Annotated in this window: 375 protein-coding genes, 13 tRNA genes and 5 pseudogenes (2 of these 393 only partly in view); 162 read left to right on the top strand and 231 right to left on the bottom strand. The window is 55.3% G+C overall.

The features are described 5' to 3' along the window. The 5 genes from recN to OZX62_RS05615 form a co-directional block, all read left to right on the top strand. Positions 1-1570 carry the 3' portion of a DNA repair protein RecN gene (gene recN / locus OZX62_RS05635; protein WP_277175266.1) on the top strand. The gene continues 245 nt to the left of window position 1, outside the view, so the window shows 1570 of its 1815 coding nt (coding positions 246-1815); the start codon falls outside the window, past its left edge; the stop codon is at positions 1568-1570. A 13-nt stretch (positions 1571-1583) separates the two neighbouring features. Next, a complete protein-coding gene (locus OZX62_RS05630) occupies positions 1584-2246 on the top strand; it encodes an HAD family phosphatase (RefSeq protein WP_277175265.1) in 663 nt (220 codons plus the stop codon). Positions 2247-2450: 204 nt separating this feature from the next. Beyond that, complete coding sequence (locus tag OZX62_RS05625; RefSeq protein ID WP_277175264.1) at positions 2451-2828, top strand: GntR family transcriptional regulator; 378 nt, start codon at positions 2451-2453, stop codon at positions 2826-2828. A gap of 208 nt (positions 2829-3036) precedes the next feature. Continuing rightward, a complete protein-coding gene (locus OZX62_RS05620) occupies positions 3037-3930 on the top strand; it encodes an ABC transporter ATP-binding protein (protein WP_277177044.1) in 894 nt (297 codons plus the stop codon). Next, complete coding sequence (locus OZX62_RS05615) at positions 3927-4637, top strand: ABC-2 transporter permease (RefSeq protein ID WP_277175263.1); 711 nt, start codon at positions 3927-3929, stop codon at positions 4635-4637. The genes OZX62_RS05620 and OZX62_RS05615 overlap by 4 nt, the downstream gene beginning before the upstream one ends. 75 nt (positions 4638-4712) lie before the next feature. Here OZX62_RS05615 and thrC read toward each other — a convergent pair whose 3' ends face one another. Further along, positions 4713-6203: a threonine synthase gene (gene thrC / locus OZX62_RS05610; protein WP_277177043.1), complete on the bottom strand. Its 1491-nt coding sequence runs from the start codon at positions 6201-6203 to the stop codon at positions 4713-4715. 224 nt (positions 6204-6427) lie between these two features. On the opposite strand from thrC, the gene OZX62_RS05605 reads away from it, so the two are divergent. From OZX62_RS05605 to OZX62_RS05555, 11 genes are all read left to right on the top strand, one after another. Next, positions 6428-7744 (top strand): glutamate-5-semialdehyde dehydrogenase, encoded by a 1317-nt coding sequence (locus OZX62_RS05605; protein WP_277175262.1) that lies wholly within the window; start codon positions 6428-6430, stop codon positions 7742-7744. A gap of 220 nt (positions 7745-7964) precedes the next feature. After that, the gene (locus OZX62_RS05600) at positions 7965-8549 is read left to right on the top strand and encodes a phosphoribosylglycinamide synthetase (protein ID WP_277177042.1); all 585 of its coding nucleotides are present in this window, start codon (positions 7965-7967) and stop codon (positions 8547-8549) included. A gap of 149 nt (positions 8550-8698) precedes the next feature. Next, positions 8699-9367, top strand: a complete 669-nt coding sequence (gene nadD / locus OZX62_RS05595) for a nicotinate-nucleotide adenylyltransferase (RefSeq protein WP_277177041.1) — start codon at positions 8699-8701, stop codon at positions 9365-9367. 63 nt (positions 9368-9430) lie between these two features. Then, positions 9431-9685, top strand: a complete 255-nt coding sequence (locus tag OZX62_RS05590; RefSeq protein ID WP_277175261.1) for a hypothetical protein — start codon at positions 9431-9433, stop codon at positions 9683-9685. A gap of 46 nt (positions 9686-9731) precedes the next feature. Further along, positions 9732-10754 carry a ribose-phosphate diphosphokinase gene (locus OZX62_RS05585; protein ID WP_277175260.1) on the top strand — a complete coding sequence of 341 codons (1023 nt, stop codon included), beginning with the start codon at positions 9732-9734 and terminating at the stop codon, positions 10752-10754. Between the two features lie 137 nt (positions 10755-10891). Next, a tRNA-Gln gene (locus tag OZX62_RS05580) sits at positions 10892-10962 on the top strand. A 97-nt stretch (positions 10963-11059) separates the two neighbouring features. Next, positions 11060-12442: a bifunctional UDP-N-acetylglucosamine diphosphorylase/glucosamine-1-phosphate N-acetyltransferase GlmU gene (gene glmU, locus OZX62_RS05575; protein ID WP_277175259.1), complete on the top strand. Its 1383-nt coding sequence runs from the start codon at positions 11060-11062 to the stop codon at positions 12440-12442. Positions 12443-12445: 3 nt separating this feature from the next. Then, on the top strand, positions 12446-12859 hold the full coding sequence (rsfS, locus tag OZX62_RS05570; RefSeq protein WP_277175258.1) for a ribosome silencing factor: 414 nt from the start codon (positions 12446-12448) through the stop codon (positions 12857-12859). A gap of 109 nt (positions 12860-12968) precedes the next feature. Beyond that, complete coding sequence (locus OZX62_RS05565) at positions 12969-13694, top strand: histidine phosphatase family protein (RefSeq protein WP_277175257.1); 726 nt, start codon at positions 12969-12971, stop codon at positions 13692-13694. A 214-nt stretch (positions 13695-13908) separates the two neighbouring features. Then, a complete protein-coding gene (locus OZX62_RS05560; RefSeq protein ID WP_277175256.1) occupies positions 13909-14163 on the top strand; it encodes a hypothetical protein in 255 nt (84 codons plus the stop codon). 322 nt (positions 14164-14485) lie between these two features. Continuing rightward, positions 14486-15781 carry an alpha-amylase family protein gene (locus tag OZX62_RS05555; RefSeq protein WP_277175255.1) on the top strand — a complete coding sequence of 432 codons (1296 nt, stop codon included), beginning with the start codon at positions 14486-14488 and terminating at the stop codon, positions 15779-15781. A gap of 135 nt (positions 15782-15916) precedes the next feature. Here OZX62_RS05555 and OZX62_RS05550 read toward each other — a convergent pair whose 3' ends face one another. Together OZX62_RS05550 and OZX62_RS05545 are read right to left on the bottom strand one after the other, a co-directional pair. Next, entirely contained in the window at positions 15917-16609 is a 693-nt protein-coding gene (locus OZX62_RS05550; protein WP_277175254.1) for an SOS response-associated peptidase, read from the bottom strand. A 391-nt stretch (positions 16610-17000) separates the two neighbouring features. Further along, a complete protein-coding gene (locus OZX62_RS05545) occupies positions 17001-17405 on the bottom strand; it encodes a pyridoxamine 5'-phosphate oxidase family protein (RefSeq protein WP_277157597.1) in 405 nt (134 codons plus the stop codon). A 594-nt stretch (positions 17406-17999) separates the two neighbouring features. Between OZX62_RS05545 and OZX62_RS05540 the strand changes: the two genes are divergently transcribed. The 18 genes from OZX62_RS05540 (at position 18000) to OZX62_RS05455 (ending at position 40537) form a co-directional block, all read left to right on the top strand. Then, complete coding sequence (locus OZX62_RS05540; protein WP_348519305.1) at positions 18000-18899, top strand: DMT family transporter; 900 nt, start codon at positions 18000-18002, stop codon at positions 18897-18899. 237 nt (positions 18900-19136) lie between these two features. After that, complete coding sequence (locus OZX62_RS05535; RefSeq protein WP_277175252.1) at positions 19137-20384, top strand: hypothetical protein; 1248 nt, start codon at positions 19137-19139, stop codon at positions 20382-20384. 310 nt (positions 20385-20694) lie between these two features. Then, a tRNA-Ala gene (locus OZX62_RS05530) sits at positions 20695-20767 on the top strand. Positions 20768-20959: 192 nt separating this feature from the next. Next, positions 20960-22531, top strand: coding sequence for a carboxypeptidase (locus tag OZX62_RS05525; protein WP_277175251.1), 1572 nt, complete (start codon positions 20960-20962; stop codon positions 22529-22531). 174 nt (positions 22532-22705) lie between these two features. Next, entirely contained in the window at positions 22706-23737 is a 1032-nt protein-coding gene (locus OZX62_RS05520; RefSeq protein ID WP_277175250.1) for a YdcF family protein, read from the top strand. Positions 23738-23867: 130 nt separating this feature from the next. Further along, on the top strand, positions 23868-24707 hold the full coding sequence (locus tag OZX62_RS05515; protein WP_277175249.1) for a histidine phosphatase family protein: 840 nt from the start codon (positions 23868-23870) through the stop codon (positions 24705-24707). Between the two features lie 243 nt (positions 24708-24950). Next, entirely contained in the window at positions 24951-25919 is a 969-nt protein-coding gene (locus OZX62_RS05510; protein ID WP_277159369.1) for a magnesium transporter CorA family protein, read from the top strand. Between the two features lie 55 nt (positions 25920-25974). Further along, complete coding sequence (locus OZX62_RS05505; protein ID WP_277175248.1) at positions 25975-26859, top strand: transporter substrate-binding domain-containing protein; 885 nt, start codon at positions 25975-25977, stop codon at positions 26857-26859. A gap of 231 nt (positions 26860-27090) precedes the next feature. Then, positions 27091-30069 (top strand): leucine--tRNA ligase, encoded by a 2979-nt coding sequence (gene leuS / locus OZX62_RS05500; protein WP_277175247.1) that lies wholly within the window; start codon positions 27091-27093, stop codon positions 30067-30069. A 373-nt stretch (positions 30070-30442) separates the two neighbouring features. Then, entirely contained in the window at positions 30443-31351 is a 909-nt protein-coding gene (locus OZX62_RS05495) for a helix-hairpin-helix domain-containing protein (protein WP_277175246.1), read from the top strand. 548 nt (positions 31352-31899) lie between these two features. Then, entirely contained in the window at positions 31900-33423 is a 1524-nt protein-coding gene (locus OZX62_RS05490; RefSeq protein WP_277175245.1) for a ComEC/Rec2 family competence protein, read from the top strand. A 115-nt stretch (positions 33424-33538) separates the two neighbouring features. Beyond that, the gene (gene holA / locus OZX62_RS05485; RefSeq protein ID WP_277175244.1) at positions 33539-34528 is read left to right on the top strand and encodes a DNA polymerase III subunit delta; all 990 of its coding nucleotides are present in this window, start codon (positions 33539-33541) and stop codon (positions 34526-34528) included. Further along, entirely contained in the window at positions 34525-35121 is a 597-nt protein-coding gene (gene tsaE, locus OZX62_RS05480) for a tRNA (adenosine(37)-N6)-threonylcarbamoyltransferase complex ATPase subunit type 1 TsaE (RefSeq protein ID WP_277175243.1), read from the top strand. Before holA ends, tsaE begins: the two co-directional genes overlap by 4 nt. 185 nt (positions 35122-35306) lie before the next feature. After that, the gene (tsaB, locus tag OZX62_RS05475) at positions 35307-36254 is read left to right on the top strand and encodes a tRNA (adenosine(37)-N6)-threonylcarbamoyltransferase complex dimerization subunit type 1 TsaB (protein WP_277175242.1); all 948 of its coding nucleotides are present in this window, start codon (positions 35307-35309) and stop codon (positions 36252-36254) included. 7 nt (positions 36255-36261) lie between these two features. Beyond that, positions 36262-36891 (top strand): ribosomal protein S18-alanine N-acetyltransferase, encoded by a 630-nt coding sequence (gene rimI / locus OZX62_RS05470; protein ID WP_277175241.1) that lies wholly within the window; start codon positions 36262-36264, stop codon positions 36889-36891. Further along, positions 36888-37931, top strand: coding sequence for a tRNA (adenosine(37)-N6)-threonylcarbamoyltransferase complex transferase subunit TsaD (gene tsaD, locus OZX62_RS05465; RefSeq protein ID WP_277175240.1), 1044 nt, complete (start codon positions 36888-36890; stop codon positions 37929-37931). Before rimI ends, tsaD begins: the two co-directional genes overlap by 4 nt. Before the next feature lie 121 nt (positions 37932-38052). Further along, positions 38053-38125: transfer RNA gene (locus OZX62_RS05460), tRNA-Asn, on the top strand. Between the two features lie 234 nt (positions 38126-38359). Further along, complete coding sequence (locus OZX62_RS05455; protein WP_277175239.1) at positions 38360-40537, top strand: acyltransferase family protein; 2178 nt, start codon at positions 38360-38362, stop codon at positions 40535-40537. 154 nt (positions 40538-40691) lie between these two features. Here OZX62_RS05455 and OZX62_RS05450 read toward each other — a convergent pair whose 3' ends face one another. After that, positions 40692-41333 (bottom strand): DNA-3-methyladenine glycosylase I, encoded by a 642-nt coding sequence (locus OZX62_RS05450; RefSeq protein ID WP_277175238.1) that lies wholly within the window; start codon positions 41331-41333, stop codon positions 40692-40694. Positions 41334-41570: 237 nt separating this feature from the next. Between OZX62_RS05450 and OZX62_RS05445 the strand changes: the two genes are divergently transcribed. Further along, complete coding sequence (locus OZX62_RS05445) at positions 41571-42320, top strand: M23 family metallopeptidase (protein ID WP_277175237.1); 750 nt, start codon at positions 41571-41573, stop codon at positions 42318-42320. 131 nt (positions 42321-42451) lie between these two features. Here OZX62_RS05445 and OZX62_RS05440 read toward each other — a convergent pair whose 3' ends face one another. Together OZX62_RS05440 and OZX62_RS05435 are read right to left on the bottom strand one after the other, a co-directional pair. Beyond that, a complete protein-coding gene (locus OZX62_RS05440) occupies positions 42452-44101 on the bottom strand; it encodes a hypothetical protein (RefSeq protein WP_277175236.1) in 1650 nt (549 codons plus the stop codon). A gap of 138 nt (positions 44102-44239) precedes the next feature. Further along, complete coding sequence (locus OZX62_RS05435) at positions 44240-45463, bottom strand: NADP-dependent isocitrate dehydrogenase (protein WP_277175235.1); 1224 nt, start codon at positions 45461-45463, stop codon at positions 44240-44242. A 148-nt stretch (positions 45464-45611) separates the two neighbouring features. Between OZX62_RS05435 and OZX62_RS05430 the strand changes: the two genes are divergently transcribed. The 32 genes from OZX62_RS05430 to OZX62_RS05275 all read left to right on the top strand — a co-directional run bounded on the left by OZX62_RS05430 (position 45612) and on the right by OZX62_RS05275 (position 76629). Then, entirely contained in the window at positions 45612-46736 is a 1125-nt protein-coding gene (locus tag OZX62_RS05430) for a GuaB3 family IMP dehydrogenase-related protein (RefSeq protein ID WP_277175234.1), read from the top strand. A 233-nt stretch (positions 46737-46969) separates the two neighbouring features. Continuing rightward, positions 46970-47515: an Rv3235 family protein gene (locus OZX62_RS05425; RefSeq protein WP_277175233.1), complete on the top strand. Its 546-nt coding sequence runs from the start codon at positions 46970-46972 to the stop codon at positions 47513-47515. A 93-nt stretch (positions 47516-47608) separates the two neighbouring features. After that, on the top strand, positions 47609-49654 hold the full coding sequence (locus OZX62_RS05420) for an AMP-dependent synthetase/ligase (RefSeq protein WP_277175232.1): 2046 nt from the start codon (positions 47609-47611) through the stop codon (positions 49652-49654). 32 nt (positions 49655-49686) lie between these two features. After that, positions 49687-50169 (top strand): peptide deformylase, encoded by a 483-nt coding sequence (def, locus tag OZX62_RS05415; RefSeq protein WP_277175231.1) that lies wholly within the window; start codon positions 49687-49689, stop codon positions 50167-50169. A gap of 357 nt (positions 50170-50526) precedes the next feature. After that, positions 50527-51942 (top strand): cytosine permease, encoded by a 1416-nt coding sequence (locus OZX62_RS05410; protein ID WP_277175230.1) that lies wholly within the window; start codon positions 50527-50529, stop codon positions 51940-51942. A 22-nt stretch (positions 51943-51964) separates the two neighbouring features. After that, a complete protein-coding gene (locus OZX62_RS05405) occupies positions 51965-52777 on the top strand; it encodes a nitrilase-related carbon-nitrogen hydrolase (protein WP_277175229.1) in 813 nt (270 codons plus the stop codon). A gap of 88 nt (positions 52778-52865) precedes the next feature. Continuing rightward, complete coding sequence (locus OZX62_RS05400; RefSeq protein WP_277175228.1) at positions 52866-54245, top strand: cytosine permease; 1380 nt, start codon at positions 52866-52868, stop codon at positions 54243-54245. 1 nt (position 54246) lies between these two features. Further along, positions 54247-55344, top strand: coding sequence for a DUF917 domain-containing protein (locus OZX62_RS05395; RefSeq protein ID WP_277175227.1), 1098 nt, complete (start codon positions 54247-54249; stop codon positions 55342-55344). Positions 55345-55390: 46 nt separating this feature from the next. Then, positions 55391-56488 (top strand): DUF917 domain-containing protein, encoded by a 1098-nt coding sequence (locus OZX62_RS05390; protein ID WP_277175226.1) that lies wholly within the window; start codon positions 55391-55393, stop codon positions 56486-56488. A gap of 2 nt (positions 56489-56490) precedes the next feature. After that, on the top strand, positions 56491-58059 hold the full coding sequence (locus tag OZX62_RS05385) for a hydantoinase/oxoprolinase family protein (RefSeq protein WP_277175225.1): 1569 nt from the start codon (positions 56491-56493) through the stop codon (positions 58057-58059). Between the two features lie 32 nt (positions 58060-58091). After that, entirely contained in the window at positions 58092-59015 is a 924-nt protein-coding gene (locus OZX62_RS05380) for a DUF1177 domain-containing protein (protein ID WP_277175224.1), read from the top strand. Positions 59016-59473: 458 nt separating this feature from the next. Further along, positions 59474-60331: a 30S ribosomal protein S2 gene (rpsB, locus tag OZX62_RS05375; protein ID WP_277159290.1), complete on the top strand. Its 858-nt coding sequence runs from the start codon at positions 59474-59476 to the stop codon at positions 60329-60331. Positions 60332-60426: 95 nt separating this feature from the next. Next, on the top strand, positions 60427-61278 hold the full coding sequence (gene tsf, locus OZX62_RS05370) for a translation elongation factor Ts (protein WP_277175223.1): 852 nt from the start codon (positions 60427-60429) through the stop codon (positions 61276-61278). Between the two features lie 284 nt (positions 61279-61562). Further along, positions 61563-62312 carry a UMP kinase gene (gene pyrH, locus OZX62_RS05365; protein ID WP_277159288.1) on the top strand — a complete coding sequence of 250 codons (750 nt, stop codon included), beginning with the start codon at positions 61563-61565 and terminating at the stop codon, positions 62310-62312. A gap of 105 nt (positions 62313-62417) precedes the next feature. After that, positions 62418-62972, top strand: coding sequence for a ribosome recycling factor (gene frr, locus OZX62_RS05360; protein WP_277175222.1), 555 nt, complete (start codon positions 62418-62420; stop codon positions 62970-62972). 87 nt (positions 62973-63059) lie between these two features. After that, on the top strand, positions 63060-64046 hold the full coding sequence (locus OZX62_RS05355) for a phosphatidate cytidylyltransferase (protein WP_277175221.1): 987 nt from the start codon (positions 63060-63062) through the stop codon (positions 64044-64046). 99 nt (positions 64047-64145) lie between these two features. After that, complete coding sequence (rlmN, locus tag OZX62_RS05350; protein ID WP_277176976.1) at positions 64146-65369, top strand: 23S rRNA (adenine(2503)-C(2))-methyltransferase RlmN; 1224 nt, start codon at positions 64146-64148, stop codon at positions 65367-65369. 183 nt (positions 65370-65552) lie between these two features. Further along, positions 65553-66341, top strand: a complete 789-nt coding sequence (gene hisF, locus OZX62_RS05345; RefSeq protein ID WP_277176975.1) for an imidazole glycerol phosphate synthase subunit HisF — start codon at positions 65553-65555, stop codon at positions 66339-66341. A gap of 115 nt (positions 66342-66456) precedes the next feature. After that, on the top strand, positions 66457-66879 hold the full coding sequence (hisI, locus tag OZX62_RS05340; RefSeq protein ID WP_277176974.1) for a phosphoribosyl-AMP cyclohydrolase: 423 nt from the start codon (positions 66457-66459) through the stop codon (positions 66877-66879). 216 nt (positions 66880-67095) lie between these two features. Next, positions 67096-68094, top strand: a complete 999-nt coding sequence (gene lgt / locus OZX62_RS05335; RefSeq protein WP_277176973.1) for a prolipoprotein diacylglyceryl transferase — start codon at positions 67096-67098, stop codon at positions 68092-68094. A 136-nt stretch (positions 68095-68230) separates the two neighbouring features. After that, positions 68231-68896 (top strand): ribulose-phosphate 3-epimerase, encoded by a 666-nt coding sequence (gene rpe / locus OZX62_RS05330; RefSeq protein WP_277176972.1) that lies wholly within the window; start codon positions 68231-68233, stop codon positions 68894-68896. A 54-nt stretch (positions 68897-68950) separates the two neighbouring features. Then, entirely contained in the window at positions 68951-69214 is a 264-nt protein-coding gene (locus tag OZX62_RS05325; protein WP_277159280.1) for a phosphoribosyl-ATP diphosphatase, read from the top strand. Between the two features lie 66 nt (positions 69215-69280). Beyond that, on the top strand, positions 69281-70132 hold the full coding sequence (gene hisG, locus OZX62_RS05320) for an ATP phosphoribosyltransferase (protein ID WP_277176971.1): 852 nt from the start codon (positions 69281-69283) through the stop codon (positions 70130-70132). Between the two features lie 10 nt (positions 70133-70142). Further along, entirely contained in the window at positions 70143-70754 is a 612-nt protein-coding gene (locus OZX62_RS05315; RefSeq protein WP_277176970.1) for a CDP-alcohol phosphatidyltransferase family protein, read from the top strand. Beyond that, the gene (locus tag OZX62_RS05310; RefSeq protein ID WP_277176969.1) at positions 70751-71728 is read left to right on the top strand and encodes a DUF881 domain-containing protein; all 978 of its coding nucleotides are present in this window, start codon (positions 70751-70753) and stop codon (positions 71726-71728) included. The genes OZX62_RS05315 and OZX62_RS05310 overlap by 4 nt, the downstream gene beginning before the upstream one ends. Then, a complete protein-coding gene (locus tag OZX62_RS05305; protein ID WP_277159368.1) occupies positions 71728-72060 on the top strand; it encodes a small basic family protein in 333 nt (110 codons plus the stop codon). Before OZX62_RS05310 ends, OZX62_RS05305 begins: the two co-directional genes overlap by 1 nt. Positions 72061-72066: 6 nt before the next feature. After that, positions 72067-72882, top strand: a complete 816-nt coding sequence (locus OZX62_RS05300; RefSeq protein ID WP_277176968.1) for a DUF881 domain-containing protein — start codon at positions 72067-72069, stop codon at positions 72880-72882. 4 nt (positions 72883-72886) lie between these two features. After that, complete coding sequence (locus OZX62_RS05295; protein ID WP_277176967.1) at positions 72887-73327, top strand: FHA domain-containing protein; 441 nt, start codon at positions 72887-72889, stop codon at positions 73325-73327. A 102-nt stretch (positions 73328-73429) separates the two neighbouring features. Then, the gene (locus tag OZX62_RS05290) at positions 73430-74050 is read left to right on the top strand and encodes a MerR family transcriptional regulator (RefSeq protein ID WP_277177040.1); all 621 of its coding nucleotides are present in this window, start codon (positions 73430-73432) and stop codon (positions 74048-74050) included. Positions 74051-74202: 152 nt separating this feature from the next. Further along, positions 74203-74583, top strand: a complete 381-nt coding sequence (locus OZX62_RS05285; RefSeq protein ID WP_277176966.1) for a hypothetical protein — start codon at positions 74203-74205, stop codon at positions 74581-74583. Between the two features lie 193 nt (positions 74584-74776). Then, positions 74777-75385 carry a hypothetical protein gene (locus OZX62_RS05280; RefSeq protein WP_277176965.1) on the top strand — a complete coding sequence of 203 codons (609 nt, stop codon included), beginning with the start codon at positions 74777-74779 and terminating at the stop codon, positions 75383-75385. A 44-nt stretch (positions 75386-75429) separates the two neighbouring features. Further along, a complete protein-coding gene (locus OZX62_RS05275; RefSeq protein ID WP_277176964.1) occupies positions 75430-76629 on the top strand; it encodes a hypothetical protein in 1200 nt (399 codons plus the stop codon). 640 nt (positions 76630-77269) lie between these two features. Here OZX62_RS05275 and OZX62_RS05270 read toward each other — a convergent pair. The 8 genes from OZX62_RS05270 to OZX62_RS05235 all read right to left on the bottom strand — a co-directional run bounded on the left by OZX62_RS05270 (position 77270) and on the right by OZX62_RS05235 (position 87664). Next, positions 77270-77617: an RNA polymerase-binding protein RbpA gene (locus OZX62_RS05270; RefSeq protein WP_277176963.1), complete on the bottom strand. Its 348-nt coding sequence runs from the start codon at positions 77615-77617 to the stop codon at positions 77270-77272. A gap of 84 nt (positions 77618-77701) precedes the next feature. Then, positions 77702-80443 carry a DEAD/DEAH box helicase gene (locus tag OZX62_RS05265; RefSeq protein WP_277176962.1) on the bottom strand — a complete coding sequence of 914 codons (2742 nt, stop codon included), beginning with the start codon at positions 80441-80443 and terminating at the stop codon, positions 77702-77704. A gap of 83 nt (positions 80444-80526) precedes the next feature. Continuing rightward, on the bottom strand, positions 80527-80994 hold the full coding sequence (locus tag OZX62_RS05260) for a hypothetical protein (protein ID WP_277176961.1): 468 nt from the start codon (positions 80992-80994) through the stop codon (positions 80527-80529). 91 nt (positions 80995-81085) lie between these two features. Continuing rightward, complete coding sequence (locus tag OZX62_RS05255; RefSeq protein ID WP_277176960.1) at positions 81086-83011, bottom strand: WYL domain-containing protein; 1926 nt, start codon at positions 83009-83011, stop codon at positions 81086-81088. Positions 83012-83333: 322 nt separating this feature from the next. Further along, positions 83334-84731 carry a UTP--glucose-1-phosphate uridylyltransferase gene (locus OZX62_RS05250; RefSeq protein WP_277177038.1) on the bottom strand — a complete coding sequence of 466 codons (1398 nt, stop codon included), beginning with the start codon at positions 84729-84731 and terminating at the stop codon, positions 83334-83336. Positions 84732-85108: 377 nt separating this feature from the next. Further along, positions 85109-85696 (bottom strand): NAD(P)H-dependent oxidoreductase, encoded by a 588-nt coding sequence (locus OZX62_RS05245; RefSeq protein WP_277176959.1) that lies wholly within the window; start codon positions 85694-85696, stop codon positions 85109-85111. An 85-nt stretch (positions 85697-85781) separates the two neighbouring features. Continuing rightward, positions 85782-86354, bottom strand: a complete 573-nt coding sequence (locus OZX62_RS05240; RefSeq protein WP_277176958.1) for a TetR/AcrR family transcriptional regulator — start codon at positions 86352-86354, stop codon at positions 85782-85784. Positions 86355-86602: 248 nt separating this feature from the next. Then, a complete protein-coding gene (locus tag OZX62_RS05235; protein ID WP_277176957.1) occupies positions 86603-87664 on the bottom strand; it encodes a hypothetical protein in 1062 nt (353 codons plus the stop codon). Positions 87665-88308: 644 nt separating this feature from the next. On the opposite strand from OZX62_RS05235, the gene OZX62_RS05230 reads away from it, so the two are divergent. Then, the gene (locus OZX62_RS05230) at positions 88309-88647 is read left to right on the top strand and encodes a hypothetical protein (protein WP_277176956.1); all 339 of its coding nucleotides are present in this window, start codon (positions 88309-88311) and stop codon (positions 88645-88647) included. Positions 88648-90523: 1876 nt separating this feature from the next. Beyond that, positions 90524-91849 (top strand): hypothetical protein, encoded by a 1326-nt coding sequence (locus tag OZX62_RS05225; RefSeq protein WP_277176955.1) that lies wholly within the window; start codon positions 90524-90526, stop codon positions 91847-91849. Positions 91850-91957: 108 nt separating this feature from the next. Here the strand turns inward: OZX62_RS05225 and OZX62_RS05220 are convergent. Then, positions 91958-92899, bottom strand: a pseudogene (locus OZX62_RS05220) (transposase); the annotation flags it as partial. Between the two features lie 73 nt (positions 92900-92972). After that, positions 92973-93928, bottom strand: a pseudogene (locus tag OZX62_RS05215) (IS3 family transposase); the annotation flags it as partial. Positions 93929-94524: 596 nt separating this feature from the next. Here OZX62_RS05215 and OZX62_RS05210 point away from each other — a divergent pair. Continuing rightward, the gene (locus OZX62_RS05210; protein WP_277176954.1) at positions 94525-95418 is read left to right on the top strand and encodes a hypothetical protein; all 894 of its coding nucleotides are present in this window, start codon (positions 94525-94527) and stop codon (positions 95416-95418) included. Between the two features lie 85 nt (positions 95419-95503). Here the strand turns inward: OZX62_RS05210 and OZX62_RS05205 are convergent, their stop codons facing one another. The 4 genes from OZX62_RS05205 to OZX62_RS05190 form a co-directional block, all read right to left on the bottom strand. Then, entirely contained in the window at positions 95504-96664 is a 1161-nt protein-coding gene (locus OZX62_RS05205) for a bacteriophage abortive infection AbiH family protein (RefSeq protein WP_277176953.1), read from the bottom strand. A gap of 1180 nt (positions 96665-97844) precedes the next feature. Next, on the bottom strand, positions 97845-101792 hold the full coding sequence (locus OZX62_RS05200; protein ID WP_277176952.1) for a hypothetical protein: 3948 nt from the start codon (positions 101790-101792) through the stop codon (positions 97845-97847). 334 nt (positions 101793-102126) lie between these two features. Beyond that, complete coding sequence (locus OZX62_RS05195) at positions 102127-102564, bottom strand: Sir2 family NAD-dependent protein deacetylase (protein WP_277176951.1); 438 nt, start codon at positions 102562-102564, stop codon at positions 102127-102129. 43 nt (positions 102565-102607) lie between these two features. Further along, positions 102608-103012 (bottom strand): carboxymuconolactone decarboxylase family protein, encoded by a 405-nt coding sequence (locus OZX62_RS05190; protein ID WP_277176950.1) that lies wholly within the window; start codon positions 103010-103012, stop codon positions 102608-102610. A 57-nt stretch (positions 103013-103069) separates the two neighbouring features. Between OZX62_RS05190 and OZX62_RS05185 the strand changes: the two genes are divergently transcribed. Together OZX62_RS05185 and OZX62_RS05180 are read left to right on the top strand one after the other, a co-directional pair. Next, positions 103070-103519, top strand: coding sequence for a MerR family transcriptional regulator (locus OZX62_RS05185; RefSeq protein ID WP_277176949.1), 450 nt, complete (start codon positions 103070-103072; stop codon positions 103517-103519). A gap of 340 nt (positions 103520-103859) precedes the next feature. Further along, complete coding sequence (locus OZX62_RS05180; protein ID WP_277176948.1) at positions 103860-104201, top strand: DUF2568 domain-containing protein; 342 nt, start codon at positions 103860-103862, stop codon at positions 104199-104201. A gap of 202 nt (positions 104202-104403) precedes the next feature. On the opposite strand, the gene OZX62_RS05175 is transcribed toward OZX62_RS05180, so the two are convergent. Beyond that, positions 104404-104577 carry a hypothetical protein gene (locus OZX62_RS05175; protein WP_277176947.1) on the bottom strand — a complete coding sequence of 58 codons (174 nt, stop codon included), beginning with the start codon at positions 104575-104577 and terminating at the stop codon, positions 104404-104406. 942 nt (positions 104578-105519) lie between these two features. Here OZX62_RS05175 and OZX62_RS05170 point away from each other — a divergent pair. Together OZX62_RS05170 and OZX62_RS05165 are read left to right on the top strand one after the other, a co-directional pair. Further along, a complete protein-coding gene (locus tag OZX62_RS05170) occupies positions 105520-105789 on the top strand; it encodes a hypothetical protein (protein WP_277176946.1) in 270 nt (89 codons plus the stop codon). Between the two features lie 878 nt (positions 105790-106667). Then, positions 106668-107822, top strand: coding sequence for a hypothetical protein (locus OZX62_RS05165; protein WP_277176945.1), 1155 nt, complete (start codon positions 106668-106670; stop codon positions 107820-107822). Positions 107823-107884: 62 nt separating this feature from the next. Here OZX62_RS05165 and OZX62_RS05160 read toward each other — a convergent pair whose 3' ends face one another. From OZX62_RS05160 to OZX62_RS05135, 6 genes are all read right to left on the bottom strand, one after another. Beyond that, entirely contained in the window at positions 107885-109066 is a 1182-nt protein-coding gene (locus OZX62_RS05160) for a hypothetical protein (protein ID WP_277176944.1), read from the bottom strand. A gap of 169 nt (positions 109067-109235) precedes the next feature. Then, positions 109236-109412: a hypothetical protein gene (locus OZX62_RS05155; protein WP_277176943.1), complete on the bottom strand. Its 177-nt coding sequence runs from the start codon at positions 109410-109412 to the stop codon at positions 109236-109238. A 406-nt stretch (positions 109413-109818) separates the two neighbouring features. After that, positions 109819-110499, bottom strand: coding sequence for a hypothetical protein (locus OZX62_RS05150; RefSeq protein ID WP_277176942.1), 681 nt, complete (start codon positions 110497-110499; stop codon positions 109819-109821). Between the two features lie 1347 nt (positions 110500-111846). After that, on the bottom strand, positions 111847-112344 hold the full coding sequence (locus OZX62_RS05145; protein WP_277176941.1) for a helix-turn-helix transcriptional regulator: 498 nt from the start codon (positions 112342-112344) through the stop codon (positions 111847-111849). A gap of 98 nt (positions 112345-112442) precedes the next feature. Continuing rightward, positions 112443-113300 carry a hypothetical protein gene (locus OZX62_RS05140; RefSeq protein WP_277176940.1) on the bottom strand — a complete coding sequence of 286 codons (858 nt, stop codon included), beginning with the start codon at positions 113298-113300 and terminating at the stop codon, positions 112443-112445. Continuing rightward, positions 113300-113677, bottom strand: a complete 378-nt coding sequence (locus OZX62_RS05135; RefSeq protein ID WP_277176939.1) for a hypothetical protein — start codon at positions 113675-113677, stop codon at positions 113300-113302. The genes OZX62_RS05140 and OZX62_RS05135 overlap by 1 nt, the downstream gene beginning before the upstream one ends. A 353-nt stretch (positions 113678-114030) precedes the next feature. On the opposite strand from OZX62_RS05135, the gene mobC reads away from it, so the two are divergent. The 4 genes from mobC (at position 114031) to OZX62_RS05115 (ending at position 117575) form a co-directional block, all read left to right on the top strand. Continuing rightward, a complete protein-coding gene (mobC, locus tag OZX62_RS05130; protein WP_277176938.1) occupies positions 114031-114429 on the top strand; it encodes a plasmid mobilization relaxosome protein MobC in 399 nt (132 codons plus the stop codon). A gap of 2 nt (positions 114430-114431) precedes the next feature. Beyond that, on the top strand, positions 114432-115862 hold the full coding sequence (locus OZX62_RS05125) for a relaxase/mobilization nuclease domain-containing protein (protein WP_277176937.1): 1431 nt from the start codon (positions 114432-114434) through the stop codon (positions 115860-115862). 47 nt (positions 115863-115909) lie between these two features. After that, positions 115910-116920, top strand: a complete 1011-nt coding sequence (locus OZX62_RS05120; RefSeq protein ID WP_277176936.1) for a DUF3801 domain-containing protein — start codon at positions 115910-115912, stop codon at positions 116918-116920. A gap of 148 nt (positions 116921-117068) precedes the next feature. After that, a complete protein-coding gene (locus OZX62_RS05115) occupies positions 117069-117575 on the top strand; it encodes a hypothetical protein (protein WP_277176935.1) in 507 nt (168 codons plus the stop codon). On the opposite strand, the gene OZX62_RS05110 is transcribed toward OZX62_RS05115, so the two are convergent. Continuing rightward, entirely contained in the window at positions 117518-118183 is a 666-nt protein-coding gene (locus OZX62_RS05110) for a hypothetical protein (RefSeq protein ID WP_277176934.1), read from the bottom strand. The two genes, OZX62_RS05115 and OZX62_RS05110, sit on opposite strands and share 58 nt — an antisense overlap. Between OZX62_RS05110 and OZX62_RS05105 the strand changes: the two genes are divergently transcribed. From OZX62_RS05105 to OZX62_RS05090, 4 genes are all read left to right on the top strand, one after another. Next, entirely contained in the window at positions 118182-118508 is a 327-nt protein-coding gene (locus OZX62_RS05105) for a hypothetical protein (RefSeq protein ID WP_277176933.1), read from the top strand. The genes OZX62_RS05110 and OZX62_RS05105 overlap by 2 nt on opposite strands. Then, a complete protein-coding gene (locus OZX62_RS05100; protein ID WP_277176932.1) occupies positions 118492-118875 on the top strand; it encodes a hypothetical protein in 384 nt (127 codons plus the stop codon). Before OZX62_RS05105 ends, OZX62_RS05100 begins: the two co-directional genes overlap by 17 nt. Next, positions 118872-120623, top strand: coding sequence for a VirD4-like conjugal transfer protein, CD1115 family (locus OZX62_RS05095; protein WP_277176931.1), 1752 nt, complete (start codon positions 118872-118874; stop codon positions 120621-120623). The genes OZX62_RS05100 and OZX62_RS05095 overlap by 4 nt, the downstream gene beginning before the upstream one ends. 493 nt (positions 120624-121116) lie before the next feature. Further along, positions 121117-121467 carry a hypothetical protein gene (locus tag OZX62_RS05090; protein WP_277176930.1) on the top strand — a complete coding sequence of 117 codons (351 nt, stop codon included), beginning with the start codon at positions 121117-121119 and terminating at the stop codon, positions 121465-121467. Between the two features lie 86 nt (positions 121468-121553). Here the strand turns inward: OZX62_RS05090 and OZX62_RS05085 are convergent, their stop codons facing one another. The 6 genes from OZX62_RS05085 to OZX62_RS05060 are packed head-to-tail and all read right to left on the bottom strand — an operon-like array spanning position 121554 to position 127776. After that, entirely contained in the window at positions 121554-122063 is a 510-nt protein-coding gene (locus OZX62_RS05085) for a hypothetical protein (RefSeq protein ID WP_277176929.1), read from the bottom strand. Between the two features lie 20 nt (positions 122064-122083). After that, on the bottom strand, positions 122084-123844 hold the full coding sequence (locus tag OZX62_RS05080) for a CHAP domain-containing protein (protein ID WP_277176928.1): 1761 nt from the start codon (positions 123842-123844) through the stop codon (positions 122084-122086). After that, complete coding sequence (locus OZX62_RS05075; RefSeq protein WP_277177037.1) at positions 123841-126285, bottom strand: VirB4-like conjugal transfer ATPase, CD1110 family; 2445 nt, start codon at positions 126283-126285, stop codon at positions 123841-123843. The genes OZX62_RS05080 and OZX62_RS05075 overlap by 4 nt, the downstream gene beginning before the upstream one ends. Continuing rightward, positions 126170-126682 (bottom strand): PrgI family protein, encoded by a 513-nt coding sequence (locus tag OZX62_RS05070; RefSeq protein WP_277176927.1) that lies wholly within the window; start codon positions 126680-126682, stop codon positions 126170-126172. Before OZX62_RS05070 ends, OZX62_RS05075 begins: the two co-directional genes overlap by 116 nt. A gap of 28 nt (positions 126683-126710) precedes the next feature. Further along, a complete protein-coding gene (locus OZX62_RS05065; RefSeq protein WP_277176926.1) occupies positions 126711-127565 on the bottom strand; it encodes a type IV secretion system protein in 855 nt (284 codons plus the stop codon). 1 nt (position 127566) lies between these two features. Next, a complete protein-coding gene (locus OZX62_RS05060; RefSeq protein WP_277166844.1) occupies positions 127567-127776 on the bottom strand; it encodes a hypothetical protein in 210 nt (69 codons plus the stop codon). A gap of 227 nt (positions 127777-128003) precedes the next feature. On the opposite strand from OZX62_RS05060, the gene OZX62_RS05055 reads away from it, so the two are divergent. The 3 genes from OZX62_RS05055 (at position 128004) to OZX62_RS05045 (ending at position 131930) form a co-directional block, all read left to right on the top strand. Further along, positions 128004-128663 carry a TetR/AcrR family transcriptional regulator gene (locus OZX62_RS05055; protein WP_277176925.1) on the top strand — a complete coding sequence of 220 codons (660 nt, stop codon included), beginning with the start codon at positions 128004-128006 and terminating at the stop codon, positions 128661-128663. Positions 128664-128826: 163 nt separating this feature from the next. Further along, positions 128827-129528, top strand: coding sequence for an ABC transporter ATP-binding protein (locus OZX62_RS05050; protein WP_277176924.1), 702 nt, complete (start codon positions 128827-128829; stop codon positions 129526-129528). Next, on the top strand, positions 129528-131930 hold the full coding sequence (locus OZX62_RS05045; RefSeq protein ID WP_277177036.1) for an FtsX-like permease family protein: 2403 nt from the start codon (positions 129528-129530) through the stop codon (positions 131928-131930). Before OZX62_RS05050 ends, OZX62_RS05045 begins: the two co-directional genes overlap by 1 nt. A 264-nt stretch (positions 131931-132194) precedes the next feature. On the opposite strand, the gene OZX62_RS05040 is transcribed toward OZX62_RS05045, so the two are convergent. The 7 genes from OZX62_RS05040 to OZX62_RS05010 all read right to left on the bottom strand — a co-directional run bounded on the left by OZX62_RS05040 (position 132195) and on the right by OZX62_RS05010 (position 143285). After that, a complete protein-coding gene (locus OZX62_RS05040) occupies positions 132195-132668 on the bottom strand; it encodes an isochorismatase family protein (protein ID WP_277176923.1) in 474 nt (157 codons plus the stop codon). Between the two features lie 314 nt (positions 132669-132982). Beyond that, complete coding sequence (locus OZX62_RS05035) at positions 132983-139132, bottom strand: hypothetical protein (RefSeq protein ID WP_277176922.1); 6150 nt, start codon at positions 139130-139132, stop codon at positions 132983-132985. Between the two features lie 227 nt (positions 139133-139359). Continuing rightward, complete coding sequence (locus tag OZX62_RS05030; RefSeq protein WP_277176921.1) at positions 139360-140280, bottom strand: hypothetical protein; 921 nt, start codon at positions 140278-140280, stop codon at positions 139360-139362. Between the two features lie 131 nt (positions 140281-140411). Then, a complete protein-coding gene (locus OZX62_RS05025) occupies positions 140412-140648 on the bottom strand; it encodes a hypothetical protein (protein WP_277176920.1) in 237 nt (78 codons plus the stop codon). After that, positions 140648-141271: a ParA family protein gene (locus OZX62_RS05020; RefSeq protein ID WP_277176919.1), complete on the bottom strand. Its 624-nt coding sequence runs from the start codon at positions 141269-141271 to the stop codon at positions 140648-140650. The genes OZX62_RS05025 and OZX62_RS05020 overlap by 1 nt, the downstream gene beginning before the upstream one ends. 122 nt (positions 141272-141393) lie before the next feature. Continuing rightward, positions 141394-141861: a WhiB family transcriptional regulator gene (locus OZX62_RS05015; protein WP_277176918.1), complete on the bottom strand. Its 468-nt coding sequence runs from the start codon at positions 141859-141861 to the stop codon at positions 141394-141396. Next, the gene (locus OZX62_RS05010; protein WP_277176917.1) at positions 141858-143285 is read right to left on the bottom strand and encodes a helix-turn-helix domain-containing protein; all 1428 of its coding nucleotides are present in this window, start codon (positions 143283-143285) and stop codon (positions 141858-141860) included. Before OZX62_RS05010 ends, OZX62_RS05015 begins: the two co-directional genes overlap by 4 nt. 563 nt (positions 143286-143848) lie before the next feature. Between OZX62_RS05010 and OZX62_RS05005 the strand changes: the two genes are divergently transcribed. The 3 genes from OZX62_RS05005 to OZX62_RS04995 all read left to right on the top strand — a co-directional run bounded on the left by OZX62_RS05005 (position 143849) and on the right by OZX62_RS04995 (position 146449). Next, positions 143849-144139, top strand: a complete 291-nt coding sequence (locus OZX62_RS05005; RefSeq protein WP_277176916.1) for a helix-turn-helix domain-containing protein — start codon at positions 143849-143851, stop codon at positions 144137-144139. Positions 144140-144913: 774 nt separating this feature from the next. Beyond that, a complete protein-coding gene (locus OZX62_RS05000) occupies positions 144914-145120 on the top strand; it encodes a hypothetical protein (RefSeq protein WP_277176915.1) in 207 nt (68 codons plus the stop codon). 42 nt (positions 145121-145162) lie between these two features. Next, a complete protein-coding gene (locus OZX62_RS04995) occupies positions 145163-146449 on the top strand; it encodes a site-specific integrase (protein WP_277176914.1) in 1287 nt (428 codons plus the stop codon). 441 nt (positions 146450-146890) lie between these two features. Here the strand turns inward: OZX62_RS04995 and OZX62_RS04990 are convergent. The 3 genes from OZX62_RS04990 to OZX62_RS04980 all read right to left on the bottom strand — a co-directional run bounded on the left by OZX62_RS04990 (position 146891) and on the right by OZX62_RS04980 (position 150246). Further along, positions 146891-146964: transfer RNA gene (locus tag OZX62_RS04990), tRNA-Pro, on the bottom strand. Between the two features lie 373 nt (positions 146965-147337). Continuing rightward, entirely contained in the window at positions 147338-149473 is a 2136-nt protein-coding gene (der, locus tag OZX62_RS04985) for a bifunctional cytidylate kinase/GTPase Der (protein WP_277176913.1), read from the bottom strand. Continuing rightward, positions 149470-150246 (bottom strand): pseudouridine synthase, encoded by a 777-nt coding sequence (locus OZX62_RS04980; RefSeq protein ID WP_277176911.1) that lies wholly within the window; start codon positions 150244-150246, stop codon positions 149470-149472. The genes der and OZX62_RS04980 overlap by 4 nt, the downstream gene beginning before the upstream one ends. Positions 150247-150431: 185 nt before the next feature. On the opposite strand from OZX62_RS04980, the gene OZX62_RS04975 reads away from it, so the two are divergent. Then, positions 150432-151442, top strand: a complete 1011-nt coding sequence (locus tag OZX62_RS04975) for an aquaporin (protein WP_277176910.1) — start codon at positions 150432-150434, stop codon at positions 151440-151442. Between the two features lie 33 nt (positions 151443-151475). On the opposite strand, the gene OZX62_RS04970 is transcribed toward OZX62_RS04975, so the two are convergent. From OZX62_RS04970 to OZX62_RS04865, 22 genes are all read right to left on the bottom strand, one after another. After that, the gene (locus tag OZX62_RS04970; protein ID WP_277176909.1) at positions 151476-151763 is read right to left on the bottom strand and encodes a DUF3017 domain-containing protein; all 288 of its coding nucleotides are present in this window, start codon (positions 151761-151763) and stop codon (positions 151476-151478) included. A gap of 148 nt (positions 151764-151911) precedes the next feature. Then, complete coding sequence (gene purH, locus OZX62_RS04965) at positions 151912-153579, bottom strand: bifunctional phosphoribosylaminoimidazolecarboxamide formyltransferase/IMP cyclohydrolase (protein ID WP_277176908.1); 1668 nt, start codon at positions 153577-153579, stop codon at positions 151912-151914. Positions 153580-153605: 26 nt separating this feature from the next. After that, the gene (locus OZX62_RS04960; protein WP_277176907.1) at positions 153606-154892 is read right to left on the bottom strand and encodes a DUF6350 family protein; all 1287 of its coding nucleotides are present in this window, start codon (positions 154890-154892) and stop codon (positions 153606-153608) included. An 83-nt stretch (positions 154893-154975) separates the two neighbouring features. Continuing rightward, positions 154976-155911: a succinate--CoA ligase subunit alpha gene (gene sucD / locus OZX62_RS04955; protein WP_277176906.1), complete on the bottom strand. Its 936-nt coding sequence runs from the start codon at positions 155909-155911 to the stop codon at positions 154976-154978. Continuing rightward, positions 155908-157104: an ADP-forming succinate--CoA ligase subunit beta gene (gene sucC / locus OZX62_RS04950; protein WP_277176904.1), complete on the bottom strand. Its 1197-nt coding sequence runs from the start codon at positions 157102-157104 to the stop codon at positions 155908-155910. The genes sucD and sucC overlap by 4 nt, the downstream gene beginning before the upstream one ends. Positions 157105-157165: 61 nt before the next feature. After that, positions 157166-157747 carry an adenine phosphoribosyltransferase gene (locus tag OZX62_RS04945; RefSeq protein WP_277176903.1) on the bottom strand — a complete coding sequence of 194 codons (582 nt, stop codon included), beginning with the start codon at positions 157745-157747 and terminating at the stop codon, positions 157166-157168. Positions 157748-157833: 86 nt separating this feature from the next. Further along, complete coding sequence (locus tag OZX62_RS04940) at positions 157834-158376, bottom strand: preprotein translocase subunit YajC (RefSeq protein ID WP_277176902.1); 543 nt, start codon at positions 158374-158376, stop codon at positions 157834-157836. Positions 158377-158463: 87 nt separating this feature from the next. Continuing rightward, positions 158464-159525, bottom strand: a complete 1062-nt coding sequence (ruvB, locus tag OZX62_RS04935) for a Holliday junction branch migration DNA helicase RuvB (RefSeq protein ID WP_277176901.1) — start codon at positions 159523-159525, stop codon at positions 158464-158466. 6 nt (positions 159526-159531) lie between these two features. Further along, positions 159532-160149, bottom strand: a complete 618-nt coding sequence (gene ruvA, locus OZX62_RS04930; RefSeq protein ID WP_277176900.1) for a Holliday junction branch migration protein RuvA — start codon at positions 160147-160149, stop codon at positions 159532-159534. Between the two features lie 138 nt (positions 160150-160287). Further along, complete coding sequence (gene ruvC / locus OZX62_RS04925) at positions 160288-160869, bottom strand: crossover junction endodeoxyribonuclease RuvC (RefSeq protein WP_277176899.1); 582 nt, start codon at positions 160867-160869, stop codon at positions 160288-160290. Between the two features lie 6 nt (positions 160870-160875). After that, the gene (locus OZX62_RS04920; protein ID WP_277176898.1) at positions 160876-161634 is read right to left on the bottom strand and encodes a YebC/PmpR family DNA-binding transcriptional regulator; all 759 of its coding nucleotides are present in this window, start codon (positions 161632-161634) and stop codon (positions 160876-160878) included. Between the two features lie 53 nt (positions 161635-161687). Beyond that, positions 161688-162878 carry a glycosyltransferase family 4 protein gene (locus OZX62_RS04915; RefSeq protein ID WP_277176897.1) on the bottom strand — a complete coding sequence of 397 codons (1191 nt, stop codon included), beginning with the start codon at positions 162876-162878 and terminating at the stop codon, positions 161688-161690. A gap of 110 nt (positions 162879-162988) precedes the next feature. Further along, positions 162989-163987: a phosphatidylinositol mannoside acyltransferase gene (locus tag OZX62_RS04910; protein WP_277176896.1), complete on the bottom strand. Its 999-nt coding sequence runs from the start codon at positions 163985-163987 to the stop codon at positions 162989-162991. 185 nt (positions 163988-164172) lie between these two features. Next, the gene (locus OZX62_RS04905; RefSeq protein ID WP_277176895.1) at positions 164173-164829 is read right to left on the bottom strand and encodes a CDP-alcohol phosphatidyltransferase family protein; all 657 of its coding nucleotides are present in this window, start codon (positions 164827-164829) and stop codon (positions 164173-164175) included. Positions 164830-164856: 27 nt separating this feature from the next. Then, entirely contained in the window at positions 164857-166890 is a 2034-nt protein-coding gene (gene thrS / locus OZX62_RS04900; RefSeq protein ID WP_277176894.1) for a threonine--tRNA ligase, read from the bottom strand. A gap of 293 nt (positions 166891-167183) precedes the next feature. Continuing rightward, positions 167184-167259: transfer RNA gene (locus OZX62_RS04895), tRNA-Gly, on the bottom strand. A 228-nt stretch (positions 167260-167487) separates the two neighbouring features. Then, the gene (locus tag OZX62_RS04890; protein WP_348519302.1) at positions 167488-168342 is read right to left on the bottom strand and encodes a class II glutamine amidotransferase; all 855 of its coding nucleotides are present in this window, start codon (positions 168340-168342) and stop codon (positions 167488-167490) included. Between the two features lie 133 nt (positions 168343-168475). Continuing rightward, on the bottom strand, positions 168476-169432 hold the full coding sequence (locus OZX62_RS04885) for a cation diffusion facilitator family transporter (protein WP_277176893.1): 957 nt from the start codon (positions 169430-169432) through the stop codon (positions 168476-168478). A 107-nt stretch (positions 169433-169539) separates the two neighbouring features. Further along, positions 169540-169612: transfer RNA gene (locus tag OZX62_RS04880), tRNA-Val, on the bottom strand. A 49-nt stretch (positions 169613-169661) separates the two neighbouring features. Then, positions 169662-169734, bottom strand: a tRNA-Val gene (locus OZX62_RS04875). Positions 169735-169770: 36 nt separating this feature from the next. Then, positions 169771-169841, bottom strand: a tRNA-Cys gene (locus OZX62_RS04870). Between the two features lie 30 nt (positions 169842-169871). Beyond that, a tRNA-Gly gene (locus OZX62_RS04865) sits at positions 169872-169944 on the bottom strand. A 244-nt stretch (positions 169945-170188) separates the two neighbouring features. On the opposite strand from OZX62_RS04865, the gene OZX62_RS04860 reads away from it, so the two are divergent. Next, a complete protein-coding gene (locus OZX62_RS04860; protein ID WP_277176892.1) occupies positions 170189-171067 on the top strand; it encodes a PAC2 family protein in 879 nt (292 codons plus the stop codon). A gap of 159 nt (positions 171068-171226) precedes the next feature. Here the strand turns inward: OZX62_RS04860 and uppP are convergent, their stop codons facing one another. Then, positions 171227-172141: an undecaprenyl-diphosphatase UppP gene (gene uppP, locus OZX62_RS04855; protein WP_277176891.1), complete on the bottom strand. Its 915-nt coding sequence runs from the start codon at positions 172139-172141 to the stop codon at positions 171227-171229. 266 nt (positions 172142-172407) lie between these two features. Between uppP and OZX62_RS04850 the strand changes: the two genes are divergently transcribed. Beyond that, complete coding sequence (locus tag OZX62_RS04850) at positions 172408-173199, top strand: fructosamine kinase family protein (RefSeq protein WP_277176890.1); 792 nt, start codon at positions 172408-172410, stop codon at positions 173197-173199. Between the two features lie 144 nt (positions 173200-173343). On the opposite strand, the gene dnaJ is transcribed toward OZX62_RS04850, so the two are convergent. After that, complete coding sequence (dnaJ, locus tag OZX62_RS04845) at positions 173344-174489, bottom strand: molecular chaperone DnaJ (RefSeq protein ID WP_277176889.1); 1146 nt, start codon at positions 174487-174489, stop codon at positions 173344-173346. 77 nt (positions 174490-174566) lie between these two features. After that, positions 174567-175667 carry a heat-inducible transcriptional repressor HrcA gene (gene hrcA / locus OZX62_RS04840; protein ID WP_277176888.1) on the bottom strand — a complete coding sequence of 367 codons (1101 nt, stop codon included), beginning with the start codon at positions 175665-175667 and terminating at the stop codon, positions 174567-174569. A gap of 286 nt (positions 175668-175953) precedes the next feature. Here hrcA and tkt point away from each other — a divergent pair, with 286 nt between their 5' ends. Beyond that, a complete protein-coding gene (tkt, locus tag OZX62_RS04835) occupies positions 175954-178053 on the top strand; it encodes a transketolase (protein WP_277176887.1) in 2100 nt (699 codons plus the stop codon). Between the two features lie 123 nt (positions 178054-178176). Continuing rightward, entirely contained in the window at positions 178177-179280 is a 1104-nt protein-coding gene (gene tal / locus OZX62_RS04830) for a transaldolase (protein ID WP_277176886.1), read from the top strand. Positions 179281-179481: 201 nt separating this feature from the next. On the opposite strand, the gene OZX62_RS04825 is transcribed toward tal, so the two are convergent. The 11 genes and pseudogenes from OZX62_RS04825 to uvrA form a co-directional block, all read right to left on the bottom strand. After that, a complete protein-coding gene (locus tag OZX62_RS04825) occupies positions 179482-180279 on the bottom strand; it encodes an alpha/beta fold hydrolase (RefSeq protein ID WP_277176885.1) in 798 nt (265 codons plus the stop codon). A 200-nt stretch (positions 180280-180479) separates the two neighbouring features. Next, positions 180480-180971, bottom strand: a complete 492-nt coding sequence (locus OZX62_RS04820; RefSeq protein WP_277176884.1) for a hypothetical protein — start codon at positions 180969-180971, stop codon at positions 180480-180482. Between the two features lie 255 nt (positions 180972-181226). Then, on the bottom strand, positions 181227-182066 hold the full coding sequence (locus OZX62_RS04815; protein WP_277176883.1) for an HAD hydrolase family protein: 840 nt from the start codon (positions 182064-182066) through the stop codon (positions 181227-181229). A 110-nt stretch (positions 182067-182176) separates the two neighbouring features. Next, positions 182177-182428, bottom strand: coding sequence for a preprotein translocase subunit SecG (gene secG, locus OZX62_RS04810; protein ID WP_277144763.1), 252 nt, complete (start codon positions 182426-182428; stop codon positions 182177-182179). Positions 182429-182516: 88 nt separating this feature from the next. Beyond that, positions 182517-183320 (bottom strand): triose-phosphate isomerase, encoded by an 804-nt coding sequence (tpiA, locus tag OZX62_RS04805; RefSeq protein ID WP_277176882.1) that lies wholly within the window; start codon positions 183318-183320, stop codon positions 182517-182519. A gap of 201 nt (positions 183321-183521) precedes the next feature. Continuing rightward, entirely contained in the window at positions 183522-184727 is a 1206-nt protein-coding gene (locus OZX62_RS04800) for a phosphoglycerate kinase (RefSeq protein ID WP_277176881.1), read from the bottom strand. A 288-nt stretch (positions 184728-185015) separates the two neighbouring features. Next, complete coding sequence (whiA, locus tag OZX62_RS04795; protein WP_277176880.1) at positions 185016-185972, bottom strand: DNA-binding protein WhiA; 957 nt, start codon at positions 185970-185972, stop codon at positions 185016-185018. Positions 185973-186177: 205 nt separating this feature from the next. Further along, positions 186178-187092: pseudogene (gene rapZ, locus OZX62_RS04790) on the bottom strand (RNase adapter RapZ); the annotation flags it as partial. 80 nt (positions 187093-187172) lie between these two features. After that, entirely contained in the window at positions 187173-188198 is a 1026-nt protein-coding gene (locus tag OZX62_RS04785) for a shikimate dehydrogenase (RefSeq protein WP_277176878.1), read from the bottom strand. A gap of 101 nt (positions 188199-188299) precedes the next feature. After that, entirely contained in the window at positions 188300-190990 is a 2691-nt protein-coding gene (gene uvrC, locus OZX62_RS04780; RefSeq protein ID WP_348519304.1) for an excinuclease ABC subunit UvrC, read from the bottom strand. Positions 190991-191101: 111 nt separating this feature from the next. Continuing rightward, the gene (gene uvrA, locus OZX62_RS04775; protein WP_277177034.1) at positions 191102-194038 is read right to left on the bottom strand and encodes an excinuclease ABC subunit UvrA; all 2937 of its coding nucleotides are present in this window, start codon (positions 194036-194038) and stop codon (positions 191102-191104) included. 375 nt (positions 194039-194413) lie between these two features. Between uvrA and OZX62_RS04770 the strand changes: the two genes are divergently transcribed. The 5 genes from OZX62_RS04770 to OZX62_RS04750 all read left to right on the top strand — a co-directional run bounded on the left by OZX62_RS04770 (position 194414) and on the right by OZX62_RS04750 (position 201208). Beyond that, positions 194414-196015: an ABC-F family ATP-binding cassette domain-containing protein gene (locus tag OZX62_RS04770; protein ID WP_277176876.1), complete on the top strand. Its 1602-nt coding sequence runs from the start codon at positions 194414-194416 to the stop codon at positions 196013-196015. A 98-nt stretch (positions 196016-196113) separates the two neighbouring features. Continuing rightward, positions 196114-198102: a bifunctional ADP-dependent NAD(P)H-hydrate dehydratase/NAD(P)H-hydrate epimerase gene (locus OZX62_RS04765; protein ID WP_277176875.1), complete on the top strand. Its 1989-nt coding sequence runs from the start codon at positions 196114-196116 to the stop codon at positions 198100-198102. A gap of 73 nt (positions 198103-198175) precedes the next feature. Further along, positions 198176-198841, top strand: a complete 666-nt coding sequence (locus tag OZX62_RS04760; RefSeq protein ID WP_277176874.1) for an HAD family phosphatase — start codon at positions 198176-198178, stop codon at positions 198839-198841. Between the two features lie 126 nt (positions 198842-198967). Then, the gene (locus OZX62_RS04755) at positions 198968-199894 is read left to right on the top strand and encodes a LysR family transcriptional regulator (RefSeq protein WP_277176873.1); all 927 of its coding nucleotides are present in this window, start codon (positions 198968-198970) and stop codon (positions 199892-199894) included. Positions 199895-200170: 276 nt separating this feature from the next. Then, positions 200171-201208 carry an alpha/beta hydrolase gene (locus tag OZX62_RS04750; protein ID WP_277176872.1) on the top strand — a complete coding sequence of 346 codons (1038 nt, stop codon included), beginning with the start codon at positions 200171-200173 and terminating at the stop codon, positions 201206-201208. Positions 201209-201259: 51 nt separating this feature from the next. Here OZX62_RS04750 and OZX62_RS04745 read toward each other — a convergent pair whose 3' ends face one another. From OZX62_RS04745 to OZX62_RS04700, 10 genes are all read right to left on the bottom strand, one after another. Beyond that, positions 201260-202249, bottom strand: coding sequence for a LacI family DNA-binding transcriptional regulator (locus OZX62_RS04745; protein WP_277176871.1), 990 nt, complete (start codon positions 202247-202249; stop codon positions 201260-201262). A 127-nt stretch (positions 202250-202376) separates the two neighbouring features. Then, complete coding sequence (locus OZX62_RS04740) at positions 202377-204761, bottom strand: glycosyl hydrolase family 65 protein (RefSeq protein WP_277176870.1); 2385 nt, start codon at positions 204759-204761, stop codon at positions 202377-202379. Positions 204762-204767: 6 nt separating this feature from the next. Next, positions 204768-205673: a carbohydrate ABC transporter permease gene (locus OZX62_RS04735; RefSeq protein WP_277159221.1), complete on the bottom strand. Its 906-nt coding sequence runs from the start codon at positions 205671-205673 to the stop codon at positions 204768-204770. Further along, complete coding sequence (locus OZX62_RS04730; RefSeq protein ID WP_277176869.1) at positions 205670-206605, bottom strand: sugar ABC transporter permease; 936 nt, start codon at positions 206603-206605, stop codon at positions 205670-205672. Before OZX62_RS04730 ends, OZX62_RS04735 begins: the two co-directional genes overlap by 4 nt. A gap of 215 nt (positions 206606-206820) precedes the next feature. After that, positions 206821-208206, bottom strand: a complete 1386-nt coding sequence (locus tag OZX62_RS04725; RefSeq protein ID WP_277176868.1) for an ABC transporter substrate-binding protein — start codon at positions 208204-208206, stop codon at positions 206821-206823. A gap of 182 nt (positions 208207-208388) precedes the next feature. Beyond that, the gene (locus OZX62_RS04720) at positions 208389-209207 is read right to left on the bottom strand and encodes an endonuclease/exonuclease/phosphatase family protein (RefSeq protein WP_277176867.1); all 819 of its coding nucleotides are present in this window, start codon (positions 209205-209207) and stop codon (positions 208389-208391) included. 247 nt (positions 209208-209454) lie between these two features. After that, positions 209455-209814 (bottom strand): type II toxin-antitoxin system PemK/MazF family toxin, encoded by a 360-nt coding sequence (locus OZX62_RS04715; RefSeq protein WP_277176866.1) that lies wholly within the window; start codon positions 209812-209814, stop codon positions 209455-209457. Beyond that, positions 209808-210077, bottom strand: a complete 270-nt coding sequence (locus OZX62_RS04710; protein ID WP_277176865.1) for an AbrB/MazE/SpoVT family DNA-binding domain-containing protein — start codon at positions 210075-210077, stop codon at positions 209808-209810. Before OZX62_RS04710 ends, OZX62_RS04715 begins: the two co-directional genes overlap by 7 nt. Positions 210078-210309: 232 nt before the next feature. After that, a complete protein-coding gene (locus OZX62_RS04705) occupies positions 210310-211119 on the bottom strand; it encodes a DUF1648 domain-containing protein (RefSeq protein ID WP_277176864.1) in 810 nt (269 codons plus the stop codon). Then, on the bottom strand, positions 211100-211477 hold the full coding sequence (locus OZX62_RS04700; protein ID WP_277176863.1) for a metalloregulator ArsR/SmtB family transcription factor: 378 nt from the start codon (positions 211475-211477) through the stop codon (positions 211100-211102). The genes OZX62_RS04705 and OZX62_RS04700 overlap by 20 nt, the downstream gene beginning before the upstream one ends. A gap of 214 nt (positions 211478-211691) precedes the next feature. Between OZX62_RS04700 and OZX62_RS04695 the strand changes: the two genes are divergently transcribed. The 3 genes from OZX62_RS04695 to OZX62_RS04685 are packed head-to-tail and all read left to right on the top strand — an operon-like array spanning position 211692 to position 213065. Next, on the top strand, positions 211692-212261 hold the full coding sequence (locus tag OZX62_RS04695; RefSeq protein WP_277176862.1) for a hypothetical protein: 570 nt from the start codon (positions 211692-211694) through the stop codon (positions 212259-212261). Positions 212262-212307: 46 nt separating this feature from the next. Continuing rightward, positions 212308-212874 (top strand): hypothetical protein, encoded by a 567-nt coding sequence (locus OZX62_RS04690; RefSeq protein ID WP_277176861.1) that lies wholly within the window; start codon positions 212308-212310, stop codon positions 212872-212874. Next, positions 212871-213065: a helix-turn-helix transcriptional regulator gene (locus OZX62_RS04685; RefSeq protein WP_277176860.1), complete on the top strand. Its 195-nt coding sequence runs from the start codon at positions 212871-212873 to the stop codon at positions 213063-213065. The genes OZX62_RS04690 and OZX62_RS04685 overlap by 4 nt, the downstream gene beginning before the upstream one ends. Positions 213066-213164: 99 nt before the next feature. Here OZX62_RS04685 and OZX62_RS04680 read toward each other — a convergent pair whose 3' ends face one another. The 3 genes from OZX62_RS04680 to OZX62_RS04670 form a co-directional block, all read right to left on the bottom strand. After that, complete coding sequence (locus tag OZX62_RS04680; protein ID WP_277176859.1) at positions 213165-214544, bottom strand: hypothetical protein; 1380 nt, start codon at positions 214542-214544, stop codon at positions 213165-213167. Positions 214545-214604: 60 nt separating this feature from the next. Continuing rightward, a complete protein-coding gene (locus OZX62_RS04675) occupies positions 214605-215054 on the bottom strand; it encodes a hypothetical protein (protein ID WP_277176858.1) in 450 nt (149 codons plus the stop codon). 88 nt (positions 215055-215142) lie between these two features. Beyond that, positions 215143-216954, bottom strand: coding sequence for an AMP-dependent synthetase/ligase (locus OZX62_RS04670; RefSeq protein ID WP_277176857.1), 1812 nt, complete (start codon positions 216952-216954; stop codon positions 215143-215145). 167 nt (positions 216955-217121) lie between these two features. On the opposite strand from OZX62_RS04670, the gene OZX62_RS04665 reads away from it, so the two are divergent. Further along, a complete protein-coding gene (locus OZX62_RS04665; protein ID WP_277176856.1) occupies positions 217122-219410 on the top strand; it encodes a P-loop NTPase fold protein in 2289 nt (762 codons plus the stop codon). A 136-nt stretch (positions 219411-219546) separates the two neighbouring features. Here the strand turns inward: OZX62_RS04665 and pyrE are convergent, their stop codons facing one another. The 8 genes from pyrE to OZX62_RS04625 all read right to left on the bottom strand — a co-directional run bounded on the left by pyrE (position 219547) and on the right by OZX62_RS04625 (position 230102). Then, positions 219547-220239 carry an orotate phosphoribosyltransferase gene (gene pyrE, locus OZX62_RS04660; RefSeq protein ID WP_277177033.1) on the bottom strand — a complete coding sequence of 231 codons (693 nt, stop codon included), beginning with the start codon at positions 220237-220239 and terminating at the stop codon, positions 219547-219549. Between the two features lie 107 nt (positions 220240-220346). Next, positions 220347-221273 (bottom strand): dihydroorotate dehydrogenase, encoded by a 927-nt coding sequence (locus OZX62_RS04655; protein ID WP_277177032.1) that lies wholly within the window; start codon positions 221271-221273, stop codon positions 220347-220349. A gap of 86 nt (positions 221274-221359) precedes the next feature. Continuing rightward, positions 221360-222178 carry a dihydroorotate dehydrogenase electron transfer subunit gene (locus tag OZX62_RS04650; protein ID WP_277177031.1) on the bottom strand — a complete coding sequence of 273 codons (819 nt, stop codon included), beginning with the start codon at positions 222176-222178 and terminating at the stop codon, positions 221360-221362. A 68-nt stretch (positions 222179-222246) separates the two neighbouring features. Further along, positions 222247-223326 (bottom strand): orotidine-5'-phosphate decarboxylase, encoded by a 1080-nt coding sequence (gene pyrF, locus OZX62_RS04645; RefSeq protein ID WP_277176855.1) that lies wholly within the window; start codon positions 223324-223326, stop codon positions 222247-222249. Positions 223327-223424: 98 nt separating this feature from the next. After that, complete coding sequence (locus OZX62_RS04640; RefSeq protein ID WP_277176854.1) at positions 223425-224933, bottom strand: dihydroorotase; 1509 nt, start codon at positions 224931-224933, stop codon at positions 223425-223427. A 142-nt stretch (positions 224934-225075) separates the two neighbouring features. After that, positions 225076-225495: an aspartate carbamoyltransferase regulatory subunit gene (locus OZX62_RS04635; protein WP_277159204.1), complete on the bottom strand. Its 420-nt coding sequence runs from the start codon at positions 225493-225495 to the stop codon at positions 225076-225078. Beyond that, a complete protein-coding gene (pyrB, locus tag OZX62_RS04630; protein ID WP_277177030.1) occupies positions 225495-226451 on the bottom strand; it encodes an aspartate carbamoyltransferase in 957 nt (318 codons plus the stop codon). The genes OZX62_RS04635 and pyrB overlap by 1 nt, the downstream gene beginning before the upstream one ends. Positions 226452-226961: 510 nt before the next feature. Next, positions 226962-230102, bottom strand: coding sequence for a bifunctional [glutamine synthetase] adenylyltransferase/[glutamine synthetase]-adenylyl-L-tyrosine phosphorylase (locus OZX62_RS04625; protein WP_277176853.1), 3141 nt, complete (start codon positions 230100-230102; stop codon positions 226962-226964). Positions 230103-230309: 207 nt separating this feature from the next. Here OZX62_RS04625 and OZX62_RS04620 point away from each other — a divergent pair, with 207 nt between their 5' ends. Continuing rightward, positions 230310-230684, top strand: a complete 375-nt coding sequence (locus OZX62_RS04620) for a hypothetical protein (protein WP_277176852.1) — start codon at positions 230310-230312, stop codon at positions 230682-230684. 147 nt (positions 230685-230831) lie between these two features. Here the strand turns inward: OZX62_RS04620 and metF are convergent, their stop codons facing one another. From metF to OZX62_RS04545, 15 genes and pseudogenes are all read right to left on the bottom strand, one after another. Beyond that, positions 230832-231683 carry a methylenetetrahydrofolate reductase [NAD(P)H] gene (metF, locus tag OZX62_RS04615; protein ID WP_277176851.1) on the bottom strand — a complete coding sequence of 284 codons (852 nt, stop codon included), beginning with the start codon at positions 231681-231683 and terminating at the stop codon, positions 230832-230834. A gap of 83 nt (positions 231684-231766) precedes the next feature. Continuing rightward, entirely contained in the window at positions 231767-234106 is a 2340-nt protein-coding gene (gene metE, locus OZX62_RS04610; protein ID WP_277176850.1) for a 5-methyltetrahydropteroyltriglutamate--homocysteine S-methyltransferase, read from the bottom strand. 130 nt (positions 234107-234236) lie between these two features. Beyond that, positions 234237-235106, bottom strand: a complete 870-nt coding sequence (locus tag OZX62_RS04605) for a hypothetical protein (protein ID WP_277176849.1) — start codon at positions 235104-235106, stop codon at positions 234237-234239. Positions 235107-235161: 55 nt separating this feature from the next. Next, a pseudogene (locus tag OZX62_RS04600) lies at positions 235162-236361 on the bottom strand (hypothetical protein); the annotation flags it as partial. A 251-nt stretch (positions 236362-236612) separates the two neighbouring features. Further along, on the bottom strand, positions 236613-237617 hold the full coding sequence (locus OZX62_RS04595; protein WP_277176847.1) for an NAD(P)-dependent oxidoreductase: 1005 nt from the start codon (positions 237615-237617) through the stop codon (positions 236613-236615). A gap of 45 nt (positions 237618-237662) precedes the next feature. After that, positions 237663-238523: an ATP-binding cassette domain-containing protein gene (locus OZX62_RS04590; protein ID WP_277176846.1), complete on the bottom strand. Its 861-nt coding sequence runs from the start codon at positions 238521-238523 to the stop codon at positions 237663-237665. A 137-nt stretch (positions 238524-238660) separates the two neighbouring features. After that, positions 238661-238834, bottom strand: a complete 174-nt coding sequence (locus OZX62_RS04585; protein ID WP_277176845.1) for a hypothetical protein — start codon at positions 238832-238834, stop codon at positions 238661-238663. Between the two features lie 124 nt (positions 238835-238958). Further along, entirely contained in the window at positions 238959-240182 is a 1224-nt protein-coding gene (gene glgA, locus OZX62_RS04580) for a glycogen synthase (RefSeq protein WP_277176844.1), read from the bottom strand. A gap of 64 nt (positions 240183-240246) precedes the next feature. Then, complete coding sequence (locus tag OZX62_RS04575) at positions 240247-240699, bottom strand: Yip1 family protein (RefSeq protein WP_277176843.1); 453 nt, start codon at positions 240697-240699, stop codon at positions 240247-240249. Positions 240700-240803: 104 nt separating this feature from the next. Beyond that, positions 240804-242345, bottom strand: coding sequence for a glutamate synthase subunit beta (locus tag OZX62_RS04570; RefSeq protein WP_277176842.1), 1542 nt, complete (start codon positions 242343-242345; stop codon positions 240804-240806). Continuing rightward, positions 242345-246931: a glutamate synthase large subunit gene (gene gltB, locus OZX62_RS04565; RefSeq protein WP_277176841.1), complete on the bottom strand. Its 4587-nt coding sequence runs from the start codon at positions 246929-246931 to the stop codon at positions 242345-242347. Before gltB ends, OZX62_RS04570 begins: the two co-directional genes overlap by 1 nt. A 174-nt stretch (positions 246932-247105) precedes the next feature. Next, a complete protein-coding gene (gene hemW, locus OZX62_RS04560; RefSeq protein ID WP_277176840.1) occupies positions 247106-248551 on the bottom strand; it encodes a radical SAM family heme chaperone HemW in 1446 nt (481 codons plus the stop codon). 95 nt (positions 248552-248646) lie between these two features. Beyond that, positions 248647-249927: an ABC transporter permease gene (locus tag OZX62_RS04555; protein WP_277176839.1), complete on the bottom strand. Its 1281-nt coding sequence runs from the start codon at positions 249925-249927 to the stop codon at positions 248647-248649. Beyond that, positions 249914-251146 (bottom strand): ABC transporter permease, encoded by a 1233-nt coding sequence (locus OZX62_RS04550; RefSeq protein ID WP_277176838.1) that lies wholly within the window; start codon positions 251144-251146, stop codon positions 249914-249916. Before OZX62_RS04550 ends, OZX62_RS04555 begins: the two co-directional genes overlap by 14 nt. Positions 251147-251155: 9 nt before the next feature. Beyond that, complete coding sequence (locus tag OZX62_RS04545; protein ID WP_277176837.1) at positions 251156-252127, bottom strand: ABC transporter ATP-binding protein; 972 nt, start codon at positions 252125-252127, stop codon at positions 251156-251158. Between the two features lie 268 nt (positions 252128-252395). Here OZX62_RS04545 and OZX62_RS04540 point away from each other — a divergent pair, with 268 nt between their 5' ends. The 6 genes from OZX62_RS04540 to OZX62_RS04515 all read left to right on the top strand — a co-directional run bounded on the left by OZX62_RS04540 (position 252396) and on the right by OZX62_RS04515 (position 258493). Further along, positions 252396-253676: a histidine kinase gene (locus tag OZX62_RS04540; protein WP_277176836.1), complete on the top strand. Its 1281-nt coding sequence runs from the start codon at positions 252396-252398 to the stop codon at positions 253674-253676. Further along, positions 253673-254416 carry a response regulator transcription factor gene (locus OZX62_RS04535; protein ID WP_277176835.1) on the top strand — a complete coding sequence of 248 codons (744 nt, stop codon included), beginning with the start codon at positions 253673-253675 and terminating at the stop codon, positions 254414-254416. Before OZX62_RS04540 ends, OZX62_RS04535 begins: the two co-directional genes overlap by 4 nt. A gap of 76 nt (positions 254417-254492) precedes the next feature. Then, entirely contained in the window at positions 254493-254726 is a 234-nt protein-coding gene (locus tag OZX62_RS04530) for a hypothetical protein (protein WP_277176834.1), read from the top strand. A gap of 117 nt (positions 254727-254843) precedes the next feature. Then, positions 254844-256541, top strand: a complete 1698-nt coding sequence (locus tag OZX62_RS04525; protein WP_277176833.1) for a zinc-ribbon domain-containing protein — start codon at positions 254844-254846, stop codon at positions 256539-256541. A 59-nt stretch (positions 256542-256600) separates the two neighbouring features. After that, entirely contained in the window at positions 256601-257011 is a 411-nt protein-coding gene (locus tag OZX62_RS04520; protein WP_277176832.1) for a hypothetical protein, read from the top strand. 177 nt (positions 257012-257188) lie between these two features. Beyond that, positions 257189-258493 carry an AAA family ATPase gene (locus OZX62_RS04515; RefSeq protein ID WP_277176831.1) on the top strand — a complete coding sequence of 435 codons (1305 nt, stop codon included), beginning with the start codon at positions 257189-257191 and terminating at the stop codon, positions 258491-258493. Between the two features lie 17 nt (positions 258494-258510). Here OZX62_RS04515 and OZX62_RS04510 read toward each other — a convergent pair whose 3' ends face one another. From OZX62_RS04510 to lepA, 4 genes are all read right to left on the bottom strand, one after another. After that, on the bottom strand, positions 258511-258801 hold the full coding sequence (locus OZX62_RS04510) for a type II toxin-antitoxin system YafQ family toxin (RefSeq protein WP_277176830.1): 291 nt from the start codon (positions 258799-258801) through the stop codon (positions 258511-258513). Further along, positions 258782-259042 carry a type II toxin-antitoxin system RelB/DinJ family antitoxin gene (locus tag OZX62_RS04505; RefSeq protein WP_277176829.1) on the bottom strand — a complete coding sequence of 87 codons (261 nt, stop codon included), beginning with the start codon at positions 259040-259042 and terminating at the stop codon, positions 258782-258784. The genes OZX62_RS04510 and OZX62_RS04505 overlap by 20 nt, the downstream gene beginning before the upstream one ends. 81 nt (positions 259043-259123) lie before the next feature. Beyond that, positions 259124-259816: a nitroreductase family protein gene (locus OZX62_RS04500; protein ID WP_277176828.1), complete on the bottom strand. Its 693-nt coding sequence runs from the start codon at positions 259814-259816 to the stop codon at positions 259124-259126. A gap of 101 nt (positions 259817-259917) precedes the next feature. Continuing rightward, a complete protein-coding gene (gene lepA / locus OZX62_RS04495) occupies positions 259918-261810 on the bottom strand; it encodes a translation elongation factor 4 (protein WP_277176827.1) in 1893 nt (630 codons plus the stop codon). Between the two features lie 257 nt (positions 261811-262067). On the opposite strand from lepA, the gene rpsT reads away from it, so the two are divergent. Further along, the gene (rpsT, locus tag OZX62_RS04490; RefSeq protein WP_277176826.1) at positions 262068-262328 is read left to right on the top strand and encodes a 30S ribosomal protein S20; all 261 of its coding nucleotides are present in this window, start codon (positions 262068-262070) and stop codon (positions 262326-262328) included. Between the two features lie 128 nt (positions 262329-262456). Here the strand turns inward: rpsT and OZX62_RS04485 are convergent, their stop codons facing one another. The 5 genes from OZX62_RS04485 to OZX62_RS04465 all read right to left on the bottom strand — a co-directional run bounded on the left by OZX62_RS04485 (position 262457) and on the right by OZX62_RS04465 (position 269141). Beyond that, complete coding sequence (locus OZX62_RS04485; RefSeq protein WP_277176825.1) at positions 262457-263653, bottom strand: type II CAAX endopeptidase family protein; 1197 nt, start codon at positions 263651-263653, stop codon at positions 262457-262459. Positions 263654-263821: 168 nt separating this feature from the next. Then, positions 263822-265720 carry an ABC transporter ATP-binding protein gene (locus OZX62_RS04480; RefSeq protein ID WP_277176824.1) on the bottom strand — a complete coding sequence of 633 codons (1899 nt, stop codon included), beginning with the start codon at positions 265718-265720 and terminating at the stop codon, positions 263822-263824. A 338-nt stretch (positions 265721-266058) separates the two neighbouring features. Continuing rightward, positions 266059-266772 (bottom strand): TRIC cation channel family protein, encoded by a 714-nt coding sequence (locus tag OZX62_RS04475; RefSeq protein WP_277176823.1) that lies wholly within the window; start codon positions 266770-266772, stop codon positions 266059-266061. Positions 266773-267047: 275 nt separating this feature from the next. Then, positions 267048-268175 (bottom strand): branched-chain amino acid aminotransferase, encoded by a 1128-nt coding sequence (locus tag OZX62_RS04470; RefSeq protein WP_277176822.1) that lies wholly within the window; start codon positions 268173-268175, stop codon positions 267048-267050. A 285-nt stretch (positions 268176-268460) separates the two neighbouring features. Then, positions 268461-269141: a 50S ribosomal protein L25/general stress protein Ctc gene (locus OZX62_RS04465; RefSeq protein WP_277176821.1), complete on the bottom strand. Its 681-nt coding sequence runs from the start codon at positions 269139-269141 to the stop codon at positions 268461-268463. Positions 269142-269418: 277 nt separating this feature from the next. Between OZX62_RS04465 and OZX62_RS04460 the strand changes: the two genes are divergently transcribed. The 9 genes from OZX62_RS04460 to OZX62_RS04420 all read left to right on the top strand — a co-directional run bounded on the left by OZX62_RS04460 (position 269419) and on the right by OZX62_RS04420 (position 278541). Next, a complete protein-coding gene (locus tag OZX62_RS04460; protein WP_277176820.1) occupies positions 269419-270456 on the top strand; it encodes an alpha/beta hydrolase in 1038 nt (345 codons plus the stop codon). Positions 270457-270700: 244 nt separating this feature from the next. Continuing rightward, a complete protein-coding gene (locus tag OZX62_RS04455; protein WP_277176819.1) occupies positions 270701-272743 on the top strand; it encodes a long-chain fatty acid--CoA ligase in 2043 nt (680 codons plus the stop codon). A gap of 373 nt (positions 272744-273116) precedes the next feature. Then, positions 273117-273770 carry an amino acid ABC transporter permease gene (locus tag OZX62_RS04450; RefSeq protein ID WP_277176818.1) on the top strand — a complete coding sequence of 218 codons (654 nt, stop codon included), beginning with the start codon at positions 273117-273119 and terminating at the stop codon, positions 273768-273770. Then, the gene (locus tag OZX62_RS04445; protein ID WP_277176817.1) at positions 273757-274431 is read left to right on the top strand and encodes an amino acid ABC transporter permease; all 675 of its coding nucleotides are present in this window, start codon (positions 273757-273759) and stop codon (positions 274429-274431) included. Before OZX62_RS04450 ends, OZX62_RS04445 begins: the two co-directional genes overlap by 14 nt. Next, positions 274424-275302: an amino acid ABC transporter ATP-binding protein gene (locus tag OZX62_RS04440; protein WP_277176816.1), complete on the top strand. Its 879-nt coding sequence runs from the start codon at positions 274424-274426 to the stop codon at positions 275300-275302. The genes OZX62_RS04445 and OZX62_RS04440 overlap by 8 nt, the downstream gene beginning before the upstream one ends. 360 nt (positions 275303-275662) lie before the next feature. Next, positions 275663-276568 (top strand): cysteine ABC transporter substrate-binding protein, encoded by a 906-nt coding sequence (locus tag OZX62_RS04435; RefSeq protein ID WP_277176815.1) that lies wholly within the window; start codon positions 275663-275665, stop codon positions 276566-276568. Positions 276569-276947: 379 nt separating this feature from the next. Then, complete coding sequence (locus OZX62_RS04430) at positions 276948-277154, top strand: hypothetical protein (RefSeq protein WP_277176814.1); 207 nt, start codon at positions 276948-276950, stop codon at positions 277152-277154. Positions 277155-277216: 62 nt separating this feature from the next. Beyond that, positions 277217-277756 carry a hypothetical protein gene (locus OZX62_RS04425; protein WP_277176813.1) on the top strand — a complete coding sequence of 180 codons (540 nt, stop codon included), beginning with the start codon at positions 277217-277219 and terminating at the stop codon, positions 277754-277756. A gap of 167 nt (positions 277757-277923) precedes the next feature. Further along, positions 277924-278541, top strand: a complete 618-nt coding sequence (locus OZX62_RS04420) for a hypothetical protein (protein ID WP_277176812.1) — start codon at positions 277924-277926, stop codon at positions 278539-278541. 601 nt (positions 278542-279142) lie between these two features. Here OZX62_RS04420 and OZX62_RS04415 read toward each other — a convergent pair. From OZX62_RS04415 to OZX62_RS04390, 6 genes are all read right to left on the bottom strand, one after another. Then, a complete protein-coding gene (locus OZX62_RS04415; protein ID WP_277176811.1) occupies positions 279143-280207 on the bottom strand; it encodes a GTPase Era in 1065 nt (354 codons plus the stop codon). A 1-nt stretch (position 280208) separates the two neighbouring features. Next, complete coding sequence (locus OZX62_RS04410; protein ID WP_277176810.1) at positions 280209-281621, bottom strand: CBS domain-containing protein; 1413 nt, start codon at positions 281619-281621, stop codon at positions 280209-280211. A gap of 184 nt (positions 281622-281805) precedes the next feature. Continuing rightward, positions 281806-282351 carry an rRNA maturation RNase YbeY gene (gene ybeY / locus OZX62_RS04405; RefSeq protein ID WP_277176809.1) on the bottom strand — a complete coding sequence of 182 codons (546 nt, stop codon included), beginning with the start codon at positions 282349-282351 and terminating at the stop codon, positions 281806-281808. Continuing rightward, positions 282348-283634, bottom strand: a complete 1287-nt coding sequence (locus tag OZX62_RS04400) for a PhoH family protein (RefSeq protein WP_277176808.1) — start codon at positions 283632-283634, stop codon at positions 282348-282350. The genes ybeY and OZX62_RS04400 overlap by 4 nt, the downstream gene beginning before the upstream one ends. A gap of 7 nt (positions 283635-283641) precedes the next feature. Then, positions 283642-283974: a histidine triad nucleotide-binding protein gene (locus OZX62_RS04395; RefSeq protein WP_277176807.1), complete on the bottom strand. Its 333-nt coding sequence runs from the start codon at positions 283972-283974 to the stop codon at positions 283642-283644. Positions 283975-284262: 288 nt separating this feature from the next. Next, positions 284263-285060 (bottom strand): 16S rRNA (uracil(1498)-N(3))-methyltransferase, encoded by a 798-nt coding sequence (locus OZX62_RS04390; RefSeq protein ID WP_277176806.1) that lies wholly within the window; start codon positions 285058-285060, stop codon positions 284263-284265. Between the two features lie 149 nt (positions 285061-285209). Here OZX62_RS04390 and OZX62_RS04385 point away from each other — a divergent pair. The 4 genes from OZX62_RS04385 (at position 285210) to glgC (ending at position 289630) form a co-directional block, all read left to right on the top strand. Continuing rightward, positions 285210-285298: transfer RNA gene (locus OZX62_RS04385), tRNA-Leu, on the top strand. Positions 285299-285516: 218 nt separating this feature from the next. Continuing rightward, positions 285517-286884: a DUF2142 domain-containing protein gene (locus tag OZX62_RS04380; protein WP_277176805.1), complete on the top strand. Its 1368-nt coding sequence runs from the start codon at positions 285517-285519 to the stop codon at positions 286882-286884. A 340-nt stretch (positions 286885-287224) separates the two neighbouring features. Beyond that, positions 287225-288205: an RNA methyltransferase gene (locus OZX62_RS04375; RefSeq protein ID WP_277176804.1), complete on the top strand. Its 981-nt coding sequence runs from the start codon at positions 287225-287227 to the stop codon at positions 288203-288205. A gap of 183 nt (positions 288206-288388) precedes the next feature. Next, positions 288389-289630, top strand: a complete 1242-nt coding sequence (glgC, locus tag OZX62_RS04370; RefSeq protein WP_277176803.1) for a glucose-1-phosphate adenylyltransferase — start codon at positions 288389-288391, stop codon at positions 289628-289630. Between the two features lie 97 nt (positions 289631-289727). Here glgC and OZX62_RS04365 read toward each other — a convergent pair whose 3' ends face one another. The 10 genes from OZX62_RS04365 to aroC form a co-directional block, all read right to left on the bottom strand. Continuing rightward, entirely contained in the window at positions 289728-290312 is a 585-nt protein-coding gene (locus tag OZX62_RS04365; protein WP_277176802.1) for a metal-sulfur cluster assembly factor, read from the bottom strand. 194 nt (positions 290313-290506) lie between these two features. Beyond that, positions 290507-291064 (bottom strand): Fe-S cluster assembly sulfur transfer protein SufU, encoded by a 558-nt coding sequence (gene sufU, locus OZX62_RS04360; RefSeq protein ID WP_277176801.1) that lies wholly within the window; start codon positions 291062-291064, stop codon positions 290507-290509. A gap of 2 nt (positions 291065-291066) precedes the next feature. Further along, a complete protein-coding gene (locus OZX62_RS04355) occupies positions 291067-292338 on the bottom strand; it encodes a SufS family cysteine desulfurase (protein WP_277177029.1) in 1272 nt (423 codons plus the stop codon). Positions 292339-292619: 281 nt separating this feature from the next. After that, the gene (gene sufC / locus OZX62_RS04350; protein ID WP_277176800.1) at positions 292620-293396 is read right to left on the bottom strand and encodes a Fe-S cluster assembly ATPase SufC; all 777 of its coding nucleotides are present in this window, start codon (positions 293394-293396) and stop codon (positions 292620-292622) included. Beyond that, complete coding sequence (gene sufD, locus OZX62_RS04345; RefSeq protein ID WP_277176799.1) at positions 293397-294620, bottom strand: Fe-S cluster assembly protein SufD; 1224 nt, start codon at positions 294618-294620, stop codon at positions 293397-293399. A 3-nt stretch (positions 294621-294623) separates the two neighbouring features. After that, complete coding sequence (gene sufB, locus OZX62_RS04340) at positions 294624-296078, bottom strand: Fe-S cluster assembly protein SufB (RefSeq protein WP_277177028.1); 1455 nt, start codon at positions 296076-296078, stop codon at positions 294624-294626. A gap of 352 nt (positions 296079-296430) precedes the next feature. Next, on the bottom strand, positions 296431-298110 hold the full coding sequence (locus OZX62_RS04335; RefSeq protein ID WP_277176798.1) for a CTP synthase: 1680 nt from the start codon (positions 298108-298110) through the stop codon (positions 296431-296433). A 108-nt stretch (positions 298111-298218) separates the two neighbouring features. Beyond that, a complete protein-coding gene (locus OZX62_RS04330; RefSeq protein WP_277176797.1) occupies positions 298219-298665 on the bottom strand; it encodes a type II 3-dehydroquinate dehydratase in 447 nt (148 codons plus the stop codon). A gap of 114 nt (positions 298666-298779) precedes the next feature. Beyond that, entirely contained in the window at positions 298780-300405 is a 1626-nt protein-coding gene (locus OZX62_RS04325; protein WP_277176796.1) for a bifunctional shikimate kinase/3-dehydroquinate synthase, read from the bottom strand. A 104-nt stretch (positions 300406-300509) separates the two neighbouring features. Beyond that, the gene (aroC, locus tag OZX62_RS04320; protein WP_277176795.1) at positions 300510-301694 is read right to left on the bottom strand and encodes a chorismate synthase; all 1185 of its coding nucleotides are present in this window, start codon (positions 301692-301694) and stop codon (positions 300510-300512) included. Positions 301695-301791: 97 nt separating this feature from the next. On the opposite strand from aroC, the gene OZX62_RS04315 reads away from it, so the two are divergent. Next, entirely contained in the window at positions 301792-302265 is a 474-nt protein-coding gene (locus tag OZX62_RS04315; RefSeq protein WP_277176794.1) for a prepilin peptidase, read from the top strand. Positions 302266-302277: 12 nt separating this feature from the next. On the opposite strand, the gene mltG is transcribed toward OZX62_RS04315, so the two are convergent. The 8 genes from mltG to OZX62_RS04275 all read right to left on the bottom strand — a co-directional run bounded on the left by mltG (position 302278) and on the right by OZX62_RS04275 (position 310351). Next, a complete protein-coding gene (gene mltG, locus OZX62_RS04310) occupies positions 302278-303459 on the bottom strand; it encodes an endolytic transglycosylase MltG (protein WP_277176793.1) in 1182 nt (393 codons plus the stop codon). A 25-nt stretch (positions 303460-303484) separates the two neighbouring features. Further along, positions 303485-303940 carry a Holliday junction resolvase RuvX gene (ruvX, locus tag OZX62_RS04305; RefSeq protein WP_277176792.1) on the bottom strand — a complete coding sequence of 152 codons (456 nt, stop codon included), beginning with the start codon at positions 303938-303940 and terminating at the stop codon, positions 303485-303487. Positions 303941-303947: 7 nt separating this feature from the next. Further along, the gene (alaS, locus tag OZX62_RS04300) at positions 303948-306629 is read right to left on the bottom strand and encodes an alanine--tRNA ligase (protein ID WP_277176791.1); all 2682 of its coding nucleotides are present in this window, start codon (positions 306627-306629) and stop codon (positions 303948-303950) included. A gap of 213 nt (positions 306630-306842) precedes the next feature. Further along, positions 306843-307079 carry a hypothetical protein gene (locus OZX62_RS04295; protein WP_277176790.1) on the bottom strand — a complete coding sequence of 79 codons (237 nt, stop codon included), beginning with the start codon at positions 307077-307079 and terminating at the stop codon, positions 306843-306845. Between the two features lie 2 nt (positions 307080-307081). Then, complete coding sequence (locus OZX62_RS04290) at positions 307082-307510, bottom strand: DUF948 domain-containing protein (protein ID WP_277176789.1); 429 nt, start codon at positions 307508-307510, stop codon at positions 307082-307084. Between the two features lie 87 nt (positions 307511-307597). After that, positions 307598-308272 carry a histidine phosphatase family protein gene (locus OZX62_RS04285; protein ID WP_277176788.1) on the bottom strand — a complete coding sequence of 225 codons (675 nt, stop codon included), beginning with the start codon at positions 308270-308272 and terminating at the stop codon, positions 307598-307600. A 170-nt stretch (positions 308273-308442) separates the two neighbouring features. Continuing rightward, positions 308443-309264: a hypothetical protein gene (locus OZX62_RS04280; RefSeq protein WP_277176787.1), complete on the bottom strand. Its 822-nt coding sequence runs from the start codon at positions 309262-309264 to the stop codon at positions 308443-308445. After that, on the bottom strand, positions 309227-310351 hold the full coding sequence (locus OZX62_RS04275) for a hypothetical protein (protein ID WP_277176786.1): 1125 nt from the start codon (positions 310349-310351) through the stop codon (positions 309227-309229). Before OZX62_RS04275 ends, OZX62_RS04280 begins: the two co-directional genes overlap by 38 nt. A gap of 126 nt (positions 310352-310477) precedes the next feature. Between OZX62_RS04275 and OZX62_RS04270 the strand changes: the two genes are divergently transcribed. Then, the gene (locus OZX62_RS04270) at positions 310478-310867 is read left to right on the top strand and encodes a phage holin family protein (protein WP_277176785.1); all 390 of its coding nucleotides are present in this window, start codon (positions 310478-310480) and stop codon (positions 310865-310867) included. 98 nt (positions 310868-310965) lie between these two features. Here the strand turns inward: OZX62_RS04270 and rpsD are convergent, their stop codons facing one another. From rpsD to OZX62_RS04230, 8 genes are all read right to left on the bottom strand, one after another. After that, entirely contained in the window at positions 310966-311592 is a 627-nt protein-coding gene (rpsD, locus tag OZX62_RS04265) for a 30S ribosomal protein S4 (protein WP_277144570.1), read from the bottom strand. 272 nt (positions 311593-311864) lie between these two features. After that, complete coding sequence (locus OZX62_RS04260) at positions 311865-313163, bottom strand: pyrimidine-nucleoside phosphorylase (RefSeq protein WP_277176784.1); 1299 nt, start codon at positions 313161-313163, stop codon at positions 311865-311867. An 11-nt stretch (positions 313164-313174) separates the two neighbouring features. Further along, a complete protein-coding gene (locus tag OZX62_RS04255; RefSeq protein WP_277176783.1) occupies positions 313175-314128 on the bottom strand; it encodes a sugar-binding transcriptional regulator in 954 nt (317 codons plus the stop codon). Beyond that, positions 314125-314835, bottom strand: a complete 711-nt coding sequence (gene deoD / locus OZX62_RS04250) for a purine-nucleoside phosphorylase (RefSeq protein WP_277176782.1) — start codon at positions 314833-314835, stop codon at positions 314125-314127. Before deoD ends, OZX62_RS04255 begins: the two co-directional genes overlap by 4 nt. A gap of 185 nt (positions 314836-315020) precedes the next feature. Further along, positions 315021-316208: a phosphopentomutase gene (locus OZX62_RS04245; RefSeq protein WP_277176781.1), complete on the bottom strand. Its 1188-nt coding sequence runs from the start codon at positions 316206-316208 to the stop codon at positions 315021-315023. Positions 316209-316210: 2 nt separating this feature from the next. Next, entirely contained in the window at positions 316211-316879 is a 669-nt protein-coding gene (deoC, locus tag OZX62_RS04240; protein WP_277176780.1) for a deoxyribose-phosphate aldolase, read from the bottom strand. An 87-nt stretch (positions 316880-316966) separates the two neighbouring features. Further along, positions 316967-317713, bottom strand: a complete 747-nt coding sequence (gene pnuC, locus OZX62_RS04235; RefSeq protein WP_277176779.1) for a nicotinamide riboside transporter PnuC — start codon at positions 317711-317713, stop codon at positions 316967-316969. A gap of 284 nt (positions 317714-317997) precedes the next feature. Continuing rightward, entirely contained in the window at positions 317998-320754 is a 2757-nt protein-coding gene (locus OZX62_RS04230; protein ID WP_277176778.1) for a UvrD-helicase domain-containing protein, read from the bottom strand. 375 nt (positions 320755-321129) lie between these two features. Between OZX62_RS04230 and OZX62_RS04225 the strand changes: the two genes are divergently transcribed. After that, on the top strand, positions 321130-321708 hold the full coding sequence (locus OZX62_RS04225) for a xanthine phosphoribosyltransferase (RefSeq protein WP_277176777.1): 579 nt from the start codon (positions 321130-321132) through the stop codon (positions 321706-321708). 237 nt (positions 321709-321945) lie between these two features. Beyond that, positions 321946-323649 (top strand): nucleobase:cation symporter-2 family protein, encoded by a 1704-nt coding sequence (locus OZX62_RS04220; RefSeq protein ID WP_277176776.1) that lies wholly within the window; start codon positions 321946-321948, stop codon positions 323647-323649. A gap of 281 nt (positions 323650-323930) precedes the next feature. Here OZX62_RS04220 and OZX62_RS04215 read toward each other — a convergent pair whose 3' ends face one another. Then, positions 323931-325103, bottom strand: coding sequence for an ArgE/DapE family deacylase (locus OZX62_RS04215; RefSeq protein WP_277176775.1), 1173 nt, complete (start codon positions 325101-325103; stop codon positions 323931-323933). A gap of 205 nt (positions 325104-325308) precedes the next feature. On the opposite strand from OZX62_RS04215, the gene OZX62_RS04210 reads away from it, so the two are divergent. Beyond that, a complete protein-coding gene (locus OZX62_RS04210; RefSeq protein WP_277176774.1) occupies positions 325309-325653 on the top strand; it encodes a hypothetical protein in 345 nt (114 codons plus the stop codon). An 11-nt stretch (positions 325654-325664) separates the two neighbouring features. Here OZX62_RS04210 and OZX62_RS04205 read toward each other — a convergent pair whose 3' ends face one another. The 3 genes from OZX62_RS04205 to guaA form a co-directional block, all read right to left on the bottom strand. Further along, positions 325665-326513, bottom strand: coding sequence for an aldo/keto reductase (locus tag OZX62_RS04205; protein WP_277176773.1), 849 nt, complete (start codon positions 326511-326513; stop codon positions 325665-325667). 39 nt (positions 326514-326552) lie between these two features. Continuing rightward, positions 326553-327752, bottom strand: coding sequence for an MFS transporter (locus OZX62_RS04200; protein ID WP_277176772.1), 1200 nt, complete (start codon positions 327750-327752; stop codon positions 326553-326555). Positions 327753-327878: 126 nt separating this feature from the next. Further along, positions 327879-329441, bottom strand: a complete 1563-nt coding sequence (guaA, locus tag OZX62_RS04195; protein WP_277176771.1) for a glutamine-hydrolyzing GMP synthase — start codon at positions 329439-329441, stop codon at positions 327879-327881. A gap of 444 nt (positions 329442-329885) precedes the next feature. On the opposite strand from guaA, the gene OZX62_RS04190 reads away from it, so the two are divergent. The 3 genes from OZX62_RS04190 (at position 329886) to OZX62_RS04180 (ending at position 335337) form a co-directional block, all read left to right on the top strand. Further along, a complete protein-coding gene (locus OZX62_RS04190; protein ID WP_277176770.1) occupies positions 329886-332366 on the top strand; it encodes a phosphoketolase in 2481 nt (826 codons plus the stop codon). 224 nt (positions 332367-332590) lie between these two features. Beyond that, positions 332591-334273, top strand: a complete 1683-nt coding sequence (gene pta / locus OZX62_RS04185; RefSeq protein WP_277176769.1) for a phosphate acetyltransferase — start codon at positions 332591-332593, stop codon at positions 334271-334273. A 221-nt stretch (positions 334274-334494) separates the two neighbouring features. Further along, a complete protein-coding gene (locus OZX62_RS04180; RefSeq protein ID WP_277176768.1) occupies positions 334495-335337 on the top strand; it encodes a DeoR/GlpR family DNA-binding transcription regulator in 843 nt (280 codons plus the stop codon). Between the two features lie 178 nt (positions 335338-335515). On the opposite strand, the gene deoC (OZX62_RS04175) is transcribed toward OZX62_RS04180, so the two are convergent. The 7 genes from deoC (OZX62_RS04175) to OZX62_RS04145 form a co-directional block, all read right to left on the bottom strand. Next, positions 335516-336241 carry a deoxyribose-phosphate aldolase gene (deoC, locus tag OZX62_RS04175; RefSeq protein WP_277176767.1) on the bottom strand — a complete coding sequence of 242 codons (726 nt, stop codon included), beginning with the start codon at positions 336239-336241 and terminating at the stop codon, positions 335516-335518. Positions 336242-336243: 2 nt separating this feature from the next. Beyond that, a complete protein-coding gene (locus OZX62_RS04170; protein WP_277176766.1) occupies positions 336244-337206 on the bottom strand; it encodes a glycyl-radical enzyme activating protein in 963 nt (320 codons plus the stop codon). Positions 337207-337238: 32 nt separating this feature from the next. Further along, positions 337239-339653: a pyruvate formate lyase family protein gene (locus OZX62_RS04165; protein ID WP_277176765.1), complete on the bottom strand. Its 2415-nt coding sequence runs from the start codon at positions 339651-339653 to the stop codon at positions 337239-337241. A gap of 93 nt (positions 339654-339746) precedes the next feature. Continuing rightward, positions 339747-340487, bottom strand: coding sequence for a hypothetical protein (locus tag OZX62_RS04160; protein ID WP_277176764.1), 741 nt, complete (start codon positions 340485-340487; stop codon positions 339747-339749). 1 nt (position 340488) lies between these two features. Next, a complete protein-coding gene (locus OZX62_RS04155; RefSeq protein WP_277176763.1) occupies positions 340489-341484 on the bottom strand; it encodes a carbohydrate kinase in 996 nt (331 codons plus the stop codon). Positions 341485-341935: 451 nt separating this feature from the next. Continuing rightward, positions 341936-343000, bottom strand: coding sequence for a class C sortase (locus OZX62_RS04150; RefSeq protein ID WP_277176762.1), 1065 nt, complete (start codon positions 342998-343000; stop codon positions 341936-341938). A 221-nt stretch (positions 343001-343221) separates the two neighbouring features. Continuing rightward, positions 343222-345036, bottom strand: coding sequence for an isopeptide-forming domain-containing fimbrial protein (locus OZX62_RS04145; RefSeq protein WP_277176761.1), 1815 nt, complete (start codon positions 345034-345036; stop codon positions 343222-343224). 727 nt (positions 345037-345763) lie between these two features. Here OZX62_RS04145 and OZX62_RS04140 point away from each other — a divergent pair. Beyond that, on the top strand, positions 345764-346993 hold the full coding sequence (locus tag OZX62_RS04140; RefSeq protein ID WP_277176760.1) for an acetate kinase: 1230 nt from the start codon (positions 345764-345766) through the stop codon (positions 346991-346993). Positions 346994-347177: 184 nt separating this feature from the next. Here OZX62_RS04140 and aroA read toward each other — a convergent pair whose 3' ends face one another. The 5 genes from aroA to yaaA form a co-directional block, all read right to left on the bottom strand. Further along, entirely contained in the window at positions 347178-348635 is a 1458-nt protein-coding gene (gene aroA / locus OZX62_RS04135; protein WP_277176759.1) for a 3-phosphoshikimate 1-carboxyvinyltransferase, read from the bottom strand. A 104-nt stretch (positions 348636-348739) separates the two neighbouring features. After that, positions 348740-350614, bottom strand: a complete 1875-nt coding sequence (locus OZX62_RS04130; RefSeq protein ID WP_277176758.1) for a hypothetical protein — start codon at positions 350612-350614, stop codon at positions 348740-348742. Between the two features lie 225 nt (positions 350615-350839). After that, the gene (locus OZX62_RS04125; protein ID WP_277176756.1) at positions 350840-351274 is read right to left on the bottom strand and encodes a cytidine deaminase; all 435 of its coding nucleotides are present in this window, start codon (positions 351272-351274) and stop codon (positions 350840-350842) included. A 313-nt stretch (positions 351275-351587) separates the two neighbouring features. Then, positions 351588-353024 (bottom strand): hypothetical protein, encoded by a 1437-nt coding sequence (locus OZX62_RS04120; protein ID WP_277176755.1) that lies wholly within the window; start codon positions 353022-353024, stop codon positions 351588-351590. A gap of 264 nt (positions 353025-353288) precedes the next feature. Next, positions 353289-354101 carry a peroxide stress protein YaaA gene (gene yaaA / locus OZX62_RS04115; RefSeq protein WP_277176754.1) on the bottom strand — a complete coding sequence of 271 codons (813 nt, stop codon included), beginning with the start codon at positions 354099-354101 and terminating at the stop codon, positions 353289-353291. 146 nt (positions 354102-354247) lie between these two features. On the opposite strand from yaaA, the gene OZX62_RS04110 reads away from it, so the two are divergent. The 3 genes from OZX62_RS04110 to OZX62_RS04100 all read left to right on the top strand — a co-directional run bounded on the left by OZX62_RS04110 (position 354248) and on the right by OZX62_RS04100 (position 356720). After that, positions 354248-355702, top strand: a complete 1455-nt coding sequence (locus tag OZX62_RS04110) for a catalase (protein WP_277176753.1) — start codon at positions 354248-354250, stop codon at positions 355700-355702. A gap of 258 nt (positions 355703-355960) precedes the next feature. After that, positions 355961-356506: a DUF2975 domain-containing protein gene (locus OZX62_RS04105; RefSeq protein WP_277176752.1), complete on the top strand. Its 546-nt coding sequence runs from the start codon at positions 355961-355963 to the stop codon at positions 356504-356506. Position 356507: 1 nt separating this feature from the next. Beyond that, positions 356508-356720, top strand: a complete 213-nt coding sequence (locus OZX62_RS04100; RefSeq protein ID WP_277144521.1) for a helix-turn-helix transcriptional regulator — start codon at positions 356508-356510, stop codon at positions 356718-356720. Positions 356721-356826: 106 nt separating this feature from the next. Here the strand turns inward: OZX62_RS04100 and OZX62_RS04095 are convergent, their stop codons facing one another. Both OZX62_RS04095 and OZX62_RS04090 read right to left on the bottom strand, forming a co-directional pair. Next, positions 356827-357126, bottom strand: coding sequence for a hypothetical protein (locus OZX62_RS04095; protein ID WP_277176751.1), 300 nt, complete (start codon positions 357124-357126; stop codon positions 356827-356829). Between the two features lie 9 nt (positions 357127-357135). Continuing rightward, positions 357136-357525: a hypothetical protein gene (locus tag OZX62_RS04090; protein WP_277176750.1), complete on the bottom strand. Its 390-nt coding sequence runs from the start codon at positions 357523-357525 to the stop codon at positions 357136-357138. On the opposite strand from OZX62_RS04090, the gene OZX62_RS04085 reads away from it, so the two are divergent. Beyond that, positions 357524-358720: a DUF4173 domain-containing protein gene (locus OZX62_RS04085; protein WP_277176748.1), complete on the top strand. Its 1197-nt coding sequence runs from the start codon at positions 357524-357526 to the stop codon at positions 358718-358720. The genes OZX62_RS04090 and OZX62_RS04085 overlap by 2 nt on opposite strands. A 173-nt stretch (positions 358721-358893) precedes the next feature. Here the strand turns inward: OZX62_RS04085 and OZX62_RS04080 are convergent, their stop codons facing one another. Next, positions 358894-362439 (bottom strand): carboxypeptidase regulatory-like domain-containing protein, encoded by a 3546-nt coding sequence (locus OZX62_RS04080; RefSeq protein WP_277176747.1) that lies wholly within the window; start codon positions 362437-362439, stop codon positions 358894-358896. Further along, positions 362436-362858: a hypothetical protein gene (locus tag OZX62_RS04075; protein WP_277176746.1), complete on the bottom strand. Its 423-nt coding sequence runs from the start codon at positions 362856-362858 to the stop codon at positions 362436-362438. Before OZX62_RS04075 ends, OZX62_RS04080 begins: the two co-directional genes overlap by 4 nt. Positions 362859-363373: 515 nt before the next feature. Here OZX62_RS04075 and OZX62_RS04070 point away from each other — a divergent pair. Then, positions 363374-363901: a helix-turn-helix domain-containing protein gene (locus OZX62_RS04070; RefSeq protein ID WP_277176745.1), complete on the top strand. Its 528-nt coding sequence runs from the start codon at positions 363374-363376 to the stop codon at positions 363899-363901. Positions 363902-363971: 70 nt separating this feature from the next. After that, positions 363972-364385, top strand: coding sequence for a hypothetical protein (locus tag OZX62_RS04065; RefSeq protein ID WP_277176744.1), 414 nt, complete (start codon positions 363972-363974; stop codon positions 364383-364385). A gap of 251 nt (positions 364386-364636) precedes the next feature. Here OZX62_RS04065 and OZX62_RS04060 read toward each other — a convergent pair whose 3' ends face one another. Next, entirely contained in the window at positions 364637-365047 is a 411-nt protein-coding gene (locus tag OZX62_RS04060) for a cupin domain-containing protein (RefSeq protein WP_277176743.1), read from the bottom strand. A 124-nt stretch (positions 365048-365171) separates the two neighbouring features. After that, positions 365172-366038, bottom strand: a complete 867-nt coding sequence (locus OZX62_RS04055) for an aldo/keto reductase (protein WP_277176742.1) — start codon at positions 366036-366038, stop codon at positions 365172-365174. Positions 366039-366344: 306 nt separating this feature from the next. Here OZX62_RS04055 and OZX62_RS04050 point away from each other — a divergent pair, with 306 nt between their 5' ends. Continuing rightward, positions 366345-366785 (top strand): GNAT family N-acetyltransferase, encoded by a 441-nt coding sequence (locus tag OZX62_RS04050; RefSeq protein WP_277176741.1) that lies wholly within the window; start codon positions 366345-366347, stop codon positions 366783-366785. A gap of 34 nt (positions 366786-366819) precedes the next feature. Here the strand turns inward: OZX62_RS04050 and OZX62_RS04045 are convergent, their stop codons facing one another. Then, the gene (locus tag OZX62_RS04045) at positions 366820-367281 is read right to left on the bottom strand and encodes a YbhB/YbcL family Raf kinase inhibitor-like protein (protein ID WP_277176740.1); all 462 of its coding nucleotides are present in this window, start codon (positions 367279-367281) and stop codon (positions 366820-366822) included. 96 nt (positions 367282-367377) lie between these two features. On the opposite strand from OZX62_RS04045, the gene OZX62_RS04040 reads away from it, so the two are divergent. Further along, positions 367378-368295, top strand: coding sequence for a CPBP family intramembrane glutamic endopeptidase (locus tag OZX62_RS04040; protein WP_277176739.1), 918 nt, complete (start codon positions 367378-367380; stop codon positions 368293-368295). Positions 368296-368677: 382 nt separating this feature from the next. Here the strand turns inward: OZX62_RS04040 and OZX62_RS04035 are convergent, their stop codons facing one another. Beyond that, complete coding sequence (locus tag OZX62_RS04035; RefSeq protein WP_277176736.1) at positions 368678-370096, bottom strand: hypothetical protein; 1419 nt, start codon at positions 370094-370096, stop codon at positions 368678-368680. A 190-nt stretch (positions 370097-370286) separates the two neighbouring features. On the opposite strand from OZX62_RS04035, the gene OZX62_RS04030 reads away from it, so the two are divergent. Then, a complete protein-coding gene (locus OZX62_RS04030) occupies positions 370287-371195 on the top strand; it encodes a hypothetical protein (RefSeq protein ID WP_277176735.1) in 909 nt (302 codons plus the stop codon). Between the two features lie 101 nt (positions 371196-371296). Continuing rightward, entirely contained in the window at positions 371297-371536 is a 240-nt protein-coding gene (locus tag OZX62_RS04025; RefSeq protein WP_277176734.1) for a hypothetical protein, read from the top strand. 408 nt (positions 371537-371944) lie between these two features. Here the strand turns inward: OZX62_RS04025 and OZX62_RS04020 are convergent, their stop codons facing one another. Then, a complete protein-coding gene (locus OZX62_RS04020) occupies positions 371945-372430 on the bottom strand; it encodes a hypothetical protein (RefSeq protein ID WP_277176733.1) in 486 nt (161 codons plus the stop codon). Positions 372431-373132: 702 nt separating this feature from the next. On the opposite strand from OZX62_RS04020, the gene OZX62_RS04015 reads away from it, so the two are divergent. Both OZX62_RS04015 and OZX62_RS04010 read left to right on the top strand, forming a co-directional pair. Next, a complete protein-coding gene (locus tag OZX62_RS04015) occupies positions 373133-374791 on the top strand; it encodes an AAA family ATPase (protein ID WP_277176732.1) in 1659 nt (552 codons plus the stop codon). Further along, the gene (locus tag OZX62_RS04010) at positions 374775-375947 is read left to right on the top strand and encodes a UvrD-helicase domain-containing protein (protein WP_277176731.1); all 1173 of its coding nucleotides are present in this window, start codon (positions 374775-374777) and stop codon (positions 375945-375947) included. Before OZX62_RS04015 ends, OZX62_RS04010 begins: the two co-directional genes overlap by 17 nt. Before the next feature lie 281 nt (positions 375948-376228). On the opposite strand, the gene OZX62_RS04005 is transcribed toward OZX62_RS04010, so the two are convergent. Beyond that, entirely contained in the window at positions 376229-377728 is a 1500-nt protein-coding gene (locus OZX62_RS04005) for an MFS transporter (protein WP_277176730.1), read from the bottom strand. An 8-nt stretch (positions 377729-377736) separates the two neighbouring features. Beyond that, the gene (locus tag OZX62_RS04000) at positions 377737-378144 is read right to left on the bottom strand and encodes a YbhB/YbcL family Raf kinase inhibitor-like protein (RefSeq protein WP_277176729.1); all 408 of its coding nucleotides are present in this window, start codon (positions 378142-378144) and stop codon (positions 377737-377739) included. 206 nt (positions 378145-378350) lie between these two features. On the opposite strand from OZX62_RS04000, the gene OZX62_RS03995 reads away from it, so the two are divergent. Continuing rightward, complete coding sequence (locus tag OZX62_RS03995) at positions 378351-378992, top strand: TetR/AcrR family transcriptional regulator (RefSeq protein ID WP_277176728.1); 642 nt, start codon at positions 378351-378353, stop codon at positions 378990-378992. A 156-nt stretch (positions 378993-379148) separates the two neighbouring features. Here OZX62_RS03995 and OZX62_RS03990 read toward each other — a convergent pair whose 3' ends face one another. The 3 genes from OZX62_RS03990 to OZX62_RS03980 all read right to left on the bottom strand — a co-directional run bounded on the left by OZX62_RS03990 (position 379149) and on the right by OZX62_RS03980 (position 380872). Continuing rightward, on the bottom strand, positions 379149-379961 hold the full coding sequence (locus tag OZX62_RS03990) for a hypothetical protein (RefSeq protein ID WP_277176727.1): 813 nt from the start codon (positions 379959-379961) through the stop codon (positions 379149-379151). Between the two features lie 71 nt (positions 379962-380032). Continuing rightward, positions 380033-380206: a hypothetical protein gene (locus OZX62_RS03985; protein ID WP_277176726.1), complete on the bottom strand. Its 174-nt coding sequence runs from the start codon at positions 380204-380206 to the stop codon at positions 380033-380035. Between the two features lie 592 nt (positions 380207-380798). After that, positions 380799-380872, bottom strand: a tRNA-Pro gene (locus OZX62_RS03980). Positions 380873-381058: 186 nt separating this feature from the next. Here OZX62_RS03980 and OZX62_RS03975 point away from each other — a divergent pair. Then, positions 381059-382252: an ABC transporter permease gene (locus tag OZX62_RS03975; protein ID WP_277176725.1), complete on the top strand. Its 1194-nt coding sequence runs from the start codon at positions 381059-381061 to the stop codon at positions 382250-382252. A gap of 201 nt (positions 382253-382453) precedes the next feature. Here the strand turns inward: OZX62_RS03975 and OZX62_RS03970 are convergent, their stop codons facing one another. The 11 genes from OZX62_RS03970 to OZX62_RS03920 form a co-directional block, all read right to left on the bottom strand. Continuing rightward, complete coding sequence (locus OZX62_RS03970; RefSeq protein WP_277177027.1) at positions 382454-383110, bottom strand: NUDIX hydrolase; 657 nt, start codon at positions 383108-383110, stop codon at positions 382454-382456. A gap of 161 nt (positions 383111-383271) precedes the next feature. Continuing rightward, positions 383272-384150, bottom strand: coding sequence for a Nif3-like dinuclear metal center hexameric protein (locus OZX62_RS03965; RefSeq protein WP_277176724.1), 879 nt, complete (start codon positions 384148-384150; stop codon positions 383272-383274). A 281-nt stretch (positions 384151-384431) separates the two neighbouring features. Next, the gene (gene polA / locus OZX62_RS03960) at positions 384432-387593 is read right to left on the bottom strand and encodes a DNA polymerase I (RefSeq protein ID WP_277176723.1); all 3162 of its coding nucleotides are present in this window, start codon (positions 387591-387593) and stop codon (positions 384432-384434) included. A 132-nt stretch (positions 387594-387725) separates the two neighbouring features. Continuing rightward, the gene (locus OZX62_RS03955; protein WP_277176722.1) at positions 387726-388505 is read right to left on the bottom strand and encodes a response regulator; all 780 of its coding nucleotides are present in this window, start codon (positions 388503-388505) and stop codon (positions 387726-387728) included. Positions 388506-388628: 123 nt separating this feature from the next. Next, positions 388629-388702, bottom strand: a tRNA-Leu gene (locus OZX62_RS03950). 244 nt (positions 388703-388946) lie between these two features. Next, entirely contained in the window at positions 388947-390395 is a 1449-nt protein-coding gene (pyk, locus tag OZX62_RS03945) for a pyruvate kinase (RefSeq protein WP_277176721.1), read from the bottom strand. Positions 390396-390535: 140 nt separating this feature from the next. Then, positions 390536-391519: a TerC family protein gene (locus tag OZX62_RS03940; protein ID WP_277176720.1), complete on the bottom strand. Its 984-nt coding sequence runs from the start codon at positions 391517-391519 to the stop codon at positions 390536-390538. An 84-nt stretch (positions 391520-391603) separates the two neighbouring features. Then, positions 391604-393718 (bottom strand): excinuclease ABC subunit UvrB, encoded by a 2115-nt coding sequence (gene uvrB, locus OZX62_RS03935; RefSeq protein WP_277176719.1) that lies wholly within the window; start codon positions 393716-393718, stop codon positions 391604-391606. 148 nt (positions 393719-393866) lie between these two features. Further along, positions 393867-394475 (bottom strand): dephospho-CoA kinase, encoded by a 609-nt coding sequence (gene coaE, locus OZX62_RS03930; protein ID WP_277176718.1) that lies wholly within the window; start codon positions 394473-394475, stop codon positions 393867-393869. Between the two features lie 109 nt (positions 394476-394584). Then, positions 394585-396072: a 30S ribosomal protein S1 gene (gene rpsA, locus OZX62_RS03925; protein WP_277176717.1), complete on the bottom strand. Its 1488-nt coding sequence runs from the start codon at positions 396070-396072 to the stop codon at positions 394585-394587. 139 nt (positions 396073-396211) lie between these two features. Next, positions 396212-397108: a bifunctional methylenetetrahydrofolate dehydrogenase/methenyltetrahydrofolate cyclohydrolase gene (locus tag OZX62_RS03920; protein ID WP_277176716.1), complete on the bottom strand. Its 897-nt coding sequence runs from the start codon at positions 397106-397108 to the stop codon at positions 396212-396214. 403 nt (positions 397109-397511) lie between these two features. Here OZX62_RS03920 and OZX62_RS03915 point away from each other — a divergent pair, with 403 nt between their 5' ends. From OZX62_RS03915 to OZX62_RS03905, 3 genes and pseudogenes are all read left to right on the top strand, one after another. Beyond that, a complete protein-coding gene (locus tag OZX62_RS03915; RefSeq protein ID WP_277176715.1) occupies positions 397512-398627 on the top strand; it encodes a zinc ABC transporter substrate-binding protein in 1116 nt (371 codons plus the stop codon). A gap of 285 nt (positions 398628-398912) precedes the next feature. Next, positions 398913-399794: pseudogene (locus tag OZX62_RS03910) on the top strand (ABC transporter ATP-binding protein); the annotation flags it as partial. Between the two features lie 173 nt (positions 399795-399967). Next, positions 399968-400804 carry a metal ABC transporter permease gene (locus OZX62_RS03905; RefSeq protein WP_277176714.1) on the top strand — a complete coding sequence of 279 codons (837 nt, stop codon included), beginning with the start codon at positions 399968-399970 and terminating at the stop codon, positions 400802-400804. A gap of 225 nt (positions 400805-401029) precedes the next feature. Here the strand turns inward: OZX62_RS03905 and OZX62_RS03900 are convergent, their stop codons facing one another. After that, positions 401030-401641 carry a CarD family transcriptional regulator gene (locus OZX62_RS03900; protein ID WP_277176713.1) on the bottom strand — a complete coding sequence of 204 codons (612 nt, stop codon included), beginning with the start codon at positions 401639-401641 and terminating at the stop codon, positions 401030-401032. Between the two features lie 183 nt (positions 401642-401824). On the opposite strand from OZX62_RS03900, the gene OZX62_RS03895 reads away from it, so the two are divergent. The 4 genes from OZX62_RS03895 to OZX62_RS03880 all read left to right on the top strand — a co-directional run bounded on the left by OZX62_RS03895 (position 401825) and on the right by OZX62_RS03880 (position 405853). Beyond that, positions 401825-402574 (top strand): response regulator transcription factor, encoded by a 750-nt coding sequence (locus OZX62_RS03895; RefSeq protein WP_277176712.1) that lies wholly within the window; start codon positions 401825-401827, stop codon positions 402572-402574. 118 nt (positions 402575-402692) lie between these two features. Then, on the top strand, positions 402693-403784 hold the full coding sequence (locus OZX62_RS03890) for a HAMP domain-containing sensor histidine kinase (protein ID WP_277177026.1): 1092 nt from the start codon (positions 402693-402695) through the stop codon (positions 403782-403784). 93 nt (positions 403785-403877) lie between these two features. Continuing rightward, entirely contained in the window at positions 403878-404528 is a 651-nt protein-coding gene (locus tag OZX62_RS03885) for a S24 family peptidase (protein ID WP_277176711.1), read from the top strand. Between the two features lie 8 nt (positions 404529-404536). Beyond that, positions 404537-405853: a Y-family DNA polymerase gene (locus OZX62_RS03880; protein WP_277176710.1), complete on the top strand. Its 1317-nt coding sequence runs from the start codon at positions 404537-404539 to the stop codon at positions 405851-405853. Positions 405854-405878: 25 nt separating this feature from the next. On the opposite strand, the gene OZX62_RS03875 is transcribed toward OZX62_RS03880, so the two are convergent. Next, positions 405879-406595: a phosphoribosyltransferase family protein gene (locus OZX62_RS03875; RefSeq protein ID WP_277176709.1), complete on the bottom strand. Its 717-nt coding sequence runs from the start codon at positions 406593-406595 to the stop codon at positions 405879-405881. Between the two features lie 105 nt (positions 406596-406700). Further along, positions 406701-407513, bottom strand: a complete 813-nt coding sequence (locus OZX62_RS03870; protein ID WP_277176708.1) for an HAD-IIB family hydrolase — start codon at positions 407511-407513, stop codon at positions 406701-406703. A gap of 92 nt (positions 407514-407605) precedes the next feature. Here OZX62_RS03870 and OZX62_RS03865 point away from each other — a divergent pair, with 92 nt between their 5' ends. Continuing rightward, positions 407606-408043, top strand: coding sequence for a metallopeptidase family protein (locus OZX62_RS03865; protein WP_277176707.1), 438 nt, complete (start codon positions 407606-407608; stop codon positions 408041-408043). An 87-nt stretch (positions 408044-408130) separates the two neighbouring features. On the opposite strand, the gene OZX62_RS03860 is transcribed toward OZX62_RS03865, so the two are convergent. Beyond that, positions 408131-409831, bottom strand: coding sequence for a DUF5719 family protein (locus tag OZX62_RS03860; RefSeq protein ID WP_277176706.1), 1701 nt, complete (start codon positions 409829-409831; stop codon positions 408131-408133). A 17-nt stretch (positions 409832-409848) separates the two neighbouring features. Next, positions 409849-412992 (bottom strand): glycosyltransferase family 2 protein, encoded by a 3144-nt coding sequence (locus tag OZX62_RS03855; RefSeq protein WP_277176705.1) that lies wholly within the window; start codon positions 412990-412992, stop codon positions 409849-409851. A gap of 233 nt (positions 412993-413225) precedes the next feature. Between OZX62_RS03855 and OZX62_RS03850 the strand changes: the two genes are divergently transcribed. The 3 genes from OZX62_RS03850 to OZX62_RS03840 all read left to right on the top strand — a co-directional run bounded on the left by OZX62_RS03850 (position 413226) and on the right by OZX62_RS03840 (position 416422). Beyond that, positions 413226-414632, top strand: coding sequence for an LCP family protein (locus OZX62_RS03850; protein WP_277176704.1), 1407 nt, complete (start codon positions 413226-413228; stop codon positions 414630-414632). A gap of 70 nt (positions 414633-414702) precedes the next feature. After that, positions 414703-416043, top strand: a complete 1341-nt coding sequence (locus OZX62_RS03845) for an LCP family protein (RefSeq protein ID WP_277176703.1) — start codon at positions 414703-414705, stop codon at positions 416041-416043. A gap of 100 nt (positions 416044-416143) precedes the next feature. After that, positions 416144-416422 (top strand): WhiB family transcriptional regulator, encoded by a 279-nt coding sequence (locus tag OZX62_RS03840; protein WP_277144447.1) that lies wholly within the window; start codon positions 416144-416146, stop codon positions 416420-416422. Positions 416423-416701: 279 nt separating this feature from the next. Here OZX62_RS03840 and OZX62_RS03835 read toward each other — a convergent pair whose 3' ends face one another. Then, positions 416702-418204, bottom strand: a complete 1503-nt coding sequence (locus OZX62_RS03835; RefSeq protein ID WP_277176702.1) for a PAS domain-containing sensor histidine kinase — start codon at positions 418202-418204, stop codon at positions 416702-416704. 326 nt (positions 418205-418530) lie between these two features. On the opposite strand from OZX62_RS03835, the gene OZX62_RS03830 reads away from it, so the two are divergent. Continuing rightward, positions 418531-419415: a hemolysin III family protein gene (locus OZX62_RS03830; RefSeq protein ID WP_277177025.1), complete on the top strand. Its 885-nt coding sequence runs from the start codon at positions 418531-418533 to the stop codon at positions 419413-419415. 203 nt (positions 419416-419618) lie between these two features. Here the strand turns inward: OZX62_RS03830 and greA are convergent, their stop codons facing one another. The 4 genes from greA to OZX62_RS03810 form a co-directional block, all read right to left on the bottom strand. Continuing rightward, positions 419619-420101, bottom strand: a complete 483-nt coding sequence (greA, locus tag OZX62_RS03825) for a transcription elongation factor GreA (protein ID WP_277144439.1) — start codon at positions 420099-420101, stop codon at positions 419619-419621. Positions 420102-420218: 117 nt separating this feature from the next. Continuing rightward, complete coding sequence (locus tag OZX62_RS03820; RefSeq protein WP_277176701.1) at positions 420219-420626, bottom strand: FKBP-type peptidyl-prolyl cis-trans isomerase; 408 nt, start codon at positions 420624-420626, stop codon at positions 420219-420221. 174 nt (positions 420627-420800) lie between these two features. Next, positions 420801-422264, bottom strand: coding sequence for an L-serine ammonia-lyase (locus OZX62_RS03815; protein ID WP_277176700.1), 1464 nt, complete (start codon positions 422262-422264; stop codon positions 420801-420803). A 73-nt stretch (positions 422265-422337) separates the two neighbouring features. After that, a complete protein-coding gene (locus OZX62_RS03810) occupies positions 422338-423618 on the bottom strand; it encodes an MFS transporter (protein ID WP_277176699.1) in 1281 nt (426 codons plus the stop codon). A 242-nt stretch (positions 423619-423860) separates the two neighbouring features. Between OZX62_RS03810 and OZX62_RS03805 the strand changes: the two genes are divergently transcribed. Then, positions 423861-424499: a 4'-phosphopantetheinyl transferase superfamily protein gene (locus OZX62_RS03805; protein WP_277176698.1), complete on the top strand. Its 639-nt coding sequence runs from the start codon at positions 423861-423863 to the stop codon at positions 424497-424499. Between the two features lie 55 nt (positions 424500-424554). Here OZX62_RS03805 and OZX62_RS03800 read toward each other — a convergent pair whose 3' ends face one another. The 11 genes from OZX62_RS03800 to OZX62_RS03750 form a co-directional block, all read right to left on the bottom strand. Continuing rightward, on the bottom strand, positions 424555-427077 hold the full coding sequence (locus tag OZX62_RS03800; RefSeq protein WP_277176697.1) for a beta-ketoacyl synthase N-terminal-like domain-containing protein: 2523 nt from the start codon (positions 427075-427077) through the stop codon (positions 424555-424557). Between the two features lie 23 nt (positions 427078-427100). Then, complete coding sequence (locus OZX62_RS03795; protein WP_277176696.1) at positions 427101-431840, bottom strand: SDR family NAD(P)-dependent oxidoreductase; 4740 nt, start codon at positions 431838-431840, stop codon at positions 427101-427103. Positions 431841-432162: 322 nt separating this feature from the next. Next, positions 432163-432243, bottom strand: a tRNA-Leu gene (locus OZX62_RS03790). 167 nt (positions 432244-432410) lie between these two features. Beyond that, positions 432411-433424: a Ppx/GppA family phosphatase gene (locus OZX62_RS03785; protein ID WP_277176694.1), complete on the bottom strand. Its 1014-nt coding sequence runs from the start codon at positions 433422-433424 to the stop codon at positions 432411-432413. A gap of 210 nt (positions 433425-433634) precedes the next feature. After that, positions 433635-434156: a DUF501 domain-containing protein gene (locus OZX62_RS03780; protein WP_277177024.1), complete on the bottom strand. Its 522-nt coding sequence runs from the start codon at positions 434154-434156 to the stop codon at positions 433635-433637. 316 nt (positions 434157-434472) lie between these two features. After that, on the bottom strand, positions 434473-435156 hold the full coding sequence (locus OZX62_RS03775; protein WP_277176692.1) for a septum formation initiator family protein: 684 nt from the start codon (positions 435154-435156) through the stop codon (positions 434473-434475). A 95-nt stretch (positions 435157-435251) separates the two neighbouring features. After that, entirely contained in the window at positions 435252-436547 is a 1296-nt protein-coding gene (gene eno, locus OZX62_RS03770) for a phosphopyruvate hydratase (RefSeq protein WP_277176690.1), read from the bottom strand. A 134-nt stretch (positions 436548-436681) separates the two neighbouring features. After that, positions 436682-440206, bottom strand: coding sequence for a transcription-repair coupling factor (gene mfd / locus OZX62_RS03765; protein ID WP_277177023.1), 3525 nt, complete (start codon positions 440204-440206; stop codon positions 436682-436684). Between the two features lie 253 nt (positions 440207-440459). After that, on the bottom strand, positions 440460-441059 hold the full coding sequence (gene pth, locus OZX62_RS03760) for an aminoacyl-tRNA hydrolase (RefSeq protein ID WP_277176689.1): 600 nt from the start codon (positions 441057-441059) through the stop codon (positions 440460-440462). Between the two features lie 192 nt (positions 441060-441251). Continuing rightward, positions 441252-441743: a GNAT family N-acetyltransferase gene (locus tag OZX62_RS03755; RefSeq protein ID WP_277176687.1), complete on the bottom strand. Its 492-nt coding sequence runs from the start codon at positions 441741-441743 to the stop codon at positions 441252-441254. A gap of 217 nt (positions 441744-441960) precedes the next feature. Beyond that, complete coding sequence (locus OZX62_RS03750; protein ID WP_277176686.1) at positions 441961-445269, bottom strand: UPF0182 family protein; 3309 nt, start codon at positions 445267-445269, stop codon at positions 441961-441963. 313 nt (positions 445270-445582) lie between these two features. Between OZX62_RS03750 and brnQ the strand changes: the two genes are divergently transcribed. Further along, a complete protein-coding gene (gene brnQ, locus OZX62_RS03745) occupies positions 445583-446932 on the top strand; it encodes a branched-chain amino acid transport system II carrier protein (protein WP_277177022.1) in 1350 nt (449 codons plus the stop codon). 226 nt (positions 446933-447158) lie between these two features. Here the strand turns inward: brnQ and gnd are convergent, their stop codons facing one another. Continuing rightward, positions 447159-448034, bottom strand: coding sequence for a phosphogluconate dehydrogenase (NAD(+)-dependent, decarboxylating) (gene gnd / locus OZX62_RS03740; protein WP_277177020.1), 876 nt, complete (start codon positions 448032-448034; stop codon positions 447159-447161). Positions 448035-448192: 158 nt separating this feature from the next. Between gnd and OZX62_RS03735 the strand changes: the two genes are divergently transcribed. Continuing rightward, a complete protein-coding gene (locus tag OZX62_RS03735) occupies positions 448193-449185 on the top strand; it encodes an FCD domain-containing protein (RefSeq protein WP_277176685.1) in 993 nt (330 codons plus the stop codon). Between the two features lie 134 nt (positions 449186-449319). On the opposite strand, the gene OZX62_RS03730 is transcribed toward OZX62_RS03735, so the two are convergent. From OZX62_RS03730 to OZX62_RS03710, 5 genes are all read right to left on the bottom strand, one after another. Beyond that, positions 449320-450654 (bottom strand): gluconate:H+ symporter, encoded by a 1335-nt coding sequence (locus OZX62_RS03730; RefSeq protein ID WP_277176683.1) that lies wholly within the window; start codon positions 450652-450654, stop codon positions 449320-449322. Between the two features lie 157 nt (positions 450655-450811). After that, positions 450812-451585 carry an SDR family oxidoreductase gene (locus OZX62_RS03725; RefSeq protein ID WP_277176682.1) on the bottom strand — a complete coding sequence of 258 codons (774 nt, stop codon included), beginning with the start codon at positions 451583-451585 and terminating at the stop codon, positions 450812-450814. Positions 451586-451779: 194 nt separating this feature from the next. Beyond that, entirely contained in the window at positions 451780-452301 is a 522-nt protein-coding gene (locus OZX62_RS03720; protein ID WP_277176680.1) for a gluconokinase, read from the bottom strand. A gap of 385 nt (positions 452302-452686) precedes the next feature. Continuing rightward, on the bottom strand, positions 452687-453970 hold the full coding sequence (locus OZX62_RS03715; protein WP_277176679.1) for a solute carrier family 23 protein: 1284 nt from the start codon (positions 453968-453970) through the stop codon (positions 452687-452689). Between the two features lie 373 nt (positions 453971-454343). Continuing rightward, the gene (locus tag OZX62_RS03710; RefSeq protein WP_277176678.1) at positions 454344-455156 is read right to left on the bottom strand and encodes a histidine phosphatase family protein; all 813 of its coding nucleotides are present in this window, start codon (positions 455154-455156) and stop codon (positions 454344-454346) included. A gap of 318 nt (positions 455157-455474) precedes the next feature. On the opposite strand from OZX62_RS03710, the gene OZX62_RS03705 reads away from it, so the two are divergent. Then, positions 455475-457130 carry an ABC transporter substrate-binding protein gene (locus OZX62_RS03705; RefSeq protein WP_277176676.1) on the top strand — a complete coding sequence of 552 codons (1656 nt, stop codon included), beginning with the start codon at positions 455475-455477 and terminating at the stop codon, positions 457128-457130. A 211-nt stretch (positions 457131-457341) separates the two neighbouring features. Here OZX62_RS03705 and OZX62_RS03700 read toward each other — a convergent pair whose 3' ends face one another. The 6 genes from OZX62_RS03700 to OZX62_RS03675 all read right to left on the bottom strand — a co-directional run. Continuing rightward, entirely contained in the window at positions 457342-457797 is a 456-nt protein-coding gene (locus OZX62_RS03700; RefSeq protein WP_277176675.1) for an Hsp20/alpha crystallin family protein, read from the bottom strand. A 524-nt stretch (positions 457798-458321) separates the two neighbouring features. Beyond that, complete coding sequence (locus OZX62_RS03695) at positions 458322-458738, bottom strand: nuclear transport factor 2 family protein (protein WP_277176674.1); 417 nt, start codon at positions 458736-458738, stop codon at positions 458322-458324. 167 nt (positions 458739-458905) lie between these two features. Continuing rightward, positions 458906-459262 (bottom strand): DUF488 domain-containing protein, encoded by a 357-nt coding sequence (locus OZX62_RS03690; RefSeq protein WP_277176673.1) that lies wholly within the window; start codon positions 459260-459262, stop codon positions 458906-458908. A gap of 210 nt (positions 459263-459472) precedes the next feature. Then, positions 459473-459682, bottom strand: coding sequence for a zinc ribbon domain-containing protein (locus OZX62_RS03685; protein WP_277176672.1), 210 nt, complete (start codon positions 459680-459682; stop codon positions 459473-459475). Positions 459683-459808: 126 nt separating this feature from the next. Continuing rightward, a complete protein-coding gene (locus tag OZX62_RS03680) occupies positions 459809-460504 on the bottom strand; it encodes an SDR family oxidoreductase (protein WP_277176670.1) in 696 nt (231 codons plus the stop codon). A gap of 188 nt (positions 460505-460692) precedes the next feature. Continuing rightward, positions 460693-461373: the final stretch of a hypothetical protein gene (locus OZX62_RS03675; protein WP_277177019.1), read on the bottom strand. Its footprint extends 837 nt past the window's final position; the window shows 681 of its 1518 coding nt (coding positions 838-1518); its start codon lies beyond the right edge, outside the window — the gene reads right to left on this strand; its stop codon occupies positions 460693-460695.

The raw sequence follows: 461373 nt of genomic DNA, 5'->3' as shown, positions 1-461373 counted from the left end.
TGCCGGCGTGCTCGATGCGGAAAGCCAGGAAACCGACCCGGACCCCGACGAAATCGGGCGTCGTGAACTCTTCCTGTCGCGCACGGTTCCGGCTTCAGGACGTTCGCGGGCGGTACTGTGTGGGCATAGCGTGCCCAGAAATGTACTTGGCAATGTCGCCGCAGAACTGGTGACCATTCATGGGCAGGCCGATCAATTGCGTCTCGCCTCACCGGCACGGCAACGGGAATTCCTTGACATGGCCGCCGATGACCAAGCCGAGCGCGAAGCATATCGTCAGGCCTGGGAGCGACTTCAGACGATTGACCAGCGGCTCAGCAACGTCACCAATCAGGAGGCTTCGACCCGTCAGCGGGCCGATTATCTGCGGGAATCCATCGAACAGATCAACAAAGTGGACCCGAAACCCGACGAGGATGAGGAACTCAAGGAAAAGCGTTCGCGTGTCGAGAATGCTGCTGAAATCGCTCAGGGCGTCGGGGCAGCGCTTTCGGCTCTCGATGCCTCGTCAGTGGATTCCGACAGCGATGCGCAAAGTGCCTCAGACGCCATCAACCATGCCATCCAGGCGTTGCATGCTATCCATGTCGGCGGTGCTTTCACTGAGGCCGCAGACCGCTTGGAATCGCTGAACGCCGACCTTTCCGACATCGTGTTCTCACTTTCCAACGAAATGGACACGGACGAGGACGCCGAAGGATTGGATGCCATCAATTCCCGCATTCATCAGCTTGACGAGCTGACGCGCCGCTGGGGGCCGACACTGGCGGATGTTACTGCCTGGCGTGACAAGGCAGCGTTCGAAGTCGAGGATTTGGACGCGTCGCCGGAGAAGGTTGAAGAGATCAAAGCGCGACACAAGCAGGCTTTCGACGAAGCGATGAAAGCAGCTGAGGCACTGAGCAAGAAGAGGAAAGCGGCTGCAGCAGCTTTGGCCAATACGGTTACCAAGGAGCTTTCGGCTTTGGCTATGGCTGGAGCTGGACTCGAGATTCGCGTGGTGCGGCGGAATGCGGGACTGAAAGGCAATGCATCTACAAAGAGCGATGAAGGGCAGACGACTTCGGCAACCTGGCCTTTGGATGCCAACGGCATCGACGACATCGAATTTCTGTTCACACCATTTCCTGGTTCACCGCAACTGCCGATGGGTAAAAGCGCGTCCGGCGGCGAATTGAGCCGACTCATGCTGGCGTTGGAATTGGCCGTCGCCGAAAAGCGGACTGCTGGTTCGTCGGATATGACATTCATCTTTGATGAGGTCGATGCAGGAGTGGGCGGCAAAGCCGCGGTCGAACTGGGCAAGCGCCTCGCCAAGCTTTCTCAGACCTCGCAGGTCATCGTGGTCACGCATTTGGCCCAGGTCGCTTCTTGGGCCGATTTCCAATTCGTAGTGAGCAAAGGCAGCGCAAAAGCCCAGAGCGCCAACTCGCAGGCGTCAGTGGAAACGACGGTCAATGAGGTCACCGGCGAAGCCCGTATCCACGAAATCGCCAGAATGCTCTCCGGCAGCGAATCCGCCACGTCCCTAAGCCACGCCCAAGAGCTCTTAAACTCTAGCAAGCTGTAAAAGGTTCAGATGTATGAAAACGAACGAAGGCAAAGCAGCTATTTTCGACCTTGACGGCACTTTGCTTGATTCGATGGACGTGTGGCATCAGGTCGATGTCGACTTTTTCCGGAGTCGAGACATTCCTTTGACCGACGACTACATGGGCATCGTCAACGCAATGAGACCTGAGGAAGTGGCACGTTATACCATCGACCGTTATGGCCTGAACGACACTCCTGCTGAGCTAGCGAAACTGTGGGACTCGATGGTGCTTGAGGCCTATGGCAACACTGTTGAAGCGAAGCCTCATGCAGTCGAATATTTGGATTATCTGAAGTCGAGCGGCGCGCACCTAGCAGTGGCGACATCGCTTTCGCCGCAGGTGCGCGAAGTTGGCATGGAACATGTGGGAATCAGCCAGTACTTCGATGTGATGGTGAGCGTGGAGGATACCAATGCGAAAAGCAAGCACAGCCCCGAGGTCTATCTGGCCGCTGCTTCACGTCTTGGTGCTGCGGCTAAGGATTGCACGGTGTTCGAGGATTTGCTGGTGGCAGTGAAGGCTGCGAAGTCTGCAGACATGCACGTCTGGGCGATGGAAGATGACTATTCGCTGGAGGACAGGCCGGCTATCAGAGCAATGGCGGACGGTGTAATCAATGACTTTGCAGATGCTCCCAAAGTTCTTGAATAAGAATTTTGGATTTTTAAAGTTTGCAAGTACATACATTGGTTTATCGAGTAAACACCTATATTGCTTGAATTTCCCTCAAAAACACTGTTATGTTTAGAACTTGCACAGTGAAAATAACTGTTATATAGTTATATGTAACAGTAAAACTGTTGATATGAATCAGGAGTTTTGCTGGACACTGATCAGAAACAGAAAGGGGCATAGATGAAACTGATCATCTCATCCGTGTCCGGAGAACCGATCTACGAGCAAATCAAACGTCAGATCCGCGAAGCGGTCCTCAGCGGAGAGCTCAAGAGCGGGGAAGCGTTGCCGAGCCTGCGCAAGCTGGCCCGTGAGCTGCGCATCTCCGTGCTCACCGTCACCCGCGCCTACAACGAGCTGGCGGATGAGGGCATCATCGTCAATGTACAGGGCAAGGGTTCGTTCGTCGCCGAAAAAAGCGATGAACGAATGAAGAAAAAGCTTGCCGGCCAGGTACGCAATGCTCTGCGTCAAGTGGGCGTCGCTGCGAAAGCTGCCGACATCCCGCTTATTGACCTGATGGATATGCTCGAGACTGAGTACAAGAAAGCCAAGTGAATCATTCGGCAAATGCAAGCATGAGACAGTAAGCGTCAATGTATAGCGCTTGCGACTGTTTCTCGCTTACCGCCAGTGATGGTTTTCTTTACGCAAACTTTATCGGTTCATCGGTGAACAGGAAAGGAATACGATGATGACACAGTCATCACCTAAAGCAACTAGAAAGAGCGACGAGAACGTCACCGTCAGCGGCGATACCCCGCCTATGGCGCTGAGCGTCACCGACGTGGCGAAACGCTACGGCTCCGGTTTCGGCTTGGGCCCAGTGACGTTCGATTTGCCGATGGGCTACATCATGGGCCTCATCGGTCCCAACGGCGCCGGCAAATCGACCCTGATCAAGCTCATCCTCAACATGATCCATCGCGATGCCGGTTCGATCAGCGTGCTTGGCTTTGATAACATCGCCGACGAGGTGAAGGTCAAGGAACAACTTGGCGTCGTGTTCGATTCCAGTTATTTCTCGACCTACTGGACGGTCAAAATGGCCGAGGAATCCATGGAAGCGGCGTATCCGACTTGGAATCATGAGTTGTTCGCCGATTATCTCGAGCAGTTTGGCATCGATACCAAAAAGAAGGTTAAGGACCTTTCCCGCGGTATGCAGATGAAGCTTATGCTTGCCGCCGCCTTGAGCCATGATGCCAAATTGCTGATTCTGGACGAGCCGACCAGCGGCCTCGACGTGCTGGCGCGCGACGACTTGATGGATATCCTGCAACGCTATATTGAAGACGGACAGCACAGCGTGCTGTTCAGCACCCATATCACCAGCGATCTCGAGCATGCCGCCGATCTGATCACCTACATCACGCAAGGCAAGCTGTATTTCACCGGTTCCAAGGACGAGTTCGATGACGCCTTTAGGCTGGTCAAGGGCGGCCTGGACGAACTTGATGCCGTCAGTTCGGTTGCCGTGGGTGTCCGCAGCTATCTCACAGGTTTCGACGCTTTGGTGCATGCGGAGCAAATCGCGGGTCTGGTGCAAGCCAATCCCGGTCTGCATGTCGAGCCGGTAAGCATCGATGACATCATCCGATTGACCAACGGCCGTGCCGCTGGTCCTCGGCGTCGCGGAGAAGGGAGCAACGCACGATGAGCAGCATGGATACCAAACAAATCAAACGATCGATGCGTATCGATTACCTGCGTTTGGCGGCTTCCGGAGAAGGGTCGGTATGGATTCTGGCACTGGTTCCGTTGGCGTTTACTTTTATCGGTTTCATTGTCGATGATGAAGCCATAACCTTTGGCGCGGCTGGAGCAGTGGCTGCTATTTGCGCCTTGTACGCCGCTTTCTCCGCCATGATGGTGTTCAGCAATGAGGAGACAACGGGCAATACGAGCATGAATGGCATCGTGCCCGTATCAAGGCCCAATCAGGTTTTCGCACGGTTCGCTTTGGGCTTTGCGGCTGACGTCATCACTGCCGTTGAAGGCGTGCTCTGTCTGCTCATCTTGTTCCATCACGATGAGCCTTCTGTTTTACTGTTCGCCGGATTGGGATTGGGCGTATTCGGCGTCTCCCTGTTCCTGGGCGGTGTGGTGATTCCGATTTTCTACAAGTTTGCGGTCACCAAGGCCATGGGCTGGAGTTTCGCGATACTGGGCTTGCTGTTCTTCGCGGTATTCCTCGTCGGGAAAATCATGTCTGATGACATGCGTAAGCGAATGGTGGAATGGATAACCACGGCGAGACTCGGCGTCGTGCCTTGGGCCGCGATCATCGCCGTCCTTGTCGCCGTCGTGGTCTGCGTCTGCTCGTTCCTGGTCTCCGTTCGTATCTACGAGCGTAAGGAATTGTAAATCTTGAGCACCGAAAGGGGCTTGCTTCGACCGGATGAGTCGTAGCAAGCCCCTTTTCGAACTGGACGCAGAATTCTAAAGATTTTGAGAAGCGTTCATGACGTAGTCGCTCATTTCGTCGATGGAGATGACATCGGTGAAGCGTTCGGTGGCGTGCTCCAGGCTGCGCAGGTTCCTGGGCGCGGTGGTGCCGGTGGCTTTGGAGAGCCTATCCATACAATCGAAATCGGTGCCGGTGGTGTCAAGACCAAGCGCCTTGCTGACCACGCGCGGGAATTTATAGGGGCTGGCGGTGCTTAGCAGCACGCGAGGCATCCCGGTTTCTCGCGGCATCTGCGACAGTACATGGTAGCCACAGGCGGTGTGTGGGTCGATGACGTAATGGTTCGCGTTCCAACAGGCGGTGATGGCCTGGCTCACCTGATTCTCGTCGGCCCAGCCGCAGGAGAACAGTCCGCGGATGCGTTCGAGTAGGGTTTTAGGAATCGTAAACGAGCCTTTGTTCTGCAGATCATCCATAAGGCTATGAATGAGTTCGGTATCGCCATCGGACATGTAGTAGAGCATGCGTTCGAGGTTCGAGGAAACAAGGATGTCCATCGACGGCGAGGTGGTCTGGTAGAACGGGCGCTCCCGGTTGTAGGTACCGGTGGTCAGGAAATCAAACAGCACGTTGTTGCGGTCGCTGGCCACGGTGAGCCTGCCGACCGGCAGCCCGAGCTTCTTGGCGTAGTAGCCGGCGAGGATGTCGCCGAAATTGCCGGTGGGAACAACGAACTCGACCTCGTCGCCGACCTTGATAGCACCGCTTTCGACCAATTGTGCGTAGGCCGCAAAGTAATAAACGACTTGGGGCACAAGCCGGCCGACGTTGATGGAGTTCGCGGAGGAAAGCGAGACGCTGTTGCTTTCCTCGAGTCTCGATGCTAGATTCCTGTCGCCGAAAATACGCTTGACCGCGGTTTGCGCGTCGTCGAAGTTGCCTTTGACCGCGCAGACGTTGACGTTCGAACCGGTCTGGGTGGTCATCTGCAAACGCTGAATCTCGCTGACCTTCCCTTCCGGATAGAAGACGGTGATGCCGGTGCCGGGGGTGTCAGCAAATCCCGCGAGCGCAGCCTTACCTGTGTCGCCGGAAGTGGCCGTCAGCACCATCACCTTTTCGTTTGCCGACGCTGCCCCGCTTGCGGTACGCGCCATAAACTGCGGGAGGATCTGCAGCGCCACGTCCTTGAAGGCGCTGGTCGGGCCGTTGAAGAGCTCGAGGATGTAATCGTCACCCAGCGGTTTCAACGGGGTGATGGCACTATCGAGCCATTGGGGGCGATATGCGGCGCTGATGCACTCGTCAAGTTCCGAAGCCAAGAAGTCAGGCAACAATACTCCCAGAACGGTCCGCGCCATGTCCTGATAGCTTTTGCCGATCAGTTCGGCGACATCAACCTGCTGTTTGCCGAGATCGTCGGTGACGAACAGCCCGCCGTCGCCTGCGAGCCCTTGGCGGATGGCCTGACGGCTGGTCAGTTGTTCGGAAGAACCTCGGGTGCTGTGGAAGGTGGTATTCATCACAAATGCCTCGTTTGTTGTGGCGGTTACGAAATTTTGCTGATACACCAGTCTAATGGCAAGTAAGGCCGAATACCGGTGGTGTCCCAATCAACGGATTGTGATTCGCTTTGGACGAGGCAAGGCTTACAATCGTTGGCAATAGAATGGTAATTGTCCGCTTTACTACTGGTCGGGAAAGACCGGTTTCGGAAAATGGATAATGGATTTTAGGGGAGTGTTTCATGGTCGCAAATGATCAGCGGGATTCGGCGGTTCTCGACCCGGAGGTGTTCCGGCAGGTCTGCGCCATGGGTGATGCCGCGGCGCATGCACAAAGCGTGCTGGCGCTCGCCAACACCGAACAGAAGAACACGTTGCTCAACGCCATCGCCGATGAACTCGAATCCGGAAGCAAGACCATCGCCGAAGCCAATGCTTTCGATATGAGCGAGGCCAGGCAGTCCGGTATGAGCGTAGGCAAGCTCGACCGTCTGCTCTTCGACGAGGAACGCGTCAAGGCTGCGGCGGACGGTGTTCGTCACGTCGCCACGCTTCCCGATCCGGTTGGCCAAGTAGTTCGTGGATCGACTTTGCCCAACGGCTTGCGCCTAAGTGAAGTACGTGTGCCGATCGGCGTGTTCGGCATGATTTACGAGGCTCGGCCCAATGTCACCGTCGATGTCGCCTCGCTGTGTCTCAAATCCGGGAACGCCGTCCTGTTGCGCGGTGGACATGAGGCGCAGCACACCAATGAGGCAACGCTCGCCATCATCCAGAAAACGTTGCGGGAACAGGGCTTTGACCCGGCCTTGGTCGCTTCCGTCGACAAATTCGGTCGTATGGGTGCCACGGCGATGATGGAGGCGCGCGGTCATATCGACGTTCTGGTGCCGCGTGGGGGAGCAGGGCTTATCCAGGCCGTCGTGCGCAATTCCAAGGTCCCGGTCATCGAGACCGGTGCCGGCAATGTCCATATCTATGTCGACAAGGCCGCGGATTTCGCCAAGGCCATTCCAATCATCCTGAACGCCAAGACCCAACGGGTGGGCGTGTGCAACGCCGCCGAAAAGCTGATCGTCCACCGCGACGTGGCCAAGGATTTCCTGCCGCTCGCCGCCAAAGCGCTCGCCGACGCAGGTGTGGAACTTCACGCCGACGATGAGGCATACGCGATCATCGCCCAAAGCGGCATTGATAACGTGAACCTGTTGCATGCCACGCCGGAGGATTGGGACACCGAATACCTCGCGCTGAAAATGGGCGTGAAGGTCGTGGGCTCGTTGGACAAGGCGATCGAACATATCAACCTCCATTCCACCGGACACACCGAATGCATCATTTCTGAGGATTACAGCGCGATCGAGCGTTTCACGAAGCGTATCGATTCGGCGGTGGTCATGGCCAATGCATCCTCAAGGTTCACGGATGGCGGTATGTTCGGTTTTGGAGCTGAATTGGGCATCTCGACGCAGAAGCTGCATGCCCGTGGCCCTATGGGTTTGACGGAAATGACCACGACCAAATGGATCGGCTACGGCACCGGCCAGGTGCGGGCTTGACGAAAGCGAAGGACACGAAATGAACGACGCTGAACAAAGCAAAGACGAAACCGGCATCGACGGCGAAGGTAAGAAGCTGGAAGGCGGCATTTCCGCCGACCAGAATCCCGACAACCAGCCCGCGAGCGCTACCGCAACTACGGATGGCCAGAAGCAGCCGAAAGACGATACGGCGATCAGGCAGGCAGAGGAACAGCTCGGAGTCAAGGCCGACTATCAGCTGGCAGTCGACCGTGGCATCGACATCAACAATCCGCGTATCGCATTGAAAATCGCCTCGGAGCGTCTCGCCATCGTCCGTTACGTCTTCCTGGTGCAGGTCGAGGATGGCATCGCCACCGCCGACCAGCGGGCCTCCCTTGAATACGCGGATGCCGCGCTCGTCGGATGGCCGGAAATGGACGCGGACGACGTCGTCGATCTCGACGAAGACGGCAAGAAGACCGTGGCCGAGCGTCTTGCGGCCATGGAACGTTATATCGCCGAATTCAGCAAGCAGGAGGCCGAAGGCGGCATCGACGCCATGAACGACCTGCTCGTGCGCGCCACGGAATGCGTCGCTTCGGTCCGCCGCCTTTATCAGCCCGATTTCCCGATTCCGACCTTCGCCGAGATCCGTCGCGTCGTCCAGGACGAATACGACGAGGACATGGGCAAGATCGACCCGAGCGAGCATGCCACCGTCGAAGACATCGAGGAACAGACCGAACAGGCCGACGAGAAGCGCGAAGAGAGCGAAACCGACAAGTCGAACAATGATAAGAACGGCAAAAACGGCAAGAATAAGGGCGATAGCAAGGCATGAGCAAAGCCTCGATTCCCGCAGTTCCACAAGCGGCAGATAACAATAGCGACAGCGGTATCAGGGGTTCGTCCTCTGTACCTAGGCTTGACGTTACGCATACCGCAAAGCCGGATACCGATGTTCCCCAGCTCGCCGAACCGGCACGAAAGATGTCCGGGCTTTCCTCACAGCCCGATCCCAACTCCATCGATGCCTGCAAAGCGAAACCGAACAACGGACACGACAAAAACGGCCGTCGCCGCATCGGCATCATGGGCGGCACCTTCGACCCCATCCACAACGGCCATTTGGTCGCAGCCAGCGAGGTGGCGTGGGTCTATGACCTCGACGAGGTGATCTTCGTGCCGACGGGCCGGCCTGCTTTCAAGCTCGACAAGGACGTGACCAACGCCGAAGACCGTTACCTGATGACGGTCATCGCCACGGCTTCGAATCCCAAATTTACCGTTTCCCGCGTCGATATCGACCGTCCTGGCGTCACCTATACCATCGATACGTTGCGTGATATTCGGGCGTTGAACCCGGACGCCGAACTGTTCTTCATCACCGGTGCCGACGCCGTAGCCGAAATCCTCAAATGGAAGGAAGCTCGGAACATGTTCAGCCTCGCGCATTTCGTCGCCGTCACACGCCCCGGCTATTCCAGCCCCGAACATATGCGTACACAAGTCGAGGTCGATACTCTGGAAATCCCCGCGTTGGCCATTTCTTCGACCGACGTCCGCCACCGCGTATCTCTTGGAGAACCGGTGTGGTATCTCGTCCCCGACGGCGTGGTGCAATATATCGCCAAGCACGGGCTTTATACTCAGCCCTGATTTTTGTTGCGTCATGTTATTCTTGGTATAAGTGATGAATCTCACCGATAAACCAATGGAGGTATGACGATGAAAAAGACCCGGCTCCGTATTGTTCAGGTATGTCTGTCAGTGATTATCCTTTTGCAGGCAGCATTGGTAACTAACGGGCAATGGTTGCTGAGCTACGGATATGTAGGTTCGGTGTTCATGGCGCTGAATATAACCTGTGCCTTTGTCGTGTTTTACGAGTTCTTGTCGGTTTTCAACCGTTCGGAGGCCTCTGGCGATCAGGACAAATCCGATGTGAACGAACCGAGTGTGTCCCCGTCGCGTTAAGAGGTTAGTATGGCTGTGGTTCATGCAGACGATAACGTTTGGAGACATGGTGAGCGCAATCCTAGAAGGAAAGCCCAGTAAGAATCTCATTCTCGTCACCGGCAGGGCGCATCCCCAGCTGGCGGCGGACGTCGCCACACAGCTTGGCATCGACGTTTTGAAGACCACGGCATACGATTTCGCGAACGGCGAGATGTATGTGCGCTACACCGAATCGGTGCGTGGCGCGGATGTCTTTGTATTGCAAAGTCATGCCGGTGATGTCAACAAGGCCATCATGGAGCAGCTCATCATGATCGACGCGCTCAAGCGTGCTTCGGCCCGTTCCATCACCGCTGTCTGCCCGCTTTTGGGCTATTCCCGCCAGGATAAGAAGCACCTCGGACGCGAGCCCATTTCCTGCCGTCTTGTTTTCGATTTGCTGCGCACCGCCGGTGCCGACCGCGTTATGAGCGTCGACCTGCACGCCGCGCAGTCCCAAGGTTTCTTCGACGGCCCGGTCGATCATCTGATCGCCATGCCTGTCTTGGTCGACTACATTCGTGACCGTTTCGAAGGCAATCTCGACAATGTCGCCGTGGTTTCCCCGGATGCCGGTCGTATCCGCGTCGCCGAGCAGTGGGCTCAGCGCTTGGGCGGTGGCCCGCTCGCTTTCGTTCACAAGACCCGCGACATCAACCGTCCGAACCATGCCACCTCCAACCGTGTGGTCGGTGACGTGGTGGGCAAAGACTGCGTTCTGGTCGACGACCTGATCGATACCGGCGGCACCATTGTCGGCGCCTGCGATGTGTTGAAGCAGGCCGGTGCCAAGTCTGTCACGGTCGTCGCCACGCACGGCGTGCTTTCTGACCCTGCGGTCGACCGTCTCAAGAACTGCGGCGCGCGCGAGGTCGTGTTGACCGACACTGTGCCGATCGACGAATCCAAGCGTTGGGACGGACTCACGGTTCTTTCTATCGCTCCGTTGCTCTCCAGCGCCATCAAGGCTGTATTCGAGGATGGTTCGGTAGCCAAGCTCTTCGACACCTATCCCGAGCATCACGGGCAGGGCTTCCTCTTCGCCTGATACGGCGGCGTAAGGCTTTGTGCCAGATGTGGCTGGCTGCGTGGGCGGTAACGCCCCACGATCCGCGCTTATGCGTGTCGTGTTGTCAACAGCAGCCAGCATAATAGAAAATCGGTTCGGTCTTACGGCCGCGCTATTCCTCCATGGTGTAAAGGCAGCACACGGGTCTTTGGAACCCTTAGTCTTGGTTCGAATCCAGGTGGAGGAACTCAAGTTCAAGTCGGCTGATTCCGTGCATCGGATACCAGCCGATTTGCATATGTGGGAGTGTGCCTCGCTTTTGAGACACCGGAATTGGAGTAGATATGGCATTGAGTGCTGCAATCATTCTCGCGGCCGGCGAAGGCACGCGCATGCGTTCGTCCAAGCCGAAAGTGCTTCACCAACTAGCCGGCAAGACCTTCCTCGAGCGCGTGATGAGCTCCATTTCCGCGCTTGATCCCGAAACGCTTGCCGTGGTCGTGCATTATCAGGCCGAACGCGTAGCCAAAGCCGCGCAAAGCTACAACGAGCACGTCGAAATCGTGCAGCAGGACGACATTCCAGGCACTGGTCGCGCCGTGCAGTGCGCGATGAAGCAGCTTGATTCCGACGGGCAGCTCACCGGCCCGGTGCTCGTCGCAGCCAGCGATATGCCATTGCTCGATACTGCCACGCTCGACGCTTTGCTTGCGTTCCACAAGGCCAGCGGCAACGATGCCACCGTGCTCACCGCCAACCTCGACGACGCCACGGGCTATGGCCGTATCATCCGTGACAGCGACGGCAGCGTGTTGCGCATCGTCGAGCAGAAGGATGCAAACAGCAGCGAGCTCGCCGTTCACGAGATCAATACTTCGGTTTACGTTTTTGACGCCGCCGTGCTCGCGCGTGCCGTCCAAGGGCTCGATTCGCAGAACGCACAAGGTGAGTTTTATCTCACTGATGCGTTGGAAAGCGCTAGGAAGACCGGCAAGGTTGGTGCGTTCGCCGCTCCTGACGCCCTGAGCGTTGAAGGCGTCAACGACCGTTTGCAGCTGGCCCACCTTGCCCGCAAGCACAACCTTCGTATCTGCGAGGAATGGATGCGTGAGGGCGTCACGATTCTTGATCCGGAAACCACATGGATCGAAGACAACGTCGAACTGGCCCAGGACGTCACCGTGCTGCCGGGCTCCTTCCTTCAGGGGCACAGCACTGTTGCCGAAAACGCCGTCATCGGGCCGTATACCACGCTGATTGATGCTCATATCGAGGCCGGAGCCATTGTGGAGCGCAGCCGTGTGCAGGAAACGCATATCGGCCCCGACGCCAATATCGGCCCATGGACGTATCTGCGTCCGGGCAACGTGCTCGAAAAGGGTACCAAGGCCGGTGCGTTCGTCGAAATGAAGAAGGCGCATATCGGCGCAGGCACCAAGGTGCCGCACCTGAGCTATATGGGCGACGCCGAGCTGGGGGAGAACACCAACATTGGAGGCGGCACCATTTCCGCCAACTATGACGGAGTACACAAGAACCGCACCCACATTGGCTCGAACGTCCACGTCGGTGCCGGCAACCTGTTCGTCGCGCCAGTTGAGGTCGGCGACAACGTCACCACCGGAGCAGGTTCCGTCATCCGCCACGCGGTGCCGGACGATTCGATGGTATATTCGGAAAACACACAACACGTAGTAGAGGGCTGGAAGCCCGAATGGGAGCGTTGATTTATGGCAGCATTGCAATCCACGATTGAGGCCCTGCGTCTGGCAGCAGTGGCGGCCGACCGGGTGAAGGCCACCGATATCGTCGCCTTCGACGTCACCGGCCCCATCGCCATCACCGATGCCATGCTCATCGCCACCGCTTCCAGCGAACGGCAGGTTCTGGCCGTGGCCGAGGAAGTCGAAAAAGAGCTGTACACCAAGGGCGGCAAGCTCGAGCCGCGCAGCCGCGAAGGCCTCGATGAAGCCCGCTGGGTGCTACTCGATTACGGCGATTTCGTCATCCATATCATGCACGAGGAAGAACGCAGCTACTACGACCTCGAGCGGCTTTGGCAGGATTGCCCGGCCATCGACCTTCAGCTTCCCAACACGGCTGACGCAGACGAAATGACGCAAAACGAATCTGTCGGCGAGTAGACAACTCGTCAGGCGCGCTTGAAACGTGTGGCATGTCAGCCGATAGACGAACGTTTGCGGTCTAACATTTTCATTAAGACCATTCCATCAGTATTTTAGGAGTTAAACGATGGATTTCAGTACTGTATTCGATCCCAACGTCCACGTTCGCTCGCTTACTTTGGTTCGCCACGGACGTACCGCCTACAACGCTTCCGGCCGTATTCAAGGTGTCACCGACATTCCACTCGATGAGGTCGGCAATTGGCAGGTCCATCAGACAGGCCGCGCGTTGAAGGAACTATACGTCGATAACCAGAAAGACCAACAGCGCCATCGCTTGATTGTCGCTTCCGATCTGGGCCGTGCCATGGCCACAGCCCACGCCTTCGCCGACCTGATCGGTGAGGAGGTCCATCCTGATCCGCATGTGCGCGAACGCCACTACGGGGACTGGGAAGGTCAGGCGACCCGCGAAATCATGGAGAAGTATCCCGAGGATTTCACCTCTTGGCTTCATGGTGAGGGCGGTGAGCTCAAGCACAACGTCGAACCGGACAAGCACGTGGGGCTTCGTGCCACGCAGGCCATCGCCGAATGGGCAGACAAGGCCGAAGCGGATACCGACCTCTACGTTTTCTCACATGGCGCCTGCATCGCCGATACGGTGCGCACTCTGCTCAACGCGGATAACGATGCCGACTCCAATTCGGCGGTCTTCTCGATGCGCAACGCGCACTGGGCCCGTCTCATTCCCATCGCCATCGCCGGCAAGCCGCTGCGTTTGGCGCTTTCCGATTACAACCACGGGCCGGCCATCGCCGATACACCTGAATGGGAGAATCCGAAGCTCTGATTTGTATTTCAATCGAAATTGCCTTGTTTTCTAGGATTCCCAGCCAATTAGATTAGTCATACAATTCGTAGGTGTTTAGTCTTACATATGGATTTATAGGCTAAAATAATAAATGTATGGCAACGATATGTTTTCGTACCCCGGCCGCCAAATAACCACCATTCAGTGGCGGCCGGGCGGATTGAATCTGAAAGAACAACAAGGGGAAATCATTATGGGTATTTTCGATGATGCCAAGGATGCAGCCAAGCAGGCCGGCGAAAAGCTCGGTAAGGCCGCGAGCGACGTCAAGGACAAGGCCGCCGACGTGGTCGACGACACCAAGAAGAAAGCCGATGACGTCAAAGACAAGTTCTCCGACAAGGCCGATGAGGCCAAGGCGAAGGGCGAAAGCGCAGCAGCTCAAGGCAAGGAGCAGGCCACCGAGGCCAAGAACGCCGTCAAGCAGCAGATTCGCGACAACAAGTGACGCGATATTCCCGCTGATCGGGATCGCCGCGGCACGGATGTAAATTCGGGCGAGGCAATCACAGTGGATGAAAGCCGCTGGCACGTGATGAGAAGCGTTTCGGCGGCTTTCATTATGTTTTATATATACTTATTATATTTTCAAGAAAAATGCTTTCTGTTAACTGGTCCGAAAACGGATGTTATTGGTTCTCGGGCCGGCGGCAGCAATGCGATACTGACATGGGCGACTTTCCAAGGTCGCTGTCTACTTGGCTTCCTGCTGGTAGAGTTGGGACGGAACGGCCGTGGATAAGGCAATCCGACACGAAACGAGGCGTGAGATGAACGAAATGAGCCGGAGAATCTGGTGGCAGGTTTATCCTCTGGGTTTCTGCGGGGCACCGGTACGCCCTCAATCCGACTCCGAACGTCGGTGCGTGCCGAGACTCGACCGCCTTGTCAATTGGCTGGATTATATGGAAGGCATGGGTTGTGACGGCCTGCTGCTCGGCCCTATTTTCACCTCCGAAACCCACGGCTACGACACCGTCGATTTCTACACAATCGATCCGCGGCTTGGTGACGATCAGACGTTCGGCCGTTTGGTCACGGCGTGCCATGAACGTGGCATCGCGCTGATGCTGGACGGCGTCTTCAACCATGTCGGCCGCGCTTTTCCTGAGTTCCAGCGCGAACTCAAACGGGCGCAGGATGAAATGGAAGCCGGCAAACCTGTCGGGCATGATGGCGACGACATGTTCAGTTTCTCTTTGGCCGAAGACGGGACGCTGGATTACGAAAAATTCGAAGGTCACGCGATTCTTCCCACCTTCAACCATGATGCGCCTCGCGTCGCCGATCTGGTAACCGACGTGATGGCCCATTGGATGAACAGGGGCGTGGACGCCTGGAGGCTCGACGCGGCGATGACGGTACCGACGACATTCTGGGCCAAAGTTCTGCCGCGCGTACGCCGTGAAGTGCCCAACGCCTGGTTCATGGGCGAGGCCATCCACGGCGACTTTCCCCAGTTCGTTCGTGATTCGACCATCGATACCGTCACCCAGTATGAGCTGTGGAAGGCAATCTGGAGCAGCCTCAAGGACGGCAATTTCTTCGAGCTTGACTGGTGCTTGAAGCGTCACGACACGTTCCTTGAAACCTTTACCCCGCAGACGTTCATCGGCAACCACGACGTCACCAGGATCGCCAGCCAGATTCAGGACGAGGAAAAACTCGCGCTGGCCGCCGTCATCCTCTTCACCGTCGGCGGCACACCTTCGATCTATTACGGCGACGAGCGTGCCATGAAAGGTGAGAAAACCGATGGCGTCGGTGGCGATGACATCGTTCGTCCCGAATATCCGGACACGCCGGAAAGCTTGCCGGATGACGGCGAATGGATGTACCGGCTTACCCGTCAATTGGCGGGGTTGCGAAGCGCGCGCCCGTGGATGATTGACGCCACCACAGAGCCGACCCTGCTGGAGAACCGGCATTATGCCTACGACGTCAAGGCGCGGGACGGCAGCGCCAAATTACACGTCGATATGAACCTCGACGAGACACCGCATGCCGATATTTACGAAGGCGGCAGTGCCGAACCCCTGCTTCACATCGAGCATCGGGCCAATTAGCTTGAGAATTCAAACGTCGTCGTGTAAACGGCTCGTAGCTTTATCTGCATAGGTCTTGTCAGAGTATTCTCAATCCGCTCAATAGTGCAATCAATAAGTTGTTCATACTCATACTCCGCCACTACTTCGCGGTTTTCAGAACAGACTTGCCTGCGATTCGCGGTTGATCGGCTGGATGATATGCGGCCCGTCGCCGGAAAAGTGCGCCACCTCATGGAACTGAAGTCGTTGTGAAAGCCGTTGCGCGGACTCGTGAACCCTTTCGAGGATTTCTGAGCCCTTCTGTCGAGGGTCGAGCCATAGGTCCCTGAGACCGGCCGATACCAGCATCGGCATGCGACTGTGAATTTTCTCCGTCCCGCCGCTGGCCGCGCAGGTCATGATGGTCGCGGTCAGTTTCCATGGCGATGATGGCGTTTGCCGCCACCACGAATACAAGCCCGCAAAGGCAAGAACATGGTCGTCAGGAGCATGGAAATAGTAGGGACGGCGATTATGAGGTTCGAAATAGCCCGAAGCGGGGATGATGGCACGCATGTGGTCGAGCGACTCACAATAGGTCGGGCTTTTTGTGGCCGATTCGATACGGGCGTTGTGCGTCTTGTAATATAAATTGTCGGTAAGGCTGTTGCGCGGGATCAACGACCAGTTCGCTCCCCGAAGATGCCTGGTGCCATCCATGGTTTCGACAATCAGCCCGATGTCTTGCTTGGGCTTGACCACGAAGGTTTTGCTGGGAAGGGTGGCCTCGGAAATATCGCTTTCTTCGACTTTAAAGTCCGCGCCGATGGCATCCCAATCCAGGTCAAGTGAGAATCTGCTACACATCTAGGTTCCTCCATGCAAAACTTCCTGCGTGAGGTTTGGTTTGCAGGTGTCAAACCCTTGGGAACCCAATGACAGCACAACTACTACAAATACGACAAACTACACAACTCTACTTAATTATATTTATGTCTCAGGCTTGACAAATTTCGCCCTCGAATTGTCTTATGTCTATTGTCTATGTTCCTTATCTTGGTGGCTCAAACGCGATGGGCCATTGATTCGATGGTGTTCAAGAAGCGCGTGGGGCTTTGCCGCGATTGCTGTCAGGTCAGACAAGCAATTGCCGATAACGCAAAAGCACGAATGGCATAAAAATTGAGGGCCCCGTGTCTGGAACCCTCAATTTCAATGTTATTTTCAGTAGAGAGATATGTCTCTAAAACCTTGCCGTTCAGTCCTTGCTGATGGTCTTGCCGGCGTTGGCGCCAGCGGAGAGGTCCTGAATCTCGGTGATCTCAAGCACCGGGATGGTGGCGGGCTTCTTGGTGCCGTTCTTCTCGGCGACCTTGACCTGCTCGTCGTAAATCGCGTCGTCGGAGTGCAGGGTCACGTTGCCGCGGAAGCGATAGCCCTTCTTGCTCTCCAGGTTGGCGAAGCAGATGACCAGCGGGCTGCCGTCCTCGAGGTTCTTGTAGTGCTGGCCGGCGGTGCGCTCGTGATAGGCGAGGTGGTTGTCGTCGAGCACGAACATCGACATCTTCGGGCCGAGGTCGAGCTGGCCTTCCTTGCTGACGGTCGCGATCCATGCGAGGTTGTTGTTGATGAATTCCTTCATTTCCGGGGTAAGAGTAGCCATGATGCTGTCCTTTCAATCGAACTGCTGTCTATACGTTTCCATCTTACGTCTTCGACCCTGCGTTCACTGGCAAAATCGTGTGACGTTGCTCACCGCGCTTCGACAGGCGAGCATGCTTAATGATACTTGCTTAGTAATACAAATAAAGTATTACAGAAATATTGTTTTTCCGTCTATTCGCAACGAGGATCCAAAATTGTAATGCGTAATTGTAATCAACTCGTGAAATGTTCAAATCAGCGCGATTTCGTTGTGTTTCTAAGCGTGTCGTCGCCAGAAAATGACCTAATTTAGATAACGACATATTGGCTTGAATGTCTGTTGACGCCAAGTGACTGATGTTTGATGCTGATATCGGTATGAAGAGAGACATAGCCAGCGCAGGTCTGTGAAGCCCTGAGCGGGCGGAGATTGAAAGAGAGGTCCGACGTGGCTGGCGGTATACGCGCGAACATGCCGGGGACACACAAAAGGGCGAGGTTCATGTCCCATTCGTTTGCCGCCTACCTTTCCTCAAAAGGCACCGGACGCCGTGGCTTCCAAGGCCTGCGCAGCCGTCTTTCACGCAATTTCCCGCCCAACCTGGCCCGCCTTATGCTGCTGTGTTGCGCAGCGCTTTGGGGCGGCAGCTATCTGGTTTCCAAAATTACGATGACTGCGATATCCCCTCAATGGATGATGGGAATGCGTACCGGCGGAGCGTGCCTGATAATGCTGGCCCTTTTCCACAAGCGGATCATTCCTGCTTTGAACAGGTCGATTCTGTTGCCGGCTTTGCTCACCGGTGTCAGCTATTGGGCAACTATGGTTCTGCAAACCAAGGGTCTGTTGACCATCGATCCTGGCAGAAGCGCGTTCCTTACGGCCGTCTATTGTGTGCTGACACCGTTCGCATCATGGTTCGTCAGCAAAAGCAGACCCCATAACATCAACGTCATCGCTGGCGTGATTTGTTTGGCAGGAGTTGGTTTGGTGGCCCTCAAGCCGGGTGGATTTTCGCTTTCTCTGTCTAAAGGTGATTGGCTCACCATTGGTTGTGCCGTGGTTTTTTCCTTTAACCTGACCTATCTCGGCGTCTATTCCAAGAAATTCAGCGCCATCACTGTCACTTTTGTGGAGATGGCCGTTTCCGCCGTACTGTTTTTCATCGGTGCGATTTTCACCGAACCTGCGCCAAACGCCACATGGCTGGAACCGAAAATCGTCGTGAGCTTCCTTTACCTGTTCATCGGCGCCACAACCTTGGCGCAGCTCATGCAGAACATTGGTCTGGCGCACGTCTCGGCATCATCAGCTTCCGTGGTGATGTGCACTGAAAGCCTGTTCTCAGAACTGTTTTCCATACTTTTCTGGGGATCGACATTGACTTTCTCGACCTTGGCCGGTTTCGCGTTGATTTTCCTCGCGGTGCTCATGTCCATTGTGCGCCGTTCCGTAATCGTCGACCTGTTTCGTAGAGTGGAGGATTGGGTCCATGATCTGCGCAAGAAGTAGCTGTTATGGTGCCTGACGTGGTGCAATCGCGATGAATCTGTACCGAGCCTGTCTTGTAGAGCGTAAGGTCGTCAAGTTCAATAATGGAATTCGATATCGATAATAACTATTAAACTAGACTATACTGCTTGCAGAAACCAAAGATTTGTAATATAAGTCTCCCTGGCTGTAAGCGTTCGGCAAGGTTTTGGTCGGTTATCAGCGTTTTCCAATTTCGTTTCGTTATCCTTGAGAATCATGAAGAATTTTTTCAAGGGGATTTCGGTCTCGCAGATCATAGCCGGTGCGCTTGCTGCGGTCACTTCGTTCCTGTTGTCGGCGAAAATCGGCATCGCCGGTTCCGTGATCGGTGTTGCGGTCGGTTCCATCGTCTCGGCGGTGGCTTCGCAAATCTATCAGAACGTGCTCAACGAATCCGGCAAGAAGCTGCAGGAAAACGTGCCGCAGGGCGACGATACAGCGCAGCAGGATATCGCGGGTGCCGGTTCGAATGAGGAAACGCGCGTCATCGGTTCGGATGCCGAGCATCACGGGCGATTGGCCAACACTGTTTCCGCGAACAATGTGCATGCGCCTTCCACCTTGCGTCTCGACGGCACGTCCACGAGTCTTGCGGCTTTGGCCCGTAATGGCCAAGAAGGATCGCAGGATGGCACGAAAGGCGCGACCAAGGCGATGCCTGCGGTTGGCGCCGACGGCAAGAGCAAGTTGAACCAAAATGGCAGCAAACCAGGTGAGGCCACTCAGGTTCTGCAGCCTTCCGCTTCCGGTGGCAAAACCGCCGTAATGCAACCGGTCAAGAACGGCGCGCAAGGCAAGAGCATTGCCGGTTCCAGCAAACGGGTCAAGGGCCCGGGCCAGGCCGACGGCCATATCCGCGTCTTCGATTCATCGAAGCAGAAGCGTTACAAGCGGCTGGCGATTGTCGTGGCCGTGGTGAGCGCCTTGGTCGCGGTCGGCATTACGGCAGGCATCATCTCGCTGGCCACCAAGGGGCAAGGCACCGATGACGTGGTGCGCAACATCGTCACCAACTCGGCCACGAAGAACCGCAAGCAACAGGACGATTCTGGCAACAACTCGACCGATGGCAGCCAGAAAACCGACAGCGGCACTCAGAAGAACAACAGCACCACCAACCAGAACAATTCCGGCTCCACCTCCGATTCCGGCACGCAAAGCGGGTCAACCTCCAATGGCTCTGGCACCGGCACTTCCGGCAATTCGAGCACCGGTACTTCCGGTAGCAGCAATTCAGGTACGACCAGCGGTGGCACGACTTCGGATTCCACCGGTTCCTCCAGCGGTTCCGCGGATTCCTCGAGCGGCACCAGCGGCGGCAGTAGTTCCACTGATTCTGGCTCCACTAGCGGTTCGACCTCCGGCAGCACTGGCACGAGCGGCAATGAATCCGGCTCGACTTCCGGCTCACAGACTGGAAGCAGCTCATCTGGCGCGGCTTCCGGTGTTGCGAAGCAACGATGAAGGATCGAAGCGAATATCGCCGGATGAGGTGCACATAACCGGATGAAATGAGCTTGGCCGGATTGAAAGACCTATACAGGCCATTCAATCCGGCCTTCTCGAATTTGTTCTCGATTCAATATCTCGTATTTTCGTCATTTCTTGTGACTGGTATCTTGGCTTTTGGGGATACGTAATCGTTTGAAAACCATTGTGCCATCTTCCTTTAGTGGCCATAAGCAAGTCTTCAGCGACACGCCGGTTTGGTCATTTGGGGAGTTTGTTGTAAAGTATCTAAGGCTTCGCAAGGAGCAATAACTTAAACAAGACCGGGGCTATGGCGCAGCTGGTAGCGCATCTCCATGGCATGGAGGGGGTCGGGAGTTCGAATCTCCCTAGCTCCACGGTTAAGGCTTTCGAGTATTTCTCGAAAGCCTCTTTCATTTGTTGTTGCAACAGCGACGTTGTTTCGGGGATACCGGTCAGATTGTGCGCTTGATGGTTTGATCTTCACCTGTCATAGTCTTAGAGCTTCATTGAGACGACTCTGCGTTAGGCTGGAAATAAGACGAACAATTATTTTAAGGAGTCGCGATATGAACGAGGAAGCGTTGTCGGCGCAAACCGATGCCAAGCAGAACACGTCAGCCGAGAAGCCGGCAGAGCCGAAACTTCGTCCGACAGGCGAGCACACGACAAGACATACGATGGAACTCAACGGCGAAACGATTCATTATCAAGCGACCGTCGGCACCATCACGATCGATACCAAAGAAGTGAAGCCTGCTGCCAGCGATTTCTATGTGGCCTTCGAACTGAGTGATGAAACCGGCAAAACCGACACCACGCGACCGATCACGTTCATCTTCAACGGCGGCCCAGGCTCGTCCTCAACGTTCCTGATGATGGGCTCGCTCGGACCGAAGCGCATCGATATTCCCGACGCGGCGCCGGTTCCTGCTGCGCCTTACGGTCTCAAAGACAATCCATACACCATGCTGCCGTATTCCGATATCGTTTTCATCGACGCCCCGGGCGCCGGGTTCTCGCAGATCGCCGAAAAAGCCAAGAAGGAGCTCTATTCGGTCGACGGCGATGTCAAAGGCTTCAGCGCATTCATCCGCGCCTACCTGACCCGTTTCCACCGTTGGAACTCGCCGAAATATGTGCTGGGCGAATCCTACGGCACCACGCGCGGGGCGGCGTTGTCGTACCGGCTTCAGCAGGACGGGGTTGCTCTCAACGGTCTCGTTTTGATTTCCAACATCCTGGATTATGCCTATACGTTCGACACCTCCGACCAGTTCTACATCGGCTATTTCCCGACGTTCGCCACAGTCTCCCATTACCATGGCAAGGCGGGTCAGGACGTCGATATCGCAACGCATCTGAACGCCGCGCGCGAATTCGCCAACGGCCCGCTGCGTGCCGCCTTGGCGCAAGGCGATACCATCGACGAGGTCACGAAGCGCGATGTCGCCAAACGCTACGCCGAACTGACCGGACTGGATGAACAGTACGTCTACGATTCTGATCTGCGCGTGGTCGATATGCGTTTCCGCAAGGAACTGCTGCGTCACGACAGCGGCGAAAACACCGGCATGATCGTCGGCCGCTACGACGGGCGGAGCAAAGGCTACGACCTCGACCGTACCGCGCAGGAAGAGACCTTCGTGGTCGACGACAGCTTCCTCGACCCCGCCTATTCCAGCGTCGCCAACGCCTATCTGCGTGACGAACTCGGCTGGGACGGCGCCGATGAACGCCGCGGCTTCGCCGATTTCGACTGGGATTCCATGGAACCGGGCAAAGGCTGGACCTGGTGGCACACCCTGCCGGAAGGTGCCAAGACGTCTTGGGGCCCGCACATCCCGTTCCCGACGGTCACGGCCGACCTCGCCGCAGCCATTGCGCACGAGCCGACGCTCAAGGTCATGATCGGCAACGGCATCTACGACCTGTGTACCCCGTTCAACCAGACCGAATACGACATCGACCACATGGCCCTGCCCAAGCCTTTGCGCGGTAACGTAGCGTTCACCTACTATCCGGCCGGCCACATGCTCTATACCGCCCCGGAAAGCATCAAGAAGTTCGCCGGAGATCTGTCGCGCTTCTACGCAAGTGATGTCGCCGGACTGGCCGATATCAACGAACGCAAGATCTGAACGGCAAGGGGAAGCTTCGCCGTTCTTGTGGCTGGTAAAAGGTCGCGAGAACGGCAAAGTTGATACGCGTGAGACGTTGAAAACAAAGGAACATACAGAACGTCGAAAAGTACTGAACATATAAAACGCACATACTGGGCGTTGAAAATACGGGAATGATAGGGGAGACGAACAGTGACTGATTGGTGGCAGACAGCGCTTTTGTACGGCCCTGCCGTATTCTTCGGTCTGCTGCTCGTCGTCTCCGTCATCCAGGAACCGCGGCGTTTCCGCAACGCTGTGTGGCTCGCCTTGTTCGTGCTATGCTTTTCGAGCGCGCTGTTGCTTGATTTCTGGCGGGATTGGGCGTTTATCCCGATAGTGCTGGTGGCCGCGTTCACGCCGGTTATCGTCGTCGGATTCCTGCTGATCAACACGGTCATCGTCATCCGTCATGAAGGGTTCTCGCTTTCCACGGTTTTGCCCGCTTTGTTCGCGCTCGTGATGATGGTTTGCGTCGCCGTGTATCCGATGACTTTTTATTTCAATGCGCCCCGCTGGGGTAAGAGCCTAGGCTTGCTCATTGCGTTGGAAGGACTTTGGTTCTTTTTCACGTTCGCGGCGCTGTTGCTGTATTCCGCGATTTATCGCTTCCTGCCAAGACGCAGGCAATACGATTACATCGTCATTCTCGGGGCCGGTTTGCAAGGCACAAAACCCACGCCGCTGCTGCGAGGGCGCATCGACAAGGCAGTCGATTTATGGAATCGGCAGGGGAGACGTGGCCTGTTCATCGTTTCAGGCGGGCAGGGAGCCGATGAGGAAATCAGCGAAGCTGAAGCGATGAAACGATATCTGGTCGAGCAACGGGGAGTGCCGGCCGGCAACATCATCAAAGAAGATCAATCCACCACCACGCTCGAAAATCTACGCAATTGCAAAGTGATTATGGACGAACGTTGCGCTTCGAACGATTACGTTTCAGCTCAGAACCGCATGGCGTGCCCTTATCGCGTCGCCGTGGTCACCAGCGATTACCACGTGTTCCGTGCCAGCGAATACGCGCGAGAAATCGGGCTCAAATCCGACGGAATCGGCAGCCACACCAAAAGCTATTACTGGCCGGCCGCGTTCATCCGCGAATTCATTGCCATCAGCAAGGCGCATTTCTGGCCGTATCTGGCCATAGCCGCGCTGTGGGCGGCAGGGATGATTCTAGGAAGATAATAATCAATATTCCATATTTGCGACTCGGCGTTCCTTTCATCGGTGGGGTGCGGCACAATGAAAACAGTGAGACATCGCACATGCGGATGTCGAGACAACAGGGATTCACCGGCAAAAGGAGTGAATGAATATGATTGACGAAGTCATTTTTTTGCGTCATGGAAGGACGTCCTATAACGTCGTCCACCGCCTGCAGGGCCAGATCGATGTCCCGCTTGACATCATTGGCCAGTGGCAGGTCGACCAGACCGGTCTCGAGCTGGCCAGACGCTACTACTGGGCCAAAGTCAACAACGTCGCCGGCAATCCCGACCTGCTGGCGCAACCCGGCCCGGGAGCCGCGAAACAGAGCGATATCAGCGAATACCAGAAGGTACCTGCGGGCAAACGCAGGATGAAGGTGATTTCCAGCGACCTTTTCCGCGCCGCGCAAACGGCCCATGCTTTCGCCGATCTTCTGGGCCTGCCGGTCACGCTCGACAAGCGGCTTCGCGAACGCAGCTTCGGTCAGTGGGAAGGCAAGACACGCCCGGAAATCAGGGAGCTGGATGCCGAAGCCTACCGTTCCTGGCGCGCACACGAGGGCGGCGAGGCCAAGTATGGCGTCGAAACGCGAACCCAGGTCGGTGCCAGGGGAGCGAAGGCCGTGCTGGAACTGCTTGATGAGAATTCGCAGGATGATACCCCGACTACTTTGATGCTGGTGAGCCACGGCTCCTTCATCGCCGCAACGGTCGAAACGCTGCTTCATATGGATCCGGAAATCGACGAGCTCGGCAACATTCCCAATGCCTACTGGTCCACGCTCAACCCGAGGCGCCAGGCCGACGGGAGCTATGGTTGGACGCTCGCCGAATACAACTGCGGCCCGGCCATCTCGACAATCGCCGACTGGTCGAACGGGCCTCAAGAGCTTCGATACGAAGGCATGACATTGATGACACCGCTGCCCGTCACGGATACGGTCTGAGACGGAGGAACTCGGTAGAAGGACGGCATGGCTGCGCGTTGTGCGACGCTAAGCGCAAAGTGCGGCCAAAAAGTTCCGGCGAGGGGTTATTCTTGAATTTTGGGTTAACAGCAGGAATCCGGGATTTTCGTCTGCGCTTCTTCATATGAAGGCAGATGTTCCGGTGGCCAGGACGCGCGGCGCGCAAGCCGGCGTCTCCTGCGGGAACCGTACAGCGAATGACGCGAAAGGCGGGTGGCAGACATGTTGAGGATGTTCAATACGATCAATGGGCAGGTCGAACAGATAAACAAGTTGGAAAACGGCTCATGGATCTGTTTGTCCAACCCCACTGACGTCGAACTCGCCACCGTTTCCTCCCAGACCGGCGTTGATTTGGCCGACCTGCGTGCACCTTTGGATGATGAGGAACGTTCACGCGTCGATTCCGAAGACGATTACACCATGATCATCGTCGACATCCCCACCGTCGAGCAGCGCGACGGACGCGACCATTACGAAACGATTCCTTTGGCGATTATCGTTGCGGCGCATACGATCATCACGGTTTGCATGCAGGACACGCCGGTGCTTCATCCCTTCATGGAAGGCACCATCCGCGGGTTCAATACCTATATGAAAACCCGCTTTGTATTGCAAATCCTTTATCGCAACGCCACGATGTACCTGCGTTATCTGCGCATCATCGACCGCAGTTCCGACAACCTCGAATTGAAACTCCAGCACTCCATGCAGAACCGCGAGATCCTGCAGCTGCTCGAACTTTCGAAGACCTTGGTCTATTTCACCACCAGCCTCAAGTCCAACGAAATCGTGATGGAAAAGCTGCGGGTGACCGAAAAACTCAATTCGCTGACGCACATCAAGCAGTATCCGGAGGACGAAGACCTCTTGGACGACGTCATCACCGAAAACAAGCAGGCCATCGAGATGGCGAACATTTACAGCGGCGTTCTTGCGAATATGACCGACGCCTCCGCCTCGATCGTTTCCAACAACCTCAACAATGTGATGAGGATTTTCACCATCATCTCCATCGTCCTGTCGATCCCGACACTGATCTTCTCCATGTATGGCATGAACTTTCAGGACGGCATGTTCGGCATGCCGTTCACCAACTCGCGCTGGGGCTTTTTCATCGTCATCGCCATTTCCATGGTCATCACCGGCCTTGTGGCATGGTGGTTGACACGTTCCAAGCTTTTTAAGTAGGTTTTGGATGCGATTGTCAAGATTGAAATCGGCTTTTCCTCTTGCTAAAAGAAGTATGAACCGGCATTTCAAGTCGGTGCTCGCCTTGGGGTGTGGCTTCGGCCTGCTGTTCTCGGCCTCGGCATGTGGGCCGACGCAGACCCCGCCTTCCGCCAATGTTCCCGAAGGTCCGACCATTGCGATTGCCGTGGCGAACGACGAGCCCGGGCTTGGTCTCGACCACGAAGGCAAATATTCCGGTTTCGATATCGAAGTGGCCCATTACGTGGCCCAAAAACTCGGCTATGCGCACAAGCAGATTATTTACAAGCCGGTCAATGTTTCTTCGGCCATGACCGCTTTGGAGGAATCGAAAGCCGATATGTTCGTCTCGGCTCTGCCCGCCGTCATCACGTCCAACACCGGCCGTCAGTTCGGTACGTCCAAGCCTTATCTCACCGACCCGTTGGGGCTTTTGGTGCCGACACGTCTGCAACACGATTTCACTGATGTCTCGTCATTGAAGGATCAGAATATCTGCACGGTCAAGGGAACGGCCGACGGGGGCGCATTGGCCTCTGCGATTCCTGCCGTGAAAATCCAGGAACGCGACACCTACCCGCAGTGCCTTACCGCGCTGCTGGTCGGCGAAACGAATGCCGTTGCCGCCGATGCCGCGATTCTGCATGGCCTCGCTTCCAGCGTCGTCGAGCACGATGTCACCGTTCTTGGCGATGAGGATTCGTCTTCTTCTGCGGGGTTGGTCAAAGCCATCGCGCAGGTTTCCCAGGTCCGTCACGCGGTCGTGATTCGTCCGTCGAACGGCGAACTGACCAACAAGATCAACACCATTCTCGACGATATGGTCAAGGACGGCACGTGGCAGAAGGCCGCCAAGTCCATGCGAGCAAGCATCGGCTATATGCCCGAACCGGCGTTGAATCAGTCTCTCAAAAATTAAGATAGGTTAGGTTTTGCGCCTATTGTTGCAAAGGGTACCTTTCCCGGCGCGGTTTTTGCCTTGCGTAGTGCTTCGGTTTTGAATCGCAGGGGAAAACGTCATCCGGCCCTTTCGCTGTTTTCATATTTGTTAGGTCTTCGATTTAAGTAAAAATTATCTTTTTGACGGCAACATGACCACGTTGCGGAAATATGAAGACCTGTGTCCAGTTGAGCCACGATAATCCTATTTATGAGCGAGAATGAACAAGGCGCGGATTCGAGCGCCAATATTTCAAGTGTTCCGGCATACCGTTACAACGCCAAGATGGCGCAGGGTATCGAGGAAAAATGGCAAAAAACGTGGGATGAGAAGGGCACCTTCTGGGCCGCGAACGTCAAGGGTGATCTGACCGACGGCAAAGGCAAGCACGCCGACGGACGTACGCCATACTTCGCGATGGACATGTTCCCGTATCCCTCTGGCAAAGGCCTGCACGTCGGGCATCCGCTGGGCTACCTTGCCACCGACGTGGTCAGCCGCTATCACCGCATGAAAGGCGAAAACGTGCTGCACGCCATGGGCTACGACGCTTTCGGCCTTCCCGCCGAACAGTATGCCGTGCAGACGGGCCAGCACCCGCGCGTGACCACCGAGGCCAACATCGCCAACATGCGCCGTCAGCTGCACCGCATGGGCCTGAGCTTCGACAACCGCCGCACCTTCGCTACAATCGACCCCGGCTACATGCGCTGGACGCAGTGGATTTTCTCGCGTATCTACGACGCCTGGTACGACCCCGATTTCGTCCGTCCCGACGGCGGCAAGGGTTCCGCGCGCCACATCGACACACTTATTGATCAGTTCAAGAGCGGCAAGCGCGCCATTCCCGGTTTCGAGGATTCCGGTAAGAAATGGGACGAGCTCACCGAGGCTGAACAGGCGGACGTGCTCAACGACTTCCGTTTGGCCTATATCTCCAAGTCGCCGGTCAACTGGTGCCCGGGCCTCGGCACGGTGCTGGCCAATGAGGAAGTGACCGCCGAAGGCAAGTCCGAACGCGGCAACTTCCCTGTCTTCCAGCGTGAGCTGCGCCAGTGGTCCATGCGCATCACCGCCTACGGCCACCGTCTCATCGAAGACCTCGACATCATCGACTGGCCGCAGAAGGTCAAGCTGATGCAGCGCAACTGGATCGGTGAATCCCACGGCGCATCCGTGCATTTCAAGGTCGAAACCCCCAACGGCGAGCGGGATATGGAGGTCTACACGACCCGCCCCGATACGCTGTTCGGCACCACCTTCGCCGTGGTTTCACCCGAGCATGATTTGCTGGCGGATGCTCCTGCCGCTTGGCCGGAGAACACTCCAGAAAGCTGGAAGGGTGGTTATGCCACGCCGGCCGAAGGCATCAAGGCCTATCGTCTCGCAGCCGAATCCAAGACCGCGCAGGATCGCGTCGACGAGGGCGGCGAGAAGACCGGTCTTTTCACCGGACTTTATGCCATCAATCCCATCACCGGCGACAAGCTGCCTCTCTTCACAGCAGATTATGTTCTAATGGACTACGGCACCGGCGCTATCATGGCCGTGCCTGGTGGCGATCAGCGCGATTATGACTTCGCCAAGAAGTTCGGTCTTCCGGTTATCTATACCGTCAAGCCTCTGCCTGATTCCGGTGAGGATCTGGCCGATTACGAGGGCAAGGCGCCGTTTGTCTCGCACGACGGCATCGTCATCAATTCCTCGACCGAGCACACGCAGGCCAAAGGCGACGCTCTGGATCTGAATGGTCTACGCGTCAACGACGCCATCGAAAAGGTCACTGCATGGCTCGAATCGGCCGGTGCTGGTGAAGGCACCGTCAGCTATCGTCTGCGCGACTGGCTCTTCTCCCGTCAGCGCTACTGGGGTGAGCCGTTCCCGATCGTCTACGGCGAGGACGGCGTGCCGCATCTGCTGCCTGATTCCATGCTGCCCATCAACCTGCCCGATGTTCCGGATTACAGCCCGAAGACCTTCGACCCCGAGGACGCCGAAAGCAACCCAGAGGCACCGCTGAGCCGAAATCCCGACTGGGTCAAGGTCACGCTCGATTTGGGCGATGGACCGAAGACTTACTACCGCGACACCAACACCATGCCCAACTGGGCCGGTTCCTGCTGGTATTACATGCGTTATATCGATCCGAATGACACGAAGCATATGGTTGATCCGGAGGAATACGAATACTGGATGGGTCCGAACCACAACAAGGAATCGGGCAAGACCGGTGGCGTCGATCTCTACGTCGGTGGCGTGGAGCACGCGGTGTTGCATCTGCTCTACTCGCGTTTCTGGCACAAGATTCTCTTCGATCTGGGTTACGTCGACACGCCGGAACCGTTCTACAAGCTCTTCAACCAGGGCATGATTCAGGCCTACGCCTACACCGACGACCGTGGCCAGTACGTACCTGCCGCCGAAGTGGAGGAGGGGCCTGCCGACAAGTCCGGAGAGCCGACGTTCACGTGGCACGGCCAGCACGCCAACCGTGAGTTCGGCAAGATGGGCAAGAGCCTCAAGAACATCATCACCCCGGATGACATGTATGCGCGTTACGGCGCCGACACGTTCCGCCTCTACGAGATGAGCATGGGCCCGCTCGACGAGTCCCGCCCGTGGAACGACCGCAACGTCGTGGGTGGCATGCGCTTCCTGCAAAGGTTGTGGCGTAACGTTGTCGATGAGAACACCGGCGAGGTCACCGTCTCTGATGTCGAGCCCGAAGCCAAGACGCTGAAGCTCTTGAACAACACCATCGCCGCGGTGACCGAGGAAATGGAGCATATGCGCCCCAACACCTCCATCGCCAAGCTCATCGTGCTGAACAACCACCTGACCGGTCTGAAGGCCGTGCCGCGTGCCGCCGTCGAGCCGCTGATTCTCATGCTTTCGCCGATTGCCCCGCATATCTGCGAGGAACTTTGGTCGAAGCTCGGTCACACCGATTCTCTGGCACACGAGCCTTGGCCGAAGGCCGACGAGCGCTATGTAGGCGAAGACACTGTCACCGCTGTGGTGCAGATCAAGGGCAAGGTTCGCGCTAAACTCGAGGTCAGTCCCTCGATCGATCCCGACGAACTGAAGGACATGGCTCTGAAGGCCGTTGCCGACCGCTTGGGAGGTAAGGAGCCGCGCAAGGTCATCGTCAAGGCCCCGAAGATCGTCTCCATCGTTCCTGCGGAGTAACGGATGACGGGAATACCATTGGACGACGATTCGGAATGATATCGAATGGTCATCCGATGGGTTGAACGAACAAAAGTGTAATGAAAAGGGCACAGGATTTAACCCCTGTGCCCTTTTCATTTGGTTTTATAGTTTTTTGAATTTCCGCTAACTTGTAGAACGAAGTAAATATAGAAACTTGTCGAAAATCTAAAGCAAAGAGGCTAGATTTCGGCAGGATACCAATCTTTTACGGCAATCAGATCGCTTTGACACGCTGTGCATGAATGTGGACGATTCGGCGGGTTGGGGCGCGACACGCCTCAAATGTGGATAACCCATATCATTCGACCACAGTGGTCGTTTTGGCTCGACTTTTGCACTCGGTTCAGTCATGCTTGAAGGTATGGGTATTCATTTCAATGACAGTCGTATTGACGATAGGATGCATGACGGTAGCCGAGCTTTGACGACGCGGCTATATCCCTCTTCTACGCCACAGACTGAATCGTTTGAAAATGAATTGCTTAGGAACGGGCAAAGTCTTGACGCAGATCTGCTACGTGTCGGTCTTCCGCCATTGCCACCTGTGAATAGCTGGCTTATCGAACCCGAAAACAGGTCTGAAAGCAAACCAAAGAATCGGTCTGAAGACATCAAACAGACTTTAGAAGTTGATGACTTTGATTCCGTTATAGATGGTTCTGCCAATGAAGATTTCGCAGCGGATTCGAATGTCAAATCAGCTGCCAAACAACGAACCATCCCAAGATTGGTGTTCAAACCCACCCAGGCGGTGGTGGTGATTCTGGTATTGGTGGTGGCGTTGTGCGCAAGCCTGACGATGCTGGTGACCCAGACGATCAACTACAACAAGCAACAGGCTGAAGCCTCATCCGTCAGTGCAACTGTAGCAAGCGGTTCCAAAGCCAAGGGTTCAGGTCTGACACAAGGGAATTCTTCGAAATCCGGTGGAGCTGCTGGCTCTACTTCAACATCTGCTGGAGCTGGAGGTCAAAACACCGGAAGTGATGCCGCCGCGACACAGGCAAATTCACCCGCCCAAGCCGACTCTTCTGCTGGGCAGGCCGGGACTTCGAGCAACGGAAGCAATCTCATCAACCTCAACACCGCCGACAGCACACAGTTGCAACAGATCAAGGGCGTGGGGCCGGTGATGGCGCAGAAAATCATCGACTATCGCACGTCCATCGGTCATTTCACCAGCGTCGACCAATTACTCAAGGTTTCAGGCATCGGCCAGAAGACACTGGAGAAGATACGCGGGCAGGTGACGGTCTGATGAAAAATATTGATAGTTTTCTAGGCAAAGATCCTGCCAACAAGTTTGACAGGGGAAACGAGCATGAGCAAGGCAGCCGGGACTGGCGAATGCTGCCGGTGGCGTTGTGCGTGTGGATTGCAGCGCTTGGCTCACACGCTGTATTCGCCCTGCTCACCGGGCAGCGAGAAAGGAAGTCTTCACCCAATCGTGATGCCATTGAATCCGACAATTCTTCGTCAGCGATTTCTCCATTGGAAAGGGTTATACAGCCGCTGAAAGCTTCATTGAACGCTGACAACATTTTCCCGATAGCCGTATTGTTTTTGTTACTGGCTGGCATGGTTGCCTTGCTTGTTATATCTCGTCGATGGTTCGGCTGGGGCGACACACTTTCAAGCGGTTTAGCCGAAAAATACCCCACTATTAAGTCCAATGTTCAGAAATCGACGAGAATCTGCCGAAAGTTGCAATCCGGAAATGGAACAAACGTTCCAATCTCGAATGTATCGGCACTGGCCCTGTATCCCGTACCTGATGAGACGCATACAAAAGAAGAATCGCATCCGTTGAAAGCTGGAATTTCGTTGGTTTTCAAGGAATCACACGGAAGCCGAACGATATGGGTGGCCGTTCTCGCATGTTCGGCTTTGGCCGCGTTCATCACTTCGATGAGTGCCGATGCAATGGCGTACCGCGACCCGGCCATGGCGCTCGCAAGTGGGGGCGAAAGCACGGTTGAGGCGAGTGTTCGTCTTGAATCGCCGGTTACTGCGGCGAGTTCATGGCAGGCTGATTGCCAGGCGAACGCGCATTTGGTCGGCATCGGCCACGACGGCATTCGTCAAGCCAGTAGGTCACGTATCGTCCTATATGCCAACAAACCGTTGTGCGGGCGGCTTTCGGACGGTCAGACGATAGAGACTTCCGGTACGCTACAGACTGCCCGCTACGGGATGCGGCCAATCTGGCTGACCATTGATGACAATGCGACAACAAGTTTGCTGGAACGAGCGCCACCGACAAAACGGTTGGTTGACTCCATGCAACGCTCGTTCTTCTCGGTGACGGAAGGTCTTTCCGACCAAGGGCGTGTATTGGTTCCTGGACTGACAATCGGGCTTTTGGGACAGGATTTCATGGGTGCGAGCGCAGCTAAGCGTGAACCTGTGAACGCCACATTCGCCACGCTGCTGGAGATGCATTTCAAGGATTCCGGCATTATGCACCTGATGGCGGTTTCCGGCGGGCATTTCGCTCTAATCGGGAGCCTGATACGTTCGGGATGTGCACGGTTCCTGCTACCGCGACAAGTGGTTGCCATGCTGACGGTGATGGCTTATACGGCGCTCGCGAGCGCCATGTACCCTTCCGACTCGGTGATGCGCGCTTTGATTATGGGTGTCTTTGCCTCTTCCGCGATGTTTGCCGGCAGAAAGCCGCAGGCGATCAGTGCGTTGAGCTGGACGGTCATCCTCGTATTGCTCGTCAACCCGGCAATGTCCAGAAGTTACGGATTCGCGCTTTCCTGCGCCTCGGTGCTTGGCATCGTGCTCTGTGCCGGTCCCATAGCGGATCGGCTTGCAGCAGTATTGCCGCAATTCCTTGCCGATGGCATGTCGGTGACCATCGCCGCTCAGCTGTTCACCTTGCCGATACAGGTGCTCATGACTCCGACGCTTCCGTTGCTTTCCGTGCCTGCAAATCTCGTGGTGGCACCGTTCGTGGATTTCTCAACGCTTACTGGGCTGGCGGGCTTGGTGTTGTCGTCACGGGCACCGCATCTGGCGTTTGTGTTCGTCTGGCTCTCCAGTTGCGGGACGTCGGTGATGCAGTGGTGTGCGGATACCATTGGTGGTTCGCAAACCGCGACCATGCCGTGGGCGGGAGGCGTCAGTGGCGCATTGATGATTGTGGCCTGCGAAATCGGTTTGGTGGCGCTGTTCAAAGCAATGTCAATGATTATGAAAAGACAAGGCAACGACGGTTCTGTTGCAGGTAATGACGGTCATCTCATACAACTGCGAAGCAAAGGAACCATATGGCTCAAAGAAACCGAACAAATGTTCGAACGGCTCCAAAAGCCCGATTAATGCGGGAGACACGAGGTATGTCCACCTGTGACACCACATTGAATATCATAGAAAGTCGTAAGCGTTATGCCGTCACGGCGGCTGTATCAGGTAGTCTCAAGAATCGAGGAATGTGATGGCTGGAAAGCAAACCAAACCGCGGACCCGATTCGTGTTGGTCATCGGCGGCGACGAATTCCTCAACGAACAACAGGTACGTGATTGCCGTGACGAGGCCGCGAAGAACGATCCAGAAGCTGAGATTATCGAACTTGACGCGGGCGAGGCGAGCCAATATGATTTCGACGAGGCTGTGAGCCCATCGCTGTTGAGCACCAGTTCCATCGTCATCATCCGGCACATCCAGAACGCCGACGATGCTCTGGTGGACACCATGGCCAACTACTGTGCCTCGATAGCCAAAGATCCAGCTTCCGCATCGGGTACGGTCATCGCACAACATGACGGTGGGCAAAAGGGCAAGAGAATCATCGACCGTCTCGCCAAAGCCGGGGCCGAGAAAAAGGCCATTCCAGACCTCAAACGCGCCGACGCCAAACTGAACTTCGTCATCCAGTGCTTCGAACGCCATAAGCGTCGCATCGATCCTGCCGCCGCCCAGCAGTTGGTAGCGGTTCTGGGGGAGAAGACCGGCGAACTCGCGGCCATGTGTGAACAGCTTTGCTTCGATTTCGATGATGACCCGATCAGTCTCAATCTGGTCAATCAGTATCTGACCGGCAATGCAGAAGTCACCGGATTTGCTGTGGCTGATGCGGCGCTCGCCGGAAACGATTCCAAAGCCATCATTGACATGCGTGCGGCAGTGGCCCAAGGCACAGACCCAATTGCGCTCGTAGGAGCTCTGGCGATGAAACTGCGGACGTTGGCCAAAGCTTCCGCGGTGCGTTCCGGCAGCATCTCGCAAGCCGAAGCGAAAACCAACCCGTGGGTGCTGCGCAATGCGACAAGGCAACTGAGCGGTTGGACGTCCGAAGGACTTTCCAGATGCATCCAGACGTTGGCATGGGCCGATGAACAGAACAAGACCAATGGGGGAGACCCGATGTATGCGCTGGAGCGCTCCATCGAACTAATCAGCCATAAAGGACGTATGAACGTATGAGCGATGAATCATCATATACGGTTGAAGTGCCTACCGGCGCGGATATGCAGGAACTGGGAGCCAAGGTGGCGGCCTGTGTGTACGGCGGCGATGTACTGCTGCTTTCCGGCCCGTTGGGAGCCGGCAAGACGACGTTTGCGCAAGGTTTCGGGGCAGGGCTTCATATCGACGAACCCATCGTTTCCCCAACTTTCACCATTGCCCGGGAGCTCGACGGCAGATTTTCGGACGGGACTCCCGCACATCTGGTGCATGTCGATGCCTATCGGCTTGGCGGCAACGATTTCGCCCCTGGTCAGGACACTGTCGATAGGCTTCTTGACGAACTCGAATCGCTGGGGCTTGACGAGGAACTCGAAGATCCCGGAGAACATACGGTGATTCTGATGGAATGGGGCGAACAGATGGCCTCCGCGTTCGCCGAAGTTCGTCTCGAAGTCCATATCGACCGTCCGATTGACAAGGCGACGCTCGATGCCGAAGCGGAAAACCCGAATGCTGAACTCACCGGCGACGGCATGCGCACCGTGACATTCGTTCCTGTCGGCAAGCGCTGGGAGGATTTCACCGGTCGATTGGCTTCAATGGAATAAGCAAAAACCTGCGGCTTCGTTTCGCGGGCATTATGAGGGAATTACCAATGTTCTGCGCGTCGTTCATGGACGTGGCGGGTTTCGTCGGTTGCGCGAAAGTTGTACAGTAACAACGGCATGAATCTTTGGCGCCCGGAAATTGAATGATCGCTGGGCGGGCAGCGTGAATGGTAGGAGCAGCAAATATGACGAACACATTGGTCATCGACACTTCGTTCGGTTCGACGGTGGGTGTTTTGGGTCATGAACCCATTATCGAGACCGATTCACGCACCCATGTCGAAAAATTGCAGGTCAATATCGGCAAGGCCGTCGGTCAGGCCGGGCTCACGCCACAGGGCCTTGACCGCATTGTCGTCGGCGTCGGGCCTGCCCCGTTCACCGGGCTTCGTGCCGGTGTGGTGGCGGCGAAAGCCATCGCGTACGCCACTGGTGCCCAGCTGCTTGGTCAGGACATCCTTGAGCCTCAGGCGTGGATGATGAAACTCAAGCGTGAGGGCGATGCCCGGCTTGCGGATTGCGATTTTCTCAAGGGAACAGAAACAGAAAAGACGCCAAACACTGAATCTGTCCATCACCTGACGTTGGCCGTCAATGACGCCCGTCGTCGCCAGCTGTACTTCGCGCTGTATAGCGATGAAAAACAAACCATCGACGACAATGGCGTAAGTCAGCAACCTGCCTCCGAAAATACGAACTCATTTGTTTCCACACTGGTCGATATGGATATTGATTATCCCCAGCATATCGTCGAGCGGATTAACGAGGCCGTCCAAAAGCTCGGTGCGGAAGATGCTGTACAGGGCGAATATCGTATCGATATCGTCGGTCATGGAGCTTCGAAATATGCGGATGCCTGGCAGGGATTTGGCACGATGCTGGGTCGTGTTATTGACCATTCAGTATTGGACGCCGGGGCAGCAGGCCTGGAGATTTTCGCCGAGTGCGCCTTGGCAAGCAATGGCATTGATTCAAGCGATGCAAATGGTGTCAACGGTAAACTTGGCGACAATAGCAGCAGTAGTGAGAACGCTACAAAACCTGTGGAACCGCTTTACCTGCGCCGTCCGGACGTTTCCGTACCCAACCCGCTGAAGCATGTGTTGAACCATGCAGGAGCCATGAAGGCCTGAACACAAGATGATCGTTAAATTCGGCGAGCTCAACCAGCAGAGGGCTTTGGAGGCTGCGGCCAAGCTCGAAACTGAGCTTTTCGCCTCGCAAGCTTGGGATATGCAGACATTGCGTGACGAGGTAACCGACGCGTCCAGAATTTATCTTGCCGATGTCATCGAAGTTACTGATGCCAGTGATAATTCTGAAAGCAGCGATGCCGCCGACGTCGCCAATTTGGTCGATGCTACTAAAAGTAATAAACGCCCAGCCCGCGAACAAACAAAACAGCTTCAACGAGTTGACGTTTCAAAGATCATGCGTGGCTATGCCGGCATGTGGCATGCCGACGGCCAAGCCGAGATCACGACTATCGGCGTCGCCAAACGGTTCCAGCGAAACGGAATCGCCAAAAATCTTCTCGACAGTCTGATTAGGTACGCACGTCATCACGGAGTCCGTCGCATCAAACTGGAAGTCCGCGTCGACAACGAACCGGCAAAACGTCTTTATTGCAGCCTCGGATTTAAGAAGATCGGTCTTTTGCGGCATTATTATCAACCCGAAGATGTCGATGCCGTTGAAATGGCGTTGGACCTTGAACCGCATATCATGGGATTCAGTAGCGAAAAACAGAACATGGAGCAACATCAATGAGCGAACCGACAGTACTGGGCATCGAATCGACCTGCGACGAGACCGCGGCGGCCATCGTTCGGGGACGTACGCTGGTTTCCAACGTCGTGGCGTCCTCGATGGAGGAGCACGCACGCTACGGCGGTGTCATCCCGGAAATCGCCTCACGAGCCCATGCAGAGGCGTTCGTGCCTGTGGTCTCGAAAGCGCTGGCCGATGCAAATATGGAACTGTCCGATGTGGATGCCATAGCAGTCTCGGCAGGCCCCGGTCTGGCCGGGTGCCTGGCCGTCGGTGTTTCCGGTGCCAAAGCCCTTGCTTGGGCGGCGAACAAGCCAATCTACGGCATCAACCATGTGATCGGTCATATCGCCGTCACCCAACTGCAGTTTGGCCCGTTCCCGAAGGATACGCTGGCGCTTATCGTCTCCGGTGGCCACACCTCGCTGTTGCACGTCGAGGATGTCGCCCGTCATGTCGACGTGGTCGGCACGACGCTTGACGACGCCGCAGGGGAGTGTTTCGACAAGGTTGCACGTCTGCTCGGCTTCCCCTACCCAGGCGGTCCGCATATCGACAAACACGGCCAACTAGGTGATCCGCATGCCATCAAGGTGCCCCAAGGCCTTACCAAAGGCAAGGCCGGCAAAGACCATCCATACGATTTCAGCTTCTCCGGCGTCAAGACGGCTGTGGCTCGATGGGTCGAAGCTCAGCAGGCTGCTGGCAAGGAGATTCCGGTAGACGACGTCTGCGCCTCGCTGGCGGACTCTGTGGCCACGGTGCTGGCAAACAAGGCCATGCATGGCTGCGAGGAGTACGATTCCAAGACGCTGATTGTCGGCGGCGGTTTCTCCGCCAACTCCCAGCTGCGTGCCAAGTTGCTTGAGGTAGGCAAAGAACACGGCGTCGAGGTCCGTATCCCGCAAATCAAGCTCTGCACCGACAACGGTGCGATGGTCGCCATGTTAGGCGTCAATCTGGTCGAAGCCGGCGTGCGCCCGTCGTCCCCGGATTTCCCCATCGATTCTGCGATGCCCATGAACGTCATCAGCGTGTGAACAGAAAGCAGGAATCGAGACACTCCGCAAAATCCAAGCGACACGCCATTGGGGTTGCGCGATATCGATTCTTGTATAAGATATATTTCTTGTGCGGTGCTTCAAGCTTCGTACGGGACATTCCCGCATAGCTCAGTTGGCAGAGCGTCTGACTGTTAATCAGAATGTCGCTGGTTCAAGCCCAGCTGCGGGAGCGGAATGAAAATTCTCGGAATCTCAATGGTTCCGAGAATTTTTCGTTTTAGCCATGATCCGTTGCTTTCCGAGCATGTCCGAAAACAGCTGCCAAGCTGGCAGAAAAAACCAAACCGTAGTCAACCACTTTCCGGCGTGTCAGCCGTCAAAGCATCTATGCCTTTTGTTAATGTACTTCTTTGTGACCCGAGCTGAAAATGGCCACAGATTCAACTGAGGCAGAAAAGGGGTTGATGTTGCCACGGACCGGAAATAGCCCTGATTCGGCTGAAGTAGTTGCCTCCGGTTCCTCCCGTCCCTCTGTTTTTGCCCGACTTGCGACGCTCTTCCGTACTTCTGATTTTTCGAGCAAAACTGGCGCTGCGAATACTTCCGGTTCCGCAAGTACCTCTCAAACTTCCAGTTCCTCGACTACGCCTGATTCTTCACATACTTCAAGCGTTTCCCGTCTGTCTGCTTCTCGCCGAAACAATGCCATCGACGGTCTGCGTGCATTGGCAATCATCGGAGTGGTGGCCTACCACGTCCGCCCGTCGCTGTTGAGTGGCGGATTCCTTGGCGTTACCATCTTCTTCGTCATTTCCGGTTTCCTGATTACCGGCAGCGTCGAAAGACGCATGGCCAGCAAGCAGGGCTTCCATTACGCGAGCTATCTTTGGCGCAAAATCAAGCGTTTGACCTTCCCGCTGCTTTCGCTGATTGCCTTGGTCGTACCGGCTGCCTATTTCCTGTCTCCTGGCATGCTCCCGAAGCTGCACCTCGATGCGTTGCCCAGTGCGCTATACGTCAGCAACTGGGTCTATATCTTCCGCAAGGTCTCGTATTTCGCCGCGGCAGGACTCCCGTCACCGCTGACACATCTGTGGTTTCTGGCGGTCACCATGCAGTTCTATCTGGTCTGGATTTCACTGCTCTGGCTGATGCATCGCTTCAGCTTGAGATTGCGTACCAGGTTCCTCATAACCTTGCTGCTCGCCGTCGCCTCAACGGTTCTGATGATGATGCTCTACGTGCCCGGCTCCGACGTGTCACGCGTCTATTACGGGCTTGATACGCGTTTTTCCGAACTGATGATTGGTGCTCTACTTGCTTTTGCGGTCGAGCAGGCAAGAACGAAACGCAGTGAATCTGACGGACGTGACGAACGCGCTGAACAGCCTGAGCAGAATACACAACACAACGAAAAGTCAGAGCCGGCAACGAATGCCGAGAGCTGGTCGAATCCGGTGAATCTTCTTTTGGCAGCCGCCGGCTTCTGTTTGCTCGCTGCACTGATCATTCTGTATTTCGTCTCCAATGGCAATGACGAGATGCTGTACCGTGGTGGTTTCCAAGCCGCTGCGCTTATCGTCGCGCTGCTAATCGTCGTCGTCCTTGTTCCAGGCAACTTCTGCCGTTCGCTGCTTGGTTCGCGGGTGTTCCGCTATATCGGTTCGCGTTCGTTCTCGATATATCTGGTCCATTATCCGCTCCTTGAATTCATGAACCCGGCCATCCGTACACAGCCTCTGCGTTGGTGGGAATGGATCGTCCAGTTCCTCATCCTTTGGGCGGTTTGCGAGGCCTTCTACCAGATGGCCGAAGCCGTACGCAAGGTCATACCCGCAGGCAAGACGCCGTTCCGAGAAATGCGTTTGGTCACCAAAATTCTCTCGTTCCTAGGCGTTGTGGCCGTCGTGCTCTGCACGGCGTTACCGGTCGATTTCAACCAGATTGCCGCCAAGCGCTCGGACGCTTTACGCCAGGATTATCTTTCCATCGGCCGTAGCCTCGGCATAGCCACGCCGATTCGGCGTGATCTTCTGACCTTACGACGCTCGGCGGTTCCCAAGCCATCCCTTAACCTGCCTCCGCGTCTGGTACCGAAGGCTGCCAAAGTTCCGAAGAACCTCAATACCAAAGGCTGGACGTATGACGCGTCTACGGGTTCGTGCACCGCGAATCCTTTGATTATCAGTGATTCGGTTGAGATGGGTGCGCACGATTTCGTACAGGAGCACATTCCGGCCAGTGTTCAGGACAATATGGTCGGCCGTCATTTCGCCACCGGCGCCGACCTCTATCGACAGCATCAAGCGCAAGGTCAGGCTGGAAGCGTTGTTATCATGGCGCTCGGGACCAACGACCGCATCGCCGATGCGCAGCAGGTGGAGGATCTGATAGCGGCCGTGGGCAACGAACCGCTGTATCTGACCACCGTCCGTTCGCCTACGGGCTGGCAGGATTCCAACAACCAGATTCTGCGCTCGGTGGTCGCCAAGTACAAGAACGTCGGTTTGCTCGACTGGTATGCCATCAGTGACGGACATCCGGAATATTTCTACGACGACGGCACCCATCTGACACCGGGCGAAGGCGGTGGCCGTGAGGCTTACGGCATCATGATTCGGCAGGGTTTGTGCGGACAGTGATTTCCTTGCTATAGCAGCATCAACGGTTGCTACAACTTCGCCAGTTTGATAAGGAATAGTAATTATTCGGCTTGAAATATCCAATATTTCTCGAAAACCTTGTTTTGCTTGGGACGGTTTTGGGAAGGCAAAATACCGATTCGAAAAGCCTATTTCAGTCGGTTTTCGTTTCTGGGCACCTGAAGCAGCCTTGCAGATGGTCGTTAACGATGCCCGTCGACTGCATATAGGCGTACATGGTGGTGGGACCGACGAACTTGAATCCGGCCTTCTTCATGGCCTTGCTCATTGCAATGGATTCGTCGGTCACCGCAGGCACTTCTTCGCGGCTTTTCGGCCTGTTGACGCGCGGGCCGTCGGGTGCGAAACTCCAGATGTAATCGGCAAACGGCATGCCCAGATCCAGCGCAACCTGAGCGTTATGAATGGTGGCCTCGATTTTGCGCCTGTTGCGGATGATGGCTTTGTTCTGCATCAAATCCGGTATTTCATCAGACATCTGCGCGACGCGTTCGATGTCAAAATCGTGGAAAGTAGCGTCGATGGCCTTACGCTTGTTGATGATGGTGTTCCATGAAAGCCCTGCCTGCATCGCCTCCAGCGCAAGCCGTTCGAACAAGGCTTGGGAATCGTGGCAAGGCGTGCCCCACTCGGTGTCGTGGTAGACGAGCATGTCGTGGCTCAGCCCGAGATATGACTGCGGCCAGCAACGTTGCAGGCCGTCACCCTGCTGTTCGGTTGACCCCTCCGTTGCATTGTCTGAAGCGGTCTTTGCTGGCTTTCGTTTGGCACTCATACGTTGAGCGTTCCTTTCTTTCACGGGTTATGTCTTTTATACTCTCGAGCCTCGGCAGCTGTGGATATTCAATGCTATGCGGAGGATATCCGTGCATAACTTTTGCGACACGCCCGGGCGATGTGGATAACCGGGGTCATTCGACCACATCACCCGTTTTTCATGCTCTATTTTGAAGAGATGAGGCATAGTGGAAACGTAGGTACCTGTAATGCAGACATTCGACTGAAAGGAGGCATGTCAGTGATAATGGACAATAGGAAAAAGCAGCGGCTCAGACGGGAACGGTTGCGGCGTCAGAAGGAGGAACGCAGGCAAAGGCTGATCAGTCTGGTTTGGGGATTAATCACGATTCTTGCGGTTTGTGCGGTGTTGTTTGCAGGCTTCGGCATTTCGGGTCATGAAGCGTTGGCCGCGACAAACGAGACGCCGGAAGAGACATTCGATGCAACGCAGAAAACGTCTCTAATTACTAATGACGCATACATGTCCGCGCCGTCGTTGCGCCAATCTCAGCTGGACTTCATTGAGCCGATAGGATCGGTGGACCCGCCGATGCATAGTGAAAAGGGTTGCAAGGCCGATATGCGATGGCCAGTGCTGCCGCATGTGGTTATCAGGAAGTTCAAAGCGCCCAAGCAGGTTTGGGGTCCCGGCCATCGCGGTGTCGATATCGCTGCGGTGGAGGATACGCCTTTGTTGGCCCCTGCCAGCGGTTACATCAGTTTCGTGGGTATCGTCGCGGGAAAATCAGTGGTCAGCATCCGTCATAAAAGCCTCACGTTGACTTTGGAACCTGCTCAGACGCTATTGCCGATAGGCACACCAGTGGTCAAGGGAATGCCGATTGGCACAATGAAAGGCGTTTCGGACCATTGCACCGGAATCTGTGTGCATTGGGGGGTGCGGAAAAGCAGAAAAGAATACCGTGACCCACAACAAATGGCTTCTAAAAGGAAAATAGTGCTTAAGCCCGTTTCTCCATGATCGACTTGTACGGCTTGGTATTAGAACCATCGTTCTGTTCGAGGTGAAGATAAAGTTTTATCAGCTGTGAAACCGACAGGCAACAACCGGTATGAGTCTCTTACAAGATAAGTTACAGCAGTGGCTTTGTTTTACAGTCCCGCGTCAGCCAGCGAAATATATCCAGGTTCGATCAGCAGGTGCTTCAGGTTGCTGGCGCTGATGGCCATCGGCTTTTCATGGATGATGTTCATTTTCGAGCCGTTGATAGTCGCTGCTTTGACGTAGGAAAGGTCGGTGACGTTTTTCCCGGCTTCTATGGTGGCAGTCGCACCGGCGATGTCATGTGAAAGCTTTTGGATATCCTCCATGCCGGTCATCCACTGTTTGCCGTTGACCACGTCGGGCATCATATCGGTGTAAGCGCCGTAGCCGGTGATGATCGGCCAAGACAAGTCGCCCTCGCCGTCGGTTTGCTCCTGTTCTTCGCCTTCGGTAGCGTCCTGTTTGCTGTCCTTCGGCTTCGGTGGAGCCTGCTTGTTGAGATTGTGTTTGCCGGTCAACGTTCCTACAATGCCGGAAACTTCGATTTCAGGATTGATGTCGGCTGCAGTACCGGTGTATTTGAGACTGGTGAGTTCATCGACGACTACTGATGAAACGAAATCGTTCATACCAAGGATGCCGTCGACATGAAGCGGCTTGCTGTCTTTGGACGAACCGTTGAGTCTGGCGTCCAGTTCGGTTTTTACCTCAGCGGCTTTGGAGGCCTTGAACGCAACGGATTCCCAGTCCTTGTCGGTCGTGGTCGCTGTCAGTCTCTTCGACGGGCTAATGGCTCTGCCATCCTTGAAATAGGGCTGCAGCACATCCCATATCCCGGCAAAGGCTTCTTCGGCGAACGCCTCGCTTGTGTCACTCGTCGAGTCGTCATCTTCGCCGACAGGAATCATGACTTCGACGGCTTTGGGATGCATTTTGGTCGTCTTTTCCAAGGCAAGTTTCGAGACGAGCTGCTGGGCCTGTAGCGCGCCTATCTGACGTGGTGTGGACATGCTGACGAAAATATCCGGGTTGAACCCTGCCAACGGGTTGGCAAGGATGATGGTGCGAGCTCCGGCTTTCTTCGCCAGTTTCAGGGTTTTCGCCAGACGTTTGGCTGCCGTGGCTTCATCCTTCGCATCGGCTTTGTCTTTCTCGTTTCCGTCCTGTGTTTGATTCGATTTCTCGGAGGAAGATGAGGAAGGCGATGATGTTTTCGAATCCGCATTACTGTTGGCATCCGTTGAGCTGCCCGCGTTTGCAGGCTTTTCGGTGTCATATGTCGTGGCGTCGGTCGGATTGGTGACGTAATCCCCGTATTGCTCGTTGCCTTTGTTTCCGGAAGTCGCCGGTGCGACAATCAACGTGGTATGGCGGTTGGTGTCATCGGACGCGGAGGAAAGCTGGTTGACCACGTAGTCCTGCACGTCGTCGCTCTGTTTGGTCAAGGTGCCGTCGGTCCTGACTTTGATGTTCTTGGATTGGAAACCGGCATCGGTCAACGATTTGGTGATGGCCGGGGCGAACTTGGCCCATTTGTTGAGCGGCGTATGCGAGGAGATGGAGATGCCGTCGGAGGGGGTGAAGATCATGACGTTGCTTTTGGCCGCAGCCGAGCTTACCGACACCTTGTCGGTGTCGATTGAGGTGGTTCCCGCATCCTGCTGCCCGTTGCCGCAAGCCGCTGACACCATGGAAAGAGCCACAGCAGTGGCGAAAGCCAGGAAACGTGCCAAGGTATGCTTGCCGCGCGTCGTCATGAGTTATCCTTCTTTATACGCTTCGTATCAACGATATTGATATTAGTCTGGGGCCAATAGAAAGCGCCGCCGCATTTGAATCCTTGGATTACTATGCGGCGGCGCCGAATCGAACTTTGACTGGTGACCAACTCATGGCTAACGCGATTGGCTCAGTTCCTTCTTCAACCCTTCGTCCAACGCGTCCATGAAGCCTTCAGTGTCAAGCCAAGGCTGGTCTGGACCAATGAGCATGGCCAGATCCTTGGTCATCTTCCCGTTTTCCACGGTCTTGATGATGACCTGTTCCAGCGTTTCGGCAAAACGCGCCACTTCCGGCGTCCCGTCGAGCTTGGCACGCTGCTTGAGCCCGCCGGTCCAGGCGTAGATCGAGGCGATGGGGTTGGTCGAGGTCTTCTCGCCTTTAAGCCAACGGCGATAGTGGCGGGTCACGGTGCCATGCGCGGCTTCGGCTTCCACGGTCTTGCCGTCAGGCGTCATCAATACTGAAGTCATAAGCCCCAACGAGCCAAAGCCCTGCGCCACCGAGTCGGACTGCACGTCGCCGTCGTAGTTCTTGCAGGCCCAGATATAGCCGCCGTGCCATTTCATCGTGCTGGCCACCATGTCGTCGATGAGACGATGCTCGTAGGTGAGTCCTTCAGCTTCGAAACGCTCCTTGTATTCGGTCTCGTAAACTTCTGCGAAGATGTCCTTGAATTCGCCGTCGTAGGCCTTCAAAATCGTGTTTTTGGTCGAAAGGTAGACCGGGTAGTGCCGCATGAGCCCATAGTTGAAGCAGGCGCGTGCGAAGCCGCGGATGGAATCGTCAAGATTGTATTGCACCTGTGCCACGCCGGCGCCGGGGTAGTCGTAGACGACATGCTCGATGGGCTCGCTGCCATCTGCCGGTGTGAACGTGACGGTCAAGCGACCCGGTTTGCCGACCTTGAAATCCGTGGCTTTGTACTGGTCGCCGAAGGCGTGCCTTGCCACGACGATGGGCTTCTTCCAACCCGGAACCAGCCGCGGGATATTGGAAATGACGATGGGCTCGCGGAAGATCGTGCCGCCGAGAATGTTGCGGATGGTGCCGTTCGGCGACTTCCACATTTTTTTGAGGTTGAATTCCTTGAGACGCGCCTCATCAGGGGTGATGGTCGCACATTTGACGCCGACATGATGCTTCTTGATGGCGTTGGCCGCATCGATGGTCACTTGGTCGTCGGTGGCGTCACGGTTTTCGATGCCGAGATCGTAATAATCAAGATTCACATCGAGGTATGGCAGGATGAGGCGATTCTTGATATCCTTCCATATCACTCTGGTCATTTCGTCGCCGTCGAGCTCGGCTATCGTCCCTTTGACCTTGATTTTTTCCATACTTGCCCTTTCTTCGTTTATGAAAATATGGTGCCATTATCGCGCCAAAATATGTCATCGGTGTTGCTTTGACTGACTGGCGAGACGCACTTTCCCGCGCTTCCCGATTACGTGTCGCTCGTCACATAGGGGAAGTAATCTTAAAGCCATGACTCAGGAAATTGAAATCGGTTTGGGCAAAAAAGGCCGTCTGGCCTATTCATTGGACGATATCGCCATCGTCCCTTCCCGCAGGACCCGCGATCCGAAGGACGTTTCGACGGCTTGGCAGATTGACGCCTACCAGTTCGACGTTCCGGTGCTTTCGGCCCCGATGGATTCGGTGACCAGCCCTGCCACGGCAATCGCCATGGGCAAGCTGGGCGCCCTCGGCGTGCTTGATCTCGAAGGATTGTGGACACGTTACGATGACCCGCAACCACTGCTCGACGAGATCAGCCAGCTCGACGAGGCCAATGCCACGGCTCGCCTGCAGGAGATTTATGCAGAGCCGATTAAGCCGGAACTGATTACCAAGCGCCTCCACGAGATTCGTGATGCGGGCGTTACGGTGGCCGGTGCGCTTTCGCCCCAGCTCACGCAGGAATTCTATTCGACGGTCGTTGATGCTGGTGTCGACCTCTTCGTCATCCGGGGCACAGCGGTTTCCGCCGAGCATGTTTCGGAAAGCCACGAGCCGCTGAACCTGAAGAAATTCATCTACGACCTTGATGTTCCAGTCATCGTCGGGGGAGCGGCCAGTTATACGGCTGCCCTTCATCTCATGCGTACCGGTGCGGCTGGCGTGCTGGTCGGTTTCGGCGGCGGTGCGGTTTCCGCCACGCGAGCCACCATCGGTGTCCACGCTCCGATGGCCACGGCGATTGCCGATGTGGCCGAGGCCCGGCGAGACTATATGGACGAATCCGGCGGGCGTTACGTACAGATTATCGCCGACGGCGGTATGGGTACTTCCGGCTCGTTCGTCAAGGCTTTGGCGATGGGTGCCGACGCCGTGATGCTCGGGGCTCCTCTTGCGCGCGCCACCGAGGCTCCCGGTAAGGGCACACATTGGGGTGCCGAAGCCCGTCATCCCTCGCTTCCTCGCGGAAAGCGCACGAAGGTCGGCACGGTTGCTCCGTTGCAACAGATTCTCTTCGGGCCAAGCCACAACGCCGACGGCTCGGTCAACTTCATCGGCGCCCTGCGCCGCGCCATGGCCTCGACCGGTTACGTCGATCTCAAGAACTTCCAGCATTGCGACGTTGCGGTCACGCTTTCGCATTTGGGATGATTGACCGATAATCATCAACTATCGTAAGTGGGCTGCCTGCATAATCAGGTAGCCCACTTTTGTTCGATAGTCATCAATTTATACGTATTACCATCATATAAAATTCAAGGTTTCACAAAAAAGCGCCGAAAACCTTGAATTTTGCCGAAATAGCCTCTTGTTTCTTGACATTGCCGCCGATTTCTGTTGCTCTGGAAAGTGACGTTAACCGAAAAAGCAAAGGAGGTTCAAAGATGAACGAAAAGAGACAAGGACGATCGCAGACGCTGACACAAGAGCCGTCGAGTATGAAGACGCACCCGCAACAGATGGTGGTCACACAGCAATCAGGATTGCCCACTTACGACGGGTCCATCCGCATCGAATTGTCGAATCGGCCCGTCCCATACCATATTTCACGCTGTTATCCGGGAACGCTTAGCGAAGCGGAATGTCGCAAGTCCAGCCTCAATTCGTGCAGGCTGGCATGTATGAGCCTGGACGTGGTGCGTGGACGCACGCCACCGCAGACGCTGCAGCATTCCCTAAGCGGCCCTTGTGTGCAACGTCTCGAAACAATGTCGTACCTGTTGGAGAACCATCTGCGCACGCATCAGGAGCTAAAGGCCAAGCTCTGCTATCTTCCCGCCGTACCGATGCTGGTATACACGACGCTCGTGAGTCCCGATACCACCGAGACAGTCGTCAGCCTATGCGTAGGCAAGTCGACCTACTGGGTCACGCTGGTGTTCCACCGCAGCGGTTCGCGATGGATTTGCACCACTGCTGACCTCGGTTGATTCGGAGAATAAGCCTGATACCTGTAATTATTGGATTGTATTAAAAGTTACGCTAACGTAGCATTGGGGTTACGGTTGCGTATAGTTGAATCTATGTTGCGAGAATTCTATTTGGATCCTGTCACCAAAACCACCGATAAGGACACCATCTATTCCCTGTTGTCCAAGCGAGCCGGAAAGGACCCGGACGGAACCATAGCCGAATGGCTCGATGAGGATACCCAGCAATGGCACACCGTCACCGCCGGTGAAATGCTTGAGCGCGTACGCAAGGTCGCCAAGGGTCTCATCGGGCTGGGAGCCAAGGCCGGAAGCATGGTCGTCATCTACGCCGCCACCAGCTACGAATGGGGAGTGGTCGATTTCGCTTGCGCTGCCATCGGTGCGGTGAGCGTGCCGATTTACGAAACGGATTCGCCCAAGCAGGCCAAGGGCATCGTCGAGGACGTCGACCCGATCGTCGCTTTCGGCGGAGATGCGGAACACACCCAGACGCTTGAGGAATTCCGCCGTGACCGTGACGGTCTCAAATACGTGTTCAACCTACAAGAGGGCGGACTTGAAGCCGTCTCCGATTTCGGCACTTCGGTAAGCGACGAAGAGCTTGATGAGGCCATTTCGCGCGTGCGTGCCGACGACATGCTGACCATCGTCTACACCTCCGGATCTACCGGTGCACCCAAGGGTGTCATGCTTTCGCATCGCAATTTCGTTTCCACGACATTCATCGGCTGGGCCGTGCTCGATGATATGCTCTACCAGCCGAGCCGATTGTTGCTCTTCCTGCCGTTGGCACATTGCTTCGCCAGATACATCCAATACGTCGCCATCGGCGCTCAGGGTGTTGTCGGCTATACGCCAAGCGCCAAGCATCTCCTGACCGATCTGCGCACGTTCAAGCCGACCTATCTGCTCGGCGTCCCGCGTGTGTTCGAGAAGGTCTACAACGCCGCTTCACAGAAAGCCGGTGCCGGATTGCAGGGCCGCATCTTCAACATGGCGTTCAAACATTTCGTCAAGTGGTCGAAGGACGGACAGGAAGGGCGCGGACACACCCTTGCCGAGCGTCTGGAACACAAGTTCTATATGAAGACCGTCGGAGCCTCGGTGCGCAGTGCCTTGGGCCCGAACCTCAAGTATGTCGCCTGCGGCGGTGCTCCGATGAACGCCGATCTGGCGCACTTCTTCAACGGCATGGACGGAATCACCTTCATCCAGGGTTACGGCATGACAGAAACCGCCGCGCCCTGCATCGTAGCCTTCCAAGACTTCAACAAGGTCGGGGCCGTCGGGCGTCCGGGCACCGGCATCGCCGTCAAACTTGCCGATGACGATGAGCTGCTCATTAACGGCGAGGACGTTTTCCTGGGCTACTACAAACAGCCCGAACTTACCGCCGAAGCCAAGGAACCGGGCGGTTGGGTCCATTCCGGCGACATCGCGCAGATCGACGACGACGGCTTCGTCTACATCACCGGCCGTAAGAAAGACATCATCATCACTGCCGGCGGCAAGAACGTGAGCCCTGCCCCGATGGAAGACACCATCGGCACCTGCCCGATCGTTTCCCACGCCGTGGTCATCGGCGACGGCCGCCCCTTCATCGCGGCGCTTATCGAACTCGACCCCGAAATGGTGCGTTCGTGGCTTGCCAACAACGGCATGGATGAAAACATGCCGATGGCCGAAATCTGCAAGAACGATGCGGTTCGTGCCTACGTCCAGCAATATATCGACCAGGCCAACAGCTCGGTTTCCCGCGCCGAATCCGTGCGCAAGTTCGTCATCGTCGAAGATCAGTTCACTCAGGAGAACGGCATGCTTACCCCGAGCATGAAGGTCGTGCGTGGCGAGGTCCTGAAACACTATGCCGATCTCATCAACACGCAGGTCTATACTCCTAAGACGCGAGTCAAGCCGGCACCGTCGGCCACCGCAGGATTCATCGACAAGACCACTGAATCCATGCGTCAGGCCACTCCGAAGGTTCGCGAGGCCTACGAACAGGCCAAGCAGAATGTCGGAGCCCGCCTTGCCGAACACGAGGCTGGGCATGACGCCGAGCGTGAGGGCGAGGATCCTTGGAAGAAAGCTCCAAAGGCTGATGCCGAAGGAAAAGACTTGCCGGACCAGAAGTAAACAGCCGTTAAGGCATCAAGAGGAGCAGTGCATTGGCGTTACGAGAAATAAGGGTCGTGCCCGATCCGGTGTTGAGAACCCCGTGTGAACCGATTCGCGAGATCACCCCCGCGGTGCGCAACATGGTGCAGGATTTGCTGGATACGGTCGATGATCCCGGTCGCGCGGGACTTTCAGCAAACCAGATCGGCATCAGCCTGCGCGCTTTCTCCTACAACATCGACGGCAAACTCGGTTACGTCCTGAACCCGGTCATCGAAGAGACCAGGGGAGAGCAGTACGGCGACGAAGGCTGCCTTTCGGTTCCCAAACTCTGGTACAAGACCCGTCGCGCCGATTACGCCCGTGTTCGCGGCATCAATCTCGACGGCAAGACCATCGTCGTGGAAGGCACCGGCATCATGGGCCGCATGCTCCAGCACGAAACCGATCATCTCGACGGGCACATTTACCTCGATCGCCTTGAAAAGGAAGAACGCCGCGAGGCCATGCGCCGCATGCGATCCCTGAATTAGCAGGATATGTTTGCAATCTGAAGAAAAGAGAGCAGATTGCAATTTGCCCCCAGTGTGACAAGTCGTCATTTTGGGGGCAGATTTTTGCCAAGCACGGCCTTCACAGTATTCAGCTGTTTCGATATCTGGCCATATTTTCCTAAACCTTATAGGCAAACAAATAATTTTCATCTTTTTATACAGTTTTGGATAAAAAATCTATTAATTATTTCAGATTTTGACACAATGCCTAGTTTCATTTGCATTTATGATATTTTTTTAAAAGTGCATTTTATTGTTTCCGCATTATGCATATCGATTGCTTAATAATGCGAATTCGGTGTTTCGGCACTCTTTTGAGAAGAAAGGTATGAGGGGATGTCTTCAGCTCAAAAATCAAACACGCCAGGCACACAGCCTGAGAATATATCAAAAAGCAGCTCAGAAGGGGTCGTCGAAGACAACGATTACACGCTTTCAAGAGTACCTGCCCACGCGAAAAAACCGTTCTGGAAAATATTGCTGATCCGTATCGGCAGCATTTGCTGCGTCTCCCAGCTGGTGCTCGGTGCGGCCCTGGGTTATGGCATGACGTTCTGGGGTGCGTTCTGGGCCACGATGCTCGGTTCGGTACTTCTTGAAATCATCAGCTGGGCGCTCGGTACCGCAGCCGCACGCGAAGGACTTTCCACCAGTCTTCTGTCTCGCTGGACAGGTTTCGGCAAAATGGGCTCAGCCATTTTCGGCGGGGTGATGGCCATTTCCATGGTCGGCTGGTTCGGCGTTCAGAATTCGGTTTTCGGTAATGGTCTTTCCAGCATCATCCCGTTCACCGATTTTCTGGGGAAGTTCGAAACGCCTGGCTGGTCGATTGTAACCGGCCTGGCCATTACCTTGCTCGTGGTCTTCGGAGTCAATGCGATTGCCGATTTCGCAACCGTGCTGGTGCCGCTGTTCATCATCGTCGTGCTTTACGCGTCATTCCATGTCTTCCAGTCCACTCCGTTCATGACGCTGTTCACTTCTCCCGCCCCTGGCCCGGCGCTTTCGCTTGGCGCGGCCACGACGATGGTAACCGGCGGATTCATTGCCGGAGCGATTGCTACACCCGATTATGGCCGTTATCTCAAGAACGGCAAGCAGGTCTTCTGGATGACTCTGATCGGTACGTTCGTCGGCGAGTTGGGCATGAACCTTCTGGCAGTGCTTCTGGCCCACGCCACCGGCACCAACAATGTGGTCGACATGATGATGAAGACCTCGGGAATCGTCGGTGTAATCATCGTCATCACCTCGACGGTCAAGCTCAACGACATCAACCTGTATTCTTCTTCGCTTGGGCTTTCCACCATGATCAATGCCGTGTTCAACCGCAAGCTCAACCGTAACGTCCTCGTCTGGAGCCTGGGCATCGTGGGAACCTTCCTCTCCGTAATCGGCATCCTCAAGTACTTCACCAACTTCCTGACGTTGCTGGGCGTCGCGGTTCCGCCGGTTGCCGGCATCATGGTCATCGACTACTACATTCTCCGTCGTCAGGGACGCAAGGATCTCGAAGCGACGCGTGCATCCGGCACGCTGCCTTCCAGCGTTGAAAAATGGAATCCGGTGTCCCTGATTGTCTGGGTCTTGGGCTTCGCGATCGGTGAAATCACAAGCATCTATTCCATCGGCATTCCCGGACTCAATTCGTTGATCATCTCCGCGTTGTTGTACTGGGTGGTCATGGAGATCATGGCCAAGGTCAAGGGCGTGAAGACCATCGAGTTCGCCCACACCAGCCAGGTCCTCTGAAGAGACACAGCGGGGCTTAAGCATGGCGAAAATCGTATTGTCACAGTTCGAAAGCGTACTGTGCGACACCAAAGCCAATGTCGCCAAGGCATTGAAACTTATCGAGGCTGCAGGAGAGCAGGACGCGGACATCATCGTGTTTCCCGAACTGTTCAGCACCGGCTACCAGCTCGATGTGGTCGGTCCTCGTATCACCGAACTTGCCGAGCCTCTCGATGGTCCCAGCATCACTGCGATGAGGGAGGCGGCGCGCAAGGCTAGGGTCTACGTCGTCGCTTCCATCGCGCTCTATCACGACGACCTGCCTGGTGTTCCGTTCAACAGTTCGGTGCTGATCGACCGGGACGGCAATATCGCCGGGGTCTACGACAAGCAGCATCTGTGGGCCAAGGAACGCTTCTACTTCAAAGGCGGCAACGGCACGCCGGTTTTCCATACCGACTTCGGCACTGTCGGCCTGATGATCTGCTACGACATGGGATTCCCCGAGGTCGCACGCGAGTTGGCGCTCAAAGGCGCGCAAATTGTAATCTGTCCCTCGGCCTGGTGCGAACCGGATAACGACATCTGGAACATCAACACCCCCGCCCGGGCTTTGGAAAACACGGTTTTCCTCGCCGCGGTCAATCGGTACGGTCGGGAACAGGACCTTTATATGGGCGGCCACAGCCGGGTTTGCGATCCGCGCGGGCGTGTCATCGCCGAGCTTGAGGAGCAGAAGGAAGATGTGCTGAGCGTCGACATCGACTTGGCCAAGGTGGTCTCCAACCGCCAGACCAGTCCTTATCTGCGCGACCGACGTCCGGAACTCTATCAGGATGTGCTGCTTCCCTGAAGCCGCACATGATCGGAATTATCGCATCTGTTGTTAATAAGTAAACAATAATAAGTCACATTATTTTATAAAAAGGAGCAGTATCTTCATGACGACGACGTCAGCCCAGCCGGGAATTGATTCCTCGGAGGGCTCAGAGGCGGAATATAAGGAAAACAGTCTGTATGTGCCTCAAAATCAAAGAAGAAATTGGTGGTCAATCGCGCTGATCTGGATAGGCCAGTCGATTAATGTATCGACACTGATGACCGGCGCGATTCTAGGCGCAGGGCTGACTCTGCGCGACGCCTTCCTGGCGGCGCTGATCGGATTCGGCATCATCGAGGCCTACATGTGCTTCGTGGCTATGGAAGCCACCGACACCGGCCTGCCGACCTCGGCCATGTCGTCAGCGGCTCTGGGCCGCAAGGGTGGCCGCTACGTCATCTCCATCATCATCGGCATCAGCCTTATCGGCTGGTTCAGCGTTCAGGCGGCCGTCTGTGGCTCGTCCTTCTCGCTGATGGCCGCCAAATTCGGCTGGTCGATCTCACCACAGATTTGCGAGATTGTATTGGGCCTGCTGATGCTAATCACCGCGGTTCTTGGCTTCGATGGTGTCAAATGGGTCAACTATATCGCCGCGCCGCTGCTCTTCATCATTTGTGTATACGGGCTTTTCACTTCCGTGTCCACCACTGGCATGTCCAGTCTTTTCTCCTACGTGCCCAAGCAGAGCATCGGTCTGGTCGCCGGCATCAATATCGCGGTCGGTTTCTTCGCTGTCGGTGGGGCGACGGTCGGGGACTTTTCGAGGTACGCCAAGGACCGTAAGGGTGCGGTGCTCTCCAGCATCATCGGCATCTGGCCTCCGATGGTCATTCTTCTGGTGATGGGAGCGATGCTCGCCATCGTCAAGCCCGAATCAGGCGGCGACATCTCCAAGATCATGGCCTCCATGGGATTGGCCGGATTGGCACTGATCGCGCTGGTCATGTCCACCTGGTCCGTCAACGTGAGCAATGCCTATTCCGCAGGGCTTGCATTTGCCGTCATCGCAGACAAGGGCGACAAAGGCTACAAGGTCTCCACGACCATCTCGGGCATATTGGGCATCATCCTCGCGGTGGCTGGCATCATGGACTATTTCCAGCTCTTCCTCACCGTGCTTTCCGCGATGATTCCGGCCTTGGCAGGAGCCATGATCGCCGACTACTGGCTGGTGCGCAAGGCGCGTCCGGAAAACTTCAAGCCACTCGATGGGTTCTCGGTTCCCGGTCTGGTCTCGTTCATCGGCGGTTCCATCGTCGCGTTGATAACCGGCGGCACGTTCGCTTCGGTGCCTGCCCTCTCGTTCCTTGACCACCCATTCTTCCTCGGGCCGGTCAACGGCATCGTGGTCTCGATTTTGCTTTACGTCTTGGTATACAAGGCCATGAAACTGCCGGCATTCCCCGGCGCCATTCAATTGACTCGCAAAGGTGAATGAAATGCAAAAATTGGTTTCTTCTGATATTCCCGATATCGCTCTCGGTTCCTCCTTATTGGGAGCCGGCGGTGGAGGCGACCCCTATGGGGGAAGCCTGATCGCACGTCAGGCCTTGGAAAAGGTGGGCAGCATCGATCTCTACGACGCCGAAGAGGTGCCTGACGATTGGATTGTCGCCACCATCGGCGGTGTCGGAGCGCCCAGCGTAATGGCGGAAAAGGGCATCAACGGATGCGAATTCCCCAATCTGCTCAAAGCCATGAAGGAACAGACGGGTCACAGCCTCAACGCGTTCGTGCTCTCCGAAATAGGCGGCATGAACTCGGTCATCCCCGTTGCCGCTTCGGCCGTGGCCGGCATCCCGCTGGTCAACGTGGACGGCATGGGTCGCGCCTTCCCGGGCTTGCAGCAGGATTCGTATAATATCGCCGGCGTCCATACCTGGCCGATGGCCTTCGCGGACGAAAAAGGCAATGTCGCGATGCTCACCACCATCGACAACGACTGGATGGAGAACCTTGGCAGGGCGGCCGTCGACGCAATGGGCGGTCAGGGCATCGCCCTCGGCCAGCTGATGAGCGGCAAGACGATGAAACGGGCCGCCGTCCGAGATTCGCTCACCAAGGCACGTTTCATCGGCCGCACCATCCGCACCATCAAGGAAATCGCCGACGAAGAAGGCGTCACACCTCGCGAGGCATTCCTGAAAAAGATGAAGGCCAAAGGCATCATCGAGGCAAAGATTGCCGACGTGACCCGTGAAACGAAAGGCGGATTCAACTACGGCCTGGCCAAGCTCGAAGGCATCCGTTCCTCCCGCGGACATCAGGCCGCCGTGGAGTTCCAGAACGAAAACCTGATTGCCTACCTTGACGGCAAGGCTGTCGCCACCGTTCCGGATCTGATCTGCATGGTGGATGCCGACACCTTCACCCCGGTGACCACCGAAAATCTGAAGTACGGCAAGCGTGTTCTGTTGCTCGTCTTGGAAGCCGACAAGGTCTGGCATACGCAGGCCGGCATCGACCTGGCCGGACCGCGCTGGTTCGGTTACGACCTCGATTACATCCCCTTCGACTCAATCCAATCCGAGCTTTAGAGGAAGGCACAATGAATCTTGAAAATGTTCGAAAGGCAGGAAATAAATGAGAACCATCGGTATTGATGAAATCAACGATATCGCTTTGGGAGCCTCATTGCTTGGTGCCGGCGGTGGAGGCGACCCTTATATCGGTCGTCTGCTCGCCATACAGGCAGTCAAGGAATGCGGCCCGGTGACTCTGATTGAACCAGAGGAAATCCCTGACGATGCATTCGTCGCCCCTTGCGCCATGGTCGGCGCTCCTACGGTGATGACCGAAAAGGGCGGCGGCAAGGATGATTTCAATCGTCTTTTCGACCGTATGGAACGCGAGACCGGCAAAAAGATCTACGCGACCATGCCCATCGAAGCCGGTGGCGTCAACTCCATGCTGCCGATCGTCGCGGGTGCCCGTCGTGGCCTTCCCGTCGTCGACGCAGACGGCATGGGCCGTGCATTCCCGGAATTGCAGATGGTCACCTTCACCATCGGCGGTGTCTCGTCCTCGCCATTGGCGTATAGCGACGAAAAGGGCAACGTCGGTGTGATGCACAACATCTCCAACAAATGGACTGAAGACATCGTCCGCTCCATCACCAACACCGTCGGCGGCCAGGTCATGACCTGCCAGTATACGATGAGTGCCAAGAAGTGCCGTGACTGGTGCGTGCCCAATATCGTCACCATGTCGCAGGAATTGGGCCGTTCCATCCGTTCCATCAAGGAAGGCGAGGATTCCAAGGGTATCGAACAGCGCTTCCTCGATCTGACCCACGGTGTCAGGCTGTTCAGCGGCAAGGTCACCGATGTACTTCGTGAGACGCGCGGCGCCTTCAACTACGGCAAGGTGGTGCTTGCCGGCATCGGTTCGGACAAGGGACATGAGGCCTCCGTGACCTATCAGAACGAGAACCTCAAATGCGAGGTCGATGGGGACATCGTCGCCACCGCTCCCGATCTGATCTGCTTGGTCGACCACGATACCTACACACCAGTGCCGAACGAGGCCGTGAAATACGGCAAGCGCGTGTTGGTCGCGGGCCTGCCCTGCGCTCCGCAGTGGCGCACCGAAGAAGGTCTCAAGCTGGTCGGCCCACGATACTTCGGTCTCGACACTGACTACATCCCGGTAGAAGAACGTTCACAACGCAAAGGAAAGTGATTATGCATTACAAGTTAGGAATCGACGTCGGCGGAACCAATACCGATGCGGTGGTTATCGATGAGAACATGAAGGTGCTCGCTGCCGTCAAGAGACATACCAGCGAGGATGTTTACGAAGGCATTCTCAACTCGGTGGATGCCGTGCTCGATGAGTCCAAGGTCGATGCCGGCCTTATTGATCAGGCCATGCTCGGCACCACCCAGTGCACCAATGCCATCGTGCAGCGCAAGGGGCTTTCACCTGTGGCCATCCTGCGTATCGGAGCCCCAGCAACAGAGGGGATTCCTCCAATGGTCGACTGGGACGATTCGATTCGCGCCGTGTGCGTGGATTGGACGATCATCGGCGGAGGCTTTGAGTTCAACGGCAAGCGCCTTGCACAATTCGACGAGGATGCCTGCAGGGCCTTCCTCAACAAAATCAAGGGCAAGGTCGACGCCTTGGCGATTTCCTGTGTATTCTCCACGATGCGCAACGATGATGAGGTACGTGCCGCGGCCATCGCTCACGAGATTCTGGGGGAGGACTTCCCGATCTCGCTTTCCAGCGAAATCGGTTCCATGGGTCTTGTCGAGCGCGAGAACGCGACAATCCTCAACGCGGCCTTGAACCAGGTCGCACAGCGCTTCACCGAAGGTTTTGCACATAGCCTCAAGCAAAAGGGCATCGTCAACGCCGATGTCTACCTTTCGCAGAATGACGGCACCCTGATGACCATCGAGAACGCACGTCGTTACCCGATTCTCACCATTGCCTGCGGCCCCACCAACTCCATTCGAGGCGCGAGCTACCTGACCCGTCGCGACGACGCCATCGTCATCGACGTCGGTGGCACGACCACTGATTTCGGTGTGCTCTCGCACGGCTTCCCACGTGAGTCCGGTGTTGCCGTCGATATCGGCGGAGTGCGTACCAACTTCCGTATGCCCGATGTCATCTCCATCGGCCTTGGCGGCGGCTCCATCGTCACTGAGCACGAGGACGGCAGTGTCACGGTCGGCCCGCAGTCCGTCGGCTATCAGATCACCGAAAAGGCTTTGTGCTTCGGCGGTGACGTCATGACCGCCACCGATATCGCCGACCGTTTGGGTATGGCCGAAATCGGAGACCCGAAGCTCACCGAATCCATCAGCAAGGAAACCGCCGACAAAGCGTTGGCCGCCATGCGCGAAATGGTCGAAGACTCCATCGATGCCATGAAGATTTCCAGTGATCCGATCGATGTCATCCTCGTGGGCGGCGGTTCTGTGATTTTTCCGCAGGATCTTGCCGGCACCAAGTCGGTGACCTGCCCCGAATTCGCGGGTTGCGCCAACGCCATCGGCTCGGCGATTTCCAAGGTTTCCGGAACCTTCGAAAAGCTGGTCGACTACGAGAAGACTGGCCGCGACCAGGCTCTTGAGAACGCCCGCAAGGAGGCCATAGCATTGGCCGTGGCTGCCGGTGCCGACGAATCCACCGTCGAAATCATCGATTCCGAAGATGTGCCGCTGGCATATTATCCCGGTAAGACAAGCCGCGTGCGCATCAAGGCCGCAGGTGATCTGCGCACCGGTTCTGCACGCTGAAAATGCTGAAACGATAAACCAAGGAGAAGATCATGCTATTGCGCCAGATGCTGGAAGTCTACGATCTGCTCGACAAGCCTGATGCCAACGGTGATGAGGTCGCCGGGTTCTTGCACAGCCGCGGAGCCGACGACGTTACCGTCAAGGTCGTGGGCGAGGGGGAGAAGACCACCGATTGCCTCAAGGTCGTCATCCCCGGTTCACGCGGTAAAAGCAAAGGTGGCGACGCGCCGACACTCGGTGTCGTCGGCCGTTTAGGCGGAGTCGGCGCGCGTCCCAAGCTCATCGGTGCCGTTTCCGACGGTGACGGTGCGCTTGCCGCGTTGACGGTCGCACTGAAGCTCGCCGAAATGCACCGCAACGGCGATGTGCTTGAAGGCGACGTCATCGTGGCCACCCACGTTTGCCCTGATGCGCCTACCATCGAGCACGATCCGGTGCCGTTCATGAATTCCCCGATTAACATGGCCACTATGAACCGTATGGAAGTCGACGAACGTATGGATGCCATACTCTCCATCGATACCACCAAAGGCAACAGGGTCATCAACGTCAACGGCATCGCCATTTCGCCGACTGTCAAGGACGGAGCAATTTTGCCCGTTTCTGATGACATCATGGACCTGATGACGCAGGTCACCGGCAAGATGCCGGAGGTCTTCGCCTTGAGCCAGCAGGACATCACCCCGTACGGCAATGACCTCTATCACCTCAACAGCATCCTTCAACCGGCAATCGCCACAACGGCCCCGGTCATCGGCGTCGCCATCGCCGTCGAGCAGATTGTAGCGGGTTGTGCCACGGGAGCCACACACGGTGAGGATGTCGAGCAGGCTGCACGATTCGCGGTCGAAGTCGCGAAATCCTATACCGACGGGTCTTGCCGGTTCTACGACGAGGATGAATATCGTCACCTCGTTGACCTGTATGGTGATTTCAGCAGATTCAGGAAATAATCGAATTGATATTGAGGCTGATACCGCTTTCGCCGTCATCAGCCTCTCACGATGAAGAACTGCGATGGATATGGGCGTGAGAAATGATTTTCTTGCGTCCATATTTTTGTTTCTGTTTCAGTCTTGTCGGTTGCCTCTTTAATGAGCATTGTTTATATTTGATTGGAATTTCACATTCCTGATTTCTTCGAGTTTCGTCTCAACCCACCGGCACCGTTCGCTGGCGGCTTGCGGTTGAACGGTTATACGCTGTTCGTGGTATTTTATAGTACGTATGTTTAAACGGATTCCAAAGCGGTCACGTTGCCGAGGAATCCAACGAATATTGTCAATCAAACATACGAATTCGCGCTATGCACGTGACGGACTGTGTCGGTCGACGGATTCGCTTTTGAAGCGGAACCGTTGCACGCAGGCCCGCATGGCCAGGCAATAACCGACTGAAAGGTAGCATTATCATGGCTCAGATCACTATGAGCGAAATGCTGAAGGCAGGACTGCACTTCGGCCATCAGACCCGTCGCTGGAACCCCAAGATGAAGCAGTACATCCTGATGGAACGCAACGGCATCCACATCATCAATCTCTTCAAGTCGCTCGATCTGATCGACAAGGCCTACGATTTCATCAAGCAGACCGTGGCCCACAACGGCACCGTTCTCTTTGTCGGCACGAAGAAGCAGGCCCAGGAAGCCATCGCCACCCAGGCCACCCGCGTCAACATGCCGTATGTTTCCGAGCGTTGGCTCGGCGGTATGCTCACCAACTTCCAGACCGTCTCCAAGCGCGTCGCGCGTCTGAAGGAACTGGAAGAGATGGACTTCACCGACGTCCACGGCTCCGGCCTCACCAAGAAGGAGCTCCTGCTCCTGCAGCGCGAGAAGAACAAGCTCGAGAAGCAGCTTGGCGGCATCCGCAACATGACCCGCACGCCTTCGGCCATGTTCGTCGTCGACATCAACAAGGAGGCGCTGGCCGTTGAGGAAGCCCACAAGCTGAGCATCCCGGTCGTCGCCATCGTCGACACCAACACCGATCCCGACCTCGTGGACTATCCGATTCCGGCCAACGATGACGCCATCCGCGGCATCGAGCTCTTAACCAGCCTCATGGCAGACGCCGTCGCCGACGGCCTGCTCGAGCGCAGCGGCAAGGCCGAAAAGACCGAAGACAAGTCCGAGCAGCCGATGGCCGCTTGGGAGAAGGACTTGCTCAAGGACAACGAGAAGCCCGCTGATAATGCAACGGCTACCGCCGAGACCAGCCCCGCAGAAGCCAAGGTTGAGGAAACCAAGGTCGAAGAGGCCAAGGCCTGAGAGCATTACTTGCAAAAGGCGGTGTCGGAAACTTCTGGCTTCCGCGCCGCCTTTGGTGCATTGATTAGCAATTAATATTTTTCAAGGAGATATACATGGCAGCAATTACAGCAGCTTTGATCAAGCAGGTCCGTGAAGACACCGGCGCCGGCATGATGGACGTCAAGAAGGCGCTCACCGAGGCCGAAGGCGACGTGGCACGCGCCAAGGAAATCATCCGCGCCAAGGGCATTCAGGCCGCAGGCAAGCGCGAGGGCCGCACCGCCCAGGAAGGCACCATCGCCTCCCGCGTGGTCGACACCGAGGGCGGCCAGGCCGGCTATGCCGTCGAGCTCAATTCCGAGACCGACTTCGTGGCGAAGACCCCGAAGTTCGTCGCCTTCGCCGACGGTGTGCTCGATGACGCCATCAAGGCCGGCGCAAGCAACGCCGACGAGGTGCTCGCGGCCAAGTCCGACGACGGTACCGTCAAGGAGACCGTGGAAGAAGCCGCGGCACTCTTCGGTGAGCATGTCAAGGTCGGCCAGGTGGCCAAGGTCGAAGGCCCGAAGGTCGAGATCTACGCGCACAAGAAGTCCGCCGAGATGCCGCCGAGCATCGTAGCCATCGTCGCCACCGACGAAAAGGGCGCATCTGTTGCTCACGAGGCCGCCCTGCAGATTTCCGCTATGGGTGCTCGTTGGCTCAAGCGCGAGGACGTTCCGGCCGATATCGTTGAGTCCGAGCGTCGCGTGGCCACCGAGAAATCCCAGGCCGAAGGCAAGCCCGAGAAGATCATCCCCAAGATCGTGGAAGGCCGTATGAACGCCTTCTACAAGGAGAATGTCTTGCTCGAGCAGGAATACGTCAAGGACACCTCCAAGTCCGTCGGCGATCTCTTCAAGCAGGCCGGCGGTGAGCTGCTCGCTTTCGCTCGCATCGAGGTCGGCAAGGGCGAAGAGAAGTGATTCTTAGCTTTTCATAGCTTTCTGATTCGATAAAAATGTTGGTCGGTATCGTTTTTGGATATTGGCCAACATTTTTCTATACCAATGTCCATTCCTACAGGACAAACGGATTCGATAGTCAATATTTGTATAATCCGACAACTTGCAACCCAATATGTCAATGAAGACTGAAACGGCGTTTGAAACCAATTCATAAGCGATGACTTGGGCAACGTCGCTGTCGTTGTGAACAGATAACCTATTAGTCAGTAATATGCCGCCATTTAAGGATAGAGAGGCCGCTGATGACTAAAGATGGTAAGGATGATACAGCCCGACGAGTGCTGCTGAAACTTTCAGGTGAGGCTTTCGGGGGCGGCCATATCGGCATCGATACTGCGGTGATTCGCCGTATCGCCCAGGAAATCCACCAGGCCGTGGAGCAGGGCGTTGAGGTGGCGATCGTCGTCGGCGGCGGCAACTTCTTCCGCGGCGCCGAGCTCCAGCAGGCCGGCATCGAACGCAGCCGCGGCGATTATATGGGCATGCTCGGCACCGTGATGAACTGCCTTGCCCTGCAGGACTTCCTCGAGCAGGAAGGACAGGCCACCCGCGTGCAGACCGCCATCACCATGGGCCAGGTCGCCGAGCCGTATATTCCGTTGAAGGCCATTCGCCACCTCGAAAAGGGACGAGTGGTCATTTTCGGTGCCGGCGCCGGTATGCCATACTTCTCCACCGACACCGTCTCCATCCAACGTTCGCTCGAAATCCACTGCGATGCCGTGCTCATGGGCAAGAACGGCGTCGATGGCATCTACACGGCCGACCCGCGCAAGGATTCGAATGCCAAGCGTTTCAAGACCTTGAGCTACCAGCGTGCGTTGGTCGACAACCTCGCCGTCATGGACGCCGCGGCGCTTTCCATGGCCCGTGAAAACGACCAGCACATCCGCGTATTCGGCTTGGAAGAGGCCGGCAATGTCACCAAGGCTTTGGTCGGCGAACCCATCGGTACGCTCGTCTCGAACCTTGAATCCGAACTCGCTCAATGATTAACTGAGCATTATACTTTCTGGTCCTTTCAATCAATCAGTAATTAATACAACCGCAAACGTAAAAACCGAGACTCGCACCAAGAGTCACAAAAGGAGAAAACAATGGCAAATCCTGTAGAACAAGCCAAGGAACAGATGAAGAAGTCCGTGGAAGCCACCAAGGAGAACTTCTCCGGCATCCGCACCGGCCGCGCGAACCCGGCACTGCTGAACGGCCTGCTTGTCGACTATTACGGCGCTCCGACGCCAATCAAGAACGTCGCCTCCATCGGTGTGCCCGAACCGCGCACCCTTTCCATCACCCCGTTCGACGGTTCCCAGGCCAATGCCGTCGAGAAGGCCATCCGTGATTCCGATCTTGGCGGCAGCACCCGCCGTGACGGCAACGTCATCCACCTGACCATGCCGGAACTGACCGAGGACCGCCGTAAGGAATACGTCAAGCTTGCCAAGGGCAAGGCCGAAGACGGCAAGGTCGCAGTACGCAACATCCGCCGCAAGGCCAAGGAAGCCATCGACAAGTCCGTCAAGGATGGCGACATGGGCGAAGATCAGGGCGACCGCCTGCAGAAGGATCTTGACAAGGTCACCAAAGACACTACCGAGACCATCGATCAGCTCCTTGACGCCAAGGAAAAGGAAATCATGGAGGTCTGATTCGGTATTCTGCGGGTTTTCAGGCTTTATCAAGTCTTGAAGGCACGTAAGAGATCTTATCGGGCAGACATGAAAGAGAAAAGGGCAATGAGCGACAAACAACGGCATGAGACGGGCGACGAAATGAGTTCCGCGCTCAACGACATCAACAAGAAGACAGGGCGCAACATGCCTCAGGCCGTTGCCACCGCCGTGTTCCTCATTGCCCTCATCGTCGCTTGCTTGCTCATCAAGATCGATCTCTACATCCTGCTGATTGCTGTTTTTCTGGTCCTTGCGCTGCGCGAACTCCATGTCTCCTTCGCCACGGTTCATCTTTATATTCCGTTGATTGTGCTGTGGCTGTGCTGCGCAGGAACGCTCCTTTCTGTATATTATGTTCCGAATCATGTGTTGGCTGCCGGCGTAGGCATTGCGATTTCCGCAGTCGCCGTCACCATTGCGGCCAACGTCCGTCATAACGTGGGCAAACGGCTTGCTGGAGCCATCGAAGGCAAACTTGCTGCAGCGCAGGACGTTGAAAAAACTTCAGATTCCTCGGCAGCCAACAGCAAAACCAGCGAAAGCAGCATCGATAACGTCGCGGTTTCGGTGTTCCTTGTTTTATATATTCTTGTACTGGCATCCTGCATTATCCTGCCGGAGACCTTCAACGGTCATCCAGTGGCTCATGCCATCATGCTGATTTTCCTTCCGGCTTTATCGGATACAGGCGGGCTGTTCTTCGGTGCGTTCTTTGGCAAACACAAGCTCTCTCCGCGCATTTCGCCCAAGAAATCCGTCGAGGGGCTTTGCGGTTCCATTCTTTTCGCCATGGTCGGTGCCTTCGTGATTTTCGCGATTACTTATCCAAGCCTCTGGGCGACGCGCTGGTGGGTACCGATTCTCACCGGAGTGATGGTCGGTGTCATCGGTACGTTCGGTGACCTTTGCGCCTCGATGCTCAAGCGAGACATGGGATTGAAGGATATGGGCCACCTGCTCAAGGGCCACGGCGGAGTCATTGACCGCGTCGATTCGATTCTGCTGTGTGCGCCGTTCTTCACCGTGCTGCTTTGGGCGACAGGCATGTAGGTTTCGGCCGGCTTTAAATTTCTTGCGGATTACTTCTATAAGTAACCGTTCCAATTCGTGGATACTGATAATGTATCCAATTATTGAATGATGATAAATATGAATGATGTTGAAAAAGACGATTCAGGACTTTCACAATCGGCAGATACTTCTGCTAGCGCCGCTGAATCTGTCGAGTCCGGCGTAACTGCCGGGGGAGAGTCGGGAGCGTTCCGTGATGTGCTGGCCAAAAACCATGCACGTCGTGGCAAGCCGCCGCTGCATTTTGCCGACATGACCGAGGAGCAGCGCATCGAGACGGCCAAAGAACTCGGTATGCCGAAATTCAGGGTCAAGCAGCTAGGCAACCATTATTTCGAACATTTCAACAACGACGTCTCCACGTTTACCGATTTTCCGGCGGCCAAACGTGAGGCGGCGCAACAGGCGTTCTTCCCAACGTTGATTACCGAAGTCACTCATCAGGTCGCCGACAACGGCACCACCATCAAAACCTTGTGGGAGCTTTTCGACGGTTCGCATATCGAATCGGTGCTCATGCGCTATCCGAACCGTGCCACGCTCTGCATCTCCAGCCAGGTCGGTTGCGGCATGGGCTGCCCGTTCTGCGCCACCGGTCAGCTGGGGCTGACCCGTAATCTTTCCACCGCAGAAATCCTCGAGCAGGTTCGCGTCGCAGCCAAAGCGATGGCGGATGGCAAAGTCGCCGGAGGCCCCCGACGCTTGAGCAACGTGGTGTTCATGGGAGAGGGTGAGCCCATGGGTAACTATAAATCCGTACTTTCCGCCATACGTCAGATCAGCGCCATGCCCCCTGTTGGGTTTGGTATTTCAGCCCGCAACATCACCGTCTCCACTGTCGGTGTGGTCCCTGGCATCAAGAAACTGACGAATGAAGGCATTCCTGTACGCCTCGCCGTCTCCTTGCACGCGCCGAACGACACGCTTCGCAACGAACTGGTGCCGATGAACCGGCGTTTCAACTCGGAGCAGGTACTCGATGCCGCCCACGATTATTACCTGGCCAGTCATCGCCGTGTCAGCATCGAATATGCACTTATGCGCGGTATCAACGACCAGGCCGAACATGCGCGCCAACTGGCCCATCGCCTCAACCATTACGGGGACAACTGGGTGCATGTCAACCCGATTCCGCTCAATCCTATCGAAGGCTCGAAGTGGACCGCCTCGAAACCCGAGGACGAAGAGCGTTTCCTTGATATTCTGCACAGTGCCGGTATCACCGCGACCTTGCGTGATACCCGTGGCTCCGATATCGACGGCGCCTGCGGCCAGCTTGCCGCTAAAAATATCCGGGCGTAGGTTATGCACAACAAATTTTAGAAGCAACCCGGATTTTGCCTATCCGAAAATCGCCAACAACTGCCCATTGGATGTGTCTGTGATTGCCATCAATAAATTGTCGTTTTGAGATGGCACGTTCTCAATTCCGGATGATGAATTAGTCTTGAGTCAGGTATTTGACGGTTGAGTAGGAGTGGCTTTATGTCATTGGCGGTACGAGTGATTCCATGCCTGGATGTGGACGACGGACGCGTGGTCAAAGGCGTTCATTTCGAGAATCTGCGCGATGCCGGCGACCCGGTGGAGCTTGCCGCGCGTTATTATGACGAAGGTGCAGATGAGCTCACTTTCCTTGACGTCACCGCTTCCAGCAGCCATCGGCAGACCATGATGGATGTGGTCACCCGAACGGCCGGACAGATTTTCATTCCGCTGACCGTCGGTGGGGGAGTACGTACCGTCGGCGACGTGGATGCCCTGCTGCGCAGCGGCGCCGACAAGGTCAGCGTCAACACGGCAGCGATCAACAACCCCGAGCTCATCAGCCAAGTTGCCGAGCGTTTCGGCAATCAGGTATTGGTGCTTTCCGTGGATGCCCGGCGCGAAAAAGGGGAGCAGCACACCAAGTCCGGCTTCGAGGTCACCACGATGGGTGGCCGACATTCCACCGGCATCGACGCCCTGTGGTGGGCGCAACGGGCCCAGGAACTCGGCGTCGGCGAAATCCTGCTCAATTCGATGGACGCCGACGGTACCGGAGATGGCTTCGACATAGAAATGCTCAAGGCCATGCGCAAGGTGGTCAACATTCCGTTGATCGCCAGCGGCGGCGCGGGCAAACTCGAAGATTTTCCGCCTGCTGTCGAAGCCGGTGCGGATGCGGTGCTCGCGGCCTCGGTGTTCCACTACGGCAAGATGACCATCGCCCAAGTCAAACAGACGATGAAAGAACACGGCATCACGGTGCGCGAGCCGGCGATGGTCCGTTGAGACCCGCTGAAACATAACATAATTGAACAAGTAAACGGTTACGCTCGAAACCCGTCCAAAGGAGCGCGGGCGTAGCTTGAAACACCGAGAGAAACCAAGGAAGACTGAAGGAAAATTGAACAACCACGATATCAATTATGACAACAGCAACACATTGGATCCCCGTCTCGCGGCGCGGCTGAAGCGCGACGACAAAGGGCTCGTGGCAGCGGTCATCCAGCAATATGACTCCAAACAGGTGCTGATGGTCGGTTATATGAACGACGAGGCGTTGCGCCGCACGTTGACCACCGGCCGGGTCTCGTTCTGGTCGCGTTCCCGTCAGGAATATTGGAGAAAAGGCGACACCTCAGGCCACGTGCAGTATGTCAAAAGCCTGTCATTCGACTGCGACGGCGACGCGTTGCTGGTCGAAGTCGACCAGGTCGGTGCGGCCTGCCATACCGGTGCACGTTCCTGTTTCGATGAAGGCGGGGAAATTCCTGTGGTGGTCGGTCAGCGCAAACCTGAAGACGCGGTCTACGATGTCTGCCGCTGAATCGGCTCAATCCCATCGGCAAGCCGGAAACCTGTTTCCCCCAATGTCATACAGTCACAAGGTATGAACTTTATCGGTATGATTTCCCGCCTCAACCCATCTTAGAGTTTCCGCTTTCGTTTTGATTAAACACCAAAATCAGTCAATCAAAGCGGTTATGGCCTCGGGTATGATGGCCAGCAGAGACAATATCGGCAAAAGTTGCTTTGAGGGGCCATGATACAAGGATTGACATCGAACGTGTTTGCAGGACGCAGCTTGGCTTATATCCCATCTCCGAGTATTTCGAAGATCGTCATTCCGCAGCTCAAAATCGGCAACTGGTCAATCGGTCCGATTCCGATTCGCTTTTACGCGCTGTGCATTCTTCTCGGCATCGTTTTCGCCGTTTGGATCACCGAGAAACGCTGGAAGAAACTCGGCGGCAACTTCGACCAGATACTTGACATCGCGTTGTGCGCGGTACCTGCCGGCATCATCGGCGCACGTCTGTACCACGTGGTGACCACGCCGGAACGCTTTTTCGGTCCGAACGGCAATCCGATGGAGATACTGCGCATCTGGAACGGCGGCCTCGGCATTTGGGGCGGCGTGCTCTTCGGTGCGCTGGCCGCCTGGGCCTGGTGCCGTCATAAGCATTATCCGATGGCTCTGCTTGCCGATGCCGTGGCTCCGGGGCTCTTGGTGGCCCAGGCAGTGGGAAGACTTGGCAACTGGTTCAATCAGGAACTTTACGGCGCCCCGACAACCCTTCCGTGGGGGTTGAAACTCAACATGACCGGCTCCGCCATCGGCCACGGCGAACAGTGCTACGACGGCGAGACCTGCCCGACCGGAACCCTTTTTCAGCCAACATTCCTCTACGAAATGATCTGGAATCTCATCGGCGCGGCACTCATCATCTGGATCGGCCACAAGGCCATGAATCGACTCAAGGCCGGAAGCCTGTTCACCGTTTATGTGATGTGGTACACCGCCGGTCGCACCTGGATCGAAGCGCTGCGCATCGATTTCGCACATGAAATCCTCGGCGTACGCGTCAACGTCTGGGTCTCCATAATCGTTTTCATACTGGGTGTGGTGGCGTTCGTCGTCGTGCAAAAGCTCGGAAGTTCCACCATAAGCCTTTCCGAGCGTCTGCGCACCTTGACGGAAGTCGAGGAACAGGCTGAGGCCGATGCCGAAAAAGCCAAGAACAAAGCCGAAAAGCAGTAGCCCCAAGAAAGCCTTCGATAATACAAAGCGATATTAGGACATCTAAAATTTTGATGTCTAAAAACACGGCTAAAATTCTCTCAGGCTTTGTTACAAGCCGTTTTCAAGTCGTTCGCACAGCATAGGATATACAATTATGACCATTCAAATCGCACCAAGCATTCTTTCCGCGGATTTCTGCAATCTTGAACGTGACCTCAAAGCCATCGACCATGCCGATTTGGTTCACGTTGATGTGATGGACCATCATTTCGTGCCGAATCTCACCCTCGGCGAACCTGTAGTCAAGCGCATCTGCGAGGTGACCGATCTGCCTGTCGACGTGCATCTGATGATTGACGATCCCGATCGCTGGGCTCCTGAATACGCGAAGCTCGGAGCCTCGTCAGTGAGCTTCCATATGGGTGCCGTTCACGCCCCGGTGCGTCTGGCGCGCCAGCTGCATGAAATGGGCTGCAAAGCGTGCTTCGCTGTGCGTCCCGCGGAACCGGTCGAGCCGATTTTCGATATCCTCGAAGAGTTCGACATGATTCTGATCATGACAGTCGAGCCCGGATTCGGTGGCCAGAAGTTCCTCGACAATCAGATGGCCAAGGTTCGCCGCCTGCGCGACGAAATCACCCGTCGTGGCCTCAACACACATATCCAGGTCGACGGCGGCGTGAGTCCCAAGACGGCCGACATCGTGGCCAAGGCTGGTGCCGATGTGCTTGTCGCGGGTTCTGCCGTCTACGGGGCAGATGACCGTGCCAAGGCGATCGACGACATTCGTGCCAAGGCGGAAGCCGCGTATCAGGCCTGACATATTACTTACGCCGTCACACTACAGAGTGCGGAAAACAATGGAGAGAAAACGATGAAGACATTCGAATCACTGTTCAAAGAACTCAGTGAAAAGGCCGAAACCCGTCCGGTGGGTTCCAAAACGGTCGACGAGCTCGATAAGGGTACGCATTTCATTGGCAAGAAGATCAATGAAGAGGCGGGTGAGACTTGGATCGCCGCCGAATACGAAGGCGCGGACCGCACCGCCGAGGAAATGAGCCAGCTCATCTACCATATTCAGGTAATGATGATCAAGCACGGTATCAGTCTCGAAGACCTGTATAAGAACCTGTAGAAACGTAACCGATGACGTTTGACGCATCGGATCAGCAATGAGAAAGAGCAGTGAAGGAGGAAAGGAATGCTGAGAATCGCGGTACCCAACAAGGGCATGCTTTCTGAACCCGCGTGGAGCCTGCTGAAGGAAGCCGGATACCAACTGCGCACCCAACCACGTCAATTGGTGGTCCAGGACGAAGACAACCAGGTCGAGCTTTTCTACCTCCGTCCTCTTGATATCGCCATTTACGTAGGCCAAGGCGCCATCGATATCGGTATTACGGGTCGCGATATGCTGCTCAACACCGACACCGAAGCCACCGAAGATCTTCCGCTTGGTTTCGGAGCGTCGACCTTCCGTTTCGCTGCCCCCAAGGATTCGTCCATCACCAAGCTCGAAGACGTTGATGGCAAGCGCATCGCCAGCTCGTTCGACAAGCTCGTTCGGGATTATTTGACCGAGCATGGCCTGCATGCCGACATCACCCACCTTGATGGTGCCGTCGAGTCCTCCGTTCAGCTCGGTGTCGCCGATCTCATCGCCGATGTCGTCTCCACCGGTACCACGCTGCGCAACGCAGGTTTGCGTATCTTCGGCGACCCGATTCTACATTCGGAAGCCATTCTCATCCGTTCCCCCCATGTCTCTGAGCACGACAAGCAGCTGCAGATCTTCAAGCGACGTCTTGAAGGCGTGCTGACCGCCCGACGATATGTGATGATGGACTATGATGTGCCCGTCAGCAAGGTCGGCGCTGCCGCAGCCCTCACCCCGGGGCTGGAAAGCCCCACCATCTCACCGCTTCACGACCAGCAATGGTGCGCTGTCCGCGCCATGGTGGAACGCGAGAAGGTGAATCAGACGATGGACCAACTCTACGACGTCGGCGCACGAGCCATCATCGTCACCGCTTTGCAAGCTTCAAGAATCTGAACCCGTTTTTATGAAACTTCCAATCAATTCCAACAACCGTTACAGTCCGGACGCGCGTGATATCTACTTCACTGTGCCGAATCTCATCAGTATTCTGCGCATCGTCTCGATACCCTTCATCTCATGGCTTACGGCACAGCATAAGATGGTCGCAGCACTCATCGTGCTCGCGGTTTCGGCGGCCAGTGACGGTTTGGACGGAATCATCGCCCGCAAGTGGAACCAGGTCAGCAAAATCGGTCAGATTCTCGACCCGGTGGCCGACAGGCTGCTGATATTCTGCAGCATCCTGGCTCTCGGCTGGGCCGGTATCATTCCGTGGTGGATGTTGTTCATCGTGGGGCTTCGCGACCTGATACTGCTGATACTGATTGTTGTCCTTGCCCAGCATGACTACGGGCCTCTGCCGGTGCATTTCGTCGGCAAAGCCGGCACCGCGTTGCTGATGATCTCCATCGCCGCGCTGATTTTCGCGGATTTATGGAACAATACGTTTACGCAGATCATCCATTTGGCCGCTCTGGCCGCTGGCATCTGGGGTATTGTTCTTTATTGGTTGGCGGGATATATCTATATCCGTCAAGGTATTACACTGGTTCGTCACGATTCAGGCAATAAATGACAAAACCGGAACGAGCACCCGCTTCATTTCCCGTTGAAATCGACGAACAGCCGAGCAAACGCCGCGCGGTGTTCTCCAAAGCCGTCCAAAATGTTGGCTCTTGGCATGTCGTCGACGCAGATGATACGGCCGCGCTTTCTTCCCGGCACCGACGCAAAGTCGACGATGACAGCCTTCGGCTCATCGACGATCTGACCAACCGACCGCTCGATCCGCTGTTTTCCGATGCCAGGCTGACCCAGCAGAAACCACGCTCGGCATTTTCTATCTGGTTCACCCGCATCATCGTCTTCATCATCTGCATCGCGGTGGGTTTCGTCGGCAGCGTTTTCGTCCGTCAGCTCAATACCGACCCGCGAAAGCAGGTACGCGCAAGCCTTATTTCGGAGCTGGAACAGCAGAACGCGAGCCTCAAGAAAATCACCACCGAGGTCACGGACCTGCATGCCAAAGTCGTCAAACAGGCGGATTCCATGCCCAATGCCGGCCCGGATTCCACACTGAGCCAAGACGAAATGGTAAACGGTACACTGGCTGTCAAAGGTCCTGGAATCGTCTTTACTTTGGCCGATCCAGTGGCTTCCGGAGCGGCCAACGGTGCCACACCCAGGGAAAACAGCACGAGCCATATCCGTGTGGTCACTGATGCGGACCTTCAGGGCATCGTCAATCTGCTTTGGAAAGCGGGTGCCGAGGCGATTGCCATCAACGGATACCGTATCGGTGTCTCGACATCGGTGCGAACCGCAGGCCAAACGATTCTCATAGGGGTGAATCAGGTAACGAGTCCCTATAAGATAGAAGCGATAGGTGATGCAAAAGACCTGTCAGAGGCAATGAACAGCAAATCGCAGCCTGACCTGTACCGTACGCTTAACGCGGCCGGTATCAATCCTCAGATATCGCGATCCTATTCATTGAAACTGCCGGCGGCGGAAACCACCAACGTAACCGAAGCAAAAAGGAGCAAATGATGGCAGCAGTGCTCGGTCTGATTGTCGGGGTCATCATCGGCATCTTCGTGAAGCCGGATATCCCTATAGTCCTGCAACCGTATCTGCCGATTATGGTCGTTGCGGCTCTCGATGCGCTTTTGGGTGCCGCAAGGGCCTATTTCGAACGTTCCTTCTCCGACAAGGTATTCGTCATTTCCTTCATTTCCAACGTTTTGACCGCAACGCTGCTCGTACTGCTCGGCAACCAGCTCGGCGTCGGCTCCCAGCTGCAGACCGCCGTCATCGTCGTGCTCGGCATACGAATATTCTCCAACGTCTCCGCCATCCGTCGCTTCATTTTCAAGGGCTGATCGACGATGGCAGGTATCAAGAAACGAAACATCCTCAACAGCATGCATATTCAGCATGCCCAAGACCGGGAAAATGACCGTACCGACACCGGCTCGTTCCCGATCGTGCGCAAAAAACCTATACGACAAATAGGCGGCGGCATCGTCACCAGACTGATGACCAGCCTGTTAATCGTCCTTCTGTGTGCGCTGCTGGGTTTCGGCTACGCCATCCAGCTCAACAACAAAACCTCCAGCTACGAGACGATGAGCGAGGAAGAACTGACCAGGCTCATCAGCGAGACCAGCACCCAAGTCCAGAACCTGCAGCAACGCAAAACCGAGCTCACCGGCCAGCTCAACTCGTTGAAAGCTTCCGCAAACAAGCAGCAGGAGGCTCAGCGCATTGCCAAGGAGAACGAGGACACCAGCGGTATCCTCTCCGGCCGTCTGCCCGCCGAAGGCAAAGGCGTCATCATAACGATCTCTCAAGGCAGCAAGGAACGCATCGATGCCGCCACGATGTTCCAGCTGCTCGAGGAACTGCGCAATGCCGGTGTCGAGGTCATGGCGCTTGACAACGTGCGTGTGGTGACTTCGACCTACATTTCGGACACCAAAAAAGGTCTGGAATGCGACGGAGAGGCATTGAAGACCCCGTACAAGGTCAAAGCCATCGGCGACCCGCAGAACCTACAGAACGCCGTCAATATCGCCGGGGGAGTGGGCTCGAGATTCAAAGTGAAATTCGGCGCCGATGTCACCGTCACCCCAAGCGAAAGTGTAGATATCAGCGAGACACGCGACGTCGGGCAATATCAGTATGCAAAAACGGTAGAATGAAGACATGACTAATCCGATTCCAAGTGCGGGCGAAACGACCATCATCGGCATGCCCGCTGTCAATATTCCGGTCACCTCTACGGGCGACCGTCCTCTGACCCAGGATGATCTGGACACCATCACCAAATTGTCGCCGGGTTCGGCATTGCTGATTTCGACCAGGGGAGCGGTGTCCGGTTCCCGATATCTCCTCGACGAGGATGAAGTGAGCGTCGGACGCGACCCGCACGCCGACATCCTTCTGGACGATTCCACGGTTTCGCGTGCGCACGCGGTCTTCCGCCGTAGCGGCAACACCTTCGAGGTCGACGACTCCGGGAGCCTCAACGGAACGTACGTCAACCGCCAACGTGTCGACCGTGCGACGCTGCACAACGGTGACGAGATTATGATCGGGAAGTTCCGCTTGGTGTTCTTCTCGCCATCTGCTGTGGTTGCTCAGTGAGAGTTTTCCGCTGAGCTTGAATTTGCCAGAAGAAAGGAGAACGTCTTGAAAACCGGTAATAAAGTAACAACGATTGCCAGGGCGCCCTCTCGTTCTTCTTCTCTGGGCAAAACTTCGAAAGCCAAAGGCGGAAACTCTGCCGACCTGGTGCAGGGGGAGTTGTTCTCCGAATCGAGCGATGAGGCGGATACCCGGGGATACCGCGGAACGGTGGCTTCCAAGGTTGCTGGTATCACCTACCGCCAGCTTGATTACTGGGCCAGTAAACGAATCTTGGTCCCTTCCATTGCTACTTCACACGGCTCAGGTTCCAGAAGGCTGTATTCGTTCAAGGATGTCCTGATTCTTGCCGTGTCAAAGAAGCTGCTGGACATTGGCGTCAATCTGCAGAACGTCACCTCTGCCATCGGTTTTCTTTCTCGTCATCGCACCGCTGAGCTTGAACATATGACCATCATCTGTGACGGCCAGGATGTCAAGGAATGCGAGAACGGCGACGAGGTGCTGAAGCTGATTGACGAAGGCACTGCGGTTTTCGGAGTCTCTGTGGGGAAGTTGTGGCATCAGGTCGAGGCCCAGCTTGAGCAGGAAAAACACGTCGACATCACGCCCGGTGATTCCTCCGTTTCCGCGTTGCCTGTTTCGCCCATTGACGACATCGCCGCCGAACGCATGCGTCAAAAGCTCGAAAACCAACATCTTGAAAGAGCGATGCAACATTGACATTGATGTCGCCATTTATTTCGTTGGTTGTTCACGAAATTGTCGATTATATTATTGCTCATCCACTGGTAACTGTTTCATTCATCAGTACAACAGCATTTTAGATTCAACATAACAGTTGTCAGTACAATCAGCACAAAAGGTTTGAACATATGGCCGCAATACTTCCAGGATTTCTTTGGCTTTTCGCTTTGCTATGGGCGTTGGGAATCTGTGCGATGTGCCTTGTCAACGGAGCCCTGCGTAAAAAAGACGACCATCGCAAGGTAGAAACCGTGCAGTGGTCGGTCGTCATCATGCAGATCGTCTCGATGTTTCTATGCTGCGCGCCGTACGGCGTCTACAAGCTGTTAAAGGCCCAAATCCACGGCACCATTCGGCATGTCTACGCCATGCTTGGCATCCCGTCCGCCGTCGTCTTGGGCATCTTCTTCGTCGCCGAACTGGTCCTGATGTATCTGCAAGCCAAGCAAGCCCAGCGCAGCATCATCGACGAGGTCCTTTCCAAACGGCATCACAACATGATTTCATAATTCAGTGTTGGGAAGATCATATGGTTTTTCATTTCTTTTTCCATAAACCGTGTAAAACCGCTCATCATTCTGCCTAAATTAAATCACATTTTCGCGTATATCAACATACAGTAATCCTCATTATGTCTCTCTTCTTTGATAATTTAATTCCGTTATAAATGAAATTTATTCTTTTCAAAGAAGAGAGAATTTTATGAAAAATGTTGCTACCTCCAATAAATCTCAGCAGGGTAATCCAAACAAGCTGAAAGAGGGACAACCTGTTAAGCCTTCATTCGATATCACCGGTTTTCCTAATGATAAAGTGCAATTAGCATATTATTCTAATGCTGAATCGCAACAATATCTGCGTGTTTCAGACATAATACCTAAAGCTGATTACGTGACTAAGGCACTTTCATTCAAAAAACTGAACAATTTCAGAATAAAGTTCAACGGTGGCTTGGATCAAAAGAAACTTCAATCGGACATCAGAGACTTAGGCGGTACCCCTGATCGTACGGCGGTAGGTGCATTAGTCATCAATTGGTTGCATAAAAATGGCTATTCCGGTGAGGCGAGTGTTGTCACCAACGGCAAAGACGTTCTGAAAGGTGAAGACGTAATTGATATAAACGTTAACGTTTCAACCGGTAAACATAATGGAAGCATGCTAATCATCATTCCGAAGAACGGGATTTCTATCACCCTATTTTATTATGGATCAGAAGATAAAATCGACAAATTTATCTGTAACGCAAACACTAACATTCCAACGGGGATTGAATCACAAAAAATTATTGATCAGATGTTTACTAACTAGAGTTTCAGAAGTTGAGATTATAAGAACACAGGAAGAGAGATAAAATGGAGAAGAAAACCATACCGAATGAACAAAGCTCTGAAAACTCTGAAAGCCGAAATACACGTAACAACTATCAGGTACCGTCACTCTCATTGCCTCCTAGACCAGTTACTTCTGAAGGAAGTACAAAGACTATTCCTGATACTTCTGCACGCCCAGCAGGCTCTGCCGATAAGGCCAGAGAAGAACAACTCAACACCCAGCAAACAAAAGCAAAGGCTCCAAGCTTAGGGGAGAGACCTGGACACGGCAAAAAAATAGTCTTAATCGTCGTTGCTATCATTGCCGTTCTCGCGGTCATATTCGGCACTATTTACTTTGCTAATAATATCAAGGGGAGCGACGCTAATCCTTCGTCTACTTCCCAACATAAAAATGAGTCCCAAACTTCTAATACTGCTAAACCAGCGAGCCAAACCACCGATGAATTGGAGAAGTCGGGTGGATTAAGCATCGAAGAGGTTGCACAAAAAGTCGGGCAGCCAACATTCAAAGACGCGGTAGTCAATAACCCCGATGCCGTGGCCAAATATATAACTGATTGGATGAAAAACACCGGCGGATACGATCAGGAAGGTGTTGACAGTCAAACTTGTCCTGGAGGAGCCGGCACCAACACCTGTGTGGAGATAGAAGCAGCAAATACTCACGATTCGAAGAATCCTGATTTGTCCATCAATATCGGTGGTTTTCTTCCACGAAATGATGTTCCGAAATTGGTATATGGTATGTTCACAACCACATATACGTATTACTCTCATTTCGCTCATTGGATACCTACTGCAGCTCACGTAAAGAAAATTCTTGTGAACAAACAGCTTAAACAACTCAATAAGCATAATGACACTGGTCTGCAGGTTGACACCATTGTTGAAGATACGCATTGTCGCAATATCGGGAATGCCGTTGACAATAATCAAGCTGACGTGTTGAGTAATTATGTGGTTGCTTGGATGAAGAAAAACGGCTACAAAAATCCAATTAAAGTGAGCAATGATACTACCAGTCATTCTATTTCGATAACCACACAGTTGTCGGGTAAACAACCAGTAAATCTTGAAGTAACTTTGGGAGGAAAGAAGCAGCTTGGTCTGGATCTAACTTCCAATGGCGACGATCAGGGACAATTTATGTGGGTATATAGAGAGGCTATTCCTACCGAAGCGAATCTAAAACAGATTGCCGGCATTGTATTCAATTGATAGTTTCAATTGAATACAATTTCTGAATAACTCTATGACCGGTTATTGCGGCCATATTCCAAGTCTGTCAACATGGTAGGAGCGCGTTACGTTATGTAAGACGCAAAACTTTGTATTAACGTGGCGACCGCGAGCGGGTAGGTAAACAGCTTTGAATATTGCCACAGAGAAAGTTAATTAGATTCCTGGCGTAGCAAGTGAGATCGGTCGTCACGTTATGTAAGCCAAGCGCAGCTTGGGGGGATATAACGTGGCGACCGCGAGCGGTTATGTAAGCAAGCTCAGCTTGGTATATAACCGCGAGACGTTATGTCAGATTTCTTTGAAATCTGACATAACGTACATTATCGGATATATCAATTAGATTCCAGATTTACACTTATGCGTTAATCATGATTACGCAGCACTAATTATTATCTACAGTTCTGAGCATGCTTCTAAGACACAACAGACAGAATCCTGTAATCAATAAATAATGCAATCCAAATAATCAAGTAGTCACCAATTACATATCCGAATTTTCTCAGCGCGATTCTAAGCGACACAGTCAAAAAATTTGCAAACAAAAACGGCAATCGCTTGAACGAATCAAGTGATCACCGTTTTATAATCGCTTATTTACCAGGCAAAGCTCAAAGGCTTACTCGTAATCCGGGAACCAACCTTCACGATGCATCTTCAAACGCTTGTCGAGCAGTTCCTTGAGCTCGTCTTCGGTACGACGTTCCATGAGCATGTCCCAGTGGGTACGCGTCGGCTTCTTGATTTCGTCGACTTCGTCAGGATTGGCATCTTCTCGCTTGGCGACCTCACCGCAACGACATTCCCATTCAGCAGGAACTTCGGCACCTTCAGCGAACGGAAGAATCGTACGATGACCCTTTGGGCATACGTAAGCCACATCTGTTCTTGCTGCAAAATCAACGTTTTCATCGGATTCGAGTGATTTCGCTCCGATGCTCATACCGCGCAGGCTGCGTTCCGCCATACATTCTCCTTGTTAATAGTCTATTTCTAAAGTACAGAACAGTTCGGACGAGCGTATTATTCCCTCGCCAGTATCGTTTTACGCTCAGTCAACTCCGGAATACGCAACAATACCGCGGTTGACAAGTTTATTGGCTTTCCTTGCGTTTTCGGCCAAATGCGGATCGCCCGCTTTATAGTAGGTATCAGCGGTAGAGATTTGCTGAAGGACGTCGGAAAGGCGCTTGGCGTTGCGTACGAAGTCGCCGCCGGTCAGCTCGGTGCCATGCAGAATCTGAGCAAGGTCCTCTCCCCTGGCCCAGTCATACATAACGTCGACAAGGCCGAAATCAAGCGGCTCCAATTCATCCAGATCGGCATCCTCGCGCATCATCTCGACATCGGCGAAAACGTCCCGCAGGCGCCGGCAACTCGTGGCGACGGGACCGCCAGGACCACCGGGGTAGCGACGTGGTTCGTTGTCTCCTCCCCTGCGCGCCTGATAAACGAGCGCGGACAGAGTCGCTGCGAGCTCTTCGGGTTCGAGCCCATCCAGGAAGCCATCGGTAATGGCCTCGGAGAGCACCAGATCGTATTCGCTATACAGGTGACGAAGCAGCTGCCCACGCATGCTGAGCTTATAATCCCGGGTTTCCTGCGCTGCTGGTTGGGAATTGGTCTTTTGTATTGAAGTCGCAATTTCATCATTCGACACCATCGAAGGTGAGGCTTGACTATCTTCGTAGGAAGTATGCTTATCGATATTCCCGCGAATTTCCTTAAGATAACCAAGCGAAGAAAGCACTTTGCAGATCTGGTCGAACTGACGTGCCACGGAACCGGTGCGCGATTCGTAGCGTCCTCTTGCGTGCCGCAGTTCCTTGGATTCTCGCAGCCAGCGATGTCCCCATTTCAGGTGGTTTTGGAAGTCCGGGCAGGACTTGCAGGGGTGTTCACTCTCTTCGGTTTTCAGTGTTTCGATCCGCCTGTCAAGGTTGAGGAACGCTTCGGTTCGAGCTTTGTCGCTGCTGAAACTTCGGCGTTTGAGATGCCTGCGTTCGTCCTTCTGCAGGTAGGAAAGTTTCTGGCGAATGGTCATGAATTCCTTGAAATCGCCATGCGAGCAGGCAAACGCCTTCTCATAACCCTCTACGGCTTTTTGAAGGGTTTGGATACGCGATTCCAGATCTTCAGCCGATTCGTTGGCTTCCCATTGCGCAAACGAATGGTCGAGCGTGTCTCGAGCGGTCTCGTAGCTGCTGGAATTGAGCAGGTTCACGGCCATGTTGAAGGTCGGTTTGAAGCTCGAATGCAGCGGGTAGACGCGCTTGCTGGAAAGTGAGGCGGCAGTGGCCGGCACGAAGCCTTGATGGTCGACGATGACGGCGTGGCCGATGGTGTCGATGCCGCGTCGGCCTGCACGACCGGTGAGCTGCGTGTATTCGCCAGGAGTCAACGTTACATGATCAACGCCGTTGAATTTCTCGAGCTTTTCTATGACCACGCAGCGGGCCGGCATATTGATGCCCAGTGCCAGTGTTTCAGTGGCGAAGACCATCTTCACGAGGCCTTCTTCGAAAAGCCGTTCGACAATCTGCCGGAACAGCGCGACCATGCCGGCATGGTGAGGCGCAAAACCTTCTTCCAGCGCGTAACGGAAACGAGCGAAGCCAAGCGCCTTGAGGTCGGCGTGGTCGAGTTCGCCTTCCACCATTTCGTCGACGATGGCCCGGATACGCCTGACCTCGTCCTTAGTAGTCAGCTCGAGCCCCGCACGGAGGCATTGTTCAACGGCCTCATCGCAGCCGTTGCGCGAGAAGATGAAGTAGATACCGGGCAAGAGCCCCATGAAGTTCAGTTCATCGACCACAGCCCATCGGCGGGGTGTATAGCGACGTACTTGGCCGGGCCTGCGCCGTTTCTCTACTCCCCTGCGATGCCGGTTTTTGCCGCCGCGCCACTCTTCATGTGCGCGTGATGCCGCTTTGCGGTCGAGCTGGTCGATGCGGTCGACGAGTTTCGCGTTAAGTTTGTCGGTCTGCACGCCGTTTTTGTTGTGACGGTAAAGGTCGATGAGTTCGGGTTCGTGCTGGTCGTCGCTCTGCACCATGACATGCTGTTCAAGCGGTACCGGACGCTTTTCGGAGACGACAAGCTTGGTGGCGCCACGAACGGATTCAATCCAGGCGCAGAAATCCTCCACGTTGGAAACGGTTGCCGAAAGACCGACGATTTTGACGGATTTGGGAAGGTGAATAATGACCTCTTCCCACACCGGTCCGCGGAATTTGTCGGCCAGATAATGCACTTCGTCGAGAATGACATAGCGCAGTGCCCGCAACGTTTCCGAGTTTTCGTAGAGCATGTTGCGCAGCACTTCGGTGGTCATCACCACGATGTTGGCTTCCGAATTGATGGAAGTGTCGCCGGTCAGAAGACCTACGTGATCTGAGCCGTAGATATCGACCAAATCATGGTATTTCTGATTGCTCAGAGCCTTGATCGGCGTGGTGTAGAACGCCTTCACGTTCTTTTCCTGCGCCAGATGCATGGCAAAATCGGCAACGATGGTCTTTCCAGCACCCGTCGGCGCCGCGACCAGCACGTTTTCTCCGGCTTCGAGCGCTTCGTTCGCCTCAATCTGGAAGGGATCGAGTTCGAACGGCAGAGTTCTGGCGAATTTCGCCGCTTCGGACCTCTCGTAGACACTATGTTTTTTGAACGCAGCATAACGCTGTGATGGCGAAAGTTGCTGCGCGTCTTCCGAACCGTTGTCAACCGATGGGTTGAAATCCTCGGAATCCAGATCGGAATGCTTTTTGTGACGGTAATGATGTGAATGACTCATAAGAGCGAAACTGTCGATTCATCAAAGACGGATATGCTTTTACATGCTGATGCAATTAAGGCGGAGGACAACAGAACCATCATTTAATTGGTCTTCGCCGAATTTCGATGGGTGGTATTCGGGTGCTGCTCAGCTGAGGCCGAGTGATTTTCGTCGACACTGCCATCGAAAGCCTGCTGATTTGAAGATTGCGAAACCGCCTGATTGCTTCCTTGCGGCACGTTTCCAGTAAACGGAACGCGGTTACGCTTCCAGACACTCCACCGCTCTGCGTGACGGTTATGCCGGGTAATCCTACGACGTTCCACTTCGGTCTGAGCCAGGCTATACCGATGCGCTGCCGTCGACAAGGGTTGCGTGAACAGCGGCTTTTCACGGGTGTCACTGGAAGATTTGGATTGCTGCATCGCATCGAGATAATTCTGAATCTCTTTGCCGGTATCGGATACGCTGTGTGCCGCGCGAACCGCATGAATTCCGGCATAGACGAGACCGATTACGAGAGCTGCAAGCATGACAAACGCTACGATGATCCAACCCCACCAAGGCATGTGACTCCCCTTTCAGGTTTCGTTCGATGTTGAATTATTGATGAATTATTCTGCTACAAACAGCAATCAACAATTTCTGCGGCAAAACTGCTTAAGCCTGATCCTGCTGGTTGTTGTTCTCAAGGCTCAGCTCGCGGTGTGCGCGGGCGACGATCATCGTCAGCAGCGGTTCCGGCGCAACCGCGGTGATATGACGCGCATGTGCGATGGCGAAGGCCACGAACCAGGAATCCGAGGAAACCGTCAAATGCACCTTCTCGCCGTCGCCGCAACGTTCGACCGTGGCTCCAGGCAACGTCTTGATGAACGGCAGATCCGGCTTGTCAGTGATGAAGACGGTCGGGGTTCCGTTGTCGAAGCTCCACTTGCGCAGCTCGGCCACCGGAACGTCTGGGATATCAAGCTGAGCGGTCGGCTGGACCAGATCGGCCTTTTCGATGCGGGAAAGACGCAGCACCTGCCAGATGCGTGGCTGGCCGGTAGCCTTGTTGATGGTCGTGTCTTTGGAAACGAATTTCTTTTCGTCCTTTGGCGCTGCCTTGGCGACATCCGTCCATACGGCAACGTAATACACACCTTCGTCCGCGAAAATCTTGGAAGGTGCAACAAGCTTGCGGCGTGTACGGCCGGTGCCATCGGTGTATTCCATATCAAGCAGCGAATCGGTGGAAATGGCACGCTTGACCACACTGAAGCTGCGAGGTTCAACCTCATAACCGGTGAGGCTAAGCCACGGGGTCTCCCCCGGCTTGACATGCTGACGCAGGCGGACATAGAGCGATTCAGCCTGCTCACGCTGTTCCATCGGAAGCAGGGAAGAATGCGCGAGGTAGCTCACAGAGGCCGTGAGCATGCTCAGATATTGCTGCGAAATACCCGCAAGGCGTTCAAGTCCCAGCGAATTGGTGGCCGAAACGATGCCATCGGCGTCAAGCAGCGACCAATCGATGTCGAAGAACTGGCTGCCGGCCATCTCGCCATCGTCGGAAACGGTGGTAAGCGTGTTGATGTCCTTACGGATGACCGCGACGCCCTTTTTCTTCTCGTCCTCGGTCTTGGGCTCGCCGATGAAGCGTTCCGCAAGTTCTTCCAAGGAATATTCCTCACCTAAGTGGGCGGAAAGGAAGAGCATCAGGCGCAGTCTGCGATCGACCTCGCTGCCGGTCTGGAAGGAGGAGTTGCGCTTGGAATGCGACTTCCCGTTTTCGGAATCGATATCGCCGTTGGCTGTGGTTTTGCTGATTGCCGGGGTGACGATGGTCTCCCCGATTTCACCTTGGCTTTCGTCGGCAAGTTTGAAGTTTGTAGCGGCATTGAGCCTGCGGTTCCAAGCGTCCACGGCCTCCTGCGGCGAGACCACGGAAGAACCAGGATGCTCGAGCATGAACATGGCCAGATCGTCGGAATCGGTGTAGGCGACGTTCATATGCCCGCCGTCCACGTCGATGGTGGCGGCGAACCGCCGCTGGTCGACCACCTTCATCAGGTTGTCCGGAATCGGCTGGGTGCCCAGCCCCGGAGCGATTGAATCAAGACCAAGTCCCGGTGTCGGCGTCTGGGGCACGCGTGGAGCGGTACGAGAAGTATGCTGTTCCTCATGTTTCGCTGAGGACGAAGAAATCGACATCGAGCGCGCCAGATAGTTCGCTGCAGCCAGCACCGGCAGGTCCTCCTGCTTGAAGCGCAGGCGCACCCTCGGCTCGTCGCCAAGCTGCAGACGGTAGGAGGCGAAATCCTGTCCCTCGGACTTCGAAGAATATTCCGGCTGACGCGATTCAATGGCGATGCCCATCGCCGCAAGCTTGGCGCGGTCGCGCTGGAACTGCTTGGCGAACGCCGCCTTTGCGGCCTGATCGGCCAACTCTCCGTAGGAATCGGCGTATGCCTTGACCCGCTGCGCTATCTGCCGTGAAGTCAACCATTGTGGGAACGCAGATGATAGGACAGCAAGCACATCCAATTCGTGCTTACCCCACTTGTCGGAAAAACGTCGCCTTCCGTTGCTTCCTTCTGCCATTAGTCCTCACGTATCGTTAATGTTCAAGTAAAAGTGTGCGGCTTATGACGCACATCCTTATCTATATTAGATGCTTTTTCCAGTGAATTGCGGATTTTTACAAATTTAATTCTTTTTCTCACGTTTTAGCGCGTGTCATGCGCTTTCTGAAACCGCCTGATTGTTCAAAAACACCGTCTTCCGATTTTGCCTATATTTATCAAAAGTATCTGTCTGCATCTATCTAAATCTGTCTCTAAATCAAACTGTATCTGCCAACGAATCGGGAATCACGACGTTTTGATTTCACCGCCGCGATTTCCGATTCATTGAGCCATTCAAATCACCAAAGCCATTCGTCGGGCTCGATACCTTGTGGCCCCACGAATTCGCCGTTAGGCACGTAGCTCGGCTTGCCCTGATCTTTCAAAACCGCATCGCCGTAGAAGACGACATCGTGGCCGAACGTCCAATCGCCGTTGATGGTCACCGAATTGGCGGCCGCAAGCGAAGGTATCGCATACGGGAAACGGTCGTTGAAATCCTCGATATTGCGGTAATACTTCGGGTCGAGCTTCACATCCGGGAAGATATAATTGCCGTCCTCCATCTCGTATGAATCCGTGAGATGGAACCTGTCGGAACGCATGATGAAGAGGTCGTCGGTGGTTTTGACCGGCAGGAAGCGCATGCGATCGACCTGTACGCAGATGGCGCCGTCGAAAAGCCCGATTGCCGCACCCATGGCGGTTTCCAGCTGTACCACTTTGGCGGAATTGGGATCGGTGGGATCGACGGTCTTGTAATTGCGGATGATCGGCAGCGGCAGAACGCCGTTGTACTGTGCGAGCTTTTCCTTCAACACGTCGATACGCACCCAGATGCTGTTCGTGTTGAAATAAGGGTGACGCTCGATGTCTTCCGCAGCTTCCCTATCGTCTGGATTGACCTGCGTCATTTCGCGCAAGACGAGACGGCCGGATTTCTTGTCGCGAACAAAATGGCCGCCCTTGCGATCCGCATAGGTGCGGTTGGCGACTTCGACCATGAACGGGGCACCGGTGTTCTCGAAATATTGGGCAAGCGTACGTGAAGGACGCGCGCCGAGATTATCGGAATTGGATATGAACAGGTATTCGAAGCCCTTATCTTCCAGAATGTCCAGCAGACCGGATTCCCAGATGGTGGAGAACAAATCGCCATGCCCCGGCGGGCACCATTCCAATTCCGGATTTTCCGGGAAGTCTACCGGTTTGCCCGTTTCAAGATCAATCTTGGGCTCCTGGTGCTGCACAATTTCAAGCGGAACATTTTCCTGGTGGAAATTCTTGCTTTCTTCGAGCGCCTCAATGGTGTCTTTGGAAGTCCGGAACGAATTCATCATGGTCAACGGCAGCGGAACGTTCAGGCGCTGTCGGGCCGTGGTGACCTGTCCCATGATGATATCAATGAAACGCATCGGGCGTGCCTTGTGGCGGCGGACCGGAAGCAGCGACTTCGCCTTGTCCAAGCCCATCGAGGTGCCGAGACCGCCGTTGAGCTTCAGGAATGCGGTTTTGGCGAAGGCGTGAACCGCCTGATCGTGGTCGATGGTTTTGTACACATCGTGGAAGCTAGGCACATCCTGCAGCGGCTCAACCGCGTCTTCGCGAATCCAACTGCTGGCGGCGTTGTGCTGCCATTCCTCGTAAAGTCTCTTGAATTGTGCAATGGCCACATCGCTCATATGCGCTTCGTGCATCTTTTGCGCCGAAGCTTCGAAGGCGTCTTCCAAACCGCACCTCTTTCGTAGTCGAGTGTTCTTCCGTCTTCATCGGCAGTGCTCAGGGGTTCCAAGCGACAACCGATCAGCATAGCTTTCAACTCTACTAGCTTAGCTGAAAGCTTGCTGAACGCAATACCGACGAAACGTAAATGAACAGTAAAAATGTGCGATTTTACCAGATTGATGTCTACTTTGGAAAAGATTGCATGACTTGGCTACCTTGGTAAATTCTTGTACACCTTTACTCTATTTTGTCTAACGACACATCGACGGAAAGCTCATCGCAAAAGCGCCGCCCAAAGACAAACCGAGTCCTTAGACGCCCTTAAAGGAAATAACATCAACAGGATCTCCTATTCGAAGTGTGTAGCTGAAACTTTGTCAAGATATCTTTGGCGACGTTCAAAAGACGAACCGGTGATACCGCCGAAATTGATCCACTTACGTTTTCTCATGCCAAGTTGTTTGAGGGTGCAGTTGACAAATAGCCGTTTAATACCGTTACCAGCCATAAGCCTTAGGTAGATGGTGGGTGAAGTGGAGGTCGTGAAGACATAGGTGTGCTGGATATTCCCCAGTTCACCTCTGATACCGGTAGAAGTAATAGTGTGGCTGAGCCCCTCACCCTCTTTCATGACCTTATCGATAAAACCTTTGAGCATCCCCGGAACGGAGTTCCACCAGACTGGCGTGACGAATACGATGCCGTCAGCGGCACGAATCATGTCGAGATATTTTTTGACCATCGGGTCATGGGTTCCGCCAGTATGAAAGAGCCGCAATTCCTCTTTGTCATAGACGGGATTGAATCCATCGGCATAAAGATCAATGAGACGAGATGCGTGCCCCTGATTCTTCAATGCGTTGAGGATACGTTCAAGGACGGCGTGGTTGAAGCTTTTCTCATACGGATGGCAATACACCACGACATAGTTACTCATATTCTGTCTACTCTTTTCTGTTTGTTGTTGGAGACAATGTCTCTTTTCGATGGCAATATCGGAAGACGAAATCTCAAAAACGGATTCAATGGCGAGAAACACCTAAGAAATCCTGCAAAGTAAGACGCAGCGAGCGTTCATCGTATGCGACGATTCCATGGCGCACTAGTGCGCTGTAGCCTTGGATGAACGACCAGACTTGTGTGAACAAAAGGTTTGGGTCGATGGCATTCGGATACTGTCGGCAGGCCTGCGCAACGATCTCGTTCAATTTTGAAAGGAACATCGGAGGCTTGTCCTCATATCCTTCTTTCGCCGCTTTGGCGTACAAGGGTCCATAGAAGAAGAAATCAACTAGATTCGGATTTGACTGCGTCAGCGAAAGAAGCTTTATGCCGATACGCAGAAGCTTGTCGAACGCGTTCGGATGTTCTTCTTCGTCTGCGAGAACGAGTTTAGCAAGGTTTTCCGAAACCAAGTAGCCCGCCCGGACCAGTAAATCTTCCTTCGTTGAAAAATGTCGGTAAAGAGAGCCCGTGGTCAGTCCTGCGGCTGAAGCAATGTCACGTAAAGAAATATTCCGATACCCGTGTTTTTCGATTGCCTTGACAGTTTCCATCAATAAGCGCTGCTCTGAATCAGTACTTGAACGCGCCATATTGTTCCTTTCAAGGAAGATAACATTGTTATCATACCGCGAAAGGATAACAATGTTACCAAGCGTGTCTTGCCGATTTCACGATGGCCTGCGAAGAATTTTATTCTGCTTTACTTATGATGCCGATCGTGCTCCTGTAGATAAGGGGGTGCGGACGTTTTCTTGGACTGGCTATGCGACCAGTCCAAAAAACGTCCGCACCCCCTACCTGATTATTTTACGAAATTAATGTCAACATGTTTCTGACTTCAAGTTCTTTTTTCTTCTTTTTGAACAAATAAATAAATACAGCAAATGATTACACATACAACCGAAACAATGACAAAAGCCCATGCCGTGATTTTCCCCGCAACTGTCAAAAGACCGATAACATTGGCAAGCAGACCGAGCCATCCCACAGCAACCGTAGCTAATTGTTCGAGTGACATATCTCTGTACCTTTTCCCGAGCCTTTCTGTGTAAAACATTGTAATAATAAAGGAAGCTCCTGCTGCGGCAAAAAGCAATGTTGTCGAAATCATCTGAAACGCCTCTGTCCAATGCTTTCCTTTGCACCCTAAAAACCAAAGTGCGTAAACAAGCACCCATCCAGGTATACCGGCAGATAAAGCTGTAACACATACCATTAGAATAGCTTTTACATTGCTTTTAATGAATTCTGGATTTTCAGAAACGTGAGACTCGTCAGCTAATTTTGGGTCCGACTGGCTGGCCCCCTGTAATGATTCATATCTTTTTACGATTCCCGGTAGCGAAATTAAGCGCATTATGAAGTATGCTGCTGAGATTAATAAGAAAACTGCTGATAAGGAGTAGAACCAAACCGTCCCGGAGTTAAGCATTTGATGTTTAAGCCATGGAGCTATCTGGGAATAAACATAATTTCGCTCCATTGAATTGCACTTGTCGGGAAAACTTGTTTTACATGCATTACTTAAATTCTTCGATGAAATCAAATAAGCTGAAAAGTTGCCAGGAACTAAGTTATCAATAAATCGCAAAATTTGAGTAATGGAATAGTAAGCCGTACCTAAAAGGATAAGAACTATGCAAAGCAGCAAACACATTGAACTTTTAAGATGCCCGACACCGAACGTATTATCATGTTTAGCTAACTCAAAATCGATTTGCTTAGTTAACAATTTCTTTTCTTCTAAACTGTCACCGTCATCGAGCTGTTTTCTGAGTTTGATTAATGATTTGACTCTTCGATTATATCCAATTGAAAAAAGAGGACCAGCTATTGCTCCGAGCAACGCGCATATCCCGGTGATTAAAGCAGGCAACACGGCAACAATCATGATTTTCACTCTTACTCAGACAAAACTTAAACAAATATTATAATAATACAAAAATTAACTAGAGGATTCTAATAAACGTAGTTAAACACTCGATGCGATCGCTATCTGCATACGGCAAGCCTTTGAAAACGTAAAAAGCTCAATATATCTCAATCATGACGGGTCAGGCATTCAAAGCTCGTAATGACGAATCACATGTAAAATGCACGATTATGGTCATAATTAGTTGGTTTGTCTCTAAGATTTTCGAAACGAAATGATTAAAAGCTGTTTGGTGGTGATGAATTAGTCCGGAAATAACAAAAAGCTGGACGCCAATTTAAACATCCACCGAGGTAGGTGTCGGCATGGAAATGATGAGCACTACGAGACCAGTTTGTAACCAGCCGACGGCAGTAGCTGATGTGGCCGCAAATTTCGCCAGAAAGGCTAATACGGCGAGGATGGACAAGAAAACGACGCCGTTAGACCATGTTTTATACTAAGCCATGTTGATCGTTTCGTCTTGAATACAACGGGCTAGCCGTTTGATTCTGTATAATCAATTGCATACATTGGATAATTTTTCTATTTATCTGCCCCACTGGTAACGGATGCGTCGTTCTTATTTTTCAAAGGGTAGGTTTATGTGGAATCTTATTTGGAAATATGTTGTGGATATCGCACAGATACTCGGCGGAATCAGCATCTTCTTCGCTGTTGTTGAATACCGTGCACAAGGACGAAGACGGAAAGGCTCAGCTCTCAACCTTCGCGTGCTCGAATCCTGCCATCAAGGCAGCACGTTGGTCGTTCGGATTACCAATTCTGGTACTTCGGCCACCAACATTCTTGACTTCTGGGAGAAAGATGCGCATATCGAAGGAAAAGTTGCATCGTGCATACCCTCTCAACTTGGCGCCGGTGAAAGCATCGATATTACCTTCACGGATGCGATCTCCATGCCTGCGTGTGGATTGTGCATACACCACAGGACGAGTCCGACAAAATAAGGTTCACCTGCCTACCTCTCTTTGAACTCATCCCATTTGAAACGAAGCCTTACAGCAAATCGCATAACCCTATACGAGTCGACAAAGTAGGGGTACGGTTCAGTCGTTGGGGGCACGGTGACCATCTTTCCCCGTTTGGAAAGGACATCGTTTGGATAAGCTATATCGGATATTGGAAACGTACGAAGAAAGTAATGGAAGAAATACTCTCCGACATCGAAGCACAGGGCGGAAACCAGTACCCCTGACTCTGAAAGCTAAGACAGTCTTGCTTGAACAATATCGGGATAGCGTCCATATACTTCCTTTGCCTCAATCTGAATCATCTCATTCCTGACGTTCCTTCCTGAGTTATTCGCAATTCTCTAAGTTGTAAGATTCCGCCTATGCGGTACTGCGAGTATTCTCACCATTACGAGAAAAGAAGGTGAAGATATGGATAATCTCATGCGCGCGAGGATGCACTTCGAAGCTGTCTCAAGGTCGACTGACACCGTCGAGAGCATACATTCAATCGCCAACGGTCTAATGCTCATATCTGACGAGATTGCAGTCCTGCATGGCAACGTCGATGAGCTTGATGGTCGGATTGGAGAGCTTGAGGGTCTTGTTCAGCTTATCGACTGACTCACGAATCATAGTTGACTGGCAGTCTATCTTCTCCGAAAGAATGTCGAGCATGGTCGATTGCCGGTTAGTTTTTTCATTTTTTACATGGCACACGTAGTACAGATGTCGTAAAAGAGAGCACCAAACAACAAACCAATCCAATGTATAAGTTCAGCTTTTATGATGATTTTATCTATTCGCATTCATCCTTTATATCAGCACTTACACCTTAATAAAGCTCGAAAGATGAATATGAAAACGGAGCACGATGGCGATCTATGGATTAATATCCTAAACAATCAAATCTGGTATTCGGTCTTCAAACTTTTTTGTATGAATGGTGAGATATACGTATTCATGTCTTGTGACAGACATGAAACAGCTTGGCTTCGTATTTACAGCGTCGACAGAAGATTCTGCAGCGCCACCTCAAGCTTGTAAGAGTCACAATCAGCTTATACAAACGCAAAGTTGTGGCCGGAGCGCCTGAATGATGTGACTGATGCTATTGGTAGGGCGCGTAACGAGATTCTTGCGGGCTGACTTTTGGGGTTGACTTTATACTGACCGATGGGGAATAACCGTGACGACGTTGACTAATTTTGACCGGACATGAAAATTGCCAGAATTCCGATATCTTCAAAAGGTTGAAATTCCAGCGATTTCTCGTCGGGTCGGCGGGATTTGAGCCCGCGACCCGTTGCAGGATTGACGGTTGAAACGGTTAGTGACGGATAACGCTAGCAAATGCTGGTAATCTTGGAATTCAAAGGAAAATCTAGACAATCTGGAAAACGATACGGACGTATGGTGACTGTAAATGACGGAGGTCATCGTGTCTGGGAAAGGAACTAAAACACATGTCACCAACTTCATTGGGATTTAAATTATTGCCAGTGCGTTTTTAACTAACTATGCAAGATTGACTATTGAGGTAGTTTTATATAACTGTAAAGAGGTATCGAATAGCCATGAGACATGGTCATTGAAGCACAAAAGTAAATCAGAAATTCAATAATCGCTCCAATACAAAATACAACAGAATTTACGACTTATGAGAAATGTTCACATAGTGTATAAATGCTGCATACCCCGCTTTTGATCAGATATAATTATGAATGGTGAGAATAGATTGGGAACATTTCCTCTTGATTTAATTTTAGTTTAGCGTTATATTTTCCTATGCTTTTATGAAACCTTGTCTCGAAATAACATGTAACGGATTCCTTTGCATAGCTTGTAATACCAATCGAGAGAAGAGAAAGCAATGAACGGAAAATATCAGAATTTATATATTATCATCACTTCGTGCATGTATATACTGGCACTTCATTGGCTGAACTGGGCCGCTGTGTCTCGTTGTTCTGTATTTTTCCCCACTCTTGGCGCGGTTCTGGCTTTCATTTTATCTGCAATTGGACTGTGCTTGGCACTTAGCATGTTTCTTCGATTTTGGGGAATCAGAATATACAATTCTTCTCACAATCCCTGCTCTTCAGCAATTTTTGGGGCAGGTATCCTTCCGTTTTATATAATGCTTTTTTGGCTGGTAAAACTACTTAAAGGCCAAGGCTTTGGCTGGCAAGGTTGGATGGGTCTCGTCAGTTGTGCGTTTTGCTGGCTTGCTGGCGTTTGGGTTCGGAACTACATTCGTGAAAAGGAAAATCTCGAATCACCAATTGAATATTCTGTCCGAGAACTTAATACCGTTCCGTTCTTATTCTTAATAGAGACTTTCTTGGGTGCGTTAACTATCAGCATTTATGAGAATCCTTCTTCGTTGATTGAAACAGGTATCAACTTCCGATATATTGCGTATATCGAATGGCTGCTTCTCCTGTGTATCGCACTATTGTTTATTTACCTCGTACATAGACTCGCATCATGCGTGGGCAACGTATGGATTAGGCTCAAAGGAGTTTCAGAAAACGACGCGACACTGTCATTGATTCCAAAAATCCCTACAATCATCGTTACCGTAATGCTTATATTGACAGCCGTTCTTTATCAATATCTCTTCAATGACAAGAAGAATCTTGGTTCAATAGGGTTTTCGCTGTTGGTTGGTTGCTATGCTGCCTGGATACTCATGGGGTTGTCTCTCTCCAAGCAGTTATACGGATTGTCAAAAGTTCAACATTGTTCAGCTTTTACAGGCGTTATTTATTGCATGCTTCTAGGCATCTCAGTTCAGTTGGTGTTTGACAAATACGGTCCTATCAGTTGGATGTTCATTTTCACGGCCAGTGCCTTGGTATTGAGCATATGGGTGATGTTCCTCATGCGTAAAGACTCGCTTGCCACAGATGGGAATGACAAACTCAGCAATGGAATCCGCGCGAACCGCTTGTCTTGGTTGGGCGAGACGATGCCCTATCAGATAGCGGGAATATGCTTCACGGTATTAACGATTGGGCTCATAGCAATAAAGAACCCCGCTATAAATCAAGTTCTCAAAGAGCTCATCGTTGACAATGAATCTGCTAAGACAATTTTCAGCGCGCTATTCGGCATCGTAACTTTTCAGTACGGACAGAAAGTATGGGAGAAAAGATTCATCAAGAAACACAGTAAATCGTTATATGAGTACTGAAACATTTATAGGGTTATTTGCCAGAAAGCGTGTTCGTTCTAAGCTGTGAGGGTTTGTCCCGTCTGGCTTCGCGGATGTTCGAGAGTGGATTTCAACAGTTAGTTGGACGGTTTTGTGAGGGATTTTCCTTGTCTGGTAAATTCGGCCGGGCCAGGGTGGCCGAGGGTCGAGTGCAGTCTCTGGTTGTTGTACCACCAGACGTACTGGTCGGTGTCGCGGGCAGCTGTTCGCCGTCAGTGTAGTGTTGCGGTGGATCAGCTCCTTCTTGATGAGGCGGTTAGTAGATTCCACCACGGCGTTGTCGTAGGGCGTGCCCTTGGCCGAGAGGGAGCGGCGGATGCCGAACACGTCGAGCATCTCGTCGATCTTCCCGTTGGCCGGACTGGCTGCCGCGGTCGGTGTGGAACACCTCGATCTCGTCGAGCGGGGACCGCAGGGTCGCGAACGCGCTCAGCACGAAGGCGGCGTCGCGCACCGGCCCGACGGCGTGGCCGGCTATCGAGCGGTCGGCCAGGTCGATATGAGTGTGGGGCGCGTAGCCGTCGAACTCGCGCTCGAGGATGTTGAGCAGGGCGGCCTTGACCTTGCGCGACCCGTAGCGTTTGCCGCTGTCGCGCCACACACGTTCCACGTCGGCGACCAGCGGGTCGACGCGGTTCGTCTCGGGATGCTCCAGCATCCAGTAGTAGGTCGACTTGGGCACGCCGAGTATCCTGCATTGCGCCGGTACCGGGCAGCGGCCGGCGTTGGAGCGTATCACGGCTACTTTCGTGCGAATACCGGCGCCGCCTGTTCTGAAACGTCCACCTCCATCCTCAGCCTCGTGTTCTGCTTGCGCAGCTCGATGAGCTCATTCTGCTCCGGGGTGCGGTTGTCGGCGGCCTTCGTGGAACCGCTGTTCCGCATGCCCTGCACCCAGCGGTGCAGGGCCGAGTGCGACAGGTCGTACTCGGACTGGATCTCCTTGGCGGGCTTGCCGTCCTCGTACAACCGGACGATCTGCTTCTTGAACTCCTCCGAGAAATGCCTCGGGTGATGCGGGCCGGCCATCACGGCCTCCTTATCTCAAGGGTCCCTCATCATATTGTCCAGTAAACTATAGCCAATCCATCATCGTCTGGCCCGGATGCCTTGAGAGCGTCCAAGAGACGACCTTGCCGTCGTAGCAGTCGATGACTGGCGACAGGTACGCCTTGCACCCGTCGAGCCTGAACTCGGTCACGTCGGTCAGCCACAGGCGGTTCGGCGCCTCGGTGATCTCGCCTTCGTACGAGCTGTACCGCCTGCGGCGTTTTGACATAGGCGGGGACGAGCCCCCTCTCGCGCATGAGCCGCAGCACGACCTTCTCCGAGACGACCAAAGGCTCGGCGTCGCCCACCCGCAGCCTGCGGCAGATGGTCCAGTGACCCCAGATCCGGCCGCCAGACTCGAACATGAAGCGTATCCGCTCTCTGAGGACCGTGTATCTGTCGCCGGCAGCCAGGGCGGTGCGCTCGTAATAGTACGTTCTGCGTTTCAGACCCACCATGACGAGCAGCAGAGCCCGCGCGTATCCGCATCGCAACGCGTCAACGACCCGCGTCTTCTCCCGGTTGCTCATCGCCTCCGGGTCGAGGCTAGGGTCGTCAGCTTTTAAAACCCGCATCGTCTCTCCCTCAAGACCACGTTCTCCAGCCCCAGCCGGTCGACCTCACCGCGCAACGCCGCCACATCACCGCCTGTCTCGGGACTTGCCGCCGCTTCCGGATCTTTGTTCCTGCAGTCCATCAGCCCCAACCCCCCCCCCTTCCTGTCGTCGTATCGCTGTTTCCACGCATGCACGCTGGGCGCCGTGCAACCCAGCCCGCGTGCCACGGATTCCAGGATCGCGCCGTCCGCCACCATCCTGACAGCCCCGAGCTTGGCCTCAAGCGTATATACGACTACCTTCCCGGACCCCGATAACGAGGATCGGCGCGCACCCACTTGCCCAGCCCGCCCTCGGACGGCCAGCCTAACTCGGCTATTACCTTGCGTATCGTCATCCCCGGCGAGAAATACAGATCAACCGCCCAACGACGCTCATCCAAACTGAACAATGCGAACTCCAAACCGGACGCCGAAACGTCCAACTTATTGTCCGCACCCCCCGCCGTTGCATTTGCCAATTACATCATCGTGTCGCCCATGTGCTTATCGCAGCTTGTGAAGAATGATGGCTACTTAAAGGCAATGATCGAAAGGCCAAGCAAAAACTACGCGCGTTTGTACAAAGCGAGCCGGGCAAGAAAGATGATGCCAAATGAAAACCGCAACCAATCCACTCACAAAATGACGCAAGCGAATAAACGGCGTTTTCAAACCACTATGCAAAACCATTTTAGCCAAACCAAAAACGTCTACAAACTCAGATATTAAGTTCCATCACCGAGGAACAATAACAACAAACGCCAGCACACACGATTTGTACATCAAAAGGATTCGAGGATTCCCATACCATCATCAGCAATGAAGGTGACAAACTCACCACCAATATTTGACTTGGATAATGGATGTCAGCGCTCGCGAAACAAGCGAAAGACTGTTCACTTGACGCAGTCTACTGAACCGCTTACGACGAGAGCAGTTATTGTTAAAGTTACCGTACTATTATTTCTCAATAACAATAAATTCAATCATAGAAAGATTTCCCGTAATGTCTTGGTCAGATATCTTATCATTAATATCTATTTCTGTAACAACAGCTGGGGTTGTTTGGAACATTTATGCTTCACATAACGAAAAATCAAAAATCTCCCGCTTAACCACACTTAATGAGCTTGTCGACAATGGTAATCTTACGGGAGCACAGCGAACTGTTGCCGAATTGGAACAGAAAGATCTGAGCATTGAACTCTCTTTACAAATGGTTCGGTTACAGTTCAAAAGATATTTGTTAAAAAAGATGCCCTGGCATGCCTTCAAAGATTCCAGCGAGCCGAAGCATACCCTTATTGAACGTGGACCAGCGATGTTCTTTAAGTGGGTTGTCGCTGGACTGGCCATTACAGAATTTGCATTAGGGTTTTCCATACTCATTGGCTTTCTAGCCATTCCTGCTCTACTATCAATTCTTCCCCACTGGTCGCATATTCCGAATCCCAGAGTTCCAATATGTAGCTGCCTTATCGGATTCATAGCCGGAATACTTGGTATCTGCGGTTGGTGCATAATACAATATTGCTGGCGAGTCCATCTCGTTAATGAAGCCGTGAATGATATTTTCGACAAACCTGATATGGTTCCAAATCATGAACTTCTTACCAGCGGAATTTACAGCAAGAAGATGCTTGACTATCTGAAGTCCAAAGCCCATGCAAGAAATGGGAGTCAAAAACTATCCAGAATTGAGAGAACAACTGGCTTAATTGGCGGTATCGGCATAGCCTTATCGGTTAGCAGCTATCTGGTTTCAATCCTAGACATACCATCACAACTCGCTAAAGCTATAGCCTTTAATTGCTTTTTAGATTTTGGCTTATTAGGTGTTTTGATTGGAGTCATAGGCTGTATTATCGCTCTAGCCACATATAGTGGATTGGATATATGAGCTATTAATAGTTTCTTGGCAATAGGGCAAATTACAAAAATAGTACCCTGATTAAAAGCTCATGATTCATTCATCGAGAAGACTTTTAGAATTCATCACAGTCACGGTATTTTATGCTTTTTCTGAGGTTTTTTTGAATACTGGATAATTGAGATTCGAGATTTTTCTTCAGGAAATCATTATTGGACAGTCGAAAAGCGTATACAACCCATTGCGCATTCGTTGTGTGCGTCGCAATCTCACTGAAATAGTACATATCTACATCTGATAAAGAATGGCCATATATATCAATTTCGTCATATTGGGAGGTGGAAACAAACCATGACTCATGTTCCTTTAGTAAAGTTTGAGTGTCTTTGAACGTGTCGTTGGTGACATCGGCCATAATCTCATCAGCGAACTTGCTACCCTCTGGATCGTCGTACCGTGTGAAGTTTGGCATATCATGACCCAAAATAACCGAACTTTCATGCATAGAAGTTTTAGCTTCTCCGTGAATGTGGAGTACTCTACTGGCCGGAACGCCATAGACCCTTTCGAGCGTATGCGTGTAATTGAATGTAAGAAAATTATCAGTATCGGAGAAGTGTTTGTTGAAGTTTACTCTTGCTTGCATTGGAGATTGTATTGTCTTGTCAATTCCCTCGATCCAATCGTCAAACGCATTGTAAAAACCCGATATTGCGTCTTTCCATGGTATGTGGTCATCGTAATGATCAGCGTAATCGCTTCGGTCCTCCGGATAAGCTTCAATACTGGTTTCAGGTGTTGTTTCTATATCTTGCGTATGACGTGAAAGTATGAAATCATCGGCATCTCCTCCAATTTTTTCTGATAGCCACATCCGATATTCAGGAATAATCGTCAGAGAAGATTCAATGTCATTCCAAAATTTCTTGCAACCCAATGGTTCAAGTTCAGGATTGCCCTCTTCAGGATTATATCCAGGAATATCTGAATTAACATGCTTACCGACTTCTTCCTGAGCATCCTCGATTGCCGATTTAAAGGATTCAAATGATTCCGGTTCGTGGTTCATCCACCATGTTCGAAAATCTTGATATCCTGTCTGAAATCCATGTGCAATATCAAAACCATTTCCCAATATTATTAATCGACACGCCATAGTTTTAATCTTTCTTCTAGAACTACCATTAAGAAATTTGAAAACACTAAAAAGATAAATCAAACGTACGAAATTTTCAAATTCTACAGAATATTGAAAAATTATTTTCCGCTGAACCATTCTGCTATCCACTGGAATAAGATTTACATCTGGCAGAGAAACGTTCTTTTCTCTGTATTGCTTCTTTTAATTCTGTTTGCATTCTTGATTGTAAGTTTCCATACCTCTTCTAGGGGTATTCTACTAGGTTTGCGTTGTAAACAAGTCGGAGTCTTCCTCGTTCTGCCTATGATCCGATGACAGTCATCAACGTGATAAGCCCAGTGAGTTGTCAGATGCGTTTGGAGCTATCGCCGGCCCAAAACCGCGATTCCTCACGGCGACGATGTCCTTGAACCGGCCGACATTGTGCCGTTGTATCGTCTACGCAGTCCATTCACAGCCTAATGCCTGACATCGCATGCTGACTATGAGTAGTCTACCGTTATTTATGGAGCACTAGCACAGAGAGTTTGAGACAGCAGTCGATAAACCGTTGTGATGAAGGTAATGGCGTCGTAGCCTTGCGGATGCGTTTGGTCCAAAGCATGGAATTCCTTCTCCTGTTCAACCTAGCTGTGCACTCGTCATACTGACTGTATCTCGGCCGTGTCCAACAGCTGTATTCGAAACACCCCGTCATCTCCTAGTCACGAATCCGTCTATCTCCAATTTGCGTGAACGCCCGTCCTGAATCAAAGAACTGGCGAGAATTCTCATATTGAGAACAGCCCAGCCATCACAAACGGTGCCGACGTAAAGATGTTGGAATATCAGCTTAATCGTGCAAGTGCCATGATCATGCTTGACATGTATGCGAAGTTGTGGTTTGAGCGTCTGGATAAGACCGCAGGCACCGTATGCCATATGCGGAAATCGGAATTGTCCGCTGAGACTGATTCGCTCCTAGTAACGCAGGAAAGGGGCTATGTATGAAATCGTTACTAATCGTTACTGTAACGGATTTCGCTGGAAAACAAAACCACTGGAACATTGTAATTCCAGCGGATTTCAGTCGGGTCGGAGAGATTTGAACCCGCGACCCCTTGCTTGATTAACGGTTGAAACGGCTGGTAACTGACAGCGCCAAACGATACCGGTAACGTGGGATTTCAAGGAAAATCCGGACAATCTGGAAAACGATACAGACGGCAGGTGACGGTTAATAACGGAGGTCATCGTGCCTGAATCATGTCTGGGCAAATATAGCAATATTCAGCTGACAAACACTGAGACTGTTTCACTGCTCCGTTGTTTGGATTTAGGATATCTTCCATTCTGTCGGACGTTTCCTTCTTACACAAAAAGCATTTTTTCTTTTCTGTTTTGCAAGTTCAAGCATCGGTGTCCCATTCGGCCTTTTCTCGTGGAAATACTTATAGAGAGTATGGCTGGCAGGAATGTCTGGAAGTCCGATAACTTTTATGCCATATTGGAGACTTACCAGATTCGCATAATCGCCCCCACATGAATGCAGAAGTTTCAGTATCTGGGGCAGTTCGAGAGATTCTAATGATGGAATGATAAGTTGAATGAATTCCGTGGCTTCAAACTTGCCTTGCTCCCGTATCCAGTTGAGGTCCTCGTATGAAAGCGAATGCATACCAAAAACATATAAAGCTTTATGGCAGGCAGCATATAATCTATCAGGATTTGAACCGGATAGATACTCTTTTAGATGGTCCCAGACTTCTTCGGCTGGTTTTCTATTGCCTATTTCCGAGGCTAAGACGGAACATATTTCATCGGCATCCAGCACGTCTTGCATGTAGGCAGGGAAATTTTGCGAACGTTCAATATATTGCTTTTTGAATGACGAATCTTGATCGGCGATATGGTTCCAGGAATCGCTATTATCCGGTATGATACCAAACTGCATGAGTTGTGCATAGTCATCCGGATCCTGCATTCTTTCCAGATTTATTTGACTAGGATCAAGTTGCGGATTCGCTGCTGCGTTGAGGACAGTATTGATCAGATTCAAGGTTCTTGAATCTAGTCCGGTGGTGTTGATGATCCATGCGGCCACTTCCCTCTTTGCGTCATCAGAAGCATCGCCGATATCCGTAATCTTATCTTGTCTCAGCAGAAAGTCCTTCAGAACTTCTTCCGGATCCTCGGTGTCGTTCTTCTGCGTTGCTGCTGGCTCCTCGGATTGTGAGAATTCACGTATGCACGCTTCAACGTTACGTAAGGTCGGGAGCATTCGATCATTCCGCAAAAGTGGCAAGACGAAGGGTCTCCATCGCTCTTCAGATAGATGGGACTGCCCGTTTTCATCGGTTTCGGTAACATTTCGGACAGTTACATTGTCCGCAGCATGCTGAAGCAGTGTGTCGATTACCTTACTTTCAATATTTTCTGCACAGACGTCTTGTAGTACTCCAAGTATGATGTCATCTTCATCGGTTTGAATCGAAGGTTCGTTTTCTTCCAGGAATCCTAAGAAATCATCGAGATTATCAAGCGTGTATTGGTACACATGATTAGCACCTGTTTCCTTGGCATCACCGCGTTGTGCCCGAGCTCTCATTTCATTGATCGGGAACAGTGCCGTCTTTGAATTCGATGCTTTACAGATGTTCTCCCTTGTGTACTTGTACAGACCGAGCTTGATGAAATCATCGACCAGTGCTGTTGATAAATCCTGCAAGGAATCAACATGCAGTCCAATTTCACTGCCCAATTTGACTAGGCAGCCCGCTTGTTCAGCAGACAGAGAGTCATCGCCGTATGCCGAGGAATCTATGTGTTCGGAAAGGAAATTCCTGATTGCTTTCTTAGTTTCATTCTCACTGGCGTAGTCGAAGTCTTTGGAAAGATTCAGTAGTGCATCGTTCATATACTGCAACCGTTTGTCCTCTTCGAATTCCTCTTCTGTAAGGAATTTTAAAATATTGGGACATGCTGAGGTTATCGCCTGTACGACCTTATTCTGATTGTGTACATCCTCTGCATTGAGATATTCTGCGAGGAATTTCCAACTTATTGGTTCCAGTTTCGACAAGTATGCGATTTGCACTCCAAAAAGTTCTGTTGTCTTGCGGTCTTGTCCACCAGCGAGATGACCAAGAATGTCGAAGTTCAGCAAGCGAGGTTCTTCAAAAAGGAACTTACCCCGTTGTGATATCTCCTCCACCACTGCTTCGGCGTCCTCCCCCGAGAGTTTGAAACCGTAATCCGGATCGTTCGAATCCACATGATGGTAGATGAAATCACGTGCCGGTAGAGTCAGCCGAGTATCAAAAATGGTGGAATATTGTATGTAGTTGCGGTTTATCCACCCGTGTGATAACAAAGCCATCGGCAAGCCATCAGAATCATAAAGCTTTTGCACAAAAGCCTTAAGGGATCTGCTAATACAACTTGGGTCTGGCTTGCCGAAGTCGTTAAATTGAGCGCAGTAAGTATCACCTCCGGCTATGAGATCGGCAAAATCATACCCTCGTAACTGTTCAATTCTTTTTTTGCAAGATTCCGAATCATCGTTGATTCTTTTGATTTCTTGCTCTTGTCGGAATTTCAGGTTAATAGGCTGGTGCATAATATCAACAAGCTGGCTTTTGGTATAATGAATGTTTTCCGACACTGTATTGTAATAGCCAGTGATAGCGGTAAGACTTATATATACAATTGTTGTATCAGGCACATTCTGGACAACTTCCCAGAACCTAGAATTTTTTAATCCAGCACGATCATAGGACTGTCCACTATTTCCTATCTTCACTTGGAATGATTGGCACTGGCTATATCCAAACATCCCTATGACATAGGTATATAACTCTTCTCCTAGGCTATTGGAATATTCCTCTTTTTGGGTGGTGTGCTGTTTTAGTGTTTTTAAGTTGTCGTAGATCTGCTGGTTCAGCTTGCCAATGTTGTGGTTGATGATGGTTCGGCTCGCGTTATAGATGTAATCGAGGTTGCTTCCTCCTGACGACAGCAGGTTCGTGTCATCAAGATAGGTGTTTTTGTAAATAATGAAGGCAAGCAGACGTGAATCCTTGAATCCCGCTTCCTCGAATTGATGGTTTCGATTGAGTATCTTGTGGTACACGAGATACTCGTTTCTGATGTTTGTCAAGATTCTTTTGTCCGGAATGTACTGTGCCGCGACATTGAACACGTCGGTGTCGATGTCGGTTCCTTTGAAGTCGTCGGACGCGATGCGTGCAGCGTTCTCATGGGACATGAAGGGTACCACCGGGATGATGATGTCGAAGAATTTGGTTCTGGCGAAAGGCACTTCGTCCTGTCCACCATTGGCCAATTGGTTGGAGAATACGCTGTCTTTGATTGCGTAGATGAACTGTATGGTACGGTCAGAACCATCTGGACCATTGTTGAGGATATTGTTCAGCTCCCGCAAGGAATCAAAGATTCGAGGATTGTTGAATCGGTCAAGATCCTCGAATATCACGATGGTCTTCTCGGCAGTGGAGAAGAAATAGACGATCTCATCCAGATATTTGTCAAAATAGGTATCCGACTTATCTCCATCAGACAATGCGACCGCTGTGCCGCCAGCGGAAAGACTCTTCAATCTTACTTTGCCGGAAAGCAGCCAACTCACCAACCAGAAAATTCCTGCGCAAACACATATCGCAAGAAAGCCTGAAACCGCTCTTCCCCACACGGGGAATCCGGCAACCCACACTTTGACGGAAGAGTTCCATTCGGAAATGACGAAAACCCCGAAAACGAGCAACGCCCCGACGATACTGAAAAAGGTTCTTGACAGATTGCTCATCGGGTTGATCCTATGGAAACGCGAAAGCGGAGTCTTGTTTGGACTGACACTGTAAAGAATCTGCTTCACGATTTCCTTCTGAACCAGATTCGTCATCTCGTCAACAGCCCACTTGGAATCCTTTTTCTCGGGGTTCTGCGATTCCGACGTATTCTGGTTCTCCTGTGTATTTTGGTTGTCTTCAGAAGATTCGTCTGCTGCAGGCTTATGGCCTGTTTGTTCTTTCCCGATATCGGAAGCCAACGGGGACAGTGAAATCCTGATCGCGTCCTTCGCATGCTCTTCGTATACCTTGTCAAGGATGCTGCTTTTGCCGGAACCGTATACGCCTGAAAGCGCTATATTCTTATATCCCTGTTCCAGCGCATCATCAATCAGTTCAACATATTCCTGATGGTATTCAGGACGGTATTGAGGAGCCAATGACGCAAGCTCAGCCTGTTCGGTTGTTTCCGGCATGATGCCCTCATTCTCGACAATGGTTATTCTTCAAATCATTATAAGAACAAGAACAAAACATGACCATAAAACCGCGATGATTCACAGTCGTTTTTATTGGTATATAGCATCTAGTCTGGTGAACACGTCGTCCGCTTTGCCTTGTATTCCGAGCAGGCCGGGTGCGGGCGGGTGTGGTTTGAGGTCGATGTGGACGACCGGGGTGTTGGGTGGTGGTGTGGGGATGGTCTGGGTGCCGATGTGACAATGAGCAGGTCGCAGCCGGCTATCAGCCGCCTGCCCGCGGCGACCTGCTTGGGGTAGGTGGCGAGCCTGCGGGCGGTGAAGTCGGGGATCACGGTCCGCCGCAGGAAGGGCAGTGGTGGATGCCGGTGCCGGTGTCGCGGTCCCAATCGCAGCCTCGCCCGCAGGCGGCGCAGTGGTTGAGGCGCATGTCGCCCCAGTACTCGTATACGTGGCGGCTGCCGGCCTGTTGGTGCAGGCAGTCGATGTTCATGGTCGCCACCCCGTCCAGCCGTCCCTCCCGTTCCAGGCGGGCGAGGAACCGGTGGGCGGCGTCCGGCCGGACACGCGGCTTGAGGAACGTTTGCCGGTAGAGCCGGTAGAACGTTTCGGGGTCACGTCGGACGAACGCGGGGTCGAGCATGCTGAACACCCCGCCACCGAACCCCTCGGCCTTGAGAATCCGGGCTATGCCGGCGAGGTCGGGGATGCCGGCATCCGCCGACGCACCCGCGCCCGTGAACGCCGCGACATGACGGCTCTCACGCACCAGCCGGGCGAACTCGCCGACCGCCCCGCCGTCGGTGTCGCGGTCAGTCGTCGCCGTGCTCCCGGTCCTCCCGGTCGAAGACCTCGCGGGCGACGCCGACGGCGTTGATGGTCCTCGGGAAGCCGACGTACGGGACGCATTGCATGATCGCCTCGACGACCTGCTCCCGTGTCAGTCCCACGTGCAGGGCCGCGGCGATATGGACCCGCAGCTCCGGGACCGTGTCGCCCTGAGTCACCAGGCTGCCCAGCGTCACCAGCTCCCGCTGGCGGGCGTCCAGACCCGGGCGCGTGTACACGTCGCCGAACGCGAACTCCACGACCCAGCGGCCCAGGTCCGGCGCGATCCCGGCCAGCGAGTCGACCACCTCCCGTCCCCCGCGCCCATCGATCGCGGCCAGCGCGCGCGACCCCTTCTCGAACCTCGACTCCCCCATAGGCTTCTCCATATGTTCCTTTCCGCCGGACGCGTCCGCGCCGGCAGGCACCACGCTAGGCTATGAACCATGGTTCAACGCAAAACGACGACACGCCCAAACCACCAAACACAAGAGGAGAGCGACGCGACGACGCTGCGCATCAGCGACGTCTCCCGGCTCACCGGACTGCCCGTCCCCACGCTCAGATACTACGAACGGCGCGGCATCCTCGACCCGCACCGCGACCCGGAAGGCCACCGCGGCTACACCCGCCACGACCTCGAATGGATCGCGTTCGTACAACGCCTGCTCGCCACCGGCATGCCCCTGCGCGCCATCGAACGATACTCCCGCCTGCGCGCCCAGGGCGACGCCACCATTCCCGAACGCCTCGCCATGCTCCACCAGCAGGACCGGCTGCTCGCCGAACGCATCAGACAAACCCAGGAACAACGAGAGTTCCTCGCCAAGAAAATCAGCACCTACAACCACAGGCTCAAAGAAACCCAACCGAGAGTATCGCGAAATGGTCTATAACCCCTATGGGAATATCCAGGATTCCATGAAAACAGAGATACTGAAGACCGGAAGTCATCGTGTCTGGATCATTGTCTGGGAATGACCCAGAAAGACAAGAGTTTCTTTCCATGATGCCGAAACCATATAGCCCGACAGACATTGTATAGCCAATCCGCATATTCTAGAGAGGCGGGAATGGCATACACCCTGACCAAACAAATACGCCATTGCATCCGGCCAAAACCCGGACCCTGCTCTCCCGCCTCGGAGGCTATCCAACATTTGATGATAAAATGCCTAGCATGTCCGATAGCGGCAGGGTCCAGTCCCTGCCCGAAATCAGAGAAGAGGATTTTAAATGACAGGTGTTCTTTCGGCGATTGTGGCCGGCGTACGTTTTCTCCTGGAGACCGTCACGGTCATCGGTCTCGTGGCAGGAGGCGGGTTCCTTTCCAGGAATGCCGCGGCCAAAATCCTGTGGGTGGCCATCGGGGTCATCATCACCATCCTGTGGGCAAGGTACGGCGCGCCCGGCTCCGCGCACGTGCTGCCGAAATACGGGAAGCTCTGTCTGGAACTCGCCGTCTACACCATCGGCTCGATCGGGTTCCTTCGCATCTTCGGCACCGCCATCGGCCTCACCTACATCGCCGTCGCGGTCATCGACCTCATCCTCATGTACGCCCTCAACCTCGAATAACGAGACATCCACCGTTACCGATGCCGCGTGTTTCGTCCCGGTGACCTCGACAGCCGGAAATTCACCAATACTGGCACAAGATAGATAAAGGCCGAGCAGAGACTGCAGCAGCATCTGTGCCGACTTGGAAAACGAAACAGAACGACAGGAATCAACGAGAAGGAAAGGGACCCGCCCGGGACGATGCCGGACGGGCTTCTGCCTAGCGGCGGCTATGTCTGCTTCGGTAGTCCATGGCCAGCAGGTAGCCGATGACGGCCACTAGCATGACGTCGGTGACGATGTTGTCCGCCTTGGCTATCAAGGCGGCAATGATCGCCACGATGGACTCCCTCAGATAGCTGTCACCATTAGGCCCTTTCTGTGTTTTGGGCATTGTATACTCTATCTACAAAGCCGCGCCACGTAATGACGCGGCAGCGGCGTACGAGTCGGATGGCCCGCACGGACACCGAAAGCGTTACCTGTCCGGCGTCCGTATCATCGTATCCGACGGGCGGAATCTCGATGGGTACGGTATACTGGTGGCATGTCGGGTACGGCAGCGTTACCCATCCGGATCATAAAGGCGGGCAAAAAGCTTTTCACTGGATGGCGTCGAAACCGACGGGGCGTTTTTGAATCGTCCTTCTACAAAGCCGCGGGCCAACATCCGATTCGATTCGGATGTTGGCCCAACGGATTTTCAACCGTTTTCTCTGCTGTCATTACAGATAAAACACTACGGCAATATATACCGCCCAAAGTATCCCAGAAAACACCTAAGGGTTATAGGCTAAAAGAAAACAAAAGGGCTTCAGACCGAAATCTGAAACCCTTGTAATGCGGACAGAGCGAGATTCGAGCGAAAACATAGTTTAGTTCGTTGAAATTATTGGTCTTTTACTGTTCGCATTCAGACTCTTCGTCCCACATTTCACCACGTTAGGAATGTTTCCTTAAGGTTACATACGGGTCTAAAAGACACGCCGAATGCTAATACGGCGAAGGCCACAATGGGACTTACAAACATCTAGAAACTTTCAGATTCGGAAACCTGTTAATGCCTGACAGATTACCCAGATTGGGTTTGGGCCTTGAATTGAGACGTTGCTCCGCCTGCGGAGGATTTCTCATCGCTAGGTCGGATACCGTCGGATGGAAAATCGACAGGACCATGCTTCTCATCAAGTTTCAAAACCCAAAGCATGCAAACTACTGGGAACTACCTAGAACTCAGGATAGTTGACATCCTCCAATAACTAATTATATTTATTAGAAGATGACATTTAGGTCATCGCAGGTTCAGTGCAGAATGCCGATGTTCTTAGGAGATGCCATGGGATTCTTCGACGAAGTTTTCGGTAAAAACGAGCAGAACGGAAAAATCGACGGCAAAGACGCCAAAATAGTGAGCGGCCGCAACAATAAAACCGGAGAGGACAAAGTCGACATATATTATGGCGGAAAGGGTGTGCCAGACGGCCCAGGTCACAGCCATATAGTCGTCAACAGCGATGATATGGTAACGTATATGCGCGAAGGCGGAGACCACGACGATCCCGACATTGACTACGGTGATACCGGTAAAGATCCAGTGATTAAGTAGCCCCCTACTAACCTGGTCGAATTGCAAAACTGATTATTCCTTAGGAGAAATCCATTATGATTATCGATGGAGGATTCCGAGGCGTTGCAGAAGCAAAATTTGTAAACGTGCTAAACGAATTCGGCATACAGCCATCGGATTATAAGCCAAAAATTGATGCTTTAGGAATTTGACGTTCAATTTACCGTCGTATCCGCATTCTGCGTATTCGATAATGGTGCCTATTATGGGTTCGCATGTCGGCCTTCTTTCATACTCGGTTTCCTTTGTATCGGTCGGACACTTCGACCTCGTCAAGCACCGATTGCCGGCATATAGTTGGACTGTTTTGATGAGGGGTCCTTGTTCGGTGACCTCGGCCGCCCCTCCGTTGCATTCGAAGTCCTTCAGATCATTATCCATACATACACAACGTAGATCAACACCTCAGCTGTCATGCACTCTTCATCTCTTCAACAAAACCACCAACGACAGCAGCAGAAACGAATTCAGAAGGACTGCATGACCAGATGACCTCGCCCCCCCTCATACTGAATTTATAGACGAAAAGGACGGTTCGACAGGTGCCCACAAGTGCCGATAACAGCTGAACTTGAAAGAAAAAACAAGTTTATTCGAAGACAGTATTGACTGTAGCCGACGATGAAGGATGCAGGTCACCGTATCTGTTGCTGCTCCTTTCCAATATCACCATAAGCAGTAATGCGTTACTTTTGCTTTTCAAACACGAATCAAAGCGAAAAGCTAAAGACCGAGCACGTTTCTCAGTTATTTCCATATAACGATTGTGCTGTATCTGTTCTGCTGACTCTAATCAAAATACTGTCACAGAGTAAGCTCTTTCATAAGAACAATCTAGCTTTCCCAATGAGGATGATATGAACGACGTAGTAAATAGCAATATACCCACAGCAGGGACAGACGAGAAACTGCTGACCCCTCCTCTTAAGGGGTTTTTAACGGCAAATTTTAAAAAATACATGGCGGACGATTTCAGCAATGATTTGCTGCAGCAACTACTTAACTCCTGGAATTGGTGGCTGGAAGATTTTCTTCCAAAATATCAACAAGATAAATCAAACAACTATCTAATCGTGCGCGATTTCAACAATTCCGACAATCTCAATCTTTATGCGAACGGTAACGATATCGTCGTTCTTCCTGCAAGAGAATATAATAAAAGTTTTCCAGGTCCATTCAGATTCAGCAATTCTGAAAGAGATGATATTCAATCCCCTCTGATTGGAGTAGTGCTAAATCCATTTGGCCTTACCTATCGATATGATCATGTTTTCCAAAGCAACGGATATTCAGATGAAATATCCTTCTTCAATGATTCACTATTGTCCTTATTCAACCAATACATTTATCGTGCTTACTACATAAACGTCATCGGAGCAGTGAATATCATCTACAGCAGTTCAATGCATTTCATGGGCAAAGGCATTGGTTCAATATCTCTCGAAACCGAATACACTTTACCCAACATCAAACTTGGGAAAACGGAAAAAGACATTTCTCCGCTGGTCAATACCATCAATTCTATCGACCCACACATAAATAGAGCAGTTTATTATCTTAATGCTGCTTTAGAGTTCAGCAATCAGGATTACTCCTTTTGCATAACACCTTTGGAAAACTGCGCAACCGTGATTTCCGATATGGTCTTGGATCGATCCTCATCAAAGGAAGCATCACATCCAAAAAGAATTTCGGAGGCTACACACATACTAGGCCTGAATGCAGCAGATCTTAATGTACTGAAGGATTTATACGACCTTAGGAACCATCAGACGTCCCACCCAAGCATCTATCAATGGTGGGATTTAAACGAGTATGCTGGATCGTTTATGGAAGAACACGCTTTTCCTGTAGTCAGGAATATGCTGCGATTGGCTTGCAAATATGAACAAGATAATCGATTATTCGATGCCAAAATAACCGATTGGTCATCATTCCTGTCAATACACGGAGCCCAACTTCTTAAACTGATTCGGGGCAATGCCCCCGAATTCCGAACAAGTATAGAATAACGCTCGCACTCTCACACGAAAGGTCAAAACCAAAACCAGAAGCGCACAAAACGGACATTATCTCAATAATTGTCTATTCCGACCAAAACATCAGGGATGCTCGAATACTGCCGCAGAGTATCATGCTCACTTACTATCTGTTGTGCCTGCTGGTTGCTCCAGAATGCGGCCTTTTCTTCGGGAATCAGATCGTCTGGCCAAAAGTGCATGCGAGTGGTTCCGTTATCGCTCGCGAGTTCTCTCATATAATCCGTTTTGACCGAATCGTCTTCAATGTTCGTGGAGATGTAAACGTTCGCAGAATACCTCAACGCCAGAGCAATCACAGCTTTGACGGCTGATTCGTCATCAAGCCGATTGAGGTAACGGTATATGGGGGTCAGCCTGTTGGCGTGCTGCTTCGAGAACGCCAACAGAATCGTCCGGTCCTTGTCAGGGAAGATGCAAAGTTGAAGCTGCTGAATCTTTGCCCGTAGATCACGAACGTTGTTGATCAGCGTCCCGTCGAATGAGATCTCGACAGCCAACGCATCCTGAAAGGCGACAGGAACCGTCCATGGGATTATCCGGTAGAATCCAACATAATAATTCCTGATAAGCGTTTTCTCGCTCAGCCTCTTTGTCTCAGCGTAATATCTCTCATAATCACGCTTGTCGTTCATTTCCTTTTCTAGGTTTCCTCTGACCATCTCACCTATCAGGCTATTATTCGCTTTGACCACAATTGGTTCCAAAGCCTTGAACATGCGGATTCCCATATTCTGCTGGTATATGGAATACAAGTAGTTTTTCATGGCGATTTCGTTAAATATCTTCTGGCACCCATTCTCGCCCGAGCGAGAGACGAAATCATCGGTGTAGTTTTGAAAATCCTCATAGTCTCGGAAGATGAGGTTATCGCACCTCCGACATATCAATCTGAATGTGCCGGCCTGCCCCACTCCTTCAAAGTCGGTGAGGCCATTTATGGGACTTATCAGGGATTTAAGGGAGACGAGTTTGCCGTCATCCGAAATGGCCTTCAGACTGTGCTTGGGAATGGAGTGGGAGTCGCAAAGCGACTGGGACTTATCCGGCCCAGAAAGGCTCTCGCCGCAGAAAAGGCATTTCGAGGCGAACTCGTTGGGAGCGTGGGCCAGGTCCTTACTCATCTGGATTTGAACGGCATCCCATTCCTTTTTGGTTGGGAAAAGCCTTCTGAATATCTTGGAATAGTTCACAGCCTCACTCGCTACACCATCCAACGCAACCTCCCATCAGAATATGCCCTATCACCAATTCTAATTGCATTTGCATACACATGATTTATCTTGTAAGAAAAGACTTCTCATAAACACTAAAGCAACATGAGCAATGAATGTACAAATAAAATTTTAGAAAGGAGGACCGCCCGAAACTAATCGGACAAGCCTTTTACCTAGGGGAACCATGTCTATCGTGGTAGTCCATGGCCAGCAGGTAGCCGATGACGGCCACGCGCATGACGTCGGTGACGATGTTGTCCGCCTTGGCAATCAAGGCAGCGATGATCGCCACGATGGAGTCCCTCAGATAGTTGTCACCGCTAGGTCCTTTCTGTGAATTGGGCATAACCCTGACTTCAATGCCGCGCCACGTGGTGACGCGGCTACGGCGCACGGGTCGGACGGCCCATACGACCCTCGAAAACGTTACTTTTCGACGGAGGTACTATCCGATGGGCGGAATCTCCACCGGTACGGTATACGTAAGGCAGGTCGGGGACGGCAACGTTACCCATCCGGACTATAAAGGCGGGCAAAAAGCTTTCACCGGATGGTGTCCGAACCGACGGGGCGTCTTTGAATCGTCCTACTTCAAATGCCACAGGCCGGTATCCGAATTGAATCGGATGCCGGCCTTACGGATTGTCAGGCCATGCGCCAACTATCATCCTATTACAGAGCCAGTCAACAAGAGCGATTCCGGGTTATTGGCCATGAAAAGGCATTGCTTTCAACAAAAGTTTTGAAGGATCTCAAGCGTCAATATCTTTCAAGACAGCTTCCAATTGATCTGACTTTGCTAATGAGTATCCAGTCGCGAATATCATTCCACTATCATATTGTTGGATATCTTTATTTATTCTGATACGATTTTTTTCATACTCGTCTATAGGAAATATAAATACAATTGGAGTTTTGTCATGAATAGAAATAATATAATCGGAAATCGTTCTTGTAAATGAGCTTGTTTTATATAGATACTTTATATCAATTACGACATTCTTATTGCTCTTCGGAAGCGTCACGATTGCGTCACTACGCTGATAGGGCCCTTGAAGACGGATTAATGGCGCCTGGACTGTTGGGTACTTTTGTCTAAGGAAATCTATTACTTGTTTATCAAAAGCCATAGCACGTATGTGAACATTCGTCTTTTCTGCTTTTCTTGAAGCCTCTTCCGCCACTTTAGTCGCGCTTTCAGCTTTCTTGTTTACTTCTTGCACTGATTTTTCCACTTTTTGCAACCGCAAACCATTAGTTCCTACTTCTGAGAGATATTGCCCAGTTATAGATAAATAGGAAAAAAGTGCCGAACCGATAATCAAGCAAGTAATTATAATCTGCAACTCTGGATGCAAGAAAAGCAAGACAAAGACTCCCCCGCAACAAGCCAACCCTAAAATGACGAAAACGATACGCTGCCATCTAGCCATTCAATTCCTACCGATTCTATTATTGTACAAAAGAAATACTCTACGATAACGTCCGTTGTTATGTACACTTTCGATTTCAGCCTTGATTTCCTTTGTGTAGGTTTTCGTTCGTTGGTTTGATTGTGGATTCAAGTAAGGACATATACAGGTAGTGGCGGCTGTTCCCGTCCCAGGCGATGTCCCCGACCCGCGCTGGCGAGCATGGGATACTCGGGCAATCCGACCTCCCGAGTACAGTGCGTATCTCACAGTTCAGCCGTTCAATCATATTATTCGTGCGGGTCAGTCTCCAATGTTTTATGAGAGTATTCAGGCTGGATTGTCAACACTTAGTCGGACTGTTTTGCGGGGCCTTATCCTTGTTTGGTAAATTCGGTAGCATTGAGACAGCCGGTGATCAAGCGTGATCTTCGATGGTTATATCACCAGACGTATTGGCTGACGTCTTTTCGTAGTTATTCGCCGATGGTATACGTGTTAACGGCAGATGAGCACTTTCTTGATCAAACAGTTTGTGGACTTGGCTGCCGGATTGTCGTAGAGTGTATCCTTGGCTGAAGGCAATCTGACTATGCCGAACACGCTAAGTATTCGGTCGATTTCCTCATTATCGGGCTCGATTCCGGGCCGGTGTGGAACACCCGGAAATCACTCAATAAGAACCTCAGGATGGCGAATGCACCTAACACAAACCCTACGTCGCGTACCAGGCCGACCGAGTGGCCGACTATCGACCGGTCTACCAAGTCCGCGGACAGACAGATGCACTGCCTATCTGCGGCCAAACCGAACACAAATCACCTTGCCAGCCAGACTTGCGTGACTCTGGTAGCCGTCTGTGGACGCTAGGCGAATCAGTCTCATTTACCTTGAATTTTTCAGGCCTGAACATAGGTGTATTTTGTCAAGTTGTAGTCTGCGGTTCGGTGTGAAAAGTCATTCATTATGGAAGCCGATTTCAGACTGTTTCAGCGTATTGATCAGAGTCTTTTTGTTGTTTTCTGTTATTGGCTGAAGGCGTGACTTTATAGTCATGAGTCGCTCTCGAACAGTATCGTGAGCCCGTGGTAAACGGTGCGGTCGACGATGCGCCCGCGACCATACGCGCCGACTTCTTCATACTGAACCAGCAGAAGGTCGACGCAATCTGTCAGAAGATTAACGACCAGCCCATGAAGATTCTCAACGTATCATCCCGACCTAGGCCTTCGGCACGGAAATGGACAGATTACAGTCATACCAACAGAAAAACAACCGTGTTACACTTCTAAATAGCACTCGGACTATTGACGTTGAGAATTAGCTACATGTAAACTTAGCTTTGTTCATTCATTGTTATTTAACGTTTTAAATTAGTTTCACAGGTCCAAACCCGTCAACTAGCATCCGGTTATTATCCTTCTTATTTCGATATCCAAAAGTACGATAATTTATCTGATAACCGAGGGCTTCTATGAGCAGACCGATGATGAGATAGGCCTGGTTCCATGTGCGCCAGTCGGTGATACGGGTGGGCTGGTTTGCAGCGGCGAATCTGGGCGCGTCCCGGTAGAGGGTGAAGTCCCAGCCGCCGGTCTCCGGGTCACTTTCCCCGTTTCTTCTCATCTCCTGCTCGTCGGCCATGAACGAGCGGATCTCGTCGACAAGTTCCGCGCGATGCTCCCCCAGCCACGCCATGGCCTTTTCAGGAACGGGTTCGTTCCCTTGCTCCCAAGCGAGCACCCGGCTCGTATCTACGCCCAGTTGTTCGGCTAGGCTTCCGGCAGACAGTCCCAGTGAGAGCCGATAGGCCTCGGCGGTCATATCAATGCCTGCATCCGTATCTGTTTCAGTGTTGTCGCTCATGGTTGTCGCTCCTTTCATCGCGTGGCCCCCAGCATATCCGGGAATGCCGTGCGGCATCCCACTTTCGCGCCCCTGTGGTCGAATGTTCCTGTTTGTTGTCACGTTCTCGATATTCTTCTTCCGGGTTTCCTGGTCTGTGTGCTGCGAAGCGCCGGATTCGCTGCGGGGATGTCCATACAGGGGTTCGTTCGCGCAGTGGTTTTCGTTATGGCTTGTTCCTTCCTGCGCTCGGCGTTGTAGACACGCATCCTCGCACTTTGCCGTTGCCGGTATTCCGGATCGTCCCGGTAGCGTTGGCGGTGCTGGGCGTTGTAGCGATCCTTCTGCTCTCGGGTCTTGGGGTGTTCGATGTGCTGTTGGTGTACCATCTCGCGCCTGTGCTGCCGGTATTCGGGGTCGGTGGCGAACCGTTCGCGGGCGCGTGCGTTGCGTCGGTCCTTCTGTTCACGGGTCAGGGGGTGTTCGGCTCGGTAGCGGCGGGCGTATTCCCGTTTCTTTACGCGCATACGTTCCAGACGTTCGGGATCGTTTTCCAGTTTTTGTTTCCGTTTCACGTAGGCGGCCGAGCGGCGTTTGCGGGCCTCCCGTTTGTCCTGTTGCCTGGCTTTCTCGCGCTGTTCGGGGGTCGGACCCTGTTTCTTCGACGCACGCTGCTCGCGTTTTTCCTTGGCGCGTTGTTCGCGGTGGGCTTGGTAATAGGCGCGGTGGGCGGCCCGTCTGCGTTCCCGGTACTCGGGGTCTTCGGCGTAGCGCCGCCGGTCGCGTTCGCGTATGTGTTCTCGGTGTTTCTCGCGCCATCTTCCGGCCTGTTCCCGGTGCTGTCGCCGTTGTTCCTCGGTGAGTGGCGGCTTGCGCCCGGTGTGGCCCGGCTGGCGTTGCCACCTGATCCATTCCTCCGAGTCGGCGATCCACCGGCTGTAGGTTTCCGGCGCATCCCAGGTGTTGTCGCTTGCCATCAGCGGGCGGCGGGCAACGGCACATTGGCCATAAGCGTTGCGGGCTCGGTTCCGTTCTCGACCGACTGCTCAGTCTGGCCTTCAGCAGTGTCTTGTTTTGAGGGTTTTCTCTTGACGTTCGCGGCCGGCCAGATGACTGTCGCCTCGCGTGGCCTGATGCCGAGGATGTGGGCGAGCCGGGTTTTGGTGACGCCGCATTCCGTTTCCAGTTCCTGTGCGAGCTGTCGAATGTGTTGCGACTGGTCGCGCCATTGGCCGAGCCCGTCCGCTATGGCGCGCAGCCGTTCGCGTTTGGCTTTCAGCCCGGCAAGTTCGGCATCCACGGCCTCGTCGGCCAGCCGGCGCATTCTTTTGCTTCTCTCCGATGGTTTCGGCATTCCCGCCCCCCTTGCTTGTTTCGGAATAGGACCCTGCCATCAAACCGGAAAACAACGCGTCCACGGACGGACAAAGCAGACCAAAGGCGGGACGGAACACAGGATTCATCGGCCATCCGAAGCCGGAACAGCGCAACAGGGATTCGGGGAAAATAGCCAATCCGTCCGAACCTGAGCGGAAGGGAACAAGACTGGCCTACAGGACTCCCCTATAGATATATGGGGTTTCCGTTTACGGGGTGGTTTTGTCGTAGCAAGCATAACCGGTGTACGTACACCGGCGGCCGCCAGCGCCTCCGGGCGATGGCGGCGAGGCGGGACACCCGCACCCGATACCAGGAAGGAGCCAGCCCATGGCATGGCAGGGCAACCGCACACGACCAGTCCGCAAGGTCGTCACGTTCACGGAACAGGAGTGGCGCTATGTTCGCGACTCCCAAGTGACGGAGAACCGACAGCGCGTGAAGGCGGGTTTGGAAACGGTGGGCTGGACCCGGTTCGCACGTTCACGGATCATGACGGGCCGTTCGGTGACCCTGCTGGCGCCGCCCGGCCTGGACGACGTAACAATACAGCTGGCGCGTATCGGCGGGAACGTCAACCAGATCGCCCACACGGTCAATATCCGTCGGCGGGCAGAGTACGCGGAGATCATCGAGACGCAGCGGCTTCTACGGGAGGCTGTGGGCCTGCTCTCCCTGATGCGGGACACGGTCAGCGCCGGGCTGCCTGACCCGGGGAGGCTCAGCTAAGCATGGCTGTGGTGAAGGTGGGACAGGTCAAGTCGACGCTGACGAAGGCGGTCAGGTACATCACGAACCCGGAAAAGACGGACGGCTACCGGCTGGTGAGCACCACGACCGGCCGGCGTGCGGATGATGCGCAGGGCATCGCCAACGTGTACCTGCGCAACATCGGCCGGGCGAAAGGCGGCGCGGGGCGGAAGGGCGCGGTGCTGGCGGAGCATATCATCCAGAGCTTCGACCCCGCCGACGACATCACGCCGGAGCAGGCGCACAGCCTAGGCATCCGGTTCGTCCACGAAATCGTCGGCGAGGAGTACGACTTCACCATCGCGACCCACACCGACCGGCACCATATCCACAACCACATCCTGCTATGCCCGAACAGCAACCTGACCCACCGCAACATAAAACCCTACAAGGTCCTCGGCCAATGGCGGGAGGCCAGCGACCGGCTGTGCCGCGAGAACGGGCTGCACACCATCACGCCCAAACCGGTCAGGCATCCGGCGCCGCAGATCGGCGAGCTGAACGCCAGCGCGGACGGCCGAAACATCAAGGACATGGTGCGCACCGCGATCGGCCGGGCCTGCCAGGAGGCGCACAGCTTCGACGAGTTCCGGTCATTGCTTTCCGGCCTCGGTGTGAATGTGTCGGTGCGCGGCCGACATCTGACCTACACGGTCACGGCATCGGGGCGGAGGTTCCGGGATGTGCGGCTGGGAGTGGGCTGCGGCGAGCAGGAGGTGATGGGCCGGATCGGCCGGAGGACGATGAACATGTTCACGTTCGACCGCACCCTTGTCGCCAATCGTGACTCCACGGGCGTGCGGGTGTGGCTGCCCGGCTCGGGGCGGAAGCTGATGCTCGCGATTCCCGCGAATCGGATTGTGCGGGACGGCCGTACGTTCCGCGCCTACCTCGCACGGGATGTGCGGCAGGTGCTCACCGGCCCTGATGGCGTCTACGCGCGGACGGTCGACTGCGACGGGCTGTACGAATGGTTCGCAAAGCCGAAGGTGCGGTTGGAGGATTACGCCTGCCGACGGCTCTCCCCCAGTGACCTGCGCGGGCTGGGCAGCCGGGCAATCGTCACCGCATTGGCGTGCGACCGGTTGCACGAGAGCCTGGACGAGCTGCATGCCATCAGCCGGGTGGTCGACCACCACACCACCCGCAGGGAGGCGCTCGACCGGCTGGCCGGGAAGGTCGAATCCGGCGAAACAAAGATGCGCGAGCTGGTAGTCGCCATCGCCGTGGCCCGCGACCAAGGCGGCTCGACCGAACACCTGGAGCGGGAGCTGGACGCGGTGCGCAAGACTACCGGCATGAACGCGGACGAGGCGATGGCGTTGCGACGGATACTGGAACGCGACCGGAATGCCAGAAGCCGTGGCAACGGTCCCGTCCGTCCAAACCGGCCGAGACGTCGGGCAACCTGAACGGGAAGCGGGGCATTCCCGCGATTGTATGAAGGCGGGAGGCTGTGATGCCGGCTGAAGATCAGGTGCAGGACTATGCGCTGAGGGTGTTCGATGGCGGCGCGCGCGTTGTCTTGGAACTGTCGGGCCGTGGCGTGGCATGGTCGCTGAGCCGGCTCGGCGCTGGCGTCAGGCTTGCACACGGGCGGGTGCATGAGGCGCGGCACAACTCGGGCAGCGTGTCGGTCAGGGATCTGAACAGGAAGCGCGAGCCGTTGAAGGTCGTGGAGGTCGAGGCCGGGCGGGAGCGCAGCCTGGCACGCCAGTTGAAACGGGCCGGCATCGCGTTCCATATCGAGCGCGATCGGAAGACCGGGAGCGTGTACCTGCATTTCGCGGGCCGTGACGCCGACGAGGTGCGCCATGCGGTCAAGAAGGTCGTCGTCGGCCTTGACATCGCCGCCCGCCAATACGAACACGAACACGAACGGGACCAATCCAAGACGGCAGCGAGAAACGAAGAAGCAAGCCGGCAACAAACAACCCACAATCAAAACGAAGTGCATCGCTCCGGGGAGACACGAAAGCAGGAAAACGCGAAAGAGGCCGGACATCCTCGCGAGCCTTGGAATCCGGTGTCTCCTGGCAACCCGTGCTTTGATTTCAGGACGGTGGCATGGGATACGGACGCCTCCATCATCGCGGCCAACCTGGAACGCGAGTCGATTCCTTTCAGACAGGAGACGACCGGTGAGGGCCTGCAGCGGTTCTTCTATCCTCGCGGCGAGGCCCAGAGGGTCGCCGGGCTGATCGACCGTCTGGCCGACCGCACCCCGGGTCTGGACTGGGACCGGTTCTTCGCTCCCGACAGGCCACGAGAAGCTACGAAGCCGCAACAGGGTGTCAAGCCCAAAACGGCGAGGCCCGGAACCGGACGGGGCGACGACACAAAAGTAGGCAGCCCGCATCATGTGAAGACGAAGGCCGAGACCGTGCACGGAATCAGGACTCGTGCGGCCGAACGGGTGCGAGGTCCGGCCCGGACGATGCCGAAGCCAATGAAGACCAGAACCAGATAGGAGAATACACATGGAATCAGGCGACGAGAATATCGGTCACGTAGGGACGTCGAAACCGGTACGGCGCGAGGTGTGGCCGGGTGTGAGTCTGCCGAACGGGTTCGTGCACCCGTACACGCATCGGACTCGGGACGGCAGGGAGTTTTCGATGATGCGGGTCTCGATCCCGGAGGGCACGATGCTGCACGGACTTGAGGCGGGCGGCTGGCAGGTCGATGCGTTCATGAACCGGCGTGCCCGCGGGCAGAAGGAGGCCGGTGGGCCGGTGACGGTGCGTTTCATGCCGGGCCGGCCGATCGAGCTGTGGCGCGGGGCCGGGCCGGCGCGGCAGACCATGCGCGTCAACGACCCGTGGGACCTGTGCCGGGCGATACGGCAGGAACGCGACGACTATGCCAGACGCATGGTCGAACGACACAACACCGAGGATAGGGCGGCCGTCATGGATGTGGATGCGAACAGGGGCGAGTTCATCGGTGACGGCGTGCCCCGCACCGCCGGCGGCGACCCCTTCGAACCTCTCGCCGACTACCCCAAACCGGCCAGCAACCATGACACGGCTACGAGGGAACGAACGACACGCGACAATCCCGAAGATCAAAGCGGCCGGTATGGAACCAGTATGGCGGCGCCCACGAGGAGGATGCGCAGATGAACGAAACAGACCAGAATACAAGAACCGAGAGGCCGTCGGGCAGGGGCACGCTTTTGTTGGAGGGGGCGGGCACGGTGGTGCCGCGTGGCGAGCTGTCGAACTGCCAGATACGGACGGCGTTCACGAACGACGCGGGGAAACGGATCTACTTCGAAGCGCAGGGCGTGTCGAAGCCGCCCAGGGGCGACCGGTACCGCAAGGCGTTCGCCGGCATCCCGTGGGAGGACTACGGGTCGACCGACTTCGCCTTCGAGATCACCGGACGGCATGACGACATCAACCAGCGTCGGCTCCCCCAACAGCAACATGCCGGCAGGCCCGTAAACCTGGGCGAGTTCCCCTACACCAGCCAGGGCCTGCTGGATTACATCAACCAGCAGTTCGGCTGCTCGTTCGACGCTGTTCGTATCGTCAACGACGGCTCCTACCGCGTCCACGGGCATGACGGCTACAAGTTCGGCGACGGCACCGGACAGCAGAAACCACGCACGGTGGAGGACAGGAACGCGGTGCTCGAACGGATCCGGCATCGCGCCGACGGAAGGACCAACAGCGCCACAGCCGCCCGCCATGCCCCACACGCCCACGGGCCAGAGGATGACCGGCATGCGAGCCATTGGAGACATGGAAGGCGAGGCCGTCGAGGTGTGGGCCGAAGGCATGCTGGCCGAGAACATCACATATGCCGAGGACCAGAAAGGACCGGTCGCAGTATTCACCCTGCGGGTGCCGTTGCACGCCGACGGCATGCTGGCATTACACGTCGAGGCACGCGGTCAGACGGTACCGTATCTGAAAGCCTCGCAAAGCAGACAAGGCGACTGGCTGGTAGTCAACGGCGTCTTCCACGACGACACCGGGGACGGGCACATCACTGCGGGCACGGTGTGCGCGCACACGTCGATAGGCTGGCACGGTGCCGACCGGCAATAACACCATGCCCACAGGATGCCGGCCGGCAGATGCCGTCGACCCGGATTCCCCGGCAGGCCGTCTCGTCACGGCGATATACGGGCCCGGCCACAGGATCGTACAAAACGGGCACATGACATGGATACTCCCCACCCCAGAGAACAATACCGACCACACAGACACGGACGAGGATATGGGCACCGTATTGGACGCATGGCTGGAAGCCGCCGGCAGGACAACCACCGATAGACCATACGGTTCCTCCGACGAAGCAACCAATGACAGCAGCGGGCGGGAGACGATACGGCTCAATCGCGGGAGCACCATCACAGCCATCCTCGAACGTGCAAGAAAACGAGTCAACCACAACCAAGACAGGCAACAATGACGAACAGAACGATACGTACCATCCTCGCCACCATGGCGGGCATGGCCCTGCTGTTCTGGCTGGGCGACAAGACCGGATGGCAGGTACGCACCGACCTGGCAGGCGGCATGACCTGGGTGGATGCGGCCGACCGGTTCTGGCTCGACCTGCAGCGTCCCCTGCACTTCAGCGTTGACAGAGCCGACCTGCTCTGCGGGCTGGCGTTCTGCGGGCTCGGGTTGCTGGCATGGGCCTACCATGCCTCCACACGCCTGGCTACACGTCCCGGCGAGGAGCACGGCAGCGCCAAATGGGGCAAGCCCGGAGACATCGCCCCGTTCACCGACCGTCAACCCGAGCGGAACCTCACGTTCACCCGCACGGAACGGCTCGGCCTCGACACCCGCCGCACCCAGCGCAACCTCAACGTGCTCGTCCTCGGTTCCTCGGGCTCGGGCAAGACCCGCAGCTACGTGAAACCCAACCTGCTGGCCGCCGACATGAACTTCGCGTGCACCGACCCGAAAGGCGAGCTGAAACGCGACACCGAACAGGCCATGCAATCACGCGGCTATGAGACCCGCACGCTCGACCTGATCCACCTGGACCGGTCCGACGGGTTCAACCCCATGCGCTATCTCGACCCCGTGGAGCCCGAGCCGTCGATCCTGCGGCTGGTCGACAACATCATCACCAACACCACCGGCGACAGGAAAGACAGCGACGGGTTCTGGGAACGCGCCGAACGCGCCCTGCTGACCGCGCTCATCGCCTGGGTCTACTACACCGAGGACGGCACCACCACCGACCCCGACGGCACCATCCGCGACAACATGAGCCTGACCAAGGCCGTCGACATGGTCTCTCTGATGCAGGCCAGCGAAGAGGACGAGACCCGCGAATCCATCATCGACGCCCAATTCGCCGAAGCCCACACGGAGGCCGAGAACGCGCGGGCACACCCCGAACAATACGACCGTGAGACCCTCAGGATGCTCGACGGGCTCGCCTTCGCCTGCACCCAGTACCGCACCTTCACCCAAGGAGCCGGCGAGACCAAGAAAAGCATCATCATCAGCCTCGGCGTCCGCCTCGCCCCACTGCAGATCCGACAGGTCCGCGACATCCTCGACCACGACCAGCTCGACCTTCACAGCCTCGACGAGGGCAAGCGAGTCATCTATCTGGAGACCAGCGACACCGACGGGACCTTCGGCTTCCTCGCCGCCGTCTTCTACCAAAGCCTCTTCGAAATCCTCATCCGCAAGGCGGACAGCAGCCCCGATGGCACGCTCGGACGCGACGTGCACTGCATGCTCGACGAGTTCGCCAACATCGGCAAGATACCCAACCTCACCCGGCTCATTGCCACCATCCGCAGCCGCCACATCAGCGCCAGCATCATCCTGCAGACCTACAGCCAGGGCAAGGCCCTGTACAAGGACGACTGGGAGACCATCGCCGGCAACTGCGATTCCCAACTTTTCCTCGGCGGGAACGAGAAAAGCACCACCGAATACATCTCGGAACGCCTCGGCAACCAGACCATCGACATCATCGAGACCAGCGAAAGCAAAGGCACCAACGGCAGCCACAGCACCTCCATACGCAAGAACCAACGCGCCCTCCTCGACCGCGACGAGCTCGGAAGACTCCCCACCAACCAATGCATCTACCTGCTACGAGGTGTCAGACCATTCATATCAAAGAAGATAATCTCTACAGATCAGAACGCAATGCGAAAACCAAATCCCATTACCGTCAAATAAAGTGTCTTATGAAATTTAGCTAGTTTTACATGTATTGCAGGTATGTCGGCAGACACTTAGCCCACCGACATACCTGCAATACATAGTTGTCTAACCATGCAACCTAATCCAAAAGACTAGAAACGGAACTAGCGTAAGTGACAAATTCCTTACACATATGCTCATCCAATACACAATAAAACAGAATCGCTTCTGTTTCTCGGACAACGCTTCAGCCAAGAAACGAAGAATCTCATTAAGATTCTTACGCTTACCTTTTTGCTTCTTATCAAATCCGGTCATTTTAAGTTAGCTCCCGCTAACCCTCAATAACCTATGGCGTGTCAACCAACAGGTTGTAATGGCGACACCCTCGGAGCATTCATTTGACTTACCCGAACACACTAAAACCGACTCAAGGCCAGTTACTAGCAGCAAGGTCTCACATCATTTTGGTGTCAAAGTCTGACACTTTTATAATGCTATATTTAATTATAACACAGGAGGAATGTCCATGAGCCACAAAAATAGTCATAGAAGCGATGGTTCTTACGCATTAGACAGAGAAAAAACATTCGAGGAAGGGCTCCCACCTCATCATGGCGGTCCTACCATACACGGCAGGCCGCTAAAAGGGCCAATTTCACGTCTTGCAAGTCGCGGCTTTGAAAAATCCGTCACTCAGGTTTACGTTTATACAGGCGAATTTGGAAGCGTAGAAACCTATCAATTAGATGGGCAATACGTGGTTGACTATCGTCTGAGAATTAAGAAACGAAGGTTCAAGGGGCGGAAACGTTTTGTTGACGAAAAGCTAGCCGATGACTACGCATATGGAATAGACAAACAACTAGAAAAACTATAAAATGCTCAGCAACTTTGATGAATATAATTAAAATCATCTGTCAAGTTTTAAAGCAAGCAACATCAATGTGCTGACTCTCCACAAAATTATTCATCGATTACACTCCCCTGTAACGGCCCTTCAACCCATATAGCTTTCCAACCGATAACTTGACTATAGTTGAAATGGATAGTCCACGGGCTTTCGAGGCCGGTCCATACGTTGCAGATAGCGGTGTCGTTGTCTCGGCCGAAGGCGAGGTAGCCGGTGAAGGTCGGGGCCGGTTGCGGCTGGATGTCCGAGACTGGCACATCCAGGCCTTTCGCGTCCTTGATGAAATACTGCTGCAGTTTTACTGGGCGGTCCGGGCTGTCGGTGGCGTAGGCGGTGAGGGCTTTGGGGCCGACCTGCTCGCATACCTGTTCCGGTTTCAGGACACTGGACTTATGGCTATTCTTTCTGTTTTCGGTTTTCGGCTTGTCGATGCTGATGGAGTTTGGAGCCGGCCTTGTTTCTCGTTTCTGTAGGTCGGTCGGCCAGAAGGTCATCAAACAGAGGCCTACCACGACGAGCATCCCAAGCACAGCCAGCGCCAGCCTGCGTTTCCTGTCAATCATTTGTTCTTTCCTTGTATGTCTCAGTGGATGAAGACGACGCCGTCGCCCATGGCCTGCAATTGTTGGGCGCTGATGGTCTCGATGACCACGGTCATCCAGCCGGTACCGGACTGGCTGATGATGATGGACCCGTCGTCGTTGACCTGTTCGACGATGGCCACGTGCCCATAGGCCGGGCTACTGCCGTGTACGCCGGGCCTGAAGCTGATGGCGTCGCCGGGTCGCGGGCCTCCCCCGACGCTCATGCCGAGGCTTGTGGCCTTGTCGGCCCAGAAGCCGCCGTTGCCCATGTAGGGGTCGACGGGTTTGCCGATCTGCCGGCGGCGGATGAAGGCCCACCAGGTGCATTGGAATCTCTCGTATGTGGCTGATGACTGGTCGGTGCCGGTGGCCTCCACGTTGACGTGGTAGCCGTCCGAGTTCATCACCAGCGGCGGGCTGAGCCTGCCGACGGTCGCGCCCTCGTCGACGTTGCAGCTCTGGCCGCCGCCGGTCATGCGGTGCACGTTCTCAAGGTATTTCTGCGTGGTTTGCGGGATGTTGGGGTATTTCATGAGGTTGCCTTCGCCGGCGTTGTGGGCGACGATGAGCGCGTCCTCGTCGCTGAGCTGGGCGAAGGCCGCATCGGGGTGCGAGGCTTTGAGGTCTTTGACGCCGTTCATGCGGTTTTTCAGGTAGATGCCGCCGTAATGGGCGTGGGTCATGGGGTCGGTGATGCCTTCGGGCGGTGTCTGGTCGGCCCCTTGCGGGTGCACGCCGCGCCATACACTCCGGTTCATCTGCAGCAGGCCCCATGTTCCGCCGTTGCTGTCATCGGCGTAGGCGTCGGGCCGGAACCCGCTCTCTTGGCTCATGATTGCGGCGATCAGAGGCTTGTCCAGTCCGCTGGTGGTGGCGGCCTCGTCGACCCATGGCTGTGCCTGGTCGGGGACCTTCACGCTGCCGTACCCGCAGGAGGCGGTGGCGGTGGCCGGCATCAGCAGGGAGAGCATGAGTGCGGCGATCATGGCGACGGTGAGTACCCCGGCCAATACCGGTGCGGTCGTCAGTGCTGCCACGGCCGTGGCGGCCATGGTTTTGACTGATTCGAACGTTCGTGCAGCACTGCGGTAGACGGTTTGCACTGATCGGGCAATCGTCGAACCGGCCGTATGCACGGTTTTGCTTGTGGATGCGACGCTTTTTGCGGCTTTCCCAGCTGTTTTGCCTGCCGACTTCCCTATGTTTCTAGCCGCATATCCATTGCTGTATATGGTCTTTCCGGCCGCTGTGGCGATGGCATGGCCCGCTTCGGAGCGGGACCGGGATTCGAGCGATTCTTCCCCATCGTTTCGACTTCCCTCGTTCCATCCTATCGTCGTTCGGCCGGCTGCCAGGACGCTTCTTGCCAGACTCCCGGTAATTCGGAGTCTTCCCTTCCGATTGTTTGCCCCGTCTGCTTCCGTGTATTTGGGCTTGTCGGAGAATCGTTCGCCAATCTTCCGGATCTTGCCGGTTTTGGCATTCTTCCTGACCTTGGAACCGTCTTCGGTTTCCCTGCCAGCATGGTCTGCGAGTCCGGTATCGCCCGGTCCGCTTCCGCTGGCGTTGCTTTCGGTTCCCGCCGTTGTCTCTTCGGGGATGACGGTTTCGGGCTGGGCCTTCATTCCCGTTTTCCGGGCTTTCGTCGGGTGCTGGCCGCGCAGGTGGGCGGCTGCTCCTTGCTGCTGTTGGGCGGAGGCGTGGAAGACGCGAACGTTGCGTGATGCCTTCACCGCGCCGGTCGGCTGCGCCCGTCTCATCGGGCCTGCTTGGGCAGCGGCGGGGCGGGCATGCCGTCCACGCTTCCGGTATGTTCGCCGAATTTGGTGGTGAAGAGCCGGTACATGCGGCTGTCGGCGGATATGCGGCCGTTGAAGGGGATGAACGCGGTGCCGGATTTGAGCATGCCCTGGCCGGGCTGCACGCCGGTGAAGTACTCGCGCTGCTCCCCCGAGAGCTTCAGCATCCTGCACAAGGTGTCGGCGTCGGTCGGGGTCTGGTTCATCAGCAGCAGAAAGTCCGAGTTGGCGAGCATGAGACGTGCGTCATCGTTCAATAACAATTCCTCGATGTTCTGGGTGATGCCGGTGACCGAAAGGCCCCATTTGCGGGCGCGCTTGTAGATGCGCAGGAAGTAGTCGGCCGCGAACGGGTTGCTGAAGAGCATGTGGAACTCGTCGACCCACAACCAGGTACGTCTGCCTGCGGCACGGTTGCGCATGACTCGGTTCCATATCTGGTCGAGGACGACCATCATGCCGAACGTCTTGAGTTCCGCGCCCAAACCCATCACGTCATAGACTATGAATCTGTTGTGCACGTTGACATCGGTGGGGTGGCTGAAAGCGTTGAGGCTACCGGTGGTGTAGATTTCTAGGCTTTGCGCGGCGTGCGTGGCCTCGGGGCTGTTCATCGCCGACAGCGCGGCCTGCAGATCGAGAAGGGTGGGCATGCGGGTGCGGGTTCCGGCCCGCAGCTCCTGGTACAGGCCGATGACGGCGCGGTCGACCAGCGCCCGTTCGACGCGGCCCATGCCATCGGAGCCGCCGATCAGCGCGTCGAGCATGTTGAGCACGGCGGCGCATTTCTGCCGTATCGGGTCGCCGTCCTCTCCTGCCGCGCCGTTTCCGAATTCGATGTCGAGTGCGTTGATGTGCTGGCTGGAGTCCTCGCCGATGGCGACCCGTTCCCCGCCCAGCGCCAGGCAGAGGGGTGTGAACTCGCGTTCGGGGTCGATGATCAGCAGGTCGTCGTCGGGTCGGGTGAGGAAGGTCTGCATGATCTCGTTTTTCGCCGCCTGGCTCTTGCCCGACCCCGTGGTGCCGAGGATGAACCCGTTGCCGTTCATGCTTTTGGTGCGGTCGACGACCAGCGCGTTGCCGCTGCGTGCGTTGACCCCGTGGAACACGCCGCCGGGCTGCATGAGCTCCTGCGTGGTGAACGGGATGAGGATGGCCGCGCCGCTGGTGGTCAGGCTGCGCCGCATCGGCAGCGGGTTCAGGCCCAGCGGCAGGCTGGCGTTGAGGCCTTCGACCTGCATGTAGGTCAGGGTTTCGGCCACGCATGACTGGCCGTCCACCACGCCCATCACGTCCCGCGCCAGACGGTCCAGCTCCTCGACGCTGCCGGCGGCGATGTTGACCACGATGAGCGAGTCGATGAGCCGCTCGCCGTTGTGTTTCAGATCGGCGCGCAGGTCGCCGGCCTCCTCCAACGACTCCTGCAGGTCGTGGGGCAGGTAGGCGTCGGGCTGGTGGCGTTTGGCGTTCTTGCCGCGCTCGTCGGCGGCCTGCATCTCCATTTCGGCGATCTTGGTGTTCACTAGCTTCAGCCCGGCAGCCTTCGTGCGCGGCTTGAGATGGATGCTGACGCTGATGTCGGCCTTGATGTCGGTAAGCCCCGCGATGAGGGAGTCGGAGAGGTAGTCCGGGAAGTCGCTGATCCACAGCGTGGCCGTGTAGGTCTCCTTGTCTCCCGCGTCAATGCGGAGCCTGCGGCGGTCGTGGGTGTCGATAGCCCACGGGGCCACCCATTCCTTGGTCGACGCGTGGCGTCTGGCGGCGAACGCGTCCTCGTCGAACGTGTAGCGTTGCCCGCGCCTGAGCGTCGAGTGCAGCACTTCCAAACGTTCCGTCCGGTCGAGCCTGTGCGCCTCGCACCCGTCGACGCTACGCAGCTGGGACTGCGCCGACAGGCACGCCCGGTTCAGCAGGGTCACCGCTCGCTCCTTGTCCCGTTCCGTGAGGGTGAAGGTCAGGTACTTGTCGGTGAGGCTGCTGGTTGTGCCGCCTCCGTTGAGCAACTGGCGCACGTTGCGGTTGAAATCCCCGCGCAGCCCGTCGAACCGGTCGCCCTTTGGGGGCATGGCGATGCGGCGGCTGACCAGCTCCGGGTCAAGGGTGCGGGTCGTGACCGTGACCTGCAGGGCCATGCCGTCCGGCAGCGAGTTGAGGAACCGGCCCCACCGGTCGACGATGTCCATCTGGTGCTCCTGTGTGCTGATCGCGTAGTTGATGTCCCCGATTCGCAGCGTCGCGCTCCAACGGTCGTCGCCGAGATGGGCGATGCCGTTGGGCAGCATCGCGTCATAGCCGATCAGTTCCCTTACGGTTCCCGGCACGTGGGCGGTCGGATGCTTCTTCGGTTTCCCGGAACCGGTTTTGGCCTGCTTGTTCCCGGTCTTGTTCCTGTTGCGTTTCAGTTTCATCGTCCTGTTCCCTTTCGTCTCCGGTGTCGGTGCCGTTCATGTTTTTGTCGTGTTCGTTCGTCCCGGTTCTGCGGGTGGAGCGCAGGACGGTCCTGCCGTCCCGGAGGAAGACGGACTGGCCGAACCGCTGGCGCAGCATGTAGCGGATGTACGCCTCCGGTTTCAGGCCCTTGGGCCGCCACCATCCCCACAGGGCGACCGGCAGGCAGACCAGCACCAGCAGGTCGCTGCCCAGATCGGTGTTGTACAGGACCATGAAGAACAGCCAGCTCTCCCCGCCGCCGAGCATCAGCATCAGGCCCGTGGCGGCCAGTTGGCGCCAGCTCATGCCGAGCATGACCTTGGCCTCGACCCCGGCGACCTCCTTGTACACGCGCATCTGCAACGCCATGTCTATCCCCTTCCTCGTATTCGGCTCGTCATTCGCCCGCTATGGCGCGGCTGACCCGTTGGGACACGGAGACGACGAACAGGAGCATGATGCCCGCCATCATCAGATTGCCGAAGTTGCCCATGACCCATTGCGTGAGCTTGGCGTTGGTCCCGTCGGGGACCTTGACCGCGTCCACCACAATCTTCTGGTACAGAGCGATGCAGATGAACAGGGTGACCGCGTTCAACGACGTGCGGGCATATGATTTGAAATAGCCGACCGCAATCGGCTTGGTGTCCTCGTGCATCAGCAGTGCGAACGGCAGAGATTGGAAAGCGGTGAGCGCGTAGATCTCGATAAAACGCACGTACATGACCACCGTGGCGACCACCGCCGCCAACTGGCTCAGCACCCATGGGATCAGCAGCATCACCAGAACCGCGAGCTGGCCGGTCATACCGGCGTCCTTGACCTGATCGGCCATCTGGTCGCCCACACCCGGACCGGCCGGGCCTCCGCCGCCGGCCGACAGCTGGTGGGAGACGCCGCCGACCATGAACTGGGTGACCCCGTCGAACGCCTGCAAGATGAGGTTCGCGTTCTGGGCGATTGCCATGACCATCGCCATCCTGAACATCGTGGCGGCCACGATCTTCACGCCGAGCTCGCCACCGTCCTGGATACGCGACGAGTTGCGCGCCAGCTCCATGCTGAACATGACCGCCAGCACGACGGCCGTCAACGGCTTCACCGCCGTCTGGTGGATGTTCAGGGCTGTCTGGTAGAGGCCGCTGTTCCACGCCTCCGGGCTTGTCGACAGCAGACTCGAGGCGAGGTTGCCGACCCCTCCGCCGCCGACGGCGTTGAGCATGCCGACGACGAGGTCCTGCAACGCGGACATATCAGAGGGCGACCGTCTTGAAGATCGCCGCGGCCGCGCAGATCAGGCCACCGCCCACGATCTGCCACATGCCCGACTTCATATCAGGGCCGTTCTGGTCCTTCAACGCGCCGCCGAACGTAATCGCGCCCCACACCGCCCACAGGCCGCCGCCGATGATGGCGAACTTCGAAAACAACTCCAATATCTGCGTCAACTGCGTCACAGCCATACCCCCGGTATTCGAAAACTTCGGCCACGCGGACGCGTCACCAGATATCAGTCTCCGGCAACCGAAATGGGATATGGGCGGACAAGTGGAAGACTTACTCGGCATATAGCCCCTGGCCTAGAGGTCGGGACAATGATGCTCATTTCTATATGCCTTATATGTGGCAACACACCTCTTGCCATTTATGGAACAGTGTTCTATACTCCTGTTCTGGAACGCGTTCTATAATGATGTATATGACAACGAAAGAAGAACATTCACAAAAAAGAAGACAGGAATTCGTGGACACGGCGATTGCCCTGTTCACCAGCAAGGGAGTGGCGCACACGTCCCTGCGCGACGTCATCAAAGCCATGAACGGCGGACGCGGCGTGGGAATGAGTGTGTTCTACTACTACTTCGACTCGAAGAGCGAGCTGATATCGGCGTGCTTGGACCGTTATTTTGACCGGTACGCTGACGACCTCGTCTGCGGGATGGAAGACCCGGACTCATCTGTTGAACAGGTGGTGTCCAACCTCGTCGGTCTGGTCATCGACGCGGTCAACGATGTCGATACGATGTTCGACAACCGCAGGCTTGGCGACAACTTCCTCGACACTAATCCAGACATCCGTGAACGTTTCACCACGCGGATCACCTCGAGCATGGCAGCGGCACTGGAGCGTCTGACCCGCGAGGGCAGGCTGCCTGAGACCGCCTTGAGCAGAACCGGCGGCCCCCAGGTGACTGCGATGCTTGTCTGTTCTGGAACCATCTCGATCTTCACCGAGGGTCGGAGTGTCCTGAAGGATGGGAAGCTGGCCACCGAAGCGGCCCTAGCCTATCTGTCAGGCCTGCTCGGCATCGACCTGACCCATGTCGAGGTTGAGGCTGAGCTGGCATAACCGGTCTCGCAAACCGTCGGTGCAGCGTTTCCGGACACATCGTACGTCTGTGCTTTCCTGTTACTTTTTTGTTGTTTCCCTTCCAAATATGCATCAGCCGATTCAAGGTCGTGCCCGCCTGCCGTCCGCAGCCGGGTGCGACCATGCATGAGAGGAATGGAACATGAGTTTCATCGAGCTGAGCAATGTCAGCCGGTATTACCGTACAGGTGACAAAACCATCAAGGCGCTGGACGCCATCAATCTGACAGCCGAAGAGGGCCGTATGACGGTTATACTCGGGCCGTCCGGCTCTGGGAAGAGCACGCTGCTCAACCTTTTGGGAGGTATGGACCTACCCACTTCCGGCGAGGTCAAGGTGGATGGCGATCGAATATCGCAACTGAACGAGGGAGAACTGACCGAATACCGCCGTAACAAAGTGGGATTCGTCTTCCAGTTCTACAACCTCATTCCCAGCCTCACCGCGTTCGAGAATGTGGACGCGGCCGCGCGCCTCGTCGACAATCCACTGCCGTCAAAGGACATGCTGGACGACATGGGCCTTGCCGAACGGGCCCGCAACTTCCCCTCCGAACTGTCCGGTGGCGAACAGCAGCGCGTCGCCATCGCCCGTGCCATGGCCAAGAACCCGCGCCTGCTGCTTGGCGACGAGCCGACCGGCGCATTGGACACGGAGACGGGCAAACAGGTACTCATGGCGTTGGACGGGATGGCAAGAACCTATCACAAGGCCGTCGTCATCGTCACCCACAACGCGGCCATAGCCCAGGCGGCAGACCGTGTTATCCATCTGAGGAACGGGCACGTGATGTCGGTCGACGACAACCAGGATCCGCTGCCGATGAGCGAGGTGAACTGGTGATGCGCTATCTTATCGTCAAAACCGGGCGCGACCTCAAGTCGATGTGGCCGCAGTTCTTCTCGGTGCTGCTTATGTCATTCCTCGCCGTTTTCGTCTTCGCCGGCATCTCCGGACCGTCGCTCGGCATGCGAAAAGGGTATCAGGACTTCGCCTATCAGAACAACCTCGCGGACGTATGGGTGGCAGGCACCAACATCACCTCTAATGACCTCAAGGCCATCCGACAGATCGGAGGTGTCGAACGGGCCGACCCCGGCCTTGCGGCACGCACATCTCTCGCTGAAGGCCACGGCAAGCCAGACAGCCATGACGCAACGGTCGATTTGACCACCATCCGAGACACCGCAACCCAACGTCCCTATATCGTCAAAGGGCGTACCTTCGATCCCCACTCGACGGGTATCTGGCTCGACAAGGACTTCGCCGGTGCCCATAACCTCGACGTCGGAAGCACAGTACGACTGTCGTTCGCAGGCGTGACACACGATTATCTCGTTAAGGGGCTGGCGCTTTCCGCCGAGTACATCTACCCGGTCGGCCCGAACGCTATCTCCCCCGACCACAAGACCTATGGTTATGCGTTCGCCGGATTACCGACGGAACGCAACCTGCACCGTGACATGATTCGGCAGGCCGCCCTAGACAAGGGATTGACCGCGTCCATGGCCAGCGCTACCGCTTCAAAAGCTCCTCAAACATGGTCGATGCTGCGACTGCGACTGGCAACGAATATCAGCCAACGGTCCGTAGAGGATGGGGTGCGTCGCATTCTGGGACAGCGGTTCAACTCGTTCACGAGCCGGGCGAACCGCATGCAGACGTCGTCGCTGACGGATTCGGGCACAATGCTGCAATCACTATCGCTGACGTTCTCAGCCATGTTCATCCTCTTGGCCCTTCTGACGATTCTGACCTCCATCAGCCGACTGGTAAAGGTGCAGGCCGGGCAGATCGCAACCATGAGGGCTCTTGGATTCAGGAAACGTACGATTCTCTTCCACTATGCCACTTACGGACTGATTGTCTCGGCCGCCGGTACCCTGCTAGGGCTTCCCGCTTCCATCCTCCTCAATGAATACCTACTGGGAACCAAGAAAAGCCTGTATTCATTGCCACATTGGCCACTGGCTTTCGACCCGAAGTCCTTCCTTCTTGCGTTGGCGCTCGTCATGACCTGCACGCTCGCCGCTCTGATGGCTTGCTTCAAGGCTTTGTCAGGCACCCCGGCCGAAGCAATGCGCGGCGAGACCGATAACGGCGTTCGCCAACGACACATGGCGCTCGAACACATCACCCCAGTATGGTCACGTATCGGCCATTCCTGGCGATGGACACTGCGCGATATTAGCCAAGGCAAAACACGCACGCTCATGGCGGCTTTCGGAGTTATGGGCTCCATGGTTCTTCTTACCGCCGGCTTCGGAATGCAGCGCTCTGTAGATGCCCGCGCCGACAACCAATACCAACGCCAGTACACTTACGCCAGCAAGGCCACGCTCAAACCCGGCACCGGCAATGCGGGTCGCGACATGGTAGACCGTACGGTAAGGCAGCATGGAACCCAATGGATTCAAGAAACGACGATCCAATACCGGCACGACGACAAGATCGACACGCTTACGGTCATGGGCCCGGGAGATCTCATCCGCATGGAGGCGGCAGATGGAAAAGGATGGCTGGCCGCATCGAACCAAGGAGCGGTATTGACCCGGCAGACAGCACAGCGGCTCAACGCCCATGTCGGTGGGACGGTCAGCTTCCGCACCCCTGGCACCACACGCTATACCACTGTTGCGGTCACTGGAATAACTTACTCTCCGTACACGCAGGGCGTCTTCATGACGCAGGTAGCGTGGCACAAGGCCGGAGGCCATTTCTCCCCGACAGCTTTGCTTCTATCTGGTCACAGCGACGACACACGTCTCAATCACTTGGACCAGATAGACCATCTGACCGATACAACGGACCAATATCAGAGTCTCAAACGGTTCACGGCAGAAGAGACCAGCGTCCTAATGGTGCTCAAACTTGCAGCTGTCATCCTCGACATCGTCGTGCTCTACAACCTCGGCATGCTTGGCTTCGCCGAACACGAGCGAGAATATGCCACCATGCGTGTGCTCGGCTTCCGGCAGCAGGAAATACGCGCCTCGATACTCCGCGAGAATCTTACGGCTGCAATTGTCGGCTGGCTCGTAGGCGTACCGGCCGGTATTGCCTTCCTTGGCCTCTACACCAAGGTCGCCTCCAACCACACACAAGACACTCTACCAGTCCTCGACTGGCGAGACTTCATTTGGGAAAGCCTGATATCACTCGGCTGTGCACTGGCCGTCGCCCTCTGGGTTAGCCGGCGGGCAAAACACATCGACATGGTGCAGGCCCTCAAATCCGTCGATTGATTGCCACAGGGCTTGCCACGCCGTTCCATCGTGTGACAAGCCCATTCTCGAAGACATTCAAAGGACGGTGCGATGCCAGTCAAAAACACATGCCGTCCTGATCGCCTATGAGTCAATAGTAGCCGTTACCCGAAGAACAGCAACGATAAACCCATCCAGATAGAACACATCTACAAACAATAGGCCGTACCCGTCAAATCGAGGGATACGGCCTATTGGAAAACCTACTGAAGCGTCACAGTCAACATGACAGTCCAAGAAGACTCAGATGAATCTCACGGAGTTCTCGGCAAGCTTGCGTCGGGTCCTCTCGTACTTACGTTTATTGGCGGTGCCGATACAATGCTCGTTGCATGCCGTTTGAAACCCCTCACGCACACCGCCCAGCGCGGAAGCGGCGACGCAATAGTTGCCGTCCACACCCACAAGCTCCAGTGACCGGGCATCCATCGCACGCAGCCTCAAGGCTAGTTCAGGATTCGTGAAGGCGTTGCCCCGACGTTTCTCGAACACGTTACCGGATACCCTGTCAAGGCCCGCCACCAGTGTTTTCGGCGATTTGCGCGACTCGTAGAAGAACCGGTTGAGCACATAAAACACATGCTCCGGCGGATAGTCCGCGATCCTTCCATTTACCGCTTCGATAAGAGCCAGGGCATCATACGGGTGGCTTCTCCTGTTCCTGCCCTCGCCGACATATTCCTCCTGCATGTCAATCACCAGCAAACATCCAGCCACTGCTCTCACCTTCCCACTGGCACTGACGTGCCGTTCATGCATGTTCCCGAGTCATCACCATATCCATGATGCCGATGCTAAACACCGTAAGACTTCTTTTGGCAATCACGCAAGCATACGACCATACAAGCCGTTTCAGATTGCTTGTCTGGTCAGAACCATTCGAATGATTCTAAAAATAACTATACATTTGTGCCTGATAGGAGCAATCGGCCATCCTCCGATTGCCCCACACCCCATTCGTGCGAAAACAGAAAATGGGTCATGCCGGAACCGCGATCCCGGACATGACCTATCATCTATCGCCCACTATCTCATTCCTGTTTGGAACGAGACACTCTGTTTCGCATCCTGCTTTTGGAGAGACGAGCGGTTCCCAAGCCCAAAACAAGACATCCCACTGTAATCAACACGATATGACCTACGGCGCTTCCCGTGGATGCCAGCGATCCGACGTGCACGCTTTCGCCGGCCACGCGTGGCTTGCCGTAGCTGACCAGATGGTGGTTGTCGCGTCGGATGAGCTTCTCGCGCCAGTAGTGGTCGCCGGTTGTGACGTTGACGCCGGGACTTCTAACCTTGGTAGCTCCGGGGCGCACATCGACCGGTTTGGTTGTTACCTCGAGCCTGTCCTTGGAAACGTCGCCGGGGTGCCGGTCCCACAGTTCGAAGACGAGCTGGTAGCCATCGGGCATTGCGCCTTGAATGTAGGCGGTGTCGTGGATGGGCAAGCCGGGCACGCCCGTGGGGTCGGCCTTGGTGGTCACCTTGACGAGGTCGACGGTCTCCCCCGGTTCGCGGGCCGCGCCGGTGTGGATCGGCTGGTCGGCGGGGTCGGGTTCCGTGTTCGGGTCGGCGTTCGTGTCACGTGTCTGTACGGGATTGCTGTGGTAGAGGGCTGCTCGCCAGTAATAGGTGCCAGCCTCTTTCACGGTCGTCTCAGGGCTAACGACGTTCTTTTGGCCTGTCTTGAGCATGATGTGTTTGGAGTTCCACACCAGTTTGTCGGCCTTCGGGTTGTTGCCTTGCTCCTGCCGGTAGAGGCGGAAGACGAGGTATTGGCCGTCATGGACGGTTCCTTCTATCCTTGCGGTGTCGTGAATCGGGGCATCTGCGTCGACGACACGTTCGGTCGTGGTGGTCACGCGCACCACGTCCACCGATTCGGATGCGATGCGGGCGGGGCCGACGAACAGTGGCTCGGCCTGGACGGTGTCGCCCTTATGGGTGGCTGGACGGTAGACGACGTTGCGCCAGTAGTAGCAGCCGGGCTGTGTCGGTGTCCATTCGGGGCTTTCGACGCTTGCCGTTCCTTCGGCGACCGACTGGCGCTTGGTCGTGGCCATGAGCACGTCCTTGGACGGGTCGTTGCCGGAGTCCTGCTTGTAGATGCGGAACTCGGTGCGGGTGCCTTCTACAACGTGGCCGTCGAATAGGGCGGTGTCGTGGATTGGCTCGCCGGTGTGGGATTCGTGGTCGGTCGTCGTGTCGACGGTAATCACCTGTGTGGTCTCGTCAGGATTGAGCGCGGAGTCCGTGTAGAACGGCTGGCTTTCGAGATGGGACCCGTCGGGGTTGCCGTTGCCGTCCACGCCGGGCTTGACCGGCTCGCCGTCGCCCGCAAGGTTCTTGCGCGGCGCGGTGAGGCTGAAGACCCAGTGGTATCCGCCTACGTCGGGGCGCTCGTACTGCGGCCCGTCGATGGCGGTTTTGCCGTCCTTGAGTGCCTGTTCGGCCTGTGTTTTCGTGACCAGGATGCTGCCGTTGGGCACGTCGGGCCATGACGCGACATCGTTCTGCGTGCCGTCGTTCCGGTCTCGGGTGAGCATCCATGAGACCTGGGTGCCTTCGGCGACGGGTCCGGTGATGGTCACAGTGTCGGCGATCGGGTGGCCGGCGATCTGCATGGTCTCGGCCTCGCTGTCGGCTTTGATGATGCGGAACGTCTCGCGTGGCTCGCGTCGTACGCCGAGCTTGATGACTTTATGGGTGTCGTGGTCGCTGACCTCGACCTGCCAGTAATAGATGCCGGTCTGGGTCGGGGCCTGTTTGGAGCTTACGGCCTCGGTCTGCCCGCTGGCCAACGTCGTGTAACCGGTGGTCATAAGTTTCGTGTCGGTGGACTCGTCGCCCTGGCCCTGCTTCCAGAGGTTCCAGCGGATGTCGAGGCCGTCCATGAGGTCGTCGCGGATGTCGCCCGACTGCTTCCAACGGACGTTGGCGAGGTCGGTGTGGTCGCTGACGGCGGTACCGAGCTCGAACTCGGTGGCCACGTCAGTGACTGCGTCGATGGCACGGAACGATTCGCTTGGCGTGCCGGGCTTGCCGTGGTGCAGGTCGGTGTCGTCGCCGGGCAGACGGTAGTGTTCCTCGAATACGTAGTCCGTGGCATCAGGGACCTTGACCGGCTCGCTGGTGAACGTGTTTGTGTACGTGTCCGCATCGTAGCCGGCGAAGTCCTTGAGCGGCTTGCCCTTGAGGTCGGAGACCAGCCTGTCATCGCCAACGTGGTGCAGCTCGAAGCCGAGCGTGCCGTTCGGGTCGGCCCACCCTTCGATTTTGGCGGTATCCTGCGTGGTGCCGCCATTGCTGGACCACTTGTATGTCGAGGTGGTCACGCGGATGGCGTGGAACAGTTCGCTTGGCTCGTTGCGTTTGGCGTGCCACGGGTTCATGCCGTCCGGCGTGAAGGCCGTGCCGTCGGGTTTGGTCAGCGTGGCGACCCAGTAATAGTCGCCGGGGTCGGTGATGTGGATTGGTGTGCCATCGGCTTCCGTCTGCCCTTCCGTTGTGGTGATGGCCGGGGTTGTGCCTTTCAGCGCGTCTCCCCTTGTTTCGTTGTACGGGTAGGTTTCGCTCGTCTTGTGGTTGGCGTTGTCCTTGCGCCACAGCTCGAAGCCGAGCTTGTAGCCGGGGAGCATGTGGCCTTTGATGGTGGCGTGATCGTTCACGTCGATGCCGTCGGTGACATCGACGTAGTGGGCGTTGCCGGAGGTGTGCACGTTGTTGGTGCCGGTCACGTCGGTGTCGATGTGAACGACTTCGAAGCGCTCGGAATCCGTCTGTGTTCCCTCGTAGATCAGGTCGCGTTCGGGGTATCCGTCGTTCTGTTTCCAGTCGTCGGGCACGATTGTGGAGTCCGGGTCGATATGCGGGTCTCCGCCGTGGTTGTCTGGCGACCAGATGCGGAAGCGGAACTGCCAAGGGCCGATGCCGGGGTTCGTCATGACGGGTGCCTTGATATCCGTGTCGGCAACGTCGTGGTCGAGCGTGGTTCTTTGGGTTTCGGCGGTCTTTTCGACTGTGGTTCCCTGGTGCTTGTCCTGTTTCCATAGTTCGACCGTGTAGGAGCTGCCTTTGGGCAGACGTCCCTGGACGTGAAGGGTGTCCTGCACGTGCATCGTATCGGTGTAGAGCGGTTCGGCGGACGTGGAGGTGACGCGCACGAGCTCGAACGATTCGGCGGGGACGCGTTGGGGCGAGACCCATACCGTGTTGCCGTCGCGGTCGGTGACGACGGGACGCCAGTAGTAGGTGCCAGGCGTCCATGAGGGGTCGATGCCCACCGTCTCGCTTTTCAGGTTCTGGTCGGTCTTGAGCGCGTTACCGTCACGCGGCATGGTGGGCAGCGTGTGACTGCCGCCCTGCCAGACCTGCCGGTCGCCGGATGGGTCGCCTTCGCCCTGCCGCCATAGCGTGAACCGGTAGGTGGTGCCTTTCGCGGTCTGGCCGATCTGAATCGAGGTGTCCCCGTCGGATTGGCGGTAAGCGGTCTGGTGGAGCACGTCATAGACCTTGTCGGTCTTCTCGGCGTAGTGCGGGTCGGGGGTGCTGATTACTTTCCTTGAGGTCGTGGTCGAGTATTCCTGGACCGGCGTGCGTTCCGTGTCCTCGCCGTAGCTGCCTTGGTCGATCACCCTTCCGGCGGGGTCGGTGAGGGTGGCGACCCAGTAGACCATGCCGGGTCTGGCGATGATGAACCCGTCGGCGCGGAACGTGTAGCTTGAGCCGTTTCCTCGTCCGCCGAATCTGGCGGTGTCGACCGGGTAGGTCTTCTCGGCGAGCATCTGGTCGCGGGATGCCTGGGGCTGGCCGTCGTACCGGTAGGCTCGGACGGTGACCGTGCTGCCGTCGGGGATGTTGCCGTCGATGCCGTCGCCCACGGTGATGTCGTCGTGCAGGGGTTCGCCCACGGTTCCCATGGGCTGCGCCTTGGAGCTGATGCGCCCGCCTGCCGTAATGGTGGTGGTCTCGGTTTTCAGCCCGAGGTCGTGCGAGGCGACGGTGGTGCCGTCATCCGAGTGCAAGCTGGCGCGCCAGTAGACGTTGCCGGCAGTGCCGCTCACGGTCTCGGGGCTGTTGACGTCGATCGGCCGGCCTTGGCGCAGGAGCTGCAACTGTTCGGCACTCAATGTCACCTTGACGCGGTCGATGAGCGTGCCCGCATCCGGTACGGGACTGCCGGGCACAGCCTTGTAGGCGGTGAATTCGAGGTACGAGCCGTCGGTGAGGGTGTCCACGGCGTTGCTGGCCCCGCTGATGTGGGCGGTGTCGTGGAAGCGTTCGCCGACCTTGACCCGCTGGGGACTGGTGTCGGTGGTCATGTCGATCAGGCCGGGTTTCTCGCGGGTCACGAACGTGGACTCGTAGGGGTCGTCGTACGCGGTCGAGAATCCCGTGGCGCGGTCGCAGCCCGCGTAGGTGGCGGTGAACGTGTAGTAGCCGGTCGCCTGTGCGGAAACGCTGAATTGCGTGCCGTCGGAGAGCGGGTCGCCGCCTTTGCCTCCGGCGACCTTGATGTCGAGGTCGCCCTTGTATCCGGGCCCCATGGCGGCTATGAGCTTGGAGAGGTCGTAGTCGGCGGTGCGCAGGAGCTTGTGGTTCGCGTCCTGGGCGGGTTCGCCGCTGCCGGAGGGACGGTATTTCTCGTCCTCTTCCTTGATGCCCGCGTTCCCGCCGGAGGCGCCGGCCCACCAGACCTTGACCCTGAGCGTGGTCGTGTCGGAATGGAAGGCTCCGTCGCCTTTGAATGTGCCGAGATCACGGGGCAGGCCGTGGATATGGATCACATCGTGGATGTCCGCGCCGGTGGCGGCATGGGGTTCGGCGACTTCGCTCCATGCGGAGGTGTGCGCCTGTTGGGAGACGGCCTCGACGGCCTTGCCGAACGGGTCGATCCAGTCGCCCCGCACGTTGACGCGTTCCGTTTCTGGGGTGTCGCTCTTGCTGATCGTCCACAGCCAGTCGCCCTCGCGCCCGTCCTCGGGGTTCGTGTAGGCGGAGCCGTCCTTGAGGGCCGTGACATCGAACATGCCCAGATGGTCGGTGGTGAGCATGGCGGTGGCGGCGGGCTGGCCGAGCCGGGTCTTGACGCGGTTCAGGTAGTCGACGGGTGTCTCGCCCTGCTGGTTTGCGAGGACGGTGGCCATGGTTCCGGGGTTGCCGGTGAAATAGTAGCCTTTGGCGGTCACGTGGGTGCCGGGCACCCATTCGTCGCCCGGGGCGACGCCGAAGGTGACCCTGTCTCGGGCCTGGCCTCCACGTGCGAGGATGCGGGAGCCGCCGGTGTCGGTCGTGACGGTGGGCTGGAAGTCGCGGCGCACGTCGAACTCGATGGTTCCCTGCGTGGTCGGGTCGTTCTGCCGCATGCTGAACAGGTCCTGTTTGGCGGAGACGAGTTTCTGCGCGCTGGGGCTGCTGAACCTGATCTGGTAGGTCGCATGCCCGTTGCCGATGGCCGTCCATGGTATCGGCTGGTAGGAGCCGTTGGTGGTCACACTGATACTGTTGGTGCCGGTCTGATCGAACTTCACGAGGTTGTTGGTGTTGACCAGCGTATAGGACAAGCCCGCCACGTACCGGCCGGACGAGTTGCGGATGCCCGCGTCGATGATGCCGGTGCGTTTGGCCTGCGTGTACTTGTACGAGGCCTGCACGACGCTGGGCAACGCCCCCTCGGCCTGCGACCAGAATTGGCCGGCAAGGCCCGAAACCGCGTTGATGTCAGCGTTTTCCAGCTGCTTGGTGCGGTAGATGGACCAATGGCTGTCGCCCTGGTCGAGGTGGTCGTGAACCGCGAAGGCGACGGCAGCCTGCGTCATATCAGACATATCCCCCTGATGCTGGCCGACCATCGTCGCCCCGACCATGGCGTTATGGTCGGCCGTCGCCTGCCACGCCCCCGAGATCGCACCCAGAGGCACGCCCGACTCGATGCAGTAGACCGGATTGCCGTTGTCGAAGCCCTGCGGGCCCAGCCTTGAGCCGTGCGTGCCGTTGAACGTCGCCCCTTCGCGGAACGGCACGAACCAATAGCCAGGCGGAAGTGCCGCCGCCGAGGCTATGCCGGACGGAACCAGCACGGCCATCAGCGAGGCCACTGTCACGGCAAACACGACGGCCATCCTTCCGAATCCGTGTTTCCGATGATTGCTGTCGATGGATCGCCCGTACGGCCCGCCCATTCTTTGCTCCTGTTCCAGAAAGGGCTTCGGGGACGTTCCCCGAAGCGAATCCCGGAAAGGGATAAACAGAGGGAATCTCGTTCTCACCCGCTACGGGACCGGACCATTCTTCCCTTTTGAAACACGGGATTGGACGGACTGGGTTCTACTCAAAGACTTGGTATTGAAATCCGAGGTTCATGAATTCATGATTTCAGGCTTTCATGAAAACTTGCATCCGCCGAAGGCTATTCGGTCGGTATTGAAATGTTGTGCCAAGCGCCGCTGGTGTCGTCCGTGCCGTCGAAGTTCACGGTTCCGTCCCAGCCGGGCTTCTGTCCGGAGGAGGATGGAGGAGCCTGAGAACCTGGCGACGGCCGTGACGGGACCGGAGAAGGACGTGCCGCTGTTCCCGTCTGCGGTATGTTTCCGTTTGGTCGCCGGTATGCGGGCATCCGGTCTCCGGATGCTTTACCTGTCGAGCCTCCCGTACCCCGCTCTGCCGCCGACTGCTGGGCAGATGCATTGGCTTGGGCTTGTGCGTCGGCGGCTTGTCTGGCTTGCATATTGGAGTTGACATCGTTCATAGCTTGGACGATCTGCGCGTCGTTTCTGGATTCGATGGCTTTGGCGAGTCTGTCGCGAACGGCTTCGTCCTGCACTTTCCCGTCCGAATTCTTCAGTATCTGTTTGGCCTGTTCGACGGTCTTGTCGGTCCGGGAATCCTTGACCGCTTTCGTCGCTTTGCGTAGCCCGGTCAGATGAAGCCTGTACCAATCTCCGGCGTCACGTGCCGAGGTGTCTGCGGCTTTCAGTGCCAAGATGTCGTCGGCGTCGCAGGAAATCGTTTTCGGCTGTTTCTCATCGAGCTTCTTCGCCAACGCCGTTATGGTGTGCGGGTCAGCCACCATGGCTGGGTCAAGCGTCGCCATCGCGTACGCCTCGCCTTTCAGCAGTCCCGTATACGTCTTCATCGTCTTCCGCAAGGCCGAGACGTCATGCCGGCATGCCGAGCTCGCTGCTTCACGTTCATGCCGGTACATCATCCATCCTGCCGTGCCGGATACAACCAGAGCGATGGCCGCGACGATTGTAGCGACCATCTTCCATGTCCTGTTCACTTTGGGTTTTTCCGGGGCTTCCTTTGCCTCGCCACTTTTTTTACTCAATACCCTGCCCTTTGTGTTCATTTCCTGATGACCTGTTATATGGTCGCATAGGTTCGGCGGCGGCACACGCACGCGCGCCTGCCGCCGAGAATCCTGTTTTCATGAATTCATGATTCCTTGAATTCAGGCTTTCATGATTGCTGGCTTTCAAGCCACCCGCCGATCGCCTCTATGAGGCATTCCTCCATGCGCCGGCCCTGCGCGGAGGCTTCGGCCTTGAACCGACGTTTCAATATGGCCGGCACGCGCAGCGAGAGCATGACCTTCCGCTCGGAGACACCATTTGCGTTCTTGTCGTCGGGCTGCGGATTGAGGACATCCTTTAGCGGCGAGGGGTCTCGTCGTATCGGCGTGTAGTTGCCTTGCATCAGCGTTCCTCCCCCGTCATGTCGCGGCGTACCTGTTCGAGTTCGTTCAGCAGGTCCCGGTACTCGTAGGTTCTGGCGGGCCTTGACCCCAGGGCCTTCTTGACTTCCTGGCGTTTGGGTATCACTGTGTCGAAACGCGGTGTGGCCGCATCGCGCAGCGCCTGTTCGGTCTGTTTGAAGGCGGTGGTGTTCCGTTCGGCGCGGACGATGAGCACGGCCGCGCTGGTGGTCTTCCTCGCCTCGTCGAGCATGGCCCATGCCTGCTGCAGGTCCAGCGGGGAGTCCGAGGTCGGGATGACGACGAAATCCGCCGACCTGATCGACGCCTCAAGCAGCCGCCCCTGCGGCGGCGCATCAACGAAATCCCAGCCGCCGTGTGCTGGCCCGCCATCCTGCGCAGCGAGCCGTCCCAAGGTGCTCAGGTTGGCGGGTCGGACTTCGAAGCCCAGTCCCGTGCCGTCGGTTTCGGCGGCGTCGGCCCATAGGCTGGCCGAGCTTTGCGGGTCGGCGTCGTACACCGTGGCCGCTCCTCTCCCGTGCCGGTCGGTGACGGCCGTCGCCAGATAGATGGCGGTGGTGGTCTTGGCGACCCCGCCCTTTGCGTTCGCTATCGCTATCCTCATGGTTTCCTTCTTTCCTGATTTATTTATTTATTTATTTCTTGTTTTCATGAATGCTTGATATCCCGAAATCATGATTTCCTGATTTCGTATCCCGTTTCCCGGCACAAACCGGGTTCCGTCCATCAAAAGAGCGCTGACTGGGCCGACCGCACTTCGGCTTCGGGGCCGTCTTCGGCTTTGGCGGCTTTCTCGGCGGTGCGCCGAAAGGCCCTGTTGCGCGACTCGATGCTTCTGGCCTTGGCGACGGCATCGGGGTGCGCTGCGAGCCATCGGGCGAAGTCCATGGTTCTTTTGCGTTCGGAGCCTTCCGGTTGCAGCCCGTCGAGGGCGGCGAGCCGGGTGACCTGTTTGCGCATCGTCCATGACAACCCGCCGAGGATGCCGGAACGGTCCTTGCGCACGATGGCCGAAGCGAGGCATACGACCCTCACCGGGCATTCCCGACAGATCAGAGCGCCGGCCCTCGCGAGCTCGCGGCCCGTCCTGGTGCCGGTCAGTTCCTCGTCCAAGCCCCACAGGCGGTCGGCCCAACGTCGCGGGAACTGGCGGCACAGAGGCGTACGGCTGCCCTGATTACCGGTGATGTTCATGATGCGCTTCCCCTCCCGGCCAGTTGCCTGCGGTATCCTTCGCCGCCGATGAAATGGAACCGGCGATGGTCTCCCGCTTTATCGGATTTCGTTTTGGCGTTTTCCTGGGCTTTTCTGGCCTCGGCGTTGCGCCTGCCGAGGCCGTGGTTCTCGCGGTTCCTTTCGTCGTATCGGCACAGCGGACATTGGGAGCCGGGCAGGTCGCCGTCTATATGCGTCTGGGCGTCGGTGGTGTGGAACTCTCCCGCACCCCAGACCGGGACGGCCCTGGCGTTGGGCGTGGAGACCTTGATGGCCCGGTGACGTTCGGCCGGTCCGGCACCGGCCTGTGCCAGCATCACGGCCCCTTTCGGATCGCATGCCATCTGTGCGACGATCCGGTCCCATTTGCGTTCCAGCGCGGCGGGGCCGGTGATGACCTTGCGCCAGAACCCGTCGCGGAGCGAACCGTGCGAGCCGTCGGCCGGAAGCAGCGCCCATTGCGCGACCACTCGGCAACGGGCAAGCCCTTGTACGGCAATCAGACGGTTCGCCGCCGCAAGCTCCCGGCGTCGCGGACGGGACGGGTTAGCCGTCGCTTCCAACACGGGAGGCACCGGCAGTTTCGGCTCGCGACGCATGACCTCGGCCATCACCGCACACAGTCTCTCGGCCTCAACGTCTTCCTCACTCTTCTCGCTTTTCTTGGTTTCATTCCGAAGCGTGGCCTCCCCTTGCGGGGAGGTCTCCCGTAGGGAGAGAGGGGTATTTGTTCTATTTGTTGTGATATCTGTCTTCCTATCAAGTGGCTCACCAGTGAACCCTCCGGACGGCTCACCGGCGTACCTCCTTGCGGGTTCACCATGGCCGGAACGCGTTTCAGTCTGCAGGCTCATTCTGGACCCACCGGAATCAGGTCTTCCGGGTTCAGCATGCTGAGGGCTCGTTGTGAGCCCTCTGCCTTTCCTGCCTTGGCGTTCCGCCCTGGCCTTCCGGCCGGGTTTCTCGCTGACCTGTTCCAAGGCCACGTTCATGCAGCACTCCCACACGATGGGCCGCCATTGCGGGGCAAGCCAGCGGCCGTGCTCGTCATGGCGCGCGAGGTCCTGGTCGCCACGTCGGATGACGCCGAGCGCCTCCATGTCGTGAAGGGCGCGTTTGACCGTTGCCCTGGAACAATGCGCCTCGGCCGTCAGGGTCTCGATGGTCGGCCATGCCGACCGGCCATCCGGCTGGCACCTGTCGGCCAAGGCGATCAGAACCAGACGAGCCGAGGCGTTCGGGCACGGGGCCTCACGCAACGCCCACGACGTACACTGCCAGCTCATTGCTTCCGCCCTTCCCCATCCCCGCGGCACAACAGCCACAGGAGCGATAGACAAGGCGCGCAAACCGCAAGCACCGACAACGATGCCGCCGTCATCCACCCGATACGGATGCCCCATACATGACGGCAGACCATGCGAATCAGCACCGCACCGGCAGCGAACAACGAAGGCCCCGTCCCCCAGACGGCCAGCCACAGAAGAACCGGTCGGAGACCAAGCCCCTGACCCGCGCTCAACGCCGTCCTCCCGAAGAAGGATGCGCGAGCATGCATGTGACCCGGCCGACAGGCTCGCCCGGAGGGGGCGCAGGCGTCCGACCACGGCCAATCATGAAACGGATAACATAGGATGCGGCGGGAGAGCATACCGTCCCCGACCGCCTGATACACTTCAACATGTGCGATGACACTCCTGACAATGCAAAGCACCGTTTTCGGGAATCCCTACCAAAGAAGACCCGAAAACGCTGCGGATTGTTATTGCATAGCTGTCTTTCGTCGTGGGCACGGCGGAAGACAGCCCCCTTTCTCCGACTTTCACCACCCTGGGCAGGAAATGGCAAACGTCAGTTTAAAATAGTCTTTGTAAGTTTACAACTGTCATAGTAATATGTTGTTTGACTCTTTTCAAGTGTTGCCTTAAAATGAGTGTCGCATCATCGGCAGCAGAACAGGGAATCCATGGCAGACAAGAAACAAGACGACAGAGAGCCTGCAGGCGGTTACGAGCAGCGCGTCGTTTCATGGAACGTCGCGGCGCTGCTTGCTGACCGAAAGCTGTCGAAAGCGTCTCTGGCAGCCGCGTTGGGCATAACACGCCAGTCCTTGTACGCGAAAATGAAATGCAGTACCGTATGGACGGTTCCCGATCTCGCTGAAACTGCGGAGTTTCTAGGGACAAGCGTTCAATCGCTGCTTGACGACAGACTAATGAGAAGCGTAAAGGCAAGCCTGAACGGGCAAACCGACTAGCACCATTGCGAAAACAAGCGAGAAGCAGCTGCGAATTGTAGGTTCGACCAACGGTTGGTTTATTCTCCATCCTCAGTACTCCTCTCGGTTAGTATGCAGGTTCGCCCGAAGGCAGGCTATTATCTCCTCCTTCGGATACATGATTCGCCGACCTATCTTCACCCATTTCGGACCGATTCCGGAACCCCTCCACTCGGAAAGAGTCGATTCGGGTATTCCGATGATGTCATGAATGTCCTTTGTGGTATTCAGTGGCCGCAATTCCTGCGCTACTGCTGCGAAGATGTCGTTATCGGTTTCCATAGACCCTCCCCGTTCCCCTTTGACGGCCCGTTTCTTTCCGAATTGGACCATTTGCAGGGTTCAGTTTCACTTCGAACCGATCGGCAAGAAATTCGTCTGGCCGATAACCGGTGAGCTGCGCAAATATGCCGATCTCGCCGAGCCTAATCTCGACATCACCATTGAGCCTGCGCGAGGTCATGTCCGCAGACTGACCCCAGGCGCGCGATAGCTCTGCGACTCGGATGCGCTGCGCACCCATCACGGCTCGAAGTCGCGAAGCGACCGTCTTGCTGAGTGTGTAGCTTCTCATTTAAACCTCCAAACAAGAAATTATTCGCGTATTTACGCGTAAATGTCAATTTAACAGACGGTGTTTTTTAAAAATACGCGCGTAAGAGCGTAAAAACGCGCTATGATGGTCGTATGGGCAGAAAGAAAATCGAAATTAGCCCTTTCGGTCGTGAGGTGTCAGCGGCGGTAAGGGCCGAGATGGGAATACGGCGAATTTCAGGAACTGAACTCGCCAAGCGCATCGGACGCGGGGCGACATACGTACGCCAACGAGTCAACGACAACCAGGAGTGGGCATTAAGCGACATCGAGGCGATGTGCCAGCTTTGGCAAATCACCCCAACTGGGTTGCTCGACTCGCACCGTCCGGAGCGCACAGACACGACGCAACAGACGAACCCTTAAAGGAGGTTCCACGCGCGTCGCGCGAAAGGAATCACAACAGCTATGGCACGAGTTTTCATCGACGACAGATGGTTGAAAACAGCCGATGACGGAACCACAGCAACACCAGCCGCGAAACGCAGCCTTGCAAACGCACGCGACCCATACAAGGCCCGAGTGCCGGAGAAATGGAGGTCAAGCCTATATGGCACCGGCAAACGCTGGAGGGCACGCTGGTACTACAGAAGATTTGACGGGACCAAAATCCAAAAAAGCAAATCTTTCGACAAGCTTGCCGACGCCGAGGCATACGAGGCGGGGATGGAGGACGACGTCCGGCAGGGACGCTATCGCGACCCCCATCAGGAAAGCCGTCTTTTCGGAGACATCGCAGAGGAATGGCTGACCACCAAGCTCGATATTCGCCCCGGCACGCTGGGCCGGTACCGACGGGAATTACGAGTATATATAAACCCCCAGTGGGGCACCACCCCACTGCGCGGATTCACGCTTCCCCTTTTGCAGAAATGGGTGAAGGCCCTCTCCGAAGGCGGCTACAAGGCAGATCTTCCCGGAGACCGTGACCCGAAACCATTGAGTCCCAGAAGCATCAGGAACATCGTCAAAGTGGTAATGGGTGGCGTATTCGAATACGCGCTCACCAACCAATGGATAACAGCCAACCCGATACGCAATGTGACCATTCCCAAAGTGGACAGGCACAACGACGACATGGTGTTCCTCGACATATCCGAGGTCGAGCTGCTTGCCGACGAGGCCCAGAACGCGGGACGGCCGGTAGATGCTCTCTTGGTGCGCTGGCAGGCGTATGTAGGGACCAGAATCGACGAGGCGCTGGCGCTGAAGGTAAAAGACGTCAACCTCACGACCCGGAGGGCATCGATTCGCAGGACATGGGCGGATGACGGCAACGGGCATCTAATTCTGGGAAAGCCCAAGAACGGGAAAAGCCGGAATGTGGCGATCCCAAGATTTCTTGTTCCGGGACTTCGGTTGCAAATCAAGGAACAGGCACAGGAGGATTTTGTCTTCCGGGCCGCACGCGGGGGCGCGATGAACGTAAAGAACTGGCGCAACCGTGTATGGAGGAAGGCGCTGAAGCTTGCCGGCATGGAGGACGAGGGCATCACCATCCACTCCCTGAGGCACACCTACGCGTCGATCGCGATAGCCAACGGGGCCGACGTGAAAACTCTGCAGAAGCAGCTGGGCCACGGCAGCGCGACCATCACGTTGGACACTTACGCCGGCTTGTGGCCGGAACGTCTTAACGATCTCGCGGACGCCGTGGATGACGCCAGAGCGAAGACGCTTGAACTGGCAGGCTAGGAGAAAACCGCCCTGAAATCGGTTTATTGGTTTGCTTCGAACCTCAACAACGAAAATCGTGTCTGAATCGTGTATCGGAAGGATTCAGACACGATTTTTATATTTTCTTCACCATCGAAACCGTCGCCATCGTCCGTAGAACTGAAATATTGAATCCGGTATCCCCTGCCAACACGTCCATCACCTCGAACCCACCGCACAGCGACGAAACCACCAAACTTCCGGTACACGTTCGCAGCCCATATCCTGAAAACGTCGGAAAACAAGGGATTCATCACCAATCCAACATAAAGGAAAACATGCATTCCGGTATCCGGAAAGTACCCGTCACAGGTGCCGAAAACAAGGGAGGTCTGCGGTCATCGTGTCTAATCGTGTCTGGAATCGAAAAAGCCTGAAATTCCGATGTCTTGAAAACGTTGGAATTCCAGGCTTTTCTCGTCGGGTCGGCGGGATTTGAACCCGCGACCCCTTGACCCCCAGTCAAGTGCGCTACCAAACTGCGCTACGACCCGAACAGTGCAAAGCACCGAGAAAAAAGTTTAGCACAAATGAGGCAGTGCCACTACTATCGGCGTGGCGCAGAGAATATTGGGGACTGAGTTGCACAGGTAGAAACTTTGGAACAGCAAGTCAAAAGTGTCGAATAGCAGTGAAGTAATAACAAGCCGAATTCTGTAAATATGCCCAAATACCACAGGCCTCAACACCATCGTAAAAGCATGACCCTCGTCTTTTGCTGAAGACAAATCTCAACGAGGGGCGTCGATACAGATTTACCAATAAGAATGTGGTTCAGATTCAACAATAAAATATAAAAATAAAAAATGTGGGTCGCAATCTCAAAATAGACTCACGACCCACGATTCCCGGAACAGTATTATTTTTTTACTTTTTCTTCGACTTGCGCTCGCGGATGTGCACCGAGATCTGGATCGGGGTGCCTTCGAAGCCGAATTCCTCACGCAGCTGGCGCTCGATGTAGCGACGATAGCCATGCTCGAGGAAACCGGTGGCGAAGATGACGAAACGCGGAGGACGTGTCGACGCCTGTGTCGCAAACAAGATACGCGGCTGCTTGCCACCGCGCAACGGGTGCGGGTGGGCGGACTGGACGCGGCCGAGGAACGAGTTGAGCTTGCCGGTCGGTATGCGCTTGTCCCACGAGTCCAGCGCGGTGTTCATCGCCGAAAGCAGACGGTTGGTGTGCCAGCCGGTCTTGGCGGAGAGGTTGACACGCTGCGCCCACGTGACTTGGTCGAATTCCGTCTGCCACAGGCGTTCGAGGCGCTGACGGTCGAAGTCGTCCATCAGATCCCACTTGTTGAATACCAGCACGATGGCGCGTCCGGCGTCAACGGCCTGGCTCATCACTTTGAGATCCTGGTCGGAAATCGGCTGGGAAGCGTCGAACAACACCAGCGCAAGCTCGGAACGCTCGATGGCCGCCTGTGTACGCAGCGACGAATAGTATTCGGCGCCGGAAAGCTTGTGCAGACGACGCTTGATGCCGGCGGTGTCGATGAAGAGCCAATCCTCGTCGCCGATGCGGATGACCTCGTCGACCGGATCGCGTGTGGTTCCAGCCAGATCGTTGACCACGCTGCGTTCCTCGTGCGCCAGCTCGTTGAGCAGCGAGGATTTGCCCACGTTCGGCTTGCCGATCAGGGCAACACGGCGCAGGTTGGTCGGCGTCAGGAATCCAGAGGTCTTCTTGGCTTTTTTGAGTGTATCCACGGCCACGTCGAGCAGGTCGCCCACTCCCCTGCCGTGCATCGCGGAAATGCCGTAAGGCTCGCCCAGGCCGAGCTTCCAGAAATCGGCGGCGAGATATTCGTTGGAACCGTCGTCGATCTTGTTGACGGCCAGCACCACCGGTTTGCCGCTTTCTCGCAGCATTTTGACGATGCGTTCGTCTGTAGATGTAATACCAACTTGTCCGTCAACTACCAGCACTACAGCATCGGACAGCCCTACGGCCACCTGCGCCTGAGAGGCGATGGCGGACTCGATGCCCTCGACGTCGGTTTCCCAACCGCCGGTATCAACCAGTTTGAAGTCAGTTCCGGCCCATTCAGCGTCGTAGCTCACGCGGTCGCGGGTCACGCCTGGAGTGTCCTCCACGACGGCCGCACGACGACCGAGAATACGGTTGACCAACGTCGATTTGCCGACGTTCGGACGCCCGACCACAGCGAGTACTCCGACGGCCTTCTGTTTGGCCGCAGTATCGCCGTCAACCGTCTCGCCGGCAAGCAGCGCTTCGTCTTCCTCGTCAAGGTCGTAACCTTCGAGGTTCGCGGCATACTGCTTATACGACTGCTCTTCGGCGGCTGCATCGACCAGCGAAATGAGCTTGTCAAGCGTCTGCTCGAACGTCAAATCAGAGTTATCAACGGTCGTCACGCCATCGGCAGCTTCGAGAAAACTCGTGGCCTTGGAATCGGCTTTGTCACGGGCGATGACGTTATCGGCGCCAACGCCAGCCCCCGCAGCAGATTGCCCGGTACGCCGCGCCTGGCGGACTTCCGGGCGTGCCGTCAGAAGCACACGGACTTCCGCATTCGGAGCGACGACAGTGGTGATGTCACGTCCCTCGGCGACGATTCCAGCACCCTTCGAGAACGAATCAACGGACGCCTCGCGGTTGATATACGCCCGTTGCGCGGCAATCAGCAGATGCCGTACCGGTACGATATTCGAGACCTTCGAGACATGCGATGAGACGTTCGAATCACGAATCGCCTCGCTGATGTCCTCGCCGTCCACCAGAACCTTCGGATCGTCAGGATCAACCCCAATATCAAAATGGTCACCGGTGAACAGATCCCCCACCATTTCGGTAATGGCCTGCTCATCAACAACATCAGCATCCAAATCGGCACACTGCTTAAGGCACCACCAGGCTGCGGCGCGGTACATGGCACCAGTGTCGAGATAGGCATAGCCGAAATACTTGGCCAACGCCTTGGAAGTCGAGGATTTGCCCACGCCTGCGGGCCCGTCAATGGCTACTCGTATCACAGGCCTACCTCCTTGGCGAGCGAGCGGACTTCCGTCTGCGAAAGCACACGGTACGAACCCGGCTTCAGATCACCGAGCTTGATGGGTCCAATCTGCGTACGCACGAGCCGGCGCACAGGGAAGCCGACAGCTCCGAAGATGCGGCGGACAATGCGGTTCTTGCCCGAATGCAGCACGACCTTGACGATAGTCTGGTCACGCGAGGAATCGATAATGGCGCAATGGTCAAGCCTAATCAGTCCGTCGTCCAGGTTGACGCCTTGGGTGACCAGACGTCGGCAGATGTTGCCGCTGATGCGTCCGTCGAGCGTGGCGATATACGTCTTCTTGACTTCGTATCGGGGATGCATAACATGTTGGCTGAGCTCGCCGTCGTTGGTCATCAAGATGAGGCCTTCGGTTTCGTAATCCAAGCGCCCCATATGGAAAATGCGCTCGTATTTGTCGCCCACGATGTCGCGGAGCGTATAGCGACCCTTCGGGTCGTCCATGGTGGAAAGCACCTTCTTGGGCTTGTTCAGCGCCAAGGTGATGTGCTTGTTGTTGAGCCGAATCCTCGACCCATCGACTCGGATCTCCTGGCTCGAAGGGTCGACGCGGGTGCCGAGCTCGGTCACCAGTTCCCCGTCTACCTCCACCCGGCCTTCGGTGATGATTTCCTCACACTTGCGCCTCGAGCCGAAACCGGCCTGCGCCAAGAGTTTTTGAAGGCGAATTCCCTCATCGTAATTTTCGTGATGCGCCTTTTCGGCGTGTGAATATGCGTGTGGCATCGTTCTCCCAACGTGGCCTTGCGAAGCGTTCTCATACAACGTTTCGTCGCGTACTGAATTCGTTGTGTATCTACGTAATACTTTCTACATGAACACAACTAGACACTAGTATACAGTAATTACCGCCCTCTTGCTATCATATTGTGTTGTATGGCGGTCAATTTATATATAAAAAGGAATAATTGATGACGGAACAAAAAGCACAACACACAGGCAGCACGAATGGAAAGCCCATTTCGATTTCGGGTATTTTGGGCGAGCTCGTCGGCAGCTTCCTGATTTTTCTGGCTATTTATCTCGTTTCTGCGCTGAGCCCATCGCTCTATGGCCCTAGCGCGATTCTGATCGCTGCAGCCACGGGCCTGGCCTACGCTGCCATGACCTTCATCTTCGGCAAGTTCTCAGGTGGTCAATTCAACCCGGCAGTGACGTTGGCGGCAATGCTGACCGGCAAGACCAATTTCATCAATGGCATTTGCTACATCATCGCTCAGGTTCTTGGCGGCATCGGAGCTGGTGCAATAGTCAAGTTCGTGTTGCCGACTTCCAAGGCCGCTCCGGCCAAGATGTGGTTCGCGAACGCAGTCAACGGCTATGATCAGGGTTCCATTTCCTCCGCACAGCTGCAGCAGGCCGGCGTGAGTTTCGGCATTTTCTTCGCGATTATCGTCGAGGTCGTCGCCACGGTCATCGTGGTAGCCGCTTCGCTGCGTGCGATTGATGATGATGGCAAGGCTGCCAAGAACGCGGCGGCCATCATGGGCGTTGCATACGCGCTCGGTGTCACCTTCACCTATCCGATTACCGGTGCCTCGCTCAACCCTGCACGTGCCACCGGCATCGCCATCTTTGCCAACAACGCGGGTCTTGCCGTAAACCCGTTGAAGCAGCTCCTGATCTTCTGGATCTGCTCGATTCTCGCCGCGGCCGTCGTCGCCATCGTTGCCATCGTCGCGCAAATGCTTTCCAGCAAGCATGAGGAAGACGTTGAAGCTCTTGACGTAACAGCTGATTGGGAGAAGGACGACAACGATTCCAAGAGTGAAGACGCAGAACCTGAATCTTCTGAGCAGTCCGCTGATTTCCAAATGCCGTTCCTTGGCGATTCGAACAAGACTGAGGATTCAGCTACTCAGGCTGATGCTGAGAATGACGCAACCGTCGAAAGCATCAATTTCGGTGAAACCAAAGACTGATTGGATTGACTGACAACGATTGAAAAGCGTCGTTTACATCATCAGCCGAATACTGAAGTAAACGACCAGCAGTCCGATTCCCAGGGTGATGCCGATAAAGGCGTCGAATCCAACTGAACGGATTTTCCAAGGGCTTCGGTCTTTCAAAATCAATCTGATAAGTCCCGTGATGATGGCCGTCGCAGCGAATACCGCTGTGGCGGCCATCGTATGTCCAAGGCCTGCCAAGACAGCAGAAACGATGACCAGAACCAGCACTCCCCATTCGAACAGCGGTTTGCCTTCGTTCTTCTCGGAGACATACGGATGCTTGTGGGACATGGTCATTCCTTTTACGATAAAAATACCGGTACGTGAGCAAGTTTAGCCGCGTACCGGTATTTTAGTTTATGAAGTTATCGAAAGTTTGACGCGCAACCGCGTTTTTACTCGGTTCCACTCAGTTCAGCTGGGCTTCGCTACGCCCGACTCAGTGGAAGAAGTGTCGTGTTCCCGTCAGATACATCGTGATGCCACGCTTCTGTGCAGCTTCGATCACTTCTTTATCACGAATCGATCCGCCAGGCTGCACAATGGCCTTTACTCCGGCATCAATCAGAGCCTCGGCACCGTCTGCAAACGGGAAGAACGCATCAGAAGCGGCCACCGAGCCCTTCGAACGGTTCGCGCCATCAGCAAGCGTGTTGGCACGTTCGACGGCCAGATGGCAGGAATCGACACGGTTGACCTGCCCCATGCCGATGCCTACCGTCGCCTGGTCATGCGCCAGCAGGACAGCGTTGGATTTGACACAGCGAATCGCATGCCATGCAAAGACCAAGTCATTAAGCGTTTGTGTATCGGCGGCTTGACCGGAAACAAGTTTCCAATTTGCCGGGTTATCGCCTGGAGCATCGATTCGGTCGATGGACTGCACCAGAATGCCGCCGTCGATCTGACGGAACTGCATGTCGGTATGCGGCCGCTGCTCCACCTTGAGAATGCGCAGGTTCTTCTTGTGGGCTTTGAGCAGTTCCAGCGCCGCCGGCTCGTAATCAGGCGCCACGATGACCTCGGTGAAAATCGGACGCACGTTCTGAGCCATTTCTAGAGTCACCGTCGAGTTCGCTGCGATGACACCACCGTAGGCGCTCATCGGGTCGCAGGCATGGGCTTTGAGATGGGCTTCGGCAACGGTCTTGCCAATCGCGAGACCGCAAGGATTGTTGTGCTTGCAGACAGCCACGGCAATCTGCGGTGCGAAATCCCAGACCGCACGCCATGCCGCATCGGCGTCGACGTAATTGTTGTAGCTCATTGGCTTGCCGCCGAGCTGCTCGACATGCGCGAAACCGGTCTGGTCAAGCGCATCGACGTACAGGCTCGCCTGCTGGTGCGGGTTTTCGCCATAACGAAGCCCATGCGCATAGTCCCACGTACGAGTCAGATGTTCAGGGAACAGTGAAACTTCAGAGTCGATTTCAGCCTGCTTGTTCTCTTCCGCTTTGTCTGTATCTTGCGTGTCGGCAGAAGCGTCTTCGACAATGTTTGCTGGCTTCGGCCAGTGTCTACCGGTCCATTCGGCAATGGTAGCGTCGTAAGCTGCCGTTGTCTCGAACGCTTTGGCAGCCAACCAACGACGTTCTTCTGCCGAGAATCCGGTACCGTCGGCCACACGCCGGGCAGCCAACGCATAATCAGCAGGGTCGGTGATGACGGCCACGCTGGCACTGTTCTTCGCCGCACCACGAATCATAGAAGGTCCGCCGATATCGATTTTTTCGATGATATCGGCTTCATTCGCTCCTGACCGGACGGTATCGGCGAACGGATAGAGATTGACGATGACCATGTCAAACGGCTTGATATCGAGCGATTTGAGCTCTTCGGCCTGTGCCGGATTGGTCATATCGGCCAGGATTCCCGCGTGAATATGCGGGTCGAGCGTTTTGACCCGTCCCCCAAGGCTTTCAGGGAAACCGGTGACTTGTTGCACTTCGGTGACATCGACACCGAGCTCGGCGAGCCGTTTAGCCGTGGAACCGGTGGAAACGACTTCAGTACCGGCCTTAATAAACGCTTCAGCAAGTCCTTCGATACCGGTTTTGTCGTAAACCGAGACCAAGGCGCGCCGAATCCTGCGATTGGTTTCTGTCATCTGTTTCTCCCTTTGTTGCGGCGGTATTATGGGATTTCCGTCTCATCTTCCGGCGTTGAACCGGTAGCTGCTGATGAGGCTGAAGTAGTTGAGGCTGTGGAAACGGCATTGCCGATATCGCTATTATCGTCTGCACCATCATTTTCGTTGGCGTTCGTTTTGCCTTGGGCTCTCAGATAGCCGAAGAACAATCGCATGGCAAAGACCATGGCGACGACCACGACGGAGAGCAGCCAGGCGAACGAGAAGCCAAGGGCGGTGGGCAGGCATACCACCCGAGAGGAAGCGGCCGAATCCACGCCGACGTGGGCAAGACGGTGCTGTCCCAAAGCCCCAGAAGAGAGGCCGAAGAGGATATTCATCAGCAACGCCATCAAGGCGCTGGTAAGGAAGAAGGAAAGAATTGGGTAAATGAACTGGCCGATGATTCTGCCGATGTTCACCGGCTCTTCTGGTTTGCCGGCACCGATGGCGAAGCAGCGCGGCAAGAACAGTTCGACAGCACCGATAAGGAAGCCGCAAACGAGTGGAATCGATATGAAGCAGACGCGGAGGATGTCATTGGATACAGCTTGCGGGAATATCGCGAAAATCGGCACTGCTGGAAGGCCTGCAGCGTGGTCGTTCCATAACGTGAATGATGCGAGGTCTCCGATGGTGAAACCTGAACCGAACAGCCAGGAAATCGCCCACAGACAAAGGTTCGGCAGCCACGCCAAGGTGCAGATCGTGGTCATGATCCGGGAACCGGTCTGCATGTTGGCCAAGTGGAAGACACGTACCATAGCGCTTTGGTTGGTGACGACCCAAACCATCACCGTGATGAAGCCGATGGTCAGATAGCCCAGAAGCAGCGCAATCGTATTGGTGAATCCGAGTTTCAGGGCAATGGCAAGACGATCGGAGATGTTGTCGCGGATGAATGCGACGCACCGTTTCATCAATTTCGACTGCGGCAAAGCGCCACACAGGAAACCGACGGTGAAAACGATGGCCGTCTTGACCATGACCAACCAGATGGGGTCTTCAAGGATGACGGCGACGTTCTGCGTAAACACCCACATGATGGCCACCCACAGCAGCAGGCCCGTTACGTAGGCCTTGGGGCTTCCGGAAAGCACTTTGGTCAGCCATGCTATCAGCCAGACAAGCAAAAACATCAGGAAGAGCGGCACAATGCTCAATGTGATGGCCCCCGCTCGGAAACTCGCACCTTGACTCAGAAGCACAATTGCCAACGTCAACGGAACCGACTGGCCGGAAAGTGTGCCCCCGCCCTCTTCCATGGAGACAACCAGCAAAGTCAACGCCATGAAAAGCCCTAGGCACACCGTGAAAATCACGGATCCGCCAAGGGCTATCAGAACCCCTTTTATCCATGGCCGCTGGTTTTTGCTCATGCCTTGGAAGTACCGCCGTCCACCATCTTGCGAATCAGCTGCGCCGCCTGGCCGGGAGTCCTACCCACCGGAATTCCTGCGGCTTCGAGCGCTTCCTTCTTATCCTGCGCGGTTCCTTTGCCTCCAGAGACGATGGCGCCGGCATGGCCCATCTGCTTGCCTTCGGGAGCGGTGAATCCGGCGATATAGGCAACGACTGGCTTGGTCATATGCTCTTTGGCCCAAGCTGCAGCGTCCTGTTCGGCGTTGCCGCCGATTTCTCCGATCATGATGACGGCTTTGGTGGCATCGTCAGCTTCGAACTGCTGCAACGCTTCGACCAACGTCGTGCCGACAATGGGATCTCCACCTACTCCGATGCAAGCGGTGAAGCCGATGTCGGAGAGTTCGCCCATAAGCTGGTAGGTCAGCGTACCGGATTTGGAAACCAGGCCAAGTGGCCCCGAGGAAACGATGCCGTCGGGGATGATACCGAGATTGATGCCCTTGTCGTCGGAATCATTGGTCTCAGGAAGTTTCAGCAGTCCGGGGCAATTGGGCCCGATGATTCTGATGCCTTTTCGCAAGGCAAGTTCGACGCAATAGGCCGTGTCGGCCACGGGAATGCCTTCGGTGATGACGACAATGAGACCAATCCCGGCTTCGATGGCTTCGAGCATCGCGTCTTTTGCGAAACGTGGAGGTACGAAAATCACGCTTGCCTTGGCACCAGTGGCTTCCTTGGCCTCGCCACAGGTCGCATAGACCGGGACCGCGATATCGTCGCCGGTTTCATCGATATGGAAGGAAACGTTCTTACCGGCTTTACGCGGATTGACACCACCAACGATATTGGTACCCGCATTGAGCATACGAGCAGTATGGGTCATGCCTTGGTGGCCAGTCATTCCCTGAACGATGACCGGGGCATTGTCTTCGATGAAGAGTGTCATTTCGTGGCCTCCTTAGCGGGCTTGGCGAGCCTTGCGGCCTCTTGTGCCGCTTCCTCCATGGTGCCACTGACGTGGATGTTGGGATTATGCGCGTTTTCGAGTATCTTGAGGCCGACCTTTGCGGCGTTGCCGTCGAAACGAACGACAATCGGTTTGGAGACATTCAGCTTCTCGAGCGCTTCAAGGATGCCGTGGGCCACCTCATCGCATGCGGTGATACCACCGTAAACATTGACGAACACCGATTCGACTTGCGGGTCGGAGAGCACGATGGAAAGGCTGGTGCTCATGACCTCTGACGAAGCCCCTCCCCCGATATCGAGGAAGTTCGCCGGTTTCACGCCGGTTCCCTGATCCTCTCCTGCACCGGAGACGGCATCGAGTGAGCTCATCACCAGGCCTGCACCGTTGCCGATGACACCGACTTCGCCTTTCAAATGTACATAATGCAACCCGTGTTCTTTGGCTTTCTCCTCGAACATATCGGTGTGGGTGGTGTCAGCGAAACGTTGCCATCCGTCGTGACGGAATGCAGCGTTGTCATCCAAAGAAATCTTGGCATCAAGCGCACAAAGCTTCTTTGAAGATTCGTCATCCGGATCGCCGATTTTGGCCAGAGGATTGATTTCGACCAAGGTCGCGTCGTTGTCTTTGAAGCATTTCCACATCTTCAAAAGCACGTCTGCGGCCTGATCGACATCGGCATGGTAAAAACCAATGGATTCGGCCATTTTACGGGCGGCATCCAAGTCGAAATCCTGCAGGGCGCTGATATGCAGGCGCTTGACCGATTCAGGATGTTCTTTCGCGATTTCCTCGACTTCGGTGCCACCGTTGGCCGTCGCGAGAACGTCGAAATCCCGGGAGGACCGATCGAGGGAAATCGAAACGTAATACTCATGGAGCACGTTCTTGGCCTCGGCTACCAGAACGCCGTTGACCTTGTGGCCGCGAATCGTCATCGGCAAAATCTGCTCCGAGGAAAGAATGGCTTCATCCTGCGTTTTCGCGAGCTTCACTCCGCCTGCCTGACCACGATGTCCGGTGCGGACCTGCGCTTTGATGACGCAAGGATAGCCGATTTCGTCAGCCGCCTCGGCAACCTCATGGGAATTCTGGGCGAATATTCCCTTGGGGGTATCGATGCCTTGTTCCGCAAGCAGCTGCCGTGCCTGATATTCATAAAGATCCATGGAATCCTCTTATCCGATAAATGCTCATTCAACCTATGCGTTAGACAACTGACAATCGGCGTCAGGCTGGCATAGTGACCAATGAGCTGATTGGCATATCTCCCAGATCGCTGCGTCCGGTAAGGCCGATAAGCTCCATCACAAAGCTGAAACCGACGACCTCGCCACCTGCCTTGACGATCAGGTCTGCAGCAGCCTTTGCTGTGCCGCCTGTAGCAATCAAATCATCGACGATCAGCACCCTGTCGCCAGGCTTGACCGCTTCTTTTTCGATTTCGACCTTTGCCTCACCGTATTCAAGCGAATAGCTTTCACCGATGGTTTCAGGAGGCAGTTTTCCGGCCTTGCGCACCGCGAGGAAACGCTTGCCGAGTTTGGCCGCCAGCGGCGGGCCAATGAGGAATCCTCGGGCTTCCAGACCAGCGATATAGTCAAAGGAATCCGCAGGAACCGGCAGTGCCAATTCAAGCGCCTTGATCATGATAGAGAATCCGCGTGCATCGGCAAGCACCGGAATGAAATCACGGAACAGCACACCCTCTTTCGGGAAACCGGGGATGGTGCGAATGAGCGAAGCCATGTATTGTGCATCCTCTGCACCGACCTTGCCGAGCTCTGTGATGGTGATATCCGATTGTGTCATGAGCAAGCCTTACTGCCTAGTGGCCATTAATTACTGAATTTTTGGAACCGTACTTTCGTTTCGGCCCCACACCTATGAACGAGGAATTACTTGGTTTCCCCGCTGTCTTCTTCAGCCTTGGCATCTTCCTTGGAAGAATCTTCGGCAGAAGCATCGTCCGCGTTTTCCTCATCGTCATCCGACGTTTGTTCAGTTTCGTCGTTTTCACTGTCGCCATCGAAGGGCTTTTGTGCCTGATTATCAGATGATGACGTCTGGTTCTCAGTGGTGTCGGCATCTTCTGCGTCATTGGCGGAATCCTCATCGTCGCTGACGATCGGGTTACCGTCTTCGTCCACTTCGTCATCATCGATGTAGGCCGGACGCTCATATTTCTTGCTGATGGCGCGGAAGATGAAACGCATCTTCGAGCCTTCGGAATCGATGACGATCTCTTCATACTTGGTATCGACGGAAACGACTTTACCGATGATGCCACCGATGGTCTGCACCAACTCACCGGGCTGCAGCGAAGTGCGGAAATCCTGGACTTTCTGCTGCTGTTGCTTCGATTTGCGCGATTGCCACCACATCACGGCAATCATCAAGATAATAAAGACGAAAAGAATGATCGAATTGCCACCACTCACAGGGAACTCCAATCGGACGAAACGTTACATACGGACTTGCTGAAGATGCCAAACTCGCTGATATCTACATACCTACCGTATCGGATTTTAGAATAACTTGTTGACATCATCTTTCGGTGTCAAGCCCAGATGTTGCCACGCTTTTTGCGTCGCGACCCTGCCTTTCGGCGTACGTACCAGGAACCCTTCGCGTACCAGATACGGCTCGCAGACGGTTTCCACCGTTTCGGATTCCTCGCCTACCATCGCCGAAAGATTGTTGAGGCCGACCGGGCCGCCGTCAAAATTCTTGACGATGGCATTCAAAACCGCCAAATCAAGCCGGTCAAGACCTTCGGAATCAATCTGATAGAGCTCCAATGCCGCCTGGACGTCGTCGGGGCCAATCTCATCGAGGTCGTGGACGATAGCCCAGTCACGGACACGCCGCAGCAGACGGTTGGCAATACGAGGCGTGCCGCGGCTGCGCAGGGAAAGCTGCCGGGCGCTGCCGTCGGCCAGATTGATGCCGAGCACGCCAGCGCTCCGTTCGATCAACCGTTCCAGCTCCTCATGCGGATAGAAATCCAGATGAGCGGTGAACCCGAAACGGGCACGCAACGGAGAAGGCAGCATGCCCTCGCGTGTGGTGGCGCCTATGACGGTGAAACGAGGCAATGTCAGCGGAATGGAGGAAGCGCCAGGCCCTTTGCCGACCATCACATCGACACGAAAATCCTCCATGGCGATATACAGCAGCTCTTCCGCCGGTCGCGGCAAGCGGTGAATCTCGTCGATAAAGAGCACTTCACCTTCGTCGAGAGAGCTCAGAATCGAAGCCAGATCGCCGGCATGCTGAATCGCGGGGCCAGAAGTGACGCGAATGGGCACCTGCAACTCGTTGGCCACAATCATCGCCAACGTGGTCTTGCCAAGTCCCGGAGGGCCGGCAAGCAGGATATGGTCCGGCGGCACGTCGCGTTTCCTTGCGGCATCGAGGAAAAGCTGTAGCTGCGCCTTGAGCAGCGGCTGACCGATGAAACCTTCCAGTGCTCGCGGGCGAAGTTCCTCATCGCTGACCGGTTCGTTACCGATGGGTTCGGAGGAAATCATACGCAACGATTGCTCGTCGACTCCCTTATTGGATTGTGGTCCGTTGGTCTCTGCCATGATGATTTAGCGCCCCCGATCCAAAGATGTCAATGCCAGTTTCAGAACTTTGGGAATATCCGAATTCTGTAGTGGAGTCTCGATGCCATTGTCTTTGCAGACCTTGGTGACGGCGTGAGCCGCGTCATTTTCCCGCCATCCCAAGGAAACAAGACCTTCGATGACCTCTGTGGTGCCCGCATCGTATTCTGGTTCGGCTGAGGCTCTCCCGCTTTCGATTTCATCGAGGTTGATGGAGCCGCGCAGCTCAAGGATGATTTTTTGCGCGCCTTTTTTGCCCAAGCCCGGAGCCTTTGCCAGTGCTGCTGCGTCTCCGTCCATAACGGTTTTCGCAAGCTTGTCCGGCGGAAGCGTGGAGAGCAACGACAACGCCACACGCGGGCCGATGCCGCTGACCTTCTGCAATTGCAGGAACATGCGTTTTGAAGATTGTGATAGGAATCCGTATAACGCGATGGCATCTTGCGAGACGTTCAGTGAAGTAAACACTTTGGCTTCCTGACCGGAATGCAACGCGGAAAGTTCGGCTGCAGGCATACGCACTTCGAAACCGATGCCGTTGACGTCAATCAAGGCGGAGACATCCCCGACGCCTTCCACCCTGCCGTTGAGCATCCCTATCATTGCCACTCCAAGCCGTTGAACTGTGCCGATTGCTCGGTACAAAGCGTATATTTGCCAATACTGCGCAAATCAAGAAAATGCAAGGGCCTAAAACCAAGAACCCAAGCATTTTCAATATTCGAACATCTGTTCGATAGCTTACATGCCCCTATCGACGCTGTGGCGTTTCTTGGCGTGCTGCTGAGCCTGGGCCCATTGGCGTTGGGCCAGAGTCAGATGTTGCTCACGTTCCCCGCCTTGAAGCGCGCCGGACGGCCGCAACGCATGGCATATCGCCTGTGCCAAGGCATCGGCGGCATCGGCAGGTTCCGGAATCTTGTTGAGGTTCAGAATGCGCGCGACCATGCGTTCCACCTGGATCTTTTCGGCTCGTCCGTTGCCGGTAACGGCCATCTTGGCTTCCGTCGGCGTGTGCAAAGCCACGGGAATGCCACGTTGAGCCGCCGCCAGCATGGCTAGCCCGGCCGCCTGAGCGGTGCCCAGTACGGTGTTGCGGTTCTCCTGAGCGAACACGCGTTCGATGGAAACCGTATCAGGCGAAAACCTGTCGATTTTAGAGACAAGTCCGTTGTAGATGGCCAGCAGGCGCAGATCCTGCGAAATATGCGGGTCACTGCGCACGACATCGACGTGAACAAAAGAAAGCCGGCGCGATGCGTCGGCTTCAATCACACCGACCCCGCAGCGTGTAAGCCCGGGGTCGACGCCAAGAATAATCACAGCGGATTACTCCTCTGCATCCAGCTGTTCCATAACCTCATCCGAGGCGGTCCAGTTGCTGTAGATGTTCTGCACATCGTCGAGGTCATCGAGGTTGTCGATGAGCTTGGAAACCTTCTGTGCATCCTCAAGGCTCAAATCAACCTCGGTCTTGGGAATCATCACCAGATCGGCCGAATCATAGTCGATGTTGGCCTTCTGCAGCGCCTCGCGCACTGCAACCATATCTTCGGGAGCGGTGACGACGACATAGACCTCGCCCTCGTCACGCACATCCTCGGCACCGTCTTCGGCCGCGAGCTCGAACAGCTTGTCATAATCAAGCCCTTCGGAAGGAACCACGATCTGGCCCTTGCGCTCGAAGTTGAAGCTCACGGAACCGGAGGTGGCCAGCGAGCCATTGCCCTTGGTCAGTGTGGAACGCACTTCGGCGGCCGCACGGTTGCGGTTGTCGGTGAGGCACTCGATGATCAGGCCCACGCCCGCAGGCGCATAGCCTTCGTAAGTGATGCTCTCGTAATTGGCGGCACCGGCTTCGGCGCCGGACCCACGCTTGATGGCGCGCTTGATGTTGTCGGACGGCATCGAGGACTTCTTGGCCTTGACGATGGCGTCGTAAAGCGTCGGATTGCCGTCGGGGTCGCCGCCGCCCAGACGTGCTGCGATTTCGATGTTCTTGATGAGTTTGGCGAACAGCTTGCCGCGCTTCGAATCGATGGCGGCCTTCTTGTTTTTAGTGGTCGCCCACTTGGAATGCCCTGACATATTGCTCCTAGCAGGTATACGAATACGTTAAACGTAACAATTTTAAAGCGGTTTCACGACAATACGCGGGCGTAGACCTCCAGAACCCGATCGGCCACCACCGGCCAGTCATATCGTTTGGAACGTTCAAAGCCCGCCTGCCGCAAGTGTTCACGACGCTCCGGATTGTCCAGCAGCGAAATTATCTGCCGGGCACAATCATGCCCATCACCGTTGGCAAACAACGCCGCATCGTCGCCGTCCTGTGCGACGGCCGCGAAGGCATCAAGGTCACTGGATACCACAGCGCACGAGGCGGCCATGGCCTCCACCAATACGATGCCGAAGCTTTCTCCCCCGGTTTGTGGGGCGACGTAGACATCGAGCGATTTGTAGAACCGGGCTTTGTCTTTATCGCTGATACGACCGAGGAATTCGAAGCGTTTGGACAACATTCCGCTCGGATCGACCTTGCCGAGAATCTTCAGTGCGTCCTGCTCCCCCGTGCCGGCACAAAGGAAGCGTGCCGAAGGGTAGCGTTTGATGATGTCATTTGCAGCGCGCGCGAAAACGGAGAATCCCTTGCGGGCCTCCCCCATGCGTCCCAAGAAGCCGATGGTCGGTCGTTCTGGAGTGCCAAGCCAAGCGGCTTTGGGCTGGGCGGTGGCAAAGAACTTGCAATTGATGCCATTGGGAATGACATCATATTCGATATCGCGCGGGCCGTAATGGTCGACCACCTGCTTGGCGGCCTCGGAAACGCAAATACCCGCCGAAAGTGGTGAGAGATACTGCCTTAAATAACCTTGGAAAAACCGCAGAACCAACGGATACGGGTCGAAAGCCGCATGGAACGTCCCGACGAACGGCGGATGGTGAATCATGGTAAGCGGCTTGTGACTCAGTGACGGGCATTCGGGCTCATGCAGATGAACGATATCGAAATGACCCTGCTTGACCCATCGGCGCGCACGCGGCCCGACGAAACCGAAATAACTCAGGCGTGCAACGGAACCGTTGTATGGAATGGAAAACGAGGAATCGTTGGTGGTCACCCAAAGCGGCATATCCCTGGTGCGTCGGCCCGGAGCCAGCACTTCCACTTTATGGCCGCGTTTCATCAGTTCTTCGGCGAAATCGCGGATATGGAACTGCACTCCGCCAGGAGTCTCGAACGAATACGGCGAGATGATGCCAACATTTAGTTTCCTGCCGTGAAGCGGGTCCGGGCGCTGGTTGGTTCCATCGTTTTCTACATAGGACATGATTCTTTATTCTGCCATAGATTCGGTATTTCGACGTGTGTTTCCGGTTCAATCATTATAGAGACAATAATCACGTTGTGGTTTTCGTTGATTGTATCGGGTTATCGTTTTTATCGGTTTTTGTTGATTTGCTTGAGCTCGGCCATTACTTCGTCGGGAACATCCTTGAGACGCGAGATATCCAGGTCCTCGATGAATATCGGCTGGAGCATGTGCCAGTCCTCAGGATGAGCGGAGATATCACGGCTCCATACGTCGACCCATGCCTGGCTGATGGCGTGGATGGCCTCTTCACACGGCAGGCTGCGGAAGCGGTCAATATCCACTGGTGCGCTGATATCGACGACGTACCCATAACGGATGCCGGCCTTGCGTCGGGCTTCGCCATGAAGTTTCTCGCGGTACATGTTGACGACGAACAACGGCTTGCCGGTGTCCAGCGCCAATGTTGCCGGCCCCCGTGCGACGCGAATGGTGGAGCCGAAGGCATGGACGAATTCGCCATGACGGCTGAGGTCCCTGTCGGCAAGCAGCGGCACCAAAACGTGTGGCTTGGCCAGCGCATCTTCGAGTTTCTCAATAAGATGCGGCTGACCGGTGAGCAGCACGGTGATATCCATACGTTTGCGGATTTCGATGAACGTGTCGAGCAGTTTTTGGTTTTTCAACCGTTCCGCCGTAACGGTTACGGGTGCGAGCACGTTGGCCGCAAGAAACCCTTCGTAATCCCAGTTGCCCTGATGACTGATGGCCATGGGGGCACTGCCCGGATTGTCATGCACGAGTTCCTTGCAAATCGGTAGTCCCGGCCCGATCGGCCTGGCACGGGCGAGAAGCCGTTCGTCAGAATGGCCGCCTACGGTCATCGCCTCTGCGAAATAGGTGAAATAGGAACGCATACCATGAAGGCTGGCTTTGCGAACCGCTTTTTCGCTTACCGTGCCGTCTCTGGATTCAAGGACATGACGAAGATTGCGTTCGAGTTGCTTTACTCCCCCGATATGCAGGAACCAACACACGTTTGCTGCGAACAGGAACAGGCCTCGCAACAATGGTTCTGGGATAATCCTCGGATGTTTGGCAAGAAATACCAGGAAATTATCGAACATAGGTGTAACAGATCTTTCGGATATTCAAACGGATTCGAAAACGTTGCCACGCTTACCATACAGCGCGATCGCCATAATGTATTACGTAAAGTATAGAACTTTAACAAAGACGGGAAATCCAATAGAATCGATAAAGCCTGTCTCGCATGTCATAAGGAACATGTAAGGCAGGCTTTACACTACTTTCAGATTGCGCCGTCCGCTTTCATCTGCCGACGTACCTCGAAGATGCGCTGGAAAACGGTAATCGTGCCCAACACGGCGAGAACGACAATGAAGGCCATAAGCCAACGAGGATCGCCGAAAACGCCACTCAAGAGCATGCCGACAAGAATGATGACCAAGCGGTCGCTTCTGGTGGCGATGCCATTTTTGGCTTCATAACCCACCGATTCGGCACGGGCACGGGCGTAGGAGGTGACGAACGAGGTCATCATCGCATACATCGACGCCCCGATACCGATCCAACCGATCACGTCATCCATATCGATGGAACCGGAGGCGATCGACATGCCACCGTGCAACAGGAAATACAGCACTACGGCGAACAGCACGGCCCAATCGGCGATGCGGTCAAGCGTCGAATCGAGGAAGGCGCCGAATTTGGTACCGCCCGTGGTCAATGCCGCCACCGAACCGTCCAGCGAATCGAATGCCGCAAGAATGGCCATCAGTATGGAGCCAGGAATAAGCCAGCCGGTGATTCCCGTGGCGATGGCCACGAGAATCGTACCGACGGCTCCGATAACGGTCACTGCGTTCGCCGTGAGCCCCATCGCCACCAAGAGCTTAGCGATAGGCGCGATGAGGCGTTTGAACGGTGGTCGTAGTTTTTCGAGCATGCTTACGCTTTCCTCAGCAGCTTTCTCTTACTTGGTCGCTTGAGCGAAATCGTCGGCATTGTTGACCTGAGCGCGAGACTTGATGACCTTCAGAATGTCGGCCTTGGCCGTCTCGACGGGCACGCCGTTCAGCTGGCTGCCGTCGCGGAAGCGGAAACTCACGGCATTCTTGTTGACATCGTCTTCACCAACGATCAGGGTGAATGGCACCTTGGACTTGGAGGCGTTGCGAATCTTCTTGCCGAAGCGGTCGTCGGAGGTGTCCATCTCGCAGCGCACCGTCTCCTGGGTCAGGGAGTCGATGAACTTCTGAAGATGAGGCGCGAACTCATCGGCCACCGGAATGCCCGTGACCTGAACCGGGGCAAGCCAGACCGGGAAGGCACCGGCATAGTGCTCGAGCAGAATGGCGAAGAAGCGCTCGATGGAGCCGAACAGGGCACGGTGAATCATCACCGGGCGCTGGTGGGTGCCGTCCTTGGCGATGTACTCGAGCTTGAAGCGCTCGGGCAGGTTGAAGTCGAGCTGGATGGTCGAGATCTGCCAAGTGCGGCCGATGGCGTCGCGGGCCTGCACCGAGATCTTCGGGCCGTAGAACGCGGCCCCGCCCGGATCGGCCACGAGGTCGAGTCCGGATTCCTCGGCGACCTCACGTAGCGTCTCGGTGGCTTCCGTCCAGATTTCGTCGGAGCCGACGAACTTCTTCTCGTCCTTGGTGGAAAGCTCGAGGTAGAAGTCGCTCAGGCCGAAGTCACGCAGCACCTTCAGCACGAAGTTCAGGATGGACTTGAGCTCGTCCTTCATCTGCTCGCGGGTGCAGTAAATATGGGAATCGTCCTGCGTCAAACCACGGACTCGGGTCAGGCCGTGGACCTCGCCACTCTTTTCGTAGCGGTAGACGGTGCCGAACTCGAAGAGGCGCAGCGGCAGTTCCTTGTAGGAGCGCTGGCGGGACTTGAAGATGAGGTTGTGCATCGGGCAGTTCATCGGCTTCAGGTAGTAGTCGAAGCCCTTCTTGGTGATGTTGCCGTCCTCGTCCACCTCTTCGTCCAGGTGCATCGGCGGGAACATGCCGTCCTTGTACCACTGCAGGTGGCCGCTGGTCTCGTAGAGGCCGCCCTTGGTAATGTGCGGGGTCTGCACGAAGCTATAGCCGGCCTTGCGGTGCATTTCGCGGGAGTAGTCTTCCATGGCGTTGATGATGGCGCCGCCCTTCGGGTGGAAGACGGGCAGGCCGGGTCCGATCTCCTCCGGGAAGGAGAACAGGTCCATTTCGGCGCCAAGCTTGCGGTGGTCGCGCTTGGCGGCCTCCTCCATACGAGCCTGATAGGCCTTCAGATCTTCCTTGGAAGCCCATGCCGTGCCGTAGATGCGCTGCATCGACGGGTTGTGCTCGTCTCCGAGCCAGTAGGCGGCGGCGGTACGTTCCAGCTTGAACGCCTTGATATAACGGGTGTTGGGCAGGTGAGGCCCCTGGCAGAGATCCTTCCAGACGATGTTGCCATCGCGGTCGAGATTGTCATACATTGTGATTTCGCCCTGATTCGGCACCTCGGTGCCGACGGTCTCATCGATGTCTTCCTTCTTTTTGCCGATGAGCTCAAGCTTGTAAGGCTGGTCGACCTCTTCTTTTCTGGCTTCGTCTTCGCTCACCACGCGGCGGCGGAAGGACTGCGAGGACTTGATGATTCGCTTCATGCGCTTGTCGATTTCCTTCAGATCGTCAGGGGTGAAGGGCTTGTCGACGTCAAAATCGTAATAGAAGCCATTTTCGATGGCCGGACCGATGCCGAGCTTGGCATCCGGACGAATCTCCTGAACGGCCTGCGCCATGACGTGGGTGGCGGAGTGGCGCATGATGGCCAGGCCGTCCTCACTGTCCAAAGTGATGGGTTCGACGGTATCACCGTCATGAAGCGGAGTGTAAAGGTCACGAGGCTTGCCATTGAGACGAACGGCGATGATGTTCTTGTCATCTGCGAAAAGATCGGTGCCGGTCTGCGTGGCTTCCACCTCCTTTGCTTCGCCGTTGAGTTTGATGGAGATGGTTTGTTCAGCCATGGTTATGTGTCCTTTGCTTTCAGGGCCCGCGTTACTAGGGGCAGGCCGGGACGGAAATCAACAGTGCCAACGATATGGGTTATGCGCGACATACGAAGATAACTATGCATCTTCAAGATTACTTACTGTGCGGGGTTCTGGGATATACCTTATTCGGGACGCTCCTTGGCCGCTCGGCCGTGTCTTACGCCCGAACAAGGCATATCCCAGAACCCCAATCAGGATTGATAAAGAATAAAATAAATTTCAAAGCGTGGATAGGATTCGGTGGCACTGCCGTGATAAGAAGGGAATGGAGCGGACAACGGGACTCGGACCCGCGCTCTCGACCTTGGCAAGGTCGCGCTTTACCAACTAAGCTATGTCCGCAAAAGACAACAGTCTGAAAATATACAGGTACATTATTCATCGCGCAAGTCACCGGCGCGTCCTGGAAAAGGCATCCATTTTACGCGGAATTCGACAGACTTCAACAGACGAACATCATGCCAGCGATATTCCCGAAAGTCCAGCGATTCCATCATGCCCGAAAATTTAGCAGCAACAAGATTCCGGTAGAAGTGTTGCCGATGAATTGCGGAGCATGCCGCAGGCTTATCACAACGAACGAAGGAAATATCTTCCGGTGCGTCGCGAAGCCACCAACATGGTGTTATTGCCCATCTCACGCCAGCCATCATCCGCATTCTGACGGAATCCGGAACTTGCGGCCAATACCCCCAACCCATGGTTCTTGTCGTCTCTGATATCGCGGAAACGCATGGCTGAGTAGTCGTCACCCTGACCGGTCCAACCATAATCATTGTAGAACTCTATGATCTCCGGCAAGGTCTTTCCTCCACGGCCGGCCTCAACGGCAACCATTTCCTCGGCGTCACGCACAATGCAGTTGTAGCTTGAAGTCGGATAGGTCTCGCGCAACTTTGCGATAGCATGCAACACGGCATCACTTAGGTTCATGTCCTGCCGGACATACCCGACTATGACGGCGAAAAAGATCGCCGAGTCACTGTGGATGCTGATTGATTCGACAATGTCGCGATCCACTTCAAAATCAGGATTATCAAGAATATTGACATTGTCCGCATCGACGATATGTCCATTGTGTATGAATTCAATGCCATCGAGCGCAAACGGCTGCAGATTTTCCATGACCCCGGCGATGCCAGGGCTTCCCCAGCGGAAATGCCACAGTGCCGACTGCGCGGGTATGTCCGCCAAAGAGGAAAACACGGGATCAACACAGGCGGCAACCGTGGTGTGGTAAGTCCGGTCATCCGACAATTGGGATGCCCCGTCACCCGCGAAGCCTTTCAAGGACGCGCCCCAGCCGTCCTTATGGATCTCACTAAGCCTGCGAAAATCCGCGGTATCGGCCTCCCCCAGAATATCCTTCAAACTCAATTCAGCCGCATTGACGCAATATCCAAGCAATCTGCACATGGCTGCCAACTATAATTGCATTGTTCGAGAAAAGGCCGGCTCAGGTCATAATAACCTGCCAAGTTTCCTGATCAAGAGGTATCCGTGAAATAACAAAAACCCGAATTTGTGTAAAGCCGAAATCGTCACACCGATTGTTTTGTCAACGTTGTTTGACTTCCTGAGGTTTCCGATATAAGTCGGGTTCTACGTAGATTTCGAAACGATAGAACGGCAAGGCCTCGCGCACTGCCGATTCGATCTTGTTGATAGTTTCGACATCGTAGTCACGGTCGAGCTTGGATGTCTGCACTTTCAGACACAGCAGGATGTCGTCTTCGGCCATGTGCATGGCCTGGATGTTGATGAGACGGTCGACGCCGGGAGTTCTTTCAACGGCTTTACGTATTCGAACAACCATTTCTGGTTCGACAGCTTCGCCAATCAACAACGAACCCGATTTGAAGCCGAGTGCCACGGCTCCCAGAATCAGAATCACACCGACGCACATGCCGCCTATCGCGTCCCAGATCTCATCACCGGTGACCAAGGCCATGGCGATGCCCAATCCCGCGAACACCAAACCGATCAAGGCAAGCGTGTCCTCCATCATCACCGAGGCAAGTTCCGCGCTCTTGGTCTTGCGCCAGAAATCGAACAGATTGAGATGGCCGACTTTGAGTGTTTCCATACGTTCGCGAGCTTCGCGTATCGAAGTATGCAGGCCGAAGCCTTCCAAGCAGGCAGATACGACGATGACCGCCAAAGAAGCCAACAGTTCGATGGACTCTACGCCCCGTGGCATGGAACCGTTGGTGAGCTTGACCAGCTTTTCGAAGCTCTGCGACGACGAGAACCATCCGCCTACGAAGAACAGCAGCGTGGCCACCAGGAATGAAGCAAGATATTTGGCACGATACAGGCCGAAGGGATGGTCCTTGTCCGATTTCGCAGCGGCTTTGCCGCCGACCATGAGCACCAGTTCGTTGGCACAGTCGGCGACGGAATGCACCGCCTCGGAGAGCATGGCCGAAGACCCGGTAAACGCCGCCGCAAGCCCTTTGGCCACCGCCACGCCGACATTCGCCAACAGCGCCGTCTTCACCGAATTGCTTGCCATTTTGTCCCCTAGTCCAAAAATCTATGAATCACTGCATCAGAATGTAGTCTTTAAAAAATAATAACCCGTGACAAGATATAAGCATGAAAAAGAAGCTGAAGAGAAAGTGGGTGATGCTGGAATCGAACCAGCGACCCCTTCCGTGTGAGGGAAGTGCGCTAACCGCTGCGCTAATCACCCGATTGGCATTCAATTATGAAAGAAAAACCGGAGTTTCCTCCGGCTTTCGTGGGCGATACAAGATTCGAACTTGTGACCCCTTCCGTGTCAGGGAAGTGCGCTAGCCTCTGCGCCAACCGCCCAGGTTGTTTGGATTCAGGACTTACATCCATCTTCCGAGGTGGGTACGAGAGTCGAACTCGTCTATACGGCTTTGCAGGCCGCTGCCTAACCGATTGGCTAACCCACCGTAAGGTCGTGTACAACTCCTCGGACCTAGAGCGGACAACGGGACTCGGACCCGCGCTCTCGACCTTGGCAAGGTCGCGCTTTACCAACTAAGCTATGTCCGCAAAGCTTTCAATGAATTCATTCGTTGTGAATTCCTTCACCGAAGCACGAGAGATAACTATATATGCTTTTGCCCGATTTGACAAATGGCTGCGTGTCGCCGCGGAATACCAATATATTTCCCACCTAATTAGGCAATACCACAGGATTTAACAGAGCGGCGGTTTCTACTCCCGTAGATGAAACTCATTCACCGATGGCATAAGCCCTCAAATTTCAAGGTTTCCAGCAGCTACATTAGGACTCATGACTACAGATGCGAAAACAACGAAGCCTATCATGGTTTGCGCTTTCGAAGGCTGGAACGATGCCAGCCAGGCGGCCACAAACGTGATTCGTCATCTGGTGGCTTCCTACGAGTCCCGGGAAATCCGGCACATTCGCACCGACAGCTATTACGACCTGCAATCCGCACGCCCCATGATCTGCCATGTCACCGGCCAGGCACGCATCATCTGGCCGCAAACGACCTTTTATGAGATCACGGTTGCGCCCGGAACCCACATCTACGCCCAGATCGCACCCGAACCCAATTACCGCTGGATCGATTACTGCCGCAACTCGCTGCGTATCGCCGACGAGCTGGATATCAGCGAAATCGTAACCTTGGGATCAATGTTCGCCGACTGCCCGCACACCCGGCCGCTGCCCGTCGAGGAATCCGCGTTGCGACGCAGCGAATCAAGCATCCGCGGCGGCGCCGTCAAAGACTCGGAAAACCGCGAGAAAGGCAGCAACCCTTACGACGGGCCGGTCGGCATTCCCACCGTGCTCGATATGCTCGCCGAGCAGGAAGGGTTCGACACGAACTCGATGTGGGTCTCCGTGCCCCAATACCTGGCCGGTGACGAATGCCCGCAGGGCACCTTGCAGATCTTGCAGCGCCTTTCGCAGATGCTCGGCGTCCAGCTCAACGTCGGAACCCTGCCGAAGCAATCGGTGATGTGGAAAGCACAAGCCGATGTGCTCGCCAACTGCAACGACGACCTGAAACTTTATATCCGTCATCTTGAGGACAAATACGATCTCGACCAGCAGCTTGACAAGTTGAGTGGCGGAACCGTGCCTCAAGGAGACCAGATTGCACAGGAAGCCGAAGAATTCCTTTCACATATCGAAGACTGAATCGGCCGAGTGCATATCTGAGTAAATCAAAGCCTAATAATTCATATCAAAAATGCCTGCCGTTGTATATTCGGCAGGCATTTTGCTCGTTGATATTGCACTCATATCAAACGATATCAAGCAAATACATCAAGCAATATCAGACAAACCAAGATAACATCAAATTATCGCTGTAATCGGTTGAATCATGGAAGAAACGGCCTGCGCGGCGGCCGGTGAAGCCTGAAGCACGCCGGCGATCAAGAGAATCGCGACGATGACGGCGATGACGATACGGTAGATTGCGAACGCCTTGTAGGAGAACGTCGACACGAATTTCAGGAACGCGATGATGACGATATAACCGACAAAGAAGCTGACGACCGTCGCAGCCAAGGTCGCGCCCCAGCCAGGGAAATTCGGCTCGCTTTGGTAATCCCCGACGGCTTTGACGGCTTCCAGAATGCCTGAGCCAAAGACGGCCGGAATGGCCATGATGAAGCTCACCCGCACCGCGTCCTCACGCGTATAGCCCATTGCACGGCCGACGGTAATGGTACCGCCGGAACGGGAGACGCCAGGAATCAGCGCCAGCATCTGGCCGACGCCGAAAAGCAGTGCTTCTTTCCAGTTCATTTCACGAACGGTCTTACGTTCGGGGAATTCCGCGTCGACGAACCAAAGGAGGATACCGAAAAGCAACAGCACGGTGACGGTGATCCACAGGTTGCGCAACGTGGTCTCGATGGTTTTCTGGAAAAGCAAGCCCGCGATAAGGATGGGCATGGTGCCGATGATGATGTACCAGCCGAACGTGGCGTCGCGGTCGCCTTTGCCGAGACGGGATTTCCAATCCTGGCCATTATGCCCGAAAAGGCAGCCGAACCAGTGCGAAAGAATATTGACGATATCATGGCGGAAATAGAGGATGACCGCCAGTTCGGTGCCAAGCTGGATGATGGCCGTGAACGCCGCTCCCGGGTCGGAATGCAGCATCAGCTCGCCGACAATGCGGATATGGGCGCTTGATGACACCGGAAGATATTCGGTGAGCGCCTGGACCAGCCCCAAAACAATGGCTTGGAAGAAATTCATAATCCCTCTTTATGCGTATCCCCGCCATGAAATCGTCTTGCTTTTGTAAGCCTGGAGAATCAAATAACCGGCTGGGGTTCGTGTCTAACGTGTTCAGCCTACCCAATATCCCGGAACTTCGTGTGTTACGACCTCCGATTGTCGCACATCGCTCACACAATTGAAGCGGGTAGGCCGAGGCCCGCCGAGCAGCAAGCCGATAATCTACAGGTCAATAACTTGTATGATTCCTCGATAGCTGTAGGAAGCAAACGAAGGGTGACATCATGGCAAAATATCGTAAAAGCAGGGCGTTCGCGCCAAAAGGATTCTTCGAGTGCGAGGGCAAAGGGCTCAAATGGCTGGGCGAGGCGCAATCGCAAGGCGGGCCGCGCGTGGTCGACGTCTATGGCTGGGGTGACGGCTGGCTTGACATCGAACGGGTGACCTCCTGCTCCCCGACCCCCAAGGCAGCGCACGATTTCGGCGCAGCGCTGGCACATATGCACGACGCAGGAGCCGATTATTTCGGTTCGGCTCCGGCCGGTTACGACGGGACCTGCTATTTCGGGCCATTGCAGGACCCGGTGCCGATGGATACGGGCAAGTGGACGAACCCCGTGGATTATCTCGGCGAAGGGCGTCTGTTGCCTATGGTCAAGCTCGGTATCAAACGCGGTGAGCTGAACGACAACGATCTTGAGATGACGCAGGAAGTCATCGACGCCTTGCCGGATCTGCTCGGCCCGGCCGCACAGGACAAGCCGGCCCGCGTGCATGGCGACCTATGGAGCGGCAATGTGATGTGGACCGACGATTCCGGTCAGGCTGAGGCCGTACTCATCGACCCTGCCGCGCACGGCGGTCACCGCGAGGAAGATCTCGCCATGCTCAATCTGTTCGGTATGCCGTTCCTAGACGAAATCATCGACGGCTACGAATCGGCGCATCCTTTGAAGAAGGGATTCCCTGACAGAATCACTATCTGGCAGCTTTACCCTATTGCCGGGCACTGCGTGTTCTTCGGCGGCGGCTATGTGAGCGAATACCGCGCGATGTGCCGTTCGCTGCTTTCCTAAAGACAACGCTTCAAAGTTCTAAACTCTAAATTCTCAAACAAAAATCGCCTTCGTCCAAAACTTTGTACGAAGGCGATTTTGAAGTCCTTGCCCTATTGTTCTACCCAGAACACTTCCACGGGTTGATCTTAAGTTGTTGAAGTTTTAGTGCAACGCGTCTTTGATTTTGTCGAAGAAGCCCTTCCTGTTGGTGGCAGGCCTCGCGCTTTGATTGACCTTACCGGCATTCGCGTCATGGCTCTGCGCGAATTGCTCGATAAGGTTCTTCTCCGCCTCGTCGAGCTTGGTGGGAATGTGCACGCTGACGTGCGCGATCAGGTCGCCGCGTTCTTCAGGCTTGCGAATCTTCGCCACACCGATGCTCTTGATCGACACGGTTTCTTCGGGCTGGCAACCTTCGGGGATGCTGATGGTCTGCTTGCCGTCGAAGGTATCGATATCGAGGTCGTGACCCAACACGGCCCAGGTCATCGGAATCTGAATCCAGCAATGCAGATCGTCGCCTTCGCGCGTGAACTGTTTGTCGGGCTTGATCCGAATATCAATATAAAGGTCTCCGGCAGCGCCGCCACCTTCACCAACCTCGCCCTGGTTGGCCAGGCGCAGACGGGTGTTGTCTTCAATGCCAGCGGGCACAGTGACGCCGACATCGCGAGAAGTGCGGATACGTCCATGACCAAGGCATGTCGGGCACGGATGCTCAATGATGGTGCCGTGGCCTTCGCAGCGCTCGCACTGCACGGTCGTCATCATCTGGCCGAGCATCGTGCGACGGACTTGCTGACGCGACCCTTGGCCGTTGCAGTCCGGGCAGGTCACGGGCTTCTCGCCGTTCGCCGTACCCTGTCCGCCACATTTCGGGCACAGTCCGAACGTATTGATCTTGACGTGCGCGGTTCCGCCGAATACCGCTGTCTTCAAGCTGATGGACGTGCTGGAAAGCGCGTCACGGCCAGGCTGGGTGCGAGAAATCGGGCCTTGTCCGCCGCCACCGAAGGCGTTGCCGAAGAACTGGCCGAAGATGTCGCCCATATCGCCGAAACCGGCAGAGGCGAACCCGGAACCTGCGTTCGGATCGTTGGGGTCGATGCCGGAATCATACATACGACGCTTGTCCGGGTCGGAAAGCACCTCGTAGGCGTTGTTGACTTCCTTGAACTTGTCCTCAAACTGCGGGCCGGCGATGTCCGGATGGTATTTGCGGCTCATCTTGCGGTAAGCCTTTTTGATTTCCTCGTCGCTTGCGCTCCGCTCGATGCCTAAGACTTCGTAATAATCTGTTTCTGCCACTGAAATTCCTCGAATATATTTTCTCGAATACGTTTATGTTACGTTCTGCCAGTTATTGTTTCATAAGCCTTGGAATACTAGGCCGCCTCGTCACTGGCTATCAGGTCCGTCAGATATCTGGCGACGGCTCGCACCGCGGTGATGGTCGTCTCGTAATCCATGTGTGTGGGGCCGATGGAACCGACGAAGGCGACGGGATGCGAACCGGATTGTGCGGTTTCATCCTTGCTTTGGCGACTATCGGTATTATCCGCGTCATTTTGCCCATCGGTTTCGCTACGTCCATAGCCGGAAGAGACCACAGAAGCATGGATAAGACCCGGCGTCCTCGTTTCGGAGCCGATGGCGACGCCGACGTCCTCGTTTTCCTCGCTCAGATCGCTCATCAGACGCATGATGACGACCTGTTCCTCAAGCGCGTCGAACAGCGGCGCGAGCTCGACACGAGGCTGCTTATGGGCGAGTTGGGAGGTTCCGGCCATATACATCTGGCCGGTGCCCTCGTCGTGGGCCATTGTTTCAACCGTCTTGGCCAGGCTCTCCCCGAGTGGGCGCACCGAGCTGTATTCGGGAGCTTTGATAATGATACGGATACGACGCGCCGCCTGTACCAGCGGCATATCCATGCATTGCGCATTGACAAGCTCGGAGAATCTGTTCAGAGCAATCGCATCCGGCAGCTGCCTCAAGGTAAAGGTGTGCTGGGCCACCGAACCCGAATCGGTGATGATGACGGCCAGCATGGTAACCGCGTTCAACGGGACGATCTCGATATGGCGCAATTTTGATTTCGAAAGCGCCGGAGAAGAGACCACTGCAACCTGGCCCGTAATATTGGCCAGAAGCCGAGCGGCACGCTGCAAGGTATCCGGCAAACTTACCGAACCCGACAAAAACGTGGTAATTCCCCTGCGTTGCGCTTCAGAAAGCGGAACGACCGAGGCGAGACGGTCGACGAAATAACGGTAGCCGCGTTCCGTCGGGATACGCCCGGCCGAAGTATGCGGCTGAATCAGATATCCCTCTTCCTCCAAAGCCGACATATCGTTGCGGATGGTCGCCGAACTTACCCCCAAGTTGTGCGCCCGTGTCAAAGCCGTCGAACCGACAGGCTCCTGTGAACGGATATAATCCTCGACCACGGCCCTCAGCACCAGCATGCGTCTTGACTGTGTCATCGGTCCTCCTTCCATGGTCATTTCAACACCCAATTACTAATGAGTATACCAAAGTATTAGCACTCTTGGACCGAGAGTGCTAATTGTTCCACTCTCAGGGGATTCCCGCATTTTCAAGGGCTTTGCTGACGTGAGCGTTAACATAACAAAACATACCAAACGTGTTCAAAACCTCACTTTTCGTCGGCTCTTAAAGTTAGCATGAAAGTGCAATGTGAGGGTGCTCTGCGGCGCGGAATAAGCCGTGTTTGCGGCATCCGGAATATTGGAAGGAAAGTATAAACCTATGACCGATTTCACTTGGTCGGATTTGGACGAGCGCGCCGTCAAGATGGCGAAGGTGCTCTCCGCGGACGCGGTTGAGCGGGCTGGCAGCGGCCACCCGGGCTCCCCCATTTCCCTGGCTCCAATCGCCTATACGCTTTATCAGCATTACATCAAGCACGATCCCAACGACCCCCACTGGGACGGTCGCGACCGTTTCATCCTCTCCGGCGGACATGCCTCGTTGACGCAGTACGTCCAGCTCTACTTCTCCGGTTATGGCTTGACCATCGATGATCTCAAGTACTTCCGCGGCGGCGCCGACACGCGCACTCCGGGCCATCCTGAGGTCGGCCTGACACCAGGACTGGAAATGACCACCGGCCCACTCGGCCAAGGTCTCGCCTCGGCCGTCGGCTTCGCCTACGGCCAGCGTTTCGAACGCGGTCTGCTCGACCCGAACGCACCGGAAGGCACTTCGCCCTTCGACCACAAGGTCTGGGTCATCTGCGGTGAAGGCGACGTTGAGGAAGGCGTCTCTTCGGAGGCTTCCTCACTCGCCGGCAACGAACGTCTCGGCAACTTGACCGTGATCTTCGACGCCAACCACATCCAGATCGAAGGCGACACCAAGCTCACCTTCTCCGAGGACATCCTCAAGCGTTATGAGGCCTACGGCTGGTACACCGACGAAGTCAGCTTCGTCCAGCCCGATGGCTCCTACAAGGAAGACACCGCAGCCCTCGCCGCGGCGCTCGACAAGGCCGAACAGGTCACCGATCGTCCGAAGTTCATCAAGGTCGACACCCTGATGGCTTGGCCGACCCCGGGCAAGACCAACAACGAATCCGCCCACGGCTCCAAGCTGGGTCCGGAAGCCGTCGCCGGCCTGAAGAAGGTCCTCGGCTTCGATCCCGACGTCGACTTCCCCGTCGACGAAGAGGCTCTTGCCCATGCCCGCAAGGTCGCCGACCGTGGCCTCGAAGCTCACAAGGAATGGGACGAGAAGCTCGCCGCTTGGCGCAAGGCCAACCCCGAGCAGTCCAAGCTCTATGACCGCATCAAGGCCAAGAAGCTCCCCGAGGGCTTCGACGAGGCCATCGACGAGCTTGAGAAGAGCTTCGCCGCCGGCGACAAGAACGCCACCCGTAAGTCCTCCGGTCAGGTCATCAACGCGATCGCCAAGGTCATGCCGGAACTGTGGGGCGGCTCGGCCGATCTCGCAGGTTCCAACAAGACCGACATCGACGGCGCCGAGACTTTCGGCCCCAAGGCCGATGAGACCCGCACCTGGCCCGAAGCCAACAAGTATGGCCGTCAGCTGCACTTCGGCGTTCGCGAGTTCGCCATGGGCGCCATCACCAACGGCATCCTGCTGGGCAGCGACACTCGTCCGTTCGGCGGCACGTTCTTCCAGTTCTCGGATTATGAGCGTCCGGCCGTGCGTCTTGCCGCGTTGATGAAGATTCCGAACCTCTACGTCTGGACCCACGATTCCGTGGCTCTCGGTGAAGACGGCCCGACCCACCAGCCGATCGAGCATCTCGCAGCCTTCCGCGCCATGCCTGATATGGAAGTCGTGCGCCCTGCCGACGAGTACGAGACCGCTGAGGCCTATCGTTACTTCTTCGAGAAGAAGAACACGCTGCCGACCGCGATGATCCTCACCCGTCAGGGTGTGCCGACGATCCCCGGAACCGCCGAAAAGGCGCGTGACGGCGTGCGCAAGGGCGCTTACGTCCTCGTCGACACCGATGGCGAGCCTGATGTCATCATCATGGCCACCGGTTCCGAAGTCCAGTGGGCCGTCGAGGGCGCCAAGACCCTTGCCAGCAAGGGCATCAAGGCCCGCGTGGTCTCCATGCCTTCCATGGAATGGTTCGAGGAACAGGACGACGACTACAAGGAAGCCGTGCTTCCGAAGTCCGTTAAGGCCCGCGTCTCCATCGAGGCCGGCGTTGCCCAGCCTTGGTACAAGTACCTCGGCAGCTACGGCAAGCCGATCTCCATCGAGCGTTTCGGCCTGCAGGGCGACGGCGCGCAGAACATGATCGACCTCGGCATCACTGCCGAGCACGTGGTCGAAGCAGCCGAAGCCTCCATCGAAGAGGCTCGTGCCTGAAGCCTGGCCTCAACACTATAAGCGATGCGGTTATTCAACGATTGTGCGAATAACCGTGAATGGCCGCATCGCTTAAAAAAACAAAACTTTCCAATACCGTTATTGGAATAAGGAGAAAACAATATGACAGAAGCAACACAACGCACCAGTGATTCCGGCGTTTCAATCTGGCTCGACGACCTTGATCGCACCCGCATCACCTCCGGCAATCTGCAGGAACTCATCAAGACCAAGAACGTCGTCGGTGTGACCACCAACCCGTCCATCTTCCAGAAGGCTCTGGCTCAGGTCGGACCTTACGACGAACAACTCAAGGAACTCGGCAAGATCAACGTCGAGGACGCCGTGCGCGAGCTGACCACCACCGACGTGCGCAACGCCACCGACATCTTCCGCGAAGTCGCCGAGAAGACCGATTACGTTGACGGCCGCGTCTCCATCGAGGTCGATCCTCGTCTGGCGCACGACACCGAGAACACTGAGAAGCAGGCCGAACTGCTTTGGAAGATGGTCGATCGTCCGAACGCTCTGATCAAGATCCCGGCAACCCTCGAAGGCCTGCCGGCCATCACCGCCACACTCGCCAAGGGCATCTCCGTCAACGTGACGCTGATCTTCTCGCTCGAGCGCTACAACCAGGTGATGGACGCTTTCATCGCCGGTATGGAACAGGCTGCCAAGAACGGCCACGACCTGAGCAAGATGGCTTCCGTCGGCTCGTTCTTCGTCTCCCGCGTCGACACCGCCGTGGACAAGCTGCTCGAAGCCAACGGCTCGCCTGAGGCCAAGGCTCTGGAAGGCAAGGCCGCTGTGGCCAATGCCCGCCTCGCCTACAAGATGTGGCAAGAGAAGTTCGCCAACGATCCTCGCTGGCCTGCGCTTGCAGCCAAGGGCGCGAAGGCACAGCGTCCGCTGTGGGCCTCCACCGGCACCAAGAACGCCGCCTACTCCGACTGCAAGTATGTCGACGAGCTCGTCGCTCCTGACGTCGTCAACACCATGCCGGAAAAGACGCTCAACGCCCTCGCCGATCACGGTGACGGCAAGCCGAGCATCGAAGGCACCTATGAGGAGAGCCAGGCCGTGATGGACAAGCTCGCTGCCCTCGGCATCAACATCAAGGATGTCACCGATCAGCTCGAAGCCGACGGCGTTGCCAAGTTCATCGCCTCCTGGGATTCGGTCCTCGCCGACACCCAGGCCGGCATTGACCGCGTCAATGGCTAATTCCCTTTAAAGGGGGTAGTCGTGTGGGGCTGCCGATATACATTGTTCTGGACACTCAAGGCCGTTCGGCCAAGCTTACGCCAGAACAATGTATATCGGCAGCCCCACACTTATGTTTCCAAAAGGAGACTCTTTCTGCCAGCGAATAAAAAACTTATAACTAACGCAGTGGAGGTCGGCAGATAAACGGAGCCAGTTGAATTAACTATTCAGTAGCTTGGTGGACCACTCGGTGAGGAGGGGTTTTAGGGCTTCGGGATTGTCGATGTGGATGTTGTGGCCGGCTGGGTCGATGACCTTGTAAACGGCGTTGGGATAATGTGGGAGCAAGGCCTTTTGGTCTTCGTATCCGACAACTTGATCCTCTTTGCCAGTGACGATGAGCGTTGGACCAGTGTAGGTTCCCATACGTTGCTCAGGATTACCATCAAGCAGATAGCGCTGACCTAGCTTCGTGTTGGCATCGCGGTCGCAGAGCTTCGTTCCAGGAAGGATATAGCGCTGGTAACGACGCCAGGCATCGAACGACTGGTTGACACCCATGGTGACGAAATCAATGACCTTATCTTGCGGAAGATTGTGAGTCAAGTCGGGGTTGGCATTGCTGATGATATGTTCGGCCAAATGGCGATGCGACATTACCGGATCAACCACTGGTGCAATCAAAGCAACACCTGCTACACGTTTTGGCTCACGGGAAAGTGTGTCCCGAACCAATGCACCACCCATGGAATTACCTAGCATTGCGAAACGTTGGTTACCAACCAGCTCATTGGCCGCATTCGTGAACCATTCGGCAAGTTCCGACAATCCCCCAACACCCGGCAAGGCCGGAGTCTGGCCATACCCCGGCAGATCCATATAAATACGTTGAGTTCCCTGAGGAAAAGCATCGTCAAGCATCATCAGCGAACGATGGTCCACGCCCATGCCGTGGGCAAGAATGATAGGCAGTCCCTCCCCCTTGACAACCGTATACGCTTCAGGCTGCGTGGTCATATAACTACTTTCTTCTCCTACAAGATACTTGTCTTTTAACATAGCTAAAAACGCGGAAGCCGGGCCCCATGAAACACAGGGACATCCGGCTTCTGCTTCCAGACCCTCAGCGAGGGAAAGGCATATCTATATTGTATCCCACGCAATTGGTTTTACCAAATATTTTTCGTTCTTCACCTTGAGCATATAGAAACAAACCATCAGAGAGATATTGAAAAACGTTCTAAATCATTAACAACAAGCCGTTCCGATTCGCATCCCTCTGATGCGCCGAGAATCTGATCCGGCAACCACAGTCTGGAATCCGACCCTCCAGGTAATAGTTCATAACGGAGCGCTCTCACGAATTGTTTTGCATGCAGAGTCTGAATGAAACGTAGCTCATTATGGTCTTGTTTCACGTTTCGTGATTCCATGAAAAGGTGAGTCACTCCATATTGGATTTCCAGTATTGGAAGCAGCGTTTCAAGGCATTTTCTTCGCGCACGTTCTGGCCTCATGGTTTTGAGCAGTGGTTCCGCTGAAATTGAAACATGATGAAGCTTGAGTCCGTTGATTAATGAGATAGATTTTTCATGCTCTCGAGAGTCCATATCATACCAATGGACCTTTTTACCTTTCAATAACTTGGCTTTTTTAAATTGAGAACGAACCGTAGACTCCTCAAGATTACATATTGACACACCAATCACATATCTGGACGGCCTTGTGTCCTGCGTACGGATGCTTTCATCTCCTCACGCAATCCGTTCTTTCATCACCATTCGCTCCTCCGCTTCGTTGCATTCTCGATCATGACTTCTTCGTAAGATTTCGTTGCTTAGAAGTTGAGTCTACCAAACAGGAGGGAGAGTTTTGTATAATTCTGACGCTTGCCGTAGCCATGTATGAAAGGAATAATCGAAATCCATCATTGCAAATGCAAAAGCCAATATAGTCAGAACTCATTACAAGTGTTTTTCAATCCACTGAGCAACACCGTCATCGTTATTTGACGGGCAGACTTCGTCAGCGATGGCCTTGACTTCGGACTTAGCATTGGCCACGGCGACGCCACGGCCTGCGTGTTCGAGCAGATCCATATCAATGAGGTCATCTCCGAATGCGATGGTATCCGAAATTGGAATGCCGAAATGTTGGCAGGCCAAATTCATTGCGTTGCGTTTCGTGGCTTTTGGATTCATCAGCAGCCAAAGGGCATCTTCTGAAATCAGCAGGGACATGTCATCCGGGACCAAAGACCTCACAAGTTTCTGTTGCTCGTCCGTCGGAAACATCATGATCTTTTGTGCCATTCCTGACGGCATATCGCTGAAATCGGTCAGCTGATATTCCTGGGACGGCCAAACCTCGGTCAAATCGAAATTTGTATAACGAGTGTCATTGAATTCGATGCCGATTCTCAAGTCTGGAATCCGTTCCAACAACTGGCGGCAAACTTCTATGCATCGCTCAACCGGGACTCCGAACCGGAGAATACTACTATTGCCAGTACTTTGATCGTCGCTCAACTCCTGTAAAGAGGAATGTTCAGAGTCCAAATCGACAACGCCACCGTTATGATAGGCACACGCCGAAGCCCCGATACGCTGAACTAGATCAAAGGCGGTCATTGGAGGCCTGGCCGTCGCTACCATCACCATGTTACCGGCCTTACAGGCGGCTTCAAAAGCTTTCTCGCTACGTTTTGAAAGCCAACGTTCACCGTATTCGTCACCACACAGCGCGGTCAAGTCCAAGTCGACTACCAGCAGCTTGCCGCCCGCGGACAGGTCAATATCAGTCACATTCACTCCTTAATAATCGGACGGTTCGAACTGCTAGCATTATAGAAACCGAGAATAAAAAATGCGTTTCATGAAACCTTCCATGAAACGCATTTTAGAAAAGCTAAAAGTTACTTGATGAGGTTGAACTTCGTCATCAGGCCCAAGGCGATGATGATGGCGACCCACAAAAGCGCGATGATAATCGTCCAACGGTTCAGGTTCTTTTCTGCGACACCGGAGGTGCCTGCGTTCTGAGTGAGACCACCGCCGAACATATCGGAAAGGCCGCCGCCCTTGCCCTTGTGCATGAGAATGAGCAGCGTCAACAGGACACTGAAGATAACAAGGATGATTTGCAGAACCAGCTTGACGATTGCCATTGTCGACACAGTTGAACCTCCAGTTCAAGAACACTAGTTATTTACTATACCGCAAAGTACGGAAAATGTCTTAGTAATCCGCAATTAATCAGCGGGAAGAAGTCACGGTTTTCAACGTGAGGCGGCAGATCTTCGCAAGTTCTTCCGCGTCAAGCGAGGCGCCGCCGATAAGGAATCCATCGACATCAGGCTGACTGATGAGCTCGACGGCGTTCTTCGAATTGACCGAGCCGCCGTACAGGATTCGGACAGCTTCCGAGACCTTGGAACCGAATGTCTCATACAGGTTGCTTCGAATGGCCCTGGCCGCGTCCTGAGCGCTGGCCGGAGTGGCCACAAGGCCTGTTCCGATGGCCCAAACGGGTTCATAGGCGATGATCAGCTTGGCCGCTTCTTCGTCGGAAAGGTCGCGCGTGACGTCGTGGACCTGGCCGACGGCGAAATCAAGCTCAATGCCCTTGCGACGTTCCTCCATGCTTTCACCCACGCAAAGAATCGGCTGCATACCGGCCGTCAGCACCGCACGCACCTGATCGACGATGTTGGCATCGTCCTCGGGATGGTATTTACGACGCTCGGAATGACCTACGATGACGTACTTGCAACCGAGCTGTGCCAGCATGTCGGCGTTGACGTCACCGGTGAACGCACCCTGGTTGGTCACGGAAACGGTCTGCGCACCATAGTTGATCTTGAGCTTGTCGGCTTCGACCAAGACCTGGACACTGCGGATCGAGGTGAAGGTAGGCATCAGTGCGACTTCCACGCGCTTGTAGTCGAAATGGGCGTCGCGCAGGAGCCAGGCGAGTTTTTGCACGAAATACGTGGCTTCAAGATGGTCGAAATTCATCTTCCAATTGCCGGCCACCAACGGAATACGTGCAGAGGACATTGCTTTCCTTCCCAACTACGGAATTACGGTTTATCTGCGACAAATTGCCGCAACGACTCCCCTAGCGAGCGTTGCAGCAACCCTTTGCAAAAAGAATGCGGACATACCAAACGGCATGTCCGCAAACATTCCTGTTAGTAGTGTAGCGCATCTCAGCTACTCAGCTTGAAAGCGCCACACCACCAACGGTTTTATAATCGATTACTCAAGCACCTTGAGTCCAGGAAGGGTCTTGCCTTCGAGGAACTCGAGGGAGGCGCCGCCACCGGTGGAGATGTGAGAGAAGCCATCCTCCGGGAAGCCGAGGTTACGCACTGCGGAAGCGGAATCGCCGCCGCCGACGATGGTGAAGGCACCCTTGGCCGTGGCGTCGACCATGCCCTGGGCGACAGCCTTCGTGCCGGCCTGGAACTGCTCGACCTCGAAGACGCCTGCAGGTCCGTTCCACACGACCGTCTTGGAATCGACGATCTTGTCGTGGAAGAGCTTCTGGGTCTTCGGGCCGATGTCGAGGCCCATCATGTCGGAAGGAATCTTGTCGGCGTCGACGATTTGCGGGTTGACCGGGGTGTTGCCGTCCGGGAAGCCCTTGTTGACCACGACGTCGACGGGGAGAATGAGCTCCACGCCGTTCTTCTTGGCCTCGTCCATGTAGCCCTTGACGGTCTCGATCTGGTCCTTCTCGAGCAGAGAAGTGCCGACCTCGTAGCCCTTGGCCGCAAGGAACGTGTACGCCATACCGCCGCCAATAAGCAGGCGATCGGCCTTCTTTAGCAGGTTTTCGATGACGCCGAGCTTGTCGGAGACCTTCGAGCCGCCGAGCACGACGGTGAACGGACGCTCCGGGTTCTCTGTAGCACGGGAGAGAGCCTTGACTTCCTTCTCGATGAGCTTGCCAGCTGCGCTCGGCAGGTCGGCGGCCACATCGTAGTCGGAGCCCTGTGCGCGGTGGACCACGCCGAAACCGTCGGAGACGAAGACGTCGCCCAGAGCGGCAATCTTCTTGGCATAGGCGGCACGCTCGGCGTCGTCCTTGCTGGTCTCTTCAGGGTTGTAGCGAACGTTTTGCAGCAGCACAACGTCGCCGTCCTTCATGGCGGCGACCTTGGCCTGGGCATCCGGGCCGTAGGTGTCATTGGCCAGCGTCACGTCGACACCAAGCAGCTCGCCCAGGCGCTTGGCAACAGGCGCCAGAGAAAGTTCGGGGACGACCTTGCCCTTCGGGCGGCCGAGGTGAGCCATCAGGATGACCTTCGCGCCATCGGCACGCAGTTCCTTGATAGTAGGTAAAGCGGCGCGGATACGGCCGTCGTCGGTGATGGTGGTGCCCTTCAGCGGCACATTGAAATCAGCGCGGACAAGAACCTTCTTGCCTTTCAGATCTCCTAAATCCTTGAGTGTCCTCATTGGTATCCTTTCTTTGAAAAACCGTTCCCGGCCGGAAAAACCGTTTTCTCCGGCCAAGCAAGAGTACAAAATCGTGACCTATGTCACTTGTAATGGTACAGTCCTCGCCCAACAAGAAAACCGATTTCGATGAAGATTGGCTTGGAAAAACCGATGAATTTGTGAACGCTCACAGAGCTTATTTTACCGATTTTCCACAGCGGTCTTCAGGCGATTAGACAAGCACATTTTTGTAATTACCATTGCCCAGTAAATACGGCAATTGTGGGGCTCATTTATCGATGCCCACTACTCGTTATCCTGCTGGTGCTCCTGCGCCCGCTTCGTTTTGGCTGCCAGTTGCAGCAAGCGGCGGATACGACCGGCAATGGCGTCTTTCGTAATCGGCGGATTGGAAAGACGACCCAGTTCTTCCAAGCTGGCATCGGTGTGCTGAAGTCGCAGGTCACCGGCGGCCTTGAGATTTTCAGGAATATCGTCGCCAAGAATCTCAAAGGCCTGCTTGACCTTCTGAGTGGCCTCGGCGGCGGCCTTGGCGCTACGACGCATGTTCGCATCGTCGAAGTTCGCGAGACGATTGGCTTTGCCGCGGGCTTCGCCGTCCGTACGCTTGCCGGTCCACTCTCGAGCCGAACGAGGCGCCCCCATCAGCATCAGCATGCGTTCGATGGAATCGGAATCACGAAGTGTAATACGTTCGGAACTGCGGACCTTACGCGCCTGAGCCGAAATGCCAAGCCTGCGTGCCGCGCCCTGCAACGCCGTCACTGTTTCATGCGAAGGACAAATGATTTCAAGATAACTGGATTTGCCCGGATCGGAAATCATGCCACGGGCAAGGAACGCACCGCGCCATGCAGCTTTCACCTGGGCGATATTGCCGCTGATGACCTCTGCCGGAAGTCCCTCGACCAAATGCATACGACGGTCGAGCAAACCCGTCTGCAGAGCCAGTGCGGTAGCGCCGCGTTCGACGAGCAAATCGTAACGTTGCACAATCCCGTTGGGAGTCTGCCTGCTGATTTTGGTCACTTTAGCTTCACGCTGAAAATAATGTGCGATGGTCTTGCGCAGCCACTCGGTCGCCTCAAGTGAATCGAACTGTGCACGGATGACGGCCTTGTTGCCGACGGGACGCAGACCTCCCCCAAACCGCATCATCGTCGCAGCTTGCGCCATCTTCGCGGCCGGCAAATCCGTCTCTACGCTTGCCAGCTCACTTTTGACCTCGTTCAGAAGAGCCAAAGCCCAACCTCCTACTTCCCGTTCTTCATGTAAGTGTAATTGGAACATTAAACGGAGTCATCTCACGCCATGCCACGGCTATCTGTGATAGCGAATGACTTGGACAAGAATCCATCGTTTGACTTCCCCTTGCCTATTTTTACGTCTACCGCCGGATATCTACGTCAACCAAATGTTTAAAAATGATTGACAACCACACAAAATACTAATGTCGCTCATGCCGGTGCAACTCCCTCGCGGATACCGTCACACTGAGTCCGTGAGCGCGGAACCGTTGCGCCAGTTCATTACTGATGGCCACGGAACGATGCTGTCCACCGGTACATCCAACAGCAATTGTGACATAATGCTTATCTTCCTGAGCGTAACCCTTTATCGCCACCATGATGGCCTTTTCGTACGCGTCCAGGAATTCTTTCGCGCTTTCGTTGGAAAGGACATAGTCGCTGACCGGCTGATCGTTGCCGTTGAGTTCGCGCAGACTTGGCACCCAATACGGATTGGGCAGGAACCGAACATCGGCGACGAAATCCGCATCAAGCGGAATTCCGTATTTGAAGCCGAAACTGAAAATGTGGACGGAAACCGTTTTTGCACCGCTGCCGAGCAAAGCCTCGTAAAGCTTTGTCGAAAGCTGGTGAATGCTCAGGCTTGACGTGTCGATGACGGTATCCGCCCGTTCCTTGAGATTGGAAAGCAGCTCGCGCTCCTCGCGGATGCCGTCGATAAGACGATTTCCGTGCTGAAGCGGGTGTGGGCGGCGGACGGACTCGTAACGTTGCACGAGCACCTTGTCGCTGGCGTCCAGGAAAAGAATATGCGTGCGCACGCCCAGATCGTCCAAATGGCTCAGAACGGCTGAAAGATCGTCGAAATAACTACGCGAACGCACATCGATGACGGCGGCGAGCTTATGAACCTTGGAACCGGAAGAGGTCATCATATCGACCAACGGAATCAAGAGTTTCGGAGGAAGGTTATCGACCACATACCAGCCCATGTCTTCGACGCAATCGGCGGCATGGGAACGTCCGGCGCCGCTCATGCCAGTGATGAGCATGACTTCGAATTCCTTGGCCGGTTTGGGCTCATCGGTATGTGTCGGCGACGAAACGGCACTTCCCGTGTCATTCGCTTTGGGTGCAGGGGCCGTCTTTTCGACCTTGTTTCCGGTGCCGTCCGGTCCTTGCGTTTCCGAAATCACAGTGCCTCCTGTAAGGCGCTTCTCATCGCCTGTTCAAAATCTGCTCTTCCCATAATATGCGCCCCTACCGTCATCAACCGGACCTGGGCTATCGCCTGATATAACAACATTTCCTCGCCTCCGATAGCAGTTCCGCCTTTGCCGCGCCAAACCTGCATAAGCTTGGTCGGACGGGGGTCATAGACGACGTCCAGTAGGGTTTTGCCGGACGAGACGTTCTTGGAACCAGCAAGGGCATCGGCCAGTTTCTCTGCCGTCTCATCGGCCCCGTGCGCCGGTATGGTGTTGATGACGATATCGGCTTGTTGTAAGCATTCGACAGCTTGAGAAAGCGGAATCTGTTCGTATTCAAGATCGGCTTGCGATTGGGCAAGCCGCCTCATCGGGTCATGGTCATGCTGGTGACGGGCACAGACCGTTACGCGGGTTATGGAGCCCGTTCCAGGAACTTCGATTTCCGTACACGCAGCCAAAGCCGAAAGCGCCGTATTACCATTGCCTAGGATAACGGCTTTTGCCCCGGGTTGATAAGGTTTTTCGGTATCTGTTTCGTTGGATGCATCGGAAATGACAGCTTTCGTCGGTTTCTCAGACTGAAGATTCCCTGACTTAGACTTCTTCAGCCCGGAGTTTTCGAATTCAGCAGACTGCCAGCAATGGGAAAAGGCTTTTACTATGCCTTCGACATCGGTGTTGTAAAGCTTGATATCCGGATTCGACGTCGCTTTTGACCAATCGAACACAGCGGTATTGGCCACAAGAAGCTTTTTCGACCAGGTATCGGAAGGGGTTCCGTAAGGCTGGATCGTTCGTTTCAACGGCATAGTGAGGCTCAGCCCTGCCCAGGAAGGGTCTAATGTTCTGAGGAAACCATCCAAATCGTCTTCGCCGACCTCAGTGCGTGAATAATGCCAGTCGTCAAGCCCAAGAGCCTTGTAGGCCGCATTGTGCAGCACCGGCGAAAGCGAATGGGCTATAGGCTTGCCCAAAACCGCGCAACGATGGTTGATCTCATTGGTCATTGGTCATGTTCCTTTCGTCGATTACTGTTGTCTTTGTCGACTTGCCTAGTCTGATTTATCTTTCCTGACTTGTTTATAAGGTATTTTGCGATTGCGATTTCTTACTTTGTCCGGGATTCGGTCGCTGATGAAGACTTTGCCTCATCGAGATCTTTGTGGAGTGCGGTGTATACGGCTTCCGCTTTGGCTTTGCCGATTCCTTTGACACCTTCCAAGTCCTCGAGGCTGGCCTTGCGGATACCCTTCACCGAACCGAAGGCACGCAACAGTTTCTTTTGGTAGCTTTCGCCAATGCCCGGGATATCATCGAGAGCGGAGCGCAAGGCACCTTTGCGTCGGGACTTGCGGTGGTAGGTGATGGCGAAGCGGTGCGATTCGTCGCGAACACGCTGGAGCAGATACATGCCTTCGGACTGGCGCTTCAGGATAAGCGGGTAGTCCTCCCCCGGAATCCAGACTTCTTCAAGCCGCTTGGCCAAGCCGCAAACCGCGACATCATCGACGCCGCAGTCATGAAGGGCTTTGGCCGCAATTTCAACCTGCGGTTTGCCACCGTCGACGACGATGAGGTTGGGTTTATAGGCGAAATGACGCGGATGCGTGTCTTGCTGGACTACGGCATCCACGCTGGTCAAACCCACGACTTCGGAGTTCGTGCTCCCGTTTATCGAATTCTGATTACAGTTATCACCATTTCTGCTGTTACTACCGTTATTGCTGTTATCCGCAGATTCCCGCGATTGCCCCCGTGCTGGAGATTGGAAGGAAGTTTCAGCATTCTCATTGGAACCGGCTGTATCGGGATTACTTTCAGCGCCTCGAACAACTTGAGCGGATTGGTTGTGAGCCGCTGCCTCCGCCTGCTCGACACGTTTCTCGTTATCCATGCTTTCGCCGGTATCACCGGCGATGTTGCCGTGACGGAATCTGCGGGTGAGCGTCTCGTACATGGCGCTCAGATCGTCAAGGGCGCCCTTGCCGTCTTTGCCGCGGATAGCGAACCGGCGATATTCGGATTTCTTCGCTATCGCATCCTCAAAGACCACCATGGAAGCGACCTGATAGATGCCGCCGATGGTATTGGAGATATCGTAGCCTTCAATACGCAGCGGGGATTCGCTCAACCCCAACGCTTTCGCCACGTCGTTCATCGCTTGGGTACGTGCACCGATGTCGCTGATACGACTCATCTTGCTGCGCTGCAACGCCTGTTTTGCGTTGCTGTTGGCACGATCCATGAGCGTCTTTTTCTCGCCACGGCTGGGTACACGGATGGTGACGGCCGCACCGCGCAGACCGCTGAGCCATTCCTCTAGCTCATCGCGTCGCGCCGGTTCGATTGGGACCAATACCTCGCGGGGAACAGGTGCGATGGGCGCCAGCAAATCGCTGCGACCGGTCTGCATCTGGCGTTCACGACGGATATGGGTTGCCTGGGCACGCGAAAGACTGTCGGTGGCAGTGATGCTTTGAGTCGCGCCCAACGCGTCGCGACGTTCGACGATATCGATGGCGCCATTGGCTGACGCTGAAATTGAAGTGGAAGCTTCCGTTACGGCTTGGCTATCCACCGCTGTTGCGTTGTTGTCACCGGTATCAAAATCGATTTGATCAACGCGAGAAACGGAATTCGAATCAGATGGAATATCTTCATCAATCGAATGTTGTGCTTCAGCTTCATTGGATTCTGAATCGTCAGCATCTCTGGAAACGTCACCGTTCTGTTCCAATAATTCCTCACCATTGCTCGGCAGATTCAAAGGAGTACTGGCCTGGCTGTCGGTCTCCCCCATCAGATCGGAATACACCTGCGTAATCAAGTCTGCGATCAAATCAGCATCGTCAATATCCTCAACGCGTTTGACGCTCCAGTTGCGTTCGCCGCGAATGGAACCAGAACGGACGAAGAAGGCGTGGACTGAGGCTTCGAGCTCGTCAGATTCCATGCCAAACACGTCGGCGTCCACGTCAGAATCGAAGACGACCGCGTTCTGTTCGGACACGGTTTTGAGCATGGAAATCTGGTCACGCAGACGCGCGGCCTTTTCGAATTCCATGTCGTCGCTGGCCTGCTTCATCTCTTTGGTGAGGCCTGCGATGAATGAAGTGCCATAACGCCCGGTAAGCACGCCGACAAGTCGTTCGGTCATGCGGCGATGGTCTTTTTCGCTGATACGACCGACGCACGGCGCGGAACATTTGCCAATGGAGGCAAGCAGGCACGGCCGATCGGTCATGTGAGCGCGGTTGAATACAGCCTTGGTGCAGGTACGCACCGGGAACGCCTTGAGCAACTTATCAAGGCTGTGGCGCAAATCCCAAGCCTTCGCATAGGGCCCGAAATATCTGGTGTCACGACGTTTGCGATTACGCGTCACCCACACCCTCGGATACTTTTCACCCAGAGAAACCGCCAAATACGGATACGTCTTATCGTCTCGGAATACGACGTTGAAACGTGGGTCAAATTCCTTGATCCACGTGTATTCAAGGGTCAGCGCCTCAAGCTCAGTGCCGACCACCGTCCATTCAAGACTCCGGGCGGTCAGCACCATATTCTGCGTACGCGGGTGGAGCTCACTCAGCGGCTGGAAATAGAAGGTGAGGCGGTTACGCAGGTTCTTGGCTTTGCCGACATAGATGACCCTGCCATCGCCGTCACGCCATTTGTAGACGCCCGGATCGGTGGGAATGTCGCTGGTTGCAGGTCGGAACAGGTCGCGGGTGTCCCCCAGCTTACGCGTCGTCTTGCGCCAGCCGGTGCTGTCACCGTTGCCCTGCTTGTCTGCCACTACCGCCATTGCCTACCTTTCAAACCAAATTAAACCGTCAATCATTTCGGAAGTTCGAATATGAATTTATACCTCATACCTGTGCTTACCAATTAGCCTTGCAACAAGGAGTCACTTGAGCATAGGACCGAGATACTTGCCCGTCCAGCTCTTTTCACACTTGGCCACATGTTCCGGCGTGCCTTGCGTGACGATGGTGCCTCCGCCGTCGCCGCCCTCAGGGCCGAGATCGATAATCCAGTCCGCGGACTTGACCACATCGAGGTTGTGTTCGATGACAATCACCGTGTTGCCCTTGTCGACCAAGCCCTGCAAAACCTGCAGCAGCTTGCGAACGTCCTCGAAGTGCAGACCGGTGGTCGGCTCATCGAGAATATAGACCGTGCGCCCGGTGGAACGGCGCTGCAGCTCGGTGGCGAGCTTCACACGCTGGGATTCGCCGCCGGAAAGCGTGGTCGCCGGCTGGCCAAGACGAATGTAACCAAGGCCAACATCAACCAACGTATCGAGATAACGGGAGATACCGGTATAAGCCTTAAAGAATTCCGCCGCTTCGGAAATAGGCATGTTGAGCACGTCGGCCACGGATTTGCCGTTGTACTTCACCTCAAGGGTCTCGCGGTTGTAGCGTTTGCCGTGGCATTCCTCGCATTCCACGTAGACGTCGGGCAGGAAGTTCATCTCGATCTTGATAGTGCCGTCGCCATGGCAGGCCTCGCAACGCCCGCCTTTCACATTGAAGGAGAAACGACCGGGACCGTAGCCGCGAACCTGAGCCTCAGGGGTCTTGGCGAAAAGCTGGCGAATCTTGTCCCATACGCCCGTATAGGTCGCGGGGTTGCTTCGCGGAGTACGACCAATCGGGTTCTGGTCGACGTGGATGACCTTATCGCACTGCTCGATGCCTTCGACGCGGGTGTGCTTGCCCGGCACGATACGTGCGCCGTTGAGTTTGTCGGCAAGCGAAGGATAAAGAATCGAATTGATGAGCGTCGACTTGCCGGAACCGGAGACGCCGGTGATACAGGTCATCACACCCAGCGGAATCGAGACGTTGATGTTCTTGAGATTGTTCTCGCGCGCTCCGATGACTTTGAGTTGCCGGTTCCTGTCGGTTTTGCGACGTTTCTTCGGCACCTCAATCGTCCGCCGACCGGCGATGTAGTCACCGGTGATGGAACGAGGCGCTTCAACGACATGTGCGGCAGGGCCCGAATATACAACTTCCCCGCCGCGCTCGCCGGCGCCAGGGCCGATGTCGACCAGCCAGTCAGCCTTTTCGATGGTTTCCTGATCGTGTTCGACCACGATCAGCGTATTGCCAAGGTCACGCAAATGGTGCAAGGTCTTGATCAGGCGCTCGTTGTCACGCTGATGCAGACCGATGGACGGTTCATCAAGCACATACATGACGCCGACTAAGCCACTGCCGATCTGGGTGGCCAAACGGATACGCTGCGCTTCACCGCCGGAAAGCGTCTTGGCGGCACGAGAAAGCGTCAGATAGTTCAATCCGACATCATTCATGAAGCCGAGACGCGCACGAATTTCTTTCAGCACCTCGCCGGCAATCAGCGCGGCTGAGCCTTCGAGTTTCAGTGAACGAATCCATTTGAGGCTGCGTTCCACCGGCATATCGCAGACGTCGGCGATGGACTTGCCGTCGACGGTGACCGCCAACACCTCGGGACGCAGACGCTTGCCTTGGCAGGTCTGGCACGGCACTTCGCGCATATACGATTCGTAATACAGTTTCATCTGGTCAGAGTCGGTCTCGTCGTGGCGTCGCATAAGCGTACGCACCACACCTTCGAAACCGGTGCTGTATTCGCGAAGCCTTCCCCAACGGTTACGGTAGGAGACCTTGACCTTGAAGTCATGACCATACATAATGGCGTGCTGGATTTTCTTGGGTAGGTCTTTCCACGGGGTATCAAGGCTGAAGCCCATCTCTTCGCCCAATCCTTCAAGGACATGACGATAGTATTCGCCGGTGCCCTTGGTCATGCCCCACGGTTCGATGGCGTTTTCGTTCAGCGATTTGCTCGGGTCGGGAATGACCAGTTCGGGGTCGATTTCCAGCTTATAGCCGATGCCGTCGCAATCTGGGCACGCACCATAAGGGGCGTTGAAGGAGAACGTACGCGGTTCGATCTCGTCCAATTCGAGCTGATGGCCGTTCGGACAGGAACGCTTCTCGCTGAACGGTTCCCGACGGTTGGGGTCCTTCTCGTCCAGATCGACATAATCGATGACTACAATGCCCTTGGCGAGTTTCAACGCGGTTTCAATGGAATCGGTGAGGCGCTGGCGAATGCCGTCCTTGATGACCAGACGGTCGACCACGACCTCGATGGTGTGCTTCTTCTGCTTGGTCAGCTTGATGTCGTCGGAAAGCTGACGCATCTCGCCATCAATCAAAGCGCGAGAATAACCGTCGCCACGAAGCAGTTCAAGCAAATCTTCAAATTCACCCTTACGCCCACGAACGACCGGCGCCAGAATCTGGAAGCGGGTCTTTTCCGGCTTCTTCATCAACGTGTCGACCATCTGCTGCGGTGTCTGGGCGCTAACGACCTCGCCGCAAATCGGGCAATGCGGAATGCCGGTACGCGAGAACAGCAGACGCAAATAATCGTAGATTTCGGTGATGGTGCCGACCGTCGAACGCGGGTTGCGGTTGGTGGTCTTCTGGTCGATGGAAACGGCCGGGCTCAGGCCCTCGATGAAATCAACGTCGGGCTTGTCCATCTGCCCGAGGAACTGGCGGGCGTATGCACTGAGCGATTCGACATAGCGACGCTGCCCTTCGGCGAACAGCGTATCGAAGGCCAGCGAGGACTTGCCGGAACCGGAAAGCCCGGTAAATACGACCATACGGTTACGCGGAATGGCAAGGTCGATGTTCTTGAGGTTGTGCTCGCGAGCGCCCTGAACCGTGATCTTCAGATCGCTGGGAATATGCGAGATGTCCGCCACCAGCGAATTGCCGGTTTTGCGCAGCGGCGCCTTCGCGATTTCCTGGGACAGGAACGAGTCGCTATCCATCAGCTTCTGCGCCACCACACTTGCCGACGAATCGTCTGTTTTCCCGGATTTGCGCGCCGTCGATGCTGTTGCCAATGCTTACCTCCGCTTGATGCCAAATGCTCCACTGTAGGATAACCCACTATAGTGGACGGTTCGAACAATTGTTCGATTCCCTGTTGTCATGGCTGAATCCAGTACTTATCCTTAAGCATCAACCCACAAAATAAAAGAATGCTTCCGTGACTTATGTTATTGGCGGAAAGCCAGAACTGTGCCGTTATTTTAATTACGCCTTATACCGTATTGCTTCAATAAAAGCAGACGTGTCGCTATGATGGCATGTTGGTATATTTGGCCGCAATTTCGTGATAGCAACAGGATAGGTAATAAGGTATGGCAATCGAGGCGCAAGGGCTGGAAATTCAGATCGGGGCACGAACGCTGCTCAATCCCACTGATTTTCATGTGAGCAAGGGCGACAAGATCGGCCTGGTCGGACGCAACGGCGCCGGCAAGACCACCCTGACCCGTGTCATTACCGGCGACCTGCTCCCCACGGCCGGCAAGGTGCGCATCTCCGGCAAGCTCGGCTATCTGCCGCAGGACACCCACGCCGACGACCCCGATCAGACGGCACTTGACCGCATGATGAGCGCACGCGATATCGCCGCCATCATCAAGCGCATGCGCAAGGCCGAAAAGGAAATGACCAACGAAAACCCGAAGGTCATGGAAAAAGCGATGGACAAGTATGACAAGGCCATGCAGGCGTTCGAGAAGGCCGGTGGCTACGCAGCGCAGTCCGAGGCGATTTCCATGGCGGCGAGTCTTGGTCTTCCCAATGAGACGATGCAGCAGCCCATCGGAACGCTTTCCGGCGGCCAGAAACGACGCATCGAACTGGCGCGTATTTTGTTCTCCGATGCTGACACCTTGATTCTTGACGAACCGACCAACCATTTGGACGCGGATTCCATCGAGTGGCTGCGCGGCTACCTGAAGCGCTTCGAGGGCGGGTTCCTGGTCATCTCCCACTCCACGGAACTGCTGGATGAAGTGGTCAACAAGGTCTGGCACCTGGACGCGCAGACCGCGCAGATTGACATGTATTCGTTGGGTTGGAAGGCCTATCTGAAGCAGCGCGTGGTGGATGAGGAACGCCGACGCCGTGAGCGCGAGGTGGCCGAGAAGAAGGCCGCACGTCTGATGAAGCAGGGCATTCGTCTGCACGCCAAAGCGACCAAGGCCGTCGCGGCACAGAACATGATGCGTCGTGCGGAGCGTCTGCTTTCGGAGACCAGCGAGGCCGAACGGCAGGAGAAGGTCGCGGACATCCGCTTCCCTGAACCGGCTCCATGCGGCAAGACACCGATCATGGCCAAGGAGATATCCAAGGCGTTCGGTTCCAACATCGTCTTCAGCGGCATCAATCTGGCCATCGACAAGGGTTCGCGTGTGGTCATCCTAGGCTACAACGGCGCGGGCAAGACCACGACGCTGCGCATTCTGGCCGGCGAGGACAAGCCCGATACCGGCGAAGTCGTCTACGGACATGGTTGCAAGATCGGCTATTTCGCACAGGAACACGACACGTTGGAGATGGATGCGACCGTGCTCGAGAACCTGCAGCACGTCGCCCCTGACCTTGACGACACCCACGCCCGTTCGATTTTGGGCAGCTTCCTGTTCTCCGGTGACGATGCGTTCAAACTGGCCAAGGTGCTTTCCGGCGGCGAACAGACGAGGCTTGCGCTGGCGACGTTGGTGACTTCACGCGCCAACGTGCTGCTGCTCGACGAGCCGACCAACAATCTCGACCCGGTTTCGCGTGACGAGATTCTCAAGGCCATCGCCAAATACGAGGGCGCCATCATTCTGGTCACCCACGACGAGGGCGCGGTCAAGGCCCTCAACCCGGAACGAGTGCTGCTGATGCCTGACGGCGACGAGGACCTGTGGAGCGACGATTACCTCGACTTGGTCGCCGAAGAATAACAACAAACGCAATAGATAAGCTACGATATGAGATAGCAATAGATAGCGAGCGGCAGACATCATCGTTTGCCGCTCTATTCGGATAAAGCGGAAGGCACATGATGGACGAGGTAACGATGACGGAACTGATGCGCAAATCGATGCTGCAACGGCGGGCCTACAGCGTCGAGACCGTGCGCGGTATGGAACGTCCGTTGCTTGATCGGGGCGTGCCGCTGATGCGCATGGCCGCCTCGGCGGCGGCAAGGGTGACCGCCGAACTGCTTGACGAGCATGATATCGATATCGACGGGTCCAAAATCGTGCTGCTCGCCGGTGCCGGGGACAATGGCGGAGACGGGCTTTTCGCCGCCGCACAATTGGCTCGCGCCGGTGCCCAGGTTACGGCCATTGCCGTCGGAAAATCGTTGCATTTACAAGGTCTACTGGCTTTCACCCGCAGCGGTGGACGGTTGCTGATCATCAATCCTGAAGCCGATATCCCAGGTGTTGCGGCCGGCTTTGGTGCCGGTGAGGCGGGAGAACGGCTCCAAGCTGCCATCGAACTGACTCAACAGGCCGATGTGGTTCTCGACGCGATGACCGGTATCGGTGTGCAAGGAGCCTTGCGAGGGCCTGCCGCAACCATGGCGAATATCCTTCATCCCACCAACGATGATGGGACGGAAACGGAGATGCCGAATTCCGTTGCCGGCACCGAACAAGAGCAGAAGCCGCTTGTGGTCGCCATCGATACGCCTTCCGGCGTCGGCGTGGACGACGGCACGTTGCCCGGCAGCTATATTCCAGCCGATGTCACGGTGATGTTCGGTGCGATGAAACCCTGCGCAATGCTGCCCCCTGCGGCTTTCGCCTGTGGTCGCGTGATCCTTGTCGACTTCGGTTTCGACATCACCTACGCCTACCCCGTCGTCTCATCCATCGACGAGACCGCCGGCAGCACGATACGACTGCCGAAACCATCCGATTCCAAATACTCACGCGGCGTCGTCGGACTGATTACAGGCTCGGCAAAATACCCGGGTGCCGCTGTGCTGAGTTCCTCAGCAGCCGTCCGTTCCAACATCGGTATGGTGCGTTATATGGGACCGGTGAATGCGTCCGATATGGTACTGCGGAATTCCCCCGAAATCGTTCTCGGCAAAGGCCGTGTTGAAGCCTGGGCCGTCGGTTCCGGCGTTCCGACAGCGGCCGCCGTAAGCGATGCCGATAATCAGAATTCCAACAGACACGGTCTACCCGGCTCCGACGGTCAGCGCGAAGCCATCGCGGCGTTGCTCAAGCATTATACATTGCCGAACGAGAACGTTCGCAAGACAACTGGCGAAACCGAAATCCCGGTCCACGATCTGGACAAGGAAAAAACGTCACGCACTACCGAACAGACCGAAATCGTTTGGGGCGCCACCGACCCGAGCATCGATTACGAGCGCGAGCCTTGGTTCATGCCGCCGATCTGCGTCGATGCGGGCGCACTTGATCTGTTGCCCGAACGCGTGCCGGCTCATGTCATCATCACCCCGCATGCCGGCGAACTTGCGGCGTTGCTGAGCCGCCGCGGCGAAGACGTTGACACGGCAGACATCACCGCTGAACCATGGCATTGGGCCAAACGGGCGCATGAGCTGACCGGTGCGACCGTGCTGCTCAAGGGCGCGGTGACCATTGTCGTCGGCGATTCAAATGTTGCAGGTCTTCCCGCCGGACCCGAAGCAGAAACCGGAAACGGCGACGGCACACGCAGGATGACCACAACCTGCATTTCCGGCAGCGGGCCCGCTTGGCTGGCAACGGCCGGAGCCGGGGACGTGCTGGCAGGGGTCATGGCCGCAATGTTGGCACAGCAAGGTGACGGCGCATTGCAGCACGACCCGAGTCTCGACATCATGACCGCCGCCAGTGCAAGCTATATCCACGGTTACGCCGCAAGTCTGGCCTCCGAGTCCGACCAGCACGGCTGGGAGCCTCCCGAGATTTTCGACGCGGACGGCACCATCACGCCGGAAGGCAAGCCGGGGCATCCGATTGTGGCGACCGACGTCATCGCAGCATTGCCTCAAGCATTCGATGAATTGTTGCAGAACTAGGTATAATATGGTCAATTGACCAGTTTTGATAATACCAACGTATAAAACCAAACCAGGGAAGAAACGGGAAACAATGATGAATAACGTTGATGACAATGACGTTGCCAACCGGAACAGCGAAATCCACGATGTCATGTTCGACTTCTGCGGCGTGCTCGTCGAACTGAACTATCGGCCGTGCCTCCAAGGCCATTTCCCGCAGAAATTCGTTGACACCCTGTGCGCGGACGAAGACGACATCTACGGGTTCTTCGCCGCCGAGGCTCGTATGGATGCGGGCGACGATTTCGCTGATGTCATCAAGGATTATCACCAGCAATACGGCGAGGATCTGGCCAAAGCGTTCACCTATTACATCGAGCACTATGACGATGCCCTGCCGAAAATGATCGACGGGATGGAAGCGCTGCTGACGGATCTGCGCAAGGCCGGTTATGGCGTCTGGGGGCTGACCAATTGGTCGCACGAAACGTTCCATCTGGCCTTCGAAAAGTTCCCGCAGCTGGAACGCCTGCTGCAGGATACGGTGGTTTCGGGCGTCGAGAAGATGCACAAGCCGAACGCCGACATCTTCAACCTTGCCTTGAACCGTTTCGGGCTCAATCCAGTGCAAACGGTATTCTTCGACGATACGCAAGCCAATGTGGACGGCGCGAAAGCCGTTGGCATCCAAGGTGTACATTTCAACGATGCTTCCAACGCACGGAAAGAGCTGCAGCGTCTGGGCGTAAAAATCTGAACGTTACCGAGATATTTGTATCTATTTACGCGTTGAAATTTTGACGTGGTCGGCAACGACAATATCAGTGTCAGAAGTTGTTATAAGTTAATCCGCTCGATACACACTTTGTTATAAACTTTGGATATGACACTGCTGCAGCTGAAATATATCGTCAAAATCGTGGAGTGCGGCTCGATGAACGAAGCCTCGCACGAGCTGTATGTCTCCCAGCCCGCGCTGAGCTCGTCCGTCAAGGAGCTTGAGCACGAGATGGGCATCGAGATCTTCACCCGCTCGTCACAAGGCATCGCGCTCACCGTTGACGGTGCCGAATTCCTCACCTATGCGCGCCAAGTACTTGATCAGGCCGAGCTCATGGAGGAGCGCTACAAGCACGCCAAGCCGCGCAAGCAGCTGTGCAGCGTCTCGACCCAACACTATATGTTCGCCGTCGAAGCCTTCGTCGAAATGATTAATTCCATCGAATCCGACGAATACGAATTCACCATCCGTGAGACCCGCACGCGCGACATCATCGACCAGGTCGCCAACATGCTTTCCGAAATCGGCATCCTTTACCTTTCCGATTTCAACAAGGACGTCATCGGCAAGCTGCTGCGTGGTAAGCATCTCGAGTTCCATCCGCTTTTCCGCGCGCCTTTGCATGTCTTCATTTCACGCGACAATCCGCTCGCGACAAGGAAAAAGGTCACGATGGACGACCTCAAACCGTACCCGTTCATCCAATACGAACAGGGTGAGGAAGGCAGCTTCTACTTCGCCGAGGAAGCGGTCTGGCCCAAGGACTCCCCCAAGCTCATCACCGTCACCGACCGCGCCACGATCCTGAACTTCATCATCGGGCTCAACGGCTACACGGTGTGCACCGGCATCGACAACGGCGACCTCAACAACGAAAAGATCGTCACCGTCCCGCTCGACACCGACGAGACCATGCTGCTCGGCTGGATCACCAACGAACGCGCCAACCTCTCCAACGCCGCCGAAAGCTACCTTGCCAAGCTCAAGTCGGTCATCGCCAGCCACGGCTACACATTGATCAACGATTGATGGGCAAGCGTCGGACAGGTACCAGACAACCGCTTCGCATGCCCGTGCGCCGATTAGGCGTCGGATAGGCGACAAACGAACGCAACACATGGGCAAAGCACAATACCGATATCGATCAATTTTCTGCAGGATTGAGTGGCAAATATCCGACATGTCCAAAATTCAAAAAGCCGTGGCACAGTCGGCGCAATTGCCTAAAATTGAACTGTTCACACTATCATCCGGTTCTTCCGAATGTAGCGCAATGAAGCATTACTGACACTGAAAGGAATCCCTATGACCGGAACTGGCCTCAAAATCGACGACGATGAGCGCAAAATCCTGCAAACGTGGACGCAATTGGACGAGGACCTTGCCGACTGTGATCCGAAGCTGGCCGACGCCGTTCTATCGACCCGACTTGGCATGGGCCGCGGCGATATGCCTCGCAACAGTTATTGGCAGGACCCTGAGGGCATCGATGTAATCGCCGATATCCCCTATTGCGGAAGCGCCGACCAAATTCGCGGCCATAAGCTCGACCTTTACCTGCCTCACGACGCGGTGGTGCGCGCGGGCAAATCCCTTCCTGTCTATATCGATATCCATGGAGGCGGATTCGTTTACGGCTACAAGGAGCTTAACCGTAACTTCAACACCCACTTGGCAGCAGAAGGTTTCGCCGTTTTCTCGCTGAATTACCGGCCGATGCCGCAAACGGATTTCTTGGGACAGCTTGCCGACATCGAAGCCGCTTTCGCTTGGATTTCGGCGCATTTGGACGATTACCCGGTCGACCGGAATTCGATTTTCATCACCGGAGATTCGGCCGGTGGCACGTTGGGACTTTACTCCACAGCCATCGAACGCTCCGAAACAATGGCCGAAGCACTGGGCATCAAGCGCACGGGCCTAAACATCAAAGGTGCCGTCTACATTTCCGGCCTGTTCGACATTGCTGCCTACACGCCGGGAGCGCAACAGAATCCGATAACCTCCGAAAAAGCCGACACCAGCACCCTTTCGACAATCGCACCGTCGTTCTTCGGTCCTCTTATCAAGAAAGCCGGCGATTGGACCAACCTGGATTATTTGTGCCGCAATGTGGATTTGCCGCCGCTGTTCCTCAATACGTCGAATGATGATTTCATCCAAACCGAGACCATGAAATTGAGTACGGTCTTGAGCGCACATGGCCGCGATTTCTACCTCAACAACCCCCATACGCAACCCGGTGAAACCTTGGGACACGTCTATCCGGTTTGCATGACATGGCTGGAGGAAAGCGCTGCAGCCCTGCAAAAAATTCGCGATTTCTCATACCGTCAGCTCTAAATCTGCGTTTTATCTGCAATCTGAGTTTCCTGGCACCGTTCGTCGGGAAACTCAGCGAACCGGTGGCCCTGACGAGCCTCGGACGACAAGACGTGTCGGGAACAGTTTCTGTTGGATATGTGTTTCCCCTTTGATCTGCCGCAACAGCACATTGACCATTTCTCGGCTTTCGTCCTGAACCGGCTGTTCAACAGAAGTGAGGTCGAAGGCAGCGGCAAGATCATGCCCATCGATGCCGACAACGGAAACCTCATGTCCGGGCAAAATCCCACGATTGCGCAAGGCCTGTATCGCCCCCATCGCCATCTCGTCGGATGACGCGACGATGGCGGTGATATCGGGACGCCGATCCAATAAAATGTTGGTGGCGATAAACCCGTTTTTAGCCGTCATGATATCGGCCGGTGACTCCATGTCCGGACCACATTCAAGCCCGTGACTTTTAAGACTTTCGATCCATGCATTTCGACGGCGCTGGGTCGGCGCGCTCGGGCATTTGTCATTGGTCATGCCCGAAAGATGCCCGATCACCTTGTGACCAAGCCCGATAAGATGCTCACAGGCCATCTCCATCGCCTGCTCGTCATCGATGCCCACATGTGAAAATCCCGGCTGAATCACTGAAAGGAAAGCAACCGGGACATCCAACGAACGAAGCTGTCGGACTTCTTCATCGTCGAAGAAAAGCGACAAAACCGCGACGGCATCGACCTTGCTGCGCAGCACTTCGGGATTGAACCGCGGTCTTCCGCCGGAAACATAATCGGGCAGCGAATAAACCAACGCGTCATAGTTCATGGTTCTGAGCAGCAGTTCCGCCGCCTCCACCGCGTTGGCGAAAAACCAACGGGAGACATCAGGCAGTACCAATCCCACCGATTGCGTCGAGCCGCTGGCAAGGGACATTGCGCTATGGGAGGGTGAGTAGCCCATGGAACGGGCGACCGAAAGAACCTTACGCCGGGTTTCATTGCTCACCCCGGACAAACCGTGAATGGCACGGGAAACCGTGGCCGTAGAAACTTTCGCTTCGACGGCCACGTCTTCTATTCTCGCTTTTGCGTTCGTCTTTGAAACCATGCACACCACCATCCATCAATGTCGTTCAATTGTATATCGATTTATGTGTGCGCGGGCGGAAAGAACGGGTCAGATTCCGACCAACGGCTTAAACCTGACGGGATTCTCCCTCGACGAGAAGGCTTACGGGACTGCCGGCCAAACGACGAAGCTTGACGCCGCCGCCATCGAGCCAGACCTCGATCAGCGACCCCCGTATCTTCAAACGGTAGGTCATGGATCGCCAGGTTGGCGGCAGATGAGGATCTATCGAAAGCTGACACCCACCTGAATCTCGAAAACCACCGAAGCCTGCAACCACGGAAAGCCAGACGCCACCAGCCGAGGCAAGATGGATGCCATCCCTCGTATTGCGATGCAGATTGGCGACATCCGCATACAGCGAACGCCGGAAATACTGCATGGCCAAGTCCTCATAGCCTACTTCCGCAGCGATGATGGCCTGGGAAGAAGCCGAAAGCGAGGAATCCTGAATGGTCAATGGGTCGTAGAAGTCAAAATCCCGGCGCTTGGCATCGATATCGAACTGCGATGAAAGCAAATACAGCGCAAGAACGGTATCGGTCTGTTTGAGGATACGGCGACGATACACATTGATGGGATGGTAATGGAGGAACAACGGTTGTTTGATGTCTCCCTCACCATTCCAAGGTTCGCGCGACAGCACATCGGCATCCTGCAAATGGATCCGACGGGACGGGTCGTAAGGCAACTTCATAGCGTCGGCCGCCTTCAGCCAATCCGCAGGTTCGTTCTGTCCAATGGAAAGACGCTTGCCGGCAGCGAGTCTGCTGTCAGGGTCCAGCTGGTCCAATGCCCGGGCGGCTGCACGAAGGTTGAACTGCGCCATGGCATTGGTGTAATAGTTGTCGTTGACCATGACGGTGTATTCGTCGGGCCCGGTGACTGTATTGATATGGAACGCGCCGTCTTCACCGAAGAAACCGAGACTTGCCCACATCCGTGCCGTCTCGACCAACAAGTCCACGCCCTCACGGGCAAGAAACTCCCGGTCGCCACTGACCGCAGTGTATTGGCATACCGCATAGGCGATGTCCGCATCGATATGATATTGCGCGGTGCTGGCCACGAAGTATCCCGATGCTTCCTCGCCGTCGATGGTGCGCCATGGGAACAGGGCTCCGTTCACATCCAGCATCTTCGCACGTTTCCGAGCGGCCGGCAACATGCGAAAACGGTAGGAAAGAATGTCCCTTGCACGTTCAGGGAACGTATAGGCGAGGAACGGAAGAATGTAGGTCTCGGTATCCCAGAAGTAATGGCCGGAATAACCTGTGCCACTCATTCCCTTGGCGGAGACGCCATTGGGGATGAACATGGTGGCCTGGGCCAGCTGGAACAGTTCCCAGCGCAGGATCTGTTCGGTGCGTCCTTGGCTGTCGTCCTCGATGGAGATATCCGCAAGATCCCAGAATTCGGAAAGACATTGTTCCTGTTGCGAGCACAACGCGCGTTCACCTTGCCCGCGAGCCCATCGCAGTGTTTCGGCGCAACGTTTCACCAACTCCGAGAAGTCCGTTTCTTGCGAAACGACGACCTTAAGCCCTTCGGGAATGCCTACCGGTTCAATATCCTGCGAATTGTAGGAGGCGTAACGAACCAGCGTTTGTTCCACCCCATCGCGCAAATCGACATCGAACGAAGACGGAACGGATATGCCATCAAGGAACTGCGAAAAGCCGACGGCCATCGCCATCCCGGAGTTGACACAATGATAGGCCCCGTAGGTCTCGTTGTTATCGTTACAGGTGAAACCATCAACGTCAAGATGTCTGAGCCCGTTGTCGGCCGCGCAACGAACTCTTGCACGTTCAACGGATTCTCCACTCTGCACGTCCTCGACATTGATCGGTGCCTCAACAGAAAGATGAAGGTCGGCGCCGACGGCGCGCAAACGCACCGTGACCGTCATCAGATCCCTGCGGAACAGGCAGACCATGGTCGTGATATCAATTTCCAGACATGCACCGTCTTCGAGTGCATGCTTATAGAAGCGGGTTGCGCTCCCCTTTTTGAAGTCGATTTCCTGCCATATCCGGTCATCGCCGGAAAGCTCACGGCCGTCTACGCTGAAGCGAAAATCACAGACATCGGGAACGCCTTGGATGGTCTGACCGACACGCGAGTACCCGTGCGCATTCTCGTTGTGGCTGATGGGTGAGGTCTCATGAAACCCGTTGAGAAACGTGCCCGACCCCAAGCCTCTTGGCTTGCCGGAATCACCGCGAACACCGATGCAACCGTTGGAAAGCGAGAACAATGTTGCGCTCTCCTCGTCGGTTGATCCGTAACGGACGAATTTCCAAGGGTCGATCGGATAGCGTTTTTCGTCCATGGGCTGCGAAGGAAGATGCTGCCACAGCTCCCATTCATCGGAGTTTGTATTCTGCCCCCGATGAATGGGAGCTGTGGCATCTTCCGAGTCAATCTGTTTGCTCGGATGCTGAGTCACAATCCATCAGCCCTTTACCGCACCGGCAAGCATGCCACGTACGAAGTAACGCTGCAGGAAGAGGAACACCAGCACAGGAACAATCATGGCGATGAAGGCTCCAGGAGCCAACAGGTACCATGCGGATCCGCGGGAGCCGACCATATCGGAAAGGCGTGCGGTCAACGGTGCCGTCGAAGCGGTGTTGCCGGTGAACGCCAAAGCGACAAGCAGGTCGTTCCAGACCCAGAGGAACTGGAAGATTGCGAAGGAAGCCGTGGCCGGAACCATCAACGGCAGAACCACCTTGAGGAAGATCTGCACATCACCTGCGCCATCGACCCTGGCTGCTTCGATAAGCTCCCTGGGGATATCGCACATGAAGTTATGCAGCATGAAGATGGCAAGCGGGAGACCGAAAATGGTATGCGTCAGCCAAATGACCCAGAAGGTGTTGTTGATGCCCCAGTTCACATACTGCGTGAGCAGAGGAATCATCGCGACCTGCACCGGGACGACCTGCAGCGAGAACACCGCGATGAAGAGGATATTCTTGCCGGGGAAATCGCACCATGCGAAAGCATAGGCTGCGAGCAGGGCGAGGCTAATCGGGATGAGGACGCCGGGGATGGTGATGACAAACGAGTTCGTCAGATAGGCGCCCAGATTGTAAGTGCCGCCGAGAACGGTTTTGTAGTTTGCCAGGCCGAAATCGGACCAGTTCTTGGGCAGAAGGCTCGTCCACCAACCCGAAGTGGAGATGGCAAGTCTGTTCTGCCTGAAGCTGGTGACCAGCAGGCCGACAGTTGGAATGGTCCACAATACCGCGATGATAATGGAAATCGCAGTGGCCCAAGGCGAGGAAAGCTTGTTCTTGGTACGAATCAAAGCCTTCTCACGACGTGATATTCTTGCTTTTTTCTTCTCACTCATCGTACATCCTGCGACTTTCTCAACTGCCTGACATTAAAGACGACCACCGGAATGACGATGATGAACATCAGCACCGCCAATGCCGCGCCAAGTCCCGTATTCTGGTTCAGGAACGACTGCGTATAGAATTCGTTCGCTATGACGGAGGTGTCATAGTTGCCGGCTGTCATGGTTCGCACGATATCGAAGGACTTCAAGCCTGCCATCGCGACGGTGGTGATGACCACGACGATGGACGGACGAATCATCGGAATCGTCAGATAGATGAATTGCTGCCATGCATTCAGACCGTCAAGACGCGCCGCCTCAACCAAATCCTCGGGGATTCCCTTGATGGCTGTGGATAGCACGGTCATCGCATAACCCGCCTCAATCCAGATCATGACGAAAATCAGGAGGAATGTATTCAACGGTGCATTCATCAGCCATTGAGGCGCTCGCACCGTATGCCCGAACAGTTTTGCAACCCAGGTATAGACGGCCGAAAGCAAGCCGACTCGCTGATCATAAACGAATTTCCAAATGATGGAAGCGCCGACCATTGAAATGGCCATGGGCAGGAAGATCAGGGTCTTGGCGAGCTTTTCGAAACGCGTACGATCGACAACCACCGAATAGATCAAGCCAACGGCGGTGGAAAGCAACGGTACCAGGACCGTCCATAATACAGAGTTCAAGAGCACACGCAGGAATTGCGGCTCAGTGAAAATCTGGATGTAATTGGCCCATCCGACGCCTTGCGTTCCGTCACGGCCGTAGAACGAGTTCTTGAAAGTGACAATCGCAGGATAAATCAAACCAAAGCAAATCAATATGATCGCCGGGAACAGGAACATAGCGGCCACACCCCAAGACGGCATATGCTTCGGCAGGTTGGTGAGGAAAAGGACCAAGCCCACAACGGCGACAAACAAAAGGATTGCAATTACCATCAACAGCAGTTTTTGAAGATCTGTCGATGGATGCATCAATACATTCATGGTACTGCCTCCCAGCAGCTCATGGAATGCGGCCTGATGCAAAATCGGCATCAGGCCGCACCCAACATCATTCAATTAACACACGTTATATTGTTTATTAATCTGAAGCCCAACCTGTTGATCGGCGTAAAACCAATCAACAGGTTTTTACTTCAGAAAAGCATGTGTCAGTTGACATCCCTCTGCCAAGAAGCCTCAATCTGGTCCAGAGTTTCCTTTTCGGACTTGTTCTGGGCGAAGTACTCGGTCATCTTCTTCCAGAAGCTGCCTGCACCGACCTCAGAAGGCATCAGATCAGAACCGTCGAAACGGAACTCGGTCTTGGGATCGACCAGGGTCTTGTAGGAGAGCTTATCGAGCTGAGAGCCCAACAGCGAGACATCCAGACCCTTGTTCGGATAGACCCAGCCACCCATCTGACGGGCACGTTCGTTGGCCCAATCAGGCGAGGAGAGATAGGTGAGCAACGCATTGACTTCAGGACGGTTCGCGAACGAGATGGCGAAGTCGCCGCCGCCGAGGACAGGCTTGGAATCCTTGGTCTTGCCAGGCATCAGGAACACCCACGCGTCACCGTCGGGAGCAATCTTGATATCAGGATTGGCGGACTTGAAGTTGGTCTGATAGAACGGCGCCATGTGCATCATATAGCCCTTGCCGTTGAGCAGAGGCGTACCGGCGTCCTGCCAAGCAGTCGAGGCGATGGACTGAGAATCACCCAAGCCGCCGTTGACATAGTCGTTGTTCTTGAGGATCTTGCCAATTTGCTCGAAGGAAGCAAGAATCTTCGGATCGTTGAACGGAATCTCGTGGGAAACCCACTTGTTGTACGTATCGACATCGGTGAAACGAATGACCGCATCCTCGAGCCAATCGGTTGCAGGCCAACCGGTGCTGGCGCCGCCTTCGATGCCGACCGACCAAGGCTTGGCATCCGTGCCCTTGGTGTCCGCAGCGATCTTCTTGGTGAGAGTCATCATCTCATCCCAAGTCTGCGGAACCTTGTAACCCTTCTCCTTGAACTTCTTCGGGGAATACCAGATGAAGGACTTGGTGGAAGCATCCAACGCGATGCCGTAGATCTTGCCGTCTACCGAGCTGTATTCCTGCCAATCCTTGGAATAGTACTTATCGATATTGGCTTTCACCGAATCAGGCATGACCTTGGTCTTGCCGGTTTTCACCATGGTCTTCAACATTCCAGGCTGAGGAACAACGGCGATATCAGGGGCCGAACCCGACTTTACACGCACAGGAAGCTGTACGGAAAGCTCGGAAGAACCTTCGTACTTGACATTCGCGCCGGTGCAATTACGGAACTTGTCGAACGACTTGTTGGTAGCGTCACCTTCCTCGTCCATCCAGCCCGAGAACATCGTGACGGTCTTGCCCTTGAGGTTACCGTACTTCTTGAAAACCTTGCAGTCGCCACTACTACTGGCAGCATTGTTTCCCTGAGTCGAGGAACCGCCCGAACCGCACGCAGCCATTCCCGTAAGCATTGACAGACTGGCAACAGCAGCCAACGCCTTGACAACCATGTTCTTTTTCACTTCTCTACCTCCTTGTAGTCGATGTACTCTAGTGCACATCGCTGGTTACATGGTAAGCGCTTACGCAAATTTTTGCAAATTACAATAGTGGAGTTTCTAATATTACATAAAATAAGTAAGTGTCTAGAAAACCATGCATGTTATTTTTTGCCTGGCAACGCAAACAAACCGAAAGAATACCATCAGGAAAGTTCGATTTTCGCTGTCAACAGCTGGTGATCGGACAAATCGGTCGGAATCATTTTCGCTTCCAGTAACCGGATGTTCTTGGAAAGGATGATGTTGTCGACGCTATTGACCCTCATATTCTCGTCGATGCCCGAGAACGTGTCGTACCAGACTCCCCCATTCCCGTTGGAAAGGGTGAACTCATCGCGCAGAAAATCAAGTTCCTTCGTGCTTTGATCGACGTTCAGGTCCCCGGCCAATATAGTGTAATCCGCGGAGTCCTTGCGCAGCATGTTTCTCAGCTGTACAAGCTGGGTATGCCTAAGGGCCTCGGTTTCGAAGCTCAAGTGCGTGGCGTAGAACGCCAACGACTTATCGCCGATTTTGAATTCGCTGCGAATCGCGACACGCGGCTCGATTGAAGTGGTGCGGCGGTTGAATTCCTTAAGCGCTTCGAGCGTTTCCGGCTTTTGCGGATCATAGTCGTTGTAGCACTTGTGCAGTTCGGCTATTGTCTCCGGCTTGGCGTCTTCGGAATACAGCTTTATGGTTTCGCTACCTTGCACCGGAATCTCGCTGACCATGCCTATGCCCATGGTACCGTGTGCAAATTCAATCGAAGGAGCATAGCGATAATCGGCAAAACTGTTGTTGCCTTTGGTGAACGCGGAAAGGCTGTTGAACCGATCCGGGCCGAAACGGTAATTATCGAAATTTATCTCCTGCAACGCACAGATATCAACCGAATTCTCCTTTAAAAGACCGGCCTGCGCCTCACTGTCATTGGGAATCGTGCACTGCAGATTGAACGTTCCTATCACCAATTCGGTCATTATCGCTCCTTTGCAACCGACTGAGATATTGCTACGAATATATCGACGAGTTCTTCGGCCCTTCGGTTCTTCTCCATCGCCTAAAGTCAAAAGCCCGCCACCAAACTATAGTAAGCGCTTACGTTTTATCACGCAAACGTCGCGTGCCCCTCTGTTTCTTTGCTTATTCAACATTGCGGAGTCTCAATCTTCTGGACAATAGTCGGTGCGAAATGGAAAGAACAGATACAACACGGACTATTAACAATCAATACAAGCACGACAAAGCAGCAGACGTAAGTCTGCGCATCATCACTGGCGAAAGCCGTCCGATATATTCGGTATCTCGAGCATTCAGATCGAAAGACTTCATTTGCTCCACTTGTACGAAGCCGGAAACTTTTCCATATTTAGCATCATGCCCATTCAATAACGAATCTTCTATATTAAAATGCAAGGGAAATCCATTATTCCCATTACTTATCGGACACACTATCTGTAAATTGCACTCTTTGTTGAAATCATCGTTGCTTATCACTACGGCATAGCGTCTTTTGGTTTGTTCGTGTCCTTTTGGAGGATGGAAATCGGTACATATAACATCACCCTTGAAAAACTGCATTACCATATCTCCTTCCCAACAGGAGCTCCAGTGTCCCACTCTTCGCCTCGATAGGAACCCGTATAGCCTTTGAACAGATCCCTAAGTACCGGAACATCGTATTTGCCGACCTCTACAGTCCGAACCGTACTTGGCGTCAACACGATGGAACCATCTTTATAAGAGATATCCAGCTCCGTACCTTCCGAAATCCTTGCCTCGTCTCTGATTTCCTTGGGAATACGAATCCCCTCGCTATTGCCCCACTTTGCCACTGTTACTTTCGGCATAGGCGCACCTCTTTCCAAGACTTGTGTACACATAAGTATATCCTTTCTTCGCGGTTAAGCAATTTCTAAATTCAACACTTGCAAAAAGGATATTGACTTTCCATGCCCTAAACAAATCGAAGAAACGAAAATGTGGATAAGTGGACAGCTGCCCGATTATCCACATATCAATAGACGAGTCTGCGCCGATGCCAGTAATTCCGATTAGCTGCTTCGCTAAAAGTTACCTAAGTTACTTACGGTTAATCGGGCCGCCGATATCGCCGTATTTCTTGCCGGCGTAGGCACTGTAGACGGCGAATACCACTACTATGACCAAACCGACAGCAAGTACAGCATACAATTCAATGAAGCGGAATGAATGCGCAACGATGCCGATAAGTATCAGAGCAATGCCGCCGATAATAAATTCCAGACCGCCGAAACGCTGGCAACGGCGCCAGGACTCGCGGCTTTTAAAGGCTCCACGCATACGCATACCGGACCATCCGTTCGGCTTTGTGCTTGGCAAGACATTCCCGATAACAATGAAGACGAAACCTGTAGCAACGTTCACAATCGGATTCAACGGTATGCTGGACGCCGTGCCTCCCCTACTGAAACCGTCTGCAATCTCCCAGATAGTCATGACGTTGAACACCGCGAACATGCAACATCCGCCTAGGGCCCATACCCGCACGGTCGCCTGTGGACTCATATTCGAACCCGACTGTTTATGTGCAGAACGTTCAAGGGGAATCTCACCTAGAAGCCATCCTATACATATCAGTAATGTCGACAGAGGTAAAATGAGTTCTTCATATTTGCTGCCCCAGCGGTCCAGCTCACCACTGGCGTTGTAGTGCGCAGGCACGATCCCCGGCAAATAGGGTAAGGCGAGCAGAACGATTATCAACGGCAACAAAGCAAGGATCACCATCGCGATATTTTGCTTTTTCGCGCCGGCTATCACCGCTTTCCAGCTGGTACGTTGCTCGATATCCGTGGATTTATTCTCACCCAGTTGTTGAACTTCAGTTTTCTTATTTCTGCGCTTTCTCATCTCTCACCGCTTCAGTTGCAATTGTTCTCGAATCAGATAAAGTTGTTTTACTTCTCGCTGGCTTTGTTGTATAACGCGAAGCCTTGGAAACGGCATTGTTGCGCTGTAGCTCTTTCATCCAGACGATGGTGTCGTCAAGGACGGTCAGGTTCGGTTCGTACCAGATGGTCGTGCCGTCCCGGCTGTCGGTGACCAGCTCGGCCTCCTTGAGCTTGCGCAGATGATACGAAAGCCTTGACGCCGAAAGTCCTGTTGCCTCCGCGAGCTCTCCGGCGTTCATAATCCTCTGTCGTAGCAACTGAAGAATTTCCCGTCGCGCCGGATCGGACAGCGCCGACAAAGTAGTCTGCACTCCCATATCCCCTCTTTTCGTCATTTACACGACTATATATTTCAAATTGTTTTGAAATATATAAACAGATTACAGCTTTTTTACCTCTAATTCAACTTATTTTGAAATATATTTCATCAGAATTGACAGTCTTTGACCAATGATGTACAGTTTCTTTTACATAGTCAAGTCTACTTTACTATAAAAATGAGCAAATCAGTCAAGGGAAGACAAAGGAGGCATGATGAATATCAAGGATCGCGCTTCATTCGATACAACGGACAAGAAACCTACGGAAAATGTCAGCAATACTGCAAAGGCGACGGAACCAGACACTTTACAGACCAGCAAATTCGGAACCCGCACCGTTTTCGGAGGCGGAAAAGCCGCACTCTGGAGTATCTCAATCGCCATCGGGTGTGTTCTCGGACTGATCGTAGGTGTAGCCGTGTTCCTGCTCAACACCAACCTAGGCAAAGACAGATTGGTCGCGGGCATCCTCAGTGGAGTTGGAATCGCAATCCTTGCTAGCACGTTTGCGTTGGATGCCCTGGCTGATAAACGTTCCGTGAAGGGCTCCGGCCCCGAAGTCACCAGCGAAGAGAACATCGAACATTCATGGTTTAAAAGCGCAAAAAGCTGGGGTTTCGATGCGATGATCATCAGCGATTTCGTGGTCCTTTTCCTTCTCAAGTTCGCGGCCAACCCCATTGACGTGAAGATTGCCTACCTAGCTGTAGCTGCGAGTCTGATAGTCGGGTTCCTCATAACCGCAGGCCGGTATGCCTACCTAGGTTTCAAAAACGCATAACGAAAATATCTTCAAGACACGCACTGAGACAGCAAGAGAGGAATTTATGGACAACCAAAAGCAACATGATGTGAACGAATTGCATGAAGAATCAACGAAAACACATGACGCATCGTCAAATTCAACTCGAATTCCATCGAAAACCAGTTCCTTTGGAACACGCACCATTTTCGGTGGAGGCAAGGTTGCGCTTTGGGGCACCTTCATCGCCATCGGCTGCGCACTGGCGGCGATTGCAGTTGCCTGCGTCTGTCTATTCGGACCTAAATCGGACTCCAAAACCCAGATGGTGACCATTACCGTTTTGGACCTTCTCATCACATTCATCGGTACTCTCTTCGCATGGATCGTACTTGTCGATAAACGAACAATGAAGGAGTTTGAAGAGCACAGCGAGGAGAGCGTTGAAAACTCATGGCTACAGGAATCGATGACTTTCGGCTTCATCGCAATGCTGGTCGTCAACGTCATATTCTTATTCGCCTTGGAATTCATAGCCACAAAACCAATCAGCGTTGACACATGCCAAAATCTCATCAACGCTGACATATGCATAGGTCTCGTCGCCTGGCTTGGAGGATATGCCATCCTGCGTTGGAGAGGCATCCGATGAAGAACGACCTCACCCAGCTGAGAGCAGAACGCCACCTTTCGCAAGAAGCACTGGCACAAGCCGTTGGGGTAAGCCGTCAGACCATCATCTCCATAGAAAAAGGCCGTTTCGACCCTTCCCTACCACTGGCGTTTCGCTTGGCACAACTGTTCAATTGCAGCATCGAGGATATCTTTACGCTGGAAACATGAACAATCAATCAACTCATAAAAAGCGAGCGCAAGCTCCGGACTCGAGTAACGTTAACAATGTCATCAATCCATAAGTGACATCCTGCTCAAGCTTGATGATTATTCGCCGGAATCCTTACGTCTTGACAAAAAATCATGAAGATTTGGCTTAGAACTGGCCTTTTTAGACTTAGGATTCTTGGCTTCCTCATCACGTTCATCGGCAAGCTTTTCAGCTAATTTGTCACGGCTTTCTTTGATATTCTCACCAAGTTGACCTGCGTAATCGCCGACGAATCCGGCACCTTCTCCGATTTTCTGGCCTGCACCTTTACCCAGTTTTACAGCGCCACTACCAATCTGCTTGGCACCCTGACCGATTCCTGCGGTAGTGTCCACAATGAGTTTGCCGGCAGCGTCCTTCCAGCGTGGAGCCATCTTAATCTCGACAGAATCCGCGTCAACACCGATCGCCACAGCGAATCCAGACAGACGTTGGTTGACATCTTGCAGATTTTTCAACGCCCCCTTTACAGCATTGGGATGCCAAACCTTCTGAGACCGTATGCCATCCGCAGAACCATGAATGCTCTTGCTGAATTCTCCGAATTCGCCAGCGATATCATACAAACGCTTTTGACGAGCAGCATTGATACCTTCCTTGTACTGTTCAACTTCCTGAGGTTGCTCATCAAGCACACGATCCAACTCAATGACATACAGCTCATCTTGCGCCTGTATCGATTTGCCGATAACGAACATCCAATCAGTGGCGTCCTCAAGCAATTGTTCTGATAGCTTTTCAGCCTTGCCTGCGTCTTTTTCGTCAGCAAGCTTGTTGACAAGGTTCCTGATCTTCACCAAGGCATAACTCTGCGCACTCGCCAAATCCATAGGGCAATCATCGACTTTTGACCAAGTCGTATCAGCTATTACTCCGACTTTGTCGTAAATGGTCTTGGTCTCATCTATCATCCGGGCCGCACCCATCAGATTCGCAATCGTCTGGTCTTTTTGATCTTGCAACAAATCGTCGATTTTGCTGTCGATCTCATTGAGGTAGTCGGTAATCTCTTGCATCGACTGTTCAAGCGCCATCTGTGTCATAACAGCGCCTGCACCAGCCAACATTTCAGGGTTCGCCAGTGAAGAGGCTTTTGTCAAATCCTCGAATTTGAGATGACTGATAATTTTGCCGTGTTCACCACGCACCACGCCTGTACCAGTTGAACCATACTTCTTAACCTGTGCAGCCGACTCTTTGGTCAATTTCACCCAGCGACCACTTTGCGCAGAGGTATTGGCAAGCGTCTGAAGCCCATTGCCACATGCCTGTACCGCACGCTGAGCCATAGCCTTTGCATTCTTATCGAGTCCAGTCTGCTTCAACCATTCGTCAACTACTGAATCATCGCCAAGAACCATGATTCCGCTGTCATCTTTGACGATTTGAATCGATTTATTATCATCTGGATTTGGAACGATATCTTCCGAAATCATTGAATCTTCTCTCTAAACAGCATTAAAACGCGGACAGACTAAACAGATAAGCAAATAAGGTTATTTGCCAACAACAGCAATGAACACACTGTTGTATAGCTTGCCGGCACGCTTCTCAAGCTCTCTGACTTTCTTGATGTCATTGCCTTTGGCTTCTTTTACGAATTTGGCACCAGTACGTATCCTATCCAGCTCGACTCGCCATGCGGAGATTGGGGCGTCATCGGCTAGCATCGAGGAACGTGTTTGAATCAATTCCTCGACAGCGTCGCATTGATTCTCGACTTTTGAAAGCGGGTCGTACTTGTCCGGAAGGTGAATCTTCTTGGTGAGCTCGATGAACTTGTCAGAGAATTGCTGTTCTTTCAACCACTCCACAACTTGCTTCACCTGGTCGGCAGAAATCACCTGCCCCAATATATTGACGATATCGACAGCTGTGCTCAGTTTCCCAAGGACTTTCCCTTTTGTCGCTTTTGGCTTTGTTACCGGCTTCTTTGCAGTAGTCATCACATCTCTCCATGATCGATAGTATTTTCTGCTAGAACTTATTATCGCATCACGAAACCGATAAACGCAAATGGCCTCGATAACTCGCTTATTTCTTCGGCGCGTAGATGACGTTGTCGATGAGGTCCTTGTAGTAGTCGGTGATGACCTGACGCTTGGCCTTGAGGCTTGGGGTGAGCATGCCGTTGGCCTCGGTGAATTCGTCGGGGACGATTTCGAACTTGCGAATGGATTCGGCGCGAGAGACCAGCTCATTGGCCTTGTTGACGGCACGCTCGACTTCGGCGCGGACAATCGGGTTTTCGCCGGCTTCCTTCAAATCCTTGACCGGTTCGGCACCTTCGGACTTGAGCCAAGCGTTCGTCTCCTGCAAGTCGAGAGAGATGATCGCGGCGATGAACGGCTTGCGGTCGCCGACCATAACGCACTGACTGACCACGGGCGAGGTCATGACGGAAGTCTCGACTTCAGCGGGCGAAACGTTCTTGCCACCGGCGGTGATGATGATGTCCTTCATACGTCCGGTCAGCGTCACGAAACCGTCGGAATCAATGGAGCCCAAATCGCCGGTATGCAGCCATCCATCGACGATTTGTTCCTCGGTAATCTCTGGATGATTGTGATAGCCGACGCAAACCGCGCGGCTCTTGATGCATAGCTCTCCGATGTTGCTGACACCGACGGACACGCCCTGCAGCGGGATGCCCACGGTGCCGATCTTATAGCCCTTCGTGGGGTTGACCATCGCTGGTGCGCAGGTTTCAGTCATGCCGTAGCCCTCGAGCAAAGGCAGACCCACACCGTTGAAGAAGTGCGCAATGGTCGCGTTGAGCGGAGCGCCGCCGGAGACCGCGTATTCGACCTGTCCGCCGAAAATCTGCATGATGGTCGAATAGACGAGCTTGTTGTAGACGGCATGACGGATTTGCAACGCACGTGGGATAGGTTTGCCTGATTGCTGAGCCTTCGACCAAGCGATGGCCGTTTCGGTCGCGTGTGAGAAAACGCGTCCTGCAACACCAGAACCAGCCTTCTGCGAAGCAGCGTTATAAATCTTCTCGAAGATACGCGGAACGGCAAGGATGAACGTCGGCTTGAATGTGCGGAAATCCGCCAGAATGGTCTTGAGATTGCTCGACAGGCCTAGCGTCACGGTACCAGCGAAGCAAACAAGCTGCATGAATCGGGCGAAGACATGCGCCAGCGGCAGGAACAGCAGCAGCCTACGCCCGGGCTTGTTGAGGATGTCGCCCATGGACTGCACGCCTGAAATGGTGATGAACACGAAATTCGAATGGGTCAGCTCGATGCCCTTCGGTGTTCCAGTAGAACCCGACGTATAGACGATAGTGGCCAGGTCGCTGCCCTTGACCGCCTTTTCTCGTTGCCAGAATTCGTCATCAGTGACGCCCTGGCCAAACTTTTCGATGGTCTCGATGGCACCGGCAGTGATGACATACACATCTTTGAGATCGGCGCAGAAATCACGTACGGTATCGATTTTGTCACGCTGCGCATCGTCTTCGGCGAAAGCCATCTTGACATTGGAATCGTTGAAGATCATCTGCACTTGAGACGGCGAATTGGTCTCGTACACAGGAACGGTGAGCGCACCGATCGACATGATGGCGACGTCAAGCGCCGTCCACTGCCAAGACGTATGCGCGATAATCGCAACGGAATCCCCCGGCTTGACGCCACGGGCAATCAAACCTTTGGCAAGCCCGATGACCTTGTCACGGAACTGCGTCGCCGTAAACGACTGCCACTTGCCGTCGTCGCCGACATATTCGACCAGCGACTCGTTCGGGGTACGCTCGGCACGATCGTCAAGCAACGTGAAGATGTTCCGGTCACTTTCGATCGGACTCACCAGCGGCTGTGTGTATTCCTGTTGCATGACTCTCCCTCGTTGAAGCGACGCTATAGTATACGTTACCGTAGCCGATAGAATAAAAGCAGACAAAGCCACTAATATTGTTCATTATTGACCAGGAAAACATATATTATATGCCTACAAATTTTTAGTTTTATTATAAAACGGCACCCACAAGCTACACTTAGCATATGAATACAGAATCAAGTTTTTTGACCTTCGACGCTGATGAGCCTGTTCACAAATTAGATGATGACAAGTTTGAACGCAAAGAATACGTACGATTCCTAGCAGAAGCCTTAAAGAAATCACCTGCTGAACATGGACTCGTCGTCGGAATAACTGGACCATGGGGGTCGGGCAAAACTTCATTAAAAAATCTGCTTATTGATGTGCTTAATAAGCCTGCGGCTAATGATGATGATAATCCAACACCCCATATAGTGGAATTTGAACCATGGATGTATTCGAACAGTAACAAACTTGTATCACTTTTATTTTCTGAAATTGCCAAAGTTCTAAGTCCGTCGAAAGAATTACTCAGGCAAAAAAGTTCAGGCGTCTTAAATGCGGCCGGTGCCACCGTTGACGCAGTGTCGAATACAATTGATATAACGCATCCAGTTGAGAAAATTACGAGCAAAGAGATTTCAGCTTACTTTAAAAAAGTTGCAAAAGCACTGGACCCTAGTAACCAGGATATAGGTAAACTCGCAAAGCGTCACAAACAATTGTCAAAAGCACTGAAGAAGACGTCTTCTAGAATTATTGTTTTTATTGACAATCTTGACAGACTTAATGATGGTGAGGTTATGGAGATTCTACAAGCCGTAAAGGCCGTAGGCGACTTGCCGAATATGGTTTATGTTCTTTTATACGACAAAGAATATGTCACAAAAGCGTTGAACAAAACATGCCACAAAAAAGGCGCTCAATATTTAGAGAAAATTATTCAAGTTCCAGTCGAGCTACCGATACCGCCTAAAGACACAATTGAAGAATTGCTTCATCACAAACTCACAGATATCGCCGGAAATTCCATTAAGGAAATCTATTATCCGGATTTAGATTTGTTCGGTTCTAGACCTAGCATCTTGACTTCGTGTGTCCAGCCATATCTAAATACACCAAGAGATGTAATTCGTTTGGTCAATGAGTACCAATTACGCTATAGCGTGCTTAAAGATGATGTTGAAACAGATGACCTTCTTGGAATCACTTGTTTGGAAGTATTTTGTCCAAAACTCCACCATTGGATTATTGAAAACAAGAGCCTACTTTATAGCCCAATTCAAGTTCAAGATTACAACGGATATCAAGATAGAAAAGAAAAACGACGGGGGGAATATCTTAAACAAGAATTAAAACAACCAATTCCTGGAAATAATCTTGCAGCTTTAGAAGCACTATTCCCATTCGTTTCCGCTGTTCTTAATTCAAATTGGTCCTACGCCGCTATTGAATCCAGCGACGCGCACCGTCATATTTATCAAAAGGAACATTTTGATTCATATTTCTATCTATCAATAAATCAAAACCTCCTACATGAATCAGAATTCAAACAATTCTTTCTCTTTAACCCTCTTGAAGGTTCAGATTTAAACGAAGAAAATAATAAGAAAATTTTCAAAGATCGATACTTCGCCGCTAAAGCAGGAAAATATCTCAATGGGAAAAATATAAACCGCGTAACAAAAGTAGTTCAATCCTGTCTAAAACTGGATGATATATGTGCAAAAGACAGTTTTCGGCAATGTATTTCCATGAGTGTTGTGGCTGCTATTATCAACAACTCAAAAGAGTCCTCTGAAACGAAAGAACAACTTATTTCAGCTATTGTACAGACGATATGTCAATCCAATTCTGTCGCGGCTGCTCCTACAGCTGCTTGCCTTGCATTCCAGATTCAGGAAGTACCGCCTCAACTGCAATCAACAGACTCACGATATACGCGAATCCTATTGGCAATCCCCGATGATGCTTTATTTGATATTCACAATGCTCTAGATAAGGAGAAATGGACGCAAATTCAGAAGTCATTGAGAGATAAGCTTAAATCATTAAAAACTCCTCAGACTGTAAAACCATTTAGTGATCACCTTTTACGAATGTGCGCAGACTCGATACCTTACTTATTTAAAAGCGATAACGAAGCTTACAAGGCATTTCAAGCATTACGTCAACTTTTGCCTGACAACCAGTTCACTTTATATACGACAGAAGCGCTTACTACTGAAAAAGATGAAAATTACGTCATGAATTTGTCGCTTTTGCAAAAGCTGATAACCCCCCAATCTTATAGAGCAGCAATAAAATCTTGGATTATCGATTCGACATTCCGTCATAGTCTCTCTTGTGATTGGCTAGCTGTGGCCGCCTACGAAAAGACTTTTGACACTCAAAACTCGTCCAAATCGGTCAGCAAAGTAGATGCTGCAAAAATTGCAAACAACTGGGAGAAACAAATACAACAACAATAATTGCGCTTTATAGAGCGGCTAGAGATTACCATTTAGTTTCCTTTCTATTTTAAAACCAAGATGTTCGAAACAGAAAGAAAACTTTTACTATTCCAACCATGTATGAGTAATAAAGCGAACTATTTCAATAAACCTTTTACGCACCATACTTGGCCAGATAGCTATCGGCGCGTTCTTTGACATCGTCGCTGAGCAGTGGCTTGCCGTCGACAGTGACCATGCGGGAGGCGGCGGCGAAGATCTCGCGTACGTTGGCGATGGAGAGAACCGGGAAACCGAATTCCTGTTCGACCGACTTGACGGCGGACATATCGGAATCTTTGGTTTTTTCCATGCGATCAACCGAAAGAACCAAGCCGACGATATCGACGTTGGCGGCGGACTTGAGTTTCGGGACAACCTCGCGGACAGCGGTGCCAGCTGTCATCACGTCATCGACCAAGAGGACTTTCATACCGTCCTCAAGCGGCGTGCCGACGAGGATGCCGCCGTCGCCGTGATCTTTCTTTTCCTTGCGGTCGAAGGTGTAGCCGACTTCCATCCCATGCATGCTGGTGAGCGCGATGGACGTGGAGACCGCGAGCGGGATGCCCTTGTAGGCGGGGCCGAAAATCGTGGCGATATCCTTGGGAAGCGTGCCGTCGGCGATGGCCGAGGTGATTTTTTCGGCGTAAAACGCGCCCAACGTGGCAATCTTGCGACCGTCGTTGAACGCGCCGGCGTTGATGAAGTAAGGCGACTGGCGACCCGACTTCAGCGTGAAATCGCCAAATTTCAGTGCACCGGATTCGAGCAGGAATTCAGTGAAACGCTCGTCAATCGGGGTCATCATAGGTTTTTCGGCATTTTGTGTTGACTGCTTGGTTTTGTCTTCGGCCATATTCTTTTAACCTTTCATGTCAATAAATATCGTAAATGATAATTTTCGTATTCGCTTTACCAGGTCTGGCCTTTGGCCAGTTTCGCTGCAAGTTCAGGACGGGAATCGAGCAGCTCGTCAAGCTCGCGAGCGACACGCATCGGGGCAGTCGGGTCCACCAATGCAGCGGCACCTACCTCAACGGCGTTCGCGCCAGCGTAGAGATATTCCAACGCCTTCTCCCCCGAATCGATACCGCCGATACCGATAATCGGGATGTCGGGAATGGCCTGACGCACGCGCCAGACGAAGCTCAGAGCAATCGGGAAAATGGCGGGGCCAGAAACGCCGCCAGTACGGTTGGCAATAATCGGCTTGCCAGTGTTGATGTCGATACGCATGCCAACGAGCGTGTTAATAAGGCTCAGCGCGTCAGCGCCGGCATCCACGGCCGCATGGGCGATCTGGACGATGTCGGTGACGTTCGGCGAAAGCTTGACAATCATGGGCTTGTCGGTCAACGTACGCAAGTGCTTGATAAGTCGGCTCAGCACCACCGGGTCGGTGCCGACGCTCATACCGCCGTGGCTGACGTTGGGGCAACTGACATTGATTTCGAGCATATCGGCTTCAGAATCGGCTAGTTTTTCAACGACCTGCGCATAGTCCTCGTCGCTATGACCGGCAACGTTAGTGATAACCATAGCACCGAGCTTCTTGAGCCGCGGCAGTTCGTCGACCAGATAGTGGTCGACTCCTGGATTCTGCAAACCGACGGCGTTGACCATGCTGGATGGGCCTTCGGCGGTGCGAGGCGAGGGATTGCCCTCCCACGGCACGGGTGAGACACCTTTGGTGCAGATGGCGCCCATCTGGCTGACATCGTAATAATCCCCGCAGGCGTCAAGCTGGAAGGTGCCCGAGGCTGTGCCGACCGGGTTCTTCCATTCGGTTCCCGCGACGATGGTCTTATGTCGCCATTCGTGAGGTGCGAGGACGTTCATTTGTTCGGCTTGCTCGGCTTGCTCGGCTCGTTTCGCCTGTTCGTTCATCGCCGCAACCCTTTCATTGCTCGTATCCGCCATCGTGCTCACGCCTCCCAGCCAAGTTCTTCGGTGGTGAAAACGGGGCCGTCCTTGCAGACTTTGAGCCTTCCGCCCGGCGTATCGACCACGCAGGCTACACACGCCCCGTAGCCACAGCCCATGCGGGCTTCGAGGCTCAACTGTGCAGGGATATTGCGTTTACTGGCCCAGGCCGCGACAGCCTTCATCATCGGCGTCGGCCCGCAAGAGAGAATCACCGGCGGTTGGCCAACATTGCGTAGTTCGTCTTCGATATCGTTGAGCAGATCGATGACGTTGCCTTCGGCGTTAACGATGCTGTAGGTCTTGTCTGCAAACGGCGCAACCAAATCTTCCGCGAAACGTGCGTCACGATAGCCGAAAACGGAAGTGACCTGTGTTCCATCATTGCATTTGCTGAGCTTTTGCGCGGCATACAGCAGCGGCGGCACACCAAGGCCTCCGCCAACAAGTACATAATTCGCAGGCTTGGTAGTATCGAACGGCTTGCCCAATGGCCCGAGAACGTCGATGACATCGCCGGCCTGAAGCAGCGAAAACTCCGCCGTCCCCGCCCCGACAATCTGATAGATCAGCGTCACATCGTCGCCCTCAACCTTGGCCACGCCGAACGGGCGAGGCAGCGCCATCGTGGCGTCAGCGGGATAGAGGTTCACGAACTGCGCCGGTTGCGCGGTTCGGGCCACGTATGGGTCACGAATGACCAGCTCGTAGATTCCTTCGGACAGCAACGAAGCGGCGATTACTTCGTCAGTGCGCCTTCCGGGCTTCCGTCCGGCCTGGGCAGCCTGCCGTTCGACGGTCCCGGTGGTGATAGTAGGCATAAAAGCGGTTGCGCTCATATCGCTCCTTTTGAAATTTCCTTGATTGATACGTTTAAGAGTTGCGATTATCAGTGCAGGGCTTTTCTCAAGTCGTCACGCATCGCGATGGCTGAGGCCCGCGCGCTGCGGCCGACAAGGTCAAGAGCCTCCTCTTTGGTCATATCCTCGCGATACTCCCCCGACTTCTTCCACGAGCCGATGATGCCGCGCGAAGAATTGACGATGGCGCCACGTCCGTTCTTGTCGAACATCTGTGCGGCGTCGGCTGCGGTACCACCTTGAGCGCCATAACCGGGGACAAGGAAGAACGTATGGGGCATACGTTCGCGTAGTTCGCGTCCTTGCTCAGGATGGGTCGCCCCGACCACGGCACCCAGATGGGAATAGCCGTACTTGCCGATGGAATCAGCGCCCCAACCTTCCACGAGGTCGGCCACATGCTCATACAACTTGTCACCATCGGCAAGTTCCAGTTCCTGAATCTCCTTGCTTGAAGGATTCGAGGTGCGAACCAGAGCAAATACGTCTTTGTCGGTTTGCTTGGCTGCATCGGTGAACGGTGTGATGCCGTCAGTGCCGAAGTACGGATTGATCGTGACGGCATCTTCATACCATGGTCGGCCATTGTAGTCATTTTCGCGTGAATTTATCTGGGTCAGATGCTTGGCATAGGCCGCAGCCGTAGAACCGATATCGCCTCGCTTGATATCTCCGAGCACATACAATCCTTGCTTCTGCGCATATTCACAGGTGAGACGATAGATATCAAAACCGATGGAACCATAGGCCTCATACATGGCAATCTGCGGCTTGACGGCCGGTACAATATCCTTTACAGCGTCGATGATCGCGCGATTGAAATCATAAAACCCCATAACAATCTGGGCACCGGGCTCGGCTTGTTCCAAAGCGTCCTCGGCAACCTTCATCTTGGCTCGTGTACCTTCGGCATTGTTTATTGAAGCCAGGATTCGCTGGTCTTCGGAATTGCTGCTGCGCTTCAATCCCTCAATGAACGACTCAAGATCCTTTTCGCTGAATTCAATCTCCATGGTGCAGGCCTGCGGAGGCACCAGTGCCTGCGTAGGATCCAGCCCAACGATGCTGGGATTGTCTTTGGCTTCGATGGCCTCAATCAGTCGATCCATTGTTTTCCCTCGTTTCTAGGTTCTTTTAACTGTTATGTTATTGACTATTACAGTTATTTTGACTGTTATGGTTATTTATATATCAGTTCGACTTTCGTTTAGACCGCTCTCGAACTGTACTGTTTGTTCCCTGAGCTATCCGGCAACCTGCTGAATACCAACTTTGAGCCGATGATTGTGGCCATCGGTCTACCTGTAAGTTCCCAACCATCGAATGGGGTGTTACGCCCCTTGGAATGGAACCGAGAAGAGTCGACAGCCCATTTATGCTGAGTATCGATCAAGGTCAGATCGACGTTTTCAGGATGTTCGACTTTGCTCAAATCCAGCGTTCGTTTGGTGGCGCACTTTGACGAAGTATTGAGGAGCATCGCCACATCAGTCGGCGTGTGCCCCATCAAACGTTCGGGAGCCAAGGCCATGAGCTCGATCAGTCGTTCGTCGCTGATGGCCCCGCCTTCGACCAATACCTTGCGGCAGACACCGTACGCACACTCCAGCCCGATGATGCCATTGGGCGCGTCGGCCAAGCCAGCAGCTTTCTCGGCTGCCGTGTGCGGGGCGTGGTCGGTGGCAATCATATCGACGGTTCCGTCCGCAATCGCGGCGACTGTCGCACGTCTGTCCTCCTCGCTACGTAGCGGCGGGTTCATCTTGGCCATCGCGCCATACTTCAGAATGTCCTCATCACACAGCGCGAGATAGTGCGGTGCCGTCTCACAGGTGATGGGCAACCCTTCAGCCTTGGCCTTGCGAACCGCATCGAACGCACCGGCTGTCGAGACGTGCTGGAAATGGATGTGGGCACCTGTACGTCGCGCAGCTTCGATGTCACGATTGACTATCGCCAGTTCCGTTTCGGCAGGGATGCCGGCGAGACCAAGTTTTCTGCTGACTGCCCCATCGTTGATAGCTCCGAAATCGTGATGCTCGCAATGCTCCAGTACAGGCAGACCTGTTGCCTTCGAATTAGCGAGTACGGCGTCAAGAATCTCGTTGGTGATGGCTGAACCGTCATCGGTGATGGCACGTAACGGATGTTCTCCAACAGGATTTTTAAGGCTCCAGCTTGCCTTTGCGCCTGTATTATCGCTTCGTGCTGATTGACCCGCTGAATCCATGAACCGTTCATAATCAGCTGGCTGTGTCGGCAACTTCCCTGCACGTCCCAGCGAGGCGCAGACGGAGACGTCATAACGAACCGGCAATTTCACGTCGTGCAATTGTTCGTAACGTTGCAGATAGTCAAGCGTGTTGTAGACACCGACTTCTTTGAGTTCCTTGCCGCCGTCAACAGCATCTTGAACGTTGATATCGCGTCCATCGGCGGCAGGCAAGGTGTTCGGCATGATGAGCACGCGCGTATATCCGCCGGCCGCAGCGGCCTGCGAGCCCGAAACCATGGTTTCTTTGTCAAGCTGACCAGGGTCGCGGAAATGCACATGCGGGTCGGCAAGTCCGGGTGCCACAATCAGCGACGAACCGTCGATGTCACCGGAAACGGCGGCACCGGGCTCGGCGAGCAAGCATTGCTCGTCAGTTTCAGGCACGACAAGGTCGATACGCTCGCCGGTGTCCCACACTGCAATGTCATGAATGGTCAGCATGTGCATTCCGTTCTTTCGATAGACCGCTTATTCGTTTATACTCCAGCTCGATTGATTTCATTAAATCATCAATCAGTCCGTTCGTCCGCATCAAGCCCGAATCCCAATTAAAACGACGGAATTGGAGCCAAATCAGTATTCGCTACAGTTCCGCTTCCTCGTCGCAATAATCGCAACGATATTCGCGACGTTCTGCATTGGCCAGATAGAAGCGCTGCTCCAAACCGGTCTCGGAAGTGGTCACACAACGCGGGTTCTTGCAGGAGATGACACCGACAAGGTGCTGCGGCAACTCCGGTTTGGCCTTTTCGACGATTTGTCCGCCGCGAACGATGTTGACCGTGGCGTGCGGAGCGATAAACCCTAGCGCGTCAAGATTCAAGTCCTCGACGTCTTCGAGCTTGATGATGTCCTTGGCTCCCAGCGCGTGGCTGGTCGCATTCATGATCAGCGCCAGCTTGGTGGTGGTCGGATCGACCTTCAGATAGTGCAGCACGGTAAGCGCGGTTCCAGCGTCCACATGGTCGATGATGATGCCGTTGGTGATGCTTGTGACTTCCATCAGACCAGCACCTCCTTGTTTTCGTCGTAACCGGGCAGTTTGTCGCCGAGCACCGAACTTTCCAGCGCCATGCGCATAAGCATGCCGCGACGTACCTGCTCGAAGTATGCGGCACGTGGATCGTCGTCGACTTCCTTGGCGATTTCGTTGACGCGCGGCAGCGGGTGCAGCACGGCCATCGTCGGCTTCGCAAGTTTCATCTTGCCCTCGTCAAGGATGTAGGTGTCGCGCAAGCGCAGGTAATCGTCCTCGTTGAAGAAGCGTTCTTTCTGCACGCGGGTCATGTAGAGCACGTCAAGGTCGCCGATGACGGCAGACAAATCCTTGGCTTCCACGTAGGAGCAGGTCGGGCTTTGATCGATGCAGTCGAGCACATATTGCGGCGTCTTGAGTTCATCAGGGCTAATCAGCACGAACCGGACGTTGCCGAAACGGCACAGCGTGGTAATCAGTGAATGGACGGTACGGCCGAAGGTCAAGTCACCACAAAGCCCGACGGTCAGATCGGTAACACGTCCGAAACGCGCCTGAATGGTCGATAAATCAGCCAAGGTCTGCGTGGGGTGCATGTGCCCGCCGTCACCTGCGTTGATGACCGGCACGTCCGAGGAGTGCGCAGCAACCAGCGCAGCGCCTTCCTTGGGATGGCGCATGGCGATCAAATCGGCATATTGGGAGACGACCTTCACCGTGTCGTGGATGGTCTCACCCTTCGTGGCGGAGGAAAGCTGCGCGCCGGCAAAGCCGATGACCTTGCCGCCGAGCCGCAGCATAGCGGTTTCGAAACTCAGGCGCGTGCGCGTGCTGGGCTCATAAAACAAAGTGGCCAACACCCGTCCATTGCAGGTGTTCGCCACTTCTTTACGGTGAGAATCGATGTATTGCGCTTTGTCAAGCAATAACCGAATCTCTGAAGTCGGTATGCTGTCCAACGTCACCACGCTGGAACCGACCAATGATGATCGCCCGCCCCCATCAGCGGGATTCTTCGTAGGTTTTTGTCTTATCGACATCGGCTCACCTTTCTTCAACCAAGGTGGCCACTTCGTGTGACCATTGACAACATACCCGCACACGGCGACAGTGGAAGCAAACATCAAGCACAGGTTTATTATGACTAAATTCTGATACATTTCTACATTATCAGATAAATTTCAACGACATCGCCGGTGGTATGCAGCACAGAAAACTGATTCTCCTGAATTATCGCTTCGCTGCTACGAATCTATAAAACCTCCGGATAGGCACATTCCGAAATCCGCAATATATCAACGACTTGAAAACAATGGTCTTGGTCTCCATTAGCAGCGAAGAGGGTTAGCGTTCCGTTTTTATCTTCCCTGCTGTAAGAATAACTAGTTACCCAGGAATAGACATTTTGTCATACGTTTTTGCAATCAGCTCCGCAATCCACAGCAATCATCTGATCATTTCCGGCTATCAGCTCAAAAGCCTGCGGTAATTGCCTACAAGCCGTAGAACAGCCGTTCCATCACCTCGCGGCACCGGCGCATCACCGCCTGCAGGTCATTGCCGAAGTATTGGCCGCGGTTCGCGTCGTAGCCGAGGAACGTGGCGACTCCCCCGAGACCATAGAAATCGGACGGCAGCACGTCGGCCTGCGAAAGCCTTGCACCCCACAGATAGTTGCCGTTGCGTGCGGCGGTGAGCATTTTCCACGCCTTGCGCAGCGCATCGGCATCATCACAGTTGATATATTCCAAGCGTTCGAGCTCGTCTAGGGCCGTCAACGTTGAATTGACACGTAGGCTTTCATGCTCGCCGGCATGTTGGAGCTGTAGGAGCTGCACGGTCCATTCAACGTCGGAAAGTCCACCCGCGCCAAGCTTCAGATGCTGGTTGCGTTTGACGCCGTGCGGCAGACGTTCCGCTTCCATGCGCGCCTTGAGCTTACGAATCTCGCCGATTTCTTCGTCGGTCAGCTCGCGATCGATATATCGCAGCGGGTCGGCAAGCTGAGTGAGGAAATCTTTCGCCAACCGTGCGTCACCAGCAGCATACCTCGCCCGCAACAACGCCTGACGCTCCCAAGTGCTGTACCACTTCGTGTAGTAGTCTCGGCACGATTCGTAGGAACGGATCAGCGGGCCGTTCTTGCCTTCCGGTCGCAGTCCGAAATCAAGGTCTATCTTTGGTTCGAGGCTTGCCGGTCCTTGCAGGATATTGCGCAAGTCATTGACCACGTTGCGCGCGAAATCGGCGGCTGTTTTCTGCGCATCGTCGCTATCTGTGTTGCCTCCGGCTTGGACCGGACGATACATCATGATGACGTCGGCATCGGAACAGAAGTTGACTTCGCGACCGCCGTATCGGCCCATGGCGATGACGCTGATGGCCACCGGTGCCTTATCCAATTTCATTTCGTTGCATTGATGGCGGATGGACCATTGCAACGCGGCTTCGATGGCGGCATCGTAAACATCGGTCATGCCGTTCAACCCGACACCGTCATCAAAGACCTTTGAAGTCCAGCCAAGTCCGATACGTTCGATTTCATGACGGCGCATCGCACGGATGGAAGTGGCGAAATCGTTCATATTATCGGCATACCGAGAAACCGCCGCCTGGGCACGTACGTCAAGGCTTTCGCGAGTTTGGGGCATCAGCATCTCATCGTCGCCCAGCCAGGTCACCGATTCAATGGACTGGTTGAGTGAATCGCCCAGAAGTCTCGAATTGGAAAGGATATGACACAATCTGATAAGCGCCTGCGGCGAATCGCGCAGAAAACCGAGATACTGGCTGCCACCACCGAAACGTTCCTCGAGTTTTCGCCATTGCAGAAGGCCCATATCGGGATTCTGGCCTTGCGCCAGCCATTGCAGGATTGAGGGAAGAAGGATGCGGTTGATTTTTGCCGCACGGGAAACACCTTCGGTCAGCGCCTGGACGTGACGCATCGCGGCATCCGGGTCGGCGAAACCGATGGATTCGAAGCGCTCGCGGGTCGCCTTGTCGCTCAATGTGACCTGATCGTCGTCAAGCTGCGCGTTGATGGGTAGCATCGGTCGATAATAAATATCAGTATGGAGACGGCGCACTTCAAGACGTACTTTATCGTACCGCTCCACCAGCTGGTCAGGTAGCAGACCGAACGCCCGGCCCATACGACGCAGTTCCGGATTGTCGTCTATCGCACGCGTGTCGGCATTGCGCACGATATCAGGCGCGTTTTCATTGGCCTTGCCCACGTCTGGGAATAGATGCGTGCGTTTGAGCTCCCACATCTGCGCGCGGTGCTCGAGCACCCTTTCGAAGCGATAATCCTCATCAAGCCTTGCGGCCTGCGGACGGGCGACATAGCCGCCGACCGAAAGCGCCTGCAACGCGCCCAACGTGGAACGGCCACGCAAGGATTCATCGGAACGACCATGGACCAACTGCAGCATCTGGACCGTAAATTCGACATCGCGCAACCCGCCTTTGCCGAGCTTGATCTCGCGCTCACGCAGGTCCGGGGCGATGTTGTCTTCAACCCGCTTGCGCATGTTCTGGCAGTCGTAGACGAAGTTATCGCGTTTCGATGCCGACCAAACCAATGGTCTTGTCAGATCAAGATAGGCCTTGCCCAACTCTTCGTCACCGGCGACCATACGCGCCTTCAGCAGCGCCTGGAACTCCCAGTTGTTTGCCCATTTCTCGTAATAGACGCGGCAGGAATCGACCGTACGCACCAGCGGCCCGTCCTTGCCTTCCGGACGCAGCGCGGTATCAATCTGCCAAAGCGGCGGCATATCGACGCCGGGTATCACCGACTGACAGATCTTTTGCAGGGTCATCCCGATTTTCGTGCCAATGCGCGTCAACGTCACGCCGTCGATTTTCTCATCGCTTTTCTCCCCGCCGCCAACTGCAGCAAGGGGTTCGACAATATACACCAAGTCACAATCGGAAACGTAATTGAGCTCCTGCGCCCCGAGCTTGCCCATGCCGATAACCGTGAAACCGCAACGTTCGCTGCCCTCGACCTGCGTTCTGGCAATATCGAGCGCAGCGCCGATGGCAGCATCAGCCAAATCAGAGAGCCTTGCGCTGATTTGCGGCTGTATTTTCACCGGGTCCGCCGCTGCCGTGTCTTCGGCCATGATGGCCGCAAGCTGAAGATAATAATTCTCACGCAACGCTTCCACGGCGACAGCCATGTTGCTCATCGGCGTCGGAGTATCCGTTGGTTGAGAAACAGCCTTTTTGACGGCATCGCCCACATGAGAAATACGCTCATCACGGGTAAAGTCGAGACTTCCGCACGGATCGCAGGCCGCTGCAGTCACCAAATCCGGATGCGCACGCATCAGCCCGCCCATCGCATCCGAGGCACCCAAGACTCCGATCAAACGCGCAAGTGCCTTTGGGTTATTGACAAGCTGCGTGCAGTTTTCCTGCAAAGCCATGATCTCGACAAGATGCTTCAACGCCGTATCAGGATCACATGCCCGCTCGAGTGCGACAAGCACGTTCTTCCGGTCAGCTTCACCGAACCCTGCACGAGCCAGCAAACCGAAAAGCTTGCGGCTTTCGCCCAAATCCTGCAGCCCCGCATGGATGAGCTCACGATTGCTGATACTGACGTCCTCGGAATGTTCCATGGTTCCAATCTACAACAACCCACACTTCGAACGTACACCAGCCGTAATCGGGTTGCACTTTGGCACTTTGCCAAACGTCCCACGCGCGTCACACACAGCTATCAATTTCATCACCGTCTATTCTGAAACCGCAGCAACGATATTAGCAGGCGTTGGGCAGAATATCGGTTATCCTATAAATAACGAAAATTTATACAGGAGAGAACATTGGGAACCATCGACATCGTTGTTGCGATTATTGTGGGCATTGCGGGATTGGCGGCCGGGCTTTTCGTCGGAGCCATGCCGGCGTTCACCAGCAAATTGAGCGAGCAACAGAATCGCGTGCAACAATGGGCCGGCATCATCCTCATTGTCGTGTTCTTCCTCCTGATGTATTTCAAACTCAACATCTCTTCCTGGTCAATCATCATCGCCGCCATCGCCGGATTCGCACTGGCCAAAATACCTGCACTCCACCAAATGCTTATCGCGATGTTTCCGATACTCCAGCCGAAAAAGGAAGAGAAACCGAAGCCGCGGCCTGCACAAAATCAAAAGCCGAAAAAGAAGAACAGCAAGAAGCGCAAGCATACCCACTAATTTTCGCAGCGGGTATGTCATAGTCGGCTTGTCGTCTTGACATTAAATTTACATTACGATATTTTTCATCGCACTTAAAGCATGCAATGCCGCTTTGTGGCTTGGTTTACCAGATAGAGATTCAGTAACCTCTGTACCTTTATTCTATTATTCCTGAACGGTGAATAGCGACTCCACGTTGGCCCAGATTCGGCGGGCCAGTGCGGCACGATTCATCGTATAGAGATGGATGCCATCGACGCCGTGCGCCACCAGATCGGAAATCTGTTCGGAAGCGTAATTGATGCCGGCCTGTTGCAGGCAGGGCAAATCGTCACCCCACTTATCGACGATGCGTTGCAAAGCCGAAGGAATCTTGGAACCGTTGCGTTTGGTCATGTTGTTGACCGATTTGACACTGCGCAAGGGCATGATTCCGGCCTCGATCGGCACGTCGATGCCTTTGGAGCGCGCGAGATCGAGGAAACGATAGAAATCGTTGTTGTCGTAGAAAAGCTGCGTGATGAGATGGGTCACGCCAGCATCCACTTTCTTTTTGAGGTTGTCAACGTCATCCTCCAGACACGGGGATTCGAGGTGACATTCCGGGTAACAGGCCCCCATGATCTGCATATCGGGATCGTGCTCGCGGATGTAAGAAGCCAAATCACTGGCATGTTCAAAGTCTCCGCACGGCTCGTTGCCTTCGACGTAATCGCCTCTCAACGCCAAGACTCCAAACACGCCGGCCTCGCGGTAGAGATCCAAAGCTTCGTCAACCGTTGCTTTGCTGCTATACAGTGCGGTCAGGTGAGCGACAACTGGGATGTGATAGTCATAATTGATGGCATGCGCTATTCTCGCGGTCTTGACCCGGTCGGCATGGGTGCCGTGACGGTAGGTGACAGAAATGAAATCGGGGTTCAAACCCTGAAGCCCATCCAAGGCATCATAGATGGCGCCTACCGGGGAATGTGGCTTTGGCGGGAATACCTCAAGCGAGAAAATCGGCGAATGCATGGCTGTCTCCTGTGACAAATCGTGTGGCCGGCATCATTGCTTCTGATTGATGTCGGCCACACGCTAATAGTACTGATGATTACTTAGTTACGCGAGGCCTGCGAATCGTTCGCAAGTTCGGCGCGAACGGTCTTGGCGGCCTCGACCATATGCTCGAGGCTCGGCCAGGTCTCCTCGTTGCCGCGGGTCTTGAGTCCACAGTCAGGGTTAATCCATACGCGGCTCGGGTCAGCCTTCTTCAAGATGGCATGGATGCGGTCAACCAGTTCCTTCGTGGACGGGATACGCGGCGAATGGATGTCGTAGACACCTGGGCCCACCTCAGTTTCGAAGTGTGCGTCATGGATGGCGTCGAGCACGACGAGATCACCACGGGAAGCTTCGAAGGAAATCACGTCGGCATCCATGTTGTCGATGTCCTTGATGATGTCGTTGAACTCGGAGTAGCACATATGGGTGTGAATCTGTGTGGTCGGCTTGACGGCGGAATGCACCAGGCGGAAGGCGGGAATCGCCCAGTCGAGGTACTTCTTGTGCCAGTCGGAGCGGCGCAACGGCAGCTTCTCACGCAGCGCGGCCTCGTCGATCTGGATGACCTTGATGCCGGCGGCCTCGAGGTCGAGCACCTCGTCGCGGATGGCAAGGGCCAGCTGCTGGGTCTGCAGTTCGTTGCTGATGTCCTCGCGCGGCCAGGACCAGTTGAGGATGGTGACCGGGCCGGTGAGCATGCCCTTGACGACGTGCTTGGTGCGGCTCTGCGCATACTTGCTCCAGCGCACCGTAATCGGCTCGGCGCGCGAAACGTCACCCCAGACGATTGGAGGCTTGACGCAGCGGGTGCCGTAGGACTGTACCCATGCGTTCTTCGTGAAGAGATAACCATTCAGGTGCTGGCCGAAGTATTCGACCATATCGTTGCGCTCGAATTCGCCGTGAACCAGCACGTCGAGTCCAATCTGCTCCTGATGAGCGATGACCTGATCAATCTGGCCGGCGATAAAATCGTCATACGTCTTCTGATCGATTTCACCCTTGCGAGCCTTGGCACGCATCGAGCGAATCTCGCGGGTTTGCGGGAAGGAGCCGATGGTGGTGGTCGGCAGTTCCGGCAGGTTCAGTTCCTCGTGCTGCAGCTTGCGGCGCTCGGCGCGGACCGGCTGACGCACGAAGTCCTTGTCGGTCAAAGACGAGAGACGCTGGGCCACGGCCTGATCAGGCGCCACACGGCTGCCGTCGAAAAGCGCCTGGTTGGCTGCCAATGTCTGCGATTCCTTGCGCAACGTATCGTCGTCATCGGCCAACTTGGCGACATCGACCAGCTCGCCGAGCTTTTCTACGGCGAAGGCAAAATGCTTGAGCACTTCCGGCTTCAGGCCGGTCTCCCCTTCCGTGCTGAACGGCACGTGCAGCAGCGACGAAGCAGTGGAAACCGCGACGTTGTCGGTCTTGGTCTTCAAAGCGTCGATCAGGCCAAGGCTTTGCGCGTAGTTGTTGCGCCAGATGTTGCGACCGTTGATGACACCTGCGAAAACCGTGGTGTTCTCGGCGACACCGTACTTTTCGATGGCGGCGAGGTTCTCATCGCGTCCTTCAATGAGGTCAAGACCGACACCGTCGAATCCGAAGGAGTTCACGGTCTCGTAGATATCGGCGATGTTGCCGAAGTAGGTATTGAGCAGCACCTTGACGTTCTTGCCGTCGGCGCCGGAACGTGCCGGCAGAATAGCGGAATAGAGCGTCTTGAAAAGTTCAGTATCGCCCTTCTCTTTGTCAAGTACCAAGTAAGGTTCGTCGAACTGCACCCACTGCGCGCCGAGCTCGGCAAACTTGCGGAGGATTTGGGCGTAGACACCGGAAACCGCGTCAACCAGGCCACGGTCGAGTTCCAGCTCTTCGGCCTGTGGATTGCGGGCCAGCTTGAGGAAGGTGTACGGGCCGATCAGCACCGGCTTGGTCAGGATGCCTTGGGCCTTGGCCTCGTTGAATTCGTCGAACGGCTTGGTGGAATTGAGCTTGATTTCGGCCGATGCGTCGATTTCGGGAACCAGATAATGATAATTGGTGGTGAACCACTTCTTCATCGGCAGCGCGGTAACGTCGCCTTCCGGCCCCTGATAGCCGCGGCCCATTGCGAACAGCGTATCCTCGGCGTTCTCGAAGGAGAGACGGCGGTAACGTTCCGGAATCACGTTCAGGAGGATGGCGGTGTCGAGTATCTGGTCGTAATAGCTGAAATCATTGCTCGGAATGAGATCGACGCCTGCGTCGGCCTGCAGCTTCCAATGCTCGGCACGCAGCTGCTTGCCGGTCGCGCGCACGTCGTCGAGGCTGGATTTGCCTTTCCAGTAGCCTTCGATGACCTTTTTTAATTCGCGGTCGCGCCCGATGCGCGGGAAGCCGGAAACGGATGTGAGAGCAGACATAATTCCTCCAGAAGTTGACAGACGACTATCGAAATCTTACCAAAAAATCCCGTTCAAAGGGCATCAAGCCACTTAAGGTGTCGTTATAAAATAAAATTATATTTGAATCTTTGATTTTGTATATAAGTAATTATCTTTTTTTAAAAAACTTTCTTTCACCTGGATAAATCCGCTTATTCATTGTAGCAAAACACTTTTTTCTATCTTCTGGAACTGGTGGAGTACAAATACAAACTTGTTTTGTTCTAGGTGCGTCATCGAGCCAATACCTTGAAGAAACCATCAAACTATCCCCGTTTATAAAAGCATCTTTATTCTCTTCCTTGAATTGATACCAATTCTGATATTTAAACCATTCAATAGAGGATGTACATAAATGATAAATATATGAAGTATTCTGCAAGAGATTTTGAACTCTGATATCAAGACTTAAGGCACTGTTCTGTTCTGTTTTAGGTGACGTAATTTCTTGACAGATATTTATACTTTTTGTGGAATTTGAATCTATTTTAATAGAGTACGTATCAAAATTAACATATTCATTATCGGATTCTTCAACTTGCCAATCACAAGGCATATTCGAAAAGCTAATGATTCCTGCGTTGTTTGAGGCGTTTTTAATTTTTATCGAAAAACGAATTTTGTAACGTTTCTTAGTAGTACCAAAATAACAGTTCTGCTCAGGCAATTGACGTCCATCATATCTCCGATCCAGCGCAGGAACCCAACAGCAATAATTATCACTAATTTGTCTATAAATATATATATCTTCACATTTTGCTTCAGCTGCTATAGAAGGCATTTGTGAATCCCAATAAGTTTCATTTTGTAATTTTAACATTTTAGAATTTTTTGAATAGGTAAGACAAAAAGATATAACTGAAAGAATTAATGAAAGAGCAGCAATCCAAGTAGAAGTAGACAAAGAATTATCAGGACATTGAACAATTATTTTTGAAGAAGTATCAATAAAATCAAAAAACATAATATACGCTTTCACAAAATTACTTTGCCTAAAAAAATTATTTATTTCATTTAACCAATAAACATTAATATTAAGAAGAGATTCTATGCAACTGATCGCCAAGGTCGCGCAGGACCTTGCGCAGCTTGCGGTCGCTGATGTCGCGGAGTTCCAGATCGGCAAGGCGCTCGGCCTGCTGTTCTTCGGTGAGGGAATCGATATCGGTGACGGTGTCTTTGGTGGCGCGGTCACGCTTGCGGAGCGCTTCAAAGCCAGGGGCCATCGCACGGGTGACGACGAGGAAACCGGTATGACCGATCATCTGGTGGTCGGGGCGCACGGCGAGGCCCTGCGCCTTCCATGTACGTTCGAAGGTCTCCTGTACTTCCGGTTCCGTCCAGCAACTGGCTTCGCGCAACGCCTCGCAGAAGCGCGACATCTGCGTGGTCGTGGTGATGTAGGCGATGAGCACGCCACCAGGGGCGATGACACGATAGGCCTGTTCGAGCCGGTTCCACGGGTCGAGCATGTCGAGAACGATTCGGTCGAACGGCATAACAGCTGATGGCATTGAATCCGTCGTCGAACCATTATTCGATTCCGATGATATGGCTTTCTTGTCGTCAGTCTCATCTTTCGACAACCCAGATGAAGCCACAGCCCCGTCGCCAACGGCACTGCTGCGGGTCTCGATACTTTGCGCAAGCCCAGTGGCAACCGTGTCGAAATCGCCGGTCAGCAAATCCCACCATTCTGGGCAATTGCCGTAATAGAGCGTCGCGTTGGCCTCGGCTATCTTGGCGAATTCGGGACGCATCTCGATGGTGGTCAAGTGACCGGTCTCCCCTACGGCGTCCAGCAGGTTGAGGCTCATCGCACCACTTCCGGCACCGGATTCCAGCACATTAAGCCCACTGCGGATATCACCAAGCTGAATGACCTGGGCGATGTCTTTCGGATACATAATCTGCGCACCTCGCGGCATGGAAAGCACGTAATCCGTGAGCCTCGGCCGCATGACCGCGTAATCCCAGCCACCTATGGCACGCGCCGCCTTCCATGGTTTCGGCTTGTCATGGCTGGGTGTGCCGCCAGTTATCTGCGCTTCGCGTTTGGAAGTCACAGTAGTGACAACAATGCCTTCAGTCGAGCCGATAACGTCATCGTGCAGGATGATGCCGTGGTCGGTCTGGGTGGAGCCGCCGGACACAAGCTGGTCGGTGATCTTCTTGCCCTTGCGATCCGTGAACTGGACTTTCTCCCCCGCTTGCAGCGCTCCGCGTCTTGGCATACCCACTTCCCATCATTACGTAATACATAAATCGATGACAGGCAAAGCTCTGCACCGACACTAACTATGCCCTATAATCTCACGCCGTCTCGATGGATTGAACGCATAATAACGCAGAATAAAAAAGAATCCAAACGCAACTATCCTTTGATACTGCGCTTGGATCCCTTATTATTTTTTAACTAATTTCGCCTGTGCGTCCGAACCGTTTCACGACTTTGGCAACGATCGAAACCAATCAAGCAAACAGCTCAGTAGTCCAGCTTGTAGACCGGCTCTTTGCCTTCGGTGACGCGTTTGACGTCGGTCATGCTGTGCATGACCATGTTGCGCACGGAAGTCTTGGTGTAAAAGGCGGAATGCGGGGTGATGATGACGTTGTCCATCGCCGAAAGTTCACGATAGAACTGCGGCAGCTGCGATTCGTTGTCGAAGCGCTTCATGAAAAGCCCGGTTTCCTCGGCGAAGACGTCGATGGCGGCGCCGGCGATCTCGTGGTTCTTGAGTGCGGCGACCAAAGCCTGCGTGTCGATCAACGGGCCACGCGCCTGGTTGACGATGAACGCCGTGTCCTTCATCATCTTGAACTGATCGGCACCGATCATGCCGACCATGTACGGCTCAAGCGGGGTGTGCAGCGTCAGGATATCGGCCTCGCGCACCACAGTGTCGAAATCGGTGTATTCGAGGAATGCGTCGTTGGCGGCGTTGGTAATCAAGTCGTTGCCAATGACGGTGGCGCCCAGGGCATGGAAGAGCTCGGCCACCGCGGAACCGATGCGGCCGACGCCGATGATGCCGACGGTCTTATGGTAGATTTCGTCGCTCATTTCCTCGGAAACGCGCACGAAATCGCATTTGCGCTCGTTGCCAAGAATCTTGCCATAATGGCGCAGCAGGTACATGGTTGAGGCAAGCGTGTTTTCGGCAACCGCGCGCGGTGAATAGGCCGGGGTGTGGGTGACCAGGAAATGATACTTTTTGATGTAATCCATATTGAGAATATCGAAACCGACGGTTCGCAACGCGATGTGATGGATATCGTAGTCAATCAGTTTCCGATAGATCTCTTCTTCGACGACATCGGGAACCTGCTGCATGCTGACAGCATCGTAGCCGTGGCCCTTGGCCATATCGACGGTCTCAAGTGTCAGGTCGTCCGGCGTCGTCACCAGTTCGTCCTCAGGATGGTTTTTCATCCATTCGTCGACGTAATCCTGCCCCTCAGGACGGATGTTGTATAGCAGAACCTTCATTGCTGTCCCTTTCTTCTTTATTGCAGCAATAAAATGCTATCGGAATCAGTCGTCATCAATCGCGTAGGCCGACCAGCGGCCCTGATCGTGGGTCACCTTGAGCGGCAGGCCGAAGATATGGCTCAGGCGTTCGGCGGTGAAGCCGTGCTCGAGATCGCCGGTATAGATGATGGTGCCAGGCTGTGGATCAGCACCGGCGACGTTATCGGCATGGGCGTCGGTCTCGTTGCCGGCCATGCGTCCCATGATGGCGACATGGTCGAAGCCCTGCGGAATCTCCTCAAGACGGTGCGTCACCAACAGCACCGTGCGATCGGTGTCGTGCCGGCCGATATCGCTCAACGCACGCAACGCCAACTCGCGGCCACCCAGATCGAGACCGGTAGTCGGTTCGTCGAGAATCAGCAGATCGGGGTCGCCCATCAGCGCCCGACAAATCAACACACGCGTCCGTTCGCCTTCCGAAAGCTTGAACATCTGCTTGCCTTCGAGATATTCGATGCCGAACATGGCCATGAACCCACGGGCTTTGTCGTAATCGGCCTGCGTGAACTGTTCGCGCCAACGACCGGTGGTCGCGGTCAGCGCCGTCAAGATGACGTCGAGCGGGTCTTCCTCGTTGGGGAACGAACGCGACAATTCCGCAGAGCTCAGGCCGATGCGGTTGCGGTAGGAGAAGACGTTGACCTTGCCAAGCCGATTGCCGAGGATATCGACGGTGCCAACGGAAGGGAACCCACGGGTCGCCATCATGGCCACGAGGCTGGACTTGCCGATGCCGTTGGGGCCGAAAAGCACCCATTTTTCGCCGCGCTTGAGATCGAGGTTCACGTCAGTGAGAATGACGCGGCGGTTCCTACGAAATTCAACATTGGTCAGTTTCAGCGCCGAAACATCTTCGCCCATTCTTTGTTCCCCTCATCGTGATCATGCGCTTTGTTGCGCGATTTCTTCCTTCGTTCTCACAGACTAATCCGGGATAGTCGGCAAAAATGCCGTCATTCCATATTGTGAAGAAGACGCGGAAGGGCCCGATTACAAATTCAGGTGAGGAAACTGGCGACCAAAAGGATCACGGCGAGGAAATAGAGACAGCAACCGACGACGATTTTGAGGGTATGTAACGTCCTGTCTTTGCCGAACTTCGCGGAAAGGCACAAGGCCGTCGCCACGATGAAAACGACAGCGATTATTGCGTACAGCACATATTGAAACATGTCGTACCTTTCCTGGTTATCCTTGCGCGTTCAGCGGTTGGCGACAAAACGCGGTAAACCAATGCCTTCTGCACTATCAAACTTAACATTTCCAAGCCATAAGACCAAATACATCTTACGTCTCTCAACGCAGGACCTGACGATACACGGCCATGGTCTCGTCGGCGATGCGTTCCCAGCTGAACTCGTCACGGGCACGTTTGAAACCAGCCTCGCCCATCTCCTTGGCCCGCTGCGGGTTTTCCATGAGCCGGTTGATGGCCGCTGCCATATCGTGCACGAAATCATCAGGATGCAACGGTGTGCCGCTGCCGTCGCGCTTCTGCTCTATCGGAACGAGATAACCGGTGACTCCATCGACCACGACTTCCGGAATCCCGCCGGTAGCGCTGGCGACCACCGGCAGGCCACAGGCCATCGCCTCGAGGTTGACGATGCCGAGCGGCTCGTAGATGCTCGGGCAGACGAAAGCGTTGCAGCCGTGTTCAAGGGCGTTCAACTCAGGCCGCGGGAGCATCGCCTCGATCCAGATGACGTTGCCGCGCTCGGCTTTCAAGTCTGCAAACGAGGAACGCACCTCGTCGCCAAGCTCCTCGGTATCCGGGGCTCCGGCGCATAGAACGACCTGAATGTCCTTGTCGATCAGATGGAGAGCCTGCAACAGATACGGCAGGCCTTTCTGCCGCGTGACGCGGCCGACGAAAAGCAGTGTGGGCTTGCTGCGGTCGATGTGGTAGCGCTCGAATACCTTCCAGCCGGGGTCGTCGGGGCTCGGAGTCTCGAAATCGGCAACAGTGATACCGTTGTGGACCACGGAAATTTTCGACGGGTCGATGGACGGATAAGCCGTCTGGATGTCCTGTTTCATTCCTTCCGAAACCGCGATGACGCGGTCGGCATGGGTGAAGGCGTCGCGTTCGGCCCAGGAGCTCAGGTTGTAGCCGCCGCCGAGCTGGTCGCGTTTCCAGGGACGGAACGGTTCAAGGCTGTGTGCGGTGACGACGAGCGGGATATCGTGCATCTGCTGGGCCAAGCGACCGGCCAGGCACGCATACCACGTATGGGCATGGGCGATGTCACCGTCAACATCGTTGGCCATTTGCAGATCCACCCCAAAAGTCTGCAGAGCCATATTATCCTGTGCTAATTCGGCGGGCACATCATAGCCGACCACACGCAAATTGCCACCCGGCACCTGCGGAATCTCGTCGGGTGTTCTGGGCCCGTCAAAAGCCCGTACCGTCACCTCGGCACGTTCCGCAAGCACTTTCGACAGTTGCTCGACATGTACGCCGGCACCACCGTAGATATGCGGCGGATATTCGCGGGTCAGCAAATCAATCTTCATACGCGTCAATCAACCTCATCGACTATCACTATTGAATAATGGCCTACCAACTCACCGTTTTTCATCAAATGGCGGTGCCGTTGGAGTCGAGGTTGGGGTTGTGATGGTAGTTCCCGGCCGTGAAGAAGAGGCTCAGCACACCGACCACAAAGATGATGGAAACGGTCAGAATCAGCCACATCGGATGCTTGGGAACCCACATGAGGATCGCGAAGGCGATACCGGAAAGAACGATCAGCGTCCAGCTGGCGATGCGGAACCACTGATGCAACGAATGCGGCGCCTTCATGACCTTCGGGTCGCTGTAGTTCGGGTCGAGGTTTTCTGCCGGTGCCGAAAGCTTCTCGGCCTTGGGCTTCCACTCCGTGTCACCGCTCTCTTCCAAGCGACGGCTGCGCTCCTGCAACGAGTACTCGTCGATCAGCCCGCCGCGGCCGCGATTCTGCGGCTGATTCGGTTGTGGCACTCCCTGACGGTTGCGCTTGGCCTGGGCCCTGCGTTCGGCGCGATTCGGCATCTCGATTCCTTTCAGCGGTGAATTTCGTTCTGCTCTGATTTTAGCCCGAACCCTGCCAAGCGATTCGCACATGGATTTCTTGAGAGATCGAAACCTGAGAAAGTTCAGACCTTCGGAAGAGCCATCGGCTTTTGGGTGGAGACGATCGGGGCCGGAAGTTCGGTGGTGCCGTTGAGGAAACGGTCGACTGCGGAGGCGCAACTGCGGCCTTCGGCTATCGCCCAGACCACGAGACTTTGGCCTCGGCCGGCGTCGCCGCACACGAAAACACCATCCTGGCTGGTCTCGAATTGCTTGCTTCGCGCGACGTTGCCGCGTTGATCGAGCTCGACCGGTAGCTGGCTGAGCATCGTCGAGGTGTCAGGATGCAGGAAACCGGTGGAAATCAGCACCAGATCGGCGTCAATAATCCGCTCGGTTCCGGCAACGTGCTCACGTTTGCCGTCAGCCGTGCTTTTTACATCGACGACCTTGACACCTGTGACATGGCCGGATTCATCAGCCACGAATCCGCTCGCCAAGCCGCTGTCATCCAACGTCACGCGCTCGGTTTCAGCCACTTCCTCGATGCCGGTGAAACTGACGGTATCGGTGTTGTATTCGTAGGTGCCGCCCTCCTCCATCGAGGTGGTGGGCTGGTAAAGACGCGCATAAGTCGGCCAAGGTTGATTGTCCGGACGAACGCTCGGCTCTTTAGGGTTGATCTGCAAAACGGTGATGCTGGTGGCGCCTTGGCGGATGGCGGTGCCGAGGCAGTCGGAACCGGTGTCGCCGCCGCCGATGATGACGACTTTCTTGCCGTTCGCGTCGATGTTGTTGACCGGTTCCTTGCCTTCGCAACGGCGGTTGGCGTCGGGCAGGAAGTCCATGGCGAAGTGGATGCCGTCAAGTTCGCGGCCGGGCACGCTGACATCACGCGGAACGCCGGAACCAATGGCTACAACCACGGCGTCATAGCGTGAACGCAGCTCGTCCCAGCTCACGTCCTTGCCGATTTCCATATTCGTGCGGAAGACGGTGCCTTCAGCCTCCATCTGCTCGATGCGCCGGTCAATCAGATGCTTGTCAAGTTTGAAGGACGGGATGCCATAGCGCATGAGGCCGCCGATTTCGTCATCCCGCTCATAGACAACGACGGTATGGCCGGCACGGGTCAGCTGCTGGGCGCAGGCGAGGCCGGCAGGGCCGGAACCAACGATGGCGATGGTCATGTCGGTCAGTCGTTGCGGCGGCATGGGCTTGACGTAGCCGAGCTTCCAAGCCTGGTCGATGATGGTCTGCTCATCGGCCTTGATCATGGTCGGCGGCTGGTGGATGCCCAAAACGCAGGCCTGTTCGCAGGGCGCAGGGCAAATCAGGCCGGTGACCTCCGGGAAATTGTTGGTCATCGAAAGCCGCTGGTAGGCCTCATCCCATTGGCCTTGACGGACCAGATCGTTGAAGTCCGGGATGATGTTGCCAAGCGGGCAGCCTGTCATACAGAACGGTGTGCCACAGTCCATGCAACGAGCAGCCTGTTCCTTGGTCCAAGGCTGGAAACCGGACTGGGCGTGCACATCCTTCCAGTCGTGGATGCGCTCGGCGACCGGACGGTCCTGCGCCTCGTGGCGCGTGCGTACTTTCAGAAATCCTTTGGGGTCGCTCATCAGTCCACTCCCTCCATCACATGCTCGTAGACGCTATCCCACGCTCCGGGCGCGTTGAAATCGACGTTGTTGGCCTTGGCTTCGTCCATGGCCTTACTCATCGCGACGAACTGCTTGGGCACGACATGCGTGAAGCGCGAACGTGTCTCATCCCAGTTGTCAAGCAGCGCTTGGGCGAAGGCGGAACCGGTTTCTTCGGCATGTTTCTTGACCATCTGATGGACGTGCTGGGCTTCGGCATCATCCAACGCTTCAAACAGCAACGAACCGGATTTGACGGCTCCCGGATTGACCTTGTTCATATCCAGATCGAGCACGTAGGCGTGGCCTCCGGAGAAGCCGGCGCCGAAGTTGCGTCCGGTGGGGCCAAGCACCACGACGGTGCCACCGGTCATATATTCGCAGCCGTGGTCGCCAACGCCTTCCACCACGAACGTCGCTCCCCCGTTGCGCACGGCGAAGCGTTCGCCGGCACGCCCGGCAACGTACATCTCGCCGCTCGTCGCACCGAAACCGGTGACGTTGCCGGCGATGACATTGGTATGAGGGTCGAAACTCAATTGGCCGTCTTCGGGACGCACGATGATGCGTCCACCGGAAAGCCCCTTGGCCGCATAATCATTGACTTCGCCGTAGATGCGCAGCGTTTCGCCGCGCGGGATGAACGCGCCGATGGACTGGCCGCCGGAACCGCGCAGTGTCATGTCGATGGTGTCGTCGGGCAGGCCTTTGGCGCCGTAACGCTTGGTAATCTCGTAGCCGACCATTGTGCCGACGGTGCGGTTGACGTTGCGAATCGGCAGGTCGAGACGCACTGGCTCGCGGTTATCCAGTGCGGGCTTGACAAGGTCGATAAGTTGATTGTCCAGTGCCTTGTCGAGCTCGTGGTTCTGCGCAATCGTCTGGTGCAGAATCGTGCCCGGTGTCGGGCCAGACTGGGCGAGGACGTTGGAAAGGTCGACGCCGTTGGACTTCCAGCGTTCCACCGCTTCATTCTGATTAAGGCATTCGACGTGCCCGACGGCTTCTTCGAGGCTGTGGAAGCCGAGTTGGGCCAGCAGTTCACGCACCTCACGGGCGATGAACATGAAGAAGTTGACCACATATTCGGGCTTGCCGGTGTAGCGCGCGCGAAGCTCCGGGTCCTGGGTGGCGATGCCCTGCGGGCAGGTGTTCAGGTTGCAGGCACGCATCATGACGCAACCTTCGGCCATCAGTGCCGTGGTGGCGAAGCCGAACTCCTCGGCGCCGAGCAACGCGGCGATGACCACGTCGCGGCCGGTTTTGAGCTCACCGTCACACTGCACGACGATACGGGAGCGCAGGCCGTTCAAGATCAGCGTCTGCTGGGTCTCGGAAAGGCCGATCTCCCAAGGGGTGCCGGCATGCTTGATGGCGTTCAACGGAGCCGCGCCCGTGCCGCCGTCGGAACCGGAAATCAGCACCACGTCGGCATGGCATTTGGCCACGCCGGCCGCCACGGTGCCGACACCGAACTCGGAGACGAGCTTGACGTGGATGCGGGCCTTAGGATTGGCCATCTTCGCATCATAGATCAGCTGCTTCAGATCCTCGATGGAATAGATGTCGTGGTGAGGCGGCGGCGAAATCAGTTCGACGCCAGGCGTGGCATGGCGCACAGTGGCAATCCACGGCGGCACTTTGGCACCGGGCAGATGGCCGCCTTCGCCGGGCTTGGCACCCTGGGCGAGCTTGATCTGCAGGTCGGTGGCATGAACGAGGTAATCGCTGGTCACGCCGAAACGCGCCGACGCAATCTGCTTGATGCGGCTGGAACGCAACGGATCTTCGATGCGGTCGTCGGATTCGCCACCTTCGCCGGAGTTGGACCGGGCTCCGATGGAGTTCATCGCGATGGCCAGCGTTTCATGTGCTTCCTGCGAGATGGAACCGTAGCTCATCGCGCCGGTGGAGAACCGCTTGACGATTTCGCTTTCCGGCTCGACCTCCTCGATCGGAATGGGCTTACGATTGCCGGTGAATTTCATCAGCCCGCGCAAGGTCATCAGCCTATTGGAGGTGTCGTTGACATGCTCAGAATATTTCTTGAACAGGCCATAGTCGCCACGCTGGGTGGCTTGCTGCAGAAGGAACACGGATTCGGGGTCGTTCAGATGATCTTCGCCGGTTCTCCTCCACTTGTATTGGCCGCCGACGCGCAGCCTGCGGTGCGGGGTGGCCGTCCATTGGTTCGGATAAGCGACGCGGTGACGGGTGGCGACTTCCTCGGCGATTTCGTCGAGGCCGATGCCGCCGACGCGTGAGGTGGTGCCGGTGAAGTATTTGTCGATGACATCCTGATTGAGGCCGACGGCTTCGAAGAGCTGGGCTCCACGGTAGCTCATGATGGTGGAGACGCCCATCTTGCTCATGATTTTGAGAACTCCGACGGAAAGCGCCTTGCGGAGGTTTTCCACGCCGGTCTTGGCGTCGACATCAAGGAATCCGCCTCGCGCCAAATCCTCCACGGATTCGAAAGCGAGATAAGGGTTAACACAGGCAGCGCCGTAGGCGATGAGCAAGGCGACATGATGGATTTCACGTACGTCACCGGCCTCGACGGCCATGGAGACCTGCGTGCGAGTGTGCATGCGTAGCAAGTGATGTTGCACTGCGCTGGTAAGCAGCAGCGAGGGAATCGGGCCCCACGTATGGTTGGATTCACGGTCGGAAAGCACGATGAAGTTCTTGCCGTCGGCGATGGCCTGATCGACCTCGTCGAAGATCTCTTCGAGGCGGGCTTCAAGAGCCTTGCCACCTCCAGCGACCTGATAAAGGCCATGAACCACGAACGGATTGTAATACCCTCCGAGGATTTTGGCACGGTCAAGACGCTTAAGCTGGGCCATTTCGTCGGAATCGATGACCGGGTTCGGAATGACGATCTTCTTGGCGGAAAGCTCCAAGTCCTCAAGCAGGTTAGGTTCGGGCCCGATGGCCGAGGCCAACGACGTGACGATTTCCTCGCGTTCCCAGTCCAGGGGCGGGTTGGTGACCTGCGCGAATTTCTGCGTGAAATAGTCGAAGAGCATACGGCTGTGGCTGGAAAGCACAGGCTGAGGGGTGTCATTGCCCATCGCGCCGATAGGCTCCTTGCCGGTGTTGGCCATCGGCCGCAGCAGGATTTTCAAATCCTCCTGCGTATAGCCGAACGCGCGTTGGCGACGGACGACGGAAACGTTGGAATGACGGACGTGCTCGCGTGCCGGAAGGTCGCTGAGACTGACGGCGTTGCCTTCGATCCATTCGCGGTAGGGATGCTGGGTGGCGAGCTGATGCTTGATTTCCTTGTCGGGTACGAGACGGCCTTCGGCGGTATCGATAAGGAACATCTTCCCAGGTTCGAGCCTGCCTTTGGCGACGATATGTTCCTGCTCGGTTTCGGGCAGCACACCGGCCTCACTGGCCAACACGACATAACCGTCATCGGTGATCTGCCAGCGTCCGGGACGGAAGCCGTTGCGATCAAGCTGAGCGCCGACCAGCGTGCCGTCGGTGAAGATGATGTCGGCCGGGCCGTCCCAAGGCTCGATCAGTGAATTGTTGTATTCGTAGAACGCACGGACGTCGGCATCGAGCGTGTTGTCCTTTTCCCACGCGGGCGGTAGCATCATCAGCACCGCGTGCGGCAGGCTACGGCCGGCGAGGTGCAACAGTTCCAGGCATTCGTCGAAGGTGCCGGAATCGGAATAACCCGGTGTGGCCACCGGCAGCAGCGGTTTGAACTCCCCCAGCAGTTTGCTACTGAGCTTGCCTTCGCGCGCGGAAAGCCAGTTGCGGTTGCCCTGGATGGTATTGATCTCACCGTTGTGGGCGATGAGGCGGAACGGCTGGGCCAGCGGCCAGCTCGGGAACGTGTTCGTGGAGAAACGCGAGTGGACGATGGCGATGGTCGTCTTCATCTTCGGCTCGAGAAGGTCCGGGAAGAAGCCGGTAAGCTGCATTGTGGTGAGCATGCCCTTGTAGGTGATTGTTCGTGCGGAAAGCGAGGCGAAATAGACCCCGGCCTCGTGCTCGGCGCGCTTGCGGACGCGGAACGCCTTGCGATCAAGCTCCAGACCGCCCAGCGAACTTTCTTCGTCGGATTTCGGCGAGGCCATGACCAGCATTTCGAACGCCGGCATGGAAGCCAACGCCTGCAAGCCCAGACCATCCGGGTTGGTCGGCACCGTGCGCCATGCAAGGACTTCCAGCCCTTCTTCGGTTACGATATCGGCAATCTGACGCTTCTGCTGGCTGGCCGCAGCCAAATCACGGTCAAGGAAGGCGATGCCGGCGGCATATTGACCGGCTTCCGGCAAATCCGCTTCGATGACGGAACGCATGAACTGGTCGGGCATGGCCATGAGTATTCCGGCTCCGTCACCGGTGTTCTCCTCGGCACCCACGGCTCCACGATGGTTCAGGTTGACGAGCACTTCGATGGCGTCGTCGACGATCTTGCGTTCCGGCCGACGATTCAAAGTGGTGACCATGCCGACACCACACGCGTCATGCTCCGCCGCCGGGTCGTACATGCCTTGCGGGCGATGAATCGTCAAATCGAGTGGGGTCTTAAGCGTCACCACAATCACCTCTAGCTTCTGATAACCGATACTCTGTTACGAGTGCTCTCATAGATTAGCGGTACGTGATGTCAGAAATGTATCAACGTCCATTTTCAGACAAAATCTTCCACATCGTGGACATCGCTCGTCGGGTTGACGAATAGTTAACGGAACTTTCGTCTAATTATTCGGTTACCAGTCACAAATATCGAGTACTTGCTCGATGACGGTGTCGTTGAGCAGACGGCCTTTCAATGTCGGGACAATGCAGTTTTCTTCGTGGATTTCTATCAGACCCGACTGCTTGATCTCGTCGAGTTTTGCACGGTCAACAACATGCCCGGAGGCCTGTTCGATTCTCGAGATATCGAGCCCTTCACGCACGCGCAACCCAAGCATCACCGTTTCCTCAAGGTTTTCCTCATGCGTGATGGCTTCGCTTCCCTGCCACGGCACGTTTCCGGCATCCATCGCTTCGGCCCATTTGCGCGGGTGGGCGATATCCCATGCGCGCACACCGAACTGGGCGGCATCCGATTGCATACTGTTTTCGGTGTCGAAGCGTGTTTCAAGCCCTGTGCCGCGCGACAAAGCAGACTTTGTTGAAGCTGATTTCGCTCCCGACTCGGCTGTATATGTAATACTTTGATTTATTTGTTTATTGACGTCAACGGTCTGAAAGTCGCTTTGATTGCCTGATACGTTACATTCCGTTTGTGCGGTATTCGTCTTTCTGAATCCGTCTTCGCCAATATCACGAGCGCCGGAAACCGCATGCTCCTGCCACGCACCGACGTTCGACGTACGGTAGTGCGAGTGCGCGCCGGGGCCGATGCCGGCCCAATCGACGTTGCGCCAATAGCCCAGATTGTGACGACTCTCATAACCGGGACGTGCCCAGTTCGAGATTTCGTACCATTGCAAACCGGCTTGTTTGAACAGCTCGTCGGCAATCTCATATTTAGCCGCCTCATCGTCGTCGTCCGGTTTGGCAATGGTGCCGGCCTTTATTTGCCGTCCCATTTTCGTGGTCGGTTCGACGGTCAGCGCATAGGCCGATATATGGTTCACCCCGAGTTCAATGGCGGTTTCGACGGATTTTCGCCAGTCGTCCATGCTCTCGTCTGGCGCGCCATAGATAAGGTCGACGCTGGAGCGCAAGCCCACTTTGTTCGCCGCTTTCACGCCCGCGGTCACATTCGCCGGGGTATGCGTACGATCAAGAGTTTTCAAAACATGAGGTACCGCCGACTGCATGCCAAAGGAAATACGTGTGAATCCAGCTTCCGCCAACGCTTCCAAATATTGTTCGTCGACGGTGTCAGGATTAGCCTCAGTAGTAATTTCCGCACCGGCTTCAATCCCCCAGATATCCTTCACTGCGTGGAGCATCCGCCCAAGATCAACCGCGGGCAGCAAAGTTGGTGTCCCTCCCCCGAAGAACACCGACGAAGCCGCAGGTTCATCAATCCCGTGCCGTTCCTGCCACTCCCTGACCAGCCGCATCTCATCGATGGCAAGGTTCGCATAGTTGCCGCGCGACGCGCCACCGCCCATATCGACGGCCGTATAGGTGTTGAAATCGCAGTACCCGCACCTGCGGTAACAGAACGGCACATGAATATAAACCTCGAACATAGCCCTCTACCCTAGCGGCAACCCCTTCCAGACGTTTGCCGGGAAGGGGTTTCATTGAGTCGCTGCCGAATGTACCGGCATATTGCCAACCATTTTCAGGAACGACTTCTTTCCTTATGCCGTCTAGGTGAGCCCACAGCAAGGCCGACGCATACAAGGGCAATCGCGAAGAGTGCGACCATGCCGGTCGATGAGGCCCAACCGGCGAGACTGGACGTGCCGCCCGCGTAGGTTCCCAGCCCCATGGCCCGGTCGATGGCGTCGAGGTACCAACGGCCGCACAACAGCTTGCCAATCAACGCCACAGGACCGGTCATCACCGCGGAACCGAACGACCACGCGCCGGAAGTGAAGCCGATGGCGAGGCCCAGCACATTGGCCAGTCCGTTGGCGGCAGTGGTTGAGACAGCGAGACGACCAAGTACGAAACCTATCGAAATGCCGAAGAACACATAGATGGCCATCGAACATGTCGCCAACAGAACCGGCCGCAGCGTCAAGCCTGCCAGCGAACCGGTCATGATCGCGGTTACACCCAGCGAGAGCAGCAGATAGTAAACGGTTACCAGCACTCCGATGCCCGCGCATGCCGCCAGCAGACCGAGACCAACGGCATGCGAAGGAGCCGGAGACACCTCCATGCGCCTACGGGTCGTTTCGACGGTGAAAGCACCGATCACCATGGCGATGACCACGATCATGGATGTGACGATCGGATAGGAACCCAGCGAGAGCGAACGGCCGAATACCAGCGTCGCCGAAGCATTGCCGGAGGCGTGATGTGTGGTGACGACAGAGACATGGGCATCCGTTTTGGTGGATTTGCCGGCACGCACGACCTCACGGACGGCGCTATGCACGATTCCAGATTCACCAATCCGAGAACTCCCGGCCTGCGCAGCGGTTTCGGCCAGATATGTCGTTCGCAGATTGGAAAGGAAGGTCGAAACCTTTGTTTCGGAAAGATCCTGGGGCTCGCCCTGCGTGATGACCACACTGAGCTGTTTGGGATTTTGTCCGCTGGATACGGCATCTGTGAAATCGTGCATATAGCCTTTCGGCACCACATAAATGGCGTCCGTGGCGTCGGTGGCCATGGCGTCCTGCATGGCTCGACGGTTGTCATCGACGTGCACGACGGTGTTGGTCTGCCCCAAGTAGTCCTTCAGTCCGGTCGCGATGCCACCGGCACCGCCGTCTCTATCGATAACCGCCACACGCGACTGGTCTGGCGAATATGTGGGCGACGATCCGTGGGTGTCGGAGACGCTTTGGAACAGGATGGCCGTCATGACCAGGCTGAGCGCCACCAGATAGAAGAGAATATAGGTTCGATGCCGTTTCGCGACGGCGAGCGCGGCTTTACAGATGTTCATAACGTTGCCTCCTCAGCATCGCCACGACGATCAGGACGAAAACGACCGTGGTGGCGGCCATGATAGCCAGACCGATAAAGAATGGATGGTAATTGTCGTAATACAGTAAGTCATAGAACAGGTCACTCACCTGGCGGGCGGGGTTGAGCTGGGCGATGACAGGCGCCTTTTGCCGCAACCTATCCCCTAGCGCCATCGCGCCGGTGCCATACAGACCGGTAAACAGCGACAAGAAGCAGGTGAGTACCGTGCTCAGGCTCAATTTGGCGTGCTTCGAAAGTTTCGGAATGGCACCGATGACCAGCCCCAACGAGCTCGCCATCAAGGTCGATGCCGCCACCGCAAGCACTGCTGCCGGCTCACGCCCGGCTATGCCGACACCAAAGATGTAACGCATCGCTAGGAACGCGATCAGCATGCAGGCAAAAGAAAGCACCCACGAGGCCATAAGTGTGGCAATCGCCTGCCGGATCTTCGGCAACGGCGAGACACTGACCCGCACGCCAAGGGCCGAAAGGATCGCTTGGGCGAGCGTGATGAGGTTGATGGATACGGTCATGCCCAACAAACAGGCCATCCCGAGCAGCGAGAAATAATAGCGTGCGAAACGGTGCGGTTTTACACTCGTCACACTTACGTGTTGCAGGAACCCATCCGATGAACCGATACTCGATCTGACCTGCGGGTTTGCCATGGCGGCATGGTTCTTGGCCGCTATCGCAGTGACCACACGGCCGGTCTCGTTGTATTGCTGCAACGCGTAATCGATTGCGGTCACGCTCATCGAAACGGCCTGATTGCCGGAATTCACCGTCGTATCCGCGAGCGCCATATGCAATGCTCCCGAATCGTCCACATAAAGGTAGCCTTTGGCTTTGCCGTCGGCCACCATTCGTTTGGCGTCGGCAACCCCGGAAGCTTGTCTGATGGTTATCAGCTTTTCGTTGTCGCTCTTCGAGTCCTTGCTTTTGGCTTGACTCTTGGCATCTTCCTGCTCACCCGCGAGCGCCTTGACCACCTGTTCGGCTCCGGCCGTTTTGCTCCAGTTCGAGTCTTCGGCTACGGCCATGGATTGCGAATCGACGTGGATTAGATCGTTGATGTCGCTGAACATGAGCTGGAACATCGCCAGCATGATGAGCGGAAAGGCCAGCACCCAGAAGATGATGCTCGGGTTTCTCACCCCGGCTTTGAGATATGCCTTAAACGTTGTGAACATACCGCGCTCCTAGTCCCTCAGCGCCTTGCCGGTCATCTCGAGGAACACGTCGTTCAACGTCGGCGGGTTCGAGGAGACGTGGCCGATGTTGGCACCGGAACGTTGCAGAAGGTCGAGGACATCGACCAGATTGCGCTCGCCTGCTTTGCAGCGTACGGTCAGCGTTTTGCCGTCGTAGTCAGCATCAACGATGGTCGGCAGCCCCTTTAGATCGGCAAGTGCTGTGTCAGCGAGATCCAGCGTTTCGACGAGTATGCGGTCGCCGGTGGAGACCATCGCCTTAAGCTCGCCGACCGTGCCTTCCGCGACGTGGCGGCCGTGATCCATGATGAGTATTTGGTCGCAGATTTGCTCGACCTCCTCCATGTAATGGCTCGTGTAGACCACAGTCGCTCCGGCACAGTTGAGGCGTTCAATCCCTTCAAGGATGGCGTTGCGGCTTTGCGGGTCGACGGCCACGGTCGGCTCGTCAAAGAAGATGAGATCGGGTTTGTGCGCGATGCCGCAGGCAATATTCAATCGACGCTTCAACCCGCCGGAAAGATTCTTCGGCCGGTATTTGCGGAAATCCCCGAGTCCGACCAGCGCGATGGCTTCGTCGACCAGCAGTTTACGTTTGCCCTTCTTCGGCACGTAAAGCGAGCAGAAATAGTCGATGTTCTCCTCCACCGTCAGCTCCTCAATCACCGCGACATCCTGCGGCACCAAACCGATGCGAGCTTTGAGCACGTAGGCGCTCGGCGTCATCGGTTCGCCGAAAATCCTGATATTCCCCGAATCGTAGGTCAGGAGCGAAAGAATGCAATTAATCAACGTGGTCTTGCCGCTGCCGTTGGGACCGAGCAGACCGAATATCTTGCCTTGCGGCACGTCGAGGTCGAAGTCGTCGAGTACCAGATGGTCGCCGTAACGCTTGACCAGATGGCTGATCTTGACCGCGGGAACGTTGCCGGTTCCGCTCGGGTCTTGTTTCGCGTTCATAGATGAACCTTCCTATCTATATCGAACGTTGTGTATGTTGGTGATTCCATTGTGTCGTAGAAAAGCGCAGAAGATATGGTGAGTGTCGTCATTTTCTTGTCGTATCACTAATTACATTTGTCACTACTTTCTGTCTTTGGCATTTTTGCGGGGCACCGTACGTCACATCACAAATCATTGAAAAGAAATGGATTACAGCGGCGAGACGCGATTACCTTCGGCACACGGCGCAACATTCGCCACAGAGACCGGGTGATACTCTCGAATCGTGAGCAAAAGGTATCTTCAGGACGCGGCCGGAGTGGCATTGCTGCTTTGCTGCGCCCTGCTTGAGGCGGCGAGGCAACACAGCTCGTTCGATGTCACCGCTATCGTTGCCTTGCTTACTGCCATTTGCTGTTCGGCACTCGCCCAATGGCTTGACAACGATGACCGGCACTTTGGTGGCAATACTCCCGATTTCGCGCCGCTCCCCTTGCTGCTGTTCTGCATACCATCGTTATTGCTCCCTGAATTTCTTGCGTTCATGCCATTGGTCGCGTTCGCAATGATGGTCATTCCGACTGACCAATCTGAAAAGCAGTGGCACAAGTTGATGCGATGGTGCTGGATTCTCCCGTTGATATGTTCATATTGGACTTATCGGTTTGGTGGGTTCTTGCCAGCCGTCCACAACCGCCATTCCGCGATTCATCCGGTATTGGATGCTGCCATTGCGATGCTCTTTTCGTGCCTCACCGCTCTATTAGGATATATTTTCTCCATTTCCGATTTTGAACACCGTAGGTTGCTCGCCCTCAAAGACACCATCAGAGCGACCCGCCGCCGCAACGCGACACAAATCGATTCACTGCGCGAGCAACAAGAGGAATCGACCCGCGTGGCGACCCTGCGTGAGCGCACCCGCATCGCCCGCGAGATTCATGACAATGTCGGACATCTGCTTACTCGTGCTCTGATGCAGACGCAGGCGGCCAGTGCTGTGGCGAACGCTACCGATGACGAAACTGCAGCGAAACAACTCGCTGGCATCAACGAAAGCCTCAACGAAGCGATGACGATGGTGCGGCGTTCCGTGCACGACCTTGAAGACGACGGAACTGATTTCGAGGCGCAGATTGCGGACGCCGTGCATGTCATGGATAGCGCAAGGCCGGATTTTTCCGTTACGCTGGATTGCGATATCGAAAACACCCCGGCCCCGGTGGCCCGTTGCTTCACCGCCGTCATCCGCGAGGCATTGACCAATGTGATTCGCCACTCTGATGCGAGTAGCGCCAACGTTTCGTTGCATGATTATCCCGCGTTCTGGCAACTTGCGGTGTTTAACAAAGCAGCGACGAAACCAACGGCTCAATCCACGAACGGAATCATCCCCGACCTTCGCGGCATGGGCCTGGCGGACATAGAGCAACGTGTCCACGCCCTCGGCGGTACCTCGCTTTGTGGCCCGTACCGCGACGGCTGGCGTGTGTTCGTCTCGCTGCCGAAAGCACCGTGGACGAGCACAAACACAGATACCAGCAATAAGGAAGAAGAAACCGTATGAAAACCGCAATCGTCGACGATGATCCGATCGTCTGCTCGTCACTCACGACGATTCTCGAGGCGGTGAACGCCGCAGAGGTGTTATGGACCGCGAATGACGGCGAAGCGGCAATAGCCAAATATTTTGGCGACCCAGCAGACAGACCCGACGTGCTCTTGATTGATATCCAGATGCCCGGCGTCGACGGTCTGGAAGCCGCACGGCGAATCCTAGCGCGTGACAAGGCCGCCCGTATCCTTTTCCTCACCACCTTCGATGATAAGGAATACATCGATCAGGCCATCGCGCTGGGAGCCAAAGGCTACCTCATCAAGCAGGATGCGTCTTCCGTAGGCCCTGCGCTTCAGGCGGTAATGGCCGGTCAGGTCGTACTCGGCGCACAAGTGCTCGGCAAACTATCCGCAGCCGCTTCAGCAACCAGTAGAAGTGAAGCCGGAGACAACACCCGCATGAACACGTCATTCACAGCCCGCGAACGTGACATCCCTAGAGATGTCCCATCGAACGCACCCCTGAAAGACGTTATCAATGTGCCCACTTCAGCGTTCTCAACATTGAGCGCTCGCGAACGCGACATCGCCAGTTTGGTCGCCCAAGGCCTTGATAACCACGACATCGCCGCCCAGCTCTACCTAAGCGAAGGCACCGTCCGCAACCGTATCACCGACATTCTCACCAAGCTCTGCCTCGCCAACCGCACCCAACTGGCCATAGCCTGGCTCAACGCCGGTCAGCACTGATCTTCACCCCTTGGAATGGAGCAATCTCTGCTAAACTAGTTTCAGATTCACGGATTCAAATACTGAAGGAGGAGACATGAGCGACGAAAATGTGTTCATCATCGATGGCATCAAAATGCAATGGGACGACGACTCTCTGCGCATCTTCGAACAGGGCTTTGACCGCACCGCCGTCATGGACAATCAAGGCAATATTCTGTCTTCCACGTTTGGCGAAGAGGGTGTTCCCTTCCTCTGTCATTGGTTCGCCCGCGTCAAGCCGATGATCGATGACTTCCGCTCAATCGAAAAAGAATACGCAAATACCTGAAATCTTTCCCCTATGAACTTGCAGAAATTATAAACCGATATAATTTACATCATGGCAGAAAGACTGTGTCGAATATGTGGCGTTAACCCTGTATTCAAACCAAAAGCACGAGTCTGCATGAACTGTGTTCATAAAAAGTTTCTTGAAAAAGGTTTGGAACTCATTGGTGAGTTCCAGAACACAAGCAAATATGTTAGATGCCAGTGCATTGAATGTGGAATCGCTGCGGATTACATTCCAAAAACAGTCTGGAAGCGGGAATTATCTCCTTACGAACGAGTCGCTTGTGATGCTTGTTATCTGAGAGGACATAAACAGCAACAGCCTACAGTGGTCTCTAAAGATCAACAAGCAAAAGACTATAAACGTATCCAAGAGAAATGCAAAGAATGCAGTTTTAACCTTGTTGATGTCCTCTATGACGGTCAACGTCTCTATGCAATAATTGTTGAATGTCTTCGATGTGGTCGCAGACTCATTGAAGATTCCAGTATTTTTCAATTTGGATGCCCTTGCATGAGTAAAGCTGGATCTGCGACAGTAAAACCAAGAAACCAGGGAAAACCTCTCGTCTCTGATTCCGATTCTGGATTGTATGAATGGTGGGACTTTGAGCGGAACAACATTGACGAATGGAAGACAGCACCACGTAACTCTGCAATAAAACAATATTGGTGGAAATGCCCTAACTGTGGACATCGATTCCAAACAGCGCCAGTTTATATGCCATCTTGTCCTGAGTGTTCCCGTAGAACAAAGGAAAAGATTCGTAAACGATACGGAAAACAACAACGTTGGGAAATAAACACCCGAGTTTCAGATATTCCACAATTATCTGAAGCTTGGAACGATGAAAGCAACCCAAATAGTGTCACACTGGATGATTCACACAACGACAAAGCTGCTTATAGATTTCAGTGCCCCAAAGGTCATCAAGTAACAATGTCTCCCAGCACCTATCTCCACGGATGTCCTGTCTGCAAAATGCTTAGAACAAAAGCAAAAGGAATAGGCGACCGAGCTTTGGCATTTGTTTGTCCTGAAATATCTGAGCAATGGAATCCCGAGAAAAATGGTAATTGGAATCCTGGGAATGTCACAGCTGATTCGAAACGTAATGTCTGGTGGAAGTGCGGCCGTTGTAATTATGAGTGGCAGCAACGCGTAAAAGACCGTTTTCTTCACCCTATGTGGCTATGTCCTAAATGCAAAACACTTGTGGGTTCATTGGCTTATTTTGCTCCTGATCTTGCCAAAGAATGGTCTCCTGAAAATCCATTAACAGCTTGGGAAATAACACCAACTGGTGCAACTCCATTTGTGCCAAAATGGATCTGTTCAGTAAATCCGCATCATCAATGGCAAGCGAGTACTCTTTCCCGTTGGCAAGGGCATTCATCTTGCCCTGAATGCAAGGAAACCGGCAAATCAGCTATTGAACTCGAATATTTCGCTGAAGCAAGGGAACTTTTTGAAAACGTACGTTCCGGCGTATTGCTAAAAAACAATTCGTTCAGTCGTGGATCAGCTTGGAGACCTGACATTATTTGTCGCATCAATGACCAGAATATCGCCATTGAATATGATGGGGATTACTGGCACAGAACTAAAGTTGACACTGATACTCGAAAAACTCAAGACCTCTTAGATGCCGGTTGGATTGTGTTTCGCCTTCGCGAACACGGCTTAGCCTCATTAGGGAATCTTGGCAATAAATACAAAGAAATTACAGTTTACAAAGAACACCCAGAAATAAGAAAGAACTTGGAACTAGTGGAGGCTTTTGTAGATTCAATATCTGGACAAAATCTATAAAACATTCCAGCAATCGAAGTCGAGAGCTTAATCCCAATTAATAGAAATCGAGTCACATTATGCTGCATCTGCATAAGCACAACAAGGAATGGACACCAAGAGAATTATCTCGCCTTCTTTCCAGTAAGAATAAACATTATCCAATTTCAGATGCATACGAACATGAATTTCTTTCCGGCCCTCATTGGTGGGACAGCCAGCGTACACATGTCACGCGATGGCTGAATGAGTATAACAGTTCTGGGGCCTACCATCGCAAAAACCATAATCTTGATGCTAAGTCGTTCTGGAATCACTTTTTATGTGCTCCAGGATTGCTCTGGGTGGCCGAAGCACTAGGAGAAGATTCAGAAATCGTACAATCTGCTGCGAATATGGCTTCTTCAAAAAGTAATGTTTCATCCCAATGCGCCGCTATCCGTAAGATAATTCCTTGGGAAAGAATCTTAGAACTTATCCACGAGCAATGAAATATCTATTTCATAACACAGCAACACTAAGAAACATAGTAGAGAAAATTGTTAAATTTTTTCTTTATCGAGATTCTCAATTGGTTGGAAAAGTGTATATTTCTGAAGCAATTAAGGTTGGATAAGTGTACAATCATTAGGAGAATAAGGTTGGATAAGTGTAAGAATGGATGAAGAATGGCACTGTTTCGTAAGGTCTATCAAGACTTGCTGAATTGGAAAAACAACAAGACCACGCAAGCCTGCCTGGTGACCGGAGCTAGACAGGTAGGCAAGACTTTCATCATCAACGAATTCGGCCGCAACGAATATGAACATTATATTCATCTCGATCTCATTGAACAGCCCGAAATGCTGTCCACATTCAACACTGCGAACGGCGCTGAAGAATTATTCTTAGCTATTTCAGCTTTTGCCGGAGCAGAGATGGTGCCCGGAAACACGCTGATTTTCATCGACGAAGTTCAGGAGTGCAGCAAGATAGTCACCGCAATTAAGTATCTGACCCAGCGAAAAGGTTATGACTTTATTCTTTCCGGTTCCTTGCTTGGAGTCGAGCTTAATGACGTCCGCTCTTTTCCGGTCGGCTATCTCCATGCAATCGATATGCATCCACTTGATTTCGAAGAATTCTGTCGGGCCAATGGCGTTGGGAAAGAGGCGTGGAACGAAGCTCGAAATGCTTTTCGTTCACACCGGCCAGTCAGTTCAGCCGTTCATGAACGATTAATGACTCTCTTTCATCGATATCTCATCATCGGCGGTATGCCCCAAGCGGTTGATGAATTCGTCCGCACGCAGAATCTCGGCCAAGTCGATATCGTACAAAACGATATTCTGCACTTCTACCGAGCGGATATTACAAAGTATGCCGATGACAGGAAACTTGCCATCCGGGAAGTTTTCGATCGGATGCCCTCACAACTGAATTCACAATCAAAACGCTTCAACTTCAGTGCATTGGCTTCGAAAGGACGTTACGAGCGTTACCGCGACGATTTTCTGTGGCTGGTCGACGCCGGTGTTGCCTTGCCGGTGCGCAATGTAAAGGAACCACGAACACCTCTTAAACTGGCAGAAAACCGGCAATATTTTAAGCTTTTCTTCAATGATGTCGGCTTACTCACCGCCGCATGCGGAATGCAGGTCACCCGTAGTATCATCAGCGACAAACTTGGTGTCAATTACGGCTCTATATACGAAAACGTCGTTGCCGAGGAACTGCACGCACACGGCCATGAGCTTTATTATTATCGCAACAAAAAGTTCGGAGAACTCGATTTCGTCATCGACACACCGATATCGGGGGCAATACCGATCGAGGTCAAATCCGGCAAGGATTACAAGCGGCACAGTGCTCTAAGCAACGTGATGAAAACTCCAAACTGGGACATCGACCATGCCATCGTCTTGTGCGAGGACAACCTTTCGGCAGAAGACAACATCATCTATTGCCCTGTCTACATGGTCACTTTTCTATAGAGGGATTCTTTTTCCCATTATTTGCCGAGCAATTGCTGGTGACTACCCGTTTCCACCAACACCAACGTCAACACGTCACCCTTGATCTGATAAATCAGCAGCCAATCCGCTTCGATGTGTAACTCACGAAAATTACGCAGGTTCCCTTTCAACGCGTGGTCACGGTACCGGCGGCGCAACACCTCATGGTCCTGCGCCATCAGGAGGCGAATGACCTTCTCGAGCTTATCGAAATCGTAGTGTTTACGGCGTAATTGCTTCGCTTGTCGGAGAAACGTCGCAGTGCGTTCAATCTGTTGCAGTGCCACGAAGTTCCTTCATCAAATCGTCGATATTGTCGAACGAGCGGGTCGGGCCTTCGGCGGCGTCCAACACCCCTTTCTCGAACTTGGAAAGTGTTGGACGGAAAGGCAGACCACGGTCATTGATGGTCTGCTGCAAGAACATATTGATGGCACTGCTCATATCCAATCCAAGCCCCTTGAAAACCTCTTGGGCCTGCTTCTTGATCTGTGGATCCGTCCGAATCGCTATCGTCGCGCTATTCATAACCATCTCCATATGTAAAATTATGTTTGACAACGTTTATACAATGATAGAACGAAGTATAAGCATTTTCCCAATAGCAAATTAATGTTCGACTCTTGACCACACAAAATCAGCATCAGGGCCGGCACCGATTTCGAAATGGTATTTTGCGATGCCTAAGTCAGTGTGGGTGCAGAGGCCTAGGCCGGCCTTCGCTTCTACAGTATGGCCATCGGGTTGAAGGGTGAAAACGAATTTTTGCTGGTTCAGGGACGTGGGTGCAAGCAATGCCGCTTCTACCCCGTTGCAGAACCATTTCGGTGTTCCCATGCCTTTCGGAACACGAGCGACCTGGTCATAGCGCTTGGAACGATGCTGGTGGCCGTGATTGGTTCCATAACCCATGACGATGGCGAACCTCGGCCGTTCGCCGCTTTCCAGCGCGACATGTTTGGAAAGATGGCGCCCGAACTGGCGCACCCAGCCTGTATCGAGACCGAGCTGAGTGGCCCGCAACAGCACATGCGCACCGTAGTAGCCGCAGCGTTCCTCCCAGTCAGGCGTTTTGTCCGAGACGATGGCAACGAGGTTGCGGGCACCTTTGTAAATGCCGTAATCGGTAAGGAAACCTTCGAACGCCGCGGGGTCATTGAGCTTCAGCTGCATGCGTAAGTTGCCTTCGCGATTGCACCGGTCAATGGTCTTCTGCAACTCGTCGACTATATCCTGTGGAATCGGCTTGTCCGTATAATGCCGAACTGCATGCCGTACCCGAATCGCTTCACTCAGTTCCATATTTTCCCTACTTTGCAGCGTTTTCGATTTCATGAGAAATCGTATTCGTTTCCACCAAATCGGAATCAGAAACAATTCGATATGCGATATCCCTGTATCTGTTACTTCACGGCCTTTTCGGCAGCACGGATCTTATTTTTGGTGTCGATGTCCATCGAAGCGTTGGGGCCGGCCTCGCCAGTAGACAGCGCAGCGACGAACGCCTCCTGCGGAACCTCGACATGGCCGAGCATCTTCATGCGCTTCTTGCCAGCCTTCTGCTTTTCGAGCAGCTTGCGCTTACGGGTGATGTCGCCGCCGTAGCACTTGGCAAGCACGTCCTTGCGCAAGGCGCGGATGGTCTCACGGGCGATGACGCGGGAGCCGATGGCCGCCTGAATCGGGATTTCGAACTGCTGACGGGGAATAAGCTTCTGCAGCTTCTTGGTCATCATCACACCGTAGCTATACGACTTGTCACGGTGGACGATGGCGCTGAAGGCATCAACCTTCTCCCCCTGGATCAGGATATCGACCTTGACCAGATCAGCGCTTTGTTCGCCGTCCTCATGGTAGTCAAGCGAAGCATAACCTTTGGTGCGGCTCTTGAGCTGGTCAAAGAAGTCGAAGACGATTTCGGCCAGCGGAATGCGATAGTGCATCTCGACGCGCTCGGGACTCAGATACTCCATCGTTCCCATTTCGCCGCGATGATCCTGGCACAAGTCCATCACCGATCCGATGAATTCCTTGGGCGTGATGATGTCGGCCGCAACCATCGGCTCGACGATCTGCTTGATCTTGCCGTCGGGGAATTCGCTCGGGTTCTTGACCTCGTGCATCGTGCCGTCTTCGGTGGTGACCTTGTAAGTCACGTTGGGCGCGGTGGAAATCAAATCCAGCCCGAACTCGCGGCTCAGTCGCTCGACCACAATCTCCATGTGCAAAAGCCCGAGGAAGCCACAGCGGAAGCCGAAGCCCAACGCTACCGATGTTTCTGGTTCGTAAGTCAGTGCAGCATCATTGAGCTTTAGCTTGTCGAGCGCGTCGCGCAGTTCCGGGAACTGGGCGTTGTCAATCGGGAAAATACCGGCGTAAACCATCGGATGCGGGTCACGATAGCCTGGCAACGGCTCAGAAGCGGAGCGCACGGCCGAGGTGACGGTGTCGCCGACCTTGGACTGGCTGACATCCTTCGCACCGGTGATGATGTAGCCGACCTCGCCTGCGCCAAGCGCCTTGGTCGGGGTCATATCCGGGCTGATCACGCCGATTTCGATGGGCTCGTGCGTCATGCCGATACCCATCATGTGCACTTTCTCGCGGCTCTTCAGTTCGCCGTCGACCATACGGATATAGGTGACGATGCCGCGATAGGTGTCGTAAACAGAATCGAAAATCAGCGCACGGGCAGGGGCCTTCGGGTCGCCGTGCGGTGCGGGGATTTCCAGCACAATCTGGTCGAGCAAATCCTTGATGCCTTCGCCGGTTTTACCAGAAACGCGCAGCACGTCCGAAGGCTTGCAACCCAGCAGGTTCGCGATCTCTTCGGCATGTTTGTCCGGTTCCGCACTGGGCAGGTCAATCTTGTTCAAGACCGGAATGATGGTCAGATCATCCTCGATGGCCATATAAAGGTTGGAAAGCGTCTGCGCCTCGATACCCTGCGTGGCGTCGACCAGCAGCACCGCGCCTTCGCACGCGGCCAAGGCACGCGAGACCTCGTAGGTGAAATCGACGTGTCCAGGAGTGTCGATCATACCGAGCGTGTATTCCTGCCCGTCGAAGGTCCACGGCACGCGCACGGCCTGCGATTTGATGGTGATGCCACGCTCCTGCTCGATATCCATGCGGTCGAGGAAGCGGTCGTGCATCTCGCGCTGCGGCACGATGCCGGAAAGCTGAAGAATGCGGTCGGCCACCGTGGACTTGCCATGGTCGATATGCGCGATGATGCAGAAATTACGAATCAGCGATTGATCGGTGAATCCCGGTTTGTTCTTCGCCTCAGTCACTGATGCCACTCCTTTTATACACATTTCGTAGCGGAGTCTCTCTGATTCCGCTTTTCCTATACTAGGCCCTATTCTATCGGCCGCGGTAGGCAAAGGCTTTCCGGTGAAATCATTGGTGAAACACAAAAGAGCAGACAAATCGATTGAGCAATCGCACGACGCATCAAGTCATTTCCTAAAATCAACGCAAAATATCGGCATAAGGTGCTATCCTAAAGTTTTGTATGTCCTTATAGAAAACGTTGTTTGGAGAAATTGTGGCAAACATTAAGTCGCAGAAGAAGCGCGTGCTGACCAATGAAAAGGCGCACAAGCGCAACGTGTCCGTGAAATCCAGCCTGAAGACTGCGATTCGCAAGACCCGTGAAGCCATCGAGTCCGGAGACAAGGCCGCCGCCGAGGCAGCTTACCAAATCGCCGGCCAGAAGCTCGACAAGGCCGCCAGCGCGGGCGTGATTCACAAGAACCAGGCCGCCAACCGCAAGTCGAACCTCGCCACGGCGATCAACGCCCTGTGAGCCTTTCGCTTTAGGCATCGACCTTAGGGTCAGTTAAAACTCCTCCGGTTTCCAAGATCTCAGATCATTCGGAAACCGGAGGAGTTTTGTTATTTACACCGTCGACCTCGCCGCGTCGGACCAGTAGCTCAGAACGAAATCCTGGTCAATGCGAAGAAGAGGAACGCCGCCAAGGTGAAGATGAACAGCGGTGAGCGCCAGGCACGGTAGGTGTGCTTGGGACTACGGTTGCGGTGGTACCAAGCCATGACCTTGTCCTTGTTCACCACCACCAACACGATGGCGACGACGAAGAAGACACCATCGAATGTCCACTGCGCCACGGTCTGCATGGGCTCGGCAAGCAAGCCGAACAGTCTGCCGACTCCTTCACAAATCACGAGATTGTAGAAGATGTGCACGCTCATCGACCACGCGACGGAATACTCGCTGGCCATCCAACCGAGCACCAAGCCCCCCAGCACGGCATTGAATCCTTGGCTGATGTCGCCATGGATGAAGCCGAACAGTAACGCTGACGTTACGATGGCGAAAATTCTGCCATAGCGTTCCAGATTCGGCATCACGATGCCGCGCATCAGCAGCTCCTCGATCACGGGTCCGACGAAACCCAACGAAAGCAGACCGAAGATTGAGCTGCTCACCATCTGATCGATCTCGTCGCCATTGCTATGTTGCGACCATCCCAACAAATCCAGCGTGCTTTGGAAACCTTGGGCGAACAGGTCGCCGACCGCCGTGAAAGCCAGCATCGCGATGAGCGAGCAGAGCCACATCCGCCAGTTCATCGGTTTTCGGGATGAGAGACGTATCGTGAAACGGATTGACCTTGAGCCTTGCGATTTGTCGATATAGAGCTTCCGACACGCCAGCAGCACGACGAGGATGGCGATCGGCTCGCTGACGGTGCCGACCACGGCGTCTGTCTTCTTTACCGGCATATGGCCAAGCATGGCGAAAACAACACCAATCACCTGCAACACGAGCCACAGCACTATGAAGCCCAAGATGATTGCGGCCTGGTGCCCCACAGCCTTTCTTCGTATCTGTTCAGGCGTGTGTTGCTCATCTTGAGCAGATGAATTTGCTTTTGTTGAATCACCAGACGAACCTGAATTAATCAAGCGTTCAGGGTCATCGGGCACGTTCGTAATCGTGACAGTATTTTCAGGGGCTACTTCCGAATCCTGTGGTTGCTTGCTTTCCAATAACATGGAATGTTTGTTAGCCGCATATTCATTTTCACCGGCAGCATTATTGCCGTCCTCCGACAACGTGGTCGAAGTGGCGACATCACGAGGAATTCTCTTTTCATCTTCTTGCATGATTACCTCCTCCATCTTTGAATGCGATTTTCGAATGCTAGCACAAAATCAACGTCCGTCCACACGACGAAAAGCACGTTTTCAGACCGTTTTTCGCGACTTTTGTCGTTCGCATGGAATTCGAATATCTGGAATTCCAGCCAATGAGATGACAGAATCTGCGAGCAATCAAGGGCTACAACGAGAAATACCTCCGATATTCTCCGGACGCAGCATCGATGCGGGATCCTCGTGCCGCTGACTGACCACTTGGGCTTCATATAAACCGCGGTAATACGGGCAATCGGACAATAATGTCTCGTGATCGCCCTCTCCGACTATATCGCCGTCACGCAGGACGACTATATGACTGGCGTGGGTGATGGTGGTGAAACGATGGGCGATGAGGATGGTGGTGCGCCGCGACCCTTCCTCCGCACTATCCACCCGATCCAGTGAGTCGAAGAAGTTCTTCTCGGAAAGGGCGTCCACGGATGCGGTCGGCTCATCCATAATAAGCAATGACGGCCGCCTGAACAAAGCGCGGGCCAGGGCGACGCGCTGCCATTGCCCGATGGAAAGTTGGTAACCGCCCTCGAAGTGCCTTCCCAATACAGTATCCAGACCCTCTGGCAGTGACTGCTCCAGACCCTTCATCCCTACCAGATCAAGCGCATGTTCGATGGCATCATCATCGTTGATTCGATCCGGATCGCCAAATCCCACATTCTCGCGTAAGGGCCGCTCGTATCGTATATAATCCTGGAAAATCGCAGAACACCTCTCGTACAATGATGCACGGGAATACTCACTGATATCCCTACCATTAATGAGAATCGACCCGGAAGTGGGCTCATAGACACGTAAAATCAGTTTTGCGATAGTTGATTTACCAGCACCATTGAGCCCGACAAGAGCCGAACATTGACCGGCGGGAAGATCAAAAGAGACACCATGGAGAATTTCTTTGCCATCGATGGAACCAGGATAGGCGAATCTTACGTTTCGGAAAGAAACGGTCACGGGCGTTCCGTCATCGAGTTTCTCGTCGCCGGAACGGATCACAGCCGGCTCAGTGTCCATGAGATCAACCCAATTGCCAGCGTAAAGCAGACTCTGATAAATGCTGGAGACCGAAACCAAAATAAGTAATACCGATTGCCCGAATGACCCTGTCGCACTGATATAACCGGCCAGCTGCCCGACATTGCCAGTATGCATAGCCTGAATCGCACCCACGGCGACCGCCCCGATATTGGCCAGAGTCGTAAGGATCCCCAAGCCAAGCGCAATCCACAGATAGGTACGTGACATACCGAGATCCTGTTTGAGAAAACCACCGATAAGCGTCTTATAACGCCCTGACAACAAACCACCCAGACCAAACAGATGGACTTCCTTGGCTGCATTATCCGATGTCAGAATCGAACGATAATAGTCCGACAAGCGTTTTTCCCCTGCCCGCTGGTAATCGATATTGTACTGTTTGGAACTGGCCATCAATGTGCCGATGGTACCTGGAATAGGCGCCAGCAGAAGGAAAAAGGCCACCCATTTGTTCCATGAAACCAGTAAAGAGAATACGGACACAATAGTGAGGAACGACTGTAGAAAATCACGTGCACTATCAAATATAGTGAAGATATGTCCGCCGGTATCCCCTCCGGCCCGCTGTATGCGATCAAAGGTCTCCGCATCCTCGAACTGCTGCGTTTCGAGCGTAGTGAGCTTATCGACGATACTGCAATTAGCGCGGTACGATAGTTTTTCTCGAATTGAGTCGGATAGATATTTAATGACGTTCTCGACCACGAACATTCCCAGTAGGACCACAGCGAAAAGTACCGCCGAATCGACAACCTTCGGGAGCAAACCTGTAGCCACGGAATTCACGATCTGTGTTGTGGCCAAAATCTGTAGGGGCGACAGCAGGGCCCGCACTACAGTAAGAATGAGGAGGACAATGACGGATATCGGTGCCACCGCCACGAGTAGCCGAAATGACTTCCGCAATGTCGTCAGAGACGAGATGCGAGAACGCCCCTTTGCCGAAGGCTTATCGTCCCTCGTACTATTGCCAATCGACATGTTGCTCCCTTCAAGTCGATTCATTACTTAAAAAACGAACAAATCCAATGAGTTAACTCCCTCAGACGTCGAATGAGCCAACTCGGCTGAATCAGATAAAACAGCCATCCAACCTTTATTAGTCACCATAGAAATGTGACTAATACCACTATAGATGATAATTTTCTTTTTTCCGAACACAGGTAATAATTAGGCGTGTCTAGTTGTCTGATGACTCGGGTCTTCGTTGGCGTTGCCCGTCAGACAACTAACTGCAGACAAGCCCAGGCCATGATGCATACCGCAGGACTTTTGCGTTTCGTTACGGGTTCTTCAAGAGACAATTATTTGTATAGCATTCACCTATTATCGATTTTCTCGTCTTCGTCGTCTTTGACGGGCAATGGCAGGTAGGTGTGGTGCCGTCTGATGGCGCCGGGGACCTTCCAGTCGAAGCGCACGGAAAGCACACGCAAGATGACGACAAAAGCGACGATGGCAATATCGAACGCCACTTCAAGACTGAACGGGATATGCCCGCCTTGGTAGGCACGGGTGACGAAGACGGTCAGGACGCTGCCGATCAAAGCCGGAACCGCATACCAATGGCTGTCGCGAATAACCGACGGAACATCGTTGATCAGGATATCTCGAATAAGGCCTCCCCCGATGGCCGTAATCAGTCCCATGAAAACGGCCGTCATGCCCGATGTGTGGTAAATCAAAGCCTTTTGAGTGCCGTTGACCGCGTAGAGGCCAAGCGCCAAGGCATCGAGCGCGACCATAATCCATTTGAGGCGATCGACTTCCGGATAAATAATGGCGACCGTAATGCTGGCTAGCAGCGAGGTGATGACAAGCCCTTTATCGGAAACGCCGACAGGCGGGAATATACCGAGCAGCACGTCACGGATGATGCCACCGCCGAGACCGGTGAGCCAGACAGTCATGAGGATGGCGATGAAGTCATACTTTTTCTTGACGGCGCATAGCCCGCCTAAAAGGCCGCAGCAGAAGGTCGCGATGTATTCGATGGCCCAGAAAAAGACGTTACTTTCCAGCGCCAACTGCATACCGCACATCCTTCATCAAGTTGTATAAGGCCAATAGCAAAGTATACCAAACGACGGCCAAAACTTGACCGCGAACCGCCTAATGTTTTGCACAACATAAGATGCCGTATCACATAGATACAGCGAAGCGTTTATTACTATACTTGCAGAGTTTCAAGCAAACGGGTACTTCAGAAACACATAGCAAAACGGCCTGCAATATCTCCAGAACTTCAGGAAACACCACAGACCGTTTGAAAGCTAAAAGCTAGTTAAACGAAAACGTTTAAAATCGCTCAGCAGACCTTCCACATCCAGTCGTGCGGATCTTCGATCTCGCCCATCTGGATGCCGAGCAGCTCGTCACGAAGCTTGATTGTCAGGTCGCCGGACTTGCCGCCGTTGACCGCGACGTCGAACTTCTCGGACTTGAAGCGGCCGATAGGCGTGATGATCGCAGCGGTGCCGCAGGCGAAGACCTCGGTGACCTCGCCGGACTTGATGTCCTCGAGCAGGTCGTCGAGCTTGATCATGGTCTCGACCACGTCGTGGCCCTTGTCCTGCGCAAGCTGGATGAGCGAACGACGGGTGACGCCGGGCAGAATGTTGCCGGTCAGCGACGGGGTCTCAAGGTGGCCGTCCTTGTGGACGGTGAACATGTTCATGCCGCCGAGTTCCTCAAGGTAGGTCTTGGTGGCCGCGTCGACGAAGCAGACCTGCTCGCAGCCGTGGTCGGCACCACGATACTCGCCAAGCAGCGAAGCCGCATAGTTGCCGCCGCACTTGGCGAAGCCGGTGCCGCCGGGGCCGGTACGGAACCACTTGTCTTCAACCCAGATGCTCACCGGCTTGACGCCGCCCGGGAAGTACGGGCCGGAAGGCGAGGCGATGACGCAATAGTCGACGGTCTGCGGGGCGCGCACGCCGAGGAACGCCTCGGAGGCGAACATGAACGGGCGCATGTAGAGCGTGTATTCGCGGCGGGTCGGGACCCAGTTAACATCGCGCTTGACCAGCGCGGCAACGGAACCCAGGAAGTCGTCCTTGGAAAGTTCAGGCAGGTAGAGGCGCTTGGCGGAATTGGCGAAACGCTCGGCGTTCGCATCCGGACGGAACAGCCAGGTGCTGCCGTCGGCGTGACGATAGGCCTTGAGGCCTTCGAAGCATTCCTGTGCATAATGCAGGACGGAGGCACCAGGGCTCATGGCCAGCGGGCCGTAAGGCTCGACTCGGCGATCGCCCCAGCCGCTGTCCTTATGCCAGACCATGTGGGTCATGTTATCGCTGAAAAGCTGGCCGAACGCCGGCTTGTCAATCAGCTTCGCGCGCTCGGCGTCGGAGGCAGGATTCGGGTTGTCGAGAACCTTGAACGGTTCGGTGAGTTTTGACAACGCTGCGGGATCATGATGGGATTGCTCAGTCATATGCACTTCTTCTTTACTTCAGTCGCATTGCGGCCAGAATTGTGGTTTACCTTGCGCTTGTGGCGCCGGGTTATGCTGCTACTTTCGCACATAGACGGACAGATATGGTGAAATCGTTCACATTATGAAAATTTATTGGTGTGAGGGTTCACACCCAAGGAGCGAAAATCGGGTTATGAACCAAAAATCCGTACCAGCCACAAACTTGTGGCCAGTACGGATTTGAAAATATCACGTCACCTTATCGGCAACGCCCATATTTAAGATGCCTCAGCTAAAGTAAGATCACTTCTTGTCAGCATCGGCAGCGGCGTCATCGGCGGCAGGAGCAGCTGCATCGCCTTCGGCAGCAGCGGCGCCTTCCTCACCTTCGGCACCGGCAGCGGCAGCATCCTCAGCGGAGACTGCGGTAGTGGCGGTGGCGTCCTCAGGAATCTCGACGGTGACAACGGACTCTTCAGGATCAGTGTTGACGAACTCGACGCCTTCAGGCAGGTTGAGGTCCTTGGCAAAGACCTTCTCGCCATCCTGCAGTCCATCGACGTTGACGTCGATACGCTCGGGCAGCTGGTCGACGCTGGCGCGCACGCGGAGCTGCTGGATGTCGACGAACGCGACGGCCGCGCCCTTCGGAGTGCCCACGGCGAAGACCGGGACGTCGACCTCGATCTTCTCGCCGGCCTTGACCTCGTAGAAGTCGATGTGCTCGACGATGCGCTTGACGGGGTTTCGCTGGACGTCCTTCACGACGGCCATCTTGGACTTGTCACCGCACTTGATGGTGAACAGCGCGTTCGTACGACGCAGGGCCAACGTGGTCTCACGCATAGGAAGCTTGACGAAAACGGGCTCGTTGCCGCCGGCATAGATAGTAGCCGGAATCTGCTTGGCCACGCGCATACGGCGGGCAGCGCCCTTGCCGAACTCGTTGCGGACTTCGCCCTCAATGGAAATGGTGTTTGCCATAATCTAATCTCCTTGAGATTGTTTATATTATCTACTGCGTTGTTTCGGTGCACCGACGCGCCGAAATCGCAGCCTCAAAGAGACCCAACATATTCAGCCCAGTCGATAACGGGAATCACTTCCCCTCGCCAAAGCGCGACAGATATAAGACCTGCCGAAACAACATTCTCATTATACTGTTCAAGCAGACATCCACTGAATGCGATAACGAAGAAAATTTGTGAGCCTGCTCTTTTATAATTTCTTTATCACAGTATCGCGAGGATTGGAGCCCGACATGGTTCAGCATTCCAAGACCAGAACCTTGGTTACCGGTCTTATTTGCGGCGGTTTCGCCATGGCCGGCACGCTTTACGCCGCTGCCGATTACCTGTTCCGTTTCGTGCTGGAACCCGGCTCAAGATATTCGATGTTCAAAAGCAACCGACCGGACACGACCTTGGCCGCGCGCCAACCCCATCACGACGCCAAGGAAGAGGCCGACGCCGCACGCTGGTTCGATAACGCCAAACGCGGGGTGACAATCAAGGCATCCGACGGGACCCACTTGCACGGCTGGATGCTCGACCCGGATTGCGCCAATCCCCTGAAACACCTTTATGCCATCTGCTGCCACGGATTTTCCGGCGCGCCGGCAGAAATGGCCAAATATGCGCATCGCTTCGCTGGACTTGGCTTCACCGTACTCACCCCGGCCCACCGTTGTCACGAATTAAGCGGAGGGAAATACATCGGCATGGGCGCATTGGAGCACCGCGATCTTGTGCGTTGGATCGAAACCATCGTGGCCAACGATCCGAAAGCCCGAATCCTGTTGGACGGCAACTCCATGGGTGCGGCGACGGTGATGCTGGCTGCAGGCGACCCGAACCTGCCGAAAAACGTCAAGGCCGCCATCACCGACTGCGGCTACACCAGCCTTGAAGACCAATTCCTCTACAGCGCCCGGCACTTGTACCATGCCCCGGCATTCCTGGCCCGCCCGGTCATCGACATGATGAGTTCCATCGCACGCCGTCGCGCCGGTTATGATTTCAAGGAAGCCTCTTGCGTTGAGGCGCTGCGCCACACATCGATTCCGATGCTGTTCATCCATGGCTCAGCCGATGACTTCGTCAACCCGGCCAGTCTCGACCGCAATTTCCGCGCCTGCGCCAGCCCCATCAAACAAAAACTCATGATCCCAGGCGCCGCACACGCGATGTCCGCCTCCATCGACCCCGAACGCTACTGGAAAAACGTAACCGCGTTCGTGCGCAACATATTCAAGCTCGACAAGCCCAAAGGCGTGTCAGGATATATCGTTTTCAACTGATAGCACAATAGCAAATATATTTATCCGTTCGAATAGCAAAAGCCGGAAAACCCGCACGCAGGCACATTTTCCAATAATCGCAATATTTCCGGCCTTTTCTCTCAGTGACACGACGATGGCCGGATTGCCTTGCAATGTATGGGGCGCGTTACGCTACCGTAAGGTGACGAAACGTCGTAAATCCTATAGAATTGGCTATATTGCTTGAATATACCGCCGCTACAGAAGGTCGAGGAGTCCACACGTGTCAGTCATCAACTCACTGAAAAAGGAAACGCTGAAGCTGAGTCAAAAGGCCTTCCATTTGGGAAACGGTTTCGAGCACCCGGTCAATAACGAAGACCCGGAAACCCCGGATTTCAACGACGACCGTCACCTTGCCACCGTCAAGCCCGTCGATTATTCGACATTGCCGCACACCCACGAATGGGGCCCCGGCTACCCCACCAAACTTTTCGTTGACGACAAGACCGGTCTTTTGACCGTCACCACGCCCGGCAACCCGCCCATCGACGACGACATGTCGATCTACGACCTTTACGTCGAACGCGCGGAACGCATGGGCGACGACCCGCTTTACACCTTCAAAGTCGGCAACAAATGGGTCACCAAAACCGCCAACGAGTTCCTTGCCGACGTGCGCAGCGTCGCCAAAGGCCTGATGCATTACGGCATCGACAAAGGCGACGGCGTCTCCTTCATGTCCCACACCTCCTACGAATGGGACGTCGTGGACGCGGCCGTGATGGCCGTAGGCGGCGTGCTCGCCACCATTTACGACACGGATTCGGCCGAGCAGATTCGCAACATCGTCAACAATTCCGATTCCCGCCTGCTGATTGTCGAGACCAACGACATGCGCGAGAAGGCCGACGGCGCCGTCGAAGACTGCCCGACGCTCGAAAAGATCTATACGATCGAGGCCGGTGCGCTCGAGGAACTGCGCGACTACGGCAAGTCTGTGACCGATGAAACGTTGGACGCACGCATCGATTCCATCAAGAAAACCGACCTTTGCTCCATCGTCTACACCTCCGGTTCCACTGCCGCGCCGAAGGGCGTCGAGATGACGCACGAACACTACTGCACCACCGCGCTGAACCTGCGCGACTACATGCCGAAACTGCTCAAGCAGAAAGGCAAGTCGGTCCTGCTCTTCCTGCCCCAGGCACACACCTTCGCCCGCGCGGTCAACTACATCGTAGTCGCCAGCGATCTGCGCATCTACATCGCCGGCGGTATCAAGACGCTGATCAGCGACCTGCAGGTCGCCAAGCCCATCGTCACCATCCTCGTGCCCCGCGTCTGGGAGAAGGTCTACAACGCCGCCTCGCAGAAGGCCGGAAACGGCGCCAAGGGCGTGGCATTCGCCGCAGCCGTGGTGGCCGCCCAGGAATACGAAAAGGAAATAAGCGAAAAAGGCAAGGCCAGCTTCGCCACCCGTGCACGCCGTGCCGCTTTCGACCCGATTGTCTACAAGTCGTTGCGTGAAGTGCTCGGCGGACAGGCCGAATGGTTCGTCGCCGGCGGCGCCCCGCTCGACCCGGAACTGCCCGCGTTCTTCCGCGGTGCCGGCATCCCCGCCTACGAAGGCTACGGCCTGACCGAAACCACCGCGCCCTGTGCGTTCAACCCGAAGGGAACGCCGTTCCATGAAGGTTCGGTCGGCGTACCTTACCCTGGCTTCTCCATCCGTCTGGCTGAAGACGGCGAAATCCAGGTCAAGGGAACCTGCGTCTTCCATCGCTATCACAAGAACGATGAAGCCACCGAGCTCGCATTCACCTCTGACGGCTGGTATGCGACCGGCGACCTTGGCCGCTTGAGCGATGACGGATTCCTTTACATCACCGGCCGCAAGAAGGACCTCATCATCACCGCCGGCGGCAAGAACGTGGCCCCCGGCCCGATCGAAGAAATCATCCAGCGTTGTCCGTTCGTCTCGCAGGCTCTGGTGCTCGGCGACAAACGTCCGTTCATCTCCGCGCTCATCACGCTTGACGAGCCCTCGTTGCGCCAGTGGCTCGACGCCGCCGGCCTCGACCAGGACATGTCCATGGAGGACGCCTGTAAGAACGCCGTGGTCCGTGCCGAAGTGCAGAAGTGGGTCGACAAGGCCAACGAGGGCGTCTCACGCGCCGAATCCGTGCGTAAGTTCATCCTTTTGCCCGAGGAGTTCAGCCAGGAGAACGGCATGCTGACCGCCTCCATGAAGGTGAAGCGCCCGGCAGTCATCAAACATTACGCCAATCTGCTCAACACTCAGATGTATACGAAGAAGAAGTAGTTCCCTACTTTCTTGTTTTGACGCTCTTTGTTTGGTGCCGGTAAAGAGCATATACGTTATCGTCATATGCTCTTTACCAGCACCAAACTGTTATGTATCGAATCGATAGACCGCTCTTTCACTTTGGCGCTGGAAAACGGCACATAAACAGCTGTAAGAGGCTGTCTACCAGCAGCAAAGAAAGATCATGACCGGTATTGATAGCGGTTTATCGGTTATTTATATGGCTTAAATCGTGCATTCAAGCCTTCAGACGGCTACTATGACAACAAGTGCCGCAAACTAATCCCGCTGAAGCTTTAAGTACCAGCGAAGAACACGGCACAAGCAACGAGTAAGAGACATATTCATCACGAAGTAGGGAGGGACATCCATGGACTGGAGCTTCATAGCCCATAACGCCCACTACTTCGTCAACGCCGGTTATATGACCGTCTTCATTTCGTTCTTCGGTATTGTTTTCAGCATCGTTTTGGGCGTGGTTTGTGCTGCCATCGAAGCGGCCGATATCCCGATTTTGAAGCAGATCGTGCGCGTCTATATCGAGCTTTCCCGGAATACGCCATTGCTGGTCCAGCTGTATTTCCTCTATTTCGGATTGCCGAAACTCGGCGTCTCATGGTCGGCGGAAACCTGCGCAATCGTAGGCCTTACCTTCCTCGGAGGCTCATATATGGCCGAAGCGTTGCGTGGCGGGTTCGAAGCGGTTCCACAGATTCAGCGCGAATCGGCGCAAGTGCTGGGCTTCAGCCCTTCACAGATGCTCATTCATGTCACTATGCCGCAGGCGCTCTCCACCGCCATTCCGGGCGTAGTGGCCAACATCATTTTCCTGGTCAAGGAATCCTCGGTGGTCTCGGCCATCGCGCTGGCCGACGTCATGTACGTCACCAAGGACCTGATGGGCCAGACTTACAACACTTACGAATCGCTGACGCTGCTCATCGTCACCTACCTCATCATCCTCCTGCCGATTTCCATCATCGGCACGGTCTTGGAGAGGAGGTTCGACTATGCACGGCGCTGAGATACTGCTGCAGCCGGGCGTCTTCCCGCGTCTGCTGCAAGGTTTGTGGGTCACCATCTGGATTGCCGGGGTCTCCGTTCTGCTTTCCCTGCCGGTCGGGCTTATCGTCGGCTGGCTGATGACGCTGCGCAACCCAATTGTGCGCTTTGTGATGCGGGTCTATCTCGATTTCATTCGTATCATGCCACAGCTTGCGTTGCTGTTCATTGCCTTCTACGGGTTCGCTCGCGCCTTTAATTGGAATCTCGACGCCACCGGTGCATGTGTACTGGTTTTCGTACTTTGGGGCGGAGCCGAGCTCGGCGATCTCGTACGTGGCGCGCTTGAATCGATACCGCGAACGCAATACGAATCCGCACAAGTGCTTGGCCTTAATCCTTGGCAGACGTTCAGCCGCGTCATCCTTCCCCAGGCCTTGCGCCGCCTGCTTCCCGCCAGCGTCAACCTCATCACCCGCATCGTCAAAACCACCTCGCTGGCCGCACTTCTCGGCGTAATCGAGGTCATCAAGGTCGGTCAGCAGATCATCGACGCGAACCGCTTCCAGTACCCGGACGCGACGCTATGGATTTACGGCGTGATTTTCTTCATGTATTTCTTCGTATGCTGGCCTCTTTCGATTGTGGCCAGAAGGCTCGAAAAGAGGTGGGCTCATGACTGATGCACTTGCAACGACAAATCCGAATGCTGCGCACGAAACCCTTCATATTCGCCATATCATCAAGCAATATGACAATGCCGACAAGCCGGTGTTGAACGACATCTCCTTCGACGTACCCGCCGGTCAGGTGTTCGTCATTCTCGGACCTTCCGGTTCTGGCAAGTCCACGCTGCTGCGCACCATCGCGGGTCTCGAACCCATTCAGGGCGGCGACATCACCATCGGCGACGAGGTGTTGCGCACGTCGGGCAAGAAGAAGGATGTCGCCAAAGCGAACGCAGCCAATGCTTCAGGCACTTCCGGTTCCAAGGTCACTGCTTCAGGCTCCAAAGCCAGCGACAACGACGCGAATCCCGTCAAGGTAGGCATGGTCTTCCAAAGCTATGACCTCTTCCCCAACAAGACGGTACTTGGCAACATCATGCTCGCCCCGGTTCTAGTGCAGAAACGCAAGAAGGACGAGGTCAAGGCCGAAGCCATCAAACTGTTGGAACGCGTAGGACTTGCCGACCGTCAGGACGCATGGCCGCATGAGCTTTCCGGTGGGCAGCGCCAGCGCGTCGCCATCTGCCGCGCCCTGATCGAGCACCCGCAGATCATGCTCTTCGACGAAGTCACCGCCGCGCTCGACCCCGAAATGGTGCGCGAAGTGCTCGATGTCATCGTCGAACTTGCCGACAGCGGACAGACGATGCTCATCGTCACCCACGAGATGGCGTTCGCCCGAGCGGTCGCCGACCATATCATCCTGCTTGAGGACGGCGGCATCGTCGAGGAATCCGACAACGCCGAACAGTTCTTCACCCATCCACAATCCGAACGCGCCCAACAGTTCCTGAACACGTTCACGTATGCTCGAGAGAGACAATAGCTGATAGTTTTTACCGGCATCAACCAATGGACAAACAAAGGGAGGTCGAAATGATGAACCGGAACATGCCGAATATGCGCGTGATGGCACAGATGTGCAGCGCCACGGAGTCGAACCGATGTCAACTCATGGCCTCCCTGTCTCGCTGATCTGCATCAATAAGATTTGATATCCCGCCATTACCGAATTTAGTGCGATTATTACGCAAAGCACGCACGCTTCGGCCTGTGAATGGCAGAACCGCTATATTGGCGAACCCTAGAAACGTTGGAATTTCGATATTCCATGCCTCCATGGTTGCAATCGACACTTCTATATTCCTATCCGATATTACTTAGCAAAAGAAAAGAAAGAATTATTATGACAACGAACGTATTGAAACGTGCAGCACAAGCAGCAATCTCAGCGGCAGCAGCCGTGGCCATGCTCGCAGGATTCGCCGCATGCGGCCCCTCCGGCGCGACACCAAGCAGCGACAACAATTCCGGCTCCAGCTCTGCCGGTGCAGGCAAACAGCAAACCGCACGTACTCTTGCCCAAATCAAAAAGTCCGGCAAACTCAAGGTCGCGGTCTTCTCTGACAAAGCGCCGTTCGGCTACGTCGACAAAGACGGCAAGAACCAAGGCTACGACATCGTTTTCGCCGAACGTCTGGCCAAGGACCTCGGAGTAAAGCCCGAGTACACCACCGTCGACCCAGCGGCTCGCGTTGACGTTCTCGCCAGCAACAAGGTCGACGTGACTTTGGCCAACTTCACTGTAACCCCCGAACGCGAAGAGAAGGTCGACTTTGCCAAGCCGTACATGAAAGTTGCGCTTGGCGTGGTCTCCCCCGACTCCAAGCCGATCAAAAGCGTCGACGAGCTCAAGGGCAAGACCCTGATCATCGCCAAGGGCACCACCGCCGAACCGTATTTCGCCAAGTATCCAGACATCAAACTGCAGAAGTACGACCAGTACGCGGACGCCTACAACGCGCTGCTCGACGGCCGCGGCGACGCGATGAGCACCGACAACACCGAGGTGCTCGCGTGGGCCAAAGCCAACAAGGGCTTCACTGTCGGCATCACCAAGCTCGGCGACGAACAGCCCATCGCACCCGCCGTGCAAAAAGGCAACAAGGAACTCTTGAACTACATCAATGAGGAAATCGTGAAGCTGGGCAAGGAGCAGTTCTTCCACAAGGACTACGAGCAAACCCTGAAGCCAGTCTACGGCGATTCCTCCAACCCCGACGACATTGTCGTGGAAGGCGGCAAGCTCTGATCATTCACTGGCTTGACAATAAAGCCAAGAAATAATCGGTCGCTTACAGGTTGTACCCGCTAATTCGTATCAATCACGATTAGCGGGCACAACTGTTTATAAAACAAAACTCATTTTGCCGAGCTAATAATTGAAGGCACACTTAGCCCAAACCTTACCCTCGCTGAGAGTCTGGAGGTAGAAACCGGATGTCTTTCAAGTTTCGTGAGGCCCAACTTCCGCGTTTTTTGGCCTGCCCACAAATCTTGGATATCCATAAAAACCTTGAAATCTTGAAAATCTTGATATCAAGATTTTGGGCTCGGCTTGCGGTTGATGCTATATTGGGCGTTACGCGTTGAAATACATATTTTGCAGGAGCATGGAAGGAGGCAGTGACATGAGTTACTTATCCGAGGGAGGGCATCTGGTCATTGACGACAGTAACATCGACGCCTTCATCGCCATGGACCAATCCGACGAGAAATTCCCCATCGGCAAGAACTTTCATTCTCATCTGGTAACACTTGAAGAACTTGAAAAATGGTTACATGAAGATGAAGCGGATTCTTCGGTCAATTCCAAGAAGGCGGAGGAAAAGCGATGATTAGTTATCGTCTAGTCCCCTATCAAAAAATTATTGACGCCTGTAAAAAACCGAAGAATAATATGGATGAAATTGCCATATTCAACGCGTTGAAGCGGTTTGAGTGCAGCCGGTCTCAATCCGTTCAGTCCTTTGTTTCAAACAAAGTGGAGGCCATCGAGGAATCGAACGAAGGTCGCACCTACTTGCTGGTTTGTAAGCAACCTGATGGAACCGTCGAAGTGGCTGGCTTCTTCGAACTGTGTCTCACCAGCATCGATTTCGGCAAGATGTCAGGCAAGAAGCAGAAGCAGTTCAAGGGGCCGTACACGCACCTGCGCGACAACCATGCCGGCGGCTACTGCATCGGCGAACTGGGCAGATCCGACAAATACAGCAAGAACGAGTTGCCAGGCAAGGTCATTCTCAAAGAGGCTCGCTCGCTGATTGGCCGTTCGCAGAACGTTGTCGGCGGACGCTACGCCCTTATCGATGCCAGACGTGAGATCTTCGAGAACCTGTATCGTCCGGCAGGTTTCAAAGAGGTCGTCACTACCAACGTTCCCGCCGAAGGTGACATGGACATTGTCGTAGGCGTCGCCAAAGTGTCCACTTGGGAATAGGCAACGAGTTTCGAACTTCCATCACCAATTATGTTGGTATTGCATAAATTGCGATACAAGTTGCATCAGAGTAATTCGACATTGTAAAATATTTAAGTTCGCTTGTTATTGGCGACAGACAGATTACTGAGAAGAATTATTGCGGTGCGGCAGAAAAGAGAAGAATCATGAGCGTGGATTCCATAGGCAGAAACAACCATTCAAACAGCACAGTCAGTGGAAAACCAAGCCGCTTCAAAAGAACGCTCATTTCAGTCACCGTCGCCGTATTGGCAACTACCACATTGCTGAGTGCATGCGGCGGAACGCAAGGCTCCAGCAGCAGTTCCGCATCCAGCGGGCAGTCATCTTCAGAATCAGCGCCCAAAAAAGATTCGCAAAATGAATCAGAGGATAATCAAAGCAAAGAAAATGACAACGACAAAGGCTTATCTGCCAGCCAAGTTGCCAAGGATTTAGGATACAAGACTGTTGGTGAAGCAGGTATCCAGAATCGCGCAGGTCTAGATGCATATATAAATACGCACGTACAGGAAATAGGATATTCTGACTGCAAAGTAGATAGCGATTATGAAGTTAAGAATGATGGTATCAGCACTGATTGTTTCTTTAATTACAAAGAGCACAGCGGCTTTCTTACTATAAAAACCACAGCAAAATCAAACCAATTTGATATTGATTATATGTCTTTTAAAAACGACAACAAAGATTATGAAACAAAATCCGATTATATTCCAACCGCTGAAGAAGCAAGCAAAACAGTTGAAGAAAAGATATTTGGATAATAATTATAAAAAAGTTTCATAAATATCCCACCCGCGTTTTGTAGGTGAGATATTTTTGGTTATGCTAGATTTCAATGTTGTATTATTATCAATAGGATGATATTCGCTAAACGAGTGGACTATTTAGTGAATATCCGATTTACGACAATGAAGTCCGATTTATCGCATCGAGAGTAATACTTTACTTGAGCTGTTTTGTACGCGAACGTTTTATAGTAGTTTTTTGAATTCATACCCTTGTCGAAAATCAATAGATCAGAATTCGTCGGTATATTACCATTATGTTTGCAACTTGGAAAATTGCAAACATAATGGTAAATCAGCCACCTGAACCAAATGGTATTGTCGATAACCGGCAGTGAAACATGTCGATAATCATCATTAGGAGTCAACGAATCAAGCTACGAAATAAAAAACACAAGCAATTTCTGAATCAATGCTATAAAGATTCAAACTCGTCGAAGGACGTCTAACTCATCCACGCATTCCAAAAGAAAAGAAATGGCGGGATTCCCTCCCGCCGATTCATAGGACCCGAAAGCCCTGTTACTACGATAACGAAGTTATTTGAGAAAACAAATTGACTTTGTCTCCACTACTTTCAGAACCCCAGCCGCTCCAGCTGCTTGGGATCGGACTGCCAGCCTTTGGCGACTTTTACGTGGAGGTCGAGCTTGGACTTTTGGGCTACGATGCGATTGACGGCCGTACGCAGGCGCTTTTTGACCTGCACCAGGTGCTCGGCGCGGTGGCCGATGATGATGGGCTTTTGGGAGTCGCGCTCGACGTAGATGGAGACCATAACGTGCGCTTTGCCGTCCTCGGTTTCGGGGTTGTCTGATTCGCCGGGGCGGTCGATGGAGTCCACGACCACGGCGAGCGAATGCGGCAGCTCGTCATCCAGCTCCTCGAGGAACGCGCCGCGCACCAGCTCGGCGATGGTATCCTCCGGCTTTTCCTCGGTGATCTGGTCATCGGGGTACATCTGCGGACCTTCGGGCATGTTCTCGATGAGCACACGCTTGACCTCGGCCACGTTGTCGCGCTCCAGAGCGCTGACCGGCACCACATCGGTGAAGTCGGCGAATTGGCTGATTTCGATAAGCTTGGCCATCAGCTCCTGACGGTTGAGCTCGTCAATCTTGGTGACGATGGCGATCAGCGGCACTTTCCAGACGAACTTGCCCTGCTCGCGGTCATTTTCCTGCTTGCTGTTTTGAGAACCTTTGCCGCTTTTGTTGTTATCGATTTTCTTGCTGTTTTCGCCGCCATCAACCTTGCGCGCGAACTCACTGCGCAGACGGCTCAGAATACGCTTGTCCCCCGGTCCTATCTCCTGATCGGCGGGCAGCAGGAACGCGATTTCGTCCACATCGCTCAAGGACTCGTCCACCACGTCGTTCAGACGCTGGCCCAGCAGCGTGCGCGGACGATGGATGCCGGGGGTATCGACCAACACCAGCTGGGCGTTGTCAGTGGTCAGAATGCCGCGAATGGCCTTACGTGTGGTCTCGGGACGCGAGGAAGCAATGGCAATCTGCGTGCCGATAAGCGAATTGATAAGCGTCGACTTGCCAACGTTCGGACGGCCGACCACAGCGACAAAACCGGAACGATACGGTTCCTTGCCGTCATGCTGCTTGTCGTTGTTCTTGTTCTCAGTCATGTTATTCGTTTTCCTTTACGTCTTGGTTCGTGTCTCGTTTGATTTCGTTTTCGTCGTCTTCGTCCTGTTTTTCGGCCATATCGAGCGTTGCCGGCTCGACCACGATGGTGGAGACCTTCTTGCGACGACCTGCAGAATCGACGGCGGTCAGACGCAGGCCTCGTGTCACCGCGCTCATGCCGACGATTGGGACTCGGCCGAGCAGCTTGGTCAGGAGGCCATAAACCGTGTCCACGTCATCCTCATCAATATCGACTTCAAACAACTCCTCAAGGTCAGCAATCGGCGTGCGGGCGGGCATCTGCCACTTATGATCACCAATCTTCTTCGGCTCGGTGTGCTGAATGCGGTCATGCTCGTCCTCCAGCTCGCCGACAATCTGCTCGATGGCATCCTCGATGGTAACCAGCCCGGCGATGCCGCCGTATTCGTCGACCACCACAGCCACATGCTGCCGCGTGCGCTGCATCTCATGGAAGAGGTCATCGACCGGCTTGGATTCGGGCACCAGCATCGGCTGGCGGCAAATCGACTTGACCTCGCGGGTTCGGGCTTCGGGGTTGAAGGCCGTAGCGCGCACGGCGTCTTTCAGGTAGGCCATGCCGACCAAATCATCGACGTCATCACCGATAATCGGGATGCGCGAGAAACCGGAACGCGAGCAGAGCTGCAGGAAGTGCTCAAGCGTGGAATCGGATTCGACGCAAATCATGTCGGTGCGCGGCACCATGATCTCGCGGGTCAACGTGTCGGAAAGCATCAGCACATTGCGCAGCATTTCCGCTACTTCCGGGTCAAAATCATCGGTTTCGACCAACCGGTCAATGGTCGCTCGTCCCTGCTCACGCTGAATCTTCTCAAGCTCTTCATCGTCGGAAAGCTCGTCTTCCTTGTCACGACGGCGTTGTTCCTTGCCTTCTCCGGCCTTGGCAAACGGTGTCAGAACAACCGCCAGCGAAATGATGCCGGAGAATCGCATCATCACGTCGAGTGGCTTGGAAGCACCAGCGGAACGCGGACGGAGCAAAACCGATACCACCGCGACAATCAGCGCGAAAATCACTCCCGTAACCAACGCCACCCAGACGGGCTCTGAGAACAGCATGACGATAATCGCCACCAAAACGCCGTCAAAGACGTTGCAGAAGATGCGGAAGAACGCGCAGGAACCGGCGGTGGCGTAACGGTCGACGATAAGCCGTTGCACCTTGTGGACCTTACGGATCTGCTTGGCCTGTACGAACTTGCCGAGATCCTCGTCATCGGTCTGGATCTCGATGATCCGGTTGTTGAGGCTTGCCTTGGTGACGCGCGAGACGGCGGATTCGCTCGACGCCATCATCATCGACAGCCACACGAGCAGCGCCGCCACGATGACGAGCACAACCACAGTGGCGATGGTCAACGTATCCATGTTCTGTGTACTTTCCTATTCCTCAATACGATTTGCCGATTCGTTACGAAATTACTGATGTTTATCAAATCGTCGGTATCTTTGAGCTTATTCGCAAGGCCAGATAGCTGACTAAGTTCCCGACAAATGCCATCAAAATATCAAGTCTGTCGGCATATTTAACAAAATAAACTCAGACCACATATCACGATTCTTTGTTATTCCCAGAGGAATGATTCGCGTCCCATTGTGCCAGCAAATCTGTAGAACCAGCTGGAAGCACAGCCTGTGGTATCGGCTGGTCGCGGACGGCAAAGAACGTGAGCAATAGCTGGCGTTGCAGACCGAACATCTGCCGTTCCTGCTCAGGGTCGACGTGGTCGTAACCCAGCAAGTGCAAGGTTCCGTGAATGGCCAGAAGCATCATCTCGTCCATCGTGGAATGGCCGGCGGCCGCGGCCTGCTGTTGCGCGACCCATGGGCAGATGACAATGTCACCCAAGACGCCTTCCATGATCTGACCGTCCTCGCCGGGGCGCAATTCGTCCATGGGAAAACTCATCACATCGGTCGGGCCTTCGAGCTGCATCCAGCGCATGTGCAGCTGGGCAATCGGATCGGGGTCGACGAAAAGGATGGTCAGGTCAGACTGCGTGCTCACCTGCATACGTTCCATGACCCACAAACCCAAGTCTGAGAACAGTTTCGGGTCGATCTGCCAGACCGTCTCATTGGTGACTTCGACGCTCAAGAGCGTTCCTTTCCGCTTTTCTTGATTTCGTCTTTCAAAGGTTCGGATACCGCGTTAGCAGCCTCAACCGGCTTCGTTTGAGATTTTAACGTATCGTCAACATTTGTTTGTGGTTCCGAGACATCAACAGACTTAACTTTCGCATGTTTGGTCTTTCGTCCAGCTTCTCCGGCTACATGTTCAGCGTGAGTATCATAAGCCTGCACGATCTTGCCGACCAGCTCGTGACGAACGACATCCTTCGCACCGAGATGGGCGAAACTGATGCCATCGATATTGCCGAGAATTGACTCAATGGATTTAAGCCCCGAATGTGGCACGGCCAGATCAATCTGCGTCACATCGCCGGTGATGACCATTTTGGTGTTGAAGCCGAGACGGGTCAGGAACATCTTCATCTGCTGCTCGGTGGTGTTCTGCGCCTCGTCGAGAATGACAAATGCATCGTTTAGCGTACGGCCGCGCATATAAGCGAGCGGCGCGACCTCAATAGTTCCATCGGTCATGTAGCGATGCATCTGGCCAGCGCCCAGCATATCGGAAAGCGCATCGTAAAGCGGACGCAGATACGGGTCGACCTTGTCGTTCAACGTTCCCGGCAAGTAGCCAAGACTTTCGCCGGCTTCAACAGCCGGACGTGTCAGGATGATACGGCTCACCCTTCCGTCTTCAAATGCGCGCACCGCCTTGGCGACGGCGAGATAAGTCTTGCCGGTTCCTGCAGGACCGATGGCAAAGGTAATCGTATTGGCATCGATGGCGCGAACGTAGAAGACCTGACCGGCGGTTTTCGCACGGACCGGCTCGCCGTTGGCGAACGCTATGACACCAGGAACATGACGATTTGCGGTGGCGCGTTTATGCTCATCATCGTAATCATCTTCATCCTGGAATGAACGAGCCTGCGAACGCTGGCCCACTCTGGCGCCAGCAAATCCCCGCGTATACGAATGTTGCGCATAACCGCGCCCGCGACCACCGTCACCCATCAGTCCGGCCTTCTTGCCGACCTGCCGGGCCTCAAGCATCCGCCGCACGTTCATCGCATCGGCCGGAGCCTTGTAGGCCGCGTCGATGATGTTGTTCAGCACGTCGAAAACCTTGTCGGCTTCGATATCGTCACGCTTGTTGTAGGCGGAAATCTCGATGCGGTTGCCCCGTACGAACACGTTGACTTCCGGGAATGCGTGCTGCACTTCGGCAAGAACTTTGTCGCCCGAGCCCAAAACTGCGACCGGGTCAAGTTCAGTAGGGATGGTGATGACTCGTTTTGCGCTGGCCACCGCTCTCCTACTCTTCCATCGTCTCGCCGGTCAGCACATGCGCGTGCACATGGAAGACCGACTGGCCGGCATCCTCGCCGGTGTTGAAGATGAGACGGTAGGCGCCGTGGAATTCCTTATCGGCGATGGACTTGGCGATCTCGACGATGTGGGCAAGTTCGGCAGGATCGGATTTGGCCAGTTCGGCCACGTTGGCGCAGTGCTTCTTCGGCACGATCAGCACATGCACCTTCGCCTTGGGGTTGATGTCCTTGAACGCGTAGGTGGTGTCGTCTTCGTACACCTTGGTGCTCGGAATCTCGCCCGCAATGATCTTGCAGAACAGGCAATCGTCGGCCATATATGCTCCTTGCTAAAAGCTTTCGGGACGCGGTTGCGCCCTACTCCCCCATGGTATTAGCCCGCACGGATAATTACGCTGGCTGATACAGCGAAAAGGGTTAGGGGCAGAAAAGACAAGTTCCTGCCCCTAACCCTACGGCAAACGCCAGTTAAAGCTGCAAAAGAGGTAGGATTGGAGATTCCTGCCCCTAACACAAGACGAACCAGCAAATGTAATAGGGTTAGAGGCAGAAAGACTCCGCAAGCGTATACGACATAGGGATTCCGATACGCACACTGTCAAAAACTAGGCAAATCTCCCCAGCGCACGAGCCAGCAACGTCAAGGCAACCGGACCAGCGGTCGAGGCACGCATGATGTTCCTGCCAAGCACACAGACTTCCGCCCCGGCATCGGTGAATTGTTCCACCTCGTCATCGCTGATGCCGCCTTCTGGCCCGACCACGACGTAAATCCTGCGAGGTTTGCCATCATCGAGGCAACGCTGCTCAAGAGCGGCGACCTTCTGCTCGATACCGCCCCATGTCGAAGTCGCATCCTGATGAAGCACGATTACCAGCTCATGATGGACGCAGGCACGCCGACATATTGCGACCACTTGCTTGCTGGACACGCAGTCATCCAAAGTCGGCTTCCATGCCCGCCGTGATTGTTCTGTTGCCGCCACGAGCGTCTGATCCCATTTGCGGTCGGTGCGCCCCGCTTTCCACTTGGAAATCGAACGGCTGGCCTGCCACGGCACCACTTCGTCCACGCCGATCTGCGTGGCCATATCGATGGCCTGTTCGTCGTGACCGGTTTTCGCGAGCGCCTGAATCAACGCAAGTCTCGTAACCGGCTGCTCTTCAGTAGTAAATTCAGATACTTTGACCAATCCGTTCTGGGTATCGGCAACTTCCGCGTCAATACGCAACCCGCGGCCGTCGGAAAGCTGAAGTTTGTCGCCGTTCTGCAGGCGCATGGCACCCATCGCATGCCGTTTGATGGCGGGCGGCAGGGTTATGGTCCAGCCCGCACGCAGCTCGTCACGGTTGACCGGCACATCGTCGTGCTCGGCGTCGAATACAAAAAGTGGATAAGTCATAAGTTCAAGGCTACCGGAACCGCGGACGAACCGGGCACAGCTCAGGGCTGAGAAATTCAGAAACTTCGGTAAGCAACGGTTTCGACACACCGGCCTGCCAAACGACGCCGGAATGGTGTATAGTTCTATCTGTTGCTTGAACGACACCTGCCCAGGTGGCGGAATGGTAGACGCGCTAGCTTGAGGTGCTAGTTCCTATAATTTTACAGGAGTACGGGTTCAACTCCCGTCCTGGGCACGAAAACTGAAAACTCGAGACCCCTTGGAAATCAAGGGGTCTTAGTGTATCTGGCCATTCCCCAGCGCAGGATTTGAGCATAAAGACCAAGAATTTAAGTGGTCTTCCGCAATTTCTACGCGACGCCTCAGCTTGTCTCCTGATTTCGTCGGCATCGTCTTCGTAAGCATCCCGCATTATCATGGACACGAATCAACACTGCGGGAGAAGGGACGACGATGGCCTCGACTACGCCGCGCGCATCTTCCACTACGCCACACGCATCGCTGCTTTTGAATATCCGACGCCTGATGCCGTTTATCACGTTCCTCGCCGCGCTCCTGATTGGCGGAGCATTCCTCGTTCACACCCCGCAAGGCCAGACGCCCGACGTATGGTCGCATACCTACCGCATTTCAGCCATCGTCAACGGCAGCCCGACCCACCACGTCGACTCGCAGAGCGATTTCCACCGCAGCCACGAAAATGTGGGCGGCCACGTCGACAACGAGTGGATCCAGTATTCCATCAACCATTTCAACGGTTACGACACGGCAGTGGTCAATCCGCAATCCATTACGGTGTGGGATAAAAACGGAGCCGACGTGCCGTTCAACAACACGGCCATCAACGCACCGCCCGTCTACCTGCCCCAAATCACCGGCTTCTGGATCGGCAAGGTTCTCGGCCTGAACACCAACACCACGTATTATCTCGCGGAAACGCTCACGCTGTTGCTATACGCGCTTGCCTTGGGAGCATCCGTCGCTGTTCTGCCGCAATGGCGTATCGTCGTCGGATGTGTCCTCTCCCTCACCGCCTACAGCGGTTTCGCCATTTCCGCCGACCCCATGACCCAAGCCGTTGCCACACTGTTCATTTGCCTGCTCTATCGGGCCACCCAACAGCGAATCTCCACCCGCTATTGCATCGGACTGAGCGTCGTCGGTCTGTTCCTGTCGATGTGCAAACTCACCTACATGCCGTTGACCATATTGACGTTGCTTGTTCCCTGGCTGCAGCACGGTCTGATGTTGTCCGCAAAATCCGAAAATGACGACCAATCCACGGTGACACAGGAAAAAGCCCGCCAACTTACCAAACGTTACGCCGTTATCTCCGCCATTGGCGTCATCTGCTCAGCGGCTTGGATCATCTCGTGGATGCACCGCATCAACTGGTTCACCGTGACTCCAGTGTTCGTCACGCTTGCCGAAACAAAAGCACGAACGCACGGCTTGCTCACTGACCCTCACGTCGTGGCACAGGCGCTCGGCAGTATCGGCTACGCCATCATTCATGCCCAAGTGCCCTTCGATGGCAGGAAACTCGTCATGGCGGCATGGTTCCTGCTGCTGTGCCTGCTCGTCGTATTGTTGGCTACTACGTTCCGGCGTCGTTCGCGAAACCGTCAGTTGGTCTTTTGGTGGGCCACCTTCGGGTGTTCCATCGGCATCATGCTGTTGATCTATTTGGCGCTCTGGTTGCAATGCACGAAGAACGGATTTGTAGGCATTAATGGTTTCCAGTTCCGGTACTTCCTACCACTGCTTGCACTTTGGAGCCTATGCGGGCTGAGCTGTGTCAAATCACTGATGTCACGGTGAATTGCCTCCATCAATGGCTGAAGGAATCCAACTTCATAAGCATAATGAATACGATTCAGTTCTCAATTTCATACTTGAGAGTTACGGTTCCTGTACTTACAGACGAACTGGAACAATAAGGGATATAGGAATAGAGAAATAGAGCGAGATAAGAAACACAGGCTCAGCCTAGGATTCTCCGCCAGCATCGAACTTTGCCTGCCGGACCATGATAAACCGCCAGCGACAATACAGAATTTGCCGTTCCAACCTATTCTTGTCAACTTGCCCAACGATACTGGTTTTGTCGATATCATCCAGTGCGCGCCGTCCGTTGCGGTAGAGAGTAAGGAAACTTCAGATGCGAATTATCACCATTGATTCCGTGGACGACGAGCGCGTGGCCGCATATACCAACCTTACCGAGGCTCAATTGCGCAACCGACTTGAGCCCGAAAAGGGCATTTTCATCGCTGAATCGCCGAAAGTCATCGACCGGGCGCTGGCAGCGGGGCGCGAGCCGGTTTCGTTGCTCGTCGAGGAACCTTGGCTTACAGGTATGGCGGATATGTTCGAGCGTATCGACAAACGCTGGGGCGATGACATTCCGGTTTACGTCGCCTCACCGGAACAGCTCAAAAAGCTGACCGGCTATCGGCTTCATCGCGGGGCTCTGGCCGCCATGCGTCGCTGGAAACTGCCGACCGTAAGAGACCTTTGCAAGGATGCCCGGCGGATTGCCGTCATGGAAAATATCGTCGACCACACCAATGTCGGAGCGCTCATGCGTTCGGCTGCCGCGCTCGACGTGGATGCCGTGCTGGTCACGCCCTCCTGCGGCGACCCGCTCTATCGTCGGGCGGCCCGCGTTTCGATGGGCACCGTTTTCCAAGTTCCATGGACTCGCATCGATGCGGAAACACTCGACAGCAATACCGAAAATAACGCTGGGCACAATAGCGAAACAACACAGGACCCAGCCGAAACGACCAATCCTGACCTCCGCAACCGTCACACCAAAGAGGAAGACCGGAAATACTGGCCGATCCGCGGACTCAAAGAGCTGAACGATCTCGGCTTCACCACCGTCGCGATGGCGCTGACCGATGATTCCATCAGTCTCGACGAACTGACCCGGCGTCTCAACAACGGCGAGACTGAGACCGACCATATCGACAAGCTCGCCCTCGTTTTCGGCACGGAAGGTGACGGACTTTCGCACCGCACCATCGCCAACACCAACCTCACCGTCAAAATCCCGATGAGTAACGGCGTTGACAGTCTCAATGTGGCCGCCTCCAGCGCCGTGGCCTTCTACGCGACCAGCCCGAAGCGAAATTAGACGTTCGGCGACCTCCCGGGCGTTTCGCGTCGGCTCAATCCGATACAGTATTGAACAGAAAAGGTCGTGTGCAAAGATGAACGCCTCGTGGCTTTGAACATAGCGCGAGAACGATTCACATTGCATTTATACTGGGGCTGGAAACTGGGAAAGCGTCAGGACGCGATAATCAGGAGGTAAGGAATGGCAATGAGTCCTAAAGTACTGGCTATCGTATTGGCCGGCGGCGAAGGCACACGCCTAATGCCGTTGACTCGCGACCGTGCCAAGCCCGCAGTGCCGTTCGGCGGCGTTTACCGCTTGATTGATTTCCCGTTGAGTAATCTGGTCAATTCCGGTTATTCGCAAATCGTCGTACTTACGCAATACAAATCCCATTCGCTGGATCGCCATATCTCGAAGGTCTGGCGTTTCTCCCCACTGCTTGATGCCTACGTTTCCCCGGTTCCGGCCCAGCAACGTCTCGGCAAGCATTGGTATTTGGGTTCTGCGGACGCGGTCTACCAAACGATTAATATCATCGAAGACGAGCAGCCTGATTACGTGGTCATCGTCGGTGCCGACCACGTCTATCGCATGGACTTCGGGCAGATGCTCAAACAACATATCGAATCCGGTGCGGCTTTCACCGTGGCCGGCATCAGGCAGCCGATCGAAGCATCAAACCAGTTCGGCGTCATCGACGTCGACCCTAACCATCCACACATGATCCGCGGATTCAAGGAGAAGCCCGAGACCACCGAGGGCATGCCCGGCCATCCCGACCAGATTCTGGCTTCGATGGGCAATTATATCGCCACCACCGACGCGCTTTTCGACGCGCTGGCACGCGACGAGAAGGCCGAGGACACCAAGCACGACATGGGCGGTGACATTGCGCCCTTCTTCTCGCAGCGCCACGAAGCCGGCGTCTATGATTTCAGCGAGAACGAGATTCCGGGGGCCACCGACTACGACCGCGCCTATTGGCGTGACGTGGGCACCATCAAGCAGTTCTACGAAGCTCATATGGACCTGATCGAGTACAATCCCCCATTCAACCTCTACAACCAGGATTGGCCGATTTACACGCTTTCCGGCAACCTACCGCCGGCGAAGTTCGTGCGTTCCGAGACCAACCGCATCGGTCGGGCCACCGAATCCATCATCGCTCCCGGCGTCATCGTTTCGGGCGGCGACGTACAGCATTCGGTGCTGTCGCCCAACGTGCGTATCAATTCGTGGTCGCAGGTGGTCGATTCCATTCTCTTCGACGGGGTCATCGTCGGGCGTCGTGCACGCGTCTGCAAGGCCATCATCGACAAGAACGTGATTTTGGAAGAGAACGCAACCGTGGGCATCGACCATGAGCACGACCGTGCCCGCGGGTTCACCGTCAAAGACGGCATCACCATCGTGCCCAAACGCACGGTTATCAGAGACTGATAGAAAACCTAATAATGACTTTCAGATAAAATGAAACGCTGCACCGGAAAGATTCCGATACAGCGTTTCTTTATGTTGTAATTTGTAATTGTACGTTTCAGTATTTCGGCATGTTGTCGAAGTTGAAGCCGATGGCCTCCAGCTGTTCGCGGCCTTCCGGGCGGATCATGTCGAGCGTCCAGCGCGGCTGCCAGGTCCAGTCGATGCGGAATTCCTCGACCAAGCCGGCCAAGGTCGAAGCGCACTCGTCTTCAAGCAGATCGGTCAACGGGCAGGCCGGCGTGGTCAACGTCATGGTGATGATGGCACGGCCTTTTTCATCGATTTCGATGCCGTAGACCAAGCCAAGGTCGATGACATCGATGCCAAGCTCGGGGTCGATGACCTGGTGCAGCGCCTCGCGCACGTCTGCGGCCGTGGCCCTGCCGATGTCGTTGAAGGAGGTCAGCGGAATCCCGGTCTCTTCGTCCTTGACGGTGTTGCCAGCGGTTTCGGAAGCAGCAGCGCCTGTATCAGCGTTCACGGAATTCTGCTCATCCTGCTGATCGATCGTATCGAGCGAACCCACTGCATGCGGGTTGGCGACGGCGGCTTCTGCCTTCTCCTCGCTGCCAAGCGCCTTGGCAGCCGAATCAAGAATCGAAGATTGCGGCGTCGGGACGAGATTGTCTTGGCTTTCCATATTGCCTCCTGCTGTGGTGAATCCACCAATTATTATGCCATGTCTTAAAAGCGATTGATACAAGCGGACAGCATAATCAAGTTACCTGCCGAATGAATAACGCAACGTTATGCCAGTCATACGTCGTTTATTCATTAGGCATCTATCGATTATTGCTGAGTCTTTCAAAGTATCACTAGTATCACTCAGCTGTTTTACTTATCCGCCGCCAGCGCTTTGGCCAGCGAATCCTTGAGACCCGCCCAGCCCAACAAGGCGCATTTGATACGCATCGGGTATTTCGAAACGCCTTGGAACACGACGGCATCGCCCAACGCCTCTTCGTCGGCATCGCTATCGAGACCGGCTCCGCGCGACTTCATGAGCTTCTGGAAGACGCCTTCAAGCTGCATGGCCTCGTCGACGGTCTTGCCGTCGACCAAGTCGACCATCATTGACAGGCTCGCCGTGGAGATGGAGCAGCCGCTGCCGTCCCATACCAGGCGTTCGATTTTGTGCGGCTCGGATTCGGAAACCTCGACATGGACAGTGACCTGATCGCCGCAAGTCGGGTTGAACTGATGCGACTCCCCCGGCGTGCAGTATTCGTGGCTGGCACGCACCGTCGTTTCGCCGGTATCGCTGCCCTCGTTCGGTTCCTTCGTCACGTCCGCAGCGAAATGCTCCTTGCCGTGCGGATGCTTTGATGCGTCAAGAATGACCTCCTGATACATCTGCTCGAGATCGTCACCGCTCATACCAAAATCACTCATTGCTACACCTCAAAGAACGAACGCACCTTGCCGGCCGTTTCGACTACCTGTTTGGCTTCCTCGACGGTATTGTACACGCCGGTCGAAGCACGAGACGAGGCAAACAGACCGAAATGACGATGAACCGGCTGTGCGCAATGGTGGCCGACACGCACGGCGATGCCCTGGGCGTCGAAGAACTGGCCGACATCATGCGGATGCACGCCTTCGACGTGGAACGACACCGTGCCGATGCGATCCTTGTTCTCCACCGGGCCAAGCACACGGAAACCAGGGACATCGTTCAGCTTCAGGAGTTCGTCGGTAATCGCCTTTTCGTGGGCTTCGACGTTTTCCATACCGATTGCGCGCATCCAGTCGGCGGCCACACCAGCAGCCACAACCTGTGCGACCGGTTGGGTTCCGGCCTCGAAGCGCTCCGGCGGCTCCATATACTGTGCAGGCTTGTCCATCCACGCCAGCTCAACCATCGATCCGCCGAAACTGGCCGGCGGCAACGCTTCCAGCAGCTCGCGCTTGCCGTACAGGAATCCTACGCCGGTGGGTCCGTACATCTTGTGGGCGCTCCATGCGGCGAAATCGACATCCATCTTATGGAAGTCAATCTTGAGATGCGGCACTGATTGGCAGGCATCAAGAATAAAGATGGCCCCGACTTCGTGCGCCCGCTTGACAATAGGCTCGATATCGGTAATGGCCCCAGTGACGTTGCTGATATGCGTGATGGCAACAATCTTGGTGCGATCGGTAATGACTTCATCGGCGGTATCGGAACGGATACGCCCGTCATCAGTCAAATCGAACCACTTCAACGTGGCACCAGTACGATAAGCCAGTTCCTGGAACGGCAGCAACACCGAATGATGCTCGGCCTTGGAAACGACAATCTCGTCCCCCGGCTTTAGCGCAAACCGTTTGGCCGCTTCCCCGCCGCGCCCCAGCGAGGCATTGCCGAAAGCGGTTGCCAAAAGATTCAGCCCAGCTGTGGCCCCAGCGGTAACGACGATCTCTTCATTTCCCTCTTCAGAATTGGCACCAACTAGTTTCGCGACCTTGGCACGCGCCTCTTCGAAGGCCACCGTGCTACGCGCAGCGAGCTCATGCGCCCCGCGGTGCACCCCAGCATTGATGGTCTCATAGAACTTACTCTCGACATCAATCACGCACTGCGGCTTCTGCGCGGTCGCAGCAGAGTCAAAATACACGAGTGGATGCCCATGGATCTCCTGCCCCAAAATAGGAAACTGTTCCCTAATCCCCAAAAAATCCACCATCATTGCCTTCAATCTTTATAAGCCACAGTTCTTAATGGCTTTTATTCAATTTTAATGTTATTTCCAAGCGCAGCTTGCAGATTTCGATACTCGATGTATCGAAATCTTCCTAAGCCCTTAAAAAAGTACCTTAACTATTTAACGTTACATAAGCGGATTGGGAAAGAATATCTTGTTGAGGAGTAAAGCTTGGCCTACCGGCCTTGAGGGTTCCGAAACAAGATATTCTTTCCCAATCCGCGACCAACCACGAACCGCAAGTTAATCGCAAAACTAACTAATCAGGCAAGCGCCGATTCCGTAGATCCCTCAGGCAGATACTGATCATACCCAGTCTCTTCCAGTTCATCAGCCAGCTCCGGCCCGCCAGTCTTGACAAACCGCCCGCCTGCAAACACATGCACAATATCCGGCTTAATATACTTAAGAATGCGCGTGTAATGCGTAATGAGCATAATCCCGAGCCCAGTGTTCTCCTTGGCACGGTTCACACCTTCGGAGACGATGCGCAGCGCATCAACGTCGAGCCCGGAATCGGTCTCGTCCATGATGGCGAACCTGGGCTTCAGCAGCTCAAGTTGCAGCACTTCGGCACGCTTCTTCTCACCGCCGGAGAAGCCTTCGTTGACGGAACGGGAAGCGAACTTCTTATCCATGCGAAGGTTCTTCATCGCGTCCTGCAGTTCCTTGGTCCAAGTGCGGATGGCCGGAGCCTTGCCGTCGACCTCGGTCTTGGCGGTGCGCAGGAAGTTGGTCATCGAGACGCCCGGCACCTCGACCGGGTACTGCATGGCCAGGAACAGACCGGCCTTCGCACGCTCGTCCGCAGTCATCTTGAGCAGGTCCTTGCCGTCGAGCAGAGCCTCGCCGGAGTCGACGAAGTACTTCGGGTGTCCGGCCAGCGTGTAGGCCAGCGTGGACTTGCCGGAGCCGTTGGGGCCCATGATGGCGTGAGTTTCGCCGGAGTTGACGGTCAGGGTCACACCCTTCAAGATCTGCTTGCGGCCTTCTTTGGTCTCCACCGATGCGTAGAGATCCTTGATTTCCAATGTAGACATTTACTTATCCTCCAATACCGCTTGCATGTCGGCGCTTTCGCCGCGCGCGAGCCTGCGGTCAATGACATTCATAAGGTGTTCGGCGATGCTGGGCACACCGATTTGTTCGATGAGGTCGGCGAAGAAACCACGGACCACGAGCTTACGGGCCTCGGATTCCGTGATGCCGCGCGACTGCAGGTAGAAGAGCTCCTCGTCGTCGAAATGGCCGACGGAGCTGGCGTGACCGGCACCGATGATGTTGCCGTTTTCGATTTCGAGGTTCGGCTCGGAATCGGCCACGGGACCGGGCGTCAGTACAAGGTTGCGGTTGAGCTCGTAGGAGTCGGTGTTCGGCGCCTGCGGTTTGATCAGGGCGTTGCCCACCCAAGTCGAATGCGCGTCCTTGCCGTCCAAAGCGCCCTTGTAGACCACACGGGACTTGCACTCCGGATAGTTGTGGACCACCATCGTGCGGTGCTCCAAGTGCTGGCCTGCCTCGGCGAAGTAGATGCCGAGCATGTTGAGGTCGCCCTGCGAACCGCCGAACTCCTGATCCATGCGCAGACGCACAACGTCACCGCCGAGGGTGACCACGGCGTGGCGCAGCGAGGCGTTGTCGCCGACGTGGATGCGCTGGTTGCCTACATGCTTGGAACCTTTGTCCCATTCCTGCACAAAAGTCATGGAAACGTGGGAATCCTTGCCGGTGATAATTTCGACACCTTCGGCGAGACGTGCCAAGCCTTGATGACGTACAACGATATCGCCATGCGTACGGTCAGCGACCTGAAGCACCAAATGTAATGAATCAAGATCGGTTCCGTGACCTTCGACGTCAACCAGTACGGGCTGATCAAGTTCGCCGGAAATGGAAACGACGACGGTCTTGCTGCCGCTGTTCCACTCGACAGCCGAAACGCGGTCGTTCGGCTTCATCACGGTTCCGGAAGGCGCTTCGCCACGGTCAATAACCGACTTAGTCACTTTGATGCCGTCAACCTGGGTTCCATCAATGTTACTGACAGTCACCTTGGTCTCACCGCTTGGGGTGAAGACGTTGAAGAACTCCTCGATACGCTCAAGCGGCGTATAGCGCCAGTCCTCCTGCTTACGCGTCGGCATCTTGAAATCGTCCACCTCAAACGAGCGAGGCTCGTTGTCGGCGCTGGACGGCATGGCCGCCGGTACCGCATAGGGATCATTGGGATCCGCCACTGGGATATTCACTTCTTGTTCGGCCATCGATCAGCCCACCGATCCTTCCATTTGCAACTCGACCAGCCTGTTGAGTTCCAACGCATATTCCATCGGAAGCTCGCGGCTGATCGGCTCGACGAAGCCTCGCACGATCATGCCCATGGCTTCCTTCTCCTCCAGTCCGCGGCTCATCAGGTAGAAGAGCTGATCCTCGGAGACCTTGGAAACGGTCGCCTCGTGCGCCATCGTCACGTCGTCCTCGCGGATGTCGACGTGCGGATACGTGTCTGAACGCGAATAATCGTCGACCAGCAGTGTGTCGCAGACCACCGATGAGCTCGAGCCCTTGGCCCCATCAATCACTTTGACCAGGCCGCGGTAGGCGCAACGTCCCCCGCCACGCGAAATCGACTTGGCGACGATGGTGGAGCTGGTGTGCGGTGCCAGATGGATCATCTTGGCGCCCGTATCCTGATACTGTCCCTTGCCGGCGAAGCTCAGCGACATGGTGGAGGCCTTGGCGTACGGCTCGGCCAGGATGCACGACGGGTATTTCATGCTCGCCTTGGAGCCGATGTTGCCGTCGACCCATTCCATGGTGCCGCCCTCTTTGACGTAGGCGCGCTGGGTGACAAGGTTGTAGACGTTGTTCGACCAGTTCTGCACCGTCGTATAGCGCACGCGTGCGTTCTTGCCGACGATGATCTCGACGTTGGCCGCGTGCAGCGAGTCCGTCGCGTAGATCGGGGCCGTGCAGCCCTCGACATAATGGACGTAAGAGCCTTCCTCGGCGATAATCAGCGTACGCTCGAATTGGCCCATGTTCGGTGTGTTGATGCGGAAGTAGGCCTGCAGCGGGATGTCGACGTGGACGCCTTTAGGAACGTAGACAAACGACCCGCCCGACCATGCCGCCGTGTTGAGCGCCGCGAATTTGTTGTCATCGTAAGGAATGACGGTCGCGAAATACTTCTTGACCAGATCCGGGTACTCGCGCAACGCGGTGTCCGTATCGGTGAAGATCACGCCTTCCTTTTTGAGGTCCTCCTGAATGGAGTTATAGATAACCTCGGACTCGTACTGAGCCGCAACGCCGGAGACCAGACGCTTCTTCTCGGCGTCGGGAATGCCCAGCTTGTCGTAGGTGGTGCGGATATCCGTAGGCAGGTCTTCCCAGCTCTTGGCCGGCTTGTCGATTGGTTTTACGTAGTACTTGAAATCATCGGCATCGAAATCGGAAAGATCCACACCCCACTTGGGCATGGGCTTTTCGATGAAGGCACGATAACCCTTCAACCTCATGTCGAGCATCCACTGCGGTTCGCCCTTGTCGGCGGAAATGGCGCGGACGACGTTCTCGTCGATGCCCTTCTTCGCGGCCTCGCCAGCCGCATCGGAATCGTGCCAGCCGTAGTTGTACTCGCCGAATTCCTGGATGATCTCGTCATCCTGTTTGATCTTATCCTCGTTGACACGTTCGCGATCAGCCACATACTGGCTCATCTCCGTATCAGACGCGGCGTTTGGTGTTTGCTTTTCTGCCACCGTACGCTGCCTCCCATCATTGACTACACTCAATATAAACCTAACAGAATTGGACTTTTATTACTAGGGTTGCATTAAAAACAACGCTGACAATGAAAGTGATTAAATTCACAGGTTTGTCCATATCATGTCGCTTTGTATAATTACCCGCTTTTGTCCGTGTTTTCCTAGGTTTTACCCTTCCAGATATAGCAGAAGACCCCACCGAAGCGGGGTCTTGTTACGTTCGATTATCGGCAACGTCACTAACCGGTTTCAACGGCTTTACGAAGAAACGAAATCGATCACGCTACCAGTAATTTCCTAAGGCTCAGTCCTCTTCAGGCTGGCTCTTGCGGGCTTCCTGATGGTCGAGCGCGGCCTTCACCAGACCTTGGAACAGCGGGTGCGGCTTGGTCGGGCGGGACTTGAACTCGGGGTGGGCCTGCGTGCCGATGTAGAACGGGTGCACGTCCTGCGGCAGTTCTACGAATTCGGTGAGCTCGCCGTCGGGGCTTTCGCCGGAAATATCGAGGCCGCCTTCGCGCAGGCGATCCTTGTAGGCGACGTTGACCTCATAACGATGACGATGGCGCTCGGTGACGTTGGTGGTGCCATAGAGCTTTTCGACCAGCGAACCCTCCTTGAGCACAGCCGGATAGGAGCCAAGGCGCATGGTGTGACCCATGTCGGAATTGGCGAGGATGTCCTTCTGCTCCTCCATCGTGGCGATGACCGGGTTCTTGCAGCCGGGCTCGAACTCGGAGGAATCCGCGTCCTCGAGCTCCAGCACATCGCGCGCATACTCGATGACCATGCACTGCAGACCAAGGCACAGGCCGAGCGCAGGCAGCTTGTGCTCGCGAGCGTAACGCAGCGCGCCGATCTTGCCTTCGATGCCGCGGATGCCGAAGCCGCCGGGCACGATGATGCCGTCCATGTCACGCAGCTCGGCATCGGCACCGGCTTCGCTTTCGCAAAGATCGGCAGCGACGAGCTTGACGTTCGCCTTGGCATAGTTGCCGAAACCGCCGGCCTTGACGGCCTCGATAACGGAAAGGTAGGCGTCGGGAAGGTCGATGTACTTGCCGACGATGGCGATGTTGACCTCTTCCTTCGGATGGTGCACGCGCTCGAGCAACTCGTCCCATTCGGCCCAATCGACGTCGTGGGCGGACAGCTCAAGGTAATGGACCACGTAGGAGTCAAGGCCCTCGTTGTGCAGAATCTTCGGCACATCATAGATGCTCGGGGCATCCACGCAGTTGACCACGCCTTCTTCGTCGACGTCGCACATCAGGGAGATCTTGTCCTTGATGCCTTGGTTCAACGGACGGTCACTGCGCAGCACCAGAGCGTCGGGGGTGATGCCGAGCTGACGCAGGGTCATCACGGAGTGCTGGGTCGGCTTGGTCTTCAGCTCGTGTGCGGCCGGCAGGTACGGCACGAGCGAAACGTGAACGAACATGCAGTTGTGCGGGCCGAGTTCGCGCTTGACCTCACGTGCGGCCTCGAGGAACGGCTGGGATTCGATGTCGCCGACGGTGCCGCCGATTTCGGTGATGATCACATCGACGTCGTCCGCGGCCTGGGCGCGCATACGGCTCTTGATTTCGTTGGTGATGTGCGGAATGACCTGGACGCACTGGCCGAGATACTTGCCGGCGCGCTCCTTCTCAAGCACGGACTGGTAGATCTGACCGGTGGTGACGTTCGCTTTCTGGGAGAGGAAGACGTCGAGGAAGCGCTCGTAGTGGCCGATGTCCAGATCGGTTTCGGCTCCGTCTTCGGTGACGTAGACCTCACCGTGCTGGAACGGGTTCATGGTGCCCGGGTCGACATTGATATAAGGATCGAGTTTCTGCTGCAATACGCGGAGACCACGGCTGCGAAGAAGACGACCGAGAGAAGATGCTGTCAGGCCCTTACCAAGGGAAGAAACAACGCCACCGGTGACGAAAATATGCTTGGTGACATGTCCATGGGAATTATCATTATTTTCTCTTGCCATGGAACTTCAGTCTATCAGCCTCTATTGACTCGGCGTGTTCGTAGGCGGGAGTGAAAATTGGCATATACTTCCCTGTTCACTGCATTACCTTTTGTAATATATTGTGAATTATTTCACCAGCAAATGGGCCACGGCGTCGAGGGCAAGCTTGTAGCCGTAGAAGCCCATGCCGGTGATGGTGCCGGTGGCGACGGGGCTGATGACGCTGTATTTGCGGAAGGAATCGCGGGCCGACGGGTTGGAGATATGCACTTCCATCAGCGGCAGGCCGGCGTCCGTCACCATTTTGGCGGCATCGGAAAGCCCGTAGCTGTAATGGGTGAACGCGGCCGGGTTCATCACCACCGGAGTCTGCTCGTCGACGGCCTGGTGCATCCATCCGATGACCTCGGCCTCATCGTCAGACTGGCGGACCTCAACCTCGAGGCCGAGGGCTTTGCCCCATTCGGCGCAGTCCTTGCGTAGGGTTTTGAGGTCCTGACGGCCGTATATGTCGGGCTCGCGCACTCCCAGACGCCCGAGATTCGGCCCGTTGACGACGATTACCTTGGTCATTAGTTTTGTCCTTTTCGTTTTATGAAGTAAATTTTACGATACAAGTCGTCAGATATTTTCAAAAACTTGGTTTCCTGCCAATGTTCAAAACTATCTATCGACTTGTGCAACCGCTTAGCTGCGAATCCTTTGGAACGCCTCCACCAAGGCATCCATAGGCGGGTCTTCGAGGTGCATTGGATGACCGACGCTGTCGAGAATGACGAAACGCAGCGTGTTGCCGCGAGCCTTCTTGTCCTTGTGCATCAACGCCAGCACGGAATCCCAATCGCCGCCGTCCCAGGAAATCGGCAGGCCGAGCGAGGAAAGAATCGAACGGTGCAGATCGACGGATTCCTGATCGAGATGGCCGAGAATATGCGAAAGTTCAGCCGCATAGACGCAACCGACAGCCACCGCATTGCCGTGACGCCAACGGAAGTTCTCGAGCTTTTCGATGGCGTGAGCCAATGTGTGTCCGTAGTTGAGGAATTCGCGCAGGCCAGCTTCCTTGAGGTCGTTGGAGACGTGATAGGCCTTGACACGAACCGTGCGCTCGATGAGTTCCGCAACCACGTCCTCAAGTGGTGAACCGAGGAAATCGTCACCATTGAAGTTTCTCAGTTCATCGGCATGTTCCTGCAGAATGTCGAGAATCTTGGTGTCGCGGATAAACCCGGACTTGGTGACTTCCCCGAGTCCTTCGGTGAAAATATCCTGCGGTAACGTCTTCAACGTGCGCAAATCGGCGAGCACGCCAGCCGGGGTGTAGAACGAGCCGACCAGGTTCTTGCCTTCGTCGGTGTTGATGCCGGTTTTGCCGCCGGTCGAAGCGTCGACCATCGCCAGCAGCGAGGTCGGGCAATTGACGTAACGGATGCCACGCATCCAAGTGGCCGCGATGAAGCCGGCCAGATCGGTCGCGGCTCCCCCACCAAGACCGACGATGGCATCGGAACGAGTGAAACCAATCTCTCCCAGCCGCTTCCAGATGGTTTTGGCCACGTCGACGGTCTTGCCCTTTTCGGCATCGGGAATGACCATGTCATAGACCTCATAACCGGCCTGACGCAGCAACGCTCGGGCCTGATCGGAGTGACGCTGCACCGGTTGGGTGTGAATCAGCGCGACGCGCAGCACGTCCGGGCCGAGCATTTCCGGCAGACGGTTCAACGTGCCTTCGCCGATGCAAACGTCATAGGGCTCGATGCCCGAACCGGTGACATGAACGATGCGTTCCTGAATCATATTGCTCAGCTTCCTTGCCGCCACACGCGGCGTCGAACCATGGGTGTGCACATGCAGATTGGAGATTTCGCGGAAAACGGGGTCGCGTTCCTTATAGAGTTTCAGCCAGCGTTTGTTGGCGTCGCCATTGAGCATCGGCCGGTTGCCGCCTCGTGCGGCGCGCTCCATGGCCTCGTGTTTGTCGGCTTCCAGATAGACCAGCTTGCCGCCGTCGGTAATGTAATCGGCCAGCGCCTCGCGCGTCGATTCCGTCATCGGCGCTCCACCACCGAGGGCGAGCAGACCGTCGAACGAAACGAGCAGGTCGGCGATGACTTCCGCTTCCAGCTTGCGGAACGCGGGTTCCCCGTATTTTTCGAAATATCGGGGAATCTTCATGCCCGCTTCCTGCTCGATCTCGATATCCGCGTCAGCGAAATCGACATCGAGCATCTGCGCCGCCTCGCGCCCCACACGCGTCTTGCCTGCACCGGGCATACCGATGACCACGGCAAACGGACGATGACCACTCATGATTGCTGCACCCTATCTCTCTCTATCTTTACATTCAGGTTTATTTTAATTCGATAGTTTCTATCTTCGATAATTACACAAGTAACATTGCGAAATGACGCCGATCAGCGCATGTGCTCCGGCCAGGAATCAAGATAGCTCTGGGCGTTGCGGCGAGTCTCCTCGACGCTGTCACCGCCGAATTTCTCCAGCACGAACTTGGCCAACGTTAGTCTCACCATGGCTTCGGCGACCACGGAAGCAGCCGGAACCGCAGTGGTGTCGGAACGCTGGTTGATGGCCTTGGCCTCCTCACCGGTGGCGACATCGACCGTGCGCAAGGCACGCGGAATGGAGGGAATCGGCTTCATCGCAGCACGCACGCGAATCGGCTGTCCGTCGGACATCCCGCCTTCCGTACCGCCGGAACGGTTGGAATAGCGCTCGATATGGCCGTTGTCATCTGTAAACATCTCATCGTGGGCCTCGGAACCAAACCGGTCGGCCTCAAGGAACCCGTCGCCGACCTCGACGCCCTTGATGGCCTGGATACCCATCAGCGCACCGGCCAGCGCCGCGTCAAGCCTGCGGTCGCTTTCCACATACGTGCCCAATCCTGCGGGCACACCATAGGCAATGACTTCCACCACGCCGCCGAGCGTATCGGCACGGGATTTGGCCTCGTCGACCTTGGCCATCATGCGCTTCTCAGCGTCTTTATCAAGCGTGCGCACCGGCGAAGCGTCAAGCGCCTCGACATCGGCCGGCGTCGGCAATGTGCTGGTATCGGCTTTTTCACCGCCCAATGAGACAACGTGAGCAACCGTGCGAATGCCAACGGTCTGCTCAAGGAATTTCGCCGCCACTTCACCCAAAGCCACACGCGAAGCGGTCTCGCGAGCGCTGGAACGTTCAAGCGCGTTGCGGGCGTCGTCGAAACCGTACTTGCGCATGCCGGTCAGGTCGGCATGGCCAGGGCGTGGACGGGTCAGCGGCTCGTTGCGACCGGTCGGCGGCAGCTCGTGGTCGAGCGGATCGGCGCTCATCACCTCGGTCCACTTGGGCCATTCGGTATTGGCGATTTCGATGGTCACCGGCGACCCCAACGTCTTACCGTGACGTACGCCGGTCAAAACGCGCACCTTGTCCTGCTCGAACTTCATGCGCGCCCCGCGGCCGTAGCCCAGACGCCTGCGCGCCAGCGCATCCACGACGTCCTGTGAGCGCAACTCAACGCCGGCCGGAAGGCCCTCAATCATCGCGACCAACGCCTCACCGTGCGACTCCCCTGCCGTCTGCCAACGCAACATATTCACTCCTTGCCGAACCTTGACGAATCAAGATTTAGAAAAATAAATCTTGAATTTTCCGCTTTTTCGCGCTTTCCATTCGTCAATCAATGGGTTTATGCACTATCTTACCGATATGGCCTACATTGCAGCACTCCCGAGTCTGATCTGCGGACTGGCGCTTGTCGTCGAAGACATCCGCCATTTTCGCGTGCCCAGAACGTGGGTAGCCATCGGAGTTTTGACACAGCTGGCGGTCTTTCTGGCGCTTTCCATCATCGAACGGAATCCCGCGAAAGTTCTGCTTCCCCTCCTATATGCGCTGCTATCCGCCGCCATCCAATTCCTGCTCTCCCGCATCAAGCCGGGTGCCCTAGGATTCGGAGACGTCACCGCATCGTTCTTGGTTGGCCTAGCAGTAGGCTCATTCGGCCTGATGCCCTATCTCTATTGGTGGCTGCTCATGGGCGCCCTGGGCCTCCTCTGGATCCCCGTCTATCCCAAGCTCATCAAGAATTCATCTCACAAGGCCCCATTCGTCCCAGTAATCGTTGCCTCAGCAATTATTGCTATCCTATTGTCCGCAATATAATCTGAACTCGATTCAGTTGGCGTTGGGGTTTTGGGACTTGTATTCATTGCGAATTTGATTGAATTCTTCTTGGGTGGCGACGAACTTGGTCTCGCCAGTCTGCAGGTTCGTGGTGACGAAATAGAGCCAATTGCCTGGGGTGGGGTTCATCGCGGCCTTGATGGCTTCGTCGCCGGGCGAGCTGATCGGCGTAGGCGGCAGGCCCTTGTTGATGCGCGTGTTGTAAGGGTCAGATGCATCATTCAACATGGCATCGGTGAGATCGCTCGGCTTGACGTTCGCTCCGTAGGCGACCGTCGAATCCATGCCCAGCGCCATGCCCTGGTTGAGCCGGTTCATGATGACGCGCACGACCTTGCCGTAATATTCCGGCCGGTTCACTTCGGATTCGGCGATGGAGGCCATGTTGAGGATGGTTTCGCGTTGCGCTCCGGTGGGGACCTTCAGATCGTTGAGTTTGGCCACGCGTTTATCGACGATCGCCTTCAAGATTGAGGAAGCGGTGCTGCCCTTCTTTTTGACATCGTAGACACCCGGTTCAAACCAGCCTTCGAACTTGCCTCCGGCTTCAGCGGGGAGAATTCCCTGTCCGCCGCCATTGACGACTGCGTCAAACTGCGATTTATCGATTCCAGATAGCTGCGCGGCCTGCGCCACAACGTCTGAACTGCGTTCTCCGGCCTTGACCTCCAGGAACCCGGTGGCCTTGGTCTGATCGGAAAGGATTTTCACCGCATCCATCGACGACATGTGCTTTTTGAGCTGGTACATGCCGGGATAAAGGGTGCTGTTGTTGGCCGCCACCGTGCTTGCGAAGGTATCCGCGTTCCTGACCACGCCTGCCTTGACCAGATGCTTGGAGATAGAGGCGACGCTTTCGCCGCTTTCGACAGTGAACCAGACCGTGCCGGTTCCGGGTCCTCGGTAATCGGTGGAAACCTCTTGCGATTTATTATTGTTCAGATGTTGGCTCACGGCGCGAATACCAAAGAAACCGCCACAGCCGACGATAATCAGGGCCACGACGACAATGGCTGCGATGGTCATCTTTCGCTGACGTTGCCGCTTCTTGCGCAGGCGCATTTCGTGGCGGGACGTTGGAGGAGGCTCAGGCGGTTGGGCATCAGAAGAAGAGCCGGTGGAATCCACCCACTCGGCGTTCGTGTCGAAAAGCTCGTTGAAGTCTTCTGGCATGAATTCCCTCTCCGCTTTCGCTTCGTCAGTTACGTCGGTCCAACGCCGACTGAAGGATGACCACCGCCGACTGTTGGTCGACCACCGGCCTGTGATTTCTGCTCTGGACGCTGGCCTGGCTCAGCTGATGGTGCGCGCTCACCGTGGTGAGACGTTCGTCCTGCAATACAATTTCAGGAACATCGTCTAATTTATAATCTTCGCTCTGGACGGCCGCTTCGAGCCGTTTGGCAAGGTTTGCGGCCCAGCGCTTGGCTTTTTTGGCGCTTTTTCCGGCTTCTCCACTCAAGAGCAGCGGCAGTCCCACAACGACCTTATCGATATCGGTATGGTCATCGATGAAGTCTACGACCTCATCAAGCGTGCGGAAGGAATCACCGTAGGCTTGGATATTGCCTTCGGGGTGGGCGAAGGAGAGCTCAGGGTCGCTTAGAGCCAAGCCGACCCTGGCGTCTCCCAAATCCACGCCCAGCCATGTCATACGATTCTCAGTCCTTGCGAACGGCCTGACGCAGGGCTTTCAGCGCCTCGTCGATCTTGGAGGCATCGGCTCCGCCGCCTTGGGCGAAATCCGGTTTGCCGCCGCCACCGCCGCCGAGCACCTTGGAAGCCACGCGCACGAGATCTCCGGCCTTGTAACCTGCTTTGCGAGCGTCGTCGTTAGTAGCCACCGCCACCATCGGCTTGCCTTGTTCGTTGACGCCAGAAAGCGCGATGACCGCGGACTTCTTGTCGCCGATCTTGGCACGGATATCCATCACGGTCTTGCGTAGCGCGTCGAAGGAGCCAAAGTGACCGACATTGGAAGCTACCAGTTCCACCGGAGCGTTGTCATCGGCTTCCGCTTGGGCAATCAACGCTGGCACTGCAGCCTCAAGCTGCGATTCATAAAGCGAGTTCAGGTGCTGGTCGGCTTCCTTGAGCTTGCTTTCGAGGGCGAGCACACGCTCGCGCAGCTCTTCCGGACGAACCTTGAGTTCGTCGGCCAGTCCAGAGACGGTCTTGTGCTGCTTGTCGTTGAATTCGTAAGCCTTCTTGCCCATGAACGCTTCGATACGACGGACGCCGGAACCCACGGAAGACTCGGAAGTGATGACGAACTCACCGATCTTGCCGGTGGCATCGAGGTGGGTGCCACCGCAAAGCTCACGGCTCCAGGCATCCTCACCGATGGTCACCACGCGCACGCGGTCGCCATATTTCTCGCCGAACAGGTGCATGGAACCAAGCTTCAAAGCTTCCTTGTAATCCATCTCGACCATCGTAACCGGCAAGTCGTCGCATGCGCGTTGCACCACGCGGGCTTCGACCTGGTCGATTTCCTCGCGGGTCATGGCAGTGGGCCACTGGAAGTCGAAGTGCAGGTAGTCAGGAGCCACAAGCGAACCACGCTGGGTAGCTTGCTCGCCGAGCACCTCACGCAGGGCCTTGTGCAGCATGTGAGTGGCGGTGTGGGAACGGGCCAGGCCACGGCGACGTTCCTCGTCGATGGTGGCATTGACCTTCTCACCGACACTGAGCTTGCCTTCCGTCAAACGGCAGCTGTGCACGATGAGGTCCTTAATGGGCTTCTGCACGTCATCAACCTCGAGCACCGCGCCATCGTCGGAAATCATCTCGCCTTCGTCGGCCAGCTGACCGCCCTGCTCCGCATAGAACGGAGTGCGATCGAGTACGATTTCGACATTGGCAGGGCCTTCGACACTTTGCACGCTGCCCTTGCCTTCCTCGAAGATGCCGAGGATGGTGGAACGGCTGGAATGGTCCTTGTAGCCAAGGAATTCGATTGGCTTTTCAAGCGTCTTCTTGAAATCGTCGTAAACACTGACGTCCACGTTGTGACGCTTCTTCAGCGCGTCGGCGCGGGCACGAGACTTCTGCTCGTCCATCAGCTCCTCAAAGCCCTTCTTATCAACCTTGACGCCCTGCTCACCGGCGATCTCAAGCGTAAGCTCGATCGGGAAGCCATAGGTATCGTGCAACGTGAAGGCATCCTTGCCGGAAACTTCGCCGTTTTCGGACTTCTTGGCCTTCTTGACGGCCGTGTCGAGGATGGTAGTGCCGTTCTCGAGCGTGCGGCGGAAGGCGTCCTCTTCGCCGTAAGCGGCTTCGGAGACGTCATGGAACGTATCGTTAAGCTCCGGATAGCTGCGCACCATCGCGTCTTTAGAAACTGGGAACAAAGTGGGCAGCACGGGTTCGTTGACGCCGAGCATCTTCATTGAGCGCACGGTCCGGCGCAGCAAACGGCGGAGCACGTAGCCACGGCCGACGTTGCTCGGGCGCACACCGTCGCTCATGATCATCAGCGCGGAACGCACGTGGTCGGCCACGACACGGAAGCGGACATCCGATTCCTGATCCTCGCCGTACTTGTGTCCGGAGATCTTCTCAGCGGCTTCGATGACCGGATAGATTTCATCGGTCTCGTAAATATTCTGCTTGCCCTGCAGCAGGTAGGCCACGCGCTCGAGGCCCGCCCCGGTATCAATGTTCTTATGCTCGAGCTCGCCGACGATGTGCAGGTCGGTTTTGGACTTGACGTTGTCGACAGCATAGTTTTCGAAGACCAGGTCCCAGATCTCGATGTAACGGTTGTCATCGGCACTGGGACCGCCTTCCTTGCCGTACTTCGGTCCACGGTCGACGTAGATCTCGGAGCAGGGGCCGCCGGGGCCGGGGCCGCCGGTGGTCCAGAAGTTGTCTTCCATACCAAGGATCTCCATGTGCTCCGGGTCCATGCCCTCGTTGACCCACAGGGAGCGCGCCTCATCGTCGTCGGTGTAAGTGGTGACCCACAGCGTTTCCGGGTCGAAGCCCAAGCCACCCTTGTCTTGAGGAGTGGTCAAGAGTTCCCAAGCGTAATGAATCGCTTCGGCCTTGAAGTAGTCACCGAAGGAGAAGTTGCCGAGCATCTGGAAGAAGGTGCCGTGACGGGTGGTCTTGCCGACCTCATCAATGTCGAGTGTGCGCACGCACTTCTGGTTCGAGGTCACGCGCTTGCTCGGCGGGGTCTGCTCGCCCAAAAGGTAGGGAATGAACGGCACCATGCCGGCGATGGTAAAGAGCGTCGTCGGGTTTGGCGAAATCAATGACGCCGAGGGAAGGACCAGATGGCCTTGCTTCTCGAAATAGGTTTGGAACCGGCTGGCGATTTCAGAGGTGCGCATACTTGCTGCTGCTCCTTGCTTTGTTCGCAACGAAACTGTTGCGATGCTACTTATCACATTACATTGAAAAACTTAAATATCGGGAACCGAGCTTTCGATTCCTGCTATCATATAATTCGTTAATAAATAATATTATTTATTACTTTATATCTACCGCAGCCTTGATTTAAATTGTAAAAAACAAATCACTACCGACGACAGAGCCACAAAAGATTAACCGAGCTTATCGGCATATTGCGAATTGAGCTCCTGCTCGCGCGCAAGACGCGTGGCGTTGAACTCGTCGAACAAGCCTCGCAGGGAACGTTGCATCACATGGTCCTGATCGGGACCAAGCACGAACTGACGCGCCTTGTCAGGAGTGTTGGCACGCACATAGGCTTCGGCTTTGGAGACGGCGACCACACCGACGACCACGCCAAGCGACACCCAAAAAATTCGTTTGACCATCGTTACTCCTTGCCGCCTTTCGGCTTCGCTGCAGTGGCTTTGGGTTTCATAGCGCTATTCCCGGCCTGCTCCGCGCTTCTCTGACGCATGAAGCTTTGCGCGGTGGATTTCAGGGCGTAGAACGACGATGCCAGTTTGATAACCGGCTTGCCCAGGAACGAACCGTAGAGATCAGTCAGCGCGCCAATGTTGCCGGCGGTCGTGGAAGCGGCCGAGGAGATCTTGTTGACATCCTCAAGCGACTTGTTGACCTGACGCACTGTGGTCACGCCCTCGTCCAGCGCCGGAATGGCATGGTCGCCGGAATCCTTGACGGTCTGCGCAAGCTGGTCGAACAGCTTGCCCAACCTGATGAGCGGATAGATGAGGAACCCTGCCAGCACAGCGAATGCTATGGCGGCGATAAGCCCTGCGATGTCCCCAATACTCATGAAAGCCTCTTTCCGATACAGTTCCTCGACATTTCAGCCATAATAAAACATAAGATTACCCAACGCCTACGACGCTCGGCCGATAAATCACTGATTGTAAGCGACGACCGTCACCGCGTTTTCGATGGGCTTGCTAGTGTCGAAATCGAGCGTTGTGACGCTGCCGTTCGCAGGTCGCTCGGAAAGATCGTAGCCTGGGCCGGCGAAACGGTGCATGAGGCTTAAAAGCGTGTTGCCGTGCGAAATCTGGAGCACATCGTCGCCGTCCTTGAGCCCGGCGTTCGCGGCAATCAGCGCAAATCCGCCTTCGATACGCTTCCAATATTCCTCATCACTTTCGGCGTCATGGAAGGGATCGGCTTCCTTTAGAAAATCCCTCGAGCCTTTGAGACCGTATTTCTCGACAATCTGGTTGTAGGTCTTGGCACCGTGCGGGGCACCGGCGGCCCACCATGCCATATTCATATCCTGGCCTTCGAAATAGCCATAGAACTGTTCGCGGAAATGCATGTCGGCGACCAACTTCGGGCGCGTATGCCCGTTCTGTTCATTGATATCGAGGATGCGTGCGGCTGTCTGCTCGGCACGGGTGGTGTCTGAACAATAGGCGGCGGCAAAGTCAAGATCCTTGAGTTTCGCTCCGGCTTTGTCGGCGTCGGCGATACCGGATTCGGTGAGTGGGGAATTCGACCAGCCCTGCAAACGGTTATAGCGATTGAAATAGGTCTGCCCATGGCGGACCAGATGAAGATGCAACAACATGGCTCCATTATCGCACATGTTGCAACTGCCTCGACTGCGCCACAGAATGCAAGAAAGAAGACGGGTTTGGCGAAACCGACGATATCGTTTGCACCACCAGAGCCTTGCCTATAGCAAAGCCGGGATACCGGTTTTCATAGATTATCTTGAGATAAAAAATTCAATTTTGTCTATAAATCGTCGCCATGAAACCAACGGCGGAAACGGGTCTTGCGGCTCAAAGGCTTACGCAAATCAGGACGCACGGCCAAGACATGCATCCAGCAATCCGTTACGAACTTATCCACGTTGCCAACAGATTTTCTGGGTACCACCACACAATGGCTGACATCACCAACTCTTATCAAGCCATCAAGAGAATTGAAATGTGCCTTCGACCAAGCGGACGGACCCAGCACAATCGCATGCGGCGTGACCCGCACACACTCCACCAACTTCCATGGGCAACCATCCTCATACACCTTCCCTGACACCCACCGGACCATGTGTATTCCACCTTCGGAAACCGACACACGACACGGAGTACACCATCTAGGACCTTGCACCAGTGAATCATGGCCAATGCCATACGTCACTCTGAAAGCTTCACGTCGACCTTTAAATGCTTTGCAAGCAGCAAACCAAGACGGCAAAACGGGCAACATCCACGGCATCAGTACCATGTGCCTTATTCGGCGAGACAACGCCAAGCAAATCATAAAGACGGTAAGAATCCCAAAAATTACCAAACCAACGTAATTCCAACCCGGACGCAACATTCTGCCACTTATAACCCCTATGCATGACACAGCTAAAAAAAAGATGCTCCCAAATGTACTGAACAGTTGCAAATGACGCGCATAAGCATTTGCCGCATCCACAAACTCATCCATAAGTGGTACCGTCAACGTGAAATCATAATCTTTTGCAAGATTTTCAGAGAATTCTACCCGGGATTTAGCCACACCATTGAGACTACGACTTAACATCGTCAATGCTTCTTGAAGTACCACCGACTTCGTTGACTGCGGACGTAAGCGTTCCCATATCCTTTAAATCAGCAGCAAGCTCAGACCGACCCAACGCCCCATTCTTTGCTTCCCTGAGATCTTGGATATGCAACTGCGTATCATCGGTTTCCCGCTCTCCCGCTGAAATCTCTTGGCCCCACTGCGCGCGTGGTATGCCGGAAAATCGTTCCAGCAGGCTGCCTTGTTGAGCGAACTCAAAACTGATATGGGAAATGTTTTCGCCTTCCCAAACCGAAGTATCCTCGCCCGGATTGGCGTCGAAATCAATCACGAAAAATGCTCCGGCCCCCGGGAACACCTCCAATGCGCGCCAGGGTTGCGGGCCGATGCGTAAATCACGCAACTGAGATGATTCAGCAAGCCTTGTACACCGAAAATCGACACCCTGGATGGTCAAACATTGGTAGTGCCCGATTCGTATTCCCCTCGCCAGATTGACGAAAGGTTCCTCCGGCAGCTTCTTGGCTTCCGCAAACTTTTTGGCATCATATAAGGATCCGCCTATTGCTCCGTTCAACAAAGCCTTTTCGCGAGACTCTTTGACCTTCACTTTCAAGGCCACAGAGGCTTTTTTGAATCCTTTTAAAGTGCCGGTCTCTTCAAGAAAATTATTTTCCCACTGATCTGGCCCGCCCAATCCGATGAGATTATAGCCAAGCTGGTAAGGAACGGTCGAAAACCTACATAACGTGGCATAGCGGGTGCCGAAGTATGCGACGTAGGTACGGATGTCGTCGTGATCATCGTCCGGAGGCATAACGCCGTCACCCACCGCGAAAGCCGTGTCCCGAATCGGCTCGATCAGCTGCTGCAATGCCGGGCATGGAGTGGCGTCGGCATCCACCAGGCCCATGGCAGCGCAGGAATCCACCAGCCGACGACGCATCCAGGTAAACACATCATCGTTTGCGTAACTGGCGAACGGAACGTCCTTCGCCGGTACGACATAGCGCAGGTAATCCGGGCCACCGATCATCGTGTATAGCTGTTCGGAGGTAAACGCCACTTTACGCAACGAATCGATATCCCAATCAGTGTGCTTGCCGACCGAAAACGCGACGCTTTCCACGAGCAGCGACCTTTCTATCCAAACAAATAATATTTAATATAATATAATTATTTTGATGAGCGCTGACGTCGTGGATGAACCACTCGCAAATGTTCTACAAACAGACCCCTATGCCATACTGGTGCTATGACACGATTCTTCACCCGCTGGATCATTCTGACCATAGCCGCTGCCGTGATGGTGCTGCTCATCCCCAGCATGCAGCCAATCGGCACTCCCCCGATTCTCGGCATCGCCGCCTTTGCGCTGTTTCTGGCGTTAGTCAACGCCGTTGTCAAGCCAATACTCAACTGGGTCACGCAGATTTTGGCCTTGCCGTTTTCCATCATGTCGCTGGGATTGATTTCGATTATTCTGCTCTTAATCGTCAACTGGCTGTGCATGCGGCTGGCTTCGTGGCTGGCGGTGTCGCTCTTCGGTGTAGGCGTTTATATTTCAGGCTTCTTCGCCTCGATAATAGGCACCATCATCATGTCAATCGTCTCCGCCATCGTGGATGCCATCATTGGAGAATGACACAATATCGATATCTTAACCGACAACGCCAAGGGCCCTGTGAGCTTGAAACTCACAGGGCCCTTGCGGTATGTCCTAAAAGGAATGGGATTCAGAAATCAGCGAGCGTAGAACTCGACGACGTACTGAATGTTGACCTCGACCGGAATCTCTTTGGTTTCCGGCTTGCGGGTGAGAGTCGCCTTGAGCGAGGCGAGGTTGACGTCCAGGTATCCGGGGACTGCGGGCAGTACATCGCGGTGCACGCCTTCAGCGGCGATCTGGAAGGGAACCATGGTCTGGCTCTTCGGCTTGACCTGGATGGTCTGGCCGGGCTTGACGCGGTAGGACGGACGGTCCACCACGTTGCCGTCGACCATGATGTGACGGTGCACGACATACTGGCGTGCCTGGGCGGTCGTGCGGGCGAAGCCTGCGCGAAGCACCAGGGCATCGAGACGAGTCTCGAGATCGACGAGCATTGCATCGCCGGTCTGGCCCTTGGTGTGGGTGCCCTTTTCATAAGCTGCACGAAGCTGTTTCTCGGAGACGCCGTACTGGGCGCGCAGACGCTGCTTCTCGCGCAGACGAACCGCGTAATCGGATTCGGTGCGGCGACGCGTGCGGCCATGCTCACCAGGAGCGTACGGACGCTTCTCGAAGATGCGCTGAGCCTTGGGGGTCAGTGCAATGCCGAGGGCACGCGAAAGGCGCACCTGACGGCGAGAACGCTGAATGTTAGTCATTCTGTTGTTCCTTTGTATTCTGTCGTTATCTGAACGGAACGCGGAATCATACGAAACCGCGCTGAGCCGGGCCTCTCCAGTGCTTCAAGGCGCCAAGCGCCAACGACATTCACCGTTTGCGCGAAGAACATCGCCGACCCACTGATGGGCTAAGACTCCAGATAATGCCCGCCTTATGGCAGACACAAGCTTTTATTTTACTCGCACACTATGGACGTGCGCCCCATCGAGTTGGACGGGGCGCACGCAATCTGACAATCAAGCCGATATCACTACTTGATGATCTTGTAAATCATCGGATACGGCTCGGCCTTGTCGCCGATCTTGATGCAGCTGTAGAGCAGTTCCTTGATGTCGTCGACATCCTCGCTCTCGCTGCAAATGGTGAGCAGGGACTCGCCTTCACAGACCTTGTCGCCGACCTTCTTGTTGAGCTCGATGCCGACACCGTAGTCAAGCTTGTCGTCGGCCTTCTCACGGCCGCCGCCGAGCTTCATGCTGGCGATGCCTACCTCGTCGGCGAGCATCTGGGAGACGTAGCCGCTGGCCTTGGCCGGCAGCTCGATGCGGTACTTGGCATGCGGCATGATGCTGTAATCGTCGACGACCCGTCCGTCGCCGCCCTGAGCGACGACCATGGCGCGGAACCTGTCGAGCGCAGAACCGTCTTCGATGGTGCGTTCGAGCATCGCGCGCGCCTCGTCCTCGTTGGCCGCCTTCTTGCCGAGCACAACCATATAGCTGCCCAACGTGAGCACCAATTCGAGCAAATCCTTCGGGCCCTTGCCCTTCAAGGTGTCAAGCGTCTCTTCGATCTCCAGGGTATTGCCTACCTTGCGGCCCAACGGCTGGTTCATGTCGGAGATGACGGCCATGCATTGCATGCCGACGCCCTTGCCAATCTCGACCAACGCCTTGGCCAGTTCTTCGGACTTCGGCAGCGTCTTCATGAACGCGCCCGCGCCAGTTTTCACGTCGATGACCAACGCATCGGTGCCGGATGCGATCTTCTTGCTCATAATCGAGCTGGCGATCAGCGGAATCGAATCGACCGTGTCTGTCACATCGCGCAGCGCATAGATCTTCTTGTCCGCCGGGGCGATGTTGCCCGTCGCGCCGATGATCGCGAGTTTTTCGCGCTTGACCTGATCGATGAAGTCCTTTTCGCTGATTTCGACCTGATAGCCGGGAATGGCTTCCAGCTTGTCGAGCGTGCCGCCGGTATGGCCCAGCCCACGCCCGGAAATCATCGGCACGGGAATGCCCGTGGCAGCCACCATGGCCGCCAGCGGAAGGCTCACTTTGTCGCCGACACCGCCGGTGGAGTGCTTGTCGACCTTGATGCCGGGAATGCCGGAAAGGTCAAGCCTGTCCCCCGAGTTCATCATGTCGAGCGTAAGCTGCGAGCGCTCGTGATCGTTCATGTCCTTGAAATAGATGGACATCAGCAGGGCGCTGGTCTGGTAATCGGGAATCTCTCCGCTCACCACACCGTCGACGAAGAATTTGATCTCCTCGTCGCTCAGTTCCCCACCGTTTCGTTTCTTGTCGATAACGTCAACCATTCGCATGGTTCAACACCTCAATCTTCGTAAGTTAATAATTCCTGGGCTATCGCCTGATCGACGATGAATTCGTTGGCATAGCCCGCTTTCATCACCGCACGGATGGCGGGAGCCTTCAAAATCCCCGCAGCCACCACTATCGAGTGCTTCTTGGCTTTCAAATCCGACAGCCCGATGCCGACGGTCCGGTCGTTCAGATCCTTGTTGACGACCTTGCCGTCCTTGTCGATGAAACGCGAGACGACATCACCCACAGCCGACTTCTTCAATGCGGCCTTCTGCTTGGAGTTGAAGTATCCGAGCTGGAACAGCAGTGCATCGTTGCGTACGGTGCCGACGCTGTAGAGGGCGATATTGGCCTTTTTGCCAAGCTCAAGGGTCTGCTTGATGAAACGATCGCGTTCCACGATCTCCTTGGTCACCTTGCTGTCGAAAAACGGCGGCAACGGCAGGAAATGCGGGGTGGCTCCCAAAGCGGAGGCAAGCTCGGTCACACTTTCGTCGGCATACGTATCCTGATAGCGGATATTGATGCCGCCCTTGAGCTGGACGACCGTGGTATCCTCCACCGGATGGTTGTTCAAATGGGTGGTGACGGAATGAATCGTCTTGCCCCACCCAAGACCGATGATGTCACCGGGCCGGATGGTCTGCGTCAGATACTCCGCGGTATAGGCTCCAAGACTGTCCAACGTTGAAATCTCGCCGTTGTAGTTGTTGGGGGCCACATGGATATTCATCTGGTATTTATCGACCAGTTGAACACCCAGATCCTCCGCGTCGACGAAGGGATTGTTGATCTCGATTTTGATGACGCCGGTTTCCCGCGCCAACTTCAGAAGCCGGGAAACCGTGGGTCTCGAAATGCCCAGATTACGGGCAATCTCCGTCTGGTCGAGGGCATCTTCGTAATACAGCCTCGCAGCGGTGATGCTTTGGGCAAGTTTTTTCCTGTCGTATCGCTCACTCATGATTGCTGATAAGCCACCTCCAGGCAAATTTCAATCATCTCGTTGAAGGTGGTCGCGCGTTCTTCGGCGCTCAGCCCCTCATTTGTGCCAATCATATCGCTGACAGTTGAAATGGCCAAAGCCTTGACATGATGCTTCGATGCGAGCAGGTAAAGGCCCGCGGCCTCCATCTCCGCGCCCATGATGCCGTAATCGGCGAGCTTGTTGATATCGAGCTCATCGTCGTAGAAACGGTCTTCGGAGAGGATGTTGCCGACCTTCACCGAGATTCCCTTGGCTTTCGCCACCTGGTAGGAATCCTCGAGAAGTCCGAAGTCCGCGGTGGGCGCGAAATAGACGCCCTGGCCGAAGGTGTTGTGGATGATGGAGGAATCGGTGCTGGCGCTTTGGGCGATGAGGATGTCACGGAGTTTGACGTCCTTGCCCAGGCCGCCGCACGAGCCGACGCGGATAAGGTTCTTGACGCCGAAGTCCTTGATGAGTTCGGTGGTATAGATCGACAGCGAGGGAATGCCCATGCCGGTGGCCTGCACGGAAACGGACTTGCCCTTATACGTTCCGGTGTAGCCGAACGCGTTGCGCACGGTGTTGTAACGCTTGGGGTCGGTCAGGAAGTTCTCGGCGATGTACTTGGCACGCAGCGGATCTCCCGGCATCAATACGGTTTCGGCGATATCACCACGTTGCGCATCAATATGGGTGCTCATTACAAATCTCCTTTAATTTGTATCGGCCACTTCTCAAAGCGGCTAAAGACATTAATTGGTATCGATTCCGACGTACCGCGCCCGTTGCTTCGAAAGAACGTCGATACGATACGTCGGAATTACATCGATATATTTATTTATATATAGATACTACTTGGTTGAGCCTGTTTTCAGCTTCATTCAGCTTAGTTGAGTTCCGAAAGGAAGCTGGTGCCCGGCATGTCGGTCTTCACGCCGAAGTTGTCGAGGACGGTGGCGCCGTAATCGGAGAAGGTCTTGCGGATTCCCAGGCTTCCCGGATGCTTCATGCTCGGCGAATAGGCCAGCAGCGGGACGTATTCCCTGGTGTGGTCCGTTCCCTTGAAGCAGGGGTCGTTGCCGTGGTCGGCCGTGATCATCAGCAGGTCGTCATCGCGCATGTTGTCGAGCACGGTGCCCAGCCTGCGATCGAGGTCCATCAAGGCGTTGCCGTCACCTTCCGGGTTGCGGCGGTGGCCGTACATGGCGTCGAAATCAACCAGGTTGGTGAAGCAGAAACCGGTGAAGTCCTGAGTCATGACGTGGTCGAGATGGTCCATGCCGTCCATGTTGCTCTGGTTGTGGTAGCCTTCGTCGATGCCTTGGCCGGAGAAGATGTCGTTGACCTTGCCGATGCCGATGGTCTTGAAACCGGCCTCACGCAACTTGTCCAGATCGGTTTCGCCCAGCGGCTTCAAGGTGAAGTCGTGACGGTTGGCGGTGCGGGTGAAGTGACCCTTGCCACTGCCGACGTACGGGCGCGCGATGATGCGGCCGACGATGTATTTCGGGCCGTTGACCAGGCTGCGTGCGAATTCGGAGATCCGATAGAGTTCCTTGACCGGGATGATGTCTTCATGCGCCGCGATCTGCAGCACGGAATCACCGGAGGTATAGATGATCAGGTCGCCCGTCTTCATCTGGTGCTCGCCAAGCTCTTCGAGGATCTGCGTGCCGGATTCGGGGCGGTTGCCCACGATCTTGCGTCCGGAGAATTCGGAAATCGGGTCGAGGATGTCATCCGGGAAGCCGTTCGGGAAGAAGCTCAACTGCTGTGTGACGGGAAGGCCCATCATTTCCCAGTGGCCGGACATGCTGTCCTTGCTCACCGAGACCTCTTCCATCTTGCCGAAGCAGCCGATGGGATGCTCGGCCGCGGGTACGCCTTCGATGGGCGTGTCCCTCAGGTTCGAGATGCCAAGCCTTGCAAAATTCGGCAAGTGCAGTTTGCCATCGAAGAACTTGCCGATGGTGCCCAAAGTATCGGAACCTTCGTCGCCGAACTTTGCGGCATCAGGAGCTGCACCGGTGCCGATGGAATCCATTACCAAGCCAAAAATGCGATTGTATTTCATGATCAGTTCTCTTCCGCTCCCTCAAGAATCTTGATGGTCGCGCTGACGCCCAAACGGGTGGCACCGGCATCGATCATCTGCATGGCCTCTTCATAGCTGTGGATACCGCCGGACGCCTTGACGCCCAGGCGATCGCCGACGGTCTGACGCATCAGCGCGACATCCTCGGCCTTGGCACCGGCCGAGCTGAACCCGGTCGAGGTTTTGACGAAATCGGCTCCGGCCTTTTCGCTCAGTTCGCAGGCGCGCACCTTCTGGTCGTGGTCGAGGAACGAGGTCTCGATGATGACCTTCAAAAGCTTGCCCGAAGCGTGAACGGCATCGGCGACGGCCTTGATGTCGGCTTCGACGTTGTCGTCGGCACCGGCAATCAGCTCGCCGATGTTGATGACCATGTCGATTTCCTCGGCGCCGTCCTTGATGGCCTGCTGGGCTTCGAACACCTTGGAAGCAGTGCTCGTGGCTCCCAGCGGGAAGCCGACCACGCAGCAGGTGTTGATGTCGGTGCCGGCAAGCTGCTCGGTGACCAGTGCGGCCCAATAGGCGTTGACGCACACGGAAGCCGTGTTGTACTGCTTGGCTTCGTCGCAGATTCTGACGATATCGGCCTTGGTGGCGTTGGCCTTCAGATAGGTATGGTCGATGTATTTTGCCAATGTTGCTTTGTTCATTATTAATAACCTCTTATTCTTTGGGTAGGGCCGCCGTATTCGTTGCTTTAAGAGGATACGACGACCCGCGAATGACAATTAAATCTATCAGGCCTTCGCCACTTGGCTGTTGGCCTTGCCTGCCTTGTGCCAGACACTGAAGAACTGACCATAGATGGCGGTGGCGGTGTACATCATCGTGCTGACGAGCATCGGCAGAGCCGACGGGCTGTAGCCGTCCTTGAGGGCATAGAACCAAAGAAGGACGTTGACGATGTCTTCAGCAAGCCACAGGGTGTAGGTGTTCGAGACGTGCATCACGCACAGCACCGAAGCCGTAGCGCCGAAGGACAGCACCAGCGCGTCGACCGCCGGCTGCGGATCCTTGAGGATGCGGGCGACCTGGAAGAGGATGATCCATTCGACGGCGATGGCCGCGATGGTGACCATCCAGCCCTTGACATGCAGCTTGCGCACCTTGGCGCCGAAGTCCTCGCCCCAGGTCCTCCACTTCATCATTAGCGGGATATCGATGGCGCAGGCGAAGATGAGCTGATCGACAACGCTCCACCAATGGTGGGCAAACAGATTGACGGTTACGAAGCCGAAGACACTGATCAAGCCGAGGAGCCCGTTGATAGGCGCTCCCACCATCATGTAGACGGTGCAGCCGAGGCCGACCACGGTGGCCAGATAGGTGATGACGGCCTGCCATGTGATCGGGTTGGTGACCAACAGCGCCGTCTGGAAGCCGATGCCGAAGAACCAGATCATGGCGGCGACCAGATTGATCTTCTTGAATTCAGCACCAAGCCATTGAATATAATTGCCTTGGAATCTCTCTTGCGTAGGCATGTACAAATCCTTTCGCCATTAAAAGTTTGCTACTACAATCCGGCATCTTTAACCGAACTGTCTATAGACTATCACTATTTTTACAAATGTAAAGTCTAGATTGTGAACGTTTGTTCTGACCGTTCGAGGTAATGCTGAGGAATAATCGACATTGGAAAGGGTCAAATTAAAAAATTGGCCCGCATTGCATAAAACAATGCGAGCCACTAGTCCAAACAGCCGAAACCACTTGAAAACTGGAATCCGAAAAACTAGAACATACTCAACAGAACTCGGAAATCAATTCACAATTTCTCAATCGGAGCCACGCGCAGCATCAGGCGTTTGACGCCATCTGAGCCGAAATCGACGGTGATGATCGAGTTGCGGCCCTTGTCTTGGGTGTCTACAACCGTGCCCAGGCCGTACTGGTCGTGAGTGATCTTGTCACCGATGCTGAAATCGGAGATGTCCAGTTTGTTGTCTTTTTTGAGACTTGACGCGGGGACAGAACGTGAAGCGGACGCTTTGGGAGCGGTACGACGCGTGGTCACCTTGCCACCACGGGTATGGGAGCCGGAATTATATGACGACGAGCCATACGAAGAGCCGCCGGAAGAATGAGAACCGTAGCCAGAACGCGATGACGAGCTGCGGTAACTGGAACCGGAACCATATAGGGAACGGGAACCTGAACGCGAACCTTGCGACGAACCTGAGCGGGAGCCATAGGATGAACCGTAACCACCCGAACGGGAACCGTAGAAAGAGCCAGAACCATAACTCGAATGACCGGAACCATAGCCGGAACGGCTGGAAGTGCGTGAACCGCCATAAGAAGATGAATCTGAACCACCGAAGGTCGAGCCGGATGAGAAGCCGTCGTCATCCTCCCAACCGCCAAACTCGTCGTCGAAATCACTGTCGCCGGAACCGCCGCCCCAGCCAGAGCGCATGCGTTCGACACCGGCTTCACGCCGTTTCCATTCAATCAGCTCGTCAGGAATCTCGTCAAGGAACTGGCTGGGCATCATGTCGTTGGCCTGACCCCACTGCGAGCGCACGGCCGCACGGGTGACGTAAAGCCGCTGCTTGGCACGGGTGATGCCGACGTAGGCGAGGCGACGTTCTTCGGAAAGCTCCTGTTCGTCTTCAAGCGAGCGTGAATGCGGGAACGTGCCCTGCTCCATACCCGTCAGGAAGACGACCGGGTATTCGAGGCCTTTGGCCGTGTGCAAAGTCATCAGCGTGACCTTGCCCGTATCCTCCCCCTCGCCGGGCAGCTGGTCGGAATCGGCGACCAGCGCGGTGGTCTCAAGGAAGCCGGAAAGCGTAGCATCCGGAGTTTTCTGTTCGAACTCTGCGGCCACTGACTGCAACTGCGAAAGGTTCTCGACGCGTGACTCGTCCTGCGGGTCGGTGGAACGCTGCAGCTCCTCGAGCAGCTTGGATTGGTTGAGCACTTCCGCAACAATCTCGGAAGGCTTGGAATCATGGTCCGAGGCGAATTGCATCAGCCCGCGCATCAGGTCGCGGAACTCGCCAAGCTTGGTACGCGTGCGCGTGGGCAGGTCGGGAATTTCGTCCATGTGTTCGATGCCGCCCCAGAACGGCATGTTGTGCGCTTCGGCGAAGCTCGCGACCATCGATTCGGCCCGCGCGCCCAGCCCGCGTTTCGGCGTGTTCATGATGCGGCGCATGTTGACGCTGTCGGCCGGGTTGGTGATGGCCTGCAGGTAGGCGATGGCGTCCTTGACCTCGCGGCGTTCGTAGAATTTCGTGCCGCCGACAAGCTGATAGGGAATCCCCGCGTTGATCAGTGCCTCCTCGAGCGCCCGCGACTGCGCGTTGGCACGGTACATAATGGCCATGTCGGAATAACGATACCCGTTCTCGCTTCTCAGATTGGCAATCTCGTTGGCTATCCAGCCGCCTTCCTGCTGCGCGTTGTCGGCCGCATAACCGACGATCGGCTCCCCTTTGCCGAGCGAGGTCCACAGCTTCTTGGGCTTGCGACCGGTGTTCTTGGAAATGACGGCGTTGGCCGCGTCGAGGATGGTCTGCGTGGAACGGTAGTTCTGCTCGAGCATGATGGTCAGAGCGCCCGGGAAGTCCTTTTCGAAGTCCTGGATGTTGCTGATATCGGCGCCGCGGAAGGCGTAGATGGACTGATCGGAATCGCCTACGACGGTCACCCAAGCCGGGCCTTCGCGTCCTGCGACCTGCTGGTTTCCTGCAGCCGAACCCATGGCCGGCCGGTCGGCGCTATCAATACCGGAAAGCTCACGCACCAGCTGATATTGGGCATGGTTGGTGTCCTGGTATTCGTCGACAAGAATGTAGCGGAACTTGTGGTGATAATAATCCGCTACTTCAGGATGGTCATGCAAAAGCTCGACAGTACGGACGATCAGGTCGTCGAAATCAACAGCGTTCGCAGCGGCAAGACGATGCTGGTATTCCGCATAAACCACGGCGTATAGCGCCTCGGCATTGTCGTAACGACCCAGCTGATAGCCCTGCTGGCCGGGCGTATAGTCCGGAGCGTAGGTCTTGAGCAATTCCTTGAAACCGACCAGCTTGTTCTTGTAATCGGAAATCTGGGCGAGGATGGCGCGCGGCGTATAGCGTTTCAGGTCGACGTTGAGACTGGTGCCGATGAGCTTCACCAACCGCTGACTGTCGGCGGTATCGTAAATGGAGAAACCGGAATTGAGACCGATGGTCTTGCCATCCCGCCGCAGGATGCGTACGCAGGCGGAATGGAAGGTCGAAATCCACATATGTTCGGCCACCGGGCCAATCAATGTCTCCAAACGCTCGCGCATTTCGGCGGCGGCCTTGTTGGTGAAGGTGATGGCGAGAATCTGGCTGGGCCACGCGCCGAACTGCGAAAGAATCCATGCCACACGCCGAGTGAGCACGCGGGTCTTGCCCGAACCGGCCCCAGCCCCGATCAGCAGCGCCGGCCCGCGATACTGCACCGCCTTCGCCTGCTGTTCGTTCAGGTCGCCGACCAGTTCGTCGGCGCTTCGTGCAATCAAATCCGGATCCTGTGCCACACCCATTCCCTTCGAAAAAGCCGTTTCGCGAGCGCCCGAACCCTGGCCCGCCCGTCTGCCATAGGACTTCATTTTTATCACACACAGTTGTCATCGAGCCGATTGACCAAAAACGAAATCAAGGACACCTCAGCAACAGACGACTATTGAAAAATACGGAGTTTCTGAGCCATATCAAGGATTGAGGGAACGTTCGACGAAATTTTCGATAGCCCTTATGCCGTTATCTATAAATAATGAATATAAATGATATATATCATCACTTTTCAGTCCGATTCACCTTCGTCACATGCACTGATTATGCTCGGAGACCATATATGCGCCTTGCTTGGGGCATCGGCGCGACGAACTTACCGACGGAAACGAGAGGAAGACATGAAGGAACTTGAAGACAGGATTCGTCGGGACGGAACCGTCAAGCCGGGCGACGTGCTCAAGGTCGACGCCTTTTTGAACCATCAGTGCGACGTGACGCTTTTCAACGACATGGGTGCGGAGTGGGCCCGCATCTTCGCCGGCAAGAAAATCGACAAGATCCTGACCATCGAGGCCAGCGGCATCGGCATCGCGTGCATCGCGGCGCAGCATTTCGGCAACGTTCCCGTCGTTTTCGCCAAGAAGACCCAGTCCATCAATCTCGACGGCGACCAATACACGGCACGCGTCTATTCCTACACCAAGCAGAAGGAATTCCCGGTCATCGTCTCCAAGCGCTTCCTGACCGAAGGCGAGCACGTGCTGCTGATTGACGATTTCCTCGCCAACGGCAAGGCCATGCACGGGCTCATCGATATCTGCAACGAGGCGGGCGTCGTCATCGAAGGCATCGGCATCGCCATCGAAAAAGGCTTCCAGCGCGGCGGCAAGGAACTGCGTGCAGCCGGTTACGAGGTCGCCTCGCTTGCCATTGTCAAGGCGATGGACGGAGAAAAAGGCACCATCGAGTTCGCCTAAGTTTGGCAATTGCAATAATCTGATTCGATAATCACATCAAGCGGTTTGCAGGGATAGATTTTCCTCGCAGCCGCTTTTGTTTTATTGTGCATCGAACATGGATAAACCGAAACGAATCCGGACGAGCCAGAACGAGCCGTATTTCTTAAAGAAACACCTAAAACCCGGCTGCCCACTGCCGGGCGTACACTTTTCTGCTGTCAGCACTATCTCAATTTCATCGTGAAAAGAGACCCTTTGAGCACTGATCAGCACGGCATTCAAAATAACGCCGAATCATCGAATAGCAATCCATCAAATAATGAAGGCGAAGCCGCGCCCAAAACGTCGACGGCTTCATCAACCGCACAAGCCACGTCTGCTATGCAGAACTCGCCGGTTCTGCCTGCTTCATCTGACACACAGACCGCATCAGCAACGCAGACTTCATCACCTTCTTCAACCACGAAGGTCTCAGCTACTTCAACTGCAGCACAGACCAATTCCGGCCAGAAACCGGCTTTAGGTCCAGCCTCTCATTTGCCGTGGCGAAAACGCAACGCCAACAAAACCGCAACAGCAGCCAACAGTTCCGCAACGCCCAAAACCAGCACCGAAGAAGCACTGACAAGCCTTGACGGACAGATTTCCTTCTGGCGGGGCATCCCCTTCGGCCTTCAGCACGTCATGGCAATGTTCGTCGCCAACCTCGCCCCGATCTTCCTGGTCACCGCCGCCGCACATCTGACGCCGGCACAATCCGCGATGATCATCCAGAACGGCCTGCTGGTCGCCGGCCTCGGCACCTGTCTGCAGCTCTACCCGCTTTGGCGCGTCGGCAGCCGCCTGCCCATGGTCACCGGCATCTCCTTCACGTACGTCGCTGCGGCCACCGCCATCGTGGGCAAACAAGGCTACGGGGCGCTTGTCGGAGCCGTTATCGTCGGCGGTCTGCTGGAGCTGATTCTCGGTCTTACCGCACAATTCTGGAAGAAATACGTGCCGCCGATCGTCTCCGCGATTGTGGTCACTTCCATCGGCTTTTCGCTGCTTTCCACCGGCGCTTCATCGTTCGGCGGCGGTGCCGGAGCCAAGGACTTCGGCAGCTGGCAGAACCTCACACTGGGCCTGATCTCGCTGGTCGCCTGCCTTGCCTTCCAGCTTTTGATGAAGGGCACTGTCAAGCAGCTTTCGATTCTCTTCGGTCTCGTGGTCGGCTACATCGTCGCCATCTCCTTCGGCAAGGTCGATTTCTCCGGATTCCAGCACCTGCAGATCGTCAGCGTCCCGCATTTCATGCCGTTTGCCCCGACGTTTGATATCGGTTCCATCATCTCCTTCGCGCTGCTTTACGTCGTCTCTTCAGTTGAGGTTTTGGGCGACACCGCCGCGCTTTCGCAGGTCGGCTTGAACCGTCTGCCCACCGATAAAGAGACCTCCGGCGCAATTGCCGGCGACGGCCTTATCTCTACGGTTTCCGGCCTGTTCGGCTGCCTGCCGCTTACCTCGTTCGCCCAGAACATCGGGCTGGTGGCCGTTACCAAAGTCGTCAACCGCAAGGTCATCCTCTCCGGCGGCTTGATTCTCATCCTCGCCAGCTTCGTGCCGGGCGTAGCACAGCTCTTCAACTCGATGCCGCAGGCGGTGCTCGGCGGCTGCACCATCATGATGTTCGGCAACATCATCCTCTCCGGCTTCCAGATGATCGCCGAAGCCGGTTTCAGCCAGCGCAACACCACCATCGCCGCGCTTTCGCTTACGATCGGCATCGGCTTCACGCAGGTCGGCGGCATCTTCGCCCAGTTCCCGCAGCTGTTCCAGTCGATCTTCGCCACCAACTGCATTGCGGTCTCGTTCGTGGTCGCCGTAGTCCTGAACGCCGTGCTCCCCAGCGAATCGCACTTCTTGGTCAATGCGCATAGCGGCTCCGACGAAAACGGCAGCACTGAAACCAAGGACTGAACTCGAACAGGCATCTTTGCCCGGAATATCACATTTTGGTGCTGGTAAACGGATTCTTGACCATATTAATAATCCGTTTACCAGCACCAATACTTTTAAATGCTGGCAAAAGGACTTTTAGTACATGTCAGGGTCTGTTTACCAGCACTACTGCATTTCGTTGCTGGTAAACAGCACCTCAATCTTGCCGACAGTCCGTTTGCCAGCATTACTGATTTTGGTGCTGACGGATCAACTTGAAGCTCATATCAGAATCCGTTTACCGGCACCAAACGCAGTCGCTACTTGGCAATGCCCATGTACTCGTTGATGATGTCGTCGTAGATGCCGATGAAGTCGAAGTACATCTGCTTGGGCAGGCTTTCGTTGACGCAGTGCATCGTGTCGTTGCCCGGCCCGAACATCACGTAAGCGGTGTCCTTCGGACTGTCGAGCAGGAGCACGCTGCCGTCGGTGCCGCCGGAGACGCCGAACATCGGGATTTCGGCGGGCTTGCCCTGCTCCTTCAGATGTCGCTCCCCCACGGACTTGACGATATCGACGAGCTTGGCGTCCTTAGGTCCGATGACCGGGATGATATCCATGCCCACCGTGTAGGAAACGGTCGCCTTGTGGCTCTTGTTGAATTTGGCCACTTCCTCATCGAGAATCGCGAGAATCTCCTTGTTGCTGAACTCGGGGATGATGCGGATATTAATCTCGGCGCTGGCGGATTCCGGAATGGCGTTGACCTGCTGGCCTCCGCGGATGACGTCGATGTTGTAGACGGTGTCGCCGAGGTCGGGGTTGCTCTTGCCCGCCGCAGCAGCCTTGATACGCTTGGAGATGACGTCAAGGAACTCGAGCAGGTTCTCCACGGCGTTGATGCCAAGCGCCGGCGTGGAACTGTGTGCAGCCTTGCCCTTCATGGCAATATTGAGGTTGAGCTCGCCCTTGGTGGCGTAGACGATGTTGTAGCCGGAAGGCTCGCCGACCAGCAGCGCCTCGACGCCCTTCATATAGCCTTGCTTCTCGAGTGCTTCGGCACCCGGCATGCCGACCTCCTCGCCAGCGGTGACCAGGAAGCGCACGGTGCCGTGCATCTGATCCTCGTGCTTTTTGAGGTTGAGCATGGCGAAGACCATGGCGGCCAGCCCGGCCTTCATATCGGTGACGCCGCGGCCGTAGATCAGATCGCCCTTCTCGGTGATTTCGAACGGGTCGGTCTTCCAGCCTTCCTGCTGAGCGGAAACGGTGTCCATGTGCCCGGTGATGCCGAGGATCGGCTCGCCGTGGCCGAGTTCGGCAACCAGGTTCGCGCGGGTCGGGTCTTCCTCGAGCGGCAGCACCTTGCACGGCACGTCGGCAGAGTCGAAAATCGCCTTGATCTCATCGGCGACGACCTTCTCGTTGCCGTTCTCGGTATGCAGCCCGACGAACTTCTTCAGCAGGTCCATGGCTTCGTTTTCATTCATATTGTTTCCTTTCGAAGGTGACAGATTGTTCCACTTCCCATTTAATCACGCTTTCGCGTCTTGGATATTTCCAAGCAGACAATAATGTCAGACAAACGACGTTCGCCCAGACCCAAGCTCCTCTCGGAGAAAAACGTCTTACATTCCCTCAGGTGTACACTTCTTGAGTTGTTGCATATCCTAAAAGAAAAGTTGGTGATATTTCATGGAAATCGGATCGCTTGCCGAATGGGCCACAGCCGTCGCCGAGACCGCCGCGGTATTGGTCGCCTTGTTCCTCCCCTATTTCGAGCGCCGTCGCGCCGACAGGAAAAGCACAAGAAACCTCAAAATCATGCTGCAGGGCATCGTCAGACGCGCCGTGGCGGACAATGATCCGAAATCCTTGGAGACCTTCATCAACGTCTCGTCGTTCACCGATGCCGGCGAACGCGACAAGGAAACGCTGGACGTCGCCCGCCAAATACTCGAGCTGTTCAAATCCGATAACGCAGACATCGAACGTCGCAACCGCGAAATCGATTCGCTGCTCGACGAGATCCGTCCGTAATACGTTTCGGTTTATCGCTGGCTGGGGTTGTGGCTGCCGGGATTCGGATCGTCGAACGCATTGAGTCGTTCCATATCCTCACCGCTGATAGTGAAATCGACCTGCGTGTTGGATACGATATGTTCGCGGCTGGTGGCCTTGGGCAGCGGCAACACACCGTTCTGCAGGCAGAAGCGAATCGCGAGCTGGGCGGTGGAGACTCCGTACTTTTCGGCCATCGCCTTGAGCTCCGGATTGCCGAGCAGCCCACCGGTGGCAAGCGGCGAATAAGCCTCGATCAACAGTCCGTGTGATTGGGCGCACGTCCTGTTTCTCGGCTCGGTGGCACCAACATAATATTGAATCTGGTTGACGGCCGGCGTCACTTCGGCGTGATGAAGAATATTCTTCAAATCAAGATTATCGAAGTTCGACACCCCTATCGCGCGTACCCGACCGGAAGCGTAGATTTTCTCCATTTCACGCCAGACAGCCAGGTTCTCCTCGTCCATGCGCATGTGCCCGGCGTGACTCCATGGCCAGGGAGCGTGAATCAGGTAGAGGTCGAGCGTCTCGAGCCCGAGGTTTTCCATGGTCTCCTCGAAATGCGGCAGCACCCCGTCGGCCTTTTTGACTTCGGCCGGAAGTTTCGAGGTCACGAAAATCTCGTCGCGGGCGATGCCCGACTCGCGCATGGCACGCCCGACGCTGCGTTCGTTGCCATAAACGTAGGCGGTGTCGATATGGCGGTAGCCGGCGTCCAGCGCCATGCGCACGGAATCGTAGGCCACGTCGCCATCGGGAATCTGCCAGGTGCCAAACCCTATCTTGGGAATGCGAACACCGTTGTTGAGCTTATAGGTATCGGTAAGAATCGTCATCGCTTCTGCCTTTCAGTTTCGCTGTGCAACCGATGCTATTCAGTCTAGCCCCTCGTAGATATCTCGATGACGAATGATGACCAGACCGGCGGTGAACATCGCGATGATGACGATGAGGACGATCACGATGATGGGTGTCCACGTGTGCAGCAAACCGTTGAGCGCTCCCAGCGCAACGGGGCCAATAGCGGCGAACAGATAGCCGCCGGACTGTGCCATTCCCGACAGGCGCGCGGTGTCGGCCGCGGACGTGGTGCGCTTCTGGAAGAAGACGATGCAGATGCTGAACGAAGCGGCGGTCGCCAGCCCCATACATACCGCAGAAACCACATTAAGCGGCAGGTTCGCGCCAGGAATGAGAATCCCGAGGATTCCCAAAGCGAAACCTCCCCCGGCGATGCCGTTGACGATGGCCAGTCCGTGCTTGCGTTCGGCGATGAGCGGCACCGTCATGGTCAGCGGCATGCCGCTCAGTTGGAAGAGCGTGGCGAGGTTGCCCGCAACGACAGCGCTGAAGCCGGCCGCCTGCCAGATCGACGGCAGCCAAGTCAGCAAAGAGTAATACAACATCGACTGCATGCCGAAGTAGGCCAGAATCATCCACGCCAGCCGTGAACGCCACGGTGTCCTGTCGACCAGCGGACGACCATCGTTCTTCACTTCAACGTCGGTCTTGCCTTTTGGTCCGGAAATCCAAATCAGCAGCCAAGCGGCAAGCGCGATCGGCCCCAGCACAGCGAAAAGCCCCATGCTGCCCTTGAGCCCAATACGAGAGGCAACAATGCCAGAAGTGGCGGTGCCCAAGGAGGCGACCAACACCTGTGCGGTGGTGTAAAGAGTAGTTTTGCCCGCCACGCTTTCAGGGAAACGATCCTTGATGACCGCTGGCAGGAGCACATTGCCGCCCGCGATGCCGATGCCCAACGCGGCGGTGCCGACCAGCAGCGCCCAGACCGAGGGAATGATGCGCAGGTAACTGCCGACGCTCAGCACCGCCAACGCCATCACCAGCACTTTCACACTGCCGTGTTGCGCACCGGCCTTGCCCATCAGCGGCGAGGCGAGCGCAAAAGCCAAAAGTGGAATAGTCGTCAGAAGCCCGGCCAGCGAAGTCGGCAGACCGATTTCGGCTTTGAGATCGGGAAGCAATGGCGGCATCATGGTGATCGGCATCCGCAGGTTCGCCCCGGCCAATACCAGCCCCAGAATGACCAACCCCGTGCGTTCGCGCTTGCTCACCGCTATCCCCTTCCGGTTTTTATAGATACCTTATTGTTTATTGCACACAAATCAATGATGCCCTTACGTCGAAACGCAGGGCATCATTTTCAATGCTCAACAATCATGCGATGGAAACGACCGACGTCACTCCCACTCGATGGTGGCCGGCGGCTTGGAGGTGCAGTCGAGCACGACGCGGTTGATGCCGCGGCATTCGTTGGTGATGCGCGTGGAGATCGTGGCGAGCACGTCGTATGGCAGTCGGTACCAGTCGGCGGTCATCGCGTCGTCCGAGGAAATCGGGCGCAGCACGATCGGCGAACCATAGGTGCGCTCATCTCCCTGCACTCCCACGGAATGGACGTTGGCGAGCAAGACAACCGGGCACTGCCAGATGTCGCGGTCGAGACCGGCCTTGGTCATTTCCTCACGTGCGATGGCATCGGCCTCACGCAGCAGGTCGAGGCGCTCCTTGGTGACCTCGCCGATGATGCGGATGCCCAGGCCCGGGCCCGGGAACGGCTGACGCCACACGATGTTGTCCGGCAGACCGAGCTTGGTGCCGATGGCGCGTACCTCGTCCTTGAACAGGCTGCGCAACGGCTCGATCAGCTTGAACTTGACATCCTTGGGCAGACCGCCGACGTTGTGGTGCGACTTGATGTTGGCCGCGCCGTCGCCGCCACCGGATTCGACGACGTCCGGATACAGCGTGCCCTGCACGAGGAACTTGACTTCCTTGCCGCGGGCGCCGGCCTCTTCGAGGACCTGCTTTTGGGCCTTCTCGAAGGTTCGGATGAACTTCTCGCCGATGATCTTGCGCTTGCGTTCCGGCTCGGTGACACCCTTCAAAGCAGTCAGGAACTCCTCGGAGGCATCCACTTCGATAAGCCGGATGCCCGTGGCCTTGACGAAATCGTGACGGACCTGCTCGGCTTCGCCTTTGCGCAGCATGCCGTGGTCGACGAAGACGCAGGTGAGCTGGTCGCCGATGGCCTTGTGCACCAACGTCGCCGCGACGGCGGAATCGACACCGCCGGAAAGCCCGCAGATGACCTCAGCGTCGCCGACCTCCTCGCGAATCTTTTTGACCTGCGTGTCAATGATATTGTCGGCATCCCAGTCGCTGGGCAGCCCGGCGCACTTGTGCAGGAACGTGGAGAGCAGCTCCTGGCCAAGCGGGGTGTGCTTGACTTCGGGGTGCCATTGCACGCCGTAGAGCTTACGGGACTCGTCCTCCATCGCGGCCACCGGCGCGCCTTCGGTATGCGCGAGCACCTTGAAGCCTTCCGGCGCCTGTTCGACGGCTACACCGTGGCTCATCCACGTGGTCTGATCCACAGGGGAACCGTCCAGCACGCCTTCGGCGTCGTCGATCACGGCCTCGGTTTTGCCATATTCGCCGAGCGCCGCCTTGTCGACCTTGCCTCCCAGTTCGTTGGCCATCACCTGGAAGCCGTAGCAGATGCCCAGCACCGGTACCCCGACCTCGAAAATCTTCTTGTCGATCTTTGGAGCGCCCGGCTCATAAACCGAAGCGGGACCGCCGGAAAGGATAATCGCCTTCGGGTCTTTGGCCAGCATCTCGTCCACCGGCATGGAATGCGGCACCAATTCGGAATAGACATGCGCCTCACGCACGCGCCGCGCGATCAACTGAGCGTATTGCGCGCCGAAGTCAACGACAAGCACTGGACCTTTTGCCATGGATTCTCCCCTATAGATATTTCGGTATGAAATTGATGTAAAGTAGTGTCCATTCTCGCGGTTCAAGGCGACAAAATCAAGTGTTTGCGCGGTGGGTGCGGAACAAACAAAAAACAACATCACAAAAAACAACACGCCGCGTGAACTTTCTGTGAATCGAACATCGAAAAGCGTTGGCATTCGGGAATTTGTGGCTCAATTTCAACGTTTGTAAGTCGTTTTTTTACGTTCGAAAAGCTAACATATTTTTTGTAGAATACTACATTATTTAACAAAAATATCCCAAGAGCGCACATAGATGCAAAAAAACGTCCAAAAAGTCTGAGTCGCCACGTAAAATCTACAGCGATTGGGCAAGAACCCTGAACGTCAATTCTATCAAAGGTTTGAGCCCGAAGAAAATAATCAATTGCACACAATGTGTACAGGAGTACAGGAGCATAAATGACTAGTCCTGTTATTGGCACCCCGTGGAAGAAGCTCGGCAAGCCGGTTTCTGATGAGGCTCTTGAGGGAGTCGACAAGTATTGGCGCACCGCCAACTATCTTTCCATTGGTCAGATTTATCTGCGTAGCAACCCTCTGATGAAGGAGCCCTTCACCCGCAAGGACGTCAAGTATCGTCTCGTGGGCCACTGGGGCACCACCCCTGGCCTGAACTTCCTGTTCGGCCACATCAACCGCCTCATCGCGGATCATCAGCAGAACACCGTGTTCATCATGGGCCCCGGCCACGGCGGCCCTGCAGGCACCTCGCAGTCCTATCTCGACGGCACCTACACCGAGTATTATCCGAAGATCACCAAGGATGAGAGTGGCCTGCAGAAGTTCTTCCGTCAGTTCTCCTATCCTGGCGGCATTCCTTCCCACTATGCTCCGGAGACCCCGGGCTCCATTCATGAAGGCGGCGAACTCGGCTACGCGCTGAGCCACGCATACGGCGCCATCATGAACAACCCGAGCCTCTTCGTGCCCGCGGTTGTGGGCGACGGCGAAGCCGAGACCGGCCCGCTGGCCACCAGCTGGCAGTCCAACAAGCTCGTCAACCCGCGCACCGACGGCATCGTGCTGCCGATCCTGCACCTCAACGGCTACAAGATCGCCAACCCGTCCATTCTTTCCCGCATCCCCGATGAAGAGCTCCACGAGTTCTTCGAGGGCATGGGCTATGAGCCCTACGAGTTCGTCGCAGGCTTCGACGATGAGGACCACATGTCCATCCACCGTCGTTTCGCCGACATGCTCGAAGAAGTCTTCGACAAGATCTGCGACATCAAGGCCAAGGCTCAGACCGACGATATGGATCGTCCGACCTACCCGATGATCATCTTCCGCACGCCGAAGGGCTGGACCTGCCCGAAGTACATCGACGGCAAGAAGACCGAAGGCTCCTGGCGCGCCCACCAGGTGCCGCTGGCCAGCGCCCGCGACACCGAGGCCCACTTCCAGGTCCTTAAGGGCTGGATGGAATCCTACAAGCCGGAAGAGCTCTTCGATGAGAAGGGCGCCATCCGCCACGAGGTCACCGACTTCATGCCGCAAGGCGAACTTCGTCTCGGCCAGAACCCGAACGCCAACGGCGGTCGCATCCGCGAAGACCTGAAGCTCCCCGATCTCGATGCTTACGAAGTCAAGGGCGTCAAGGAGTTCGGCCACGGCTGGGGTCAGCTCGAAGCCACCCGTCAGCTGGGCAACTACACCCGCGACATCATCAAGATGAACCCGGATTCGTTCCGTATCTTCGGACCTGACGAGACCGCGTCCAACCGTCTGCAGGCCGCTTATGAGGTCACCAACAAGCAGTGGGACAACGGCTATCTCTCCGAGCAGACCGATGAGCACATGGCTGTCACCGGCCAGGTCATCGAGCAGCTCTCCGAGCACCAGATGGAAGGCTTCCTCGAGGGCTACGTCCTCACCGGCCGTCACGGCATCTGGAGCACCTATGAGTCCTTCGCCCACGTGATCGATTCGATGCTCAACCAGCACGCCAAGTGGCTCGAGGCCACGGTTCGTCACATTCCGTGGCGCGAGCCCGTCGCTTCGATCAACATGCTGATTTCCTCGCACGTGTGGCGTCAGGATCACAACGGCTTCTCCCATCAGGATCCGGGTGTGAGCTCTGTGCTCTTGAACAAGACGTTCAACAACGATCACGTTGTAGCCGAGTACTTCCCCGCCGACGCCAACATGCTGCTGGCCGTCGCCGAGAAGGCCTTCAAGTCCACCAACAAGATCAACGCCATCTTCGCCGGCAAGCAGCCTGCCGCCACTTGGATCACCCTCGATGAAGCTCGTGAAGAGCTCAAGAAGGGCGCAGCCGAGTGGAAGTGGGCCTCCACCGCCGCCAACAACGACGAAGCGCAGATTGTGCTCGCTTCCGTCGGCGATGTCCCCACTCTGGAGATCATGGCCGCCAGCGAGAAGCTCAAGGAGTTCGGCATCAAGTTCAAGGTCGTCAACGTTGTTGACATCCTGAAGCTGCAGAGCCCCAAGGACAACGACGAGGCCCTGACCGACGACGAGTTCACCGAACTCTTCACCGCCGACAAGCCGGTTCTCTTCGCGTATCATTCCTATGCCCACGACATCCAGTCCATCATCTTCAACCGTCCGAACCACGACAACTTCAACGTTCACGGCTACAAGGAAGAGGGCTCCACCACCACGCCTTACGACATGGTGCGCGTCAACGACATGGATCGCTACGAGCTGACCGCCGAAGTGCTGCGCACGCTCGACGCCGACAAGTACGCCCACGAGATCGACAAGCTGGAGCAGTTCCGCAAGGACGCCTTCCAGTTCGCCGTCGACGAGGGTTACGATCACCCGGATTACACCGGCTTTGTGTACTCCGACGTGAAGAACCAGGACGCCAAGGCAACCGCAAAGGCCGCCATGAGCACCGGCAGCGACAACGAGTGAGCTGATTTCTCATTCGGTTACGCTTCAAGTAGCCATTTAGCAAAAGGGACATCGGGTTTCGACCCGGTGTCCCTTTTCTTGTCTGATATGTGTATCGTCTACTGTTTGCTGTCTGTATTAGCCGAGCTCAAGCCATTTACGTCACGCCATGGCCTAAAATGGAAACGATCGATATCGTAGTTGATCGAAAAGATCGTGCGCAACATGCACAAAGGAGTTACATCGTGACAAACGAAGTCATTTATATCGCTAGCCCCGAAGGCAGGAACGGCCGTAACGTGGTGGCCTACGGCGTGGTCAAGGCGCTTGCTGCCAAGGGCAAGACCGCCGTGTTCCGTCCGGTGGCTTGCAAGAAGGAAACCTTCACCGCCGAACTGCTTAAGGCTGCCAATGCCGGCCAGTCCGTCGAGCAGGTTCGCGCCGTATGCCCCAAGTGCGCGCGTCGCGACAAGGCCGCCGCCCGTGGTGACATCGTCGCCGCCTACAGCGCCGAACTGGAACGCACGAACCCGGATTCGATGGTCATCGTCGGCAGCGATGGTTCCGCCGTCTTCGACCCGGAAGCCTTCACCTTCAATGCCAATATCGCCTCCGACCTCAAGGCCAAGACCTTCCTCGCCATCTGCACCATCCCGCGCAACGGCGAACAGGTGAAGGCCAGCGTAGAGACCTGCACTGCCGAAGTCGAGCAGGCAGGCGGCAAGGTCGCCGGCATCTTCGTTACCGGCTGCACCGATGAAAAGGCTGCAGATGCCGAGGAAGCGCTGAAGGACTCCCCCGTTCCGGTTTGGACGATTCCGGCCGTTGAATTCCCATCGGACACCGATCCGGATGCCGCCGAAAAGGCCGCCAAGGCCTTCGCCGACAACGCCCCCGCCGGTGAGGTCGTGGCCGCCGCACAGACTCAGTTCGACGCCCCTACCACCCCGTACGCTTTCCAGAACGAACTGCTGGCGAAGGCCAAGGCCGGCAAGAAGACCATTGTGCTGCCGGAAGGTTCGGAAGACCGAATCATCAAGGCTGCGGATTACCTGCTGCAGCGCGACATCGTCAATCTGATCATCGTCGGCGACAAGGATGTCATCCTCGCCCGGGGCAAGGAACTCGGCCTCAACTCGCTTTCCAAGGCCTCCTACCAGCCGATGGACGACGAAGAAGTCCTGAAGCCCATGGTCGACAAGCTGTGCGAACTGCGCGCCAAGAAGGGCATGACCCCTGAACAGGCCCGCAAGCAACTGACCGACCCGAGCTACTTCGGCACCATGCTGGTCGTCCTCGGCAAGGCCGACGGCCTCGTTTCCGGTTCCATCAACTCCACCGCCAACACGGTACGCCCAGCGCTGCAGGTCATCAAGACCAAGCCCGGCGCCTCGTTGGTCTCCGGCGCGTTCCTGATGTGTTTCAAGGACCATGTGGCCGTCTTCGCCGACTGCGCCATCAACCTCAACCCGAACGCCGAGCAGCTGGCCGACATCGCCATCCAGTCCGCCGACACCGCCCGCGCCTTCGGCGTGGATCCGAAGGTGGGCATGCTCTGCTACTCCACGCTGGGCAGCGGCAAGGGCCCGGATGTCGACCTGGTCGAAGAAGCCACGAAGCTGGTCCACGAGAAGGCCCCGGATCTGCCGGCCGTCGGCTCAATCCAGTTCGACGCCGCCTGGTCACCCACCGTGGCAGCCACAAAGGCCAAGGGCAACGACGTGGCAGGCCATGTCAACGTCTTCGTCTTCCCGAGCCTGGCCGCCGGCAACATCGCCTACAAGGCCGTGCAGCGCACCTCCGGTGCCATCGCCATCGGCCCGGTGCTCCAAGGCCTTAACAAGCCTGTCAACGACCTCTCGCGTGGTGCCCTGGTCGAAGACATCATCAACACGGTGGCACTGACCGCCGTGGAGGCAGAGCAGTAAACAGCCAACGACAACGTTGACCAAGCAACCGGGATATGTAAAGCGACCCTCAAATCTTATAAAAGATTGACGATTCTTTACATGTCCCGATTGCTTTTACAACACTCGCCGTTTTGGACAACCAATAAACGAAACGTCCATCCAGCTTCCGAGAAGAACACAATTACGGCTTTCCGCCTCAGCCATACATAACAAGATAACAAGGCCGGAAAAAAGAAGGTATGATGCAGGGAAACCAACGAGAGGACATCGGCGCGAGGCATGTCCAAATCCAGCATTTGCTGGCGGAAAACGGCCCCACCAAGGTCAAGGACATTGCGGAACAGCTGCATTTTTCGGACGTTACCATATACCGGGACATCAAGAAGCTCGAGAAGGAGGGCATTCTCCAGCTCGATAATGGCATAGTCGTGCTTTCGCGGTCTTTCACCAGCGAGATACCGCCTTCCTCAAGATACGAAAGCAACCTGGCAGCCAAGGAGATCATCTGCAACAAGGCTTCGGAATTCATTCGCCCGGACTCGACCATCATCCTCGATGATTCGTCGACGGTATTGCCCCTGTTGGATTTCATCAAAAAGAAAGCCCCGCTCACCGTCATTACCAATTCCGTGTTTGCGGGCGAACAACTGATGAGCGCTTCCGGCATACGCCTCTATATGACGGGAGGGCTTTATTACCCTTGGGCGAACGCTTTCCATGGCCATATGGCGATTCACGCCTTAGAGTCACTACAGGCGGATATTTGTTTCGTATCGACGACTTCCGTCACCAGCCGTGGCGCCGCCGATTCCTATGATGCGACCGCCGAGCTGAAGTCGGCCATGCTTTCAATATCCGAAACCAAGATCCTTCTGGCGGACAGCTCGAAATTCCGCAAACGCGCCCTGTACATCGCAGGAACCTTATCTGATTTCGACTACGTTATCACCGACAAGAAGCCGGAAAATATCAAGCCTGATCAGCTGGCCGAAGCCCATACCCAGCTGATTACGGTCGGCCCTGAAATCAATGCCGAAAGCAGCAACGAAGCGAACAAGCAACCGCGCAAGGTTGTTTCGTAACATTCAAACAACGACGGATACAAAAAGGTGGAAATCCCAAAGAGATTTCCACCTTTTATTGTTCGGTTTCGCGGCCTAATAAACGTTTCGAACCACACATATCGATTGATTACTTCACGATACGTCGGGCCTGATAACAAACCGATGCGGTTTCACCAACCGCTTTCAGTTTTCCGTTTTATTCAGCGGCGCCTGCCAGCACCTTCGGCGTGGATGTGCAGTTGAGCCCGATGCGATCGACACCGAGGTCGATGAGCGCCAGGAAATGCTCACGGGTGCGGATATGCGCCGAGGCCTTGACTTTGATACGCCCGTCCGCGGCCTTCATGACCTTCTTCATTACTTCCACCGAACCGCCGACCGTTGGACCGCCAGTGTAGAAACCGGTAGAGGTCTTGACGAAATCGGCACCGGAGGCGATCACTGCTTCAGTGGCTTCAACGATCTGCTCGTCAGAAAGCGCATCCGTCTCGATGATGACTTTGGAAACCACTCCGGCCTGCCTGCAAGCGTCAACGGCACCACGCAGCTCCTCACCGGCCTGCGCCGCATGCCCGGAACGGACCATGCCGTAGTTGATGACCATATCCAGATCTGTCAGCCCTTCGTGACGGCAATATTCCTTGGCCAATTGCGTCTTGTCTTCGGCGGTTCCCTGTCCGAAGGGAAAATCGCAGACAACCGACAGACCGGTGCTGGTATTCTCCACGATCGGAGCCGCAAAATCCAGCGATGCCGGGTTGACGCAGACAGATGCCACCCCGAAGTTGACACCGTCGCGCGTGATCTGCCTGATCTCGTCTTCAGTGGCCTCGGGACGCAGAATCGTATGGTCGATATATCTGGCCAATTCAGCCTTCGTCATTTCTTGCGCAGGTTTGCGTTGTGTTGTTCCTTCAGTCATTTTTACTCCTTTTGTAACTGAAAATCCTGATGTATCTCCGCCTTGTGCCCGTTTGACAGACCTTTGGGGAAATCGGTACTCATACCGTGACGACGAATTTCGTCACGGATTTCTTCCATGCATTGATCACTGGGTGGGTCAAGCTTGGCAAAGTCGTAGGCTCTTCCCAACCCTGTGTATTTTGAGGTGCCCAAACGGTGGAATGGCAGCACATCGTAGTATTTCACCCCGGCATCGGCTAGGAATTCAATCATGTCTTCGACCTGATCGTTTTCCATGTTGATGCCCGGTATCAGCGGGGACCTCACGCAGAGCCGCTCCGGGTCGTAACGGGCCATCCAGCGGATATTGGCCAATGAGGTCTCGTTGGAATGTCCCATATACTTCCGGTAGGTTTCCGGGTCGGTGGAAGTCAGGCTGCAGATGAACAAGTCAATGTTGTCGCTCACCTCGACAATCGATTTCAGCGGCACCCCGGCAGCGGTTTCGACCGCGGTATGCAGACCATGCTCTTTGCACAGCCCCGCCGTCTCGTCGACGAATCTGGCCTGTACCAACGGTTCCCCGCCGGAGAAGGTGACACCTCCCTGTCCGCTTCTGCGATAGAAAGGCATGTCCCGAAGTACTTTTCCGGTGACTTCCTCAGGGCTTTGCATATTGCCCACGATCTTCAAAGCCCCTGTGGGACATGCCTTCACCCATTCAAGTTGCGACGGACGAATCCGTTCACGGTGCAGCACCAATTTCCCGCCCTGCATCTCGACCTCACCGTTTTTCGCCGCATCCACGCAAAGACCACATTCGATGCATTTCTTCGACGAGAACATCACCTGCCGATACGGCTTGATGCCTTCCGGATTAGCGCACCAGGTGCACGAGTAAGGGCATCCTTTCAGGAACACCACGGTGCGTATGCCCGGCCCGTCGTGAATCGAGAACCGCTGGATATTGAATACTCGCCCCATGGACGGATGGTCCGTTGTCAATTTCTTACCTCTCAGATGCTTTCATTGACGGTTCGCGAGATGATCTCGTTCTGGATGTCTCGATCGAGCTCGACGAAGAACGCCGAATATCCGGCCACGCGAACCACCAAACCGCGATAGTTCTCAGGATGCTTCTGTGCGTTGATCAGCGTCTCGGAAGACAACACGTTGAGCTGGATATGGACGCCGCCGATATCGAAGTAGCCGCGAATAAGGCCAACGACCTTCTGACGATCGGTCGCGTTGCGAATCAGGGCAGGCACGAACTTGATGTTGAGGCATACTCCGTTAAGCGCCTGCGTCTGGTCCCAGCTCGCCACGGATTTCATCTCGGCGGTCGGTCCTTCGACATCCTCGCCTTGCTTGGGCGAGATGCCGCCGTCGGCCAACGGTGTCAAAGCCTTGCGTCCACTGGGAAGCGCACCTACCTGACGGCCGAGCGGCGTGTTCGAGGAAAGGCAGAACAGGCCGGGAATATAATGACCGCCGCCAGGGCTCTTGAAACGACGCACGGAATCGGAGTACTGCTTGGCCACGAACGCGACCATCTCATCGGCCTCGTCGTTGTCGTTGCCGTACTTCGGCACGTTCAGGCAACGCTGTTGAATCACCTTGTCGGAGAAGTCGGTTTCAAGGGATTCGGCGAGCTCGTCCTTGCTCATCTTCGATTCATCGAACACCAGCTGCTTCATGACCAACAGCGAATCCGCGACATCCGAAAGACCCACGCCGTTGACGCCCGTGGCGTCATAGAGGGCACCGCAATCGGTGCAGTCATGGCCGGATTCGAGGCATCCGTCGATCAGGATCGAGGAATAGATGTGCGGTGTCTGACGTTTGTGAAGCGTCGCCATCGTGTTGAGCGAGCAGACCATCAGCGAGACGAAGTAGTCGACCTGCTCGCTGTAGGCCTTCTTGACGTCGTCGAAGGTGTTCATATCGGCGAAATGGCCGGTGTGTGGGCCGAGTTGCTGGCCGGATATCGGGCATTTGCCGTCGTTGATCGCCAGTTCGAGACACTTGGCAAGGTTGAAGTAGCAGCTGTTGGTGCGTGCCATGGTATTGCCCTGGCCGGTCGGTTCCACGCAGCCGACCAACGACCAGTCACGCGCTTCTTCAAGGCTCATGCCATGTTCACGCATCAAGGCGGGGATGATCCGTTCATCGTTGAAGAACGGATCCTTGCCTCCCTCCTTGTGTCCGAGGATTCTCAGGACCCGGTTGACGAACTCGTCCGGGGTTTTCTTGCTGACGCGGATGCCCACGTTCGGCTCGGAATTGAACACGGCCTCTTCCGCGTCAAGGCAGAGGTACGACAAGTCATTGACCGCATCGTTACCGTCCTTATCGACACCGCCGAGAGTGATGCCGATGGTGGTGGCGAAGCCGCCGTTATTGCGTGCCGACGAATAGGACTTTGCCTTGATCAGATCCATGTGTTTGACCCACAAGGCCTGGATGATGGTCGAAATCTCATCCTTGGTGAAGGTTCCGTCCTTGAGGTCATTGACATAGAAGGGATACATGTACTGGTCGAAGCGTCCGCCGGAAATCGCGCCGCCGTTCTGAGCGCAGTAATCGATGAGCAGCGTGAACCAGTAGGATTGCGCAGCCTCGAAGAAATTGCGTGCCGGACGATACGGTACCTGTGCGCAATTGCTGGCGATGAGCCTCAGCTCCTTGGCACGTTGTGGATCATCGGTCTCATTGGCCATGCCGGCCGCCAAGTCCGAGAAGCGCTGCTGGAAGACGCGCACGCCGTCCACAACCACCTGAACGGCCATGTAGAACGCCCGCTTGTCGGAATATTCCAGATCAGTCGGGTCAAGCTCTGCAAGCTTCTTGGCCGCAAGACGCTCCGAACCCTCAAAGCCTTCATTGATGATCCGCTTGATATTGGGCTGGTAATGCCCGTAACCGGACGAGGCCCTGCTCAACGGGTCGAAGGGACGATACGGCGAATCGAGGATATCGGTAATCTGCGAAGGCAGAAGGTTGCGGGCCAAGGAACTGGTGGAATAGCCTTCCCACTTCGGGAAGATGTCATCGACCAGATAGTCGATCTGATCGGGTGTGATCTGCAGGGTGTCGACCTGACGGATCGGCATCTTCTCGAGCTCTTCACGCGAAAGACTTCCGAATTCCGGATAGATCGGCGCGGAACGCAGTGTGGAACCGTGGTTGCCCACGATCAGTTCGTTGTCGCCGATGAAAATGGTCTTTTTCATCAGCAGGTCCTTCAACGCGTATGCGCGGCGAAGGACTTGCGGCAGTCCGACGGTCTTCTCGTAGCTTTCGGTGATGATTCCCGCCCGTTCGACGTCGATTCTCGGTTTGACAGAACGTATCTCGTCGTTGAGAATCTCCGTACGCTTGGGCGCAAGCAAACCTAATTTGCCCTTTGTTTTCATCATTGTGCTGGTCATAATGACCTCCTTTTTCATCGTCATATAACCAATGTCGCTATGGCTCTATCTCCTTTTCAGGCCGATAAAGCCATAGCAAGTAAAGATGCTCTACTACGCGAGGGCGGCCTTCTTGATGGGCTCGTTGTTCTCGCCACGGACTCCGAGCAGCTTTTCGGTGAAGTGCTTGCTGAACCAGTCCACGATGGTGCCGATAAAGAAGCCCATGATGATCGTGCCGATACCAAGGATGCCGATGCCGAGATTAAACTTGATCAGGATGCCGGCGATGATGATCGTGATGATATCCTGGCAGGTGCGGAACACGCGGTAGCTGATCTTCGGGAAGTGACGATGCAGGCTCGGAGCGATGCCGTCATAAGGGCAGGCGCCGAGGTTCGGACGAATCTGCAGGGAGACGCCAAGGCAGAAGAAGAACAGGCCGATGACCAGATGGATCGCAAGAATCCACCAAGAGAACGTCGGGTTGTAGAAATGATGGTAGATCGAGGTGAACGTATCGGTAAAGAACCCGACAAGCGTCATATTGGTGATCATGCCGAAGCCGAAAATCGAACGGTCGAAAGGAATCACGATCAATATGAACAGGATGGTGTTCACCAGAGGCACCATCCATGTGTAGGCGATGCCTGTGAGATGGGAAAGCGACATCAGAAACGCCGCATACGGGTCGACGCCCACGAAGCCGACGTTACAGACCCCGATGCCGATGGAGACGATGACGACGCCAACAAGATTGACGAGGATTCTGCGCAACAGAGAATACGGTTTCAGCGTCCACTGCTCACGGTCAGTGACCAGAGTCCACCAATGCATCTGTTTTATGCTTTTCATCTCACTCGCTCCTCTCGTCGATCGTCTGGCTTTCGTTGCGTTCCTCGACCTCGGCCGGGTACGGCATGGCTTCGACGGCCCCGTATCCTTCCACGCACAGCGACGCCGCGGCATTGGCGAAACGAATCATCTCGTTGAGCTCGTCCTTCTTCAGATCGCACAAATCGCAATGATGCAGGAGCGTGTAAAGGAACGCGCCCATGAAGCAGTCACCAGCACCCGTGGTGTCGATAAGGTTGGTGCGGAATCCGTTGATGCCGTGTTCCTCGCCATCCCAGGCCCAGGAAGCTCCTCTGGCGTCTTCGGTCATAATCAACAGACGCACGCCCTTGGGATTGACCAGGCGCGACACGGCTTCAAGGTCGCGGGTGCCGAAGACGACATCGAAATCTTCGACGGAACCCTTGAGGATCGATATATTGCTCATTTCCTCGTTCAACGCGTCAATCAGTTTCTGAGGGGACTTGTGGACGGTTGGACGATAGTTCATATCGATGGCTACCGGAATATTGCGCTTCTTGGCTTCGGAAAGCAGCACATGCGCAGTGCGTCCCAAGGGGGCGTCGACGAAACTCACACCAGCCACGTAAAGCATGCGGGTGTTGAGAACCTTGTCGAGATCCAATTCATCCATATTCACATTGAGCGAAGCGCTTCCGTCGACAGCGAAGCTGAAGCTGCGCTCTCCATTGAAAAGACTGACGAACACATGCGAAGTGAACAGATCAGGATCGGTCAACAGCGAACTGCAATCCACACCGTTGCTCTGCAGTTCCCTGCGCAGGAACCTTCCCATGAAATCGTCACCGACCTTGCCGACGAACGAGGTATTCGCGCCAAGTCTTGCGGCAGCCACGGCGACGTTGGATGCCGTGCCTCCAAGGTTCATCTCATAGCAACGCTGCTTGGAAAAACCACGACGGAAAATCGGGGTGTAATCGGCATTGATATCTCCAAACGATACCAAATCCTTACGCTCTTCTGAATTATTCTCCATATTCAGCCTCCTTGCCTAACTTCTTTTAATCTCTAATGGGACGATTCCGAAAGGAACCGCCAGCTATCAAGCTCATCTCCAATTTAAAGTCCGGCAAATGAAATTCCCAACAAGAAAGCTGTCCTCCTTATCGCCTTATTTAAGGGTTTACTCGACATTAAAGGAAAAACATAAGCAATTTTTTTCACGCAATGTGTGTATTTTTTCATAACTTTGAAAAACGAATAAAATCCCGAAGAAAACCCACGACAGAGCCAATGTTGGCAATATGAAAGTCTTGTAGACTTACGACAGATACAAATCAGAAAATCCTATAAAGACTCACGAGCAGGAAAACACAGCTAAGCGCAAAAGAGGGGTTGCAGGGAAACCTATTGTTGGATTTCCTTACAACCTCTCTTTTGCGCTTCACACCTTGGACCACGCCTTACCGTCAACGCCGGTAAGTCCGTCAGACATATGTTTTACATCGCCTTTTACCAAAGTGTCCCCGGGCATCCGTCCTGCGCGCGAACATGCTCCACCAAGCCACCGGCGAACCATCGTAATGCCATGCAGGCGGTACGAGCAGCCTGTAGTTGCGGTGCATCGCCCATAGCAACCCGACCAGCAGGACGGTTACCCCGGTGATTCCCGCCGGGAGCACAGCATCCTGATCGTCGTGATAATAAGTACCCCCCTTGGGGATGCTGCTTCGTTTGGCGGTGATGACCAGCCGTTGCGTGTTGATGCCGTATGGCGTGCAGGTCATCAATGTGAGCAGATCCTGCCCAGGCACCACCTTGTAAAGATGCACGTCGGTCGGATTGACGATATTGATGTCGCTGACGCGGTACCCCATCATGCGATCGAGCGTCTCGATGTAGATGATGTCGCCCTTTTTGAGCTCGTCGAGCCGAGTGAACAGTTCGGCGTCCACCAGGCCGCGGTGACCGGTGAGCACGCTGTTCGTCGATTTGCCGCCCACTGGAAGGCTCGTTCCGTAAAGATGGCCGATACCGACCTGCAGGATGGCCTTGGAGGTGCCATGGTAAAACGGCAGTTTCAACGAAATCCTCGGAATCTTTACGGTACCCATCACCCCGTTTGTCGTTTTCAGCATCGACTGATAGTCATTGTCACGCTTTGATATCGTGTCTTCATCGGGATCGTCGATGAACGGATCGATGGCCTCACCCAGCTTGTGCTGGCCCGAATCCGCAATGCGCTCGTTATATTGAACGGCGTTGCGATATTCCTTTTCGATGTGTCCACGCGGCCATTTGGACATTTCCCGAGCCGCCGCGGCCGAGGCGATGCCTTCGTTTCTGACCCTGATCATTCTGGCCGTCGGAGCCCAAAGGAACACGATCACCGTGAGCAGTATGAAAAGATCGCGCAAGGCCCTGAGAACGGCTCGATGGATAGCCGCCGAACGGTTGCGAGGATAACGCACGACGGCTTCAAAAGGCTGAAATCCAAGCGGCAGCACGGACTTATCCGTCTGCTTTGGCCCTTCGGATTTCCTCTCGTTCATTTTTGCCTCACCGGTATTAAACAGAACTATCCATTTCCCATTCCAGTCCATCATCGAGAAATCTACTTCGCTCTCACGAACCGGAAAACAGACCTTATTGCCGTTGCACCGACCGAGCGGCTGGTTGTCTGCCATTGCTTGAAACCATGCTCAAACCAGTATCCAAACCGGTTTCCGAAACCTTGTTTAAAGCGATGACAACCAACCACGCAGCCATGATGTCAGATCCTTTTGCTGTTGAGCACGCTGCGATGGTGTAACACCGTGAACACAACGGCTGCACTGCCAAACAAAAGACCCAGCATAAGTAGCAGTAGGAGACCCATGCCACCTGTCAACGGCAGGTTAGTGACCGAATCCACGTTATCGATTCTCACGTTGAAGTTTGTGGACTCTACCTGGCCTCCATCAGCCACGCTGTGGGGCTCGCTCCCCACGATGTTTTCGGTATCGACGCTGGCCAGATCCCAGATATCCGCATGGAACACGAACTTAGTATCTTTGGGGTGGCCCGACACGTTGGCGTCGGTGATCTCAACCTTGAAGCTCGGCTTGACGCTCTGCAAGACATTGGTCGGGGCGGTCTCCTCGACGAACGAATAATTGTCGGCCTTGAGACCATCGATCTTCAACGTATCGTAAGCTGCGGCACCCACGGTATCCGTGCTGGAGGTGCTAGTGTCATAGGTGTATTCACCTTCGGTGGCGGAAATCGCGGTGTCCGTTTTAAACGTCAGAGGATGGGCGTGAGCGGAATCCTCCGTATCGTCGTAGACCTTGAACGTCGCGCCTTTGGTCGGTGTCTTGGCCGAACCGTCGTTGAAAAAGTCACGGATGGTGACCGAGTAGCTGACGGCTTCGCTGGAGCTGCCGTCGGTCAGCGGCGTTTCCGTCGTGCATCCACTAATCGTGGGATCGCTGGCGCAGTCGGTGCCTGTGTTCTTGCCGGAATGCACAATCTTGGCCTGGTTGATCAACGACTTGCTGGAATCGTTGACCGTCATCTTGTAGGTGACCACGATTTGCAGTCCCGGCGTATAGTCTTCGATGCTGTTGTTCGTGAAGACGATATGGAAGTCGTCACCGCCATTGGTCCCTGCGGTTTCGTCCTTGGTCACGGTGTATTTGTCCGTGCCGACATCGTGATTGTCGATCTTGATCGCAACGCTGCTCGCGTCCAGGTCGAGGCCGGCACCGGGCATATCGACAATCTCGAAGTAATACTTGGTGTATCCGGTCCAAAGCGGCACTTCGCTCGTGATCTTATAACTCAGTTGAGCGCCGTTGACGGCAGTGCCGCCAATAAGGGACTTGTCAACAGTGACGGTATCGGTCTTGTCGTTGATCTCACCGAGCTTGACGCTGTTGAGGGTGTTATTTTCACCGATCGTGGTGCCGACCAGCATCGGAATCGAATCCGAATGGCCGGGTGTTCCGACGGACGGCATAGCCGTTACATCCTCGACCAAATACATGCCGATCAGCAGATGCGAGAACGTGACCGTAGGGTTGGGCGATGAGGAGGAGGCGGTCACAGGCGGATTGAAGTTGTAACCAGACGTACGGATTGTCGTGTCAAGCTGCTGGACGAAATCACGGAGCGTGCCGGTATACGGCGCTGTGTTCGAAGTCGCATCCGAATTATTCGTGTTGCCGCTATCGGCGAATCCCAACCAATGGATACCGACCCAGCTGATGACATTGCCGGTGTTCGGCGCAGAGCTATCCACCGCGTGGGCAGCCGTCCCAACCGCAGTATCTACAGAGCCGACACCGGTCGAGTCAAGAGAGATGCCGGTAAGCTGCGTGCCGTCCGTGGCCGCGTGGGAGTACTTTCCCACTTGCACCACAGCGTAGGAATGGCCAGGGGTCGCGTTCTTGACCGCAATCGTGCCGAATCTATTCGTTGTGGTGCTCAGATTGACGGCTGTCGTTTCCGCCGTTGCGGAGCCGACACCCGCAATCCCCAAAGCCAGCATCGTCGCAGCGGAAAGCGCCACTCCGATGACGCTACATATTCTTTTATTCAAATTCATTTTCTTCCTTCTTTAGTAGACCATGCCTGATTCAAGTCAAGGTCGGACTTCACCGTTCATTCGACCTTGGCAATAAACAAGACATGCCAATCCCTATCCTTTGATCACTGAACAAATTGTGTTGCCTCAGCCCCCTCTGCTCAACGATGAATACAACAAGTGCTTGTAATGCTTGGTCGGCACTCCTGGTGGCAGACGATTTGGAATAGGAAGAACCGGACTGTTTGCATAGACATTGATAGATAGCAATGAGGTAAGCAGACGTTAACGCCTTTCCCGAAAGGCACTATGCCCCGCTATTTGCGTGAATGCTCATGCCCTCCCCCAAGGGCACATTGACCAACCGAATATGCAAATTCCCAAGCCTTCCCCCAAAGGCCATACACCCGGAGATGCCATCCGTCTACATTGCGAATATCACCGGTATATCCGTCACCTTTTGCAGTGACGTAATTCATGGTAAACGAAAATTGGACAAAAAATAAAGCGCTAAACCTTACATTGGGCAATTTTTTCTTATTTGTATGGCGATTTTGGCGGTTTTTTGAGGAATTGTATTTCTCTATAAGCATATATCCGATTGAGGGGGTTCAAGAGCTTCTTTTTGCGACAGCTTTCGACCTTCGGAATCCTTACAAACGCTTTGTAAGAACACGTGAGTAAAGTGGTGTTGCGGTAGCCGTGGTAACTTCCACGGGTCAATTTATCTATATGGAGGATGCACACAATGGCGAAAACCGTCCTTGTCATCAATTCCGGTTCCAGCTCGATCAAATACCAGCTGGTGGATCTCGAAAACGGGTCAGCTCTCGCCAGCGGCCTCGTGGAGAAGATCGGCGAACCCATCGATGGCCATTACAAGCATGAATACAATGGTGAGAAGCACGAGCTCGAAGAGCCGATCAAAACCCACGCCGACGGTCTGAAGCGCGTCCTCGGCTTCTTCAAGGAATACGGCCCCGACCTTCAGGAATCCGGCATTGTCGCCGTCGGTCACCGCGTGGTGCAGGGTGGCTCCGTCTTCCCGCAGCCGGCACTCGTCAACGCCAAGACCATTCAGCAGGTCAAGGACCTCGCCGTGCTCGCGCCGCTGCACAACGGCCCCGAAGCCACCGGCGCCGAGGTCATGGAGCAGCTGCTGCCAGATGTGCCGCAGATCTTCGTCTTCGATTCCTCCTTCTTCTTCCAGCTTCCGAAGGAAGCCAGCACCTACGCGCTCAACAAGGAAGTCGCCGAGAAGTACAAGATCCGTCGTTACGGCGCCCACGGCACCAGCCACGAATACATCGGTGGCGTTGTACCCGGTGTCGTCGGCAAGCCCGCCGAAGGCTTGAAGCAGATCGTGCTGCACATCGGCAACGGCGCTTCCGCCTCCGCGCAGATCTCCGGCCGCCCGATCGACACCTCCATGGGCCTGACCCCGCTCGAGGGTCTGATGATGGGTGGACGCACCGGTGACATCGACCCGGCGGCCGTTTTCCACCTCATCCGCAACGCCCACATGAACGTGGACGAAATCGACGAGCTCTTCAACAAGAAGTCCGGCATGACCGGCATGACCGGTTACGGCGACATGCGCGAGGTCGATCGCCTCATCAGCGAAGGCAATGAGGACGCCATTCTCGCAATGGATGTCTACATCCACCGTATCGTCGGCTACATCGGCAACTACACCGCTCAGATGGGCGGCGTGGATGTGATCACCTTCACCGCCGGTGTCGGCGAGAACGACAACAACGTGCGTGCCCGCGTCTGCGAGCGTCTCGCACCGTTCGGCGTGAAGCTCGACAAGGCGAAGAACGATGCCCGTTCCAAGGAACCGCGCATCATCTCCACCCCTGACAGCTCCGTGATCATCGCCGTCATCCCCACCAACGAGGAACTGGCGATCGCCCACAAGGCCGACAAGATCGCCACCGAGGGCAAGGATTCCTACGGCAACGTCTTCGAGAAGTGAGTTGAAATGACTCTTTGCTGTTCCGTTAGATTCTGAAATTCTGCGAAACAGCAGAGGCCGGAACCGATTGAATGTTCGGTTCCGGCCTTTTATATTTGTTTACGAAGGCTGGTGCAATCAATCCGTCTACCGTGACGGCGACGTCATTCCAGCCTTACTTAATCCTTATCGGCGGATGATGCTTTTAGCTTTCGAGCATCTTACGCCACATACCGGGAAAATCGGGAATGGTCTTGCGGGTGGTGGCGATGTTGCGGATGCCGGTATTGGGCACAGCCAGGCCGATCATCGCGGCGAACGTAGCCATGCGGTGGTCGGCGTAGGTTTCCATGATTTCACCGTGCAACTGATGATGCGGCATCGGTGTGATGGCCAGACCATCAGGCAATTCCTCGGCTTTGGCTCCGATTCTGGTGATTTCCGTCACGAGTGCCGCCAAACGGTTCGTCTCATGGCCACGAAGATGGCCGATGCCGACAAGCTCGCTGGGACCGTCGGCCAACGTCGCCAATGCGGCGATGCTCGGGGCTATCTCCCCCGCCGCCGACATGTCGAAAGCCTTGCCCAGCCCACGAATCGGGCCATCCATCAAAACCGTCAATGTTCCGTTTCTGGGTACCGAAACCGACTTTTCCTGGTTGCGCGCATCGGCCATAACGTCATCGAACGGCCTACCGTCCAAAGTGACATTTGCACCCATTTTCTGCAGAATATCGGGAAGCAAACCACCCGGCTGGGTGGTTGAAGTCGGCCAGTTCGGCACACTGACCGTTCCTCCGGCAATCATCGCAGCACCAAGGAACGGGGCGGCGTTCGACAGATCCGGTTCCACCACCACCCCGTCCGGCAACTGCAACGAACGGTGAGGCTCAAGCCAGTGGCCGATTTCAGGCATTTCAGCCTGCCCGCCTGCGCCGTTGACATCGGCCATGGTCATGCGAATATGAGGCATGCTGGGAAGTTTGCTGCCGGTATGCTTCAAATCCAATCCCTGCGGCAAACGAGAGCCGACAAGCAGCAGACTGGAAATGAACTGCGAGGACGAAGACGAATCAATCCGAACCTCTGCCGGCTCGGAAACCACGGATCCATCTGAATAATCGGATCCTGGCGAATCCTTGTCGTTTTCGGGTTCCTGCACCTTCGCAGGCGTAATGGTAAACGGAAGGAAACCGAGCTTCCCTTCATATTCGACATGCGCCCCCAACTGCTCAAGACCCTCGAGCAGCGGATGCATCGGACGCGCATAGGCCTGCTCGTCTCCGTCGAAACGCACCGGACCGTCGGCAAACAGCGCCAGACCAGGCACAAAACGCATCACGGTGCCTGCAAGCCCGCAGAAGACGGTGACGTTGCCTGTAAATCGGCCATTCGAAGGAGGTGTCACCGTCACGCGTGTTTCTTCATTTTCGTCGAATTCAACGCCGACCCCAAGCGTCCGCAAAGCACCCGCCATCAGTTCGGTGTCGCGCGAGCGCAACATGCCTGCAATCGTGACCGGCCTGCTGCCCAATGCTGCAAGAATCAGGTAGCGGTTGGAAAGAGACTTGCTCCCGGGAATGACGACGGTGGCATTCAACGACCGTTCGGCCAGGGGTGCAGGCCACGGATCTGGAAAATCAAAGGCTTCAACGCTTGTCATAGTGAAGATTCTAGAGGAACTCCCCTACACACCAACCACACCGGCCGCCCCAACAGCGCCAACCGACACCAACTATGCCAGCAGCAATGTTGACGCCAAACGCATCATTTCTGAGATTCACCGTGCTCAAATTTCCAGAGGGCCAGCATCGCGCCGGAGTTCGTGCGCAGATCATTGAAGTGCTTTTTGTAAGCGTCGAATATCCTGTCGCGCTTGCCTTCCTGGTCGTAGATCAGCTGATGGTTCAACTTATCGTATTCATCCTTGTGCTTGTCCCTTGCCTCATCAGGAGATCCCAAAGTCTTCATTTTGGCTATGATCGCTAGATTGGCATTGAAGTTGGCATTCAAATCGACAACCAGCTTCTGCATGTATTTGTCGTCTTTATTATTATCTTTAAGCGGTTGCAACGTAGTTTTGCAAGTAGCGACGCCATTGGTATAAGCCGAATATGCCGGGTCATAATTGTCGGGCAGAGGGATTTTGACACATACGACACTGGCATCGGAAACCGCAAGCAGCGTCTTCGAATATTGCTGGATCTGCGCCTTGTCTTTCTTATAGGCCTTCAGATAATTGTTGATCCACTTGTTGTTTTGTTCATGGTAGGCAGGGAGCAGATTGACGAACTGCTGATTGGCCTGGTCGGCCACGTTGATGGCATTGTTGATGTCGTCGATATCTTCGCTTTCCAGATTTCCGAAGCCACTGTAATTGCAGTCCATGGCCATGCCGACCATGACATACCATCCTTTGACTACACCGTGCAGAGCGTCGCCGACTTTCTTCTGGTCTGCTTTGCTGGCGGATCGTCCATACGAAGAAACGAATGCCTCCACTGCATTATCGGCCTCATCCTGCGCCTCGTTGACCGCCTCCGCCGTCTGATAGGAACGCTCGAAGGCCCAGTCCACATGCAGGTCGTCGCATTCCTTGCACAGGTTGTCGCCGTAATTCGAGGTATAATCCATTACCTTCTCTGAAATATCGATGGTTTTGTTGAGCTTCTGGACCTGCTTCAAAGTCGCCTTGTCGTATTCCTTGTCGGTGCCGATGGCGGCAATCTTGTTGACGGCCTGCTCGCTGGTGTCCAACACAGCACTGAGCGACCCAACGAACGTTTTCACCGCCGAGTCGTTGGAAGCGGACAACGGTTTCATCTTGGCCCTGCACGTGGCCATCTGGGTTCGGTAATGGTCGATATTCGATTGCTCGTCCTCCACGTAATCCCAGAACGTACAGGCCTTGTTGACTGCTGAAATGGTCTTCGCATTGTCGATATAGCCGTTCACGACCGCTTTTTCGGCATCCGTAATCTTGGCATAGCGGTCAAGTTGAATCTTGACCTCGGGACTTTTCATGGAATCAAAGGCAGCGAACTTCGCATTGTCCGTGTCGGTTTTGGCGACGAGCGACTTGAGCTTGTTGATATCCTCGTCGCTTATCGCATCTTTCTGGCTTAAGGTCTGCAGATTGTCGGTGATCTGAACATGATCATCTTCGATGGCTTCTTTGGTCTTGTCGAAAAGCGAAAGCTTCGCATCGCCGCCATAACCTCGGTGGCTGAAGGTTTGGGCTATGAGACTGAGCTTGTTGGCAAGCGGCGGGTTTCGCTTGGCGACATTGCCGAGCGCGAATGCAATGACGACGACAATCACCAGAAGCACGCCGAGAACCCGGGCGAAACCGTGTCCGCTTTTCGAGTCGCTATTTCCGCTGGCTGAGTGGCTGCGCTGTGATTCCGCCTTGACGATGTAATCCTGACCCGAGAAGGGTTGTGCAGCCGAATCGGCACTGACTCCACCGGCCTTCATCTGTTGGGTGTGCTGCCAAGGATTGGCGGTTCTGCTGGAAGACGGGACGCCTGTGTTGACGTCCTGCCATGGTTCGGCATCAGCGCCCTGATCGATGTAATCGTTGTGATCAAATGGGATTTGTTCCGCTTGATCAAACGGTTTCTGAGCATCGTTTTTTGCCATATCCAAGCCTTCCCAGCTTTCGGCAGCCTGCCGTCTCTTCTCGTAAATTATCATAAAAGCAAATCTCTACAACCAAACATAATATACCCAGCGAATCCAACATCACAACGACAATAAACGTAGCCGAAACACATAATCCCCGCCTACGAACGCATATTGTTCGCAAACGGGGACAAAGAAGAACCAGTGCATGCTACAGAGACACTAGTTCAAAACCGATATAGACTAGTCCAGGTTGGCACCGGTAAAGGCAAGCGGCAAAACCTCGTCCAGCGTATTCTCGATGTAGTCATCTGCGCTCTTCGCCATGATGATGTCGAACGTTTTCAAATCACAGAATTCCGCCATCACCTGCCTGCATACGCCGCAAGGCGAGCAATAGGTGCGCTCCGTGGCTTCCACCCCTTCCGGATTGCCGACGATCGCGATGGCGGTAAACTTTTTCTCGCCCTCGGAAATCGCCTTGAAGAACGCCGTTCGTTCCGCGCAATTCGTGGCGGCCAGGCCGGCGTTCTCAATGTTGCATCCCTGGTAGATCTTCCCGTCCGCGCAAAGCAACGCGGCACCCACCCTGAAATGCGAATACGGGGTGTAGGCGCGCTGCTGGACGTCAAACGCCTTTTCGATCAATTGCTTCTTGTCTATTTTCTGGTCTGCCATTGCTCATCCTTTGATTGCGACTATCGTACGCGAAACCGGCTATCAACGTTGATTGAAACCGTTCAGCACGATGATTTCCGTTTAATTATGAAACGGAACGACGACATGACCAGGAAGCCGGCAATCGCGGGCCGAATATGTTTTCATATTTGAACCGGCCCACGAAACGAGATGCCGGACGCCATCCAACCTTGCCTAATGGTCAAAGTCGGATAACGGCCGGCATCCGAAATTCATTGCAGACGGACAACGTTCGTCTGCAAGCCGACGTTTACGCAAGACGACTTGAAGAGACGAAAACCATCCCTTTGGGTTAGAGCAGAGAACCTCTCTTGGCCCTCGCACCATCGTTCACAACGGTTTGGAGGTTTTTCAAACTCCTGGTCGGGTCAGTTTTCGAAACGTCTTTCGTCACCGCTTGCTGGAAGGTCGCGGCATCATCCGTGGGAGTCGGGATGTTGTTGAACTGGTCGACCAATGCGTTGAGCTGGTCGATCTGGCTGTTCGACTTCATCGCGTTCGGGTCACCCATGGCCTCCATCTGCTTCAAAATGGCGTTCTTCTTATTCAGATAATCCTGCAGGCTCTGCACGAAATTAGCGACCGGCTTGTTGGAAATCTTGCCCTCCGACTGGATCTTGGCCGAGCACTGGGAGAAGAACGTGTCGTACTGATGGTAGAAATCGTTGCCCACCGTGCTACCACCCGTCGGGTTGGTGCAGGACTGCTTGATGTCCGAAAGGCTCTTCATCCCCTTGAACAGGTCATCCATATACGAGTTGAACCCTGCGGCTTTGGGAGCATAGACATCATACGCGCTCTTGACCTTCTCGTCTTTCATAACCTTCAGGTTCTTGAAATCGGTATTGGCCTGTTCGAATTTCTTCTTGTCGGCATTGAACTGGGTGGTGCCCGAGTCCTTCATCCCATCCGTACTGGCTTCAAGGGAATTGGTGACGAAATCGGTGGTCATCGCAGTCAGGTTATGATCCATGATGGCAAGCTCGTCCTGGGCTGCCTTGTAATCCTTCTCCTTCGGGCCACCGATAACCCCGGCGACGTCCAAACCGAGGACAACAGCTACGACGAGAACGATAACGACGACTGCGGTGACAATGGCGATAACCGCTTTATTGCTTTTCTTGGGCACGGCACCAGGAGCACCGTTCACACCGTTCGGCATGGCCATGCCGTTCACTGCTCCAGGGGCACCAGGGTTCTGAGCTCCCTGCTGCCAATTCTGCGGCGTTTGGGAAGGAGCCGGGAAGGCGCTATTTGAAAAAGGCGCATTACCATTGTTGGGCGTTTGCTGAGCCGGATACTGACCGGCAGCCGGCTGGGCCGTATATTGCCCGGCTTGCGGCTGGCCCTGCATGGGAGCGTTCTGAGCGTACGGGCCCGACTGCGGATACTGTTGCATGGGCTGGTTCGGGTTCGTCGCTCCGGGCTGCCCGGTATAGGAACCGGCCCCCTGCTGGGCGAAGTTGGCGTTCTGACCGTTGCTCGGCTGCGGCGGCTGCATAGGCTGACCGTTCGGCGTCGGAGCAGCGCCTACAGCGGGATTGACATTGGAAGTTGAGGCCGCTGCGTCTGAAACAGGATTTTCTGCACCCGCGGCAGCCCCGTTGGAAACGGGATTCATTCCGGAACCTTGCGGAGTCTGCTGATTCATCCCATCATTGGAAGTCGAACGTTCCGAATCTTGTTGCGACCTTACTTCGTCGTCGTTCATATTGTCATCATTAGCCATATTTTTTCTTCTTTTCGATTGTAGACAGCTGGCATGCCTTAGCCTCATAAACGGCGGCAATAGCACCTCCACATCTTACACAACATCGTTATCAAAGATGACAAATTTCTTAATTTTTATAATATCTCCCAAAATCCGTCTATCGATGCACCTTAAGCAAACAGCAACCGTTTTCCGCTAACAAACGTCATTGCCAAACATATTTCGTCGATTTCTGCGATAAACCGTCAACCACACCAAGCAAGACACAGCACAAACCGCGTTTCAGAGACCAGCAGGCACCAACGTCAGATGGCGAATGTTGCCGGTACTTTCGATGCTGACTTTGCCAAGGGTACGGGCGATCTCGTCTACAGATTCGGCCGGGGCATCAAGCAGGGCCCGAGTGAGCAGACCTCGGTAATGCTTGGCCATGTGGGAGATGGTTTTGTTTTGGGAATCGGCGATACGGACGTCCCACCACTCGCCGTTATCATTGAACGAAGCCGGCTTGGTGACACGGTAAAGCTCGGAACGCAAATCGACCGTGACGTCAGCGTTGCGTGCGAAGCTGGGTGCCGACGATTCTTGGGCTTTCGTACCGTCAGCTCTATTGTCATTCTTTGCTTGGCTGGAAATCTCCGAGTCTTCGGCAAAGCCACTATCTGGGCTCCAGCCTGCAAATTGCTTACGCCAGAACGACTTCAGCGGGCCGATGGCGGGAAGCGAGACGTTCATCGAAAGGCGATAGACAGGTATCAAATCCTCGCCTTTGGTCACACCGAACAAACCAGAGAAAATCAACACGTCATCATCTTTGTGCAATTGCGCCGCTTCGTATAGCACACCCGTATAGACCTCATGTGCCGGCGCACAAGGCGCGGAAAGAATATCACGCTGTGCAACGATCTCTTGCGTGCCTTTTGCTCCCACTTTCAGGATTTTCGCCGCATCCTCACGTTTCGACACCTCAATCAGTGCAGACAAAACCGTTTTTCTGGCGTCGTTGAGTTCCGGAAATGAGAGTCCATCCAAATCAAACGTCGGCCCTTTGCTCGGCGCGGACTTGCCTTCGGACGGCGGCAAAAGAAGATGCATACGTTCAGTCTAACCGAGCTCCAAAACCGACATAGCCAGGCTCTGCGTTCAGAAAAAACACGGCGTTAGAAACATCACAAAACCCTTGTGCGGCAAAGGCCGCATTGTTATCTTCTTTTTACACACTTACGACAGAAGGAGTTTCATTGACTGCCAATCTCAATACCGCTTCCGGCCAGCCCTGGGCCGACAACACCCATTCCCAGACCGCCGGCGTTCGCGGCCCGGTGCTGCTGCAGGACTACCAACTGGTCGAGAAGCTCGCGCACTTCAACCGCGAGCGCATCCCGGAGCGCGTGGTACACGCCAAGGGCGCCGGTGCCTACGGCACCTTCAAGCTCACAAAGGACATGAGCGAATACACCAAAGCCGACGTGTTCACAGGCGTCGGCAAGGAGACCCCGATCTTCCTGCGCTTCTCCCAGGTGGCCGGCGAGCTCGGCTACCCCGACACTCTGCGTGACGTGCGAGGCTTCGCCCTGCGCTTCTACACCCAAGAGGGCAACTACGACATTGTGGGCAACAACACGCCGACCTTCTTCATTCAGGACCCGCTGAAGTTCCCCGATTTCATCCACTCCCAGAAGCGCGACCCGCGCACCCACCTGCGCAACGCGACCCGCCAGTGGGACTTCTGGGCGCACTCCCCCGAGACCGTGCACCAGGTCACCTACCTCATGGGCGACCGCGGCAACCCGGCCAGCTACCGCACCATGAACGGCTACGGCAGCCACACCTTCAAGTGGGTCACCGCCGACGGCACCGCTTTCTGGGTCAAGTACCACTTCATGAGCGAGCAGGGCGTGGTCAACATGAGCGAGGAGACCGCCGCCAAGGCCGCCAGCGAGGACACCGACTACCTGCTGCACGAGCTGTTCGACGCCATCGAGTCCAAGAACTACCCGTCCTGGAAGGTGTGCGTGCAGATCCTGCCCTACGAGGAGGGTCTCAACTACAAGCACGACATCTTCGACATCACCAAGGTCGTCTCCCACAAGGACTACCCGTTGATCGAGATCGGCGAGTTCACCCTGAACCGCAATCCCGACAACTACTTCGAGGACGTCGAGGAATCCGCGTTCGCTCCGGCCAACTTCGTGCCGGGCATCGAGCCCTCCCCCGACAAGATGCTGCAGGGCCGTCTGTTCGCCTACAAGGATGCCGCGCGCTACCGCCTCGGCGCCAACTATGAGCAGCTCAAGGTCAACCGCCCCATCAATGAAGTGCACAACTACGAGCGCGACGGCTTCATGTCCAACAACGCGCAGGACGGCTCCGTCGACTACGAGCCGAACAGCTTCGACGGCCCGAGAGAGGACACCTCCGCCCGCATCCACGGCGATCAGCTCGAGGGCAAGACCGGCAACTATGCCGCCTACGAACCCGACAACTTCTCCGCCGCCGGCGCGCTCTACAACGTGCTGAGCGAGGAAGAGAAGCAGCGCTTGGTCACCTCCATCGCCTCCAATCTGAGCCAGGTTGAGGGCGAGCACGCCGAGGAAATCAAGGTTCTCGAGACCAAGCAGTTCTATCAGGCCGATCCCGACTACGGCACCCGCGTCGCCGAGGCGCTCGGGCTGAATCTCGACGACATCAAGTGAACATCAATATCAACTAGTCAACAGAAAATGCTCCTGAAAGGGAACTTTCTTCTCACCTAATGTGAGACAGGAAGTTCCCTTTTTATATTTTTTATTTTTCATCCCGCTTTGTTGTGCAATGTCGCTGCATCATCGGCAATTTCGTAGCTTTGTATTCAAATGTGTCTTTATTGAAAAACGATATGTCTTTTATCGAAAAACAATATGAAAAGATTATGATATGAAGTCAGGAAGAAATCAGCCAGCGAAGGAGACCATATGGGATCCCAACAACCCAAAGAAACCCCGAACGCCCGGGTTTTGCCGCAAAAATCAGGAAACCGGAAAAGCGGGCACAGTGTGCACATGTCGCACCACACACTTGCCATCCTGCTCGAAATCACCGACGCCTGCGTGGTCGCCGCGTGTCTGGCGCTGACAATCTTCGTGATTCCAGCCGCGGAAAAGGTCGATGAGCTCAAGCAGGGCTCGGACGTTCTCACCGCCATCGGGATGCTGCCTTTGGCCGTGGTAGCCGTGTGCGCGTGGAAACTGTTCTCGGCGATCGGACATGAGGAGACCTTCACATCCGCCAACGTCCGCCGGATATGGATGATCGCCATGGCCTTCACCATCTCCGCGACGGTGTGGCTGGTCGAGCTCATCGCCTCCCTCGTCGCCGTCTCCAACAGCCGTCGGCTCGTCATTCTCGGGCTGGGCATGGCGTTTCTCTTCTGCCTGGTGCTCGCGGTGGTGTCCGCCGCCCTTGCCTCGCTGACCGCCACCGCGACGGAACTGAAAAACGAAAACGACCTGGTGATCTGACATGGGACATATCACGGTAACCTTGGACGACATCCTCGCCGACCGACGCATGACACTTACCGAACTCTCCCAACGCGTAGGAGTGACGGTGGCGAACCTTTCCATTCTCAAAACCGGAAAGGCGCGGGCGGTGCGATTCACGACACTCGCCGCCATCTGCCACGAACTGGACTGTCAGCCCGCCGACCTTTTGCATTATGAAGCGGAGGAATAGCCCGACTCTTCCGCATCTTTCATTACCAAGCAGCGATTAAACAACAACCGTAACCACACGATTTCAAAAGGAAGCCAGTCATGGATAAGGACAACTATACCCAAAATCAGCCTGAATCGGCCAAAAACAAAGATAAAGAGACGAAGGCGGCGGCTGCATCATCAATGTCGACATCATCTCCCACACAGCCTGAAGCCTCGAGGAAAGAGGCAACATCAACTTCGTCGGCAACGCAAGAGGCCACGAGGGCAACAGCAAATAGCTCAAAAACGGCAGACGCACCACTCTCCACAAACGCCAATACCGTCAATTCAGCGAATACAGCAAATACGACCAATACCATAAACCCAGCAAAGAAAACACCCAACAACACGAATTCCGCAAGCCAATCGGCTACAGGCCCCAACGCGAACCCCTATTTTACGAACTCCATCCCGCTATCGGCAGCAGCCCAAGCCGCGAACATAGCCAACACCACAGCAACAGGAACCGGCAAAACGGTCACCAAGGTTCCGCTTGCCCCGCTGACGAAAGCCGACAAAATCTCGCTGCTCTGCGCATTGGGGCTTTCACTGCTTTGGTGTGTATGCGTCTCGCCCGTACTGTTTTCGGGATATTTCGCGTTAACCGGCGGCGCGGCGCTAAGCGTCTGCCTGCTCGCCTTCTTCGGCTGTGCCTGGTGGTTGAGGCGAAGGCATGAAACGCAAGCGGTGAAAAAGGCAAGCACGCTCAAGGGTGCGAAACGGCTGAACCTGCAAATGCCGAAATCCTCATACGCTCTGCTGTTCTGCACAATTGCGCTCATGCTTGTTCCCGCATTCTCCCAAGCCGCTTGGATCAGGCTCATCAACGCCTGCGCGCTGGCCATCGCGCTGCCGCTCACTTTCCTGCTGTTAAGCGGCGCGAACGATAGCGAATTGTTCCGCCTTAGTGGAATCTTGCACGGCATCGGCACCTTCTTCGTCGAGCAGTTCCGTCACTGGTCGGTTTTGGGTCGGGTCGCTTCATCGTGGATGCACGGACGCGGTCGGGCAGTCGGCAGTATCGCGGTCGGCGCGATGTGCGCGGTCGCGGTACTGTTCATTGTGATTCCCGCACTTTCCTCAGCTGACGAAAACTTCGAATGGCTCGTCAACCATCTTTTAGCAAACTTCTTCCATATCGATCTCGGCCCTCGCGCTTTCGACATCGTTCGTTTCATCATGGTTATCCCGATCACCTTCTCACTGCTCTTCGCTTTGCGCCACCCACGCCAAAAGACCGTTACCAGCGAGAGCACGATCCAGCACTCCGCCTCCACCGGGATGCTCAACACGATGCTCGCCATGCTCGACGTGGTGTATCTGGTGTTCGTGGCCATCCAATCCTCCTACCTCTTCGGCGGGGTCGACACGCTCGAACGCTTCGGCGGCTACGCTGCCTACGCCCGTGCGGGATTCTTCCAGCTCGTCGGCGTCACGGCCATCAATCTTGTTATCGTGATGGCCTGCGCCTATTTTCGCAAAAACCAGAAACGCGTGATATCACTCCTTACGTTGGAACTCGTACTTATCGCTTCGACGGCGGTGATGCTGGTTTCCGCGGCCTGGCGCATGAACCTGTACGTGCGCAAATACGGCCTCACGCGCCTGCGCATCCTCACCTACTGGGGCATGGTGGCAATTGCATTTCTGCTTGTGGTAACCGTAGTGAAGCTGCTGCGACCGCGTTTTGAATGGTTCCGTGTCGCGTTTTTCGGCACCCTCGCCCTTTGGCTTGTTTTCGCCTTCGTCCAGCCCGACGCCATCATCGCCAACGTCGATGTGGACGGCTACCTCAACGGAAGCATCGAAGAGGTCGACACAGGTTATCTGGCAGGACTCCCCTCGTCCGCCATCGGTCCGCTCAACCGTCTGAAGCAGCAAGCCCCGAACAAAGCGACGAGAGATGCCGCTGGAATCGCGCTTGACGAAGTCCATGAAAACGCGAACGGAGCAGCATGGTCAATGTGGGGGATCTAGTTTCGGCAAGTTTCGCTATAACCCTCGATACCGGTCAAATAATAATCACTGGTATCAAAAAGTGGAGTGCGACCCGCATATCAATGCAGATCGCACTCCACAAATCAGCCTGATTTACTTGCCTTGCTTAGCTGCCAGGCAAGTAAGAAAATCAGACGACCGAAGTAAGAAACTTACTTCTTGTCCGAGCCGGACGACGGAGGCGTAAGCCCCTGCGACATGGCCTGCGGAATATAACCGGTTACCTGCCCGTTCTGAATGGAGAACACATACCAGTCATCTTCATTCCCCCAATCCGTCGGAATGACATAATGACCGACCTGCTGATCGCCACGGTACAGATCCACCTGAGCACCGGAAGTACTTAACTTATCGCCGGTGTAGTGATTGGTACGGCTGTAGTTGTGCACATAATAGCTATATGTACCGTTGGCATCCACGTCGAACGTGACCGTCTCGGGACCATAGCTTGTCACGTCGTCACGATCCAGCCACGCGACACGCCTACTGCTGTTGTCATAGGCGTTCTTGTTGCGGTAATAGACGTGATAGTGGGCATTCGGCGTGTTGCCGATGAGGTGGGAATCCTCATCCGCAGGCTTTTCGCCCCACGTGAGCACCGCGCGATACTCGCCGATCGAGGACGTCGGTGTGGACAGCGAGCTGACGACGTTCAAATCGAGATTCGAAGTCATGTTGATATGCGTTGTCCAATCGATGTAACCGGGATGGGTGACTTTCACATCGTACTCGCCCGCAGGCAGTCCCATGGCGAACTCTCCGCGATCGTTTGAGGTTGTGGTCTTTGAAATACCGTTGCCGGTGACGACGACGGTGGCATCGGGAATCGCGTTCCCGTTCGTCGCATCGCTGACCTTGCCTGTCAGATCGTAGGTTTCGTTGCTCGTGTCGGAGTTGCCGCCGGTCCCACTATCGGCCGGGCAGTTATGATCCACGTTGAGCTCGCTATCGATGACCGTCGTTTCGACGTCACCGGAAGCCAAGGTCTTATCGAAGAGGGTCTTGTCGATGACGGGAACGGTGAACTTCGCCTTGACCTCGCCGTTGCCTATCACCTTCACGATGAACTTCCACTTGACGGCGACATGCCCGGCAGAACTGGCATTGCCATCATAGTTGGCATTGGCCGTGGCCTTTATTCCCGCATTGATCTCAGGGCCGACCACGTCATAGATCTTCAGCGCGGCATGCACGGTCGGGCCAGCTTCGGCGTCGACGCTGCCGGACGACGAGGTCTCGTATCCGTTAGGGCCGCATGGGGTGTTCTTGCTTGCCGAATCATGGTTCTCGTCAATCATCTTCCAGTTGCCGTCGGAGAATTCCGCACCCTTTTCGAACGAACGTTCCTGGGCGTACGAATACTCGACCTTCGCCGAACCGTTGACCTTCGCCGCGAAACCGAGCGAGGCTTCCGGCACGATCACGACCGGCACAGGGCCGACCGAGAAGCTGATCGTGGAAAGGTGCAGATGAGCGACATCGTCATTGCTATAGCTAGCTGAAGCCTTGCCGAATGCCGACAGGGAGGCATTGGTCTTCTGATCACCGGTGATGGAGGTTCTGAACTTCTTGAGTTCCACCTTCGGCGCCCAATCAAAGGCCACGTCGACATCGAGCGTGAAATGCACGCCGAGCGTAACGGCTTCCTTGGCGGAAAGGGCGATGCCACTGCTGGCCTGGGCCGCTTTCTTCGCCTTGCTGTCACCGTGATGCTGCTTGGCGTAATCCGTCGGCTTTTTGGCATCCGGATCGTCGTTGTTGCTCACGTTCGGACCCGGGAAGCTCATATTGAACGACGCTTCCATACCGGCGCTCGCATCGGCGTCAAACCGTGGGGCAGGTTTTTGTGGCGAGGCGGATCTACTCAGCTGGCCGGCAGACACCATGTCGACCCGTTGCTTGTCACCAGGCTTGACCACTATGTCAGAATTGGAGTTCGGCGTTTCCGTCGCTGTGGCGTCGGGGCCCATAGCGGTCTGATTATGATCGATATGCACCTGTTCGAAGACATCCGTCATCGCGGCCGACGTGGTGAAGACGATCCAACCGTGGTCGCTGCGCTCGACAGTCAGGACGCGCCTGATGAAGCCTTCGGGAACATTGGTGCCGACGCCGGAAACAATGACCTTGCCGACATCGAAACTCGGCTTGTTGGCAAAGACGATGTTGTCGCTGTTGACCTTCAGGATCGTGTTGATGCCGTCATCGGGATTGATCACCACCGTATCGGGAGTGACCAATGTCTTTTGGGCATCCGGCAGAACGACGCGGACACCGACCTTGGATTCGGCCTGTCCTTGGTCGCGTGCGATGCCGACGGCCTTGTAGGTCACTTGCTGGCTGCGAGGCGAGGCGACGCGCATCGTCCATTGAGCACCAGTGGCCGTGTATTGCACATCGGCAGTTCCGATCTTGACCGAGTTGCCATACACTTCGACGCGGTCTATGGCCGAATCTGACTTGACGGTGCCCTTCAGGGTGACCATGCCGGTCTTCGCCAGATCCACCTTGGCTCCCTCGCCGGGAGACGTGATGGCCAGATTGACCGCACTCTTGGCTGAGCTGGGCACGCCGAGAACGTCGCCCAAAGGCAGGACGCCGACGTTCACCGCATCACCACGCACGCTCACCGGAGCTTGGGTAGCCGAAGATTCAACCACTTCGACCTGAGGCACTGCACCCCTTTGCCCATCGACAACGACGCCGTGAGCGCGGCCGTTAAGACTTTCACCCACATCGACGAAGGTACGGGCGGTGTTCGCCGTCTGCTTGCCGGCGCTGACCAAAGCCAGCGACATTGCGCGGTCCTTGTTGCCGGGAACATTGACTTTGTTCTGAGCACCCGGAGAAGCCGTGCTCTTGGACCAGTTTGCGCCGGAAACCGGCACATAGCTGCCCTCGACGTTGGCATGATCGCGATTGGCGGCGGAGCCGGAGACCCAACCGCGCAGCGAAAGTCCGACGGTGCCTGGAGTCGTCGACGAGATACGAATCTCGCCCTTTTCGACATCCGGCACGACAAGCGTGGAGACTGCCGTATGACCTTGCGGTAACGCAACCTGTTGGCCGGCAAGCGTGACGGTTCCAGCCTGCTGCAACGTGATATCCGCGGTGACATATACAGCACGCACGTCAATGCTGGGCACGCCGCCCAAACCGGTGACGGCAACCGTCTGCTCGGCACCCAACGCGGCCGTGGCACGAGTCTTGACGGCAGAAAGCGCCTTGGTGAGACCTGGGGTATTGTCGGAATTCTTGAACGAAGCCAGAACCTCGACGCGAATATTGGCATTGGCCGAAGCCGCGATAGCAGCCTTGCCACCGGAAAGCGGCGCAAGAACCGTAGTCGAGGCATCCTGGCCAGCGGAAGCGACGAGCGCCGTCGTGCCGGAAACGCTTATCGTCGTGTCCTGAGCCGGCGCGAACACGCTTAGACGCAGAAGCGCCGAATCGTATCCGTTCATGCCCGGCAACGCGACACCATCATCGCTGTTCGTTGGCACAGAACCCACGCCGATCGAAGACTCTACAGCAGGGACGTACTTCTTCGACGAGTATTCGGCCTTGTTGACAGGAGTCAACCCTGATGCGTTGGCACTGGTAGCCCCCGTCACGCCCATTGTCAGCGCAAGGGCGGAAGCAACACTTAGCGCGACCGCTTTCTTAAGTCTGGAAGACGAATGCAAAATGCCTTTCATCGTGCCACCTTCTTCCTCGCATAAACCAGAACCGCACCGACGGCGAGGGCTCCGAAGGCCATCGCAACGACCGGCAAAACCTCGGAACCGGTTTGGGCGATCGGGTCTTTCTTGGCGACCTGGTTGGCTGCTGTATTCTTGCCGGCGTTGGCATTATTACCGGTTGCCGTGTTCTTGCCGGGCTTCGCCATCATCGCGACATTAACGGTCTGAGGCTTTTCAGTCACACCGATGCGACCGGAGAACTCATAGAGAACGGCACCGCTGCCATCGACAAAAGTGAATGCAAACAATGCATTCGTCGGCTTATTCGCAGACAACACGAATGAGGCCTTGCCTTCTTGCGCCGGCGCAATGGCCGTAAGACCACTGGGCGACGGCTTGAATTGCAAATCCGTCTTGCTGCCATTGTTGTTCATAGTGCCTTTGTAAGTCACCGAGGACGCTGATGGAGTTTCAACATCCACCCATACATTCTGGGTTCCAGCTGGCACCGATATCTGCGAAAGATCGTTCGCAAAAGCGGGTTGCGGGCAAACTATAGCCGCCAACAACGCAATACATAGCGTTGCCAACGTACAGATGGCCCCTCTTTTTCTAGTCATATCTTCCTCTTACTATAGATAAATCAACTTCGAATATTTTCTATTCGAATAAAGATTATCAAAGTGTGAGGATTTTCATAAATTATTACTCGCCACATGCGATTTATCTCAGTATTTTCGCCATAAATAAGTTCGACTGTTGGAACATTTCTTGCAAGGAAAAACAAGATACCAAAAAAGTTCTACCCACCAAGCCAGTATCAGCATGAATGGCACTTTCAGCACTATGGACAAGAAAACCTATCGCACATAGGCCCACATACTTACATAAATCAAAACGCGGCTTTTAGTTTTTGACTATTCGTTCAAAAACTGGTATAGTGCCAAATATGGCAAGACCAAGAAGTTTTGATGAGCATCAAGTGCTCGAACGGTGTCGCAAGGTTTTCTGCACACGCGGCTACGATGCCACCTCGATCGATGACCTCGTGAGCGCGACCGGGCTCAAACGTGGAAGCCTCTACCAGGCTTTCGGCAGCAAGCGCGGGGTGTTCCTGAAAGTGCTGCAGGGTGCGTTGGACGCTACGACCGAGAACAAAGCAACAAATAAAGCTGAATCCGGCGAAGGCGACAGCATCCCCGCCGAAGCCCCTTCCCCATCGATTCAATCCGAAGCTGGCGGAAAGACGATTCGGTCCGAACCGCAATTCCTTGCCAATAGCCTTTTCTCAGTTGACGTTCTGACACTTGTCACCATCGCCTGTCTGGAACTTGCACCCCATGACGCGAAGGTTCGCGACATCATCGTCAGATGGCGCTCCCTGATTCCACGGGAACAAGCGGATCTGCTGCCACAAACTCTTGGAGACAATCTGCTGAATCGAGCTGGTATCGGCGCCAGCTCAACGAAGGCCTAAACCCGCTCAATCCGTATATTCAAATCAATCAAACTTTTTAGAACCACCATTAAGAAAAGGAAGCATCACTATGTCCGAAATGCAAAACAATCAGGAAAAAACAAGCCACAATGACTCCGGGACCACGGGCAGCAACACCGTAACCATCGAAGGAAAGACCCTGAAAGTCGTGCCGAATGGTCTCAACAAACTCTGGTCACTCAAAGGCAATCTTGAGATTCCGCTCGCTCATGTAGCGGGCGCGACGCTCGACCCCGGGTTCAACATGTCCGGACGCCGGGCATTGCGCGATCCCGGCTTATCGATTCCGGGCAAAAACGCCGGCACGTTCAAGTTCCCCGACGGCGATGTCGAATTCTGGAACATCGCGCAACCCGAACAACCGCTCGTCATCCAGCTTCGTAATGAAAAGTTCAATCGCCTGGTGCTGGGCGTTGCTGACCCACGTCAGGTTGCAGATGTCATCAACGCTGCCATTGAGTAAAAGACCAAACCGAAAAATTCAATCGGCGAATACGACATCTCCGACTGGCAGGCATCGCCGCTGCTCGAATTCGACGAACGAGACAAGTCGTGGCACATGCCGCAAGGTTACCCACGCATCCCGCTGACCTTCTCTATTGTGGCACGAAAAGCCTGAGCTTCGCAAAGATGCCCACAAGTTCTATCAGGCCATCAGCTACACACCCGACAAGATGCAGGCCCGATTCGGCAAGCGGTTGAGGTAAGCAGGGGTCAGTTCAGTTTGGCGTATTCTTGCGGATCGACCGGTTCAAGCCACTCGTTCGAAGCGCCTTCTCCACACGTCATCACGGCTATGTGCGAGAACGGTTCGTTCGGGCTCGCGCCGTGCCAGTGCTTGGTTTCCGGTGGTACGACCACCACGTCGCCGGGACGCATCTCGCGCACCGGCTCGCCTTGGAACTGGCAGTAGCCGCGACCGCCCACGGCGATGAGAATCTGGGTGGCCTTGTGGTGGATATGCCAATGGTTCCTGCAGCCGGCCTCAAAGGTCACGTTGGCAACCCCGACCTGGTCCATGCCACCCAGCGGAGCATTGTAACTCTGGCCATCAAAATACTGGGCATAGGCATCGTTGGGATGTCCCATTGGGAACGGGCTTGGATTCGTGAATGTTGTTGCCATTTTCTTTATCTCTTTCTATTGAAATTATTCGTATACGATATGACTCCGAGCTTATCGGTTTCCGACAAACCGGGTCGCATATTAACCGACGTATCGGGGATTGTCGATAAAATCGTTGAGACGATTAACGTCCGCTGAACACGGGGAAATCGCTGGCCTCGCCATAATCGGTAACCTTCGGCATATCGTGCAACGTTTGCATGTCTTCGGCGCTGATGTTGAAATCGACTTCGGCGTTGGTCTTGATATGAGCCTCGGAAGAGGCCTTGGGAAGTGGCAGCGTGCCGAGTTCCAGGCAGTAGCGAATCATCAGTTGCGGCACGGAGACGTCATAACGTTCCGCCATCTTGGTGAGCGTCGGGTTATGCGACATCTCACCGTGCGCGATTGGCGAATAGGCCTCGACCAGAATATTGTTCTTCTTTGCAGTGTCGAGCAGGTCGAAACGCGTGTTGCCTACATGCGTAAGCAGCTGGTTGACCGCAGGTTTGATCTCGCAGTGTTGGAAAATGTTATCGAGGTCCACGTCCTCAAAGTTCGAGACGCCGATGGCACGCACGTTGCCCGCCTTCACGGCCTCCTCCATCGCGCGCCACGCCTCGAGATTGCCCTCGAAGCAATGGTCGCCCTCATGGAAATGCGCCCACGGTTCGGGCGCATGGATGAGCAACAAATCGATATAATCGATATCGAGGGCTTTGAGCGAGACTTCGATGGAGTCCTTGGCGGATTGATAGTCCTTGTGTTCGGCCCTCACCTTCGTGCTGACGAACACATCTTCACGTTTGAGGCCGGAAACACGCACACCTTCACCCACACCATGTTCGTTTTCATACGCCTGAGCCGTGTCAACGTAGCGGTATCCGCACGCGAGCGCCGTCTGCACCGACGCTCCGGCTTTGTCGTCATCAATTAGCCATGTACCGAAACCCAGCTTGGGAATCTTTACACCATTGTTCAGAGTGTAGTTTTCTTCAAGTATGGTCATCATCGTTCCTTTCAAATCATGATTATCGCCTTGTAGAGTGATCTATCGCCAACTATAAAAACTTCAAGCACTTGAGGTCAATACAGCAACCAGTAAGGTTTCGCAATTGGGCATGACCGCACATTCTTGGAGGAATAATATGAACACAAGAAGACGCTCATCGTTTACTTCGATGCCTTCGCTCGAATATATTCGTATACTTCTTTCCATTAATCTCAGCAAACAAATCGACTATGCCGAATTTGAAGAAACGCTACCCAAAATCGCAAACCCCCGCTGTTGCAACATGAAAACATTAAGATTGCCGATATGAGCGAAATCAACATACGACAAGCCAACAGGAATGACGCGGCAGCACTGCAGGAACTCAACAACGTTTGCCTGGGATACGACTATCCTCTCGAGCGCACGCAAGAGAGGCTCGCGGAACAGCTGGCCGACCCGGACTGCCGCATTTTCGTGGCCGTTCAGGACGGAAACGTTGTCGGCTACGTTCAGGCCAACACCTACAAGGCGACCTATGGTGACCCAGCGGTAAATGTCATGGGTCTTGCGGTTTCACAAGCTGCGCGCGGCAAAGGCGCGGGACACAAGCTGATGGAAGCCGTCGAGACTTGGGCACAAAGCATTGATGCCGAGGAAGTACGGCTCAATTCCGCCGAATTCCGCAAGGACGCCCACAAGTTCTACCAGGCCATCGGTTACACGCTGGACAAGATGCAGGCCCGATTCGGCAAGCGATTGCGGTAGTGCACAGCGCATCGATTCCAAGCGCTCAATAACGTTATTCGAACGTTCCTTCAACCTTACCCATACCAACCACTTTGCCATCCAACTCGGCCATAAGTTTGCGATAAGATGTCATCGGTCCAAGCCCAAGTTGCTGATCCACGGCATAGACGGTGAATTCGTAGCGGTGACTGGTTCCTTTCGGCGGCTTCGGCCCACGGTAACGATGCCAGCCGTACGCCATTCCCTGAACCGCATCACCGATTCCGGGCCGCGCTCCCCTGGCGATACCTGCAGGCAAAGTCTCGATAACCGACAAATCCCAAATAATCCAATGTGTCATTTCGCCGAACAACGGATGGCTCAAGTCGCGCAGCACAATAGCCAGTGACTTGGCTTTATCCGGGATACCCGAAAACGCAAATTCAGGCGATATATCACGGCCCCGCCCCGTGAATTCGGTTTTAAACCGGCCATTCTCATCGATTCCGCTGCAAGCAACTTCGATCCGCTCCATCGCGATTTCTCCCTTTGCTTTTAACCCTCAATTACTTTATAAGTAGTAGATTATCATTATTATTTATTCAGAAGCTGCATTTCTGTTGAGAGGAGCATGATGCTGACGCCAGACCACGAGAACGTGAAAACCGGAAAGAAGCAGGCGGCCATCCAAACTCTGGTGCATTTTCTCGCCTTCATCCTGATATTCCTTGTACTCTATGTCCCCGCCTTCTTGCTGGTCAAGCATGTTCTGCACATCCAGCGCCACGCCAGCGGCGAGAACCATGCAATCCTGTCCATGTCGGTATCGGCTCCGCTGGAGGTTGCGGCGGTCGTCATCGCCTACCTCGTGGTGGTAATGCTGCTCGAAAAGCGCAGGAACCCTTACGAGCTACGGCTCTCCCGGCTCCCAGGCCTGCTAGTTGGAATGTTCGCAGGCTTCGGCGTCATCGCCCTGTGCATCGGTATCCTCTTCCTTACCGGCAACTATCGCGTCACCGGCTTCAACCCGCACTACTCGCCGTGGATGGATATCTTCGTCATGGGTGTCTGCGGCGGCATCGGCGAGGAAATCGCGTGTCGCGGCATCATCTTCAGACTGCTCGAGGAATGGATCGGAACATGGGGCGGCATCCTGGTTTCCGCCCTGTTGTTCGGGCTCATGCACCTGAACAACCCCGGAGCAACGCTGTGGGGTGCACTTGCCCTCGCGATAGAGTCCGGCGCGCTCTTCGCGGCCATCTACGCATGGACCAGATCACTGTGGTGGGTCATCGGTTTCCACGCCATGTGGAACGTCGCCGAGGGCCCCATATTCGGTTCCGTCGTCTCCGGCCTCGGCAAGCAATCATCATGGCTCACCGCAAGTTGGCAAGGCCCCGCAATCCTGACGGGCGGCTCCTTCGGCTTCGAAGCCAGCATCGTTCCGGTCGTGGTGTGCGGTGCGATTGCGGTGTTTATATTGCTATCCCTTCAGAAACAAGGGAAAATCGTGAAGCCATTATGGAGACGAAATCTGAACAAACTATAGACCAACAATGACTACTATTATCAGCTAGCTTTTGCTAACCAAATTAACAAAAAACATAAATAGATAAACACAATCATGAAGCAAAAGCTGCGACACTCTATAATGAGCAAAATCGTTGTATCATATCTGAGTCCTGCCCAGAAAGCAGAATGACAAAACCCTTGATTTTTGAAAGTTCTAAGGATTCCAGACAATATAATAAAATTTTAATCTGCATTATTTGTTAGTTCACTTAGAAAATCATTAGCAACAAACAGTTCTCCAAAACTCTTCACACTGTTCGATTAGCAGTAAAACTAGGAAATTTTAAGAAACAGTAAAAGAGCTTGAAACTATGAATAGTTGAAATCATTGCCCCTTTAAGGTTAAAGACCTGATTCAGTCAATCATCATTTTCCATACAAGGCAAGAGCTCTTTACTCTGATGTTTTAATAAATCGCAAATGTATTGAAGTTCGTCTTTATTTGATGAGCCCATGGTTATTATCTCTTCAAGTAATGAAATCGAATTCTCAAGCTCGTCTACATCGTCATATAGTCCATTCCAGACCTTTCCGGCTATTCTCAAAGTTTCATTTCGCCTCAATTCGCTAGGAAATTGATCTAATAAAGATTTTTCAAAATAAGGTCGCGTATTCATGAGTTTTATGTCCCATTCTCTAAGAGTTTTGATATCGGCCGGTATTTCAGGATCACTTTCACAAGCAAGCCAATCCCAAATCCTCGCATATTTATCTAGCTCCCCTAGAGCCCATAAATCAGTATCTGGTAGCAACCCTTTTGCTATTCCAGTTGCCATTCTGGCTTCTTGATTTGTCTTAGGCCCATCAAAGCCGATATTTAAAAGCAGCTGTTCAAAGAATTCTCCAACAACAAAAGACGGCCAAGAATCCAAATTCCTTCCCGCCCAACCTCGTCTCAAATTGGAGGCATAAATCTGAGCATCTTGAACTGTGTCGAATTTATTAAAAATAGTTCTTGCATGTTTGATGTAGAGAACTTGTCCATTTTCGCTTTTTAAATCACATTCTAGCCCAAGTAAGAAAAACACAGGCCCTGAGGCACTGCCATCTTTTTTAGAGCCTTCAAGCAACTTGTCCAGGATATGGTCAGCCATTGCAACTTCACCTTTAGTGTGTATTCTCCAATCGAGTTTTTCATAACTTTTTAGGAGAGGAAGTAGCCCACTCAAGATCGTCTTGTAAGTGGAAGTTGGGAGGCTCCTAAATTTGTCATTCAGCAACCTCAACACCGGTATAGTCCCATATTTTGCGACATTAATAAGATGCTTTACAATGTCAGATGGCTCAGTGAACGGATCTCTATCTAGAGAATCTAAAATTCTTGACCATATTTCATAAGCGGAATCAAAATTACGGCTAATCATATCCAGATAAGCGAACCTGACCTGATTACGAAACTGTTGCTGATTACCGGATTGAGAACCAACCAACCATCGATATGCTCCATATACCATAATTGAATAAAGCACACTACCACAAAAAAGAAGCAACGCCATGATTAAGTAAATATGCTCATGCCATAACATACATGGAATCACCATACATGCAAATCCAAGAATGAAACGAACAGGCCGAATCACATATTTAATGATAACGGCATTGTCAAAGCCCTTATCGTGAATATCGAAAAGTAGCAAGGCCAAGGGGATAAGTAACGCAAACCAACATGCAACATAAGATTGTATACCGCTTTCATCGACCCAATCGCCGATAGCTTTATCGATTTGCTCGTATGCAAATAGAAAGAAGTTCCAACCGTGTTCCAAAGCCACTTGCATTTACACTAACTCTCCCCTCTATAACCTGCATCTGATAAAGATTAGAGTACTCGAGAGCATCGTTTATACAAATATCAGACAATTATCGGTTGATTTCTTGCTATATTGTTCGTAGAAACAAAATCAATGTTGATAATACTTTATGAATTTTTCAATTGTCGGTTTTATCTAGAAAGGAAAAAGAAAGGGCATGACAATTAAGTTCTTAAATAAGTTACGATACATCATACAGAAAAACAAAACTTCGGTAGAATCGACAGACATTAATCGGAATACTGTGCTTATGCAGGAAGCCCAGGATTGGGGAATCACTCAGCTGGCCGGCACTACAACAATCTGCAGAGAATCTGTCCTTCATCTGGCACAACGGCATGGTATCGAGACCGGTGGGTATCTGGAATGTACAGGAAGCCTCAGACGTGAACCTGAAAACGTGTATTCGACCAAAGCAGTAGCTGTTTATGTAGAGGGAGAACGCATCGGTTATTTGCCAGGTACTTTGGCACCTCGGGTTGAAGTCAGTACCAACAAAGACAACCCTACTCCAGTTCTGATACGCTTGTTCACAGCAATCGTGCCAAAAGGCTTCAGAGGAGAAGCATGGTATTGGATAGGCCAAGCATCACCGCAATGGTTGTATTCTGAAACCAACTGGCCGCCACTGTCACCACAGGAGAAAGCCCGTTCAAACCAAGAATACGCCGAAAAATTAGTCCATGAGGCCCATGAGGAGGGAGGAGAACGGGCGAAACAGTTCGAACAAGGAACTATACAGGGAATTCACTATCTGGAAACAGTGGAACCCATCAAGCAACTCAAGCGAGAGGGACGTCTGGACGAGGCGCTGCGCCTATGCTATATCGCCATAGAAGGTTCTGAGAAAGAAGCAAAAGCCACGGGACGTGAACCTGCACCATGGCATACAGAGCAGGCAGCGATCATCTTGCGTAAACTCAAAAGGCTTGACGAAGAAGAAGCCGTGCTGCGTCGTTGGATTGAACACTGTCCACCACATTACGTCGAGAAGAATCCGAATGACACCGTAATCATAAGACTCAAGAAACTGCAAACCAAAAAGAAAACCACAGGAAAGCGGTAACCATAGCGCAGTTAATCGTTGCAACATCTTAATTGTCTTTTAATACTTTGTTATACTTACAGTTCTTATAAAATATTCACAGTTGAATAAAGGAACACGAAATGCCAGTTACAGATCTTTTCACAGAGGTGATGTCTGAATATTCACAGGACAAGCGTCAGAATTTATCAAATTCACATGAAGAACATATGCAAGTTGATGAATTTTATCGTGAAGTTGGCGTCAAAAAGCTAGAGGAAGCGGTAACTTTCTGGACTCATTGTCTTGTAAATATGAAAGAAATTAACCAAGATTCTAAAAATGGAAATTTAGAAAAAGACTCAGAGAGAATGAAGAATTAATCATCGTTTATGGATCAGCTCGTACAATCCATGATTTTGCAGCGTTTCAACAGTATAATTATACATACCATTCAACTGGGCAAAGTTCACAAACCCCATATGAAACATTGATTTTTTTCGCTCAAATTATTACTGATTTAAAATATGATTTCACTGAAATCAGGACAAATCCACTTGACCTGTTAAGACTTCAGATAAACGATATTACTAAAGAAGAAAATGAAAAACTAGTTATCAAAGCATATAGGGACGTAATGGATAAACTTGGAGTTCCTAAATCCGAAAGCAAAAAGAATAAATGACTTCTTTATTTTGATTTCCGGGATGCCAGCGAAAATATGCATCCGGTTGGTTGCCGGTATATTCATCGGCTTTCCATCTGCACGCCCTATGTTCATTTGCATGGTTTTATTCCACTTCTTCCGGCACCTTGATGATTGGTTTGTGGTTGCCTTTGACTGCGAACGGGAGACTGTTGGCCTGCTCGTAGATGTTTTGGACGAGCTTCTCGATTCCATCCGCATGGCCGGTCGAAGAGAGGAACTGGGAGACGGCTTTATCGTAGTGGTTCTTGTTTTCGGTATTCAGACGCTTCCAATTAATGTTCTTGAAATGTTCCAACAGCGATCGGGAATCCGGCGGAAGACTGATCCTTCCCTGCTCGATGAGCACCGCGATGATGGGATAGCCGGCATAATGCTGCCAGTAAGTCGCGTTGTCGTTGGAGGTGTACAGTCGCTCGGAGATCATCACCGTATAACGTTTCGTTCGGGCCGATGAAGTCACGATGGCCTTCGATTCTGGGACGCACAATTCTACACGACCATCCACCACCGCGCTTAAAGCCTCGTATATTTTCGCGATCGGGGTTGGTTTTCTGAGAATATCGGGCATATGGAGGTCTCCTTTCCGACACGTCTTCCGCAAGGGCCAGGTTTCCCGAACCAGACACAGCGGGATTACGGTTCCATCCAGACCGTCACGTAGACATCTCTGAACCTGGAGCCATCATCCCACTGGCCATGACAAAGTATGCATTAACACGAAAGAGCATATAGGAATATCCACGATTCTATAAGTAACAGAAATACCGAGAATGAAAGCCATCGTGTCTGAATCGTGTCTAGACACTAAAACAGATGAAAATACAGAACGCTAAAACGTTGGAATTTCAACGTTCTCAGTCGAGATGACAGGATTTGAACCTGCGACATCCTGTTAGATTGACGGTTAAAACGACTGATAACGGACAGTACCGAAAACTGCCGATAACATTGGAATTCCAAGGAAAATCGACACCATCCGAAAAACGGTAGCGACGGCTGGAAACGGTAAATGCCGGAGGTCATCGTGTCTGAATCGTGTCTGAGATAAGAAATCTTTCCCTCTATCTAATCAATAAAAATATCAAGCAGTTTCGGTAATGCTCACCTCCTCCAAAATAAAATTGAAGTTGAGAATATTGGAATATGCTGCCTTGCAATAGACATATTTAGGAAATACAAATATCAGCTAATTATGATTCAGGATAAGCTTGATGAAGATTGACACGATCAAACTTCATTCCGTTCGAGTAAAATATTTTTTATCGGATTCATGGATGTCATCAACCGCAAAAGAGGGGTTATGATTAAAAAGGTTATTATCGAGAACTACCGTATTTTTAAGACTTTCTCTTTTGAACCCAAGGATGACTTCAATGTCCTTGTGGGAGAAAATGGTGCCGGCAAATCAACCGTGATCGAAGCAATCAACCTCGCTCTTACAGGCAGGGTAAACGGCCACTGGATTCAGGACGAGTTAAATCCATACCTGTTCAATTTGTCTTGCACGAAGGACTTTTTTGCTTCTGCTCAGAATCCCGATACCGCTAATCTCGTCCTTCCGGAAATACTCATCGAGGTTTGGCTGGATGACGAAGAGAGCGAATATGCCGAGTTGAGGGGCGCCAATAATTCGGATGGCCGGGAGCACGCTGGTATCGGACTTCATATTTTCCCTGACCCTGACTCACTGGGAGAATTCAATGAGTACATTCGTCAGGATGGGATACCTCATATTATCCCGACGGAATACTATACATATGAATGGTTTGATTTCAGCGGTAAAAACCTACATCGACGTCCACAATGCCTGCCTTTATATATAGTGGATTCACAAAAAATCATTCATTACTCTGGTATCGACTTCTTCACTAGGGATATGCTTAACAACAACGTCGACGAAGCAACAAAGAGGTCAATCTCCTCCGAGGTCAGAAAGGGGAGGTCCCAAATCTCGGAATCGGTGCTCCTGCCGATTAACGAGCAACTTCGGAAAGACGACCCGTCTTCTGCTCTCAGTTTGCAAATGGATCAATCTGCCAGTGCGGACTGGAGCAATTTTGTGATTCCGAGCATCAAACAGCTTCCCTTCTCGATGTCAGGGAGCGGGCAGCAGACCTTGCTCAAAGCCGAATTCGCAGTACGGAAGCAGAAAGAAAAGACTCTGATCCTCGTTGAAGAACCAGAAAACAACCTTTCCCATACCGCTCTTCTTGAACTGCTTGGCATGTTTCGATCCCAGGCAAGCCAGCATCATCAGTTCATAGTCACCACTCACAGTGCTTTTGTCTTGAATCGGCTCGGTCTCGATAATTTGTTCCTAATTAAAAACGGCTCAATAAACAAAATAAATAATCTGAGCGCTTCCACAGTAAAGTTTTTCCAACGGATTAGCGGCGTGGATACCCTCCGTTTTGTTTTGGCAAAACATTCGGTGCTCGTAGAAGGACCTTCGGATGAAATGGTCTTCAATTGGACTTTCAAAAAGCTGTTTGGTCAAGAACCACGAGACGCAGGCATTGATGTCATTACCTTTGGCATCAGGGGAAAAAGGATTCTTGAACTTGCAAAAGCTTTGAATGCAGATGCCGCGATTATACGCGACAACGATGGGGAAGATCCGGAACATTGGAAGGCAGAAGCCGCTAAGTTTCTCGAAAAGGACAAGCGGGAGTTATTCATCGGCGAAGATACAAGCGACAATACTCTGGAACCCCAAATGGTGACTGCAAATGAGAATAATCTTCAAGTTTTTGCCCATGAAATCGGATATCCGAAGACTTTCGATACTCGAGATAGTCTCATTGCCTGGATGAAAAAGAACAAGACCGACTGGGCTTGGAACTTTGCAAAAACAGAATCCAACGAGCAGTTCGAGGCTCCCGAATATATGAAAGAGGCGGCGAACTTTATCCATGGAAAATTGCAATAATGTCGTAAGGATATCTGTCGCCGGGTCGGGAAAGACACAATGGGTCATCGACCAGCTGTGCCGTCCTGAAATCGCTTCCGGGAAAACTGTGGCTATCTCATTCACCAGGCACGCGCAACATGAGTTGTCGGAACGGCTGATCCAGGAACGGACAAAAGGTGCCATCCCTCGTGTCATAGGCTGGTACAAATTTCTCCTGGATGAAATCGTCCGCCCTTATTTTCCTCTCCTCTACGCAAACAGAAGGGTAAATAATCTCCATTATGTCCGAGGCGTACGGAACTTACAATGGAAAACAGGGATAAACCGTTATATTGATTCCAATAACGATGCTTATAGTGACACATTGTCATTGTTGGCGAATAGGTTACTCCAAAAATCTGGCGGGAAAGCAATTAAACGGTTGGAACAAATCTATGATCATATCTATATCGACGAATTTCAGGATATGCGCGGCAACGATTTGGATATCTTCGAAGCACTTTTCAAAAGCACAATTGCGATATCGTTAGTAGGCGACCCCAGACAAAGCGTGATATCCACTTCCCACAGTGACACGAAGAAAAAGAAATACCATGGCTCACAAATCGTCAATTGGCTAGAAGAAGAGAAAGACAACGGACTGTGCACGCTCGACTATGATTCCAAAACGTATCGATACTGCCAGCAAATAGCTGACTTTGCCGATCTGATCTTCCCCGCTGGCGCATTCGAGGCAAGTATTTCACAAACCGATTATCCGGAATCGGACATGGGGATTTTCTTCATCGACGACGAAGAAAAGACACAATACTGCGACCAACACGGAAACGTAACGTTCCTACGGTACGACAAGAAGACAGACCCTATAGACCATGTTGAAACCCTTAATTTCGGAGAGTCAAAAGGGATTACGCGCGACAGGATTCTGATACAGACCACTGGACCCATCAGAAACCTGCTATTGAAAGAAAAAGAACTACCGGAAACCAGCGCATGCGGATTTTATGTGGCGGTTACCCGCGCACGATACAGTGTAGCCCTCGTGGTTCCGAGCCCTGATTCATTTATGAGAAAGATCAAAAGCACCTCGCGCTTTGCCGGATTCCCCTTCCATGTCTGGCATCCATCCAAGACTGATTCTTCTGTATGCAAAAACAAAAACCAAAATTCCTAATATCAAGTTAAAAGGAATTGTCTGTTCCTGCTCTGAACTGCACCCAGAAGCATCGACTTTTGGAAAATCTCGTTCAAAAAGAGCAATAGATATACAGAGTAGAAAATAATAGGGTTTCATAAAAGATTTGAAAACCTATTTGCAAACAGGCTATGAACAGCGTTCTCTCAGATTGTCGGGGAACCGTGTTCAGTCTTATCATCTGACAAGTGTTCATGTCACGTTATTCGCAGGCGCTATCAAATCATTTCCCAAGTCTCGTCGCTGATGATTCCGGAAAGTTAGTTGCTTGTTTGGGGCTTTCCGATGGAAGTGAACGCAAGCAGCATCGTGACTATGATGACGATGGCGGCGCTGATGATGAAACCGGCCATCGCGGCTGTCCCGTAGGCGTTTATGGCAGCGTTCCTGAGGGATATGCCGGATTGTCTTTTCAACCTGGCGGCTTGCCGAAGGGTCTGTCCGATGGTGGCTCCGAGGCCTTGGGGCGTTTTCGTGCCGACCGCCTTGGCGAGGAACGTGGTGTAGAAACCGCCTTGCAGGGACCCGAAGACGCCGATTCCGAGGATTGAGCCCAGCTGTTGGAAAACGGAAAGCAGCGAGGACCCCTGGCCGGAACGGTCCTCGGGGACATCGGCCAATGCCCAGTTGAACGCGACCGGCTGGCCCGCGCCCATGCCTAATCCGGAAACCATCTGCCCGATGGCAAGCCACACGTATGAGCCGAGGCCGACGCCTGCGGCCATCGCCAGCACGCCCGCCGCGATGACAAGCAGGTCGAGCAGGCATGAAACCCGTTGGCCAAGTCGTGCGGTGATGATGCTGTTGAGGAACGCGCCGATGATGGCGGCCGCTATCATCGGCATGAGCATCATGCCGCTCTGCAGGGCGTTGTGGCCGAGTACGGTCTGCAGGTAGGTCGGCAGGATGAAGATGACGCCGAATACCATATAGTTTAGAAGCAGCAGCGCCACCGCGCTGGTACGGTATGACGCATAGCCCAGGAGTCCGAGATCGGTCAAAGGGTTGCGGGAACGGATGTTGGCCGTAACGAAGCAGGCGGACAGGACTATGCCGACGGCTATCGGCACGACGGCATCCGGCGCGAGAAGCGATTTCTGCGCGTTGATCAGCCCGGCTGAGAACAGGCCGACGCCCGAGACCATCAGAGCGGCCTGAAGCCATGGCAGGCCTTCGTTTCGATTGTCCTTTGGCTGTTCTTGGGGAAGGAACACCCAGTTGATTGCCAGTGCGACGAGCATGGCGAACAGGTCAAAAACGAACAGCCCCTTCCAACCCATGACCACGGTCATGCCGCCGCCGATGACCGGTCCGAACGGGACCCCCAGCATGCCCGCTATCGTCCAGGTCGTGACGGCTTTGCCTTTGGATTGTGCGGGGAAGGTGCTGTTGATCAGGGCAAGGCCCATGGGGATGAATATGCCTGCGGACAGTCCCAGCAGCGCCCGGGCCGCGATGAGCATGGACACGCTGCCGGACAATGATCCAAGCAGCGAGGCCAGCGCATAGACAGTCAGCCCGGAAAGCAGGACACGGCGATAGCCCAGCCTGTCCCCCAGGAAGCCGGCAATCAGCAATACAGCCACGAAGCACAGCGAATAGACCGACACCATCCATTGCTGCGCTCCCGTGGATGCGTTGAACGAGACCGATACCGACGGCAAGGCCAGGTTGAACGCCGTGGTGTTGACGAACAACACGGCCTCGGCGATGCACAGCCCGGCAAGCATGAGCCAGTCGTTCCTTCCGGCTCTTTCCATACTTCCCTTCATTCGAAAACCCCCTGCACTTTGCCGATTCCCAGCGTCCTTCCCTCCGAAGCTTTCAGGAAACCCCGGTAGCCCGCAGTCGGGCGGAGGCCGAGCATGCGGTCGAACGCGTAGACGGTGAACTCGTAACGGTGGCTGGTGCCTGCCGGAGGTTTCGGCCCGCGGTAACGGTGCCAGCCATAGGCGATTCCCTGTGTCGATTCGCCGATCCCGGGACGGGCACCGGACGGGATCGACCCCGGAATCTCGTCCGCGACCTGCAGGTCCCAGATCAGCCAATGCGTCATCGAGCCGAACAAAGGATGGCTGACATCGCGAAGGACCACAGCCAAGCTCCCGGTCTTCTCCGGAAGGCCGGAAAGGCCGAAGCCCGGTGAAACATCAAGCCCCCTGCCAGTACAGTCCACTTTGAAACGCCCGTCGGCCCTGATGCCGTCGCAGACCACGCCGATCTTCTCCATCGCCTCACCTTTCGTCCAGCTTGTCCGAACAATTCATAAGTAGTAGACTATCATTCATAAAATGTCAATTCCGGGGGCAAGCCGTTTTGTTGAAGCCTCTCCGGTACACCAGCGGAATTAACATGAAACCGACCACGGGGAAGGAACCGAGCATGGAAACAGCACAAGACAATCGCGGCACTTCCCCGACGGCGGTGGAAACCCGGAAACGCTGGCAGTCGGAGAAAAAACGGGCCACGCGCCGCCATATCAGGCGATGTGCGCTGGACCTGTTCACGGCGAACGGCTACGACAACGTCACCATCAAGGAGATTGCGGCCAAGGCCGAAGTCACCCCCATCACCCTTTTCCGCTATTTCCCGCGCAAAGAGGACATCGTCCTGACGCTGCCGACCGACGACTCGCTTTGGGAAAGACTTCAGGACAATCTGGCGACAGCCACCCGCCAAGGCAACGAAACGTTCGAGGTCTTCAGAGCAACCGTGGACGGAATGCTGGTTTCCATCGACCCCGAGTTCCTCGGCTCACTCGCCCGGCGCCTGGCGATAGTCCGGGCCGACAGCACTCTGCAGGAGGCCTTGTACGCGAAAATCCCAAGCTGGTCCGGGAAAATCGCGGAAAACATCGGCGGGAATGACGATCCGTTTCATACCGAGTTCCTGGCGACCGGCCTGGTCGAGCTGGCCATATCCCTGATGCTGGAGTGGTCACGACGACGCGAAAAAACGGCACACGAACCCGATGCCGAGCTCATCGTCACCATCCTCCAGGAGATGAGCGGTTTCTGCCATTGAGCCAAGCAAAGGGAGTTCGTTGGTTCCATCAACCGGTAAAATCATGCAGATTATGGACAGAAGTATCCAAGCTTGTTTTCGCTAAAACGCCTTTCGATATCAGAAATTAAAGATATAAGTATTGCTGAAGATAGAAGCGGCCCGTCGACACCGATATCACCACTGGCCGCGACGATAGAGGTCGATCAGTCTTTCGCAGTTCTCCAACGCGGGGAACATGCAGCTGACGGTGTTCCACGGATCACGTTGCAGGGAGACCTCTTCCGTTTTCTCGTCGCCGGCACCGGTGGGGCTGGCGAGGCCGGAACCGATGAGAACATCGCGTGACCCATGCGCCGAACCGCTGCACATCCTCCACGACGTCTGCCCATCCAGAAGCCGCCTGTCGCCTTTCCCTCGCATCTTTCCGTCGGCGTCCCGGATGATCTGGGTGTAATGAGGAAACCTTGCTATGTCCTTGCCTCTGGCGCAATCCAAGGCCGCGAACTCTTCCTCCAAACGCCTGCGTTTCGCCCTCCGGTTTTCCAGCAGGTCACGGTTTCCGTGTTTGTCTCGCATCGCCACGGCCATCAGGTTCTCATTGTCGCGGTACGCCAGTTTCAACGATTTGAAACGCATCTTGTTCTCGCCGCCGGTGGTGCCGAGCCATATGCCGGTCGATGAGGCCTCGACCGCGGTACGGATGACCGAATAATGCGCGGTCACGACCGTATTCGGGTCCGAACGATACAGCAGAATCGACAGGTTCAAGGACTCCAACGCGGCGGAGATGCAGGTCATCAGCTGCCCGGCCACCTCACACTGCCCGCTCGCGCGGGTCAAAGGGGTGCTCCCCTCGCATTCGGTGAACTCGCGGTGGTCATGCTCCCAGCTGCCGCTCAACGCATCAAACCTTCCGTTCAACTCCTCGAAATACCGCTGGGCTGCCGCCGTGCGACGTATCGGGTCCCTCATGTCATCGATCATCATGACACCGAATATACTTCAGAAAGCAGAAGAGAAAGGAGGTCCGCCCGGAATACACCGGGCGAACCTTTCACCTAGCGGAGACCATGCCTGCTGCGGTAGTCCATGACCAGCAGGTAGCCGATGACGGCCACGAGCATGATGTCAGTGACGATATTGTCCGCCTTGGCAATCAAGGCGGCGATGATCGCCACGATGGAGTCCCTCAGATAGTTATTACCGCTAGGTCCTTTCTGTGAATTGGGCATGATATACCCTTGCTACTAACGCCGCGCCACGCATGGCGCGGCTCACGGCACACAGGCCTGATGGCTTGTGCGGCCGACGGAAACGTTACTTCCCGCTGGCCGTTTAATCCTATCCAAAGGGCGGAATCTCCATAGGTACGCTATACTTGGTCGTGTCGGGTACGGCAACGTTACCCATCCGGATCATAAAGGCGGGCAAAAAGCTTTTCACTGGATGGTGTCGAAACCGGCAGGGGCGTCTGTGATTCGTCCCTCTACTAACGCCGCGGGCCGGTTCCGAATCAAATCGGATATCGGCCCTACGGGTTTCTCACTGCTTTCTTAATCTTCCACACACCGGAAGGTGACGTCGTAGCCGAGGGCTTCCATAAGCAGACCAACAAGAAACAGCAGATAGAATACATCTCACACAAATAGCCTTATTCTGCTATGGCAGAATAACGGCCAAGCCTAACAGAATATATAGGAATACTCAGATTCTCGGGGAACAGAAAAACTGAAAAGTCGTAAGCCATCGTGTCTGAATCGTGTCTAGACACCAAAACAGCTGAAATCACAACACCTAGAAACGTTGGAACTCCAACGATTTCAGTCGGGATGACAGGATTTGAACCTGCGACATCCTGCTCCCAAAGCAGGCGCGCTACCAAACTGCGCTACATCCCGATGTGCCCGCAAAACCAAGCACAAATAATAAGTATAGCGCAACCCCGGCCATGCGACTCGCTAAGATAGGCAAAAGCACATACGGTAGTACATAAGCAAACGGATACGAACCGCAAATATGAACGCCAATAGAAGTACGAGCGTTAGCGAACAAGTCGCAGACATAACGAAGGGTAACGAATAATAATGGGACTGCATCAGCGCACGGAGACCTCGGGGCTCGTCTCCTTCATCATCTGCGCGATCGCCGGAGCGAGCGTCATGGAGCTGTGCGTCTCGCTGCTGCCGGCCGCGTGGATGATCAGCCGACGCCAGTTCGTCATCGCCTCCATCATCATCGCCGCTTGTGGCACCATTTCTTTCATTTTTGGCTACGCACGGCGCTCAAGTTCGCTCAATACCCACAATCGCCGGATAGAAATCCTGCGCCGCCTGGTCGAAATCCTAGCCCTCGCAACGGTCTACGCCTCTACCCTGTTCCTCACCTCGTTCGCAATCCTGAGCATGGAAAGCAACCTGATGGGCACGATGTTCCTCGAATACATTGTCCCGGTTTGCGCCGGGTTTGCAGGTGTCGCGGGCTATATCACGTTCGTACAGGCCGAACTGATGGACGCCAAAACGCTGGCAGGTCTGCTGCCGCTTTTCGTGGTCGCCGGAGTGAGCGTCGCAGGCCTGACCACCGACGATCCGAACTGGTATACCAACAATTTCTCGCAGCTCGGCGACCGCACCACTTTCGCCGCGCACATGTTCAACTCGACGCTGATCCTCGCCGGCATCTGCATCATCATCGTCAGCTACTTCGCCATCTCGGAGTTGATCACTTCGTACCGCCAACGCCGCGAATGGCACCAAGAGCAAGGCCCCCTGCGCTCCAGCCACATCAAGCATTACAAGGCGCGCCTGACCTGCCTTTCCATCATGCTTGCTTTCTCTGGCATCGCCTTCATCGGCATCGGCACGTTCCGCTATACGCCGCATCCCATCCTGCACAACGTCTTTGCCCGCGGCATCGTCGTTGTCATGGGCCTGCTTCTGCTGGCCCTCCCCTGGCTCGCACCACAGCTTTCCCTAGCCATCTACGCAGCCGGCTACCTCGCCATCGCGGTTTGCGGTGTCGTGCTTGTGCAATGGCTGATGGGAGCCAACACGATGACCAACGTCGAGGCGCTGGCCGGTCTCGTGTTCCTCGGTTGGTTCATCATGTTCTCACGCCAGATAGCGGCCATCGAGGCCGACCGTATCGCCGAACAGGTCTTGCATATTGACCAGGAAGAAACTTCAGCAGACCTAACCACCGCGAATGTTGCTGACACCATTCCGTCATCGGTAGACAAGAATCACCGCATGCATTCGCGTATTGCAGCGACACAATAAAACATTGCCAAATGCCAGATTTGGGAATAACTACAACATTACACTACACGTAAATTTCAGAGTAGCGATATATAAATTTCAATACCAATAATCAGTGGACGGAACAACTCATAGCTTTCCCCGAAAACATTATTGCAGTACATTATGACCCCAGAGAAACTCTAAACTCCGCTAGGAAAATCGCCAGTAAATGATGATTTCCTATTGCTTCGCTGCCAACTGCTCGCGCAACCGGCGAATTTCCTCATGTTGAATGGCAATGGTGGAATCCGCGGCCTGAATGCCGATGCCGGTCAGCTCCTCCCACGTCACCCACGTGGACTGCACATGCTCATCCTTGTCGAAATGACGTGGCTCCTGTTTCCATGCCGAGAGATGGACGACGAAAATATGCGCCAGCTCGTTGGTCATACCGCCGGAAGAATAGAAATCACCGACTTGCTCGATTCGAACGGAACCCTCATCTTTCGGCGTCACTCCCGTTTCCTCTTTCAGCTCGCGCAAGGCCGAGATTTCGGGCTTTTCGCCGTCTTCCATAAGACCGGCAGGAAAACCATACGTGAACTTGTTCGGACCTACACGATACTCCCGTTCGAGCAAATACCTATCCTGAACCTCATCGTGAACCAGCATCACCACAGCCTGCGGATGGACGAGAATCTGTCGCCGTACCGGCACTTCCCCACCATCGGTTTTCGCGAGCGCCAGCCTGCGGTCATCGATATGGAAAATAGCCCCGCGATAGACAGTTTCGCTAGAAACCAGCCGTACCGGCACCTCCATGTCAACGCCGTCGGTCGAGTCCTGCAAACGCTTGTTTACCTCTTTACGGATAGACTCAGTCGTTTCCGTATCCATCATTCTTTCCAACTTCCCTATCACAACTTTTGACGGCAACAAACCTCAATATACGAATATATTGATATCGGCTACTTTTCATCGTAATAAACAAAACACACAAGCTAAAGTTGATCTGGACACACCAATCCGCACAACATATCTCAGCAGATACCTGATGATTAGTCTCGCCCCAGTACCAATTGCCAAGGATCAGTGACGATACCCACACGTTCAGTCTCAGGCCGGAAACCAGTGGTCTTCTCCACCCCGTCCGCAATATCGTCAAGCGCATACCTGAACCACATCGATTCGATGGCCGAATGCGGCGTGTTGATGAGTGCCGGTCTCATGGTTGTGTTATTCAGCGTCGCTTCGTACCAAGCCTGTTGCAGCGCGTCAGTGGCCGGGTGATGACGCAAATCGCTCGTCACATAAACGTCGGCGCCGCTTTCCCGCACCTCGTCGAAATCAGAATCCCCCGATCCCGGCAACACAGCAATGCGTTGAACATCAGCATCCAAATCGCCAGCAATCTGAATCCCATAGTTCGTTTTCGGCACTTCCGCGGCGACACGCTCGGCGAACGCGCGCAACGTCATCAGTTCCGCTAGCGTTCCAACACGTCCGAGTCCAACGGCATGGCCGTTTTCCTCGCCTGCCGGCACCAACGGCGTCTGATCCTGCAATCCGAACGCGTCGGCCGCGGCCTGGGCGACCCCACGATAGGCAACATCGGCGTTGGTGTGCCCGACCCACAGCCCACAGTGCGCACGATACAGTTTTCCGGCGATGGCCCCGTGAACGCCAAACCCGGAAACCTCGTGCACCGCACGGAAGAACAGCGGATGATGGCAAATGAGCAAATCGGCACCCATTGCAATCGCCTTGTCGACCACGGCCATGGTCGGGTCCGCGGCGAAGACGATCTTGCCGACGGTATCGTTCAAATCACCGACTATCAGCCCCGGAAAGTCCCAATCCTCAGCATACTTGAGCGGATACAGCTGTTCCAGCACCTTGACAACTTCTGTAAGCCTCGGCTTCTTCTGATCTGACATGTTTCCTCCGAACTATCCGTCATCTTCCGAACTATACACATCCATTTCAAGTGATATCGACAATCGACCACACCACCGAAACCGACATCACTCATGAAACAGCTTTGCTACGCTTTCGAACACATACGCAAGATGGCTCCATTGCTTCCACAATAGAGCCATCGTCAAACACATTTACCAGCTGGCGCACGTGCTTAAAAATGCCAGTGTCAACTGATTGACCGGGAACGACCACCAGAGACGAGCCATATCAGCAGTTGCCGCCAGACGCTAGCCCGCCATCAGTGCGCGGCTGCCTGCCAGTCGGAGCCGATGCCGATGGAGACGTCCAGCGGTACGGCCAAGTCGACGGCATGCTCCATGGCGTTGCGCACCAAAGCGCTCACCTGCTCGCTCTCGCCCGGTGCGACCTCCAGCACGAGTTCGTCGTGAATCTGCAGAATGACGCGGCTCTTAACACCCGCAGCCCGCAGCGCATAGTCGGCACGAATCATGGCGATCTTCATGATGTCGGCGGCGGACCCTTGAATCGGCGCGTTGAGCGCAGCACGTTCGGCGGCATCTCGTACCTGACGACGCGAAGAGTTGAGCCCAGGGAAGTAACGACGACGACCGAACATCGTCTCCGTATATCCTTTTTCGCGTGCTGTGGCGACCAGCGACTCCAAGTAGTCGTGCACCTTGCCGAACGTGGCGAAATACTTGGATTTCAACACATCGGCCTCGGCCGGGCTGATCTTGAGCTGTTGCGAAAGCCCGTAGGTACTTAAGCCGTAAGCCAGCCCATAGCTCATCGCCTTAACATGGCTACGCTGGTCTGGGGTGATCTCGTCGACCGGAATGTCATACACAAGACTGGCCACATACCGGTGGAAGTCCGCGCCGGACTTAAACGCCTCAATCAGCGATTCGTCGCCGGAGAGGTCGGCCATGATGCGCAGCTCAACTTGGGAGTAATCGCAGCTCAGCAGCGATTCAAAGCCTTCGCCCGGCACGAACGCGGAACGGATCTCGCGGCCGGTGGCGTTGCGGTTGGGGATGTTCTGCAGGTTGGGGTCAACCGAGCTCAGGCGCCCGGTTGCCGCGACGGTCTGCTCAAAGGTGGTGTGAATCCTGCCGTCCTTTGGGTTGACCGCTTCCAGCAGCGTCTGCGCAATCTGCTTCAACTTGTTGGTCTCACGATGCCGCAGCAGCGCGCCAAGGAAATTGCTGGCCTTCTCGTCCTCGGCATACTTGACATACAGGTTCTGCAGCGTGGCGGCATTGGTGGTGTATGAACCGGTTTTGGTTTTTCTCGATGGCTTAAGACCCATTTCGTCGAACAATACCGCCTGTAGTTGCTTCGGGCTTTGCAGATTGAGCGCATGACCGGCGGCTTCGAAGGCAATCTGCTGGGCCTGATCAGCGTCAGCGGCAAAACCGTCGAGCAACTCGTGCAAACGTCCCAAATCCACCTTCGCACCAGCATCCTCGATCCCGTAAAGCACCTGGGAAACCGGCAGTTCGATGGAACGCAGCAGCCCGTACTGCTTACGTTGATCAATCGGGGTCTTCAGGTAATCGGCGAGCGCCCGCACGATGGCGACATCCCTCACAGCTTCTTGCTGTTCCTCTTTCGGAGCCTCGTCCTCACTGTCGGATTCGTCTTCGCCGTCAAAGTCAAGTTCGCCTTGAGTCTGTTTGGGCTTGCTATCCTCAATGAGACCGAGGAAATGTTCAGCGGCCTTTCCAAGCGTTTCGGCATGGAAGTCCGGATGCACGAGATAACCGGCAAGCTTGGTGTCGAAGAGCGGTCGCCGCATGGTCACGCCGGCCGAAGCCAGCATATGCAGATGTTCCTTGTATCCGTGCACCACCATGGAGGTATGGAAGACATCCAACAGGGCCTGCAGCGCGGAACGCATGGCGTCATCAATGGTTTCCGCGCCGAACATCGCCGCCTCGTTATCGGCCAGCAGCACCACGGTTTCCAGTTTCGCGTTTCCCGGCTTGGAACGCCCGGTTGCGTAAAGCACCCAGGAATGATCGACCTGTTCGGAGCAACACATATCACGATCGACCAGTTCCGGCCCTTTGGCACCGTCGATGATCGCCTGCTCGTCCGCTTTTTCCGCGGCACGAACCTCGGCATCATAGCTCTTTTGCTTTTCTTGAGAAGTCTGGTCGGAATCGTCACTCGGTTTACTCTCTGTTTGGCCGCCGCTTTTCGAGCCATCATCCTTTTTGCCAAAGGTCTCAATTACCAAATCAGGGTTGATTTTACCTGCGGGAAACACCGGTGCGATGTGTGTGTTAATCCAGTCGCCAAGCTCTCCGGCATTGTGGATTTCGGTGACATGAGGCTCCCTGATAACGGGCTCATCATCGTCGGCATCGGCCCCCGCGGTTGCTGCAGCCGTCGAATCCGCATCTTCCGGCATAACCCCGCCGTTGAAGGATTTGACCAGCCTGTTCTTCGACCGGTTGCTGAATTGGAGTTTGGAGAAAACCTGGTTGACCTTGCCCATATCCATGCCGCCGAGGGTGAAATCGTCAATGGAAGCACCGAGGTCGACATCGCGTAGAACGGCGTTGACACGTCGGTTGAGCTTGACCTGATCGATGTTTTCGCGCAGCGCCTCTCCCTTCTTGCCAGGCAGTTCGTCCGCGTGTTCGATGATGCCTTCGAGCCCGCCATACTTATTGATCCACTTGGCCGCATAGCCGTCGCCTACACCCGGAACGCCGGGAATATTGTCGGCGGTCTCGCCGCGCATGGCCGCCAGATCGGGGTATTGCTGCGGTGTGACATGGTATTTCTCGACGATGGCCTCCGGCGTCATGTGCTTCAAGTCCTTGAAGTGGTGGCCGGGATAGAGCACGGTGATGTCGTCGTCAATGAGTTGGAAGGCATCGCGGTCGCCGGAAAGCACGAGCGTCTTGTACCCGGCCTCCTCGCCCATCGATGCCATGGTGCCGATGATGTCGTCGCCTTCGTAGCCTTTCTTTTCCACGTATTTGACGCCCAGCGCTTTGAGCAGGTCCTGGATGATCGGCAGCTGGCTCAGAAGCTCTTCAGGTGCCGCATCCCTGGTTCCTTTGTATTGCGGCAGCATCTTGTTGCGGAACGTGCCGCCTGCCATGTCGAAGGCGACGGCGAGATGGTCGGGCTTCTCGTTATCAAGCACCTGCGCAAGCATGGTCGAAAATCCCCATACAGCGTTGGTCGGCTGGCCGGTGGAAGTGGAGAAGCTTTCGACGGGGAGGGCAAAGAAGGCGCGAAAAGCGAGGGAATGGCCGTCCACCACCAGAAGCGTGCCTTTGGATTTTGCGATATTTTCCGATGATTCCTTCGAACCGTTTGCCTTCGCAGTGCCTTCAGCTTTGACTGAATTATCCATCTTGCCGCTATTGCCGGCTTTCGCGGTATCGTTCGCTTTCTTCAAGCTTTCGTTGTCACTCATAAGTTCGCTGTTCCTTGTAATCGCCGTTTTGCACGCCGTGTTGTTTCACTGTTGGTATCCACTATACAAATATCGCCTGCCGATTCATAGGCGAATCGACAGGCGACTTCATAAAATTTCGTGGCTTCAAGCTCAGCGCTGCTGAGGTTCCGGCTTCGGATCGCCGTACTTGGCGATGATGGCCATAGCCAGACGCTTCTTGGGGATGCGCTGATCCATGGAAGTCTTCTGAATCCAACGGAACGCACCCTGCTCGGAGAAGTCCGCCTTGTCCATCAAAAGACCCTTGGCACGGTCGACGAGCTTGCGCTCCTCCAGCGTGTCTTCAGCCTTCTTGAGCTTTTCTTCGGCTTCCTTGAGCTGGGACTGAGTCTCCTTGAGCTTGCCTTCGTTCGCTTCGACGGTGTCGAGCAGGTCGTTGATCTCGGCGAAACGGCCCATGGCCACTTCCAGCGCCGGCAGCAACTTGGATTCCTCATACGGCTTGGTGACGTAGGCCATGGCGCCGGCACCGGTGGCCTGCTTGACCAGATCGGGCTGGGAATAAGCGGTCAGCATGACGACCGGGGCGATGTTCTCATCGCAAATGGTGCCTGCTGCGGTAATGCCGTCCATGCGAGGCATCTTGACATCCATGCATACGACATCGGGGCGTTCCTTGCGGGTAAGTTCGACGGCTTCCTCGCCATTGGCGGCTTCGCCGACAACCTTGTAGCCATTGTCTTCAAGCATGGCGACCAAGTCCATGCGGTTCACGGATTCGTCTTCAGCCACAACGACGGTACGCTGACGCGGCGTGCCTTCTTCTTCGGCTTTTTCTGCTTTGGCTTCGTCCGCAACGGATTCGATGTCATCGGTGGCGGCGGCTTTTAATTCCTCATCGGTCAGTATCTGATCCATATCATCATCCATTCTGTATACACTTCTGCACCCGTGTCTTCGCGCCTTCTCAAGTCTCTTATGACAAATGTCGAGTACAAAGGACATTGATACTATGATATATCAATCATTCAAAAGTGATAAACCCACTCAACGTGCCCTTGGTGGGACTCGAACCCACACTGCACAGATTTTGAGGCTGTTTCCTCTACCAATTGGGATACAAGGGCTTGTATCGGGCGCAACCCAATGGATTGCAACCATTTAAAAGTACCATAATCAAGCGACGTCAGAGTGTCGATTTCGTCATCTGCGTGTCTTGTCGCGCGTTCTGCGCATTGACTTGGGGCCAAAGACAAGAACAATCTCCGACCCTGAAAACGTTTCCGTTTTACGGGCCGAAGATTGTTTGGAAAGGAAAATCGGGCTTTCAGCTAACGGCTATACCGTTTCGTTGCAAAGCCGTTGTGAACTTCAGTCAGCGTCGCAGGCGCCCACGGTGTGGACGTAGAGCGAGTCGGTGCGACCGGCCTGATGCGAACCTTGAGCGGAGCTGAGCACGACGATCTTGTCGCCGTTGACGACCTTGCCGGTGTCGCGAAGCAGCTTGTCGGTGAAGATCATCAGCTGATGACGGTTCATGTCGTGGTAATCGTCCTTGACACAGAACGCTTCGGTGCCCCAGCTCAGAGCCAGCCAGTGATAGGTGTGCTCGTTGTTGGTGATGCCGTAGATCGGGGCGGCCGGGCGCTCGCGGGAAACGCGATGCACGGTGGAACCGGTCTGCGTATAGGCCACGATGGCCTTGGCGTTGATCTTGTCGGCCAGGTCGACGGCGGCGGAGGAAACGGCGCCGGTGCTCGACATGTCGAGGTTGGAGATGGAAGGAATGCGGTCGAAACCGTGCTCGGTGGCGTAGCCGGAGATGCGGGCCATCGTGTTGACGGTCTGTGCCGGATACTTGCCGACGGCGGTCTCGTTGGAGGTCATGGTGGCGTCGGCACCGTCGAGAACGGCGTTGGCGCAATCGGAAGCCTCGGCGCGGGACGGAATCGGGGAATTGACCATGGAGCCAAGGACCTCGGTGGCGACGATGACGGGCTTGGCATATTCGCGAGCCAGCTCGATGCAGCGCTTGGTGACCAGCGGGACCTGCTCGAATGGCATCTCGACGGCCATGTCGCCGCGAGCGACCATGATGCCATCGAATGCCTTGACGATGTCTTCGAGGTTGTCGACAGCCTGCGGCTTCTCGATCTTGGCGACGATCGGGATGCGACGGCCTTCCTCGTCCATGATCTCATGGGCGCGGTCGATGTCGGTGGCGAAACGCACGAAGGACATGGCGATGATGTCGGCGCCAGTCTGGATGGCCCAACGAAGGTCGGCCTCATCCTTCTCGGTCAGCGCCGGGAGGCTTACGGCCACGCCCGGCAGGTTGATGCCCTTGTGGCTGGAAACCGGGCCGGCCACGACGACCTTGGTGTGCACGTTGTTGCCTTCGACCTTGGTGACCTCAAGACGAACCTTGCCGTCATCGATCAGAATCGGGTCGCCGGGATGGCAATCGCCGGGAAGACCCTTGAAGGTGGTGGAAGTGATGTGCTCGTCACCCTCGATATCGTCGGTGGTGATGATGAATTCCTGTCCTGCCGTAAGCTGGACCTTGTCTTCGCCGTCGGCGTTCTTCTTGAACCAACCGCAGCGAATCTTCGGGCCCTGCAGATCAACCAGAGCGGCGACGTTGCGACCCGTGGTCTTGGAAGCCTGACGAACGTTGTTGTAGACCTTCAGATGGTCATCGGTGGTGCCGTGCGAACGATTGAGGCGCGCGACATCCATGCCGTTCTTGACCAGCTCGGTCAAGTTTTCCAGCGATTCGCTCGCCGGTCCGATGGTGTCTACGATTTTTGCTTTCCTCATGAATACCTGCCTATTCTTTCTGACATGTGGTTTGGCGGGAATCAACCCGCGACATATAACCAGTCTACTAGCATTCATAGGCATTGGTTGCCGTTCCGCCGACTTTTATGTGAGCGTTCACATACACTGTTTGACGACATCTACTTCGTCTTGGCGGCATCTTTCTTCATCTTGATGACACTGGCCAGAGCAGCAGTGCCGATGGCCACGATGATGACGGCGAGCGATACCCACGTCGGAATTTCCGGCACTTGGGTAATCGGGTGTCCCCCATTGATGAACGGCAGGGAATTGCCGTGCAGGGCTTCCATCACCAGCTTGACGCCGATGAAGCCGAGCACTACTGCCAGGCCGTATGGCAGGTACTCGAGCTTGTCGAGCAGCGCGCCGAGCAGGAAGTAGAGCTGCTGGAGGCCAAGGAGCGCGAAGATGTTGGAGGTGAAGACGATGAACGGGTCTTTGGTGAGACCGAAAATGGCAGGAATCGAATCGAAGGCGAACATCACGTCGGTGGTGCCGATGGTCAGGAAGACGATGAGCATCGGGGTGAAGAACTTCTTGCCGTCGATGGTTGTACGGATCTTTTCGCCGTCATAGTGGTCAGTGATTTTCACCACTTTTCTTAGCGCACGGATGATCGCGTTTTCATGGTATTCCTCGTCGTCATCGTCGCCGGCCACCAGCTTTACGGCGGTATAAATCAGGAATGCGCCGAAGATGAAGAAGACCCATGTGAAGCGCTGGATGACGGCCGCGCCGACCAGGATGAAGAGGCCACGCAAAATCAACGCGATGGTGATGCCGACGCTCAGCACGTATTTCTGCAGCTTGCGGGGCACAGCGAAATTCGTCATGATGATGACGAAAACGAAGAGGTTGTCAATGCTCAGCGAATATTCGGTGAGCCAGCCGGAATAGAACTCGAGCGCCGGCTGCGAACCGGACACCCACCAGACCAGGCCGCCGAAAATCAGGGCTGCCACCACGAAGAACGCGATGTGCTGCACGCACTCCTTGGTGGAAGGCACATGGGGCTTACGACCAATGACGAACAAATCGACGACGAAGAAAATCGCAAGCACCACGTATGTGGCGATCATAAACGCAAGGGGTGTTTCGGCCATATTTCTACCCTACGGGGTGCCGGTGACCTAGCGTGACGTTATTTATTGTTTATGACTGACTATTGGAAATTTTGGATAAACTTTTTATTTCTGGGCTTCGGTAATCTGGCGGAGTTCCTTCTTGAGGTCACGAATCTCGTCGCGCAGACGGGCGGCGAGCTCGAACTGTAGCTGTTCGGCGGCGGTGTGCATCTGGTCGCTCATCTGGCGGATGAGGTCGGCCAGGTCCTGCGCGGGTAGGCCGGCGTTGACGATGGCGTCGTGGTTCTTCTGCAGATCCTTCTCGTCGAGACTGGTCAGGGCGATGCGCTTGTCGCTGCCGGCACGCTTCTCGTCGCGGTAGCCGCCGGCCAGAAGCGTCTCGGTGTCCACATCCTCCTTGGCCAGCATGTCAGTGACGTCGCTGATTTTCTTGACCAGGGGCTTCGGGTCGATGCCGTGTTCCTTGTTGTAGGCGATCTGCTTTTCGCGACGGCGGTTGGTCTCGCTGATGGCGGTTTCCATCGCGTCGGTGACCTCGTCGGCGTACATGATGACGGTGCCGGAGACATTACGCGCGGCACGGCCGATGGTCTGGATGAGTGAACGGTGCGAGCGCAGGAAGCCTTCTTTGTCGGCATCCAAAATCGCCACCAGAGAGACTTCCGGCAAATCGAGGCCCTCACGCAGAAGGTTGATGCCGACGATGACGTCGATCTTGCCTTCGCGCAGTTCGCGCAGCAGCTCGACACGGCGAAGCGTATCCACATCGGAATGGAGATACTCGACCTTGATATCGCGTTCCAGCAGGTAATCGGTGAGGTCTTCGGCCATTTTCTTGGTCAGTGTCGTCACGAGCACGCGCTCATGCTTGGCCACGCGGTCTTTGATTTCCCCGAGCAGGTCGTCGATCTGCCCCTTGACCGGACGTACGATGACCTTCGGGTCGAGCAAACCGGTGGGCCTGATGACCTGCTCCACCACACCGTCGGAAAGCCCGAGTTCGTAGTCACCGGGGGTCGCGGAAAGATAGACGGTCTGGCCGACACGATCAAGAAACTCCGGCCATTTCAGCGGCCTGTTGTCCATCGCGGAAGGCAGACGGAACCCGTTTTCGACCAGCGTACGCTTACGACTGGCGTCGCCTTCGTACATACCGCCGATCTGCGGGACGGTGACATGCGATTCGTCGATGACCAAGAGGAAATCGTCCGGGAAGAAATCAAGCAGGGTGTGCGGCGGGCTGCCGGGCTCGCGTTCGTCGAAGTGCCGTGAATAGTTCTCGATGCCGGAGCAGAAGCCGACCTGTTGAATCATTTCAAGGTCGTAGTTGGTGCGCATCTCGAGGCGCTGCGCTTCGAGTTCCTTGCCCTGTTTGCGCAGCTCGGCGGTGCGGTCGACCAACTCTTCCTTGATGGTTTTCAGCGCATGCTCGGTGCGCTCGGGGCCTGCGATATAGTGCGAAGCCGGGAAAATGTGGACTTGCGGCTCGTGGGCGATGACATCGCCGGTCAACGGATGCAACGTAGAGATGCGGTCGATTTCGTCGCCGAAGAACTCGATGCGGATAGCCAGTTCCTCATAAACGGGAATGATTTCGAGGGTGTCGCCGCGCACACGGAAAGTGCCACGGGTGAAGGCGATGTCGTTACGCTTATACTGCATCGCGACAAACTTGCGCAAGAGCGCATCGCGGTTGATCTCCTCCCCCTCATGCAGGAAAAGCATACGACCGGCGTATTCCTCCGGGGTACCCAAACCGTAGATGCAGGAGACGGTGGCCACCACCACACAATCATCTCGGGTCAGGAGGTTCGCGGTGGCGGCGTGACGCAGACGCTCCACGTCGTCGTTGACGTTCGAGTCTTTTTCGATGTAGGTATCGGTCTGGGGAATGTAGGCCTCAGGCTGGTAGTAATCGTAGTAGGAAACGAAGTAGCTGACGGCATTGTCCGGCATCAGCTCGCGGAACTCCGCGCAAAGCTGGGCGGCCAAAGTCTTGTTGGGTTCCAAAATAAGCGTCGGGCGTTGTAGCTTCTCGACGAGCCATGCGGTGGTCGCGGTCTTGCCGGTGCCGGTGGCACCCATCAACACCACGTCGTTCTCGCCGTTCTCGATGCGTCGCGCGATCTCGTCGATAGCCTCGGGCTGGTCGCCGGACGGCTTGTATGGCGCTTTCACCACGAACGGATGATGCGTACGCTCGATATTAAACCCCATGCCTGTTTCGATTCCTTTCACCAGCCAACGTCTTCAATGCTTCGCAATAGACCTAGTAAGTTTTGTTCGGTTTCGTTCCGAAATCTCCGCTTACTTGCGGTTTATGACCGCATTCCCAATGCCTTACTTTATGCGAATCCTGCCTCGTTCACTGCCATTGTGCGAACAGCATATCAAGATGCTCGAACATTTGTTCGATTGGCTGTGTGGAGTCAATCACCACATCGGCGATGGCCTCGCGCTGCTCGCGGCTTGACTGATGCCGTATCCTACCTTCGGCCTGTTCCCGGCTCATTCCCCGCGTTTCCATCATGCGTTGAATGCGAACCTCTTCAGGTGCCTCAACAGTAAGAATGTGGTCAAATTTGAACGGAATGGTATCGATGACTTCAGCCAGCAATGGCACGTCATGAACGATAATCGGGCCTGAAGAAGATTTCTTCGCGATTTGCCGTTCCAATTCCTGGGCACGACGATAAATCAGCGGATGCTCGATATCGTCAAGCCGTTGTTTGGCATCCGGCGCAGCTTCGGGCGAGAAGACATGATCCGCCATCCACTTGCGATTCAGCGAACCATCGGATTGCACGGCCTCAAGACCGAACCCATCAGCAATTTGGCGAATTCCTTCACCGCCCGGTTCAACAACTTCACGTGCCAATTGGTCGTAATCAATAAGGTAGGCGCCACGTTCCTTCAGGTGCGCGGCAACCGTGCTTTTGCCGGCCGCGATGCCTCCGGTCAATCCGATTCTCATCCATCCTCCGATATCGTCGACTTTGATAAGAAAACAAGAAGGTCGGCACAGGCCAAAAGCCTATGCCGACCAATCTCACGAAATCATCGTGAAATCACCGGAAGTGATCTCACTTCTTCTCCTTGAGGAGCTCCTCACGAAGAGCGGCGAGCTTGTCGGAACCGGCGAGCGTGCCTTCGGATTCGTTGTCCGAAGAGTACTTGGTGGATTCCTCAGAAGCCTTCTCAGCGTGTGCATTCGAGCCCTGGCCATCCTCGGCAGCGGATTCCTCCGCGCCTTCGATTTCCTTGGCGACGAAGGCCTTATGCTGCTCCCACAAATCGTGGGCGGTCGCATACTGGTTCTCCCACTCCTCGCGCTGCTTCTCGTAGCCGGCGATCCATTCGTTGGTCTGCGGGTCGAAGCCTTCGGGGTACTTGTAGTTGCCGTCCTCGTCGTAATCGGCAGGCATGCCGTAGAGCGCCGGATCGAAGTCCTCGCTGGCGGGATCGACGGAGTCGTTGGCCTGCTTCAAGGACAGGGAGATGCGGCGACGGTCGAGATCGACGTCGATGACCTTGACGAAGATCTCTTCGCCCTGCTTGACGACGGTCTCCGGGTTGTCGACGTGACGGTTGGCGAGCTCGGAAATGTGGACCAGGCCCTCGATGCCGTCTTCGACGGAAACGAACACGCCGAACTGCACGATCTTGGTGACCTTGCCCTTGACGATCTGTCCGGGAACGTGGGTGCGTGCGAAACGCTGCCACGGATCTTCCTGGGTGGCCTTGAGGGACAGCGAGATACGCTCGCGATCCATATCGACGTCCAGGACCTCGACGGTGACCTTGTCGCCGACCTTGACGACCTCGGACGGGTGATCGATGTGCTTCCAGGAAAGCTCGGAAACGTGGATGAGGCCGTCCACCCCGCCGAGATCGACGAACGCGCCGAAGTTGACGATGGAGGAAACGGTGCCTTCACGGATCTGGCCCTTCTTGAGCTGCGCCAGGAAGGTCTCACGGACCTCGGACTGGGTCTCCTCAAGATACTGACGACGGGAGAGCACCACGTTGTTGCGGTTCTTGTCGAGCTCAAGGATCTTGGCCTTGATCTTCTGGCCGATGTAAGGCGAAAGATCGCGGACGCGACGCATTTCGACCAGCGATGCAGGCAGGAAGCCACGCAGGCCGATGTCGACGATCAGGCCGCCCTTGACAGCTTCGATGACGGTGCCTTCGACAACGCCGTCGTCGTTCTTGATCTTCTCGATATCGCCCCAGGCGCGCTCATACTGGGCACGCTTCTTGGACAGGATAAGACGTCCTTCCTTGTCTTCCTTGGTAACGACAAGGGCTTCGACGGTGTCGCCGACTTCAACGACTTCGTCAGGATTGACATCTTTCTTGATGGAAAGTTCGCGGGAGGGAATGACGCCCTCGGTCTTGTAGCCGATGTCAAGCAGCACTTCGTCGTGATCGACCTTGACGACCGTGCCCGTGACCAGATCACCATCATCGAAATTCTTGATGGTGGAATCGACTGCCTTGATGAAGTCTTCTTCGGTGCCGATATCGTTGATCGCGACCTTGGTGACTTCGTTATTGTTCTCTGCCATTAAAAGTGGTTTCTTTGTTATTAGTTGGATGGATATTACCTATTAAGTTATGTTGGCGACCTTGCGGCCACGCAAGTCATAAGATTACTAGTCGCCCTAGTCAAAGCACTCCGACAAATCCGGGCGTGTCGCACGCGTTTCAGCCGATTTTGCGTTCGGCCATCTCCACGACGTTCGCCAGGAGCATGGCACGGGTCATCGGGCCCACTCCCCCCGGGTTCGGCGTATACGCAGAAGCCAAGGCGTGGCAGGCCTTGTCGATGTCGCCGCGCACGCGGTACCGCCCGGCTTCCTCGTCATAGACACGGGAGACGCCGACATCGACCAATACCGCCCCCGGCTTGACGTCTTCGGGACGCACAAACCCGGCGCGGCCGACGGCGGCGACAATGACATCGGCCTCAAGCAGATGCTTCTGGATATCTTTGGTGCCGGTATGGCACAACGTCACGGTGGCGTTCACGTCTTTCGCGGTGAGCATCAAGCCGATGGTGCGCCCGACGGTGATGCCACGGCCGACAACGCAGACGTCCTTGCCTTTCAGATCGATGCCATAATGCTTCAGCAACACGATGATGCCACGCGGTGTACAGGGTTGCGGCGCGGGGTTGTTGCCGTCGATATGCGTGACGAGCTCACCCAGATTGGCGGGGTGCATGCCGTCGGCGTCCTTGGCCGGGTCGACATGGGCGATGACTTCATTGGTATCGATGCCTTTGGGCAGTGGCAGCTGGACGATATAGCCGGTGCATTTCGGGTCGGCATTGAGGCGTTCGACGGCGTCGATGATCTCCTGCTGACTGGCGGTCTCGGGCAGTTCGACGGCAATCGAGGCGATGCCGACTTCGGCGCAATCCTTGTGCTTGCCGGCCACGTATTTGCGCGAACCGACGTCGTCGCCCACGAGAATGGTGCCGAGACCGGGCTCGACGCCTCGTGCTTTGAGCGATTCCACACGTTTTCGCAAATCCTCTTTGATAGCCGCCGCGGCAGCCTTCCCGTCCAATTTCAGAGGAGTCTGTTCCTCATCCGCCATACCGATTCCTTAATACGAGTAAGTTATTTCGACATTCCGTGCGGCCGTGCTGCAGGCCAGGCACCATAGTTATCGATTGTAAGGTGAAGGGACCCACAAACGTAGGCGTTTCCATCGCCTGCGCCATATCGTTTGCTTATAACCGTTTATAAGCTTACGAAAGATTGAACGCCAAAGACGGAAAATCAAGAGCACAGCGACGCAGCGAACAGCCGCAAAATTTGTTGCCACAATCCATGATTCCTAAATATTTTCGTAATCCATATTCGGCAATCCCCAGATACCAGATAAATGGCCGTATTGTATTTGACAATGATTCTCATTTTCAGTATATTGCCGTATCATTATACTTTAAATAAAACCAATGTGGATTTGCAGCAACGGATTCGATTAAGGGGTCACTATGGAACGATTCGGATGGCAGACGAAGGCTACGGCTCTATTGGGCTCGCTATGCCTGGTTTTCGGCCTTGCGGCCTGCGGCGGCGGCAACGACTCTCAGCAGCCAGACAAGACCAATAACAGCTCCAAACTGGCAAGCGGACCGATCAACGTGGTCGCCTCCATCAACCAGTGGGGCTCGCTGGCCAAGGAAATCGGCGGCAGCGACGTCAACGTGACCTCAATCGTCAACACCGTCTCCGTCGACGCACACGATTTCGAACCGCAGACCACAGACATGACCAAACTGCAGAAAGCTGAAATCGTCGTGGTCAACGGCGCCGGATACGACAACTGGGCCAGCAAGTCCATCGCCAAAGGCACCACCAGCGTTTCGGCGGCCACGGCGGTCGGCGCGAGCACGGGCGACAACCCGCATCTCTGGTTCTCCAAGGACGCGCGCAAGGCGACGGCCACGGAACTCGAGGACGCCTTTGCCAAGGCACGACCCGCCAAAGCCAAGCAGTTCCAAGCACGGCTGAAGACGTGGAAAGCGAACGAGACCAAGCTCGAAGATTCGATGAAGGAATTCTCACAAAAACATAAGGACGCCACATACGGTGCCACCGAGCCGGTGGCCTATTACCTGATGGATGACCTCGGCTTCACCGATAAGACGCCGAAGGGCTACACGCAGGCCATCAGTTCCGAAGGCGAACCGGCGCCGAGCGATCTGCAGAAATTCCAGCATCTGATTTCCGGGCGCGACGTCAATCTGCTCATCAACAACACGCAGGAAGCCAGCAATACCACCAATCTTTTGACCGGAACGGCCGGACGCACCGAGGTGCCCGTCGTCGACGTGAGCGAGCAGATGCCGCAGGACCAGACCACGCTCACCGGCTGGATCACAGCGTTGATGGAAAAGATCGACAAAGCCATGGACGATTTCAAGGCCAGCGAGGCCGACCACCAGAAAGTCGGGAGCGGCAATGAATCCAGCAACTCGGAACAGTCCGGGCAATCCGGGCAGTCAGGGCAATCCAGCAATTCGACGGATTCCAATCAGCAGACGCCCTCGACCCCGGGCAACGGTTCGGTGCCTTCCAACGCCGGACAGACCGACCCGGGCAAGTAATCTGGAATCCTAAGCGGTTCAGTAGCAAGTCGGCAAACACCAATAACTACTCATATGCGTGGCTGAGAACCTCAAATTAAAAGGTTTGCAGCCACGCATTGTTATTTCACTATGCCGCTCTTCCAAACCGCTTGCGGGAACGTTCTTCAACCTCAATATAGCTTTCGCCCAACGAACAATTATGCCGCTACTTGAGAATGATTCTCAATTTCAATTATAGTATAGAGCTATCAATCCTTCAGTAGTGTTTCGACCGCCTCTGGCAAAAGAAAGACGACTATGAACATGCAAACGAAAGCCGAAAAGCTTCCAGCAGGCATCGCCGCAGGCGACAAACCGGCCTTGGTCTTCAAAGACGCGGGTATCAAACGCGGCGAACGAATCATCTGGCAGCATGGCAATTTCTCCATTCCGTCAGGCTCCATCACCGCCATCGTCGGCACGAACGGGGCTGGCAAAACCACGATGATGAAAGCTGAGCTCGGATTGCTCCCCTTGTTCAGCGGAAACCTGACCGTGCTCGGCGGGCCGGCCGGGACGACCAACCATCTGATCGGCTATGTACCGCAGAACTACGCCAGCGACATCGAATCGAACCTCACTGCCGAACAATCCGTGCTGCTGGGGCTTACGGGAACTCGATTCGGCATCCACCCCACCACACGTGCGCAGCGGGACCGGGCGCGCGAGGCCATGGCTTTCACGGGCGTGGAGGACAAGCGACATTACCGTCTTTCCGAACTTTCGGGAGGTCTGCGCCAACGCGTCGCCATCGCGCAGGCTTTGGTGAGCGGGCCGAAACTGCTGATGCTCGACGAACCGCTGGCCAACCTCGATCTGGCGGCCCAACGCGAGACGGTGCACGTGCTCGCCAAGCTCAACCACGAGATGGGCATGACCATCCAGGTGGTGGCCCATGACCTCAACATGCTGCTGCCCATCCTCGACGGCGCGGTCTATCTTTTGGACGGGCATCCACACTACGCGAAGATGAACGAGGTGCTCGACGCCGACCTGCTCACCCACCTCTACGGTACGAAGGTGCAGGTGGTCACCACCCCTCAAGGCGACATGTTCGTCACCCCCGGCCCGGACGAGCCGGACGACGTCACGCCCGACATCCACAAGCCGACGGAAGTGGCGGGCTTCCACCGTCATCACGGCAAGAACTCGTCTATCGCTAGCAGTCGCCACGATTCGCCGATCAGCGGTGAACAACCGCGACATTTCGAAAAGGCCGTTTCTGCTCGATTCGATAAATCCGACAAATCCGACAAATCTCGACAAGACAACGCACGAAACGACGGGAATGAAGAAAACCGGCGTCAGGAGGCAGGGCTATGAGCCATATCCAATTCGGCTTCAACCATGATTGGCTGGAAACGCTTTCGGTGCCCTTCATGCACAACGCCTTCATCGCCGGTCTTTGCATCGCGCTGGCCGCCGGCGTGATGGGCTATTTCACCATCGCCCGTCACTCCACGTTCGCCGCCCACGCGCTGGCACATATCGGACTTCCCGGAGCCACAGGAGCGGTTTTGCTCGGGTTGCCGGTTTCCCTGGGCCTCGGCATCTTCGCCCTTGGCGGTGCGCTGACCATCGGGGCACTTGGCAAGAAAGCCTCGCAGCGCGAAATCGCGACCGGTACCGTACTCGCCTTCGCCACCGGCCTGGGCCTCTTCTTCTCGCGCATGTCCAGCTCCGCCTCGCAACAGATGCAGGCGATTCTTTTCGGTTCGATATTGACCATCACCAACGACCAAGTGATCGGTTTCGCTATTTTCGACGTGCTGTTGCTGGCCGTGATGGCCGTGGTCTACCGGCCGCTGCTCTTCAGCTCGTTGGACGAGCAGGTGGCGCAGGCCAAGGGCGTGCCGATCGGCGTGATGAACGTGCTGTTCATGGCCATCATGGCCGGCGTCATCACCATCGCCGTGCCGGCCGTCGGCACATTGCTTATTTTCGCTCTGGTCGTCACCCCCGCCGCCACGGCGAACGTCCTCACGAGCACGCCGCTGCGTTCGATGGTGCTTTCCAGCATCCTCTGCCTGGTCTCGATTTGGGGCGGACTGGTCATTTCAGCCATGTTCCCGACTCCCCCAAGCTTCGTCATCGTCACGATTTCGACGCTCTTCTGGATTGTCGCCAAAGGTGTGGAAGCGTTGCGCCGCCGCTGAAAGAATCTTATACAAAGTCCGACTATAGGGTTTACCGAGCTATTACCAGAAGCTGGATTATCGGTTAAAAATCAGGTTATAGACCAACATTGTGTTATAGCGTATCAGTTATAAGTCCAAACCGAATATGGTTGAGGGTCATCTCTTCAATATCGAGATGGCCCTCAACCATATAAAATCATAAGATCAGAAAGCGCTTTTTACCGGCAGAAACCGCCGAAACAGTTACTTCTTTTTCTTGGAGCTCTTGGCTTCCTTGTTTTCGGCTTCGATTCTCGCCAACGTCTGGCTCGCCGGCTCCTCAGGAGCCTGGGTATGATGCTTGGCATCATCCGGTGCAGGTTGGGCATATCCGAGGTTGACGTCAAGCAGGTGCTGGGCCTCGTCCTCTTCGATATGCTCGGAAAGCGCAATCTCAGAAGTGAGAATATTGCGGGCGCGAGTCAGCATGCGCTTCTCGCCTGCGGAAAGGCCATGCTCGTCGACGTCACGCTGGGCCAGGTCACGCACAACCTCGGCAATCTTGTTGACCTCGCCGGTGGCGATTTTCTCGACGTTCAGCTTGTAACGACGCGACCAGTTCATCTTCTCGTTGTCGACGATCGGCGTACGCAGGATCTCGAAGACCTTGGCGACTTCCTTGCCGTCGACAATATTACGGATGCCCACTTTCTTGGCGTTGTCGACCGGCACCTCGATGACCAGGCCGTCGCTGGAAAGCACAGAAAGTTGCAGGTAGTCGCGCGTAACGCCTTTGACCGTACGTTTCTCGAAAGCTGTCACTTTCGCCGCGCCGTGACGCGGATAAACGACAACATCCCCAACTTTGTAATCCATGGAACCTCCGAAACGCTTCAAACGCAATGTGTATTAGTTTTTCACGCGCCGCGGACGTTTATCCCAGCCGCGAACCCGCAAAACCTCACCTAAACGGCTGAAAACCTGACTTTACGGCAAATTGGGTGCAACGGCACCTATAATGAATTATTTGTAGCAATGTTTTTGAAAGGCGGAGGATACATGCTCAACACTTCGGCACATCAGAAGACGCCGCGTACCATCTTGGTGGTCGAGGACGAGCCAGATCTCGCCACGGCAATCGCACAGCGTATTACGGCCAACGGGTGGACCGCCCGCGTGGCGGGAGACGGGGCGAGCGCCGTACGCGCCGCAAGCCAGATCAAGCCGGATCTGGTCATCATGGACATCATGCTGCCCGTCATGGATGGCATCGAAGCCACCAAGCGCATCATCGCCGAACGCCCGGTGCCGGTGCTCATGCTCACCGCCCGCGATTCCGAAGCTGACAAGGTCATGGGACTTTCCGCCGGTGCAGACGACTATATGACCAAGCCGTTCTCCCCGCGCGAACTTATCGCTCGCTGCGAAGCGCTGCTGCGCCGCGTCGAACGCGCTACCCTCATCGCCAAGAACAACGAAAATGAAAAGGTGCTGGACTTCGGCACGCTGGTCATCGACCCGCGCCAACGCATCGTGACCCAAGACGGCAAACAGGTGCATCTGACGCCTACCGAATTCGATCTGCTCGCCACCCTTGCCCGCAAGCCGAAGTCAGTGTTCAAGCGCGAGAAACTGCTCGAAGAGGTGTGGGATTGGCCCGACGCCTCCGGCACCCGCACCGTCGATTCGCACGTCAAGGCGCTGCGCCACAAACTCGGCAGCGATCTGATTCGCACCGCACACGGCGTCGGTTACGCGTTCGAGCCTCCCGAGGACGGCAACGCCGCGACGGCCTCCGTGAAAGAGTAGAACATTCAACAGCCCTACGGGGCTGCTTTTCATATGACCCTCGTTTTTATTTTATACACCTTACTTTTTAGAAGACATAGTTTAGAAACCCAGTCGAGAGAACCCAGTGACCACAGCGATGAACAACCACACACATCAATCCGGCAAGAAGATATTGGACAACGAACGCCCGATAGGTTTGTTCTCATCACTCAAAGCCGAACTGAGCGTCATCATCGTCATCGCCACGGCCATCGCCTTCGTCATGGCCTGGTTCCTCTTGAAAATGGGGCTGAGCGGCTGGATCGCCATGCCGTTGACGCTCGTGGTGGCGCTGGGCATCACCTATTTCTTCTCCCGCGGGTTGACCGCCCCCCTGCGCCAGATGCGCGACGCGGCCAAAGCCATGAGCGAAGGCGACTATACGGTGCGCGTCAAGGTCGGCACCCGCAGCAACGACGAGGTGGGCCAGCTCGCCCGCTCGTTCAACGAGATGGCCGAGGAACTGCAGCACGCCGACCAGATGCGGCGCGACATGATCGCCAACGTCTCGCATGAACTGCGTACCCCCGTCTCGGCCCTGCAGGCAATGCTCGAGAACCTCGCCGACGGTGTGGTGGAACCGACTCCGGCCAACCTTGAAGGGATTTTGAACCAGACCCATCGGCTTTCCGACCTCATCGCCTTCCTGCTTGACCTTTCGCGCATGGAAGCCGGAGCGGCAAGCCTCAACATCGAGCAGTTCAATTTCGCCGACTTCATCGACGAGACCTTGGAACCGTTGGAAATCGCGGATGCCGGCCACGCCCACGACGTCGACGTGCATGTGCCGGATTCCATCGAAATCGAAGGCGATCAGGACAGGCTGCGCCAGCTGTTCACCAACATCATCTCCAATGCCTTCAAACACTCGCCCGACAACACCACCGTGCTTATCGAGGCGCATGAAGACAAGGCGCATGGCACCATCGTGACCAACGTCGTCAATTTCGGCTCACAGATCCCCGAAGAGGCGCGTGCGGACATCTTCCGCCGCTTCGTCAAAGGCAAGTCCGGCCCGGGCACCGAATCGGGCGGCACTGGCCTCGGACTGTCGATCGCCCGCTGGGCGGCGCAACTGCACGGCGGCAATGTCAAAGTCGTCGACGACAACCGCGGCACCGATTTCGAAATCACGCTGCCGAAATACCATATCGTCGACGACGAATCCGTTTCAGAGACTACTCTCTGACTTCCACGTAATCGAACATTTGTTCTATTTTATTGTCTTGACCTCTTGACACAATGATATTCGAACAAACGTTCGATTATTGGGAGGTGCAAGATGACAGCAAGCGCATCATACAGGTTGACATGCAACAGTTCAAGGCAGGATTGCAGAGTCAGCCAGATTTTCCGTTCGACGCTTGCACCGACACCCATCCCCATCGCACTTGAAGCGGTGCACGCAGGGTTCCCGTCGGTGGCACAGGACTATTTTGCGGGCGATTTCAGCTTCGACGAGCATATTATCCGCAACCCGGACACCACCTTCATCATCACCGTCGCCGGCGACTCCATGGAGGGGGCCGGCATCTGGGACGGCGACCTGCTGGTGGTCGACCGCTCGCTTGAACCGCAGGCCGATGACGTGGTGGTGGCCGTCCTCGACGACGAACTGACCGTCAAACGCCTCGTGATGCGCGGATCGACGCCGATTTTGCATCCCGAAAATCCCCGTTACCCCGATTTCTCACCCGAGAACGCGGAAGAACTGGTGATCTGGGGCGTGGTCATCGGCAATTTCCACACCCAAAGCCGTTCGAGCCGCTTCGGCTCCGCTCTGCCGGGCGTCACCCGCCCCGGCATGTCGAACACTTCCACATACGATTCCGGCACCCCAGCAAAAGCCAACGGCACCACCGGGCTCGCCGAGCACAGCCGCGGATGGTCGGGCGGTGCCACCATCTACCCCTTCCCACAACGCCGGGGTTAGCAGGCGACATGAGCAAATCGCTTCAGGTGCTGGCCGATGCGAACAGCTTCTTCGCCTCCTGCGAGCGCGTTTTCGACCCGAGACTGGCCAACAGACCGGTTGTGGTGCTTTCCAACAATGATGGGTGCGTGGTGGCCCGCAGCGCGGAGGCGAAACGGCTGGGCATCAAAGAGGGCACGCCGTGGTTCAGCATCCGCGAGGAGGCGCAACAGGCCGGCGTGGTGGCCCGCAGCTCGAACTATGAGTTGTACGCCAGTCTTTCGGCACGAATGATGTCGGTGATGAGCCGGTTCATGCCCGGTCAGGAAATCTATTCCATCGACGAATGCTTCCTCTCCCCTTCAACGGATGCTGCTCAGACTGTGCAGATTTCGAAGGCTATGCGCAAAGCCGTGCTGGAGGGCGTCGGCGTGCCAGTGAGCGTAGGCATTGCGCCAAGCAAGACGCTGGCCAAAGTAGCCAACCACTGGGCCAAACGGCATCCTTCAAGTGGCGGCGTGAGTCTGTGGAGCGAGATCGAGGCGCAATACGGCGATGCGGCCCTCGCCTCCATACCGGTAAGCGACGTGTGGGGTGTGGGCAGACGGCTCACCCGCAAGCTGCAGGCCATGGGCATCGTCACCGCGCTCGACCTACGAAATCAGGATCCGGTGTCTGTCCGGCACCGTTTTTCCATCACCTTGGAACGCACTGTGCTGGAACTCAACGGCATCCCCTGCATCGTCGGCGACGCCAGCGCCAACGACGGCAAACGCAAATCCGAGATATTGTGCTCGCGGATGTTCTCAAAACCCATCACTGACGTGGCCCAGCTGAACCAGGCCCTGAGTGTTTACGCGCAGAAGGCATGCCGGAGACTGCGCCGTCAGTCGAGCCTGTGTTCGCACGTCGCCGCGTTCTGCGCCACCAGTCCCTTCGGACCGGAAAACAGCTATCAGTCGTTTCATGCGACCACCACCTTGCACGATCCGAGCGACGACCCGCTTGCCATTGCCAAAGCCGCGTGCGAGGCCATGCGCGGCCGGGCCGACCCGCATGCCCATTACATCCGCGCAGGGGTGCTGCTGCTCGGCCTGCAGGATGCCAAGGATTTCAACACTTTGCACGGGTTCGAAGCCAGACGCGACAGCCACAATCTGGGAGCCGTCATCGACGAGGCCAACAAGAAATTCGGCACGGCGCGGGTCGGTATCGGCTATGGCGGCATGCGCGGAAACGGACGAAACGACGAGGACACGTCAGCTTCATGGACGATGAGGCGTGAGATGCTTTCCCCGCGCTGCACCACGCGCTGGGATGAGATGGCCGTGGCCCATGCCAATTAGCCAATTTAACCCGCAATACACCCCGTTATTCATCTCGATTCGGCGTGCAAGCCAATGCGAGCCCGATGACATTACGGGCACCAGCCGCACGCAATGCAGAGATGCACTGGCCCATCGTGGCACCGGTGGTTACGATGTCGTCGACCACGATGAACAACGAATCGTCGCCCTTCAGATCCTCAATGACGCGCACATGCCCTTCAATTCTTCGCGAACGGGATTGAGCGCTTGACGCCTGGACGGATTTGCCGTGTACGCCTTCAAGTTTCAACACCGGTTTCGTCACGACCGAAAAACCGAGGCTATCCAAGCGCCGTGCCATCAATCTGACAAGCGGCAATGTCTGCCATCGGCCACGCCGGTGCATTGAAGAAGGCGAAGAAGGCGCCGGAATCAAAGCGAGAGAACGTGTGCGGCTATAAGGGCTTTCTTGTGCAACCACTTTCAACGCCAAATCGGCAAGTACCAAAGCGAAAGCACGGTCACACTCCTCATCGCCGTGGTCTTTCCAGTTGAGGATCGCCTGGCGGACCGCCCCTCGATACCAGGAGCATCCATAGCAGCATCCGGCATCCCCCGGCAACGCCTTCGGATACGCATGCCCGAAAAGTGAGGCGCAAGAGGGGCAGAGCACTTCGTCCGGCTTGTCGCATCCGGCGCAGCCACGCGGCAGCAGCACATCTTCAATGGCCGCAAGCCATGCGCGCAATACATCGAAAAATCGTAAAACAACGGTTCGCATATCTCGACATTAGCGAATTTTCAATCGTTACCGAGGCAAAACCGACCACTGTGGTCGGATGCTATGGGTTATCCACATTTCGGGCGTGTCGTAACGAAAAGGGAATCACGACAAAGCGGCGATGAGACGGTCGCAGACCTGAAGGGTGTCAAGGGGTCCGGAGACAAGAATCGGCTTGGTGCCGATGATGGCCGCCGGATAGTCATTGCCGTCCGGATCCATGCGATCGCCGATGAAAACGACCTGATCAACTTGGCAGCCCAAAATATCGCACAGCTTGCGCACGGCATAGGCCTTATCGACGCCACGCGCCGAAATGTCAATGCTGGTCGAGCCCCCGGAACGCACTACCAGGTTCGGCAGATCGGCGGCCACCGCCTCGGCAAGCCGGTTCTTCTTGGCGTTGCAAGGATCCCAATGCTCTTTTTCGTCGACCGGGGCTTCCTGACCCAACGCGGAAAACGTGATCTGGCTGCCACGGTCCTCGATACGCGGCCCCCAGGTGTGCTCCAGCCAGATGCCCTGCTCTCGCGCGTGCCGTTCGATGGAAGCGATGGCACGCTTGCGATCGGCCATATCCAATTCGTTGGCATAAATGCACTGCCAAGCCCCGTCGTTCCAACGGTAATAGCGCGTACCGCTGGTGGGCATGACGTGGATACGGGAACGGCAGGCATTCGGCTCGAGCACGTCGAGTACCTGGCTTTCGACCAGTTCGAAGCGGCCGCCGGTGATGACGGCCACATCGATGAGGCGCGTCAGTGCGGAAAAGCGTGAGGCCATGTCGGCATGCATCGGTTTCTTTGAGCGAGCGAGCGTATTATCCAAATCGAAGGCAATCACCTTGATACCATTCACGAGTTCGGAAAGATCGTGGTCACGCCACGTCTCTATCGCCGCATTCACCCCTGCTGCCATCGATGCTCCGTTCGTTTCGTGGGCTGCCCCGGCAGCCGATACCCTTTTATGTTACGACCACCAATGCCTATGGCGCACCATAGAATGAAACCATGTTGCGACCACCTTGGCAAACCCACGTCTATCGGAACCGGCACGGACGCGGCTCGAGAACCCCGATGTTCGGCGTGCGTCTGCCCCGCTACCGCACCCGAAGCGGCATGTTCGACGACATGGTCTCCTCCCAGATCCGGCGTCTGCTTGCAGCGTGGCCCGAGCTCGTGCGCCCGTTGCAGTTCGCGGTCGAGGATGTACCGCCTTTCACCCCCGCGCCTTGGGAGCCCAAGCGCAACCCGACATCACAGAGTTTCCCCGCCAACCATGGCATTCCGGCGCGTATTGTGCTCTACCGCATGCCCATGCAGATGCATCATCCGAACAAAGCGGAACTCGAATGGGCCATCCGCGATGCCTTGGTCGCAAGGCTCGCCGATCTCTACGGCCGTCGCCCGGAGGAAATCGACCCCGACTGGACCGGCACCGAACTCTAGCGCATTCCGCTTCACCGATTTGTCGACATCACGGCATTATCACAGAATGAAAACAGCAGAAAAATACCAGCAGCTCATGCCAACACTTCAGTGCACGATTCCGGCGTTGTCGTTGACCCACACCTTCATATTGCGCGGCTCGAGACCCGAAGAGGCGAGGTAGGCGACCGAGGCGAGATTGGCCCCCTGAACATCTGACTGCGTTAGTCTCACGCCCATCGATACGTCCTTGCCGTTTTTCAGCGTGAACATCACGGCGTTTTGGTCAACGTCCTTGGCTGCGACACTCGTCCCGGCGTTGCCCGGAATGCTGACCTGTTTGCTTCCCGCAGGTTTGCCGGAAGCGTCATAGCCCTGCAACGTGGCCTTGGTCTCGCTGTCGGAGGTGTTGAGCAACGTGATCACGCCATCGGTATGATCAGGAATCACCACGGCTGATTGGGCGAAGCTCTGAGAAGGCGCGACATAGGCGAAATCGGTGCCGGAATCCGCGTTCTGGGTCACTTTGGCGGTAACATCGACGGGACTTGCCGCACTCGCCTGAAGCCCGGTAACCCCGTCGGGAGCCTTGCCCAAGTCGACGGCGAAGACTTTGCCGGCTTCAAGATGCTGCGTTTTGGCAGCCGAAGCCCCATTGCCGTCAATCCACGAAAGGTTCAAATCCGTGGTCTGTTCGGCACGGGCCAATACGGTCACCGCGTCATCGCCGGTAATCCCGGGCAGATAGGCCTTCGTTGTCGCGGCGTTCAGCGGCACCGCATAATCAGAACCTTTGGCGTTCAGGCCATCCAGCTCGACGCTGCGTACGACCGCGGCAATCGGGGTTTCCTTGCTCTTGACCTTCACGAAAAGCGCCTCATTGCCGGGTGCCGCGGCGGAAAGTTCCACATTCGTCTCGCCGTTGGCGCCGATATTGACGACGTTTCCGGTGGAAAGCTGTAAAGGCGTGCCATGCTTGGTGCTCCAGATCTGAACCTGCAACGAAGTCGCCTTCGAGGAGAAATTGGCGACGGACAATTGTTGCGTCGACCCGGTGGTGGTGGGCCCCAAGAGGAAGTCCTGTTCGAGCGCAGGCGCGACACAAGTGGAGGCCGCCAGACCCTTCAAGTCGCCATCGGTGGCCCAAGAAGCTACGGATGCGGCGGCACCGGTACCGGATTTTGCAGCCAGAAGGCGTGTCTCGAACGCCTGCGAGCCATGGTCGGCGGTGCCGGAATAGGTTTTGACCATAGCGGAATCGACGGTGTCTTTGCCGGTGAGTTTCTTGTTATCGGCCTCGCTGCCGTTGGTCACCGCGCCCACGCTCGCCTCGTAGACCGAGCCGAAAGCGGAGTATCGCGCCGATGAAGCCACGTTGCCTTCCGAAGACTGGAACTCGCTGTCGCCATATTTCCCGTTGTCCGAAAGCGCCATGCGGGAGGGGCAATAATAGGTCAGATCCGTCTGCTCGACTTGCTTGGCAGCGGTGGCATTGCCGGCTTTGGCGGAATCGACGAGCCAGCCCGGCATAGGCAGCAGTACCACGGCCACAATCAACGCGACCAACACCACGACGGTGACCACGGCAAGAACGACACGCGAAACCGCCTGCGAATGCGATGCGCCTGCCTTCACCGCTTCGGGACCGTTCGCGGCACCTTGCGCCTGCCCGGCACTGACAATGTCCTGAAAATGCTCGGAACTTCCAGAGACCCCGGGAGCGGCCGGAGGGGCCGGCGGGCCCAGGACAGCTTGCTGAAGAGAGGGAACGCCGGCGCGACGCTTGTCGCTATCCATGTCATTGTTCATAGTCTTATTCCTGTTCTTCATGCCTGTTCCCGCCCGTATCTGCGCGTTCTGGGTATCGCCACCAGAACATAAATCACCATGACTATGCCCAGACACCATAGCCAGGTCTTGCGCCAGACGCTATGCCGCGCGGTGTCGATCCCCTTCATCAACACGCCTTGCTTCTTTTCATCGACTTTCGTCAGCCGGTAATAGGTTCCGCTCGTTGCGTTTACCAGGGATTGGGCACCGTCGCTGGAGTTGATGTTGCTGATCAGGCGCAGCGTGGCGTCCTTGTCGGATGCGGATTCATCGGCGGAAACATAGATGCCGCCGAATCCCAGCTTGGCAAGGGAATCGATGGCCTGGTCGTTGCCGTTGGAAAGCAATTCGCTGCTGGCCTTCGCGATCAGGTCGACCGACAGATCGCTGGCGCCGGAAGCGAGACTGGCCTTCCATGCCGGGGAGACGTCGACCAAGTCACCACGCCGTGAACGCATCACGGAAAAATCAATATGGTTGCCGGCAACCGCCTGAAGCGCCAGAATGCGATGATTTTCCTTATTTTGCAGATAATCCACGGCCACCATAGGCAATCCTGTATCGCTTGCCTCGACTTGGTTGCCCCGCGAGAGCATGCCGAACGCCCCGGCCAGTAAGGTGCATAGCGCCAGCACCACGACAAGCAGTGCACGACCGAATTTAATGGCCACGCCTTTGACTTTGCCATTAGCAGCATTCGCTTCGAAGTTCTGCCGCTCCTGCTCGCTTTCCGAAATCCTCAAAGGCACGAAACGCTTGACCGCACCGCCGGAAACGATGCAGGCGCAGGAAAGCAATGCCAGAAGCGTCAGCACAATGCCGGGAAGCACAGACGCGGCAAAGGCGTCACCGCTCTCGACGGACACACAGATTCGGGAGGCGGCCATGGCCAGCACGAGTCCGGTGATGGCGACGAACCACATCATTCTCGAGGCTCGAAGAGCAAACGGCAGCAACAGCGCGGCCAACGCCACCACCACGATGACACACAACGCGGCCAAAACCGCCAAAGCTTCGATACCCTGCCGACTGAAAAGCTGCGAGCGGATATCACCTCCGAAGGGAAGGGCGAAGGCACGCGAAACAACCTGTCCGAAAGAAAGCGAGGCCGGTGCGGTGTCAGCGGAAGGCTGGATGACGTCGGCGAAAAGCTGCCGCCACGCCCCCACACTTGCGTAATGGACACTGTTGACGAGTGTCGGCAGCAGAAGCGCCAAGCCGGGCACCGGGATAAGCAGGAGCATCAAACGGTGCGAACGGACGACCACGAGGAAGAAGACCAGGCAGATGATCAGCGGGAAGATCAGCTGCGGTTCGCAGGCCACCGTGACGGCGAAGCACAACGCCGCACAACCCGCGGCCTGCACGGAAGCGTGCGAACGCACGAGATCCTCGGTGCCATACATCCCCACAGCCCTGAACGTAAAGGCGAACGCCGCCGGCAGAAACACCATGGTCATCAGTAGCGGAATGTTCGCGCTACCAAACGCCCCCAAAGCCAATGCCAAGGCGACCCACAGCAGGCCCACGACCACGCGCACCCAGTCCGAACGGGTGAAAACGCCGGCCAATGCCCAGAAGGCCAGGGCCATGGCCGGAGCAGCGAGGAAGAACATCAACGAAATGGCGATGACCGGATGACCGATAGTAATCACTGAAGCCGCCAGCCAAACCATCAGCCAGGGAGCGGGAGGCGCCGGCACCCCGATGCCGACCCCGAAGGCCCACGGCGTACTGGCCGCCGAAAGCAAGGTCGAGAAGCTCGCCCCGCTGGCCAGCAACGACGGCGAATACAGGCTTGCACCGCCCCAAACCCTACGGAAGACGCCCCATTCAAAGGCGACGACCGCCACAAAGGCCACAACGGCCATGAGGGCCGCACAGCCGAAACGCCGCACGGCGCGCATCCGCAAATGGCTTTTCGCCAAAGGACTCAGGAGCTCGGTATGCTGCTGGCTATCGAAGGCGCGGCTGCGTTTGCGCCATTCCTCAATCTGCTTGTGGTCGGCCGTCAGCAGATCGAGTGCCGCCGTTCCGGCTCCGTGACGTATCTTCTGCTGACGCCTTGCGTGAATCATCTGCGGCAGTTGGCCGAGCATGCGCCACGGCAGACATAGGATGCACCAGGCCCGCCACGGGCTTTTGGCGAGAAGCGCACCGATGGCGTGCCACAGGGCGCGGAAAAGGTTGAGCACCCACATCAACGGCCAGAAGAGGGCGCGGATATCGGTGTAATAGTATTTCTGCGCGGCATCGAGAACGGAGGATGTGGCATCCAGCGGGTTTTCCTCGTCGATGGGTTCGCCGGCACGACTGCGAATGCCTTCGAAACGGGCCCGACGGTGGGCGATATGGGCCTGCGGCACCACGATGACGCGCCCTCCGCCCTCGCAGATGCGCCGCGAGAAATCCGCGCCTTCGGCATAGGTCGTGAACCACGGATTGATTTCCCCGGTCTCCTTTTTGGTCTGCAACGGCATCAGGGCACCGGCGAGCGAAACCGCGAACACGTCGGCGCGTCCGTCGTACTGCTCCTGATCGGGTTCGCCGTCGACCACAAGGCTTTGAAGACAATGTTTGCCGGCGTAGCTGCCAACATCATGAAGCTCAGTGCCACCCCAATCAAGCTGTTTGGCGCCGATCAGCGAAACCGTGGGCGTATTGTGCCAGGCCTCGACCAGAGCCTCGAGGCAGTCGTCGCCCACGGGCCTGGAATCATCATGCAAAAGCCAAAGCGCACGAACGGAGGCGGGAAGGCTGGCATAGCGGAACGCTTTGGAAACGGCATCGGAAAAAGAGCGAGCCCCGGCGGAACGCACCAGTTGGACGTCCACGCGCTCGGGAGGTTCCGGCATCAGCTGCTGCGCCGCCCCATGGCCGAGCCTGGGAACGGACGAAACTGTGAAACCGGTGCGCATCGGCTGGGCCGTGCCACCCGTGCAATCGGCGATGACGATGGTGCGCGGCAGGACTTTCTGGGCCATCAACGCACGCAAGGTCGCCGGGAAAAACCTCACATCATGTTCGACACTGATAATCGCAGCGACACTTCGATCGACACTCTGCCCGCTTATCCGGGGCCTGGAAGCGATTACCTCGGCCACAATCCGCTTGATATCGACACTGCCGTTGGAACTCATGCTCACCAGTGTAGACGAAGGTCTCGCTAGTACGCCGAAATACACCGATACGGAGAAATTTTGGTTTATATGGAGGGTTATGTACAATAAATCGTCGTGCCCAAAGCGGCTTTTACATCGAATTTTCAGGAAAAATTCAACCTCTAGGCATACAATGCCCTCTAGGAATAGTGAATTGCAGTACCGCAGCGGCCCCTGAGGCTTCGGCTGGCGGGTAAACAGAAAGGCAAGATATGGCTTCACACCGTATCAAAGACCTCAAAATACCTAACCTCGGTGGGTGGCACTCGCCCAAACCCATGCACGGCACCGCCTATATCGTTCGTCACAGGCTGCGTAGCGGCATCATCATGACCCTTGTGGGCATTCTCGTATTCGTTTTCACTGCGGTGGGCGTCGCCGCAATCGCGTTGGCCCGTTCCCCCAAAAGCATCAAGCCCATCCTCCAACCGCACGTAAAAGAGGAAAAGCTCGTCGACCCCAATGAGGGCAAAGCCATCGAATTCCTCGTTTTGGGGCAGGATACACGAGAGGGCGGCGATAATGCCGCGCTCGGCGGAAGCGATGACGAAGGCGAGCACAACGCCGACACCACGATGGTGGTGCAAATCAGCGCCGATCGCTCCTATATCAACATGGTCTCCATTCCCCGCGATTCCCTGGTCAATGCGCCCAGTTGCCAGACCACCAAGGGTGTCATCCCCGCACAGCGCGACGTCATGTTCAATTCCATTTTCGCCACCGGCTGGAGCGAAGGCGGCGACCTCGCCAGTGCCGCAAGCTGCACGATGAATGCGGTCAACGCGCTGACCGGCCTCAAGCTCGAACATTTCATTGTCGTCGATTTCCAAGGCCTTCAAGGCATGATCAACGCTATCGGCGGAGTCAACGTCTGCCTGCCGACCGACACAAAAGACGATTACACCGGTCTTGACCTCAAACGCGGACTCCAGCATCTCGACGGCACGCAGGCCACCGAGTACGCCCGTATGCGCCACGGAACTGGCACCGACGGCAGCGACATCATGCGCGCCGCACGTCAGCAATATCTGGTCAAGGAAGTACTCACCGAAGCGTTGTCGAAGAACCTTCTGACCAACAGCCAACAGCTCTACCGGCTTGCCCACGAGGCCTTGAAGTCGTTGAATATTTCCGCCGGTCTCTCCAACGCCACCACGCTGGCGGGTCTTGCCTTGAGCCTGCACAACCTCAAGCCAGATCACGTCTATGCGCGCACCATCCCCGTCGTCCCGGCGCCCACAGACCCCGATAACCGCGTGGTCTGGGCCGACAACGCCGACGATACCTGGAACGCACTGCGCAAATACAAGCCTCTGACCCAGCAAGACACCGACTCTGTGCAAAGTTCGGACGGACAAAACCAGAGCCAGGATCCCAATAGCCAGAGCACGAACGGACAAAGCCAAGACTCCAGCGGCACGCAAGCCCAGCAGCAAGGCACGCCCGACCCGAAGACCGGCCTTATCACGACCTCTGACGGCAGGCTCATCGACCCGATCACCGGAGGCACGGTAGACAAAGACAACGGCATGATCCATGATCCGGTCACCGGCCAGTACATGGGCGTCGCCAATCAGTACCTCAACGCAACCGTATGTGCGGTTCCTGCGCAGAAGTAGGGCAATTTTTCATTCCTTACACGTTTCCGCGAGTAAAAGTAGTAACTGCTTTTATCTTTCGGGAGGGTTTATGGTCAAGCAGTCTGGTGGATACGACGCGCAGGGCACCCCACCCAGCTTCATACCCTCGGGCGCGCACAAGCGTCCGGATACGGGCCGGGTGCCCGCCGCGACCAATCCGCCACAGACCCCTCCCGCATTTTCGCCCACCAAGCCGCGTAAACGGGCGGCGGGCCGTCAGCCGGTCCAACCGGCGGCTCCAGCTCCAGTGGCACCCGCAGCCAGATCCTCACGTACACCGCGGCAAAGCGCCGGTTCCTCCCGCGTCGCTTCCCCGGCACGTTCCTCATCATCCCGCAGTTCCGGAAGAAATTACGGCGGTTCCGCAATGCCGCCACAACGCCCGAACCGCGCCCAGCCTTCAGGTTTTGGCGGCGAAGTGGCCAAGCCGCATAAAAAACATCACTGGATACTCACCACGTTGCTGGTCATCATTCTGGCCATCGTCCTGGCGCTTTTCGGCTGCTGGAACTGGGCCAATTCCCAACTCGACAAAACCGATTGGCTGACCGGCAAGGCCGATACCGACGGCACTTCCTGGCTGGTGCTCGGTTCCGATGAACGCGACGATTCCGGCATCGGCGGCAGCGCCGACGACACCCCCGGCTTCCGCACCGACACCATGCTGGTGCTCACCAAGCCGAAGCACGGCAGCTCCTCGCTCATCTCGATTCCGCGCGATTCGCTGGTCAAAGTCGACGGAACCAGTATGAAAATCAACGCCGTCGCCGAGACACAGAGCAAGAAAACGCTCACCGGCGAAGTCGAAGACATAACCGGACAGAAAATCGATCACGTCGCCGAAATCAAGTTCAACGGCCTGACCAAGGTGGTTGACGCGCTGGGCGGGGTCAACCTCTGCTATGACACCACGGTCAACGACGCTTACTCCGGACTCAACTGGCAGGCCGGCTGCCACATGGCCGACGGCGGCACCGCCCTGGCCTTCTCACGCATGCGCTACTCCGATCCGAAGGGCGATTTCGGGCGCGCCGAACGCCAGCGCCAGGTCATCGGAGCCATCATGAGCAAGGCTTCGTCGTCAGAGACCATGAAGAACCCGGCAAAGGCGCAGAAAGTCGCCAAAGCCGCCCTCTCCTCCATCGAGGTGGACAAACAGACCAACCCGCTGACGCTTCTGTCGATGGCCATGGCGTTCAAGGCCGCCACAGGCAAACAGGGCATCTCCGGCTCCGTCTACTGGACCGACCCCGACCACTACGTCGATGGCGTGGGTTCCACCGTTCTGCTGGACGATACGAAAAACCTCGAATTGTTCGAACAACTGGCGACCGGCACCCATAAGCCGGGCACGGTCGGCACCTTGGCGGAAATGCTCGGAAACAATTAAAATCTATTTTTCTGGCAAAATCCCTTGAAAAATTGTCGTTTTCGTGATTATCTAAGTAGTGGAATGCAGTCGAGGACAAATAGGAAGGTCGTTTGCTTCTATGAGTAATGCTTTTGATTGGCGGGCCAAAGCGGCATGCCGTGACAAGGACCCTGAGCTTTTCTTCCCCGTCGGCAACACGGGCGCCGCCTATCAGCAAATCGAAGAGGCCAAGGCCATCTGCCGTACCTGCAAGGTCATCGACGCGTGCCTGAAATGCGCGCTCGACACCAACCAGGACTATGGCGTCTGGGGCGGCTTGAGCGAGGATGAGCGCCGCGCTCTGAAACGTCGCGCCATGCGCGCCCGTCGCAGCCAGAACATGCAGATGCAGGTCTGATTTCGTTTGTTGCGATGTGCTTGGAGAGTACAGCGCCAGCGAGTGGCTTGTTTGTAGTTTCTTAACGTCAATGTCCCTTCCGGTTCGTTGGAATCGGAAGGGACATTTGCTATCCGGGTTGTGTCGGTGAGGCTATGTGCCCGGTTGCATTCAACCGACGAATCCGTCAGGAACGCACGGCTAGCGAATAAAACGAGTTTGTAACACGAAAAGCAACGGTGCAACTCGTACCGACATCACAGAACCGTTATACCGGTATACCGATATACAGCCACACCGTCAGTACTCCCCCTCGTCGCCTTCCTGCGCCGCACGCAGGTTGATGTCGAGGATGACCCTTGTGCCGCCGCCGTGGCGTTCGTCCCAGCGCACGGTGCCGTTGAAATCGTTGGTCACGAAGGTGTTGATGATCTGCGTACCGAGTCCGGAGCCGGAGGAACGGGCCATGCCGTTGTCTTCCTCCGCAGCCAGGCCGGAGCCGTCATCCTCGACGACGACGTTCAGGTGATTGCCGCTGCGTCCCACGGAAATGGTGATGTTGCCTTCCTTGCGGCCTTCGAAACCATGCTCGACGGCATTGGTGATGAGCTCGGTCAAGACCAGCGAAAGCGGCGTGGCGTCCTGCGCCGGCATCATGCCGAACTTGCCGATATAGCGGATATGGATATGCTGGTCGTCCATCGTGGCCAGGTCAACGCTCATCTTGAGCAAATTGGAGATCACGGCGTCGTAGTCGACGATCTCGTTGACGGTCTGGCTCAGGCCCTCGTGCACGGTGGCGATGGTCTGGATACGTCGTTGCGCTTCCTTGAGCTCGGTTTTCACCTCCTGTGATTTCGTTTTTCGCGCCTGCAGGCGGAGCAATGCAGACACTGTCTGGAGATTGTTCTTTACCCTGTGGTGGATTTCGGAGATGGTTGCGTCCTTCGTTTGCAGTTCCTGTTCGCGGCGGCGCAGTTCCGTGACATCGCGGCACAGCACGATGGCGCCGGCGCGTCCTGTTTCGTTGTAGAGCGGCAGCGAATGCATCGAAACCATGGAATTGTTGGCATCAAGCTCGCAGTCGGCGGCCGCTTTGCCGCTCAGGACCAGCGGCAGGGTCTCGGGGACCGGGTCTTTGGGATGGAGCAGTTGCGTTCCTATTTCGCTTAGGTAGTGTCCTTCCATTTGGGTGATGGCACCAAGCCTGCGGAAGCAGCTGATGGCGTTGGGCGCGGCATATTTGACGATGCCGGTGGGGCCGAGGATGATGAAACCGTCCGAGACCCTGGCGTTGTGTTGCTGGCTCATCAGCGCGTCATGATATGGGAATTGACCACGAGGAATCATTTCGAAGAGCATCTTTCCAGCGTTGATGCTTTCGGATTCGTAGCGGCCGTTGGATTCGCGGGTCGACATATTTGTCTCGCGCACCACCACGCCAAGTGTCTTGTTGCCGCAGCGCACCGGTGCATAGACGTTGCAGACGCTTGATTTGCCGACCTGATGAAGCGTGGTGGTGTGCAGCACCCCTTCGGCGTTCATCGCGGTGTCGATCTCGTCGACGAGGTTCGGCGAGACCTCGTTGCCCACGGCGTCATCGCTGCGCATCGTCATCACGGTGGATGGGCGGCACTGCTCGGCGACGATGTATTTGCCGTCGTCGCGCCGAAGCACCAGCAGCAGGTCCGCAAAACTCAAATCGGCGATGACCTGCCAGTCCGCCACCAACAAATGAAGCCATTCACGATCGCCCGCGTCGAAATCGGACTGCGCGGCGAGAATCTCATCAAAATCAGCCATAGTTCAATGATACTATGAGTCGGTTTCGCCGGGTGTTGTCGGTCTTAAAAAATATGTCACCAACTCAGGTTACGATATCGTAAGTTACGTTTGCGTAGGCGGAGACCAGTTATCTGGTTTTGAGCATTTCACAGCGTATCGCTCGATGTACAGGTAGTTGAGACAACAGGAATAGTTGAGACTTTGGAGGGACCATGTCCGACAAGTCCGTCAAAACAATGGCTGACGGCACCATAGCCATCAATTCGTATCAAAATACATCCAGAAAAAACGACGGCACTCCCGTAACCAACGCAACGAAGCAAGGCAAATCAGGTTCCGATACACTGGGCAAACCCGCACAAGACCTCAAAGCCATCAAAACCACTGTCAGCAAGGCGCAGCAGCAGGCCATGGAAGCCAAGGCCGAAACCATCAGAACGGTGGCACACAACAAGGCCGACACCATCCGCCGCAAGGCCGAGGAGCGCGCAGCCTACGTCATCGCCCAAGGCGAGGTGAAGGCCGCCGAAACATTGGGCATCACTCCCCCGCCCATGCCCGGACGCAAGGTCCGCCTCGACGTGCACGGCCGGCCGAAACCGTTGCTGCGCGGCTGGATACATGCCGTGGCGGCGCCGCTCGCCCTCGCCGCCGGCATCGTGCTCATCTGCCTGGCGAAAGGCGCAGGGCTCAAATGGGCGTGCGCCGTTTTCATGGTCTGCTCGCTGATTCTGTTCACGAACTCTGCCGCCTACCATTTGGGTGATTGGTCGGCCAAGACCACGGATATCCTGCGCCGCATCGACCATATGAACATCTTCCTGCTGATCGCCGGAACCTATACCCCGGTTTCCTTCGCCCTGACCCCGAACTGGCGCAACGGGGTGATCGGGGGAATGTGGGCCTGCACGCTCGTGGCGCTCTTGATCCACGTCATCTGGATCAACGCCCCGCGCTGGCTCTATACCGCGGTCTACATCATCTTCGGCGTCTCCGGCGTCGCCTTCCTCGACCTTTTCTGGTTCTCACCCTATGCAGGCCCTGCCGTGGTCGTGCTGCTCGCGGCGGGCGGCGCCTGCTATATCGCCGGGGCTATCGTCTACGCGCTGCGCAAGCCCGACCCTTGGCCGCGCATCTTTGGCTTCCACGAGATTTTCCACTTGGGCACCGTGGCAGGTTACGCCTGCCATATGGTGGCCATCTACATGGTCATCGTCAACCTACGGTAAACGCCGAAAACCTTTCGTCTTAGAAAGATTTTCCCGTATACCCCATAGAACTGTTAACGACGCTCCAAGACCATTTTCCATACTTTCATTCTTTCCATACCCTCATAAGACAGATGAAAAGGGTCTGAACCCACGATTGCATGGATTCAGACCCTTTTCGTATTTGTCGATACGTCGATAAAACAGGTAGACGAAAGCCAGCCTTACTTCATCGGCTTGGAGTCCTTGATCTTCACCTTGATCTCACGGCCGTTCGGGGCCTTGTAGGAGACTTCGTCGCCTTTCTTGGCACCCATGATGGCCGCGCCGATCGGCGATTCCGGGCTGATGACGTCGTAGTCGGTGGCCACAGCGATGTCGCGCGAACCGAGCACGTACTTCATCTCCTTGCCGGCCAGTTCGAGCGTGACCAGCGAACCGTTGCCCACCTTGCCTGCCGGCGGGGCCTTCAGGATCTTGGTGTTGCGCAGCTTGACGATGAGCTCGTTGATGCGCCCCTCGTTCTTGCCCTGCTCCTCGCGGGCCGCCTGATAGCCGCCGTTTTCGGAAAGGTCGCCTTCGGCGCGCGCGGTGGCGATGCGCTGGGTAATCTCGTCGCGATAGTCGCCCTGACGGTAAGCCAGTTCCTTCTGGAGCTTGTCGTAAGCCTCCTGCGTGAGCAGAATGGTCTTTTCTTCCTCTGCCATGATTCTTCCTTGCCTTTTTATGGTTTGTTGTTACGTTACGTGCCCGGCGGATACCGGGCGACCAAAACAAATTTGACCGGCACGCTGGCCGGCCAATCGTATTGGATTTCCTTGGCTTCAGCGCGTGGAAATGATATCGATGACAAACACCAGCGTGTCATCGCCGCCTATCCCGGCCTGCGGCATGCCCTGCCTGCCGTAGCCGTATTCCGGCGGTATGGAAACCACCAGACGGGAGCCGACGTTGTGTCCGGGAACCGTGCGGTCCCAGCCCTTGATGACCTGGCCGATGCCGATGCCGAAACTCGCCGGCTGGTGGCGGTCGAAACTCGAATCGAACGGTTCGTCCTTGCCCCAGACCACGCCGTGATAGTTCACGGTGACATTGTCGCCGGAACGGACCATCGGACCGTTGCCTTCGACCAGTTCCACGGCCTTGAGACCGGCCGGCGCGGGGGTATCGGGGAATTCGATAACGGGTTTCGCGCCGAACTCGGCATTTACCTCGGGCATGTTCGTAGCCATACGTAGGCCTCCTTGTTGTTTTACAATGACATTAGGTTAGCACTTCCCGCACCCCGAAGTTTGTCGGTAGGCCGAAAGTGCACAGAACCTACGAGAGGAAAATCGTTATCGCTTTGAAATAAACCGGCCGAACCAATCGCTGCAGATACGGCAAGTTACCGGTTCGCCCCATCATCAGCATTCCACGACATTGACGGCAAGGCCGCCTTCCGAGGTCTCCTTGTACTTCGACATCATGTCGGCACCGGTGTCTTTCATCGTCTTGATGACCTGGTCGAGGCTGACCATGTGCTGGCCGTTGCCGAGCAAGGCCATGCGCACCGCGTTGACGGCGGTGTTCGCGGCCATCGCGTTGCGCTCGATGCAGGGAATCTGGACGAGGCCGGCCACCGGGTCGCAGGTCAGCCCCAGATGATGCTCCATAGCCACTTCCGCCGCATTCTCGACCTGCCGTGGAGTGCCCTGCATCACTTCACAAAGCCCTGCCGCCGCCATCGAAGCCGCAGAACCGACTTCGCCCTGGCAGCCCACCTCCGCTCCGGAAATGGAAGCGTTGCGTTTGAAAAGGTAACCGACGGCCCCGGCGGCCAAGAGGAAGCGGATGACGCCATCCTCGTTCGCTGTTCCGGCGAAATGCCAATAATATTCAAGGACTGCGGGAATGATGCCCGCCGAACCGTTGGTCGGGGCGGTGACGATGCGGCCGCCGCCGGCGTTCTCCTCGTTGACCGCGAGCGCAAAGAGGTCGACCCACGTGCATTCCGAGGATTCGAGCAGAGCGGCGGGCCTGCGCACATTATGTGAGAGAATATCGGCGTTGCCGGAAAGCTCGCGATAGATCTTCGGCGCGCGTCGCGGCACGTCAAGGCCGCCGGGAAGCGTGTGCTGGGTGGACATGCAGCCGTTTTTGACGCAGTCGTCCATATGATGCCAGACGTTCAGCAGCGCGTCCTTGACTTCTTTGGGCGAACGCGTGGCCGTCTCGTTGGCCCATACGATTTCGGAGATGCTTTTGCCTTCGCACTTGCAGATTTCGAGCAGTTCGTCCGCGCTGGCGAAGGGATACGGGGCTTCGGGCGGAAAATCGTTGCTGCTGTCGACACTCGCTTCTTCGGCGAAGGTCGTGCCCTTCGGCGCCTTCTCGTGGATGCCGATCAAAAGGTCGTCGGGATGGCCTTTGCGCACGAACCCGCCGCCGATGGAATACCAGACCTGCTCGTCTATTTTCCGGCCTGTTTTGTCGAACGCCTCGAAACGCATGCCGTTGGGGTGGGCGGCGAGCATCTTCCATTTTTCGAAGATGACGTCCTTGCCGTAATCGAAATCAATATGATGTTTGCCGCCGAGGTTGAGCCTGCCGGTGTTCTCGCACTCTTCCCTGATGGTCGCCAGATGCATCGTGTCGACCGTGGCCGGCACGTCGCCTTCCAGCCCCGCCATGGTGGCCCTATCGGTGCCGTGGCCGAGACCCGTCATCGACAGGGAGCCGTAAAGCGTGGTTTTCACGCGGCTTACACGGCCGAGCAGGTCACGCTCGTCAAGCGAGGTGACGAAATCGGAAGCAGCCACCATCGGGCCGACGGTATGCGACGAGCTCGGCCCGACGCCGATTTTGAACATGTCGAGAATAGTGAACATATCGCTATTCTAACGTCGCTCTATGTGCAACACGTTTCTTTGTGTGCGAACCCACAAAATATCGGTTATCGGCTTACTTGCCGGCCGTCGTGAGCTCGGGCTTCACGAACAGCACGACCAGCGCGCACAGCACCGTCATCGCGGCGATGAACAGGAAGGCGCCGGTGAACGAGCCGCCCGCGGACTTGACCATATTGCCGAGGATGGTCGGGGCCAGGAAGCCGCCGATCGTACCGCCGGTATTGATGACGGCAATGGAGGAACCGATGATTTCGGCGTTCATGATCTTGTGCGGCCAGGTGAAGATGCCGGTGAAGGCAAACATCGAGACCAGGCTCATCAGGGCGAGCAGCACCATCGATATCACCAGACTGCTCTTGCCCACGAAGATGAAGACCACGATGAGCACGGCGGTGATCAGGCAGGAACCGATAATGGCCATGCGCTCGCGGCCGAGGAACAGCTTGGAGAGCAGCGAGCCGGAGAAGATGGTGGCCAACATGGTGAAGATGGAGTTGAACGCCAGCACCAACGCGGCCTTTGTCGTGCTCAACGCGAAAGTGGTCTTGATATAGGTGGGCATCCACGACATCTGGCCGTAGAGCATCACATTGATGAAGAGCATCGCGATGAACAGGACGATGACGTTGCGGTTCTTGATAACGTCCTTGAAACTGGCCTTGGGGGCGTCGGCTTTGGCGGCTTCCGTATTGCCTGCCTGAGCTTCGGCCTGCGCCTTGCGTTCCTCTTCGGCCGCGCCACCGTGCGAGGGCACGAAGAACCAGATGAGGATGACGGAGACCAGATAAAGCGCGCCGAGGACGGCATAGGCGAGACGCCAGTTCTTATCGACCAGCACGCCGCCCAAGGTGAAGGCGAGGATTCCGCCGATGCCGGAGGTGGAAAGAATCAACGACTGGACGAACGTGCGCTTTTTAAGCGGGAAGTTCTCGGCGATCGACTTGGTGACGCTCGGCGGATAGCCGCCATGGCCGAGACCCATGCAGAAACGCATGACAATGAAGAGGATCAGACCACCCATGGCTCCGAAGAGGAAGGCGAAAACGGCAATGAAGGCAAGCGAGCCCACCAGCACCTTTTTGGCGCCGATCCGGTCAGCCAGCCAGCCGCAGGGAATCTGCATCAAGGCGTAGCCCAAGAAGAAGAACGACATGATCAGGCCGGTCTGGCCGGTGTCAAGCCCGAACTGCTTGCCGATGGGCATGATGGCCAACGAAATCATGCTCTTGTCCATGTAGACCACGGAATAGCCGGCCATCAGCGAGACAACGATCATCGCGCCGCCGCGTTTTGCCGTATCTGCTGTCGGTTTGCCCTCTACAGTCTCAGCCATGTGTACCGCCTTTCAAGTAAGTAAAACACGGATTATTTTACCCGCAGAAATGTCGCCAAGGTTACAAAACCGGCACTTTATGAGACAAAGCTTTTACCTGACGTACGTAGCCAAGTCAACCGGTACCGATTGCCCTATGCATTGTGGAGCAGGTCGGCATGGCGACGATTATATGTGTCGATATTTATTACATTTTATTAATATCAATCAACTTTTGTGGATGTATGGCATATTATGAAGGAATGAATAAAAATATTTCAGAACAAGACGTCAATGGTCTGTTCGCCCCTCTGCTCAAACAAGGCTGCACAATCGTGACCTCCGAGGAAATCGACGGACTGGATCATATCAGGGACGAGGAGCGCACATCGCTCCGCCATGCCACACCCAAACGACGTACGGAATTCCTGACGGGACGGGAATGCGCGCATCTGGCATTGCAACGGCTTCATCGTGACGGCCCGGTTTTGCGCGGACACGACGGAGCGCCCATCTGGCCTGAAGGCATTGTGGGTTCGCTTTCCCATTGCCCGACGCTTTCGGTGGCGGCAGTGGATTTTGACTATAAACATACCACCCTCGGAGTGGACGTGGAAGAGGACAGTCCCTTGCCGCAGGCGGCTTTCGAAGCCGTGTTCTCGCTGGCGGAACAGGAATCGGACCGCCAGCTCACCGCCGTGGAGACGAAAGCCTGCTTCTGTGCCAAGGAGGCGGTTTTCAAAGCCTATAACGCTTCCAAGTACATAGGCGATTGCAGACGCGTGACCATCCGGCTCAAGCCAGACGGGATTTTCAATGCCAGCACCGACCGCTTTCATTGCAGCGGACAATGGACCCACTTCGGGCATCTTATCGCTGCAATGACAATGGTTCCGGCATAACCTGCGCCTGCCAATCGCGCCGATTTTGTCAATTCCGCCGATTCCGTCCGTTCAGTCAAACGACGGCGTTCCGTTCCAACAGCTGAAGGAGCGCGGCTTCCTTTTCGTTTTTCTGGACTTCGGAATCGAAGGGAATCATGACCCTCACGTTTTCCGGCGTTGCCTGCCCCGAAGCCACCGGAACATCCTGAAGACGCGAGATGCAATCGGCGATGTCGCTGCCGCCTATTCCCAGCCATGACATCCCACTGTTCACTTGAGGCTCGCAGAATGCCGGCTCAGGGCCGGTCTCTTGGGGCGCAGGCTCGGCATCGACCGTATCAAGATTCTTCGTGCTTAACAGGTCGATGCTGGCTCCTGCAGCACGGAACCGCCGGGCGGGCCAGCGTTGATTGTGCACGATGTCCACCAGCGTCGCCGCTTTCAAAACATCCAGGTCTTTTGCGGGTTCCTGCGATTGGTCGATGCGAATAACCGCCTTGACCAAATCGGGGTGTGCCCTCCCCCAATCGAGCGTCCGCACCAAAGCGATGTCGCATGCTCCGAGCTCGGCGGCATCCTGGTTGACGACCCTGCTTGGATTGGCGAACGACGAGCCGACGATCATCGCATCCGCTTCGTGGCTGGAAAGCTGCAATTGCGCCAATTCCAACGTGGTGCCGAAGGAGTCCGTGCCCGCGTCGACGATGTAATTCGGCCCGGTCAGATCGAACATGTTGGCCACGCGACCGGAGATGATATTGTCCATATAACCGGGCAGAGAGGCCTCGCTGGTCTTTTCGATGCGCGCCTTGACCTGATGGTCGATCCACTGCTTCACACGCTCCTTGTCGTCGGCGGCCATCGACGAACGGTCAATGGCGGCGTTGACTTCAACAAGGCGTATGCGCAGCTCCCTGCGGCCCCCTACGGCCAGACCCGACGGCTGCCCGAACAGTGCCCCGACAGTGTCCTTCGGCTCCTTTCGCACGTCTTCCATAATGTCTTTGGCGGCGAGGATGGCAAGGCGCTGGGTCACGTCCATATGCGAGACCAATACGGGAGGCATACGAAAGACGCGCCAATCCACGTCCTTCATCGGGTCTTCCAGCAATCCGTCGGGCCGCTTGCATGCGCTGTGCGAGACCGATTGGACGACCAGATAGGAGGCGTCACGGCCTTCGGGCCGCCGGACTTCGGCGATATCGGTGGCGTCGGAACCGTCGTATTGCTCCAAGACGATCGACGAGTTGATCCCGCCGAAGCCAAAGGCATTGATCAACGCCCTGCGCGGGCCGTCGCCCGGCCGCTCCCAGCGTGCGGGCCTGGTATGAATCATCAGGGATTCGGGATGTTCGACGATGACCTCATTGGGCGTCTCCACTCCCGTCACCGCAGGGAAAGTGGCATGTTTCATAGCCTCGAGCACCACCAGAAGATTCGACATGCCGGCCACAGGGAAACCATGGCCAATCAGGTTCTTGACCGAACCCACCGGCATCGGTCCTCGGCGCCGATGGCCGACCAGGTCCGCGATCGCCGAAAGCTCCGAGGCATCGCCTGCGGGCGTGCCGGTGGCGTGGGTCTCGATGTAGTCGATGCGTTCCACATTTTCACCGGCTGTGGCCAGTGCGGACGACATGGCACGCAACTGCCCTGCCGGCTTGGGCGCATAGATGGCTTTGCCCCGCCCGTCACTGGTGGAGAACGCACCGGTGACCAGCGCCAGGATTTTGTAGCCTTTGGCGCGCGCATAGTCCGGCGTGCATAACAGCACGGTCGAAGAACCTTCGGCGGGCACCAGCCCGTTGGCGTGCGCGTCCAGGGGCTTGGGCGCACGGTCCGAAAGGCCTCCGACCTTGGCGAAAGTGACGTTGCCGGTCACCGACATATTCGACATCGCGCCGACGGCCATGATCATCCGATTCGGATAACGATGAAGATAACGCGACGCAAGGTCAACCATCAGCAGGCCGGAGGCGCAAGCGCCGTCGACCAGCACCGGGTGATCGTCCATGCCCATGAGTTTCGAGGGCACGCGGGCAAGATCGGTGGACGTGTTCGCTTCGCCGCGCACCTTGTCTTCCATCACATAATGGTCGATGGCCTTTTCGGCCTCCCCGCGCAGGTCGACCGGCAACTCATCGCCGTCCTCACTCAGGAGCTCATGGATGATATCGACAAGTTCGTCGTCGTCAAACGCCTCGTCACCAAGCATATTGCCCAGCAAGAGCCTGCACCGACGCCTGTCTGGGACGTCGATTCCCGCCTGTGCAAACGCCTGTTCGGCCGTGTCCACAATGAATTGCTGGGTCCTGTTCAACCGGTACGACGACCACGGCTTGCCGTCGGGCGAATGGCCTTGAGGGCCGTGATAGCCGACGACGAAACCACCGACCCCGCAGTAGGTCTTGTCTTCGGCGCTGCGGTCTGCATCCAAATATTCGAGGGCATTGTTCCACCTGTTTTTGGGTGCGTGCGCGATGCCGGAGACCCCGTGAGTGACGGCCTGCCAGAACTCTTCGGGCGAAAACGACGAGGGCGGCAGGACGCATCCCGTGCCGACGATGGCTATCGGTTCAAAACTATTGTTCGACATATTCGACTTCCTCATTACGTCTTTCATGACCGTTGCAATATATCGTGCTCGTCTTCAGAGGGCCCGAGCTTGGTAAGCGTGACGCGGTCGGCCTTGCAGAGCACGAAACCTTCCTGGTCGACGATCTCCATATTGGTATCCACGGTGTTTTCGTCCTCGCCCAAAACCGTCACCTTGCCGTAGCAGACCTCGCGGGCCGCAGGGCAACGGTATTGGCGGCCTCCGCGGATCATCGTGGGGACGATATGGCGTCCGAACAACTGGAACTCGCGCATCAAGGCCATCCGGCCGACATTGTCGATCAGCAGCGGGCAGCACAGGAACCGGGGGTTACGCACGTCGCTGAAGAGCCCTGGTATGGCCGAGACCACGAATTGGCCGACCATGCAATTGTCGTTGACCAGCCTGGCCTGCCGTACGTAGCGGAAAGTGGGCCCGAAGCTGATGAAATGCGCCGTGCTGGCATAATAACGGTCAAGATCGAAGGCGACGCCCTCCTTCATCAGCTCCTCGTAAGACCAATCCGCGCGGTAGGGAGCGAACGGGTCGCCCACGATATGCATTTTGGCGCCGGAATGGAAGCGTTTCGGGATAAGAACCCTGCCGTTGGGAGCCTTGAACGTGGAGTAAAGCTTCGTCTCGATCTGCGGGCCCTGACGGTGGATGGAAACGGAAACCGGCACTTCGTCGTTGTCCCTACATTTCAGGAACCGGTCGAAACTTACGCTGTCGAGTTCGACCCCATATCGGTGCGGGTCGACCAGATACGCCGCGGCCTCCACCTGGGTCTCCATATGCAGCAGGCCCGGGAAGGTGGTCATGGACTTGACACGATGGTCGGGCAGGTAAAGATCGCGGTCGTATCGAAGATCCCTATAGGCCGTGGCATTGTCCTGATCCTTGCGTTCGAACCGGTCAATGAGCGGAAAATGCGGCTTGTCGATGACATAACCATCGGCATCCACCACCGAGATAAGCCTGCGATGTTCATCCAAGGCATCCAGCTGGCCCAACGGCTTGTTGGAGCCGAGACCTCCCAGAACAAGCACCTCCGGATCGGCCAGACCTACGGCAAGCTCATCGAGGAAGAACCGCCTACCCGTTTCCACGGGAAGATAGTCCATGCCACGGCCCTTGCTTTGCACGGCCATCACCTTGGGGTCCGCGGCCATACCGACGCCGGCCCAGGCCGACCATTCCAGTGTCGTGAACGAGACGTCGGGGCGCCTGCCCGAGGCATCCATCGAAAGGTAATACGACAAGGCGGCGAGCAGAGCGGCGCCGGCGGTGTAATCGACCTGTCCGTCCATGCCAAAACGCCCGGAAACCGAGCCGAACGACACGAAAGCACTCAGGCTTTCATCATTCAACGTGGCCATATAAAGGTTGCGGAAACCGGCCACCTTGACTTTAAGACATTCAAGCGTCTTCTCGAGGCTCTTGGACGAAAGCCTGCCGAACGATTCCAAACCCGCCGCGTGCACGACCAGCGAAATCGGCCCCAGCTCACTTTGAACGCGATCGACCAGAGACTGCACCGATTGGGCGTTCGAAACGTCGCACGGATAATAATGAAGGTTCTTTTTCGAAGAGATGAAATCGTTCATATTCCGGGCAAGCATACGGATATGACCGATGCGCTCGTATTCGTCGGCGATCGACGCCGCGCTCAATTGCGGTGAGCGCACATGCAGCCGGCGCATGAAATCGGGTTTCGCGGCCTTGAATGCCTCGTCTTCCATCCTGAGCCATGGCTGCGCCGACGGGTCGTGAATATCCGAACGACCGGTGACCACAACCTCGATATCGGGCTGCTCGTCGGCCAACGCCTTCGCGCACTCGAGGGCGATTCCACGCGAGCCTCCGGAAAACAGGGCCACCGTGCCGGCCTTGAGCTTCTGACGAACCGAATGTTCCTGTTTGATTTCGAGCGGAATGACGCGCACGACCTGGCGCTGACCGTCCACATAACCGATTTCGGTATCGTTGCGAGCACTGAAATGACGCAGTTCGTCTGCCACGATTTCGGGGGCACGGTCGCACTCGTCCAGATCGATGGTCTTGATGGTCAGGTTCTCGTATTCACGGCACAGGCTCTTATAGAAACCAGTGTTGAGCGCCCCGAGCGGGTTGCCGGTCCCCTTGGTCCCTTCGGAACCGATGCCCGATATCCCGCCGGAATTGGTCAGTGAAACCCAAGCGAACGGCTGCTTTGTTCCCTCGACGTCTGCGAGCAAGGCCTTGCTCAAGGAGAAGACGGAAGCGTAGGCACGCTCGACATGACGCATCCATTCATTCTGCGCGATATCGGCGCCATTGAAACGGTCAAGCAAGGCGTGGCAATCGACGACGACGCGCAACGGCCTGTCGAAATGGGGGATGTTCACCGCTTCTTGTGGCCCTTCGGCATTCAGCACGATGGTTTTGACCTGAGCGACGAACGGCCGTAACGCGTTGCTGACCTTCAGATCGAGCCGTGCGTCGCCACTTGAGACCACCAGGCAACCGGCATCGCTGAAATCGTCGGTTTCCTCGTTGTCATCGACATGGCTGACGACCAGCTGGGGCACGAAGCGACCGAAGTCTTCGTTGGCGCTTCTTGCATTATCGTTCGCCGGGTTTGTCGCGTTTGTCCTGTCGATTGCGTCGGTTGACTCGTTCCCATCCTCAGCGTTCGCTGCGTTCGTCGCGTTCGTCGTATTCGTGGCACCGGTCACGCTCGCCTCATCCACACCCTGGTTCGCGGCATCCTTGCCTTGCCCATCTGCCACAGATTGGTTCGTCATGCTGCGCAGCTCGGCTTCGAGCTGGCGTAACGTATGCACTTCGGAGAGGTCCACATCCTGCGGGTCGAGGCCGAGCCTGTCGGCGACCTTGCCCAACGCCTCCATCTGCTTGACCGAATCAATGCCCAGATCGCCCTCCAAATCCATATCAGGATCAAGAACATCACTGGGATAACCCGTCACCTCACAGAAAACATCCACCAACAAGGCCCCGAGATCACCATCCGTAATCTTTCCGCTCCCTGGCTTTCCATCCGCAAGATTTTCATCCGACAGATTTTCTTTCGCAGGTTTTTCGGATTCTGCCGAAGCGAAAGAAGAATCAGATGGTATGGAATCAGAGAGACGTGCGGCATCGGATATCGGTGCCGAACCCGTCTTTTCTTGGTTGCCGCCCTCACTGGCAGTATTCGCTTCCTGATTTGTCATATCGGCATGGCTGCTGTCAGCATCATCGTTTGAAGGAGATATGGTGATTTTGCGCAGCTCGGCTTCAAGCTGGCGAAGGGTATGCACCTCGGAAAGGTCCACATCCTGCGGGTCGAGGCCGAGCCTGTCGGCGACCTTGCCCAACGCCTCCATCTGCTTGACCGAATCGATACCCAGATCGCCTTCCAAATCCATATCAGGGTCAAGGACATCACTGGGATAACCCGTCACCTCACAGAAGACATCCACCAAAAGAGACCCCAACGAAGCATCGGTGATAGCAGGATTCTTCGACGCGTTATCCCTTGCGGTTTCCTTGTATTCTGCGTCATTGGCAACGGTCTCTTGCCGTCCGGTGTCATCGGCAACGGCACCTTCACCGGTATCGATAGCAGCATCAGCAACGCGATTAGCACCGGCGCCTTCTTCTGCTGCACCGGCATCAGCACCAGCAACATCACCAGCATGATTGTCTGTAACCGAACCGGCGATATTCCCGCCGCAAAGCCAGCGCAGCCCGTCAAGACGGTCCTCGGTCTTCTCAGCCTTTGCCGCGCCATAATCCAGGCGGACCACGCCGCCACGGCCGCTTTGAAGAGACTCGCCAATCAGTCTGCCGACGATGCCTTTTGGACCGGCGTCAATGAAAATCCTGATTCCGCGACGTTCGCAAGCCGCCACGCAGTCCCGGAAATCAAAGGACGTAACCAACTGGCCGGCCAAGAGCTCCGGCAATGCCTTGACCTCATGCTCGCCCAGCACCGACCGGGTAATCGTGGAAACCACAGGAATCGTGGGCGTCTTCCATTCATAGCGCTTCAAGCGGGCGTGCAGATCCGGCAACACAGGCGAGAGTACCTCACTGTGGAAGCCGACAGGAATCGCCAATTTCGTGGCCTGTACCCCGCATGCCTTCAAATCACTGATCGCCTGGTCAACCAACGTAGTGCTGCCTGAAACGACCATCTGCGAATTCGAATTGACAATGCCCACGACAATCGGTCCACGGTAGGCCAGTTCCGCGACGACGGCGCGCACCAGAGCCTCGGTTTCCGGAGAATCAATCTTGGTTGCCGCCATCGCCCCGCGCATGCCTTCGGGAATCGAGGCGATGCATTCGGCACGGTCCAGAACCGCGGAAAGCCCGTCTTCGAACGACACCGCGCCCGAAGCGATCAAAGCGCTGTATTCGCCGAGACTATGTCCCATCAGCAATCCGACCGGAATCGAGTGTTCACGGATGGCCTCGAACATGGCCACGGAAGCCGTGACGATGGCCGGCTGCATGACCTGCGGCATCATCAGCGTCGCTTTCGTGCCGTCACCGATCACCTTTGTCAGCGGTTGACCGTAACGCGCCGCATAGACCTCGTCGGCCCGCCCGATCAGACGCTTTGCGGCCGGCGAACGGGCGATGAAACCGTCGAACATATCAAGCGATTGGCTGCCGTGCCCAGGGAAACATACCGCGACATCGTCGCCGCCAGCACTTGTGTCCTTGACCAAGGCACCCAGCGAAAACACATCTTTTGCATCAATATCGACCATTACCTACAAATACTCCCTACGAATTCTGCCTAAAATCATCAACCCTTCAATTTCCACGAAGTGACGCTGCTTCCGTTGTCTCATAGAAGCGGCGGCGGCTCGGTATCGACGCAAAGGGGAAAACCCGGCGATGTATCCTTAGAATTCCTTTGAACGATAGAAGACAAATACGTTATCACACATCATTATGAAATAATACTAATAACTATTTCTCGATAAAACAAATGGCTTTAATTACACGGGCTTAATGAGAGGCTTCCGCTTCTGCCGAAATGACCGAGATAAGCACGACAGCGTGCCTATACAAGCCAATACGGAAAAGTACCCCCGGTGGGACTCGAACCCACAAGCCAATGGCGACCGATTTTAAGTCGGTTGCGTCTACCAATTCCGCCACGGGGGCACGCCGGTGAACGCCGACAAAATGAAATTATGCCACATCGTCTCTACCGCAGAACAAGGCCGAAACACCGGCAAAAGGCATGACACCGACGAAACGGGGCTAGCCGGCGAAAAAGAACAAACCGGCGGAACGGGTTGAGCCAAACAGCAGATGGAATCAGGCGAAAATCAGCTATTCAGCATCCTTGTTCCATAATCGAGGACGATGCCGTCGAGAAGGCCGTGGTCGCTGGAAATAAAAGAATCAATCGGCGTGCCGTGGTCGCATTGCGCGGCCTCGGAAACCCTGGCCAGCACGCGATTCCAGACCAGCGCTCCCCCGCCGACCACGTCGATGCGGCCGGGATGGATGGTCTTGTAGGTGGCGCGTTCGGCTCGGGTCATGTTGAGGAAACGGTCGTCGACATCAAAAATATCCTTGTATGAAACCCGTACGCCGTCGACGGCACGGTGGTCGTATGCCTTCAAACCCAACACCAGCGCGGTCATCGTGGTCACCGTCCCGGAAACGCCGATAATGGTGCGCGTTTTGCCTGCGGGTATATGTTCGAACGCCTCATCGATATACCGGTCGATGTCCTCGCTCGCCTCGGCAATCTCGGCTTGCGTCGGCGGGTCGGTGCGCAAATGACGTTCCGTCATACGAACCGAACCGATGTTCATCGAGAATGCGGCTTGCACGCTGGTGGCCGGCGCGGACTTGCCGTCGCCGCCCATCACCATTTCGGTGGAACCTCCGCCGAGGTCGACCACCAGATACGGCGCCTCGAGGCCCTTGCGCGGCACGCTGCCCGTGGCCCCAAGGAAGCTCAGCGCGGCTTCTTCCGTTCCGGGAATGACTTCGGGCCGTACCCCCAAGATCGATTCGATACCGTCTTCGAATTCCTTGCGGTTCTCGGCATCGCGCGTCGCCGAAGTGGCCACGAAACGCAACCCATCAGCCGGATGTTCCTTCAAGACTTTTGCGAAGTCGCGAGCGGCCGAGTAGGCGCGTTCAAGCGCGTCTTCGGCGAAACGATGGGTCTTGTCAACGTCCTGACCGAGCCTGATGACCTGCAAGACGCGGGGCACGACGTCCTCGACGCTGCCGTCGGCAAACACCTTGGAAACCTTGAGACGTATGGAATTGGTGCCGCAATCGATTCCGGCAACGGTCACAAAATCCTTGGTTCCATCTTGCATTTCAGCACCATCCATTTTCGCATCATCTTGTTTCGTCGCTTAAGACATTATCCGTCAGACGCAACATTGCGAAGCCGGTCTCGCGACGGCAAAGACCATAGCCACGCCGCGACACGCATAAAGCCAGCGGTCCTGGTGAATTTTCACGTTCGCCGATTCTTGACCGATCAGCCGGTCAACCAGCACGCCGGTAAATTTCCTTCTGGTCGCTCAGTCCAGTTCCGTAGTACAGCGGCAGACCTTCGGGTCGAACTCGTCGACGATACGCTTCATTACCATGTCGCCAATGGGGTTTGCTCCCTCTCCCATCACGAGCGTCTGTGCCACGAGCGCGTGCAGGCATTTGACGCGCACGGGCATCCCTCCTGCACTGGTACCAGCGATGTGCTCCTCGCTGTCGCCAAGACGGGTCGCCAACTCGTGACGGAAGGCGAGATAGAGCCGGTGCGCACGCTCATACTGCGCATGAATAGTCTCGTCATGCTGGACCAGATCGGTATAGTGTTGCATCGAACCGTCCGCTTCGACGCGTGAAACGGCCTTGGTCGCCTCCGGGCTGGTCAAATAGCAGGTCGTGGGGAACGGCGTGCCATCGGGCAGCACGGGCCGCGTGACCACTGCCAGCGGCCTGCCGCACACGCAACGAGCACCGACCGCGACCATGCCACGCGGGAAACGGCCGAGTTGCTTTTTGACCAATGCGATATCGTCATCGCTGGCCTTGTCAGCCATCACACGGTCCACCAGTTCCTTGGCTTGCGCCTCGAGGCCGGCTTCATCAATCTGAATCGACGCCGACACACTTCCATCGCTGGCAACGGATTGCCGTTGGATATCGCTCGACTCCGGATTCGGGGATTTCAAAGATTGGGATTGCTCTTCTTGCACGCTGTTCCTTATCGAATATCGTTCTGTCTTATTTATGTAAAAATTATCGGTATTTGGCATATCTAGAACATGTCTTTATAGCTGCGTTCAGATTTTTATCGAACGCAACGCCAAGTACCAATGTCAAATGCACCGCCAGTTCCGACTATCGCGGAACCGTTCATTTCTTACCGCTGCCGCCGCTCTGCGAACCGGAACCGGCGCCCGCCTTTTGACCCTTGTTCTGCGGATTTACGGCATTCTTTTTATCGTTGTTGCCCGCATGATTCGCGTTGCCGGTCTGATTGGTATTGTCGTCAGCATTTGGCGTACCGCCCGCATCCGGGTCGGAATCACTTTGCCCACCCACGGCCTTGGGAGTCGTGACCTCACCGGACTTGTTCTTTTTCAGCGGCTCATCGGCTTTCTTGAAGCCGTATGCCAGTTCACGATACCATGGCAATGCAGGCTTATCCGAGCTGACATCGTCCTGATCGGTATTGTCCGATTTCGGCTTGACGCCGGTGACCGCTTCGGGATGTTCGACATGGATGGCCTGCTCTCCGGGGAAGACGAAGCCAAGCCTTTCGCGCGCCTGCGCGGTGACGTAAGCATTGTCATTCCAACGGGAAATATCATTCTCCAGATTCTGCTTTTGCGATACCAACGCAGCTTCCTGCCTCTTCAACCCGTTGAGTTCGGCGAGGTTCAAAGCATAGCTGTGAAAGGTAGCCACCAGTTGGATGGCGCCCAAAGCGACGATGAACACCGCGATAAAGAACGCTATCGGGCCGGAACCACGCGATCCGCCGCGCTTCTTATCGCCCTCAGCTTTGCCTTTGCCCTTGCTTTTCGTAGTGCCCATAAAACATAAAATACCCGTCACATTCGACTCAGCAGAGTGAATGCGACGGGCAAAGCTCACAGCACAAGTATGCGCTGCGAATGGCTAGCTAGAAACTACTTGACGTACTTCTTGCAGGCCTTGAAGGCGGAATAACCGGCATACTCGGCGGTGGAGCCAAGCTCCTCCTCAATCTCGAGCAGGCGGTTGTACTTCGCGATACGCTCGCCACGGGCAGGGGCACCGGTCTTGATCTGACGGGTGTTCTTGGCGACGGCGAGGTCGGCGATCGTGGTGTCGGAAGTCTCGCCGGAACGGTGAGAGACCATGGAGGTGAAGCCGTTGGCCGTGGCGAGCTCGATGGCGTCGAGCGTCTCGGTGACGGTGCCGATCTGGTTGAGCTTGACAAGCAGGCTGTTGGCGGCCTTGAGGTCGATGCCCTTCTGCAGACGTTTCGGGTTGGTCACCAGCAGGTCGTCGCCGACGAACTGGAGCTTGTCGCCCATCGCGGCGGTGATCTTCTGCCATGCAGGCCAATCCTCTTCGGCGAACGGATCCTCGATGGAGACCAGCGGATACTTGGAGACGAGCTCCTTGTAGTAATCGAGCATGTAGTCGGCATCGCGATCGGCGCCGTCGAAGTGATACTTGTTGGTTTCCTTGTTGTAGAACTCGGAGGACGCCACGTCAAGGCACAGGCCAATCTGGCGGCCGGGCTCGTAACCCGCAGCCTCAATGGCCTGCATGATGTACTTGAGGGAATCCTCGTTGGTCTTCATCTTCGGAGCGAAGCCGCCTTCGTCGCCGAGACCCGTGTCGTGGCCGTCCTTCTTCAGGATGCCCTTGAGGGTGTGATAGACCTCAACGCCGGCGCGCAGAGCGTCGCTGTAGGTCTCGAAGCCGTACGGGGAAATCATGTATTCCTGAATGTCGGTGGCGAAATCAGCATGCGCACCGCCGTTCATGATGTTCATGTTCGGAACCGGCAGGATGTGGCCGTTGGTGCCGCCGATGTAGCGGTAGAGCGGCAGTTCTGCAGATTCTGCAGCGGCGTAGAGGGCCGCCAGAGATACGCCGAGGATGGCGTTGGCGCCGAGCTTGCCCTTGTTGGGGGTGCCGTCAAGCTCGATCATGGTCTCGTCGAGTGCGCGCTGGTCAGTGGCGTCCATGCCGATGACCTTGGGCGCGATGGTCTCGTTGACGGCCTTGACCGCTTCGAGAACACCCTTGCCCTGATAACGGGACTTGTCGCCATCGCGACGCTCCCAAGCCTCGGCCTCGCCGGTCGAAGCGCCGGAGGGAACCAGGCCGATGCCTTCGGCACCATCAACGGTGTCGAGAACTACCTTGACGGTCGGGTTTCCACGGGAATCGAGAATTTCGCTGGCATAAACGCTTTCAATTGCTGCCACAATTACTCCTTAAAGATGGACTTTCACTAACACTTCCAAGATTAATGCGTTTGATGGACGTAAACAGACAAAATTAGGCATTATTTGTGAGCGCTCACATATTACTGCTACCAAAAGTATTCGTCACTTTCCGCTCAGCTCTGCTTTGGCTTACCTGTCCACGCCAGATCCTCGAGCAGCTGATCGGTCCAGCCCATCACTTCGGGGCTGGTCATCGGCTTGCCGCCGAGGGTTCCGCCGAACGGTGCGGGAATCAGGAGCGTATGCGTGACCGGACGATATTGCGTGCCGCGGTAGATACGCGAAAGCCGCATTTGTAGGGATTCGGGCGGGTCGATCTTGGCGATGCGCACGCGGTTGCCTTGTGTGACGATTTCGGAGATACCCAATGCACGGGCCTTGCTGCGGAGGCGGGCGACGTCGAAGAGTGTATCGAATTCCTCTGGCAACGGACCGTAACGATCGGTGAGCTCCTCGCGCAACTCGGTGAAGTCTTCTTCGGTTCTGGCGCTGGCCAGCTTGCGATAGGCCTCGAGACGCAGCTTGTCCGAATCGATGTAGTCGACCGGAATGGAAGCCTCGATGGGCAGGTCGATGGTGACGGCCACGGATTCTTTACGTTCCGGTTCCTTGTACTTTTCGACGGCATCAGAGACCATGCGCACGTAGAGATCGAAACCGACGCCCTCGATGTGGCCGCTCTGTTCGCCGCCTAGAAGGTTGCCGGTTCCGCGCAGTTCAAGATCCTTCATCGCCACGTCGAAGCCGCTTCCGAGCGCCGTGTTCTGTGCAATCGTGGCCAAGCGGTCGTGCGACTGCTGGGTCATCGGTTTGGACGGGTCGTAAAGGAAGTAGGCGTAGGCGCGTTCGCGGCCACGGCCCACGCGACCACGCAGCTGGTGCAACTGGCTTAAGCCGAAACGGTCGGCGTGGTCGACGATCAGCGTGTTTGCGTTGGTGATATCGAGGCCGGTTTCGATAATCGTCGTGCATACGAGCACATCGATATCGCGATGCCAGAAGTCCTGGATGATGTTGTCGAGCTGCTTCTCCCCCATCTTGCCGTGCGCGATGCCGATTTTCGCCTCGGGCACCAGATCGTGGATCTTTGCCGCGACCTTATCAATGTCGTTGACGCGGTTGTGCACGTAGAAAACCTGGCCGCCACGCAGCAGCTCGCGCCGGACGGCGGCGGTGACCTGCGCGTCCTCGTAGGCGCCCACGTAGGTGAGCACCGGCAAGCGGTCTTCAGGAGGCGTGGCCAGCGTCGACATCTCACGGATACCGGTAACAGCCATTTCCAGCGTTCTGGGGATTGGCGTCGCGGAAAGCGAAAGCACATCGATATTGGTACGCAGCGCCTTCAGCGTCTCCTTGTGCTCGACGCCGAAACGCTGCTCCTCGTCGATGATCAGGAGTCCCAAATCCTTGAACTTGATCTTGGGGTTCAGCAGTTTGTGTGTGCCGATGACGACATCGACAAAACCGGATTCCAAGCCCTTAAGCGTCTCGTCGATCTCTTTCTTGGTCTGGAATCGGCTCATCGCCGCCACATGAACCGGGAAGCCCTCGTAACGCTCGGTGAACGTCTCATAATGCTGCTGCACCAAAAGTGTGGTCGGCGCCAGAATGGCCACCTGCTTGCCATCCTGCACCGCCTTGAACGCGGCACGTACGGCGATTTCCGTCTTGCCGAAGCCGACGTCGCCGCAGATGAGACGATCCATCGGCACGGGCTTTTCCATGTCAGCCTTGACTTCGTCGATGGTGGTGAGCTGGTCGGCCGTCTCCTGATACGGGAAGGCGTCCTCCAGCTCCTTCTGCCACGGGGTGTCGGGACTGAAGGCGAATCCCTCGGCCTGCTGACGGGCGGAATAAAGCTTGACCAGGTCGTCGGCGATCTCGTGGACGTGCTTGCGGGCCTTGGCCTTGGTCTGAGCCCAGTCGGAGCCGCCGAGCTTGTTAAGCTTGGGCTTGTCGGCGCCGATATATTTGGAGACCTGATCGAGCTGATCAGTGGGGATGAACAGTTTGTCCGGCGGCGCGTTGCGCTTGGACGGAGCATATTCGATGACCAGATATTCGCGGGTGGCACGGTTCGCGCCGACACCGGTGGTACGCTGTCGCATTTCGACGAATCGGCCGATGCCGTGCTGCTCGTGGACGATATAGTCGCCTGCTTTGAGCTCCATCAGGTCGATGGCCTTGTGGCGGCGACGCGAGGACTTCTGCTGAGCAACGGCACTGGTTTTGCCAGTAAGGTCACGTTCGGTCAAGAGCGCGAATTTGGCGGCGGAATCGATGAATCCGTCCATGGCTTGCGAGCGCACGGTGTCGAATCGCGTCACGCCGGTCTGGCCGAGTGCACGCTTCAAACGCGACAACGTTCCATTGGCCGCGGCGGTAATCGTTACTTCGAAACCGTCGTCAATCAGCCCTTCGACGCCTGTCTTGGCACGCTTCTCGTCGCCGCGATATTCTTCGGGAACCGACGCGTCAAGCTGGACGTGGCCGGGCATGGTCTTGTCGACGCCAAAACTGGTCAAACGCCAGACATCGTGGTTGGAGAATTCCAGTGAACGGATGGTCTCGTCGAAATCGAGGAAGCTTGCCTGGTCAAAACTGATGGGCGCACCGGCTCCATGACCGCTTGCGGCCACGTGCCAGCTTGCGGCGAGGAATTCGTTGGCCGTTTTGGCAAGGTCGGCGGCGGCGCGACGCAGCTTTTCGGGGTCGGAAAGCATGATGACCGCATCGCGGGGCAGCATCGTGGCCACCGGCTGCATGTCGTCGATCAGCGCAGGAATCAGCGATTCCATGCCTTCCACCGGAATGGAATCGGCAATGGATTGCAGCATGTCGTCGGCGTTGGGAATCCGGCCAATCAGCGATTTCGCGCGGGCCCGCACCTTGTCGGTCAATTGAAGCTCACGGCAAGGCGTGGCCCAGACGGTATCGATGCCATCGCCATAGGTGCGCTGGTCTGAGGCATGGAATTCCTTGATGGTATCGATTTCATCACCGAAGAATTCGATACGCACCGGATGCGGAAGCGTCGGCGGGAACACGTCGACAATGCCGCCGCGCACCGCGAACTCGCCACGATTGACGACCAGATCGACGCGGGTATAAGCGTTTTCGACCAATCGTGCGGAAACCTCATCCAGCGGAATCTCGCTGCCTACCCTGAACACCAACGGCTCCACGTCGCCCAACCCGGCCACCACCGGCTGAATCAGCGAACGGACCGGCATGACGAGAATGCGAATCGGACCGAACATTTCGCTGCCGTCTTTGGGATGGCAGAGCCTGCGGAAGACGGCCATGCGGCTGGCCACGGTGTCGGCACGTGGCGAAAGTCGCTCGTGCGGCAGCGTCTCCCAAGCCTCGAGCTGACTTACTTCATTGGGGTCTCCCCCATACCACGAGCGGATGGAATTAACGGTTTCCTCGGCCTCACGGCTTGAAGATACGACCATCACGACGGAAGAATATTGCGCACGTGCAGCCGCGAGTGCCGGTCGGATGCCTTCCGGCGCGCCGACGGTCAGCGCTTGATCGGCCGCGCCCTCCGGCGGTTCAATTTCGCCCGCGAGCAGATCACGGAACGCTCCGTCATCGTCAAGACGCGGCAAAAATCCCGCCAACGCACCCGACATATCCTGCGCGGCATGGTCGTCGGATTTTTCTGCAGCCTGAGCACGCTGTTTTACCGATGCTGCATTCCCATGTGCATTGGAATCCTTAGCAGACACAACCGGTTCCCCCGATGCCGGCGCACCATTGCGTTGGCGGGAATCCTTGGTTTTGCCGCTCGATGTTTTCGAAGTAGACGTGTTGACTTTGTCCTTGTCTGATTGATTCATATGGTTATGACGATGTTTGCTTTCACTGTTGCCGCGGCCCTGCGCTTCAGCGGCCGTTGAACCGCTCCTGCGCCTCGCTTAGCCCCTCGAACATAATAGTTTCCACCGCGTCAGCGCCATCGGCGAGGAATTCGGGAAGTTCCTTGCGCTGCTGGCCGGAGAATCCGCCGAGCACCCAGTTGACCGTGTTTTCATGGGCGTGCGGGCCACGTGCGGCGTGACCGGTGCCCATACGGACGCGGGAATATTTATTGGTCCCCAGCGATTTGTCGATGGAGCGGATGCCGTTGTGCCCTCCAGCGGAACCGCCGGCCTTGACCTTGATACGCCCGAAATCGAGGTCCATATCGTCGTGGATGGCGATAACCCGGCTAGGATCGATATCGTAATACTCAGAAATCGACGAGACGGCATCGCCGGAATCGTTCATATAGGTCAGCGGCTTGGCAAGGAAGAACTTGAGGCTTTTGCCGCTGAGGTTCATCACGCCTTTGCCCAGATCGGCCAATCCCTTGTGATCGCTAAACGACACCGACCAGCGCTCCGCCAGCACGTCGGCGACCATGAACCCCATGTTGTGGCGGGTGCCTTCGTACTTCTTGCCGGGGTTGCCCAGTCCTGCAATCAACCAGAATTGTGATGCCATCTCGCGCTACGTTCTTTCTTTTCGGCGATATACAAGCGATATCTCAGGTCTATTCTCACAAACCGCCTGTATACGGGCATGACAAAACACCCCGAAACGCGGTTACACGATACCCATCATACCGATTCCAAGAGACGCTTAGCTACGCCTACCGGTGAACGCACGAAGCTGCAGACGATCAACCTGCTGCTATCACAAATCGAGATACCAGTACGACATATCGAGATAGCCGTGGCCGTCCCAGCAAGCCTTAGGGAGGAAGCCGTAGCGGGTGAAACCGAAGTGCTTCATCAGGGCGATGGAGCCGGTGTTGCTGGCGAAAATCAGGCCGATGGCCTTGCGGTTACCGAGTTCCTTGGCTTTGTCGATCAGCCAGGAGACCATTTGGGTGCCATATCCTTGATATTGTGCGGCGGTGGCGATGTAATAGCTCAGCTCGACGACGCCGTCGTAGCCGGCACGAGGATGGAAACGCGACAGGGAGCCGAAACCGACCACTTTCCCGTTCCGGTCTTCCAAGACGACCACAGGAAAATCACGGCGAGGTTCGTGCTCGGCCACCCATTCGCGGCGCTGCTCGAGGGTGCGCGGCTTCAAGTCGGCGGTGGATCCGCCGGCGACGACCGCCTCATTGTAGATGTCGGTGATTGCCTGCAAATCGCTGTCTCGCGCCGCTCGAATCATGACTGCCCCTATCCCAATTCGTTCATATTCATCCGAAAGTATATGACTTGGATAAGCCTTAACATAAACCGATCAGGCTTGCCCGAAACCCAAACCGTACCAATCCGTCCGTTACCGTATCGATTCGATATGGTAACGGCGTTATATGAACAGCACGTGAAACGCACTGCCCGTATAACGCCGTTACCATGGCTTACCGGTTATTACCGCCGGCCTGTTACTGCTGACCTTCCGACTGCAAGGCGCGGTTCAACTGGTCGTTGAGCTCCTGCTGGGCCTTGCCATAGGCCGCCCAGTCGCCCTTCTTCATGGCGGCGTCGGAATCCTTCATAGCCTGGCTGGCCTTGCTCAAGGCATCCTTCAAGTCAGGATTGCTGGCAGTGTTTCCTGACGTACCGGACGTGCCTGAGGTGCTGCTCTTGCCGCTGGTGTCACCTTGTGCGGCGGAACCACCGGAAGAAGTATCACCGGTAGAAGAATCACCGGACGACGAATCGCCAGCCGCAGCAGCGCCACCGCCCTTGTTCTCGGCGTCGCCCGCAGAGGCACCGGAATCGCCACCGAAGACCTGATCGAGTGCCTCATCCAACGTGTCTGCAAAACCGACCTGATCGCCGAAGGCCACAAGGACCTTCTTCAGCAAGGGGAAACCAGTGCCACCGCTCGACTGCACATAAATCGGCTCGACGTACACCAGTCCCCCGCCAAGCGGAAGGGTAAGCAGATTGCCCTGCACCACGTTGGTGGATACCTTGCTATTGGATTCCTTGCTGCCCAAAAGATTGAGCTGTGTGGCCACAGTCGCATTGGTATTGAAATTGTTCTGAGCCTGCCCCGGTCCGGGTACGTTCGCATCCTTCGGCAACTCCTGAAGCCGTATCGTTCCGTAATTCGGACCGACTTTGCCCTTCTGACCTCCCGCATCGGAATCCACCGAGAGGAAACCGGTCAGATTTTCCCTTCTTACCGACGAATTGCCGGCCGGGATATACGTCGAGGTCAATGAGAACAACGGTCGCTTGGATCCACCGGTTTTGAGGGTCAGGTAATAAGGAGGCTGCAGCACGTTGTGATCTCTCTTGGTGGGAGATTCCGTGGGGTCGACCGGAGTCTGCCAGAAGTCCTCACCTGAGAAGAATTGCTTTGCATCGCCGACGTGATACTTGGCAAGCAGCTGGCGCTGGACCTTGAAGAGGCTTTCCGGGTAACGCAAGTGGCTCATCAGCTGGCCGGAAATATCGGAAATCGGATGGTATTGGCCCGGGAAGATCTTCTGCCAAGCCTTGATGACCGGATCCTTCGTGTCCCAAGTATAGAGATCGACCGAACCGTCGTAGGCATCCACCGTGGCCTTCACCGAGTTGCGAATGTAGTTGGCCGGCTGTGAATTAAGGCCCTGCACGGTCTTGGAAGTGATCGTGGTCGAATCCTGCGTGGCCACGCCGAGATCGGTCATCTGCGAATACGGATAGGCATCCGAAGTCGTATAGCCGTCGACGATCCACTTCACCCGTCCGTTGACCACAGCCGGATACACGCGTCCGTCGAGCGTCAGATACGGGGCTACCTTGGCCACACGGTCACGCGGGCTGCGATCATAGAGAATCTGCGAGTCGGAGGTGACGCGGTCGGAGAAGAAGATCTGGTCGCTGCCGAAACGGATGGCATAGAGCAGACGGGTCAGCATGTTGCCGACCTTCGGTCCACCGTTGCCGTCGAAGGTGTTGGAGGCACCGGTGGAGCCCTTCGGGTAATCGAATTCCCAAGGCGAGGTGCCCTTGGGAGAGCCGACGATGGAGTATTCCGGCGAGTTCGGCGAGAAGTAAATGCGCGGCTGATAATGCTGCGTCTTCGTCAACTTGCCTTGCGTAGGAATGCCGGATTCGAAGAACTCGGGGTTACCGTCGCTGGTCACCTTGTTGCCGTAAGCGGCGACGACGCCGTAGCCGTGCGTGAACACAGTATGGTCGTTGACCCAGTTGCGGTTGTCGTTGCCGTTGACGTTGAGCTCGCGGGCTGCGATGACGGTATCCTGGCTATGCCCGTCGATGTCGTATTTATCGACCGCCAACGAATCGGCGAACATGTAATACTGCTTGGACTGCTGCAGCTGCTTGAACGTCGGGGAAATGACATCGGGATCAAGCAGACGAATCTGCGCGGTGGTCTCGGGGTCACTCGCGAGCGCGCCGGACTGGCCGTGGGTGGTGGCGTTGTAGCTGCCGACCTTGACCTTGTCAAGGCCGTAAGCCTGTTGCGTCGCCTTGATGTTGCGGGCGATGTAAGACGATTCCATTTCCTGCTCGTTCGGGCTGACCTTGAAGCGCTGCAGAAGCGTCGGCCAGAGCATGCCGAGGACGACGGCGACGACTACGACAGCCGCGATGGCGATCATCGGCACGCGCCAAGCCTTGACGGCGGCGACCACGCGGACATCAGGCGAGGCGGGCCCGTCGAAGGAGTGGGAGCGCATGAGCCAGATGCCCAACAGAAGCCCAAGAATCGCGGTCAAGCCAGCGAGAATGAAGGCCACCGGAACGTTGGCATGCACCGTGGTGTAATCGGCACCGGTGAAGCGGTCGCCAACCTGGGTCAACGTGTTGAAGACGCCGATGACCTGGCGAATGGACCAAGCGAGCATGTTCAGGATGAACCAGACGCTGATCTGGCGACGTGCGTACTTGGTCATGGTCATGATGCCATGGCCGTTGACCGGCATGGTCACACGGATGCCGCCCATGGCAAAGTGGGTGATCACCGAGAAAAGCAGACCGAAGAAGAGCAGCATCCTCAAGGCGGAAAGCATAAGGTTGACGCCGGGAAGGATGAAGACATAGAAGCCGTTATCGATGCCGAACTGCGGGTCGCGCACGCCGAATGGCTGGGCGTGGAACATCAGCAGAACCTCGGACCAGTTCGAGTTGAACTGCGCACCGAAAATAAGGCCGACGATCAGCGAGACGATCACCGCCACTTTCCTAGCGGATTTCGAACTGACGGACTTGCCGACTTCAACGACGTCGCCCCGGACGCGAATCTTGGAGCCATCAGCGGAATCCGGACGCTTGCGAATGGCCATGGTGGCGGCGAAATAGCTCACCAACGCCATCAACACGGCGAAGGCGACCCACAGGCCTATCTTCGTCCAAAGCTGCGTCCACACCACCGACTGGAAGCCGAGCTGGCCGTACCACATTAGGTCGGTGACGAAATGGTCAAGGCCAAAGACCAGAGCCAGAATCAGCGCTACGACCACGACCACGCCGATGAAGATCTTCGTACCTTTGGACGTGCCCTTTGGCTTGTAGTTCGCCCGGCGCGTGAGACGGGGGTTGCCAGTGCCGCCCCGCGGCGGCCAGAAGTCGCTTGCGGAGAAATTCGGACGTCGACGGCCGCTGTTGGCCTCGTCGTCCCCATCGGTGTGGATATGCAGAATCTTCGGGTCGTCGTCATCGTCTTGCTGACGGCCGCTGTTGGAACCATTGCGCGGGTCCGGAAACCCACCGAAAAAGTCAAAGAAAGACATGCTTCAATCGTACCGAAAGGTGTCGCCCGTCACCTTTGAGCGAATCAGTAGTTACGCAATATCATTTATCATCTAAATTCGTTATTCCCGCTCCAGAAGCCTCACCCATCCCGGAAAATCGGAGAAACCCCATAAAACTCGCTCAACAAGGTCTTGCTATATAGTGAGCGTCATCACGCGTATCATGCGATGAAATTTTGTAATACTGCAATATTCAGGAGCTAGCATGCCTCAAACAGCGAACGAAACCGTCGAGCCAAAAGCCAACGACGGCTCGCAACAAATGGCCGAAAAGTCCGAAAAGCCGCAAACCATGAAGCTTTCCGGCAAGCACCGGCTGGTCGTCGCCTTCACCTTCTTCTCCATGTTCTTTGGCGCCGGCAACTTGATTTTCCCGCCGCTGATGGGCGCGCAGGCGCAATCCGCCGCACTCCCGGCCACCATTGGATTCATCGTCTCGGCGGTTGGTCTGCCGATTCTGGGCGTGCTGGCCGTGGCCTCGGCCGGCGGCTTCGAACATCTCGCCTCACGTGTCTCCCCCAAGTTCGCCGCTGTGTTGGCCTTCGTGATCATCATGGCCATTGGCCCCTGCTTCGCCATCCCCCGCACGGCCACGACCTCCTACGAAATGGCCATCACGCCCTTCGCCGGCGAAAACAACCGCGTGGCGCTGCTGATCTACTCGCTGGTCTTCTTTACGTTGTCGTTCATCCTGAGCCAGCACCCGGAAAAGCTCTCCAAATCGCTGGGACGTTTCATGGGACCGTTGCTTCTGGTACTTATCGCGGTCATGTTCGTCGCCTGCATTTTCATCAGCCACACCCCGCTCGGTAAACCGTTCGGTGACTACGCCCACGGTTCCCTGATCTATGGGTTCATCAACGGCTACCAGACCATGGACCTTCTTGCCGCGCTCTATTTCGGCATCGTCATCTCCGCCAACATTTCGGAGTTCGGCGTCACCGACACCAAGGCCAACCGCCGCGAAACCGGCATCGCAGGCACCGGCGCCGGCATCCTGCTGATCCTCATCTACGCTGCGCTTTCCTTTATCGGCGCGGTGAGCGGAACCATCAAATCCGCCGACGGCAAGAACGACACCGGCGCCACCGTGCTGACCAACCTCACCACTTCGGCATTCGGTTCCATCGGCACCGCCTTCGTCGGTCTCATCTTCGTGCTTGCCTGCTTCAACGTCTGCACAGGCCTTATCTCGACCTGCGCGACCTATTTCGAAGACACCTTCCCCACTGTTTTCGGCCATCCCGTCAAATATCGTGCATGGAGCGTTTTCTTCGCCGTGTTCAGCTTCATCGTCTCGAACGCGGGCCTGAGTGCCATCATCACCGTCTCGTTGCCGGTGCTCGGCGCCCTCTACCCCATCGCCATCGTCCTGGTACTACTCAATCTTGTGCAGAAGCCGTTCTCATCCAAGTTCCCGCGCGTCTATTTCTGGACGGTACTGCTGGTGGCAATCTTCACCATCTTCGACTGCATCGTCAAACTGCTCGCCGTCTTCGGACTTTCCGTTGCCTCAGTGAGCAACGCGCTGGCTCACTTGCCGCTCTATAACGCTCAGCTGACCTGGCTTATCCCCGCAGCCGCCGGCATCATCATCGGCATCATCGACAGCCTGATTCGGCGTAGTCGGCAAACCAAGTAAAAAATATCGGCCAGTCATCGTCAGCCTTAATCCGTCAAACGGCAGTCGCCTTCCGGAATATGCCTCGCCGCGAATACCCACGACGCTAAAAGGCTGGAGTGACGCTGGGGAACGCCACCACTAAAACATTCCACTCTATATATTTGTGGGGTTCCATCTTCAACGGATGGAACCCCACAATATTAATCACGTTTCGCACTTAGTCTATGCTCAACGCTTTTTCGACTCAGGCCTTGGTGATGTGGCCGCCGAACTGGTTACGCATCGCGGTGACCACACGCAAGATGTCATCGGCACCGCCGCGCGAAGCCTGACGGGTATAGAGACCGGCGCTGATGGCCGGAGTCGGCACACCGAGCTCCGCCGCCGCCTCGATTGTCCATTTCGCCTCGCCAGTCTCGTCAGCCACCGGCGGCATTCCCTTCAGATCAGGATCGTCCTTCATCGCCCGGACCACAAGGTCGAGGAGCCACGAATCAACGACGCTACCCGCGCGCCATGAAGCCATGACCTTCGCGGGATCGGTGACATACTCGCTGCGTTCCATGGTGGCGAAACCTTCGCCGAACGCCTGCATCATGCCATATTCGATACCGTTGTGCACCATCTTGGCAAAGTGGCCGCCGCCGACCGGACCGGCATGCACCAGACCATCCTTGCCTTCCGGCTTCAGCGCCTCGAAAATCGGCAGCATACGCTCATATTCCGCATCAGTGCCACCAGCCATCAGCGCATATCCGCGTTCTTCGCCCCAGACGCCGCCGGAGACGCCGCAATCCATGTATTCAATGCCTTTTTTCGCCAGCTTGTCGGCGTTGATTTTGTCATCGGTATAGCGGCAATTGCCACCGTTGACCACCATGTCGCCGGGCTCGAGCAACTCCATGAGCTCGTCGAGCGTGCTGTCCGTAGCCTTGCCGGAAGGCACCATGACCCACACGTTGCGCGGGGCGTCAAGCTTCGAAACCAGTTCCTTAAGGCTGGAGACATCGCGACCGGATTCAGGGCTCAGGTCATAGCCCACGACCTCGTGCCCCGCTTCGCGAATTCTTTTGGCCATGTTGCCGCCCATACGTCCTAGACCAATCATGCCAAGCTGCATCATTTCCTCCTTGAGAAACAACTGTTTGTCTACGATTAAAGAGTATCATATATTTTAAAGAGATTACCTTTATTTTTAAAAAGATTTCTTTATATTTTATCTTTAATTTTTTGACAACATATACGAATTATTTACAAGTTTTTGATAACCTTGAGAGAATGAGCAGCAAACACAAAGGGCAGACGCACAGCCCCGTCCCCGATTCCCGAACCAACGACGATGACGATTGGGAAGCGAAGAAACATCCAGCCAAAAAGGCCAAGCCGAAAACAAAGCTGGCACAGAGTGCGGCGAATGCAGACGAAATGCAGGCAACACCCGCGAATGATTCCGTCACACAGGTAAGCTCGACAAATGCTATCGAGGCTCAATCCGCTCCCGCGAATGCGACCGAAACACAACCGGCCCCGGTGAGCACGACGAGTGCACATTTAGCCCCGGTGAGCGCAACTGAGGCACAACCCACGCCGATTCCCATGCATCACGACGTCGCCGAAAAACTCGCGATCGATATCATCGAAAACCGCTGGAAACCAGGCACCAGCATCACGCTCAACGACATTCAGGAACGTTTCTCGATCTCCAGGACGGTGGCAAGGGAAGCCGCGCATGCCCTGCAATCCGCCAATGCCGTCATCGTGCGGAAACGCGTCGGTCTCATCGCCCAGGAACTGGACAAATGGCAGTCACTCGACACCCAGGTCATCGAATGGAAACTGCACTCCAGCTGCAGGAAAGAGCAACTGCTGAGAATTACCGAGCTGCGTCTGGCCGTCGAACCCGTGGCCGCCGAGGACGCCGCGATGTACGCACCGATGGAAACCAAAGCACTGATGCCGGTTCTGGCCAGCCAGATGCGCAAGGACGGGGAATCCGGCAATCTTACGGAATTCCATAAACTTGATACCCGGTTCCACAACGAGATATTGACGCACAGCGGCAACGAACTGTTCACCGCGCTTTCACCGCTGGTCGACATCGTTCTGAAAAGCCGTGTGGAGCAGGGGCTTTACCCCGCCAGGCCACGTCCCGACGCGCTGGACGCTCACGAAAAGGTGGCCGAGGGCATCTGGAAGGGCGACGCGAAACTTGCGCGCAAGGCCATGACGCATATCGTCAGCGAGGTGCGCACGACCACGCAGCACTCCTGATTCGACAAACCGGCAAACCTGCAAACCGATAATCAGATAATCAGACATACAAAAATCGGGTCCCGCACCACTCAAACAGAATGGCGCAGAACCCGATTTTTTCTATTATGCCTAGTGTCTGCTGACGCTATCGCTCAGACGAAGAGCGAGAGGCAGAGCACGGAAAGCAAGCCCACAACGGATATCACCGCTGTCGCGACTGTCCAGGACGAAAGGGTGTCCTTCAGTGAAAGGCCGAAGTATTCCTTGATCATCCAGAAGCCTGCGTCGTTGACGTGATCGCAGAACACGGAGCCTGCGCCGACGGCGAGCACCATCAGTGCGGGGTTCACGCCGGTGGAGGCCATCAGCGGCAGCACCAGGCCCGCACCGGTCAGCGAGGCGACGGTCGAGGAGCCCACGCAGACACGCAGGATAGCGGTGATGAGCCAGGCTGCAATCAGCGGCGGCATGCTGATGTTGGTGAACAGGTGAGAGACGTAGGTGGAGACACCGCCGTCGACGAGCACCTGCTTGAAGGCGCCGCCACCACCGATGATGAGGAGCATCATGGCGATCTGCTTGACGGATTCTTCCATGGACTTGGTGATCTCGCCCATCTTCTTCTTCTGATGGAAGCCCATCGACCACATGGCGAAGAGCATGGAGAGCAGCATCGCGATATCAGGCGCGCCAACGAACTGGATGGCCTCGTTGACGATGTTCTTCTTGGGGAGAATGAACGAGCAGATGGTCGCGAACGCGATCAGGATGACCGGCAGCAGCGAGGTGAGCACGGAGATGCCGAAGCCCGGGGTGTCTTCGGTCTTGAATTCCTTGTACTCGCCGAGCACGGTGATGTCGATGTCCTTGCGGTAGAGGCCGGGACGCAGCTTGTGCAGGAAGTGGTTGAAGACCGGACCGGAGATGATGACGGTCGGGATGGAGACGATGATGCCGTAGATCATGACCTGGCCCATGTTGGCGCCGAGAGTGCCGACGATAGCGGTGGGCGCGGGGTGCGGCGGCAGGAAGGCGTGGGCCACGTTCAACGTGACGGCCGCGGAAAGGCCAAGCTCCATGAAGGGCATGTCGATCTCGCGGGCGATGACGAAGATGATCGGCAGCAGCACGACGAGGCCGACTTCGAAGAACAGCGCGATGCCGACGATGAAGGACGCCAGAACGACGGCGACCTGGATGTGCTTGCGTCCGAACTTGTCGATAAGCGTCATGGCGATGCGATGGCCGCCGCCCGAATCGGAGACCAGCTTGCCTAGCATCGAACCGAAGCCGAAGATGACGGCAAGGTGGCCGAGCTGGCCGCCGATACCGGTCTCGATGGTCGTCGGAATCTTGGCGATTGGAATCTGGAGGACCAGCGCCGCCAGGATTGAGGTTATAATCAGCGATACAAACGTATTGAGTTTGCATTTAGCGATCAGGAAAATCAGCACTGCGACAGCGCAGGCCACGATTACTAATGGCATTGCTTCTTACACTCCTTCTTATTGTTCTTCTTTATTTTCTATTTTTATTTCCGCATCTTGCGACATGGAAAACAACTTTGTTGATGAACCGGCCTCGGGATTAATCGGCCGGCCTTCGGGTCAGCCCGCTTTGAGCAGGACCGGCATTGGACCAGCGTCAGCGGAGCAGGTAGCCTCCGTCGACAGGCAGCATCACGCCGGTGACGTAGTCGGAGGCCGCGGAGCACAGGAACACCATCGCCCCCATGAGCTCGCTCGGCTCGCCCCAATGGCCTGCCGGGATGTGGTCGTGAATCTCGACGCTGCGCACCGGGTCGTTCTGCAGGGCGAGGGTCATCGGCGTGTTGATGTAGCCGGGCGCCAGGCCGTTGACCTGCACGTTGTAGGGCGCAAGGGCATCGGCATAGGCCTTGGTGAGCCCCATGACCGCATGCTTGCTGGCGGCGTACGGGAAAATTCGCTTGCCGGCGCGGTAGGACTGCATCGAGCCAATGTTGACAATCTTGCCGCTCTTCTGCTTCATCATCACTTTCGCGACTTCATGCGAAAGGTAGTACAAAGCGTTGAGGTTCACATCAATGACCTTGCGCCAGTCTTCGTCGGGGAAATCGGCGAGATCGTGGCGAAGCTGAATGCCGGCGTTGTTGATGAGCACGTCGATACGGCCGAACAGGCCGAGCGTCTTTTCTACGATGGACTTTGCGGCACCGTCTTCGGTGATGTCCTGCTCGATGAACTCGACCCTGCGGCCATTGCCTTCGACGATCTTGCGCGTCTCGTCCCAGCCGTTCTGCGAGTCGCTGACCACGCAGACATCGGCCCCGACGGTGCTGACAGCCTGGGTATAGTACTTGCCCAGTCCGCTCGCGCCTCCGGTGATGAGCACGACCTTGTCGGTCAGCTCAAAACTGTGAATGGAAAAATCGGCCATAATATATCCTTTCCTTCATCGTTAAAGGCCTTGTTATACGTTTTAACTACATTCGGTTGAATCAATCGACTAAATTACTCAAATCGACTAATTCAACCAAGCCGCCTGATTCCGCAGATTTTTGCCGAATCAGGGATTTCCGCGGCGAGAACGGCCTTATCTTCGCCGCGGCTTTTTACTAGTAGCGACGCCGGCTAAGCGAGCTTGCCGGTTTCTTCGTAATGTTTGATGGCTGCGATGGCGCGGTTTTCGACGGTGGTCGGGTCGCCCTCAACGGAGACCGTGACACCGTTTTCGTCCGGCTCAAGCGGCTGGAGGTCGGCGAACTGGCTGGGAAGCAGCGACGGCGGCATGTAATGGCCTTTGCGCTTGGCCAGACGGCCGCCGATAAGTTCCTGGGTGCCGGAAAGGTGGACAAAGAGGACGTCGACATGCTTGTGGAGCACCTCGCGATAGGCCCGCTTCAACGCGGAGCAGGAAACCACGGTGGAGTTGCCTTCCTTGTCCTGGTCGGTCATCCACTGGCTAATGGTCTCCAGCCAAGGCCAACGATCCTCGTCCGTGAGCGGTATGCCATGGCTCATTTTGTCTACATTCGCCTTGGGGTGGAAATCGTCGCCTTCAGCCATCACGAAGCCCAATTGGTCTCGCACGGCCTGTGCCACGGTGGTTTTGCCGCAGCCGGCAACGCCCATGATGACAACATGAATACTCATATTTAACTCTCCTGCGTCCTCGCAATGAACAACTGACGAAAATTACTATATGACGATGTAACCGTTTTGTCAAAAGAATGACCAAAGTTTTTAAAGAGAGTACTTATCTTTATAATCAGATATATTCAGGCGTTAATCATTCTGCTATATAAACTATGGGGTTACAAGTATCTGGATAATTGTGCAGATATGACACGCCGACAGTGCATTCGCAATACAGATTTCGAGATATGCAGACCGGCCGAGGCGTATTTTTACCTTGGACCGGCCACACACGGTTAAAAAAACGCCGGGTGACGTTGGATGGTCACCCGGCGAATCAGCCGGCCTTGGTTTCCGGCTTGGTACTTTTGCGGTACTTTTTGAAGTTATCGAGCCATCGACGTCACTCGGTGCCGTCTTTGGCGATGGCTCCGGTGGCGCGGCCGATGGCGCGCAGGCCGTGGTACATGACCAGGACCGCGACGGTGCCGATGGCGATGCCGTTGAATTTGACACCGCTGATGGCGAAGCCGAAGTCGGCGATGCCGATAATCATCGTCACGGCGGCGGTCATATTGTTCAGCGGCTTGCCGAAGTCGACGTGATTGTCGACCCAGATACGCACGCCGACCATGCCGATCATGCCGTAGAGCAGGGTGGTTACACCGCCCAAGACGCCGGCGGGAATCGTGTTGATGATGGCGCCGAACTTCGGGCAGAGACTCAGAATCAGCGCGAAGGCCGCGGCGCACCAGTAGGCGGCGGTGGAATAGACGCGGGTGGCGGCCATCACACCGATGTTCTCGCCGTAGGTGGTGGTGCCAGAGCCGCCACCGAAGCCGGCGATCGTGGTGCCGAGGCCATCGGCGAAGAGGGCGGTGCCGATGTGGTCATCGTAGTTGCGGCCGGTCATCTGCGCGACCGACTTGACATGGCCGACGTTTTCGGCAATCAGAACCATGACCACCGGGATGAACATGGGCAGCACGGAGAAGTCAATCTGCGGCAGATGGAAGTGAGGGAAGCCAATCCATGCGGCCCTGCCCACGGCGGCGAAATCAACCTGACCGCGGAAGCAGGCGTAGGCGTAACCGACCAAGACACCGAGCAAGATGTTCAGGCGGCCAAGCAGGCCCTTGAAGAGCACGGCAATCAGCAGGACAGCGACCAAAGTGACGGTTGCGGTGTCGGGAGCCTTCTGGAAGTTGTTCCATACCGATGGAGCCAGGTTGAAACCGATGATGGCGACGATGGCGCCGTTGACCACCGGCGGCATGATGATGTCGATCCATTTCGCACCGGCGAAGTGCACCAGGATGCCGATGAGCGCCAGCAGCATGCCAGTGACCATGATGCCGAAGCTGGCCACGGCGATGCCCTTGTGAGCGGTGGTGACCGCGACAATCGGGGCTATAAAACCAAATGAGCTACCCAAATAACTGGGTAGCTCATTTTTATTGATCAACAGGAACAATGCCGTCGACATCGCCGTGAAGAACAATGTCGTGGACGGATCGAAGCCCGTCAATATCGGAACGAGGAACGTCGCGCCGAACATCGCGATGACGTGCTGGGCACCGATGCCCGCCGTTCGGCCCCACGTCATGCGCTCGTCGGGGTCGACCACTTCCCCGGGGTTCAACGTCTTGCCGTCACCATGCAGTTTCCAGGTGAACATGTTGCTCATCCTTGACTCTCCTTTTGGGCATACTTCCGCCACTAATAGAAAATAGGGGATTCACCGCGCGGCTTTGATTTCGTCGCGCGCCGTTGGATATTATAGCGGCCCTCTTGACGTCGGCGTGTCGAGTATCTCACAAGTGACAATCAGCTTTTGAACCAACGACTGACGTTGTTGGAGGTCGGGATATACAATGTCCGACATGCTCCTGGCTGAGCCGTTAAGCAGGAAGCCCAGTGGGCTTCCTGTAGGCGAAATGAGCGCGATGTATCGAGCGCGAAGGCAAAATCTTTGATTTTGCACAGGCCAAGCTTTACGCCTGAGCATCGCATATCCCAGCCTCCAACACTCAACACATTCTTACTGTTGAGGAAACGACTTATAGATGAGGGGTGACCGATTGAACCACGTCTACGAGGTCGCCGTTGGAGAGGAGAGGACGCTGGAATTCGCGCCACGGGTCGACCTTGATCGTCCAGCGACCGGTGTCCTTATCGTAGACCGGACGCGCGGTCTGCTCGAAGCGGATGCGCTCGTCGGTGCGGCCGGTGTGAGGGTCGCGGCGGGAATAGTGCAGGCAGGTGCAGTTGGTGATCTTCCAATTGTCACTGTCGGCGCGGCGCAGGAACTCCTCGTCGGAAAGGTCTTCGAGGGTCAGCATCAGCGAAAGCATGAAATCGCCGTGGGTCACCACGATGACGGACTGGGCCTCGGCGCGGCGGTTCAGCGACGTCAGCAGGTTATGGGCGCGGTTCTCGGCCACGTCGGCGATGGATTCGCCGGCCGGCGGACGCCAGTAGAGCGGGTCGGTTTTCTTGAACATCCAATTGCGCTCGTAATTGTTCTTGAACACTTCCTGGGTCACCGTGCTGATCTCGCCCCACGAACGCTCACGCAACACGCGGGTCTCCTCCCACTTGGCCTTCGGCAACGCCATGGTCGCCGCGGTCTCGCGAGTGCGAACATAGGGAGACACCAAGTAGCGGTCAAAAAGCTGCTGCTGCTCGACCAGCCAACGGCCGATGCAATAGGCCTGTTTGCGTCCCGTCGCCGTCAGCCTCCACGAACGGTCCGGAACGGTGACGTTGTCCTGTGTATAGAGCGAATTGTCGCCGTGCTCCCCTGCTTTGACGATGACGTTCGCCTCCGACTCACCATGTCGGATCACATACAAATCCAATGGCATACCCATATGCCCACCTCTTCCTACATACGCCTCATCAATCAATACTGTTAACAATCATAATCCCATGTTCCTGCGCCAAACGGAAGCACGGGCCACAAGAAGGCCAAATCCGACGATATTTGCAAAAATACCAATAATTATCCTATTATATTGTCCGGCAACGTCCATCAGTGTTTGATAAGTTGTCATAAACAACGCCGATAATCTCACGTTCACCTATCCGCTAAAGTTCCGCCCCGAACGCCTTGCTAACGGGGATGAAACCGATATGGTGGATAGCACAACTCAAAGCTGTATAAACCCCAGCGAGAAAAGGTCGCCCACATGTCCACTCGAAACACCATCAAAACCGCCATTGCAGGCTTGGCACTGACGCTGTGCGTCTCCATGGCCTTGGCCGGTTGCGGCGGATCGACAGGTGGCACGAGGCAGAGCGACCCCTCGTCCGCGTCCGGATCGGGGCAGCCTGTCGTGGTCAACAACGTCGAACCGGCGGCAGGGCTCATCCCCTCCGATACCGATGACACCGCAGGCTGGAAAGTCGTCACGCAACTCTTCGAAGGCTTGGTCACGTTCGGCAAGGACGGCAAACTCGTCAACGCCGGGGCGCAATCCATCACCCCCAACGCCGACGCCTCGCAATACACGATCACGTTGAAGCCGGGACTCACCTTTTCTAACGGCGAGCGCATCACGGCCGAAACCTACGCCAAATCCTGGTCGTTCGCCGCCAACGCCGCCAACGGGATGATGGGAGCCTCCATTTTCTCCACCATTGCCGGCTACGACGCACTGCAGAACGAGAAAGGTGACCCGAAGGCCCAGCTTTCCGGGCTTCACGCCGTGGACGACAACACGCTCAAGGTCGATATCAACGGCCACGATTCGTCGTTCAACTACAAGGTCGGCGACGTGGCGTTCCTGCCGATGCCTTCCAGCGCATTCGCGGACATCAAGGCGTTCGGCGAGCATCCGGTGGGCAACGGGCCATACAAACTCGCGTCCTGGACTCACGACCGGGAGATACGACTGACGCCCAGCAAGACCTACAAAGGCCCTCGCAAACCGGCAAATTCAGGCGTGACCTTCAAGCTTTACACCAACGTCGATTCAGCCTATTCCGATTTGGAGGGCGGCAATCTCGACGTGCTCGACGCCATTCCCAACTCCGCGCTGACCACGTTCCGCACCGATAAAAGCGTCACCCCGTACGTCAAGCCCGGCCCGGCCTTCAAATCCTTCACCATTCCACAAAATCTCAAACATTTCACCGGTGAGGAAGGCCGCTTGCGACGCGAGGCGATCTCGCTTTCCATCGACCGCAAAGACATCACCACCAAGGTGCTGCACGGCACGGCCAAGGTGGCCACGGACTTCACCGCCCCCACCATCGCGGGCTACTCCACCAAGCTCACTGGCTCCGACGTCATCGGCTACAACCAGAAGAAAGCGCGGGAACTTTGGAAAAAGGCCGATGCCATCGCACCCTTCGATGGGCAATTCCGGCTGGCCTACAGCGCCGACAGCGGGTTCAAGCCCTGGGTGGAGGCCATCGTCAACTCGATCAAGAACACTTTGGGAATCAATGCCGCGCCTTATGCAATGCCCACGCAGAAGGAATTCAGCGGGGCCATTCACAACCGGACCATCAATGCGGCCTTTGTGCAGGGTCTGCAATCCGACTATCCGCACCCGGAAGGCTACCTGGTGCAGGCCTATGATTCCTCAGCGGCCGACGGAAAAGGGCTCAACAACGGCGATTACAAGAGTCAGGAATTCGACTCTCTGATCGATAAGGCCGCGGCGGAGCCTTCGCTGACCAACTCGATCACGACCTACCAGCAGGCCGAAGAGACGCTACTGCGCGATTTGCCGGTGATTCCCTTGTGGTACGCGAATGTGGCCGCCGGCAGTGCCAAAAATGTCAAGGTCGATTTCAACTACATGGGCCTTCCCGAGTACGAGAAGATCACCAAGTAATAAAACATCAATGTCTATTGAGTCTTGCGCGGATCCATGTACCTTCACGCAAGACCGAATAAACTCAAACAGCAAATGTCGCCGTATACAACGAAACCAGAAAAATATTTCTATTCCGTTTTATACGGCGACATTATTATCCGATTGGAATAAGGAACGGGTAAATATTACCCGGCTGGAACCTTACTTTTTTAAAACCGATATCGATAAATCAGCCTTCGATGGCGATCTGGTGCTTGGCCTCAACCTTGGGCTGCGGCTGAATCTTGGCGATCTCCAGGCTCAGTGTGCCATCCTTGTAGCTGGCATGGATGTCGTCTTCCTTCACCTGGTCGCCGACGTAGAAGCTACGAGAGCAGGTGCCGGCGTAACGTTCACGACGCAGCCACTTGCCTTCATCGTTCTTCTCGTCATGGTTCTCGTCGCGCTTGGCGGAGACGGTCAGATAGCCGTCATGCAGTTCAAGGGAGATATCGTCCTTGTTGAAGCCAGGCATATCGATGGAGACATCATAGGCCTTGTCGGTCTCACGAACATCGGTCTTCATCATGTTTGCCGAAGAGATCGGGTTACCCATGCGATTGCTGGAGTCTCCCCAGCCGGCGAAGAACGGATCGTCGAACATATCAGAGAACGCATCATGCATCAAAGCCGGAAACATAGCCATAATCAATACTCCTAAGTATTGGAGGCAAGCCATGACGCCCGCGGCCGGAAGCCAGCCAGCCGGGTGACGAGAGGCTCCGGAACCTTACGGCTCCAAGTCTTTATCTTGTCACTTAGTACAACCGTTATTCCCAACCTCGCTTCCCGAATTTAACCTGCAGTGAACAAAACTTGAGTCTCTTCGACTCAACTTTTGAAAAATGGCTTATTCCATTATCAGTAAGAATAAGAAGAACTTATTCCCTGCAAAAAAGATAGCAAACTGGAACAATGAATACTCCCGGGAAGACTCAACGTACGAAAGCATCCAACCCAGACCCAACGGGAACAACGAATACACTCGGACTTAATCATTGTGCAAATAAGTACAGCTACAAGCCGACTGAACGATTCCGCCTCTTGCATCACACGCAACGCATACATGGCCACGTAACCGCGTACCAACGATGTCGAAAAACAGGAAACGGATCAATCGCCGATAACGATGATCCGTTTTCTGTTACATTTTAATAAAACCGACTGCCGTCACTCACCTTTGTACGGGTAATCGCGGCGACGCGTGGCCGTGAACTCGCGGACGCGCTTGATCTTGTTCTGCCGATTGAACTCGATAACCGAAACCCCATCGAAATCGTAGGCCTCACCCTCGCGCTCCTGGCCCGCCAGCGTCCAGAAGACGGTGATCGACGGCTGACCCTCGCGGCCACGCGCGTGCGTGAAATAACCGACCTTCCACGTCAGTATTGTCTGACGATCCATCGCGTCCTCGATCCAATGATGAATCTGGTTGCGGTTCTCGTAAATGTGCCCGTTGGACTCCTCGTAGACACAATCCGGAGCGAAGAGCGCATCGAGCTTGTCGAAATCGCGTGTCACCCACATGTTGAAGTAATCGGAAATGGCACGCTCGCGCTTATGTGCCCTCGGTATTGATAACGTCACTGTCGCCATATTTATTATCATACGCTATACAAACCGCGTTACACGGCCTAAATACAGATTTTTTCTATGAAATTTATGACATCTCGACGTTTGTAGCGAATCCGCTGCTGAATTACGCTGTATCATCTTTCTTTATTTGGCGATAATCGACATGGATAATAAATCTATTACGAAAGACGACTGACGAGATAATCCTTCAACACTACAGCTTGATTATGCTCAGGATCTTTGGCACCGTATAGCAGAGTGACTTTCGGCTGTTCACGACATATCGCAACCAACTTATCGACTGCTTCCGTGTTGCCATCCAGTTCTTTACGATATTTGTCCGCGAACTCATCGAATTTGGCGGGGTCGTGACCGAACCACTTGCGCAACTCGGTGGTCGGGCCAATCTCCTTAAGCCATAAATCAAGCTTCGCCTTCACCTTTGAAATGCCGCGCGGCCAGAGTCGGTCGACCAGCACGCGATAGCCGTCGGTGTCCTCGGCCGTTTCATATACCCGCTTCAACGCAATCGTCATATTCCCACTCCTTTGACGTTTACCGCTACCCCAGCGTAGCGCAGAAAAGAGCAAAACAACAGAGCAAGCCGACATCAACGAAAATCAGAGAATTCGATATACGCAGTCAGAAATTTCCCGGCATAAGAAACATGGTTCCTCGACGTGAAGTCCAAGGAACCAAGATATTGACAGTGAATTCTAATGATGAAAGTCGAAAATCTTCGCCTGTCAGCTCATGAGGAAATCGAGGATGTTCATGCCGGCGTCGGTTTCGGCGCGGTAAAGCTCGGTGTAACCGCATTGTGTGCAGCTGACGGTGATGAACTTCTTGTTCTGCACGTTGAACAGCTTGGCGAATTCCCCGCCTGTCGCTTGGAATTGGTCGGAGGTGTAATTCTGGCACCCGCACTTGACGCATACGTATTGTTTCTGCTCCATCACTGGACCTTTCTATCTTTTTAGATATCTCTCAGTAATCCAAGATACAGCACAGCATAAAAAATCGCTGTTCCCAATGTTTACTCCAGTGATATTGGAAGCAGCGATTACTGAAAAGAGTTAGGATCAGACAAGAACCTCGTCAATGGGCTTGTCGCCGTCGTAGAAGTCGATGGTCTTGCGCTTGGCGACGTCGGCGCTGAGCACGCGGGCGATAACCGCCGCGACGTTGCCGCGTGAGGTCTTGCGCTGTTCGTTGGTTGCCGGCTTGTCGTCAATCATCGTATGGTCGTCGGTCAGGACAATTTTGTCGGTTTCCGGCTCAAGTGTGAGCAGGCCGGGGCCGAGAATCGTGTATTCGAGCGAGGAATCACGCAGGTGGGCGTCGGCATCATGCTTGGACTGCGCATACGTGATGAACGAATCGGGCCAGCCCATCTCCTGCGGATCGCGGTCAGCCGTATCATACGAAACCATGACGAAACGACGCACGCCGGCCTTTTCGGCCGCATCCATCGCGTTAACTGCCGCCTGGTAATCGACGGCGTGGGTGCGAACGTCATCCCCACCGCCGGCACCTGCCGAGAATACGACGGCCACGGCGCCAACAAAGAGGCCCGCAAAGCTATCGACGTTGGCGTGTTCCATGTCGAAGACCACCGGATTCGCACCGGCCTTGCGCACATCGTCGGATTGCGCCGGGTTGCGGATGACCGCGTCAACGCTAAAGCCCGCTTCCTTCAGTTTCGGTTCAGCGAGCAGCGCCACCTTCCCGTGGCCGCCCAAGACGATGACTTTCCGTTGTTGCTGTATCTGTGACATGCTCGTCAAACCTTTCACGAATGGCGCTTTATGCGCCTGTCTCATGCGCCATCCGCTTCTTCACTGACTGCGCATCCAACAATTATCACACCGCAATATGAGTTCGCGGAGAGCTATAATGAACCATTCGATTTGCGCAAGCTGCGGTGTTGGCTTGAAAACACAACCAGCCCGCAGCTGTTCAGACTTCACGAGGCATCTGCGACAGCTACAGCTTCCTTTGCAGATTCCACTTCGTCCGACGATACGTTTGGGGTCACCTTATGCTTATCAAGCAGCGTGACCAGCAAGTAGACGACAAGGCCTACCGAAATCCCGAAAATGATGGGCCAATTGCCGCCTACGGCAAACTCGGTCTGCTTGGTCACCTCGCCATAGATCATGGTGATGGACACGGCGGCCGTACTGGCGAACAACGAGGCGAAACCGGCGAAACGGGAGATCTTCTTCAACACGAAGGAGAAAATCACAGGGATGAAGACGCAACCGGAAAGGAAACCGTAGGCAAGGTCCAGCGCCTTGAAGATATCGCTGATCAGCAGCGACAAAGCGATGATGACGATGCCGACGACGATGGCGATCCCACGATTGATCCACACATCATTGCCGCCATGATTCTTTTTGGCTTCTTCATTCGCGGCTTCCGCCTTGACGTCGTTTTTGGCATCCTGGCCATCGGAAACGGCAGAGGCTTCGGAGCTCTTCTGCCCCTTGACGAAACGCAGATACAAATCATTGTAAATGACCGTCGAGCAGGCCAATATCGTTCCCGATGCCACCGACATGGCGGCGGCAAGCGCCGCTGCAAGCAAGAGACCGACAAGACCGGTGGGCAGGAAAGCGGAGATACCCGTTTCGAATGCCAGCGA

The organism is Bifidobacterium sp. ESL0690 (assembly GCF_029392315.1).
Taxonomy (GTDB): Bacteria; Actinomycetota; Actinomycetes; order Actinomycetales; family Bifidobacteriaceae; genus Bifidobacterium.
This window is presented reverse-complemented; position numbering and strand designations above follow the sequence as displayed.

Bases quoted from the DNA above. Each gene is read 5' to 3' on its own strand.
- lgt (WP_277176973.1), top strand. From the start codon at position 67,096: ATGATACAAGGATTGACATCGAACGTGTTTGCAGGACGCAGCTTGGCT.
- glmU (WP_277175259.1), top strand. From the start codon at position 11,060: ATGGCATTGAGTGCTGCAATCATTCTCGCGGCCGGCGAAGGCACGCGC.
- OZX62_RS04910 (WP_277176896.1), bottom strand. From the start codon at position 163,987: ATGTTCGATAATTTCCTGGTATTTCTTGCCAAACATCCGAGGATTATC.
- OZX62_RS05425 (WP_277175233.1), top strand. From the start codon at position 46,970: ATGAACGAAAAGAGACAAGGACGATCGCAGACGCTGACACAAGAGCCG.
- tsaD (WP_277175240.1), top strand. From the start codon at position 36,888: ATGAGCGAACCGACAGTACTGGGCATCGAATCGACCTGCGACGAGACC.
- mobC (WP_277176938.1), top strand. From the start codon at position 114,031: ATGGCATGGCAGGGCAACCGCACACGACCAGTCCGCAAGGTCGTCACG.
- OZX62_RS05505 (WP_277175248.1), top strand. From the start codon at position 25,975: ATGAACCGGCATTTCAAGTCGGTGCTCGCCTTGGGGTGTGGCTTCGGC.
- OZX62_RS05035 (WP_277176922.1), bottom strand. From the start codon at position 139,132: ATGGGCGGGCCGTACGGGCGATCCATCGACAGCAATCATCGGAAACAC.
- OZX62_RS03705 (WP_277176676.1), top strand. From the start codon at position 455,475: ATGTCCACTCGAAACACCATCAAAACCGCCATTGCAGGCTTGGCACTG.
- OZX62_RS05525 (WP_277175251.1), top strand. From the start codon at position 20,960: ATGAACGAGGAAGCGTTGTCGGCGCAAACCGATGCCAAGCAGAACACG.
- OZX62_RS04760 (WP_277176874.1), top strand. From the start codon at position 198,176: ATGATGAATAACGTTGATGACAATGACGTTGCCAACCGGAACAGCGAA.
- OZX62_RS05310 (WP_277176969.1), top strand. From the start codon at position 70,751: ATGACAAAACCGGAACGAGCACCCGCTTCATTTCCCGTTGAAATCGAC.
- pth (WP_277176689.1), bottom strand. From the start codon at position 441,059: ATGGCATCACAATTCTGGTTGATTGCAGGACTGGGCAACCCCGGCAAG.
- OZX62_RS04050 (WP_277176741.1), top strand. From the start codon at position 366,345: ATGAGCGAAATCAACATACGACAAGCCAACAGGAATGACGCGGCAGCA.
- OZX62_RS04165 (WP_277176765.1), bottom strand. From the start codon at position 339,653: ATGACCAGCACAATGATGAAAACAAAGGGCAAATTAGGTTTGCTTGCG.
- OZX62_RS03800 (WP_277176697.1), bottom strand. From the start codon at position 427,077: ATGTCGAACAATAGTTTTGAACCGATAGCCATCGTCGGCACGGGATGC.
- OZX62_RS04635 (WP_277159204.1), bottom strand. From the start codon at position 225,495: ATGGAAGTCACAAGCATCACCAACGGCATCATCATCGACCATGTGGAC.
- OZX62_RS05385 (WP_277175225.1), top strand. From the start codon at position 56,491: ATGCATTACAAGTTAGGAATCGACGTCGGCGGAACCAATACCGATGCG.
- OZX62_RS05440 (WP_277175236.1), bottom strand. From the start codon at position 44,101: ATGACGACGCGCGGCAAGCATACCTTGGCACGTTTCCTGGCTTTCGCC.
- OZX62_RS04690 (WP_277176861.1), top strand. From the start codon at position 212,308: ATGGACAACCAAAAGCAACATGATGTGAACGAATTGCATGAAGAATCA.
- OZX62_RS04150 (WP_277176762.1), bottom strand. From the start codon at position 343,000: ATGAACGAGAGGAAATCCGAAGGGCCAAAGCAGACGGATAAGTCCGTG.
- OZX62_RS04410 (WP_277176810.1), bottom strand. From the start codon at position 281,621: ATGGATACGTTGACCATCGCCACTGTGGTTGTGCTCGTCATCGTGGCG.
- OZX62_RS03775 (WP_277176692.1), bottom strand. From the start codon at position 435,156: ATGGGCACTACGAAAAGCAAGGGCAAAGGCAAAGCTGAGGGCGATAAG.
- OZX62_RS03730 (WP_277176683.1), bottom strand. From the start codon at position 450,654: ATGCCATTAGTAATCGTGGCCTGCGCTGTCGCAGTGCTGATTTTCCTG.
- OZX62_RS04065 (WP_277176744.1), top strand. From the start codon at position 363,972: ATGTCCGAAATGCAAAACAATCAGGAAAAAACAAGCCACAATGACTCC.
- OZX62_RS04475 (WP_277176823.1), bottom strand. From the start codon at position 266,772: ATGCAGTTGGCGCTGGAAAGTAACGTCTTTTTCTGGGCCATCGAATAC.
- OZX62_RS04640 (WP_277176854.1), bottom strand. From the start codon at position 224,933: ATGCTGACCATTCATGACATTGCAGTGTGGGACACCGGCGAGCGTATC.
- OZX62_RS03710 (WP_277176678.1), bottom strand. From the start codon at position 455,156: ATGGGTATGCCATTGGATTTGTATGTGATCCGACATGGTGAGTCGGAG.
- OZX62_RS04500 (WP_277176828.1), bottom strand. From the start codon at position 259,816: ATGGAACTGAGTGAAGCGATTCGGGTACGGCATGCAGTTCGGCATTAT.
- OZX62_RS05120 (WP_277176936.1), top strand. From the start codon at position 115,910: ATGCCGGCTGAAGATCAGGTGCAGGACTATGCGCTGAGGGTGTTCGAT.
- OZX62_RS04515 (WP_277176831.1), top strand. From the start codon at position 257,189: ATGGCACTGTTTCGTAAGGTCTATCAAGACTTGCTGAATTGGAAAAAC.
- tsaE (WP_277175243.1), top strand. From the start codon at position 34,525: ATGAGCGATGAATCATCATATACGGTTGAAGTGCCTACCGGCGCGGAT.
- OZX62_RS03810 (WP_277176699.1), bottom strand. From the start codon at position 423,618: ATGGCTGAGACTGTAGAGGGCAAACCGACAGCAGATACGGCAAAACGC.
- OZX62_RS03915 (WP_277176715.1), top strand. From the start codon at position 397,512: ATGGAACGATTCGGATGGCAGACGAAGGCTACGGCTCTATTGGGCTCG.
- OZX62_RS03920 (WP_277176716.1), bottom strand. From the start codon at position 397,108: ATGGCGGATGAGGAACAGACTCCTCTGAAATTGGACGGGAAGGCTGCC.
- hisG (WP_277176971.1), top strand. From the start codon at position 69,281: ATGCTGAGAATCGCGGTACCCAACAAGGGCATGCTTTCTGAACCCGCG.
- OZX62_RS03755 (WP_277176687.1), bottom strand. From the start codon at position 441,743: ATGATTCGAGCGGCGCGAGACAGCGATTTGCAGGCAATCACCGACATC.
- OZX62_RS04290 (WP_277176789.1), bottom strand. From the start codon at position 307,510: ATGAGTATTGGGGACATCGCAGGGCTTATCGCCGCCATAGCATTCGCT.
- OZX62_RS04485 (WP_277176825.1), bottom strand. From the start codon at position 263,653: ATGCAAGAAGATGAAAAGAGAATTCCTCGTGATGTCGCCACTTCGACC.
- OZX62_RS04570 (WP_277176842.1), bottom strand. From the start codon at position 242,345: ATGAGCGACCCCAAAGGATTTCTGAAAGTACGCACGCGCCACGAGGCG.
- OZX62_RS05535 (WP_277175252.1), top strand. From the start codon at position 19,137: ATGAAGAATTTTTTCAAGGGGATTTCGGTCTCGCAGATCATAGCCGGT.
- OZX62_RS05590 (WP_277175261.1), top strand. From the start codon at position 9,431: ATGACGATGAAAAAGACCCGGCTCCGTATTGTTCAGGTATGTCTGTCA.
- OZX62_RS05280 (WP_277176965.1), top strand. From the start codon at position 74,777: ATGAAAAATGTTGCTACCTCCAATAAATCTCAGCAGGGTAATCCAAAC.
- OZX62_RS05240 (WP_277176958.1), bottom strand. From the start codon at position 86,354: ATGGCGCGTTCAAGTACTGATTCAGAGCAGCGCTTATTGATGGAAACT.
- OZX62_RS04460 (WP_277176820.1), top strand. From the start codon at position 269,419: ATGGTTCAGCATTCCAAGACCAGAACCTTGGTTACCGGTCTTATTTGC.
- OZX62_RS03990 (WP_277176727.1), bottom strand. From the start codon at position 379,961: ATGATGATCGATGACATGAGGGACCCGATACGTCGCACGGCGGCAGCC.
- OZX62_RS05085 (WP_277176929.1), bottom strand. From the start codon at position 122,063: ATGATTGACAGGAAACGCAGGCTGGCGCTGGCTGTGCTTGGGATGCTC.
- OZX62_RS04355 (WP_277177029.1), bottom strand. From the start codon at position 292,338: ATGGTGGATTTTTTGGGGATTAGGGAACAGTTTCCTATTTTGGGGCAG.
- OZX62_RS05260 (WP_277176961.1), bottom strand. From the start codon at position 80,994: ATGCCTTGGTGGGGTTGGATCATCGTAGCGTTTGTCATGCTTGCAGCT.
- OZX62_RS04720 (WP_277176867.1), bottom strand. From the start codon at position 209,207: ATGACCGAATTGGTGATAGGAACGTTCAATCTGCAGTGCACGATTCCC.
- OZX62_RS05455 (WP_277175239.1), top strand. From the start codon at position 38,360: ATGTTGCCACGGACCGGAAATAGCCCTGATTCGGCTGAAGTAGTTGCC.
- OZX62_RS04470 (WP_277176822.1), bottom strand. From the start codon at position 268,175: ATGACTGAGCAATCCCATCATGATCCCGCAGCGTTGTCAAAACTCACC.
- OZX62_RS04700 (WP_277176863.1), bottom strand. From the start codon at position 211,477: ATGGGAGTGCAGACTACTTTGTCGGCGCTGTCCGATCCGGCGCGACGG.
- OZX62_RS04210 (WP_277176774.1), top strand. From the start codon at position 325,309: ATGGAAATCGGATCGCTTGCCGAATGGGCCACAGCCGTCGCCGAGACC.
- OZX62_RS05190 (WP_277176950.1), bottom strand. From the start codon at position 103,012: ATGGAGAAGCCTATGGGGGAGTCGAGGTTCGAGAAGGGGTCGCGCGCG.
- OZX62_RS04415 (WP_277176811.1), bottom strand. From the start codon at position 280,207: ATGACTGAGAACAAGAACAACGACAAGCAGCATGACGGCAAGGAACCG.
- OZX62_RS05430 (WP_277175234.1), top strand. From the start codon at position 45,612: ATGACTCAGGAAATTGAAATCGGTTTGGGCAAAAAAGGCCGTCTGGCC.
- OZX62_RS05065 (WP_277176926.1), bottom strand. From the start codon at position 127,565: ATGTCCGCGTTGCAGGACCTCGTCGTCGGCATGCTCAACGCCGTCGGC.
- OZX62_RS05410 (WP_277175230.1), top strand. From the start codon at position 50,527: ATGTCTTCAGCTCAAAAATCAAACACGCCAGGCACACAGCCTGAGAAT.
- OZX62_RS03970 (WP_277177027.1), bottom strand. From the start codon at position 383,110: ATGGATACGGAAACGACTGAGTCTATCCGTAAAGAGGTAAACAAGCGT.
- OZX62_RS04595 (WP_277176847.1), bottom strand. From the start codon at position 237,617: ATGAAGGTTCTGCTATACAACATCCGTCCTGAGGGGCAGGATTACGTC.
- OZX62_RS04030 (WP_277176735.1), top strand. From the start codon at position 370,287: ATGACAATTAAGTTCTTAAATAAGTTACGATACATCATACAGAAAAAC.
- rpsB (WP_277159290.1), top strand. From the start codon at position 59,474: ATGGCTCAGATCACTATGAGCGAAATGCTGAAGGCAGGACTGCACTTC.
- OZX62_RS04995 (WP_277176914.1), top strand. From the start codon at position 145,163: ATGGCACGAGTTTTCATCGACGACAGATGGTTGAAAACAGCCGATGAC.
- OZX62_RS04430 (WP_277176814.1), top strand. From the start codon at position 276,948: ATGAGTTACTTATCCGAGGGAGGGCATCTGGTCATTGACGACAGTAAC.
- sufD (WP_277176799.1), bottom strand. From the start codon at position 294,620: ATGGCCGAACAAGAAGTGAATATCCCAGTGGCGGATCCCAATGATCCC.
- OZX62_RS04665 (WP_277176856.1), top strand. From the start codon at position 217,122: ATGAATACAGAATCAAGTTTTTTGACCTTCGACGCTGATGAGCCTGTT.
- OZX62_RS03880 (WP_277176710.1), top strand. From the start codon at position 404,537: ATGAGCAAATCGCTTCAGGTGCTGGCCGATGCGAACAGCTTCTTCGCC.
- polA (WP_277176723.1), bottom strand. From the start codon at position 387,593: ATGAGTGACAACGAAAGCTTGAAGAAAGCGAACGATACCGCGAAAGCC.
- OZX62_RS03795 (WP_277176696.1), bottom strand. From the start codon at position 431,840: ATGGTCGATATTGATGCAAAAGATGTGTTTTCGCTGGGTGCCTTGGTC.
- OZX62_RS04390 (WP_277176806.1), bottom strand. From the start codon at position 285,060: ATGACTTATCCACTTTTTGTATTCGACGCCGAGCACGACGATGTGCCG.
- OZX62_RS04085 (WP_277176748.1), top strand. From the start codon at position 357,524: ATGCTTGTTCCCGCATTCTCCCAAGCCGCTTGGATCAGGCTCATCAAC.
- OZX62_RS05560 (WP_277175256.1), top strand. From the start codon at position 13,909: ATGGGTATTTTCGATGATGCCAAGGATGCAGCCAAGCAGGCCGGCGAA.
- OZX62_RS05170 (WP_277176946.1), top strand. From the start codon at position 105,520: ATGGGATTCTTCGACGAAGTTTTCGGTAAAAACGAGCAGAACGGAAAA.
- gnd (WP_277177020.1), bottom strand. From the start codon at position 448,034: ATGCAGCTTGGCATGATTGGTCTAGGACGTATGGGCGGCAACATGGCC.
- OZX62_RS05245 (WP_277176959.1), bottom strand. From the start codon at position 85,696: ATGAGTAACTATGTCGTGGTGTATTGCCATCCGTATGAGAAAAGCTTC.
- OZX62_RS04145 (WP_277176761.1), bottom strand. From the start codon at position 345,036: ATGAATTTGAATAAAAGAATATGTAGCGTCATCGGAGTGGCGCTTTCC.
- secG (WP_277144763.1), bottom strand. From the start codon at position 182,428: ATGGCAATCGTCAAGCTGGTTCTGCAAATCATCCTTGTTATCTTCAGT.
- OZX62_RS05630 (WP_277175265.1), top strand. From the start codon at position 1,584: ATGAAAACGAACGAAGGCAAAGCAGCTATTTTCGACCTTGACGGCACT.
- OZX62_RS04650 (WP_277177031.1), bottom strand. From the start codon at position 222,178: ATGCCTACTATCACCACCGGGACCGTCGAACGGCAGGCTGCCCAGGCC.
- OZX62_RS04575 (WP_277176843.1), bottom strand. From the start codon at position 240,699: ATGCCGAATCGCGCCGAACGCAGGGCCCAGGCCAAGCGCAACCGTCAG.
- OZX62_RS04975 (WP_277176910.1), top strand. From the start codon at position 150,432: ATGACGGAACAAAAAGCACAACACACAGGCAGCACGAATGGAAAGCCC.
- OZX62_RS03835 (WP_277176702.1), bottom strand. From the start codon at position 418,204: ATGGCTGATTTTGATGAGATTCTCGCCGCGCAGTCCGATTTCGACGCG.
- ruvB (WP_277176901.1), bottom strand. From the start codon at position 159,525: ATGGCAGAGACCAACGGACCACAATCCAATAAGGGAGTCGACGAGCAA.
- aroA (WP_277176759.1), bottom strand. From the start codon at position 348,635: ATGACAAGCGTTGAAGCCTTTGATTTTCCAGATCCGTGGCCTGCACCC.
- OZX62_RS05380 (WP_277175224.1), top strand. From the start codon at position 58,092: ATGCTATTGCGCCAGATGCTGGAAGTCTACGATCTGCTCGACAAGCCT.
- OZX62_RS03955 (WP_277176722.1), bottom strand. From the start codon at position 388,505: ATGGATGATGATATGGATCAGATACTGACCGATGAGGAATTAAAAGCC.
- purH (WP_277176908.1), bottom strand. From the start codon at position 153,579: ATGACAGAAACCAATCGCAGGATTCGGCGCGCCTTGGTCTCGGTTTAC.
- OZX62_RS03995 (WP_277176728.1), top strand. From the start codon at position 378,351: ATGGAAACAGCACAAGACAATCGCGGCACTTCCCCGACGGCGGTGGAA.
- yaaA (WP_277176754.1), bottom strand. From the start codon at position 354,101: ATGCATCTTCTTTTGCCGCCGTCCGAAGGCAAGTCCGCGCCGAGCAAA.
- OZX62_RS03780 (WP_277177024.1), bottom strand. From the start codon at position 434,156: ATGGCTGACAAGGCCAGCGATGACGATATCGCATTGGTCAAAAAGCAA.
- OZX62_RS05450 (WP_277175238.1), bottom strand. From the start codon at position 41,333: ATGAGTGCCAAACGAAAGCCAGCAAAGACCGCTTCAGACAATGCAACG.
- OZX62_RS05210 (WP_277176954.1), top strand. From the start codon at position 94,525: ATGTCTTGGTCAGATATCTTATCATTAATATCTATTTCTGTAACAACA.
- OZX62_RS04850 (WP_277176890.1), top strand. From the start codon at position 172,408: ATGGCAAAATATCGTAAAAGCAGGGCGTTCGCGCCAAAAGGATTCTTC.
- OZX62_RS04090 (WP_277176750.1), bottom strand. From the start codon at position 357,525: ATGAGCGCAATTGTGCAGAACAGCAGAGCGTATGAGGATTTCGGCATT.
- OZX62_RS05010 (WP_277176917.1), bottom strand. From the start codon at position 143,285: ATGGGGCATCCGTATCGGGTGGATGACGGCGGCATCGTTGTCGGTGCT.
- pnuC (WP_277176779.1), bottom strand. From the start codon at position 317,713: ATGCCTACGCAAGAGAGATTCCAAGGCAATTATATTCAATGGCTTGGT.
- glgC (WP_277176803.1), top strand. From the start codon at position 288,389: ATGGCAATGAGTCCTAAAGTACTGGCTATCGTATTGGCCGGCGGCGAA.
- OZX62_RS04015 (WP_277176732.1), top strand. From the start codon at position 373,133: ATGGATGTCATCAACCGCAAAAGAGGGGTTATGATTAAAAAGGTTATT.
- rlmN (WP_277176976.1), top strand. From the start codon at position 64,146: ATGAATGATGTTGAAAAAGACGATTCAGGACTTTCACAATCGGCAGAT.
- OZX62_RS03750 (WP_277176686.1), bottom strand. From the start codon at position 445,269: ATGTCTTTCTTTGACTTTTTCGGTGGGTTTCCGGACCCGCGCAATGGT.
- OZX62_RS04325 (WP_277176796.1), bottom strand. From the start codon at position 300,405: ATGAGTGGTCATCGTCCGTTTGCCGTGGTCATCGGTATGCCCGGTGCA.
- OZX62_RS05300 (WP_277176968.1), top strand. From the start codon at position 72,067: ATGGCAGGTATCAAGAAACGAAACATCCTCAACAGCATGCATATTCAG.
- OZX62_RS04105 (WP_277176752.1), top strand. From the start codon at position 355,961: ATGGGATCCCAACAACCCAAAGAAACCCCGAACGCCCGGGTTTTGCCG.
- OZX62_RS05395 (WP_277175227.1), top strand. From the start codon at position 54,247: ATGCAAAAATTGGTTTCTTCTGATATTCCCGATATCGCTCTCGGTTCC.
- OZX62_RS04450 (WP_277176818.1), top strand. From the start codon at position 273,117: ATGGACTGGAGCTTCATAGCCCATAACGCCCACTACTTCGTCAACGCC.
- OZX62_RS04170 (WP_277176766.1), bottom strand. From the start codon at position 337,206: ATGGGGCGAGTATTCAATATCCAGCGGTTCTCGATTCACGACGGGCCG.
- OZX62_RS05225 (WP_277176955.1), top strand. From the start codon at position 90,524: ATGAACGGAAAATATCAGAATTTATATATTATCATCACTTCGTGCATG.
- OZX62_RS05150 (WP_277176942.1), bottom strand. From the start codon at position 110,499: ATGGCTAGATGGCAGCGTATCGTTTTCGTCATTTTAGGGTTGGCTTGT.
- rpsA (WP_277176717.1), bottom strand. From the start codon at position 396,072: ATGGCAGAGAACAATAACGAAGTCACCAAGGTCGCGATCAACGATATC.
- OZX62_RS04160 (WP_277176764.1), bottom strand. From the start codon at position 340,487: ATGAAAAGCATAAAACAGATGCATTGGTGGACTCTGGTCACTGACCGT.
- OZX62_RS04295 (WP_277176790.1), bottom strand. From the start codon at position 307,079: ATGGTCAAACGAATTTTTTGGGTGTCGCTTGGCGTGGTCGTCGGTGTG.
- OZX62_RS04205 (WP_277176773.1), bottom strand. From the start codon at position 326,513: ATGACGATTCTTACCGATACCTATAAGCTCAACAACGGTGTTCGCATT.
- deoD (WP_277176782.1), bottom strand. From the start codon at position 314,835: ATGAGCACCCATATTGATGCGCAACGTGGTGATATCGCCGAAACCGTA.
- OZX62_RS05020 (WP_277176919.1), bottom strand. From the start codon at position 141,271: ATGAGGATAGCGATAGCGAACGCAAAGGGCGGGGTCGCCAAGACCACC.
- OZX62_RS04215 (WP_277176775.1), bottom strand. From the start codon at position 325,103: ATGAATGAAAACGAAGCCATGGACCTGCTGAAGAAGTTCGTCGGGCTG.
- OZX62_RS03870 (WP_277176708.1), bottom strand. From the start codon at position 407,513: ATGGCAGCAGGGGTGAATGCGGCGATAGAGACGTGGCGTGACCACGAT.
- thrS (WP_277176894.1), bottom strand. From the start codon at position 166,890: ATGGCTGAACAAACCATCTCCATCAAACTCAACGGCGAAGCAAAGGAG.
- alaS (WP_277176791.1), bottom strand. From the start codon at position 306,629: ATGCGCACCTCTGAAATCGCCAGCCGGTTCCAAACCTATTTCGAGAAG.
- OZX62_RS04020 (WP_277176733.1), bottom strand. From the start codon at position 372,430: ATGCCCGATATTCTCAGAAAACCAACCCCGATCGCGAAAATATACGAG.
- OZX62_RS04670 (WP_277176857.1), bottom strand. From the start codon at position 216,954: ATGCAACAGGAATACACACAGCCGCTGGTGAGTCCGATCGAAAGTGAC.
- OZX62_RS04590 (WP_277176846.1), bottom strand. From the start codon at position 238,523: ATGGGCGAAGATGTTTCGGCGCTGAAACTGACCAATGTTGAATTTCGT.
- OZX62_RS05420 (WP_277175232.1), top strand. From the start codon at position 47,609: ATGTTGCGAGAATTCTATTTGGATCCTGTCACCAAAACCACCGATAAG.
- OZX62_RS03905 (WP_277176714.1), top strand. From the start codon at position 399,968: ATGAGCCATATCCAATTCGGCTTCAACCATGATTGGCTGGAAACGCTT.
- OZX62_RS04225 (WP_277176777.1), top strand. From the start codon at position 321,130: ATGAAGGAACTTGAAGACAGGATTCGTCGGGACGGAACCGTCAAGCCG.
- OZX62_RS03965 (WP_277176724.1), bottom strand. From the start codon at position 384,150: ATGTCAGATCAGAAGAAGCCGAGGCTTACAGAAGTTGTCAAGGTGCTG.
- OZX62_RS03885 (WP_277176711.1), top strand. From the start codon at position 403,878: ATGACAGCAAGCGCATCATACAGGTTGACATGCAACAGTTCAAGGCAG.
- OZX62_RS03725 (WP_277176682.1), bottom strand. From the start codon at position 451,585: ATGGCCGATTTTTCCATTCACAGTTTTGAGCTGACCGACAAGGTCGTG.
- rpsD (WP_277144570.1), bottom strand. From the start codon at position 311,592: ATGACTAACATTCAGCGTTCTCGCCGTCAGGTGCGCCTTTCGCGTGCC.
- OZX62_RS05025 (WP_277176920.1), bottom strand. From the start codon at position 140,648: ATGCAAGGCAACTACACGCCGATACGACGAGACCCCTCGCCGCTAAAG.
- OZX62_RS04685 (WP_277176860.1), top strand. From the start codon at position 212,871: ATGAAGAACGACCTCACCCAGCTGAGAGCAGAACGCCACCTTTCGCAA.
- metF (WP_277176851.1), bottom strand. From the start codon at position 231,683: ATGCATTCGCCGATTTTCTCGCTTGAGGTATTCCCGCCAAAGCCACAT.
- nadD (WP_277177041.1), top strand. From the start codon at position 8,699: ATGTCCGGGCTTTCCTCACAGCCCGATCCCAACTCCATCGATGCCTGC.
- OZX62_RS04800 (WP_277176881.1), bottom strand. From the start codon at position 184,727: ATGAGGACACTCAAGGATTTAGGAGATCTGAAAGGCAAGAAGGTTCTT.
- OZX62_RS04245 (WP_277176781.1), bottom strand. From the start codon at position 316,208: ATGAAATACAATCGCATTTTTGGCTTGGTAATGGATTCCATCGGCACC.
- OZX62_RS05125 (WP_277176937.1), top strand. From the start codon at position 114,432: ATGGCTGTGGTGAAGGTGGGACAGGTCAAGTCGACGCTGACGAAGGCG.
- OZX62_RS04785 (WP_277176878.1), bottom strand. From the start codon at position 188,198: ATGACCAATGAGATCAACCATCGTTGCGCGGTTTTGGGCAAGCCTATA.
- mfd (WP_277177023.1), bottom strand. From the start codon at position 440,206: ATGTCGGGTGCGTTGGCGGGATTTTTGCCGCGTCTTGACGATGACGGA.
- OZX62_RS04545 (WP_277176837.1), bottom strand. From the start codon at position 252,127: ATGAACGCGAAACAAGACCCGAGCGGAACCGGCAACGTTCCCGCGGTC.
- OZX62_RS03820 (WP_277176701.1), bottom strand. From the start codon at position 420,626: ATGGCTACGAACATGCCCGAGGTAAATGCCGAGTTCGGCGCGAAACCC.
- OZX62_RS04255 (WP_277176783.1), bottom strand. From the start codon at position 314,128: ATGAGTGAGCGATACGACAGGAAAAAACTTGCCCAAAGCATCACCGCT.
- OZX62_RS05305 (WP_277159368.1), top strand. From the start codon at position 71,728: ATGGCAGCAGTGCTCGGTCTGATTGTCGGGGTCATCATCGGCATCTTC.
- thrC (WP_277177043.1), bottom strand. From the start codon at position 6,203: ATGAATACCACCTTCCACAGCACCCGAGGTTCTTCCGAACAACTGACC.
- sucC (WP_277176904.1), bottom strand. From the start codon at position 157,104: ATGGATCTTTATGAATATCAGGCACGGCAGCTGCTTGCGGAACAAGGC.
- OZX62_RS04920 (WP_277176898.1), bottom strand. From the start codon at position 161,634: ATGTCAGGGCATTCCAAGTGGGCGACCACTAAAAACAAGAAGGCCGCC.
- OZX62_RS05000 (WP_277176915.1), top strand. From the start codon at position 144,914: ATGGGAATACGGCGAATTTCAGGAACTGAACTCGCCAAGCGCATCGGA.
- OZX62_RS04905 (WP_277176895.1), bottom strand. From the start codon at position 164,829: ATGCTCGAAAAACTACGACCACCGTTCAAACGCCTCATCGCGCCTATC.
- rsfS (WP_277175258.1), top strand. From the start codon at position 12,446: ATGGCAGCATTGCAATCCACGATTGAGGCCCTGCGTCTGGCAGCAGTG.
- OZX62_RS04435 (WP_277176815.1), top strand. From the start codon at position 275,663: ATGACAACGAACGTATTGAAACGTGCAGCACAAGCAGCAATCTCAGCG.
- OZX62_RS04695 (WP_277176862.1), top strand. From the start codon at position 211,692: ATGATGAATATCAAGGATCGCGCTTCATTCGATACAACGGACAAGAAA.
- OZX62_RS04380 (WP_277176805.1), top strand. From the start codon at position 285,517: ATGGCCTCGACTACGCCGCGCGCATCTTCCACTACGCCACACGCATCG.
- OZX62_RS04535 (WP_277176835.1), top strand. From the start codon at position 253,673: ATGAAAACCGCAATCGTCGACGATGATCCGATCGTCTGCTCGTCACTC.
- OZX62_RS05140 (WP_277176940.1), bottom strand. From the start codon at position 113,300: ATGGCAAGCGACAACACCTGGGATGCGCCGGAAACCTACAGCCGGTGG.
- hrcA (WP_277176888.1), bottom strand. From the start codon at position 175,667: ATGACACAGTCAAGACGCATGCTGGTGCTGAGGGCCGTGGTCGAGGAT.
- OZX62_RS04075 (WP_277176746.1), bottom strand. From the start codon at position 362,858: ATGAACAACAATGGCAGCAAGACGGATTTGCAATTCAAGCCGTCGCCC.
- OZX62_RS04765 (WP_277176875.1), top strand. From the start codon at position 196,114: ATGATGGACGAGGTAACGATGACGGAACTGATGCGCAAATCGATGCTG.
- OZX62_RS05625 (WP_277175264.1), top strand. From the start codon at position 2,451: ATGAAACTGATCATCTCATCCGTGTCCGGAGAACCGATCTACGAGCAA.
- OZX62_RS04945 (WP_277176903.1), bottom strand. From the start codon at position 157,747: ATGACACAATCGGATATCACCATCACAGAGCTCGGCAAGGTCGGTGCA.
- OZX62_RS03715 (WP_277176679.1), bottom strand. From the start codon at position 453,970: ATGAGCAACATGTTCACCTGGAAACTGCATGGTGACGGCAAGACGTTG.
- sufC (WP_277176800.1), bottom strand. From the start codon at position 293,396: ATGTCTACATTGGAAATCAAGGATCTCTACGCATCGGTGGAGACCAAA.
- tsf (WP_277175223.1), top strand. From the start codon at position 60,427: ATGGCAGCAATTACAGCAGCTTTGATCAAGCAGGTCCGTGAAGACACC.
- OZX62_RS05265 (WP_277176962.1), bottom strand. From the start codon at position 80,443: ATGAGTCATTCACATCATTACCGTCACAAAAAGCATTCCGATCTGGAT.
- OZX62_RS04730 (WP_277176869.1), bottom strand. From the start codon at position 206,605: ATGGTAATTGCAATCCTTTTGTTTGTCGCCGTTGTGGGCTTGGTCCTT.
- OZX62_RS03860 (WP_277176706.1), bottom strand. From the start codon at position 409,831: ATGAACAATGACATGGATAGCGACAAGCGTCGCGCCGGCGTTCCCTCT.
- OZX62_RS03845 (WP_277176703.1), top strand. From the start codon at position 414,703: ATGGTCAAGCAGTCTGGTGGATACGACGCGCAGGGCACCCCACCCAGC.
- OZX62_RS04680 (WP_277176859.1), bottom strand. From the start codon at position 214,544: ATGATTTCGGAAGATATCGTTCCAAATCCAGATGATAATAAATCGATT.
- aroC (WP_277176795.1), bottom strand. From the start codon at position 301,694: ATGTTGCGTTGGCAGACGGCAGGGGAGTCGCACGGTGAGGCGTTGGTC.
- OZX62_RS04480 (WP_277176824.1), bottom strand. From the start codon at position 265,720: ATGTCGATTGGCAATAGTACGAGGGACGATAAGCCTTCGGCAAAGGGG.
- OZX62_RS04520 (WP_277176832.1), top strand. From the start codon at position 256,601: ATGCTGCATCTGCATAAGCACAACAAGGAATGGACACCAAGAGAATTA.
- uppP (WP_277176891.1), bottom strand. From the start codon at position 172,141: ATGAATTTCTTCCAAGCCATTGTTTTGGGGCTGGTCCAGGCGCTCACC.
- OZX62_RS03805 (WP_277176698.1), top strand. From the start codon at position 423,861: ATGAATAAAAATATTTCAGAACAAGACGTCAATGGTCTGTTCGCCCCT.
- OZX62_RS04770 (WP_277176876.1), top strand. From the start codon at position 194,414: ATGGCAATCGAGGCGCAAGGGCTGGAAATTCAGATCGGGGCACGAACG.
- OZX62_RS04180 (WP_277176768.1), top strand. From the start codon at position 334,495: ATGATGCAGGGAAACCAACGAGAGGACATCGGCGCGAGGCATGTCCAA.
- frr (WP_277175222.1), top strand. From the start codon at position 62,418: ATGGCAAATCCTGTAGAACAAGCCAAGGAACAGATGAAGAAGTCCGTG.
- OZX62_RS04005 (WP_277176730.1), bottom strand. From the start codon at position 377,728: ATGGAAAGAGCCGGAAGGAACGACTGGCTCATGCTTGCCGGGCTGTGC.
- leuS (WP_277175247.1), top strand. From the start codon at position 27,091: ATGAGCGAGAATGAACAAGGCGCGGATTCGAGCGCCAATATTTCAAGT.
- OZX62_RS04045 (WP_277176740.1), bottom strand. From the start codon at position 367,281: ATGGAGCGGATCGAAGTTGCTTGCAGCGGAATCGATGAGAATGGCCGG.
- deoC (WP_277176767.1), bottom strand. From the start codon at position 336,241: ATGACTGAAGGAACAACACAACGCAAACCTGCGCAAGAAATGACGAAG.
- OZX62_RS05005 (WP_277176916.1), top strand. From the start codon at position 143,849: ATGGCAGACAAGAAACAAGACGACAGAGAGCCTGCAGGCGGTTACGAG.
- OZX62_RS04625 (WP_277176853.1), bottom strand. From the start codon at position 230,102: ATGGAACATTCCGAGGACGTCAGTATCAGCAATCGTGAGCTCATCCAT.
- OZX62_RS04315 (WP_277176794.1), top strand. From the start codon at position 301,792: ATGCACTATCTTACCGATATGGCCTACATTGCAGCACTCCCGAGTCTG.
- OZX62_RS04040 (WP_277176739.1), top strand. From the start codon at position 367,378: ATGATGCTGACGCCAGACCACGAGAACGTGAAAACCGGAAAGAAGCAG.
- pyrF (WP_277176855.1), bottom strand. From the start codon at position 223,326: ATGGATCGACTGATTGAGGCCATCGAAGCCAAAGACAATCCCAGCATC.
- OZX62_RS05540 (WP_348519305.1), top strand. From the start codon at position 18,000: ATGCTGCTGTGTTGCGCAGCGCTTTGGGGCGGCAGCTATCTGGTTTCC.
- OZX62_RS03690 (WP_277176673.1), bottom strand. From the start codon at position 459,262: ATGACGATTGCGTTGAAGCGGGTATATGAAACGGCCGAGGACACCGAC.
- OZX62_RS05355 (WP_277175221.1), top strand. From the start codon at position 63,060: ATGAGCGACAAACAACGGCATGAGACGGGCGACGAAATGAGTTCCGCG.
- OZX62_RS04970 (WP_277176909.1), bottom strand. From the start codon at position 151,763: ATGTCCCACAAGCATCCGTATGTCTCCGAGAAGAACGAAGGCAAACCG.
- OZX62_RS03850 (WP_277176704.1), top strand. From the start codon at position 413,226: ATGGCTTCACACCGTATCAAAGACCTCAAAATACCTAACCTCGGTGGG.
- sufU (WP_277176801.1), bottom strand. From the start codon at position 291,064: ATGAGTGATTTTGGTATGAGCGGTGACGATCTCGAGCAGATGTATCAG.
- tkt (WP_277176887.1), top strand. From the start codon at position 175,954: ATGACCGATTTCACTTGGTCGGATTTGGACGAGCGCGCCGTCAAGATG.
- OZX62_RS04715 (WP_277176866.1), bottom strand. From the start codon at position 209,814: ATGGTAATGCAGTTTTTCAAGGGTGATGTTATATGTACCGATTTCCAT.
- holA (WP_277175244.1), top strand. From the start codon at position 33,539: ATGGCTGGAAAGCAAACCAAACCGCGGACCCGATTCGTGTTGGTCATC.
- OZX62_RS04585 (WP_277176845.1), bottom strand. From the start codon at position 238,834: ATGTTTCAATATGTGCTGTACGCAATAATCGCTGTCGTTTTCATCGTG.
- OZX62_RS04505 (WP_277176829.1), bottom strand. From the start codon at position 259,042: ATGAATAGCGCGACGATAGCGATTCGGACGGATCCACAGATCAAGAAG.
- OZX62_RS04130 (WP_277176758.1), bottom strand. From the start codon at position 350,614: ATGGCAAAAAACGATGCTCAGAAACCGTTTGATCAAGCGGAACAAATC.
- OZX62_RS04060 (WP_277176743.1), bottom strand. From the start codon at position 365,047: ATGGCAACAACATTCACGAATCCAAGCCCGTTCCCAATGGGACATCCC.
- tpiA (WP_277176882.1), bottom strand. From the start codon at position 183,320: ATGTCCTCTGCACGTATTCCGTTGGTGGCCGGCAATTGGAAGATGAAT.
- OZX62_RS05510 (WP_277159369.1), top strand. From the start codon at position 24,951: ATGTTGAGGATGTTCAATACGATCAATGGGCAGGTCGAACAGATAAAC.
- OZX62_RS04465 (WP_277176821.1), bottom strand. From the start codon at position 269,141: ATGGCAAACACCATTTCCATTGAGGGCGAAGTCCGCAACGAGTTCGGC.
- OZX62_RS05565 (WP_277175257.1), top strand. From the start codon at position 12,969: ATGGATTTCAGTACTGTATTCGATCCCAACGTCCACGTTCGCTCGCTT.
- OZX62_RS05270 (WP_277176963.1), bottom strand. From the start codon at position 77,617: ATGGCGGAACGCAGCCTGCGCGGTATGAGCATCGGAGCGAAATCACTC.
- OZX62_RS03855 (WP_277176705.1), bottom strand. From the start codon at position 412,992: ATGAGTTCCAACGGCAGTGTCGATATCAAGCGGATTGTGGCCGAGGTA.
- rimI (WP_277175241.1), top strand. From the start codon at position 36,262: ATGATCGTTAAATTCGGCGAGCTCAACCAGCAGAGGGCTTTGGAGGCT.
- OZX62_RS03975 (WP_277176725.1), top strand. From the start codon at position 381,059: ATGGGACTGCATCAGCGCACGGAGACCTCGGGGCTCGTCTCCTTCATC.
- OZX62_RS05620 (WP_277177044.1), top strand. From the start codon at position 3,037: ATGGCGCTGAGCGTCACCGACGTGGCGAAACGCTACGGCTCCGGTTTC.
- OZX62_RS04550 (WP_277176838.1), bottom strand. From the start codon at position 251,146: ATGTTCACAACGTTTAAGGCATATCTCAAAGCCGGGGTGAGAAACCCG.
- OZX62_RS04530 (WP_277176834.1), top strand. From the start codon at position 254,493: ATGAGCGACGAAAATGTGTTCATCATCGATGGCATCAAAATGCAATGG.
- OZX62_RS05435 (WP_277175235.1), bottom strand. From the start codon at position 45,463: ATGGAAAAAATCAAGGTCAAAGGGACGATAGCCGAGCTCGACGGCGAC.
- OZX62_RS04055 (WP_277176742.1), bottom strand. From the start codon at position 366,038: ATGATGACCATACTTGAAGAAAACTACACTCTGAACAATGGTGTAAAG.
- pyrH (WP_277159288.1), top strand. From the start codon at position 61,563: ATGACTAAAGATGGTAAGGATGATACAGCCCGACGAGTGCTGCTGAAA.
- OZX62_RS05605 (WP_277175262.1), top strand. From the start codon at position 6,428: ATGGTCGCAAATGATCAGCGGGATTCGGCGGTTCTCGACCCGGAGGTG.
- OZX62_RS05555 (WP_277175255.1), top strand. From the start codon at position 14,486: ATGAACGAAATGAGCCGGAGAATCTGGTGGCAGGTTTATCCTCTGGGT.
- OZX62_RS03700 (WP_277176675.1), bottom strand. From the start codon at position 457,797: ATGGCTATGTTTCCGGCTTTGATGCATGATGCGTTCTCTGATATGTTC.
- OZX62_RS05200 (WP_277176952.1), bottom strand. From the start codon at position 101,792: ATGCCGGAAACAACCGAACAGGCTGAGCTTGCGTCATTGGCTCCTCAA.
- OZX62_RS04525 (WP_277176833.1), top strand. From the start codon at position 254,844: ATGAACTGTGTTCATAAAAAGTTTCTTGAAAAAGGTTTGGAACTCATT.
- OZX62_RS05165 (WP_277176945.1), top strand. From the start codon at position 106,668: ATGAACGACGTAGTAAATAGCAATATACCCACAGCAGGGACAGACGAG.
- OZX62_RS04155 (WP_277176763.1), bottom strand. From the start codon at position 341,484: ATGGAGAATAATTCAGAAGAGCGTAAGGATTTGGTATCGTTTGGAGAT.
- OZX62_RS03900 (WP_277176713.1), bottom strand. From the start codon at position 401,641: ATGGATTACAAAGTTGGGGATGTTGTCGTTTATCCGCGTCACGGCGCG.
- OZX62_RS04440 (WP_277176816.1), top strand. From the start codon at position 274,424: ATGACTGATGCACTTGCAACGACAAATCCGAATGCTGCGCACGAAACC.
- OZX62_RS05615 (WP_277175263.1), top strand. From the start codon at position 3,927: ATGAGCAGCATGGATACCAAACAAATCAAACGATCGATGCGTATCGAT.
- tal (WP_277176886.1), top strand. From the start codon at position 178,177: ATGACAGAAGCAACACAACGCACCAGTGATTCCGGCGTTTCAATCTGG.
- OZX62_RS04860 (WP_277176892.1), top strand. From the start codon at position 170,189: ATGACTACAGATGCGAAAACAACGAAGCCTATCATGGTTTGCGCTTTC.
- OZX62_RS03735 (WP_277176685.1), top strand. From the start codon at position 448,193: ATGAGCAGCAAACACAAAGGGCAGACGCACAGCCCCGTCCCCGATTCC.
- OZX62_RS05275 (WP_277176964.1), top strand. From the start codon at position 75,430: ATGGAGAAGAAAACCATACCGAATGAACAAAGCTCTGAAAACTCTGAA.
- brnQ (WP_277177022.1), top strand. From the start codon at position 445,583: ATGAAGCTTTCCGGCAAGCACCGGCTGGTCGTCGCCTTCACCTTCTTC.
- OZX62_RS05050 (WP_277176924.1), top strand. From the start codon at position 128,827: ATGAGTTTCATCGAGCTGAGCAATGTCAGCCGGTATTACCGTACAGGT.
- OZX62_RS04080 (WP_277176747.1), bottom strand. From the start codon at position 362,439: ATGAAAGGCATTTTGCATTCGTCTTCCAGACTTAAGAAAGCGGTCGCG.
- rpe (WP_277176972.1), top strand. From the start codon at position 68,231: ATGACCATTCAAATCGCACCAAGCATTCTTTCCGCGGATTTCTGCAAT.
- OZX62_RS05070 (WP_277176927.1), bottom strand. From the start codon at position 126,682: ATGGCGTTGCAGATGCGCGTGTACAAGGAGGTCGCCGGGGTCGAGGCC.
- coaE (WP_277176718.1), bottom strand. From the start codon at position 394,475: ATGAGAATCGGATTGACCGGAGGCATCGCGGCCGGCAAAAGCACGGTT.
- OZX62_RS05080 (WP_277176928.1), bottom strand. From the start codon at position 123,844: ATGAGACGGGCGCAGCCGACCGGCGCGGTGAAGGCATCACGCAACGTT.
- OZX62_RS04070 (WP_277176745.1), top strand. From the start codon at position 363,374: ATGGCAAGACCAAGAAGTTTTGATGAGCATCAAGTGCTCGAACGGTGT.
- OZX62_RS05115 (WP_277176935.1), top strand. From the start codon at position 117,069: ATGATGCGGGTCTCGATCCCGGAGGGCACGATGCTGCACGGACTTGAG.
- OZX62_RS03985 (WP_277176726.1), bottom strand. From the start codon at position 380,206: ATGCCCAATTCACAGAAAGGACCTAGCGGTAATAACTATCTGAGGGAC.
- OZX62_RS05105 (WP_277176933.1), top strand. From the start codon at position 118,182: ATGCGAGCCATTGGAGACATGGAAGGCGAGGCCGTCGAGGTGTGGGCC.
- OZX62_RS05400 (WP_277175228.1), top strand. From the start codon at position 52,866: ATGACGACGACGTCAGCCCAGCCGGGAATTGATTCCTCGGAGGGCTCA.
- OZX62_RS03865 (WP_277176707.1), top strand. From the start codon at position 407,606: ATGTTGCGACCACCTTGGCAAACCCACGTCTATCGGAACCGGCACGGA.
- sufB (WP_277177028.1), bottom strand. From the start codon at position 296,078: ATGAGCCAGTATGTGGCTGATCGCGAACGTGTCAACGAGGATAAGATC.
- OZX62_RS04140 (WP_277176760.1), top strand. From the start codon at position 345,764: ATGGCGAAAACCGTCCTTGTCATCAATTCCGGTTCCAGCTCGATCAAA.
- OZX62_RS05550 (WP_277175254.1), bottom strand. From the start codon at position 16,609: ATGTGTAGCAGATTCTCACTTGACCTGGATTGGGATGCCATCGGCGCG.
- OZX62_RS04035 (WP_277176736.1), bottom strand. From the start codon at position 370,096: ATGCAAGTGGCTTTGGAACACGGTTGGAACTTCTTTCTATTTGCATAC.
- OZX62_RS04755 (WP_277176873.1), top strand. From the start codon at position 198,968: ATGACACTGCTGCAGCTGAAATATATCGTCAAAATCGTGGAGTGCGGC.
- OZX62_RS05060 (WP_277166844.1), bottom strand. From the start codon at position 127,776: ATGGCTGTGACGCAGTTGACGCAGATATTGGAGTTGTTTTCGAAGTTC.
- OZX62_RS05090 (WP_277176930.1), top strand. From the start codon at position 121,117: ATGAGCCACAAAAATAGTCATAGAAGCGATGGTTCTTACGCATTAGAC.
- OZX62_RS04125 (WP_277176756.1), bottom strand. From the start codon at position 351,274: ATGGCAGACCAGAAAATAGACAAGAAGCAATTGATCGAAAAGGCGTTT.
- uvrA (WP_277177034.1), bottom strand. From the start codon at position 194,038: ATGGATAGCGACTCGTTCCTGTCCCAGGAAATCGCGAAGGCGCCGCTG.
- OZX62_RS04395 (WP_277176807.1), bottom strand. From the start codon at position 283,974: ATGGCCGACGATTGCCTGTTCTGCAAGATCATTGCGGGCGAGATTCCG.
- OZX62_RS04285 (WP_277176788.1), bottom strand. From the start codon at position 308,272: ATGTTGTTGCATCTTCATCTGGTCCGCCATGGGCAGACCTATTTCAAT.
- OZX62_RS05585 (WP_277175260.1), top strand. From the start codon at position 9,732: ATGGTGAGCGCAATCCTAGAAGGAAAGCCCAGTAAGAATCTCATTCTC.
- OZX62_RS05135 (WP_277176939.1), bottom strand. From the start codon at position 113,677: ATGCCGAAACCATCGGAGAGAAGCAAAAGAATGCGCCGGCTGGCCGAC.
- OZX62_RS03875 (WP_277176709.1), bottom strand. From the start codon at position 406,595: ATGCGAACCGTTGTTTTACGATTTTTCGATGTATTGCGCGCATGGCTT.
- OZX62_RS04750 (WP_277176872.1), top strand. From the start codon at position 200,171: ATGACCGGAACTGGCCTCAAAATCGACGACGATGAGCGCAAAATCCTG.
- OZX62_RS04425 (WP_277176813.1), top strand. From the start codon at position 277,217: ATGGATGAAATTGCCATATTCAACGCGTTGAAGCGGTTTGAGTGCAGC.
- metE (WP_277176850.1), bottom strand. From the start codon at position 234,106: ATGTCTGCTCTCACATCCGTTTCCGGCTTCCCGCGCATCGGGCGCGAC.
- OZX62_RS05110 (WP_277176934.1), bottom strand. From the start codon at position 118,183: ATGCCGGTCATCCTCTGGCCCGTGGGCGTGTGGGGCATGGCGGGCGGC.
- OZX62_RS04335 (WP_277176798.1), bottom strand. From the start codon at position 298,110: ATGGCAAGAGAAAATAATGATAATTCCCATGGACATGTCACCAAGCAT.
- sucD (WP_277176906.1), bottom strand. From the start codon at position 155,911: ATGACACTCTTCATCGAAGACAATGCCCCGGTCATCGTTCAGGGAATG.
- OZX62_RS05445 (WP_277175237.1), top strand. From the start codon at position 41,571: ATGTCAGTGATAATGGACAATAGGAAAAAGCAGCGGCTCAGACGGGAA.
- OZX62_RS05055 (WP_277176925.1), top strand. From the start codon at position 128,004: ATGATGTATATGACAACGAAAGAAGAACATTCACAAAAAAGAAGACAG.
- OZX62_RS05145 (WP_277176941.1), bottom strand. From the start codon at position 112,344: ATGAGCGACAACACTGAAACAGATACGGATGCAGGCATTGATATGACC.
- OZX62_RS04710 (WP_277176865.1), bottom strand. From the start codon at position 210,077: ATGCCGAAAGTAACAGTGGCAAAGTGGGGCAATAGCGAGGGGATTCGT.
- tsaB (WP_277175242.1), top strand. From the start codon at position 35,307: ATGACGAACACATTGGTCATCGACACTTCGTTCGGTTCGACGGTGGGT.
- OZX62_RS05205 (WP_277176953.1), bottom strand. From the start codon at position 96,664: ATGGTTCAGCGGAAAATAATTTTTCAATATTCTGTAGAATTTGAAAAT.
- OZX62_RS03785 (WP_277176694.1), bottom strand. From the start codon at position 433,424: ATGCAAGATGGAACCAAGGATTTTGTGACCGTTGCCGGAATCGATTGC.
- OZX62_RS03720 (WP_277176680.1), bottom strand. From the start codon at position 452,301: ATGAGTATTCATGTTGTCATCATGGGCGTTGCCGGCTGCGGCAAAACC.
- OZX62_RS05185 (WP_277176949.1), top strand. From the start codon at position 103,070: ATGGTTCAACGCAAAACGACGACACGCCCAAACCACCAAACACAAGAG.
- OZX62_RS04915 (WP_277176897.1), bottom strand. From the start codon at position 162,878: ATGTCCTATGTAGAAAACGATGGAACCAACCAGCGCCCGGACCCGCTT.
- OZX62_RS04270 (WP_277176785.1), top strand. From the start codon at position 310,478: ATGACACGATTCTTCACCCGCTGGATCATTCTGACCATAGCCGCTGCC.
- OZX62_RS03840 (WP_277144447.1), top strand. From the start codon at position 416,144: ATGAGTAATGCTTTTGATTGGCGGGCCAAAGCGGCATGCCGTGACAAG.
- OZX62_RS04885 (WP_277176893.1), bottom strand. From the start codon at position 169,432: ATGGCAAGCAATTCGGTGAAGACGGCGCTGTTGGCGAATGTCGGCGTG.
- pyrE (WP_277177033.1), bottom strand. From the start codon at position 220,239: ATGACCCCGATTGACGAGCGTTTCACTGAATTCCTGCTCGAATCCGGT.
- deoC (WP_277176780.1), bottom strand. From the start codon at position 316,879: ATGAACAAAGCAACATTGGCAAAATACATCGACCATACCTATCTGAAG.
- OZX62_RS04675 (WP_277176858.1), bottom strand. From the start codon at position 215,054: ATGACTACTGCAAAGAAGCCGGTAACAAAGCCAAAAGCGACAAAAGGG.
- OZX62_RS05545 (WP_277157597.1), bottom strand. From the start codon at position 17,405: ATGGCTACTCTTACCCCGGAAATGAAGGAATTCATCAACAACAACCTC.
- ruvA (WP_277176900.1), bottom strand. From the start codon at position 160,149: ATGATAGGGATGCTCAACGGCAGGGTGGAAGGCGTCGGGGATGTCTCC.
- OZX62_RS04735 (WP_277159221.1), bottom strand. From the start codon at position 205,673: ATGAGTGAGAAGAAAAAAGCAAGAATATCACGTCGTGAGAAGGCTTTG.
- OZX62_RS05175 (WP_277176947.1), bottom strand. From the start codon at position 104,577: ATGCCCAAAACACAGAAAGGGCCTAATGGTGACAGCTATCTGAGGGAG.
- OZX62_RS05515 (WP_277175249.1), top strand. From the start codon at position 23,868: ATGATTGACGAAGTCATTTTTTTGCGTCATGGAAGGACGTCCTATAAC.
- OZX62_RS05255 (WP_277176960.1), bottom strand. From the start codon at position 83,011: ATGGCAGAAGGAAGCAACGGAAGGCGACGTTTTTCCGACAAGTGGGGT.
- OZX62_RS04555 (WP_277176839.1), bottom strand. From the start codon at position 249,927: ATGAACATCTGTAAAGCCGCGCTCGCCGTCGCGAAACGGCATCGAACC.
- OZX62_RS05295 (WP_277176967.1), top strand. From the start codon at position 72,887: ATGACTAATCCGATTCCAAGTGCGGGCGAAACGACCATCATCGGCATG.
- OZX62_RS04825 (WP_277176885.1), bottom strand. From the start codon at position 180,279: ATGACCACGCAGCCTGAAGCGTATACGGTTGTCAAGGGGGAGGGACTG.
- glgA (WP_277176844.1), bottom strand. From the start codon at position 240,182: ATGAAGATTGATTTGCTGACCCGCGAATATCCGCCGCATATCTACGGT.
- OZX62_RS05015 (WP_277176918.1), bottom strand. From the start codon at position 141,861: ATGAACATCACCGGTAATCAGGGCAGCCGTACGCCTCTGTGCCGCCAG.
- OZX62_RS03815 (WP_277176700.1), bottom strand. From the start codon at position 422,264: ATGTTCACTATTCTCGACATGTTCAAAATCGGCGTCGGGCCGAGCTCG.
- OZX62_RS04655 (WP_277177032.1), bottom strand. From the start codon at position 221,273: ATGAACGTCCTCGCACCTCACGAATGGCGACATAAGACCATCGTCGCG.
- OZX62_RS04365 (WP_277176802.1), bottom strand. From the start codon at position 290,312: ATGGAAAGCCAAGACAATCTCGTCCCGACGCCGCAATCTTCGATTCTT.
- OZX62_RS05390 (WP_277175226.1), top strand. From the start codon at position 55,391: ATGAGAACCATCGGTATTGATGAAATCAACGATATCGCTTTGGGAGCC.
- hemW (WP_277176840.1), bottom strand. From the start codon at position 248,551: ATGTTCGAGGTTTATATTCATGTGCCGTTCTGTTACCGCAGGTGCGGG.
- OZX62_RS04330 (WP_277176797.1), bottom strand. From the start codon at position 298,665: ATGACCAAGGTAATCGTCGTCAACGGGCCGAATCTCGGGCGTCTGGGA.
- OZX62_RS05405 (WP_277175229.1), top strand. From the start codon at position 51,965: ATGGCGAAAATCGTATTGTCACAGTTCGAAAGCGTACTGTGCGACACC.
- OZX62_RS05495 (WP_277175246.1), top strand. From the start codon at position 30,443: ATGCTTGAAGGTATGGGTATTCATTTCAATGACAGTCGTATTGACGAT.
- uvrB (WP_277176719.1), bottom strand. From the start codon at position 393,718: ATGGGGTTTAATATCGAGCGTACGCATCATCCGTTCGTGGTGAAAGCG.
- guaA (WP_277176771.1), bottom strand. From the start codon at position 329,441: ATGGCAAAAGGTCCAGTGCTTGTCGTTGACTTCGGCGCGCAATACGCT.
- OZX62_RS04445 (WP_277176817.1), top strand. From the start codon at position 273,757: ATGCACGGCGCTGAGATACTGCTGCAGCCGGGCGTCTTCCCGCGTCTG.
- OZX62_RS04025 (WP_277176734.1), top strand. From the start codon at position 371,297: ATGCCAGTTACAGATCTTTTCACAGAGGTGATGTCTGAATATTCACAG.
- OZX62_RS05180 (WP_277176948.1), top strand. From the start codon at position 103,860: ATGACAGGTGTTCTTTCGGCGATTGTGGCCGGCGTACGTTTTCTCCTG.
- OZX62_RS04420 (WP_277176812.1), top strand. From the start codon at position 277,924: ATGAGCGTGGATTCCATAGGCAGAAACAACCATTCAAACAGCACAGTC.
- OZX62_RS03680 (WP_277176670.1), bottom strand. From the start codon at position 460,504: ATGTCACAGATACAGCAACAACGGAAAGTCATCGTCTTGGGCGGCCAC.
- OZX62_RS05250 (WP_277177038.1), bottom strand. From the start codon at position 84,731: ATGCACGAAGCGCATATGAGCGATGTGGCCATTGCACAATTCAAGAGA.
- OZX62_RS05285 (WP_277176966.1), top strand. From the start codon at position 74,203: ATGGCCGCAATACTTCCAGGATTTCTTTGGCTTTTCGCTTTGCTATGG.
- OZX62_RS04960 (WP_277176907.1), bottom strand. From the start codon at position 154,892: ATGGCGTTGACTTTGCTGGTTGTCTCCATGGAAGAGGGCGGGGGCACA.
- OZX62_RS03685 (WP_277176672.1), bottom strand. From the start codon at position 459,682: ATGGAGCAGAAACAATACGTATGCGTCAAGTGCGGGTGCCAGAATTAC.
- OZX62_RS05325 (WP_277159280.1), top strand. From the start codon at position 68,951: ATGAAGACATTCGAATCACTGTTCAAAGAACTCAGTGAAAAGGCCGAA.
- mltG (WP_277176793.1), bottom strand. From the start codon at position 303,459: ATGCCAGAAGACTTCAACGAGCTTTTCGACACGAACGCCGAGTGGGTG.
- OZX62_RS04190 (WP_277176770.1), top strand. From the start codon at position 329,886: ATGACTAGTCCTGTTATTGGCACCCCGTGGAAGAAGCTCGGCAAGCCG.
- OZX62_RS03895 (WP_277176712.1), top strand. From the start codon at position 401,825: ATGCTCAACACTTCGGCACATCAGAAGACGCCGCGTACCATCTTGGTG.
- OZX62_RS05315 (WP_277176970.1), top strand. From the start codon at position 70,143: ATGAAACTTCCAATCAATTCCAACAACCGTTACAGTCCGGACGCGCGT.
- OZX62_RS04260 (WP_277176784.1), bottom strand. From the start codon at position 313,163: ATGCGAATGGTTGACGTTATCGACAAGAAACGAAACGGTGGGGAACTG.
- OZX62_RS04100 (WP_277144521.1), top strand. From the start codon at position 356,508: ATGGGACATATCACGGTAACCTTGGACGACATCCTCGCCGACCGACGC.
- OZX62_RS05095 (WP_277176931.1), top strand. From the start codon at position 118,872: ATGACGAACAGAACGATACGTACCATCCTCGCCACCATGGCGGGCATG.
- OZX62_RS03940 (WP_277176720.1), bottom strand. From the start codon at position 391,519: ATGGCCGAAACACCCCTTGCGTTTATGATCGCCACATACGTGGTGCTT.
- OZX62_RS05155 (WP_277176943.1), bottom strand. From the start codon at position 109,412: ATGCCCAATTCACAGAAAGGACCTAGCGGTGACAACTATCTGAGGGAC.
- OZX62_RS04980 (WP_277176911.1), bottom strand. From the start codon at position 150,246: ATGCCACACGCATATTCACACGCCGAAAAGGCGCATCACGAAAATTAC.
- OZX62_RS04705 (WP_277176864.1), bottom strand. From the start codon at position 211,119: ATGAGAAAGCGCAGAAATAAGAAAACTGAAGTTCAACAACTGGGTGAG.
- greA (WP_277144439.1), bottom strand. From the start codon at position 420,101: ATGGCAGAGGAAGAAAAGACCATTCTGCTCACGCAGGAGGCTTACGAC.
- OZX62_RS04120 (WP_277176755.1), bottom strand. From the start codon at position 353,024: ATGGCTAATGATGACAATATGAACGACGACGAAGTAAGGTCGCAACAA.
- OZX62_RS04375 (WP_277176804.1), top strand. From the start codon at position 287,225: ATGCGAATTATCACCATTGATTCCGTGGACGACGAGCGCGTGGCCGCA.
- ruvX (WP_277176792.1), bottom strand. From the start codon at position 303,940: ATGACATGGCTGGGCGTGGATTTGGGAGACGCCAGGGTCGGCTTGGCT.
- OZX62_RS04010 (WP_277176731.1), top strand. From the start codon at position 374,775: ATGGAAAATTGCAATAATGTCGTAAGGATATCTGTCGCCGGGTCGGGA.
- OZX62_RS03890 (WP_277177026.1), top strand. From the start codon at position 402,693: ATGAACAACCACACACATCAATCCGGCAAGAAGATATTGGACAACGAA.
- hisF (WP_277176975.1), top strand. From the start codon at position 65,553: ATGTCATTGGCGGTACGAGTGATTCCATGCCTGGATGTGGACGACGGA.
- OZX62_RS05045 (WP_277177036.1), top strand. From the start codon at position 129,528: ATGCGCTATCTTATCGTCAAAACCGGGCGCGACCTCAAGTCGATGTGG.
- pyk (WP_277176721.1), bottom strand. From the start codon at position 390,395: ATGAGGAAAGCAAAAATCGTAGACACCATCGGACCGGCGAGCGAATCG.